The organism is Magnetospirillum sp. (assembly GCA_027532905.1).
Classification (GTDB): domain Bacteria; phylum Pseudomonadota; class Alphaproteobacteria; order CACIAM-22H2; family CACIAM-22H2; genus Tagaea.
The window spans coordinates 391,577-848,904 of the sequence record JAPZUA010000002.1; the positions used below are offsets into that span (position 1 = coordinate 391,577).

Here is a 457,328-nt window from a genome sequence, read left to right on the forward strand (position 1 = left end):
AGCGAAGTCGCCATCTCGATCCGCGATCTGAGCGTCGGGCTGCCGGCTTGGTCGGACCGGAAACTCGCGGTCGCGGGCGTGTCTCTCGATATCCGCAAGGGCGAGATACTGTGCATCGTCGGCGAGTCCGGTTCGGGCAAGTCGATGATGGGAAAAGCCATCCTCGGCCTTCTGCCGGGACCGCACGTACGTGCGGTCGGCGGCCAAATTCAGTTCGAGGGGCGGAACCTTTTCGAGCTTTCGGAAGACGAGATGCGCGCCGTGCGCGGCTGCCGGATCGCGATGATCTTCCAGGAGCCGATGACGGCGTTGAATCCGCTGATGCCGGTCGGACGGCAGATCGACGAGATTCTCGAAATCCATACTGATCTTTCGCCGGCGCGGCGGCGCGAACGCGTGCTCGACCTCATCCGCGACGTGCATCTGCCTGATCCCGAGCGGATGGTCGCGAGCTATCCGCACCAGCTGTCCGGCGGGCAGCGCCAGCGGATCGTCATCGCGATGGCGCTGGCGCTCGAGCCTGGCCTCATCATTGCCGACGAGCCGACCACAGCCCTCGACGTGACGACGCAAGCGCAGATCCTGCATTTGATCAAGGAACTGCAGCGCAAGCACGGCACGGCCGTGCTGTTCATCACACACGATTTCGGGGTCGTGGCCGAAATCGCGGATCGCGTGGCGGTGATGCGCCACGGCGAAGTCGTCGAGCAGGGGGCTGCCGCCGACGTGCTCGACGCCCCGCGAGCCGACTACACGAAAGCACTTATCGCGGCGGTTCCCGGCCTCAAGCCGCGCGGGCGCGAAGCGGGCGCCGATCCGAACGTCCTGCTGCGCGTGACGGACGTCGAGAAGACCTACCGTATCGCGTCGGGTTTCTTCGGCGGCGCGGCCCGCGAAGTGAAGGCGGCAAAAAAGATTTCGCTCGAGCTCAAGCGCGGCAGCTCGCTTGCCCTTGTCGGCGAATCGGGTTCCGGTAAGACGACGCTTGCGCGCTGCATTATTGGCCTCGAAAGCATCGACAGCGGCACGATCGAACTCGACGGCGAACGCATCAGTGGCCGCTCGCGCGCGGAACTGCGGCCCTATCGCAAGCACATCCAGATGGTCTTTCAAGATCCCTATGCGTCGTTGAATCCACGCCAGCGTGTGGGCGATATCGTCGCACTCGGGCCGATGCTCAACGGCGTTTCCCGCGACCAGGCCATCGCCGAGGCGCGCGAGCTGCTGCGTCTCGTTGGCCTCAAGCCTGAGGCCGTCGACCGCTATCCGCACGAATTCTCCGGCGGGCAGCGCCAGCGCATCGGCATCGCGCGCGCACTGGCGGTAAAGCCGAAACTGATCGTAGCGGACGAACCGGTGTCAGCACTCGACGTCTCGGTCCAGAAGCAGGTTCTGGAACTGCTGAACGACCTGCGCAAAGCCTTCGGCTTGTCGATGCTGTTCATCACGCACGATCTGCGCGTTGCGGCAACGGTGTGCGAGGAGATCGCCATTATGCAGCGCGGCGAAATCGTCGAGCAGGGTGCAACGGCGGCAATTTTCGCCTCGCCCGCGCACCCCTATACGCGCAGCCTGTTCGATGCGGTGCCCGGTCGCGAATGGATCAGCGGCCTCGGCTGACAGCCAATAGCGGCGATCTCCCATTCGATGAGAACTGGAGCGGTTCACATTGCAGGGTAGGGATGGGGTTAGCTTTTGAAGTGTCTGTGTTGCTGTTGGTTTCCGTTTATTCTGCCTTTTGCCGTAGTGCGCGGAAACCAGCGTCTAAAGGATGCTCTTTAAAGAAAGCTGGGGGACTGGGGTGCGGTCCATCGCCTGAGTCCCCTCGCTCCGACCACTAAGCGAGCCCGCCGCCGGGAAACCGGTCGGCGGCGGCCGCTCGGTCTGTCGTAGCCACGTAATTTTTGCAGTGACGCTGGGCCGAATAGTCTGCGGCGTGCGTCCCGCTCAATCCGCCCCCGTGGCGCCGACGGCGAGCGGCTGCAGAAATGGATAGTCCGTGTAGCCGTGCGTGCCGCCGCCGTAGAAGGTCTCTTTGCCCATCAGGGCGTTGAGCGGTGCGTCCAACTTGAAGCGCTCGACCAGATCCGGGTTGGCGATGAACGGGCGCCCGAAGGAAACCAGATCGGCGCGGCCGCTTGCGATGGCGTCGATCGCCATCCGACGGTCATAGCTGTTGTTGACCATCCAGACACCGTCGAACGCGGCGCGCAGTTTTGCGTAGTCGAAGGGGATGCTGTCTCGAGCGCCGCCGGTCTCGCCTTCCACGACGTGCAGATATGCCGGTCTCAGCAGACTCAACTTTGACACGACATGATCAAACAGCGCCTGCGGGTCGCTGTCGTGAGAATCTCCGGCGGTCGAGACCGGTGAAAGCCGTACGCCGAGACGTTCTGCACCTATCGCCTTCGCGCAAGCTGCGACGACTTCAAGTAGGAGCCGCGCGCGGTTCTCGATGGCACCACCGTACCGGTCGGTCCGGTGATTGGTTCCGTCGCGCAGAAAAGCATCGAGCAGATAGCCATGCGCGCCATGCAGCTCCACGCCGTCGAAGCCCGCTTCGATCGCGCGCTCGGACGCGTGGCGGAAATTCTCGACAATGCCGGGAATTTCGTGCGCGGCGAGTGCGCGTGGCGTCGAGCAATCGACCATGCCGCCTTTGGCGAATGTCTTTGTCTTCGCCTGGATAGCGGAGGGACCGACTGGCGCCGCGCTGTCCTTCTGGAAGCTGACATGCGAAACGCGACCGGTGTGCCACAGCTGCACGACAATGGTGCCACCCTTGGCATGGACGGCGTCTGTGACTTTGCGCCAGCCCAATACTTGTGCGTCGCTGTAGCAGCCGGGCGTGTCGGCGTAACCTTGTGCTTGTTCGGATACCTGGGTCGCCTCGGTAATAACCAACCCGGCAGATGCGCGTTGGGAATAGTACTCGGCTGCGAATTCGCCGGGGACAAGGCCTAGTCCCGCGCGGTTTCGAGTGAGCGGCGCCATCACCATCCGATTGGAGAGCTGCAAGGAACCTGCTCGGGTTGGTGCAAATAGGTCTCGCCTTGAACTGGCTAGGGTCGATTTGGCCATGGGGTGTCTCTGCTTTTCTGGCAATACGAATGTACCCAAGCGGGTCGCTTGGACGTTCTCAGTTGGGTGACCAAAGGGGGCAGGTCGGTCAGGCTTCGGCGACTTTGATAATCAGCTTGCCGAAATTCTTGCCTTCGAGCAGCCCGATGAAAGCCTGTGGTGCGTTGCCGAGCCCGTCGATGACGTCTTCCCGGTACTTGATCTTACCGTCTTTTACCCACGCGCTCATCTGGGCGAAGAAATCGTCGAAGTGCCGCCCATAATCCTCGAAGATGATGAAGCCCCGCAGCGTGACGCGCTTGCGCAAGATCGTGCCCATTAGCAGTCCGAGCCGGTCGGGACCGGGCGGCGGACTTGTCGAGTTGTAAGAGGCGATTAAGCCGCACACCGGCACGCGGGCGCTGACATTGAGCAGCGGCACGACCGCGTCGAATACGGCACCACCCACGCTTTCGAAGTAGACGTCGACTCCCTCCGGGCAAGCTGCGGCGAGTTGGGCTGGGAAATCGGCCGCGCGGTGATCGATGCACGCGTCGAAGCCCAATTGCTCGACCACGTAGCGGCACTTGTCGATGCCGCCCGCAACACCCACCGCGCGGGATCCTTTCAGCCGAGCGATCTGCCCGACGACAGAACCCACGGCGCCGCTTGCGGCGGCGACAACAACAGTCTCATCTGGCCTCGGTTGTCCGATGTCGAGCAAGCCCATATAGGCGGTGAAGCCTGGCATGCCGAGCACACCGAGCGCGAGCGACGTATGCGGGATCGACGCGTCGAGTTTCGTCAGATCCTTCCCGTCGGACAAATGGTATTGCTGCCAGCCTGCGAAGCCGAGTACGAGATCGTTCGCCTGAAAGTCGCGATGCTCGGAGGCGATCACGCGCGATACGGTTCCGCCGACCATCACGTCGCCCAATCCGACAGGCGGCGCATAGGACGGCGCATCGCTCATGCGCCCGCGCATGTAGGGATCGAGCGAGAGATAGAGCGTCTGGGTGAGAACTTGGCCGGCCGTCGGCGGGACGATGTCCCGTTCGTCGAGCCGAAAATCCTCCGCTGTCGGCGCGCCGCTCGGGCGCCGACCGAGAAGGATCCTGCGATTGACGCGGCGAGGTTGCGTCATTTACGCCATCCGGCGCTAGCCCCAGGGCAATAGCCGTCAGAATCGCATCTGAAGGCGCGGAAGTTCACTTGAAAGCCTTCACGACGGCGTCGAACTGAACCTTAAGCGACGTGTCGTGCGGCGTAACGGGCGGGATCAGCCGGTCGATCTGGAGCAGTTTATAGACGGCCATTTGCGCCGCCCGCACGGAGTACTCGACAGTGAAAACAACGTCGCTCTCGATTTCGACGAATTGGCTGACGAAGGCGAAGTTCTTCGAGCCCTGCGGGACGGGGCGCGGACGGTCGGAGCGGAGCCGCGGCATGAACATGCTGGTGATGTAGGGCATGCGGCATGGAATGCAGTTGGCGTCTTCGACCGTTTCGGGATCGAAGCGCAAATGGCCGCAAAGTTCACGCAGGATGTCCTCCCCCGTGCAGTCTGCCATCGACTTTGCGACGAAGTTCCCGATTCGATCCGGAAACAAAGCGTAACCCCAGAATACCCGAACGTTCGCGGGCTGATTGATAAAGTGCGGTTGGTGGGCGAGCACGATCGACATCAACCAGTTCGAGTCCTTGAACGTGATCAGTCCGCCGGTCCCGGCCTCGTTGCCGCTGAAGTCCCTAATCTGGTCGAAAAACTGCGGGCTCTTGAGCGTGACCGTAAAAGAATGCCAGTACGCTTGGGCAATGCTGCTGTTGAAGACCGCAGGATTGCCGAATGCGGGGCGTCCTTGCGCAATCGTCTCCCAAAGCGTCCAGCCACCGCTGTCCTTCTTCGTCAACGCATTGGGCGCGCTGGTCATGGAGCCGAGGCTGGAGGCGTCGGTCATCGAAGCGTTCTGGAAAAACACCAGATCGTCGGCGCCGACGGCGATCAGATCGCTTTTGCCCGCGCGCCGACAGCGGATGCCGGTCACGACGAATAGCGCTCCGTCAGGCTCATGGTCGAGATCGGTGACCAGGCAGTCCATGACGAACTGGACGTCGCGGGCCTTCAGCCACGCCTGCAAAGGAAGCACCAGCGAGTCGTACTGGTTGAACACCGTACGCTTGACGCCTGCGAGCGTTTCGATCCGAGTGAACTCAAGCATGAATCTGTGGAGGTAACGTTTGAGCTCGACGGCGCTGTGCCACGGCTGAAAGGCGAAGGTCGTCACCCACATGTACCAAAACTCTGTTTCGAAGAAGTTGGGCGACAGCCAATCCGTAATGCGACTGCTGCCGAGGATTTCCTCGTCAGTAGTGGCGAGCTTCAATAGCTCGGCTCGGTCGTGCATCGAGAAACCCATCGACGCTACCGGCACTTTAGCCCGCCGGCTATCGACGAGCCGCGCCATCGAGTTCGGCTTGTGCCGTGTGTTGAACGCGACGGTTTCCTCGAAGACGCTTTGCCCCGCCTGCGTGAGCGATGGGATCGTTTTGAACAGGTCCCACATGCATTCGTAGTTGTCGGTGGTGAGCATCCGGCCGCCGCGCAGCGAGTAGCCGTCCTCGGCATTGCCGGCGCCGTCGAGGCTGCCGCCGAGGATTGGATTAGCCTCCAGAATGGTGATGTTCTTGCCTGCCATTCCGCCGTCGCGGATCATAAACGCGGCGGCGGCCATCGATCCAATACCGCCCCCGACGAGCCAAGCCTTTTTGTTCGGGCGACCCGCATCGGTGGATTGCGTCGAATGATTCGTCGTTACGGTGGTCGTGGAGGGCATGAGCGATAATCCTTGCCGCAGTTTTGTGTCCGGATGTTCCGGCGCGCAGGAAATGGCAGACTATCGATCGGCATCGCTGCACAGGCAGGGGCGGAAACTACTCAAGTTGTCTCTAATATCCGCAGTATTTCAATTTCAAGTTATAAATTCTTGCTCTACTCCCAGGTACCAACATGCCCACATTTCGCGCGCACGCAGATGCATAGAATCGTCGTTCGATCACGATCGGGATTTTGGCGATCGCGGCTGGCTGATGACCAGCTTGTTTAACTCGGTGTATCCGATCGGCGGCACGGTCAACCATGGAAGCGCGAAAATTCGCTTTGCCAAGCCGGCTGCCATACGCGCCATCTGCTTACGCTCGCCTGCGAGACGTGCGGCCAGCAACGGGTCGCGCGTGCCTGCAGCCAGAATGCTCTTGTTCAGCACCCAGGCGTAAGGCTCGATTTTGGCGCGACGAAGGTCTTCTTGTAGCGCTTCCGCCTGCGACACGGGTGTCGCCTCCGGAAGTGTTACGAGAATGATCTTCGTGTAAGTGGCGTCCTGGAGTCGCATCAGAGGGGTGACGATCCGCGCAGCACCGTGTCCTTCGAATTCGTGCATCATCTGCCGGTGATAGGCGCCAGTTGCGTCCATCAGTAGCATGGAGTGGCCGGTGGGTGCCGTGTCCAGAACGACGAAGGCGCTGCGGCCCTCGCCGACGATTCGCGAGAATGCATGGAAAACCGCAACCTCCTCGGTGCATGGCGATTTTAGATCTTCGAGCAGCAGCGCCTGTTCGGCGGCGTCGAGCGAGGGCGACCTCGCCGCCATAATCTTGTCGATGTAGCGTTGCGTTTCGACCTTGGGATCGATGCGGCTCACTTTCAATCCCGGAACCTCGCCGTCTAGAGTTCCCGTTAGGTGGGCGGCAGGATCGGTTGTGCTCAGATGCACCGTTTTACCGCGCTGCACCAATCCCAATGCCACGGCGGCGGCGACGGTCGTCTTGCCGACCCCACCTTTGCCCATCACCATGACCAGGCCGTGCCCGGCAGTAGCTAGTTCGTCGACCAATACGCTTAGGCCCCGAAGATGCGCGCCGGTCTCGACAGCTAGATTGGCAGGCGCGACATTTTTCAGAGCTTCTGTACCCAGCAAGGCGCGCAACGCGGGCAGGCCGACTGTATCAAAAGCCCGCAGCGGAACCTGGTCCATTGGCAAATCACGCAGCGACAGCGGAAGCGCGTCCAGAGCTTGCCGCCCGAAATCTTCGATGGCGCAGGCTACCGCGTCGGCGCGATCGCCGGCATGAAACACGCCGTTGATCGCCAGTCTTTGGTTGTTCAAGCCCAGCAAGCGCAGTTCGTCCGCCGTGTGTGCCGCCTCTGCGATCGCGCTTCTGTCGGGGCGCGCAACCAGAATCACCGTCGTTTTGTTTGGATCGCTCAGTGCATCGAGTGCCGCCTTGAAGCGCTCCTCTTGCATCTTTAGGCCCGAATGCGGCCCAAGGCACGATGCGCCGCGGTCGTTGCCCTCAAGAAACCCGGTCCAGGCCTTGGGCAGGCTGAGCAGCCGCAATGTGTGCCCGGTCGGTGCTGTGTCGAAGACGATGTGATCGTAGTTTTCGGTTGCGTCGGCCAGAAGGGATGCGAATTCGTCGAAGGCGGCGATCTCCGTCGTGCAGGCGCCCGAAAGCTGTTCGCGGACAGTCGAACGCGCTGCGGCGCTGGTGTCGGGCGACATCTGCGCCAGAACGCGCTGGCGATACGACTCGGCCGCTTGGTCGGGGTCGATGTTGATGACCGACATGCCCGGTGCTCCCGGGACCGGCACAGGCGTATTGCGAAGCTCAATGCCGAGCATTTCGTCAAGATTCGACGCCGCATCTGTGCTGACGAGCAGCACTTTCTTGCCTGCATCGGCGAGCGCAAGAGCTGCGGCGGTCGACAGCGACGTCTTGCCGACGCCGCCCTTGCCAGTGAAAAAAAGATGACGGTTCGGATGATCCAGAAAGCCGACCGGGCTTGAATGGATCCCGGCGTCCGCCGCTTGACTAGGGGGAATTCGGTCGTGGGTCATTGCCGTGCTGCCGATCGCGCCGGCAGGGGCGCATTTATGCCGGCGTGCGCGACCTCGCCAAGCCTTTTGCCGATGTCACGGCATTGGTTGCCGCGCGCGATTTGAAGTTCGATCTCCATACTTCCCTTCGATCGCCGCGTTCGGCAATGTGACAAACATTCCAATGGCAGTAGCGGCATTTGATCCAGTCTCGAAATTGTTGCGCTCTAGTATGCTCTAAACTGTCTGTGTCCAGTAGTGCCCGGTTTTGCCCGTTACAGCACGCCAGCGCTTGTCAAAGCTGGCACGATTGGCCATATGCGCATTTGAAGCGAACTTGCGGGAAGCTTTATTGCGCGCTCACGGAACCCTGGTCAGCTTCCTCGCGCATTTTTTTCTCAGTTTGGCCAGCGCCTCGGCGTTCAGGGGCGATCGGCCAAAAAATGGTGCGGCACCACACTGGCTACTGCACATTATTGAGAACTCGTAGTGTCTGTGCGGTTGAACCATCACCGAAAGCTCGAATTCAAAGGCGAGGTTATGCGTTCCTTTCGACCGGCCTTAATTGCCCTTGGTTTCCATTCAATTCCCTCTGTTGCAGGAGAACACGAAACTACCGTTGAAGTTATTGAGTGTTTTGTTATCTGGGGGGGCTGGGGCGCGAGGCGTCGCCTTGCGGGGTTCGAATTCCGCTGCACCGACTATTAAAGAAGCCCGCTTCCGGGAAACCGGTCGGCGGGTTTTCGCCTTTTCAGACTTGAGATCACTTGCTCATGCTTTTGTTCGGAGGGGTACGCCTGACGAAATGCTGCGACAATTCAAGCCAGTCATTGCTGCCACGTTCGAGGTTGGACCTAGGTATGTGGGGTACGCGCAATGGACTGCGGATACGCGCTTGCCTTTCATTATCGATATCGATAATGTAGAGGTGTCAGTCTGGGCCAGGGAGGGGGGCTTATGGCGAAAGCCGCGCGACCGCGCGAAGTCGTCTATTCAGCGCTAAAACAACGCATCGTGCTCAATGAGATCAGTCCGGGCGAACCGCTGACCGAGCTTGGTCTTGCCCGCGATCTTGGATGCAGCCAAGGCACGGTGCGCGAAGCGTTGTTGCGTCTTCAGGAAGACGGTTTGGTCGTGCGATCGGGCCATCGCGGCACGAGCGTTACGCCGCTCGATCCGGCTGCGGCCGAAGAAGTGCTCGATCTGCGCAAGCGATTGGAGACGCGTGGGGCACTGCGTGCCGTTGCCGCTTACGGGTCCGATGCACGCGCGAGGCTTGTTGTGTTGCGCGACGGTATGGCGCGTGCGGCGCGCTGCAACGACGAATACGCCTTGATCGAACTCGACATGCAGTTCCACGCAGCAATTTTCGGGCTCGCGAGCCCGCCGGTCCTCGAACAGATTTTGATCCGCTGCATGCTCCATTCGCACCGTCAGAAACTTTGGGCGCCGGGACACAGGCGCAGCCTCGCACGCACGGCCGAGCGGCACGACGTGCTGATTGCGGCACTCGATGCGGGCGATGGTGCGCGCCTTGCCGAAGAGATCGCGCACCATCTCGACACGATCGTCGAAATCGAAGCGCCGCGCGCGCGCAAACGGCGCGCGGCATGAGCGACGTCTATCTGCATCCTGAAATGGCCGCGATTCTGGCGGGCGGCGGGGCGGCCCCCGACTATCCGAACATGCCGCTCGCTGAGGCACGCACGACATTCGAACGGCTTGCCGCGAACTGGAATTCGGCGATCCCTGCGCTCTGCGAGAGCCGGGATTTGGAGATACCGGCTGCGGGCGGTTTTGTCCGTGCGCGTTTGCTGCGGCCCACGCTCGAGCTTAACCGTCCGGTCATCGTGTTTGTCCATGGCGGAGGTTGGACCTTCGGTTCGATCGACACGCATCGCGGTTCGATGGCGCGCTTGGCGATCGAATCGGGCGCTTGCGTTCTGGGCATCGACTATCGCCGTGCACCCGAGCACCCGTACCCGGCGGCCATCGACGATACCCTCGATGCTCTCGATGCGGTGCGAGCGGGCCTTCTTGGCGATGCGGTCGATCCGTCCCGCATAGGTCTCGCTGGCGATTCGGCCGGGGCGGGGATATCGCTTGGCGTGCTGACGGCGGCGCGCGGGCGCAACCGCCTGCGGGCGGCGGCGCTGTTCTACGGCTGCTATGCGCCGGTATTCGACACGCCGAGCCATGCGGCGTTCGGCGGCGGCGCCTATCTGCTCACAACCGCGCGCATGCGCTGGTACTGGGCAAATTGGCGTGGGCCGACACCTTTGCCCGACTTGGCCGGCTTGCCGCCGCTGTATCTGAACGCCGCCGGTCTCGATCCATTGCGCGACGAAAGTTTCGAATTTGCGCGCGTCCTCGGCGAGGCGGGCAACGACGTTCGTTTCGACCTCTTTGCGGGTGTTTGCCATGGCTTCATGCAGATGTCCGCGAAACTCGAACCGGCCCGCACAGCGCATCGTGCGGCCGGTCGCTTCTTTGCCGAAAAACTTCAATAACCAAAAAACGGGAGAAACGTCGATGAAACGCAGAAACTTCCTGGCTGCCGGTGCGATCGCACTCGCAGCTCCTTCGATCGCGCGCGCGCAGACGGCTGCCACGGTGCGTTGGTGGTACCATTTCGACAATCCCCAGCATTCGCCGGCAGACTTGATTTCCGCGTTCGAACGCTCAAATCCCGGTATTAAGATCCAGGCCGAAAGCATTCCCTGGGGCGGGGGCAACGACTACTACACGCGGCTCTACGCTGCCCTCGTCGCCAACAATGCGCCCGATTGCGCGATGGTCAAGCTCGCCAACATGTCGCGCCTGCTCGAGATGCGTGCACTCGAGCCGCTCGACGCGATGGTCGATTCCTGGACAGGGGCCAAGGACATCGCCGACAGTCTGTGGACCCTGCACAAAGCGCCGGACGGCAAGCGCTATTATTTGCCGCTGCAGTATGTCGTGCTCTATCTCTACTATCGCGTCGATCTCTTCCAGCAGGCCGGCATCGCACCGCCCAAAACGTTCGACGAGTTTCTCGCTGCGGCTCGCGCCACAACCAAGGGCGACGTCCACGGCTTCGGCATGCGCGGCGGTGCGGGCGGGCACGACCATTGGGGCACGTTCGTGCTCGGCGGCGGCGCCAGTTTCGCGCGCGGTGGCATGGTGAGCCCGCGTGCTTTGGCCGCCAATCGCTGGTTCGTGGCGCTCGGTCGCCAGCACGGCGTGTTCCCGCCGTCGGCGCCGAACGACGGGTTCCGGCAGATCGTCGACAATTTCAAGGCCGGTCGAACCGCGATGACGATCCACCATATCGGGTCGGCAAACGAAATGGTCCAGGCGTTGGGCGACCGCGTCTCGGCCGTTCCGGTTCCGCGCGGAGCCGACGGCAAAGGCTGGACGTCGTTCGGCGACGAGTCGAATGCCGTCTTCGCGGCAAGTCGCAACAAAGCAGCCGCGTTCCGCTGGATTTCTTATCTGTCGAGCGGAGATGCGAACGTCGAGTTCAACAAATTCACCGGTCAGCTCACGGTGACGCAGTCGGGGGCGGCAAATTGGACGCTGCACCCGAAACGCTTCGTCGATGCGACGGCTCAGTCGGTGCCGATCGCCGATGCGCTGCCCAATGTGACGCAGACGGCGGATTTTGTGCGCACCGTGTGGCCCACAAACATGCAGCGAGCTTTGCTCGGCCAGATCGAGCCTGACGACATGATGCGGGCGATCGAACGCCAGTATCACGGCTGAGGCGGCAGGGGCGGCGTTTAAGCGCCGCCCCGTTCTCCTGCAATGATCGGAAATCGCTTCACGCCGTATCTGTTTTTGGCGCCCGCCCTTTTGGCGACGGCGGCGATCGTGCTCTATCCGGTCGCCACGACGCTGTGGATGAGCCTGCACGATTTCGTGCTTTTTCGGCCGCACAACGTGCCGTTCGTCGGTTTCGGCAACTATGCACGCCTGATCGCCGATGAGGCGTTCTGGATTTCGCTGTGGAACTCCTTCGTCTGGGTCGGGCTTGCCGTCGGTCTACAGTTCGTGCTCGGCTTCGGGGCAGCTCTCGTGCTCAACGAAAGCTTCTTCTGGCGCAGTGCCGCGCGCGCTTTGGTCATCATCCCCTGGGCCCTGCCGTCGGTTATCATTGGCCTGATGTTCACTTGGATCTACGACTACAATCTGGGTCTTCTCAACGATCTCTTGCTGCGCATCGGGGTGCTCGACGGGCCGGTGGCCTGGCTCGCGCGTGCGGACACAGCGCTGCTGGCGGTGGTTGCTGCCCTGGTCTGGCAGGGATTTCCTTTTTTTGCGGTCGTGATACTTGCAGGCTTGCAGGCGATACCGAACGAGCTGCACGAAGCGGCCGAGATCGACGGTGCATCGCGTTTACAGCGCTTGCGCCACGTCGTATGGCCGGGCTTGAAGGGGGTCATACTCACAGCCTTGCTGCTGCGCACGATCTGGGTCGCGAATTCGCTCGACGTCATTCTGGTGATGACCGGCGGCGGGCCTGGCTATGAGACGCACACATTGCCGCTCTACGCGTTCCTGCGCGCCTACAGCGGGATGGAATTTGGCTACGGCTCCGCGCTCGCCGTCGTTCTCACGCTCTTTCTGATGGCGCTTGCGGCGGTGTATGTCCGGCGCACCATGCGCGAGGCATTCCGATGATCGAACGCCGATCGCGTCTGCGCCGCTTTCTCGAGATCGAATTGCCGGCGTTGCTTCTGGTCGTCGTGGCCTTGGCCCCCTATGTTTGGATGGCCATTACCTCGGTCAAACCCGACAGCGACATTGCGCGCTTTCCCGTGGTCTATTGGCCCGAGGCGCCGACTTTGGGTCACTATGCTGATCTGCTCGCGCGCACAAGCTTCCCCAAGAATCTGCTCGACTCCTTGATCGTGGCGACGTGTGCAAGTTTGCTTGGCCTTGGCCTTAGCGTACCGGCAGCCTATGCGTTTTCGCGCTTCGGATTCGTCGGCCGCCGCTTTCTGATGACGCAGTTTCTGACCATCAACATGTTTCCGATCGTGTTGATGATCATCCCCTTGTTCGTGGCGATGCGGGCCTTGGGACTTCTTGATACGGTGTTGGGCGTTGTGCTCGGCCACGCGACCTTCGCGATCCCGTTTGCGATCTGGATGCTCACGAGCTATCTCAACGGGATACCCAAAGAGCTCGACGAAGCGGCGATGGTGGACGGGGCCACGCGCCTGCAGACGATCACGCGCATCCTGCTGCCGTTGGCCGCACCTGGCATCGCCTCGACCGGGATCTATGTCTTCGTCGCATCCTGGAACGAGTATCTCTTTGCGATGATGCTGTCCGGCCAGAATGTCCGCACCGTCACTGTCGCCTTGCAGCTTTTCATCGGCGAATACACGATTCAATGGGGCCTGTTGACGGCCGGCGGCACGCTTGTCGCATTGCCGGTGACCATCTTGTTTCTCTTTGTCCAACGCCATTTGGTCGGTGGACTGACTGCCGGAGCTGTAAAATCATGAGATCCAACCCTATCGGCGTTATTTCGATGTTCTATGCACGGCCCTTCGGCCGAGAGCATTTCGACTGCTTCGCACGTGCTGCCCGCGCAGGCATGCAGTTTGTCGAATTGCTGGTGCCGGAGCCGGGCGAACTCGATGCGCACGAGACGAAGGCTGCCGCTGCCGCAAACGGCCTCGAGATCCTGTTCGCAGCCCGCGTCAATTTGCAGCGCGACCTTGCAAGCCAGGACCCGGCCATGCGCGCCGCGGGTCTGGCCTATCTTGAAAGCTGCGTTGCGACGGCCGTTGCGTTCGGCGCCAAGATCGTCGGCGGTCCGCTTTACGGCGCCCCGCTCGTGTTCGCGGGGCGTGCACCCGCACCGGTCGAAGAAACGCTGCGCCGGACTCGCGTCGATCAGGTGACCGAAGCTCTTGCAAAAGCAGCAGCGCGCGCTGCCGACAATGGCGTCGTTCTCGCGCTCGAACCGCTCAACCGATTCGAAACGGACTTCGCCAATACGACCGAGCATGCGCTTGCGATCGTCGATGCAGTCGGGTCGCCTGCTTTGGGCGCCATGCTCGACACGTTTCACATGAATATGGAAGATCGCGACATCGCGGCTGCGATCCGTAAAGCCGGATCGCGCATGGTCCATTTCCAGGCAAACGAGCACCATCGGGGTTTTCTGGGCGACGGGCATATCGATTGGCCGTCGGTTGCGCGGGCGTTGGTTGCCGTCGGCTATCGCGGCCCGATTACGTTGGAACCGTTCCGACGAGACGACGTGCCGGTTGGAACTTGCGTCGCGCAGTGGCGTGCGCCTTCGCGTAACGAGGACGCAGAACTTGCCGCGAGTGCGGCGTATTTTCGCGCAGCTCTCGACGCCGCCGGGAGGGCAAAATGAGCACGCTTCGAATCGGTTGGATCGGCTGCGGCACACATGCTGGCGAGATGCTACTGCCGCATCTGGTGCGCCACGACGCGGTCATTGCGGCTCTGTGCGACAAGGATACCGACCGGCTCGGCAAGATAGGTCGCAGCTACGGCGTCCCTGAGGCCGATCGGATGCAGGACGCGGCTGCGCTTCTCGCGCGCAGCGACATCGATGCTGTCGGCATGGCGATCGGGCCCGCGGCGCATGTGGAACTCGGAATCGCCGCATTGGCGCGCGGCCTGCCGGTGTTCATGGAAAAGCCGCCCGGCGCCAACGCTTCCGATGCGCGCCGATTGGCCGATGCCGCCGCGCGCGCGGGCAAGCCGCTAGTGCTCGGATTCATGAAGCGCTATTCGACGGCGAACCGAATTGCGATCAATTTGGTGCATGCGCCCGAGTTCGGCGCGCCTGCGAGTTTCATGGGCCAGTACATGACGGCGCCGACCTATTTCACGCGCGATCCCGACTATACGGGCTTCTATCTTCACCATTGTGTCCACTATATGGACCTCGTGCCGCATCTGATGGGAAAGCCCGTTTCTCTTCACGCGCGCCGCCACGAAATTGCACCCGGCAAGCTGCTTCTTCATGTCGATTTCCGCTTCGAGGGCGGCGGCCTTGCGACGCTGGTTATGGGTACACACCAATCGCGCGCCACGCCGATGGAATGGTGGCAGGTGATGGGGGACCATAAGCGGGTCGAGGTGCGCAATGTGCACGAAGTTCGCTATTTCCGTGCGCCTGAATTCAAGGTCGGTAAGGCTGACGCGACCCTTAGCGACGCGGTCGATACGCTGGCATGGGAGCCGAACTTGACCGTCGCCGCAAACGAAGACCACAAAGGCTACCACGCGATTCTCGGAGATTTCTTTGCGCGCGTGCGAGGCCAGCCCTCTTCTGCCCCCGAAATCGGGGCGGGTGTGGCAGCGATGACATTGCTGGATGCGATGATCTCGTCGGCCGCCTCGGGAAATCCCATCGCATTTGCATGAATCTTGACCGCGCATGTATGGCGCATCTGCCCGCGACAATGCGCCGCCCGGGTTTTTCTCCCGCAAAACTTGTGCCCGGGATGGTGCATTTGGGGTGCGGCGCCTTTGCGCGTGCGCACGCTTTTTGGTTCACCCAGCGCGCGATCGAAACGGTCCCTGGCCCGTGGGGCGTTGTTGCCGTCAATCTGCGCGGTCGCACGGTGCCTGAAGCGCTGAACGCGCAGGAACGTCTCTATTCGATCTTGACGCGCGGGCCGGAGCAGTTGGACGTCGAAATTGTTGGCGTCATCGTCGAGGCTTTGTACGCGCCGGCGAACCCGGCGCTTGTCGTCGAGCGTCTTGCCGATCCCGCGACGCGCGTCGTTACGCTAACAGTGACCGAAAAAGGCTACTGTCACGTGCCGGCGACCGGCGATCTCGATGAATCGCACCCGGATATTCGCGCCGATCTGGCCGAACCTGATGCGCCGTGCTCCGCCATCGGGTTTCTGGTGGCTGGCCTTTCTGTCGTCCGTGCGCGTCGCCAGACCCCGCCGACGATTGTCTCCTGCGACAATCTACCATCCAACGGCCGTGTCCTCGCGAAGCTCGTCACGCAGTTTGCCGCGTTGCGAGATCCGGGCTTGGCCACGTGGATTGCCGAAGAGGTGCGATTTCCCAGCACGATGGTGGATCGCATCGTTCCTGCAACGACCGACGACGATCGTCTGGCGCTGCGCACGTTGCTTGGGTGTGCAGACCGTGCCGTGGTCGTTGCCGAACCCTTCGCCCAGTGGGTGATCGAAGATCGTTTCTCGGGCGCGCGCCCTTCCTGGGATCGCGTCGGCGTCGAAATCGTGCCGGATGTTGCCCCCTTCGAGCGCGCCAAGCTGCGTCTGCTCAACGGTGCCCATTCGGCGTTGGCATATCTCGGTCTTGCTAAGGGGCACATCACCGTCGCAGAGGCGATGGCCGATCCAGAACTCGCCGCCGCAATCCGCGCACTGATGGCCGAGGCCGCAAGCACGCTCGATCCAGTTCCAGGGCTCGACATCGCCGCTTACAGCGCGCAGCTCTGCGCGCGTTTTGCCAACGCTGGCATCCAGCATCGACTTTCTCAGATTGCGATGGACGGATCGCAGAAGCTTCCGCAGCGTCTGCTCGGCACGATTGCCGACGCGTATGTCGCAGGCCGCGCCGCTCCTGAGACCATTAAAGCTGTTGCCGCCTGGATCGACTATGTGCGCCGTTCGAAAAGCAGCCTGTCCGACCCACTGGCCGAAGCATTGGGAAAGTTGCGTACGACCGACGACTTTCTCAGCTTCGAACCCGTTTTCGGACGCGAACTTCTTTGCAATGCGCGTATTCGCGCTGCTCTAAGCGCGGCGGTTGGCGACTTCGACAATACCTAAAGCGTGCGCACTAAGTCCGCGCGAATCTCGTCGCCCTGTGTGAGGAGGGGGGCAGCGCGTCGGCGGGAGCATGGTTGCCAGGCCTTCTCGTTGGTTTGAACTTGCGGCATTTGCCATTTGGCCATGTCGGGCCAATCGAGGGGCAAGATTGTTTTGTTTGCATATTGGGCGAGATAAGGCATGTCCTCTGACATGTGTGCGCATGTATGAGGTTTGAAAATGCTTGTACCTAGACAGAAGATTCACGCCCGAGGTCCCGACATGTCTCGCCTTACTTGGGGCGTTTGGCGCGCGTTGAAGGGCGAGGAGACGAACACACCAGCGAGGCTTGCCGCGTTCGTCGATCGATGCGTCGAAATCGGCATCACGACTTTCGACCTTGCCGACATATACGGAAATTACGAGATCGAAGCGCTTTTTGGAGCAGCACTTCGCGCGCGTTCGTCTGGGCGCAATGGGATCGAGATCGTATCGAAGTTCGGGGTCTGCAATGTCGGCAACGCGCGCCCGCTGCATCGGGTGAAGCACTACGACAATAGGCGGGCGCACATCGAAGCCACGGTCGAAAACGCGCTGAAGGCGATCGGAACGGATTATCTCGACCTGCTCCTCGTGCATCGGCCTGACTTTCTCGCACCCGCAGAGGAGACCGCGCGCGCCCTCGAAGCGCTCGTCGCCGCCGGCAAGGTCCGCTCGGTCGGTGTCTCGAACCATGCGCCGCATCAGCTGTCGCTGCTGCAGTCGAAGCTTTCGCTGCCGATCGTCACGAACCAGATCGAATTGTCGGTTCTCGCGCGCGCACCTCTCTTCGATGGAACGCTTGCACAGGCGCAGGAAGTTGGTGCTGCACCGATGATCTGGTCGCCGCTCGGCGGCGGCCGGCTCTTCGACGCGGCGGATGCGTCCACAAGCCCAATCCGTACCGCGTTGCGTGAGGTGGGCTTGCGTCGCGGAACCGACGATATCGGCGCTGTCGCGCTTGCTTGGCTGCTCTGCCTGCCAAGTCGACCGGTCCCGGTGCTCGGTTCGACGCGTTTCGAGCGCCTGCGCGCACTTGCTGCGGCCGCGCATATTCAGCTTGATCGACAGGATTGGTACGAGATCCTCGCTGCCGCACAGGGCAAGCTCCCCTAGCTTGACTTGCGCCGGCGTCGTGTGCGTCGATCTATTGACCGAGCTAATCTGCTGTGTATTATGTAAGCGGTTTCATAAATCGCCTGGGGGGGCGTCTTTTTTGCGCAAGCGCCAGTTCTTGGACGCAGTCGGCCCGCTTCTGGCCCTTGCCGTGCTGTTCGCAGGTTGGGAGTCGGCGGTCGTCTTGTTCGGTGTTTCCGAGATCATGTTGCCGAAGCCGAGCCGCATCTTCGTCGAGATCGTTGATCGGGCGCCAATGCTCGCATTGCACGCGTCTTCGACCGTCACGATCATCCTTTCCGGCTTCTTGTTGTCGGTTGCGGTCGCCATCCCGCTTGCGCTGGCGATTTCGTTCATTCCCGTTGTCCGCCGGGTCGTCTATCCGATCGTCGTCTTCTCGCAGTTGATCCCGAAGATCGCGATCGCACCGCTCTTCATCATCTGGTTCGGCTTCGGCGTTTTGCCGAAGGTGTTGATCACATTTCTCATCTCGTTTTTTCCCATTCTGATCCAAGCGATCGTCGGCTTTACCTCGATCCGACCGGAGCCGATCCGCGTCGCGCGATCAATGGGGGCGGGGCCAATCGACATGTTTTTGCGCATCCGGCTTCCGCATGCGCTGCCCAATCTTTTTGCAGGCCTAAAGATGTCGATGGCGGCTGCGGCGATCGGCGCAATCGTCAGCGAGTTCATCGCGTCCAGTCGCGGGCTTGGCTATTTGGTACTCGTCGCCAACGGCGAGATGAACTCGCCGCTCGCCTTCGCGGGCATGATGCTGCTGAGCCTGATCGGCATCGTGCTGTATTTTGCGGTCGAATTGATACAACGCTTCGCCACACCCTGGGATATCGCGCAACGGCGATCAACGCCGAACTAAATAAACTTTCAGGAGGAACCAAGATGATTAAACGCCGCACATTCCTTGCTTCGGCTGCCGCAACTGCCGCCGCAACCTTGGCTGCTCCCGCCCTCGCGCAGGCCCCGGATCGCGTCTCGTTCCGCTTCAATTGGTCGTGGATCGGCAACTACTCGCCGCCGATCCTCGGTCTTCAGCGCGGTTACTATCGCGATGTAGGCATCGATCTGCGCCCCGACCAAGGGAAGGGCTCCGGCGTGACCGTGCGCCAAGTCGGGTCGAAGGGCGACATGTTCGCCTGGGCCGATACCAGCGCGCTCCTGTTGGCGGCCGCACAGGGCGTGCAGGCTAAGCAGATCATGACGATGGCGATCAGCACGCTTGCGGTCGTGTGGATCGACGGGCGCACGAAGTTTGAAACCGCGCGCGACGTGATCGGCAAGAAGGTTTGCGGCACGGCCGGCGACGGTGCCACGCAACTCTGGCCGGCGGTCCTGGCGGCGAACGGTATCAAGCCGACGGACTATGAAATGTTCAATGTGGACAGCACGGCCGGTGTCGCCGCCCTTCGCGAGGGGCGCTGCGACATCCTTCTGGGCAGTGCGGCTGACCAGCCGGTGTCGTTGCAGAACGCCGGGTTTGCGGCGAAGTACAAGACCTACAAGGATCTTGGCGTGCCCACGCTCGGCTCGGGCATCTCGACGCATCCTGACCTCATTCGCGGCAATCCCGGCCTCGTTCGCCGTTTCGTGCAGGCAACGCAGCGTTCGTGGCAGGCGGCCATCGACGACCCGGAAGCGTCGGTGCAAGCACTCGTCAAGCACGCCGAGACGCCGCTCGACCCGAAAGTCGTGCGTGGCAATCTCGCGGTTTTCACGACACTGCTCACGGGCGTCAAGCCGCTCGGCATGACCGATCCGGCGGCTATGGAGAAGAACATCGCGTTGCTGAAGGAGTATACGGGCTTCAAGACCGATCTGCCAGCGACCCACTTCTACACCAACGACTTCGTCGGGCAGTCGGCCTGACATGGACGCGACGTCGGCGGTGCCCAGCGACGCGATTGTCTTCGACGGCCTGCGCAAGACCTACGAGGCGCTCGAAGGCTCGATCGAAGCGCTGGGTCCGCTGTCGTTCGGGATCCGGAAGGGCGAGTTCGTCTCCGTCCTTGGGCCCAGCGGTTGCGGCAAGAGCACGCTCATGCTCGTCGCCGCCGGGCTCGACGACGCGACGTCGGGCGCGGTGATCATCGATGGTCGCCCGATCAAGCGCGCCTTCACCGATCTCGGCATCGTCTTTCAGGACCACGCCCTGCTGGAATGGCGCACGATCCTCCAGAACGTTATGCTGCATTCCGATCTGCGCAAGATCCCGGCAAAGGAACTACTGCCGCGCGCGATGGATCTGCTCAAGAAGGTCGGGCTCGAGGGCTTCGAGAACCGCTATCCTTTCGAACTGTCCGGCGGGATGCGCCAGCGCGCCGCCATCTGCCGCGCACTCGTCCATGCCCCGCCATTCCTCTTTTTCGACGAGCCGTTCGGCGCCCTCGATGCGCTGACGCGCGAGCAGATGCGCGTCGATCTCGAAAAGCTTTGGCTCGATCGCCGACAGACCGTCTTGTTCATCACGCACGGCATTGCCGAGGCGGTGGCACTTTCCGATCGCGTCGTGGTGATGACGTCGCGCCCGGGGAGAGTCGAGCGGATCATCGACATCGATTTGCCGCGCCCGCGCAGCAGTGCCGTGCTCGCATCGCCCGAATTCGTGGGCTATTGCGCTACCATCAAAGACATTTTCAGTGCGACCGGCATCCTCAAGGATTGACGGCACAACAGGTTTGGCAGGCAATCCATGAAGGGCATGAAAAAGGGCTTGGCGCAGTACGGCGACGCGGGGTTCTCGCTGTTCCTGCGCAAGGCATTCATCAAGGCGATGGGCTATTCGGACGACGCCCTCGACCGGCCGATCGTCGGCATTACCGATACCTACTCGGCCTACAATGCGTGCCACCGCAACGTCCCGGAGCTGATCGACGCGATCAAGCGCGGCGTGATGCTTGCGGGCGGGTTGCCGATCGAGTTTCCGATCATCTCGATCCATGAAGCCTTCTCGCACCCGACGAGCATGTTCCTGCGCAACCTGATGGCCATGGCGGCCGAGGAGATGATCCGCGCCCAGCCGATGGACGCCGTCGTGCTGATTGGCGGTTGCGACAAGACCGTGCCGGCTCTGCTGATGGGGGCGGCAAGTGCGGACGTGCCTGCGATCCTCACGGTGACCGGTCCGATGATCACCGGGAGCCACAAGGGCGAGCGGCTGGGTGCTTGCACGGATTGCCGCCGCCTGTGGGGCAAGCATCGCGCCGGGCAGATCGATCAGGCCGAGATCGACGAGATCAACGAACAACTCGCGCCCGGCCCCGGGACCTGTATGGTCATGGGAACCGCCAGCACGATGGCGCTCTGCGCCGAGGCGCTTGGCATGATGCTGCCTGGCGGTGCGTGCATTCCGGCCGTGCATGCCGACCGCCTGCGTCACGGCGAGGCAACTGGTGCCCGTGCCGTGGCGATGGCGAAGGAAGATCTGCGGCCGACGAAGATCATGACGAAGGAAGCGTTCGACAACGCGCTGCGCGTGCTGCAGGCGGTTGGCGGATCGACCAATGGCCTCATCCATCTTGCTGCCGTTGCGGGGCGGCTGGGTATCGACATCGACTATGCCGCCTTCGACCGGATGGGCGTGGAGACGCCGGTGCTGGTCGATCTCAAGCCCTCGGGCCAGCATTATATGGAAGATCTGCATAAGGCCGGTGGGCTCGGTCAGATCCTGCGCGAGATCGAGGCGGATCTGAACACGCAGTGCCTTACGGTCACCGGCGGCACGCTGGCATCGACCATTCCGCGCTCGCCGCCGGGCTGGAAGCAGGACGTCGTCCGCCCGGTCTCCGATCCGATTCACAAGGGCGGCGGATTGCGCGTGCTGCACGGCAACCTTGCGCCCAACGGTGCTTTGATAAAGCAGGCGGCCGCCACGAAACGGCTGCTGAAGCACGAGGGGCGCGCCGTCGTCTTCACGTCGCTGGTTGACATGGCCGAGCGGATAGATGCGGCGGATCTGGACGTGACGGCGGACGACGTACTCGTGCTGCAGAATGCCGGGCCGAAGGGTGCACCGGGCATGCCGGAGGCGGGCTATCTGCCGATCCCTAAGAAACTCGCGGCCGCCGGCGTGACCGACATGGTGCGGATATCGGACGCACGCATGAGCGGTACGGCATTCGGCACGATCGTGCTGCATATCAGCCCCGAATGCGCCGATGGCGGGCCGCTTTCACTCGTACGCGATGGCGACCGTATCGCGCTCGACGTGGGGGCTGGTCGGATCGAACTGCTGGTCGATGCGCAGACCCTTGCCGAGCGTCGCAAGGGTTGGGTCCCGCCGCTGCGGCCCGAGCGCGGCTATTGCGGTCTCTATTTCGACGAGGTCCTGCAGGCTGAGTACGGATGCGATTTCGATTTCCTGCGCAAGGTGCCCGTCCGCACGCGGCGGAAATGATTCTATCGATCAACCGAGAAGGGGTGGCACGTGCGGAAATTGAAGATTGCGATCGTCGGATGCGGATGGGTGGCCGGAAACCAGATCGAGAATGGATTTGCGCTGCTGCGCGATCAATTCGACATCGCCGTCTGCTGCGAGATCGAGCCGGCGCGCCTGGCCGCGTTTGCGGACAAGTACGGGATTGCCGGGCGCACGACGAGCTATGACGACGTTCTCGCAATGCCCGATATCGACGCCGTCAGCATCTGCACGCCGCCGTCCGAGCACCATTCGATGGTTCGGGCCGCACTTGCGGCGGGCAAGCATGCGCTTTGCGAGAAGCCTTTCACGAGCTCGCTCGAACTCATGGACGACGTGATCGCAGCGCAGAAGACATCCAAAGCGCGGGTCATGCCGATCTTTCAGTATCGCTATGGCCCCGGCTTCGAGCGCGTTCGCGCACTGGTGCGCTCGGGTCTCGGCGGGAAGCTCTATGTTTCCTCGATCGAGACGGCCTGGCTGCGCGGTGCCGCTTACTATCAGGTGCCATGGCGCGGCAAGTTCGCGACTGAACTGGGCGGCGTTCTCGTCACGCAGTCGATTCACATCCACGACCTGTTCATGTGCCTTGCGGGCCCGGTCGCGAAGGTCGCTTCGTTCAAGACCACGCGGGTCAATCCCATCGAGGTCGAGGATTGCGCGGTGGCAAGCCTCCAGATGGCGGATGGTTCGCTTGCGTCTCTCACCGCGACGCTCGGCTCCGCGCGTCCGTCGACCCGCATGCGCTTCTGCTTCGAGAATTTCACGATCGAGCGCAATTGTTTCGATCTCGATGCGCCCAAGCCGGCGCTCGAGCCCTGGACGATCGTGCCGATGCGCCCCGAACTGCAGCGCGACATCGATGCGGCGACCGCTGGCATCCCTACGGGCGATCTCTTTTTTGCGGGCCAGTTCCGCGCGTTCCACAAATCGGTGACCGAGGGCTTGCCGTTCGATATCACACTTGAGGAGGCACGTCGCGCGCTGGAGCTGATTACCGCGATCTATTCAGCCGCCGAGACCGGCCGGACCGAGAACCTGCCCATCGACAGCCGGCATGCCCGATACAAGGGGTGGCATTCTTTCTGATCGGTTGGCCGATAAGTTTGAATTGCATCGAATCGTCGAACTGCACTAGGGATTTGAGGGTGCAAAGCACTAGATTCGATGCGAACAACGAAAGGCGCGCGGGGTGGCAAAGAAGTCCAAGTCAACTTCTCGGAACGAGCGCGTCAAGCCGATCAAGCGACGCGTGCGCAAGCAAAGCCCGTCATCGGCGAAGCTCGAGGACGTCGCCCGGGCTGCGGGTGTCTCGACGGCGACGGCGTCGCGTGTTCTCAATTCGCCGAACAAGGTCCAGGCCGATACCCGCCAGCGCGTCGAGGCGGCGATCCGATCGCTCAACTGGATCCCGCACGGTGCCGCCAAGGCGCTGGCCTCGCTGCGTACGCGCACGGTCGGCGCGCTGATCCCGACTTTGGGGCATCAGGCGATCATGGCTATGGTCGAGGCGATCCAGCAGGATCTGAGCGACGCCGGATATACGCTTTTTCTCGGCAAGCCCGAACTGCAGCCGGACCGCACCTTGCGACAGGCGACGAAGATGCTGGAGCACGGCATCGAATGCCTGATCCTTATGGGCGAGGAGCAGCCGCAGGCCTTGTTGGAGTTCCTTGAGGGCCGCAAGGTCTTCTACGTGACGGCCTACACCAGCGGGCGCAACGGCGGAAAGAACTGCATCGGCTTCGACAATTTCTTGGAAATGTCGCGGCTGATCGAATACCTGCTGAGCCTCGGCCATCGCGATTTCGCCATCGTTTCCCGCCAGTACGAGGGCAATGACCGTATCCGCCAGCGTATCGAGGCGGTGAAGGTGGTGCTCGCCAATGTCGGCCTGGCGGTGCGGCCGCAGCATGAGATTATCGTCGAGAAATATCTGATCGGTGCTGGGCGGGAGGGCATGCAGCGTTTGCTGAAGTCTGAAGGCGTGCGCCCCACGGCCGTGATCTGCGCCAACGACTATTTGGCAGCCGGTGCTGTGATCGAAGCGAAGGCGGCGGGCCTGTCTGTTCCGAAGGATATCAGCGTCACCGGTTTTGACGATCTGGAAATGGCCGCTCAAATCGAGCCACCGCTGACAACAGTGCGAGTGCCTGCGATCGATATCGGGCATGCCATTGCGAAGTTCATCGTTGGAAGCCTCGAGAAGGCGCCGGATACCAGGCTGCCGGGGCGGTTCAATGCCGAACTGATGATCCGCGGCAGTACTGCTGCGGCACCTTTGAAGACATAAGTTAATCGCTTACATCGTCGTCAGAAGCCGCATTTTGATATGCGGGAGACGGCGAATTGGGTCACTCCCCAAATACCAGCAATTATAAGATTTGATATGCCAAGCCATCGTTCCGCTTGACAGTTTGTCGCTTGATAAGCACGATGTAAGCGGTTTCTTAATTCGGTGCCTTGATGCATTTCTGGGCGCTGAGCCAGGCAACCTCAAAAAATTCCACGCTTCTGCATCGGTGAAGCCGGGCTGCGTGGCCAACATAAAGGGAAGGGAACCGCTATGAACTCTCGCCGCAAATTTCTTGCCGGTAGTGCTGCTGCCGTCGGCTCGATGACAATCATTGGCCGCGCATCGGCGCAGGCCGTGAGAATCCGGGTCGGCAACGTCTATCCCGCTTCGCACACGATTCCGGTAGCCACAGGCCGCTTCAAGCAGCTCGCCGAGCAGAAGTCTGGCGGCAGATTGTCGGTTACTATCCACAACAACAGCGAGCTCGGTTCGGAACGCGAAATGGCCGAGATGGTTCGCGGCGGCTCGCTCGAGATGGTGCTGAGCGGCCTTCCGGGCACAGGTGCCTACGCGCCCGAGATCGAGGTGATGGAGGCATTCTACGTCTATCGCAATGTCGAGGATCTGAAGCTCATCACTGACGCCATCTTCGGCGACCTCCAGGGGTTCATCCAACCCAAGGGCTTTCAACTTGTCGGGCTCATGTATCAGGGGCCGCGCAATGTCCTCTCGACCCGACAGCTTCGGACGCTGGCGGATTTCAGGGGCCTTCGGCTTCGTATTCCCAATACGCCGCTTTTCGTCGGCCTCGCGCGCAGCTGGGGTGCTGTGCCCACCGCGATTGCGCTCGCCGAGGTTTACACGTCGTTCGAATCCGGCGTCATCAATGCCATGGAAGCCACCCATGAGACGATGGTGACGAGCAATTTCCACGAGAAGGCCAAATTCCTCCTCACCACGCGGCACAACCACTATCCCCAGCCGATCGTTGCCAACAAAGCATGGTTCGACCGGTTGCCCAAGGATATGCAGGATATCATCACGTCCTCGGCGCAAGAGGCCGGTGCCTACCAGCTGACACTGCACAAGGCTGCCGACGATCAGGCGCTCGCGACGATGCGTGCGGCGGGCGTCACGATCACTGAACTTTCGGATGCCGAGATCCAGACGTTCCGTGCGCCGCTGATCGAAATGAACCGGCAGCACTTCGCCAATCGCGGTCCGAAGGTTGTCGAGGTGTACGAAAAGATGCTGAAGCTCAGCAAGTACTGATCCAACAGGTCGTCGTCGAGAGAAACAATGCTTGATCGTCTCTACGTTAGAGTCATCGAAGTCCTGGTCTTCGTCGCGATTACGGCGATGGTTGGAATCGGCTTTCTTTCGACGGCGATACGTTCCGTCCCCGGTTGGGGCGGTCTCTACTGGGCCGAGGAGATCATCCGGTATGCTTGCATCTGGATGGTCTTTCTCTGCTCGGGTCTCACCATTCGCTACGGGATCCACTTCCGGGTCGATCTCGTGCTTGCCAAATTGCCGCGGCGGGCCGGGATCGCCCTCGCTCTTTTCGCCGTCGCTGTGATGATCTGGTTCGAGGTCGTTCTGATTTGGTTCGGATCGAAGGTGACGATCATGAACATGGAGCAGCAGTCGACCTCGCTCGAGTTCCCAATGGGATATGTCTATGTGGCCATCCCCATAGGCGGCGTACTGATGCTCTTCGAGACTTTGCGGCTCGGCTGGACAATCTGGAATCGCGGCGAACCGATTCCTGCCAGCGAACAGCCATTGGTCGATTGAAGGAGTTCGTTTTTGCTTCCTACTCTCATCTCTACCTTCTTCGTCCTGCTGATACTCGGCGTTCCCATCGCATTCTCGATCGGCGCAGCAACTTTCATTCCTCTCATGCTCGACGGTCGTTTGCCTTTCACTCTGGTGATCACGCGCCTTTTCGGGGGCATGGATTCGTTTCCGCTAATGGCGATTCCGTTCTTCGTCCTGACGGGAACGCTCGCGAGCGCCTGCAATCTGGTCGATCGGATCATGCAACTCGCGAGCTTCATGGTCGGTCGCATGCGGGCCGGGCTCGCGCAGGTCGATATCGTGACGTCGATGCTCTTCGGCGGCGTTTCCGGATCGGCAGTCGCCGACTGCGCTGCCACCGCGGGGATTCTCATCCCGAGCATGACCAATAAGGGTTATCCTGCATCCTACGCGGTCGGGGTCTGCGCCACGTCCTCGACGATCGGCGCGCTGATTCCGCCGAGCATCCCGATGATCATCTACGGTTTCCTCACCGGTGTCTCGACCGGACAGCTTTTCTTGGCCGGTGCGCTGCCGGGTGTTCTTGTTGGCATTCTGCTCATGATTGTGGCGTATTTTCTGTCTGTTAGAGGCGGTTTCGGCCGCAACGACGAAGCGCCGCGGCGGACGATGAAAGGTTTTGTCCTTGTCATGCGCGAGTCCGGGCCGGCCATGACCATCCCGTTCATCATCATCGGCGGTATCGTCGGCGGCGTATTCACGCCGACCGAAGCCGGCATTGTTGCTGCGGTCGCGGTCCTCGTCATTGGTCATTTTTTCTATGGCGGCTTCACTTGGCGGAAGCTGCGCGAGGCCGTCATGGGTGCTGCGCTCACAACCTCGATGGTCATGCTGATCTTGGCGGCTTCGACCGTCTTCGCAAATCTCCTGACTCGGGCACAGTTCCAGTCGGAAGCCATCGTCCTACTCAACGCGATCACGAGCGTGGCCGAGATCCAGCTGCTGTTGGTCGTAATTATGCTGCTGATCCTGGGCTGCTTCATCGACGGCACGGCCATTCTGATTATGTTCGCCGCACCGCTCTTCGGCGTGGGACAAGCGCTCGGCTACGATCCGCTGCAGTTCGGCACGATCATCGTCATGTGCTGCTTGATCGGTGGCGTGACGCCCCCGGTTGGTACATTGATGTTCATCAGCGCCGCTGTAGCTCGCATCGGTCTCGGCGAGGCATCGAGAGGCATCTTCCCATTCTTCCTCGCGCTTTGCGTGGCGCTCTTTCTGGTCGCGGCAATTCCGCCTCTGACAACCTTCTTGCCCCGCCTATTGCTGGGTTGAACTCTTCGCCTCAGGATCCCAGAGCATGACCGATCTGTCCCACCTGATCTCCCGAGAGACGCCAGTCGCGCATGTCGTACTGTTGCGGATCAACAGGCCTGAGAAGAAGAACGCGTTGCACAGCACGATGGTGATCGAACTTGCGCGCCGTCTCGACGAAGCGGCAGCTGACATCGACGTTCGTGCGGTCGTCCTGACGGGGACCGAGGAGACTTTTGCTGCCGGTGCTGATATCGCCGAGATGCTCGAGCGTGGCCCTGCCGGAACCTCGAACAATCCCGATCGCGTCAAGGCGTGGCGCCGGCTTGAGAAGTTCCCGAAGCCGATCATTGCCGCCGTGAACGGCATCGCGTTCGGGGCAGGAAACGAGTTGGCGTTGACCTGCGACTTTATCATTGCAGGCAAGAACGCGAAATTCGGCCAGCCGGAAGTGAAGATCGGCGGCATGGCCGGCGATGGCGGCACGCAGCGCCTGCCGCGCAAGATCGGCGCCAATATGGCGTCCTACATGCTCATGACGGGCGATCCGATCGATGCCGAGACGGCCTGGCGGCTGGGATATGTGATCGAGATCTGCGAGGTCGCGAAGACCGTCGCACGCGCCGTCGAAATCGCTTCGACGATTGCTTCGCGCGCACCCGTTGCCGTGCAGTTTACAAAGGCGTGCATCGGCGTTGCCGTCGGCGCAACGCATGAGAACGGAATTTCCTACGAGCGCGATTCGCTGTGGCGCAATTCGATGGCGGAGGATCGCCGCGAAGGCATGTCGGCGTTCGTTGAGAAACGCGCGCCGAAATTCACGGGCAGATAAGAGGGGCCCGTCAGGCGGCGGGCTTCGTCCCGTCGCCCACGACGCCACGCTTGATAAGGTCGTCGATCTTTTCCTTCGAATAGCCGAGCTCGGCCAGCGCTTCGCGTGTGTTCTCGCCGATGCCGTAGGCACGGATGCGCAGCGGCAGCGTCTCGTCGTCGTACTTGACGGGATGGTTCACGAGCACGGCTTTCGCACCGCGAATGTCGATTTCGGTGAAGGCATCGACTGCCTTTGCCTGCGGATCGTCGGCGACGTCGTCGAAGTCGTAGATCTTGCTGTACCACAGCCCCGCATCGTCGAACGCCTTCGAGACCTCGGCAAAAGTCTTCGTGGCAACGACCTTCGCAAAGACCTGCGCGTAGCGGTCGCGCTCTTTGAAGCGGTCGATATGCGCGATCGAACGCAGCTCGTCGCTGCCGAGCGCGTCGGCGACCTTCATCGGATCGTTGACCGACATCGCGATCTCGGCATCGGCGAGTTTGAACTGGCCGTAGGGCGCTTGGTGGTACCACGTCGCAAGATGCGGATCGCGCTTCAGGATCTTGCGGTCGGGACGGGTCGACAGATAGACGGTCAGTGGCTCCGTCTGGAGGTCGAGGCCGGCGGTGTAGAGCGAGCTTTCGACCTTTGTGCCTTTGCCCGTCGTGAGCTTTTTGACGAAGGCCGCGATGATGCCCATCGCCAGAACGGCGCCGCCATGCTGGTCGATGACGGCCGAGCCGACCGCGCGCGGCTCGTCGTTGCCGGTTGCCGCCATGAGGCCGGTGCGCGCCTGGACGATGATGTCTTGGCTGGCCTTCGAGATCATCGGGCCTTTGCTACCCCAGCCGGTTCCGCTCGCATAGATCAGATCCGGCTTGACCTTCTTCAACGCTTCATAGCCAAGGCCGAGCCGATCCATCACGCCGGAACGATAGTTCTCGACGACCACGTCGGACGTCGCGACCATCTCCTTGATGATCGCAAGTCCTTCGGGACTCTTGAGATTGACGGCGAATGTCTTTTTGTTGCGGAACGCGCAGAGGTAAAGGCCGCTCACGCCGCCGATATGCGGGCCGGGCCATCGGCGCGCGCGTTCGCCTTCGATCGGCTCGACCTTGATAACGTCGGCACCAAGGTCGGCAAGATACTGCGTGCAGGCGGGGCCCTGCAGCACGTGGCAGAAGCTGAGAACCTTCATTTTTTCGAGCATATCGGTCTCCGGTGTCGCGACGCGCGTCGGAACTTGTTCAATTGAGCTGAAGATGGATTGTCTTGAGCTCGGTGAATTCATCGACGGCAAACCTGCCGCGTTCATGGCCACTGCCGCTTTCCTTGTGGCCCGTCAGCGGAAGTTCCGGCGTGCCAGCCATATAGGTGTTGACTTCGATCGTGCCGGCCTTGAGCCCGCGCCCGAAGCGGAAGGCTTTGTCGAGATCGCGTGTCCACACGCCGGCCGACAAGCCATAAGGCGTTCCGTTTGCGATGGAGATCGCTTGATCGACCGTTTCGAACTCGATCGCCGATAGGACAGGCCCGAAGATTTCCTCCTGTGCGATCGACATCTTCGGATCGACCTGGGTGAAAAGCCCCGGTTGTACGTAGTTCTTTCGTGCGGGGCCGTCCGACGGTCGACTCCAGTAGGTCGCACCGTCGCGCTGGCCGGCTGCGATGTAGCCGCTGACGCGTTCGAATTGTGCAGCACTGATGAGCGGGCCCATTTCCGTGGCTGGATCGAGCGTATCTCCGACGCGGACGGCGAGCATGCCGGCCCTGACGCGCTCGAGAAATTCGCGCGCTATCGAGCGCTCGACCAGAAGACGCGAACCGCTCACGCAAGCCTGCCCGGCATTGCGCGTGGCGCCGATCACGACTTTCTGCGCTGCGGTCTCGAGATCGGCGTCGGCGCATACGATATGCGCCGATTTGCCGCCGAGTTCGAGCGAAAGCTTTTTGAGAGCAGCTCCCGCTTTGCCGGCGATTTCCTTGCCGACCCGGGTCGACCCGGTGAACGAGATCATGTCGACGCGGGGATCGGCGCACAAAGCTGCCCCGACATCGTGGCCGAAGCCGGGGAGCACGCTGACGACGCCGGGCGGAATGCCTGCCTCAAGCAGGATACGGCCGAGCAGGAGTGTGGTGCCCGATGTGAGTTCACTGGGTTTGACGACCGCGCAGCAGCCGACCGCCAAAGCGAAGGGCAGCTTCTGGCTGATAATGAGCAATGGGTAGTTCCACGGCGTGATCATGGCGACGACGCCGTAGGGCTCGCGCAGGATCAGGCCCATCTGGCCGCCGCCGAGATTGTCGTACGTGTCGCCGTAGGTATGGCGGGCGAGGGTCGCCGCGTATTCCCAGTGCGCAATGGCGCCGCGAACTTCGCGCTCCGCATTGGTGACGGGCTTACCGCATTCGAGACATTCGATACGGCGGAACTCGTCGAGGTTCTCTTCGATGCGGCGCGCCACGCCGAGCAGGATTTTGGCGCGCTGTGCGCCGGACATTCCGCTCCAGACGCGTTTCTCGGCTGCGGCCGAGGCTGCCGCGACGGCAGCGTCAACGTCGGCAACCGTCGCTCTTGGATATCGGCTGATGGCGATATCATGTGTTGGATGCCGCCGCTCGATAGGCTCCCGATCGCGCGTTTCGACGAGCTTGTCGCCGACGATCGCCGGAAGCTCGATCGGCGTTCCGGGCAGTTTCACCGGCCAGGCAGCTGATGCGGTAGACATGATGTTTCTCCAATTGGATAGCGATGATGTAACCGCTTTCTTTTTATGTCAATCGCAATGGCGATCCTGTGTGTCTGCGGCTAGTGGCCAGCGCGGATGAGATCTGCAACGCGCTCGGCAACCATGATCGTTGGCAGGTTGATGTTGGCGCGCGGGATGGCGGGGAAGATCGATGCGTCGACGACGCGCAGGCCGCCAATACCGTGAACGCGTCCAGCAGAGTCCGTGACCGCCATGGGATCGTCGGCGCGTCCCATACGGCACGAACACGACGCGTGCCACACGCCGACCGCGGCCTTGCGCACAAACGCCTCGAGCTTGTCGTCGTCGGCAAGCAACACGTCGAGCGGTTCGGATTCGACCACGAAGTTGTTGAACATGAACCGGCGCAGCGGGGCAGGGCCGTCCAGGATTGTGGCCAGGATGCGCGTAAGGATGCGGTTCTTCGTATTGACCTCGCTCACTTGGCGGATCTTCTCGCTGAAGCTCGCCGCGAACGGGTCGGCCACGGCCGCGCGCATCTCGGGTACCTCGAAAACTGCGCGCAACCGTCGCATCGCCGCCATCAGGCGCACGAGATCGCGACGGTCGTGCAGCAGTTTGAAATCGACTTTGGGCTGGTCGCGCCAATCGGCCGAGTTGAGGCGGACTTCGCCGGCCTCCGAAAACGTCTTGTTGACCCATGTCGTCACCGAGCAGATTTGCTCGCCGACATGATGCCAAGCGGCCTTCGTCGAAACCGATACGGCCATGTCGGACACCGGCATGCCCGGAATGTCGGACGTGAAGCGAAGCCCGACGAGAAGATGGCGCCGTGTTTTCTCCTGCAGGCGGGCGTGCGGGTGGATAAAGGCGGCCAGCGCGACCGACGGATGGTCCATCAGCCGCTGGCCGACGCCCGCAAGCGCATGCCGCAGCTCGATCCCGTGCGCGTGCAGTTCGCCGACAGGCCCGACGCCCGCACGCATCAGCATGGGCGGCGAGTAAATGGCCCCGCACGAAAGAATCACTTCGTGCGCGCGGAACTCGCGCAGTTCGCCATCGACAATTGCGCGCACGCCGACGCAACGACGTCCTTCGAATATGAGATCGCGAACATGGCAGTCTGTCCGGATCGTCAGATTCGGCCGCGCGCGTACTGTGTTTGTCAGATAGGCGATTGCCGTCGGCACGCGTCGGTCGTAAAGATTCGAGATCGTAAAGGGATGGTATCCGTCGACGAATTCGCCGTTCTGGTCGGCAAGGTATTTGAAGCCTAGCTGCTCGAATCCGGCTGCGATCGCCTTGGCTTGACCGGCCCACATGTCGGGAAAGATTCGGCGGATCGGCAGCGGGCCATCCTTGCCGTGCAGCGGTCCGTCGAAGTCGTTGTCGCGTTCGAGTTTCCGGAAATAGGGCAAGACCGAGTTCCAGTTCCAGCCGTTCGCGCCGAGCGTCTCCCACTCGTCGTAGTCGACGGGGCCGCCGCGGTTGGCAAGCTGCCCGTTGATCGACGAACCGCCGCCCAGGACGCGCGCCTGCTCGTACTTGCGCAGGCGCGGACTTGGGGCATCCGGCTGGTTGTGCGGGATCGTCTCCGTCGTTACGCGCAGGTCGTTCCAAAGGAAGCGGCGATCGAGGAATGCGTAGGCGGCGAAGCTGTCGAGAATGCGTTCTGGCGTCGCGCCGTCCTTGATGTTGGGACCGGCTTCGAAAAGGAGGACCGAGGTTGCACTGCTCTCGGTCAGCCGGGTTGCGAGAACCGAACCGGCGGATCCGCCGCCGACGATGATGAAGTCGTGTGACATCGGTGCGCTTTTTCGTATCCATCCCTTGGGTGTGCGGCGCAGAAGCACCGAACTTGTTATTCGACAATATATAAACGCTTTCATGCCGAATGCGCAATCGGGAAGACGCATCATGCATATCCACATATCATTGAAATTAAACGGAATATGCATGGCTGCAATACGCTCCATGCATCGCCGTTGTTAGCCCTTTATTGACATGCAAACGAGATTCATGTAAGCGCTTAACTAAGAATAAATCAGACAAGGAAACGTGCCATGGCGTTCGACCTCACGCAGGGCGTAATCGCGGCCCCCGTCACTCCGTTCAACCCCGACGAGTCGGTCGATTGGACCACGCTCGACCGCTATATGGCCGAAATCGCCGCCGGCGGCCCGCAGGGCATCGCCATGAACATGGCGGCAAGCGAAGGCGGATCGCTGACGATCGACGAGCAGCTCGAGGTCATCCGCCGAACCAAGAAGGCCGCCGCTGGCGCCTGCGCCGTCCTTTCCGGTGTCGTTGCGGCAAGCACCACGAAAGCGGCCGAACTCGGCAAGCGTCTGGTCGATGCGGGTGCCGATGCGCTGGTCATCTTTCCGCCGCTGCCGACTTTCATATCCAAGCCGCTGCCGGTCGAAGTCGTCGTCGATTTCCATAAGGCGATCGCCGATGCCTCGGGCGTGCCGATTATCGCGTTCCACACGCCGTTCGTCGATTATCCGCCCGGCACGATCAAGGGCCTTGCCAAGCTGAAATCCGTCGTGGCGCTGAAAGATGCCGCCTTCAATGTAGACCGCACGGTCGAGATCGTCGAAGAAGCCGAAGGCACGCACATCAAGATCCTGACCGGCAACGACACCTTCATTCTCGAAGCGATGCTGATGGGCTGCTCGGGTGCGCTGATCGGTTTTGCCGGAACCGCGACGGCGAAGATCGTCGAAATGCACAAACTTGCCGTGGCCGGCAAGATTACCGAGGCCTACCAAATCTGGAACGCGCTTGGCCCGCTGGCACGCATCTGCTGGCGTGCGCCTCTGCGCGACTATCGCGTGCGCATGAAGTATGCGCTGGTTCGCCAGGGCGTCATTCCGCACGCGACGGCGCGTTTGCCGCAGCCCGCGATCACGGACCAGGACAAGGCCGATCTGGACCGTTGCTTCGAGCGTTTCGGCCTCGACCAGCCCGCCTATCTCCCAGCGGGGCGCAAGTTCCAGCGTTCGCGAGCGGCCGAGTAGGTCCGCCCGCTATGCTGGCGCTTCGCAAGCTCGGAACTGCGCCGGGCGTCGCACTCGTAGATGTCGCCGAACCCGAGATTGCGGGCCCTGACGACGTGAAGATCGAAGTGACGGCCGCCGGCATCTGCGGCTCCGATTTGCACATCGATCACTGGTCGCCGGGCTACCACCATCTCGGGCCGTCGCTGCCGTTGACGCTCGGGCACGAGTTCGTCGGTCGCGTCGTCGATCGAGGATCGTCAGGGTCGGCACCAGCCGTGGGCAGCCGCGTGACGGTCGTGCCTGCGACGACATGCGGCTATTGTACCGCATGTCTTGCGGCCGACTTCGATGCGTGCCGCGAGCGTCGTGGAATCGGCGTGATGCGCGATGGCGGGTTCGCGCGGTATGTCGTCGTACCTGCGCGCAATTGCATCTCGATTCCGGATGCTTTGCCCGACGATGTCGCGGCGCTGACGGAGCCCGTCGCGATCGGCGTGAATGCCGTCATGACGGCGGCGCTGAAGGCAGGCGACAGGGTTGTTGTGTTCGGGCCTGGAACGATCGGACAGGCGATTGCCGTCGAAGCCCGCCGTGCCGGTGCGGATGTGACCGTCGTCGGATTCCGCGACGAAAGCCGCATCGCCGTTTTGCGTTCGCTCGGCTTCAGCCAACTCGTCGACCTCAGCGATTCAGCACAGTCTTCGGCACTTTCTGCGCTTGCAGACTCCGTCGATTGCGTCTTCGAAGCGTCGGGTGCTGCATCGGCGTTCAAGGCGGCACTGGGTTTGCTGCGCCCCAAGGGCCGGCTCGTCGTCGTCGGCATCCATTCCGTACCCGGCGAAATCGATCTCGTTCGCCTTGTGCGGAAACGCCTTCAGGTGGTGGGGGCGTTCAGTTCGCCCGGCGCGATCTGGCCGGACGTAGTCAAGCGGCTGGCAGATGATCCGACAATGTACGCGAAGTTCGTGACCCACCGCTATTCGCTGGAAAACGTCCTCGCCGGCTTCGATGTGGGGCATCGCCGCGAGGCGTCGAAGGTCATCGTCCGGCCAACCTGAAGGTCGCATCGCCAGACGTTGTCAGGGGCGCGGAACCATCAGGGCGACGAGGCGGCGTATGTCGGCGACCTCTTCGATGCGATCGACCATGTCGATGATCTCACGCGCCGCACCGGCCGTAAGCACGGTCGTCAAAAGATCGAGCGCCTTTTCCTGGACCTGCACTTTCGACATCGGGTTTTCCGCTCGCCCCAGCACGTTCCGGTCCTGATCCGCGACGAACGTGCCACGGCTTGTTTCGATTTCGACCTGCGCGTCGAAACGGCCGAGATGCGGCTTCGGTCCGAGGAAGTCGATGCGCTGGCCGACGGCAACAACGGTTGGATCCTGCATCCTTTCGGCGTCGTGCGCCGAGTCGAATGTCAGCCTGCCATCGACGAGTGTTACGGCCATGCAGTAGCGCAAATTGACGTCCGGCATCTGAGTCTTGTCGCCGATGACCTTGTACCAATCCTCGTTGTAGTAGATGCGAACGCGCTTGGTTTCCCCAGGACCGACACCGTGCTGGCGGATGATCTTCTCGAGTGCCGCAAGCGGTGCCGCGATCGGATAACCGATCGGATAGCACTTGATGTCGGTCTCAAGGATTTCGTGGCGCGCGCCGAGCGCGTCTGTAAGGGCTGCAGGCCGCGGGTGGGAAGTGATGGCGTCGAGCATATTGCGGTCGCTCATCTCCAGCACGTCCCCGCCGCCGGAGAAGCCGGCACGCACGAGTGCCGCGCACTTGGCACCGTTCATTGCCGGCATGCCGGCAAAGACGTAGCTTTTGAGCGTATGGCGCGCGTCGCGCCGCCAGGTCGTGAGGCCGGAGGCTTCCTGTGCGAGATAGTTGAGCAGGATTTTGAATCGCTCCGCATCGAATCCCATCAGGGATCCGGCTGCATAGCCGGCGCCGAACAGCGGGCCGTAGGCGTGGCTCGACATGGAAGATTGCTTGAAGGTCATTCCGGCGCCGAAGGCCTTGGCGAAGCGGATTGTCATCTCGTATCCGAGGATCGTCGCGCGCAGCAATCGCGCACCGTTCGTCCCCAGCTCCTCGCCGACCGAAATCGCGGACGGAACAACGCCGCAGCCAGGATGGGTCTGGCTTTCTTCGTGCGAATCGTCGGATTCGTCGGCGTGTGCTGCCATACCGTTGGCGAGCACGGCCTCCGCAAGCGGTGCTCGCAAGGCTGTCCCGAGAATTGTTGCGGCCGGGCGGCCGCCCAATGACGTGGCATAGCGCTGACCGGCGATGCCGGCCTCAAGTGCGGCACCCGAGACGATCGCGGCCAGTGTGTCGAGGAGTTGCAGCTTGCCCTTCTCGAGGACTTCGCGCGGATAGTCGGCAGTCGCGGCGGCGGCGGCGTGTGCTGCAACGATGCCGCCATAGTCGTAGCTCCGATCGTGATTGCCCGATTCCATGCGCGTCATCTCGCCGCGTAACGCGGCGCTCCCAAGCTGTTCTTTTTGCCTACCGTCCGATGCTGGTTGACAGTTTGCCGCTTTCATTCATAGTTTATGAGAGCGCTTACATCAATGCCAAACATGAGACCCGAAAAGAGGGCGAGACGGGATGGAAACGAAGTTTGGGGTTGTCGGCACTGCGCATTGGGCGACGAACGTGCATTCGGTTGGGCTGCAGCAGACGCCGGGTGCGCGCCTTGTCGGCATATGGGGTCGCGATCTCGAGAAAACCCGCGCATTGGCTGCTGCGCGCGGCGTCGCCGCGTTTGCGCGCTTTGACGACATGCTTTCGGAGGTCGATGCGATCAGTTTTGCGGTGCCGCCGCAGATCCAAGAGGAATTCGCCTTGCGCGCACTGCATGCAGGCAAGCACACGCTGCTCGAAAAACCGATCGCGACGTCCGCCAGTGCCGCGCGCTTGCTTGCCGAGGCGGCACTGCGTGCCAATGCCGCAACCATCGTATTCTTCATGCGGCGCTTCGTCCCCGAGATCGCCGATTTTGTCGCGCGATATGACGCCGGCGATTGGCGCGAGGCGGAAGTCGTAGTCCGCTCGGCGACGTTCGCTTCCGACAGCCCGTACCGCAACTCCGTCTGGCGCCAGGTTGCGGGATCCGAGATTTGGGATGTCGGCCCGCACATCCTGTCGATCCTGTTGCCGCTGCTCGGTTCGGTCACGGCGGCCCGCGCTCTCGCGCCCGAAGGGGGCTTTACGCGATTCGAAACGACGCATGTCGGCGGTGCGCGCGCGCTAAGCCGCATTAACCAACGCGCCGATCCCGGCGATACTTGCAACATCTATCGTTTCCGGGGGCCGGCTGGCGAGGTAAGCGCCCCGGAGCCGGTGCTCGACAGGACGGCTAATTATGTGCGCGCCGCGACGGCTCTGGTCGAAAGCATCCGCGACCGGGCCCGGGTTCACCCGTGCGACGTCGCACTCGGTGCCGAAACCGTTCGCATTCTCGAACAGATTGCGCCATGGCGCGACGCATGACGAAGCGGGCACTCCTCGATCGACCTGCGATCGCGTGGGCGATCGCCGCTTTGTGGCTCTCCTATCTCGTTGCAATTCCGATCGGCTACATGACGGTCGACAGCCTGACCGACGACGGGCTGACGTTCGCAGCCTATGTCGACTTTTTCGAGGATCCGAAACTGCGCACGGCCATGCGCAACAGCTTGACCGTTGCTGCGGGCGTAGCGGTCTTGAGCGTGTTGGTGGGGGCTCCGCTCGCATTCGGTGTCGTGCGCACGCAGATGCGTGGCCGATCGGTGGTGAGTGCCGCGATGATCGTTTGCCTCGTCAGCCCCGATTTTCTGCTCGCGATGGCATATATCGCACTGGCTGGGCCAAACGCCGGATATTTCAATCAGGCCCTTCGTACGGTCTTCGAACTGAAGACGGAATCAGGCCCGCTCAACATCTTCACGCTCTGGGGGCTCGTGCTGACGGCGCTGCCGCATGGCGTTTCGTACGTCTTCCTGGCGCTTGTGCCGGCATTGCGAAACGTCGATCCGGCACTCGAAGAAGCTTCGCGCGTGCAGGGGGCCGGGCCGATCGAAACGATACGCGATGTGACGCTGCCGCTGATGCGGCCGGCACTGCTTTCGGGCGCATTGCTCGCGTTCTCCGGCAGCCTCGCGATGTACGGACCGCCGCACATGCTACGGCTCAACGTGCTGACGATCTCGATCCGCGAATCGCTCGTCCGGCTCGATTTCAAGGCTGCCTCGGCCGCCTCGATGGTGCTGATTTTGATGTCACTGGCCGCCCTCGTGCTCTACCGGCGTTCCACGCGCCAGGCGGAGCGCTTCCGCACTGTTGGCGGCAAGTCCTTCTCCGAGCGCGCCGGTGCCGAAGGGCGCATCGCGGCCGCCTTTACGGTTCTCGGCGTCGTCTATGTGCTCGCCGTACTCGTAGTACCTTATGGCGGCATGACCGTCATCTCGCTGATGAAGAGCGTGGGGATGGGCTTCTCGGCCGGGAACTGGTCCTTCGACAATTATCGCGCAGTCTTCGCCGATCCGGCCGTGCGCAAGGCGGCGACCTTGAGCGTTTCGCTCGCCGCCGCCACCGCAACGCTCGTCACGGTGATGGGGTTCGTCGTCGCCTACGTCGTCATACGTCTGAAGCTGCGCGGGCGCTGGCTGCTTGACTACATGTCGATCATCCCGCTCGCCGTGCCGGGAACCGCATTGGCGATAGCGCTTGCCGTCGTCTATTTGAATCCGCCGCTGAATGCCCTCGGCCTCTATGGCGGCTTTGGAATCCTGTTCGTCGCCTACCTCACGCGCTTCATCACGTTCGGCGTGCGCACGAGCCAGAGTTCGTTGATCCAACTTTCGCCAGAGTTCGAAGAGGCTTCGCGTGTCGGCGGTGCCGGCGGTCTCAAGACAGTGGCACTCATCACCTTGCCGATGATGCGCCAGGCGCTCGTATACGCGTGGCTGCTGGTTTTCGTGCTGGCGCTGCCGGAGCTCAGCGCTTCGATAATTCTCAAAGGCATCCACACCCAGACGCTTTCCACCGTGCTCCTCGACATCTGGAATGGCAATGGCGGCCTTGCCCAGGCCTGCGCGTTTGGAATGACGATGTTCGCCTCGGTCGGCCTTCTTCTGCTCACGGCCGCCGCGATCGCCAAACGTGCGAGCGGCGGCCTGCGTATCGGAACATGAATCTAAAAAAAACAAGGGAGGAAACGATGGAAAAGAAAATCGGAATTCGTCTGCTGACAGGTGCGTTCATCGGTGCTTTGGTCGCCCATGCACCTGCGTCGGCGCAGCAGAGGCTGACAATCTATTCGGCCTACGAGAATTCGCAGATCGCACCGCTGACCAAGGCGTTCGAAGCGAAAAATCCGGGCGTTGCGGTCGATCATTTCCGCCAGCCTGGCGAGGAGCTGCTCGCCACGATCGAACTCGAGCTGCGCGCCCGCTCGCCAAAGGCGGACGTCGTGGGGCTCAACGATGCATCCATTGCCTATCTGCAGAAACGGCACGACGCCTTCGAGCCCTACGCTGCGAAGGACGCCGATAAGGCGCGCGTCGAGATGCGAAGCCCGCAGAACATTTTCACGCCTGCGTTCGTCAATCTCTACTTGATCCACTACAACACGCGGAGGATCTCGGAGGCCGACGTGCCGAAAAGCTGGGCCGATCTGGCAGATCCGAAATGGAAGAATCAGATCGCGATGGCCGACCCGAGCAGTTCGCAGTCGGTCCAGTCCTTTGTGTGGTTCATCGCCGACTATTTGGTCAAGTCCGACCCCGCCAAGTTCGGATGGGACTATTTCAAGCGCATGGGGGCCAACGGCGTGCATCTCGAATCGTCGCACGGCACGATCCGGGATCTGACCGTCAGCGGCGAGCGTCCGATCGGGATCAATCTCCTGGCAAATGCCCAGACCGCGAAAAATCGCGGCGAGCCGACCAGCAACATCTGGCCAAGCGAAGGCGTGCCCGGCGAACTCTCGGCCTTCGGTCTGCTGCGCGCATCGAAGAACAAGGAGCTCGGCAAGAGGTGGCTCGACTTCATCATCTCGCCCGAGGGTCAGGGGCTGATGCCGGCGTCCCTCGGCGGAGCGCCGGTGCGCAACGACGTAGCCTACAAATATCCGGACGGCTCGTCGCTCGAGCGGGTGAAGATCATTCCGGTCGATTCGACTTTCATCTCCGACAACAAGCGCACGCAGGCCCGGAAGTTCCATGATGCCGTTGGGAAATAGAACAGGCGAACTGGCTTCGTCGGGGGCGCTGTCGCGCGCCTCCGGCGTCGATCTGCGCGTCGCAGGCTTGCGCAAATTGTATGGGTCTGTCGTCGCCGTCCACGATGTCGGCTTCGATGTCCCGGCCGGCCAGATGATCTCGCTCATCGGGCCGAGCGGCTGCGGCAAGACCACGACCTTGCGCATGATTGCGGGCCTCGAGCAGCCCGATATCGGCAGCATCGTGGCGGGCGGGCGCGTGCTCGTCGATGGCGAGGCCCGGCTTCCGCCCGAGCAGCGTGATCTCGGCATGGTCTTCCAGAGCTACGCTCTGTGGCCGCACATGACGGTCTTCGACAATCTCGCCTACGGTCTGAAGCGGCGCGGTCACGCCCGCGCGGCGATCGCAGGCAAGGTGGCCGAGGTTCTTCGCATCGTCGGCATGTCGGATTACGCGGCCCGCTTTCCGGGCCAGCTTTCCGGCGGTCAGCAGCAGCGTGTGGCGCTGTCGCGCGCCATCGCGACGGAGCCGGGCATACTTCTCTTCGACGAACCGCTCTCCAATCTCGACGCCGTTCTGCGCGAGCAGATGCGATTCGAGATCCGGTCGCTGCAGCAGCGGCTCGGCATCACGGGCGTCTATGTCACGCACAGCCAGGACGAAGCGCTGGCGATGTCCGACCAGATCGCCGTCATGCGCGACGGGCGCATCGTCCAGATTGGCAAGCCCGCGGAAATATACGGGCTCCCGCGCTCGCGTTTTGTCGCGGCCTTCATCGGACTGACCAACCTCGTTGATCTGCGCGCGATTTCGGTCGACGGGAACGGCGTCGCCGGATCGTTGTCGAGCGGGGCGATCATTCGCGCGCGGGTCGGGGCCATCGAGGCAGCATCCTCGGGCGGCACGGTCGCCGTGTCGATCCGGCCGGTCGAAATTGCGATAAGCCGTGGTGCGGGTGCTGGCAACGCCGAGAACCGGCTCGCAGGGCGTGTGCGCACGACGGCTTTTACCGGTGGGCTCATCGACTACTTTGTCGATGTCGGCGGCGGATTGGAGCTGCGGGTCCAGACAACGCCGCCTGCCGCCGCGGAACCCGGCGATGATGTAATGCTTTCGTTCGCTGCCGACCGCACGGTCGTGCTTGCGGACTGATACGAGACAGGATCGGAGCGCGCGATGACGATAAAATGGGCCGAAAGCTGGATGCTCCGGTTCCCCTCGAACCGTGCTGCGGCAGAGCGCAGCGACGAGTTCTTCGAACTGATCGGCGTAACGCTCGAAGACGCGAAGGGCGGGCGCGGCACCGGCTGGACCTTCACTTCCGACTATGGCGGCGGCGAAGCGGTCAAGGCATTGCTCGATGTTGTGCTGTTGCCCCGAATTCTCGGACGCGACGCGATCGACGTCGAAGCGATCAACGACCAGCTCTTCCACTATACGCATCGCCTTGGACACGGCATCACATCGATGGCCATCGCGGCGATCGACGTCGCGATGTGGGATCTGCGGGCGCGGGACGCCGGCGTGTCGATCGCCCGGATGCTTGGCCAGGTGCGCGACCGCGTGCCGTGTTACGGCAGCGGGAAGGCAAGCCCGTCGCTACCCATCGACGAGCTTGTCGAACTCTCGGCCGGATATGTGCGCGATGGCTTCAATGCGGTGAAGATCCGCGTCGGGCGCGAGCCGGGCAAGGACATCGCGCGCATCCGCGCGGTGCGGCAGGCGATCGGGGAGGGGCCGCGCATCCTGTGCGATGCGAACGAGCGGCTCGATCTGCCGACCGCACTTTGGCTTGGCAAGCAGCTGTGCGATCTGGGCGTCCACTGGTTCGAGGAGCCGCTGCTTTCGCAGGATATCGAGGGCTATCGTCGGATGCGCAATGCGCTGCCGATTGCTATCGCGATGGGGGAGCATGTGCACTCGCGGCGCGACTTTATGCCTTACATCGCGAACGGAGCCGTCGATGTCGTGCAGCCCGACATGTGTTTCGTCGGCGGCATCACCGAGACGATGCGCATCGGGCGAATGGCCGATACGGCCGGGCTGGCCCTCGCCCCCCATTTCATGACGGTCCTCCACATCCACGTCGCCGCGGCACTGCCGCGCGCGACCTATGTCGAGTTTTACCCCTTCATGGATGACTTGCTGGTCGAAGGTCTGAAGGTTGAGGACGGGATGCTCCTTGTGCCGACGCGACCGGGTCACGGCGTCGAATTCACCGAGCAAGCTTGGCGCGACTATCGCGTCGCGTGAATTGCCCTGAAGAAGGAACGAAAATGCAGCACAAGATCCGCAAAATCGACGTTCATCTCGTCTCGTATCCGATCACGGGCGGCTTCGCCGATGCGACGCGCAAGGTCGAAACGATTGGCTTCCTGCTTGTTCGCGTAACGACCGACCAGGGTCTGGAGGGCGTTGGCGTCACCTACCACGAGGTTGGTGGCGAGGCGGCCCGCGACCTTATTCTGCGCAACATGGCGCCGAAACTGATCGGTCGTGATCCGCTTGAGACCGAGGCGATCTGGCAGGAATTCTTCCACTATCTGCGCGGCGTCGGTCGCAAGGGTCTGATGTACTGCGCGCTGAGTGCCATTGATATCGCGCTGTGGGATCTCAAAGGCAAGATCGCCGGATTGCCCGTCTACAAGCTGCTCGGCGGCAATCTCACGAAGGTTCCGGTCTACGCAAGCGGTGGCTGGACCTCGTACTCGGACGAAGAACTTGTCGCAGAGATGCAGGGGATGGTCGCGCGTGGCTTCAAGACGATCAAGTTCAAGGTCGGGTTCGATGGCGGACGTGCCATCAACCGCGACGTGGTGCGCGTGCGCAAGGTACGCGAGGCGGTGGGGCCCGACATCCGCATCCTCGTCGATGCCAACAACTGCTTCGATGCGGCGACCGCCGTACAGCTCGCAAACCGGATCCGCGAATTCGACATCGCGCTGTTCGAGGAGCCGGTCTTCGCCGACGACATTCCCGGTCTCGCGCGGTTCAAGCGCGGCACGGATATTCCGCTCGCCACCGGCGAGCACGAATACACGAAGTTCGGCGTGCGCGACTTGCTGCTAGCCGAGGCGGCCGATATCGTCCAGGTCGATGGCGCGCGCGCGGGCGGCTACACTGAGATGCTAAAATGTGCAGCCCTCACGCAGGCGTGGAATGTCAAGTTTGCACCGCATGCGATGGAAAATGTACATCTTCATCTCGTCGCGGCGGTACCGAACGCGCTTTTCCTCGAGCGGCTCTTGATGTTCGAGGAGATCACTGGAAAGGTCTTCAAGGACGCGCCAGCGCCGATCGACGGTTTCATGTACGTTCCCGATCGACCGGGCCTTGCGCTCGATCTCGATATGGATTTTGTGAAGAGTCACGAGGACAAATGAATTGGGTAGGTCGGAACCGATGAGTAAAAGCGACGTTGCGGCGCCGATAGATCCTTGGAAAGCCTTCAGCGGCGCGTCCGGGCGGGGGCGCCTCGCCGGGGTTCTCGCACTGGAGGATTTCGAAGCATTGGCGCGAAACACGCTGCCGCGGCCAGTTTTCGGCTATGTCGCGGGGGCGGCCGAGACGAATGCGTCGCTCGCGGACAATCGCAACGCGTTTGGGCAATGGAGCTTTGTCCCGCGCGTGCTGCGGGACGTTGCGGTGCGCAGCCAGACGATCGAACTGTTTGGAACGACCTATGCCGCGCCCTTCGGCATTGCGCCGATGGGGCTTGCAGCTCTTACCGCCTTCGACGGCGACCGGGTTCTTGCGCGGGCCGCGTCGAAGTGTGGCATTCCTTTCGTCCTCAGCGCCACTTCGCTGACGCCGCTCGAGGAGGTGATCGAGGCTGCACCGGGAAGCTGGTTCCAAGCCTATCTTCCGGGCGAGGACGCGCGGATCATTGCGTTGCTGGAACGGGTGCGGGCTGCCGGTTACAGAACGCTCGTCGTGACGGTCGATCTCCCGGTTGCCGGAAATCGGGAGAACAATATTCGCGCCGGATTTTCCACGCCGTTGCGCCCGAACCTGCGGCTCATGTGGGACGGGCTGGTTCGGCCGGGCTGGCTTGCTAAAACGTTGTTTCGCACGCTTCTTGTGCGCGGCATGCCGCATTTCGAAAATTCGTTTGCCGAAAGGGGAGCGCCGCTTCTGTCTTCCAAGGTAGCGCGCGATTTCTCGAACCGCGCCCAGTTCAGCTGGCGCCATATCGAACGGATACGGGATATCTGGAAGGGAAATCTGATCCTCAAGGGCATATTGAGCCCGGAGGATGCGGCTCTTGCAAAAAAAGCAGGCGCCGATGGGGTGATCGTCTCCAATCACGGGGGGCGCCAGCTTGACGGCGCCGTGTCGGCCCTTCGGGTTCTTGCGTCGGTTGTCCGCGAAGCGGGCGACATGACCGTCATGATGGATGGCGGAGTTCGGCGCGGCAGCGACGTGATCAAAGCGCTTGCCCTCGGTGCACGCTGCGTATTCGTCGGACGACCATTCAACTATGCGGCATCGGTGGGCGGCGAAGCCGGCGTGCTTCACGCCATCGAACTTTTGCGCAGCGAAGTCGACCGCAATCTTGCCATGCTGGGAATTGATCGTATTTCGGGGGTCGATCGACGCATTCTCAGGCACGCTGTTGCAGATCCAGCTTCCTAGGCGAGGGCAATCCGACGACGCAGCCGAGGCCTTGCCGCTCGGCAGAGGTTGATTGCTCCTCGTTTCCATTCGTTTCCCTTAAATGCCGAAACTTGTGGAAACCGATATTGAAGATAATGCGATTCTAAAAAACTGGGGAACTGAGGCGCGAGGCATCGCCTCGCGGGGGCGAATCCCGCCGCCGGGAAACCGATCGGCAGGCTTTTATCCTTTCAGGCGACCGACGAGTTATTGAGACTTTGGCAGGCGGTTCGAATCTTCTCCGGTAGGCGAGTGCCGAGCAAAAGTGGGCACTATCGTTCGATCGAACCGTTGGAGTGAACCAGTGGGTAGCTTAACCGCGCGTTCGCAGAGCGCGAAGCAGCCGATATTTAAGATGCGTGCGAATGCGGCAGTTGAGCGAAAAGCCTCACGAACCAATCTCCGCCATAACGGCGTAGACAGAGGACCGCGATGACCAATGCCAGGGCTCAACCCGCAATCGGGCGAGTTCATAGATTCAGTCCAATGAAGCGCCCCTAATTTTTCATCGTTCTTTTGTCTTACAGGGCAGCAGCACGTTCGTAGGCAGATAGAGCGTACCGCCCATTCCGTAAAACTCATTAACCAAGTTTTTACCAGAAAACCATATTTACTGTAGCGGCAACAATCCTCCCAATTGCTGGAACCCTCCGATGTCGATCGCCGCTCTTCCGCGTGCAGCCGGTGTGCGGAACGCGCTCATCGCAATCGTCGCCATGTTCTCGCTGCTGGTGTTTGGCGCGCTCGCCATACGCGCAGTGGAAGCGTGGGGTGACTATGCCGATGCGCGAAAGGCGCAGGACTTCAACGTCGGCGCCAATCTTTATGTGGCTGGCGCGTTCGAATTGCTGCTGGAGCGTCTCGCCACGAACAATGCGTTGCAGGCAGACGAGCCTGCGGCGGCAGGGGTACGACAGGAAATCGAGACGCGTCGCGCGAATGCGCGCCTCGGTCTCGATGGAGGTCTTGCAATCCTCGAAACAAAAGAGTTCCCGGGAAAAGCCGAAAGACTGCGCGAGATGCGCGCGGCACTTGCAACAGCCAATGCCATTCGCCAGCGCGCGGATGCAGCCATCCAGCTTCCAAAGGCGCAGCGCGACGCAGCCCTTCTGCGCGACTTTGTGCCCGTGCTCACGACATCGGTGAACGCCGTACTTGGCATCTGGTATTCGGCGCTCTACGAGAGCGCCAGTTTCGATGCGGCACTATTTCGCTATGCAGTAGTCAAGGAACTGGGATGGCGTCTGCGTGAAGTGGGCGGCGTTGAGCGCAACACAATATCGGGAGCCATTTCGGCAGGAATACCGCTCACTGAGGCGCAGTTGGCTGCGAACGCCTCGGTGCGGGCACGCATCGATCAATTGTGGAGCCAGCTTGAAAATCTTGCCGCAGACAACAACGTGCCACCAGTGGTGCGCGATGCGATTGCCGGCGCGCACCAAGGCTATTTCGGCGATTTCCAGCGTCTGGCCGAGGAGTTGCGCAAAGCCGGTGTGGAAACCGGCCGCTATCCGATGACGGCAGCGCAGTATGCCGATACGACGACGCCGCAGCTCGGCCGGCTGCTCGAGATCATGTACGCAGCAGGAAAGGCGAGCGAGGCCCACGCATCGGATATCGTCGAAATGGCTATGCGTACGTTGTTCATGCTGCTCGGCATTCTTGCCGTTGTCGCTGCGATTGCGGGCGCTGCCGTCTACTATGTTCTCATGCGAATCTTGCGTCCGCTGGACGCTCTCGCAAAGTCGGTCGAATCAATGGCGGCGGGGAATCTCGATCTCGACGTGCCGGGCGTTTTGCGCAATGACGAACTAGGGACAATGGCGTCGGCTGTCGAAATATTTCGAAAAAATGGCCTGGAGACGCGTCGCCTTCAGGCGGCGGCCGCCGCTTCCGAAAAGAGCGAAGCTCTCGCGCGCGAAGCGCTTGCGAAGAACGAGAAGTTGGCCGCGCTCGGCGGGCTCGTGGCTGGCGTTGCCCACGAGGTAAACACGCCGCTTGGAGTTGCAGTCACGGCCACCTCTCTGCACAGCGAAGCGCTCAAAGATATCCTCGGCGCTTTCGAGAAGAAGCAACTTACAGCTAAGAAATTCGAGGAATTCTTCGTCCAAAGTAACGAAGTGATGATCTTGGTGATGCGCAATCTGCAGCGTGCTGCCACCTTGATTTCGACCTTCAAGAAAGTATCCGTCGATCAGACATCCGATATGCGTCGAAGATTTTTGCTTCGACAGTATATCGGCGAGGTCGTCGATAGTCTGTCGCCTGCGATTCGCGGGCGGCAGATCCGGATCGAAATCAAGGGCGAGGAAGTGGAGATCGACGGCTATCCCGGCGCGATTGCGCAGATCGCGGCGAACCTTGTCATGAATGCGCTGATCCATGCTTTTCCCGGACAGGACGCAAACGGCTCTATCTGCATCTCCGTCGCAAGACAGGAGAACGCATTGGTGCGAATTACCTATCGCGACGACGGCGTTGGGATGGACGACGAAGTCCGCCGAAAAGTTTTTGATCCCTTCTTCACGACCAAACGCGGCCAAGGTGGCACTGGGCTTGGGATGACGATCGTTCACAATCTCGTGGTTGATCGTCTCGGCGGAACGATCGATATTCGTAGCCAAGTGAATGATGGCGTCAAAATCGAAATCGTCGTTCCGGTCGTGTCGCCAGGGCTGAATTGATCGCCGCTTCGTTTCCAAGGCAAGGGTCGGGCCGAGACCGATGTCGTTGAGCTTCGCCGTCTCGGGCAACGATGCAATACACGTCCAGTGCAGATCGCGACAAGTGCTGTCCGCGAACAGCGCATTAAAACAAGTCAGGGCTTGGGAGATCATGCTCTGCTCGACCGATGCGTATCGAGTTCGACGCGGCCGTCGTCGGTGAGCCGGATCAGCCCCAACCGGAGCGACAAGTGCATCGCGTTGAACTTCGGGGGTTTGCCGGACGCGGTGTTCATTTGCGCACGCAGCCACGGGTCGAACGCAGCGATAGTCGGCTTGGAGCCGACCCGCGGACGGGCGCGGGTGGCTATCGGAGGTCAATAGCCCATTCAGCAGGTGTTTCACATATATGTATTGAAAACTATTCAAGCAAACCGAGTTAGCTCTTCTATCGATAACCGAAGAATAGAAACCCTTTGGCTATTCAGAAAACAGATATCTTTGCAGATGGTTATCTCCTGTCACTCGAACGAAAGGGGCAATAAGTACTGCAAAAATAATAAAATTTTCTCAAAACGAACGGTCCCGCAACTAACGAACTTTGAATTCTAATTGCCGCTGGTGAAATTCACATTCTGCAACTGGAGTTTTTTTAATCATGTTTAGAATTGTGTAATTGCGAGGGGCCAGAGATAGGCGGAGCATTGATCTGCGGTGGTTCAGTGTGAACTTTGCTTAGACTTTCTTAACCTTCGCTCCGCTACTTATGTATACGAACTGCGACAAAGTATCTTCTAGTCGTCGCTTACGGGGGGCATGTGGTCAATGTCGGGTATGTTGGAGGACAGCTTCATCGAGAATACGGCGATAGAGGCGAAAGCGTCTCAAAAAATTTGGCATATTCTCGTTGTCGATGACGATAAAGAGGTACACGCGGTTACGCGCCTTGCGCTTCGGGACATGCGTTTTGAAAACGGGCGCGTCGAGATCGTCAGCGCGCATTCGGCGCAGGAAGCTCGTGCTTTGTTGACGAAAGAGCGGAGGAACCGGTTCGCGATTGCCATCGTCGATGTCGTGATGGAAACCACTACTGCGGGCCTTGATTTGGTGAAGTTCATCCGCGACGACATCAATAATGCCATCGTTCGGATTTATCTGCGCACCGGGCAGCCCGGCCACGCTCCGGAGCGCGCGGTTATTGACGGTTACGATATCAACGGCTACCACGCCAAGGCTGAGTTGACGGCACAGGCGCTCTATACGTCGGTCCTGGCGGCTTTGCGTTCGTACCGTGACCTAGTTGCGATCGAACGCGGGCGCCGCGGACTCGAGTGCATTCTGCGCTCGTCGCAAAGTCTGCTTGGTTTTGCGAATATGGGGCAGTTTGCGAGCAGCGCTCTCGAACAATTGACGGCGCTAATCCACGTCGAAAACGACGCCGTCTATGTCGGTCAGAGTGGGCTGACTGTTATCCAGGCTTCTGACGATTATCGTATTCTTGCGGGGATCGGCGAATATCGCGAGGCGTTGGGACGCACCGCCTGGGAGGTTCTGCCCGCTCATGTTGTCGATCGTCTACGTCGCGCCGAGAGATCTGGCGAAGCGATTGCTGGCGACAATTGGATCGCCGTGAAGGCGCCGAGCGGTGACGCGAACGCGCTGCTGCATCTCGACATCGACCGGCAACTCGACGACGTCGAGCTAAATCTTATCAACGTGTTCGCGCAACAGACGGGCTTGGCGTTTGCGAATGTCCGTCTGACCGAAGAGATTCTCGAGACGCAGCGCCAGATCGTCTACGTCCTTAGTGAATCGATCGAAGCGCGTTCGCGCGAAACTGGAAACCATATCCGCCGCGTCGCCAAAACTGCGGCGCTGCTTGCCGAACTTTGCGGTATGGACGCCGACACGCAGACGCTGCTCGAGGCGGCAGCGCCGTTGCACGACATCGGCAAGATTGTCGTTCCCGACGCGATCCTGAACAAGCCCGGAAAGCTCGACCCCGGCGAGTGGACGATCATGCAAAGCCATGCGGCCGCAGGGGCTGAAATCCTCGCCAAGTCGCGCGGTCCGGTTTTCGAAGCGGGAGCAATTATCGCGGCCCAGCACCACGAAAGATGGGACGGCAGTGGGTATCCTGCCGGTCTTGCAGGTGATTCGATCCACATCTACGGGCGCATCGCCGCAATCGTCGATGTTTTTGACGCCTTAGCATCGGACCGTTGCTACAAGAAGGCGTGGCCGCTTGAACGGGTCGTCGCGCTTATCCGCGAGCAAAGCGGCGTCCATTTCGATCCCCTGCTTGCCGAACTGCTCCTCGGGAATCTTGAGCGATTCGTCGCGATACGTGATGCTTATCCGGACGTCGTCGTCTGACATGCCGAAATATTCGCTGCGTCAAGAAATTCTGTCTGAGCAGTGTCGCCGTTTCGGCGCTGCGGGCGGCTGAAAATTCGTTCAATGGTAACGTTGGTCCCTAGAACACAACTTCGCACGGTTGGCGCCATTGAACTATCGCCGAGGTTTCCAATTTTGGGGCGGGCGTCGGTGTCCCTCTCGATGCGCACTCATTGCCTTTGGTTTCCACTCGATTCCCCTCGTTGCGAGAGATTTCGGAAACTGACATTGAAATCTTTCGAGTTTTAAAAGCTGGGGGACTTGAGGCGCGAGGCCTCGCCTCGGTTGCTTCGGATCCCGCCGCTCCGACCACTAAAGAAGCCCGCCGCCGGGAAACCGGTCGGCGGGCTTTTGCGTTTGGCGTCCGAAGCACTCAAATGTGCTTGCAGTGGGATGTCCTCAAAGTCCGGCGGCGGCGGCCGTTTGGCGCAGATAATCGTGCCCCTTGCGGGCGTAGGTCAGCGGATGGGCGCGGGCCGGGTCCTGTTCGGCCTCGACGACCAGCCAGCCACGATAGTCGGCCGCTTTAAGGGCGGCGAGGATCGGCGGATAGTCGATCGTACCGTCGCCCGGAACGGTGAATACGCCCGATAGCACTGCTTCGAGAAAACTTAGATCGGCGGCCTTTGCGGCGGCAAGTTCAGCTCTGCGCACGTCCTTGCAATGCACGTGCACGATGCGTGTGCCGTGGCGCTTTGCGACACGCAGCGGATCGCCGCCGGCATAGGTGAGATGGCCCGTGTCGAGCAGCAAGCCCACGTCGGGCGTGGTCGCCGCCATCAACGCGTCGATCTCGGCCTCGGTCTGGATCACGGTTCCCATATGGTGATGGTAGGCGAGGCGTACGCCGCGCGTTGCCATTCGCGAACCGAGCTGGGACATGCGCGTACCGAGATCGGCAATCTCGGCCGGTGCGAGCGTGCGCCGCATTGCAAGCTTGGCGCTGCGGTCGCCATGTACGCAGCCGGTTGTTTCCGCGAACACCATCGCGGTGGAATCGCACGATGCCAACAACGAGAGATGGCTCGCCATCGCCGCCCATTCGTCCTCGACGCTGCGGCCGAGCAGATTGGCACTATACCAGCCCGAGACAACCCGAAGCCCATGGCGCGCCATCGTCTTCTTCAAGGCCGCTGGCTCGCGCGGAAACTTGTTGCCGAGCTCCATGCCGTCATAGCCCGCGACCTTCGCTTCCGCGAGACAGGTTTCGAGGGGCGTGTCGCCGCCAAGTTCGGGCATATCGTCGTTGGTCCAAGTCAGCGGATTGATTCCGATCGGGCAAGGCATGTTTCAAGCACCCAATGTTTGGCGGTTACGGTTGCGAAGATAGGCTGCACGCCGTTTTCGTGCGGCAGCCCCGCGCGGCATGTCGTCGATCGCGACGTCCCACCAGGCACCGCCTTCCTGCGTGCTTATCCGCCGGTCGGTATCGATCACGATCACGCTGGTGGTTTTTGCGATCCGCGCGCGGGCAAGTGCGCCCGGCAGGGCCGCAAGGCCGTCGACTTTCTCGGCAATTGCGCCCAGTGCCGCCGCATGGGCGGCGAAATCGACATGCGGGTGCGCATCGTCGAGGCTGTTGTTGAAGGGGGCTCCGCCCGTGGCGCGCTGCAGCCGTTCGATGCAGCCGAAGGCGCGATTGTCGAGCACGATGACGATGAGTTTGGCGCCGAGGGCGACCGAGGTCGAGATCTCGGAATTCATCATCAAATAAGAGCCGTCGCCGACGAGCACCACGACTTCGCGCTTCGGCGCGGCAAGCTTGGCGCCGAGACCGCCCGCGATCTCGTAGCCCATGCACGAATAGCCGTATTCGACATGGTACGAGGTCGCGTCGGTCGCCTGCCAGAGCTTGTGAAGCTCACCTGGCAAGCCGCCGGCCGCGCACACAACGATATGCGGAAATCCGCAGACGAATTTGTTGACGGCCCCGAGCACTTGCGCGTCGCTGGGCAGCCCTGGGCTTGCGCGCAAAATCGTTTCAACACTGCGATGCCAGGCTTTGGCGCTGCGCGTTGCGGCGTTCGTCCACGCGGCGGGCGCCTGCCAGCGCCCGAGTGCTGCGTCGAGGGCGCTTAAGCACGCGCCGGCGTCGCCGACGAGCGGAACAGCGCCGTGTTTGTGCGCATCGAACGCGCCGACATTGATCTGGACGATCTGCGCGTCGCCGAAAATCGTGCGCGAGGCTGTCGGGAAATCGGCGAGGCGCGTGCCGATCGCGAGTATCAGATCGCAGCGCGCGGCCGCTTGGTTTGCAGCTGCCGTGCCGGTGACGCCGAGTGCGCCGAGATTTATAGGATTGTCGCTTGCAATCGCACCCTTGCCGGCCTGGGTTTCGGCACAAGGCAGGCCGCGCGCCGCCAGAAACGCTGCAAGCTGCTTTTCGGCGAGTGCGTATTTGACTCCGCCGCCGACGAGCACAAGCGGTCGCTTCGCGCTTTTGAGCAGGGCTGCCACCGCTTGCACGCTTTTCCGATCCGGGATCGGGCGTAGAATGCGGTGCAGGCGGGGCGAAAAAAAATCGACAGGGAACTCGGCGCTTTGCGTCTGCACGTCCTGCGGCAACGCGAGCGTTGCTGGCCCGCATTCGGCCGGATCGAGCAGCACCCTCAGGGCGGCGGGCAAGCTCGTCAGCAGCTGTTCAGGGCGCGTCAGCCGATCGAAGTAGCGCGATACCGGGCGGAACGTGTCGTTGGCCGTAATCGTCGGATCGCCGAAATTTTCGATCTGCTGGAGCACCGGATCGGGTCGGCGATCCGCAAATACGTCGCCCGGCAGCAGCAGAACCGGCAGACGGTTCACATGCGCAAGCGCTGCGGCCGTCACCATATTTGTAGCACCTGGTCCGATCGAGCTCGTGCAGGCCATCATGCGGCGGCGCGCGTGCGTTTTGGCGTAAGCGATTGCGGCGAGCGCCATCGCTTGTTCATTATGGGCTCGCAAAACCGGCAACTCGCGGCGATGGGCGTGAAGGGCGGGCCCAAGGCCTGCGACGTTGCCGTGCCCGAAAATCGCGAAGACGCCCCCGAACAATGGCAGAGGCCCGGCCGATGTTTCGACCGACTGTGCGGTCAAGAATCGAATCAAGGCTTTTGCCAAAGTGAGACGCAGGCGCATCCGATTTCCCCTTTCGAAGCCGCAAAACGCATCTTCGAGATATTTTCGCAAGCGATTCGCCGACAATACCGCTTTCTTGATTTATTTTTGTAACATTAGTGTCATAAACTTCCGGCAACAAGAATAAGTGTCGTCCTAAGGGGAGCCCAATGATTCATATCGCGCAATTCGGTGCCGGTCGCATCGGCCGCATTCATGCCGCCAATCTTGCGGCTGGCGATTCGGCTCGGTTGCGCTACGTGGTCGATGTCGATGCGACGGCGGCCGCCGACCTCGCACAGCGCTATGGCGCGACGGCAGTCGATGCCAGAACTGCCCTTGCCGATCCCAAGGTCGGGGCAGTGCTGATCGCGTCTTCGACCGACACGCACGCCGACTATTGCATCGCCGCTGCCAAGGCCGGCAAAGCGATCTTCTGCGAAAAGCCGATCGATCTGTCTTTGAAGCGCGTCGATGCGTGCCTGAAGGCCGTTGCAGTAGCCAAGGTGCCGATGTTCGTCGGCTTCAACCGTCGCTTCGACCCGTCCTTCGCGTCGCTGAAGGCGCGTATCGATGCGGGCGAAATCGGTCCGGTCGAGCAGGTCGTGATTTCGAGCCGCGATCCGGGGCTGCCGCCACTCGGCTATCTGAAGGTTTCGGGCGGACAGTTCCGCGACATGACGATCCACGATTTCGATATGGCGCGTTGGCTCCTGGGCGAGGAGCCGGTCGAGGTGATGGCCATGGGCTCGGCACTGGTCGATCCTGCCGTGGCCAAGGTCGGCGATACGGACAGCGTAATGGTATTGCTGCGCACCAAGTCCGGGCGTCTGGCGCACATCAACAACAGCCGCCGTGCCAGCTACGGCTACGACCAGCGCATCGAAGTGCATGGTGCCAAGGGCCGCATGATCGCCGGCAATCTGACGCCGACCAGCGTCGAAAAAGCCGACGCGACCGCTGTCAGTTCGGACAAACCGCTTTACTTCTTTCTTGAGCGCTATGCCGAGGCCTATCGCCACGAACTCGCGGCATTCGTGTCCGCACTCTCCAAAAAGAAAAAAATGCCGGTCGATGCGAACGACGGCAGGCGCGCGCTCGTGCTCGCTGAAGCCGCTCTCGAATCCTGCCGTCGCGGCCGTGCGGTCAAGGTGCAGGGATGAAGAACCGGCGCGTCGACGGCCAGATTCTGCTGATCACCGGCGCCACGCAAGGCCTCGGCGAGGCGATCGCGCGCGAGGCCGCAGCCTTGGGGGCAGCAGGTATTTGCATTACGGGGCGCAACCAAGCGCGCGGGAAGCGCGTGGCCGAATCGCTCGCGGCCGCCGGTTGCCCTGCTGAATTTGTTGCGGCCGACCTTGCCGACGAAGCGGCAACGCGCGCCGTCTTCGAAGCAGCCGTCAAGCGGTTTGGGCGCGTCGATGGGCTGGTGAATTCGGCGGCATTGACCGATCGCGGCACCATCGAAAACACGCCCGTCGAATTGTGGGACCGGCTCTTTGCCGTGAATGTGCGAGCACCCTTCGTGCTGACGCAGGCCTTCGTGCGCCATGCCAAGGCGCGTGGCGGCGGCGGGTGCATTGTCAATATCATCACGCGCTCGGCCCATGGCGGCCAGCCGTTCCTGACCGCGTATTCGGCTTCGAAGGGGGCTCTTGCAACGCTCACCAAAAATGTCGCCAACGCCGTGCGCGGCGATCGCATCCGTGTGAACGGCCTGAATATCGGCTGGATGGAAACGCCAGGCGAACACGCGATCCAGGCGCGCGACGGCAATCCAGTGGACTGGCTCGCCAAGGCCGAGCCGGGCCAACCGTTCGGGCGCATTCTGAAACCCGACGACGTGTCGGCGCTCGTTCTTCATCTTTTGTCGCCGGCCGGCGAGATGATGACGGGCTCCGTGGTCGATTTCGACCAAAACGTTATGGGCGCCTACGACTGAACCGCAAATCAAACTTCAATAGAAGGAGATACCGAAAAATGAAAACGCATCGTTTGGCAGCGCTGGCCGTGGCTTTCGGCACGCTTGCCGCAATTCAGCCAGCCGCCGCGCAAGGCCAGCTTTCGGTTTACTGCTCGGTCCAGGAGGAATGGTGCCGTCCGATGGCCGCCGCGTTCGAGCGCGAAACCGGCATCAAGGTCAACATGACCCGCAAATCTTCGGGCGAGACCTACGCTCAGCTTAAGGCCGAGCGCCAGAACCCGCGCGGCGACGTGTGGTGGGGCGGGACGGGCGATCCGCATCTGCAGGCCGCCGAGGAAAATCTCACGGCCGAGTACAAATCGCCGATGCTGAAGGATCTCTACGACTGGGCGACGCGCCAAGCCGAGCTTTCGAAGTACCGCACCGTCGGCATCTATTCCGGCGCGCTTGGTTACTCGTACAACACGCGCACGCTCGCCCAGCGCAATCTTCCCGAACCCAAATGCTGGCGCGACCTTGCCAAGCCCGAGTACCGCGGCGAGGTGCAGGTCGCCGACCCGAACTCGTCGGGTACGGCCTATACGATGCTGGCCTCGCTCGTGCAGATTTTTGGCGAGGAACAGGCCTTCACCTTCATGAAGGCGATGCATCCGAACGTGAACCAGTATACGCGTTCGGGCGCCGCACCTGCACGCGCTGCGGCGACCGGCGAAACGCTGATCGGTATCACCTTCCTGCACGACGCGGTCACGCAAGCGCTGACGGGTGCGCCCGTCAAGCTCGTGGCACCGTGCGAAGGAACCGGTTTCGAAATCGGCTCGATGTCGATCGTGCGCGGGGCGCGTAACATGGCCAATGCGCGCAAATTCTACGACTGGGCGCTCACGCCGGCGGCCCAGAACCTCGCCGAAGAAGCCAAATCGTTCCAGATCCCGTCCAACAAGGCGTCGAAGATTCCTGCCGCTGCACCGCGCATGCAGGATATCACGCTGATCCAGTACGATTTCCAACGCTTCGGGTCGGCCGCCGAGCGCGACCGGCTGCTGCAGCGTTGGACGCGCGAAGTTCGCGGCGGTTCTTGAGGCCAGGCACAGATGCGTCGTCTTGTTCTGACTTGGGCGTGCGCGGCAGCGGTCGCTTTCGCGCTCGTCCCCTGGCAGTTGCAAGAAGACGGATTCTTCGCTTTCGAATGGCTTGCGCAATACCCGGGCGACACGGCGTCGCCCGGGCTTTTTTACGCGCTTGGCGAACGGCCCTGGCTGTGGGGCGTGGTGCTGCCTATCCTGCTCGGCTTTTCCGCACTCGCCTTCGACCGCGCGGATAAGCGCTTTGGCCGAATGCTGATTGCGGCGGGCGCACTCGGCATCGGCTACACGCTGGCGCAGGGTTTCGCGATCGGCATCGTCGGTCTCAAATGGGAATGGCTTGCGACCCTGGTCGGACCGATCGATACGCAGCAGTTCGGTTTCGGCTGGGGAGCAGTCGGCGTTCTTGCGGCCTTCGTCGTTTGGATATCGCTTGGCATCGCGGCTCTCGGCATGTTCCGCGGCGACGCATTTGTGGCAGGCGGCGTCGTCATTTCGAGTGTCTTGATCCTCGCTTTCGTGTTCTTCCCCATCGCGACGATGCTCGCGGGCGCCATGACGGACGAGGCGGGCGATCTGGCGCTAACGCTGTTTTTCCGTCGCCTCTTCGCCGACGACGTGTGGGGACTCGCCTGTTTCTACAGCACGCGCCCCTGCGGCGTGATGTTCAATACGATTGTGCTGGGTCTCATCACCGGCACGGTTTCGACTTTGATGGGGCTTGGGTTCGCTCTCGTCGTGGTGCGCACGCAGTTTCCGTATCGACGCGCACTGCGCGCATTGACGATCCTGCCGATCATCACGCCGCCGTTCGTGATTTCGCTTGCCATCGTCGTCCTGTTCGGGCGTACGGGTATCGTCACTTCATTTCTCGACGAAGCCTTCGGCATTCCGCCCACGCGCTGGATCTACGGCCTGCCGGGTGTTGCGATCTCGCAGCTTCTGTCGCAGATCCCGGTTGCGTTCCTCGTCATGATCGGCGTGGTCGAGGCAATCAGCCCGTCGCTTGAAGAAGCCTCGCAGACGCTGGGTGCGTCGCGCTGGCAGACCTTCCGTACCGTTACATGGCCATTGCTGCGGCCGGGGCTTGCGGCGGCCTTCTTGCTCGGCTTCGTCGAAAGCCTGTCGGATTTCGGCAATCCGCTGGTGCTCGGCGGCAATTTCGACGTGCTCTCGACGAAGATATTCTTCGCTATCGTCGGCGCCCAGCACGATCCGGGGCGTGCCGCCGTGCTTGCCCTGCTGCTGCTGTCGCTCACGCTCGGGGCCTTCTGGCTGCAGACGCGCTGGCTCGGTCGCCAGAGCTACGTAACCGTGACCGGCAAAGGCGATGCGGGCCTTTCCGCCGAACTGCCCAAAACGCTGCGGCGCGTTCTCTATTGGACGACGATTCCGTGGGCGGTATTCACGGCCGTAACCTACGCAATCGTCGTCTTCGGCGGTTTCGTGCGCGACATCGGCCGTTTCGATCTCGAGTTCACCTGGCGCCACTATCTCGATGCGTTCCGCGTCGAGAACACGGAGCGCGGCTGGTTCTTCTCGGGCTCGGCCTGGGACTCGCTCGCAACGACCCTCGAAGTGTCGGCTATTTCGGCACCGCTTACTGCGGCCCTGGGCTTGCTGGTCGCGTATCTGCTCGCACGCCAGCGCTTTGCCGGCAGCCGCACGTTCGAGTTCATGACGATGCTGTCCTTCGCCATTCCCGGCACGGTCGTCGGCGTATCCTACATTCTTGCTTTCAACGTTCCGCCACTCGAGCTGACCGGCACGGGCCTTATCCTCGTGATCTGCTTCGTGTTTCGCAATATGCCGGTCGGCGTGCGCGCAGGCATGGCGGCACTCTCGCAAATCGACAAAAGCCTCGACGAGGCCTCGATGACGCTGGGTGCCCGCACCGGCCAGACCGTTCGTCGCGTCGTGATGCCGCTGTTGCGTCCGGCGATCGTGGCGACACTCGTCTTCAGTTTCGTGCACGCGATGACGGCGGTTTCGGCCGTCGTGTTCCTCACGAGTGCGCGCCACAATATGGCGACGGCCTATATCGTCGGACGCGTTGAGGCGGGCGAGATCGCGCTTGCCATCGCCTATTCGACCGTGCTCATCGCGATCATGGCTTTGGCGATTCTGCTGATCCAGTTCGCTGTGGGTCGCCGCGAACTTGGGCGGCGCGGGCAACAGGCAGCAGCTTTGGGCGGACACTGAGGGGCGACGTGGCAAAATCACTGAAAAAGGGACCGGCATCGGTTGAGTTTCGGAACGTCGTCAAGAAATACGGCACGATCGCGGCCGTCGATGGCGTGTCCTTCACAGTGGAGCCTGGAACGCTGGTGACGCTGCTGGGCCCGTCGGGCTGCGGCAAGACGACGACGCTGCGGCTGGTCGCCGGGCTTGAAATCGCGACATCGGGTCAGATTCTGATTGGTGGGGCGGACGTCACACGCCTGTCGGCGGCCGACCGCGACGTATCGATGGTGTTCCAGTCCTACGCGCTGTTCCCGCACATGAATGTGCTCGACAATGTCGCGTACGGGCCGAGCGTGCAGGGGGTCGCTAAGGCCCATGCGCACGAGATGGCGCGCGAGAAACTGCGCTTGGTGGGGCTTGCGGACTACGATCTGCGCCTGCCGTCGGAACTGTCAGGCGGCCAGCAACAGCGCGTTGCGGTCGCGCGCGCGCTCACGCTCGAGCCGCAGGTGCTGCTGTTCGACGAGCCTTTGTCCAATCTCGACGCCAAGCTGCGCCGCCGCGTGCGCGAAGACATCCGGGATCTGCAGCAGAGCTTAAATCTCACCGTCGTCTATGTGACGCACGACCAGCAAGAGGCGTTGGCGGTTTCGGATCGTGTGATCGTGATGTCGAATGCGCGCATCGCCCAGGCGGGCAGTCCGCGCGATCTCTACGAATCGCCGGCCAGTCTGTTCGTCGCCGACTTCATGGGCGATTCGAACATCGTCGAGGCCGAGATCGTGTCGGTTGCCGACGGTTCAGCGTGCACGCGGCTTGCCGACATCGTATTGGAACTCCCGGCGCGTGGGCTTGGGCCGGGTCCGGTCAAGATCGCGATCCGGCCAGAGGCCTTGGCCGTATGCTTGGTAAAACCCGTATTGCCGAGTATCGACGGAACCGTCGCGAAAGCGGCCTATCTCGGCACGCACATGGAATACACGGTGACGACGGCGGCAGGCGATCTCTTTGTCGTCGACAAGAACGTGGCCGAGCCCAAGGCGCCGGGTACGGGCCTGTGGCTGGGACTCACGCGTATCGGCGTTGCTTTGGTGCCGAGGTCGTGACGCGCCCGCTCAATATCTGCATGGTCGGATACGGCATGATGGGGGCCTGGCATTCGGCCGCATTGCGGCGGCCGGATGTCGTGCTGCATACGCTCGTCGGCCGTCGCGCCGAGGCAGCGCAGGAATTCGCGGCGCGCTTCGGCTATCGCCATGTTGCGAGCGATCTTGCCCAAGCGCTCGCCGATCCGGCGATCGACATTGTCGTGCTGGGCTCGCCCAGCGAGCTGCACGAGGCGCAGGCAATCGCGTGCCTGGAGGCGGGCAAGCACACGCTGATCGAAATCCCGATCGCGATGAGTTTTGCCGGTGCCGAGCGCGTGGTAGCGGCAGGCGAACGAAGCGGACAAGTCTACGGCGTTTGCCATCCGATGCGCTATCGCCGCGAGCGGATTGCCTTGCGCCAGCGCCTTGCGGCGGGCGAGGAGAAAATCCGCCACATTGCCGGACGGTTTTTCATTAAGCGGCTTGTCAATGTCGGGGCGACCGGCTATCGGCGCAGCTGGATCGACAATATCCTGTGGCACCATTTCTGCCACTTCGTCGATCTAGCGGCGTATCTGCTTGCCGAAGATCCGATCGTGCGTGTGCAGAGCCAGATGGGACCCTGCCATCCGACGACCGGCATTCCGATGGAATGCGTGTTCCTCGGCGAGACGGCAGGGGGTGCTTCGGTGATGGTGCATGGCTCGTACCATGCGACGTTCCGCCTCTACGACAAGCTTATCGTCACTGACCGCGAAACCTATCTCTACGATATTCTCGGCAACACATTGCGGACCGAGACCGGCTTGGCTGCAATCGAGGACGAGCAGACCAATTGCGCCCGCGTGATCGACGATTTTCTTGCGGCCGTGCAGGCGCGTCGTGCGCCGCTAACCTCAGGCCCCTCGGTGCTGCCGGCGATGCGTCTGCTGCAGCAAGTGCAGGACGCCTGGGATGCGCGTCACGGCGCTACGGTACTCGCCGGCCGTCCGATCTAAGGCGGGTAGAGGCTCAAGGCGCAGGCGTCAGCTGTTCGACTTGAATTCTTGCCGCAAGCGCTCGGGTTGCGTCGCGCGTTGGCGGTGTTGCGCCTGTTTCTAGGCAGGCGGCCGCCCCGGCCGCGACCGCGTAGGCGAGGTGCGATGCCGGATCTTCGCCCGGTCTCGCCATTCGGCTCGCGAGCATGCCCGCGATACAAGCGTCGCCCGCACCGACCGTATCGACAACCTCGATGGTCGGCGGGCTCGCGCGCCAATGGCCTGTGGGCGTGAAAAGATGCGCACCGGCCGCCCCTTGCGTATAGAGCCACCAGGCCTGCGGATTCCATGTGCGCACGCGCGCGAGCGTGGCCATCGGTTCGGTTGTTCCGGTGAGGCCGACCAGATCCTCGTCGGACAGCTTGATTACTCGTGCAAGGCGGCACATGCGCTCGAAGGTCGGGGTGTAGCCGGCGTCCATCAAATTCCGAAAGTTTGGATCGTAGCTAATGGCGACACCGCTCGCCTTCAGCGCGCTTGCCATTGCAACGAGCCGATCGGCGAGCGGCGGGCGGGCAAGGCTAATGCCGCCGAAATGAACCCATTGGGCGGTTTGTGCCCAACCGTCGGGCAGCAACAGCGGATCGAAATGCAGGTCGGCGCTGTTGTCGCCGATGAAGGAATAGCGCGGCGGAGCCGTCTCGACGACGATCGCAAGCAGCGGCGAACGTCCGACGCGCTGCAGAAAACGCGGATCGAGCCCGGCGGCTGTGTTTGCGCGCTGCAAGGCATCGCCGAACCAGCAGCGGCTGATCGCACCGGCAAAAGCACTGTTAATGCCTTGGGCGGCGGCCGCGCGCGCCACGTTCCAAGTCGAGCCGCCGACCTTGCTGACCCACGTCTCGTCGCCCGTGCGAATGAGATCGGTGAGCGCTTCGCCGACAGCGACGAAATGCGGAAGTGCTTGCGCCATCGCCCTAGGCCCGCAGTGTCTTCAGGATTTCGTAGCAGGCACCTGTCGTATGGTAGTCGACCTTGCCGGCCGGGCTTTTTTCGTCGGTCGTGTTGACGTTGGCGCGCGTCAGAAGCCGGAACCACGCCCCGTGCTCGTGGTCGATCCAATGGCGCCAGCAATAGGCCCACAGCCGGTCGTACCAATCCCAGTAAAACTGTTTACCGGTACGGTGCGCAAGAACAGCGGCCGTCGCCATGCTTTCGCACTGGACCCAATGGTATTTGCGGTCGTCGCAGATCGAAAAGTCCGGGGCGAAGCCGTAAAAGAGACCGCCATGCGTGTCGTCCCAGGCGTGCCGGAAGGCGCTTTCGAACAGTGCTTCAGCTTTGGGCAGCAGCCAGGGCAGGGCACGCTGCTGCTCGATCAAGATCAGCAGCTTCGCCCACTCGGTGAAATGGCCTGGCTGGTAGCCCCAGGGCCGGAAGATGTTGGTCATGTCGTTTCTGTTGTAGTCCCAATCGACCGACCAGTCGCTTTTGTAGTGCTCCCAGATCATCAACCCGTCGGTCAGTGCCGCCTGCCGCTGGACGATGTTCGAGGCCACGCATTCCGCGCGGTCGAGATACTTGATGTCGCCTGTCGCCTCGAAAGCGGCAAGGCAGGCCTCGGTCGCATGCATGTTGGCGTTTTGGCCGCGATAGGGCAGGAGCTGCCAGTCTGCGGTTGCTTCGTCGGCATAGAGGCCTGCGGCAGGCTCCCAGAAACGCCGTTCCATGAGTTCGAACGTTTCCTCGAGCCATTCGCGCGCTTCGGCGATGCCCGCCATCGCGGCATGCGCATAGGCGAGCAACACGAAGGCAAGGCCGTAGCAATGGTTCGTCGCGTCGAGAATTTGCGCAGAGCCATTCTGCCAGCGCAGCTGCCAGGCATAGCCGCCGGTGGACGGGTTGCGATGCGCGCGGCGCAGGAATTCGACCGCATGGCGCGTATTGTCGCGATAGGTTTGGCTCTCGGGAAAATGCCGTGCTGCCATCGCCCACAAAAAAACGTAGCGTGTGCTGCTGACGAGGTGGCGCGTGCGCGCGTCGTAGATCGTGCCGTCGTCTTTGAGGAAATGGAAAAAGCCGCCGCTCGGGTCGTAGGCGCGCGGATGGTAGAAATCGAGCGTGTGGCTCACATGCGCAAGGATGGCTTTGCGGCTGCGAAAATCGGGCGGGTTCGGTTGCACATCGACCTCTGGAAAAATTACCGCCCGAGAATGAGATTAGGCAGCCACGTTGTCAAAGGCGGCCAGAGCGTGATCGCCAGCAGCACGCCCAGCAGCGGCAGCAGCCACGGCACAATTGCCCGCGACATTGCCGCAAACGAGATGCCTGCGATCTTCGAAGTCACAAACAGCACCACACCCACGGGCGGCGTAATCGTTCCGATCATTAGATTCAGCACGAAAACGAGCCCGAACTGTATCGGATCGATGCCGAACTGCGCCGCCGCCGGCGTGAGGATCGGGATGAGGATCAGCATGGCGGCGAGCGCTTCCATGAAGCAGCCGACGACCAAGAGAAGAAGATTGACGGCTAGCAGAAAAACCAGCGGATCGCCGACGAGTGCCACGATCTGTGGACCCACGGTCTGGGGGATCCGGGACAGCGACAGGCACCAGCCCAAAGCCGAAGCCGTCATGACCAGTGCGAGGACAACGCCGGTCGTCTCGACCGTCTCGGCGGCGATGCGGGGCAAGTCGCGAAGATCGAATTCGCGATAGACGAACAGGCCAAGGACAAGGGCATAGACCGTGGCCACGCCCGCAGCCTCAGTTGGGGTAAAAATGCCGGCGATCATGCCGCCGAAAAGAATCACGGGTGTCATCAATGCCCAATGCGCGCGGCCATAGGCACGAAGGAGTCCGCGAAAGCCGGGAAAGGGGTGGCGCGGCAGGCCGCGCTTGCGCGCAATGTAGCTCACCATTGCCATCAACGCGCCCGCCATCAGCAATCCCGGTATGACGCCTGCAAGGAAAAGGCCGCCGATCGAAACGTCCGCCGAAACGCCGTAGATGACCATCGGCAGCGACGGCGGGATAATCGGGCCGATCGTCGCCGACGCGGCGGTAATGGCCGCTGCCGTTTCGGCGTCGTAGCCTTCGTCTTTCATGGCTTTGATTTCGAGCGTTCCTACGCCGCCCGCGTCCGCGACGGCCGAGCCCGACATGCCGGCGAAGATCACGCTTGCCAGAATGTTGGCGTGGCACAATCCCCCGCGAAGCCACCCGACGCACGCTGTCGCGAAAGCAAAAATGCGATCCGTGATGCCCCCCGAATTCATGATGTTGCCCATCAAGATGAACAGGGGCGCCGCCAGCAAAGGGAAGGAGTTTGCCGCCTGCGCGATTTTCTGCGGCACGATCGAGGGCGTGATGCCGGTTGCGAACACGAAGACTAGCGCAGCAACGCCCATCGACACGTAGAGCGGCATGCCCAACATCAAGGCCGCAAACCAGCCGGCCAGGATCCAGCTCATTGTTTCGATCATAGTATCTTCACGGCTTGCGGGGCGATGGGCCCCTTGAGGGCTTCCCAAATCTGCACGCAGGCCTGCATCAGCACAGCGATGGCGGCAATCGGCACGGGAATGTAGAGCAGGGCCGCCGACAGCGGCACGCTGATCCATTCGACGTCGAGGTTGCGCTCGATCAGCACGGGTCCGTAGATCAGCATGGCGCTGGCGAGCGCAATGACGCCAAGTTGGATTGCGATCTCCGCCACGCGGCGCGCAAGCGGCGGCAGAAGATCGATGAGCACGTCGATCCGGATGTGGCTGCGCTTGCGCGCGGCGAGCATCCAGCCGACGAACCCCGTCCATACCAGAAGATATTGGGCTGCTTCGTCCGTCCAGGGGAGAGGCGCGCCGAGTTGACGCGAGACGACCCCGGCGACGACGCTGCCGAGCAGCGCCATCAGTAGAACAAAAGCAGCGGCGCGCATGCCGAAATCGGCCGCGCGCCGCATCGTGTCGATCATAAGGCGCGCAACGCTTCGAACGTGTCGCGGCCCCAACGTTCCGCAAACTGCGCAGGTACGCGCGCGAGCACCGGGTCGCGGAACAGCTTGAGATCGGGCTCAATCACCGTCATCCCAGCGGTGCGCAACGTTGCGACAAGTCCGGCCTCTTGCCCCAGCAGTTCCTGATCCTGCCATTTCGCACCGTTGGCGATCGCCGTCTGCAGAATGTCGCGGTCGGCATTGCGCATGCCCCGCCAGAACGCTTCGTTTACGATCACCAGCCGCGGCGTGATGATGTGTTCGGTCAGAACCAGGAAGCGCTGCACCTCGAAAAACTTGCCGCTCTGGATCGTCGGAAGCGGATTTTCCTGGCCGTCGACGGCCCCTTGATTGAGGGCAAGGTAAAGTTCATTGAAATTGACCGGCGTTGCCTGAGCGCCCCACGCTTCGGCCATCGCGCGGAAGACGTCGACTGGCGGAACGCGCAGTTTGAAGCCGGCCATGTCGGCCGGTGTGCGCACAGCTTTGCTGCCTGTCGTCAGATGCCGTTTTCCGTAGTAAGTGACGGCCGCAAGTCGCATGCCGCGGCGTGCGACGAGATCGTCGTTCATGCGCAGGAACTGCGGTGCCGCCGCCGCTTTCGCCATATGTGCCGCGTCGCGCCACAGATAGGGCGCTTCAATGACCGACAAGGCAGGCAGCAAGGCCGCAAGCGCCCCGGCGCCGTCGGTTGTGATCTGCAAGGCCCCCGCCGAAACCGCTTCCATCATGTCGCGGCCCGAACCGAGCTGGCCGTTGGGGAAAGTCTGAATATCGATGCGCCCCGACGTCTTCTCACGCACTTCGGCGGCGATGCGATCAATCATCTGCACCTGCGGATGCGTCGGTGCAAGCATCTCGCCCCACCGGATCGCCGTTGCTTGCGCGCGTGCGATGGTCGGCGTCGCTAGCAGCCCGGCCGTCGCCGCCGTGCCAGCCAACAATCCGCGTCGTGAAATTCGAGACATGGGCTCTTCTCCCTAGTTGCGGCGCTTTGGTGCGCCTTTTGTTGAACTGTTGGGATCCATTGCACGCGGCATGCGATCATCGAGGCTCCTCTTACATCTCCATGGCCCGCAGTCGCGCGTCCTGGATATGGGCGCCCAGGGCGGCTTGCGCGCCGAGAGCGTCGCGCGCTTCCATTTTCTCGACGATGCCGAGATGTTCGCGCATTACGGTTTCCACGCGACTCGGGTCTAGACGCGTTTCGGCCTGGCGAATGAGGCGAATCTTGATCGAGTTCACGCGGTATGCACTCGAAACGATGTCGTTGCCCAAATAGTCGATGATGGTGTCGTGCATGTTCCAGTCGACGATCTGCGCACGGCGAATTACGTCGGCCGTTACACGTCTGCGCGCATCCTTGATGACCCGCTCGTGGGCTTCGCGCAGTCTCTGGAACTCGGCCAAAGGTGCGTCGCGAACGAAAACCGCAACGGCCTCGCGCTCGAGCATCAAGCGGAACTGGAATGCGCAACGGATCAAGCTCAGATCGACATGGGCAACCTGCATGCCGCGCTGCGGCACCGTGACGATCAGGCCTTCGGCTTCGAGCCTCGGCACCAGTTCGCGGATTGCGCCAAGCGGCAGGCCGGTGATCTCGACCAATTCGCGTTGGGTCACGAACTGACCCGGGACGATCGCTCGCGCCAACAGCCGATCGGTGAACGCAGCATAGGCGCGTTCACGCAACTTCGGCGTTTCAGCGCTCGCCTCGCTCATTCGGCCGCGACCGAGGCCGTTGCCGCGTCGAAGCGCAATTCGAGCGCGCGCGCGCGCGCCGCATCGAGCTCAATCACGGGCGCGCGCATGCGCAGCCATTCGGGGTCCTTCTGCCGCCACGCGATCAGTGCTTTGACCGCAGGCATGAAGGGATCTGCGATAATCGCAGTTACGCACGCGGCGATTCGCGGATCGTCTTTTCCCTCCCACGCGGCCGGCCGCAGAATATCCGGACGCAGGTTGGCAAGCCCGCAGATCGACCCCGATCCGCCTTCGCGGACCGCGCGCGCAAGCAGGCGCTCGTCGCCGACGAGAATCTGCAGATCCTTGTGCGCATCGAGGAAGGATTTTGCCGACTCCCAGCTGCCCGTGCTGTCCTTGATGCCGATCACGGCTTCGGGAAACGCTTTGCGCAAACGCCCCAGCAATGCGGGAGAAAAGGCGACGCGTGTCATGCTCGGGATATGGTAAATCAGCACGTCGCGCAGCCGTCCGCCGAGCCGCTCGAACACGGCGGCATACCAGCGAAACATGCCCTCTTCCGACGGATCGGGAAAGTAGAAGGGCGGCGCCAAAAGCAGGGCGCGGCACCCATAGTCGTAGCCCGCGCGGCATTGTTCGACCGTTTCGCCGATCGTTGCAGCCGTAACGCCGGCGATTATCTGTTTGGGGAGATCAAAGCCCGCACCGGCTAGGGCGCCCAACGCGGCATGACGCTCCGCAAGATCGATCGAAGCACCTTCGCCGGTGGTGCCGAACATCGTCACGCTGTCGCAGCCATCGTCGAGCACCCAGCGCGCTTGCGCCAAAGTGCGCGGCAGGTCGATAGCACCGTTCGGCAGAAACGCTGTCGAGAGGGCGCAGGAGAGACCGATGCGCGGGTTGGACTTCGATACGGACATGATGGCGAACTCTCCCCAAAAGAACTTCGATTGCTAACGGTGTAGAGCGCTTGCGCAGCCTCTGTCAATGCTAACATGTTAGAGTCCTTCTTGCGCGTCTCGACATCCGCGCGTCGCTTCGAGGTCTCGGTCGCTGTGGGCGCGAGATTTGGGCGTACGTTAATCGCATCGTGCCGCTTGACGTCCAAATCGTTTTGGATATAGCATTTCCTCAATAACTCGAAAGATGAGGGGGAGATGACGCTGCGCCGCTTGGCCGACGAACTCGGCCTTTCTCCCACCACTGTTTCGCGCGCATTGGCCGGCTACGACGATGTGGCGGCGGCGACACGTGCCAAAGTCGTGCGGGCTGCCAAGCGACTCGGCTATGTGCCCAATGCCGCCGCCGTCGGTTTCCGCACTGGGCGCAGCCGGGCGGTCGGCGTGGTTTTGCCCGCCCAGCCCGGCCATTTCGACGATCCATTCTTTCTGCAAGTATTGACGGCGATCGGTCGTCGCCTTGCCGAAGCCGATTTCGATCTGCTGGTCGCCGCCGCCCAGCCCGGCGAGGCCGAGCTCAAAGTTTATCGCAGGCTCGTCGATGCGCGACGCGTGGACGGCATGATCGTTGCGCGTGCCAGACTCGACGACGAACGCATCGCGTTTCTGCAGGACCGCGATTTTCCGTTCATCGTGCACGGGCGGACGCGCACGAAGCGGCCCTATGCGTGGCTCGATATCGACGGTCACGCGGCTTTTCGCGACGCAACGCTGCGCCTTGCGGCGATGGGCCATCGGCGCATTGCGCTCATCAATGCGCCGGACCACTACACCTTCGCGCACTACCGCGAAGCGGGCTGGCGTACAGCACATGCGGCACTCGCAATGCCGACGGGGGAGTTCCGTGCGGCCGAAGCCACCGAAGAGAACGGCCATCGCCTTGCGGCCGAGCTCTTGGCGCTGCGCGTGCCGCCGACCGCGCTACTGTGCGGCACCGATCGTTTGGCCGTCGGCGCGTTGCGCGCGATCGCCCAGGCAGGGCTTGGGGCAGGTCGCGATGTTTCGGTGATCGGCTACGACGATCTGCCGGTCGCAAGCTACACGCAGCCCGCCTTAACCACCGTTGCGCAACCCTGGACGCAAGCGGGCGAAAAGCTCGTCGAAATGCTGCTTGCACTTTTTGCGGGCGCCAAACCCGAAATGCTCTGTGAATTGTGGCAAGGCAAGCTCGTCGTGCGCGGGTCCGATGGACCGGCACCAGGCCACGATACGGAAAAAGACGTCAAAACGACGCACGTAAAAAAGGGAGAGAAACCAAATGCGCAAACAACTCATCGCTAGTGCGGCGATTCTGCTGGGGCTCGGCTTCCTGCCGCAAGCCCAGGCTCAGGAAACCGTCTTTATGTCGACGCAGCTGCGGCCAATCGAGGAAGCGCAGAAAGTGCGCGACGTGATCCTCAAGGGTTTTGCCGGGCAGGCGGTCTATGTGACCGAGCAGCCGCAGCAGCTTAATGTGCGCATGCGCGCCGAAGCGGCCGCCGGTCGTCGTACGGTCAGCGTGATTGGCGCCCTTCACGGCGAATTGCAGCCGTTGCAGCCGATGGGTGCTCTCGACGACATCTCGGACGTCGCCGCAAAGCTCGCCGATCGAGGTATTCCCGCCAATCTGATGTCGCTCGGCAAGCTTGGCGGCAGCACGCAGGCCTATATTCCGTGGATGCAGGCGACTTACATCATGGTCGCCAACCGCCAAGCGTTGCCGTTCCTGCCGGCAGGTGCCGACATCAACGCGCTCAGCTACGACCAGCTCAAGGAATGGGCGAAGAACGTGCGCGAGCGCACCGGCCAACGCCGCCTCGGCTTCCCGGCTGGGCCGACGGGGCTGATGCCGCGCTTCTTCCAGGGCTATCTCTATCCGTCCTACACCGGCAGCGCCGTCTCTGCTTTCCGCTCGGCCGAAGCCGAAGCGATGTGGACGAATTTCAAGGACCTCTGGCAGTACGTGCAGCCCAACTCGACCAGCTACAATTTCATGCAAGAGCCGTTGCTGGCCGACGAAGTATGGATTGCGTTCGACCATGTGGCGCGCGTGCTTGATGCATTGCGCCAGCGGCCCAACGATTTCGTCACGTTCCCGGCACCCGCCGGCCCGAAAGGCCGCGGCTACATGCCCGTCGTTGCGGGCCTGTCGATCGCCAAGGACGCGCCGAACCGGGCAGGGGCTGTGGCGCTGATCGACCATCTGAGCACGGCGCGCACGCAGCTTGTGACCGCGGCCGAAGTCGGCTTTTTCCCGGTCGTCAAAGCCGATCTGCCGGCCGATCTTGCCCCCGGCGTGCGACTTGCCGCCAACGCGATCGCGCTCACGCAGAATGCGCGCGACGCCCTCGTGAGCCTCCTGCCGATCGGGCTCGGCGACAAGGGTGGGGAGTTCAACAAGGTCTATATCGACACGTTCACGCGTATCGTGCTGCGCAACGAGCCGGCGCGCGCCGTGCTCGACCGCGAGGCCGAGAATCTGCGCGCGATCATGAATGCGACGGCTGCACCGTGCTGGGCCCCGGATCCGGTCAGCACGGGCGCTTGCCCGGTCAACTGAGCGAAAGAGGTGCAGGCGGAGCCGCTTCCCGGTTCTGCCTGTACCCCGACCGCCTGAACGCAAATGCAAGCGCGCCCCGCTTATCTGCCCTACCTGCTGTTGGCACCGTCGGTGTTGTTCCTGGCGGCGTTCTTTCTCTATCCGCTTGCCGAAACGATCCTGCTGTCGCTGCGCACGGCCGAAGGATTCTCGCTCGACAATTATCGCCGCATGGCGGGCGACCTCAATTTCGCCTCGGCCCTGGGCAATACGTTCCTGCTCGTGGGCGTGGTAGTGCCGCTGCAGATAGCGCTGGCGCTCGGCCTTGCCCAGATGCTCACGAAGATTTCGCGCGGACGCGAAATGGTGCTGTGGGTCTGGACGATCCCGATGGGCGTGTCGGATCTTGCCGCAGGGCTCGTCTGGCTCGCCCTGTTGACCGACCGCGGCTACGTGAACAGCGCCCTCTTCGCCCTCGGCCTAATCGACGGGCCAACCGGCTGGCTCTCCTACGAAACGCCGATTACGCTGTTCGTCGCGATCGTGCTGGCCGAGGTGTGGCGCGCGACCGCGATTGTTCTCGTGATCCTCGTTGCAGGCTTCGGCCTCATTCCGAAAGAATACGGCGAGGCTGCCGAGATATTCGGCGCCACGCCTTGGCAGCGCTTCACGCGCGTGACCTTACCTCTGCTCAAGCCGAGCCTGCAGACGGCGCTTATTCTACGCACCGTGCTAGCGTTCGAGGTCTTCGCGGTCGTTTTTGCGTTGGGCGGTCGGAATTTTCCGGTGCTCGTCAGCGAAGCCTATGTCTGGCAGTTCGAAAACCAAAGCTACGCCGTCGCCGCTGCCTATGCGGTCGTCGTAATGGCGATCTCGCTTGCGGCGACGGCGCTCTACCTGCGCGTGCTGCGGACCAAGCCGGAGGCGCGGCTGTGATGCGCCCGCGCAGTCTCCTGTTTTGGGCTGGTGTCGCGACGATGTGCGCCTGGGTGCTCGTGCCGATCTGGCTCATCGCAGCCGGTGCGATTGGTGGACGCCAAGGCGTGTTTCTGTGGCCCAAATCTATGCTGCCCCCTGAGTTTACCTTTTCGGCGCTCGCGCTGTTCTTGCGCATCGAAGGGGTAGGCAAGGCGCTGTGGAACAGCATGACGGCCGCCGCGATGACGATGGTGTTTGCGACATTGCTGGGCACGCCCGCCGGCTATGCGCTCGCACGCTTCTCGTTCCGCGGCCAGAACGCTTATCGGTTGCTGATTCTGCTTACACGCGCTTTTCCGATCGCGATCCTCGCATTGCCTTTGACGGTCGCGTTCATCCGCTGGGGACTCTACGACACGACGCTCGGCGTGGCGCTCGTCCATACGGCGCTCGCTCTGCCGTTCGCGGCCCTCGTCACGTCGAGCCTGTTCGTCGGCATTCCGCGCGAACTCGAAGAGGCGGCTTGGATTTTCGGCTGCACAAGGCTGCAGGCCTTCGTCAAAGTCGTTCTGCCGCTGGCCTTGCCCGGCATTGCGGCAACCGGCCTGTTCGCCTTCGTGATCTCGTGGAACGAGGTGTTTGCCGCCTCCGTGCTCACGGTACGCGAGCGCACACTGACCGCGTATCTGCTGACCGTGCTCTCGGAATCGCCGCTGCATTTCCGTTTCGCCGGCGGGCTCGTGCTTATCCTCCCGTCGGTCGTCTTCATCTTTGCCGTGCGTCGCTATCTGTTTGCGATGTGGGGCATTGCCAACCGCTGAGGAAGCCAATGGCCGGAATCTCGATCGAGAGCGTGCGCAAGAGTTTCGGGAGCATGACGGCGCTCAAGGAGCTTTCGCTCAATATCGAGGACGGCGAGTTCGTCGCGTTGCTGGGCCCGTCGGGCTGCGGCAAGACGACGCTGCTGCGCATCGTGGCCGGGCTCGAGACGCGCAGCGCTGGCCGTATCCTCGTCGGCGGACGCGACGTGAGCGACCTGCCGCCGCGGGAGCGCAAGCTTGCGATGGTGTTCCAGAACTATGCTGTGTTCCCGCACATGACGGTGTACGAAAACATCGCTTTCGGCTTGCGCATGGCCAAGGCCGATCGCACCAAGGTCGACCGACAGGTCCAGCGCGCGGCGGGCCTCATGCATATCGAGCATCTGCTGGCCCGCCATCCGGGGCAGCTTTCTGGCGGCCAGCGCCAGCGCGTGGCTGTCGCGCGTGCGCTTGCGGTCGAGCCGAGCGTGCTGCTGATGGACGAACCTTTGTCCAATCTCGATGCGTTGCTGCGCATGGAGATGCGCGCCGAGCTCAAAGCCGTGCTGCGCGAGGCGGGCACGACGACGCTGTACGTCACGCACGATCAGACCGAAGCGATGGGGCTTGCCGACCGCATTGCGGTTATGCGTGACGGCCGGATCGAGCAGCTCGCTCCGCCGATGGCGGTCTATCGCACGCCTGCGACGGTTTTCGTCGGTTCGTTCGTCGGTGCACCGCCGATGAATTTTCTGCGCTGCCAGGCCATCGACGGCACAGTCGCGATCGGTGCGTTGAAGCTCGCCTGTCCGCGCACCAGCGGCGAGATTGTCATGGGCGTGCGCGCCGAGGATTTGTTGCCGGCGACGGCCGACACGGGGCTGCCTTTCGAGGTGCGCGTGGTCGAACCGCTGGGCGCCCATGCGCTGCTGACCGGGAATGCGCACGGCCAGCAGGTCCGCGTCGTTTATGCGGGCGAACGCGATGTTGCGGCCGGCGAAACGCTTCATCTTGCCCCCATCGCGGGGCGCATTTGCTGGATGGATGCGGCCGACGGCCGCGCAATAGAAGGACGTACATGAACGCGTATATCGAAAAGGCGCAGGGTATTCTGCGCGCAAACGACAAGGGCGGCTACACCGTGCCGACGGCTCGGCTCTATCCGTTCCAGTGGAATTGGGACTCGGCCTTCGTTGCAATGGGCTGGCAGACATTCGACGAGGCTGCCGCATGGCGCGAAGTCGAGAGCCTGCTCAAGGGCCAATGGGACGACGGCATGGTGCCGCATATCGTGTTCCACACCGCGAGCGACCAGTATTTTCCGGGGCCCGACGTGTGGGGCACGCACCATGCGCCGTCCACATCCGGCATCACACAGCCGCCGGTGCTCGCCTCTGCCGTTGCACGGCTCGTCGCCAACGCGCGCGACAAAGGCCTTGCCGAGGCGAAAGGAGCGGCGATCTATCGGCAGCTTTTGGCCAACCATCGCTGGTGGTCGCGGGCGCGCGATCCGCTGCAGACGGGCCTCGTGGCTGTGCTGCATCCGTGGGAAACAGGGATGGACAACAGCCCAGCTTGGGATACAGCGTTTGCGCGCGTACCTACAAACACCACGACGGTCGTCAAGCGACGCGACACGAGCCACGTCGATGCCGGACATCGCCCGCACAACATCGACTACCAGCGGTTCATCCATCTGGTCGATTGCTATCGCGATGCGGGCTGGGATCCGGCGCGGATGTGGCAGGTCGCGCCTTTCAAAGTTGCCGATGTTTCGATCAACGCCATTCTGGTGCGCGCGGAAGTTGATCTGCTGGGGCTCGCCGCGCGCTTCGGCACGGCCGCCGAGCAGGCCGAGATCGCGAAGCGAGCTACGCGCATGAAGCAGGCACTCGCGACGCTATGGCAGCCAAAGCTCGGCCTATTCGGCTCGCGCGATCTGATCGCCGATGCGCCGATCGAGGTTGCGACCTCGGCAGGCTTCTTGCCGCTATATGCCGATGCAGCGAATGCCGCACAGGCTGCACAGATGGGGGCTACGCTCGACCGTTGGCGTTCTCAAGTGGACGTCCTCGTTCCCTCGACGCCACCCGAATCCCCGGCTTTCGAAGCGCTACGCTATTGGCGCGGACCGGTCTGGGCCGTTGTCAATTGGATGATCGCCGACGGTTTTGCGCGCGCGGGCGACGCGGTGCACGCACAGCAGATTTCGGCGTCGACGCGGAGCGCCATTGAACGGGCGGGCTTCGGCGAGAATTTCAATCCGCTCAGCGGTGCGGCCGGCGGCGGCGGCACCTTTTCGTGGACGGCAGCGATCTATCTGCTGCTCGCGGAGAAGGGCTGATGGTATCGGCAACCATCTGTCGCTGCGGACGGGCGCTCCTCAGGCCACGTTGTCTCAAGATAAAACAAACATAGCAGGATGTCGCATTCGACGTGCCCTTAGTGCCCTTGGTTTCCGCTCAGTTTCCTTTGACGCGTCAAACACCGGAAACTGGTATTCAAAACGTTCGAATTTCGGCCAAATGGGGAACTGGAATGCGAGGCATCGCCAAGCGGGGTTCGATCCCACCGCTTCGTTCCGGCGATGTCGAGCCGAAATCTCGGCAAGGATGCACGCGCTGCGGCGGCTCGCTTTCCGAACGCCCTCGGCTGTTGCGGCGATCAATTGCGAAATCAGATCGCGGTAGCGGAATAGGATCTCAGGCATTTGGTGTCACAATCGTATGGCGGTCGCAAATTTTTTGGGCCATGCTTTTGCAATGCGCGACAATTTCGACGTCACGGCCCGCTCGCAGCTGTTTGATCCCGCATCGCAGTATGTGGGGCCTTCGCGGCTCGACGAATTCACGTTAGCCGATTGGAATCTTCTGGCAGCGCAACGCCCGCCCTACCAGGCAGCGCTGCAGGCGAGCCAAGCGCTTCGATTGCTGGCGGCGTCCAAAGACGATCCAAGCTTCGGCTACCACGTCAACAATTATCGGCATTGCGTGCAGGCGGCGACCTTGGCGCTGGCCGACGGGCGCGATGACGACTATGTCGCGGCAGCGTTGCTGCACGATATAGGCTTCATTGCGTGTCCAACGTCGCACGGTCGATTTGCGGCGCAATTGCTCGCCCCCTATGTCGACGAACGAATGGTCTGGATTGTCGAGCGCCATGCCGATTTCCAGGCCCATCACTACAACGAGCACCCCAGCGCCGACCGTCGTGCCCGTGAGCGCTGGCGTGGACATCCGCATTTCGAGGCGGCAGCCGAATTCGTGCATCGCTACGACCAATGCACGGTCGATGCCGAGGCCAAAGAGGAGGCGCTTTCGACTTTCGAGCCGATACTGCAGCGCGTGTTTGCGCGCCCACCGCGCGCCCTGCCGCCTTTGCCCTAGACGCTCGGGCGGTGCCGCCCCGATCCAACGGAATCTTGACGCCATCGACCCACCGTCTAGTGTGACGGTTCGGATATCCCCTCTACCAGCCAAGGAGCCTTCAGATGAATCGCCGCGATCTTGCCCGCGTGATCGGTACGGGTTTTGTCGGGGGGGCGACGCTCGCCGCCGCCCAAACCGCCCAAGCCCAAGCGCCTGCCGCCGCCGGGCGTTCGCGCCTCCAGCAGATCCTCGAGCGCGGCACCATGCGCGTCGGCACCACGGGCGATTTCAACCCGATGAGCTTCCGCGACACGACGACCAACTCGTATCAGGGCTTCGACGTCGAAGCGATGACCCAGCTCGCCGCCGATTCCGGGGTGCGCGTGGAATGGGTGCAGACCGAGTGGGCGCAAATCGTGGCGGGGATCGGCGCCAACCGGTTTGACATTTTTTCGGGCGCCTCGGTGACGATGGCGCGCGCCCGCGGTGCAGCGTTCACGGCACCTTATTTCGAGTTCAGCTCGGTGCCCGTGGCCGCGAAGCCGGCAGCGGCGCGCTTTGCGACGTGGGAAGCGATCAATGCCGACGGCGTGCGCGTGGCCGTGTCGATGGGCACCGTGTTCGAAGATCAGGCGAAAGCCCATTTCCCGCGCGCGCGCATTGTCTCGGTGCAGGCGCCTGCGACTGGCTTCCAGGAAGTGTTGGCTGGGCGCGCGGATCTGACATTGACCAGCAATGTCGAGGCGTCTTCGCTGATCCGCCGTTTCGACGCCTTGACCCTGCTGGCTGCCAGTGTCCAGCCGCGCAACCGCCGTCCGGCGGCCTTCATGATGGCTCAGGACGATCCCGTGTGGCTGAACTACGTCAATACCTGGGTCGCCCTAAAGGCGCGCGAAGGTTTCTTCGAAGCGCTCGAGAACAAGTGGCTGCCCAAATCCTGACGCGCCGAATCCTGACGCGGCTGCCCGCGCGCCGGACCGCGACGATCCTGGCTATGGCCGGGGTCTTCGCGCTGTCCGGCTGCGGGGGGCATTCCTACAATTGGGGGTGGTACGTTGTTTCGCCGCTCGATTCGCGCGGCCTCAAGAACCTTGCCTTCCTCGCCGACGGCATGATCGCGACCGTGATGCTGTCGCTCGTCGCGATCGCGATATCGGTCGTACTGGGCGCCGGCCTTGCGATCGTGGGTCTGTCGCGCGTGCCCGCGCTGCGCGCGCTCAATCGCGTCTATGTCGAGGTCTTCCGCGCCATCCCGGTGCTGGTGCTGCTGCTCTGGGTCTATTACGGGCTGCCGGTCGTCGCGGGCATCCAGTTCAGCGTGATGGCGGCGGGTATCGCCACGCTTGCTTTGTCTGATGCAGCGTTCGAGTCCGAGATTTTTCGCGCGGGCATCCAATCGGTCGCCCTCGGCCAGAGCGAGGCAGCGATGAGTCTTGGGCTCACGCGCTGGCAAACGATGCGTTTTATCGTGCTGCCGCAGGCCATCCGCCGAATCCTCCCGGCGTTGGGCAACCAATTCGTCTACGTGCTGAAGATGAGTTCGCTGATCTCGGTTGTGGGCTACCAGGAGCTTACGCGCCGCGCCCAGGAACTGGTGCTGATCGAATATCGACCGCTGGAGATCTACACGATGCTGGTCATCGAGTATCTGCTGCTGATCCTCGTCGTGTCGTGGCTGGTGCGCAGGCTCGAAGCGCGCATGGCGGCCGGGCGCTAGCTCGAGCCCAGGAACGCCTCGTAATCCTGCGCCAAATCCTCGACGGCCAAGGCGATCAGCTTTTCGCCTGCGGCCCGCGTCGCCAGGGCCGAATCCGAAATCACACGACCGTCGGGAAAACGCCGCCGATAATCGGCCGCTTCGTAGTAGTTGTCACCCGAATGCTCCAGCAGATCGTTGCGCCCATGCGAGGGCGGGGGTGCTAGGTTGAATTCGCTGATCGCTTCGGGCCAAGCCGCGAGCGTGATCGCGATCTCCGATGGCGTGCCGTGGAAGCCCTCGCTTGAGCCGTAGAGTTCGCGCCGCAGCGCATCGACGCGCGGCAGTTCCCACCAGCTTTTCAGCTTGCAGCGTATTTTCACGTCAGCGTCGCGCCCGGCCATCGACAGGTCGGCGTAGAATTCCTGGAAGGCGGTGCGCGTTGGTGCCACGTTGCCGCCATGACCGTTCAGGAAATAGATGCGCTCGAATCCGGTGCGCGCAAACGACGCCACATAGTCGCGCACGACCGCCATCAGCGTCGACGGGCGCAACGACAGCGATCCAGGAAAGTCGAGGTGGAACTGCGACATGCCGACCTGAATCGTCGGTGCGACGAGCACGCCGTGCGCGGCCCCCATACGGCGCGCGATTGCCTCGGGGCAGAGATAGTCGGTGCCGGTCAGACCTTCGGGGCCGTGCTGCTCGGTCGAGCCTAGCGGCACAATTATGCCTTTGCTGCGCTTGAGATAGTCCTGAACCTTGGGCCATGTCTGCAATTCGAGCCGCATGTCTCTTTCCTTCCGCACGCACTTGGCGCCACACTAGCCGCTTCAGTTTCCCACGCGAAGGCATTTGCGATGTTCCTCTATGCGACCGCTTTGTCGAGCTACAGCCTCAAAGTCCGCATCGCCGCCGCGTTGAAAGGCTTGGCACTCGACATCCGTGAACCGCCCGGCGGCTATCGCAGTGCTGAATATCGCGCGATTGTGCCTGCCGGAACGGTTCCAGCGTTGGTCGACGGCGATTTCATTCTGGCTGAGTCGGACACGATCCTCGAATATCTCGAGGATCGCTTTCCGCAGCCGCGTTTGCTGCCTGCCGATCCGCGCGGCCGGGCGCGCGCGCGCTTTTTGGGGCGGCTGCACGATCTGCGTTTTGAGCCCAAGCTGCGCGCGTGTTTCGGGGCCGTCGCGAGCGGCCAACCGCCGCAAGACGCCGCTGCCGGGATTGCCGCTGCCCTGACGTTGCTCGAAGCCGAGCTCGATCCCGAAGGTCCGTATGCGGTCGGAATTTCGCCGACCTTGGCAGACTGTGCATTTCCCGCGAGTTTTGCGATTCTCGATGCCCTCGAACCGGTGTTCGGCTGGTCTGTGTCGTATACGCAGCGCGTCACGCGCTGGCGCCAGGCGATGGCGGCACATCCGGTCTTCGAAAGCCTGCTGGGGCCCTATCGCACCACCGTTGCCGCTTGGATTGCATCCAAACGCTGAAACGGCGCCCGACGGCATCGGTCTCGCAAGTGCGAGGGATTTGCGTCAGTTATTATATCGAATGTCGGACAAACGCCGAGAGCCTTTGCGATGATCAAGTGTTTCGTGTTCGCGATACTGTTGTGGCTGGTTCTGGCGTCGACATCGGGCCATGCCGCCGACATTAAGATCGGCATGGCAACCCCGCCGACCGTCATCGATCCGCACGCCGCCGAAATCGGTCCCAATGTCGATGTGCGCATGCATATGTTCGGCTCGCTGGTGCGCATGGGCGCCAACGAAGAACTGCGCCCGTCGCAGGCCGAATCGTGGTGCCTGGTCGAAGCGCCGCTGGTGTGGGAGTTCAAGCTGCGTGCGGGCGTCAAGTTCCACGACGGCGCGCCGATAACGATGCACGATGCGCCACCAGCACGTCGATCTGCCGTAGCTACGTGATGATCTGCTCGGCGCTATGTCGCTTCTTGGGTATCTTTTCGGGCTCCTTTCCAAACTGACTACCTCAATCAGCCTGGTCCAAGAAAATCCGGTCAGGTCACACCATCGATCGGGATCGAGGCGCGCATCGCAATGATGTCGGGCATGGCCAACATTCGAACCTCGACCTTATAGGATTTCGAGGCGGGACGGTCGTTGGAGATCGCGGCCTTGCTCGAGACGTCATGCGAGATCGGCCGACTCACCGGGGGTGCGCCCCGGGGCTCGAAAAGTTGGGCCGTTTGCTGCGCAATGCCGAGGCGCGCCGCTACGTCGCACGGGGACCATGAATTCCGCGACGGCGCATGTCAGGCAAACTCATTCGACAGGGAGCAAGACGCGTTCTAGGCTTTGGTCCGCACGGTTGGGAGGAATTTCTTGGGCATGACGGCAGATAAATCGGGCGGCGCGGAGCGGTCTGCGTTGCAGTGGGCGTCGCAGACTGTTCGCGAACTACCGCCTTACAAGGGGCCGACGACGTTTTCGGACTATCCGGATCCAGCACGTCGGCCGCGCCTCATCCATCTCAACGAATCGCCTTATCCGCCATCGCCGCGCGTCGCCGAGGCGATCGCCGCCGCAATGCACGATCTCAATCGGTATCCCAACATTTATGGTCGCGACCTTGTCGATGCGATCGCGCGCGATGCGGAGATGCCAGCCGGACGCATCGTGCTGGGATGCGGCAGCGACGAGTTGATCCAATTGATCTGCCAGGTCGCATTGGCGCCCGGCGACGAGGCCGTTGTCCCGGCGCCAAGTTTTCCGCGCTACGGCTTGTCGACGCGGCTTGCGGGCGCCCAGATCAGGCGCGTCGCACTTGATGCCGGTGGGGCGTGCGACGCAGCCGCAATTCTGGCCGCGATCGGCCCGCGCACGCGGCTTGTCTTTTGCTGCACGCCCAACCCACCGTCGGGTGGCATGATGGGCGAGGCGGCATTGCGCGCCGTCGTCGAAGGCGTTCCCGACAATGTATTGCTCTATCTCGACGAGGCGTATTTCGAGTTTGGCCGCCACGCGGGTGGACCGGACACGCTGGCACTGCTGCGCGCGCGCAAAGGACCTTGGCTGTCGACGCGAACTTTCTCGAAAGCGTATGCGCTGGCGGCTTTGCGGGTCGGCTACGCAATCTGCGGCGACGATTCGGTCGCCCAGGCGTTGCGCCGCGTCAAGCTTCAATTCAACGTGCCGACCTTGAGCCAGGCCGCCGCATTGGCGGCCTATCGCGACCAACCTTACCTTAGTGAGCTGTTGGACAGGAATGCTGCCGAGCGCCAACGTTTGGCCGATGGTTTGGCCGCACTCGGTGTGGCCGTATTGCCGTCGGCGGCCAATTTCGTGTCGTGTGTGATGCCGGGGTCGGCTTCTGCGGCGATGGTGGCCCTCGAGACACGCGGAATTTTGGTGCGCGACTGGCGCGACCCGGCACATCTGTGCGAGTTGCGCATCGGCGTCGGTCTTGCCGCCGACACCGACGCGACACTCGGAGCCTTGGCCGACCATCTTGCGGGCCGTACATGAAAAAACTGCCGATGCGCGGTGCGACGATTATTGCCGAGCTCAAAAAAGCGCGCGTCGAGTTCGTCGTTGCGGTGCCCGACATCGTCACCAGCGACGGACTTTTGTGGCCGCTCTCGCGCGATGCCGACATCAAACTCGTTCGCATTTGCAAGGAAGACGAAGGCATTGCGATCTGCGCAGGGCTTGCCTTTGCCGGGCGCCGCGCCGTGCTGCTGATCCAGCAGACGGGACTGCTCGATTCCATCAACGCGCTGCGCGCGGTCGGCGTGGAATACGAACAGCCCGTCGTGATACTGGTGGGCATGCAGGGCAAGGAGCCGGACGTCGCCCCGCGTCAATCGGCAAAATACGGCGTTCGCATAGTGGAGCCTATCCTCGAGGCGATGGGTGTTGCGCATCGTTGGATCGAACATGCGCCGGACGAACGCGAAATCGCGCTGGCCATCGCACGCGCCTACGAAACCTCGCAGCCGGTTTGCCTGCTCATCGGCCAGCCGCCGTCGGCGGAAGGCGGGGCCGCATGATGAAGCGCGATGAATGTCTGCGCCTGTTGGCAGCCATGGTCCGCGACGAAGCGATTGTGGCGACCTATCAAGCGGCGTTCGATTGGATGGCGATGGCGCCGCGCGATCTCAATTACGTTTCGATCGGTGCCATGGGCCTTGCCTCCTCGCACGGTCTGGGGCTCGCCTTGGGGCGCCCCGACAAGCGCGTTATCGTGCTCGACGGCGACGGCAGCTTGCTGATGAATCTCGGCAGCCTCGCAAGCGTGGCGGCGGCGTCACCGCGCAATTTTGTGCATCTTGTGTGCGAAAACGGTGTGTACGAAGCCAACGGCAGTCATCCGCTCCCGGGGCAGGCGAATCTCGATTTTGCCGCCATTGCCAAAGGTGCAGGCCTTGCCAATGCCCGCATGATCGCGTCGCTCGATGCCTTTGCTGCCGATCTGCCCGAAATCCTCGCAGGCGAAGGCCCCATTTTCCGCGCATTGCGCGTCGAGGCGGGTGCACCCAGTCCGCAAGACTACGCCTTCATCCATGGTGCTCCGGCGCGCCAGCGCTTCAAAGCGGCGTTCACGCGCTAGCCGTCTCGATGAAGGCGGCCGTCTCGGCGAGAAGCCACGTGCGGAATGCCGCTATTTTTGGTGCCGAAAGCTGGCGCTGCGGACACACAAAATAGTAGTCATAGCCGCTGGGTATCGCGAGATCGAAAGGGCGCACCAGCCGCCCGGCGGCCAAATCGTCTGCAACGAGCGGCAGCCGGCCAAGTGCGACGCCAAGTCCCTCGATCGCCGCCTGAATCGACATGTTGGACTGGCCGAACCGGCGGCCTTTTGCGAGATCGACATTTGCAATTCCGGCCGCTTCGATCCAACTCTGCCAGCCCGGCATCCGGTCGCTCAAGCGCATGATGTCGTCGTGCAGCAACGGCACATTTTTGATGTCGGCCGGTTTCCGTAGGCCCTTCGGCCCGTCCATCAAGCGCGGCGCGCAGACCGGAAACATCGTTTCGTCGAGAATCTTTTCGACATGCAGACCCGGATAGCGGCCGGTACCGTAGCGGATCGCCACATCTGCCTCGCCTTGGCTGAAATCCGCCAGCTGCCCTGTCGTCGCGATCGCCAGTTCGATCTCGGGATGCTGCGCATCGAAGCGGATCAACCGCGGGAACAGCCACTTCACGGCAAAGCCGGGCAGGGTGGAGACGGTGAGGCGCGGGCCCGTGTCGGCCGTAGTCAATTCGCGGATTGAGTCGGCGACGACACGCAAGCCCTCGCGCACCGCGACTGCCAGCGCGTCGCCTTTGGGCGTCAGCGTGATGCGCCGCGGCTCGCGATGGAACAGTTCGAACCCAAGTTGGTCCTCGAGGCTGTGGATTTGGTGGCTGATGGCGCTTTGGGTGAGGCCCAACTCTTCGGCTGCCATCGTAAAACTGCCCAGCCGTGCCGCCGCCTCGAAGGCGCGCAAAGCGGAGATCGGCGGCAAGATGCGAAGCGGCGATACAGGCATGAACGATGCTCACTTGAGTTTGTCTATATAGCTGGGTATTTTCAGAGTAACAGACAGTCGCTCATGAATAAAGTCGATGAAAGCAGCACCATGGCTTATGCGCGCGCAACCGAAATTTCCATCGATGAAATCCCGGTTGTCGATGTCGGCGGCTTGGTATCGGGCGATCCTGCCCAGATATTGGCGGTTGGTATGGCGATGCGCCAAGCGGCCGAAGAGATCGGGTTTTTCTACGTCGCCAACCACGGCGTCGATGCGGCAATAACTGCGCGCGCCTACGCGGCCAGCCGCGCGTTCTTCGCGCAATCCGAAGAGCAGAAGCGCCGCGTGACGATCGATGCGCGCCATCGCGGCTTTCTTTCGGTAGGCGAAGCCAAAATGTATCGCGGCGCCAAGATCGATCTCAAAGAAAGTTTCCTTTGGGGTCTCGAGCTGCCGGCCGAGGATCCCGACGTGGCGGCCGACAAGCCGTTGATGGGACCCAACCAGTGGCCTGCCGAGATGCCCGAAATGCAGGCCGCACTCTACGCCTACTATCTCGCGATCTGTGCGTGCGGCCAGCGCCTGCTGACGGGGCTCGCCGCAGCACTGGGGCGCGATCCTTCGTTTTTCGCGGCCTCGTTCGCGAAGCCGTTGGCGCGCGGCTCGGCGATCTACTATCCGCCGCAGCCTGCCGATCTGGGCGAAATGCAGTTCGGCGTGGCGCCGCACACCGATTACGGCGGCCTCACATTGCTGTCGCAGGACGATGTGGGCGGCTTGCAGGTGCTCGCCAAAAGCGGCCAGTGGGTCACGGCGCATCCGATTGCGGATACCCTGGTCGTCAATATCGGCGATCTGATGCAGCGTTGGACGAACGGTCGACTCAACTCGAATGCGCACCGTGTGGTCAATGCGTCAGGGCGTACGCGCTATTCGATGGCTGTGTTCTTCGATCCGCATCCCGACACGAAAATTGATCCGCGCGATCTGCTCGACGATCCTGCCGACGCGAAATATCCGCCGACCACCTGCGGCGACTATATCATCGAGCGCTTCGGCAAGGCCTTCAAGTATCGCCAGACAAAATCCTGATCCGCAACGCTTCGGCGAGCCACCCGGCTAGCCATTCACCGTAGGATCGCTCGCAACGCAGCACATAGCCATTTGCGCGTCGTTGGAGCACGATCGCGATCTCGCCAAGCCGTGTGCGGCCTGCAAAATCGGCGGGCAACCTGTCGAAATCGAGCGCAATCCCTTGCGCGAGCAACGCGGCAGCACTCGGCCCTTCGACGGCAAAGGCGACGTATCCGTGCGACATGTCGATCGCGTAGCCGCCGGGCGGCGGCGCACATGTGCTCAAAACAAGCGAAAGGTTGGGCTCGATCGCCAAATGCGGCACATCGGGCCGCAGCGGCGAAAGGATTGCCGTCAGCGTTTCGGGCGGCAAAGCGGCGACGGTCGTTTTAGCCACGCTGGCGTTCTCCTTTGGGATCGAAGAAAACCGGTGCGACGACCGTGGCGTGCGCAATTCCGCCCGGCAGCGAGATCGCAACTTCGCTGCCAATGCGCTTGCGCCCGTCTTCGAGCAGGCCCATTGCAAGCGAGCGGCCGAGCGTATCGCTCCAGCAGCTTGCCGTCACATAGCCGCGGCTTGCGGCTGCATCGGGCTTCAGGATCGCAGCACCCTCGGGCAGCACAAAGTTTGGGTCGCGTGCCAAAAGGCCTACGCGTTGTGGCCGTCCGCCCTGATCCGCGCGATTGCGCTGCACGGCCTGCTTGCCGATGAAATCAGCCTTTTCGATGTGCACGGCAAAGCGCAAACCCAGATCGTCCGGGTCGGCAATTCCGTCGCAATCGTGCCCGACGGAGACATAGCCTTTTTCGATGCGCAGCACGTGATTTGCTTCCGAGCCGACGGGTGTTAGGCCATAAGCTTTTCCTGCCTCCAGCAATCGAAGCCAGAGGTCAGGTGCTGCCCGCGCGGGCGCAAATATCTCGAACGAGACTTCGCCGGTGAAACCGGCGCGCGCGACACGCACGTCGCAGCCCGCGATACGGGCGTCGGCGATCGCCATGAATGGAAACTCCGCCGGCAGTTCCACACCTGCCGCATTGAGGACCTCGTGTGCGCGCGGCCCGCAGAGCACAAGATCGGCCCATTGTTCGGTCACCGGCAACACATGCACCGCAAGATCGGGCCGCAGGATCTGACGCGCATAACAAAAGCGCTGGAGGCAGGCATCGGCATTACCGGTCGTAGTCGTTACAAAAAATCGATCGGGGCCGAGTCGAAACACGATGCCGTCGTCAAACAGCCGTCCGTCTTCGTGCAGCTGCAAGCCATAGCGCCCAAATCCGGGTTTGAGATCGGAGAGGCGCGTGCAATAGACGAAATCGAGAAATGCGCCGGCATCGGGGCCGACAATTTCGAACTTACCGAGCGGCGAAGAATCGTAGATGCCCGCGGTGTTGCGCACGGCGCGGCACTCGCGCCTTGTCGCGGCGTCCAGATCCTCGCCTGCGCGTGGATAGTAGCCGGGCCGTCGCCAATTGGCGCCGGCCTCGTACATGACGGCGTTTTCGGCTTCGTGCCACGCGGTAAGCGTGGTGGTGCGCGACGGTTTCAGCAGCGCGCCACCAAAATCCGAAATTGCCCCGAAAGGCAGCGGCACAAAAGGCGGCCGATAGGTCGTTGTACCGGCAGCGGCCGGTGCGATGTCGCGCGCGCGCGCCAGCACGTCGATCGCGTTCATGTTGCCGAAGCGCCCCTGGTCGGGTGCCATGCCCGCCGTCGTGTAGCGCTTCATCAACTCGACCGAATCGTAGCCCTCGCGGACAGCAAGGCGAATGTCGTCGGCTGTGACGTCGGCGGCGACATCGACGAATGCCTTGCCCGTTCCGTCGCCGGTTTCCCAGCGCGCCAATAGCGCACCCGGCGACGGAACTGGCGCTTTCGGTGGCGTACCGGGCGATGCGGCAAAACCTGTTGCAGCGCACGCAACGAGGCCCGTATGTCGGCCGTCGGCGACAACATCATCGTGGGCGAAACGGCCGTTGCACGCACCGGCACTCCAGCAGTTCTCGTGCGGGCCATCGGGAACGAACGCCGCGATCGCTCGGTCGAAGCGCAGTTTGCCGCCGGCGTGCGAATGCAGATGCACGGCCGGCGTCCAGCCTCCAGCCATCGCCAGCGTATCGCAGGCAAGCTCCAGCCCGCGCGCTGGTTGGCCGAGTGGTGCGATGCGAACCTTGTGCAAAGGGGCACCCGATGCGGCGACAACGCCGTGTCCGGGATAGAGAGCGATGCCGTTGTGCGCGGCGAAATCCCTGTGCTCGGGCTCGATCTCGTCGCGCAGATCGGCGATTGCGACGACTGTAACGCCGGCGGCCGCGAGTGCGGAAATATCGGCATATGCCGCACCATTGTTGACCGTCGCGACAATACGTCGACCGCAGGCGACCTTGTCGTGCTGCGCATAGGCGGCAACGGCTGTGAGGAGCATAACGCCGGGCCTATCGTTGCCGTCGAAGACGAACGGGCGCTCGAATGCGCCCGTTGCGACCACAATGGAACGCGCGCGGATTTTCCACAGCCGCATTTCCAGACCGCCGGAGCGCGGGCGTTCCAAAGCCACGATCAAGCCGCCATCGTAGCGCCCCGTCGCCACTGTATCGTGTAGAATGTGGACATTGTGTCGATTGCGCAACGCGGCTGTCGCTGGCGTAGCGCTTAAGGCTTCGATCAGCCACACGCGCGCGGCCGGATTTTCCGAAGCTGCTTCAGCTGCCGCAAGACCTGCCGGGCCGGCGCCGATCACCAGCACATCGCAATACGCGAAGCGTTTGAGAGAAGCGAGCGGTTTCGCGGTTTTGGGCAGTGTGCCGAGGCCAGCCAGAGCGCGGATCGCGGGCTCGAACAGCGGCCACATCCGACCGCGCGGTCCGCGAAAGGTTTTGTAGTAGAAGCCGGCTGGCATCAATGCGCCGAATGCGCCGAGCACGCTTGCGACGTCGAAGCGGGCCGACGGCCAGCAATTGATGCTGCGCGCCTTCAGGCCATCGGCGACTTGCAGCTGAGCTGCAGGGAAGGTTCCTTCGGACGTTTGGACCAGGATATTGGGCTCGCACCAGCCGTAGCCGGCGATGCCGCGCGGGCGATGGTATTTGAAGCTCCGGCCGGTGACGGAAATGCCGTTTGCGAGCAGGGCCGCCGCCAAGCTTTCGCCGCGTCGCGCTTTGAGCGGCATCCCGTCGAACGTCGCCACGACGCGTTCGCTCTGCGCGATGCTTTCGAGACGATAGCCGCTCACGGCGCAAACCGATTTGAAGCGCTGTCGCGGGTTAGACGCAGCCATTGCCGACAGCCATGGCGATGCCACCACAGCTCCGCCGCAATGCCTTTGGCGTTGATGCGGCCGTAAAGCTCGCGTGCGAGATTTTCGCGCGCGACTGGATGGGCGGGCGCTTCGCCCAGGCAAACGAATTCGCCTTGTTCGCGCGGGCCGCAATGCGGGCAGGGGACAAGCTGCATCGCGTTCAATCCCGGTTCGACGCGCCGGCGGTCTCGTAGAGCGGGCGGCCGCGTTCGAACCGTGCCAGCGCAAAAGCCTCGATCGCCGAACTTGGCGCATCGTTCGCGACGAGATCGGCGAACGCGGCTCCGCCGGCGGGTATCGCCTTGAAGCCGCCCGAGCCCCAGCCGATATTGAGATAGAGCCCTTCGACCGGTGATTTCGAAACGATGGGCGAGGTGTCGTGGCACAGATCGATCGCACCCGCCCATTGGCGCAGCAACGCGACGCGACCCAAGACCGGAAACAACTCGACCAAGCTCGAGACGACGCGCTCGAGGACGGCAAACTCGCCGCGCTGCACGTAAGAAGATACGGGATCTGATCCGCCGCCGATGACCAATTCGCCTTTGTCCGACTGGCTCAGATAGACCGAACCGGGGCAATTGACGATGCAAGACAGCATCGGCTTCAACGGTGCCGACACAAAAGCCTGCAGCGGCACGGTCTCGATCGGAAGGCGCACATCGGCGGTTTGCGCCAGCACGCTTGCATGCGCTGAAACGGCTAGCGCCACTTTGGGCGCAGCAACGAAGCCTAGCGTGGTCTCGATGCCTGCGACGCGCCCGCCCTCGCGTCGGATGGCGGTCACTTCGCAATTTTGCACGATATCCACGCCCAACGCGTCGGCAGCGCGCGCATAGCCCCAGGCAACCGCGTCGTGGCGCGCGACACCCGCCGTCGGATGCCAGGTCGCGGCGAGGATCGGCAGGCGCTTGGGTCCGTCGAGATCGAGGATCGGCACATGCGCTTGCGCCTCGCGTGGCGTCAGGATGTCGAACGGCACGCCTGCCAAATGCAGGATCGATTGGCGGCGTTTGACGTCGCGCAGCTTGGCCCAGGTCTGGATGAGGTCGATTTGGCCGCGTTGGGAGAACATCGCGTTGAAACCGAGCTCGCCCGACATCTCGCGCCACATGCGCAAGCCCTCTGCATGCAGGCGGATCGACGGCTCGCGCAGATAGTTGGCTCGGATCGTCACGGTGTTGCGCCCGGTATTGCCGCCACCGATCCATCCCTTATCGACGACGAGGATGTCGCGCAGGCCATGGCGGCGCGCCAAGTAGTAGGCCGTTGCCAGCCCGTGCCCACCGGCACCGACGATGGCGATGTCGTAGCGGCTGCGAAGGGCAGGGCTGCGCCAGGCGCGCGGCCAGTTGCGATGGCCGGAGAGCGCGTTACGCGCCAGAGCGAAGATTGAATAGGCAGACATGTTGCTCAGACATGCTCCCAATCGTCGAGCTTGTCGCTGTTGGGCGGCGAGAAGCCGAGCAGGTCGCCCGCCGTCGTAACGCCAAGACCGTTGAGCAGCCGATTGGAATAGTTGAAATAGGCGCAGACTTGGTTCGCTTCGAAGATTTCGGCATCGCTTGCGCCTGCGTTGCGTGCCGCGAGCACGTCGCTTTCGGCCATGCGCTGCGGTTCGAGCGTCAGCTTGTGAACGTAGCGCAGGAGCCCAAGCTCCTTGCCGTCGAAGATTTTCTCCGGCTCGCGCCCGGCCAAGGCCGCGTAAATCTTTTTGGCGCGATCTTCGTCCTTGAGCAGACGCGTCAAGCCGGCAAAATGGTGGGCGACCGAATAATCGCAGCGGTTGGCCAGGCTCGTATAGATGCCGAGGCATTCGAGGAACCACACCGGCAGGGAATTGCCCGAATGGTGCAGCACGCTTTTGTAGAGCGCGCTGTGCCCCTCCATCGTATGCGGGCGCAGCGAGTGGATCTTCATCACGTTGTCGATCGCACCACCCGGACCTTTGACGCGGTCGTAGAGCTCGCGCAGATAGCCGGACGATTCGTCGTATTGCAGCATCTGGATCCAGGCAGTCATCTTGGCGTCTCCTTGATGGTTTTTGTCGATGAGGCGATCAGGCGTAGCGCAACGGTGAAAACGGCGAAAGATCGATCGGCGGCGTTTTGCCCGCGACGAGGTCGGCGACAATGCTGGCGGTTTTTGCGGCGAGCGTCACACCCAGATGCGCGTGTCCGAAGGCAAAGACGGCGCGTGACGTTGCCGGTGCAGGGCCGAGCACGGGTAGCCCGTCGGGCAGCGACGGCCGGAACCCCATCCACAGGCTGGGATCGCTCGCGTCGAGTGCGGGCATCAGGCGCTTGGCGCTCGCTATTAGCTGTTCCGCGCGCCGATAGTCGGGTGGCAGATCGAGCCCGGCCAGTTCGACCGTGCCTGCAAGGCGAAGCCCGCCGGCCATCGATGTGACCGCGTATTTGCCTTCACCGTCGATGAGCTGGGCGGGAAGTTCGAGGCCGGGACGCGGCAGCATCGCGTGGTAGCCCCGTTCCACGTCGAGCGGCACTTTGGCGCCCAGTGCCGCCGCAAAAGGCTTCGAATGGGCGCCGGCCGCCAGCACGAACTTGTCGCACCGCCAATCGCCGCCTTGCGTGCTGAAGGCAACGCCATTCGCCTCCGGCGCAATGCGATCGATGCGCGCGCGCACGATGCGCCCGCCTTTGGCTTCGAAGGAAGCCGCAAGTCCGTCGCAGAGCGCGCCCGGATCGACGACATGCCCGGCATCGGGCGCAAAAACGCCGAAGCGATACTCGGGTGCGAGCATCGGCGCAAAATTCTGCAGCCAAGCCCTGTCGACTTCTTCGAGACGCACGCCGCGCTTGCGGCGCAGCGCATGCGCCGGTTCCGCACCGTCGCGGCTCGTTTGCTTGGCATAGACGTAAAGCAGACCCTGGCGGCGCAGCAGATGCGCTAATCCCGCACGCCCGGCAAACGCGGCCCATATGTCGCATGCGTCGAGTGTGAGGGCGGCAAGCGCTTTTGAGATCGCTTCGACGCGATGCGGGCGGGCCGCCCACACAAAATGCCATAGCCACGGCAGCAGTTGCGGCAAATAGGCCGGCCGGATCGTCAAAGGCGATGCGCTGTCGAGAAGCATGCGCGGCAAGGCGCGCAACGTGGCCGGCATCGCGACGGGGGCGACCCAGCCCGGCGTGATGCCGCCTGCATTGCCGAACGAAGCGCCTCGACCGGGCGACGGATCGAACAGCGCCACCTCGCGCCCGGCATCGGCTAGCGCAAACGCGCATGCGAGGCCCACGACGCCGCCGCCCAGGATCGCGATCTCGACGCGCGAAGCGCTCACTTGAAGCGACCCAAACGCCGTTCGAGCCGCGCAAACAACAGCGACAGCGACCAGCACATCAGAAAATAAAGAAATGCCACCACGATCCATACTTCGAAGATGCGCGTCGTGGTCGCCGCCACCTCGTTGCCGAGGAACGTAAGGTCCTGGATCGAGATCAGCGACACGATCGAGGAGTCTTTGACGAGCGAGATAAACTGGCCTGCCAGCGGCGGCACGGTACGTTGGATCGCCTGCGGCAGAATGACGAGCCGCAGGATGCGCCCGCGCCCAAAGCCCATCGACTTGGCGGCTTCCCATTGGCCCTTGTCGATCGACTGGATGCCGCCGCGCACGATTTCGGCGACGTACGCCCCCTCGAACAACGCCAGGCACACGACCGCCGAGACGAGGGCAGGCAGGAATTGCGGCGGCCCGAGCAGCAGTTCGATCGCGGCGCGAGTCTGGGGCGAAGCGCCGCGCGCCCACGTGTCGAGCCCGAGTGCCGGGACTATTTGGCTCGTCAAAAAGAAATAGACCACGAAGATGAAGACGAGCGGCGGCACGTTGCGGATCGCTTCGACGTAGCTGCGCGCCACGAGGCGCAAGAACAGCGATTGCGACACGCGCGCCATGCCCATCGCACCGCCGATCACGGCAGCGAGAAATGCGGCCCATATGCTGATGCGGACCGTAGTCCATAGGCCTTTGAGGATGAGATTGGGAACCCAAGAGTCCTGCGCGGCGTCGTAGCGCACGATGAAATTCCAGACCGGTGCCCAATTCCAATTGTAGTGGAGCACGGTCTGCGCGCGCCAGCCGACATAGACGCAAGCCGCCGCAACGCACAGCACGATCGCCAGATCGAGAGGGCCAAACCGCCGCCGGTTGTCAACCGGCGGCGGCAGGCTGTCTTGCAGGGTGTGGCTCACTGCGCCTGCTGGTCGCGCCATTCGCGACCCTTGAACCAATAGGCTTGGCGTTCGGCAAGCCAACCGTCGAGTTGGCGGTTCTGGATCCAGTTGTTGAGGAAGTTCAGCGAATCCGGATCGCCCTTGCGCACCGCCATTGCGTCCGCTTGGCGCACGAGCGGCTCGGCAAACGGTTGGAACAGCGTGTCGGGATTGTCGAGGGCCGCGAAGACCGGGCGCGGCACTGTGCCGATCATCCCGTGTGCGCGTCCGTTGGTCACTTCCAGCAGCGCTTGCGCGTCGTCGTCGAACTGGCGCAGCGTCGCCTTCGGGAACAGGCGCTGTGCCGCGGCTGCCGCAGACGAGCCGCGACGCGTCACGAGCGTGACGTTGGGTTTGTCGAAATCCGCGACTGTCGAAAAGCCGTTTGCCAGGCGCTTGTTCGCCACCACGTCAACGCCCGTCGCCGAGTAGGGGGCCGTGAAATTGACCGTGAGATTGCGCGCGGGCGTGATCGTCATGCCGCCGATGATGAAATCGAACTGGCCCGCGATCAGGGCCGGAATGATGCCGTCCCATGCTGTCGGCACGAACTCGGCGCGCACGCCCATGTCTTCGGCGAGCTTTTTGGCGACGTCGATCTCGTAGCCGATCAGTTCGCCCGCCTTGTTGCGGAACGCCCACGGCACGAATGTGGCCATGCCGACGCGCAAGGTGCCGCGTTTTTTGATGTCCTCGATGGCGCTCGTTTGCGACAGCGCCTGGCGCGCGTCTTGGGCCTGGGCCGCGAGCGGTACCATCAAAGCGACGGCTGCCGCCGCCGCGATTGCCAGTTTTCTGAAGTTGAACATAGTGTCTCCTGTTTGGGTCGTTCGTTTGCTTTAGCCTGGGAATTGGGAAGTCAGGTTTTCATGCGTCGCTCGATCTGCGACACGCCAAGCGACATGGTACCGGTGACGACAAGATAGATCGCCGCCACTGTGAGCCATATTTCGAAGGTAAGAAATGTGTCGGCGATTACGTTGCGACCTTCGTTGGTGAGATCGAAAACAGCGATCACGCTGACGATGGAAGAGTGCTTGACCAGCGATACCGACAGGCCGGTGAGCGGCGGCAGCACGAGGCGCAGCGCTTGCGGCAGCACGACGTGGCGATAGAGGGCGGCCTTCGAAAGGCCCAGGCTGCGGCCGGCCTCCCACTGGCCCTTGGGTACGGCTTCGATGCCTGCTCGGAAGATCTCTGCCGCGAATGCGCCTTCGAAAACCGCAAGGCACAGAATGCCGGTCCAATGGCGCTCGATGCCCAGGATCGGCGCCAGCACGAAATAGAAAAGATAGAGCTGCACCAGCAGCGGCGTGTTGCGGATCGCTTCGACATAGATGCGCACCAGCCATTCGCCCGCCAGCGAATTCGAGCGTCGCAAGATCGCCGCGAACAACCCGATCGTGATCGTGAGCACGAGTGCCCAGGCGCTGATCTCAAGCGTGACGAGCAGGCCTTTGGCGAGCGGGCCCAGATAGATTTCGCCGTCGATCTCGCGATAGAGGAAGCGGGGGACCCGATACCATTGCCAGTTATATCCCATGCTGCTGGCACCCTTAACCGTGGCCCAGATCAAGAAGGCAGCAAACAGCACGAACTGAACGGAATCCGAAAGCCGCCGCCACGCAAACGGTGCTGCGGGTGCGCGCATGTCTGGAGCGGAGGATGCGCTCGTACCGCTCATGCCTAGTGGGTCCCGTTTTTTGCGCGTCTCACGCGGCTATGTCCCAGTATCCAGCTAATTTCCGAGCAAGAACCCTGCCATATCCGGCTTCAGGACGGGGTCAAAAGAATCTCATGCAGCCACCAAGTTCTGTCATGTGTCGGTACCCAGCCACAGATCGATTCTACAGAGCGTCAAAGTGCCCTCCGGAGCAAGCGAGATCACTCCGTCGGCGCTGGTAAGCACGCTGCAGTCGCCGTCGTAGAGCTGCGAAACTGGCACGTTCCCGCCGATCATCGCGCCGGCGCCGCGGATGAGCAGCAGCAGGATGTCGCCCGCCGCCGCGTAGTCGCCGGATGCGGCAGTTATGCTTTTCGACACGGTGCAGCGCGCGCGTCCGCGCCGCGCCATGACGTTGAGATCGAGTATCGGTCCGCCGATAAGCCGCGCGTTGAGGGGAAGGTCTCCCGGGAAGGCGTACGGGGGCGAGCCCGGCGTCAACCGGATCGCCGCGTTGCCCTGCGGCTCGAGAACGATGCCGGCGCCCTCGAGAACGGTCAGGTTCCGGTCGATGCCGGGAAAAACCGAAAATGGACCGTTGCTTGCGACGCGCGCCATGCTGACACGCCAATCGAATACATCGAGAGACGCATCTGCCGGGGAGACCACGATCTCGGTCGTTTCGCCGCCGCCGTTTTTCCATGGCATCGTCCGGCAGTCCGAGCTTCGGATGATGCGCATGGCTGCCGGTCAGGCGATGCTTGGGAGGTCGAGCCGGTGGGTGCGCGCGCAGTCTTTGGCGATTTCGTAGCCCGCGTCGGCATGGCGCATCACGCCCGTCGCCGGATCGTTCCACAACACGCGCTCGATGCGCCTTGCCGCCTCCGGCGTTCCGTCGGCGACGATCACCATGCCGGCATGCTGCGAAAAGCCCATGCCCACACCGCCGCCGTGATGCAGCGATACCCAGGTCGCACCCGATGCGCAGTTGAGCAGCGCGTTCAGCAGCGGCCAGTCCGACACGGCGTCCGAGCCGTCCTGCATCGCTTCGGTCTCGCGGTTTGGTGAGGCGACGGATCCTGAGTCCAGATGGTCGCGACCGATGACGACGGGCGCTTTCAGTTCGCCGCTGGCAACCATCGCATTGAAAGCGAGGCCCAAGCGGTGGCGGTCGCCAAGCCCGACCCAGCAAATGCGCGCGGGTAGACCCTGGAACTTGATGCGCGCACGCGCCATGTCGAGCCAATTGTGGAGATGCGCATTGTCGGGGAGCAGTTCTTTCACCTTTGCGTCGGTGCGATAGATGTCTTCCGGATCGCCCGACAACGCGGCCCAGCGGAATGGCCCGATGCCGCGGCAGAACAGGGGCCGAATGTAGGCCGGAACGAAACCCGGAAAATCGAAAGCGTCCGCAACACCTTCTTCGAGCGCCATCTGGCGGATGTTGTTGCCGTAGTCGACGGTGGCGATGCCCATTTTGTGGAAATCGAGCATGGCGCGCACATGCCCCGCCATCGACTGCTTGGCGGCCTTCACCACGCTCGCGGGATCGCGCTCCTTGCGGGTTTGCCATTCGGCGAGCGTCCAGCCTTTCGGTAGATAGCCGTTGAGCGGATCGTGGGCCGACGTCTGGTCGGTCACGCAATCGGGCCGCACGCCGCGCCGGACGAGTTCAGGAAACACGTCGGCGGCATTGCCGAGAAGGGCGACCGAGATTGGTTTGCGCTCTTTGCACGAGCGCTCGACGATCGCGAGCGCTTCGTCGAGGTCCTTGGCTTGCACGTCGACATAGCCGGTGCGCAGGCGCATTTCGATGCGGCTCGGCTGGCACTCGACCGCAAGGCAGGATGCGCCGGCCATGGTTGCGGCCAGCGGCTGAGCGCCGCCCATGCCGCCGAGGCCGGCAGTGAGGATCCATTTGCCCACGAGGCTGCCGCCGAAATGGCGCCTGCCCATTTCGACGAAGGTCTCGTAGGTGCCCTGGACGATGCCTTGCGAGCCGATATAGATCCACGATCCCGCCGTCATCTGGCCGTACATCATCAGGCCCTTGCGGTCGAGTTCGTTGAAATGCGCCCACGTTGCCCAATGCGGCACGAGGTTCGAGTTCGCGAGGAGCACGCGCGGCGCATCGGCGTGGGTACGGAAAACGCCGACCGGCTTTCCCGATTGTACGAGCAGGGTCTGGTCGTCTTCGAGATTGCGCAGGCTTGCCACGATCCGGTCGAAGCTCGGCCAGTCGCGTGCCGCGCGCCCGATGCCGCCATAGACCACGAGTTCGCCCGGATGCTCGGCCACGTCCGGATCGAGATTGTTCATGAGCATGCGCAAGGGCGCTTCCGTCAGCCAGCTCTTGGCGGACAGCGCCGTGCCGCGCGCGGCGCGTATCGTGCGGCTATTGTCGATGCGGGTCATGGCGTTCCTTTCGAAAAGCGGCTGCAAGCGACGAGAATTTTCCGCAAGCTTTCGCGGACCGGTACTGCATAGGCAGGATCGTAGGAAGGCGGCCAGTTGCCCGGATCGGGCGCACCTGACGGCTCCGGCAGATAGCTCCGGCAGGCAAGCTCCATCTGAACCGCGTGCACGCCTTTGTCGGGATTGCCGTAGGCACGCGTGATGTAGCCGCCTTTGAAACGGCCGTTTACGACATGGCCCATGCCGCTTGCCGCGCAAAGCGCCGCAACGATCTCTGCAAGCGCCGGGTCGCAAGAGGCACCCGAATTGGTGCCGATATTGAACGCAGGCAGCGTTCCTTCGAACAGGCGCGGTATGGTGGAGCGGATCGAGTGGCAGTCGTAGAGGACGACCTGCCGGTGTTGAGCGCGCAGGCGCGCGAGCTCGCTTTCGATGGCGCCGTGGTAGGGATCGAAATAGGCAGCACGGCGTTCGGCGATTTCGGGCGTACCGGGTGCGTTGCCGTCGCGATAGAGCGGCTCGCCGTCGAACGTTTCGCTCGGGCACAGCCCGGTCGTCGCCTGTCCTGGATAGAGCGAGGCGCCGGACGGATCGCGGTTCACGTCGATGACCGAGCGCGAAATTGCGGTGCGCACGATGGTGGCGTCGAGATCGGCGGCAAAATCGTACAGCTGTTCGATCCACCAATCGGCGTCTTTGCGGGCAAGCCAGGGAGACACGAAGCGCTGTTCGAGGGCCGCCGGAATTTCTGTGCCCGTGTGCGGCATGCTGAGCAGGAGCGGCGCTTCGCCGCGCCGTACCGTCAGCCATGTCGGGTGCGCGCGCATTCAGCGACCGTGGGGATGAAGCGAGGGAAGATCGCGGCCAGCCGCACGTACAAGTGCACCGGAGACGACAAGGTCGCGCGCATGCGCGATGTCGGGAGCAAGAAAGCGGTCGTCGCCGAGGGTCGCGACATTCGTGCGCAGCAGTGTGCGCGCGGCTTCGAGGCTTGGGCTGGACGCAAGTGGGCGATGGAAGTCCGCCCCTTGGGCTGCGACCAGCAGTTCGATGCCGACAATCCAAGAAGCGTTCGCGGCCATGTCGTGCAGACGGCGCGCACCATGCATCGCCATCGACACGTGGTCTTCCTGGTTGGCCGATGTCGGGATCGAATCCACACTTGCGGGGTAGGCGCGCTGTTTGTTCTCGGAGACCAGCGCTGCGGCAGTGACTTGCGGGATCATGAAGCCTGAATTCAGTCCGGGCTTGGGCGTGAGAAACGCAGGCAGGCCCGACAAAGCCGGATCGACCAGCATCGCGATGCGCCGCTCGGCAAGCGAGCCGATCTCGCACAGTGCCATCGCGATCATGTCGGCGGCAAAGGCGACAGGTTCAGCGTGGAAATTTCCGCCCGAGATCACGTCGCCTTCGTCGGCAAAAACCAGCGGATTGTCGGAAACACCGTTTGATTCGACCGCAAGGGTCGTCGCCGCTTGGCGCAGCAGATCGAGGCAAGCTCCCATCACTTGGGGCTGGCAGCGCAGGCAATACGGGTCTTGCACGCGCTCGTCGCCGACGAGGTGGGAGGCGCGAATGGCGCTGCCTTCCATCAAGCCGCGAAGGGTTGCGGCGACTTCGATCTGGCCCGCATGACGACGAACCGCGTGGATGCGCGGATCGAACGGCCCGTCTGAGCCGCGCGCCGCGTCGGTTGCGAGAGCACCCGTAACAAGAGCTGCCTGAAAGACGCGCTCGGTTTCGAACAGACCGGCGAGTGCAAGGGCTGTCGAAGCTTGCGTGCCGTTGAGGAGTGCGAGCCCTTCTTTAGGGCCGAGCACAAGCGGTGCGAGTCCGGCCGAGCGGAGTGCATCGCTTGCCGGTACGTGCGTGCCGGCGACGGAAAACGCGCCGACGCCAAGCAAGGCTGCGGTCATATGGGCAAGCGGCGCCAAATCACCCGAAGCTCCGACCGACCCTTGGCCTGGCACGACGGGGATGAGACCTCGATCAAGACAGGCGGCGAGATGGTCGAGTGTGGCAAGCCGGATCCCGGACACGCCCTGGGCGAGGTTCGCCAGTTTGAGCACCATCATCAGCCGCACGACTTTGTCGGGCAGCGGGGCGCCGACGCCAGCGGCATGGGAAAGCACGATATTGCGCTGGAGGGCGGCCAGGTCGTGCGGTTCGATGCGCACATTGGCGAGTTTGCCGAAGCCTGTATTGATGCCGTAGACCGCATAGCCCGTCGCCAAGATCGTTTCGACCGTTTTCGCGCTGCGTTCTACGTTATTCCGGCAGGCAGGATCGAGCGCGGCGCCGTCGCCAAAATAGATGCGGCGCCACGACGCAAGAGATACAGCACCGGGTTCGATATCGACTTGCATGCTCATCGTCCTTTCCAGACGCGCGAGTGCAGCGGATTGAAGCCCATGCGATAGACGAGTTCGGCCGGACTCTCGACATCCCAGATCGCAAGGTCGCAGAATTTTCCGCCTTCCAGCGTGCCCACTGAAGCGGTGCGCCCGAGGGCTGCGGCCGCATGGCGGGTCACGCCCAAAAGGCATTCGTCGACCGTCATGCGGAATAGCGTGGCGCCCATATTGAGTACAAGAAGCATCGACGTCAGCGGCGAGGTGCCCGGATTGCAGTCGGTCGCAAGCGCCATCGGCACGCCGAATTTGCGGCACAGTTCTGTCGGCGGCAATTGCGTGTCGCGCAGGAAGTAGAATGCGCCGGGAAGAAGGACCGCGACCGTTCCGGCCTTTGCCATTGCCTGCAAGCCGACTTCGTCGGTGTGTTCGAGGTGGTCGGCCGACAGAGCGCCGTAGCGTGCGGCAAGGGCTGCACCGCCGAGATTGGAAAGCTGGTCGGCGTGGAGCTTGACCGGAATACCGTGCGCTTTCGCCGCGTCGAAGACGCGTGCCGTTTGTGCGGGCGAAAATGCGATTCCTTCGCAGAACGCATCGACGGCATCGGCCAGATTTTCGCGCGCGAGGGCAGGCAGCATGTCCGTGCAGACGATCTCGATATAGCGGTCCTTGTCGCCGTTGAACTCGGGCGGCAGTGCATGGGCCCCCAGAAAGGTCGTGCTCACGCGAATATCGCGTTTCGTTTCGAGCGCGCGCGCGACGCGGAGCATCCGCATCTCCTCGGCGCGTTCAAGTCCGTAGCCGGACTTGATCTCGATTGTCGTCACACCCTCGGCGATGAGGCGGTCGAGCCGGGCGAGGGCACTCGCGACGAGGCTCTCGTTGCCAGCCGCGCGTGTCGCCCTCACCGTCGACGCGATGCCGCCGCCGGCGGCGGCGATCTCGGCGTAGGAAGCACCCGCTAAGCGCATTTCGAACTCCCGCGCGCGGTCCCCGCCGTGAACGAGATGCGTATGGCAGTCGATGAAGCCCGGGGTTATCAGGCGTCCCGCGCAGTCGATCGTGTGTTTGGCGTCTGTCGGCTTCGGAAGATCGGCTTCAGCCCCAACGAAGGCGATGCGGCCGTCGCGCGCGGCGACTGCACCGCGTTCGACCAGCCCCAACGGACCGGACCCGGTTGCCATCGTCGCCAGCCTCGCGTTCCGCCACACAGTGTCGAAGGTCATGGGCGACGCTCCTTCCCGAATTGTCTAGACATAATCCAGCGCACCTGATGTTGTCTAGCCGCGTTCTTGCTGTGTAGGCTGGATGCCATGGCCCGATTTGAATTCTTTTTCGACGCCGCACTTTTGCCGGACGGCTGGGCGCGCGACGTCGAAGTCGCCGTCGTCGATGGAATGATCCATGCCGTCGTGCCCGGTGCCGCCGCTGGCGGGCGACCGCGCATCGCAGGTGCAGTATTGCCGGGTCTGCCCAATCTCCACAGTCATGCTTTTCAGCGCGCCATTGCCGGATCGACGGAAAGGCGTGGGCCGGCAAACGACAGTTTCTGGACGTGGCGGGAAGCGATGTACCGCTTCGTCGATCATCTCGGCCCCGACGACATCGAGGCGATATCGGCGATGGCCATGATGGAGATGCTGGAGGGCGGCTTCACCAGTGTGGCCGAATTCCACTATCTCCATCATGACCGGCACGGACAGCCTTACGCGGACAAAGCCGAGCTTTCGACGCGCATCGTCGCGGCAGCGGCGCAAACGGGCATCGGCCTTACGTTGCTTCCCGTTCTTTACGCACAGGGCGGCTTCGGCGGCCTACCGACGGAAACCCGGCAGCGCCGCTTTATCAACCGGATCGACGACTATCTCGTCCTGCACGAAAAGGCGCGCGATGCGGTGGCGTGTTTGCCGCACGGTGCCATCGGAGCGGCACCGCACAGCTTGCGGGCCGTGACGCCGGAAACGCTCCGCGCCCTTCTCGACGCAGATGTCGGCGGCCCAGTCCATATCCATATCGCCGAGCAGATCCAGGAAGTCGAGGCGTGCATCGCCTGGAGCGGACGGCGCCCGGTTGAATGGCTGCTGTCGAACGCCCCGGTCGATACGAACTGGTGTCTTGTCCACGCGACCCATTTGACGCCTTCGGAAATCGCCGCGTTGGCCGCGTCGGGTGCTGTTGCGGGCTTGTGTCCGACGACGGAGGCCAATCTCGGCGATGGGCTGTTCGAGGGCGCCGCCTTTCTGGCGACGGGCGGACGCTACGGCGTGGGCTCGGACTCGAATGTTGAGATATCCGCCGCGCAAGAGCTGCGCTGGTTCGAATACGGCCAGCGCCTCAAGGATCGAAGCCGCAACGTGGCGACGGCGCGGGAAGGCCAATCGACCGGCGAAGCGCTCTACAGAGCCGCAGCTGCCGGCGGGGCGCAGGCGTTGGCCCAGCCGGTCGGCGCAATAGCGTGCGGCAAACGCGCGGACTTCGTTGTTCTCGACACTTCGCACCCGTCGCTTGCCGCAATGGAGCCGGCGCAATGGCTCGACGGCTACGTTTTCGTTGCAGGGCAATCTGCCGTCACGCAAGTGTATGTCGCCGGTGTGCGCGTGGTCGAGGGTGGCCGGCATGTGCGCCGCGACGCGATCGCGTCGCGCTTCGTTGCGACCATGAAGCGAATTTTGAAGTGAACGCGCCAGCCCATCTGCATCAGCGCATCCGCGCCGACATCGAAGGACGGATCCGTTCGGGCACTTGGCCGCCTGGACACCGTATTCCCTCCGAGCAGGCAATGACGGTCGAATATGGCTGCTCGCGCATGACGGTCAGCAAAGTTCTGTCGGCCCTTGCGGCGCAAGGTCTCCTCACGCGTCGCAGGCGCGCGGGCTCCGTGGTTGCGGCCCCGACCTCCGATCTCGCCGTTATGCAGATTCAGGATTTCGTGCTCGAGGCCGCGCGTTCGGGCAAGCGCTACGAACACAGGATTCTGCGGCGCGTCGTTGCACCGATCGACCGCGAAACGGGCGCGCGGCTCGATCTCAGAGCCGGAGCGCCGGTGCTCATGGTGGATACGCTCCATCTGCTCGAAGGCATGCCGCAGGCCTTCGAGCAGCGGATTGTCAATCTCGCGGCCGTTCCCAGTGCGCGCAACGCAGAGTTCAAAACCTTGCCGCCGGGGACGTGGCTCCTGCAGCGCGTGCCTTGGAGCGACGCAGAACACGTCATTCACGCTATCAATGCCGATGCGGTTTTGCGCCGACGGCTGAAGATTGCGACTGGGTCTGCCTGTCTTGTCCTAGAGCGCCGCACATGGCAGGGCGGGCGGCTGTTGACTGAGGCACGGATTTTTTATCCGGGCAGCCGCCACCGACTGGTCGGCCGATTTTCGCCGACTGGGAACGCGGCTTTTGGCGTCGAAGCTGGGCATGTCGGCGCGCAGCGGTAGCCTTCGGCGGTCCAGAGTTCGGTCTCAGAGCAGCCGGCAGAAGGCGCTATTTGGAGATGGCGGAAACAAAGGCGGTCAATTCGGCTGCGGTTGGTGCCGATGCCGCCGCACCTTGCCGCGAAACGCAAAGCGCACCTGCACTGCACGCGTACTGCACCGCCGCCCCAATATCCGCACCGCTGCAAGTCTGAACTGCTAGGGCAGCATTGAAGCAGTCGCCTGCAGCAACGCTGTCCACGCACACGACTTCGGGTGCCGCGAAACTTTGGCGAAGCAGTGGGGTGCTTGCAAAAGCTCCGCGTGCGCCAAGTTTGAGCACGACCGCGCGAAATCCCATGCGATGCAGCGCATCCGCCGCTTTCGCGACCGCCGCCGGTTCCGACGGCGCGATGCCCGTGAGCATTTCCGTTTCGGTTTCGTTGGGGGTAACGAAATCGACGAGGCTTGCAAGGGCCGACAAGGATCCGTCGGTCGGAACCGGGGCTGGGTCGAGCACGATGCACGCGCCAATACCCTTGGCTATTTGGGCTGCGCGCAGATTGTCGGACGGCGCGCGCTCGCATTGCAGAAGCAGAGCGCTTGACGGCGTTAGAGCTTCTGCAAGGGTCCGGAACTCGGCGTCGCGTGCAGCCAAGTTGGCGCCAGAGATGACCGTGATCGCGTTGCGACCCGCCGCATCGACGAGGATCGAGGCCATGCCGGTCGCGTGCGTTCGGGCAGCGCCGATGAGGTCTGTCGCAAGTCCGAAACGGGCAAGTTCTTGGAGAACGAATGCGCCAAAGACGTCGTCGCCGACGTTTCCGAGCAGTCGCACGCGTGCGCCGAGCCGGTGGGCCGCGATCGCTTGGTTGGCGCCCTTGCCGCCGAGGTTGAGCGCGTAGTGATCGCCGAATCTCGTCTCGCCTAGAGCGGCCGCTTTGTCGGCATAGACGCAAATATCCGCGTTGACGCTTCCGAAGACGCAGATGTCGATCGCATGCTTCATTTGCGGTTTTCCGTCACAGGATGAATTCAAGAGCTCGCATACGCGCTAGCCCTTGTCGAGGTCCGACAGGATCGCCGTCATTTCGGCGCGTGTCGGAAACGATGCGGTGGTGCCGCGACGGGTGACCGACAGCGAAGCCGCGTTTACGGCAGCTTGGGCTGCGAAAAGGATCGGTCGGCCGGCGCACAGCAGGGCGGCGGCGACGCCTGCAAGAACGTCGCCTGCACCGGCGGTGTCGATTGCTTCGACGTGCGGCGCAGAAACGTGCGTGAGGCCAGCCGTGCTGGCGATGGCCGCACCTGTCTCGCCGAGGGTCACAATTGCCGTTCCTGCACACGCGGCGCGGAGTGCCGACGCGTCGGCACTGCCGACGATCATCGAACATTCGACCGCGTTCGCCATAACGACGTCGCACAGCGCGAGGCAGGGCCGCATGTCCCACGCGAGCGGTGCGGTGTTCAGCAGCGTTGCCGCACCGCGCGTGCGGGCGAGGCCAAGTGCTTCGAACGTCGTTTCGGCCGTCAGATTTCCCTGGACCAACAGCATGTCGCCTTGCGCGAGGTCGGCCAGTGCCGCACGCGCATGCGAAGGCGTGAGCGTGTGCGCACAGTGTGCGCTCGACAAGATCATATTCTCGCCGGAACCTGCGACCCAGATTGACGAATGATCGGTCGGGTGCGGCATTGCGATCCAGCGCGCTGCAATAGCGGGAAAACCGGCGACCGTTTCCCGCAGATACATTCCGTCGCTGTCGTTGCCGATTGGCGCTGCGAAAACGCAGGTCGCCCCGGCATTGGCTGCTGCGAGCGCTTGATTTAGTCCTTTGCCGCCGGCACACCGCACCATGTGCTCCGCCAGCAGCGTCTCGCCGGGATTCGGCAGGCGTGCTGCATTGAGGACGACGTCGATGGTCGCGTTTCCAAGAACAAAAACGCGGTTCATTTCCTGCCGTCCTCTTCTCGGTTGCGTCGATGTTGACAGGCTAGTGAAGCTGCGTCGGCTACGCTAAAGGCGATGTGTCGGCGCATCTGAAGGATCGGACGCTTGCATCACGGCGGTCGAGTCACTAGGTTTGCGCATGATTGTTTTCGATCTTTGCGTCTTTGTGGACGCCTGCGCAAGAGATCGCTCGGCGCTGACATGAGCGGCTCCGGCACGCCTGCGCCGCGCAAAGCGCATGTTCTTGTCGCCAAAGGTGATCTGCCGCGCTACGTGTTGCTGCCCGGCGATCCGGCACGCGTGCCTTTGATTGGGCGCGGTTGGTCGAGTTACGAGGAAGTTTCCAACAACCGCGAATTTCGCGTCGGCCGCGGCAAGCTAGACGGCGTTGCGCTCGGCGCTTGCTCGACCGGCATCGGCGGCCCCTCGACCGACATCGCGGCCGTCGAACTCCATGACGCCGGCGTCGATACGTTCATCCGCGTCGGGACTTGCGCCGCCCTTCAGGCGGACATCGCCTGCGGTTCGCTTGTCATCAGTTCGGGCGCGCTGCGGCGCTCGGGTGCTGCCGACGCCTATGTCGATGCGGGTTACCCCGCCGTCGCGGACCATGCGGTCACGTTGGCGCTGATCGAGGCGGCCGAATCGCTCGGTGCCGCCTATACGGTCGGCATTTCAGCGAGCGTCGACTCGTTCTTTGCAGGCCAGGACAATCCGCCGCCGACCGGCTATCGCCCATCGCATTTCGCGACGCTGATCGACGATTTGCGCCAGCAGCGTGTCGCGAACGTCGAAATGGAGGCCGCCACTCTCTTCGTCCTTGCGGGCCTCATGGGGTTCCGGGCGGGTTGCGTGTGCGCCGTCGCTTCGAACCGCGCTACGCGCGAGCGTCGGCCGTCCGAAGCGTCGGTGGAGATGTGCGCGGCCGTTGCTTCGAAGGCGGTCGTTCTGCTGGCCATGCGCGACGCGGCAGCCGCACAGGCCGGGAAACGTTTCTGGTATCCGGGGCTTTGATGGGTTCCCCCTTGCTGCAGGTCGAGGATCTCGCGGTCGAGTTCGAGACCGGCGGACGGTCGCTCCGCGTTGTCGACGGCGTAGGCTTCGCGCTCGAGCCTGGCAGATCCCTCGGCATCGTCGGCGAAAGCGGCTGCGGCAAGTCGGTTACGGCCTTGTCGCTGGTGGGTCTGCTGCCGCAATCGAACGCGCAGGTCGTTTCCGGCCGCGCGATGTTCGCGGGCCGCGACCTGCTCGGGCTCGACGAGGCTGAGCTGCGGAAGGTTCGCGGTGGCCAAATCGGTTTCGTGTTTCAGGAGCCGATGACGTCCCTCAATCCCGTTTTTACGGTCGGCGATCAGGTCGCCGAAGCGATACGCGCGCACCGCAATCTTCGGCGTGCGGCTGCGCGCGCCCAAGCGGTCGAGCTGCTTGCGCGTGTTCGCATCTCGGCGCCCGAGCAGCGCATGGACGACTATCCGCACCAGATGTCGGGCGGGATGCGGCAGCGTGTGATGATCGCAATGGCTCTGGCGGGGCAGCCGAAGCTGCTTATCGCCGACGAACCCACCACGGCCCTCGACGTGACGATCCAGCTTCAGATCATCGATTTGCTGGACGATCTGCGCCGCGACCTGGGCATGGCTTTGATTATCATCACGCACGATCTCGGCGTGATCGCCGAAACGGCCGACGAAGTCGCGGTCATGTATATGGGTTCGATCGTCGAGCGCACGCGTGTAGCACGCCTGTTCGAAGATCCGCAGCATCCCTACACGATCGGCTTGCTGGCATCGATGCCGGTCATGTCGAGCGGGAAGGGGCCGCTGACGGCGATCGAGGGTAATGTTCCGCCGCCTGGGCTGGAATTGAGCGGCTGCCGCTTTGCCGCGCGCTGTCCGCTCGCTGATCGACGCTGCCGCGAGGCGCGCCCGCCGCTTGCCGCGATCGCGGATGGCCACGCGGTTGCGTGCTGGAAGGCGCCGCTGGAGAGGGAAGCCGCATGACGGCGCCGATCGTCGAACTGCGGGGGGCTGTGCGGCATTTCGCGGGGCGAAAAGGCCTGTTCGGGCTGGGTAGCGGGCGCACCGTCCATGCGGTCGATGGCATCGATCTTGCGGTCGAGCGCGGCGAAACCTTTGCCATCGTCGGCGAAAGCGGCTGCGGCAAGTCTACCTTGGCGCGGCTCGTAACAAGGCTGGTTGCGGTCCAGTCGGGACAGGTTCTGTTCGACGGTCAGGATATAACCGCGTTGCCCGAGGCGGCTGTTCGGCGGCTGCGGCGGCGCATGCAGATGATTTTCCAGGATCCGTTCGCGTCGCTCGATCCGCGGCGCCGTCTTCGCGAGATACTTGGTGCACCGCTCGAACTGCACGGGATAGCGTCGGGTGCTGCGCGCGAGCGGCGCGTCGACGAGCTGCTCGATCTCGTCGGACTTGCACCCCACCAGCGGGAGCGCTACCCGCACGAGTTTTCGGGTGGACAGCGCCAGCGGATCGGCATTGCGCGCGCACTTTCCGTTGGCCCAGACCTGATCGTCGGCGACGAGCCGGTCGCGGCCCTTGATGTCTCGATCCAGGCGCAAATCATCAATCTTCTGATCGATCTCAAGGCGCGCTTCGGCCTCAGTTTGATCGTGGTGTCGCACGATCTTGCGGTCGTCGCGCATATTTCGGATCGCGTCGCGGTCATGTATCTCGGGCGGTTCGTCGAAGTCGGACCGGTTGCGCACATCTTCGCTCGGCCGCGCCACCCCTATACGCAGGCGCTGCTGGCGGCGGTCGTGCGTCCCGCTGTCGGTCAAGGTAGCGCGCGCGCAGTTCTGCCCGGCGACATTGCCAGCGCTATCGCTCCGCCTTCGGGCTGCCGCTTCCGCACGCGATGCCCGCATGCAACGCTGCTCTGTGCCGCCGAAATTCCGCCGCTTGAGACCACACCGGAGGGCACAAGCGTTGCGTGCCACCGTTGGCGCGAATTGGACGTAAGCCCAGGCTTCGCACCGGAGACCGGGTCGCCGAATTTCCGTGCACGGCTTGCGATCTTGCGCGAGCGACGCGGTACCGCGACGGTCTAGACTTGGCGCTGGGCGCTAAGCGGCTTGCGTGAGCCAAGCTGCAGCTTGTCCGAACAGGCGCGCATAGCCCGGCCAGTCGACAAAGCGTCGCGGCAGCCAATGCGGGCCAATGTCCGAGGTCCAGGCGAGCGTCCGGCCCTTTTTATACGTGCCAGCGACCAGAAGCGGGTGCCCACCGCAATCGACGGGCAAACGCGCGAGGACCGTTCCGGTTGCTTTGGGCGCCACTTCGTTTGCCCCGAGCAGAACCGGCCACTTGCCTTTGAAGCCAGCGAGGATCGGATGGCGCCGCCCGCTCGCCGTCACGTCGGCCACGAAGCCTTCGGGGATTTCGAGCCGGTCGTCGGTTTCGCGCATCTTCACGGGCAGAATCTCTTCGATCGGTGTGCGTGCATAACGCGCCGATCCGTTGATGCCCTGGAAGCTCAGATAGCCGCCGACCATCATGAACCCGCCACCGCCCGCGACGTAGTCGCGCAGCAGCTTCAGGCGATTGGGCGAGGGCTTGCCGTGCAGCCAAACGTCGGGCGGCAACAGCAGCGTGTTCGATCCGATGTCGCTCAGTACGACCGCGCTGTACGCGCCGAGAGCCGCAGCGGTCGACGGAAACTCGGCTGCCGCGAGATGGTTCGGCAGATAGTCGACGTCGAAGCCGTGCTTATCGAGCGCGCGCACGAAGTCTTCGCCCCCGAGATGGTAGGTAGCGCTCGAGAACTGATCCCAGCCTTTCACGTGGTAGGCGCTGGTCGCCCAAGATTCGCCGGCCAGCAGGATCTTCGGACGCGCTTTGCGTTTTGCTGCCATGGCTGGATCAGGACTCCAGCCAAGCGTCGCCGAGCGCAAAACCACCGTCGGGATACTGGGTCCAGCGCAGGCGGCTCGAAGAGGCCTGGATGATCGAGTCGAACTGGAAGAACAGCAGCGGCGCATCTGCTGCGAGCTGCTGCTGCACCTCGCGATAGAGCTGGGCACGCCGTGCCTGGTCGGAGGAAATCCGTGCCTCGCCCAGCAGCGCGGTCGTCTTTTCGCTGGCATAGCCGGTGAAGTTGGTCGGTCCGCCGGCCGTGAACATGTTGAAGGTGTTGCCGTCGGGATCCGAGCGCCCCGACCAGGGCGACCAGGCAATGTCGAAATCCTTGCCGCGCAGCACGGTGATGAGGCTCGTTGCGTCTATCTGGCGGATCTCGGCGCGGAAGCCGGCCTGGTTGGCTTGCGCCTGGATGAGCTGGGCGAGGCGGATCTGCAGCGGCGAGTTGGTGACCGTGATGGAGAAAGGTACTGGCGTCGCAACGCCGGCTTCCCGCAGCAGCGCTTGTGCACGCGCCGGATCGTACGTGAAGGGTTTGAATGCCGCATCGTGCGCCCAGCCGAAGGCGGGCGGGATGGGGCCGAAGGCGGGCGTTCCGGTCTGGAAATAGACGACGCGATTGATGGCGTCGCGGTCGACCGCGTACATGAGCGCCTGCCGAACCTTGACGTCGGCGAAGGGCGCGCGAGTCACATTCAGCGACATCGCGTTCCAGCCGATGCTGGGCCGCTCGCGCAGTGTGATGTTGGCGGCCCCACGCAAACCGGCGACAGCCTGGGGCGGTACGAGATCGATGAGCTGGAGCGCACCGCTGCGCAAGTTCGTCAAGCGCACCGTCTCGTCCGGGATGGGACGATAGACAATCGAATCGAGCAGCGGCTGGTTCGGGCGCCAATAACCGGGGAATCGTTCCAGGACGAGTTCTGAATTTTTGGTCCAGCGCACGAGGCGGAAGGGGCCACAGCCGACCGTCTGCGTGCCGAAATCTGCACCCAGGCGCTGGGCGGCCGTCGGCGAGACCATCGCACCCGCGCGGGCACCCATGACGTGCGGGAACGGCGCGAACGGCGTGCTAAGCGTCATCGTCACTTGCAGCGGGCCGGTCACCTCGACCGAGGTAAGCGGCCCCAGATCGGCACGGCGCAGCGAGGCGGTCGCCGGATTCATAATCCGGTCGAAGTTCCATTTGACGGCAGCCGCATCGAGCGGTGTGTCGTCGTGGAACTTCAGATTGGGGCGCAGATCGAAGCGCATGACGGTGGGGCTTACCGCCGTCATCGTCGCAAGGCCAGGCTCGATCTGCAGGTCGGGCGTGATCCGCAGAAGCGTGTCGTGCAGCGTCCCGAAAACATAGACCTCGAAAAACGACGCCATGAAAGCGGGGTCGAGTGTCACCGGATCCGAGACGACGCCGACATTGAGCGTGCCGCCGCGCCGCGGCGTTTGGGCTTGCGCGTTTGCGGTGGAAAGCAGGCTCGGCATGATGCCTGCGGCGGGTACGGCTGCGGCCGTCGAAAGGAGCGTGCGGCGTGTGATCATGGCGTTGGAACCTCCATTGTCGGCGCGCGCCCGGACGAAACGCGCGCATGAATTTGATGCAATGATGGGACAACTATGCCCGTCTTGGATCGAACCTGTCCAGCAAACCGTCGCCCAGCAGGTTGAAACCCAGCACAGCCATGAAAATTGCGATGCCAGGATACCAAGCCATCCAAGGGGCGATCTCCATGAAGCCGATCGCGTCGCGCAACATGCTGCCCCAGCTTGGCTGCGGCGGCTGCACGCCCAAACCGAGGAACGACAGATAGGTCTCGGTGATTATCGCCGAGGCGAAGAGGAGAGATCCTTGCACGATAAGCGGGCCAGCGACATTTGGCAGGATCGTACCGAACAGAATCTGGCCGCGGCGGAACCCCATCGCGCGCGCGGCTTCGACATAGGCAAGTTCGCGCACGACCAGCACCTGGGCACGCGCAAGGCGCGCGAATACCGGCGTGTAGACGACGGCGATCGCGATGATGACATTGCCGAGCGACGGCCCCAGTACGGCGGTGATGGCAAGTGCCAGAAGGATGCTCGGAAAGGCGAACAGTACGTCCATCGCGCGCATGAGAAGCGTGTCGCCGAGCGGCCCGCCATACCCCGCCAGCAGGCCGATCGTTGTGCCGAGGAAAAGGGCAAGACCGACACTAAGAGAGCCCACGAGCAGCGAAACGCGCGCACCCGTCGCCACGCGCGCCAGCAGATCACGGCCAAGATCGTCCGTACCCAGCCAGAAACGTCCGTCAGGTGGCGCAAGCGTCGCCAGAAAATCGGTCTTCAGCGCATCGTGGGGCAGCAGGGCAGGGCCAAGCAGCGCACCCAACACGACGGTGCCGACCAGTGCCGCACCTGCCAGCGTTCGCCAATTTCGCGCAACAAGGCTGCGCCGTCCGAAATTCTTTCGCGCCTTCGCTATCATTGACCGAGCCTCACACGTGGATCGAGCACGGAATAAAGGAGATCGGTCACGAGATTGATCGTCACGAACAGCACCGCCATGCAAAGCACGGCGCCTTGGACCAGCGGATAGTCCCGCGCGAAGATCGCATCGACTGTAAGCTTGCCGACGCCGGGCCACGAGAAAATGGTTTCTGTCACCACGACGCCACTGAGCATTTGGCCCATTTGGATTCCGATTAGCGTCACGATCGGCATGGACGCGTTCGCGAGTGCATGTTTCCAGACCACGATTGCGCGCGACAAACCTTTGGCGCGCGCAGTTCGGATATAGTCCTGACGCAGCACTTCGATCATCGTGGCCCGCGTCATGCGCATAGTTGCCGCAGCCAGGGCAGTGCCGAGCGTGACCGCAGGCAGCACAAGATGCAGCAGTGCCTGCGCGACGTCGACACTGGGCGCGACGAAGCCCGATGACGGGAGGATTGGCAAGCGGATCGAAAATGTCAGGATCAGCAAGATGCCGATCCAGAAACTCGGCAGGGACAGGCCGGCCAGTGCGCCCAACGACACGCCGAAGTCGATGCTCGTGTTCGGCCGCGTGGCCGATGCGATGCCTGCGGGAATCGCGATCAGCAGCGAGACGATCAGTGCTGCACCCGCCAGGAGCAACGTGGGGCCAAACGCCGTCGCCAGCATCGCCGCGACCGGCCGACCGGTCTGTATCGACCGGCCGAAGTCGCCCTGGATGACCTGGGTGAACCAGATCGCAAACTGCGCAGGCAATGGCAGGTCGAGACCGTATTTTGCGCGCAGTGCGGCAATCGTTGCGGCATCGGCCTCGACGCCGGCGATTGCGATGACGGGATCGCCCGGAACGAGCCTGACTAGAAAAAACGCGACAAACGATATCCCCAGCAGAATGGGGACAAGCGCTGCTATTCTCCCGACAACCAATTTCAGCATAGTGTCGTTGCCAAGCTGCAAACGTCAGAGCCGGAATTGCGAAGATGCTTGAACTCAACATCCCCGAGATCGTCGCCGAAGTCGAGGAAGCGATCGCACGATACGAGCGCGCTCTTGTCGAGAACGATCTGGCGGCACTCGACGGAAGCTTCTGGCCGTCGCCGCTCGTCGTGCGTTTCGGCTACGCGAGCGCGCAGTACGGCGCCGAAGCATTGGCCGACTATCGACGGACGCGCACCCTCGGCGATTTCCGGCGGCACATCTGGAACCAGACAGTAACGACCTTCGGCCGCGATTTCGCTATTGCGACTGTCGAATACCAGCGGTCCGATCAGGACCGGCAAGGCCGGCAAAGCCAGACCTGGGTGCGTACGCCGGGCGGTTGGCGCATCGTTTTGGCGCATGTCAGTCGGCGCGATCCGGCCGAATAGTCGGTCGCGTGGGAACATCCTAAAGCGCCATGATCCGTCGCGCATTGACATTCAGGATTGCTTGCTGCTGTTCGGCCGGCAAGCCGTCGATGGCCGCGTAGTTTTCCTGCGGCGACGGCCACAAACATGCGGCGAGATCCAGCGTTGCGTCGCGCGGCGGAAAGAACGGATGGTCGGTGCCGAACATGATGCGTTCGTGGCCGACGAGGGCAATCAGCGCCAGCAGGGCCGGCGTGTGATAGCCGATCGAGTCGAAATACATGCGCTTCAGATATTCGCTTGGCGCTGCCTTCAGCGCGAAATCGATCTGCCGCTCGGTGCCGATACAACTGTCCAAACGTCCGGCGAGGTAGGGCAGTGTCCCCCCGGCATGGGCGACCAGCAGCTTGAGTGCGGGATGGCGGTCGAGGACGCCTGCCAGGATCAATCGGGCGATGGCAACGGACGTTTCGAACGGAAAACCGAGCGCAAGAAAAAGAGCGTGCCCGGTTCCCTCGTAAGCCGCATTGCCCAGGCCGTAGTGCGGATGCACGAACATCATATGGCCGCCGCGCGACGCCTCGGCCCATACGGGTTCGAGCGCTTGATCGTGCAGGCCGTTGCCTGCACCGCTGGTGCCGATGATAACGCCGCGCAAATGGCGAAGCGTCGAAATGCGCGCGAGTTCCTCGGCCGCTGCGGCTGGGGCTTTCAGCGGCAGAACGCCGAAACCGCGCAGGCGTCCGCCGGACGCTGCGCATACGGCTTCCATATCGTTGTTGAAGATGCGCGAAAGCGCGACGGCCTCGGACGGCGGCAGAAAATCGACCCACGGGTTGGCAAGGCTCAGCACCGACAGGGCGATGCCGTGATTGTCCATGAAGCGGATTTTGCCGCCGATGTCGAAGTACTCGCTGCCAAAGGAGCGGCCGGCGTCGGGGCTGTCTTCCTCGTCTTTGCCCGGCAGAATCAGCAGCCGCGACTGGCCGTTGCGGTCGACGACGCGCGGAACTGCCTTCCGCGTGCGCAGCATCTCGACATATGTCGGAAGGTAGATGTGCGTGTGCACATCGACGGACGCTTTCGATTCAAACTGAGCGGGTGGCATGTTGGTCCTTTTTCAGCGTTGCGGCAAGACCATGAGCCAAATGTTGCACGTTTCATACATCGATAAGCAAGGGCTTGCTGATTTTCTCCCCAAGTATGCGCAAGGATCGTTCTTGAGCCGCGAATTCGGGCCGTGGTGCGTTTGTCCTTGCTGCAGTTGGTGAGCTGATCGACACTCCTGCTGTGAGCCAAAGCATACGCGTATCGAACCCGATCATCGATGACCTGACAGGCGAGGCGCCGTTCGCGCGTATCGGGACTGCTTGGCAACTCCTCACCGATCAGGTCATGGGTGGCGTTTCCAGCGGGGCCATGACCCGCGAGATAGTAGGCGGCCGTCTCGCCATTCGCATGCGGGGCGACGTCCGCCTCGAGAACAATGGCGGTTTTGTGCAGATAGCGCTCGATCTTTCGCCTGTTTCCGGAACAGTAGATGCGAGTGCCTGGGGCGGGATCGAACTGGATTTCCATGGTGGCGCGGGGGAATATGGGGTTCATCTTCGGACGTCCGACCTCGCACGTCCTTGGCAGTCCTACCGAACGAACTTCGTGGCTTTGCCGAAATGGCAGACAGCTCGGTTGCCGTTTGGTGGCTTTGGCCCTCACCGGACCGACACTCCGCTTGATCTGCGGCGATTGCGCCGTTTGGGACTGGTGGCTATCGGGCGCGCTTTTTCGGCAGATCTTGCTATTGGCGGTCTACGATTTTTTGCGTAAGGCTGGTCCGAATTGGGCTTGTTGCAATTCTTGCGCGCAAGGTTGCCAAAGCGCGCGAGACGGGCGGCAAGTCGCCCTGGCAGGCAACGGTCGATTTGCACAATTCGCAGACGAGTTCGAGGGGCGGGGACGTACTCGCGCCGACGGCGGCGCCATGAGCGAGTCAATTCCGTTTGTGCGCGATTGGCCCTATTGTTCACGAGATGGATAGCGAGACCGATGCAACCGGCCAGATCCCGCTCTATCAGCGTCTGCTTGTGTCGCTGCGCGAAAAGATTCGCCGCGCCGAATGGCCGGTGGGTGCAAATCTGCCGACCGAAGCTGAACTCTCCGAACAATACGGAGTAAGCCGCATCACCGTGCGCCATGCGCTGCAGCTCCTCGAGCAGGACGGGCTGATCCGCAAAGCACGTGCACGGCGCACTGAGGTGGTTTCCGCCGGCCCGGCCTTGCGCCTGGGCTTTGCGGTTGAATCGCTGGGCGACATCGTGGCGATGGTGGCCAATGCCGTGTTGGCGATCGAAAGCTACGCACGCGAACGCCAGCCCGATGCAGCCGCGATCCTCGGCGAAACGCCACAGACGCGGCTCTATTGCCTGCGCGGCGTTCTCAAGCGCCAGGGGCGCGCCTATGCGCGCTCGACGATCTATTTTCCGCCCGCGATCGGCAAGCGTCTGCGGAAATCGGACTTCGACGATCCGGTCGTCTTTCGCGTGCTGCAGCGCCGCTTGGCGATCGAGATCGGCGACGTCACGCACTCGATTTGGGCCGACGGCGCCAACGAGTCAGATGCGTTGCGCTTGGGCTGCAGTCTTGGCACGCCGCTGCTGGCGACGCTGCTTCGCTACTGCGACACGGGCGGCAGACCGCTCGAAGCTGCCTACACGCGCGCGCTTGCAGGCGATGCGCGCGTTGCCTACCGCTTCGGCCAGAACCGGCATCCGCAAGCCGGGTCTTGACAAAGACCGACCGGTCGAGTTGTCATAACAACGGGAGACCTGATCGGTTCGCCGACGGGACACGCGAGCGCTTCGGAGAAAGCGCATGAAATGCGATCTAAGCGGACGCACGGCCCTTGTGACCGGCGCGGCGCAAGGTATCGGTCGGGCCATTGCGCATGCGTTTGCGGCCAATGGGGCGCGGGTCGTGTTCAGCGACCGCGACGCCGACGGTGCGCGCCAAGCGGCGCTCGAAGCGCCCGCCCATGCGGCAGATCATCTCGTCTATGCACTCGATGTGGCCGATCGCGCGATGATTGCAAGCGTCGCGGCCGAAGCACTCGATGCGTCGGGCGGCATCGACATTCTCGTAAACAACGCAGGCATCGGCGTGAAGGCTGCCGACCGTAAGACTGTCGAGAATTTCCCGATTGCAGCCTGGGACGAGATGTTGGCGATCGACCTTACCGGCGTCTTCCTGATGTCGCAGGCGATTGTGCCTTCGATGCGCGCCGCGAAATTCGGGCGCATCGTCAACATCGCATCGGTCCTGGGCCTTGTGCCGATGCGCCTGCAGAGTTCCTACGTGGCGGCCAAAGCCGGCGTGGTCAATCTCACGCGCTCGATGGCGCTCGAGCTTGCAGGCGACGGTATTCTCGTCAATGCGATAGCACCCGGGTCGACCGCGACGACGGGCTGGCGCGACTGGATCCACAATGCCAACAGTGCGGAGCGCGATCTGCATGCGCGCCTGCTTTCGCACATTCCACTCGGTCGCCCGGCCGAGCCCGAGGAAATTGCACGCGGCGCACTTTTTCTTGGTGCGCCGGACAATACCTACGTGACCGGCCATGTTCTGGCGATCGACGGCGGCTGGACCGCCGGCTTTGCAAGGGATTTTTGAGCCATGCCGCAAGCCCTGCCAGCGTCTCCGCGTCCCGAACTTGCCGCTAAAGCCTCAAATCGCCTGCCGCTTCCCGAGGGGCTCGACGCCAATGCGATGATCGAGCTCTATCGGCAGATGGTGCTGCTGCGGAAATTCGAACTGGCCGCCCAGATCGCGTGCCGTGCCGGCGAAACACCGGGGTTCCTGCATCTCTATATCGGCGAGGAAGCGACCGCCGTCGGCATCTGCGCGCATCTGGAGCCGACAGACTGGATCACTTCTACGCATCGCGGCCATGGCCACGCGCTTGCCAAAGGCATGGACCCGAAAATCCTGATGGCCGAACTCTACGGCAAGCGCGACGGTTGCTGCGGCGGTCGCGGCGGTACCATGCATCTTTACGACCCGTCGGTTGGGCTGTTCGGTACCAATGGACTAGTCGGCGGCGGCCTTCCCTCGGCTGTCGGGGCCGCCTTCAGCGCACGCCATCGGCGCACGCGCGGCGTTGCTGTCGCCTTCTTCGGCGACGGGGCGACCAACCATGCGGCGTTCCACGAGGCAATCAATCTTGCCGGCGCATTCGACGCACCGGTCGTGTTCGTGTGCGAGAACAATCTCTACGCAACCGCGACGGCTCTCAGCAATGTCACCAAAAACCCCGAGATCGCGACGCGGGCGGCTGCGTACGGCATTCCGGGCATTGCGGTCGACGGCAACGATGTGGTTGCCGTGTGGCAGGCCGCCAACCGCGCGATCGAACGCGCGCGCGGGGGCGGGGGGCCGACGCTGATCGAGGCCAAGACCTATCGCACCGTCGGCCACCACGAGGGCGACCACTTGACCGGCACCTACCGCACGCAGCGCGAGGTCGACGAATGGACCGAGCGGTGCCCGGTTAAGACCTTCCGCCGCCGCATCGTGGAAGACTACGCGATCGTCACGGGCCGCACGCTCGACCAGATCGACGAAAAGATCGACCGCGAGGTCGAGGTCGCGATCGAATTCGCGCGCCGTTCGGCCGAACCGGATCCCGCGACCGTCTTTCTTCACACCTTCGCGGATCCGATCAATCCGGCTGTGGCAAGCGTTTCGCGTGCACCCGGCGAGACGGTCGAAACTGGTTGGCTCGACGCCGTGCGCGACGGCATTGCCGAAGAGATGCGTTGCAACCGCAACATCGTCTATTTCGGCGAAGGCACGGGCGAGCGCGGCGGAACTTTCGCGCACACCAAGAATCTGTGGCAGGAGTTCGGTGCCGGCCGCATGGTCGACACGCCGATCTCCGAACTCGGTTTCACCGGGGCGGCGTTGGGGGCTTCGGCCACCGGCGTGCGCACTATCGCCGATTTGATGTTCGCGGATTTTCTGTTCGAAGCGGCAGGCCAGATCGCACTTCAAGCGGCCAAACTGCGCTACATGTCGAACGGCATGGTCCACGCGCCGATGGTGGTGCGCGTTGGCTCCGGCGCCGTGCGCTCTGCAGGCCCGCACCATAGCGGTACTTACCATCCATCCTGGGCGCATATCCCGGGCTTGATCGTGTGCCTGCCTTCCACACCCGCCGATGCCAAAGGGTTGATGAAAACCGCACTCAATGCCGGCGATCCCGTGCTGATGCTCGAAACCAAGGCGCTGTTCGCGAGCAAGGGCCCGGTGCCGAAAGGCGAACACTACGTGCCGTTCGGCTTGGCGCGCATTGCGCGCGAAGGCAGCGACATCACGCTTGCGAGTGCAGGCCAGCTCGTGCATCGCGCGCTCGAAGCCGCCGAGATTCTGGCGGCAGAAGGCATTTCGGTCGAAATCGTCGATCTGCGCACGATCCAGCCGCTCGACGTCGACACTGTCGCCGCGAGCGTGCGCAAGACGCATCGGCTGCTGGTCGTGGACGAAGCCTACGCAATGTTCGGCGTCGGCGCCGAGCTTGCGCAGTCGATCAACGAACTCGCTTTCGATTCGCTCGACGGCCCGGTCGCACGGTTGCATACCGAGCCGGTGCCACACCCGTTTGCGCCCGCTCTCGAACGCGCGATGCTGGTCGGTACCGAGGCGATCGTCGCCGCGATCCGCCGCACGATCGCCGGGCACGCCGATCCCATTCGTCGCCATGGCCGCATTGCCGTCGGCATTGCGGCACCCGTCGAACGTCCGATCGCAACCACAAAGCCGCCAGCAGTCGCCGCAGCACCCGAAGCCAAGATCGACGGCACGCCGGTCAAAATGCCGTTCGGCGATCTTACGGTCAGCGAGGGGCGCTTGGTGCGTTGGCTGGTCCAGCCGGGCGAACCCGTTGCAGCCAATGCCGTGATCGCGGAAGTCGAGACCGACAAGGCCGTGGTCGAAATCGAAGCGCCTGCCGCCGGCACGATGGGGCCGCATCTCGCGCGCGCAGGCGACGTCGTCAAAATGGGCCAAACCATCTCGGCAATCGGATAGAGGCAGCCATGCTCGTCGTCCTCAGCCAATTCACGCATCCCGACGACCGGCTCGAACAGCGGCTGGCGCGCGGGCGCTGCGAACTCTACGTGCAGCCGGTTGGTGCGGCCGCAAAAGCGCCGATTCCGGCGGCAATTCGCAGCCGTGCGGATGCCGTGATCCACTACCCGGCCGGAACCGGGATCGGAGGGCGCCCGGCCGATTGGCCAAAAGTGCGCGCCGTGCTGCGCTCGGGTGTGGGATTCGATTGCATCGACATTGCTGCTTGGGGCAAGCGCGGCGTGGCGGTCTACAACGTGCCCGACTACGGCACCTCCGAAGTGGCCGACCACGCGATCGCGTTGATGCTGGCATTGACGCGCGGTACGGCGAGTTATCACGACTTGCTGCGCATCGACCCCGTCGCCAACTGGCACCACGCCAAAGCACCCGTCGTGCGGCGGTTGCGCGGCGCTACGTTCGGCGTCGTCGGGCTCGGTCGCATCGGGCTCGCGGCTGCCTTGCGCGCGCGCAGCTTCGGGATGGACATCGCGTTCTACGATCCGTTTGCGTCTGCCGGTATCGAGATCTCGGTGGGTGCACGCCGCACCAAGACGCTCGGCGATTTGATGGCCACAAGCGACGTCGTCAGCGTGCATGCACCTGCCTCACCCGAGACGGTCGGATTGATCGGCAAAGCCGCGCTCGCGCGCGCCAAGAAAGGCCTCGTCCTCGTCAATACAGCGCGCGGCGCTATCGTCGATCTCGATGCGCTTTACGATGCATTGCGCAGCGGCCGCATTGCCGCTGCCGGGCTCGACGTTTTGCCGGTCGAACCTGCCGACCCGGCGAGCCGATTGATCCGTGCATGGACCGCGCGCGAAGCCTGGCTCGACGGCCGTCTCACCCTCAGTCCGCATGCTGCCTTCTACAGTCCTGCCTCGCTCGTCGATATGCGCTCGTTTTCGCTCGAGACGGTTCTTTCCCATCTCGAGACTGGTTCGAGTGCAAACTGCGTCAACGCCCCTTACCTCAAGACGCCGAAGATCCAAAAAACGGCTGCCAAAGCCGGAACCCGCAGAGGAGAAACGCCATGAAAACGACAACGCTTGCGCTCGCAGCACTCTTTGCCGTCGGCCTCGCCCACGGTGCCGACGCCCAGCAGAAAACGACGCTACGCTTTGCCATTGGCGCCCCCGACAGCCAGGGCGGCGAAATCCTCGGCATGAAAGCGCTGAAAGAATACGTCGAGTTCAAGAGCAAGGGGCAACTTGAAATTCGCCTGTTTTTCAACACGCTCGGCGGCAGCCTGCAGGTGACCGAGCAGGTCAAGAACGGCACTCTTGAAATGGCGCTGACCGACGATTCGGTCCTCGGCTCGTTCCACAAGCCGATGCAGGTCTTCCAGATTCCCTATCTCTTCCCGTCGTCGCCTGTCGCTTGGGAGTTCATGCAAGGTCCGTTCATGCGCGAAATGACGGAAGACATGCGCAAGTCGACCGGCATTCGTACCCTGACGCTTTCCGAAAACGGCTTTCGCAACCTCACCAACAACGTGCGCGAAATCAAGAACCCCGACGACCTCAGGGGCCTCAAGATGCGCACGATGCAAAGCCAGGTCTACGTCAACTTCATGCGCGCTTTCGGCGCTTCGGCAACGCCGATTTCGTTCCCGGAACTTATCCCTGCACTGAAGCAGAATGTCGTCGACGGCCAGGAAAACGCCGCCTCGACCGTGTGGGACGGCAAGCTCTACGAAGTCCAGAAATTCATGAGCGTCAACGAACATATCTTCGGCATGCATCTGGTCGTCATCAACGACCGAGTCTTCAACAGCCTTTCCGAAGACAACAAGCAGATCCTGATCGACGGCGCGCGCATGCATACGGAAGTGGCCAACTCGCGCAAGGCAATGGACAACCTCCAGGGTATCGAAAAGATCCGCCAGGCGGGCGTGCGCGTCTATGTCAACTCGCCGTCGGAGAAGGAAGCCTTCCGCAAGACGAGCCAACCTGCAGTCATCGAGTTTATCGCGTCCCAGACCAACAAGGAGCTGATCGACCGCCTTCTCGTCGCGGTCGAGGAGACCAAGAAGCGCGTCTATAATTTCTGAAGCGAACGCTGCGGCGGCCGGGCTCCCAAGGGGCTCGGCCGCCATGGGAAAGGCGAACCGCATGGACATGCTGCGCAACGCAGTGGGAAAGCTGGCGGCACTCTGCGACCACGTCACGGGTTGGCTGTTGCTGGCGCTCGTTGTCGTCAACGGCGCAAGCGTGTTCATGCGCTACGTCATGAACGATTCGATTTCCTGGAGCGAAGAATCGATCCGGTATCTTGCGATTTGGATCACGTTTCTCGGTTCCACCGCAGCAAGCTGGCACGACGAGCATCTCGACATGAATCTGTTCGCCGAATTCGGCGGCGCTATTTTCCAATCGGCGCATCGCTTTTTTCTGCATGTGCTTAACACGGTCTTTGCCGTGGTTCTGGCTTGGCAGGGCTGGATCTATTGCACGCTCAACGGCACGCAGACCGCACCCACCAGCGGCGTGCCGATGATCTACGTGTACGGCGCCATTGCACTCGGCGGCATTCTTCTGACGATCGTTCACGTAACTAAAGCTGCCGACTGCCTGCTGTCGAGGCGCCGCGCATGACGCCTATTCTGGTGACGTTGACCGTTCTTCTGTTCGCTGGCATGCCGGTCGCGTTCGCGTTCGGTCTTGCGTCGGTCGTGGCTCTTCTCCTCGACAGTTCCTCGCTTCTCAACATCGCGTCGAGAATGTTCGCGGGCCTCGACAGTTTCGTGCTGCTGGCGGCACCCTTCTACATCCTCGCCGGCGAGATCATGAATCGCGGTGGCATTTCGGCGCGTCTCATCGATCTCTCGCGCGCTCTGGTCGGACGCGTGCGCGGCGGTACTGCCTACGCCGCGATCTTCGCGGCCGTGTTGTTTTCGGGCATTTCCGGTACCGCCGTCGCCGACATCGCGGCCCTTGGTCAAATATTCATCAACTCGATGCCGCGCGAGGGTTACAGCAAAGCTTTCGCCGCCGCTGTCGTGACAGCCGCCTCGGTGATCGGGCCGATCATTCCGCCGTCGGTGATTATGGTGTTGTACGCGGCCGTCGCCGACATCTCGGTGCTCAATCTATTCTTGGCCGGCATCGTGCCGGGGCTGCTGTTGGGCGTTGCGTGCGGTCTCGTGGTTTTCGTGCGCGGCCTAAAGGGTGGCCTGCCGATATCGAATGTCGAGATCAAGCGTTCGGACTTGCCGCGCCTCGCGCGTGACGGCTCGCTTGTGATGAGCCTGCCCGCCTTCATCGTGGTCGGCACGCTGTCCGGCGCGTTCACGCCGACCGAGGCGGGCGGCATCGCCGTCATCTACGCGATGTTCCTCGGGGTGTTCGTGTTCCGCAGCCTCGATTTCGCCTCGACGATGGAGGCAATGCGCAATGCGGCCCGGCTGACGGCCACGCTGTTTTTGCTGATCGCAACCGTCGAGATCGTCAACTATGTGTTGATCATGGCCGGGATCGGCGAATGGACGGCGGGACTTGCCAAAGCCTTTGCAGGTCAGCCGCAGCTTTTCCTGATCGCCTGCGTCGTATCGTTTCTATTGATCGGTCTCGCCCTCGACGCAGGCCCGGCGCTGCTGCTGCTCGCACCTTTTCTGCTGCCCGTGTCGCGCGAGATGGGCATCGACGACATTCATTTCTCGATTGTCATGATCGTCAGCTGCACCCTCGGCCTCATTTCGCCGCCGGTCGGCATCTGCCTGTTCGTGGCCTGCAAGATCGGCAACATCACGCTGCGTCAGCTGTGGCATGAGCTGCGCTGGTTCTTCTACGCCCAAATCGGCCTCATCCTGGTGCTCGTATTTTTTCCGATCCTATCGACGGGGCTGCCGCGATGGCTGCGGGGTTGAATCTCGAGACGCCCGCCACGCGGCGCGCCTGCCGCATTGTGCGTATCACCAGCTATGTCGTGGGCATGCGGTGGCGCAATTGCGTCTTCGCCCATGTCGAGACCGACGACGGGATCTGCGGGGTCGGGGAGGGGTCGCTCGAATACCAGCCGCAGGCCGTTGCGGCAGCCATCGATCAGCTTGCGCACCGCTACGCGATTGGCGCTTCGGCGTTTTCCATTGAGCGGTTGTCCACCGACATTCAGCGTAATGAATTCATGCATGGTCCCATCCTCAACAGTGCCATTGCCGCTATCGAGACGGCGATGTGGGACATTGTCGGAAAAGCACTCGACCGGCCAATCTACGATTTGCTCGGCGGGCGCATGTACGAACGTCTCCCGGCATACGCCAACGCTTGGTACGGCCAGGCAAGCTCTCCGGCCGAGATGGAGAAAGCCGCCGCTGCCGTCGCGGCGAAGGGATATCGCGGCCTTAAATTCGATCCGTTCGGCGACAGCGGGCGCGATCCTTCCGCCGCTGAGATCCGCAAGGCGCTCGATCTCGTGGCTGCCGTGCGCCAGGGCGTCGGACCCGACGTCGATATGCTGATCGATGCCCACGGGCGTTTCAGCGTGGGCGCCGCGATCGACGTATGCCGCAAGCTCGAACCGTTCGGGCTCTATTGGATGGAAGAGCCGGTCGACCCGGAAAATCACGGCGCGCTGGCCGCCGTCGGGCGTGCCATCCCGCAGCGTCTGGCAACCGGCGAGCGCTGCACCAGCCGCTATCTGCTGCAGTCGCTGCTCGCCAGCAACGAGATCGACGTGCTGCAGCCCGACCTCATTCATGTCGGCGGCATTCTCGAAGGCAAAAAGATCGCCGCGATTGCGGATGCGGCCTATATCCCGGTTTCGTTTCACAATCCGTTCGGACCCGTCGCGACTGCGGCCGCAATCCAACTCGATGCGTGTACGTCGAACATTGTGATGCAGGAGAGTTTCTGCGAATACGACGTGCTGATGCGTTTCGATCTGCTCGACCACGCACCCCGACCGGTGGACGGGCATTACGACATCCCTGAGCGGCCGGGCCTCGGCGTCGGCGAGTTCCGGCCGGAGGTGGCGCTCGCTCATCCGTTCGACCGCGACGCGTTCCTGCCGCTGTTCCGCAGCGGCTGGGCGACCCGGTTCTGAGTCGGCAATGCGCCGCGCGTTGCGCATTGTTGCGAGCGGCGACTATCTGCACACGATCGGCCGCGATGCGCCGCTCGATCTCGGCTTCGGCGTGTTCGACACAGGCCGGTTCGATCTGTCGCTGTTGCCCGCGGCCCCTCAGACAGAGGCCGTTCCGGCCTTAGCCCTTGCGAACGCAGACGTGTTGTTGATGCTCGGCCAGTACCTGCCCGAAGCATCGGTTGCACCTGCGGCTGCGACATTGACGGTGGTCGCGCGCGCAGGTGTGGGTATCGACAAGATCGACGTCGAAGCGCTCACCCGCCATGGCATTCTCCTGTTCAACGTTCCCGATGCGTTGACGCAAGGGACAGCCGCTGGGGCGCTGGCGTTGATGCTTGCCGCCTCGCGTCACGTCGTTGCCATGGACCGGCTGACGCGCGAGGGCCGTTGGGACGACCGCCAGTACCATCGCGGCCGCGAAATCTACGGCAAGACGCTCGGCGTGATCGGACCGGGCCGCATTGGCGCTGAACTCGTGCGCCTCGTGGCTCCTTTCGGCATGCGCTGTCTTGCCTATTCGCCGCGTCTGACACACGACCGCGCGAAGCGCATGGGCGCCGAGGCAATCGAGCTCGATCGCCTGCTGCAGGAGAGCCATTTCGTTGCGATCTGCGCACCGCTGACGGACGAGACGCGCGGCATGCTCGGCGCGCGCGAGCTCGGGTTAATGCGGCGCGACAGTGTTCTCGTCAATGTCGGTCGTGGGCCGATCGTCGATCAGCAAGCACTTGCGCAAGTGCTGGGCGAACGTCGTATTGCCGCGGCCGGTCTCGACGTGTTCGATCCGCAGCCTTTTGCGGCCGATAACGCTCTTGCGCGTCTCGACAATGTCGTGCCGTCGCCGCACGCGATTTGCGACACTTACGAGCTGCGCGCCGATGTTCTTGCTGCGGTCGCGCGCGAACTTGCCGCATTCGTCGGCGGCGTGCTGCCTTCCGCATGCCAAAACCCTTTGGTTTTCCACTCGGCGCAGTTCCAAGCCAAACGCGCGCGGTTGATGCAAGTCTTGCCGGTGGCAAGCGTCCGCGCGTAGGCCGCTACAAAGTCTCGGTGACGTCGCTTTGGGCGCGCAACGTCGCATGTTTCAGATCCCAATGTCGGTTTCCGAAGCGCGACGGCGCGCGCCAAAAGTCTTCACCGACATCCACTGCGGCAATGTGTGCGCCTGCGTCAGGTGCGGTGATGGCAGGCGATGTGGCCTATCGGGTTTGCGATATCGATTGGCGTTTAGGTACTGAGGCCCGACGATCCGAGAAAGTGCCGGAGATAGCTCGACTTGATGTCCGCTGCGGCAAGCGACGATCGGCGTTTTGCGGTTGCGGTATGGTCGATCCCGTCGGGTACGACGACCACGCCGTAAACGTCGGCCGCGTAGGACGCGGTGATCAAGCCGTTCAGAACGTCGGCATGTACTGCAGCTGGATCGCGTTCGGCCGGGTCGCCGAAGCCGCCGGCACCGGCTTGGATATGGACGAACACGTCGCCCTTATTCATCGCCACACCTTCCATCGGGCAAGCCGGAAGGATGCGTTGGCCGGGACCGGGATTGATGATGTTCCAGGAGGGCGTGCCTGGAAGCCCGCCGTCGAGACCGTAAGGCGGAACGGCGCGGCGGTCGGAGCGCATGATCAGCACGGCGCCCTCCGCGAGCAGCCTATAGCCGCGCGACAAGGCTGCCCCGCCGCGATGGCGACCGGGCCCGCCCGAGTTTTCGACGAACGAATAGTGCGTGATCTCGACAGGATGGCGCGCCTCCAGCATCTCGATAGGTGTGTTGCCGAGATTGGCGCCGGGATTCGAAATGCCTTCCTGTCCGTCGCGCTGGGCGCTCCCGCCCCAGCATCCCATCAAACCGCCGGACACGATGAACGGCTTGTTGTTGTGCCGTCCTGCGATATGCGGGGCCGACGAGCCGCCTTCGTTGGCGGCCGGAATACGGCCCGGCAAAATCTGGGCGAAGGCGCCCAGCAGCGTGTCGAACATGCGAAAGCAGATGATCCCGCGCGCGCCGCAGGCGGCGGGTTCGCGTGGATTTACGATCGAGCCGAGTGGTGCCGTCACCTTGATCGCGCGCATGTAGCCTTCGCAATTGGGTATTGCTGCGCCTAACGCGCATCGCACTGCGAGATAGCACATTGCATTCGTCGTCGGCATCGGCCCGTTGATCGCCGCTGCAACCTGCGCCGACGTGCCGGTCCAGTCGATGTGGACCGTGTCGCCGGCGATGGTCAGTGCGGCGTGAAATTTGATCCGCTCCGGGTGCTCGCCGAGACCGTCGAGATAGTCCTCGAAATGGTAGCAGCCGTCGGGCAGGGCGGCGATCTCGGCGCGGATCAGGCGTTCGGCGTAGTTGTGCAGTTCCTCGGTATAGCGGCGATAGTCGGCAAGGCCGTAGCGGCCGATGAGTTCCAAGAGTGCTTTTTCGCCGTTGTTGCAGGCGGCGATCTGCGCGCGTACGTCGCCCATCACGAATCTCGGCAGGCGTGTATTTTTTTCGATCAGGCGGAAGATCGCGTTGTTGGGTTTGCCCGCTTCGAAAAGCTTCAGGATCGGGATGCGAAGCCCCTCCTGGTAGATCTCTTTGGCGAACACGGCCATACCGCCGGGTGCAATGCCGCCGATGTCGCATTGGTGCGCGAGCGTTGCGACATAGCCTGCCAGTTCGCCGCCGACGAAGACCGGTTTGATTATGTAAAAATCGGGCAGATGCATGCCCCCGGCGCCGTAGGGGTCGTTGAAAATGAAGATATCGCCGGGCGCAATCTGGCCCGCATACTGTTCCGCCAGATTCCGCATCGCGTCGGGAAACGATCCGAGGTGGACGGGCGTTGTGAGGCCTTGGGCCACCGTGCGCCCTTCGTGGTCGCAGACGGCCGTCGAATAGTCCATCGAATCGCGCACGATGTTCGAGTAGGCGGCGCGCATGATCACGAGCGCCAGTTCGTCGGCAATGGAGCTAAGCGCACTCTGGATCACTTCGAGGGTGATCGGGTCGATCGTTTGTGCCGTCTTCATGCGCCGATCTCCAGAACGAGATTGCCGCCGCCGTCGACATGCGCCTTGCAGTCGGGCGGCACCACGCAGGTCGCATCGTATTCTTCGACGATCATCGGCCCGCTGCGCGCGGTTTGCCCCAACTCGTCGCGGCGCAATACAGGTGTGGTGCAAATGCCGAACGTGGGTCCGAAATAGACGTCACGCGTGCGTGGAGGCGGCGCTGCAAGATCGGCTGCGTGGGTGAAGTGCGCCAAAGCCGGGCGCGGCACGCGGGCGACGATGCGCAAACTCACCATTTCGACGGCTTCGCCGGGCGCATGATGCGCGAAGGTGCGCAGATGCTCGTCGTGGAAAGCCGCGCCAAGCTTCGCAAGGTCGGGGCTTGCGCCGTGATCGACCGGAACCGTCAACTCGAATGCCTGGCCCGTATAGCGTAGATCGGCGAAGAAGCGCACGCCGACGGTTGCGGGATCGAAACCGTCGCCGGCAAGGGCCGCGCGCGCTTCCCTCTCGAGTTCGAGCATTTTTGCATTCAGCGCGGTCGCGTCGAGCGCATCGAGTTCGCCTGGGCAGGAGCGGACGAATTCGTATTCGTTCTCGGCGACCAGCAACCCGAAGGCGCTCAGAACGCCGGGGCTCGGCGGAACGAGGATGCGGCGAATGCCGATGTCGCGCGCGATCGCCGCGGCGACGATCGGCCCGTTTCCGCCGAACGCGACCAGCGTGTAGCCGCGCGGATCTCGGCCGCGATAGGTGGATACCGATTTGACCGACCGCACCATGTTGGCGACCGAGACCGCAAGGATGCCGTGCGCGGCTTCGGCGGCGGGTCGGCCGAGCCGATCGGCAACGTCGCGTGCGAAAACGCCCGATGCCTGCGCCGCATCGAGCGCCAGATTGCCGCCGACAAGCGCTTGCGGATTGATGTAGCCGAGCACGAGGAGGGCATCGGTCAGCGTCGCCTGTTTGCCGCCGCGCCCATAACAAACCGGGCCCGGTTCCGATCCCGCACTTTCGGGGCCGACTTTCAGTAGTCCGCCTTTGTCGAAATGGATAAGGCTGCCGCCGCCCGCACCGATTTCCGACACGTCGATAAAGGGCAGCTTGATCGCATAGCCGGCTCCTTTGACGAGTTTGCTCGAGAGATTTATTCCGGCACCGACTTCGTATTCCGCCGTCTTGATCGGCTCGCCGTTCTCGACGATCGCGGTCTTTGCGGTGGTCCCGCCCATGTCAAGTGTGATGACGTTGGGCAGATTCGCTTGTTTGGCGATGCGCGCAACGGCAATGACGCCGGCCGCAGGGCCGGATTCGACGAGATAGGCGGGTTTGCGCATGGCGGCTGCCACGCTCATCTGGCCGCCGCCGGATGTCAGCACATGAAGCGGGCATCGTATGTCGAGGGCGAAGAGCCTGTCTCGAAGGCCGCGCAGATACGAGTCCATGACTGGACCCAGAAACGCGTTCACGACCGTCGTGCTGGTTCGTTCGTATTCGCGGATTTCAGGCAGAATCTCGTGCGAGCAGGTGAGGAAGATTTCGGGGCCGAGAATTTCCTTGGCAATGTCGCGCACGCGCCGTTCGTGGGCGCCGTTTGCGTAGGCGTGCAGAAGGCAGATCGCAACGGATCTGGCACCTGCAGCCGCGATGCGCTGTGCGGCTTCCACCGCCGTTTCGTCGGCCAGCGGAATGCGCACTTCGCCGAGCGGTCCCAAGCGTTCGCGCACTTCGAAGCGAAGCCGCCGCGGCACAAGCGGTTTGGGTTTGACGTAGTCGAGATTGTAGAGCTCCGGCACGCGTACGCGACGGAATTCGAGCACGTCGCGGAAGCCTTCGGTCGTGATGAGGGCTGTGGCGGCCCCTTTGCCTTCGAGCACGGCGTTGGTCGCAACCGTCGTCGCATGCACGACCTCGATGATCTGTTCGGGGCGAATGCCGTGGTCGCGCATCAGCTCGCCGACGCCCACGGATATGCCCAGGCCGTAGTCGCGCGGCGTGGACGAAACCTTCTTCGTAAGCACGCGGCCTGCGGCATCCGTCGCGACGATGTCGGTGAAGGTGCCGCCGATGTCGATACCCAGCCGGAATACCGCCGTCGATTCAATCTGCATCGTTTGTTGCCCCGCGCGTCGAGGCTGCGATATCAGCGCGATGCGCGGCGGCGGTCTAATTTTTCTTTTGAATTCGACCGATAGAAACTTTTGATGGGCGTGCTCGCGCATCGCGGCGGCGGGTGTCGAGGTGGCGTTCGGCGATCGCCGTCGCGACCTCCGCGACGGACGCCGCCAATCGATTGCCGCCTTTGGCAGCGTAGCTCACGAAAAACTCGATCGGCGGAACAGAATAGGGCACGTCGAGTTGGCGGAGCTTGCCCGCAGCCACTTCGTGGCGAACGACCGCGTAAGGCAGCACGCAGGGGCCGATCCCGTCGATCGCCATACGCATCGTTCCGGCAATCGACGAACTCCCAAAGATGCGTGCGTCTGCCATTCCGACGCCGGACAACATTTTGCGGATTGCAACATGGGGGGCTGATTCGCGCCGAAACGTGACAATCGGCCAGCGGCAGATGTCTTTGAAGGTCAGCGCGCGTTTTGGAAACGTCACTTTGCGTCCAGCAAACCAGCCAAGCGGATAGGCGCACAACGGTGCCGTAGTGAGCCTTGAATCGTCGGTTTTGCCGTGCAGAAACGCAAGATCGAGCTTCTCGGCAAGCAAGCCCTCACGCAAGGCAGGCGTCGAATCGACCTCGATGTCGAGGGTAACGGACGGGTAGGTGCTGCTGATCTGTTCGACGAGTTCGGCAAGCCAAGTATGCACGATGGTTTCCGGCACGCCGAGCCGGAGGCTGCCGCGCAACGAAGCGGGGTCGCCGATCGCGCCCAGCATGTCCGCGCGAAGCTGCAGCATCTTTTCGACGTAATCGACGAGTTCGCTGCCTTTGGCCGTGAGCACCACTCGCCGGGCGCGGCGGTCGAACAAGCGCGCGCCTAGATCCCGTTCGAGTATCGCGATGCGGGCGGATATCGCGGGCTGCGTCGTGTTAAGCCTTTCTGCCGCCGCGCGAAAACCGCCCAGCCGCGACACCCAAAGGAACGTTTCGAGATTGCGAAGATCCAGCATGCGACCCAAAACCTCAACCGGGGCGAATCCGTTTCGGCGTCAGTGTGCCGCAGGTGCTATAAAAATTCATTATCGATATGATCCAAACACGGGATTGGACGGTTATCCGCGCGTGCGTCCTAATTCTCGCGTCATAGGCGCATTCGAGCGCCGCCTCGCGCTGCGATGCGCGGACGAAAACGGTTCGCATGGGAGAGCAAACATGATGTTTCGACCCGCTGTTTCCGCAGTCTGCGCCGTCCTTGCAAGCCTTGTGGCCTTGGCGGCCTTCGGCACGGATGCGGCGGCCCAAAGCAAATACGACAAGGTACTGCGCGAGAAACGCCTCGTCGTCGGCGCCCAGGAAGGCACGCCGCCCTACGGTTACGTTGACGAAAAGGGCGAAGTCGCCGGCTGGTCTGTCGAACTCAGCCGCGCACTCCATCAGCTCATCCAGCGCAAGATGGGGACGCCGATCGCCCTCGAGTTCCGCCGCGTGACGCCGGAAACGCGCATCCCGCTGATCGTGAATGGCACGCTCGACTGGGTACTCGGCTCGACCGGCAAAACGATCGAGCGCGAAGACGTGGTCGATTTCTCGCTGATTAACAACCTTACTTGCGTGCAGATGCTCCACCGCAAGAGCACGCCGATCCGCGACTATTCCGAACTCGGTGGCAAGCGCATCGGCGTCACGAACGGCAGTGTGGAGCAGAAAGTGCTCACGCAGATGGGCGAGACCGGCAAGATCGTGCCGCCGCCGCGAATTGTGACCTTTCCGACCCATGCCGTCGGGTTTCTGGCGCTCGATCAGGGGCGTACGGACGTTCACATCACGCTCGATTCCGCGTTGCGTGCACTCCAGGTCAAGGCCAAGGATCCCGAGGAGTGGACCGTGCACGGGCCGGAACTCTTCTGCATCCCAAGCGGCATCATTCTTCCGCAGAACGATTCCAAATGGGCGCGCACGGTCAACCATGCGCTCTGTTACATGATCAGCACCGGCGATTTCGACAAGCTCTACGACGAATGGTTTGGCGAGAAGAACCCAAAGGCGGGATTCCCGCTGCCGATGACGAATGCGCTGCGCGTCGTGCTCGACAACCAGTGCCCCTTCGGGATCGAAGCCTGGCTGCCGCCGCGGACCTGAGCCGCACGCGAGGAGTTGCTGATGGTGCGCCAGAAATTTGCAGAGCGGATCGCGAAGATCGCTTTTTCGTCGTCGCTCGCCTCGATCCGGCGCATTCGTGAGCTGCGCGCCGAGGGTGTTCGCATCCACGATTTCGGGACGAAAGCCGATACGCCTGCGCACATCAAAAAAGCGGCGGTTGCCTATTTGAAGTCGGCGCAGGCTTCGTTCTACGCCGACTCGCGCGGCATTCCGGAGCTGCGCGCAGCCATCGTGCACAAGCTCGCGCGCGAAAACGCAATGTCGGTCGATCCTGAAACGGACGTCACCGTGACGGTCGGGGGCAAGCAGGCGATTCTGTCGGCCCTGTTTGCGCTCGTCGATCGCGGCGACGAGGTGTTGCTCGAAGATCCGGGCTGGCTCAGCTTTGAGCCGATGGTGCGGCTGTCGGGGGCCACGCCTGTTCCGGTTCCGATCCACGAGAAGGACGGCTTCAAGCTCACCGAAGCCGCGTTGACGAAGCGGATCACGCCGAAGTCGCGAATTCTGATCCTTTGCAATCCGCACAATCCGACCGGACGCGTGCTCGACCGCGCCGACCTCGAGATGGTGGCGCGCGTCGCGCGCAAGCACGATCTGATTGTTTTGATGGACGAAGCCTACGAGCGCTTCATGTACGACGGGCGCAGGCATGTGAGCCTTGCGTCGTTGCCCGGTATGTATGCGCGCACCATCACGGTGCAGACGGCCAGCAAGATCTACAACATGTTCGGCTGGCGCGTGGGCTGGATCGTTGCACCCGCAGCGCTCAGCGAAAAGATCCAAATGATCTCTTCGCACACGATCACGTGCGTGACTTCGTTTGCGCAGGCGGGTACGGCTGCGGCGCTGATGCGCGACCGCGTGCAGGGCGATATTCCGCTCGCGAAGATGCTCGACAACTACCAGCGCCAGCGCGACGCACTCGTCGACGGACTCAACGATCTGCCGGGCGTTTCCTGCCATCGGGCGGAGGGGGCCTATTTTGCCTTTCCGTCGTTCAAGGGATATCGCATGAAGTCGGCGGCACTGCGTGCGGCGATGTTCGAGCAGGCGCGCGTTTCGGGCATTGCGGGCAGCGTGTTCGGGCGGAACGGCGAAGGGCATATGCGGTTCGTCTTCAATGCCTCGGTGCCCGAGATCGAAGCCGGCCTTGCGCAGATGCGCCGCTTTCTGCGAAAGCTGCGCTAGGCGATGCGCTACGAATTCAGATGGGGGATGCTGCTCGAACAGCCTTACTTCACTTGGATCGTCGATGCCATCTTCACCACCCTCCATCTTGCCTTGCTCTCCTGGTTCCTGGCGCTTGGGATCGGCATCGCCGTCGGCGTGATGCGCAACACGCCGTCGCGTGCCTTGCGGTTTGCGGGCACCTTCTATGTCGAAGTTTTCCGCAACGTGCCTCTCTTGCTGCAGCTCTTTTTGTGGCTTTATGTTTTTCCGGAATTTCTGCCCAAGCATTTGCAGCTCTATTGGAACCGGCTCGACGAAGCGCCCTATTGGACGGCCGTGATCGGCCTGTCGTTGTTCACGGCCGCGCGCGTCGCCGAGCAGATTCGCTCGGCCATCCTCGCCATTCCGCCGGGGCAGTTCAAAGCTGCACTGTCGACGGGGCTGACGCCGTTCCAGATGTACCGGTACGTGATCGTTCCGTATGCCGTTCGGATCATTATTCCGGCGATCACGTCGGAGTTTCTAACCATCTTCAAGAACACGGCACTTGCGTTGACGATCGGCGTCGCCGAGATTTCGAGCGTGGCGCGCAAAATCGAAGCGTGGTCGTTCAAGGGCATCGAGGCGTATACGGTGGCGTCGGCGACCTATGTCTGCACCACGATCGCGGTCATCGTTCTCATGGGGTGGGTCGAGCGGCGCGCCTACATCCCAGGCCTCATCAAACGCGAAAAGAGCGACGCCTGAATGGATTGGAACGTCGTCAGCGCCAATTTTCCGCTTCTGATGCGCGGCTTAGGCACCAGCCTGCAGCTTGCCGCCGTGGTGATCGTACTCAGCTTTCCGATCGGCTGCTTGATCGCGATCGGGCGACTCAGTCGGCGGCGTTGGCTCAGCACCGTCTGCGCTGGTTTCGTGCATACGCTGCGCAGCAATCCGCTCGTGCTGATCCTGTTCTGGTTCTATTTTTCGGTTCCGCTGATCGTCGGCCGTTCGATCGACGACGGCGCTTCCGTCATCGTCGCGTTCGTCGTATTTTTCGCGGCCTATTTCGGCGAAATCGTGCGTGCCGGCGTCCAGTCGGTTGGCACGCGCCAAGTCCAGGCGGGCCTGTCTTCGGGGCTCAGCTACGCGCAGACGATGCGCTACATCGTGTTGCCCCAAGCCATCCGCGCGATGCGGCCCGCACTGACCACCCAATGCATCGTGGTGTTCCAAGGAACGACGGTTGCCTATGTGATCGGCTACCACGAACTTATGCATACGACGTCGATGATTGCGGAACGCACCGTTCGCCCCGTCGAACTCTACAGCTTTGCGGCACTCGCATACTTCGCGGTGTGCTACGCGGGCTCGCTCCTCTCCAGGCATTTCGAAAAGCAGGCATAGAATGACCCTACCGATCGTCGCGATACGGGATGTCTGTCTGGACTACGGTGCTTTTCGGGCACTCGAAAACGTGTCGCTCGACGTGAATATCGGCAGCCGGATCGTGATCTGCGGGCCGAGCGGCTCGGGCAAGAGCACGCTGCTGCGCTGCGTGAACGGCCTCGAGCCGTTCCAAGGCGGCGAGGTATTCGTAGACGGCGTCGGCGTGCGGACCTGCAAGAATCTGCCGAAGCTGCGGCTCAATGTCGGCATGGTCTTTCAGCATTTCGAGCTCTATCCGCATCTGTCCGTGCTCGACAACGTGGTTCTGGCGCCAATGAAGGCCAAGGGTCTGCCGCGCCGCGAGGCGGAGGCGAAAGCGCGCCACTATCTCGACCGGGTCGGGATTCTCGACCAGGCGGACAAGTACCCTGCGCGCCTGTCGGGCGGTCAGCAGCAGCGTGCGGCGATCGCGCGGGCACTCGCGCTCGAGCCCAAGGTCATGATGTTCGACGAACCGACGTCGGCGTTGGACCCGGAAATGATCGGCGAAGTGCTGAAGGTCATGCGGGATCTTGCGCGCGACGGCATGACGATGCTGGTCGTGACCCACGAGATGGGATTTGCGCGCGAAGTCGCCGACGAGATCGTCTTCATGGACAAGGGCCGCATCGTCGAGCAGAGCGGTGTCGAGGATTTTTTTGGGTCGCCTAAGACAGAGCGCGCGCGCGAGTTCCTCAATCGGATTCTGCTCAAGATATAGACTCTCTGTCTCCGTCGGCGTCGCCGAACAAGCGCCGGGCCTCACTCAAGCGAACGCGGCGGCACGCAGCTGCTTGGCGCGGAGCGCGCTTTTTTCGTGCGCGAGTGCCGCGATCGTTTGCCCGATCTTCTCGGGCGTCAGGATGAAATCTATGAAGCCCGTGCCGATTGCCGATATCGGCATGTCCGGCTGTTTGGCCGATATCGGGTCTTGCGCGATTGTGATGCCGCCGACAGCTTTGATTCCGCGCAAGGCGGCCGCCCCGTCGCCGTCGAGGCCCGAAACGATGACGGCGACGAGCGGTCCTTTCCAGTTCCGCGCGAGCGAGCGCAAAAACACGGTGATCACATCCGGCCAACCGCGCGGTTTGGATATAGCCGCGAGACGGAACCGGCCGTTGTGGACATGGAGATCGGTACGTTCCGGAATGATGAACACGCAGTCGACGCGGATCGGCATGCCGTCTGCAATGAGCATGACCGGCATTGCGGTGTGTTTCGGCAGGATCTGGTGCAGCAATGTCGCCACCTGCCGCATATGGTTCACGATGACGACCGCCACCCCCATATCCGCCGGCAGCTGCGACAGCAGCCGGACATACGCATCGAGGCCGCCGGCAGATCCGCCGACACAGACGATAGGAAAGGCCTTGGCAACGGTCGTACTGCGCATGTTGGCCCCCGGGCGTTGTGGCAGTTTGCGGGCTTGCCGGATGTATCGGCGCGATTGAAGGCGCCAATCGCGGCTTAAATATGGGGAGAGCGTGGCATCCGCGCTAAGTGGCCCTGCGTAGTTCCCGAAACTACCGCTGCAAAGCAAGCCGCACCTACATTGCGTCGATCTGCAGCGGCAGGGGCTGCCGGTACGGCTCGACATATTGCGATGCAGATCGTTTCGATCCACCCCCAATCGACATCAAGGAGTTTGCCGATGATGAACAGCAATACGGGTACAGTCGCTTCGCTTATCGCCGCCGACAAGGTCAAGGACGCCAAGGTTTTCAACCGCAAAGGCGAAAAGCTCGGCACGGTCGACGACATTCTGATCGACCGCACGAGCGGCCGCGCCATTTACGCCGTTCTTTCATTCGGCGGCTTTCTCGGCATGAACGAGAAGCACCATCCCATGCCGTGGGCGACGCTTGCCTACGACACCAAACTGGGTGGTTACGTGGTGGATATCGACAAGAAGATTCTGGAAGCGGCCCCGAACTACGACAGCGACGGCAATTTCGAGTGGACCGCCGAGTACGGCCGCAAGGTCGATAAGTACTACAGCGCGCCCGGCTACTGGATGTAATCGCCAAGCACGGCGACAATGCGGCAAGCGTTTCCTGCTTGCCGCATTGCTGCGTGCATCTGCAACCAGCGACGACCGACAGGACGCAACATGCCGCCGACAGCCCAACTCGTCTCGCTCGCGACGGCCGTGCCGCCGCACAAAATCGAGCAATGCGACGTCGCAGAGGCCGCGCATCGCGGATTTGCCGGACGTGTCGGCGACTACGAGCGCCTGGCGCGCGTGTTCGAGAGTTCCGGCATCCGCAGTCGCTATGCTGTGAGGCCGATCGACTGGTATTTCCAGCCCTTGGGATGGCCGGAACGTACCGAAGCTTTTCTCGACGGCGCGTTGGCGCTCTTCGTAGATGCTGCGACGCGGGCTTTGGACGAAGCCGGTCTCGCGCCGTCGGCGGTCGACACGATCGTCACTGTGTCCTCGACGGGCATTGCGACGCCGAGCCTCGAGGCGCACGCTGCCGGACGCATGGGCTTTCGCGCCGACGTGGAACGCGTGCCCGTGTTCGGGCTTGGCTGTGCCGGCGGCGTCAGTGGGCTTGCGCTCGCAGCAAGGCTTGCCGTCGCGCGCCCCGGCAGTGTCGTACTGCTGGTCGTGATCGAGCTTTGCACGCTTGCCTTTCGCCTCGACAAATTGACCAAAGCCAACATTGTCGCGACCGCCTTGTTCGGCGACGGCGCGGCTGCCTGTGTGCTGCGCACGGACGGTGCAGGCATTGCCGCCCTCGAGATGAGCGGCCAGCATCTTTGGCCCGCAACGATCGACGTCATGGGCTGGTCGATCGATCCGCAAGGCTTCGGCGTGATCTTCGACCGCGCCATTCCGCCCTTTGCCGAGGCGCATATGCGCCCGGCCGTTGCGGGCATTCTCGCGCGCGCGGATTTGGAATTTGCCGATTTCGACCGGCTCGTCTTCCATCCGGGCGGCACCAAAGTGGTGGCGGCTCTCGAGCGCGCCTTTGCGCTGGAGCAGGGTTCGCTCGACCACGAACGCGCCGTGCTGGCCGATTTCGGCAACATGTCGGCGCCGACAGCACTCTTCGTGCTCGAGCGTGTTGTGCGCAGCGGGCTGGCGCCGCGCACGTTGCTGACGGCGATGGGACCTGGCTTTTCGGCAAGCTGCGTTTCGCTTAAAGACGCGGCATGATCCCGGCGGCACTGCTTTTGGCCTTCGTAACCGCCGAACGTCTGGCCGAGCTGTGGTATGCCCGGCGCAACACTGCGGCGCTGATGGCGCAAGGCGCCGTCGAGTTCGGTGCAGGCCACTATCCGCTGATCGTGGCCCTGCATGCGGCATGGCTTGGCGGGCTCTGGATCGGCGGATGGGACAGCCCGGTCGAGAACGGCTGGCTGGCGGTTTTTCTCGCAATCCAGGTTTTGCGCGTTTGGACGATCGCGACCCTCGGGCGCCGCTGGACGACGCGCATCGTGGTGCTGCCGAATGCGCCGCTCGTGCGGCGCGGGCCGTATCGCTTCATGTCGCACCCCAACTATGCGGTTGTCGTGGGCGAGATTGCCGTGCTGCCGCTTTGTCTCGGCATGCCGGTCTATGCAGCCGCCTTTACGGCGCTGAACGCCGCCGCCCTCTTCGTGCGCATCCGTGCGGAAGATGCGGCTTTGGCCGGTGCACGCGATCTCGCAGCCCGCTGATCGCGCGCTCTTTTCGGCATGACGCGCTTGCCCGCGCGCATTTGAATTCATTGGCAGTTCGGCCGCCCCGAGGATCCCGCTTTCAGCGGGGTCGCACGCACCGATTCGGCCCGCAAAAAGCCTTTTCTTTAACCATCTTAGAGGTGCTATAAGTTTTTCTTGTTGTCAGAAGACGACTTAGCCAATTAGGTGGACAATGCCGATATCGCTTGGAAATTCCGGTGGCACCTATAGCTATTCCGTTGCCGACACGATAATCGGCGGTACCGGTGCCGATACGGTTACGCTGGTTGGCAGCCAATCGGGCGTCACCGTCGATCTGGCAGCAGGTGCTGACCGGCTGATCCTCGATGACGCGGCGAACACGGTCACGGTCCTGAACGTCGAAACGTTGGTCGCCGGTAGCGACAACGACACCATCACGGTCGGTACTGCCGTGACGGCCGGAACCCTCGATCTTCTCGACGGCAACGACCAACTCGTTCTGGGCAATTTCAACAATACGCTGACGGTCCGCAACGTCGAAACGCTGCTCGGAGGGACCCGCGCAGACACGATCACGCTGGGCACAGCGATCGCGTCGGGCAGCATCGACATGCTTGCCGGCAACGACCGCCTCGTGTTGGGCAATTTTGCCAACGAACTCACCGTGGCCAATGCCGAAACCCTCATGGGCGGTACGGGTGCGGATACCGTGACTATCACGACGGCGATGGCTTCCGGCGTCGTGGATCTCGGGGCGGCCAATGACGCGCTCGTTCTCGGCGGTTTCGCGAATTCGCTGACGGTCGGGAACGTCGAGACGCTGACGGGCGGCTCGCTTGCCGACACGGTGACACTGAGCACCGCAACGACGAGCGGCTCCATCGATCTTTCGGACGGGAACGATCGACTGATTCTCGGCGGCAGTGCCGGCAACACAATTACCGTCTCGAACGTCGAAACGCTGATCGGGAGCGCCGCCGCCGATACGGTCGTGCTGGTCGGCAGCCAGACCGGCGGCACGGTCGATTTGGGCGCAGGCCTCGACCGCCTCGTCCTCGATGCGGCTCCCAACACGCTGACGGTGGTGAACGTCGAAACGCTCGTCGCCAACGCCGACGACGATACGATCACGATCGGTAACGCCGTCACGTCCGGCACGATCGATCTGCTCGACGGCAACGACCGTCTGGTGCTGGGCCAATTCAACAATACGGCGACGCTCTTCAACGTGGAAACCCTCGTCGCCGGCACGCGTGCGGATACGATCACGTTCGGCACGGCTGTCGTATCCGGTACCGTCGATCTGCTGGCGGGCAACGACCGTCTGGCGCTCGGCAACTTTGCCAACACAGCGGCGGTGGCCAATGTCGAGACATTGGTCGGCGGCACGGATAGCGACACGATCACGATCGCGGCGGCGCTGAATGCGGCTTCGATCGATCTCGGTGCCGGCAACGACGCGCTCGTCCTGGGCGATTTTGCCAACACGCTGTCGCTTGCAAATGTCGAGACGCTGACGGGCGGAACGCTTGCCGACGCGGTTACGCTGGGCAGCGCTCTGACGGACGGCTCGGTCGATCTTTTGGCCGGCAACGATCGCCTTGTGCTGGGCGGCACCTCCGGCAACACGGTTTCGGTCGCGAATGTCGAAACGCTGATCGGTACCGCCGGGGCGGATACGATCGCGCTCGTCGGCAGCCAAGCGGGCATCACCTTGGATTTGGGAGCCGGTACTGACCGCGTGGTTCTCGACGCTGCGGCGAACACGGTCACGGTGCTGAACGTCGAGACTTTGGTTGCTAACAGCGACGACGACACTGTCACGTTCGGTACGGCTGTCACCTCGGGTACGATCGACCTGCTGGCAGGCAACGATCGCCTCGTGCTGTCGGGCGGCACATTTGCCAATACCGTCGCGGTCGTAAATGTTGAAACACTGATCGGCAGCAGCGGCGCCGACACGGTCACGCTGGCCGATAGCCAATCGGGCACCAGTGTGGATTTGGGGGCGGGTAACGACCGTCTCGTGCTCGGCGATTTCGCGAATGCGCTGACGGCAAGCAATATCGAAACGTTGGTCGGCGGCACATCCGACGATACGGTAACGCTCGGGGCCGGAATAAATTTGGGCCGGATCGATTTGGGGGCGGGCAACGACGCGCTTGCGCTCGGCAACTTTGCCAATACGGCTACGGCCACGAACGTCGAAACGATCACCGGCGGGACGCTTGCCGATACGGTCACATTGGGTTCGGCGGCGTCCAACGGCACGATCGACCTTTCGACCGGCAACGATCGTCTCGTTCTTGGCAACTTCGCCAACACGCTGACCGTTTCCAATATTGAAACCATCGTCGGCGGTACGGGTGCGGATACGGTCGCACTGGTTGGCGGCCAGACAGGCGCCACGGTCGATCTGGGGGCCGGTGCGGACCGGCTGATCTTCGACACCACGGCCAACACACTCACCGTGCTGAACGTCGAAACATTGGTCGCCAACAGCGACAACGATACGGTCACGATCGGCTCGGCCGTGCTGTCGGGCAGCATCGACCTGCTGGACGGCAACGACCGACTGGTTCTCGCGAACGGCACGGCTTCCAACACGCTCACGGTCGCGAATGTCGAAACTCTGATCGGCAGCACCGGTGCCGATACGGTCACGCTGGTCGGCGCCCAGTTGGGCACGGCGGTGGATCTGGGGACGGGGGCCGACCGCTTGGTGCTCGACAATCTTGCCAATACGCTGACGGTAGGCAATGTCGAAACGCTGCTCGGCGGCACGAGCGACGACACCGTGACGCTCTCGGCGGCAGCAGGTTCGAGCACGATTGATCTCGGTGCGGGCAACGATGCGCTCGCCCTCGGCAGTTTTGCCAACACGCTGACGGTCGCGAACGTCGAAACGATCACGGGTGCTTCGCTTGCCGACACGGTCACGCTTGGCGCTGCGCTCGCGAGCGGTTCCGTCGATCTTTTGGCCGGCAATGACCGTCTGGTTCTCGGCGGCACGTCCGGAAATACGGTTGACGTGGCGAATGTCGAAACAGTGATCGGCAGTGCCGGTGCGGATACAGTGACGCTTGTCGGCAGCCAATCGAATTCCACGGTGGACCTGGGGGCAGGTGCCGATCGTCTGATCCTGCAGAGTCTCGGTCTTGGCAATACGCTCGCGGTGTTGAACGTCGAGAGCTTGGTCGCCGATACTGGCAACGACACGGTCACGTTCGGCGCATCCGTCACTTCGGGCAGCGTCGATCTGTTGGGCGGCAACGATCGCTTGGTGCTGGGCGGCGGCGCGGGCAATACGGTTTCGGTCGCTAACGCCGAGACGATCGTCGGTAGTTCCGGTGCGGATACCGTCATTTTGGTTGGCAGCCAGACAGGCTCCACGGTGGATCTGGGTGCCGGCAGCGATCGCCTCGTCCTTGATACGACGGCCAATACGCTGACCGTGTTGAACGTCGAAACCTTGATCGCCAATGTCGACAACGACACGATCGTGTTCGGCACGGCCCTAACGAGCGGCAGCATCGACCTTCAGTCCGGCAACGACCGCGTCACATTGGCGGGCGGTACGGTCGGCAACACGATCACGATCGCGGGCGTCGAAACCTTGGTTGGCGGCTCTGCTGCGGATACCGTCACGCTGGCCGGCACGCAGCTCGGCGTCCTTGTGGATCTTGGGGCCGGCAACGACCGCCTCGTGATGGGCAATTTCTACAACGAAGTGACTGTCAGCAACGTTGAAACCTTGCTTGGCGGCACCGACGACGACAGCGTGACGCTCGGCACGGCAATGACTGCGGGCTCCATCGATCTTGGCGGCGGCAACGATGCGCTTGTGCTGGGCGGTTTCGCCAATACGCTCACTGTCAGCAACGTCGCAACCCTGACCGGCGGTGCGCTTGCCGACACGGTCACGCTGGGTGCTGCGATGACGCGCGGGTCGATTGATCTTGCGGCCGGCAACGATCGCTTGACGCTCGGCGGCACGTCCGGCAATACGATTACCGTCGCTAACGCCGAAACGCTGATCGGCAGTGCGGGAGCGGATACCGTAACGCTGGTCGGCGGCCAGTCGGGCTCCACGGTGGATCTGGGCGCCGACTTGGACCGCCTGGTTTTGAACAGTGCCGGGGCCGCGAATACGCTGACGGTCACGAACGTCGAATCCGTGCTCGGCGATACCGGCAACGACAGTGTGACGTTCGGTACCGCCGTGATGGCCGGCAGCGTCGATCTTTCGAGCGGCAACGACCGCCTCGTGCTGGCGAGCGGCACGGCGGGCAACACGCTCGCGGTTGCGAATGTCGAAACGCTGGTCGGCGGCACTGCCAACGATACGGTAACGCTCGTCGGCAGCCAGCTCGGCATCTCGGTCGATCTGGGGGCGGGAAACGACCGCTTGGCGCTCGGCAATTTCTACAATGAACTTTCGGCTGCGAACGTCGAAACGCTGGTCGGCGGGACCGACGAAGATACGGTCGCCATCACGACAGCCATGACGACAGGTTTGGTCGATCTCTTGGGCGGCAACGACGCGCTTGTCCTCGGCAGCTTTGCCAATACGGTGACGGTTGCGAACGTCGAAACGCTCACCGGCGGCGCGCTCGGCGATACGGTCACGCTGGGTGCTGCGGTGGCGAGCGGGTCCGTCGATCTTGCGGCCGGCAGCGATCGCTTGGTTCTCGGCGGCACTTCCGCCAACACGATCACGGTCCTCAATGTCGAAACCTTGATCGGCAGTGCGGGTGCGGACACGGTCACGCTGGTTGGCGGCCAGTCCGGCACGACCGTCGATCTGGGGGCGGGAAACGATCGCTTGGTTCTCGACTCGGCGGCTAACACGTTGATTGTGTCGAACGTCGAAACTTTGATCGCCGGCGTCGGCAACGACAGCATCACGTTCGGCACAGCCATCACAGCCGGCACCATCGACTTTCTTGCCGGCAACGATCGCCTTGTGCTGGCAAGCGGCACAAGCGCCAACACCGTCGCGGTTGCGAATGTCGAAACGCTCGTTGGCGGGTCCGGTGCGGATACCGTCACGTTGCTCGGAAGCCAGTCGGGCACATCCGTGGATTTGGGTGCGGGTGCAGACCGTCTCGTGCTCGGCAACTCCGCGAACGCGCTGACGGTCGCCAACGTCGAAACCGTCGCCGGCGGCACGGCGGCCGACACCGTGGCGGTCAGTTCGGCGGCAGCGTCGGCGCTGGTCGATCTGGGGGCCGGCAACGATACGCTATCGCTCGGCAGCTTTGCCAACACGGTGACCGTCGCGAACGTCGAAACGCTCACGGGCGGCGCGCTCGGCGACACAGTCACGCTGAGTGCGGCGCAGGCGAATGGTTCGATCGACCTATTGGCCGACAATGATCGGTTGGTTCTGGGCGGCACGTCTGGCAATACGCTGACGGTCGCGAACATCGAAACGATCGTCGGCAGTTCGGGTGCCGATACAGTTACGTTTGTCGGCAGCCAATCGGGCGCGACGGTGGATCTGGGGGCGGGCAACGACCGCCTGATCCTCGACACCACGGCCAATACGCTGACGGTGCTGAATGTCGAGACGCTGGTCGCCAATACCGACAACGACACGATCACGTTCGGCACGGCCGTCACGGCCGGCACCGTCGATCTGCTGGCGGGCAACGACCGGCTCGTGCTGGCGAGCGGCATGGCCGCCAACACGGTCACGGTCGCGAATGCCGAAACGATCGTCGGTGCCACGGGTGCGGACACGGTCTCCCTGGTTGGTGCTCAGTCGGGCACGACGGTGGATTTGGGGGCGGGCGAAGACCGCCTGATTCTCGATGCGACGGCCAACACGCTGACTTTGCTGAATGTTGAAGCCTTGGTCGCCAATACCGACAACGACACGATCACCTTTGGCACCGCCATCACCACGGGCGCCGTAGATTTGTTGGCGGGTAACGACCGTTTGGTGCTCGGCAATTTCGCCAATATGCTGACGGCGACTAACGTCGAAACGCTGACCGGTGGTTCGCTTGCCGATACGATCACCTTGGGCAGCCGCATGCTCGACGGATCGGTCGATCTTGGTGCCGGAAACGACCGACTTGTGCTGGGCAATTTCCCGAACTCGGTGACCGTCGCCAATGTCGAAACCTTGGTCGGTGGCACCGAAGACGACACGGTAACAATCGGCACGTCGATGACGGCTGGATCGATCGATCTCGGCGCCGACACCGACAGGCTGACCTTGGGCGATTTCGCCAATACGCTGACGGCCACAAACGTCGAAACGCTGACCGGCGGATCGCTTGCCGATACGGTCACGCTCGCGGCCTCGCTTGCCAGCGGGTCGATCGATCTTGCGGCCGGCAGCGACCGCTTGGTGTTGGGCGGAACCGCAGGCAACACCATTGCCGTCGCGAATGTCGAAACGCTGGTCGGCAGTTCGGGTGCGGATACGGTTACGCTGGTTGGCAGCCAGTCCGACACGACGGTGGATCTGGGGGCCGGCAACGATCGCCTGATCCTCAACAGCGCCGGTGCGGACAATACGCTTGCGCTGCTGAACGTCGAATCCTTGATCGCCGACACGGGCAACGACAGCGTCACGCTCGGCTCGGCAATGACGGCAGGCAGTATCGATCTTTCGGACGGCAACGACCGCCTCGTGCTGGCGAGCGGGACGGCGGCCAATACCCTCGCTGTCGCGAACGTCGAAACGCTGGTCGGCGGTTCTGGCGCCGACACGGTCACGCTCGTCGGCGCCCAGTTGGGGACCACGGTCGATCTTGGTGCTGGTGCCGACAGGTTGGTGCTGGGCAATGTTGCCAACGAGGTGACGGCGAGCAACGTCGAAACCATCGTCGGCGGAACCGACGCCGACACGGTGGCGCTCGCTTCCGCGATGAGTGCCGGTTCGGTCGATCTCGGTGCGGGCAGCGACGCGCTCGTGCTTGGCGATTTCGCCAATACGCTGACGCTCACGAACGTCGAAACAGTCGTCGCCGGATCGCTTGCGGATACGGTCACGCTGGGCTCGGCCATCGGTGCGGGGGCGACGATCGATCTGGGAGCGGGCAACGATCGGCTGATCTTGGGCGGCAGTGCCGCCAACATGGGTGCCGTTGCGAATGTCGAAACGCTGATCGGCAGTGCGGCCGCCGACACGATCGCGCTGATCGGCAGCCAATCGGGCACGACCGTGGATCTGGGGGCTGGCAACGACCGCCTGAGCCTCGACACCGTGGCCAACACGGTGACGGTGCTGAACGTCGAAACCCTCGTCGCCAATACCGACAACGATACGATTACATTCGGCTCGGCTGTGGCGAGCGGCACCATCGATCTGCTCGACGGCAGCGACCGTCTTGTGCTGGGCAACTTCGCCAATACGCTGACGGCGACGAACGTCGAAACGCTGATCGGCGGATCGCTTGCCGATACGGTGGCGCTGGGCACGCAGGCGATCGACGGTTCGGTCGATCTGGGGGCGGGGGCTGACCGCCTTGCGCTCGGCAACTTTGCCAATGAACTGACGGCATCGAACGTCGAAACTTTGGTCGGCGGCACGACCGACGACACGGTTACGATCGGCGCGGCGTTGAGTGCAGGCTCGATCGATCTGGGCGCGGGCACCGACCAGCTGTTCTTGGGCGACTTTGCAAATACGCTGACCGTCGCGAATGTCGAAACGCTGACCGGCGGTTCGCTTGCCGATACTGTTACGTTGGGTGCCGCTGTAACCAGCGGGACCGTCGATCTTTCGGGCGGCAGCGATCGGCTCGTGCTGGGCGGCACTTCGGGCAACACGATTTCCGTTTTCAACATCGAAACGCTGGTCGGCAGTGCCGGTGCCGATACGATCTCGCTCGGAACGGCGGTCGTATCGGGCACCGTCGATCTGCTGGGCGGCAACGACCGTTTGGCGCTCGGCGATCAGGCCAATACGTTGACGGTCGCCAACGTCGAAACTTTGGTCGGCGGCACCGAAGACGATACGGTGTCGATCGCGACCGCGATAACGGCCGGGACGGTCGATCTGGGCGACGGCAACGACCGTCTCGTGCTGGGCAATTTCGCCAATACGCTGACTGTCCTCAATGTCGAAACGGTCGTCGGCGGCTCGCTTGCAGCCACGATCACGCTGGCAACCCAGATGCTCGACGGTGCTGTCGATCTCGGGGCCGGCAACGACCGCTTGGTGCTGGGTAATTTCGAGAACACGCTGACGGCAACCAATGTCGAAACCTTCGTCGGCGGTACCACGAGCGATACGGTGACGATCGGCACGGCGATGACGACGGGCTTGGTCGATCTGGGCGACGGCGACGATTCGCTCGCCCTCGGCAATTTCGCGAACACGCTCACGGCGAGCAACGTCGAAACGGTCGTCGGCGGTTCGCTGGCTGACACGGTCACGCTGGGCGTGGCGACGACGAGCGCTTCGATCGACCTTGTCGCAGGCAACGATCGCTTGGTGCTGGCCAGCAGCACGGTAGGCAACACAGTCACGGTATCGAACGTCGAAACGATCGTCGGCGGCACCGGTGCCGATACGGTCACGCTGTTCGGCACTCAATCGGGCGCGTCGGTGGATCTGGGGGCGGGTAACGACCAGCTGATCCTCGACACTGCCGCAAATACGATCACGGTGCTGAACGTCGAAACCCTGGTCGGCAATACCGACAACGACACGGTCACGCTCGGTGCGGCGGCGACGGCAGGCACGGTCGATCTGCTCGAGGGCAACGACCGGCTTGTGCTCGGCAATTTCGCCAACACGCTGACGGTCGTGAATGTCGAAACCATAATCGGCGGTACGGGTGCCGACACGGTGGCGCTGGTCGGCGGGCAATCCGGCGGCACTGTGGATCTGGGGGCGGGCAACGACCGCCTGATCCTCGACAGCACGACCAACACGCTGACGGTGCTGAATGTCGAGACATTGGTCGCCAGCACCGACGACGATACGATTGCGCTGGGTACGGCCATTGTGTCCGGCAGCATCGACCTTTCGGGCGGCAACGACCGTCTCGTACTGTCCAGTGCCGCGAACACGCTTACGGTCGCGAACGTCGAGACGCTGATTGGTGCGGCCGGCGCCGACACGGTCACGCTGGCGGGCAGCCAATCGGGCACCGAGGTGGATCTGGGGGCGGGGGCCGATCGCCTCGTGCTCGGCAACCTCGGAAATACGCTGACGGCCAGCAACGTCGAAACGCTGGTTGGCGGTACCGGTGCCGACACGGTGACGATCGCTGCGGCGATGGCTTCGGGCTCGATCGATCTTGGGGTCGGCAACGATGCGCTGGTGCTCGGCGACTTCGCCAATACGATAACGGTCACGAACGTCGAGACCGTTACCGGCGGATCGCTTGCGGATACAGTCGCACTCGGTGCTGGCATCCAGTCGGGCGTCACGATCGACTTGATGGACGGCAACGATCGCCTCGTCCTGGGCGGCACAGCCGGCAATACGGGCGCCGTTGCGAATGTCGAAACGCTGATCGGCAGCACGGGTGCGGACACGATCACGCTGCTCGGCAGCCAGACGGGCACCACGGTGGATCTGGGGGCCGGCAACGACCGCCTGATCCTCGACGCGACGGCCAACACAGTGACGCTGCTGAATGTCGAAACGCTGGTCGCTAATTCCGACGACGATACGGTCACGTTCGGCACGGCAATTACATCCGGCACAGTCGATCTGCTCGACGGCAACGACCGTCTGGTGCTGGGCCAGTTCGCCAATACCGTCACGATTTTCAACGTCGAAACGCTGGTTGCCGGGACGCGGGCCGATACGATCACCCTCGGCACGGAGATCACGGCTGGCACCATCGATCTGTTGGCCGGCAACGACCGCCTTACGCTCGGCAACTTCGCCAATACCCTGGCGGTCGCGAATGTCGAAACCTTGGTCGGCGGCACGGCGGACGACACGGCCACACTCGCGACCTCGATGGGCTCGGGCACGGTCGATCTGCGCGGCGGCAACGATGCGCTCGTTCTCGGCGATTTCGCCAACGCCCTGACCGTGGCCAATGTCGAGACTGTCACCGGCGGATCGCTCGCAGATACGGTTACGCTCGCCGCCGCGATCGTCGGCGGGTCCGTCGATCTTATGTCCGGCAATGATCGACTGATTCTGGGCGGTTCCGGCAACACGGTCACGATCTCGAACATCGAGACGATCGTCGGCAGTTCCGGCGCCGACACGGTTTCGCTGGTCGGCAGCCAGGCAGGCACCACGATCGATCTCGGGGCCGGCAACGACCGCCTGATCCTCGATGCGGTCGCCAACACGTTTACGGTTCTCAACGTCGAAACTTTGACCGCCAATGCCGACGACGACACGATCACGTTCGGTACGGCTATCGTCTCGGGCAGCATCGATCTTCTGGACGGCAGCGACCGCTTGGTGCTCGGCAATTTCAACAACACGCTGACGGTTTTCAACGTCGAAACGCTGGTTGCCGGCACGCGCGCGGATACGGTCACGCTCGGCACGGTGATGACGGCCGGCACGATCGATCTGCTGGCAGGCGCCGATCGTTTGACGCTCGGCAATTTCGTCAACACGCTTGCGGTCGCAAATATCGAGACCTTGGTCGGCGGTACTGCCGCAGACACTGTGACGATCGGCACGGCGATGGGCTCGGGCACCGTCGATCTGCGGGGCGGCAACGACGCGCTCGTGCTCGGCAACTTCGCGAACACGCTGACGGTCGCGAATGTCGAAACCGTCACCGGCGGAACGCTGGCGGACACGGTCACCTTCGGTTCCGCATTGGCGAGCGGATCGGTCGATCTTTCGGACGGCAACGATCGTTTGGTTTTGGGCGGCACGTCTGGCAACACCGTATCGGTCGCCAACGTCGAAACGCTTGTCGGCAGTGCAGGTGCGGATACGGTGACGCTGGTTGGCGCTCAATCGGGGGCCATCGTGGATCTCGGTGCCGGCACCGACCGCCTGATCCTGGACAGCTCGGCCAACACGCTCACGGTGCTGAACGTCGAAGCCGTTGTCGCCAACACCGACAACGACACGATCACGTTCGGCACGGCCGTGACGTCGGGTACCATTGATCTGCTGGCGGGCAACGACCGCCTCGTGCTCGGTAATTTCGCCAACACGGTGACGGTGCTGAATGTCGAAACCCTTGTCGCGGGCACGCGCGCCGACACCGTCACGCTCGGGACGGCTGCCGTTTCGGGAACGATCGATCTGGGAGCCGGCAACGACCGCTTGCTGCTCGGCAACTTCGCCAATACGCTGACGGTCGCGAACGTCGAAACCCTGATCGGCGGATCCGGCGACGACACGGCGACGCTCGGCGCTGCGATGACGACGGGCTCGATCGATCTGCGCGACGGCAGCGATGCGCTCGCGCTCGGCAACTTCGCCAACACGATTGCGGTTGCGAACGTCGAAACGCTTACAGGCGGCACGCTTGCCGACACGATCGTACTATCGACCGCGACGACAAGCGGGTCCATCGACCTTGCGGGCGGCAATGACCGTCTGGCACTGGGTGGAACCACGGGCAACACCGTCGCGGTTTCGAACGTCGAAACGCTGATCGGCAGCGGTGCAGCCGATACGGTCACGCTCGGCGCGCAGATGACCGCAGGCTCGATCGATCTCGGGGCCGGCACCGACCGTTTGACATTGTCCGACAGCGCCAACACGCTGACGATTACAAACGTCGAAACCATCGTCGGCGGTACCGATGCCGATACCGTCACGCTCGGCAATGCGTCGACGGCCGGTCAGATCGATTTGGGGGCAGGGTCGGACGCGCTTCGCCTCGGCAATTTCGCCAACAGGATCACGGCAACCGATGTCGAGACGATCACCGGCGGCAATTCTGCTGACAACATCACGGTCGCTGGCAGCACGGGTGCGCGCATCGACGGCGGATCCGGCAACGATACGCTGATCGGCGGCGACGGCAACGACACGCTGGTCGGCAGCGGCGGCAACGATTCGTTGACCGGCGGGGCGGGCACCGACACGTTCGTGATGGGCAGCGGTGCGGACACGGTATCCGGCTTCGTTTCGGGTACCGACCAGATCGACATTGCCGCCTTCGCGTCTTTTGCCAGCATAACGGACGTCCAGTCCGCAACGACCTATTCGGGCGGCAATGCGACGATCAGTCTCGGCTCCGGAACGACAGTTACGTTGCTGGGAGTCACGACGATCACCGGAGGCATGGCCGCCGACTTCGTATTCCACAGCTGATGGCCGGCGGTCAGTGCAGGCCGGGCGCTTCCTGGCCGGTGCGTGCGACGTACTCGGTGTAGCCGCCGTCGTAGCGGTGGATGCCTTCGGGGGTGAGTTCGAGCACCCGATTGGAGAGTGCCGCGAGGAACCGCCGGTCGTGCGAGACGAACAGCATCGTGCCCTCGTAGTTCGCGAGAGCGGCGATCAGCATCTCCTTAGTTGCCATGTCGAGATGGTTCGTCGGCTCGTCGAGCACGAGGAAGTTCGGCGGATCGTAGAGCATCTGCGCCATGACCAGGCGCGCCTTTTCGCCGCCCGAGAGAACGCGGCATTTCTTTTCCACCTCGTCCCCGGAAAAGCCGAAGCAGCCTGCCAGCGTGCGCAGCGATCCTTGGCCTGCGCGCGGAAACGAGCCTTCCAGCGATTCGAAGACCGTGCGGTCGCCGTCGAGAAGATCCATCGCATGTTGGGCGAAATAGCCCATCTTGACACTGCCGCCGAGCGCCACGCTTCCGGTGTCGGGTTTTGTCGTGCCCGCGACCAGCTTTAGCAGCGTCGATTTGCCCGCCCCGTTGACGCCGAGCACGCAACAGCGCTCGCGGCGGCGGATCGTGTAATCGAGCGCTTCGTAGATGGTCCGGTTGCCGTAGCGCTTGTGAACGTTCCGCAGCACGACCACGTCGTCACCCGATCGCGGTGCCGCCATGAATTCGAACGCGACCGTCTGGCGCCGCTTGGGCGGTTCGACGCGATCGATCTTCTCGAGCTTTTTGACGCGACTCTGCACCTGGGCGGCGTGCGACGCGCGCGCTTTGAAGCGTTCGATGAACTTGATTTCCTTGGCGAGCATGGCCTGCTGGCGCTCGAACTGCGCTTGTTGCTGCTTCTCGTTCTGCGCTCGCTGCATCTCGTAGAATTCGTAGTTGCCCGAATAGGTCGTCAGCGTGCCGCCGTCGATCTCGACCACTTTGTCGACGATGCGGTTCATGAATTCTCGGTCGTGCGAAGTCAGCATCAACGCGCCCTCGTAGCCCTTGAGGAAGGCTTCGAGCCAGATGAGGCTTTCAAGATCGAGGTGGTTGCTGGGCTCGTCGAGCAGCATCACGTCGGGGCGCATCAGCAGGATGCGGGCCAGCGCCACGCGCATTTTCCAGCCGCCCGACAATGCGCCGACGTCGCCGTCCATCATCTCCTGGCTGAAGCTGAGGCCGGCCAGCGTTTCGCGCGCCCGGCTCTCGAGCGCGTAGCCGCCAAGCTCTTCGAAGCGCGCCTGCACTTCCCCGAAGCGTTCGAGGACCTGCTCGAAATCTTCGGCGTCGGGATCCGCCATGCGGGCCTCGAGCGCTTTCAATTCCGCCGCGACCGCGCTCACCGCACCGGCACCGTCCATCACCTCGGCCACGGCACTGCGGCCGGACATTTCGCCCACGTCCTGGCTGAAATAGCCGATTGAGATGCCGCGATCGGTCGATACTTGGCCTTCGTCGGGTTGCTCGCGCCCCGCGATCATGCGGAAGATTGTCGTCTTGCCGGCCCCGTTGGGACCGACGAGACCGATTTTCTCGCCCCTGAGGAGGGCTGCCGACGCTTCGATGAAGAGAAGCTGCTGGCCGTTCTGCTTGCTGATGTTGTCGAGACGAATCATGTGTTCCTGCACTCCAAGGCCGGGACCTTAGACATTCGAGTCCGCACCCGTCCATGCCTTTGAAGGTCATTCTGCAATGCCCCGCTTGCGGCTGCGCATTTTCTCGAGGATATCTTAGCGCCTGGCGACCGCATTTGGATCGCAAGGCGGGCCGAGACTGCGCACCATTTGATTCCCCATTTTTCGGCAAGCGGCAGACCGTAAGCACCGAGCCGATGCGTTGGCTTAGCCCGCGATACGGGCGCCAAGTGAATTTCCCGACAGCCAAGCGGCTTCTACGCCGGGGCCCAAAAGCCAGTCGCCGCATACGCCGAGCTTTTGGGTCGCATCGAACATGATGCCAGGGCCGGCTGCAACCGGGTTGGCGTAGCGCCAGCGATGCGCCGCGCGCGCTATTGGTGACGGCAATACAGCGGCGATGCGCATGGCGAAGGCAGCTGTCAGCGCGTCGGCGATCCAGTCCGGGTCCGCTTCGACATGCGCGCGCGACCATTCGGCCGTAGCCTGCAGGACCCAAGCGTCGGGACCTGTGCGTCCGGGCTTGGCATTGTTGCGTACCGCCAATCCAATCGCGTCGCCTGGGCCGCCTTGGAGCCAATCGATGTCCGCCGCTAGTTTTTCGTCAAAGGCGAGCATCACGGTCCAGCAAGCTATGCTCCGCACCGCAGCGGCCTGGGCCGCAAACACCGGTGCGATCGGTTTCAACAGCGCGCTTGCCTGTTCGGCTGGGGTCGCGATGACAGCAAGATCGACGTCGATCGCTTCGCCCTGGTCGAGAACGAAGCGCCAGCCTAGATCTGTCGCGTCGATCCGCAGCACGCGTTGGGCAAACCGTACCGGTTGGGCGGCTGCCATCTGCCGGATCGGCGCGCCCATCGTCGGCACGCCGACATAGGAAGCCGGACCCGCCGCCGGCCAGGCCGCAGCCAGACCCGCCGCGATCCACGCATCGACCCGTTGCCGAAAGGCGGGGTCGCTGGCCGTAAAAGCGGGGGCGCCATGGTCGAAGGAAGCTTCGCCGGCGGAGGTCGAAATGCGCCGCGTCGACATGCGGCCACCTGGACCGCGCCCTTTATCGAACAACTGCACCGCGTAGTTCTGCCGCGACAGCCTTTCGGCACAGGCAAGGCCTGCCATGCCGGCCCCGACGATTCCAATTCGCATGACTCTGTTTTCCTCGGAAGGTTAGGTACGTCTGCCCCCGGCAAGGCGCGAAACATAGGGACGGATCGGAAGAAATAAGCGATAGCCCAGTTCCAGAAGAGGCAAGACGCCCGGCAACGCGGCGACGCGCGCGGCCCAGCGCCAGCCCGGCAACTGCGTCCAGATCGCAACGAACGCTGCAGCGCCCGAGCGAACTTGGCCGTCGTCGGCGCGGACATGGAACCGCTGCAGCGCTTGCGCTTGCGTAACGCCCTCGGGCGTGGCGGCATCGGCTGCGGTGACATCGACGAAGCAGACCGCACCGGTCTTGTCCTGGCGCCGATAATAGGCGATCTCGGCGCGGCAAAGCGGGCAGGCGCCGTCGTAGTAAGCCGTTGTTCTGGGTCGTTCGGATGTCATGTGCTGTTTCTCGATCGCGGAACAATTTCTATTTTTCGGCGTCGGCTGGGATTTTCGCGCGTCTGAGGCGCGGCAGCGCGTAAGGGACTTGTTCGCAATAGCGCGCAAAGCGCTCGCGATAGCGTGCCGCGAACCTTTTCTCTTTGAGGCGCGGCGCGAGCAGGCAATAGAGCGTGAAGCAGAATGCGACGGCAAGTTGGTCCGGCGTCCACACGGGCACCGTCCAAAGCGTCAGCGCGAATGCAACGTAGATCGGCTGCCGGATCAAACGGAAGAGACCGCGCGTCGGCATGTCCGGAAAGACCGGCCGGATGCGCGCGAGCAGCGACACCCAGCCCAAAGCACCCGTCTGCACTTCCGCACCGGCATCGAAGCTTGCTTTGAGCAACAGCAGCCAGCTAGCGGCATAGGCGGCCGAGACGGCCCAAAACGCGATCCCCTCGGCGCGCCACCACACGATGCCGGACGGCGTCCACAGCGCGAACAGCGCCAGCAGCTGCGCCGACGCGACGATGGCGTAGGTCGTGGTTGCGAGCGTAGCACCGTACGGGCCAGGGACTGCGCGCGTCAGCGTACGTTCGCCGCGCCGCGTGAGCAGCAGCGAATGGGCGAGCGGAAATTGCAGGATCAAGAAGGCATTGGCGACCGCCGCCCACGGCCATGCAAGTGTGCCGAAGCTCTCGCTCATGCCGAAAAACATCGCTGCGACCATCGCAAGCACGGCGGCTGCGAACAAGCTGTGGCACACAATCCCGAGCAGAATGGCAAATGCGATGCGCGCCCGCCCGGGCGGTGGCTTCAGCGCAGCCGCAACGAGGGCAACAAGGCCTGCCACACGAGGATCTGCGAGGAACGGATGTTTGTGCGGGGGCTGCATGAGGCGATCAAACATCAAAGGCAAATTGGGGGTTGGGCGCGTCGGCTTTGGCGGCCTTCGGGTTGCGTCTCGGCTTGGCGAGACCTGCTTTGCGGCTTCCGTGTTTATCGACGATACGGCGTGCCGTCTCTTTGTGGTCGGCACGCCGCCGCAGCGCGTAGAGGGCGTCGCGGGCGGCACGCGCCGCTGACGCATTGTCGACGATCGGCGGCGGATAGCGCAACATCTCCGCCTGTTCCCAGCGCCAAGGCTCGTGTATGAACATGTCGGGCACTTGGGCAAGCTCGGGCACATGGGCCCGCACGAAAGTACCGGTCGGGTCCTGGTCGAAACCCTGCTTGACGGGGTTGTAGATGCGCATCGCGTTGATGCCCGTGGTGCCGGATTGCATCTGCACCTGGGGCCAATGGATGCCGGGTTCGTAGTCGACGAATTTGCGCGCGAGGTGCAGCCCGGTATCGCGCCACGGCAGCCACAGATGATAGCTCGCAAACGACATGAGCATTGCGCGCATTCTGAAATTGATCCAGCCATGCCGATCGAGCGCGCGCATGCAGGCATCGACGAATGGAAAACCTGTGTTGCCGCTGCGCCAGGCGTCCAGCCGCTCGGGATCGGCGATGTCGGGGCGGATGCAGTCATAAGCACGATGCAGATTTTCAAATTCGAGGCGCGGTTCGTCTTCGAGCTTTTGCATGAAATGGCAGTGCCAATGCTGGCGTGCGGCAAACGACCGCATGGACGCACGCCAACGCTGCGTGTCGGGTCGGTCGGCAGTATCGATAGCTGCCACGCGCTTCCACGTCGCTTGCGCCACTTCGCGCATCGAGATGGTGCCCCAGGCCAAGTGCGGCGACAGGCGTGAGCTTGCAGCGAACGCGGTCACGGGACTCGACATCTCGAAGCGATAGTCGCGGCCTCGCTGCTCGAGAAAGCTTGCGAGTGTTTCGAGCGCTGCGGCGCGTCCACCCGCTTGGCGATGCGGGCATGGGTCGGTCGCCAGGCCGAGTTCCGCGCTGGTCGGCACAGATGTGGGACCCGTCGTCGCGATCGGCTGTAGGGCAAGGGGAGGGGGTGCGGTGGGCAACGCCATGTCGCGGTCCCAAGCTTGTGCCCAGCCGTTGCGCGATTTGATACGGCGGATCACCCCGAATTGCCGTGATTCGTGCCAGGGCAAGCCCGCTCGCTTGCACCAGGCCCCAACGGCACGGTCGCGCGCATAGGTCCAGCCATTGCCGGTTTCCTCGTGGCTGAACAAGGCTGCAATGCCGAAGCGCCTGTACAGTTTCTCGAAGATTGTGACGGCGTCGCCAACCATTACCCACAGCGGTTGACCGAGGGCGGCAAGATCATTCTGAAGCTCGGTTAGGCACTCGGCTGCGAAGTCCCATTGGCGCGCGGCTGCATCGGGCTGCTGCCACAGCGCGGGCTCGACGATGTAAAGCGGCAGCACCGGTCCGGCCTCGGCGGCCAGCGTCAGCGGGCGGTGGTCGGCGAGGCGCAGATCGCGTTTGAACCAGACGATGTTGAGCGGCGCCGTCATGTGCAACCGAGTTCCCGCAAATTAGTGGGGATCTGTTTTCTGAAGGCGAAGAAGCCGCGTGTGGCATGCGGCCAGAACGCGTCGTCCCAGCGGCGGCGTACATAGCTGAGCCAAATGCCCGTTTTGGAGAGATCGGATTTGATTTTCGTCAAGGCATCGGCGATCGGTCCCACCGGTGCCGCCGCGGTCACGACGTGTCGCACGCCGGCTTCGCGCGCGGCCGCAACGATGTTCGCCATATCGAGCTTCGCCGAAATTTGCACAGCGCAGCCGAACTTCTTCTGCACGCGCATCGCCGCATCGGCAGTTGCAGCATGCACAAATGTGCGCGCGTGGTTGCCCCACAGCAGATCGGCGTCGGCTGCGACGATTGCTGCAGCAAAGCACTTTTGCCCATCGAACAGCGATTCCGGATGGAGATCTTCCGCTGTGACTAGCAGTAAGGCGGGAGATGAGGGCGCGTCGGCCGGCAACGGTGCCAGCGGTCGGATCGGCGGAAGCGGGGCTTCGGTCAGCGCTTGCGCCTCCGTTGCCAGACCTTGCGGCGTGAAGCGGCCCTCGGTACAGCGCGCAATGTTGTCGCGCGTCGCAAGATAAGTCTTCCCCGCCGTCTGCAAGCCCGCCACCCAGCGCCAGGAAAGCGTGTTGCTGGCCGGATCGGCATCGATCAGATGGCGTAGGAAGAAGTCGGCGCCGAGCGCCCACGGCAGGCGCAGCGTAAAAATCCAAATCGAGGCGAACCACATGCGCGCATGATTGTGCAGATAGCCGGTCTCGACAAGTTCGCGCGCCCAATCGTCGAAACCTTTGATGCCTGTCTCGCCCTTTTCCGCAGACGCGACTTCGCCAGTGCGCTTAGATGCGTCGCGCGCGTCCAGAAAGCGCGACCAAACTGTCGGGTGCAACTCGAGCCATCCCTTCCAGTAGGTGCGCCACAGCACCTCCTGGACGAACTTCTCGGCGTCGTCGAATCTATGCCGAGCCAGAACCGCACCCACAATCTCGGCTTCGGTAACCAAGCGGTGCCGGAGATAAGGGGAAAGCCGCGATACCGCACTTCCGCGCCCAGGTCCTGGATCGATATTTCGCTCGGCTGCGTAATGCGGCCCGGCACCCGGCACGAAAACTTCGAGACGGTCCAGGGCTGCGGCACGTGAAGGCGGAAAGGCAGGCGATGTCATGGCACAAATAAGCTGTTGCAAAAGCAGTGAATTTCAATCGCGACCGCCTGACGCTCCGGCAACCCCCTTGTTCTAGCTCAACTATTTCTTAAGCGCCTGACCGCTCGTTTACGAGCGTCCGCCGTCCACCGACAGAATCTGGCCGCTTATCCATCCAGCCTGTTCGCTTGCCAGGAACAGCACCGCGTTGGCGATGTCTTTCGCCGTGCCCAAACGCCGCGTGTGGATACTTTCGACGAGCTGCGTTTGTTTGGCAGGCGAATAGGCTTGCCATTGCCGCTCGGTCGTCGGGTTCGAGCGAACGAAGCCGGGTGCGACCGAATTGCTGGTGATGCCGAACGGCCCTAGGTCCTGGCTCAGCTGTTTGGTGAGACCCACGAGCGCATGTTTGGCGGCCGTATAGGCCTGAATGCCGGTGAGGCTCGGGCGCAAGCCGGCGCCCGACGAGATCGTGACGATGCGGCCGTAGCCCGCTTTGCGCATCGGTGTGCTTGCCGCTTGCGCAAGCCAGAAGGCGCTGTCGACATTGGCCGCGAAGATCGCGCGCCATGCCGCTTCGTCGACATTCTCGATGGGCCCGCCAACTTGGCCGCGCACGCCGCCTGCCGCATTGACCAAAACATCCAATGAGCCGACATCGGCAACGAGCCGATGCACGGCCGAACGGTCGCCGAGATCGACTTGGTGTGCTACGTAAACGCCGTCTACATTCCATGCGATCGGGGCGATGTCAGCGAGATGTACTTTCGCACCGGCCGCCTGCAACGATTCCGCGATCGCGCGGCCGATACCCTGGGCGGCACCCGTAACAAGAGCCGTGCGGCCTGCGAAATCTAGGCGCATTTGTCGAGCAACGCTTGGAAGGTTTCGAACGCCATCGGGCGCTTGCCGTCTTCGATGTCGTGGATCAGCGCGACGAGCGTAGCGAGGGCGGGCGTTGGCACGCCGGTCTCGCGCGCGAGTTCGACGATGATGCCGATCTGCGGATCGATCTCGGTCTTGCGCTTGCGCACTGCAAGATCGCGATAGATGCCGGTATGGGTCTTAGCCGTGTATCGGTTGAACTCGGCGAGCGCGGCGACGGATGCCTGCGCTTTAGCGAGCGGGGCTTCGGGCATGAAACATTCGGGATCGAAGCCGTTGAAGCCGATCGGCACGATCTTGCGTGCGCGTGCGGCCGCCATCACTTCGCGGCCTAGCGCAACAAACGCAGCAGTGCGGCGCGGATCTTCGAAATTGGCCGTCATGCTGTCGGTCGTCAGCGCGGTTGCAAACAGCATGGCGCCGTAGGCGAGCTTGCCCCACAGATAACCCCAGATGTTGTCGGTTAGCACGGCTTTGGGTTCGAATATCTGTAGCAATTCGAACATCGCACGTGTGCGCGGCTGAATCGTGCCGTCAATCTCACCGACCACGACGGCCGCACGGTTGCCGAACAGGATCTCGCCGGGCCCGTGCCAATCGGCGCCGAAATTCACGAAACACCCCATCGTGCGCGCCGCGCCTGCGTGCTTTGCGATCGCGATTTCGTTAAGCCCGTTCTGCGCCGACAGAATGAATCCGTCCGACGCAAGATGCGGCAGCAGTTGGGCCAGCGCTGCTTCGGTTGCCTGGGCCTTTACTGCCAGCACAATGCGCGAATAAGTCCCCGTCACTTCGCCCGGCGTTGCAGCCGGCACGATCTGTGTGAAATCCTCGACGGGGCCGAACACATGGAGCCCACGCGTGCGGCAGGCCTCTACGTGTGACGCTTCGATATCGACGAGTTTGACCGGCACGCCTGCGCGCGCCCAATAGGCGCCGAGTGTGCCGCCGATCGCACCCGCACCCCAGATCAGGATCGGTTCGTTGCTCATGCGACGGCTCCCAGAGGATGCTCTTCGGTATGGGTTGCAACGGTCATCTGGCCGTCGGCGCCGATCCAACCGCGATACATGCCGAGCGTATTGAAGGGCGCGCGCACCTTGCCGGCTGCGTCGATCGAAGCGAACCCGGCGCCGATGCCGTAGCCTTTCAGCGTCTGGAACACGAGCGCATCGGTCGCTTCCTCAAGCGATTTGCCCGCATACATCATGCGCGCGGCAATGTCGTAGGCGGCCGAACTGCGGATGAAAAATTCGCCCTGGCCTGTGCCCGAAACGGCACAAACGCCGTTGCGTGCGTAAGTGCCGGCTCCGACGATAGGTGTATCGCCGATACGACCGACCGGCTTGTTGTTAAAGCCGCCGGTCGACGTTCCGGCCGCAAGATTGCCGTGCGCGTCGAGTGCGACCGCACCGACCGTGCCGTGCTTCTCGGCTTCGCTGGCGGCAGCAAGCGTGCCACGCTGCGCGCGCTGCTTGAGCGACGCAAGCGCTTCGACGCGCTGCTGTGTGGTGAAATAGCTGTTCGCGACCATGGCGAGGCCCTGGCGTTCGGCGAACGCGTCGGCGGCTTCAGCTGCCAGCAGCACGCAGCCCGACTTCTCCATGACCGCGCGCGCCGCCGTGATCGGATTGCGGATGCGGCGGGCGGCACACACGGCACCTGCCGAAAGATCGGCTCCATTCATGATCGAGGCGTCGAGTTCGTGGAAGCTCGCCTCGTTGAGGGCGGCCCCGTAGCCCGCGTTGAAATGCGGGCTGTCCTCCATCACGCGCACGGCCGCTTCGACGGCGTCTAGGGCAGCTCCGCCCGCTTTCAGCACGCGCCATCCGGCTTTGAGCGACTGCGCCAGATGTTCGCGCGATTCGGCCCATTGGGCCTCGCTCTGCAGGCTACGGTCGAGCGTGCCGCAGCCGCCGTGGATGCAAATGCCGATGGGGCTGGTCATCGAAATTCCTTTTCGTGTCGGGCGTCGTGCCAGCGCCGGAAGACCGGGCCCGCAGACGATGCGGGCCCGGCCGTTTCAGCGTTTGGTTCGTCTAGCGCGTCGGTTTGATGTTCATTGCGAGCGTGTCTTCGTCAACGCGCGGCTTGATGCGCACCTTGTCCTTCTGCATGGCCCAGGCCGAGCCCACCGCGACGATCGGCAGGCGCGGACGATCCTTTGCCACGAGCGCATTAGCTTGCTCCAGCAACGAACGACGCTTGCCTTCGTCGAGTTCGACGGCGGCGTCCTGCAGCAGCTTGTCCATGACCGGGTTCTTGTAGCCGAGCACGTTGAATGCCCCCATTTTGACCACGGGGTCGTTCGAGTGCGCGATCGAGGACAGCGTGTAGTGCGCCTCGCCCGTCAGTGTGCCCCAGCCCGACATCGACATCGAGTATTCGCCGCGTGTGCGCGCTGGGAAGAACACCGCGGCAGGCGTTGCCGCTGCCGTCACGTCGATGCCGACTGAAGCCAACATCTGCGCGATCGAGGTGCCTACAAGCGAGTCGCCGGGCAAGCGGTCCGACGTGAAGGCAAAGCGAACGCGGAATCCGTTCGGGTAACCCGCTTCGGCCAGCAGACGGCGCGACGCCGCCAGGTCGTAGCGGCGCGGCGGCAGGCTCTTGTTGTAGCCGAAGATCGACTCCGTCACGAGCTGGTTAACTGGCTTGCCAAGGCCTTCCATCGACACTTCGGCGAGCACCTTGCGATCGATCGCAAGATCGATCGCCTCGCGCACGCGCGGATCGGCAAGCGGGTTCTTCGGCAGCGGCGAACCGTCCTTGGCCAGAATTTGGCCCGCGGGTGGGTTGTCGCGCATGTCGAGTTCGAGGTTGAACACGTAGACTGTGTCGACCGTCGTGACTTCGATCTTGGCGTCGCGCTTGAGGGCGGCGACGTCGGTTGCGGGCACGCGCGTGATCAGATCGAGTTGGCCCGCCTTGAGCTGGGCGACGCGCGCAGCATCGTTCGGCACTTCGCGGCGCACATGGCGCGCCCACGGCTCTTTGGGACCCCAGAAGCCGTCGAAGCGGTCGAGCACGAGATCGCCCTTGGGCTGCCACGACACGAACTTGTAGGGACCCGTACCGATCGCGGCCTTGCCGGAGTTGAAGGCTTCGTTGGCCGTTTCCTTGGTGAGGCCGGCCGCCGCCTTGTGCGACACGATGAAAAGACGGATGAAATCATTCGGCAGGATCGGGGCCGGACCGTCGGTGATGAAATGCACCGTATACGGATCGACGATCTTGGTTTCCTTGACGCGGCGCACATAGATCGTGGTCGGGTTCGGGCCCGAAACGACCGGGATGCGCTCGACCGAGAACTTGACGTCTTCGGCCGTGAAGTCCGAGCCGTCGTGGAACTTGACGCCGCGACGCAGCTTGAACTCCCACGTTGTCGGATCGATCACGCGCCAGCTTTCGGCAAGACGCGGCTCGATTTCGAGACCGTCGCCCGACCAGGTAAGCGTGTCGAACACGTGTTTCAGCGATTCGGCGTGCGTGCCGCTTGCGGTGAAATGCGGGTCGATCGAGTCCGGCCCGCCGCGCACGCCGATCGTCAGCGTCTGCGCGGAGACAGCACTTGCCAATGCGGCGGCCATCAGACCGCCGAGGATAGATGCCCTTGTCCATTTCGCGATGTGCTTCATGTCACGCTCTCCCTTGGATTTGAGTGGGCCAGTTGCCCTTGTCGACGATGATCTTGTCGAAAAGAGCCGTAAGAAGTTTGCGTTCGGCCGGCGTCAGAGCGCGTGCCATCGCGCTTTCGTGCGCCACCAGCATCGGCACCGTCGCTTCGACGATGCGCCGCCCGCGCGCGGTGAGATTGAGGAACAGGCGGCGGCGGTCTTTCGCGTCGGGTTTTCGCACGATGAGTTTCTTGCGCAGAAGCGCGTTCACGCCGCGGCTCAGCGTGTTTTTGGGCCGCGCTGTCGAGGCGACGATGTCGTCGGCCGTAATCCCGTCTTTGAGGCCCAGCGCGTAGAGCACGATGTGCTCGGGCGGGGTGAGGTGAAACTTGCGCCAGATCCAGTCATAGACGGGTTGGTTGAAATGGTGGGCGACGAAGTTGGCGCGGAAGGAAAGCCAGCACGGATTGGCCCACAGCTTGGCAGCCAGCATCGGATGCAGGCCGTCGCCTGCCTGTGCGGCGGCTTTGGACGTCGATTTCGCGTCGGTCGGTTTGGCTTTGCGCACGAACGCTCCGTCTTGATGACGAAGGACCTTGACGCATCTCGCGCGCGGCCGTCAAGATGCAGTTCTATATGGAACTAACTTTCGTGGGAAGAGGGCACCATGCGCGTCGTGGACATGAACTGGATGCAGCTGCGCGATCGCGCCGCCGCCGACGACCGGGCCGTGCTCCCGATCGGCTCGATCGAACAGCACGCGTACTTAAGCCTCGGCGTCGATGCGATCCTCGCTGAGCGCGTGGCAACGGAGGCGGCCGCACCGCTCGGCATTCCGGTCTATCCGACGTTAAGCTATGGACTTACGCCGAATTTCGTCGATTATCCGGGTACTGTGACGCTGCGCCTGACGACGCTGATTGCCGTGCTGACGGACGTGCTCGATGGTATTGCGCGGGCGGGGTTCAAGCGCATCGCTGTCGTCAATGGCCATGGCGGCAATAATCCCGCACACGGCGCCGTGCTCGAATGGCTCGACCGCCATCGCGGCTGCCAAGTGAAATGGCACAATTGGTGGAATGCGCCCAAGACTTGGGCAAAGGTCCAGGAAATCGACAAGGTCGCTTCGCACGCCTCGTGGATGGAGAATTTCCCGTGGACGCGCATCGGCAATGTCGCGATGCCCGACACGCAAAAGCCGATGGTCGATTTGCAGCTTCTGCCGCAGCTCGATCCTGGCCGCAAAAAGGAAGTTCTGGGCGACGGTAATTTTGGCGGCTACTACCGGCGCAGCGACGAGGAGATGACGGCGCTTTGGGAGATCGGCGTCGCGGAGACGCGTACAGCCTTGCTCGAGGGCTGGGCATGAACGCGGGCCGAGGCTGACCGGCCGATGCTCGGCTTCGTCCTCCAACGTTTGCTGCAGGCGCTGGCCGTGATGCTGGCGATTTCGGCACTCGTGTTTGCGGGCGTCTACGGAATCGGCAATCCGATCGACGTTCTGATATCGCCGGATGCCACGCAAGCGATCCGACTTGCCACGATCAAGGCCTACGGCCTCGACCAGCCGCTCCATATCCAGTATCGCGATTTTCTCGTGCGGCTGCTGGGCGGCGATTTCGGCCGCTCGTTTGTGTTCAACATGCCGGTGCTCGATTTGATCCTGTCGCGTCTGCCGGCGACGTTGGAGCTTACGCTGGTGGCGGTACTAGGTGCGACCGCGATCGGCGTGCCGCTCGGCATGTATGCAGGCTATCGGCCGGACAGCATTGCCGCGCGCTTTGTCATGGCGCTGTCGGTGATCGGCTTCTCGGTACCGACGTTTTGGATCGGGCTTGTGCTGATCTTGACTTTCGCCGTGTCGCTCGGCTGGCTGCCGGCGGGCGGGCGCGGCGAAACGGCGATGCTGTTCGGCACCGCCTGGAGTTTCCTCACGGTCGACGGCTGGAGCCATCTTTTGTTGCCCGCCGTCAATCTTTCGCTGTTCAAATTCGCGATGATGGTGCGCCTCGCGCGCGCGGGCACGCGCGAAGCGATGTTGAGCGACACCGTAAAATTCGCGCGCGCGGCGGGCGAAAGCGACGCGACGATTCTGCGTCGGCACGTGCTGCGGCTGATCGCGATCCCGATCGTGACCGTGTTCGGTCTGGAATTCGGCTCCACGCTCGCATTCGCCGTTGTGACGGAAACGATCTTTTCGTGGCCCGGCGTGGGCAAGCTCATCATCGACAGCATTTCCTCGCTCGACCGACCGGTGATGGTCGCCTATCTTATGCTGGTCGCGTTCCTGTTCATCTGTATCAATTTCACGGTCGACATCGCTTATGCGGCCCTCGATCCGCGCCTGCGCGTGAAGGGGGCGGCATGAACGCGACAAGCCCTGTCGCCCGTTTCTGGCGCGAGTTCTGCGAGAACCGCGTGGCGCTTGCGGCCCTCATCGTCGTTGCTGCGACGATCTTGCTGGCGATCTTCGCACCGCTCGTGGTGCCGCAGAACCCGTACGATCTTGCGAGCCTTGCATTGATCGATGCGCGCCGCCCGCCCGGCTATGTCGGTCGCGGCGGCTTCGTGCATTGGCTCGGCACGGATGCGCAAGGCCGCGATCTCCTGTCGGCGATCCTCTACGGTTTGCGGATTTCGCTGCAGGTCGGGCTTGCGGCGGGCGCTCTTGCCTTCGCGATTGGCGCCACGCTTGGTTCGGTCGCAGCATTCTTGGGCGGGCGCGTCGAAACGGCGCTGATGCGTTTCGTCGATCTGCAATTGTCGTTTCCAGCGATCTTGCTGGCGCTCGTACTCGTGGCTGTCCTGGGGCCGGGCAGGGGACAGTTGATCGCAGCGCTCGTCGCCGCCCAATATGCTTATTTCGCGCGCACGGCGCACGGCGCCGCTGCCGCTGAGCGCGCCAAAGACTATGTGGCCGCCGCCCTCTCGACGCCGATCCCGGCCTGGCAGGTTGTGTTCCGCCATATTCTGCCGAATTGCCTGCCGCCGCTGATCGTCGTAGCCACATTGCAGGTCGCAAACTCGATCGCACTCGAGGCGACTTTGTCGTTTCTCGGCCTCGGCTTGCCGGTCACGGAGCCTTCGCTCGGCATGCTGATCGCCAACGGCTTCCAGTACATGCTGTCGGGTCGCTACTGGATTTCGATCTATCCAGGGATCGCCCTTATTCTGCTGATCGTTGCGATCAATCTGGTCGGCGACCAGGTTCGCGATCAACTGAATCCGAGGCTAAAGCGATGAACTCCCTGCTGACAGTCGAGAACCTCGCGACGCATTTTGCAGCCCGCAGCGGTCTTGTGAAGGCTGTCGACGGCGTGTCGTTCCATCTCGACGCGGGCGAGATCGTCGGGCTTGTCGGCGAGTCCGGATCCGGCAAGACGGTGACCGGTTTCTCGCTGCTCGGGCTTGTCGATGCGCCGGGGCGTATCGTCGACGGCTCGATCAAACTCGAAGGTCGCGAGTTGGTCGGGCTGCCGCAGCGCGAGTTGCGCAAGCTGCGCGGCCGTCGCATCGCGATGGTGTTCCAGGATCCGTCGGCCACGCTCAATCCGGTTCTGACGATCGAAACGCAGATGCGTCTTGCACTCGAAGCGCACGAGCGTGTGGGTGCCCAGGCCGCGCGCGACCGTTCGGCCGATCTGCTGGCGCGCGTCGGCATCCCCGATGCGCGGCGGCGGCTCGAAACCTATCCGCATCAATTGTCGGGCGGAATGCGCCAGCGTGTCGCGATCGCGATCGCCTTGCTCAATCGGCCGTCGCTGATCGTGTGCGACGAGCCGACGACAGCATTGGACGTGTCGATCCAGGCGCAGATCTTGGCGCAGATGAAAGCGCTCGCCGCCGATTTTGGCACTTCCCTCATCTGGATCAGCCACGATCTTGCAACCGTGTCGGCCCTCGCAAGCCGCATTCTCGTGATGTATGCCGGGCGCATCGTCGAAGAGGGGGCGACGGGTGAAGTGCTGCGCAAGCCGGCCCATCCTTACACGCAAGGTCTTCTCGACTCTTTGCCCTCGATTGCAGCACCGGGTGAGGATCTGCGCCAGATCCCCGGCAGCACGCCGTCTTTGGCAAACCTGCCTGAAGGCTGCGCCTTCGCGCCGCGCTGCAAATTCGCCGACGCTGCGTGCAAGACAGCGCCCGCGACGCGTCGAGCGGCGTCGCGCGCCGTTCGCTGCCATCATCCGTTGGGCGAGGTCGCATGGCCGCTCTGATCGCATGCGAAAATCTCGCGAAGCGCTTTTCGAGCGCGCCGCGGCTCGGCGACCGTCTTGCACGTTTTCTCGGCCGACCTGTGCGGCCGCGCACCGTCCATGCCGTCGACGACGTGTCGCTTGAAATTGCCAAGGGCGAAGTGCTGGGCTTGGTCGGCGAGTCCGGCTGCGGCAAATCCACGCTCGGCCGCATGATCGCAGGCATCCAGCCACCGAGTGCTGGCCGCGCCTTGCTCGATGGTGCGCCGGTCATGGGCGGCGGGCGCAGGCCGGTCAAGACCACGACGCGCGTGCAGATGATCTTCCAGGATCCGTTTGCCTCGCTCGATCCGCGCATGCGCATCGGCGACATCGTGGCCGAGGGGCCGATCGCCAATGGGCTTGTATCGCGTGCCGAAGCCGCTGCCGACACCGCCAAATGGCTTGCGGCCGTGGGGCTCGATCCGACGGCATCCCAGCGCTATCCGCACCAATTCTCGGGCGGCCAACGCCAGCGCGTCGCGATCGCGCGCGCACTTGCGATGCAGCCCGACATTCTGGTGTGCGACGAGCCCGTGGCCTCGCTCGACGTGTCGATTCAAGCCCAGATCATCAATCTCTTCTTGAAGCTCAAGCGCGATCTTGGCCTCACGATGCTGTTCATCAGCCACGATCTCGGGCTCGTGCGCCACATTTCGGACCGTGTCGCGATCATGTATTTGGGCAAGCTCGTCGAAACGGGCGCTACGCAGGCTGTGTTCGACAATCCGCGCCATCCCTACACGCGCGCCTTGCTCGACAGCATGCCCAAGCTGCGGCTCGACGATGCCGAAATTGCTTTCAGGCCTATCGAAGGCGAATTGCCCTCGCCGCTCGCACCGCCGCCGGGCTGCCATTTCCATCTGCGTTGTCCCGGCGTGCGCGCCGCGTGCCGAACGGCGGTGCCAGAGTTGATCCGTGCTGCCGACGGACGCGAACTCGCCTGCCACTATCCGCTGCAAGGAGGCTGAACATGTCGAATCCTGCTCTCGAACCTTGGCAGTGGCCGGAGGCCGAATGGCGCAAGCGCGTAGGGCACGTACGCGCCGGCCGCAATCTGAAGCCGAAGGCCTGGCCGGGCGGGTCGCGCTGTGCGGTCGCTCTGTCGTTCGACAGCGACCACGAAACCAACGAATTGCGTGACGGCGGGAAATCGATCGGCCGCATGTCGTGGGGCGAATTCGGCGTGCGCCAGGGTGTGCCGCGCATCCTCGCCGCACTCGCCAAGCACAGTGTGCCGGCGACGTTTTTCGTGCCGGCCGTCGCAGCCTTGCTGCATCCCGAAGAGCAGCACCGCGTGATCGCCGAAGGCCACGAGATCGGCTTGCATGGTTGGATTCACGAGCTCAATTCGGTGCTGCCCGAAGCAGTGGAGCGCGATCTTTACTTGCGCGCACGCGACGCGCTCGAAAAGATCACCGGCATTCGGCCGGTCGGCATGCGCACACCGTCCTGGGACTTCTCGCCCGCCACGCTGAAGATCCAACGCGAGATGGGGCTGCTCTACGACAGTTCGCTGATGGCCGACGACGATCCTTACGAACTACTCGAAGACGGTGAACGCACCGGCATCGTCGAATTGCCGGTTGAGTGGATCCGCGACGACGCGCCCTATTTCAACATGAACCGGCATGCGGCGTTGCGCCCCTATACGCCGCCGCCGGCGGTATTCGACATCTTCCGGCGCGAGTTTGATCGCGCGTGGGAGGAGGGTGGGCTGTTCCTCCTTACCATGCATCCGCATGTGATCGGCTACCGCTCGCGCATGTTCATCCTCGAGGATCTCATCGCGCACGCCAAAGCCAAAGGCAGCTGCTGGTTCGCCACGCACGCGCAAGTCGCCGAAGCATGCCGCGGCGAACTCGCCGGCTAGATTCTAGACGGCCAGCGTGTCGCCGCCCTTGAGGGAGAGCATTTCGCGCGCTTCATCGGGTGTTGCAACCGCAAGTCCCAAACCTTCGATGATCTGGCGCGCAAGGCGCACCTGCTCGGCGTTCGATTTGGCCAAGCGGCCGGGACCCGCCCACAGCGAGTCTTCAAGACCGACGCGCACATTGCCACCCATCGCCGCCGACATCGCCGCGATCGGCAGCTGGTTGCGGCCCGCTCCGAGAACCGACCATACATAAGCGTCGCCGAACAGCCGGTCGGCGGTGCGCTTCATATGCATAACGTCTTCGGCGTGCGCCCCGATGCCGCCCAACAGCCCGAATACCGTCTGCACGAACAGCGGCGCCTTCACGAGACCGCGCTCGAGAAAATGCGCAAGATTGTAGAGATGCGCCGTGTCATAGCACTCGAACTCGAAGCGCGTGCCGACCGCCGACAACGTGGCGATCACGTACTCGATGTCGGCGAACGTGTTGCGGAACAGGATGTCCTTGTTGGCGAGATAGGCCTGCTCCCACGGATGCTTGAAGTCCTTGAAGCGGTTCAGCATGCCGAACAGGCCGAAGTTCATCGAGCCCATGTTCAGCGACGCCACTTCGGGCTTGAAGGTCGCGGCAGGGCGCACGCGCTCGGCCACCTGCATCGTCGGCGCACCGCCGGTGGTTAGGTTTAGGACGCAGTTCGAGCGCTGCTTGATCACTTTCAGGAACGGCAGGAAGGCTTCCGGCGTCTGGTCCGGTTGGCCGGTGACGGGGTTCCGCGCATGGAGATGGACGACGGCAGCGCCGGCTTCTGCCGCGCCGATCGCCGCTTCGGCGATTTCCTCGGCTGTGACAGGCAGGGCTGCCGACATCGATGGCGTGTGGATTGCACCGGTAACGGCGCATGTGATGATGACTTTGCGGCTCAATGGCATCTCCCGTTGTCGTTTTGCAGATCGTGCATCAAAACCGCCTCAGGCGATAGGGTGAGGACATTGTTGCAGCCGCAGCCAGGAGGGATGGATGCCGACCGGTAATGCCGAATTGCCGCCCGGATCCGTCGATTTGCTTGTAAGCGGCGGGCACGTGCTGGCAATGGACTCGACTTTCCCGAGATTACCGACGGCGCTGTCGCGGTCGATGCCGGTCGCATTGTTGCTGTGGGCGAGCGCAGCGACATCGAGGGCGGCTTTCATCTCGGGGCGAAAATGCAGCGTGAAGGCGATCATGTAGACGATGAGATCGGCGCGCGCGCAGACCGCTTCCAGTGCGCGTGCGGGCACGGGTGTGCTCGCGGCAAAGGTCGTCAGGCTCGTTTCGGCCCCAAGTTCTCGACAAGCCCCCATCGCCGCAGCCGCGTAAACGGGGTTCCAGGCCGTTCCGCGACAAGGGCGCAGAACTCGCCGCGTTTCAGGCGGCAGGCCTCGAATTGACGTGTAAAGAGATCGACGAGTTCGGTTGCGGCGAACGCGGCCGAAAAGCTGCGGGCGAGGGGCATCGGACCCTGCGTCGGTTCGGCCGCCCAGCGACGTTGCGCCGATGGCGCGCGGCAAACAATGCGTAACATTCCCGCGTTCGGGGTGCAAACGGCTGAGGCTTGCGTAGTTTCCGGCTCTCCCGGCAAGGATTTGCAGCGCCGAAAGTCGCCTTTTGCAAGCTAGAAGGTTCCTGGATGTCGAGACGTGCCTTGCGATGGGTTCTGATGTCCGGTTTCGCGGCCAGCGGGTTCGCGGTCGCTCTGCTGGTCTTGACGGCATTTGTGTTTCCGCGCGCGGTCGTCGAGACGGTACTCGCGCATGCGCTCGGGCGAAAGGTGGCGATCGGCGCGCTGGAGATCGCGTGGGGATCGACGATTTCGTTTCGCCTGCGGGCGTTGGCGGTTGCTGGCGACGCGGACGCTTCCGCAGAAGCGTTTTTGTCGGTCGCTTCGATCGATGCGCGGATCGACGGCGCGCAGCTGTTGCGCGGTACGCTTGCCTTCCATACGCTGGCCATCGACAAGGCCGCACTTGTGCTCGCGCGCGACAGCCTGGGACGCGGCAATTGGCGATTCACGACGCGACCTGCCGGCCACGACGGAAAGGGCCGCACGCAGCTTCCCGATCTTGGTGATTTCACGCTGACAGACAGCTCGGTGCGATATCGCACCAGCAGCGGCCATTGGCTCGTCGTGGCGCTGGACGATTTGCATCTGCGGGCAGAGGGATCTGCTGGACCCATCGCGGTCAAGCTTGCGGGCCGCTATCAAGGTCACGCGGCCACACTCTCGGCCTCGGGTGCTTCGTTCGACGCCTTGCGCGAAGCGACACTTCCCTATGCCGTGTCACTGCAGCTTTCCGCACCGCAGCTTCATCTCGCGTTCGACGGCACGTTTGCCGACCCGCTGGATGTGGACGGCGCGGTCGGGAAGCTCGAATTCTCCGCCGCGCGCCTGGGCGCCTTGCAGGCGTTCTTAGATGCTGATGCGACGATCGCAGCCGCCTTGCAGCTCGCGGGACAAGCCAGTCGTCACGGCGACCTCTGGAGCCTTGAAGCGGCACAAGGCCAGTTTGCGGGCCGTCGTGTCCAGGCGAAATACCTGACGCTCCTCGAAGGCCCGCGCGACGGTAGCGATACGGTGACGGCGGATGTCGCGTTCGACGAGCTCGATTTGAACACGGTGCTAGCACGGACGGACCGCGACGGTGGGAACTTTCGGCCCGATCCGTCGGACGACGCGCTTCGAACCGATCTTCGCGTTGCCGTCGCCTTGCTGCGTTACGACGGTGCCGCGATCCTGCGGGACATGCGCCTTGGGGCAACGAGCGGCCCCGGTGTTTTCGCTCTTCGCGAAGGAATTGCGCATCTCGCCGGCGGCGTCTTGGTGTTCAATGCGCGGCTGCAGACCGAAGGCGCGAACGACGGCGGCTTTCGGATGCAAGTGGGGCTGAAAGGGGCGCAAGTCGAATTGCTGACGCCTCTTGCCACCGGCGACCGGGATGGCCAACCGCCGGTCAGCGGCTTGCTCGATGCGGCGTTCGATCTGCGGATGCCGGGTACCGACATCGCGGCATCTTTGCAGCGTGGCCAAATGTCGCTGGCGGTCGCGATACGGAGCGGAACTGTCGATCGGGCTCTTGTCGAAGCGGCATCGACCGATCTGCGCGCTTTATTTCGCCGCCCGGGCGCTAAGATGGCGCTCGAATGCCTGTTCGGCGTTGCTACGTTGAAGGACGGCATCGGCAATGTCGGTCCCGTTCGGGTGTGGGCGGCAGATGGACGCTTTTTGGCGAGCGGCTCGTTCGATCCTTTACGTCGTTCGATCGACATTCTTGTTTTGTCGGACGCCGCCGCGAGCGGCACTTTGGCGCTCGATGTGCCGCTGCGACTCCAGGGCGCATTCGGTCAGATGACGATCACGCCCGCACCCGGCGGAGGAATCGCGACGACTGCCGTACCACAATTCGTGCCGGAGTTCGCAGCCGGGAACCCGTGTCGGTAGTTGTGTTTGCAGCTGTTGGGCGATGGACAAGCCGTCATGCGAACGATTCGCGTTGCTCGGTCTATGGACAAGGTCGCTGTATTCAAATATACGGATTCCACTCTGCGCCTGCGAATTTCAGGGGCGCTCCGAATGGTTCCAAGCTGCGGCTTCCTTGGACTTCGCCGCCCGCTTTGAGGACGACGACGAGAGAATTCCCGTATGACGACGGCGCGCGTGCAGGTCCAAGACGCTTTCGACGATTTCCCGCTACCGCAACGCGCGTCGCTTGCGACCGCGATCGCCGACTCGGTGGCCGAGGCAATCGCGACCGGCCATCTCGAGCCCGGCGAACGCGTGATCGAAACTGCACTCGCCGAACGTTTCGGCGTGAGCCGCGTGCCGATCCGCGAAGCGCTCAAAGTGCTGCATGCGCAAGGCATCCTTTCGGGCGGCGGGCATCGCGGCTATCGCGTGGCGGCCTTCGATCTCAAGACCATCGACAAGGTCTTTGAAGTGCGGTTGGCGTTGGAAGCGTTTCTGCTGCGCGACGCAGTTGAGCGTTGGCGCAGCGGCGAAGCCAACATTGCCGAGCTCGACGCTGCGATCAAGCACATGGATGCGGCCGCGCGCGCCGACGACCGGCGCGCCTCGTTGCGCGCCGACGTCGAGTTTCACCGGACGATCTGCCGGGCTTCGGGCAATCTGATTTCCTCGACGCTGTGGGAGGCCATCGCGCGCCACGTGCTGATCATTTTCAGTCTTGAGGCCTATCGCGACAGCAATCTTTTCGCGATCGCTGACCAGCATCGTGCGTTCCGCGATTTCATCGCCTCGACCTTGACCATGCGCAAGGCGTTGACGGTCGAGGATTGCCGCCTGGCGCTCGAAGATCACATTCTGCTCGTGGCGCGCGCCAAGCGGCTCAAGAAGAGCGGATCGAAGGCCTGAGCGAAAACGATGCCAGCGGCGTGGGCTCGGGCACGCGTCCAAAGGCCTACTTCCTGGCGTTCGGTGCGATAACGCTGTTTTCACTCGAGGCAGCTTTCGCGCGCGCGATCGGGCCGGGTATCGATCTGGCACAGGTCGGCGTCGTGCGCGCGATTGTCCAACTCGCGTTTCTTTGGCTGTGGCTGGGCCCGCGCCTCGGCACTGCCTTTGCGACGCAACGTGCCGCCATGCATGTCGGGCGCGGGCTGCTCAGCGTTGCGGGCCTAGCGGCTTATTTTTACGTCTTTGCCAACATGCCGATGGCGAACGCGACCGTGCTGTCCTTCGCGGGCGTGTTGGTCACGACGGTCGCGGCACAGCTCGTGCTGCGCGAGGCGGTCGGGTGGCGGCGCTGGACGGCAACGATCGTCGGATTCGCGGGCGTCTTGGTCGTATTGCGCGCGGGTGCGACGCCGTTCGACGGTGTTTTGCTCGCCGGCATCTATATGGCCGCGAACGGTGCGGCTATCAACCTTGCGACGAAGGGCCTCACGCGCACCGAGCCAACGCAGACGATCATGGCGTGGATATCCCTGACGACACTTGCCGTCGCGTTGCCGGTCGCGGTTGCAACGTCCGCACTTCCTACGATGCAAGATATGGCGCTTATGCTCGGGATCGGCCTTGCCGGGACGCTCGGTCAATACGGCGTGATTTCCGCCTATCGCCTCGCTGATGTTTCGGCCATCGCCCCTGTCCTCTACATGCGCATCGTCGTGGCGAGCGCCATCGGCTACGTGGCGTTCACGGAAATCGTCGACATGCCGACCGTTTTCGGTGCGGCGGTGGTGACGGCGAGTGCGCTCTATATCACCCGATACGAAGCCAAGCTCGCGCGCGGCCGCATTTAGCGCAGCATCGAGGCTTCGGCGCGCACGGCATCCGCGACCTCGGCGATCTGGCCGTCGTCGAGATGCGGCCCGATTGGCAGCCCGAGCAGGCGTCGGCAGGAGCGTTCCGTCGCCGGGAACGCCCCTTCGCGGAAGCCCTTGCCGGCAAAGATCGGCTGCAGATGCATCGGCGGCGCGTAAGACAAAGCCGTTCCGATGCCGCGGCGCTTCAGGCCCTCGCGCAAGGCGTCGCGCGAATCGTGGTGGATCACGTAGTTGCGGAAGGCGTGGCGCACATTCGGGCGCGTTGTCGGCACCTCCGCCGCGTCGCCGATCGCCACCGCATACAGGGCCGCTTGCCGATTGCGGGCGTCGAGGCTTGCGGGCACGTCGGCAAGCTTCACGCGCAGCACGGCGGCTTGGATTTCATCCATGCGCTCGTTGAGCCCTTCGGTTTCGTGGTGGAGCGGGGGCGGCGTGGCGCCGATGGCGCGGTGCCGTGCGCGATCCTGCCCGTAGGACGAGATTTTGCGGATGCGCTCGGCCAGGGTTGCATCGGCGACGACGCAAGCCCCGCCCGATCCGATCGAGCCCAGATGTTTGGTCGGTGCGAAGCTGAAACAGGTCACGTCGGCGAAGGTGCCGACCTTGCGGCCGTCGATCTCCGCCCCCAAAGCGAGACACGCGTCTTCGACGACCGCGAGACCTTTGGCGCGCGCAAGTGCTGCCAACTCGACCAATGCCGCTGGGTGTCCGAACATGTCGACCGGCAAGAGTGCTCGCGTGTGCTGTGTGATCGCAGCCTCGGCTTGGCCTACGTCCATGCACAGCGTATGCGGATCGACATCGACCCAAACGCATTTAGCACCGACGAAATGGATTGCCGAAATCGTGCCGATGTCGGTGTTCGAGACTGTGATTACCTCGTCGCCGGGGCCGATGCCGAGCGCCAGCAGCGCGATCTTGATCGCCGCCGTGCCCGAATTGACGGTGACGGCATGCGCGCCGCCGACAAAGGCTGCGAACTCAGCTTCGAACGCCGGCACATGGTCGCCCCAATCGAGCCGACCGCTTTCCAGCACGCCGAGAATTGCCGCATCGATCTCAGCCTTACGCCGCTTGTATATGCGCGCGTGGTCGTAGAACGCGACGGCCATCAGACGGATCTCTTCGGGCGATAGGCGATGACCTCGACTTCGACCCGGACCTCGGGCGAGCCGAGGCCCGCGATGATGATGCCGGTATGCGGCGGCCGGTGGTCGCCGAAAAAGGCGAGGCGCGCTTCCTGGACGGCGTCGCGATCGGCGCGATCGACGAGGATCGTGTTGATTTTGACGACGTCGCGTGCGGTCGCCCCTACGCTGGCGAGGCATTTGCCGATATTGAGGTAGACTTGCCTTGCTTGGGCACCCGCGTCGCCAAGTCCGACCCAGACGCCCGCCGCGTCCTTGGCGATCTGGCCCGCGACGAAAACGAAGTCGCCCGCACGACTGACATGGCTGTAGCTCGTCGACGGCGCCACGCCGGCGGGGTCCACCAATTCGAGGGCGCTGCTTTTGTCGGCCATTGCTAGAGTCTCCTTCTGCCTGCGCTTTTCGCGACCACTTGCGCGACGAGTGTGGGATCGAATTGCGGCGATGTCTCGCGGGGCCCTGCATCGGCCAATGCCGCGATGGAGGCGAGCACGCGCGGTGCCGTGTAGTAGGAGCGGTGCGCTGTCCGCAGCAACTGTGCGAAGGCCTGCGGCTCCGCTGTTTCCCAAGCCGCGATCGCAGGCGCGCGCTCCGCCGGCGCAAGACCCTTCATCTGCTGCTCAAGTGTCGCCAACGAATGTCTTATGTCGGGTGCGCAATTCTCGGCAAAACAGGCGACGTCCATGGCGGCTGAGAAGGCGGGCCAACGCCCGTCGTCGCCCGGGATCAAGGCGTCGAGCACGGCAGCAAATTGCAAGGCAGCGTCACTCGACATGGCGTTTGCGTCCGATATAGGTTTCGGAATGGCTCAACGCGATCTTGAGACCGATGTGGCGATTGTGGGTGCGGGCCCCACGGGAAGTGCGGCCGCGTGGCGCCTTTCGGCGGCAGGTGTCCGTGTCGTCGTAATCGACAAGGGCAAGGCGTTCGACGCTGCCGCTCTCGAGCGCGGCGGTGCGGATTGGGAACTGCGTCGCGCAAGCGTGCTGTCCTCCAATCCCAACATCCGCAACGCACCCGACGACGATCCGGTCGACGATGCCGAGAGCGAGATCAAGCCGATGTTCGCGTTCGGCACGGGCGGCACGTCCACGCATTGGTCGGCGCACGTGCCGCGTTTCCGACCCGAAGATTTTCGCGTGAAGACGCTGGACGGTGTCGCCAGCGACTGGCCGATCGGCTACGACGATCTCGAGCCCTATTATTCGCTTGCCGAAGCGCGCTGGGGAACGGCTTTCGTTCCGGGCGATCCGTCGGCCGCCGCGCGCCAAGGGCGACCGCAGAAGCTGCCGACGATCGGCGCGCACGGGCGGCGCTTTGCGCGCGCTTTCGACGCACTCGGCTGGCATTGGTGGCCGGTCGATCTTGTGGTCGGGCGCGATGCAGCCAAACCGGAGACGCAGCATTGCACGCATATCGGGCCTTGCGATTTGGGGTGCCCGAGCCGTGTGCGCTCGAGTGCCGAGCCGGCGTTCCTTGATGCCGCACGCGCGCACGGGGCACGGGTTCTGACCGGCACGCGCGCGCTCTCGGTGGAGACGGGGGCCGACGGTTTTGCGCAGGCCCTTGTGTGTCGCGACGAAAGCGGCACCTTCCGCATTCGTGCGAAGCATGTGGCGCTCGCCGGCAATGCGTCGGCGACGGCACGGCTGCTGTTGCTGTCGCAGACGGGTCGGGCACCCAACGGTCTTGCGAACAGGTCGGGCCTGGTCGGGCGCGGCCTCATGCTGCACCCGTACGCCAAGATGGATGCGCTGTTCGATGAGCCGCTCGGCGCTTGGGTCTCGGGCGAGAAGGCGGGGCTTGTTTCCTTCGAGTTCCTGCAGACCAAACAAGAGCGCGGCTTCGTACGAGGCGTGAAACTGCAACTCGTCGCCGGACCGCCGCCCGTCGCCCTCGCCGAAGGGGCCGTCGTCGGCTCCCGCTTGCCCTGGGGGGCTGGCCACCACGCCGCCTTCGAAGCGCGCTTCGACCGCATTTGCGGCTTCACGGTGTGCGCCGAAGATCTGCCGGAGGACGCAAACCGCATCGTATTGTCGAACAGCGTCGTGGATCGCGACGGCTTGCCAGCGGCGAAATGGATCTACCGCGTCGCGCCGAATGCGCGGCGTGCGCTCGATTTCGGCCTTGCGCGCGCGCAAGAAGTGCTGCGCGAAGCCGGCGGACGCACGTTCTTCCGCACCGAGCTGCGCGACCAGGCGGGTTTCCACATCATGGGCACGACGCGCATGGGCAGCGATCCGGCGCACTCGGTCGTCGATTCGTTCGGGCGCTGCCACGACGTGCCGAATTTGTGGATACTCGACGCCAGTGTGTTCGTGACGGCGTCCGTCGCCAATCCGACCCTGACCGCACAGGCCCTGGCGCTGCGGGCCGCAGACCATATGCTCGCCCGCCGCCAGTAGCATTGGGTGAGCCTCGGCGCAGGTCGACGTAGGGCAAGGCTGCAAACCGGATGCGGACAAATCGGTATCTTCGGGCATGGCCCATCGTGCTCCCGTCGCGGCGAACCTTGCCGACATCCTGACGACAGCAATATTGTAATACAAGTAGACAATGGCTAGCATTTGCGTGGCGGTAGGAATTTCGGGATCGCGGAGGGGCTGTGCCTCGGTTGTTCGGCAAAGTTGCTATCATCACGGGCGGCGCCAATGGCATGGGTCGCACGACGGCACTTCTCTTTGCCCGCGAAGGCGCCAAAGTTGTCGTCGGCGATATCGATGCGCAAGCTGGCGCTTCGCTTGTTGCGGAAGCCAAGGCGGCGGGCGGGGAACTCCTGTACCTTCGTTGTGACGTGTCCAAGGAAGCCGATGTGGCGCACCTCGTTGCGCATGCCGAGACAAGTTTTGGCAAGCTCGATACGATCTTCAACAATGCCGGCATCGAACAGTCCGCGACGCCGTCCGCGGAATTGAGCGAGGAGATTTTCGACCGCGTGATAGGCATCAATCTCAAGGGCACGTTTTTCGGCTGTAAGCACGCCATTCCCGCCCTGATGCGCAACGGTGGTGGGACGATCGTGAACAACTCCTCGGTCGCCGCTTTCGCCAATGTCGGCGGCAATCTTTCGTACGCCGCATCGAAGGGCGCCGTCATGTCGCTGACGCGCGTACTGGCGATCGAATATGCGGCGCACGGCATTCGCGCGAATGCGATCAATCCGGGCGTCATCGACACTGCCATGAACATGCGGAACAGGGCGCGCGCGGCCGATGCCGACGGCTGGACGACGCGCGCGCTCGCCGCAATTCCGATGGGGCGAATGGGGACCGGGCTTGAGATCGCCGAGACGGTGCTTTATCTCGCCTCCGACCAGTCTTCGTTCGTCACGGGCATTGGCCTCGTCATCGATGGCGGCAGGGTCGCCACGTGAGCGGGCGGTCGGCCTCGGGCGCCCGTCGCGAAAGCGACGAGGTCCGTAAAAGCAGCCGCGCTATTCATTTTAGGAGACCGAGATGAACATCCATGCCCCGAATTCGGCGCCGTCCGACAACCCGAACATTCTCGGCCTCAAGCACATGGCTTTTGCAGTAAGGGATGCGGATGCAGCGCTCCGCGCCTACGCGCGGTTCCTGTGTGTGCCGGGCGACACGAAGATCGTTGAGTACCAAAAGTCGCGCAATCGCGTGGCGCTGTTCAATCTCGGCGGCGTGGAATACCAGCTTTGCCAATCGATGGATCCGGGCGGCCGTTTCGACGCGTGGATCGACGCGCGCGGCGGTGAGGGGCTCCACCATATCTGCTACGCGGTCGACGACATCGGAAAGGCGCTCGCGCACGCGCAGGCGAACGGCGCCCAGCTGCGCGGCTGCAAAGGCTGCGGCGGCGTGACGGGTTCGCATCCGCATCCCGAAGGCTACGTGGCGTTCCTCGACAACGACGCAGGCGGGATCGAAATCGAGTTCATGCAAGTCTACACAGCCGACGAACTCAAGCAGTACGAGTCGGTGAAGGGAATCTGAACATGCGCATCGGCGATCGGTGCGGCTTCATCAACAAGGTGCAGGGGCCGCGTACGTAACGCCGACGCGAGGAGACAGGCGCATGGGCAATTCGAGCGACCGCGATCTGATCGGCTATGGCGAGAACCCGCCGCATGCCGACTGGCCGGGCGGTGCGCGTATCGCGCTCAATTTCGTGCTCAATGTCGAGGAGGGGGCCGAATACGCCGTCGGCGACGGCGACGGCCGTTCGGAAACGGCCTTGACCGAAATCGCGTCGCCGCGCGTACCGGTGGGCGAACGCGATCTGGCAGCCGAAAGCATGTACGAATACGGTGCGCGCGCCGGCTTCTGGCGGCTCGCGCGTCTTTTCCGCGATCGGTCGTTGCCGCTCACGGCGTTCGCCTGCGCGCTCGCACTCGAGCGCAATCCCGAGATTGCCGCCGTGATACGGCGGCAGGATTGGGACGTGTGCTGCCACGGCTATCGCTGGATCGAGCATTATCGCCTCTCGCGCGACGAAGAGCAGGCGCAGATCGTCAAGGCCGTGGCGTCGCTCGAACAGTCGCTGGGGCAGCGGCCCTTCGGCTGGTATTCGCGCTATGCGCCCAGCGTGAACACGCGCGCCCTGCTCGCGGAGGAGGGCGGCTTCGTCTACGATTCAGACTCGTACGCCGACGATCTGCCCTATTGGGTGAAGACGGGCGAGCGCGACCATCTGGTGATCCCATATTCGCTCGTCACCAACGACGCGAAGCTGGTCAACGCCTTCACCGCCGCCGACACGTTCTTCCACATATTGCGCGACGCGTTTGATACGCTCCATGCAGAAGGGCAGGAGCGCCCGAAAATGATGAGTGTGGGCATGCATCCGCGCATTCTCGGCCATCCCGCGCGCACGGCCGGGCTCGTGCGCTTTCTCGACCATGTGCAGGCGAAAGAAGGCGTGTGGATCTGCCGGCGCATCGACATCGCGAAGCACTGGACCGAGCGCTTCGGTCGCGTCGCCTCGAAGGCGGCGTGAAGATTCAGGCGACCGGCACCAAGCGTGTGATGCGGCTCGGCGTGCCTTCGGCCAGATAAAGCGTACCGTCGGCGGCCCCGGTGAGGCCGTGCGCCCCGTTCAGCACCGGCCGACAGCGGCCGATGCGCGTGCCGTCGGGTGCGATGCAGGTCAGCGTCGGAATGCCGTCGCTCACATACAAGCGCCCCGCGGCATCGCCCCAGATGCCGGACGGCCGGCTGAATCCGGTCCAAATCGCGACGAGGCTGCCGTCCGCGTCGAAAACCTGGAGCCGGTTGTTCTCGCGGTCGACGACGACGATGCGGCCGTCGTTGCACAGCCAGATTCCGTGCACGGTGAGGAACTGTCCGGGCCCGGCTCCGACTTCGCCGAACGTGCGGCGATGCGCGTAGTTGGGGCCGAACAGATGCACATGGCCGTTGGCATAGCCGTCGGCCACCGCGATTGTTCCGTCGGCGCCGAAGGCGATGTCGGTCGGATGGCTGAAGGGGCGGCCGGGGCCGTTGCGCGTGCCGAGCCGCGCGAAGGGCCGGCCGTCGAGGTCGAAGCCGACGATCTCGTGGGCGTCGCGATCGACAACCCACAGCCGACCCATCGGATCAGTGGCGATTTTATGGGCATCGGCGATGTCTTCGGCGCCGAAACTGCCCACGCTTTCGCCCGTGACCGACATCAGGCGCACGGGATCGACAAGCGCCTCGCAGTAGGGATCGGTGCGCGCCAGGATCGCCACGCGGCCGCGCCCGTCGATCGCCACGTCCGTGACTTTTCCGGGCGTCGTTGCGATGCCCCAGGGCCGATCGATGCGGTAGACTTGGCCGCCGAGGGAGACCTTGAAAGGGTTGTGAACCATTTGCTCAGAGCCCCGGCCCGTGCGTTTGCATGACGATCGATCCCCGAACGGCTTTGTCTGTTTGTAATACAAACTTCGGCGGAAATGAACCATTCTGGCACATGCGCCCAATGCGGCCGGGCGGCGCAAGGAGGGGGAGGCATGTATCGCATTGTCGGCTACTGCGACCGCTGGAGTGCACGGCCCGGTGAGGCGGTGCGCTTTATGGTGTCCAGCGTCGGCGATGCGCCGTTCGATCTGCGCTTCGTGCGTCTGCTGTGCCCAGATCCCAATCCGGACGGGCCGGGCTACAGCGAAGTTGCGATGCCGACTGGTCTCGACGGGAAGCAGCCGGGCTTCGAACGTCCGGCCTATCTCGGAAGCTACGGCCATGCGGCAGGCCTGAAACTCGGCAGCGATACGATCCGCCTGTCGGCGACGGTTTGGCCGACGACGCCCGGCAAAGGGCTGCAGGGAATCCTGGCCCTTGAGGGCAAGGGCGGATCGTTCGCGTTGGCGATCGGGCCAGGCGGCGGTGCAGCAGCGATCGTCGCGCGTGCGAATGCAGCGCCGACGATCGTCGAAGTAAAGCTGCCGCTGCAGCAGCAGGGCTGGGCCGACATCGTCGCGACGTATGCGCCGGACGGCACGGTGGCGGTCGAACAGCGCGCCCATCGGCCGCAACGCGATGTGGGCGAAGCGCGTGGTACTGCACCTGCTGTTGCGTTCGGCGGTGCGGCCAATGTCTTCGTCGCGGCATTGCCGCCCGACGGGGCCGGGGCACCGGCGTGCGCGCACTACAACGGCAAGATCGAGCGGCCGACCGTTGAATGCCGTGTCGCCGCTTCGGATGCATGGCAAACGGCTGCGCAATGGGATTTCGCGGCCGACATTCCCATGCAGACGGCGCCCGATGCGCGCGGCGCGGTACCGCCGCTCGAACTCGTCAACTTCCCGGCGCGCGCCATGACGGGTTCGAACTGGACCGGGACGATCCATGATTGGCGCCGCAATCCTGCACAATACGGTGCGATCCATTTCCACGACGACGACCATGGCGATACCGGCTGGCCGACGAGTTTCGAACTGCGCGTGCCCGACGATTGGCCGACCGGTTTCTACGCCGCACATGTACGCAGCGAAGTTGCCGAAGACATGATCCCGTTTTTCGTGCGGCCGCGTGCGCCGCAGGCCGATGTGGCGTTCCTCGTTCCCACCTTCACCTACCAGGTCTACGGCAACCATTTTCGTCCCGGGCGCGGGGCCGAGATCGCCGCGCGCGCCGCTGCGTGGGGAGCACTGCCTCAAACGCCCGACATGAATCCGCAATTCGGCATGTCGACCTACCAGCGCCATGCCGACGGTTCGGGCATTTCGGTCGCCTCGCTGCTGCGCCCGATGTTCGACACGCGCCCCAAACAGATCAGCGTGATGGATCCGGCACCCGGCGCTTCGGGGGCGGGCCGCATCTGCGCCGATGCCTACGTGTCGCAATGGATGCGCGAAGAGGGCGTCGCGCACGACGTCGTGACCGACCATGATCTGCATGCCGAAGGGCTCACCGCCATCGCACCCTATCGCGTGCTGATAGCGGGCCAGCATCCGGAGTATCTGTCCGAACGCATGATGCAGGCGATCGAAGCGTTTCTCGAAGCGGGCGGCCGGCTCATGTATCTCGGCGGCAACGGCTTCTACTGGCGCGCCGAGCCGAGTGCGACGCATCCGCATGCGCTCGAAGTGCGCCGCGCCGAAGGCGGCATTCGCACCTGGGAGACGCAGCCCGGCGAGAGCTACCATGCGTTCGCGGACGGTTACGGCGGCCTGTGGCGCCGCATCGGGCGGCCGAGCCACAGGCTCGTCGGGATCGGATTCTCGACGCAAGGCCGCTATTCGGGCTTTCCCTATCGCTTCACCGCCGCAGTCGCAGATCCGCGCGTAGCGTTCATGTTCGACCGCGTCGATGCCGAGCCGGGGGCCGAGTTCGGCGCGTTCGGCTATATGGGCGGCGGGGCGGCAGGTTTCGAACTCGACAGCGTCAATGCGCGCTACGGTTCGCCCGCCCATGCCCTCGTCGTCGCCAAGGGTGTGGTGCTGCGCCCCGACTATTCGTGGGTCAACGAAGACATGCTGACCGAAATTCACCCGCGCCCGCGCGAGGCTTGGTCGTGCGCCGACATGACGTTCTTCGAAACGCCGGCGGGCGGTGCGGTCTTCTCGGTGGGGTCGATGACGTTTGTGGGCGCGTTGCCGATTGCCGGTCAATTGCGGCAGCTTACCACAAACGTCTTGGCGCGGTTCCGCGATCCCGCACCGTTTGACATGCCGCGTTAGGCGCGGTTTGGTTTGCTCAGCGCGTTGCGCGGGCAAGTCCGGCTTGGATCGCCTCTTGAACTGCCGCCGGCTGTTCGGCCAGAACCTGACCGAACCCGTCGACCAAACAGCGCAGCTCGTAAATCTGGTCGAGCAGCGACAGCACGATCGGCATCGTCTCCTCGGGCGTCGCCATCTCGCGACGCAGATCGTAGATCAACCGGGTTCGCGCAATGTCGATGTCGCGAAACGACCAGCCGCCGGAAGCGTCGGGCTCGGGCTGGATCCAGCGTTGTGCCACCCATCCGGCGAGCTCGCCCGTCGCCAGATCCTCGAAAAGCAGGGCCACCGTCTCGAGCGAGTTCATGGCGTCACCTTTGTTGCGCGTTCGCGCGAACCATAGATCCGGCCCGAGCCGTTCGAGCGCGAAGGTTATGTGCCGAACGTCGTCTATACGTGCGGCCTCATCAAACACGGTGCGGATCTCGTGATTCCGTATGCGGTATCGGACACGTTTACGAACTTCGCGACGATTCCCATTCTGCAGCTGTTGAAAACGCTCGAGCCAGTTTGATTGCTTGGGGCAACCCACATTGTCGATGTACAATTCGAAATTGCCGCCTATTTCGGCGCGAATCGCCCAATCCCAGGGCAGGTTGCCTATACCATAAACTACATAATTCTTGTGTTGCGGCGTCCGCCGAATTTTCGAGCGCTTCCTCTTGTTTGTCTGGGCGCTAAGGGCCATTTGCGATGACGAAATTGTGATTTCGTCCTACCCGCCAATCCCAGGAGTTCCCCCCATGCTCAACAATGTGTCGCGTCGCGGCTTCCTCGCGGGCTCGGCTTCGCTGACCGCTCTCGGCGCCACCGGCCTTGCTGCCCCCGCGATCGCACAAGGTGCGATGACGCCGGTCAAGTTCACGCTGCCCTTCGTGGCGCAAGGCGCGACGGCTTTTGCCTTCGTTGCGCGCGAGCGCGGCTTCTTCCGCGCGCGCGGTCTCGATGTCGATATCGCCCTCGGCACCGGCTCGCCGCCGGCAGCCCAAGCGATCGCCGCCGGGCAGTTCGATATCGGTCTCGTCTCGGCCGCCGCGACGATCCAGCAGGCCGCGCGCGGCCTCAGCCTCACGGCCGTCGGCACGATGATGTACGACGCGACGATGGCGATCGCCGTACCCGCCGACAGCCCGATCCGCACGCCCAAGGATCTCGAAGGCAAGCGGCTGGGCGCTAATCCGCGCGGCCTCGACTTCGCGTTTTGGCCGGCCTATGCGCGCCTTGCCAACATCAATACGACCGGCATCACGGTCCAGCAGCTCGATCCCAACGTGCTCGAGCGCACGCTTTCGCAGCGCCAGGTCGATGCGGTCACGTGCGTTGCAGCTTCGTCGCTGCCGACGTTCCAGTCGCTCAATCTGCCTGTGCGTTTCATGATGTGGAAGGATGCGGGCCTCAATTTCTATCACAACACCGTCGTCACGCGGCCCGACGTGGTGGCACAGCGCCCGCAGCTCGTGCAGGGCGTGGTCGATGCGCTCGGCGAGGCGATGGCGCTCACCTTGCGCGATCCGGATGCAGCCCTCGAAGCCTTCGTGCGCCAGCGCCCGGAAATCGGCATGTCCGACCAGTCGCGCGGCTCGGCGCGTTTGGGTCAGGGGCTGATGGGCGTTACGGTCGCTCAGGAAGAGGCGATCCGCAACGGCATCGGTTTCGCCGACATGGCCAAGGTTGACAAGATGATCGATACGGTCATGGAGTTCTCGGTGCAGGACGGCCGCCGCCCGGTCACCGACCAGCTCTACACGAACCGCTTTGCCGGCAACATCAAGCTCACGGCCGCCGAGTGGGAAGCCGTGCGCGTGCGCAAGGCGCCGTTCGCGCAGTTCCTGGCCTAGTCCGGAAAAGGCGGCGGCCTCTCCGCTAGGGAGAGGCCGCCGCCGTTTTTGCCATGTCCGATCCGCGTTTCATTCGCGTGCGCGACGTCGCGAAGACCTACGTTGCAGGTGCAACGGAGGTCGAAGCGGTCGCACGCGTCGCGTTCGATGTCGCCGAAGGCCAGTTCGTCTCGATCCTCGGGCCCTCGGGCTGCGGCAAATCCACGTTGCTGATGATGTGCGCAGGTCTTGAGGCCGCGTCGGACGGTACGATCGAAATCGCCGGGCGGCCTGTCGTTGGCCCGCGGCGCGAGTTCGGCCTCATCTTCCAGGATGCGACGTTGTTGCCCTGGAAGACGTCGCTCGAAAACGTGCTGTTCCCGATCCGCATGATGAAACGCGATCCCGCCCAGTATCGCGACCGCGCGGAGGCTTTGCTGCGCCAGGTCGGGCTTGGCGATTTTCTGCACAAGCGCCCGTCCGAATTGTCGGGCGGCATGCGCCAGCGCGTGGCGATCTGCCGCGCCCTGATCCACGATCCCGAATTGCTGATGATGGACGAGCCGTTCAGCGCGCTCGATGCGATCACGCGCGACGAGATGAACGAAGCGCTCGCGCGCATCTGGGAAACGCAGCGCAAGACCGGCCTGTTCGTGACCCATTCGATCCGCGAGGCGGTGTTTTTGGCCGACCGCGTGCTCGTGATGAGCGGCCGACCCTCGACGATAGCACTCGATTTCCAAGTGCCGTTCGCGCGGCCGCGCGATCCGGCCCTTGTCGAAACGCCGGAATTTGCCAAAATCTGCGCGATGCTCAAACGCACGATCGAAGCGGGCTATGCGCGCAGTGGCCGGAGTGCGGCATGACCGATATCGGTTTGACCGCCCTTGCCGAGGACCCGGCCGAGGAGCGCCGCCGGGCGCGCCTTGCGCGCGCGCGCAAAGCCAAGCTCGTGCAGGCCTTCAAGCACATTGTGCTGCCGGTGTTGACGGCGCTTGCCGTGCTGCTTGCCTGGGAAGCGGCCGTCGATCTCAACGGCATCCCGAAAGTGATATTGCCGGCGCCGTCGGACATTGCCGAGCGCATCTGGTCGATTCGCAAGCTGCTCTACGCCAATGCAATCTCGACCACGACCGAAGCGGTCGCGGGCTTTGCGATCGCCACCTCGCTCGGCATCGCGCTTGCCGCCAGCCTCGTCTATTCGAGCTGGCTGCGCGCGGCCCTCTATCCGAATATCGTGTTCTTCCAGCTCATTCCGAAGATCGCACTCGCCCCCTTGTTCATCGTGTGGCTCGGCATCGGGGCCGAGAGCCGTTTGACCTTCGCCGTGTTCATCTCGTTCTTCCCGGTCGTGATCGCGACGATCACGGGCCTCACCAACGTGCCCGGCGATATGCTGCGCCTGTGCCGCGGCCTCACTGCATCGAACTGGCAGATTTTTTGGGCGGTGCGCTTTCCTTATGCGCTGCCGCATCTCTTCTCGGGCATGAAGATCGCGATCACCTTCGCGATCATCGGCGTCGTGGTCGGCGAGTTCATCACCGCAAATAAGGGCCTCGGCTATCTCATCATGTTCGCCTCGTCGATGGCCGAGACGACCACGATCCTTGCCGCAATTGCGGTTCTGTGCGCGATCGGGCTCACATTGTTCGGCTTCGTGACGCTGGCCGAAAAGATCGTGCTCAAAGCCTACGGCCACAAGGCTGCCTGAAGCAGGGCATTCGCACCGAACCCGCCTGTCGATTTCCCGAACATTCGATGCTAAAAGCCGAATGCATTCGGGTTCGAGGGGCAGGGGGCGGAACTGGGCGAGATCGGCAATCGGGATATCGGCAGCCTCAAGATCGGCTGCACGGGCGGCGGGGCCACGCATAGCGACGCCGCGATCCCCGACATCACAACGAAAGTGCGCATGGTCAAGGATGCGGGCGTGTTCGACTATATCGACCGCACGCCGCCCGACGACGAGTTTCGCGCGCTTTTGAAAGCAAGCGAATCCTGCGATCTGCCGGTGCTTGCGGGCGGCTGGTTCTATGTGCGCGGCCGCGACGAAGCTCTGTTCGAGCAGAACATCGTCAAAGCCCGGCTGCTCGGCAGCGTCGTGCACAATGTGCAGCTTCTGACCTGCCACGAAGGCGGGCATGTGCTGAGCGACCGCGAGGTCGCCGATTTTTATCTTTGGGCCCACGATTTCGCTATGCGCCACGGCGTAGTGCCGTGCTTCGAGGTGCATGTGAATATGTGGTCCGAGCATTTCGGCCGCGTGGCGGAGGTGGCGTCGCTCGTCGAAGCGCAGGGTGTTGCGTTCCGCATGACGCTCGACCACAGCCATGTCGTGTTCAAGATCGACAATTCGGCCGAACAGGACGTGCAGAACATGCGCGCCGACGTGGAGAGCGGTGCGCTCGTGCTCGAGCCCGGCCGCGAGGGCAACGTGGCGCAGAGCTGGATCGAAGCGGGTTGGGTGCACCACGCGCATGCGCGCGCGGCTATCCCGGCGAACCCGAAGAATATTCGTGCGCGCCATCCCGACGGTAGTTTCGGGCGCGGCATCCAGTATCCGTTCGTCGAGCCCGCTCCGGGCGCGTACCACGCGGAATGGGACGGCGAAAAACTCGAGCCATGGAAGCGCACGATGCGCGATCTGCTGCGCCATCGCGCGCGCGATCCCAATTCCGTGCTCGGCCAGATTTCGTGCGAGCACATCCCGAACATCGACTACGGTGCGGGCCAGGGCTATTCGATTTTCGACGACAATGTCGCGTGCGCCCGTTGGCTGCGCGCGGAATGGATCGCTGCGTGCGCTGACGCCGCGCGGGACGAAACGACAGGGGAGAAAAGCACATGAAAGTTCGCGCCGCTGTGGCCTACAAAGCAAAATCGCCGCTCGTCCTCGAGACGATCGATCTCGAAGGCCCGAAGGAAGGCGAAGTACTGGTCGAAATCAAAGCGACCGGCATTTGCCATACCGACGAATACACGCTTTCAGGTGCCGACCCCGAAGGGCTGTTTCCTGTCGTGCTCGGCCACGAGGGGGCGGGGATCGTCGTCGATGTCGGCAAGGGGGTTACGACCTTGCAGAAGGGCGACCATGTGATCCCGCTCTACACGCCTGAATGCCGCCAGTGCAAAACCTGCCTCAGCCAGAAATCCAATCTGTGCACCGCGATCCGCGCCACGCAAGGCAAGGGCGTGATGCCGGACGGCACCAGCCGCTTTTCGTGCAGCGGTTCCTCGGTGCTGCATTACATGGGCTGCTCGACCTTCGCGAATTTCACGGTGCTGCCCGAGATCGCATTGGCGAAGATCCGCAAGGACGCGCCGTTCGACAAGGTCTGCTACATCGGCTGCGGGGTCACGACCGGCATCGGGGCCGTGCTGCACACAGCTAAGGTCGAGCCGGGCGCCAACGTCGTTGTGTTCGGGCTCGGCGGCATCGGGCTCAACGTGCTGCAGGGCGCGCGCATGGCGGGGGCCGACATGATCGTCGGCGTCGACATCAACCCCGCGCGCGAGGCGATCGCGCGCAAATTCGGCATGACGCATTTCGTCAACCCGAAGGATCTCAAAGGCGATCTCGTCGCCCATCTGGTCGAACTCACCAAAGGCGGGGCCGATTACAGCTTCGAATGCGTGGGCAACACCACGCTGATGCGCCAAGCGCTCGAATGCTGCCATCGCGGCTGGGGCGTTTCGGTCGTCGTCGGCGTTGCAGGGGCGGGACAAGAGATTTCGACGCGGCCCTTCCAGCTTGTGACCGGGCGCGTGTGGAAGGGGACCGCCTTCGGCGGCGTGCGCGGCCGCACCCAAGTGCCGCATATCGTCGATTGGTACATGGACGGCAAGATCAATATCGACGATCTGATCACCCATGTGCTGCCGCACGAGAAGATCAACGAAGGTTTCGATCTGATGCGCAGCGGCAATTCCATCCGCACCGTTCTGACGTATTGAGGCAAGATGGAAACGCTCGCAACGCACGCCTGCTTCGGCGGCACGCAAGGTTTCTACCGCCATGTCTCAACCGCATGTGCGGGCCCGATGCGCTTTGCCGTATACTTGCCGCCGCATGCGGTGGGGGCCAAGCTCCCGGCCGTGCTGGCGCTGGCTGGCCTCACATGTACCGAAGAAACTTTCGCGATCAAGGCGGGTGCGCAGCGCGTCGCGTCGGAACTCGGGCTCATTCTTGTGATGCCCGACACGAGCCCGCGCGAACCCGTCTTGCCCGGCGATCGCGAAGCCTGGGATTTCGGCCAAGGGGCGGGTTTCTATGTCGACGCGACGCAAGCGCCGTGGAAGGCGCACTACGGCATGTTCAGCTACGTGGTGGACGAATTGCCTGACCTTGTTGCGGCCGAGTTCCCGGTCGATCCCGCGCGCATCGGCGTGATGGGCCATTCGATGGGCGGGCATGGGGCGCTTGTAGCAGCGCTGCGCCGTCCCGATCGCTTTCGCAGCTGCTCCGCCTTCGCGCCCATTGCAGCACCCACGCAATGTCCGTGGGGCCACAAAGCGTTCGCTGGATATCTCGGCCCCGACCGCACGGCATGGGCTGCCTACGATGCATGCGAATTGATGCGCGCCAAGCCGTTTGCGCGCGAGATCCTTGTCGATCAAGGCCTCGCCGACAAATTCTTGGCCGAGCAATTGCGCCCGGACCTGCTCGAAGAAGCAGCGAAAGTTAGTGGCCAACAGATGACGCTGCGCCGCCATGCGGGCTACGACCACGGCTACTTCTTCATCCAGAGTTTTGTGGCCGACCATCTGGCGCATCACAAGGGCCAGCTCTAATTCAGGCAGTTTCTGCTGCGGCATCTTGACAGGAGCGCACCCCAATCCCCACAATGAGATATCAATAGGTCAAATGAGCGGCGCAGCTGCCGCGACCGAAGAGGGGGAAATGTGGCGCGACTGAAGCTGGAGCTTGCCGAGCGTGCCGGGACGCGAACCGCCGATGTCGAGGTTCAGCGCCTCTACAATCTCGGCTCTGCCACGCGCAATCCGGAAAGTGCGCGCGCCCACCAGGAAGAAGTGGCGCATATCGGCGTCAAGATCGCTTTCGACATTCCGGCACCCCGCATCTATCCGCTTTCTCCCGAAGTGATCACCACATCCGACGCTATTGCCGTGCAGGGCGACCGCACCTCGGGCGAAGTCGAAATCGTGCTGCTGATGGCCGACACGCTCTATGTCGGCGTCGGCTCGGACCATACCGACCGCACGCTCGAAAAGATTTCGATCTTATGGTCGAAGCAGGCCTGCGCCAACGTGCTGGCGCCGACGCTTTGGCGGTTCGACGAAATCGCCGCGCATTGGGATTCCTGCCGTCTGCGCAGCTGGGTCGACGGGCGCCTCTACCAGGATTGTGGCGTTGACATGTTCAAGCGCCCCGAAGAGCTGCTCGACATCGTGCGCACGCGTACGGGCTCGCTGCCCGCGCGCGATTTCGCGATCTTCTGCGGCACTTACGTTAGCGTCGACAAATCGGTCGGTTTCGGCAGCGACTGGCGCATCGAACTTGCCGATCCCAAGCTCGGCCGCACGCTCGGCCACAGCTATCGCGTCCAGAATTTGCTCGACGAAATACGCCCGGAATTCCGGGTTCCGCTCGCTGCCAAACCGCTTTGATCCGTTCTCTCGAACCCTTGGAGACCGCCCCATGACCAAGATCGCACGTCGCCAATTCGCTTTGGGCTCGCTTGGTGCGTTGGGGGCGGCGACAATCTGGCGCCGCGCCGAAGCGCAGGCCGTGCCGACGTTGGTGCTTGCCGCCACGCGCACGCCGGGCGGCTTCGACGGCGACGCGCTGCGGCCCAACACGCAGAATGTGGTGGTGCAGACCTACGAAGGCCTCACGCGCTACGCGGTCGCAAGCGGTGCGGACGGCCGCATCCGCATCGACGGAAGCAAGGTCGAGCCGCATCTAGCCGAATCCTGGCGCGTTTCGGAAGACGGCAAGACCTGGATCTTTAAGCTGCGCGAGGGCGTGAAGAGCTATTTCGGCAACGAGCTGACGTCGGAAGACGTCGTCTGGGGCTGGCGCAAATCGATCGCCCAAAACCGCACGGGCGCTTTCATCGCGCGCGTATCGTCCGTCACGAGCGTCGAAGCTGTGTCGCGCTATGAGGTGCGCTTCAATCTCTCGGGGCCGAACACGATCTTCCTGCGCGCGCTCACGCTCTACACGCCGTCGATCTACGATTCGACCGTGATGAAGCAGAATGCGACCGCCGAAGATCCGTGGGCGCTGCGCTTCCTCGAGAGCAATACGGCGGGCTTCGGCCCCTACCATCTGCAGGCACTGCGGCCGAACCAGGAGGCCGTCTACGTCGCCAATCCCAACTATTTCCGCGGCAAGCCGCATTTCGAGCGCGTTATCTACCGCGAAGTGCCGTCGGCCGCCAACCGCGTGGCGCTGATGCGCGCAGGCCAAGCGCAGTGGACCGAGGAACTGACGCAGCGCCAGATCGTCGAACTGCAGCGCGACCGGCGCGTGCGCGTCGAAGGCGAAGAGGGGACGGGCCACGCCTCGGTGCGCATGACGCCGCGCTTCGAACCGTTCGGCGACCGACGCATTCGCCAGGCGATGCTCTATGCCGCCGACTACGACGCGATCAACAAGGCCGTGTTCGAGGGGCTGGGCACGCAAGCTAAGTCGATCGTGCCGCCAGCCATCGAAGGCCACGACGCGTCGGCTTGGGTGTTCTCCACCAATGTCGATCGCGCCAAGGCACTTCTCGCCGAAGCGGGCAAGGCCGGCGGCGTCACCTCCACGCTCGAATTCTCCGAAATCTTCTGGTGGGAGGAGGCGGTCGCCGTTCAGCTGCGCAGCCAGCTTGCGCGCGCCGGCATCACGCTCGAGCTCAAGAAGATCTCGGATTCCGACATGCGTGCGCGCACGGCCCCCAACCGGCGCGACCTGCCGTTCTTCACTTTCATGGACAATCCGATCGTGATGGACCCGGTCTACACGCTCTATCTCAATGCGCACAGCGACGGCGCTTCGAACCGCAACGACTACCGCAATCCCGCGTTCGATTCGATCGTCGAGCAGGCGCTCGTCGAACAGAACAACGCCAAGCGGCTCGAACTCGTGCGCGAGGCGCAGCGCATCCACACGACCGACGCGACATGGCTCATGACCATGTATCCCGGCACGTTTGAGGCGATGGCGCCGAATATCCGCGGCTGGATCTGGCAGCCCGACCTGCACGAGCGGTGGGTCGATCTGCAAGCCGTGCGCACCTGATGCGATGACGGACCAGCTTCGTCGCTTTCTCTATCGCCGCGTTCTGCTGATCGGGCCGATTTTGTTCGGCGTGCTGCTGGTCACTTTTCTGCTGGTCCGCATCGGCGACCAGGATCCGGTGGCGATGCTGGCGGGCCCGACGGCGTCGGCCGCGCAGATCGCCGAAGTGCGCGCCGAACTTGGCCTCGACCGGCCGGTTCTCGAGCAGTTTGCGATCTACATTGCCAAGGTCGCGACCGGCGATCTCGGCCGCTCGTGGCTCAACAGTCGTCCGGTGCTCGACGATCTGTGGCGCCGGGTGCCGGTCACGCTCGAATTGCTGCTGCTGGGCGTCGGGCTTGCGGCCGCGATCGGCATCCCGGCCGGCATTGCGGCCGCTTTCCGGCCCGACGGGCGCTTCGACCAGATCAGCCGGCTCGTCTCGTTGCTCGGCTTTTCGATTCCGACCTACTGGCTCGGGCTGCTCGCGATCTTTGTATTCTTCTATTTGCTGGGTTGGGCGCCGCCGCCGATGGGCAGACTCAGCCTGATGATCGATGCGCCGCCGCACGTCACGGGCAGCTACGTGATCGATGCGTTGCTTGCAGCCGATCCCGACGCGCTGGGCTCCGCCGTGGCGCAGCTCGTACTGCCGGTCGCGTGCATCACGATCATTGCGGCAGCGCCCATGCTCAAACAGGCGCGCGCCATCGCGATCGACGTGTTGGCGTCGGATTATGTGCGCTATGCACGCGCCTCGGGCTTGCCCGCGCGCGACATTCGCGCCATCGTGCGGCGCAACAGTGCCGTACCGCTGCTCACGTTCGCGGGCACCGAGCTCACGGGCCTCGTCGGCACTTCGTCTTTGATCGAGCTCGTGTTCGCGTGGGGCGGCATGGGCCAGTATGGCTTGAGTGCCATCCTCGAGGGCGATTTCACGGCCGTGCAAGGCTATGTGCTGTTCGTGGCTTGCTTCTCGCTGCTGGTCTTCGTCGTCGTCGATCTACTTGTGATGCTGCTTGAACCGCGGGCGCAAACCGCATGACCGACATGGCGGGCTATCGCGACGGATCGGCCTTCGCGCGCCTTTCGGCGGTCGCACGGCGCGCACCTACGGCCTTTGCCGGCGGCACGATCGTGCTGTTCTTCGTTGTGGTCGCCGTATTTGCACCGCTTCTGTCGCCGCACGACCCGCTGCACGCCTATTCCTACGATGTGCTGCGTCCGCCTTCGGCCGTGCATTGGCTCGGCACCGACGGCAACGGCATGGATATCTTCAGCCGCATCGTCTACGGCGCGCGGCTCGCGTTCGGCATTGCATTGCCAGCCGTTGCGGTTGCTGCTCTCATCGGCGTGCCGCTCGGGCTGTTCGCAGGCTATCGCGGCGGGTTCGTCGACGAGCTACTGCTGCGGCTCATGGATGTGCTGCGCGTGTTTCCGTCGATTATCCTTGCACTTGCCGTCGTCGCGGCGACGGGCCAGTCGCTTCTGAACATCGTGCTTGTGATCGGCCTTATCGACGCGCCGATTTTCGCGCGCGTGGTGCGCGCTGAAGTGCTGGCGCTGCGCGGCAGCAATTTCGTCGAAGCGGCGGTCGCGGCCGGCAATCCGTTGCGCCGCGTGCTGTTCGTGCATCTGCTGCCCAATGCCATCAAGGGGGCGATGGCGCAAGGGGCCGTGCGCTTTGCCTGGGCGATCCGTGTCAGCGCCACGCTTGCTTTTGTCGGTGTGGGCGTGCAGCCGCCCACGCCCGAATGGGGCGCTATGATCCGCCAGGGGGCGGAATTCATGGTCACCGGCGAATGGTGGGTGGCGCTGTTCCCGGGGGTCGCACTCGTGCTGTTGGTTTTCGGCTTCAACATGCTCGGCGACGGGGTGCAGGATTGGCTCGACCCGCGCCGCAGGACGGCCGCGCGGTGAGCCTGCTGACGGTCGAAAATCTGCACGTCCATTTCGTCGCGCGCGACGCGTTCGACCGCGTGAAGATCGCAAAGGCGCTAAACGGCGTGTCGCTGTCGCTGGAACGCGGCGAGATGCTGGGACTCGTCGGCGAAACGGGGGCGGGCAAGTCGCTGACGGCGCTAGCCCTGATGGGCCTCTTGAGAGCCCCTGCGCGCATCGTTGAAGGGGGCGCGCACTTCGAAGGCGAAAGCTTGTTCGAAATGTCGCCCGAGCGGCTCAACGCGCTGCGCGGCGGGCGCTTGGCGCTTGTGGTGCAAAGCCCGAAGACGTCGCTCGATCCGTTGGCGCGCGTGGGCGACCAGATCGCGCGCGTGATGCGCGCGCACGGCTTGAAGAGTGCCGCGAAGGCGCGCGCCCGCGCGATCGAACTCATGGCAGCCGTCGGCATCCCCGATCCGGCGTCGCGCGCGCGGGCTTGGCCGCACGAATTGTCCGGCGGTATGGCGCAGCGCGTGCTGATCGCGATGGCGCTTGCCAACGATCCCGCCTTGCTGATCGCCGACGAGCCCACGACCGGACTCGACGTGACGGTGCAGGCGCAGATCCTCGATCTGCTGCAGGCGGCCGCGGCCGCGCGCGGCCTCGGCGTGATCGTCATCACGCACGATCTCGGCGTCGTCGCGCAATACTGCACCCGCGTCTGCGTGATGTTTGCGGGCACCATCGTCGAGCAGGGGCGCGTCGATCGCGTGCTCGTCGATCCGGCACACCCCTATACGCGCGCGTTGCTCGCGGCCTCACCCGAGCGTTTGCGCCCCGGGGCCGCGATCCCGGCTGGGCCGCCGCCGGATCTCTACGATCTGCCCACGGGCTGCGTCTACTCGCGTCGCTGCGCGCGCGCGGATGCGGCCTGCACGCAGAGCCCGCCCGAACGGCGTTTAGCCGACGGGCACGATGTGCGTTGCCACCATGCGGCGGAGGCAGCACATGGCTGAGAACGTCCTTGAAGTCGAAGGTTTGACGCGCCAGTTCGGCGACGGGCGCCGTAGCGTGCATGCGGTGAACGGCGTCGATCTTGCCGTTGCCGCAGGCGAGACGTTGGGGCTCGTCGGCGAGTCCGGCTCCGGCAAATCGACGATCGGGCGCTGCCTTTTGCGGCTCATCGAGCCGACGGCAGGACGCATCGTGTTTGCCGGGCGCGATCTGCGCGCACTCGGGCCCGAAGATCTCCGCCGTGCGCGCGCCGACATGCAGATGGTGTTCCAGGATCCGTGGGGCTCGCTCAATCCGCGCCTCACCGTGGGCGATCTCGTCGAGGAGCCGCTGCGCCTGCACACGACATTGAATGGCGTTGCGCGAAGAGCGCGCGTGGCCGAGCTTGCGCGGCGCGTGAGCCTCACCGAGGCGTTGTTGTCGCGTTATCCCGCCGACCTCTCGGGCGGGCAGCTGCAGCGCATATGCATTGCGCGCGCGATCGCGACCAACCCGAAGCTCGTGGTGCTCGATGAGCCGACGAGCTCGCTCGACGTGTCGGTGCGCGCGGGCATTCTGCAATTGCTGGCCGAGCTCAAGCGCGATCTCGGCATTGCGATGATTTTCATCAGCCACGATCTTGCGACGGTGCGGCTGGTCAGCGACCGGGTGGCGGTGCTCTATCTCGGCAGCGTCGTCGAAACCGGGCCGACGCAGTCCGTGTTCGAAACGCCGCAGCATCCCTATACGGCCGCGTTGATCTCGGCCGATCTGTCGAGCGATCCGCGCGAGCGGCGGCGGCGCGTGGTGCTGGCGGGCGAGGTGCCGAGCCCGATCGACCTGCCGCCCGGCTGCTATTTCGCCTCGCGCTGTCCGATCGTGCGCGACGAATGCCGCGCGCAGCGTCCGCGCCTTGAAGCGCTCGGCGATGTCCGCGCCGCATGTCTGCGCGTGGCGGACGGCACCAATCGACTTGTTTCGATCTCTCCGGCGGAGCCCGCACAATGAATTTTACGCGCCTTTTCGAACCGATGCGCCTCGGCAAGCAGGAAGCCAAGAACCGCATCTGGATGACCGCGCACGCGACGCTGCTGGTCAAAGACCATCTCTTCACCGATGCGCACATCGCTTACTATGTGGAGCGCGCCAAAGGCGGCGTCGGCGTCATCACGATGGAAGCGATGGCGGCTCACCCCACGACGCAGCCCTACAAGGGCAAGGCGTTTGCATTCGACCGGCGCATGGTCGAGCAGTATCGCAAGATCGCCGAGGCCGTGCATGCGCACGGCGCCAAGATCCTCGCGCAGCCGTGGCATCGCGGCCGCCAGACCAATTCGGTGTCGAACGGACTGCCCGTGTGGGCGCCGTCGGCGGTACCTTGTGCCGTCTATCGCGAGATGCCGCACGTGATGGACGAGGGCGAGATCGCCGAACTCGTGCATGGCTATCGGCTGTCGGCGCGCTACGCGCGCGAAGGCGGGCTCGACGGCATCGAGATGCACGGCATGGCGCATGGCTACATGCTGGGCCAGTTCCTGTCGCCCGCCACCAACCACCGTACCGACCGCTACGGCGGCTCGATCGAAAATCGCCTGCGCATCGTCATGGAGATTCTCGAGGCAACGCGCGAGGAGGCGGGGCCCGATCTCATCGTCGGCGTGCGCCTCAATTCCGACGACGGCATGGAAGGCGGGCTGGGGCCCGACGAATGGGCCGACATCGCAAGGCGCATCGAGGCGACGGGGCTCATCGACTACGTGTCGTGCAGCCAGGGCACATATCTCAACCGCATGCTGATCTATCCCACGTCCCCCGAAACGCACGGCTACCAGCTGCCGGCCACGCGCATCGTCAAGCAGGCGATCGGCCTGCCGGTGGTCGGCGTGGGGCGCATCGTCACGCCGGAAGAAGGCGAACGTTTTCTCGCAGAGGGCGATTGCGACTTCATTGGCGTGTCGCGCGCGTTGATCGCCGATCCGATGTGGGGCGAGAAGGCGCGCACGGGCCGCAGCCATCAGGTGCGGCGTTGCGTGGGCGCCAACTGGTGTATGGAATCAATCTTTGCGCAAGCGCCCATCGCTTGCATCCACAATCCGGCCGCCGGTAACGAACGCGAGCTCGGCGAAGGCACGCTCGTACCAGCACCTGGTCGCCGTCGCGTTGCGGTGGTGGGCGGCGGGCCTGCAGGCTTGCAAGCGGCCGTCACGGCCGCCCGCCGCGGCTTCGACGTGACCTTGTTCGAGAAACGCGCCGCACTCGGCGGCCAGATCGCGTGGTGGGGCCGCACTTCCATCCGCAAGGAACTCAATTTCGTCGTAGAATTCCTGATCGCACGTCTGGGCGAAACCGATGCGCGCGTCGAACTTGGTCGCGCACCCACGCCGGACGAGCTTGACGCGTTCGACGCCGTCGTCGTCGCGACCGGATCGACGCCGCTGCGCCATGGCTGGACGCCATTGCGCCCGCAGCGCTGGAACGGCCCGTCGGTTCCGGGGGCCGATCGTGCGAATGTATTCGCGCTCGACGACGTGCTCGCGACCGAAACGCTGCCAGCCCTCGGCGAAACCGTAACGCTGTACGACAGCCTTGGCGGACGCCAAGGCGCAGTCGTCGCCGACCATCTCGCCGACAAAGGCTGCAAGGTCACGTTCGTAACGCCGCTCGGCCAGGCGATGCCCAACCTGGCCGCGAGCCGCGATTGGGGCAAGGTCTATGGCCGCCTGCGCCGCATGGGGGTCGGCTTCGTCACGGACCACGAACTCGTGTCGATCGGGCCGGACGGCGCCACGCTGCGCGATCTCTACACCAAATCCGAGCAGGTTTTGGCCAGCGACAGCGTGGTGCTCGTGCTCGGCTCGAAGGCCGAGGATGGCCTGTTCCAGACGCTTAAGGCGCGCGCCAAGCCGGGCCGTCCCGTGACGATGATCGGTGATTGCGTGGCGCCGAGGCGCGCGTCCGATGCCATTCGCGAGGGCGAACTTGCCGCCCGCGCCCTGTTCGCCTAATCCGCTTTACTCAAGGAGACGAAAAATGACACCCGCAGGCCGTAAAGAACTCGACAAGATCCGCGCCGTGCGCGGCTATACGCTGCCGCTGCACGAAACGCTTGCCGATCTCAATCCGGAGTTTCTTCGCCGCTACGGCGACCTCGCGTCGTTCGTGATCTTCGGGCCGAAAGAAGGCCGCGCACTCGATCTCAAGACGCGTTTCCTCGTGCTTGTCGGCATCACCACGGCCGCCAAGGGCGACCGCGAAGGCATTGAATGGAGTGCGATGCGTGCCATGCAGTACGGCGCCACCTGGGACGAGGTGCGCGAGGCGGCGTTTCTAGCCGCACTGCCGTGCGGCATGCCGGCCTTCGAGGGGGCGTGCCGCATCTTCAAGGAACTCGAGAAGAACAAAGGTTGGGTTCCGCAAAAGCGCAAGATTGTGCGCAAGGCTGGTCGCAAGACTGGGCGCAAAGCCTCGAAATGACCGGGTGGTGGAATCCCGCGATGGCGGCGCAAGGCATTTGCGTCGTCGGAGCCGCGGGTGGCATTGGCATGGCGACGGCGCGTCTGCTGGCCTCGCAAGGCGTGAAGTTGATGCTGATGGATAGGGGCTCGCCCGAACTTGCTTCCCTGGCGGGGGAGCTTGGTGCCGCCTTTGAAACGCTCGACTATCGCGCGCCAGCGAGCATTGCGGCCGCCATGGTGCGCGCGCGCGCCAAATTCCCCGCGATCGGCGGGCTCGCTTTGCTAGGCGGCATCGTCGACACCGCCAAGCTTGCCGATCTCACGCTCGAGCGGTGGGACGACGTGCTGCGCGTCAATCTCACCGGCACGTTCCTGGCGATCCAGGCCGCGCGCGAATGGCTGTGCGACGGCGCTGCGATCGTCACGACCAGTTCGCTTGCCGCTTCGACCGGCGGCGTGATCACGGGCACGGCCTATGCCGCATCGAAGGCCGGCATCGAGGCGATGACCAAGTCGGTCGCGCAAGAGCTCGCACCGCGCCGCATCCGTGCCAACTGCGTGTCGCCGGGTGCCATCGACACGCCGATGACGGCGGGCCATCCGCCCGAGCGCAAGCGCGCTTTCGATGCGGCCGTGCCGCTCAAGCGCCACGGCCATGCCGACGAAGTCGCGGCGACGATCTGCTTTTTGCTGTCGGCGGGGGCGGGCTACATCACCGGGGCCGTCGTGCCGGTGAATGGCGGCTTCCGGATGGAGTAGGGGCGATGCGCGTGCAACGGATACTCTTCGAGGCACCGTGGGGCCAGATCCAGGCGCGTACTGTCGCGGCATCGGCCGAGCTGCCCGTTCTGGTGTTGCTGCACCAATCGCCTTTGTCGGCGCGCAACTACGATGCGCTGCTGCCGCATCTTGCGTCTTTCTGCCGACCCTACGCAATCGACACGCCGGGTTATGGCGGCTCCGATGCGCCGCCGGCGGCGTGGGAAGTGCGCGACTATGCGGCCGTCGTGTGGCGCGTGGCCGATGCGTTGGCGGCCTCAAGGATCGCACTTTTTGGGCGCGCGACCGGGGCGGTCTTTGCGCTCGACGCGGCCTTGCAAACGCCGCAGCGCGTCTCGTCGCTCGTGCTGCACGGTTTGCCCGTCTACACGCCCGAAGAACGCGCGCAGCGTCTCGCGAATTTCGCACCTTCCTATGTGCTGGATGGTGCCGGCGCGCATCTCGCCTGGATATGGGCGCGCATTCGCGGCGAGTATCCGCATCTCGAACCCGAACTCGCCACGCGTTTTGTGGCCGACTATCTGGCGGCCGGGCCCGATTTTGCGCAATCCTATCGCGCGATCTTTCGGCACGATTTGCCGGCGCGCGTTCTCGGACGAAAATTGCCGCCGACCGTGCTGATCGGCGGTACGGCCGACCGCATCGGCTTCATGCATCCGCGCGCGTGTGCGCTGTTTGCGGATGCGCGCGCCGAACTGATCGCTGGCGCCGACGATTTTGTCGCCGAGCGCGCTCCGGCCGATTTTGCGGCACTGCTGGCGCGCGTATTGGCATCGGCGTCCGCGTAGCGTCAGCGCCGGTGCTTGAGCAATGCGAGATTGACGCAGTCGCGCAGCTCGTTTTTGGCCAAATAAAGATAGGCCGTCTCGCACGCGATACGCCGCAGATCGTCGAGCCCGGGCGGCGAGAAAAACGCCGCATGCGGCGTCACGATCATGCGCCCTTCGAGCCACGGCGCCTTGTCCGTCCATTCGCGCAGCAGCGGATGGGTGCGTTGCATCGGCTCGTCGGGCAAGACGTCGAGCCCAACGGCATGCAGCTGACCGCTCTTGAGGCCGTCGTAGAGCGCGTCGAGATCCTGCGTTCGCCCGCGCGAGGTGTTGACGTAGATCGCCCCGGGCTTCAGTGCTGCCACAAAGCGCCGATCGACGAGCCTTTCGGTTTCGCGCGTGAGGGGCGTGTGGACGCTAACGATGTCGGCATCGCCGAGCAGCGCTTCGAGCGAGGGCGCACGGGCGTAGCCGGTGGCGAGATCCGTCCCGCTCGGCAGATAGGGATCGTAGAACGCGACCTTCATGTCGAAGGCTGCCGCACGCCTTGCGGCGGCAAGGCCGATGCGCCCGAGGCCGACGACGGCGAAGGTTTTGCCGCGTAAGCGCCGCACGCTGCCAAGGCCGATTGCGTGCCACGCATCGTCGTGGCTGCGCAGACGGTCGTTGTAGGCGACCACGCCGCGCGCAAGGGCGAGCGTCAGTGCCAGCGCATGATCGGCAACCTCGGACGTGCCGTAATTGGGTACGTTGCAGACGGGGATGCCCAGTTCGGCGGCAGCTTCGATGTCGACCGTGTTGAAACCCACGCCGCCTTGCACGACGATCCGGCAGCGGCTCGATCGTTGCAGCACCTCGCGCGAGACGGCATGACGGCCGCGATAGTTGATGAGCGCGTCGGCACTTGCCAGAACCCCAGGATCGACGGGCCGGGAAGGGTCGTAATGCTGCACAAAAAGCTCGACCTCGCTGCCCACGGCTTGGCGCTCGGCGGCAGGTTCGCCGTCGAACTGGGGATCGACGATCACAAAACGCATGGACAACTCCGACATACGATGGTGGGATCGAGTGTCGAGTTTAGGCGCGCTTCCTGCAAGGAAATTGTCTATACGGAGTTTGTATGATGAAGACGACATTGATCTTCGGCGGGGCCGGCTTCGTCGGGCTCAACATTGCAGAGGCGCTGCTAACGGCCGGCCGCAAGGTCGTGTCGTTCGACCGACGCCCCCCCTTGGCCTCGGCGCAGAAGCATTTCGCGTCGCTGCCGGGCGCGTTTTCGCATCTGGTCGGCGACATTCGCGATGCAGCTGCGGTCGAAGCGGCGTTTGCGTGCAAGCCCGATACGGTCGTCTACGGGGCAGCCCTAACGCCGGGGTCCGTGCGCGAGGCGGCCGATCCGCTGGCGGTGATGGAGGTCAATCTCACCGGTTTCGTGCGCGTGCTCGAATTCGCGCATAAACACAATGTCGCGCGCACGGTCAATCTGAGTTCGGCCGGCGCCTACGGGGCTGCGGCTTTCCGGCCCGGCACGCTCGACGAGACCGACGCTGTCGATCCGCGCTCGCTCTATTCGGTCACCAAATTCGCGTCGGAGCGCGCGGCGACGCGCCTTGCCGAATTGTGGAAGATGGATTTTCGCTCGGTGCGTCTGTCGGCCGTGTTCGGGCCCTGGGAGCACGACAGCGGCGTACGCGACACGCTGAGCCCGCCTTACCAAGTGGCGCGCATGGCGCTCGGCGGCGAAGCGATCGTGCTCGCACGCCCGACCGCGCGCGACTGGGTCTACGGGCCGGACGTGGCTGCGGCCATCATTGCGTTGCTCGATGCGCCCAAGCTCAATCACGAGGTCTACAATGTCGGGCCCGGCATCAGCTGGACCTTGCTCGAATGGGCGCAGCTCTTTGCGGCCAAACGCCCGGGCCTCGTCGTGCGGTTGGCCGCACCGGGCGAAACGCCGACGGTCGATCCGCATTCGGCCAGCGACCGCGCGCGCCTCGTGAATGCGCGCATTCTCGCCGACACGGGCATGAAATTCCAATTCGGCCTGCACGAATCGTTCGCCCATCTGGAAGCCTGGATCGCGCGGCATCCAGATGGATGGGCAGGCGCATGAAACTCGCCGGCAAGACCGCGATCGTCACGGGGGCAGGCTCGGGCATCGGGCGCGCGAGCGCGATGCTTTTCGCAGCCGAAGGCGCCAAGCTCGCGGTCGTCGATCGCGATGCGGGGGGTGCCGACGCAACGGTCGCTTCGATCGTGGCGGCAGGCGGTGTCGCCAAAGCGTTTGTCGCCGACGTTGCGGTGGCGGGTGCGGCGACGCCGGTCGTCGCGTTTGCGCGCGCCACTTGGGGCCGCGTCGACATCTTGATGTGCGCGGCCGGTTTCTCGTGCGGCGGGACGGTCGAAACGACGTCGATCGAGGATTGGAACGCCGTATTCGCCGCCAATGTCGGCGGCACGTGGCTGTGGGCCAAAGAAGCGATCCCGGCGATGCGCGAAAGCGGCGGCGGGGCCATTCTGACCGTGAGTTCGCAACTCGCACTGGCAGGCGGGCGCGGCAACAGCGCCTACATCGCCGCCAAGGGCGCGTTGCTGTCGCTCACGCGCACAATGGCGCTCGATTTTGCGGCCGACCGCATCCGTGTGAATGCGCTCGTCCCCGGTGCGATCGACACGCCGCTCTTGGCGCGCGGGATGGCGCGCAACGCGGACCCGGCGGCGATGCTTGAACGCGTGCGCCAGCGCCATGCGCTGGCACGCATCGGCACGGTCGACGAGGTCGCGCGCGCAGCGCTCTTTCTCGCGAGCGACGATTCGAGTTTCACCACCGGTACCGCTTTGGCCGTCGACGGCGGCTGGCTTGCGGGCTGATGGACCATTTATTCAACACGAAGGACGGAACGTGACGATGCAAGCGCGCTGCAGGATCGGGATCGATGTCGGGGGCACCTTCACGGATTTCGTGATGGCCGATCTCGCGAACGGCAAGTTCTACTACCACAAAGAACCGAGCGTGCCGAAGGACCCGTCGCGCGCGGTCGAACTCGGCATTGCGGCGTTGGTCGCGTCGGCCGGTTTGCCTTATTCGGCGGTCGAACTCGTCGTGCACGGCACCACGATCGGCCTCAACGCGATCATCCAGCGGCGTGGTGCCCGCGTTGCGCTCGTCGTGTCGCCGGGCAACCGCGACGTGATGGACCTTGCGCGCAGCCGCATGCCCAATTCCTACGATTTCACGGCCCCGCGCGAAGCCCCGCTGATCGCGCGCGATCTCGTGTTCGAAGTGCCCGCGCGCATGCGCGCAAGCGGCGAGATCGTGCGCCGGCCGTCGGCGGCCGAATACGAGAGCCTCGTCGCCTCGCTGCGCGCTGCCAAGGTCGATGCGGTCGCAGTGATGCTGCTCAACTCCTATCGCGACCGCACGCTCGAGGCGGGGCTTGCGGCGGATCTGCGCAAGTCGCTGCCCGGCACGCTCGTCACGGAATCGGCCGAGTTGTGGCCTGAAGTGCGCGAATACGAGCGTGCCCTCGTGGCGGCGCTCAACGCCTACATCCATCCGCTGATGGAATCCTATTTCGAGCGGCTCAAGACGCGGCTTGCAGCCCTGGGCTTGGCGGCCCCCATCTACATCACCGCCAACAACGGCGGCTCGTTGGGCCTCGAGACGGCGCGCGAACGGCCCATCGACACGATTCTGTCGGGGCCGGCCTCGGGCGTGGTGGCGGCGGCCCGCGTGGCGGCCCCTGGGAACCGGTCGAAACTTATCACGATCGACATGGGCGGCACCTCGACCGATATCGCCGTATGTGTGGCGGGCGAGCCCGAATTCACGACCGCCACCAATGTCGGCGATTTTCCGCTGATGCTGCCGGTCGTCAATGTCGGCGCCATCGGTGCCGGTGGCGGTTCTATCCTGTGGGTCGATGCGCAGGGCGTGCTGAAGGTCGGCCCCGAGAGTGCCGGTGCCGATCCGGGCCCGGCCTGCTACGGGCGCGGCGCCACGCGCCCTGCGATCACCGACTGCTATCTTGTGACCGGCATTCTCGATCCCACGCGCTTTTTGGGCGGGCGCATGACGCTCGACAAGGCGGCGGCCGAAAAAGCGCTCGATGCGATCGGCGAAAAGATCGGCCTTACGGGCCCCGATCGTGCGCTGCGTGCGGCGGCCTCTGCCTTGCGCGTCGCGACGTCGAAAATGGCAACCGAAACCTCGAAGCTGATGGCGCGTCGCGGCCTCGATCCGCGCGAGTTTGCGTTGCTCGCCTATGGCGGTGCTGGGCCGACGCAGGCCAATCTTTTGGCCGAAGAAGCCTTGCTGTCCGAAGTCGTGGTGCCGTTGGCCCCCGGCACGTTCTGCGCTTTGGGTGCGATCCTTGCCGATGTGCGGCGCGACTATCTGCGCGCCACGCGCACGACGATCGGGCGCGATGCGGCGGAGATGGCGGCGTTGATGAAATCGGTCGCCGAGGTTGAGCAGGAAGCGCTTGTCTGGGTTGCGGCCGAGGGCGAACTCATCGGCGAGCATCAGCTCGAGATCGCCTTCGATATGCGCTATCCGGGCCAGGCCTACGATCTGCGCGTCTCCGTACCGCCGGCCGAGCGGGCCGCTATCGACCAGGACAAGCTGGTCGCACTTTTCCATGCCGAACATGAACGGCATTACGGTTTTGCCGATGCGGCAAGCCCGGTGCAGGTCAAAAATCTGCGTGTGCGCGTCACGGGCCGCGTCGCACCGCTGAAGCTCGCTGCAGCCGAAGCCAAAGAAGCACCCGTGCCCATCGCACGTCGGCGCGTCTACGACCGCACGGGCTGGGTCGAGGCTTCGGTCTATACGCGTGGGCAATTGGGGGCTGGGGCGAAGATCGCGGGGCCGGCGATCGTCGAACAGGCCGACACGACCGTCTGGATCCTCGCCGGCTGGGTTGCGGCCGTCGATCCGGTGGGCAATCTCATTCTGACGAGGGCCGCATGAAACTCGATCCGATCCTGCTCGAGATCCTCTACCACAAGGTCAAAGCCGCGACCGAGGAGATGTCGATCACGCTCGCGCGCACTGCGCGCACGACCTACGTGAAGGAGGCGTCCGATTTCGGCACCGCCCTTGCGACACTCGGCGGCAAGTTCTTCGCCTATCCCGAAACGCTCGGCGTGTCGGGCTTCCTCGATCTCGATTGCAGCGTGTCGATCGCCGCCGTCCCCGATCTCGAGCCCGGCGACGTCATCATCACGAACCACCCGTACGACAGCGGCGGCCTCTCGACGCACATGCCCGATTTGCAGCTGATCCGCCCCTATTTCCACGGCGGCAAGATCGTCTGCTACGGCTGGGACTTTGTGCATTCGTCGGACATAGGCGGCGGCGTGCCGTCGTCGATCTCGCCGAGTTTTTCGGAGCTCTTCCAGGAAGGCTTGCAGATCCCGCCGATGAAGCTCGCCCGCAAGGGCGAGCTCAACCGCGATTTCCTGGCCTTCTACCGCGCCAATTGCCGCATCCCCGAAACCAACATGGGCGACATTCGCGCGATGCTGGCGGCCCTCGAAATCGGCGAGCGGCGCGTGGCCGAAATCGTCGCCGCCCACGGCATCGACACCTTCATGCAGGCGCAGATCGATTTGGCTGAATATGCCAAAGCCAAAGCGCGCGAAGTGCAGCGCATGCTGCCCGACGGCGTGTACGAATTCTGGGATCTGATGGACGACGATTTTGCGACCAAGATCCCGATCCGCATCCGCCTGCGCATGACCGTGAAGGACGGCCTCATCCATCTCGATTTCGACGGCACCGATCCCCAGGTGCTGGCCGCCTACAACATCCCGACCGGCGGCATCCGCCACCCGTGGCTCACTTTGAAGCTCATGCATTTCATCGCGAGCTACGATCGCACGGTGCCGCTCAATTACGGCCTGTTCGAAAACATCACCGTGAACGTGCCCAAGGGCACGGTCATCAATCCCGAATATCCGGCTGCCGTCGGCGTGCGGCATGCGACCGCCATCCGCGTCAACGATGCGCTGGTGGGTGCGATCGCCAAGGCGATGCCGGGCCTCGTTCCGGCCCCGTCGGGCGGCACGGTCGTGCCGACGGTGCTGGCCGAGCAGAACCCGACGACGGGCACGCGCAACGTGATGGTGCTGCAGTCGCTCGTTGGCGGTACGGGTGCGCGCAAAGGCGGCGACGGTGTGGACGGGCGCGACAGCGGCCTTGCCAATCTGCACAACACGCCTATCGAGCGCAGCGAAGAAGATGCGGCCGTGCAGATCGAGGTTTACGGGCTGCGCCCCGATTCAGGCGGCCCCGGTCAATGGCGCGGCGGCACGGGGCTCTTGTTCGGCTTCAAGATTCTGCAGGAGGGCAGTGCCGTTTTGGGCCGCGGGCTGGAGCGCATGGTGTTCCGCCCGTGGGGGCTCGGCGGCGGCAAGCCGGGGGCCACCGCGCGTGTCGTGTTGAATTGGGGCTCGCCCGAGGAACGCGATCTCGGCAAGCTCGATATGTATCTCGCCAAGAAGGGCGACGTGGTCACGTTCCTCACCGCAGGCGGCGGCGGCTTCGGCGATCCATTCGCGCGCGACATCGATCTCGTCGTGCGCGACGTGGCGCTTGGCTATGTCAGCGAAGAAGGTGCCAAGCGCGATTACGGCGTAGTCGTGCGCGGCGGCGTGTTCGACAAGGCGGCGACGGCGGCTTTGCGGGGCGCCCCGCGCGCGGTCGCCAAAGAAAGCGATTTCGATTTCGGTCCCGAAAGGCCGATTTGGGAACAGGTGTTCGACGATCCGGCGATGACGCGCCTCAACAAGGCGCTGCTCGCGTTGCCGGTGGCGGCCCGCCACCAGCAGCGCCGGGCACTGTTCGCCGACGTGTGCCCGCGCCTGCCGGAGATTTTCACGATCGGCATGCAGGCCGTGATCGACGATCCCAAGGCCCAGCGCCAGCGTCTGCTGGCCGCGATCGAAAGGCTCGAAATGCGCGTGGCGGCGGTCGCCGCCGAGTAGCGCTCAGCCCGGCAGATCGGCGTTGTCGAGATCGACGAACGCCATGGGATGCGGACGCACGCCGCTCACACCGGGCCGCCAGCCGACCATCATGTCGGTCGCGTAGAGCGGCACGAACGGCATGTCGGCGCGGATCTGGCGCTGCGCTTGCGCATAGATCTGCTCGGCTGCCGCCGGATCGACTGTGCGGCGCGCTTGCGCCCACAAAGCATCGAGTTCGGGGCTCGTATAACCCGTCGGGTTGAAGGCCCCGCCGCCGACGAAATCGCGCCCGAGCAGCAGGTCGGGATGCGGGCGCGGCCCCATATTGTGGAACGCGATCTGCCAGAAAGAGCGCAGATACATGAACGGCCACCAGGGTGGATCGTCGTAGGCGGCAAGATCGACGACGATGCCGACGGCGCGCAGCATCTCGACGATGCGTGCCGCTACCCGCGACGTGGGGTAGACCGCCGACGTCACGCCGCGCAAAGGCGAACCGTCGTAGCCGCTCGCCTTCACAAGGCGGCCGGCGGCCTCCGGATCGAAAGCGATCGGATCGACTTCGACGCCCCATGGATCGGTTGCGGCGAGCACGCCGTCGAGCGGGCGCGCGTTGTCGCCATAGAACTCGGCGCGCAACGCTGTCCTGTCGATCGCCAAGGCGGCGGCGTGCCGCAGTGCCGGCACCGAGAAGGGGGCCGCCGCACAATTGAACACCACGACCGATTTACGGCCCGAGGCGACCGTGCCGGTTTCGAGCAGCCCGCGCGCGCTGAGATCGGCTGCCATGGTGGCGGGTACGTTTTCGACGATATCGACCGCCCCACGTTCGATGAGCGCAAGCCGGGCAGGGGCGTCGGGTGCGAAAACGACTTTGACGCGGTCGCAATGCGGTTTGCCGGCGTCCCAATAGCCGTCGTGCCGTTCGAGCAGCAGATGGCTGCCGCGCGCCCATTCGACGAGCCGGAACGCACCCGCACCGACCGGCTGGTCGAGCGTGTCGTCGGCCACATGCGTGCGCCAGGCGAGATGATGCAGCAGCCACGGAAACGGCTGGTCGAACGCGAATTCGACTTCGCCGGCCGAAACGGCCGCCACGCTTTCGAGGCCTGCATAATCCTTGGCCAGGACCGAGCCCACACGCCCATCGAACAGGCGGCGATAGTTCCAGGCCACGATTTCGGCCGTCACAGACCTGCCGGTGTGGAAGCGGGCATTTTGCTGCAGCGCGAAACGCCAGCGCCGACGGTCGTCGCTGGCGGACCAGCTTGCCGCCAAAGCGGGCTGGATCGCCATTTTATGGTCGAAGCGCACAAGGCCGGGGCAGATCGTCTTCAGCAGCAGGGTCGCACTGCTCGAATCCGACAGGGCGCCGTTTGGCTCCAGCGAGGCCATTTCGTGGTTTGCGAGCAAGACGATTTGTTTCGGTGCCATTTTGCAAGTATTGTATGGCCATCAGGACCAAGCAAGCGGGGGATTGGCGTTTGTATGGTCCGTTTCTTGCTTTGTATACATTCGTTGATTTCGGTTTCCGCGACCTGTCCCTTGCCCGTTCCCTGAAGGAGCACGACGATGCGTACCAAAACCGTTGATCTGGCCGCAATTGTGCGCCGGACGGCCGCCGCCACCCTGGTGGCAGCCGGCTTGATGCTGGCGGCCCAGGCGGCCCGCGCCCAGGACCTCACGATCGGCGTGCGCGCCGTCGCGGAAGGGCTCGATCCGCATTTCTCAGGCCTCGGCTCGCATCTGTCGGCCGTGCGCAACATCTACGACTCTCTGGCCGATGTCGGGCCCAACATGGAGCTGATCCCGGGGCTTGCCGAAAGCTGGCGCACGGTCGATCCGCTGACCTGGGAACTCAAGCTACGCCGCGGCGTCAAATTCCACGACGGTGGGGACTTCACGGCCAAGGACGTCAAATTCTCGTTCGAGCGCATCCCGACGGTCGGCGGCGGCACGGGCGGCGTCGTCGCGTTTGCGCGCCGCGTGGCGAGCGTGGAGATCGTGGACGACCACACGGTCCGCCTCAAGACCGCGTCGCCGGCCCCGGGCTTGATGCTCGACCTCGCGCGCGTGTTCATGGCGTCCGAGCGTGCGTCCAAAGACGCGAGCCAGCAGGATTTCAACTCGGCCAAGGCCGCGATCGGCACGGGCCCGTACCGCGCCGTCTCGTTCGCCTCGCGCAACGAAATGATCCTCGAGCGTTTCGACGGCTATTGGGGCACCGAAAAAGCCGCTTGGCGGCGCGTGTCGCTGATTGAAATCTCGAACGACAGTGCGCGCGTTGCCGCGCTCCTGTCGCGCCGCGTGGACATGATCAACTACGCGCCGCCGTCGGATGTCGGTCGCCTCAAGAGCGAGCGCGGCATTGCGGTCACGCAAGCGCCGTCCTTGTTCAATTTCATCCTGTGGCCCGATGTGCGCCCCCGCACGCCGACCGTGACCAACAATGCCGGCCAGCCGATCGACAACCCGTTGCGCGACGTGCGCGTGCGCCAGGCTTTGTCGCTCGCCATCGACCGCAACTTGATCGCGCGCCAGACGATGGAAGGGACGGCAACGCCGGTCAACCAGCTCGTGCCCAGCAGCGTGTTCGGCTACAACAAGCAGCTGCCCGCAATCCCCTACAATGTCGAACGCGCGCGCGCGCTGATGACGGAAGCGGGCTTCCCCGACGGGTTCCGCGTGCAGCTGCATTGCACGAACGACCGCCTCCCGAACGACGGGCGCGTATGCACGGCGCTCGGCCAGATGCTGGCACGCATCAACATCAAGGCCGACGTGCAGGCCGTGTCGCGCACGGTGTTCTTCCCGGCCCAGGGGCGCGGCGAGTACAGCCTGCAAATGCAGGGTTGGGGTACTGTCACCGGCGAAGCTGGCTACACGCTGGCAGCACAGATCCATACGCGCGATGCCGACAAGCGCACGGGCACGTTCAACTGGACTTTCTGGTCCGATCCCGAGCTCGATGCGCAGATTGCCACGGCAACGTCCGAACTCGACGACGCCAAGCGCGAGCAGCTTTTCGCGGGCGCCATCGCGTCCGTGGCGCAGAAGCTGCCCGTGATCCCGATCGTCAATCTGCAGGCGATTTGGGCGGGCCGTGCGGACCGCGTGCTGTACGAAGCGCGCGCCGACGAAGACACGCTGGCGATCAAGGCCAAACCAGGCCCTGCCGTTCGCTGATCCGGTACGTTATCGACGACGAAACAACGCTCCCGATTGCGATCGGGGGCGTTGTCTTTGCCAAGAGCCGAAAAGGCGGGGTAGAGTCCGCCGACTTTGAAAATTCTGGGAGAACGCGATGTCGACCGATTTCACGCACAATATTCTGCTCACGCCCGGCCCGATCACGACGACGCGCGCGACCAAAGAAGCGATGCTTGTCGATCTTTCGCCGAACGCCGAAGAGATCGTCGGCATGACGGCGACGGCCCGGCGCTATCTGCTCGAAATCGCGAACGGGACGGCGACGCACGAATGCGTGCCGCTGCAAGGCAGCGCCACATACGCCTGCGAAGCGCTTTTCCATGCCTGCACGGCCCCGGGGGCCAAGGTGCTGGTGATCGTCAACGGTTTCTACGGCTTGCGTCTCGGCGAAATTCTCGAGGCGATCGGCCGGCGCGTGGTGAAGCTCGAAAAGCCGATCCTGCCGCTGCCGACAGGGGCGGAAGTGGGGGCGGCCCTCGATGCCGATCCCGAAATCACGCATGTGGCGATCTGCCATGTCGAGACGGGTACGGGCGTTCTCAACCGCATCGAAGAGATCGCCAAAGCCACGCGTGCGCGCGGGCGCAACATCTTCATCGACACGGTCGCCTCGTTCGGCGCGTTCCCGCTCGACGTGGCGGCTCTCGATGTCGAAGCCGTCGCGATCTCGCCCAACAAATGCATGGAAGGTTTGCCCGGCATCGGCTTTGCGGTCATCCGGCGGGATTCGCTGATTGCGGCCGAGGGCAAGTCGCCGTCGATCAGCCTCGATTTGTTCAAGCAATGGTCCTTCATGGAGAGCACGAAGGGCCAGTGGCGCTTCACCCCGCCGACGCATGTGGTCGCGGCCTTTGCCAACGCAGTCGCGCGCCACAAGGCCGAGGGCGGGCGCGAAGCGCGGCTCGAGAAGTACAAGCGCAACTGGAAGCGTCTCGTCGATGCGATGCGCCAGAACGGGTTCCGCACGATGCTGCCCGACGAAGTCTCGGCCCCCATCGTCACCACGTGGCTCGATCCGGCCGATCCCGCCTACAATTTCAAGGATTTCTACGAAGCGATGCGCCGCCGCGGCTTCACGATCTTTCCGGGCCGTTTGACGGCGGCGGGCACGTTCCGCATCGGCTGCATGGGCGACATCGATCCCGAGACGATGGCGGCCGTGGCACGCGCGGTCGCGGAATCCATGGACGAGATCGGCGTCAAGCATCGCGGACCGGCGGCCGACCGCATCCTCGCGACCGCGTAGGTCTGGGCCCGGCTATTTCTGCAGGCGCACGTTCAGGAGATCGCGCAGCCGGTCGCCGATGAGGTTGATCGCAACGATCATTAGCAGCAGCGCGATGCCCGGGAAAAGGCTCATCCAGTAGCGGCCGCTCAGCATGTATTGGAAGCCGTTGGCGAGCAGCAGGCCCAGCGACGGTTCGCTGATCGGCAGGCCCAAGCCCAGGAACGACAAGGTCGCTTCGAGGGCGATCGCGGCGGCGATCTGGATCGTGACGACGACCAGCAGCGGCGGCAGGCAATTGGGCAGCAGATGCGAGAATAGGATGCGCATCGGCCCCAGGCACAGGCCGCGCGCGGCCGCGACGTAGTCGGCCTGCATCTCGACGATCGCGATGCCGCGCACCGTGCGCGCGTAGTAGGCCCATTGCGCCACGACGAGGGCGAAGAAGATTTTGTCGATGCCCGAGCCGACGAGAGCGACCATCATCAGGGCCAGCAGCACAGCCGGGATCGACAGCTGGAAATCGACGATGCGCATGATCGTATCGCCGAGCCAACCGCCGATATAGGCCGAGGCGAGCCCGACTGTCGTGCCGATCGCCATCGCCGCAAGGCTCGATGCCGCCCCGATGCCGAGGCTCACGCGGAACCCGTACATGATCGCCGCAATCAGATCGCGGCCCTGGTCGTCGGTACCGAGCCAGTAGAATACGCCTTCGCTGCCCGTACTCCCCGGCGGCAAGCGGCCGTCGGAAAGATTGAGGTTCGCTAGATCGTAGGGATCCTGCGGCGCCAGCCACGGGGCGAAGAGAGCCAGGATCGCGATCGCGACGAACAGCACGAAGCCGAAGGCCGCGAGCCGGTCAGCGAAAAACCCCGCCGCCAGATCGCGCCACGGGGCGCGGCCCTCTTGGATGGCGGCGGCACTCATGCGGCCCGCCTGTGGCGCAAGCGCGGGTCGAGGATCAGGTATCCCAAATCGACCAGCAGATTGATGGCCACGAAAAGGCACGCCATGATCATTAGGTACGCGACGATCACGGGCCGGTCGAGCGCGAAGATCGAATCAATCACGAGCTTGCCCATGCCGGGCCACGAGAAGATGGTTTCGGTCACGACCGCATAGGCGATCGTCGAGGACAATTCCATGCCGGTGACCGTGACCACCGGGATCAGGATATTGGGCAGCACGTGCACAATGAGAATGCGACGCATCGTGAGCCCTTTGGCGCGCGCGAAGCGCACATAGTCTTGCGCAAGCGCCTCGCGCACGCCCGCCCGCGTGAGGCGGATCACGAGCGATATCTTGAACAATGCGAGATTGGCCGCGGGCAGCAGCAGATGCGACCAGCCGTCGAGCGTGAAGATCGACAGCTTCATGCCGAGCCAGTCGCGCGTTTCGCCGCGCCCGCCTGAGTCGAGCCAGCCAAGTTCGATCGCGAAGATCATGATCAGCATGAGCCCGACCCAGAAGGTCGGCAGCGAAAACCCCAGGATCGAGCCGGTCATGATCGTCTTGGACGTCCAATGCTCGGGCCGGTAGCCGGCCCACAGCCCGAGCGGAATGCCGACGACGAGGCCGACGAGTACCGCCGTCACGGCCAATTCGAGTGTGGCCGGCATGCGCTCCAGGATGAGGCCGATGGCCGGCGTGTTCGACACGAAGGAATTGCCGAGATCGCCGCGCATGAGGTTGGCGAGAAAATGCAGATATTGGCGCCAAAGCGGCATGTCGAGCCCGAGCCGTTCGGCGACCACGGCGATTTCGGCCTGGTTCAGCGTCGGGTTCACAAGCAGGGAAAGGGGATCGCCGATCGCGAAAACGCCGAGAAAAACGGCGAGCGACATCGCGAAGACCACCCCGATCCCCTGCAGCACGCGCTGGAGTACCAACAGCGTCACATCGCCCTCGCTTGAAGCTTCATAGCACGCTCCTGCCCAGCAACGCGCGTGCCATGGCCGTTTTCAGAGAGGCGGGGGCGGGCCGTCGTAGGGCGTGCCGCTGGTGCCGAGCCACAGGCGCATCAGATGGCGCCGTTGCTTCGTCGCAGCCCAATCGACATGCTGCGAGCGGCCATGGGTGATGAGATCGTTGTCGAGGATCTCGAACTCGCCCGGCTCCATCGGAAAATCGAGCGCAAAGCGTTCGAGGATCGCTTCGAAGCGCTCGATGGCTTCGGCGCCTGCCGCGTCGAGCGGGCGATCCCAGCGTTTGGCCCCGCCCATGATGTAGTCGCGCGCAAACTGGCAGCGCACATGGTCGCCGTCGCGCCGGAACACCGGATGCCAATGCACCGCATTGGGATCGACCGGGCGGAAAGGGTGGAACAGGAAGGGCTCGTACAGGCGGGCGAGCAGATCGGGCCGCTCGTCGTGCAGCAGATCGTGCGCAAAAGCGCAGGACGATACGCGGCTGTTGCCGCCCGCGCGCGCTTTGGCGGCCCACAGGAGGCCGGTATAGCGCGGGCCGACGTCTTTGAGGCTCTCGTCGGTGTGGGCTTTGATTTCGGCGTCGCGCAGGCGCCGTGCCTGTTCGTCGTCGGCGTCCCAGTCGCCGAGCCAGCGCACGTCGTAGAGCCAGAAGCCTTCGATGTACTGCGGCTGCGGCCGATCGACAAGGCTGCCCAGCAGCCACCATGCATAGCGAATGCCGTCCACACCCCAATCTTCGACCGGCAGGCGCGAGACGACGACGAAGCCGGGGCCGGTTTCGAGGCGTTGTTTCATCGTGGCTGCAAAATCGGCGCAAAGCCCGAGATCGAAATCCGTCGGCTTCGGTACCGGCAGTTTGGCGTCGGCGGCCTTGAGGGCGGCGACCGCCCGGCCCAATTCGCTCGCCGCAGCCGCCGGAATGCGCAAGCGCCAATCGTCGGGCCGCAAATCGCCGGGCGCCCATGCTTTTGGGTAACCAATTTTTGGGTAAGCTTGCGCCATTGCCGATCCTGTCCTTGGCCTCGTAAGGCGGAAAGGATATCGGCAGTTCGCGTCGTTGGAAACCCTGGAAAGCGTCCTACCAGTTGGCCCAAGCGTCGCGCAGCGCCGCGAACGCGGCTTTGCGCGTCGTCTTGTCTTCGGCGATGAGGCCCTTGCGGTTCCAGCCGCGCTGGAAGCGCGTCTGGCGGCGCTCGGAGCGGAAATCGTAGAGCAGCCACACCGCCATGCCTTGCACGTACGGGAACAGGCGCAGAATATCGAGTTGGTTGCGGTAGAACGCCGCCTGGCGCTCTTCGCCGAACAGCAGTGTTTCGGCCCCGTGCAGGCCCGCGACCGCATCGGCCCCTGTTTCGCTGATCAGCAGCGGCTTGCCCGGATCGGAATTGGCGAGCAGGCGGGCGAGGTCTTTGGGATCGGGCTCGTACCAGCCGAAATATTCGTTGAGGCCGATCACGTCGAGCTTGGCGGCGAGTCGGTCTTCGATGCGGAACTTCTCGCGGTTCACAAGGCATGCCGCCGACACAAGCCGCGTGGGATCGGCGCGGCGTGCGGCGTCCGCGAGGGCGGCCATGAAGCGGTAGCGCGCGTCCGTGTCGGCGTTTTCGTTGCCGACCCCCCACAGAATCACGCTGGCGCGGTTGCGGTCGCGCGCCACAAGTTCCAAGAGCTGGTTCTCGGCATCGGCGTATGTATCGGGGTTGGCGAAATCAATCGCCCAATAGACCGGGATTTCGGCCCACAGCAGCACGCCCGCTTCGTCGGCCATTCGCGCCACCAGCGGGTCGTGCGGATAATGCGATAGGCGCAGGAAATTGCCGCCGAGCGCTTTGATGTCGGCAAGACGGCGCGCAATGTCGGCGGCGTCCGTGCAGCGGCCACGCACGACATCGTCTTCGTGCACGCACGCCCCTTTGAGACGAAGGGGCGATCCGTTCAGCAGTATGTCGGTGCCGCGCGTCGCAATGCGCCGGAAGCCGACGCGCTCGCGCATGCGGTCGCTGCCGCAGACGATCTCGACATCGTAGAGGCGCGGGCGTTCGGGCGACCAAAGTTCGGGCATTGCGGCAATACGCGCAGTACCCACACCGCCCGCGATCTCGAGCGGTGCTTCGAGCCCGAGCTCGGACACAACCACGTGTGCCGCCGCATCGACCTGCGCCGAGAGTTCGACCCGTACCTCGATCGCCTTGTCGCTGTCGGCGGCAAGGTGCATGGCGAAGCTTTTGACGTGCAGGGCAGGGACCTGCATCAAGCCGACGCCGCGATGCAAGCCGCCATAGTTGAACCAGTCGAAATGCGACATCGGCACGCGGTCGTCGCGGCGCCGGTTCTCGACATGGACCATGAGGCGATTTTTGCCTGCGACGAGTGCCTGCGTGGCATCAAGCGTGAACGGCGTCGAGCCGCCGCGATGCGCACCCAGAAAGCGGCCGTTCAGGAACACGCGCGCGGCGTAGTTCGCCGCCCCGAACTGCAGCAGTTGGCGCATGCCGGGGGCAGGGGCCGCATCGAAGCTGCGCACATACCAGACCGCCCCCTCGTAGTGTTTGAGTTCGGGGCGCAGCAGGTTCCAGCACGACGGCACGGGGACGATGTCGGCCCCGCCGGGATCGTAGTCGCGCGGCACGCGCCAACTTTCGGGCGGGGCGTCGTCGAGCGCGTACCAGCGCTGGCGCAAGCCTTCGTCGAATGGATCGAGCGTCATCTCCCAATCGCCGTCGAGCGATTGGACGGCACGCCCGCCCGGATCGACGAGGCTGCTTGCCCCCGCCCAATCGCGCGAGAAGGCGGCGGCGTAGTCCTCGTCGTGCAAATGCGCAAACGGATCTTCGACGGTCATGGTTTGAGGCCGCGATACCCGATGCCGATCGAGCGCCGGAAGCGCCAGTCGAAGCGGCCGGGGAACAGCACGTCCGAGGCCATCGCGATCGCGATCCAGCGGAACCACGTCGCAAACGTGTTCGACAGGCCCTGCGGCTCCTCATAGCCGCGCACCCAGCCGTCCTGGCGGCGGGTGCCGGTGCGCACGTCCGCAAAGCCGCCGTCGTTGTTCTGCTCGTCGAGAATGGCTTCGAGGATCGCGGCAAGCCAGCCGAGCGCTTTGGGCGTGGGCGCTTTGCTGGCTGCAAGCCCGTGCACGAGCACGTCGACAATGTCGACGTCGATGCACGCACTGTCGACGCGCGGCGGCAGCGTGAGGCAATACTCGACCGCGCGCTCGAAGAAGGGCGGCGTGCGGCCCATCGCGTACCAGATGTGATAATTGTGCATCGAGCCTGCCATCGCGTGCAGCAGGCGCGTGGGGTCGCTGGCTTGGCCTACACCCCAGAAGCCCGTGCTCGGCTCCTGCAGCCGATCGTGCCACGCGAACAGAATGTCGAGGCATACGGCGACCGCCGCATTGTCGGCCGCGTTGCCGTGGCGGGCGAGCGCAAACAGGAAGCCCGCGAGATTGACGATGTTGTTGCCCTCTTGCCAGGGATCGCGAAGGTCGCGCTCGGCAAGCCACGCTTTGAGGTGCGTTGGCTCGAGATAGGGCCGCACGAAATCGAGCACGGGCGCGCGCGCCGGGTCGAGAGCTTCGATGGCGCCCAAGGTGTAGTTGGTCACGTGGAAATCGATGTAGCGCCACGTCTCGTCGCGGTCGGGTTTCTTGAATACCGCGTCGTCGCGCATTTCGGGGATGCGGAACACGCCGTCGCCTCGCCGGAAGCCTTCGAGCCAAGCCACGAGTTGGCTGCGCGCGGCCGCATCGCCGAGTCCGAGGGCCGAAAAACCGCCGATCAGATCGGCGCACATGATGCCGTTGTAGGTGCCCGGCAGTGCCACGCCCGGCCATTTTGTGGCGTCGTGCGCGGGCGATATGCGCAGCACGCCCGCTGGCGCTTGCGTCACCTGCATCGATGCAAGCCAAGCGATCGAGCGCCCGCGCGCCGCTTCTATGCGGCTTGCAAGTCCGACCCGTTCGTCGTGTCCGCCCAAATCGTTCATCCCTTGACCGCTCCCGCCGCCATGCCTTCCATCACCCGCCGCTGCGCCAGCACGAACAGAACCGCGACCGGCAAGGTCGTGACGAAGGCCAATGCCATGATGCCGCGGAAATTGGAGCCGAGTTCGCCGTTCATCGCAAGCAACGCGACTGGCAGCGTGAAGGTGTCGGGCGAGCGCGAAATCACGAGGATCGGAAACCATTGCGACCAGTTGATCAGGAACGTGATCAGCGCCACGGTCGCCAGGATCGGTTTTGCCATCGGCAGGATGATCTTGAACAGGATCTGCGCTTCGCTGGCGCCGTCGCAAATGCCGGCCTCGATCACTTCGCGCGGCAGCGTGCGGAAGAACTGGTCGAACAGGAAAAACTGGATCGGCCCCAGCGCCAAGAACAGCACGATGCCAGCGTAGGAGCCGAGCAGGCCGAGCTTGAAGACCACGATATAGACCGGGATCACGAGCAGCATGTAGGGATACATGATCGTGAGGAGAAAGCCGTAGCGCAGCCAGCGGAAGCCCGGCAGCTCGGGCTTGCGCGTGAGCGCGTAGGCCCCCGCCGCCGTCACGACTACGCCGAGCACGGTCGAGGCACCCGTAATCGCGAACGAGTTCGCCACATACTGCCAGAACGACACGCCGCCGATGCGCTGGATTTCGGCGAAGATCGAAAAATCGAACTGCTCGGGCCACAGCCGTAGCGGATCGCCCGTCACCTGGCGCGCATTGCGGAACATGCCGAGGCACATCCACCAATAAGGATAGAGGAAGAGAAGGCTCAGCGACGTGGCGAACGCGTAGAGCGCTGCCGTCGTTGCATTGCTTTGCCAGCCGCGCCGTTGCGCCATCATTTGGGACCGCGCCCTTCCGAGAGTTTGAAAGCGCCGAGCGACAAGGCGATCACGATCGCGAAGAGCAGGCTCGCCATTGCGGTTGCCTCGCCGTAACGGCCTTGGTCGAACAGCTGGTAGGCGTAGTAGCTCACGAAATTTGTGCGCTCGGCAGGCCCGCCCTTCGTCATCACCACGACGACGGTGAAGGTCTTGAGGAACTGCACCGTCGCGTAGACGAGATTGATGATGATGGCCGGGCGCAGCTGCGGCAGAATGATGAAGCGCCATTTCTGCCAGACGGTCGCACCGTCGATGGATGCTGCCTCCTCGAGTGCGCGGTCGCGCATCGCAAGATTGGCCAAGAAGATCGTCATGTAGAAGCCGGCATGGTGCCAGAGTTCGGCGATCAGCACGGCGATCGTGACCGTATCGACGCTCGAGAGACCGCCGAAAGCAGGCAGGCCGAGCTGCTCGGCCGCCGCATTGATCGCACCGAAACTGCGGTCGTAGAGCCAGCGCCACACCACATAGCCCGCCACGTCGGGTGTCACGACGGGCAGGAAGATCGCAAGGCGGAAGAACATCGAGCCTGCGCGAAGACGCGGACTGTCGATCAGGATCGCGACGCCGAGCGCGAAGGCGAGATTGGCCGCGACCGCGAGCGCCGCGTACCAAAGCGTGCGCCACAGCGACGTGAGGAAAATCGGGTCGGCCAGCACGGTCGCGTAGTTGGCGAAGCCCACATAGGTTGGGTTCGGCGATAGGGCCGAGGCCGAGGCGGTCAGCGAAACTTGGATCGAAAGGGCGATCGGCCACAGGCCGAACACGATGGTCAGCGCCGCAAAGGGTGCGACGAACAGATAGAACACCCGATTGCGCCAGGCGAGATCGAGCGCTTCGGCGGCCGATTGCAGGCGGGAGGGTGCGGCGGCAAGGGGCATCGTGAATCGAAACGGCCGACGGGGTGTGCCCGTCGGCCGCTCTTGGTCCTCAGTTGCTGGCTTTGAGTTTGGCCGCGAGTTCGCGCATTTCCTTCGCGGTTTCGGCAATGAAGGGCTTCCAGTCGGCCGGCGGAGCCGCGATGCCGGCGAGCAGTTTGCGATGGAAGGCCGCTTCCAGCTCCGGATAGAACGTATGGATCGATTCCGGGAAATCGTACGCGACCAGGCGATGCTGGGCGCGCGCGAAATACTGCTGGCGTGGCGAGAGCGCGTCGACATTGAGGTCCTTGCGCACGCCCGCACCGACGAGCTCGAGCGATGCCTGCTGGGCCTCCTTGCCGAGCAGGAATTTGGCGAACTCGACGGCGAGCGCGCGGTTCGGCGAGTTCTCGGGCACGGCCACGCCGCGCATGCCGCCGATCACGACCGCGTTGTCGCGGTTGGCCGCGAATTTCGGCCACGGACCCGACACGAAATCGCCGCCCAACGCGTTGGCGTTGTCCCAGCCGCGCACGTTCCAGTCGCCGACGCGGAACATGCCCGCCCGGCTGCCGAGGATCACCTGGTACATTTCGGTGAAGGAATGGTTGATCGTGTCGGGGGCGACGAAGCGGTAGCTCGAATAGGTCTTGAGGAATTCTTCGAGCACCTGGGCATGCGCCGGTTGGTCGATCATGATCTTGCCGTCGGGATCGATCAGCGTGTGGCGCAGGCCCGAGCCGAAGGTGAACAGGTCGAGCATGTGGATGAGGTCGCGGGGTTTGGCGGCCTGCAGCGCCATGCCGAACGTGTCGGCGCGGCCGTTGCCGTCGGGATCGGATTCGCGGAACTTGGCCGAGATGCGCTTCACGTCGTCCCAGGTCTGCGGGAACTGTTCGCCCGTCTTGTCGAGCCAGGATTTGCGCACGCCGAAGGCCATCTGCACGCGCTGCACGGGCAGGATGATCATCTTGTTCTTGAACGTGGCCACGCGCAGATCGTCTTCGCCGAGGAATCCCTTGTCGGCGATGCTTGCGAGCGTCGCGCGCAGATCCATGATCTTGCCGGTCTGCTGCTCGATGCGGATCACGCGCTCGTAGTTGTTGAAGATGAGGTCCGGGGCGGTGTTCGTGTTGATCGAGCTGATGACGCGGCCGAACCATTGGTCGGTCGGGTAGCTGATCGAGCGCACGGAAACGCCGGGGCGCGTCTTGGCGAACTCCGCACCCGCACGTTCGAACATCGCAACGCCATTGTCGCCGAGATCGTGCCAGATCACCAGTTGCTGGGCCTTTAGGCCGGTCGGGCTCGCCATGGCGGCTGCAGCCGCAACGAAGACGCCGCCCAGAAGTCGCGCGATGCGCATCGGTTCCTCCCTTTTTTGCTTCCCTGGTTTTTAGGGAAATCGTTTACCTAACGCAGTATAGTCGTCCCGTTTCGGATTCGCAAGGAGCCTGATGGCCGAGAGATCCAAACCCCCAGTGCAAGCGCGTGGGGCCAAGCCCGCCTCGATCGCGGACGTGGCGCGGGCCGCCGGCGTTTCGATCGCGACGGTTTCGCGCATCGTCAACGGCACCACCGGCAAGGCGTCGGCGGCAACGGTCGCGCGCGTGCAGGCAACGATCGCGCAAGTCGGCTATCGGCCGACCGGGGCGGGGCAGGCCTTGCGCAAGGGGCAGAGCCGCCTTGTGGCCGTACTCGCCGCCAATCTCGCGAACCCCGCAATGGCGGCGATCGCGGCCTCGATCGAAACGGCGCTTCGCGACGTGGGCCTTGCGATGGTGCTGTGCGACACGCACGACAATCCCGATCTGCAAGACGAGTATTTGAGCGAGATGCGCGCCCAAGCCGTGCGTGCAACCGTGCTGCTGGGGGCCGTGCGCAGCAAGCAGCTTTCCAACGCGATGGCGGGGGCGGCACCGCTGCTGTTCGTCAATCGCCGCTGCCCCATCGACAAGGCGGCAGCGTTTGTCGGTATCGACAACCAAGCTGCCGGGGCTGCCGTTGCGAAGGCTTTGCACGCTCGCGTGCCGAAGGGGGCGCTGGCGGTGATCCACGGCTCGCTCGAATCCTCGGCGACTTCCGACCGCATCGCCGGGTTTCGCCGCCAGCTGCAGGCACTCGGCCGCACCTTGCTCGATATCGATGTGCCGGCGGCACTCGGCGCGGACCATTTGGCGCTGGGCCACGCGGCAACGGCACTGCTGCTGGCGCAGCCTGTGCGGCCCGCCGCGATCTTCTGCGCGTCCGACCTCATTGCGTACGGCACGCATCGTCGTTTGCGCGAAGCTGGCCTGCGCGTGCCGCAGGACATGCTGCTGATCGGCTTCGACGATAATCCGCTCAACGACTGGATCGCGCCCTGGCTCGCCTCGGTGCGCGTGCCCTATGCTGCCTTCGGCCCCGCCATCGTCGCGATGCTGGGCGAAATGTGGCGCGGCGAAAGACCGGCGGCACGCTTGCTCGACTATACGCTCGTGGATCGGCCGCAGGCTTGATTATGGCCGTGTTCGTCGGCACGCTGTAGCGTTCTTGCGAAGGAGAAGCTGGTGCGCGACGAAATACTCGAGATCTGTGCCGAAACGCTGCGCAAGGAAGGCCATGCGGCGGCGACGGGCGCCAAGCTGTTCGAAGACCGCATGCTGGCGGCGGCGGCGGTAGCACTGCTGCGCGATTGCCGTCCCATGCCCGTGATCGTCGAACTCATCGCCGAGCTCGATGCGGTCGCCAAAAAGTAAAGAGCGGCGTTGCGCGCGGGCGTCCGCCCCGATACGGTTTCGCATCGTTCATAAGCTGTACGCCGGAGCCGTCGCCCCATGAAAGAACCTGCCGCCGATTTCGTGTTTTTTCACTCCACGCGCCGGGTCGTGCATGCCAGCGGTGCGCTCGAGCGGCTCGACGGACTCGCCAAGGAATTCGGCTGCGCGCGGCCGGCACTCGTGATCGACGGGTTCTTCGTCGGCGGCCCGATCGAGGCGCGCGCTGTGGCAGCCCTCAAGGCCGGCACTGGCACGGCACCCGTAGTGGCGCCGGTGCCCACGCACGAGCCCACGACCGACACGATCGCGGCGGCGGCGGCCTCCCTTGCGGTGGCTGATCCGGATTTGATCGTCGCGGTCGGCGGCGGCTCGGCCATGGATACGGCCAAAGTCGCCCGCATGCTTCTATCCAATCCGGGGCCGGTCGAAGCGATCTCGGGCTTCGGCAAAAGCTTGCGTCCGCATCGCTCGCTGTTTGTATGCGCACCAACCACGGCCGGGACGGGGTCGGAAGTGTCGGAATCGGCGATCGCGGCCAAGGTCGGTTCGGAGGTAAAGCTCATCTTCCGTTCGCCCGAAATGACGGCCGCCATCGCCTTGCTCGATCCGACGCTGACCGCGAGCTGCCCGGCGGTCGTGACCGCACAATCGGGCTATGATGCGGTCACGCATGCGGTCGAAGCCTACGTCTCGAACGCTTCTTCGCTCATGACCGATCCGTTTGCGCTCGAGGCGATGCGCCTGCTGGCGAAGTGGCTGCCCGTCGCCTATGCCGAGCCCGGCAATATGGTCGCGCGCAGTGCGTGCCTCATCGGCTCGTGCCAAGCCGCGATTGCGTTCAACAGCGCCAATCTGGGCCTCGCCCACGCGTTTGCGGCACCCTTGGGTGCCTTGCACGGGGTGGCGCACGGTCTTGGCAATGCACTCGCATTGCCGGTCGTCACGGCCTTCAACGCGCCGATGCTGGGAGCCAAGGGCGAGGCGATCGCGGCTGCGTTTGGCGCGTCTTCGGCGGCGGCGGCCATGTCGAAGCTGCGCCATACGCTGGGTCTCGATCTGTCGCTCGACCGCTACGTGCCGGACGACGCGGCGCGCGAGAAAGTGGCGCAGGCCGCGATGCGCTCGGGCCAGGTCAAAATGAATCCGCGCCTGGCCACCATCGACCATGCACGCGCAATGCTGGCCGCCATGCGCACGCCCACGGGCGGGGCGGCGCCGGTGTTCGCCGAATGAGCAGCGCACCGTCCTACGGCAGCGGGCGTCTCGCGCAAGGATTGGGCGGGGCGGCCGTTGCGGGCCATCCGATTTCTGCACTTGCCGGCATTGCGGCACTCGAAGCCGGCGGCAACGCGGTCGATGCGTGCCTTGCAATGGCGGCAAGCGATTGGGCCGCGATGCCCGACATGTGCGGACCCGGCGGCGATCTGTTTGCGCTATGGACCGACGCAAACGGCACCGTGCACGCGGTTAACGGGGCGGGGCCTGCACCGGCGGCCTATGTGCATCCCACGTCCGACGCCGAGCGCGCGGGCCTTTGCCTGATCCCAGGTGCACCCGCTGCGTTCGAATATCTTGCGGGCCACGCTGGGCGCTTGGGGCGTGCGGCGGCCTTGGCGCCGGCGGTCGCGTTGGCAACGCGCGGCGTTGCCGTGTCCGCGCGCTTCGATCGCCAACTGCAGGCCCTGCGCGATGGACCCTTGCGCCAAAAGCTTGCGGCGGCCCATGGCGGTGCTTTGCCGAAGCCCGGCGAGCGCTTTGTGCTTCCGGGCCTTGCCGCAAGCCTTGCCGATTGGTCGCAGCGCGGTCCGTCGGCTTCGCTCGCTGCCGCGTGCGCCGATTGGGCCACACAAGGAACACGCGTGACAGCCGACGAGGCATGCGCCTTCAAGGTCGCGGCCGAAACGCCTTTGGCACTGCCTTTTGGCGCCTGGACGATCTACGGCCAGCCGCCGATGAGCCAGAGCGTTGCGACGCTCGCCTCGCTCGGCATTGCGGGTGCCGATACGGTACGCGAAAACGATGCGGCCCATCGCACGCATATGCTGATCGAGGCCTACAAGCGCGCTTTTGCCGAACTCGACGGTCTTGGCGATGGGCATGGCCCAGCCGCGCGCGCAAACGAAATGCTCGCCGCCGCAAACATGCGCGCCAAACGCGAGAGTATCGGCCATCGCGCATCGCAAGGACCCGCCATGGTGCGAAATTACGGCGAGACGACGCAGGTCGCCGCCGTCGATGCGTCGGGTGGGGTTTGTACGCTGATCCATTCGCTTTATCGCCCGTTCGGCGGACGGTGCTTGGCCGCAAACGGGTGGCTCTCGAACGACCGTGGTGCGTCGTTCTCCACGGGTGCGAACGCGCCGGCACCCGGCAAACGGCCGCGCCATACGCTGGTCGGCATTCTGATGCGCCATCCGGAAGACGGCATTTGGGCCTGCGGCACGCCGGGTGCGCAAGCCCAGACCCAGACCAATCTGCAGATCGCCGTCGGCCTCATGCGCGATGCAAGCAACCCCGCTGCGGCGGTTGCGGCCCCGCGCTGGAGCTTTCTGGGCGACGACCAGATCGCGGTCGAAGCCGCGATGCCGCGCGAAACGCTCGACGCGCTCGTGGATAAGGGCCATCGCCTGGCGTTGCGTCCGCCGGCCGATTGGCTAATGGGCTCGATCGGGCTCGCCGGCGTGCGAAACGGCCTCAAGATCGCCGTCGCCGACCATCGGCGCGAGGCGCTTGCGCTCGCCTTCTAGTTAGCCGTCGGCCTGGATCTTCGCGTCGCGCACGACGCCCGACCAGCGCGCAAGTTCGGCACGCACGAACGTCGAGAATGCCGCTGGCCCCATGCGCATCGGCTCGGCCCCTTGTTGCGCGAGGCGTTCGGCGATGGCCGCATCGCCAAGGGCCGCGTCGATCTCGGCTGCGAGCCGGGCCACGATCGGTTCGGGCGTGCGCGCAGGTGCGAAAATGCCGAACCACGCACTTGCCTCGAAGCCGGGCACGGCTTCGGCGACCGTCGCCACGTTCGGCGTTAAAGGCGAGCGCGCGACACTCGCAACCGCGATCGCGCGTACCGCACCCGCTTGGATCTGCGGCATCGCCGTGATCGACAGGTCGAACATCAATTGGCATTCGCCCGCAACGACGGCCGCCAAAGCAGGGGCCGAGCCGCGATAGGGAATGTGCGCAATGTCCGTGCCCGTCGAGAGTTTGAAAAGCTCGCCCGCTAGATGGTTCGACGTGCCATTGCCGGCCGAGGCGTAGTTGAGTTTGCCCGGCTCGCGCTTTGCGAGTGCGACAAGTTCGGCGGGGCTGCGCGCAGCCACGCTCGGATGTGCCACCAAGAAAAACGGCAGCGTGGCGAAGGCCGCAACCGGCGAGAAATCCGCGATCGGATCGTAGCCGACCTTCGGATTGAGCGCCGGATTGATCGCGTGCGAACTTACCGTACCGATCATGATCGTGTAGCCGTCGGCAGCACTTTGCGCGGTTGCCGCCGTGCCGATGGCGGTTCCCGCACCGGGGCGGTTGTCGATGACAAAGCTTTGGCCAAGCTTGTCGCCGAGCCGTTGGCCGAGGCTGCGCGCAAGCAGATCGGCTGCCCCGCCGGGCGGGAAGGGCACCACGAAGCGCACCGGCTTGTTGGGCCACGCCGCTTGCGCCTTGCCCAACGAGGGTGCCGCGAGGGCCGCACCGGCAACGGTCAACAAACGGCGACGGTCGAGCATGGTCACGCTGCCTTTGCCGACGGGCCCGTTGCCGGGCCTTCGACTTCCGGGATCGGCGGGATCGGCACGTTGTACGGGGCGACGTCGGCGCGGATCTTCTTGAGCGCGTCGGCGATGATTGCGACCTCGTGGTCGGGATGCGTGGCGCCGAGGCCGTGTTCGGCCGCCAACTGGCGCGCGCGCGCCGAGCGCTTGCGCTCGTCGGCCGGCAGATTGACGACCGCATAGACGCCATTCAGCAGGGAGCCGCGCAGTTTCTTCGCGAACTTCTTGCCGAGTTGCTCCTTGTCGAAGTCGGACAGCGTGCCGAAGAAGCGACGCATCACGATGCGGCCGAACTGGATGTGCCGCGCTTCGTCGCGCAGGATCAGGCGGCAGGCTTCGCGGATGGATTCGTAGCGCGCGTTTTCGTAGCGTGCTTGCAGCAATTCGCCCGACAGCTGCTCGAACAGCGTGTTCACGGCAAGACCGGCGAAGAAGCTCATCTGCTTCTCCTCCTTCTCGTCGTGGAATTTCGGGATGATCTTCATGAAATAGTCGGACTGCGGCGACGGCTGGTATTTGGCCAGCGCGTTGGCGATGCGGAAGCTTGCCTCGTGGTGGCGCAGCTCTTCGGCGATGAAATTGACGACGTGCTGCTTCACCTCGAAAGGCTGGTGGCCGAAGATCGCGTCGCGCAGGCGTTCGGCCCCGTAGGGCGTTGCCCCATGCTCCATCCATGCGCGCAAGGACCACCATTCGGCCCCGGCCTTGCGCACTTCCTCGGGCAGGTCGGCCTTCTGCATATCTGAGAAATCAAGTTTGGCCGGGTCCCACGCAAGATCGCGTGCCTGCTCGCACAGTTTCCAGATGTCGTCGTAGGCCATCTCGGCCACGATCGGATAGGGGTTGGGGTTCTGGACGACCTCTTCCAGCATCGAAGCTTCCATCGTACGTCTCCCTTTTTCCCGAATGCCTTAGCGCGTCTCGACGATCGCGGTGATCGCACCCATGCCGCCGAATTTGGGCGCTTCCTGCTCCCAAATCGGGCGCAGCGCGTCGCGCCACGGCGCCTGGTCGACCTTGTGCACGCGCGCCCCGCGCTGGGTGATGCGGCCCATCGCCGCATCTTCCTGCTCGAGATGCAGCTTGTTGATATAGGCGGCCATCTCGAGGGCCGTGCGCGTCATGATCGCCTGGTTGGCCGGCGACAGGCGCTGCCAATATTGCTGCGAGAACACGATGGCGCCGACGGCCCAGATATGGCCGGTCTCGGTGATGTTGGGCGCCACTTCGAACAGGCGCAGCGTCTCGATCGGGCCCTTGGTGATGTCCATCAAGTCGGCAACGCCGGTCGAAAGCGCGTTGTACGTTTCGGTGATCGGGATCGGCGTCGGGTTCGCCCCCAGCGTGCGCCAGATCGAGATGTGCAGCGGGCTCTGCAGCACGCGCATCGTCTTGCCGCGAATGTCCGACACTTGCAGGATCGGCGTGCGGCTCACGAGATGGCGCGCGCCGTAGGTGAAGAAGGCCGGCACTTCGAACCCTTGCGCGCGGTAGAGGCCCTTGTAGCGCTCGCCGATCGGGCCGTTCACTACTTTGTCGACATGGTCCCAGTCGCGGAAGATGAAGGGCATGTCAAAGATCTGGCCCTCGGGCACCCATTGCGACAGGGCCGCCAGCGTGGAATCGGCACCCTGGATCGAGCCCAGACGCATGCCTTCGGCATTTTCGCGCTCGCCGCCGAGCTGGCCAGCCGGGAAGATCTGCAGATCGACCGCCCCGCCGGTGCGTTCGCGCGCAAGCTCCGAGAAGCGCCGCCACATGACCGTGTTGGGGGCTGTTTCGGGCTGCACCACGCCGATGCGCGCGGGCTGGGCGCGCGTCTGGGCGAACGTGTCCGGAGCGTTGGCGGCGAGGGCGCAAAGGCCCAGGGCGGCGACGGCAGCTAGGCGAAGCGTAAGGGACATGGGCATCGTCTCCTCGAGATTGGTTTTAGGATTGTTACAAACCGAGCCACAACAGTCCCATCGAGATTGCCGGGACATAGGTGATGAGCGCAAGGGCGATCAGCAGCGCGACCAGGAACGGCGTGAGGGCGCTGAACACCTCGACGACCGGCAACCGCGCGACCGTCGAGACGATGTAGGCGAGGATGCCGACCGGCGGGGTCAAGCCGCCGATCATCAGATTGCAGATCACGATGAGCCCGAAATGCACGGGCTCGATGCCGAAGCGCTCGATGAGCGGCAGGAACAAGGGGGCGAGGATCAGGATCGACGCGCCAATGTCGAGGAACATGCCGGCGATCAGCAGCACGAAATTCAAGAACAGCAGCACGATCCAGCCGTCGGTGAGCCAGGCGGCCCCGAACTCGACGATCGCCTGGGGTACACGCTCGGTCGTGAGCACGAAGCCAAAGGGCACGGCAGCGCCGATCAGCAATCCGATCATCGCGGAATCGACGGCCGTCTGCGACAGGATCTGCCACAGGCCCTTCAGCGTGTAGCTGCGCATCCACAGCGCACCGACGAGAAACGAATAGGCGACCGCGATCGCACCCGTTTCGGTCGGTGTGGCGATGCCGAAGCGCAGCGAGCCCAGGATGAACATGGCGAGCAGCATCACCGGGATTGCGGATTTGGCGGCCACTCCGCGTTCGCGCCACGTCGCACGCGCCATGGCGGGCTTGTAGCCGTCGCGCTTGGCAACGAACGCGACCGCCAGCATCAAAGCCGCGGCGTAGAGCAGGCCCGGCACGATGCCCGCGATGAACATCTGCCCGACCGATATGCCGGTTGCGGCCGCGATGATCAGCATGCCGACGGACGGCGGGATGATGTTCGGCAGCACGGCCGAGGCGGCACATGCAGCGGCCGAGAAGCCCGGCTTGTAGCCGTCGCGCAGCATGGCCGGGTGCAGCATTTTGGCGTTGAGGGCGGCATCGGCATTGGACGAGCCCGAAATGCCGCCATAGAGCGTTGCCGATACGACCGTGACTTGGGCAAGGCCTGCGCGCAAATGGCGCACGAGCGTGTGGGCGAAGTCGATGAGGCGCTGGGTGAGGCCGCCCACATTCATGAGGGCCCCCGCCAGCAGGAACAGCGGGATCGCGAGCAGCAGGAACTGCCCGGACCCACGCACGACATTCTGCACGATCGCGGCGACGGGCAGAATATCGACCGACAAATTGGCGAGGAACACGCCGAGCAGCATCGAAAACGCAACCGGAATGCCGAGGGCGAGCCCTACCGCGAACGTGCCGGACATCAGCCACACCGGATCCATCTCCGGGAATGTCAGCACGCGCGCAACGTCGAACAGCCAGTAGAAGGCCGCACCCAACGCAACGCCCAACGCGCCGAGATAGCGGTCGCTCGGCCGCTCGAAATCGCGCAGCGCGATATAGACGAGGCCTGCCGCACAGCTCGCCGGAATGCCCGCATATTGCAGCCACGCGGGCAATGCCAAGGCCGTCGACAGGCCGCCGATCAGGCCGATCAGCTTGTTGGCGCCGAACATCAGCAGGATCGTCGTATAGGCCACGGCCGCATCGACCAGCACTTGGTGCGCGCGTTTGAACCCCGGCGACAGCAGCGCATCCACGCCAACGATGGCGATATGCAGCCGCTCGCGATGGGCAAGCGGGATGCCAAGGAAGATGAGATAAATGAAAAGCCACTGGCCCGCTTCGGCGGTCCAAGTCAGCGAGGCCGCAAAAACGTAGCGCGACACGACGCCCGCAAGCGTGACGGCGGCGATCGAAACCAGGCAAAAGACCGCCAAGGCCCCGACCGTCGCGTCGAGCGCATCGAGCGTACGGGCCGACAAGGGCCGCTTACCGGGGCGGGTTTCGAGGACGGCGGCGGCTTCGCGCATCTTGCTTCCGGGTGGACGTTTGTATGTTCAGTTGACACGCGGATTTGCGCGCCGTCAATCGCCGTGCCGCTAAAGCCCCCTGTTACAAAAGCTCGGCTGTTACAAAAGCTCGGCGCTGGGCTATGATAGTCTGCATCTACTGAAGCTTGGGAGCATGCGGTGGTGCCACACGACGAAGACAGGCGGAATTTTCTGAAAGCGGGCGGCGGCTGGTCGCTGGTCGCCGTTCTTGCGGCTGCAGGAATGCTGCCAAGCCAGGCCGCCTTGGCCGACTGGAACAAGAGCGCGTTCGACGGCAAAACCGTCGCCGAGACGCTGAAGGCCCTGGGCATCGAGCCTGCGACCGCTTCGGCTTCGCTGGTGCTGACGGTACCGGACATTGCCGATAACGGGGCGGTGGTGCCGGTGCAGATCGCCAGCCGCCTTGCCGGCACCACGCGCCTTGCTTTGATGGTCGAGAAGAACCCCAACACGCTGACGGCCGTGTTCGAGATTCTGCCCGATGCGGTCCCCGAAGTTTCGACCCGGATCAAGATGGCGCAGACGTCGAACGTGGTCGCGATCGCGATTGCCGAGGGCAAGGTCTATTCGGCGACCAAAGAAGTTAAAGTCACGCTCGGCGGGTGCGGCACATGAGCGGCCCCATGCGCATTCGTGCGGCCGTTGGCCGCGACGGCATTGTCGAAGTCCGCGTGCTGATGAGCCACGAAATGGAGAGCGGCCAGCGCGTCGAAGCGGGCGCCGTGGTGCCCGCCTGGTTCATCAGCCAAGTGACGGCCACGCACAATGGCCGCACGGTGATGACAGCGCAGTGGGGGCCGTCGGTTTCGAAGAACCCCTATTTCGCATTCAAGTTCCGCGGCGGCAAAGCGGGCGACAAGATCGCCCTCAGCTGGATCGACAACCGCAACGAAACGCGCAGCGACGAAACGACGATCGCGTAGGGGCGCAAGGACATAAAATGGCTTTCGAGAACGACTGGACCAGACACACGCGCGACACGCTGGCGGCAGCGCGTGATGCAGGCGCGCTGCCGGTATTGACCGTGGGCGCCGTCGAACAGCATGCCGAGCATTTGCCGGTCGATATGGACAGTGCTTCGGCCTATGCGATCGCGATGGCGGCGGCCCGCCGCTGCGGCGAAGTGCCCGTCGTGGTGATGCCCGCCCCGATGTACGGTTTTTCGCCGCACCATGCGAGTTGGGCCGGCACGCTCACGGTCAAGCTCGCGACCTTCATGGCGCTGGTCGAAGACCTCGTACGCTGTGTGGCGCATCAGGGTTTCAAGCGCATGCTGATCGTGAACGGCCATGGCGGCAACAAGGCGCCTTTGGCCGCTAAGATCGGCGAGCTTGCGACCGACGGATTCGAGATCGCGGCAGTCGACTACTGGACGCCGGGCGAGGCGGCGTGGCGCAAGATGCTGGTCGGGCGCTTCGAGGGCGTCGGCCATGCCTGCGAATACGAAACAGCGCTGCTGATGGCGCTGCGGCCCGAACTGGCGCCTGAGATCGCGCGAAAGGTGCGCAATCTGCCGCCGCGTTTGGACCAACCCTATCTGCGCGGCTCGAACGCCGATGCCCTGCTCGAAGCGCGCGGCACCTATGCGGCGATTTTCGGCAATGAAGATTGCGGCTATCGCGGGGACCCGGCCGCGGCCACGCCCGAGAACGGCGCCAAGATGCTCGACGCGACGGTCGAAGCGCTCGCCGCCTTCTACGGCGCGTATGCCCGCATGGGCCTCAAATCCGGCACCGACCGACCGCGCTAGGCGCGTTTGCAAGATCCGCACGCTGCACACGTCGCGGCGCATGGTCGGCGTTACGTTACGCGATCGCGCCGATCTGGCCGAGAAACGTCCGCGCCCGTTCGCTCTTCGGGGCGGCAAAAAACGCGGTCGGCGAGGCTTCTTCGACGATGCGGCCGCGATCGAGAAAGACGATCCGGCTCGCGGCTTCGCGCGCAAAGCCCATCTCGTGGGTTACGACGACCATCGTGGTTCCCTCCGCAGCGAGGGCGCGCATGACGTCGAGCACCTCGCGGATCGTTTCGGGATCGAGGGCCGAAGTCGGTTCGTCGAACAGCAGCAGGTCCGGTTCCATCGCGAGTGCGCGTGCGATCGCCACACGCTGCTGCTGTCCGCCCGACAGCATTGCGGGATACGCATCGGCGCGGTCGGCGAGGCCCACTTTGGCGAGAAGCTTTCGCGCGGTCGCTTGCGCCTGTACGCGCGGCTGGTCCAAAACGAGGCGCGGGCCCGAAGCCACGTTTTCGAGTGCCGTCAGATGGCCGAACAGATTGAAGCGCTGGAACACGAAGCCGATGCGCCGGCGCTGGCGGTCAAGCAGGCGCGCATCGAAGCGCTTGCTCGCCGGATCCCGGCCGAGCGGCGTGCCGTCGAATTCGACTGTGCCGCTTTGCGGACGCACAAGGCCGTTCAACACGCGCAGCAAGGTCGTTTTGCCCGAGCCGCTGGGGCCAACGAGGGCCACGACCTCGCCGCGCCGTACGGCGAAGTCGATACCGTCCAACGCGCGATGCGTGCCAAGCTCGACGCGAATGTCGGAAAGGCGCACGAGGGCAGGGCCGGTCGCGACAGCAGGCCGTTCGACGTGGCTTTCGGAAGGTCGCGTGTTCTGGGGCAACTGGACGGGGCGTTGGCTGCGCGCAAGCCGGCGCTCGATGTGGCGCTGCACGATGTCCCAACTCGTGGTGACCACGAGATAGGCGCAGGCAGCCACCGCGTAGATCTCGAGCGGGCGCGTCGTCGCCTGCGCCATCTGCTGGCTCATGCGCAGCAGCTCGACGATACCGATGACCGACAGCAGCGAGGTGGCTTTGAGCATGTAGTTGAAGTTGTTGCCGAGCGGCGGCACGATCACGCGGATCGCCTGCGGCACTACGACGAGCACGAAAATCTGCAGGCGCTTGAGGCCGAGGCTGCGCGCAGCTTCGATCTGGCCTGCGGGCACCGAGATCAGCCCTGCGCGCACGATCTCGGCCATGCGCGCACCCTCGTTCAGCGAAAGGGCGATAAGGCCCGTCGTGAGGATGCCGAGTTTGAGCCCGAGTTGCGGGATCACGGCGAAGAAGAACAGGATCTGCACGAGCAGCGGCGTGCCGCGGAAGATCCAGCCATAGAGCCACGCAAACGCGCGCAGCGGCCGCGCATTTGCAAGCGAAGCCGGACCCAGCGCAAATCCGATCGCGGTGCCGAAAGTTTGGGCGAGGATGGCCGTCCAGACCGTCGTCAGCAGGGCCGCCGGCAGCATCGGCGATGCCAGCATCTGCCAGACGACGGCCCAGTTCCACGTCACGTCGCGATTTTCCCGAGCGGCGTTTTGGCGAGCCACACTTTGCCGGGTTTCGGCGGGTTGGCGGGATCGCAGACATAGCTGAACAAACCGCGCGGCCGCCCGCCCATCGCGAAGTCGAGCACGTTGGCAAGGCCGGGCGGGGCGGTTGCGACGTCGTGGGTCGTGTTCACGATGTGGAGTGCCGCACCCTGCAGCGAGATGGCCGCCGGTGTGAGCGCGCAATGGATGCGCTGCGCACCCTCGATGACGATGTCGTCGCTTTCTTCGAGGCCGAATTTGGCGGGCTGGTAGTACATCGCCAGGCGCATATGGATGCGCTCCACGTCGCCCTCGTAGGCCCGCCCGTGCTGCGTGATGCCGATCACGCGGCCCGGCGGCAGGATGCCGAGCGCATCGGTGCCGGAATCGACGGGAAAGTTGGCGGTTTCGATGTCCCAGCTTTCCTCGACGCGTTCGATGCCCATCCCCAAGCGCTCGGCCACCAATGCGATCGATTCCGGCATGCCCATGTGGCCGACGATGCGCCCCGAGGCGATTTTGGCGCGGAAATCTTCGGGCGTGAGGCCGTAGCCGACATGGTCGATGTCGTGCGCACCGGTGCCCGTCACGTCGATGCAGCGTTTGATGTCCACCTTCGTGGCCGCCGTCGTGATGCGCGCCAAGGTCAGCACAAGCGCATCGAACACGAAGCCCGGATTGATGCCGCAGCCCACGAGCGCAACACCGTTGCGTTTGGCGGCGGCATCGAGGCGGGCGGCGATCGCGGGATAGCGCAAGGCCGGATAGAACATCGCCTCGGAGGCCGAAATTACGTCGAGCCCGGCATCGAGGGCGGCCACAAGCTGGCCTTCGATCGCCTCGAGCACGGACTCGGTCATGTGGTAGACGACGTCGGCGGGCTCTTTGAGCGTCGCGAGGCACGCCTCGAGGGTCGGGCTCACGACGATGTCGAGGCCGAGCTGTTTGGCTTCCGCGCTGAGGTCGCTTGCACGCTTGCCGACGAGATGCGGCGCATGGTCGACAATGCCGACGATGCGGATGTCGGTCACGCCGGCCGCAAACGCTTTGACCATGAGCATGCCGAGCGAGCCGAAGCCCCAGATGATGGCGCGCAGTTTGCCGTCTTTGGCGGCCGGTCGGTGTTTTCTCAAAATACGTCTCCTTGGGATTTCGTCACGCGCCCGTGGCACTTGGGCGCAAGGTTCGGATGCCGACGGCATAGCGACGTTCGAGCCGGACCTGGACGAAGGTCCAGACCGTCGTCATCGCCAAATAATAGAGTGCTGCGACCGCATAGAGTTCGACCGAACGGAAGGTTTCGTTGATCGCCATGCTCGTCACGCGCAGCAGTTCCTCGACCGAGATGACTGATAGCAGCGAGGTCGTGCGCAGCATGCTGTTGAATTCGTTGCCGACGGGCGGCAGCATTAGGCGGATCGCTTGCGGCAGCAGAATGGCGCGCAGCGACGTGCCCGTCGGCATGCCGAGCGCGCGGGCCGCTTCATCCTGGCCCGGATCGATTGCGGCGAAGGCAGCCCGTGCGATCTCGGCCATGTAGGCGCCGGCGTAGAGCGAAAGGCCGATCAGGCCCGCCTCCCATACGCCGAGGCGCAGCCCGAATTGCGGCAGGCCGAAATAGATCAGCAGCAGTTGTGCCAACAAAGGCGTGCCGCGCCACACAAGCACGTAAAGGCGGGCAAGTGCCGCGAGCGGGGCGGGCCCGCGGTCGCGGGCGAGGGCCGCCCCAAGGCCGATCGCCGTTCCTGCCAGCTGGGCAAGAACGGCGATCCACACCGTGGTGAGAGCCGCGTTCGCGAAGCGCGGATCGACGAGATACGTCGAGAAAACCGTCGAGGAGAACTGCACGCGGACGTCGCTTGGGCCTAGGGCTGGATCGCGAATTCGGGCACGGCGGCGACCCCCCACTTGGCCACAATGCGCCCATAGCTGCCGTCGGCGCGCATCGACTCAAGCGCACCCTTGATCGAATCCGCAAGCGCGCGATTGGGCTTCAACGTGGCGATCGCAAGGCGGTTCGGGTTGAAGCCGACAAACGCCATGCGATATGCCGCCTGGTTCGCCGGCTCGCGATTGATGAAAAACGCACCTTGCGGATCGTTCACGTACACGGCCGCCGCCTGGCCCGCCACGAGCGCTTGGATCGCGTCGCCGTTCGTGTCGAAGGCGCGGATCGTCATCTCGGGCTTGCCGGCGGCTTTGAGCCGGTCGTTCTGGGCGCGCAGATTCTGGTGCGTGGTGCCGGCCGACGCGACGGCCACCGCACGGCCCGCGAGCTGGTCGAAGCAGGCCGAGTAGCTCGCCGCATCGCCGCTGGTCGGCGTGCAGCGCGCGATCTGCGGGTCGTTCGCGCGCATCATCATGCCTTCGCCCCACTGCACGTAGGACACCATGTTCATGATCTCGAGGCGCTGCGGGTTCACGAAGATCGCCGTGCACAGCGCATCGAAGCGGTTTGCCTGCAAGCCCGGCACGAGGCCCGGAAAAGCGAGATTGGTCCAGCGGATCCGCAGATTGAGGCGCTTGGCGATCTCGCCGCAAAGATCGACATTGAGCCCGTCCATGCGGCCTTGCGCGTCGATGAACTGGTTCGGCGGGGCCGCGAAGTCGGCGGCAAAATGTATCTCGCCCGCAGTTTGAAGGGCCGAGGCCGGAACCGACTGCGCTTTGGCGCCGCCGGCTAACGCGATAAACAAGGCAGCCGCAAAACCGGCTGCAAAACGGGCAAATTTCATGTCGTCCCCCTTTGGAAGTGCGCCGCACGGCGGATGCGGTGGCGGCGTCGTTCAAACATTGCGTTCGTCGGGCCGAGCAGTGCAAATTATATGCCCTATCATAAAGACATTTCGTCGGGGATGGGAAGGGGCATAGCGGTGCGCGAGGCAGACGAGGGGCACGGCTACGCGCGCACGCTGTGGTATGCCGCACACCAAGCGCCCGCCGCAGCGCCGAGCCTTGCGATGGACGTTTCATGCGATGTCACGATCGTCGGTGCCGGCATCGTCGGTCTTTCGGCGGCACTGCATTTGGCCGAACGCGGCATCGATTGCGCGGTTGTCGAGACGGGAGCCGTCGGCAGCGGCGCTTCGGGGCGCAACACAGGCTTTGTGGTGCCCGCCCTCAACGCAAGTCTCGGCCCCGAAGAGATCGCGGCACGGCTTGGGCCCGAACGCGGCGCACGCTTGGTCGATCTCGTCGCCAAATCCGCCGATACGCTTTTCGACATTGTGCGCCGGCACGCGATTGCCTGCGATGCCGATCAGCGCGGCTTTATCCAGGCTGCACCGTGGGCGCGCCAAGTGCCGGGCGTCGCCGCACGCGTCGCTTCCTGGCGCCGCGCTGGTGCAGCCGTCGAACTGCTTGATGGGACGGCCGCCGCTTCGCGCATGGGAACCGCATTCTATCGCGGTGCGATCGACTATACGCGCGGCGGCACCATCGATCCTTTGGCTTATGCGCGCGGACTTGCAGCACGCTTCGAAGCGCTGGGCGGCAAGTTGTTCGCGCATTCGCCGGTCGTGGCACTCACGCGCATGCCGGACGGGTGGACGCTTGACGCGCCTTCGGGAAGCGTTTCGGCGCGCCGCGTACTGTTCGCCACCAACGCGCTTGCAGGCAGCTTGTCGCCCGAGCTTGCGCGCAGCCAGATCCCGGTCGAGGTCCACCAGATCGCCACGGCACCGCTGCCGCCTGCAATCCGCGCGCGAATTCTGCCGCACGGCGGCTGCGTGACCGACATGCGGCGCGATCCGGTCGCGTTCCGGCTGTCGGCCGATGGGCGCCTCCTCGGCGGTGGCATGGCGGCTTTCGCACCCGGTGCCGATACGCGCCTGCCGCCGTTTTTCATGCGTCGTTTTGCGCGCCTGTTTCCCGATCTCGGCAGCCTTCCTGTCGATTATGTGTGGCGCGGCACGGTGGCGGTCACGCGCGGGCTGATGCCGAAGCTGTTTGCTCTGGGGCCAGGCTGCCACGCGCTGATTGCGTGCAACGGCCGCGGTAATGCGCTTGGCACGGCTCTTGGTGCGGCCCTTGCTCAAGCGCTTGCGGCCGACGATTTCGCCGATTTTCCGCTGCCCCCCGAACCGCCCGCCCCGATGGCGCTGCACGGCCTCGCGGCGTTGAGCCCGCGCCTGTGGCTGCCCTGGGCGCGGCTGCGCGACCAGATCGACAACGCCATCAACCCGCACGCTTGAGAAAGGAAAACCGCCATGGGCGAGAAGATCATGTGGAGCCGCCAGGAAGACGTCGAACGCGTCTGGATTCACGAGGGCAAGGAGTTCAGCCATCGGCTGATCGCGAAGTATCTGCAAGGGTCGAGCTTCTCGTTCCACATCACGACCTACATGCCGCATTTCGACACGGTCGTTAAAGGCGACGGCATCCACGAGGTGGTGCTCTATTGCATGCATGGCTGGTCGGAGCAGACCGACCTGTCGGACGGGCGCAAGCGCATCTTCAAGCCGGGCGATGCGATGTATCTGCCGCTGAACTACGAATACCGCCATGTCATCGGCGACGCCGGGCTCGTCGTCGCGGTTTCCTGCACGCCGTCGCGTACGCCGGGCGAGGTCTAGGGCTTCGCCATCTTGTATCCCTATTGTTCTATAAAGGATTTTCTGCCTAGATATAACTTTCAGTCGGATTCGAAGCAGAAATATGCTAAACAAAAGCCATCGTTGTCGTGGCTGTACGGCGGCGTACGCTGTTTGAAATGTGAAGAAAGACGAAGCTGGAATAGCGTTTCCAGCGGGCCTTGCAACATGTAACCAGAAACCTTCGTCGTGGTTACATTTGTGGAATATCAATGCGATAAATAGGTTACCGTAACCTACTGTCGCAGGATGTTGCGTATTGCGGGCGACCGGGCGGTACTTCAGTTCGCAAGCGAGCCCTGCGTCATGCCTTTGACGAGGAATGGTTCGAGCAGGAAAAAAAGAATAAGCATCGGCAGCAGCGAGATTGTCGCCGCCGCCATCAGTGCCGACCATTCGACGAGATACTCGCCCATGAAAGACTGCAGCCCGACCGTCATCAGCCAGTTCTCGGGCTTGCTCATCAGCGTGCGTGCGAAGACGAGATCGGCCCAAGTGACGATCGCGACATACGTGGCCGAGGCTGCGAGCCCCGGCCGCGCCAAGGGCAGCACAATGTGGCGGAAGGCTTGCCATTCGTTGCAGCCGTCGATCATCGCGGCCTGTTCGAGCTCGCGCGGGATTGCATCGAAAAACCCTTTGAGCAGCCACGTGGCGAAGGGCACGGCGATGGCGGCGTTGGCCAGGATCACGCCGGTCTTGGTTTCAATGAGGCCGACCTTCGAGAACAGGATGAAAAACGGGATGATGATCAGCGAGCCTGGCAGCATCTTGCTGGCGAGCAGGCCGAAGCCCATCGCCTGCTGCGCCTTGGTGCGGTAGCGCGACAGGCTGTAGCCCGCCATCGCGGCTGCGACGATCGCGACCGCCAGCGTGCCGACGGCGACGATCACGCTGTTGGCGAGCCACGTGAGGATGGGCTTGCGCGCGAATATCTCGGGATAGGCTGCAAGGCTCACGCGGTCGAGCGGGGGCAGGAGCGGCGGATTGCGCGAGAGCATGATCTCGGTCGGCAGGATCGCCGTCATCGCGATCCAGTAGATCGGGAACAGCACCACGATTGCGATGGCGCAGCACGCGGCAAGCGTGGCAAGGCCATGGAGGCGGTTGCGGGTCATTGGCCGTCCTGCTGCCGGCCCCAGCGCATGGCTACGAAGGCGAGGCCTGCGCATACGAACAGCATCAAGACGCCGACCGCCGAGGCGTAGCCCATGCGGAAGAACTGGAACGCTTCTTCGTAGACGAACATCGACAGCGTCTGCGTGGCGCGCGAAGGGCCGCCGCCGGTCGTGGCGAACACGAGGTCGAAATCTTTGACGACCCATAGTGTTTGCAGGATCACGGCGAGCACGGCCGCGGTGCGAATGCCGGGCCAGGTCACGTAGCGGAATTCGGCGGTCGTTCCGGCACCGTCGATGCGGGCGGCTTCGTACAAAGCCTGCGGCACCGATTGGAGGGCGGCGAGCAGCGTGAGCGTAAAAAACGGGAAGCATTTCCAAATCGTCGGCAGCAGCACGGCGTAGAGGGCGGTGTCGCTGTCGACGAACCAGGCGATGTCGCTCGTGATGAGGCCCAAACGGCGCAAGACCGAATTCACGACGCCGTAGGACGCATCGAACATCCACAGAAACGCGATCGCCGCAACCACACCGGGTACGGCCCAGGGCAGCAGCATTAAGCTGCGTACATAGCGCCGTCCGGGGAAGTCGCGGTTCAGCAGCAAGGCGATGCCGAGGCCGATCGCGAAGGACGGCACGATCGTACCGGCGGCGTAGAACAGGGTCACGGCGGCGGAATGCCAGACCTGTTCGTCGCCGAGTGCCCGAAGGAAATTGCCGAAGCCGAGCGGCAAGCGGTCGAGCCGAGCGATGTTGGGTGCTCGGCCCTCGCGCAAGCTGGTCGCGAACACCGTGTAGAGCGGATACACGATGAGGCCCGCGACCATCAGAAAGGCGGGGCTGAGCAGACCGTAGGCGATGAAGGTCTGCCGCCGCCGTCGCAAGTACGCTCGCATCAACGCAGCGGAACGGCGCGTTCGAGTTCGCGCTGCAGGCCGGCCATCACGGTCGGCGTGGGTTCTTCTGTCGAGATCAGCCGCATCATCGCACGGCCGAAGATCGAGGCGTATTCGTTGTAGCCCTCCATCAAGGCGGGATTGGTCGGGAAGACCGATACCGCACTCGCGGCCGCATCCATCACGAGCTTCAGATGCGGCAGGCGCGCCGCAGCGTCGGCTCCGAGCGAACCGCGGCGCGGGGCTGGCGAGGCCGACTGGAGCACGTACTCGGCCTGCCATTTCGGGCTCGCGGCGAGCTCGAAGAATTTCCACACGAGCTCGCGCTTGTTGGCCGCAAGGTTCGCCGGCATATGCAGGCTGTTGGAGGTGCCGCCGGTTTCCTTCGGGAAGGGCACGCGGGCGACTTTGAGATGCGGGCGCACGGCTTCGGGGGCGCGGGCCACGAACGCCCATACCCACGGCCCGTCGCGCAGGAACGTCGCCTTGCCGTCGATGAAGAGCTGGCGGCCGGTCGTCGAGTTCATGCCGGGCGGGGCAAAGCGCATCGAGCGGCGATACTGGTCGACCGCCGCCACGACCTGGGCGTTGGCGAAATCGTAGCGCCCCTGGCGCAGCCAATCGAGGCCTTGGCCCATGACCCAGGTGCCCGCTTCGACCACGAGATTGGGATGCTCGATCGAGGTCGCCACGAGGCCAAACTGGCCCTGGTCGCGCTTCGTGGTTTTTTCGATCGCCTCGAGCCATTGGGCGGGCGTGGTGGGCACCGAAAGCCCGGCATCGGCCAGCAGCTTTTCATTGTAGTAGAGCAGGCTGCCGTAACCCATCAGCAACAGGCCTTGGGTTTTGCCCTCCCACTTCATCTCCGACTGCAAGGGCGTCCAGCTCTGCAGGATATCGGTGCGCGCGAGCCGGTCGTCGAGCGGGGCAAGCCAGCCTTGCGAAGCGAAGGCCGCGAAATTCCGGGTCGGCAGATGCACGATGTCCGGCGCGTTGTTGCCGGCAAAGCGCACGGTCAGCTGCTGCACATATTGTGTGAACGGGATCGAGTAGAGATTCACTTTGGCGCCGGGATTGGCCGCTTCGAACTCGGCGATCACGGCCTTCCACCAGCCTGATACGCCGGGCTCTTCGGCCTGCCAGCTCGGGAAATCGAGCACGAGGGCGGGCGTTTGTGCGGCAGCCGAATGTGCTGCGGCAGCGGCGGCGAGTGCGCCCGTCAGAAAGGTCCGGCGTTCCATGGTTTCCTCCGTTGGTTTTTCTTAGAGCGTTTTTTCGGTAGCGTAGGCGGCGTCGAGCAGTCGTTCCATTTCGGCCATGCCGAAATCCGTCGGCGTCAAAGCGGGCGCGCGGTCCACGATTTTGGAAAGCCCAAGCCGCCGCGCCATCAGTCGCTTGCCGTAGCATAGGATGCCCGGTACGCCGCGCGTCATGAAAACGATCAGCGGAAGTACCGCTTCATGCAGGCGTTGGGCGCGGGCCAGCGAAGCTTGCGTGCCTTCGCGAAAGGCGCGGAAGATTTCGACCTGGATCGCCACGCAGTCCGGGGCTGGGATCAAGCCCGCCCCGCCGCTGCGCAGCAGGGAAAGAAACTCGAGCCCGCCATGCCCACCGAACGCATCGACCTTGCCGTCGAGGGCCGCAAGCGTTGTGGCGATATCGACCGACCAGCCTTCGGCCTTCAGCAAGCCGATATTGGCGTGCTTCGACACGAGATCGGCAAGCTCGAGCGGCTTCATCGAACTGTCGAGATTCACCGGGTTGTTCTGGATCGCCACGGGAAAATCGAGCGCATCGGCAATGCTGCCGAAATGGCGCTGCAAGGCGGACACATCGAGGCCTTTGCCGGGCGGGGGCTGCAGGATCGCCCAAGCCGCTCCGTTGGCGCGGGCCATGCGCGCGAATTCGATCTGGCCCTCGACCGTCGGTTCGCCGACCGTCACCGCGTAGGGCACGCGCCCGCCGATCGCCGCACCCACGGTCTCGACAAGTAGGCGCCGTTCGGCCGTGTCGAGTTTATGGACCTCGGTCACAAGGCCGAGCACGGCAATGCCGTGGGCACCGGCGGCGATGCAATGATCGACTTGGGCGCGCATGGCACCAGCGTCGAGGGCGCCGTCGCTGCCGTAGAAGCAGTAGAGGATCGGGTAGATGCCCTCGAAGCGGTGCATCGGGTTCAGCCTTTGACGATATGGTCGAACACGGCAGGGGCGGGCTCCACGCCGTGCCCGGGGCCGCTCGGCAACGTGTAGGCGCCCGCCTTGCACGCCATGTCGCCGGTCACGTAGGCGAGGTTTTTGTCGAAGATCGAGTGCTGGTATTCGTGGTACGGCACGCGCTTCAAGGCGGCCGTCGCGTGCAGGCTCGCCGCCATGAACACGCCGATGCCGATCGAAGCGTGCGGGATCGTCTGCACGTGGAACGCATGCGCCATGCGGCCAATGTGCAAAAATTCGGTCACGCCGGTATGGCCCATCTCGGGCTGGATGATGCCCATGGCGCGCGCCACGAAGCGCGGCCGGTATTCGAACACGGTGCGCCATTCTTCGCCCAGCGCCAACGCCGTGCCGATGCCGCGCGCCACGGCCACCTGGCCTTCCATGTCTTCGGGCTCGCAGGGCGCTTCGGCGAAATAGAGGTCGTAGGCTTCGAGCTTGCGGATGAGGCGGATCGCCTCGGCAGCCTCGAACTTCCAATGCAGATCGACCATCAGGCGCACGTTCGGGCCGACCGCCTCGCGCAAGGCCGCCATCTCTTTGACAATACCGTCGTCGGACATGGCGGCCGCGAACTTGATCGCGTCGTACCCCTTGCCCACCCATTCGACCGCAAGATCGCAGCGCTCGTGCAATGTCGCTTTCGGTAAGCCCGACACGTAGGCCGGAAGGGTGCGCGTGCGCGCGCCGCCAAGCAGATTGGCGAGCGGCAGGCCCGCAAGCTTGCCGTAGAGATCCCATACGGCGATGTCGACGCCGGCAAGGCTGTCGACATAGTAGCCGCCGAAAAAGCCGCGCACGCGCATGAGGTCGTAGAGATCCTCGTGCAGCACTACGGGATCCGAAGGGTCGCGGCCGCGCATCACAGGGCCGAGCACATCGTCGATGATGGCTTTGACCGCATGCGGAGCCACGATGCCGTAGGTCTCGCCCCAGCCGACCTTGCCGCTCTCGCCGGTGATTTTCACGAGCACCGACATGTCGGACGACGGATAGATCGACCGATTGCCCTTGCGGACGAGATAGCCCTTCTCGTTGACGCTCTCGCCTTCGCGCAGCGGCCCGAGATAGGGCACATCGCGCGGGATGGAAACGATGAAGCTTTCGACTTTGGCAATGGCGTCGAGCGGCGGCATGTCAGGCGCTTTCTTTGAGCTTGTGGACCGAGAACAGGTCGGCGGCTTCGGCGGCGAGGATGGCGAATTCCGCGCTGTCGTGCGCATCGAAGACGGGACCGGCGGCGCGGGCTGCTGTGCAGTCCAGAAGCCCGCGCATCTGCAGCAAGGTTTTCGTCGCGCGCACGCGGAAGATCGCCTGGAACAGCAAAAGCGGCAGCGTGCGCGAATAGATGGTCCTTGCGCGTCCACGGTCGCCGCCCTTCCAGGCGCGCATCATGGCCACGTGCACGTCGGCAAGTTCGCTCGCGGGCATGGTGCCGCTGGCCCCGCGCGCAAGCTCGTCGAGCACATAGCGCGCGCCCGCACCGCCGAACACGCCGGCAAGACTGCCCTTGGTCGCAGCCAGAATCTTGGTCACGTGCTGGCCGCAAGGCAGGGTCTCTTCTTTGACGTAGCGAATCGCGGGCACTTGCGTCGCGATCTCGGCCACCAATTCGGGTGCGAGGCCCGCACCCATCGGCGAGGGCGCGTTCTGCAGCATCAAGGCCAGCGGCGTGCGTTCGGAAACGGCGCGGTAGAAAGCCACGTGTGCGGCCACATCCTGGCCGCAGGCGGAGGGTGCCATGATCATCGCGGCAACCGCACCCGCCTTGCGGCCTGCCTCCGCAAAGCCGGCAGCCGCTTCGGGGGTCGCGGCACTCGCACCGACAATGAACGGGATGCGGCCCGCGAGGCGTTCGCCCAGAAACGCCACGAGATCGGCGCGTTCGTCGGCGGTTAGTTTTTCGACCTCGCTCGCCATGCCGGGAAACACGATGCCGTCTGCACCGCTTGCGAGCACGAAATCGAAGATGCGCGCAAACGCCGCACGGTCGACCGCACCCTGGGGCGTGAATGGGGTGGGGAGGACCGGAAACACGCCCGAAAGTTCGCTCATTTGACTGATCCTGCTGTGACGCCTTGTATGAACCACCGTTGCAGAAAACCGAACGCGATGACGATCGGCAGCGACGCCACCAGCGAGGCCGCCATCGCACCGCCCCAATCGGCATTAACTTCGTTGAGATAGCTCAGCAGCAGGCCGGGGCCGACCGTGCGCTTGTCTTCCGACACGATCAGCGTCATCGCGTAGAGCAGATCGTTCCACGACCACATGAAGCCGTAGAGAAAAACGGTGACGACGGCCGGGATCGAAACCGGCAGCACGATCGTGTGGAAGATGCGCAGCTCGCTCGCCCCGTCGGCGCGGGCTGCCTCGATGAGCTCGCTCGGCACCTGGCTGAAATAGCTGTAGAGCATGTAGGTCGATACCGGCAGCGCGAAGACGATGTAGGAGAGAACGAGCCCCGGCCGGGTATCGATGAGGCCCAAATCGGTCATCATCGGATAGAGGCTGATCAGCAGCAGCCCGAACGGGAAGACCTGCGCCGACAGCAGCAGCAGCATGATCGCACGCCGCCCCGGATACTGGAATTTGGCGAAGGAATAGCCCGCATACATCGCAAGCAGCGAGTTGATCGCCGCCGCACTGCCCGAAACGATCAGGCTGTTTTTGAGATGCAGCAAAAGCTTGCCGCGCGTGATCGCGGTCTCGAAATTGTCGAGCGTGGGCGCATGCGGCCACAATGTGGGCACGATGCGGTAGAGCTCGGCATTGCCTTTGAAGGCGGAAATCGCAAGCCAGTAGATCGGGAAGAACAGGAAGAAGCCGATCGCGACGGCGCAGAGTGCAAAGATCGTGCGGGCGGTGAGCGAGGAGAGATCGAACATTGCCTAGACCCCCCGCAGCAGATGGCGAAGATAGAAATAGGCTGCCGGCATGATCGTTGCGACCCATAGGAGGCCAACCGCTGAGGCGAGGCCCAAATCCCACTGGTCGAAGGCGCGGCGGAAGACTTCGATCGACAGCACGGTCGTGGCGCGCACCGGGCCGCCGCTCGTGAGCGCATAGATCGTGTCGAAATGCTGCAGATTGCCGATGAGACCGAGCACGATCACGACAAGCACGACGGGGCGCAGATGCGGCAGAATATGGTCGCGAAGGATCGCGAAATTGCCCGCTCCATCGACGCGCGCCGCATCGACCTGCTCGCGGTCGAGGCTCTGCAGCCCTGCGAGGAAAAATGACATAAAAAGCGGGATCGACAGCCAAACCTTTGTGACGACGACGGCGACCATGGCACCGGTCGCGTCCGACAGCCAGGCCTGCTGGCGGTCGATGAGGCCAAGTTCGATGAGGCCAGCATTCAATACGCCGTAGCGGCTGTTGAAGATCCAGCCCCACACGAAGGCCGTAACTGTGCTCGGCAGCACCCACGGGATCAGCGAAGCCGCGCGCAAGGCCGTGCGGCCGCGAAAAGGTTGGTTCAAGATCAGCGCCCAGGCGAGGCCCAGCACGAGCGTGAAGGCTGTCGCCGCCGTCACATAGATCGCGGTCGTGACGAACGAGCCCATGATTTCGGGCGATGCAAGTATCGTCTTGAAATTGTCGAAGCCGATGAAACGCGGGATCGGCGTGCGCAGATCGTTGCGCGTGAATGCGATGCCGAGCGCGCGCACGAAGGGCAGTGCGATCACGCCCGCAAAGGCGAGCAGGGCAGGGATCAGAAAAAGCCAGCCGATGCGCCGCTCGTTGGCCTTCAATCCCCCCCGCCGTGCGGCGGGGGAGACGCGAAGGGTCGGACTTGCAAGGGTGGCGGCCGATGCCATCGTCAGCCGCGCTTGGCCATCGAGGCCTTCATGCGCGACTGCATCGAATCGGCAGCCGCACTTGCGGACTTCTGGCCGAGCAAGGCGGCTTGGGTTTCCTCGCTGAGGATCGTCGAGAGTTCGGGCGAGTTGTCCCAGATGCCGATCTCATGTTTGCCCGTGGCGACGGTGGCTTCGCCCCAGGCTTTGAGGAACGGGTCGTTCTGTACGACAGGTGCGGCGCGACCGGATTTGGTAACGGGCAGTCCGCCCACTTGCAGCGGAAATGTCGTCTGCACGCCATCGGACAGAATGTGCGAAATCCACTTCGCGCCCGGGCCGTTGCGGTCGCGATTGGCCGGGCTGTTGAACAGAGTCACAATGTGGCCCCATTCGACCGAGCGCGGGACGTCGCCTGCCTTGAGCACCGGCGTTTTCATCGGTACGACAAACGCGTCGGCCGCAGGCCCGCGGCCCGAGAAGCTGCGCGCGAACGTGCGTGCGACAGGCGGGTCGAAATAGAAAGCCGCGTTGCCTTGCGCAAACAGGCGCCGCGAGTCTGGCCGGTCGATCTCGGGTGCGACGAGCCGGTCTTTCATGAGGCCGGCGATGAAATCCATCGCGGCTTTGCCTTCAGCGGAGGCGACATGCACTTCGCCCGCCTCGTCGATCATCCGCGCGCCGAACGCCCAATAGATCAGCAGCACGTCAAGCGGGATCGATGAGGGGTTCTTCGTCGCCATCGCGAACGGCACCGAGTTCGGGACCTTGTCGCGCACGGCAATCAATGCCGTGCGGAATTCGGCCAGCGTTTCGGGAATTTTGGCAACGCCCGCTTTGGCGAGCACTTCGGAATTGGCGACCATACCGACCGAGCCCGAAATCAGCGGAATGCCGATCTGTTTGCCGCCGACGCGACCCAGGCCCAAGGCCGTCGGCGCCAAAGCCGCTTCGATGGCAGGCCGGCCGAGCAGCGCATCGAGATCGACGATCTCGGGCAATGCCGCCATCGAGGGTAGCCAGCGATCCTGCAACTGCACGCTGTCGGGCAGCGTCTTTGAGCGCTGGCGCAGCATGACATTGCGCTGCGTGTCGCCCCACGCGGTCGCAATCGGTTCGACGGTTACGCCGCTTGCGGTCTTGAAACTGTCGAGCAGGCTCACGACAAAGGGTTTGTTGGGTTCTTCGGCGTAGCTGAAGCTCATGAAGTTCAGCTGGCCGGACTGTGCAGCAGCCGGACGAACGGCGAGGCTGGCCGCACCGGCGGCAGCCAAAGCGCCGAATTGGCGACGGTTGAATTGGGCCATTGTCGTTTCTCCCCTCGAGATTTCGGACCTCGCGGAAGGTCCGTTGTTCTTTTTGCTGCGCGCCGCGACCGCGCAGTTGTTGCGAAGGCGTCTAGACCACGCCGGCGTCGAGCACGAAAGTCTGGCCGGTGCAGCGTTGCGATTCCGCCGACGACAGCCACAAAGCGAGCTTGGCGACGTCCGCGGGTTCGAGATGTTCCTTGAGGCATTGGCGGTCGAGATAGGCTTTGAACTTCGCCGGATCCTCGGCATTGGCGCGCGCGATCTGTTTTTCGGTCAACACCCAACCGGGGGCGATCGAATTCACGCGGATGCGCAAACTGCCGAGCTCGCGCGCGAGCGATTTTGTGAGACCCATAATCGCGGATTTGGCGGTCGTATAGGCGATGAGGCCGGCGGCCCCGAACATCCACGAGATCGAACCAAGATTGACGATCGCTCCGCCGCCCGCTTCGCCCATCGCGGGCGCAACCGCTTGGGCGGTAAAAAATTGGTGGCGCGCATTCACGGCAAAGCGCTCGTCCCACAATTCGGGCGTCATGTCGCGCCACGGATGGCGCGCGTCGTCGCCGGCATTGTTGACGAGGGCGCGGAAGGTTCCTGTCTTCGCGGCAAGCTCTGTCGCGGCCGCGCGCAAGGCCGGCACGTCGCGCAGATCCACACAGGCGGTTTCGATTTTCGTACCCGTTTGCGCTGCAATCGCATCGGCGGTTTGGCGCAGGCGCTCGGCATTGATGTCGATCGCCGCAACGCGCGCCTTCTGAGCGGCAAAGGCCGCAACGAGGGCTTCACCGATGCCCGAGGCACCGCCCGTTATCAGAACCGGCATTCCGGCGAGATCGGGATAGATCGCACTCATGCGGCCACCTTCGCTTCGGTCGATGTTTGGCAACGCATACCGTCGGCGGCAAAAACATGCGCTTGAGTCCAATCGACGGCGAGGCGAACGGGTGCGCCGACCCCAAGCGCGCTGTCGCCGACCTGGCGCACGATCAGCGTTGCGTTTGCGCGCGCAAGGCGCACATGCGCAAAGAGATCGGCCCCGTGATGCTCGACCGCGACTGCGGTTCCTTCGAAATCGGTGGCTTCGCCGTCCGCGCTGAGCCGCAGATGTTCGGCGCGCAGGCCGATTTCGGCGGCGTTTGCCGCGCGAAGCGGTGTAGGCGTGCCGTCGGCCAAGCGAACGATGCCGTCGGCGTCGCTCGTGGCGGGAACCAGATTCATGCGCGGCGAACCGATGAAGGTCGCAACGAAGCGGTTGGCGGGCCGCCGGTAGAGATCGAGCGGTGCCCCCACTTGTTCCACGCGGCCCGCATGCATCACGACGATCTTGTCGGCGAGCGTCATCGCCTCGATCTGGTCGTGCGTGACATAGACCATCGTCGTGCCGAGGCGCTGCTTGAGGCTCGCGATCTCGGTGCGCATGTCGATGCGCAAGGCGGCGTCGAGATTGGAGAGCGGTTCGTCGAACAGGAACACGCGCGGCTCGCGTACGATCGCGCGCCCGATCGCTACACGCTGGCGCTGGCCGCCGGAGAGTTGGCGCGGCTTGCGCGTCAGCAGGGCGTCGAGGCGCAGCACGGCGGCGGCGGCACCGACACGGCGCGCGATTTCGTCTTTCGGCGTGCCCGCAAGACGCAGCGCATAGCCCATGTTTTCGGCCACGCTCATGTGCGGATAGAGCGCGTAGGACTGGAACACCATCGCAATGCCGCGCTTGGCGGGCGGCACGTCGTTGACGATCTCGCCGTCGATCGCGATGTTCCCCGACGTGACTTCGTCGAGGCCGCAGATGAGGCGCAGCAAGGTCGATTTGCCGCAGCCCGAGGGACCCACGAACACGACGAACTCGCCATCGTCGATCTGCAGATCGATGCCGTGCAGCACATGCGTGCCGGCGAAATTCTTGCGGACGTTTTCGAGGCGGACGCTGGCCATTTTCTTTGCGAGCTCCTTAGCCTGCGAACGGGGATTCCGCCAAACCGCGGAAGCCGGATTTGAGGGCGAACACGCTGCCCGAGAGCGGTGCTTCGGCGAGCTGCTGGGCCGACAGACGAATGCGCGCACTTGTGATGTAGAGCGTGGAAAGGTCCGGCCCGCCGAACGCGCAGCTCGTCGGGCGCGGGACGGGCAGGTTGATCACCCGGTCGACTTTGCCGTCGGGGTCGTAGCGCGTGACGCACCAGCCGTCCCAATGCGCCGACCACACGAAGCCTTCTGCATCGACAGCAAGCCCGTCGGGCGTGCCCACGCCGTCGGGCAATTGCACGAATACGCGCCGATTGGCGATCGCGCCGGTTTCGATGTCGTAATCGTAGGCGTAGATGCGCTTGGGGCCTGAGTCCGTGAAATAGAAGGTACGGTCGTCGGCACTCCAACCGAGTCCGTTCGACACGTGGAAGCCGCTGTCCATTTTTGTGCAGCGCCCGTCCGGGTCGAGGCGATAGAGCGCACCGTGGCCCGGCGTGGTGTCGATCGCGAGCGTGCCGGCCCACAGGCGGCCGCGCCGATCGCATTTGCCGTCGTTGAAACGGTTGCCCGGGCGGTCGGCCTCGGGGGCGGCGATGGTGGAGATGCCGCCGCCGTCGAGATCGATGGTCTTGAAGCCGCTCTGCATGGCCGCGACAAAACCGCCGCGGCGGCGCGGCACGATGGCGCTGATGAGTTCCGGCATCGGGTGCGAGATGAAGGCCCCGCTTTCGGGATCGGCGACGATCGCGGCCGGGGCGAGGATATCGACCATGAGCAGGCGATTGGCCTCGGGAAGCCACACCGGCCCCTCGCCAAGGAACGCTGTGGTCGGCACGGCAGAGACTAGATCGTCGCGATCCGACCCAAGCGGGCGCGGGCTTATTTGGATCGACATTGCGACTTGTCCTGCATTGCCGGAAATACGTCGGGCGGCTTCCATCACGTCGCGCCCAAGTGCGTGCAGCTTGTCGACGGGCAGCCGGTAGGAGGGGCCGACGATCGCGATGGCGCCGATCGAGCGTGCGCGCGGATCGAGGATCGGGGCGCCGACCGAGTTGATGCCCAGATGCTGCTCTTCGAGCGATACGGCATAGCCGCGCGCTTTGGTGAGATCGAGTTCGCGGTCGAGCGGATCGCGCTCGGCGATGGTGTTGGGCGTGAAGCGTCGCAGACCCAAGGCATTCAACAGCCGGTCGCGCGTGAGCGGATCAAGATGGGCGAGGATCGCCTTGCCCGCACCGCTCGCATGGCACGCCGTGCGCGAACCGACACCGTTGCCCAAGCGCACCGCCTGGGCCGCTTCGCGCTGGTCGATATAGAGGATGCTGTCGCCGTCGAGGATGCCGAGGCGGATCGTCTCGCCCGTCAAATCGCGCAGCCGCTCGAGTTCGGGCTCTGCGGCACTGCGCAGATCGAACTGGTCCCACACGCGATGGGCCATCTCGAACAGGCGGAAGCCGAGGCTGTAGGTCTGGTCGCGCTCGTCGATGCGCAGCAGGCCGGCTTCGACGAGGGTTGCGAGCATGCGGTGGGCAGTGGCGCGGGTGAGGCCAGCTTTGTCGGCAATTTCGCTGAAGCGTAGGCGGCTCGGGTTTTCGGCAACGATATCGAGCAGCGACAGACCGCGCCGCAAGGCTTGGGCGCCGGGGATTTCGCGCCCCTGGTCGTTCGGCACTTCGCTGTCGGCAACAACCGCCAGTTTTTTCACGTTTCCCCCTGATGCCCAGCGCTTCGTCTGGTGCGCGTTTCATATTATGAACGCCTGTTTCATGTCAACGTAGAATATTCTTTCACGATCATGGAAACACAGGACATTTAATGTCACAAAACGGTTGTGGTTCATTGTGTTCATGAATTGCCTACGGGGAATGCGACAATGGGGGCTGAAATCCAGATCGGCAATTCGGCGATCGCGGCGCGGTTTGCGTTGCGCGGTGCCGAACTTGTGAGCCTCGAATGGCAGGGTGTGCAGACGCTGTGGCAGCGCGACCCGGCCTGGTGGGACGCATGCGCGCCGCTGCTGTTTCCGGTGATCGGTCGCTCGAAGGACGGGGCCGTTTCGATCGCCGGCAAAACCTATCCGATGCCGCCGCACGGCTTCTTCCGCGATCGCGACTGCACAATTGTTGCGCACGACGCGCAGTCCGCGATCTTCGAGCAGAAGGACGACGCGCAAACGCGGCTGCATTATCCGTTTGCCTTCAATCTGCGCGTCGAAGTGCAGGTCACGGCGACGGGATTGTCGTTTGCGGCAAAGGTGCGCAACGATAGCGACGAAACGATGCCCTATTGCTTCGGTTACCATCCCGGTTTCGTGTGGCCGCAGGAAGCGGCCTTGCGCAGCCGCTATGTCTGTCTGTTCGATCAGCCCGAGACCGCACCCATTCGCCGTGCCGATGTAGCGACGGGCCTGTTGAAACCGCAATCTTTTCCGACGCCGGTGGTCGGACGACGTTTGGCGCCCGTTGATTCGATGTTCGCGGCAGGTGCCCTCCATTTCGAATCCGTGGCCTCACGCCGCGTTTGGTTCGGGCCGGAGGGCGCAGCGGGGATCGCCGTACGCTTCCCCGATTCGCCGCAACTCGGCATCTGGACGAAGCCCGGTGCTCCGTTTTTATGTATCGAGCCGTGGCAAGGACTTGCCGAGATCGAAACGAGCGACGGCGGCTTGGAGCGGCGACCCGGTGTACGGTTTTTGGCACCGGGTGCGCATGCGCGCTATCGCCTGTTCTTCGACTTCGAAACTGCTGCTTGAGCACTGATTTTAAAAGAAAAATGCGTTTGTATACATTCATCTTGCATACAAACGTCATTTGATATTGCATGTGCGCACCTGGACTGGAGCAAGACACGATGTTTCGAATTGGCGTTGACGTTGGCGGGACCTTTACGGACTTCACGATTCTGGACGAGCGAAACGACGCCATTCGCTTTTTCAAAGTGCCCTCGACGCCCAAGGATCCTTCGCAGGCGATCGAAGACGGGCTGCGGCAGATCATCGCGACGTTTTCGATCGATCCGGCCGCGATCGGCTATTTGGGGCACGGCACGACGGTCGCTACGAACATCGTGATCGAGCGGCGCGGCGCGCGCACGGGCCTTTTGACCACGCACGGCTTTCGCGACGTGCTCGAGCTCGGCCGCCAGGCGCGGCCGTCGATCTACGATTATCGCATACAGAAGCCGCCGGTCCTCGTGCCGCGCGAACGGCGCGTGGAAGTGACCGAGCGCGTTGGCCCCGACGGCACGGTGCTCACACCGCTCGACGAAAAGTCGCTGACCGAGTCCGTCGAAGCGTTGCGCGCGGCCAAGGTCGAGAGTGTCGCGATCTGCTTTTTGCACAGCTATCGGCGCGCCGACCACGAGCAGGCTGCCAAGCGCGCGGTCGAGAAGCTGATGCCGGAGGCTTATGTCAGCGTCTCGAGCGAGATTCTGCCGGAGTTCCGCGAGTTCGAGCGCGTTTCGACGACGGTCGTAAACGCGTTTGTGGGCCCACGTATGGGCAATTATCTCGAACGCTTCCAAGCGCGCGTGCGCAGCGTGGGCATCGACGTGCAGCCTTATACGATCCATTCGAACGGCGGCCTCATGTCGATCGAAACCGTGCGCGCCTGCCCGGTGCGCTCGTGCGTTTCGGGGCCTGCGGCGGGTGTGGTAGGGGCCGCCGAAATCGGCCGTGTTTCTGGCTTCCCCGATCTGATTACGTTCGACGTCGGTGGTACGTCGACCGACGTGTCGCTGATCCGCGATTCCAATCCGAGCTACACGGCCAATCGGCTCGTCGCGGGCTATCCCGTGAAAACGCCGATGATCGACATCCATGTGATCGGGGCGGGCGGCGGTTCGATCGCGCGCATCGACGATGCGGGTGCGATGAAAGTGGGGCCTGAATCCGCCGGTGCCGATCCGGGGCCGGTCGCCTATGGGCGCGGCGGGACGGCGCCGACGATTACGGACGCCAATCTGTGCTTGGGCCGTCTTGACGCAACGAGCTTGCTCGGCGGACGCATGACGATCAATCTCGACGCCGCCAAGCGCGCGATCCACGACACGATCGCCAAGCCGCTTGGTCTGTCGATCGAAGCTGCGGCCCATGGCATCGTGCAGATCGCCAACGCCAATATGAGCCGTGCCATCCGCTCTGTCTCGATCGAGAAGGGCTACGATCTGTCGGAGTTTGCTTTATGCGCGTTCGGCGGGGCCGGGCCTCTGCATGCGGCCGAAGTGGCGGTCGAATGCGGCATTCCGCGCGCCCTCATTCCGCGCGAGCCGGGCACGCTGTGCGCGCGCGGCATGCTGCTGACCGATCTGTCGTCTGACTATGTGCGCAGCCATTTCTGCGACGCGAGCCCCGAAAACTGGCGCGCGGTGCTGGCCCTTTTCGACGCGATGATCGCGGAAGGCAATGCGTGGCTTGCACGCGAGGCCATCGCTGAGCCGCGGCGGCGCTTCAAACGCGTGCTCGACGCGCGCTATCGCGGCCAGAATTTCGAAGTGAAAGTCGGCTGCGACGGCTTGGGCGCCCACGCGCTCCACACGCTTGTCGAACGGTTCCACGCAGCACATCTGCTTGCCTACGGCTATTCGATCCCAGGTCGCGAAATCGAGTTCGTGTCGGCTCGCATCCAGGCGATCGGCGAAGTGCCCAAAGCGCCGCAGGCCAAGGTTGCGGGCGGCACCACGCTTGCCGCCGCCACGATCGGGGCCCGAAAGGTCTATATCGATGCGCGCCACGGCTGGCAGGAAGCGCCGGTCTACAGCCGCGAGAAGCTGCCGATCGGCATGGACATCATGGGGCCTGCGATCGTGAACGAGATGAGTGCGACTACGCTCATCCTGTCCGGCCAGACCGCGCGCGTCGATCTTTGGGGAAACATCGTTCTGCAGGTTGCACCATGACCAAGCGCATCGCCGACCCGATCCAGATGGAAGTGTTTTCCAATCGCGTGCTCGCGATCGCCGAAGACATGGGCTCGATCCTGATCCGCTCGTCCTTCTCGACGAACATCAAAGAGCGGCGCGACTGCTCGACTGCGATCATCGACGCCAACGGGCGCTTGATCGCCCAGGCCGAGCACATTCCGATCCATCTCGGCGCCATGATGGGCGCCGTCGAGACGATCCTCAAACGCTACAAGCTTGAAGATCTCGCGCCCGGCGACGCGTTCATCTGTAACGATCCGTATCTGGCGGGCGGCAGCCATTTGCCCGATATTTCGATCATCACGCCCGTCCATATCGGCGGGCGCGTGCGCTTTTTCGCGGGCAACATCGCGCACCATGCCGATGTCGGCGGCCGCAATCCGGGTTCGACTTCGGGCACGTCGCGCACGATTTTCGAGGAGGGCATTCGGCTGCCGGTCATCCGCATTGCGCGCGGCGGCACCATCGACGAAGACCTCATCGAACTCATCGCCTCCAACACGCGCGACCCCGAAGAACGTCGCCTCGATTTGCGAACGCAGATCGGCACGAACGTGCGCGCAGGCGCCATGCTGTTGCAGCTGTGCGACCGCATGGGCTGGGACGCGGTCGCCCAAGCCATTGAAGACGTGCTGCTCTACACGAGCCAGCGCCTTAAAAACCGCATCGCGGCCTTGCCCGACGGCGACTATCGCTTCGAGCGCGCGATGGACGACGACGGTTTCCCGGGGCCGCAAGTGCCGATCGTGTGCACGGCGCGCATTCGCGGCGAAACGCTGACCTTCGATTTTGCGGGCTCGGGACCGGAGGCGCGCGGGGCCATCAATCTGCCGGACAGTGCCTTGAAGGCATCGGTCTACTACTGCGTCAAAGCCGTGCTCGATCCCGGCCTCATGCCCAATCAAGGGGCGATCGATCCGATCCGCATCGAGGCGCCCGCAGGCAGCATCGTCAATCCGCGCCCGCCTGCGGCCGTGGCGGCGCGCGCCGTCACGTCGAACCGCCTGTGCGGGGCCGTTTTCGGCGCCTTGTTCCAAGCCTTGCCGATCGAGCGCGCTATGGCGTCGAGCAACGATTCGACGTCCGCCTCTTCGGTCTCAGGTTGGCATCCGCGGCGTAAAACGACCTACGTCTATCCCGAGAGCATGGGCGGGGGCATTGGCGCCTTCCAGGACCGCGACGGAATGGACGCTGTGCATGTGCACACGGTCAACTCGACCAATCTGCCGGTCGAAGCGCTCGAACTCGAATACCCGCTGCTGCTCGACGAATACTGTTTCGTGCCGGATTCCGGCGGGGCGGGGCGGCATCGGGGCGGGCTCGGCATGGCGCGACAGATCCGCATCCTCAACGACGGCTCGACGCTGTCGGTGCGCTCGGACGCGCATATCGTTTCGGCACCCGGCATGTTCGGCGGCCTGCCCTCGAGTGTCACGCGCATCGTGCGAAATCCGGGCACGGATCGCGAAGAAGTGCTGCATTCGAAGGCATCCGGCCTTTCGGTCGGGGCAGGGGAAACCGTGCGCGTCGAAACGCTCGGCGGCGGCGGGTTCGGCCCGCCGTCCGAACGGCCACTCGATCTGCTTGCGGCCGATCTGCGTCAGCAGAAAGTGTCGCTTGCAGCCGCCAACCGCGACTACGGTCCTGCGATGGTTGCAGCAGCGCTGGCTTTGCCCACGCCTTAGTGTGTCGGCGGCAATTGCAAACAGGAAAGACGACCAACGATGCGTAACGATGGCATGAAACTCGCAACGCAAGGACCGACGCAAATCGTCCGTGCAACGGCGCGGCGAATGCCACAGATGTATGACAAACGACTTGACCGTCCGTCGCGAGATTGCCTTATTGTAGGCAACAGCTTCGAAGATAAAACAGGAGGCGTCCCATGACCTTTCGGTATATCGCAGCGAAGCTTCAGGCGCTTGCCTTCGCTTCGTTGTTTGCAGCTTCGGCAGCATTTGCGCAAACGCCGGTCTCCGGCGGCAACCTCACCATCGCATTTCCGGCGAACCAGGAACCGGCCTCGTTGGACGGGCATATCGATCCGTTCCAGTCGACATGGCTGTTCAACTCCTTCATCGCCGATCCGCTCGTGATCCTCGACGCCGACGCGGTCTACAAGCCCGCCTTGGCGCTGTCGTGGGAGCTTTCGCCCGACAGCAAGATCTGGACGTTCAAGCTGCGGCCGGGCGTGCGCTTCCAGGACGGTACGCCGTTCAACGCCGCCGCCGTCAAGTTCAACGTCGAACGCATCGTCGATCCGCGCACGGCCTCCAAGCAACTCGCCAGCGAAATCGGCCCCGTCAAATCGGTCGAAGTCGTCGACGATATGACCGTGCGCTTCGTCTATGACCAAGCGTGGGTGACGCTGCTCGACGGTCTGCGCCGCACGCCGATCTGGTCGCCGACGGCAGCCCAGCGCTTCAGCCTCGCCGACTTCCAGCGCAACCTCGTTGGCACGGGTCCGTTCTCCTTGGCGGAATGGATCACCAACGACCGCATGGTGTTCCGCCGTTGGGCTGATTACGGCGGCTGGAACAGCGCTTCGGCCCAGCAGGGCCCGGCCTATCTCGATAGCGTCACGATCCGCTTCATCGGCGAAAACGCCGTGCTGAACGAAGCCGTGCGCGCCGGCACCACGCTCGTCGGCTTCACGCTGACGCCCGACGCGCGCGACATCTACAAGGACAAGCCGAACTTCGTGTTCCTGTCGCGCGGACAGTCGGGCACCGGGCTGCATCAGGTTATGAATATCCGCAATCCGCCACTCAGCGACATTCGCGTTCGCCAAGCGCTGCTGTTTGCGCGCGATTCCGCTGCCCTTAACCGACTGCTCTACGACGGCACTTACATCCCGTCGGACGGGCCGCTCGACAACGTGCATCCTTGCTTCTGGCCGGGCGCTTCGGCCATGTACCAGCCCAATCTCGATCGCGCGCGCCAGCTTCTCGACGAGGCCGGTTGGCGTACGGTGCCGGGCCAGCCGATCCGCCAGGCGCGTGGCGTTCCCGGCGTTGCCGACGGCACGCCGCTGCGCGTGCGCTGGAGCACGATCCATCACCGCGAAATCGGCGAGGCGATGCAGCAGCAGCTGCGTCGCGTCGGCGTGGATCTTGCGGTCGAATTGCTGCCGGGCCCGATCCAGCTCGACCGCGTCAATCGCCGCGACTTCGATCTGATGTTCCTGCGCCAGCGCTCGCCCGATCCGGTCATTCTCGACCAGGTGTGGAACTCGCGCTGGGACCAGCCGGGCGGCTGGGCGTGGACCGGCTACAAGGGCGAAGAACTCGACCGCACGGTCGCTCAGCTTCGCGTGGTCTCCGACCAGGGCGCACGATGCGAAGCGGCGCGCAACGCCCAGAAGATCATCATGGACAATGCGCTGGTCTTCCCGACGCTAAGCCAGCCCGTGTTCATCGCCATGTCGCCGCGCGTGCAAAATTTCCGCATGGGCTCGGAGGGCAACTGGTTCTTCCTGCATTCGACCTGGATCCAGAGATAGGCATGGTCGGCGGCGGCGCCTTCGCACAATGTCGGCGCTGCCGCCCACCTCTATCTTGACGTATCGGTCTCGATGAGCCGCTATATCGTCAGTCGGCTGCTGCAGCTCGTGCCCGTGCTGTTTCTGATTTCGTTGATCGTCTTCCTGGTGATGCACACCTTGCCGGGCGATCCAGCGGAGCTGATGCTGCAGGGTGCGGAGGGCGGTGCCGTGACGCCGGAACGCCTCGCGGAGCTGCGCACCGAAATGGGGCTCGACGATCCGCTTGTTGTTCAGTACATGCGCTTTGTGGCCGGCGCTTTGATCGGCGACCTCGGCGAGTCAATCCGCTTCCGCACGCCGGTCAGCGCGCTGATCGCCGAACGCTTCTACTACACGATGGAACTCGCGGTCGCCGGCCTTGTCTGCGCGCTCGCGATCGGCGTGCCACTCGGAATGATTGCGGCCGTGCGCGTAAACGGCATCTTCGACACGATCGCAATGGGCATCGCCTATGTCGGCGCTTCGGTGCCGATCTACTGGCTGGGGCTCGTACTCATTCTCGTGTTCGCGTTCAATCTCGGCTGGTTTCCAGCGGCAGGTGCGCAAGACTGGAACTCGCTGGTGCTGCCGGCCTTCACGCTCGGCTTTGCGTCGGCGGGTCTCATCTCGCGCCTCGTGCGCTCGAGCATGATCGAGGTGCTGCAGGAAGACTATATCCGCACCGGCCGCGCCAAGGGCCTCTCGGAACCGATCGTGCTGTGGCGCCACGGCCTCAAAAACGCGCTCATCCCGGTCGTTACGATGGTCGGGCTGCAGTTCGGCGGGCTACTCGCCGGTGCTGTCGTGACCGAGACGGTGTTCAGCCGTCCCGGCATCGGGCGCCTCATCGTCAGCGGCATCCTGTCGAAGGATTATCCGCTGGTGGAGGGCTGTGCTTTGTTCCTGGCGGTCGTCTATCTGTTGGTCAATCTGTTCGTCGACATTCTCTATGCGTGGCTCGATCCGCGTATTCGCTACGGGCGGGCCGCATGAGCAACAGTGCCGCAACAGCCGCCGAAGCCGAAGACGCGGCCCGCCTGCGCGCCGGGCGCAAGCGGGCCTGGCAGCGCTTCATGCGCAATCGTGGCGCCGTAGGCGGGGCGCTCGTGCTGATTGCCTGGAGCATTGTGGCCTTGCTCGGCGTGCATATCGTGGCGCACGATCCGACTGAAATGCTGGGTCTGCCGCGCCAGCCGCCCTCGGCCGAATTCTGGTTTGGCACCGATCTTCTGGGGCGCGACATTTTCAGCCGCGTGCTGGTGGGCTCGCAAGTGTCGCTGCAGTTGGGACTGATCAGCGTCGGCCTCGGTGCAATCCCCGGCGTGGCGTTGGGGCTCGTGGCCGGTTATTTCGGCGGCTGGACCGATACGCTCGTGTCGCGCCTCACCGATGCGATGCTGGCGTTTCCGTCGATCCTGCTTGCCCTTGTGATTATCGCCGCACTTGGCCCCAGCCTCAAAAACGTGATGATCGCCGTTGGGATCGGCACGGTGCCGCTTTATGCGCGCCTCGTGCGCGGCAGCGTGCTGTCGGTCAAGACGCTCCCCTATGTCGAGGCGGCGCGCGTCGTCGGCAATCCCACGTACCGCATCCTGCTGCGCTACGTGCTCGTCAATTGCTACGCGCCGATCGTGGTGCTGTCCACGTTGCAGGTCGGCAACGCCATCTTGATCGGTTCGGGCCTATCGTTCCTGGGCTTGGGCGCGCAGCCGCCGACGCCCGAATGGGGCCTCATGTCGGCCGAAGGGCGCGACGTGCTGCGGCGCGCCTGGTGGATCTCGACCTTTCCTGGCCTTGCGATCCTGACCGTCGTCGTCGCCTGCAATCTGGTCGGCGACGGTCTGCGCGCGGCTCTCGACCCGAGGATGCGCGTCGATGGCTGAACCGCTCGTCGGCATCCAGATAAGCCCGATCAGCTTCGTCGACGAGGGTGTGGAAGGGTGCCTCGACACGCTGCAGAGTCGTGCCCGCGTCAACGCACTGATGATCGGTACGGTGTCGTGGCTCGGCCTCAAGGTCGGGCGGCGGATCAGCGCCGAGCTTGATGGCTGGCCCGACCACGGCGTGCCGGCACCTTACACGATGCGCGGTGGTTCCTACATTCGCGTGCGTCCCGAATTCTATTGCCGTACCGCAATCGGCGATTTTCGCGCGCACGATCCCGAGTTCGGCGACCGCGACGTGCTCGATATGGTGATACCGGAAGCGCGCAAGCGCGGCATGAAAGTGATCCCCGAGTTCATGGAGCCGCTGTTCAAATATGCCGGCCACGGCTCGGCGGCGAGCGTCGAGATCCCCGGCATGGCGCAATGCATGGAGATCGACGTGCTGGGCCGCATCGGCGGCGAGCCGTGCACGTCGAACCCCGACTATCGCGCCTGGTGGCACGGCATCGTGGAAGAGCACTGCCGCAGCTACGACATCGACGGCATCATGTGGTGCAACGAGCGCAATTCGCCGCTCGACCGCATGATGCAGGGTCAGGCACCTGGCTGCTTCTGCCCGCATTGCCGCAGCGAAGCAGGTGCACGCGGCATCGACGTCGAGCGCGTGCGGCTCGCGTTCCGCGAGGTCTGGCGCTTCTTCCAGGAGGCGCGCGCGGGAGCATCGTTCGTAGACGGCAGCTTCGTCGAGTTTCTGCGCGTGTTGCTGCGCAATCCCGAAGTGCTGCTGTGGGAGCGCTTCTGGCTCGAACGCTCGAAGGATCTCGACCGCGAGCTCTACGGCATCGTCAAATGGTGCAATCCGAAGCTTTCCTTCGGCCTCAATGTCTGGAACCGGAACCATTTCAATCCGATCCGCAAAGCCCAATGGGCGTGGGCGGAGCAGACGGACTATGCTGATTGGGTGAAGCCCATCGTCTATCAGCATCAGGCCGGCGAAGTGTTCGCCAAGGAAATGGGTTTCTTCGCGTCGTCGCTGTTGCGCGACTTCGAAGCCGACGAGTTCGTGCCCGCGATGTACAAGCTCTTGGGCTTGCGCGAGGCGCCGTGGAAAGAGATCGTCGCGGCCGGCATGGATCCCGACACCTACGTGTTCGGCCAATGCGAAGATGCGGTGCGCGGCTGTGCCGGCAAGGCCAAGGTCTATATGGGGATCGGTGTGGATGCGCCGCGCACGCTGGCGCATCAGGCCGTATGCACGCCCGACATCGTTTATCGCAGCGTGCACGCGACGTTCCGCGCAGGCGGCGAGGGGATCGTCTATTCGCCCAATTACGCGGGCATGAATCTTTCCAATCTCGACGGCGGTGCGCGCGCCCTCGACGAGCTTGGATTCGGCGGAGGGACGGCATGACGCGGTTGCTGGCATCGCTTTCGGGGCGCATGCATGAAGAAGACGTTTCGGTGCGCACGCGGCTCCTCGAGATCGCCGCGAAACTGCCCGACGTGATCGCGCTCGGGCGCGGCGATCCGGACTTCCACACGCCCGCCCATATTGTCGAAGCCGCCAAGCGTGCGATCGACGCAAACGAGCACCATTACACGCACCCGACCGGCTTGCCGCAACTGCGCGAGGTTATCGGCGCGCATCTGAATGGCCAGTACGGTCTCGATTACGGCGTCGACGAGATCGTGGTGACCGCGGGCACGCAAGAGGCCGTCATGCTGTGCATGCTGGCCCTCGTCGATGCGGGCGACGAGGTGCTGATCCCGTCGCCGCGCTTCACGTCCTACGATTCGGCCGTCGAAATGTGCGGAGGTGTGGTGGTCGATATTCCGACCGAGCAGGCCAGCGACTACGCGCTGCGCCCGGAAGAGATCGAGCGACGCATCACGCCGCGCACGAAGGCAATCATTCTGATCTCGCCGAACAATCCGACCGGTGCCGTAACGCCGCCCGAGAACGTGCGCGCGATCGCCGAAATCGCCGAGCGGCGCAACGTGGTCGTGATCGCCGACGAAATCTACGCGCGCATCATCTTCGCCGGCTCCACGCATCTGTCGATCGCGACACTGCCGGGCATGAAGGCGCGCACGATCACGCTTAATGGTTTTTCGAAGTCGCATGCGATGACGGGCTGGCGCGTGGGCTATCTCGCGGCCCCGCGCGAATTCGTGCGCCGAATCACCGAGGCGCGCCACACGCTGTCGATCAACGCGGCAACGCCCTCGCAATGGGCCGCCCTTGCGGCGTTGCAGGGCCCGCAAGAGCCTGTCGAGGCGATGGTGCGGGCCTATGGCGAGCGGCGCACGCAAACGATGGCGGCCCTCGATGCGCTCGGCTTCACCTACGGTCACCCGGGCGGGGCGTTCTACGTCTACACGAACGTGTCGCATACGGGCCTGAAAGCTGGCGCCTTCTGCGAGGCGTTGCTGCGCGAGGCGCGCGTTCTCGTATTCCCCGGCACTTTGTTCGGCGATCCGGGCGATAGCCATATTCGCATCAGCTTGCTGCAGCCGGCCCTCCGCATCGGCGAAGCGTTCGAGCGTATTGCCATGGCCAAGCAGCGTCTGTTCGCGTCGTGAGTGTGCGATGAGCCTCGGCTTTCTTCTCGTCGGGCTCGGCAATCGCGGGGGCCAATGGGCTGCCATTCTCGCGCAGCACGCGGCCGCGCATCTCGTGGCGGCCGTCGATACGGATCCCGCACGCCGCGATGCGTTCGCAGCGCGCTTCCCGGGCGTGCCGACCTACGCGTCGTTGGCCGAAGGGCTTGCTCGGTCGAAGGCACAGGCGGTGCTGCTGGTCACGCCGCCCGTCGATCGTCTCGCCCAAGCCGAAGCAATTTTTGCGGCCGGTCTGCCGCTTCTGGCCGAGAAGCCGCTCGCTGACACGATGGAGGAAGCCGCCGCCATCGTACGGGCAGCCGAGCGGTCGGGCAGCACGCTCAGCGTCGGGCTCAATTTCCGCTATCTCGCGGTCACGCAAGCGATCCGCGATCTGGTGGCACGCGAAGCGTTCGGCAAGCCCGGGTTTGCGCAGTTCATCTACCAGCGCAATCGCGACGGCATGCGGCCGGGGCTCAACCGCTATCCGCTGACGATGCGCCATCCGATGATGCTCGAACAGTCGATCCACCATCTCGATCTGATCCGCTTTGCCTATGGGCGTGAGGTTGCGAGCATCCAATGCCGCACCTGGAACCCGGCCTGGAGCATGTATGCGCACGACGCCAATGTGAGCTGCCTGCTGACGCTCGAAGACGGCATGGCCGTCGACTATTTGGGGACATGGACCGGCGGCTGGGACGCGCTCAAATTTCAGTGGCGCACGGATTGCGCCAATGGAGTAATCGTCCAGCGCGAATTGTTTGACGATCTTGCGACCGCGCGCACGCGCGACGAAGCGCTTTCGCCGGTAGCACTTGCGCAATGTGTGCCGTTCGTGGACGACAGCAAGGCGTTGCTGGCCGCGTTCGCGGCAGCCGTCGCCGCCGGAACGCCGCCGCCCTGCGGCGGGCGCGATCATCTGCGCACGCTCGCCCTGTGCTGGGCCGGGCTTGAGTCGGCAGCGTCCGGTGCACGCGTCGTGCTTACGGAATTCTACGCGCGCCATCGCCTGGAGGACGCGCTGTGAGCGCCATACTCGAAGTTTCGGGCCTCACGGTTCGCTTCGCTTCGCAAGGGCAGACCGTGCATGCGGTCGAAGACGTGTCCTTCTCGCTCGAAGCTGGGCAGACGCTCGGCATCGTGGGCGAGTCCGGCTCCGGCAAGTCGGTTACCGCCCTTGCCTTGATGCGTCTTGTGCCGTCGCCGCCGGGACGAATTGTCTCGGGCAGCGTGCGTTTCGCCGGGCGCGATCTGCTCGCGCTGAACCCGGCGGAGCTGCGAAAGATCCGCGGGCGCGAGATCGCGATGATCTTCCAGGATCCAATGAGTTCGCTCAATCCAGTGCTGACCGTCGGCCGCCAATTGACGGAAGTGATGGAAACCCATCTGGGGCTCGATGCGCGGCAGGCGCGCATCCAAGCGATCGACCTCATGAAGCTCGTCGGCATCCCGTCGCCCGAGCGGCGGCTGGACGAATATCCACATCGTTTCTCGGGCGGCATGCGCCAGCGCGTGATGATCGCGATGGCGGTCGCGTGCCGGCCCAAGCTTTTGATCGCCGACGAGCCCACGACCGCACTCGACGTGACGATCCAAGCCCAGATTCTCGAGATCATCCGCAATTTGCAGCGCGAGCTCGGCATGGCGGTCATCATGATCACGCACGATCTGGGCGTCGTCGCCGGCATGGCGGACCGCATCTGCGTGATGTATGGCGGGCGCGTGGTTGAGGCGGGGTCCGCGCGCGACGTGTTCGCCGATCCGCGCATGCCCTATACGGCAGGCTTGCTCGGCTCGGTGCCGCGCCTCGACCGGCCGTCGGAGCGACGCCTCGTGCCGATCACTGGTACGCCGCCGGATTCAGTCGGCGCTGCCACGAGTTGCCGTTTTGCGCCGCGCTGCGGCTTGACGGCGGATATCTGCCGCAGTTCCGTTCCGGCCTTGCGGACCGTCGCACCCGACCATCTCTCCGCGTGCCATTTCGATCCGGTGCTTGCATCGGGAGGTGCGCGATGAAGCCGCTCGTTTCGGTCGAGAAGTTGCAGGTCCATTTCCCGGTCTATCGCGGGATCGTGTTCGAGCGTCAAGTCGGCACCGTCCAGGCTGTGGACGGCGTCGATCTGCAGATACGGCGCGGCGAGACGCTAGGCCTTGTCGGCGAATCCGGCTGCGGCAAATCGACGGTTGGGCGCGCCATTTTGCGGCTGCAGCAGCCCACCGGCGGGCGCATCCTGTTCGACGGCGCTGATCTTGCCACGCTTGAAGGCGAGGCAATGCGCACGTTCCGCCGTCGCGTGCAGCTGATCTTCCAGGATCCTTACGCGAGCCTCAATCCGCGCATGAGCGTGGGCGAGGTGCTGGCCGAACCGATTCTGCTCTATGGGTTGCGGCAGGGTGCGGCTGTGGGTGAGCGCGTGCGCGAATTGCTGTCGCTTGTCGGCTTGAGCCCCAGCCATGCCGGCCGCTATCCGCACGAATTCTCGGGCGGTCAGCGCCAGCGCATCGGCATCGCGCGCGCATTGGCGTGCGAACCCGATCTCATCGTGTGCGACGAGCCGGTGTCGGCTCTCGACGTGTCGATCCAAGCGCAGATCGTCAATTTGCTGCAGGATCTGCAGGAGCGGCTGTCGCTCGCCTATCTGTTCATCGCGCACAGCCTCAACGTGATCAAACACATCTCGAGCCGCGTCGCGGTGATGTATCTGGGGCAGGTGGTTGAGATCGGCGAGACGGCCGATGTCTACGGGGCCGCACGCCATCCCTATACGCGCGCGCTGTTGTCGGCGGTCCCTGTTCCCGATCCTGAAATCGAGCGGCGGCGCACGCGCATCATCCTGCAGGGCGACGTGCCGAGCCCGATGGACCCGCCGCCCGGTTGCCGGTTTGCAAGCCGTTGCCCGATCGTCGAAGATCGCTGCCGTACGAGTGCACCTTCACTCGCACAGGCCGGGGCGAATACGAGCCTTGCTGCCTGCTGGCGCACGGCTGAGTCGCAGACCCTGATGCCCGATTTGTTTTCGCCCCAAACTGGAGAAACGATCCGATGAAATTCAATCCTTTGGGCCGCTCGGGCCTGATCGTGAGCAAGGTGTGCCTCGGCGGCAATTCGTGGGGTGCCAAAGGCCGCCGTGCATGGGCCGGGTTCGACGCCGACGACAGCGTGCCGTTTTTCCGCCGCGCCCTCGATCTCGGGATCAATTTCTTCGATACGGCCGACGCCTACAATATGGGCCTCTCGGAGACGATCATGGGCGAAACGCTTATGGGCTTCGTGCCGCGCGAGGAGATCGTGATCTCGACCAAGGTCGGGCTCAAGATGGGCGACAAGCCGAACCGCCACGGCCTCGGCCGCAAGCACATCCTCGCCTCGATCGACGCGCAGTTGAAGCGTCTCAAAACCGACTACGTGGACGTCTACCAGATACATCGTCTCGACGACATCACGCCGATCGAAGAATTCATGGAGACGCTCGACATTCTCGTGCGCTCGGGCCGCGTGCGCTATATCGGCGCTTCGACGATGCCGGCATTTCGGCTCGCACAGATGCTGGCGGTTGCCGACCGCTACGGCTATGCCCGGCCGATCGTGATGCAGAATCTCTACAATCTCATCCAGCGCGAGGAAGAGCGCGACATGAATGTGCTGTGCCTCGAAGCGGGGCTCGGGCTCATTCCCTATTCGCCGCTGGCGCGGGGATTCCTCGCCGCCAACCGGGTCAAAGGTGGGGGCGGGGAGACCGAGCGCGCCAAGAGCGACGCGGGTGCGAAACAGGAGCTCTATCGCGACTGCGATTGGGCGATCATTGATGCGCTCAAGAAAGTCGCGGCCGCGCGCGGCTGCAAGCCTGCCCAAGTCGCGTTGTTGTGGCTGTGGTCGAAACCGGTGATGGCCGCACCCATCATCGGGGCCACCAAACTCGAGCAGCTCGACGATGCGGCAGCGGCCAGCGACATGGTGCCGCTCAATGCTGCCGAAGTCGCCGCACTCGAAGCGCCTTATCAGTGGCGCCCGCATCCCGGCTGGGGGCTCTAGGCGGAGACGCTGCGCGCGGCGGCTTCACCCGCAATGCGCCCAAGCCCGACGGCCGACAAGAGGCCGTTGCCGGAGAGATAGCCCCATACGGCGGGACCCGAGACGCCGCACGCCGCACCGCCGGCGGCAAAAAGGTTGGGCAGTGTCGTACCGTCCGCACGGCAGACGCGTGCGTCGGCATCGACCACGAGCCCGCCTTGCGTGTGGAACAGCGCACCGGTTACGCGAACGCCCCAGAATGGCGGGGAGAGCGGCTGTTTGCCGGAAAAATCGCGTCCGAACGGATCGGGCGATGCGTTATGCGTCTGTGCGATCGCGTGTGCGAGATTGTCGTGCGGCAGGCCGAAGGCGACTGCAAGCGCTTGCGCATCGGGGAATTCGCGCACCGCACCGAGCGCGATTGCCTGTCGATATTCTTCGAACTGGAGCGCCGCCGCATGGCAGCGACCGTCGTAGATACAAAATGCAACGCGCTCGGGCTGCTGGAGCACTGCGACCGATTGCTCGGAATAGCCGTGATGCTCGTTCGAGAAACGGTTGCCGTTGCGATTGACCTGGATGCCGCCTTCCATCATCACGGCCCAGCTGATCAATATGCCGTGCGGATCGGCGACCGACCCGTGGCCTTGGTAGGCGCCCAGATGCCGCGTGGCGGCCCCCAGCGCCTGGCCCCACGCCACCGCATCGCCGCGATTGCCGGTATGGCCAAAATAGAGCGCATCGCGCATCTCCGGCAGAAACTGCGCGACCATCTCGGAATTGCCGCCGAAGCCATTGCAGGCAAGCACGAGTGCTTCGCACCTGAGTCGCTCTTGCGTGCCGTCGGGCCGCAAGAGGCCCACGCCGCGCACGCGTCCGTCGTTGTCTGCATAAAGTTCGACGACGTGCGCGTTCGTCAGCGTTTCCGCTCCGGCCGCTGCGGCGGCAGCGACCAGGCTGTCCATGAGTTCGGCGCCAGTACGCCGGGGCGTTCCGTGCATGCGCAGGGCGCTGTGGCCCGGATATAGAAAGCCTTCGAGGAGTTCGAACGGGATCGCATGGCGGCGTGCAAGCCAGTCGACTGTGGCGCCGACCGTTTCGGTCAAGCGGGCCACCAACAACGGATCTGCCTCGCCCTTAGCCTTGCGCTGGATGTCGGCGGCAAAGAGTGCGGGCGTATCGGCGATGCCTTTGGCACGCTGCATCGCCGTGTTGGCCGCCGGTACGAGGCCCGACGACAGGGCCGTCGAGCCCTGCGGCTGCGGGTCGCGTTCGAGCATCGCGCAGTCGATGCCCGCGTCGCGGCAGGCAAGTGCCGCAACATGGCCGGCTGCCCCAGCACCGACGATCAGCACCGGGATGAGTGCTTCGAACGAAACACCGTCGGCGCTGCGGATGCTCATGGCAACGATGCGAAGTCGGCGCAGCGCATCACGGGCGAGATGGCGCCCAACGACGCAACGGCCGTGGCGTGGACGCGGGCGTCGAAGGCGGCACAGCCGTCTTCGAGCAGCACGGTCTTGAAATCGCGCACATGCGCGTCGCGCAAAGTGCTCGCCACGCCGCCATTGGTCACGATGCCGCAGATTGCCAGCGTATCGATGCCGGCTTTGCGCAACACCCATTCAAGCCGCGTCATGTAGAATGCCGAATAGGCGACTTTCTCGACCGAGATGTCGGCTGGCTTCAGCGCGTCGACAAGGTCGTGCCCCCAACTGCCGGGCGCGAAGTCGCCCTTTGCCAGAAACGGCCGCAGCTTTTTAAGATGCGCCGAGATAAAGGGATCGCCGCCCTTGCCGGGGACCAGCGTAAAGTGCGTCGAGACGATCCAGCCGCCTTGCTGGCGCACGCGCGCGGCGACTGCCGCGACGCGCGCAGGTACAGCCGCGATCTCCGCACTCGTCTGCCCCGCACGCCCGTAGGCGCCTTTGGTATCGAGAAAATCGTTCTGCAGATCGCAGATAAGGAGGGCCGTCGTCGAAAGATCGCTCATCGCCGCCTCACGATCAGATTGCCGAAACGATCGACTGTCGCCGCCAGATCGGGCTCGATCACGGTCGTTGCGTCCGGCTGTTCGAGAATGGCCGGACCTTCGATGCGCGCATCGACCGGCAGTGCGAGCCGGTCGTAGATCGCGGTTTCGGCCCATGCACCGTCGAACCAAACCGACCGCGTGCCTGTCTTGGCGGCGGCAACGCTGCCACCTTGCGGGGCGAGACGCGAAAGATCGATCTTCGGGCGCCTTCCCACGACCGCGACGCGCAACGTCAGCACGCGCATTTCGATGCCTTCGAGCAGTCGCCCGAAGGCGGCCTTGTAGGCTTTTTCGAAAGCCGCGCGAATGGCGGCCGCATCCGGCTTGGCATCGTCGAGCGGGACGGCCAGCGTGTGCGTTTGGCCGACATAGCTCATGTCGAGTTCCATTTCGCACGCGATCGCTTCAAGCTCGACGCCGGCGGCACGCACAAGGCGCTCGCCTTCTGTCGCGTAGTCGGCGATTGCTTTGCCGAGAGCTTGCGTATCGAGCGCGCCAAGCGGGCGGTTCACGGTGCGCACGAAATCGTGGCGCATGTCGGCAATTACGCAGCCCAAGGCCGACGTAACGCCGGGAAAGCGCGGCACGAGCGTGGCGCCAAGCCCTGTTTCTTTCATCAGCGCGCCGGCATGCAACGCACCCGCACCGCCGAACGGCATGAGCGCAAAACGCTGCGGATCGTGGCCGCGTTCGATCGATACAAGGCGCAAAGCACCCGCCATGCGGCTATTGGCCACGCGCGCGATCGCTTCTGCCGCCGCCAACGTCGCAAGCCCGAGTGGGACGGCAACATGCTGGTCGATGGCGCGTTTGGCGGCATCGATATCGAGGGAGGTGAGTTTGCCGCCGATGGGGCGTGCGGCATTGATGCGGCCCATCACGACATTGGCGTCGGTTACGGTCGGGCGCGTGGCACCCAGGCCGTAGGCGGCCGGGCCCGGATCGGAGCCCGCACTTTCGGGGCCGATCTGCAGCAGGCCACCGCGATCGACCCAGGCGATCGATCCGCCGCCCGCACCGATCGTCGTGATCTCGATCATCGGCGTGCGTACGACCATGCCGAATTCGATCGTCGACTGTGCCGCAAGAGCCGCCTTGCCGTCGGCGATGAGGGCGACGTCGAAAGAGGTCCCGCCCATGTCGCCCGTCAGCACGTCGGCGAAGCCGGCACTCTTGGCGATGTGCGCAGCCGCAATCACGCCCGCAGCAGGCCCCGACAGAGCCGTGCGCACGGGCAGGCGTGCGGCCGTCTCGACCGACATGACGCCGCCGTTCGACTGCACGATCAGCAATTGGCCTTTTGCACCGCCGTCGACAAGCCGCTTGTCGAGCCGCGACAGATAGGAAGCGACAACGGGCTGCAGATAGGCGTTCAGCGACGCCGTTGAGGCGCGTTCGAACTCGCGGATTTCGGGCAGGATTTCGTGCGACGCGGTCACGTACGGGTTCGGCCAAACTTTACGCAACGTCGCGAGGGCGGCGCGTTCGTTGGCGTCGTTGGCATAGGCGTTGATGAAAACGATCGCGACAGCCTCGGCACCGGCCGCGATCAGCTGGCGTGCCGCTGTCTCGACGGCGCCCAGATCTACCGCTTCGCGCACTGTGCCGTCAGCCAATGTGCGTTCGGGAACTTCAAGGCGCAGGTCGCGCGGGATGGCCGGCACGAACTCGCCCCACAGACCCCAGGTCTGGCGCCGGTCGCGGCGGCGCATTTCCAGCACATCGCGAAAGCCCCGCGTCATGATCACGCCGGTGCGCGCGCCTTTGCGCTCCAGCAACGCGTTGGTACCGACGGTCGTGCCGTGCACAACGGCGGCAATTCGCGCGAAATCCGCTTCGCCGGATTTAATGCCGGCGACGAAGCCGATCGACTGGTCGCCGCGCGTCGAGGGTACCTTGCGCGTTTGTGCCACGCCCGTGGCTTCGTCGAAGAAGAACAGATCGGTAAAGGTTCCGCCGACATCGACGCCGACGACAAGACTCGGTTTCATTGGGCGGCGTCCTTGGCCTGTGCGGGATAGTCGCGGTTGGCGGCGGCTTGTGTCACATAGCCAAGGGCCACGTCACGGGCGATCGCGTTGGCCGGGCGTTCGTTCGGGAGGCCGTAGCCGCCCCCACCCGGCGTTTCGAGGCGCAGGCGGTCACCCTTGGCGATGTGCAGGCCGGTCATCTTCGATGCCATCGGCGGCTGCGCCGTGCCGCCGGTCGCGGTTGGATAGGAGAAGCGATTCATCGCGGCTTCCTTGCCACCCGCGACTCCCGGCGGAGCCGTGCGGCCGCGCTCGCCGAACAAGAACACGTCGGCTTGCTCTTCGAGCAATTCGAGTTCGTAGACGGCACCAAGCCCGCCGCGATGGCGTCCGGCACCGCCGCTGTCGGGCCGCAGCGCCCACTGCGTGAACAGTACCGGATAGGCCGCTTCGAGAATTTCGACGGGCGGGATCGTCGCCGTCGAGATGGGTGCGTTGCCGTGGTTGAGCCCGTCGCTCTCGGGACTGCCGCCGAGGCCGCCGCCGAAGAACGAGAACATCACCCAGCGCCGCCCGTCGCGTCGGTGGCCTGCAAGCGACAGCGCGTTGATGGTGCCGTAGGCGCAGCCATTGACGGCAAGCGGCGCCGCTTTGGCCAATGCCTGGAACACTACGTCGATCACGCGCAAGATCGTTTCGGTGTAGCCGCCAACGGGTTTGGGCGCTTGCGCGGACAGCAGCGAGACTTCGGGGATCGTGAACGAGATCGGTTCGAGGCAACCCGCATTCGCTGGCACGTCGCGGAACACGTGCTTGAGCGCCACGTAGCACGACGCGATTGCAGTCGAACGCGCGATGTTGACGGGGCCCGCACAAGGCGGCGACGAGCGCGAGAAATCGAGCGACATCGTCTCGCCCTTCTTGACGATGTCGAGTGCTATTCTGAGCGGCACGTCGGAAATGCCGTCATTGTCGAGCCAGTCTTCGGCCGAATAGGTGCCATCGGGCAACTCGGCGATGCAGGCACGCATAAGCTTGGCGGCGCGCGCGCGCAATTCGCCGAATGTTTCGGCGATCACGGCACCGCCATACTGGTCGAGTAACGTGTCCATGCGCTTGACGCCGAGATCGAGCGCGTTGATCTGGCCCGACATGTCGCCGTACAGCGACAAGGGCAGGCGGCTGTTGCATTTGAGGATGTCGACAATGTCGGCATTGAGGCGCCCAGCCGAAACGAGTTTCACAGGCGGGATATGCATGCCCTCCTGGAAGCTTTCGGTCGCCGCCGGATTGTAGTTGCCCGGCACGTTGCCGCCCACATCGTGCCAATGGCCGACCGAGGCGAGCCAGCAGAAAAGCCGGCCGTCGCGGAAATAGGGGCGCACGAGCTTAAAGTCCGAAAGATGCGTGCCGCCGTCGTAGGGGTCGTTGAACAAGAATACGTCGCCATCCGCCAAGCTGCCGTCGCGCTTGACCTTGGCGATGACCGCGCGCACGGCAAACGCCATGACGCCGACGAAGATCGGCAATCCCGATTTCCCCTGGACCAGCGTGTCGCCGTTCTCGGCGTCGTAGAGCCCGTGCGAGGCATCGTGCGCCTCGGCGATGATCGGATTGAAGGCGGTGCGGAACAAGGTTGCATCCATCTCGTCGGCGATTTGCTCGAGACGGCCTTTGAGGACGGCGAGGGTGACGGCGTCGATTGTCATTTGGGGTCCTTGGCTTCGTAGCGTTTGCCGTTGGTGAGCATCGCATCGGTGCCCAGTGCTGCATTGATGCGCACGAAATCGTACATGCGGTCGGCCATGCCGGCGGTAGTGCCGTTTTGCTTGAGGCCTGCAAAATAGCTTTCGAGCGCATGTGCGACCGCACGCGCAGTACCGCCGGGGAAGATCGCGATGCGAAAGCCGAGCGCTTGCAACTCGACTGCCGACAGCAGCGGCGTGCGTCCGCCTTCGACCATGTTGGCAAGAACCGGTAGGCGCTTGCCGAAGCGGCTTGCGACCTCCGCCAAGCCCGCGCGGTCGGGCGGGGCCTCGACGAACAGCACGTCAGCCCCGGCTTCGACATAGGCCTCGGCGCGGTCGAGGGCTGCGGCAAAACCTTCGACTGCGATCGCGTCTGTACGCGCCACGATCAGCGTTTCGGCCGAGCGGCGTGCATCGAGCGCCGCCTTGATCTTGCCGACCATTTCGCCGGTCCCAACCACGCCCTTGTCGCGCAGATGGCCGCAGCGCTTGGGGAAGATCTGGTCTTCGAGCTGCAGCGCGTTCGCACCATTGCGTTCGAAGAGCCGCACAGTGCGCTGGACATTCAGCGCATTGCCGAAGCCCGTATCGATATCGACGATAAGCGGGATCGTTGCGCGCTCGCGGATGGCGCCAAGCGTGTCGGCCGCTTCCGTTGCCGTCACGAGGCCGATATCGGGCAGACCGAAACGGCTATAGCAGATTGAAGCGCCCGAGAGATAGGCGGCCTCGAAGCCAGCCTGTTCCGCAAAACGGGTCGTGAGCCCGTCGTAAACGCCGGGGGCCAGCAGGATCTCCTGCTTTTGCAGGCGCGCACGCAGGCTCATTTTCTTGCTGCCTTCAGTTTCTTTTCGAGATGGGGAATGAGGCCGCCGTCATTCAGCATCGCCAGCAAATGGGCGGGCAGCGCTTCGCATCGCAAAGCCAAGCCCGTGGTGCGGTTCTGGATCGTGCCGCGCGCGGCATCGACGGCGAGTTCGTCGCCTGCTGCGATCTTGTCGATATCGGCGCACACGAGCGGCGCCAAGCCGAGATTGACGGCGTTGCGGAAGAACAAGCCCGCAAACGACCGCGCAATAACCGCCGCGACGCCCAGATGTCGCAAAGCTTGCGGGGCTTGTTCACGCGACGAGCCCATGCCGAAATTGTCGCCGCCGACCACGAAGTCGCCCGCGCGTACGGTTGCGGCGAAAGTCGGATCGACCGCCTCGAGGCAATGGCGCGCAATGTCCTCGATGCCGAACTTCATGTAGAGGCCGGGGGCAAGCATGTCGGTATCGACATTATCGCCGTAGACGAAGGCTTTGCCGCTCATTCCAGCATCTCCCGCGGATCGACGATGTGGCCCGCGACGGCCGCTGCTGCGACAGCATAGGGCGATCCGAGATAGACTTTGGACTCGCGATGCCCCATGCGGCCTTTGAAATTGCGCGCCGTGGAAGAGAGGCAGACTTCGCCTTGCGCCAGTACGCCCGCACCGTAGCCCGCGCACGCACCGCAGCCGGTCGGCAACAGGATGGCGCCGGCTTCGAGCAGAATTGCGAGTGTGCCGTCGGCGGCTGCCGCTGCCGTCATGCGCTGCGAGGCGGGGGCGACGAGCAGGCGTGTGCCAGTCGCGACTTTGCGGCCTTTGAGAATGTTGGCGGCCATATGCAGGTCGGAGAGTTTGGCGCCCGTGCACGCCCCGATATAGCACTGGTCGATCTTGGTGCCGCGATGCAGGTCAGCCGCATCGGAATTCTCGGGCGAATGCGGTGCGGCGATCTGCGGCGCCAACGCGCCGCAATCCACGTGCCAGGTCGCTTCATACGACGCATCCGCATCGGACCGCCAGCGCGCAATTTCTGGATCGGCTGCGGAAGGGTTTGCGTTGCGCAGGAACGCGGCCGTCGTTGCGTCGGGCGCGATCAAACCGGTCTGGGCACCCAGCTCGGCCGACATGTTGGACAGCACCATGCGCTCCTCCATGCCGAGAGCGGCGATCGCCGTACCGGCATATTCGATGGCGTCGTAGCGGATCGTCGACATACCGATCTTGCGGCACAGATGCAGCATCACGTCTTTGGCGCATAGCCCCGCACCTAAGCGGCCGCCGAGCTCGATCCGGTGCGTGCGCGGCGTGCGCAGCCAGATTTCGCCGGTCGCGAGCACGCCCGCCATTTCAGTCGCACCGATCCCGAACATGTAGGCGCCAAATGCGCCGCCCGTGGGCGAATGCGAATCGCCGCCCACGCAGAACATGCCGGGCTTGAGATGGCCGCGCTCGGGCAGCACCACGTGGCAGATGCCCTGCATGTCGTGGAAATTCGCGATCGCGTTGTCGGCCGCCCATTTGCGCGTGAGATCGAGAATCGCGGCGCTTTCGCCGTCGACTGCCGGCACGTAATGGTCAGAGACGAGCACGATCTTGGCCGGATCCCACACGCCCACACCGAGCCGTTCGAGCATCGGCTTCACGCGGCGCGGACCGCCCGAATCGTGCATCATCGCAAGATCGACGCGGCAGGTAACGATGTCGCCGGGGGCGACACGCGATTGCCCGGCGGCATTGGCGACGATTTTCTCGGCGAGTGTCGATCCAAGCATCGGCTACATCCCCAAATAGGCTTTGCGCAATTCGGGGTCGTTGGCAAGTGCGCGCGCCTCGCCCGACAAAACGATGCGGCCGTTTTCCATGACGTAGGCGCGGTGTGCGATCGCGAGCGACTGCACGACGTTCTGCTCGACGAGCAGCACGGCAAGGCCCTCTTTATTAAGCCGTTCGATCAGCGCGAACATCTCTTCGACAAGCAGCGGCGACAGGCCGAGCGAAGGTTCGTCGAGGATCAGCAGGCGCGGTTCGGCCATCAGGCCGCGGCCGATCGCGAGCATCTGCTGTTCGCCGCCCGACAAGGTTCCGGCTGCCTGCGCAAGGCGCTCGCGCAAACGCGGGAAGGTGTCGAGCACGCGTTCGAAGTTCCTTGCGCGATTGGCGTGGCCGCGGCGATAGGCGCCGAGCAGCAGGTTCTCGCGCACCGAGAGATTGGGGAAGACGCGTCTTCCCTCGGGCACTTGGATTAGGCCCTTGGCGACGATCTGGGCGGGATCGCTTGCCGTGATGTCGTCGTCGCCGAAGTTTATGCGCCCTGCCCAGGCCCGATAGAGGCCGCTGACATTGTTGTTGAAGGTCGATTTGCCGGCCCCGTTGGAGCCGAGCAGGGCGACGATTTCGCCTGGCGCCACGTTGAGCGTGGCGCCGTGCAACACGGGGGCGGGGCCGTAGCCCGCGACGAGGTCTTGCACGGCGAGGAGGGCGGTCATGCGGATGCGCCTGCGATGCGTTGGGCGGCACCGTGCCCGAGATAGGCTTCGACGACTTCGGGCCGTGCGGCCACTTCCTGCGGAGTGCCCTCGGCAATCATGCGGCCCTGGTTCAGAACATAGACGCGCTCGGATAGGCGCATCACGGCGCGCATCACGTGTTCGATCAGCAGGACGGTCGTGCCGGCGTCGCGCACGGCGCGGATGATCGGCACGATCTCGTCGATTTCGGTCGGATTGAGGCCGGCCATGACCTCGTCGAGAAGGATGAGCTTCGGCGAGGTTGCCAGAGCCCGCGCCACCTCAAGCCGCTTGCGTCCGGCAACGGTCAAGGTGGCAGCCGGTTGGTCGAGCATACTGCCCATGCCGAGACGCGTTGCGATTTCGCCAGCCCGCGCAAGGGCCGTCTGCCGGTCGGGCTCGCGCAGATGGGCGCCGACCGCGATATTCTCGCGCACGCTAAGCGCGCCGAAGGGCTGCACGATCTGGAATGTGCGCACGAGGCCGCGCCGCGCGATCGCATGCGGCATGAGGCCGGTGATGTCGGCACCGTCGAACGTGACGCTGCCGCTGTCGGGTCTGTGGAAGCCCGTCATCGCAGCAAAAAGCGTGGTTTTGCCCGCACCGTTGGGGCCGATCAGCGCCACGATGCTGCCGGCCGCCACTTTCAGCGAGGCTTGCGAGACGGCGACCAGGCCGCCGAAGCGCTTGGTGATATTCTGCGCTTCAAGCACGGTTGGTTACCTCGGCCTTGCGCTTGCGTCGCAAGAGGCCTGCAAGTCCGTCGGGCAGGAAGCGGACCATCACGACAAGCAGCACGCCGTAGAAGACGAGATGGATGCCGGGCGCATCGCCCATAATACGGCGCGCAAGTTCCGACGCCGCATGGAGCACGACCGAGCCGATCAGAGGCCCGAAGATCGTGCCGAGCCCGCCGATGATCGGCACCAGCAGAATCTCGACCGAAATACCTGGCCCGTACGCAAGCGACGGATCGATATAGAGATAGAACTGCACATAAAGCACGCCGCCGACACCGGTCATCGCACCCGAAAGAGCGATGGCGCGGACCTTCAGCGCGTAGGCATCGACGCCAAGGGCGGCAGCCGCCGCTTCGTTTTCGCGCACGGCCATGAGCTGGGCGCCGAAGCGGGAATTCTCGATGCGCCAGGCGAACCACAGCGACGCAAGAACCAGAACGAGCACGATGTAGTAGAAGCCGATCGGTCCCGGCTGCAATTGCGCCCAGCCCGGCTGCAGCGGCACGAACAACCCGACGCCGGCACCGGTGAACGCCACGGCATTGGCGAGAATGCGGAACACTTCGGCAAAGGCAAGTGTTACGAGCGCGAAATACGAGCCGCGCAAGCCGTAGCGAAACGAGAGATAGCCGGCTGCCCAACCGACGGCACCGGCGGCCAAAGCGCCCAGCGGCAAGCCAAGCCACGGATTGAGCCCGAAGGCGGTCTGCGCAATCGCGGCCGCGTAGGCGCCCGTGCCGAAGAAAAGCGCGTGGCCGAACGAAAACTGGCCGCCATAGCCGCCCAGAATGTTCCAGGCCTGACCTAGATATGCGAACAACAACGTCGTGAATGCAAATTTGATCCAGAATCCGCCCTCCGCAACCAGCGGGAAGGCGAGGGCCGCAATCAGGCTCGCACCGAGCAGCATTCTTTGCAGCCATAAGCTCATGCGAGGCGGCTCCCGAACAGACCGGTCGGACGAAACAGCAGCAATGCGATGAAAATGACGAAAATGCCAAGTTGGCCGAGTTGCTGGCCGAGAAACAGACCGCCGACTGATTCGGTGACGCCTATCGCAAGGCCACCGACTAGCGCGCCCGTGAACGAACCCATACCGCCTAGCACCACAACCGTGAAGGCCACGAGCACGAACACGTTTCCGACACCGGGGCTCACATAAAACGAGGGAAGAAGCAGACAGGCCGCCGCACCGAGAACGGCGGTGCCGATGCCGAAACTAAGCGCAAAGACATGGTCGACGTCGATGCCGACGAGTTTTGCACCCTGGCGCTCTTTGGCGACGGCGCGGATTGCGCGGCCGAGATCGGTGCGCTCGATCGTCCACCACAGCAATGCGGCGATGCCGAGGGCTGCCACGAAACCGATGGCGCGCGGATAGGGCACGAGGGCGATTCCGAGATCGAGCATCTCGTAGGAAATCGGTGTTTCGATCGTGCGCGTATCGGCACGGAAAAAATAGAGCGCGAGATTCTCGATCGCGATCGAAATGCCGAGTGTGACGAGCAGCACGTTCTGGTCCTTGCCGTGGCTCGCCTTGCCGATGACCCAGCGCTGCAGCGCGTAGCCCACGACGAAGAAAGCAGTCGCCAGCAGCGGCATGGCGAGATACGGATCAAGCCCGAGACCGGCATGCGCGAAAAAGGCCGCGTAGAGGGCAGCCATCAGCAGACTGCCATGCGCGAAATTGATGATGTGCAGCACGCCGTAGATCAACGTGAGGCCGAGGGCGACGAGCGCGTAGACGGCACCCAATGTAAGCCCGTTCACGATCGACGGCAGCAGGATTTGAAATTCGATCATTGCAAGGAAAGCCGAAGGCGGTGCTGCACAAACGGCAGCACCGCCGCCGAACCTCAGCCGCGCCCGACGGGGCGCGGGAAGACGGGGTTGCCCGACGCAAACTCGACCGGGAAGATGAGCTTGATGTCGCGCTGCTGGACTTGCGTCACCACCGGACGCGCGCCCTGGTTCTGGCCGTTCACGAACCGTGTCGGGCCGTAGGGCATGATGTGGTCGGAGAAGGTCGACGAGGCGAGGGCCGCCGTCACGGCCGCCTTGTCGGTGCTGCGCGCACGCTCGATCGCGTCGGCGAGCAGCAGCATGCAGCTATAGGCCAGGAACACTTCGTAGGTGAAGAACAGGCCCTGAGCTTCGATGCGGTTCTTGAGCGCCAGGGAAGCAGCCTTGCGCGGATCGAACCAGTGATTGCAGTCCATCACCAGGTCGGCGGCCTGCGGGAACTCCTTGACGAAGCGGTAGGACGAAGCACCTCCGCCGAGGATCGAATAGATACCCTTGGTCTGCACGCGGTTCTGCTGGAGGGCGCGCGCGAACAGCACGTATTCGTCGTAGTAGTTGGACGGAATGATGAGGTCGGGCTTGCGCGCCTGGATGCGCAGCACGATGTTTGAAAAGTCGCGCGTCGGATTGGCGTGGCGGATCGTTTCCATCACTTCGAAGCCGAGCTGCGGCAGGCGCTGGTTCAGCGTCGTCGCCATGCCGGTTCCGAAGGCCGATTCCTCGTGCACGATCATAACGGTTTTGGTCGGCTTGCCGGCTTGGTCGTTGATGCGAACGAGGTTCTCGAGTGCTGTGTCCACGATCGTCCCGATGCCGGGGCCGAAGCGGAACGTGTTGGTGAGGCCGCGCGTGACGATCTGGTCGACAACGCCGACATCGACGATGTGCGGCAGGTTGTGGCGAGCGGCGGCCTGCGTGGTCGCAAGCGCAATGCCCGACGCGAACGGCCCGACGATGGCGACGGCACCTGCTTCGTTGAGCTTGTCGACTTCAGCCGCACCCACGTCGGGGCGCGACTGGGCATCGGCGAGCAGCGCTTCGAGGCGTGCACCGCCCATCGAGCGAATACCGCCGCGCGCGTTGATGTCTTCGATCGCGAGGACCGCGCCCTGGCGGGCCTGGCCGCCGGAGAAGGCCAAAGCGCCCGTCACCGGATGCAGTACGCCGACCTTGATGGTCGCCGCCTGTGCGCGGCCGATACCGGGGGCTGCGAGTGCGCCGATGGCGGCGGCACCTGCCAGAACCGCGCGGCGGTCGAATTTCTTTGCGCTAAGTTTGTCGTTTGCATTTGTCATTTTTTGACTCCCTGTTTTTTGTCGAAGATCCAGCGTAGGTACAGGCGGGGGCGTTCAGGCGTGCGACCACATGCGCGTCACGGGGCCGCGTACGCGGGCGAGTTTGGTGCGGTATTGGTAGCGGTCGGGACGATAGAGAATGGCGATATGTTCGACGGGTCGGCCGCGCTGGTCGAACACGGTTCGCACGACCGACAGCAGCGGCGAGCCCACGCGCACGTCTAGCGCTTTGGCCACACTGGGGCCGGCCAAGACGGCCGACAGAGTTTCGTCGGCCGAGCCGACGAGGCACCCCGCCTGTTCGAGCAGAGCAAGCAATGGCTTGTGCGCTAGGTCGCGGGCCGTGAAGGCGCGGCCGATCTCGGCGGGAACCCAGCTTGTGGAATAGGAAAGCGGCACGCCGCCGTGGCGCCGCACGCGTACCGCGCGCTGTACCTCGCTGCCCACGGCCAGTCGCAGCGATTTTGCGACCGTCTCCGGGGCGGCGCCGTAGCCGAATTCCAGAATATCGACTTTCGTCTCGAGCCCGACTGCGAGCAGGTTCTCGATGAGGCCCGAGATGTTCGCCTCGACCGGCGCACCCGCAACTTGGCCAACAAGCTGCGTGCCGCGGCCGCGGCGGCGCACGACGAGGCCCTCGGCGGCCAGTTCGTCGAGGGCGCGTTTGGCGGTGATGCGGCTTACCGAAAAGTCGGCGCTGATCTGCGCTTCTGTCGGCATGCGCGCGGCCCCTTCGAAAGCGCCCGCGGCGATCTGCTCGCGCAGAATGAGATATATCTGATGGTAGAGCGGGGTCGGCAGATCGGCATCGACCGATGTGTGACCGGACTTGCTCTTCGGCGATTGGCGGGATACTCGCATGACTGCAAGTTAGCACGGCGAGTTCGCCAATGCTATAATGTTATGTCATTCCGTTTCCGCACTCGATTCAGGGCTTCTCGTAGGCGACGAACGCGCATTCGATGCCGTCGAAGGCGCGCGTATATTCGCGTACGCAGCGCCAGCCGTGGCGTTCGTAGAAGCGCCGTGCGGGTGCGTTGTCGCGGAAAGATTCGAGCGTCGCCGCGCCGTGCGCTTCGGCGTCGGCAAGCAGGGCGGCGGCAATCCCCTGCTTGCGCCGCTCAGGCGCGATGAACAGCATTTTGATGTAGCGGGCTTCGGTCAGATGGAAGCCGACGACCGCACCGTCCGTCTCGGCGAGCGTGGGTGCAACGGTCTCGAGCGCGAAGCGCAGGGCGAAATGCGAGAAGTCGAAGCGTGCCAATACGGGGGGCGGCAGCAGATCGGCAAAGCCGAGGCAATAGGCGGCTTCGGCGATGGTCGCGAGGGCCGGGAAATCGGCGGGCCGTGCCGGGCGCAGAATCAATGCGAACCTCGCAGGCGTGGATCGAGCGTATCGCGCAGAACGTCGCCGAGCAGGTTGAGTCCGAAGGACAGCAGCAGGATCGCAGCCCCAGCGAAGACCGACGTCCACGGCGACAGCAGTAGGAAATTGCGCCCCTCGGCCAGCATCATGCCGAGTGAGGGAACCGGCGGCTGCGTGCCGAGCCCCAGGAACGACAACGAGGCTTCGACCAGAATGGCAGCCGACAGCAGAAGGCTCGTTTGCACCAGAACGACGCTTGCAAGATTGGGTAGCACATGCAGGGCGATGATGCGCAGATCCGACGCCCCAACCGAGCGGGCTGCCAGCACATAGTCGCTCTCGACGATCGACAGGGCCGGTCCGCGCAGCAGGCGCGCGAAGATCGGCGTGTATACGATGCCGATGGCAATGGCGGTCGTGACTGCGCCCGGCCCCAGAACCGCGATGATGCCGATCGCGAGCAGAATGACCGGGAACGCGAACAGTACGTCCATCGTGCGCATCAGCACGCGCTCGATGAGGCCCCGGTAGTAGGCCGCTGCTAGACCGATCGCACCGCCCAAGAGCAATGCGCCGCCGACGGCCGTGGCCGATACTGCAAGCGAGGCGCGAATGCCGTAGACGATGCGCGAGAGTGTGTCGCGTCCGAACTGGTCGGTGCCGAGCCAATGCAACGCGTTGGGGCCTTTGAGGCGCTGGATTACGTCCTGCGACAAGGGATCGTAGGGCGCAACGAACGGGGCGAACAGGGCCGCCACGAGTTGGAGAAACACCAAGAAACTTGCGAACCAAAAGAGTTTGGAGGCGGACCGTGTCACAACCGGCCTTCCAGCCGCACGCGCGGATCGATGACGGCGTAAAGAAGGTCCACTGCGAAATTCGCGACGACGAAGCCCGACGTCACAAGCAGGATCGCCGCCTGCAGCAGCGGATAGTTGCGCTCCGAGATCGCCCCCAGGATCAGCCGTCCGAGCCCAGGAATAGCAAAAACCTGTTCAACGACGATGGCGCCGCCGAGCAGATAGCCCGTCATGATCCCGACACTCGTCACGAAAGGGATCAGCGCGTTGCGCAGCGCATGTTTGAACAGCACCGAGCGCTCCGAAACGCCCTTGGCGCGCGCAGTGCGCACATAGTCTTGCTGCAAAGCATCGAGCATCGCCGAGCGCACGAGGCGCGCGAGATTGGCGAGGATCGGCAAGGCCAAGGCGATGGCCGGCAGCAGCAGGCGCGTGAAATTGCCGAGCGGGTCGCTTGCGAACGGCACATAGCCCAGCATCTGGAGGTCCGGGGCGAGCGTTGCGAGCCCGAGGATCATCATGATGCCGAGCCAGAAGGAAGGTACGGTGAGGCCGACGACCGAGGCGATCTGCAGGGCCGTTTCCTGCCAGCCGCCGCGCAAACGTGCCATCGCCACGCCAAGAGGTACAGCAAGGCCTGCACCCAGCAGCAGGCTCAAGCCGGTCAGCTGCAAGGTCGGCCACACATGTTTGGCGATTTCGCCGATCACCGGCTGGCCGGTCCATAGCGACGTGCCGAAATCGCCAGTAAGAACGGCGCCGAGCCACTGCGCGTACTGCACGGGGATCGGCAGATCGAGCCCCATGCGCGCGCGCATCTCGGCCATGCGTTCAGCCGTCACCTCGGCATTGGCGCCCAGCATGATCGCGACCGCATCGCCGGGCACGAGGCGGATCATCAGGAAGGTGAGCATCGACACGCCGACCAGCACAATTGCAAGGTCGGCGAAACGGGTGCGTAGAAAGCTTCGCGACATTATCTGCGGGAGCAGTTGCGGCAGCGCCGGACGATCGCGCGTCCAGCGCTGCCGCTTTGCTTCAGCGCGCCAGCGTGACGTTCATGAGGCTCATCAGCGACCGGTTGGCGATGATGTCGAAGCCCTGCACGTTGGTGCGCGTGGCCGTGAAGAGCTGGCCGTAAGTGAGCGTGGCCGCCGGCCCCTCGCAGGCCAGGATCGCCTGCGCGCGATCGTAGGCGGCCTTGCGCGCCGGCATGGCCGTTTCGCGACGTCCGGCATCTAGCAGCGCATCGAGCGTCGGGTTCGAGTATTTGAACACGTTCGTCGATCCGCCGGTGCGGAAGGTGCGGTAGTAGTAGTCGTCGGGATCCGTGCTGCCGGCGTTCGTCGAGGCGAACGCGTCGAAGTTCGAATTGCGCCAATCCTGCACGAACTGGCCGATCTCCGGGATGCGCAGCTCGACGCGGAAGCCAGCCCGGTTGAGCTGCTGCTGCACGACCTGGGCGATGTCGCGAATGTCCTGGCGCGGCAGTACCAGCAGCGTGATCGCGACCGGCGTCGTGACGCCTGCTTCGCGCAGCAGGGCTTGCGCTTTGGCGGGATCGTGCTTGAAGCACGGGAAGGTCGCCGGATCGACAGCCCAATCTTTGAGGGCCGGCGACAGCGAGCCGCCCGGTACGCCAGCGCCGAACAAAGCGGCCTGGACGATTTCGGCGCGGTTGATCGCGTAGTTCAGCGCTTCGCGAACCTTGGCGTTGTCGAAAGGCGGCTTCGACACGTTCATGCCGATCAGCGTATAGGCAAGCTCGAGCGTGTCGACGATGCGCACATTCGGGCGGCCGCGCAGCTGCAAAGCCGTTGCCGCGTCGATATTGGGCAGGATCGAGTACTGGCCGCTGGTGAGGCCCACCTGGCGTGTTGCGGATTCCGGCACGATGTTGAATTTGACGCCGGAGACAGCGGGCTTGCCGGCGTTCCAGTAGCCTGCATGCTTCTCGAGTGCGATGAAGCTGTTGGGCTGCCATTCTTTGAACTTGAACGGGCCGGTGCCAACGGGTGCGCGCTGCAGGCTGTCTTTGTCCGCTTCGAAGGCGCGCGGCACGATGGCGATCGAGGCAAGTGCCGTCAGCAGCGGTGCCGAGGGCTCTTTCAACGTCAGCACCACGGTGCGGGCATCCGGGGCCGCAGCTTTATCGAGAGCCGCAAGGCGGCTTGCGAGCGGCGAGGCGATGGTAGCCGACATAACGCGATTGAAGCTTGCGACAACGTCGGCAGCTTCGGCGGGCTTGCCGTCGTGGAATGTCAAATTGGCGCGCAGGCGGAACGTGTAGGTGAGGCCGTCCGGCGAGACCGTCCAGGATTCGGCGAGGCCCGGCACCGTGCGCAGATCCTTGTCGATGACCGTGAGGCCCTCGTAGATCGTGCCGCCGACGATCGTCGTCGAGTTGAAGGCGGTAACGATATGCGGGTCGAGACCGGCGGGCGAACCATCGACGGCCATTTCGATCGTCTGCGCGGTTGCGGCCGGGATCGCAAGCGCCATGGTGCACGAAGCCATCAATGCGCCAAGCACCAATGCGCCTTGCCAATTCTTCCTCATCTGTGCCTCCCTTTGGCACCCGTTTTCGGGTGCCGATTGCGACGATCCGTCTGTTTCGATATATAGTCCTCTAGAATACCAATTGCAATCCACTTGGAGTCCAATCCCATGACCGGCTTTCCCCGACGTTCGGCGATCGGCGCCATCAGCGGCACTTCGATGGACGGCATCGACGTGGCGTTTCTGAAGACCGACGGCACGCGCGTGGTGCGCACGGGCCTCGGCAAATCCTATCCCTATCCTGACGCATTGCGCAGCGAACTGCTCGAATTTCTGCGCGACCCAAGCCTTGCCGAGCGCGACCCGCTGGTGCAGCTCGAGGCGAAGGTCACAGAAGCGCATGTGCAGGCGATCGCGCGCTTCATGCGCGATCACGCGATCGAGCGCAATCAGGTCGATGTCGTCGGCATGCACGGGCAGACGGTTTGGCACCGACCCGAGCGGCGCTTCACGCGCCAGCTTGCCGACGGCGTGCACGCCGCACGGAGGCTCGGGCTCGATGTCGTTACGCGGTTTCGCGATGCGGATGTGGCGGCCGGGGGCGAGGGCGCACCGTTTGCACCGCTCTACCATCGCGCTCTTGCGGCCGATTTTGCAAAACCGCTGATGGTTCTCAATCTGGGCGGCGTGGGCAACGTCACCTACATCGACGCCGACACGACGATCGCGTTCGATACCGGCCCCGCATCTGCCTTGCTCGACGATTTCGTGCGCCGCCGCCGTAATATGCCGTTCGATGCGGGCGGCGCACTTGCCGCGTCGGGCAAGATCGACGAAGCCGTGCTGGAGGAGCTTTTAGGCAATCCGTTTTTTGCCGCCAAGCCACCGAAATCGCTCGACCGCAACGATTTCCACGCGCGTGCAAAAATCGTCGACACGCTCGGTGACGCGGACGGTGCGGCGACGCTTGCGGCTTTCACCGTCGCGGCGACGGTCGCCGCCAATTCGCATGTGCCGCAGATGCCCAAGCGCTGGCTTGTGACCGGCGGAGGCAGGCTCAATGCGACCTTCATGGAAGGCTTGCGCAAAGCGCTCGGCGTACCGGTCGATCCGGTCGAAGCGGTCGGCTGGAACGGCGATCTGCTCGAGGCCGAGCTTTTCGCCTTTCTGGCCGTGCGCTCGCTGTGCGGCCTGCCGCTGAGCCTGCCCACCACGACCGGCGTGCCGCAGCCGATGACGGGCGGTCGATTGGCGCGCGCGGCATGAGTGCTGCGGTTCTCCAAGTCGCCAATCTCACGATCGCACTCAAGGACCTCGCCCTGGTCGAGGACGTATCGTTTGAGATTGCGGCGGGCGAAACGCTGGGGTTGGTTGGCGAGTCCGGATGCGGCAAGAGCGTTACCGCACTTGCGATCCAGCGCTTGCTGCCGTCGCCGCCGCTTGAGATCGCGGCTGGGCGCATCCAGTTTTCCGGCCGCGATCTTGCTAGCCTCGATGCGGCGGCGCTGCGCCGCGTGCGCGGCGGCGAGATCGGTATGATCTTCCAGGAGCCTATGACGTCGCTGAACCCCGTCTTCACGATCGGCGACCAGATCGGCGAGGTTTTGGCAATCCATCGCGGCTACGACCGGCGGCAATGCGACGCACGCGCGGCGGAACTTCTCGACCTTGTCGGCATTCCGGCTGCGGCGAGCCAACTCGAGCGCTATCCGCATCAATTGTCGGGGGGGCAGCGCCAGCGCGTGATGATCGCGATGGCGCTTGCCTGCGAGCCCAAACTTTTGATCGCCGACGAGCCGACGACGGCCCTCGACGTGACCGTGCAAGCGCAGATCCTCGAACTCATCGACCGGCTGCGGCGCGATTTGGGGCTCGCTTGTCTTTTGATCACGCACGATCTTGGCGTGGTCGGCGAGGTCTGCGCGCGCGTGGCGGTCATGTATGCAGGCCGCATCGTCGAGCAGGGGCCGGTCGAGCTGCTGTTCGGGCAGCCGCGCCATCGCTATACGCGTGCCCTCCTCGATACGATCCCGGCTGCAAACGTGCCGGGCCGCCCGTTGCCAGCGATTCCGGGCAACGTGCCGCCGCCGGGGGCGCGGGCCGCCGGTTGCGCTTTTGCCGAGCGCTGCACTGCCGCCGAAGTACGCTGCCGCACGCAATTGCCGCCGACAACGCGCATCGACGGGCGCAACGTTGCCTGCTGGAATCCCGTGCCATGACAGCACTCCTTGAAGTTCGCGAACTCGTCAAAACATATACCGACAAGCGCGGTCGGCGCGTGTCGGCCGTCGACGGCGTCAATCTCGATCTGGCGCAAGGCGAGGTGCTGGGTATTGTCGGCGAGTCCGGCTGCGGCAAGACGACGCTCGGGCGTACGATCCTGCGCTTGATGGCGCCCGATGCCGGTACGATCCGCTTCGAGGGTACGGACATCGCGCAACTGCCCGAGCGTCGCTTGAAGCCGTTTCGGCGCGAGATGCAGATGATTTTCCAGGATCCGTTCGGCTCGCTCAATCCGCGCCACAGGGTGGGTACTATCGTCGGCGAGCCGTTGGCGATACACGGGCACGGTGACGGCGCAAAGCGCGTCGCTGAGCTGCTCGAAACGGTCGGCTTGGGTGCAGCGGCAGCCTCGCGTTTTCCGCACGAGTTTTCGGGCGGCCAGCGCCAACGCATCGCAATCGCGCGCGCCCTTGCGTTGGGGCCGAAGCTGATTGTCGCCGACGAGCCTGTATCGGCCCTCGACGTTTCGATCCAATCGCAGATCATCAATCTGATTGCCGATCTGCGGCGGCGTCTGCATCTGTCGATGCTGTTCATCACGCACGATCTCTCGGTCGTGCGCCATGTCAGCGACCGCATCGCGGTCATGTATCTGGGCCGTATCGTCGAGAGCGGGGCGACCGAGGCGATCTTTGCGAAGCCCCGCCATCCCTATACGCAAGCGCTGATCTCGGCCATTCCGCGGCCACCGACGGCGGCCAAGACCGCGTCGTCGCGCATCGTGCTGAAGGGAGAAATTCCCGATCCCGCCGATCCGCCGCCGGGATGCCGCTTCCATCGCCGCTGCCCGATCGCGACCGAGATCTGTGCGCGCGCCGTGCCCGAGTTGAAGATGCAGGCGGACCGGCTGGTCGCCTGCCATCACGCGCTGAGCGACGCACCGCCCGCCCAGACGCGCTGAACACGCAGGTCTGCGTCGAGTTCGACGATGTCGGCTTTGCGCCCGCGCGCAAGGTGCCCGAGCCGGTCTTGAAGGCCCAGAAACTTCGCAGGCGTGACGCACGCCATCGTCAACGCATCGACGCGTGCTATGCCGACATGCAAGACGGCGTTGCGCACGGCACCCGCCATGTCGAGATGCGCCCCTGCAAGCGTGCCGTCGGCGGAGGCGAGCTTGCCGTCGGCAAGCGACACCTTGCGGCTTAGGAGATCGAAAGACGTTTGATCCGAGCCGACGGACGGCATCGCATCGCTGACGAAGAACAGGCGCTCGTGCCCCATCAGGCGATAGGCCATCCGCACAACGAGTGGGTCGACATGCAGCAAGTCGCAGATCACGCTTGCGAACACGCGTGCATCGTCGAACGCAACGCCCGGAATTCCGGGCGCGCGCGCCGATATCGGCGCCATGGCGTTGAACAGGTGTGTGACACCGGTCAAGCCTTCGTCGAGCGCGCGTCGGAAAGCGGGCGCATCGGCCGCCGTGTGCCCGGCCGCGACGCGCAAACCTCCGGCGACAAGCTCGGCAATGAAACCGGCGGGGACTTCCTCGGGCGCTAGTGTGACAAGCGATTGACCGATTTTTGCGAAGCGCAGCAGCGCTGCTTTGCCGACCGCATCGAGGCGCGCAACCGCTTGTGGCGGATGAATGCCGATGCGGGCCGGGCTGATGAATGGGCCTTCGAGATGGAAGCCTGCCACGCCTGCCATCGTTAGCGTCGATGCAGCGTCGGCGAGCCGTTCCAGGACATCGGGCGTGTCGGTGATCAATGTGGGTAGCAGCGAAATGGTGCCCAGGCGGCGGTGGCTTGCGACGATGTTCGCGATCCCGGCGTGCGTCGGCGCATCGTTGAGCAGCACGCCGCCGCCGCCATTGACTTGCGCATCGACAAAGCCCGGTGCGAGCAAGAATCCCGGTGTTGGCGCATTTCCGGCAAGCGAAGGTGCGAGCTGCTGGCGCGGCAGTACGTCGGCGATATCGCCGCCCTGCAGCACGATTGCGTGGTCGTGCCGCAAGGTCGCACCGTCGAACAGCAAGTCGGCAGCAAGAATGGCGATTTCGCCGCGGGTCGTCGTATCGTCTTTCATCGGCACAGCAATTGTTTTCGGGCTCGGAACTTGACAATACCAATGCAAAACCACTTAGTCTCGACTTGGTTTTCAGGGAAGGTGGGGCAATGGACAAGCTGCAGATCGACGGCGGCAGGCGGCTTGAAGGCACCATCGCCATTGCGGGTGCCAAAAACGCCGCATTGCCGCAGATCGCCGCCTCGCTTTTGAGCCCGTATACGCTGACGCTGACCAATCTTCCGCAGGTCGGCGACGTCGCGAATATGTTGGGTGTGGTCGGCCGCCATGGCGTAGGCGTCAACGTTGCAGGCCCGCATACGGCGACACTCGATGCGGGCCCTGCCAATCATGTCGAAGCGCCCTACGATGTGGTGCGCAAAATGCGTGCGACCGTGCTGGTGTTGGGGCCGCTTGTCGCGCGCTTCGGGCGGGCGCGCGTGTCGTTGCCGGGCGGCTGCGCCATCGGTGCGCGGCCCATTGATCTGCACATGAAAGTGCTGGCGCAGCTCGGCACGTCGGTCGCTATCGAGAGCGGCTATATCGTGGCCGAAGCGCCCTCGGGCCTCGCCGGCGCGCGCATTGTGCTGGCCTCGCCCTCGGTCGGGGCCACGCAAACCGCAATGATGGCGGCCACATATGCGACGGGCGAAACTGAAATCGTCAATGCAGCGGGCGAGCCAGAAGTCGCCGATCTGGCCGCGTGCCTTGTCGCGATGGGAGCGAACATCGAAGGGGCGGGTACGCATCGTATCGCTGTGCAAGGCCCAACAAACTGGCGTGCGGCTCGCCATCATACGATCCCGGACCGCATCGAGGCCGGCACCTATGCGATGGCGGCCGCTATCACGCGCGGGCATTTGGAGCTTACGGGCGCGCGTCTCGAGCATCTGGGGGCGCTGGCACAGATGCTCGAGACGGTTGGTGCGCGCATGTGGCCGACCGATCGCGGCCTCATGGTCGCGTGCGACGGCCGCGTTGCGGCGGCCGATATCTCGACCGAGCCTTATCCCGGTTTTCCGACCGATCTGCAGGCCCAGTACATGGCGCTTATGGCCGTGGCCGACGGCGCTTGCGCGATCCGCGAAACGATCTTCGAAAACCGCTTCATGCATGTGCCGGAACTCGTGCGCATGGGGGCGGACATTTCGCTGCGCGGGTCGACCGCTCTGGTGCGCGGACGATCCACGCTCGTCGGCGCACCGGTGATGGCCACCGATCTGCGCGCCTCGGTGTGCCTTGTGCTCGCAGGGCTCGTGGCCGAGGGGCAGACGACGGTGTCGCGCGTCTACCATCTCGATCGCGGCTACGAGGATCTCGCGCGCAAGCTTGTGCGTTGCGGGGCCGCCATCCGCCGCGTGCCGGAATAGGACGGGCGATGGCGCGCACGCTTTTCATCGGCATCGACGGCGGCGGGACGGGCTGCCGTGCGCGCATCGAAGACGATGCGGGCAATGTGCTCGGGCTCGGGCTTGCCGGGCCTGCGACCTCGCGGCTCGGGCTCGAAAAACTTTGGCAGTCGCTCGCGACCGCGTTTGGCGGTGCCATCGCCGAAGCCGATTTGTCGCCGGACGAGGTTGCGGCGATGCGCGCCGGTATCGGCATTGCCGGCTACGGCCGCAAGGGTTTTGCCGAACAGCTGCAGGCCGTGCGCCATCCGTTTGCGCAGGCGGTCTACACGAGCGACGCGATGGCAGCATGCGTGGGCGCGCATGGCGGTGCCGACGGCGGGATTGTGATCATCGGTACGGGTTCGATCGGCATTGCACGCGTCGGCGGTTCGGAACTGCGTGTCGGCGGCTACGGTTTCCCGATTTCCGACGAGGGCAGCGGTGCGGATCTGGGCCTGCAGGCCGTGCGCCTCGCATTGCGTGCACATGACGGCCGCCACGAAGCGGGCCCGCTGCTGCGTGCGGTGATGGCGCGCTTTGCCGACGCGCCTGCCGACGCAGTCGCGTGGATGGACAATGCGACGGCGACCGACTACGCCACACTCGCACCGCTCGTGATGCGCCATGCCGATTTGGGCGATCCGGTCGGCCGGCGGATCGTTCAGAACGCCGCCGAGCAGATCGACGGGCTCGTGCGCGCCTTGCTCGAACGCGGTGCTCCGCGCGTTGCGTTGCTCGGCGGGCTTGCGAGTGCCATGGAAGCATGGCTCGCGCCGGACGTGCGCCGTCGCCTGTCGCCGCCGCTCGGCGATGCTATGTCGGGTGCGATTGCTCTCGCGCGTGCGCTTTAGGCCGGTTTCGGTTTCTTCGCGCGCAGCATCAGCAGCGAGCCGCCGAGAATGAGGACGGCGCCCGCCCACAAGCTCGGCTTCGGGACTTCGGCGAACAGCAGATAGCCAAGCAATGCCGCCCAAATCAGGCCCGAATAGTCGGCAACTGCGACGCGTGCGGCAGGCAGTTTGGCGATCGCACTGGCGAATGCAAGATAGCCGCCGGCACCGAACAGCCCGAGTGCGGCAAACAGGAGGCCGTCTTGCAGTGTCGGCAGGGCAACTTCGATTGCTACGATCGCAGGCAGCAGCAGTGCCGAGGCAAGCAACGACTGCGTCAGCACGATCGTCACGACGGGTTCGTGTGCGGTCTGCGCGCGCAGCAGAACATTGCCGAGCGCGTAGGTGACGGGCGAGGCGATGGCGCAAGCGAGGGCGAACCAAGGACGCGGCACACTTTCGTCGGCCTGCGCGTCGCCGAGGGCCACCCAAACCACACCGGCAAAACCGCACGCGATCGCCACCGCCGTGATGCGATCGACCTTTTCGCTTAGCAAGAGGGCGCCGAACAGGGCCACGAAAATCGGTGCGGTGTAGGACAGCACAAACACTTCGGCCAATGGCAGATGCCCGAGCGCATAGAAAAACGCGGACGTGGTCGCGACCATCAGAACAGCACGTAGGCCGTGCGCTGCCAATCGATCGCGGCGCGGCCAACCGGGACGCAGTACGAATGCGGCAGCGCCGATCCACAGGGCCGAAAACGCGAAACGCGCGAAGACGATTTGAAACGTGCCGTAGTCGGCGGCGAGCGCTTTGGCGATCGCATCCATAACCGTCAGCAAGGCAATGCCGCCGATCGCGAGGGCAAACATGCGCGCTTCAGTCGACATTGTCGGTCCTTGCCAGGCATGATTTTGAACGTTTGGCCGCGGCAAAGTGGTATTGCCACTCGACCAGAAAGGTCATATAGTGGTATTATGTTTTGCCGAACAATGCAATGACGACCGAAAACGCCGACAAGCGATTTGTCGATCTGGACGCGCGGCCATTGGCCGACGCACTTGCGGCAATGTGGCAAGGGCAGGTGCGTGCGGTTGCCGCCATCCGCCCGGCCTTGCCCGCGATCGCAGCAGCGGTCGAGGCGGCCGCCAAAGCGCTCGGCACGCGCGGGCGGCTCGTCTATGTCGGGGCAGGTACATCGGGCCGCGTTGCGGTGCAGGACGGATCGGAATTGCCGCCCACCTTCGATTGGCCCGAGCGGCGCGTCGTGTTTGCGATGGCCGGGGGGCCGCGCGCCTTTTTGCGCAGTGTCGAGGGCGCCGAAGACGATGCCGAGGCTGGCGCCAAAGCCATGCGCCGTCTGCGCGTCAAAGCGGGCGACGTCGTGATCGGCGTGGCCGCAAGCGGCACCACGCCGTTCACCGTGTCGGCATTGCGCGCGGCACGGCGGCAAAAAGCCGTCACGATCGCGTTGGCAAGCAACCCCAAAACGCCGCTCTTGTCGGCGGCGGCGTTTCCGATTCTGGTCGAAACCGGCAGCGAAGCGATCGCCGGTTCCACGCGCATGAAGGCGGGCACGGCACAGAAGATCGTGCTCAATCTTCTGTCGACCGGCATCATGCTGCGCTTGGGCCGCGTCTATCGCGGGCTCATGGTCAATATGCGCCCGACCAACGCCAAGTTGCGGCGGCGCGCCGAAGCGATGGTCGCCAAGCTCGGGCATTGCACGGTGCAAGAAGCTGCAAGCGCTTTGGATGCGGCCAAAGGCGAGATCAAACTTGCCGTACTTCTGCGCGCAGGTCTTGGCCTTGCAAAAGCGCGGGCACTGCTCAAGCGCCATGACGGACGTTTGCGCGCCGCCCTCGCCGAAATCGAGACCGACCGATGAGTGCGGCTCTTGGCGAAATCCGGCTCGATCCGAAGAGTCCGACGCCGCTTTATCTGCAATTGGCCGAAAGCATCCGCAATCTGATTGCCGAGGGGCGCATTCGCACGGGCGATGCCTTGCCCTCCGAGCGCGAACTCAGCCAGACGAGCGGCATTTCGCGCGTGACGGTGCGCAAGGCGATCGATGCGCTGTTCCGCGAGGGACTCTTGTCGCGCCGTCACGGCTCAGGGACCTACATCGCCCCGCGCATCGAACAACCCGCAGCTTTGCTTGCTGGCTTTTCGGCGGACATGGCGAGCCGCGGCATGAAGCCGGGTTCGCAGCTGATCGAGCATTTGGTGGGGGCGCCCACGCCCGAAGAAGCGCTTGCGTTGGGCTTGGGCATCGGTGCGACGGTGCGGCGCCTGGCGCGCGTGCGCACGGCCGACGGCGAGCCGCTCGCGATCGAGCGCGCGGCGATTCCGACGTCGTTTTTGCCGCACTACGCGCCGCAGGATTCGTCGCTCTATGTCGCCCTCGAACAGCGCGGCTACCGGCCCGTGCGCGGTTTGCAGCGCCTTCAGGCGTCGCTGGCCTCGCCAAGCGAAGCGGCCCTGCTCGGCATCCCGACAGGGGCTGCGATCCTGCGCATCGAGCGGCGCTCGTTTCTTGCGAACGGCACCCCGGTCGAGTTCACGCGCTCGGCCTATCGCGGCGACCGCTACGATTTCATCGCCGACGTGAGCGAGCTCAAGCGCGAAAGCAAAGTCTGATGTCGGCGATGGCCGACGAGATCGCCGAATGCGCGCGCGTGGTGCGCGGCATTCGCTTGCGTGGCGCCGAGATCGCGGCCGTCGCAGTCCGCCTCGATCTCGGCTCTGCCAAGCTCGCACTTGTGTGCGGACGCGGCAGTTCCGGCCATGCGGGCGTGCATTTGCGCTATCTGATCGAAACGCGCCTGGGATTGCCGGTTTCGAGTGTGGCGCCGTCGGTCTTCTCGGCCTTCAAAGGCGACATGCGGCTCGATCGCGTGCCGTTTTTTGTGATCTCGCAATCAGGCCGCAGCCCGGATCTTGTCGTCGCAACGCAAAAGGCGCGCGCTTGCGGTGCGCGCACGGTCGCGATCGTCAACGACGTGCATTCGCCCGTTGCTGAAGCCGCCGAATTCGTGCTGCCGCTCGAGGCGGGCTCCGAAATCTCGGTCGCGGCCACAAAGTCCGTCGTGGGCTCGATGGCGCTTGGGGCTGGTCTCGTTGCAGCACTCGCGCAGGATGCCGTGCTCGACCAAGCGCTCGATCGTTTGCCCGATCGGCTCGAGTCCGCATTGTCGCTCGATTGGCAGAAGCTGCTCGCACCGCTTGGCGAGGCGCAATGCGCCTTCGCGATCGCGCGCGGCTTTGGCCTCGGCGCCGCGCGTGAGATTGCGCTGAAGCTTGCCGAAACCTTGCGCCTGCCGGCCTTCGCCTACAGTGCAGCCGAGTTTCTGCACGGGCCGCGCGCGTCGTTGGGTGCGCGCATGCCAGTGATCGTTTTGCGTTTGGGCGACGAAACGGCGGAGTCTGTCGATGCGACGGTGCGTACGTTACGCGCAGCAGGGCAGGCGGTCTTTGTGTGTGGCGGCGACGGCGATCTTGCTTGGATCGCCGACGATCATCCAGCCATCGATTCGATTGCGATGCTCGTCCCGGCCTATCGGTTGATCGAGCAAGCAACCCGACGCGCCGGTTTCGATCCCGACAATCCGCCGCATCTCAAGAAGATCACTGAAACTTTATAGGGCGTCGATGCCGTGCGGGTCGATTCGGTGCCAATGAAGTGGAACGCGGTATTTAGTTACGTCAGGCCGACCATTTATGCACAGGCCGATCCATCGAGATATTATTAGGTTTTCTTATATCTTGGCCTGGGGCTGTCATTTGATTTTATTTAAATTTTCTACAATGCTGTTCTTAAAGCGTTAATTTGCATCTTGTTGATTAGGGAAGTTTATTAAATCGATGTGCCCTTAGTTTAGGCAGAACGCAATAAGGTGCGACATAAATGCTGCGTTTTCGACCGATTGAACTTGTCAATTTGAGACGCAAAGTGCTAATTTTAGATAATTATTGTTAATGGCGAACTGATCAGCCGTTCTACTTTGCTACCGTAAGGCCTTGTGAGGGAGTTGGTGTTATCACCATTTCGCTGAACGCATCGGGCGGATTGAATTCGTTCTCGTCCTCCAACGTTACGATCAACGGTGGGGCAGGAGACGACACAGTCGTATTCACCGGTCCGGTGACTGCGGGTGCGATCAATTTGGGTGGCGGCAACGATCAACTGATCCTGACGACCGGCGACAACCGGGTCAATGTTTCGGGCATTGAGTCGATCTCAGCGAATACCGGCAGCGATACGTTGTCGATCACGGCAGCACAGACCGCGGGCTTCGTCGATCTCGGCGCGGGCGCCGACCGCCTCAATCTTGCGAATTTCGACAATGCGCTGACCGTCGCGAATGCCGAGACGATCGTTGCCGGCACCGGCAACGACACGATCGTGCTCGCGGGCGCGCAGACGGCAGGCTCGATCAATCTCGGTGCCGGCAACGACCGCCTCGTTCTGGCGGCCGGCACCGACAACAGCTTCACGATGAGCAACGTGGAAACGCTCGTCGCGGGCTCGGGCAGCGATACGATCGCGCTGGGCTCCGCATATACGGCAGGTTCGATCGATCTTGCGGGCGGCAACGACGCGCTGGTGCTCGGCAATTTCGCGAATACGCTGACGGTCGCCAATGCAGAGACGGTGTTGGGCGGCACCGGTGCAGACAGCGTGACGCTGGGTTCTAGCTACCAATCCGGCCAGTTCGTCGATCTGGGAGCGGGCAACGACCGTCTGGGCCTCGGCGATGGCGGCAACACGATTACGGCCGCCAATGTCGAACGCGTGTTCGGTGGTACTGCTGCCGATACGGTTACGCTTGCGGCCGGACAGACGCTCGGCACGATCGATTTGGCTGCGGGCAACGACCGGCTCGTGCTGGCCGACGGCGCCAATTCGTTGACGGTCGCCAACGTCGAAACGATCGTCGGCGGTTCCGGTGCGGATACGATCACGCTGAATGCCGCGCAAACGGCCGGCCTGGTGGCACTGGGTGCGGGTGCTGACCGTCTCGTGCTTTCAAACAGCGACAATTCGGTCACCGCAACCGGCGTTGAGACGATCCTCGGCGGCACGGGTGCGGACCAAGTGGCGCTCGGCGAAGCGCAGGTCGGCGGTGCGATCAATCTTGGCGCCGGCAACGACCGCCTCGTTCTGGCAGCGGGTACCGACAACAGCTTCACGATGAGCAATGTCGAAACGCTCGTCGCAAATGCCGGCAACGACACGATTACTTTGGGTGCGGCTTATTCTTCCGGTTCCATCGACCTCGCGGGCGGCAACGACACGCTGGTGCTCGGCAATTTTGCGAACGCGCTGACGGTCGCCAATGCCGAGACGGTGTTGGGCGGCAGCGGTGCGGACAGCGTGACGCTGGCCGCTGGCTACCAGAACGGCCAATTCGTCGATCTTGGCATCGGCAACGACCGTCTCGCGCTTGGCGACGGCGGCAATACGGTTACGGTCGCCAATACCGAGCGCGTGTCCGGCGGCATCGCGGCCGATACTGTCACGCTCGCCGCTGCGCAGACGCTCGGCGCGATCGATCTTGGGGCGGGCAACGACCGGCTCGTGCTGGCGGCCGGCAACAACACGCTGACGGTCGCGAATGTCGAAACGCTCGTCGGCAACACGGGTGCGGACACGATCGTGCTTGGTGCGGCACAGACGGTCGGCGCCGTCGATCTTGGTGCTGGCAGCGACCGGCTGGTTTTGGCGAACGCCGACAACGCGGTGACCGCGACCGGCGTTGAGACGATCCTTGGCGGCACGGGTGCCGACCGGGTGACGCTGGGTGCAGCGCAAGTCGGCGGCGTGATCAATCTGGGTGCGGGCAACGACACGCTGATCGTCGCGTCCGGTACCGACAACAGCTTCACGCTGGTCAATGTCGAGACTCTGGTCGCCGGTTCGGGTCGCGATGCGATCACGCTTGGTGCCGCGGTCACCAGCGGCGCCATCGATCTTGCCCAAGGCGGCGACACGCTCAATCTCGGTAATTTCGCCAATACGCTGACGGTCGCCAACGTCGAGACGTTGGTCGGCGGCTCCGGCAACGACAACGTCACGCTCGCGACGAACTACAATGTCGGCGCTGTTCCGTATGCGAGCGACCCTGCGTCGGTCGCACCGATGGCCGCGTCGTCTGCGTTGTCGGTGGCGCTCGGCGCGCCCACAGTCGCGAGCATGGGGACGAGCAGCGTCTCGATGACGTTCCTCGGGGGCTCGGCCGGCTACAACAGCAGCTACGGCGTCTACACGATCGGCGCCGACGGTCTGCCGACGACCGGCAAGGTCGTGTGGGCCAATGTCAAGAACGCGAACGCGACTTCGACGCTTTCGGGCCTCGATCCCGCGACGACGGGCTTCTTCCTGATCCCCGACGGTGCGAGCCAAAACGGCAACCGCATCACAAACGGCGAGACGGTGCGCTTCGAGCGCAGTTCGCAGGGCGTGTGGACAGCGATCGACGCAGACGGCAATCGTTTCGCCGGGTCCGGCGGTGCGAACGTTATCTTCGACAAGCCCAACCTCAATCCCGGCAACCGCCGTCTTGAGTTCGACTGGAACCGTGAAACCGGCGACCAGAATTGGGAAGACATTGCGGTCGGCGGCGACGCCGACTTCAACGATGTCAACGTGACGACGAGCTGGACGTCGAACAACAACGGCACCGTCAGCATTCCGCTCACCATTGCCGCCCCGGCACCCAATGCCGACGGTTCGCCCGCCGCAATCCAGGTTGCAGGTCTGCCGACCGGTTCGGTGCTGCGCGACGCGTCGGGCAATGCGATCGCGGCCGGCGTGAACGGCGTCTATTCGCTGAATTCGGCCCAGCTCACGGGCCTCACGATCGTGACGCCGCCAGGCTACAGCGGCCAAGTCTCGGTGAACGTGACCGCCACGGTCACCAACGCTTCAGGTGCGACTTCGACGACCGTTACGGGCGTGACACTCGCCGACGTGCGCAACGATGCGCCGGCCACACCCGGCGGCAGCGTCGCGTCGACGGTCAACGCGACGATCAACGGCCAACTTTCCGCTGCGGATGCCGACGGCGACCGGCTCATCTTCTCGATCGCGCAGAATGGTGCGCCTGCGCGCGGCACGCTTACGATCAATCCGGACGGCAGCTACAGCTACGTCCCGAACAACAACTACCAGGGGACCGACAGCTTCACCTATCGTGTGTCGGATGGGCGCGGCGGCGTTTCCACCGGTACCATCGCACTCGGCATCGGCGTGGCCCCGGCCAATGGCGGGTCGGGTACCAATCCCACGAGTGCGGCCTTGGCCACGACGGTCGTCGGCAGCACCGGCAACGACACGTATTTCATGGGTACATCGCAGGTTGGCGCCACGATTGATTTGGGTGCCGGCAGCGATCGCCTGGTGCTCGGCAATTTCGCCAATACGGTGACGGCCGGCAATGTCGAGAATCTCGTCGGCGGCACGGCGGCCGACACAGTCACAGTATCGACCGCGATCGCAGGCGGCACGGTCGATCTGGGGGCAGGCAACGACCGCCTTGTCCTGTCGGCGACTGGCAACAGCGTGACGATCGCCAATGTCGAGACGCTGATCGGCGGTACCGGTGCGGATACGGTCACGTTCGCTGCGGTTCAAACGTCGGGTTCGATCGATCTGGGTGCGGGCAACGATGCCGTGCAGCTGGTCTCGGGCGCCAACAACGTCACGCTGGCGAACGTCGAAACGGTCGTCGGCAGTGCCGCGGCCGATGCGATTACGGTTACGGGTATCCAGAATTCTCAGCTCGATGGCGGGGCCGGCAACGACACGCTGGTGGCCGGCAGCGGCAACGACACGCTGGTCGGCGGTAGCGGTAGTGATCTCATGACCGGCGGTTCGGGCAACGACATGTTCGTCGTGCGTGCCGGTGCCGATACGATTTCCGACTTCGTCTCTGGCAGCGACCGCATCGATCTGCGCGCTTTCTGGACCGTGAACTCGCTGGCCGATCTGGCAGCGCGCGCGACGGTCGTCGGCAACGACACGGTCATCGATTTCGGCGGCGGCAATACGCTGACTTTGGCAGGTATTACGGCGCCGTTGTCGGCCACCGACGTGCTGCTCAGCGACGGGATATCGATCGAAGGCGGTCTCGGCAACGATCGCCTCGTGCTCGCCAACGGCGGCAATACGCTGACGGTGCTCAATTTCGAAACAATTGTCGGCGGCACGGGCAGCGACGACATCACGCTTGGCGCTGCCGGTGCGCGCCTGGTCGATCTCGGAGACGGCAGCGACCGTCTTGTGTTGGGCAACACCATTGCGACGACCGTCACGATCGCGAATGTCGAGACCGTAACGGGCTCGGTCGCGAGCGATCGCATCGTTCTGGCCGGAACTGCCGGCAACAATATCTCGGTCCTCGGCGATGCGGGTACGCTCGTCGGCTCGACCGGTGCCGATACGGTGGCTTTGGGCAATGCCCGCACCGGCGGTGTCGTCGATCTCGGTTTGGGCGGCGACAGGCTGGTTCTGGCCGAGGGCGGCAATACGCTGACCGTTGCCAATGCCGAGACCATTTCGGGTGCGAGCGGTGCGGATACGGTGCAGGTATCGACGGCGCTGAGCGCTGGCTTCGTCGATCTCGGCGGCGGCAACGACGCGCTCACGCTCGGCAATTTCGCCAATACGCTGACAGTCGCGAACGTCGAAACGCTGGTTGGCGGCGGTGCGGCCGACATCGTGACGCTTGGCAACGCTACGGCCGCCGGCCTTACGGTCGATCTCGGCGGCGGGCGCGATGCGCTGACGCTGGCCGCAGGTGCAAACAATCTTACTGCCCTCAACGTCGAAACGGTAACCGGCGGTAGCGGTAACGACACGCTGGCGCTCGGCAGTGCCACGATCGCGGTGCGCGTCGATCTCGGCGACGGCAACGACGCGCTCGCACTTTCCTCAAGCATCAATACGGTCACGATCCTCAATGTCGAAACCGTCCTCGGCGGCAGCGATATGGATACGGTCACGTTGGCCCTGGCCGCCACGGCGGGCTCGATCGATCTGGCGCAAGGTGCCGACCGGCTGGTCCTCGCCAACGTGAACAACACGCTCAATGTGAGCAATGTCGAAACAATCGTCGGCGGCAGCGCTGCCGACACGATCGTGCTCGGTGCGGCACTCACGGCGGGCCTCGTCAATCTGGGTACAGGCGCCGACCGCCTTACGCTTTCGGATGCGGGCGACAATAATCTAACCGTCAGCAACGTCGAAACGCTCGTCGGCGGCAGCGCCAACGATACGGCAACGCTCGGGGCCGCGCAGACTGCGGGCCTCGTCGATCTGGGCGCGGGCAACGACCGTCTGACGCTTGCCAATTTCGCGAACAGCGTAACGGTCTCGAACGTCGAAACGCTGATCGGCGGCACGGCGATCGACAATGTCGTGCTGACGACCACACTCGCCGCGGGCAGCCTCATCGATCTCGGCGGCGGGCGCGACGTGGTCACGCTCGCGACCGGCGGAAATGTCGCCACGCTCGCGAATGTCGAGGTCGTAACCGGTGCGGGCGGGGCGGATCTGATCACGCTGGCCCCCGGCGTGAACGGCGGCAGCGTCGATCTCGGCGGCGGCAACGACGCGCTGACGCTGGGCGGCATTTCGAACAGCGTGACAGTCGCCAATGTCGAAGCGATCGCAGGCGGGACCGGCAACGATACGGTCACGCTGACGACGGCTTCCGTGGGCGCGCAGATCGATCTTGCTGCAGGCAACGACCGCCTCAATCTCGGCAATTTCGCCAATACGGCGACCATCGCCAACGCCGAAACGATCATGGGCAATGCAGCGGCCGATACGGTCGTGCTGGCTGCGGCTGCGACGTCGGGCCTGGTCGATCTTGCTGCCGGCAGCGATGGGCTTTCGCTCGGCAATTTCGCCAACACGCTGACAGTAGCCAATGTCGAAACGCTTCTCGGCGGCGCTGCAGCCGATACGGTCACGCTGTCGGCAGCCTTAGTCGGCGGCTCGGTCGATCTTGGTGCGGGCAGCGACAGCCTCACGCTCGGCAACTTTGCAAACAACGTCACGCTCGCGAATATCGAGACCGTCATCGGCCGCGCTGCGGTCGATACCGTTGTGCTGACCACTGCCATGACCGGCGGTCTCGTCGATTTGGGTGCGGGCAGCGACACGCTGATCCTGGCTAACGGAGCCAACGTGCTTTCGGTTGGCAACGTCGAAAACATCGTGGCCGGCACCGACGGCGACACGATCGCGCTGACGACCGGCTTTGCCGGCGGCACCATCAATCTGGGGGCGGGCAACGACAGCCTCGCACTTGCCAACGCTGCCAACGTCGTGACCCTAGTCAACGTTGAGTCGCTGACCGGCGGCTCGGCGAGCGACACCGTCACGCTCGCCACGAGCTTCACGCTCGGCGCAATCGATCTCGGGGCCGGCATCGATCGCCTCAATCTCGGCAATGCCGGCAATGCGCTAACGGCCTTGAATATCGAGACCGTCATGGGCGGTACCGGTAACGATACGCTGACGCTGGGGGCCGCGCAGACCGTCGGTCTTGTCGATCTCGGCGGCGGCAGCGATGTGCTCACACTCGGCAATTTCGACAACACGCTGACAGTCGGCAACGTGGAGACGCTCGTCGGCGGTGCTGCGGCCGACATGGTGACGCTGTCCACGCTTGCCGTCGGCACCACCGTCGATCTGGGTGCCGGCAACGACCGTCTCAATCTCGGAAATTTCGCGAACACGCTCGCAATCGCCAACGCCGAAACCATCGTCGGCGGCGGGCTTGCCGATACGGTCGTGCTCACGACGACGCTCAATGCAGGCTCGGTCAATCTGGGTGTCGGCAACGACCGCCTCACGCTGGCCGACGGCGGCAACAGCCTTACCGTTTCGCTGGTCGAGACGCTCATCGGCGGCAGCGGCAACGACAGCGTTACGCTTGGCGCCGCGGCTGCGGGCGTGATCGTCGATCTGGGGGCCGGCACGGCCGATGCGCTGACGCTCGCGACGGCTGCAAACAACGTGACGGCCGTCAATGTCGAGATCCTCGTCGGCGGCGGCATGGCCGACACCGTCACGCTCGGCACGGCCTATGTCGGCGACGCAATCGATCTCGGGGCAGGGGCCGACCGTCTCAATCTCGGCAATTTCGCGAACACGGCAACCATCGCCAACGTCGAAACGGTGAGCGGCAACAGCGGTGCCGACACGGTGACGCTGGCGACAGCGCTGACCGCTGGGCTCGTCGATCTTGGTGCGGGCAGCGACGCGCTGATTCTCGGCAATTTCGACAACGCTCTTACGGTTGCCAATGTCGAAACGCTGGTCGGCGGCAGTGGCGCGGACAATGTGACGCTCGCCTCCGCGCAGAGCGGCAACACGGTCGATCTTGGGGCCGGCAACGACCGCCTTGTGCTGGGCGTATTCGCCAACAATCTCACGCTCACCAACGTCGAAAATGTTGTCGGCGGCGGTTTGGCCGATACGGTGACCCTGGCGATTTCCGTAAGCGACGTCGTGGTCTCTCTTGCCGCCGGCAACGACACGCTTGTGCTCGCCAATGGCGGCAACAGCGTTACGGTCAACAGCGTGGAATCCGTCGTCGGTGGCAGCGACAACGATACGGTCGTGTTCACGACTGGCGGTGCGGCGATTTCCGTCGATTTGGGCGGCGGTACGGCCGATACGCTGGTTCTGTCCAATACGAGCAATACAGCGACCGCGTCCAACGTCGAATCGATCATCGGCGGTACGGCGAACGACATCGTGGCGCTCGGCACAGCCTATGTCGGCAGCGGCATCGATCTGGGTGCGGGCACCGACCGCCTCAATCTCGGAAATTTCGACAACACCGCAACCGTGACGAATGCCGAAACGGTCATCGGCAATGCCGGGGCCGATACGCTCACGCTTGGCGGCGCGTTTACGGCGGGTATCGTCGATCTGGCCGCCGGCAACGACGCGCTAATCCTCGCGGGCGCCGGCAATACGCTGACGGTTTCGAACGTTGAAACGCTGACCGGCGGCAGCATGGCCGACACGGTAACGTTCGCCTCGGCGCTTTCGAATGCGGCGATCGATCTCGGCGACGGCAACGATCGCCTGGTTCTTGCCAATACCGCGAACATCGTGACGGTGATCAACGTCGAAAACATCGTCGGCGGGATCTCGGCCGATACGGTGGCGCTGGGTGCCGCGACGAGTTCGGCGACGTTCAATCTGGGGCTCGGCAACGACGTGCTGGTGCTCGCCAACGGCGCCAATCTCGTGACAGCCCTGAGCGTGGAAACCGTGCTGGGCGGTATTGGCGACGACACGGTTGTGCTCGGCGCTGGCCTTACGGCTGGCTTCATAGATCTCGGTGCTGGCACGGCAGACGCGGTGCAGCTTGCGAGCTTCGCCAACAGCGTGACGCTTGCGAATGTCGAAAACATCTTCGGCGGCACGCTCGCCGATACGGTCGTGCTCACGACGGCCTATATCGGTGCCGGCATCGATCTGGGCGCCGGGCAGGATCGTCTGACGCTCGCCAATTTTGACAACACGGTCACGCTCGGGAATGTCGAAACGTTGGTCGGCGGTTCTGGCATCGACAACATCGCGCTGTCGGCGGCCCAGACCGGCGGTCTCGTCGATCTTGCCGGCGGCAACGACGTGCTTACGCTCGGCGGCTTTGCCAATACGCTGGCGGTCGCCAATGTCGAAAGTGTGGTCGGCGGCAGTCTCGCCGATACGGTCGTGCTCGCATCGGCCCAGTCGGGTTCGGTCGTCGATCTGGGTGCTGGCGAAGACCGCCTCACGCTGGGCAATTTCGCCAACACGCTGCAGGTCGGCAATGTCGAGACGATCGTCGGCGGCAATCTGGCCGATACGGTCACGCTGACGACGACCATGACGGCCGGCTCAGTCAATCTCGGCGTCGGGGCCGACATGCTGATTCTGGCCGACGGCGGCAACTCGGTGACGGTCGCCAACGTCGAAACGATCGTCGGCGGTACGGGCGACGACACGGTGACGCTGGGCTCGGCGCAGACTTCTGGGCTTGTCGATCTCGGGGACGGCAGCGACCGCCTGTTCCTGTCGGCGGCCGCGAATTCGATCACGGTCGCGAACATCGAAACGATCACGGGCGGTTCGGGCGTCGATACGATTACGATTTCGGGTACGCAAGGTGCCTCGGTCGATGGCGGCCTCGGCAACGACACGCTGATCGGCGGAGCCGGCAACGATACGCTTTCGGGCGGCGTGGGCAACGACGTGCTGCGCGGCAATCTCGGCAACGATGTGTTCGTCGTGTCGGGTGCCGACACGGTCGCCGATTTCACGTCGGGCAACGACCGCATCGATCTGCAGTCCTACGCCACGATCAGCAATTTCGCCGACGTTTCGGCGCTGTCCACCGTGTCGGGCGGCAATCTCGTGATCAATCTCGGCGGCGGCACCACGGTCACGCTGCTCGGCACGACGGCCATCGCGGCAAGCGACTTTATTTTCCACAGCTGATCTCGGCGTCGGTTGCGCGCATCGCGTCGCTCGCGTAGCGTTTGCGCGTTCGAACGACGCGCAAGAGGGATTCGCCACGATGGCTCCCGGAGACGGGCACGGCACGGCTGCAGCGGATATTTCGGTGTTGCTGGCGCTCTATGCGCAAGGGCGATTCGCCGACGTTGCGGCAGGTGCCGCAAGCTTGGTCGAAAAGCGGTCGAGCGATGCGTTTGCCTGGAAGATCCTCGGCACCGCCCAGCAGCAGCTCGGGCAAACGCAAGCGGCGCGCGCGGCCCTTTCGCGCGCCTGCGCGCTCGATCCGGCGGACCGCGAGGCGCACAACAATCTGGCCGCCTTGCTGCGCGATATGGGGGCGCTAGCCGAGGCCGAAACGCATGCCCGCCAAGCCTTGGCGCTTGATCCGAACGCGGTGCCCACCGTGCTCAATCTCGGCCTTATCTTGGCCGGTCAAGGCCGCTACGGCGAAGCGCTTGGCTATCTGAACGATGCGCATGCAAGCCTGCCGGGCGACATCTTGACGGCTTTCAATCTCGGTCTCTGCCATCGCGGCTTGGGCGCGTATGCGGCGGCGATCCAATGTTTCCGGCAAGCTTTGGCCGCGAACCCGAAGTTCGCGGCGGCCCATCTCAATTTGGGCGCGAGCCTGCTTGATGTGGGCGATGCGGCTGCGGCCGAGGCGAGCCTCCGTGCGGGCCTTGCCCTTGCGCCGAATTCTACCGAAGGCATGGCGACATTAGGGTCGGCGCTAATGGTTTTGGGCCAGCTGCGCGAAGGCATGACGATGCTGGCCGACGGCTACGGCCTTGTCCGTTTCGACAGATATGCGGGCGTTTCGCTCTATGAAGGCGTTCCCCCGTGAAGCGGCTTGAATTGAACGAAGCCGGAGTGGCTCCCAATTTCATCGGCGCTTGGTCGCTTGAGCCCGATCCGATCTGCGGCGAACTTGTCGCGTTTTTCGAGGCCAATGCGAGCCGCCATCGCAGCGGGGCGATCGGGGGCGGCATTCTGCCCGACAGCAAAAAATCGATGGATCTCACGATCCGGCCGCGCGATCTGGCGCGGCCAGACCATGCGCCAATGCGGCGCTATTTCGATCTGCTGTTCGGCTGCTACGCCGACTATCTCGCGCAATGGCCGTTTCTGGGCGAGTTGTTCCCCAGCGTCGCGATCGGCAGCTTCAACATCCAGCGCTATCTGCCGGGCGAGCATTTCGCGCGCGTGCATTGCGAGCGCACGACACTGGCCTCGCTGCATCGTTCGCTTGCGTGGATGACGTATCTCAACGATGTTGCCGACGGCGGCGCGACGCGTTTCACGCATTACGGGCTTGCCGTGCAACCGCGCCGGGGTCAGACGCTGATCTGGCCCGCCGACTGGACGCATGCCCACGCCGGCGAGGTTCTGGGGAGCGGCGTCAAATATGTCGTGACAGGCTGGATGCATTTGGACATACCGACGGGCACAACGCCTCCATAAGGATTCCAGGAATGACCAAGATATTGCAGACGACCGTCGCCGGGAGCTTGCCCAAGCCCGCCTGGCTTGCCGCCCCGCAGATGCTGTGGGCGCCATGGCGCCAGACCGGTGCCGTGCTGGCCGAAGCGCAGTGCGACGCGACGATGCTCGCGGTGCGCCTGCAACTCGGCGCCGGCATCGACATTCCGAGCGACGGCGAGCAGGCGCGCCAGCATTTCGTGCACGGGTTCCTGGCCGGGCTCGACGGCATCGATTTCGAAAACAAAGTCACGATGGGGATTCGCAACAACCGTTACGATGCCCAAGTGCCGCAGGTGATCGGTGCTCTGAAGCGCAAGCATTCGGTGCACGCGGCTGAAGCCAAAGCCGCGCGCGCAGCGACGACGGGCAAGATCAAATTCACGCTGCCGGGGCCGATGACGATCGTCGACACGATTGCCGACCGTTTCTACGGCGACCGCGTGAAGATGGCGATGGCTTTTGCCGAACTCTTGAATGAGGAAGCAAAGGAACTTGCGGCTCTGGGCATCGACACGATTCAGTTCGACGAACCGGCCTTCAACGTGTTTACCGACGAAGTGCTCGATTGGGGCATTCCGGCCTTGCTGCGCGCAGCCGAAGGTCTTACCTGCACGACCGCCGTGCATGTATGCTACGGCTACGGCATCAAGGCCAACAACGATTGGAAAAAGACCTTGGGCGAGGAATGGCGCCAGTACGAGCGTATCTTCCCCGAGCTTGCCCGCAGCCCGATCAATCAGGTGAGCCTCGAGGTCGCGAACTCGCGCGTACCTATCGAGTTCATCGGCCTGCTTAAAGGCAAAGACGTGCTGGTCGGTTGCATCGACGTGGCGAGCGATACGGCCGAAACGCCGGAAGCGGTCGCCGCTACGATCCGACGTGCCATGGCCTATGTGGCGCCCGAACGGCTGTTTCCGTGCACGAATTGCGGCATGGCGCCGATGGCGCGCGATCTGGCGTATGCCAAGCTCGCTGCCTTGAGTGCTGGGGCCGCTTTGATGCGCAGCGAGATCGGCGCATGATTGCCACCGGAAAGGCGCTGTTCGATCTCGCGGGCAAGACGGCGCTCGTGACCGGATCCTCGCGCGGGCTCGGCTTTGCCATGGCCCAGGGTTTGGCAGAGGCGGGCGCGCGCGTCGTGCTCAACGGTGTGTCGGCCGGGCATTTGGCCGCTGCACAGGCGCGCTTAAGTGCCGCCGGCTACGACGCGATCGCGGCGCGTTTCGACGTGACCGACGAGGCTGGCGTGGTCGCGGCGTTCGAGGGTTTCGATCGTGACGGCATTGCGGTCGATATCCTCATCAATAATGCCGGTATCAACATCCGGCGGCCGATCGTCGAGATGTCGACGGCCGATTGGCGGCGGATCATCGAGACCAACCTCACGGCCGCCTTCGTCGTCGGACGCGAGGCAGCCAAGCGCATGCTGCCGCGCAAATCCGGAAAGATCGTCAATATCGGTTCGTTGTTGAGTTCGGCCGGGCGCGCGACGGTTGCCCCCTATGCGGCGGCCAAAGGCGGCATCAAACTTCTCACGCAGACTATGGCCGCCGAATGGGCGCAGCATGGGCTGCAGGCCAACGCGATCGGCCCGGGCTATATGCGCACCGACCTCAACCAGCCGCTGATGGACGATCCTGCGTTCGACGCTTGGGTCAAAGCACGCACGCCCGCACGCCGATGGGGCGAACCGCGCGAGCTGGTCGGGGCTGCTGTTTTTCTCTCCTCAGCCGCATCGGATTTCGTGAATGGCCAGATCCTTTATGTGGATGGTGGGTTGCTCGCGGTCATGTGATCTTCAGAAACGGGCCCTTTTATCCTCATATTTCAAATTAATTTTGAATTTTAAAGTATTGAATATTATCAATAATATTGATTGATGTAGGGCTCAGTCGGTACTTCCTGGGGGCACTTTAACGCTCTCTTCACGCAACGCTGGTCATCTGCGCCGCCCCAACTCCACCGTCATCAGAACGGCGACCGCGCAATGCCAGAGTCTCTTCGTGTCGAGTTGTTCCAAAGTGCGACGCATGCGCTCGCACCCGAACGCATCGCGCGCCGACACAAATGGCGCGACGAGGTGGCGCGCCTCGAATTGGCGGATATATCGGCCGCATTCAAGAACGGCGGCGCCGCAACGCCCGAGCTCGTTTGGGGACCCGTCGCGAGCGACTGCGCCACATCGATCAACGGCTTTCTGATCGCGCACTGGTTCGATCTGGCGCCGGCAGAAGGCATTCCGCCGGTCACGGCGATCGACCCGTCGTTTTTCAAAGTCGCCCTTGGCTACGTGCATCTGCTCGAACCGATCGATGCAGGTGCTGATTTTCGCTATCGCGTCTTCGGCAGCCTGATTTCGTCCGTGTCCGGTTTCGACCTGACCGGCCACGAGATGACCGAATTCGACGCCAGCGACTATGTCGTCGATTTCGCCATCGCGGCATCGGGGGCGGTCATGGATCGCCGCCAGCCGCTGCTGACGCGGCGCGCGCCGCGCGGTGCGGCTCAAACCAACATGTGGGAACGGCTCGCATTGCCCTTTGCGGACAAAGAAGGGCGCATCCAGCGGCTTTTGATCGGCAATCTGCCGCTCAAGGCGGACGGCCAAGTGATCCGCCCGAATTTTTGAGCGGTCGCAACGGGATTTGCGTCGCAGAAGCGTCATCTTTCCACAATCGGCCTGTCATTTCGCATTCCTATCAAGGGAGGTCAGCCCCGCAACGAGTCGCAAAACAAGACAGGCGCTTCCCCATGTTGGCAGAACAACTCGAACATCGTCCGGCGACGCAGCGCAATATCGACCGGGCCGTGAAGCGCAGCCGCCTGCTCTCCAAAGAAGGGCTGCAGGAGCGCATGTTTGCGCGACTTTTTTCGGGTCTTGTCTACGCGCAGATTTGGGAAGATCCCGGCATCGATCTCGAGGCGCTGAACCTCGCACCGGGCGAAGATCTGATCGCCATCGCCTCGGGTGGCTGCAACGTTTTGAGCTACCTGACCGCCGACCCGGCCTCGGTCACGGCCGTCGATCTCAACGGCCATCACGTGGCCCTCAATCGGCTGAAAATCGCGGGTGCGCGGCACTTGCCGGACCATGCGGCATTCTTCCGCTTCTTCGGCGCCGCCGACAGTCGCGAGAACATGGCCGCCTACGATACGTATTTGCGCCCGCATCTCGACGAAGCCACGCGCCGCTATTGGGACCAGACCGATTGGCGCGGCCGTCGGCGCATCGCGCATTTCGCGGGCAACATCTACAAAAAGGGCCTGCTCGGGCGCTTCATCGGCGCGGGCCATCTGATCGCGCGCCTTTTCCGCAAGAATCCGCGCAAGATCCTGGCGGCGACGACGCTTGCCGAGCAGCGCGCAATCTTCGACGCCGAGATGCGGCCGATCTTCCGCTCGCGCCTCGTCTCGTTCCTTGCCGACAATCCTTCGTCGCTCTACGGCCTCGGCATTCCGCCCGCACAATACAAGTCGCTGCTGTCTTCGGCCCCTGCGGGCAAGGGCATGGCGGCCGTGCTCGAACAGCGGCTCGAACGGCTCGCCTGCGACTTTCCGATCCGCGAAAACTATTTCGCCTGGCAGGCTTTCGGGCGGCGCTATGCGGGCGACGCCGACAGCGCGGCCCCGCCTTATCTGGCGGCCGAGAATTTCGTGAAGGTTGCCGAACGCGCGCCGCGCGTCGATGTGCGGCACGCCAATCTGATCGACGTGCTCGAACAGGCCAAACCAGGCAGCTACGACGCCTACGTGCTGCTCGATGCGCAAGATTGGATGACGGACGCCGTGCTCGACCGCCTGTGGCGGGCGATCCTGCACAGCGCCAAGCCCGGTGCGCGCGTGATCTTCCGCACGGCTGCCGAAGAGTCGCTGCTGCCGGGGCGGCTCGACGGCGAAATTCTGAGCCGCTTCGAGTACGACGCGGCGCGCTGCAAGGAATGGACGCAGCGCGACCGCTCGGCGATCTATGGCGGTTTCCATCTCTATCGTCTGCGCGGCGTCGCCTGATGTCGCAAGCACTTTCCAGCCATGCGGCGGCGATGGATCGCATCTATCGCTGGCAGCGCGCGTTCTACGACGTCACGCGCAAGCACTATCTTTTGGGCCGCGACCGTCTGATCGCCGATCTCGATCCGCCGCCGGGCGCAAACGTGCTCGAGATCGGCTGCGGCACCGGGCGCAATCTCATTCTCGCCGCCCGGCGCTATCCGCAAGCGCGCTTCTACGGGATCGATATCAGCCGGGCGATGCTGGCAACGGCCAACGCGTCGGTGCGCCGAGCGGGTCTGCAGTCGCGCATCGTGTTGGCGCAAGGCGATGCCTCGGCGTTCGACGCGGCTTCCCTGTTTGGCGTGGCGAAGTTCGAGCGCGTCTTTTGCTCCTACACGCTGTCGATGATCCCGCCCTGGCAGGCGGCGTTGGGGCAGGCGGCGCGCATCGTGTCGCCGGGCGGCACGTTGTCGGTCGTCGATTTCGGACGCATGGAGAACCTGCCGCGCTGGTTCAAAATGTCGATGCGCGCGTGGCTTGCCAAATTCTCGGTGACGCCGCGCGCCTCGCTCGGCGATGCGATGGTCCATCTCGATGGTTTCGCGACCGCATCCCATGATCTTTATCGCGGCTATGCGCATTACGTCGTCGCGCGTGCGCGCTAATCGCCGGAATATGTAATTTTACTAGATTTTCTGTTTTGAAGAGAGATACACTCTCCAAAACATAGTAAAATTACTTTTCGAGCGGGGGCTTGGCGCGTCGATGGCACAGATCATTCCGGTTGCTCCGTTCGATTACGTTGTGTTCGGCGGTACGGGCGATCTTGCGACCCGCAAATTGCTGCCGGCCTTGTTCCATCGCGATTACGACGGCCAGATCCCGGCGGAGGCGCGCATCTTTGCGATCTCGCGCAAGGATTTCGACGCACCGGCCTATGTCGCGTTCGTGAAGTCGGCGCTCGGTTCCAGTTTGGACGGCGCCGACGCCGCGGCCGTGTGGCAGCGATTTGCAGCACGCCTGCACCATGTGACGCTCGATGCCCAGAGCGATACTGGCTGGGAGCGGTTGCAAGCGGCATTGGGGCCGCCGAACGGCCATGTGCGCGTGTTCTATCTGGCGACGTCGCCGCAATTTTACGGCCCGATCGCGCGCCGTTTGGGGCAAGCGGGGCTTGCGGGCGGCGATGCGCGCCTCGTCGTCGAAAAGCCGATTGGCAGCGATCTTGCGAGTGCGCGCCGCATCAACGACGACATCGGTGCCGTGTTCGCCGAGAGCCAGATTTACCGCATCGACCATTATCTCGGTAAAGAGGCGGTGCAGAATCTGATCGCGATGCGCTTTGCCAACTCGCTGTTCGAGCCCTTGTGGAACTCGCTGTGGATCGACCATGTGCAGATCACGGTCGCCGAAACGGTCGGGCTCGAGGGACGTGCGGGCTATTACGACACGGCCGGTGCGGTGCGCGACATGGTGCAGAACCATTTGCTGCAGCTCACTTGCCTTGTCGCGATGGAACCGCCGCAGACGCTGAGTGCGGACGCGGTGCGCGACGAGAAGCTCAAGATATTGCGTGCCCTCGATGCGCTCGGCGACGGTGCGGTTGTGCGCGGCCAGTACGGGGCAGGGGCCATCGCCGGCGCGGCCGTGCCGGGCTATGCACAAGAGCTCGCCACGGGTGCGCCGAGCCGCACCGAGACCTTCGTGGCGATGCGCCTTGGAATTGCCAATTGGCGCTGGGCGGGCGTGCCGTTCTATTTGCGCACCGGCAAGCGCATGGCGCGCAAGACGTCCGAGATCGTCGTGCAGTTCAAGCCTGTGCCGCATTCGATCTTCGGAGCAGGGGCGGGCTTGCTTGCCAACCGCCTGGTCGTGCGCCTGCAACCCGACGAGGGCATCACGCTGCGCCTGATGACCAAAGAGCCCGGCCCCGGCGGCTTGCGCTTGCGCTCGGTGCCGCTCGATCTGAGCTTCGCCGATACGTTCTCGACCCGCTTTCCCGAGGCCTATGAGCGGCTGCTGATGGATGTTGTGCGCGGCAATCCCACTCTGTTTATGCGTCGCGACGAGGTCGAGGCGGCGTGGTCGTGGATTGGCCCTGCGATCCTCGCCTGGGAGCGCGGCAGCGAGGCGCCGAAGAGCTATGTCGCGGGCGGCTGGGGTCCGGCGGCGGCGACCGCTTTGATCGAGCGCGACGGCCGAACCTGGCACGAGGAGCTCGCCTGATGGTCTATTCCGTCATCGCCGACATCACCGCCAAGATCGTCGCGCGCAGTGCCAAGAGCCGGGCGGCCTATTTGGCGCAGCTCGACAAACACGCGCAGCAGGGCCCGCGTCGTTTCGGTCTCGGCTGCGCCAATCTCGCACACGGCTTTGCCGCGTGCCCGAGCGACGACAAGGCGGCTCTCAAGGGCCAACCTGTGCCGAACATCGCGATCGTGTCGGCCTACAACGACATGCTCTCGGCCCACCAACCGCTCGAAACCTATCCGGCCGCGATCAAGGAGGCGGTACGCGCGGCCGGTGCCGTGGCGCAATTTGCGGGTGGTGTACCCGCGATGTGCGACGGGGTCACGCAAGGTGCGCCCGGCATGGAATTGTCGCTGTTCAGCCGCGACACGATCGCGCTTTCGACCGCGATCGCACTGTCGCACGACATGTTCGATGCCGTGCTGTGTCTCGGCGTGTGCGACAAGATCGTGCCGGGGCTTGTGATGGGGGCACTCAGCTACGGCCATCTGCCGTGCATCTTCATTCCCGCCGGTCCGATGACCTCGGGCCTCGGCAATTCCGAAAAGTCGCGCATTCGCCAGCTCTATGCCGAAGGCAAAGTCGATCGCGCGGCCCTGCTCGAAGCGGAATCGTCCGCCTATCATGGGCCGGGAACCTGCACCTTCTACGGCACTGCGAATTCGAACCAATTGCTGATGGAGGCCATGGGCCTGCATCTGCCCGGTGCGACCTTCCACAATCCGGGCACGCCGATGCGCGAGGCCTTCACGCGGGCCGCCGCCATGCGCGCGGTCGAACTTGCGAAGACCAAGACGCTGCCGATGGGCCGCATGATCGACGCGCGCTCGTTCGTGAACGCGATCGTGGCGTTGCTTGCGACCGGCGGATCGACGAACCACACGATCCATCTGATCGCGATGGCGCGCGTGGCCGGCATCCAGCTCAATTGGGACGATTTCGACGCAGCCTCGCAGATCGTGCCGCTTTTGACGCGCATCTACCCAAATGGCTCGGCCGACGTGAACCATTTCCAGGCGGCCGGCGGCATCGGATTCCTGATCCGCGAACTGCTTGCGGCCGGTCTTCTGCATGAAGACGTTGCGACCGTCGCAGGCCAAGGCTTGGGCGCCTACGCGACCGAAGCGCGGCTTGAGGCAGGCAATCTCGCTTGGGGGCCGTGTCCTGCCGCCAGTGCCGACGAAAAAGTGCTGCGCCCGGTCGCCCGGCCGTTCGACGCGCATGGCGGCCTCAAAACCCTGTCGGGCAATCTTGGGCGTGCGGTGGTCAAGGTCTCGGCCGTGGCACCCGCCCACCAGCGGATCGATGCGCCTGCGCGCGTGTTCGCAAGCCAGAAGGCGCTGCAGACGGCCTTCGACGCAGGCGAACTGGTTGGCGATTTCGTCGCGGTCGTGCGCTTCCAGGGCCCGCGCGCCAACGGCATGCCGGAATTGCACAAGCTCACGCCGGTCTTGGGCATTCTGCAGGATCGCGGCCAACGCGTAGCACTGCTCACCGACGGGCGCATGTCAGGCGCTTCGGGCAAGGTTCTGGCGGCGATTCATCTGTCGCCCGAAGCAATGGCGGGCGGCTTGATCGCGCGCATTTGCGACGGCGACAGGATCCGGATCGACACGCAAGCCGGCACGATCGATTTGGACGTGTCGCAGGAAATATTGGCGGCACGCGTGCCCGCCACGGCTGAGCCTGGCAGTGATGTGGGCTACGGGCGCGAATTGTTCGGCGGGTTTCGCCAACTCGTCGGATCGGCCGACCAAGGTGCGAGCATCGTCGCTCCATGCATGTGAGCGTGGTCGACGCACTGCGCGCGCATATGCGCACCTTGCCGCGCCAGGAGGCGGCCGTCGCGCGTGCGATCTTGGCCGACCCTGGTGCGAGCCTGCACATCGCGATCGCTTCTTTGGCGCGCAACGCCAATGTGAGCCAGCCGACCGTGCTGCGGCTGTGCCGTACGCTCGGCTATGCCGGGTTCCCCGAGTTCAAAGTAGCGCTGGCGCAAAGCCTCGTGCCGAGCGGCTATGCCTATGTAAGTGCGCATGTGGCTGCCGGCGACGATGCGGCCGCCTATGCGCCCAAAGTGCTCGACGCGACGATCGCGGCCTTGCGGCGGTCGCGCGACAATGTCGATACGAGTGCTGTCGCTGCCGTCGTCGCGTGTTTTGCGGCGAGCCGTCAGATTCTGGTGGCGGGGTTCGGCGGCTCGAGCGCGACGGCGGCCGACGCCGTGCATAAGCTCGGCCGTTTTCCGATCCCGTGCCGAGCGCTTGGCGACCCCATCCTGGCGTCGATGGCGATCGAAGCGGCGGGTGCTGGCGACGTGCTGTTCCTCTTGTCCAACAGCGGCAAGACGGTGGCGATGCTCGAACTGGCCGAGCAGGCGCGCGCGCGCAAGCTTGCGTGCGTCGCGTTGACGGCCCCGGGCTCGCCGCTCGCCGCGCGCGCCGACATTGCCATTCTGGCCGAACCGACCGAGGATACGGCGATGTTCACACCGATGGCCTCGCGCATCGTGCATTTGGGCTTGATCGACGTGCTCGCAACCGGGCTCGCACTGCATTTGGGCGCGGCGGGCCAGGATGCGCTTGCGCGCGTCAAAGGTGCGGTTGCACGCACGCGCGCATGAGCAAGGCCTTCACCCGCGAAGACAGCCCGGCCGTCGAGCCCGACGACGAAGCGGCCCTGCCGCCTTTGCCGCCGGGTACCCGCAACTACATCACGCCGGCCGGCTGGCAGCGCTTGCAGGACGAGCTGCGCCAACTGGGGCGCGTGGAACGGCCCAAAGTCGTCGAGACGGTTTCGTGGGCGGCCGGCAACGGCGACCGTTCGGAGAACGGCGACTACATCTACGGCAAGCGGCGCCTACGCGAGATTGATCGGCGCATGCGTTATTTGATGAAGCGGCTCGAGATCGCCGAGATCGTCGATCCGCAGGCGCAGAAAAACCGCACCCAGATCTTTTTCGGCGCGCGCGTGACATACGTGAACGCGCGCGACGAGACGCTGTGCGTGCGCATCGTCGGCATCGACGAGGCGCGCAGCGAGCACGCCGAGATCGCCTGGATATCGCCGGTCGCCCGCGCGCTTCTGCGCGCGCGCGTGGGCGACACGGTCGAACTGCGCACCCCGCAAGGCCAAGATACGCTCGAAGTCTTGAAGATCGAGTACCCCGACGCTTAGTGCGAGAGCGTCCATTCCTGGTTGGCGGGGAAGTTGCGCGCAACGAACCGGTACGTGAGGAGCAGCAGCGTCTCGAGGCGCTTCGAGCGTTTCTGCGCGTCTTCGTCGCGCCATTGCTCGACGAGACGGTCCCAGATCATCAGGCGCTGGTGCAGCTCGTCGCGGTTCTTGCGCACGAACGACACCATCTCGTCGGTCTTGCGCAAGACGTTCGCAATCTCGGCGCACTGGCCGTCGACATTTTCGAAACTCATATTGAACGCATCGACCGGTGCTTTCATAAGCAGGCGCACGCGGTAGATCTCTTCGGACAGCGTGCCGGAGTTTTTGTAGACCCGGGCCGACGAGGTGATGCGCTCGGCGATCTTGCCGACGAGCGTGTAGCGGTCGCGCAAGCCTTCGATGTACGACAATTCGCGCGCAAGGCGGTCCATGACGCCTTGCAGATGCTTGCGCTCGCCGAGGGCCCCGAAACGCTCGGCCATGATGTCGAAGGCCGCGTCGCGGCGGGCGACGAATTTGGGGTCGCGCTCGAGTAGGGTGGCACCGGCTTTGCCGGCATCCTGCGGCGGCGGCATTTTGTCGATCGTCACGAGCGACGCCAACATCATGCCGCGTGCCCGGTCGAGATGTTCGGGCCCCACCGACCACGAGGCCGAACCGTCCAGAATTTCGGCCGGGATCGAATCCCCGGGCCGGATTTCGCGAACATGGCTAAGGCCGTTGATCGCCAGATTGAGCAGCTTGATGTCGTCGGCTGACAGATCCTTGAACATCTTCATCAGCGGTCCGAGCGGCAGGAACGCACGCACCTCGCCGAGCGGCAAGGACAGGCCCGGATCGTCGGTGTTCGGGTCTTTGCCGAGGAAGCAGTCGGGGATCGCAAAGAGCTTGTGGTCGAAGATGAAATGCGTGCTTTTGGACGCTTCGAGCGGCGGCGGAATGTCCTTGGGCAGCTCGGGCGGATCGCCGAGCTTCAAAGGATCCGGGGCATCTGGCGTCGTATCGGTCATCGGGTGGGGTGAGCGTGCTTTCGCCGCAACAAGGGAAAATCAAGACAGACGGAAATACTTTAACGATTGCTGGGCTTTAGACAAGTCACACAAAAAGGCAGCAAAAGATCGCTGTTTATCCACAGATTCTTTAACGTATCGATAACCGGCGGCGCCCAAACTAGTCTCGAGATGGCACATGAACGGGGGGCCGCAATGCCGCAGCGTTTAGACATTCTGCATCTGCTGCCGAGCGAGCAGCCCTTTGCGATGCTGGCGCGTGCGGTTCGCGACGTGCTGGTCGAGGACACCCCTGATGTCTACGACCAGCTGCGCCAGGCGCGCCGGGCAGACATGGAAAAGCTTGTTGGTGTCGCTGCAGCGCATTTCCGCCTTATCGCTGCGGACCAGCGCACGGCGATCGCGGATCGCCTGGAGTTGTTGGCCCGCGCGCAGTCGGTGGCGAACCTTGCCGACAACCCCGCCCGCGCGGTCAACGACGACGCGCCGTTCCCGCCGCCGGAGCTGCAAGCTTTGCTGATGGATCGAACGGCTGCGGAGTAGGGCTTAGCGGGCCTTGGTAGCGGCTGCAATATTCTGCTGCGAGCGCAGCTGGTCTTCGGCGAGCCAGCGCGCCATATCGGCAATTTCCTGACGCTGCGGGCGGGTAAGTGCTTCGAAGGCGGCCTTCGCGATCAGCCAATCGAGGCCATCGTCTGTGCGCATGGCCTTCTCGACGTCGCGGACAACGGCATTGTCCGGGCCAAGTACCGATGCCATTGCGCGTAAGACGATCTCGTTTTGCATACCTACCCGCGTTCCAGAAGACTACATTCTATGCCCTGGGCAGTCCGATTCGGTCAACAGACGACATGGATTTTTTCGTTTCACTGTTGCAAAATGCGAACCGATCGGAGTGCTTACAACTTGCGACTCGCCCGGTGATCCGCGCGCTAAAGAGAGCCATCGACGATGAAATGGATGCTTCGTTCGCTTCTGGGCCTGCTGGCTTTGGCAACGTTTCTTGCCGTTTGGCCGCAAGCGCAGGCCCAAACCGCATGCCGTTTGCAGCGCGACGCCAAATGCGCTGGTGCCGACCTTGAAGGGCGTGATTTGCGCGGGATCAATCTGCGCGGCGCCGATCTCAAGGGGGCGAAGCTGCGCGGCGCCAATCTTGCCGGTGCCGATCTTGGCGGTGCCGATCTGTCGGACGCCGATCTGCGCTTTGCCAATCTCGGCGGTGCGGCGTTGTTCTCGACAAAGATGGTTAATGCGGACCTTACCGGTGCGGGCTTGCGCTACGCAGACCTGCGCAGCGACACCGACATTTCGGGTGCCGTGATGCCGGACGGCAAACGCTGCCAAACGCCTTCGATCGGCGACTGCAAGAATCCCGCTCCGGTTCCGCCCGGCCGCCAGCCGCTGCGCTAGTCGGCATCTCCACGAAAGCCGCGATGGACGATCCCACGCCGAAGGAAAAGCCGGAAACCACGATCGCGCGCCTGACCCGCGAATTGGCGCGCGAACGCGCTTTGCTGCGCGCTGTGCTCGACAACATGGACGAGGGCGTGGTCGTTTCGGACGCAGGCTTCCGCGTCATCGCCTACAACCAGCGCTTCGTCGAATATTACGCGGTGCCAAAAACGGTCACGCAAGCCGCTGATCCGCAGGGCGAGATGACGCGCTTTCTGGTGGCGCGCGGGGCCCTCGACGTTCAGGCGGCGTTCCGTACGTGGCGCTCGGGCCTTCAGAGCCCGAGCTTCGAGGTGACGCGACCCGACGGCCGCGTGCTCGAAGTGCACTCGAACCCGCTGCCTGAAGGCGGCTTCGTTTCGACCTACATGGACGTGACCGACCGCAAGCGCGTGCAGGCCGAGCTCGTGTCGATGCGCCACGTGGCCGAGGCCGCCAATGAAGCCAAGTCGCGCTTTCTGGCCGCGATGAGCCACGAGATCCGCACGCCGATGAACGGCGTCATCGCAATGCTCGAGCTCATGTCCGATACCGGGCTCGACCCCGAGCAGAACTCGATGCTCGACGTCGTGCGCGACAGCGCTTCCTCGCTGCTCACGATCATCGACGACATTCTCGACTTCTCCAAGATTGAGGCAGGCCGCCTCGATCTCGAGCGCATCGACCTGTCGCTGCGAGCGATCGTCGAGAGCGTGGTCGAAACGCTGGCACCGCAAGCGCGGCGCAAGGCGCTGAGCCTTGCCTGTTTCGTCGATCCGAATCTGCCAACCGTCATCAAAGGCGATCCGGTACGGCTGCGGCAGATCCTGTTCAATCTGATCGGCAACGCGATCAAATTCACCGAAAACGGCCATGTGGTGGTGGAGGCGGGGCCGGTCGCGGCGGGCGCCGGATCCGAACCAGGGGCACGGCCGCGTCTGCGCGTGGCCGTGCGCGATACCGGCATCGGCATGGACGAGACCGCGCTCAAGCGCCTGTTTAAACCCTTCAGCCAGGCTGACAGCTCGACCAATCGGCGCTACGGCGGCACGGGGCTCGGCCTGTCGATCTGCAAGCATCTTGTCGATCTGATGGGCGGGCGCATCGCCGTTGCGAGTGCGCCGGCCCAAGGTTCGGAATTCGCGTTCGAAATCGATCTCGAGTCCGGCGAGGCGAGCCCGATGGCGGCGGCGGCACCGATGCTCGCAGGTTTGCGCGTGGCGTTGGTGGCAACCCCCTCGGTCGCGCGCGACTTTGCCGAACGCTATCTGCGCGCTGCCGATGCCGAGATCGTGATTGCCGAAGAGGCGCATGCCGCCCTCGATCTGCTCGAGCAGGCGGCCGATGCCGGGCGGCCGTTCGATGCGGCACTCGTGGCGTACGCGCTGCCCGGAATCGATGGGCTCGTGCTCGGCGAGACCATTCGCGGCACGCCCGTGCTCTACGGCACGCGGTTGGTTCTCGCCAGCGACGCCGATATTGCGGATTTGCGCAAGAAAGCCCTCGACCGCGGTTTCGATGCTTATCTGCTCAGTCCCGTGCGGCGCGACACGCTCGTGCGCGCAGTGTCGGGTGAAATTCTGGCGCCGAAAAAACGCGTTGCGGCCGCGGCCGTACGCCCGGCCAACCGCTATTGCATCCTGGTCGCCGAAGACAACGCCACCAATCGCGCCGTCCTGTCGCGCCAGCTCGCCAAGCTCGGCTATTCGAGCGACAGCGCCGTCGACGGCAGCCTCGCTTTTGCGCGCTGGCAGCAGGGCGGCATCGACGCGATCGTGACTGACTGCCACATGCCGGTTTGCGACGGGTTCGAGTTTGCGCGAATGGTTCGTAGCCACGAGCAGCGCAACGGCATGGCGCGCACGCCGATCCTGGCGCTGACCGCCAATGCGCTCGCGGGCGAGGCGGCGCGCTCGCTTGCGGCCGGCATGGACGATTTCATTTCCAAGCCCGTGACGCTGTCCGCCCTTGACGGTGCGTTGGCGCGCGCACTCGGCCGCACTGAGGTCCAAACCGTCGACGACGAGACGCCGCCGCCGGCCGTCGGCGGTGCGGTCGATGCGACGGCGCTGGCATTGCTCTACGAAGACGCGGCCGCCGACCGCGACCAGGTCGTCGCCTTGTTCGCCGAAGGCGGGCGCCAGATGATCGCGGCCTTGCGCGCGGCCGTCGACCAAGGCGATGCGAGCGAGGCGGCGCAAGCCGCTCACGCATTGACCGGTGCCGCACGCTCGATCGGCACGATCGGCGTGGGCGCTATCGCGCGGCGGATCGAGGCGGCGGCCTTGCGCGCCGACATGGCGAGTGTGGCGGCCGAGCTTGCCGGTCTCGAGCCCGGCTTCGAGAATGCCTGCGAGCAGCTGCGCGCGGCATTGGCGGCAGCAACCCCTGTCGGTGCGGAGCCGCAGCGCGCATGAGCAACGAACGCTACGCCAAACTTGGCGCCATGGTGATCGACGACCAGGCCGTCGTGCGCGCGATGATGGGCCGAATGCTGACGCAGCTCGGCTTCGGCTTCGTCGCCGAAGCGCGCGACGGCGCGCAAGCGATGGCCGATATCGAAGCGGCCGAGCGGTTGCCCAGCGTCATTCTGTGCGACATCGGCATGAAGCCGATGGACGGCATGTCGTTCCTGGCGGCATTGCGCGAGCGGCCTGAGATCCATATCGCGCGGATCCCCGTGATCCTGCTGACGGCAACGGCAACCGGCGAACTCGCCGAACGCGCGCGCGCCTTGCGCGCCAACGGTTACATCGTGAAGCCGGTGACGCCGGACGTGCTGGCACTCCGCGTCGAACGCGCGATGGCACGCTGATCGGGATTTTGACCCGCGGCTCTACGCTTCGACGTCGAGGATGTGGGCACCAGGACGGAAATGGGCCTTGGCGTCGAGCGTGTTGGTCTCTTCGTCGAGACTGTCGTCAGTTTCGGTCGATCGACGTGAAACGCGGGAATTTGTGGTCGCCGCACTGGGCTTGATCGCCTTGGCGGTTTGCGCACCTTGAATCGCCGCAGCAAATGCGCCGGGTGCGGGCGGCGGTTGCGTGTGATGGCCGGTCACAGACGCCGGCACAATCGGCAGGACGGGGACAATCGGCATTCATACAGTCTATTGCAATTTGCGAGGATTGTCCGGAAACGCCCACAACAGATTGAATTCGTTATCTTCCGACGGCGATCTCGAATTCCAGAACCGCCGGTGGACCGGCAGTGAACTGCGCTTCGATGCGCACGCGTCGTCCCTCGCGTTCGACGGGGACCACGGCCGTAAAGCTGCCGTCGCGGTTGGAAACGGTTTGCGCATCGGCAATGCGCACCTCGCGCAACGTGCCGTCGCCGCGCACGCGCCCGACGAGGCTGATGAAGCCCGGCTCGGCAACAGTCATGCGTCGCCCGATGCGTCCCGTGTCCCAACTCGGGAAACTTACGGAAATTTCGCGTGCCGCACGCGCGGCAGCGGCCGTAGCGGACGTCTGCGCGATCGGGCCGATCTCGCCGTTTGCAACATAGCCGACCGTTCCTTGCGCGGTCGCAACCAAGCTCCAGCCGCCGCGTGCGGCGTCGCCGAGTTTGGCGAGCGGTTGGCCTGTTTGCAGAGCTGCGATTTGCGGAGCGGCTGCATCCGGCGCACTGCGAAGGCGGGCGACCCCGCGCGTCTGCAGGTCGAGGCCAAGGCCGCGCATGGCGATCTGGCCGCCCAAAGCAGCGCTCGGCGCCGGGCTTGCGGCGGGGGCGGCACGGTTCGGGGCGCGTGCCGCAAGTTCGCCTTCGACGCGGCGGATGCGCTCGATCAGCACGATGTTTTCGAGCCGCAGTTTTTCGATCTCGGGGATCGCGTAGGGCCCGTCGATTTCGTCGAGGCGCGCGCGTGCCGCGACCAATGCCTCGCGCAGGGCTGCGACCGACGGCGGCGGGCGTCCCTCAAGCGACAGCGTAAAGCCTTCGAAGGCGAGCGTACCGGCAAGCTGGCCGTTGGCGATGCGCACTTCGAGGCGCACGCGTGTGTTCGGATTGTCGGGTGCAAGCGTCTCGGCCGTCAACGCTTCGCCGGCAACCGCGACGTTGCGGAACAAGAGATCGCGCGGGCGGATTTGGATCGAAAGCGAGTTGTCCGCCTCGCGCCTTATGTCCCAGACGGCGCGCGGATTGCCGATTTGCGCGCGCGCGGCCGCACCGAAAATCGGGATGGCGGCAAGCCCGGTGCTGACCGGCGGCCCGGTTTCCGCCACCAGCCAAAAGCCGGTCGGATCCTCCAGGATCGCACGCACATCCTGGGCACGCGTTGTTTGTGCGTTGCCGACGAGCGCGAGCGTCGCAAGTACGAGCCCTGCGAGTGCATAGCCGACCCGCTTTGCCCGGGCGCGAAGCCGCAGCGCCAGGCTCATTCGCCCGTTATTTCGCGGCAGGCCAGGATTACAAAGCCCTGGTCTTGGGGATAGCGCGCGCGGATGCGCATCATCGCTTCCTTTTCGTTCGCGGCGGCAATCTCGATAAAATGCTGGTTCTGCCACTCATCTTTGTAGTGCTTGTGCTGTTCGCCGCGCGATACGGCGGCGCGCACATGCTCGTTATAGACTGCGATCTCGAATTTCGGACGTTTGAACATGGTTTTCGCTGTCTCCGGCCGGGGCGCTCGCAGGCGCCAGTACGGACTTGGTTCTGGCTAGCATAAACCAGAGCAGCGATGCAATTTGCAAGGCGATGGCGACCGCAAGCGCCGTGCCATGGCCCAGGACCGGGTCTTGGGCGAAGGCGGCGAGCACGCCGCCGATGCCGGCTTGGGCTGCGAACGCCATGCCGAAGACAAAAAGATTCAGCGTCGCGTTGACCCGGCCCGAGAGCGCGGCGGCGAAGCTCTGCGTCAAAACCGCGTAGCCGAGAATCGTACCGCAACCCAGGAACCCGAACCCGGCCCACAAGGCGTGCGCGTATCCGGGCGGATTGGCGAGCAGCAGCAGTTGCACGGCGACAAACAGCGCGCAATAGAAGCCGAATGTGCGCACTGGCGGAATGCCGCGCTGGCGCAACCAATCGGCAAGGGCGCCCAGCATCGGATAGCCGAACGCCATCGCCCCCGTGACGAGCGCCATGCCGATGCCGACGTCGCCGCGGTTCATGCCGGACATTTCGCGCATGTGCGGCCCGGCCCACAATGTCTGGTAAGCCAAGAAAACCGCGTGCGTTGCGACCGTCAGTGGCGCAAAGCGCCAAAAGGCCGCACTGCCGAGAATGCGCCCGACATCGGCCAATTCGCTTGCCGCCGTCTCGCTGCCGCCGCGGCGCGGGGAGTCGGGGCTGAAAAACCAAATCGCAGCGGCCGTGACGACCGTCAATACGCCCATGCCGTAGATGACAAAGCGCCAATCGACGATTCCGAGCAGCCAATCGACCGGCAGTGTGGCACTTGCGGCCCCGAGGCCGCCGAAGCCGAGTAGCAGACCGTTGGCAAGCGGCAGTCGCTCGATCGGCCAGTAGAGCGTGTTGGCCTTGAATGCAGCCATGAGGCTGGCCGACACACCGAGCCCGATCAACGCGCGCCCGACCGCAAGTCCCATGATCGTGTCGGCCGACGCGAAGATGCAGGCCCCCGCAACTGCAAAAAGAAGCAGAAACGCGTGCGTGCGCCGCGGTCCCCAGCGGTCGAGGGCGATGCCGAGCGGCACTTGGGCCAGCGCAAAGGTCGCGAAATAGGCGGACGTGATCGTGCCGAAAGCGGCCGGCTGCAGTCCCAATTCGGCCGAAAGATCGGGGCCGATCGCTGCATTGACCGTGCGGAACGAATAGGACAGGAAATAGCCGGCGGCAAAAGGCAGAAAGCAGCGCGCGACGCGCGCGCCGAAGCCGCTTGGAACTGCCATTGTCTCAACCCGCCTCGAACAAGCGCCGACCGTCCGGCGTGAGTTTGCAGACGAGCCAGTCGGGCTTCAACGGGTTGGCGTACCATGGTTCGCACCAACCTTTGTCGAGGCAGGCTTTGACTGTGCGCGGATCGATCTTGCGGCCATCGCCGACGAAAAGCGGAAGTTTGCCGCCCGGTTCGCCGAGGCCGCGTGCCAGCCACGCGCGCTGCAAGGCTGTCGGTTGCCCGGGGCCCGGCGGCAAGCCTTTGGGACGACCGTCGCCGTCGCGTTTGGGTGCAGGGGGTTCGTCGAAGCCGGAGACGCGGCGCGCCGGAAAAGGTATGGGAACGGAAGACATTCTTGCTTTTGTGTTTCTTGTGTTCTCGTGCGTCGCGCGCACAACGCGACGAGTGTAGCCTCAATACGTCACTTTGAGCAATTTGAAGTCGCGTCGCGCGCGCCGCATTAGTTTACTTCATCGCCGATGCAATTTTTGTAATCGCACAACTTAATGGTCTTGGCGCGAGGTTACTGCGGATGTAAAACTGAAAGTGCGGTGTGTTGCGGCGCAACGCCCGCAGCGGGTACTACAATCGTGGTCCAAATATGTTGTGTTCACCATACAAATGGCGTTAAAAAAAAGACATCCCCCTTGCGAGTCGATTAACAGGAGAAGAGACGATGGCTACATCCGAAAATGCATCGCGCGGCAAGGTCAAGCGCCGCAAGTCGCGCGCCGAGGCCCGCCGCACGACGCCGGTCGATGTCCAGGTCGGGCGCAACGTGCGCCGTCGCCGCATTGAACTCGGTATGTCGCAGACGTCGCTTGCGCAGGCCTGCGGGATCACCTTTCAGCAGATCCAGAAATACGAAAACGGCGCCAACCGCGTTTCGGCGTCGCGTCTGTGGCAGTTTGCCGCCGTGCTCGGCGTGCCGGTCGTTTATTTCTTTGACGGTCTCGGAACCCCGAAGGCCGAAGTGAAGGGCACCAACCCGAGCAAGCTCGAACGCAAGATCGACGACGACACGGCCAAAATTGCGCGCAAGATTGCTTCGATTCAGGACGAGAAACTGAAGCGTCGCCTGAAGACGATGCTGGCGGCACTCGCGGCCAAGTAGGCGCGCGGAAACGGTATGACGGACGGCGGAGCGGTTAGGCGGCGTAAGTCGCAAGGCTCTCTGCCGTTCGCCGTTCGCCGTGCGTTGCTGCGTGCTTGCCGTCAGGCAGGGCGTTTGATTGCTTCTTCGGGGCGCCCTGCAGGTGCCGGAGCCAGTTCGATCTCCGCGTAGCCCGGCGACATAGCGCACGCCTCAAGATAGCGGCGCGGCGACGTCATCAGCATAAAGCGGCGGTCGCCTCGGCGGATGTCGGCTTCCGCACTCGCGAAACCGTAGATGTCGTGCGCGCGCGAGAACGGCTTTTCGCGGTTCTCGACATAGGCGATCTCAGGTTCGGCGATGCCCACGCAGGTCGTCCAGCGCCAGTTTGCAAGCGCGTAGAGATTGACGAGGCGGATCATCGGCAGGATGGCGCCTTTTTCGCCGCTTAAATTGCTGCCCGCCCCAACCCACGCGATATGTACATGCTCGAGCATGCGCGCACTCGGTGCGGTCACAAGGCAGGTTTCGGCGCCGCGCGGCGCGCCGTCGTCGCCGAACCAGAAGCGTTGGTTTTCCATCGCGTCGGCGAGGTTGGTGCCGAGCCAGATCAGCCGCGCGCCGCAGCTCGCGACGGCTTGGTCGCCGCGCAGGCCGTACAGCATCATTGTGTCGGCCGTGCCGCCGGAGTGGTAGGCGCCGTCGAAAACCGGCGAAAGCGACATTCTTTGCGAATTCTCTTTCGCGTAGATTGAATATTCGGCCAGCGAATGTCCGACCTCCGGTTCCAAACCCACCTTCCGCAAAGCCCCCACAAGTCGGACCGCCTTCATCGATGCTGCTCGCCGCAGATGTGCGGGCAATGCCTCAGCCGAGAATGCATCGAGGAAGGGGACAGTTTTCATGTCTGGCTCTCCGGCGGTTCCCAGGGGGCGGAAACGACGATGCCCGAATTGCGGTCTGGCAGGGCAAGCCGCCAATAGTTGCGGCGATTTCCGCCGATACGCAACGAAAGCTTGTAGAGGGTCGCTGAATTTTCACGCAGCGATTCGGTCAGATGGCGGTCGACGAGTGCGGCGAAGTCGCGGTCGGTCGGCCGGTCGAGGACCCGGCGGCCGACATAGCGCGCGGTCGGCAGTTCGTGCGCCGAACTCATCTGAAGCGACACAGCCTCTCCGTCGATGACCGAATAGATGTGCGCCGCGCGGAGCTTGTTCGCGGCGGCAAGCCCGGTCATCGGCGAACTGCCGGCATGCGCCAACCGCAGCGTGTCGCGCAGCGGATCCGGCGTTTCGTCAATGCTCCGGCGCTCGACCACCCATTCGCCGGGGGGCAGCGGCGTCGCCGCGAGAATGCGCCGACCCAAAGCAGCGATCGCATCGGACGGCGTCTCGCTTTCCGGCAAGTCGAACGCGTCGCCGTTCGCAAAGCGGTTGCGCAGCACGCGCTTGATCCCCGCGCTATGCTCGCCGAGCCAGTCGCGTGCCGCCGTCAGCGCCTGGCGCGTGGCGACGTTGGGGGCGTAGTGAAGACGCAGCGTGCCGATGGCGTCGAGGCTCATGCCGACGAAACCGAGATTGCGGCAGGCAAACGCGACGATGTCTTCCCGCCCTGGTTTCAGTCCGAGGATCTCGTAAGCGAGAGCCGCAAGATCGGTGCGCGGATGGCGCGTGGCGATGCCGCTTTCGTCGAACCAAAGGCACGTCGGTTGCGGCAGCGACAGCCGCTCGAGACGCACGATTCGGCGGTCGAGATCCGCGTCCTGTGCGGAAGGCTTGCTGTCGATTTCGAAGACCTCGAAGAGGAAACGGTCGCGCTCTGCGGCGTCGCTGCGCTCTTCGGCAACGGCGGTCGCGATCGCGACGATGTCTTGCGCGTCGAGCTTTGCGGTTCGGCCCTGGAAGATGCGCTGGATCGTATCGGCACTGCGCCCGCACATGCGCGCTGCCGCTTTGAAAGTGATGCGACGCCGCTCCAACGCAGCACGAAGATTCGAGACCAAATCCATTCCAGGCATTTCTGCACCCTCGAAGCGGTGGAAGTGCGGAGGCAGACCGCGTTTGTATGCAGGATACCTGAAATTCTTTAGCAAGGAATGGCCCATATGCCCCTTTTGCAGTCGCTGCGTGCGTCTCGGATCAAAAACGGCCATGGGAATGCCGACTCCACGATGGACTACGCGCGGTCGACGTCGAGAAACAGTTCCGGCGCGCGCCCCCTTGATGGGCTGGCCGGGCGCGGTCGGCAAGGCAAAGTCCTGACGCGCGGACGGGGGCGCAAATCTGCCTACGAATGTATTGAAATCACACCGCGTTCAGTTTGGATCGGTGGGCGGCGCACGTCGATTCGCCTCGAGCCGGAGTTTTGGGAGGCGCTTTCCTACATTGCAAAGCGCGAAGCAACCGATCCGCCGGGCGTGTTGCTGGAAATCGAGCGAATCCACGGACGTAGCCGATTCGCATCGAAAGTCCGCGTTGCGATTCTGAACTATTTCCGACCCTGAACAGGACGGCCCGTGCGGCCGTTCCGCTCGGCGGGGACGGCACGGGAGAAAACAGTTGCAGTGAGTTCTCGATAACGGCTGAATGGTTGTATACATCTGACTACGTCCGTAATCACGAACGCCGTGTTTTTTGCGGTTTCGACGTTCGGATTCGGCCTTGACAATGCCTTGTATGTTGCAATTCTTGCCGAGTCGGGCCGCATCGTTGATGTCGGAAGTCATATGCGGTTCGAAATGTTCGGCGACAATTCCATGCTTGTTCCGGCTGCGTCCGGGGATCATTCTGCGGATATGGCACAGGCACAACCGTCGCACGGGCTCGCCCAAGCATTTTCGAATGTCGGGCACAGCTATTCGCATCTGCTGACGATGCTGTTCCCAACCGTCGTACTCGCCCTCGAGAGCGCGTGGTCGATGAGTTACGGCGAACTGATCGCGCTGATGCTGGCAGGCCAGATTCTGTTCGGTGCGGCGGCCTTGCCGGCGGGGTGGATTGGCGATCGCTGGTCGGCCGTCGGCATGATGGTAGTTTACTTCATCTGTAGCGGTCTTGCCGCGATCGCGACGGGTTTTGCGAGCTCGCCGCTGCAGATCGCGGTCGGGCTTGGCGCCATCGGCATGTTCGCCGCGATCTACCATCCGGTCGGCATGGCGTGGCTGGTGCGCACGGCCGTGGATCGCGGCAAGGCGCTCGGCGTCAACGGCGTCTACGGGGCCGTTGGCATTGCACTCGCACCGCTTGCGGCGGGTTTGCTGACGGACTGGATATCGTGGCGCGCGGCCTTCATCGTGCCCGGCGTCACCGCCTTTGCGATTGGCCTTGCCTTATGGGTGTGTGCGGCACAAGGGCGCGTTGTCGACACGCCGCGCGACGTGAATCCGACGCCTGAGCCCACGCGTGGGGATGCGGTGCGCGCCTTCGTTTTGCTGTCTTTCACGATGACGTTTGTCGGCCTCATCGGTTCGACTTTCATGGTCATGCTGCCCAAACTCTTCGACGACCGTCTGCGCGACATCACGGCGGGCGGCGTGTTCGGCACCGGCGCGCTCGTCACGACGGTCTATCTGATTGCGGCGTCGGCGCAGTATTTTGGCGGGCGATTGGCCGACCGCTATGCGATGAAGCGGGTCTATGTGGCGGCCTTTGCGATCCAAGCACCCGTGCTATTCGTCGCGGCGTTTCTCGACTCGTGGCCGCTTCTGGCGATCGCGATCGCGATGGTGTTCGTGAATGTCGGCGCATTGCCGGCCGAAAACGGCATGCTTGCGCATTTCACGCCGGGCAAATGGCGTGGCACGGCATACGGCGCCAAATTCGTGCTCGCCCTTGGCGTCGCGGCCGCGTGCGTGCCGCTGATCGGGCAGGTCTACGACCGCACCGGCGGCTTCTTCTGGCTCTTCATGGTGCTGTCGGCAGCGGCTGCCTTTGTTGCGGCGATCGGCGCGTTCTTGCCGAACGACCGTGCGGGGGCGGCACCGCGTGCGACCATACCTGCCCAGCCCGGCGCTGTCGCGGCCGAATAGCGCTTAGCCGCCCGCGCGCGCCAAGGCGCGGTCGAGATCGCGTATCAGATCGTCGCTGCCCTCAAGCCCGACCGACAGGCGGATCGTGTCGGGACCGGCGCCTGCCGCAATCTGCTGGGCTTGCGTGAGTTGGCGATGCGTGGTCGAGGCGGGGTGGATGATAAGCGAGCGCGTGTCGCCGACATTGGCAAGATGGCTGAACAACTCGACGCCTTCGACGATGCGCACGCCTGCATCAAAGCCGCCTTTGACGCCGAAGGTGAACACGGCCCCGGGCCCCTTCGGCAGATATTTTTTGGCAAGCGCGTGGTAGGGGCTTGTTTTGAGGCCCGCATACGAGACCCACGCGACGGCAGGATGGGCCGCCAGATATTCGGCGACTGCTTGTGCGTTTTCCACGTGCCGCGCCATGCGCAGATGCAGCGTTTCGATGCCGGTGATGGTCAAAAATGCATTGAGCGGTGCCATGGTAGGGCCGAGATCGCGCAAGCCCACCGCGCGCGTTTTCATTGAATAGCCGAAGTCGCCGAACGTCTCGGCGAATTTGAGGCCGTGATAGGCCGGGTCCGGTTCGGTCATCGACGGGAATTTGCCGTTCGCACCGAGCCAGTCGAAGCGGCCGCTTTCGATCACCGCACCGCCCATCGCGTTGCCGTGCCCAGCAAGGAACTTGGTGGTCGAATGGAGCACAATGTCGGCGCCCCATTCGAAGGGCCGGCACAAAAACGGCGTGGCGAGCGTGTTGTCGACCATCAGCGGTATGCGGGCGGCATTGGCGATCGCGGCGATCGGTTCGAGATCGACGATCGAACCGCCGGGATTGGCGAGCGCCTCGCAGAAAATCGCTTTGGTCTTGGGCGTGAGGGCGGCCGCGAAATTCTGCGGATCGGCCGGATCGACGAAATGGCAGATCCAGCCGAACTTCTTGAAGGCATGCGCAAACTGCGTGATCGAACCGCCATAGAGATTGCGGCTGGCGAGGAACTCGTCGCCCGGCTCCATCAGCGAGAAAAACGCGAGCAGCTGGGCGGCATGGCCCGATGCCGCGCATACGGCAGCTCGCCCGCCTTCGAGGCTCGCCAGCCGTTCTTCCAGGACTGCGACCGTCGGATTGGTCAGGCGCGAATAGATGTAGCCGAAGGTCTGCAGGTTGAACAAAGACGCGGCATGGTCCACGTCGTCGAAGACGTAGGCCGTGGTCTGGTAGATCGGCGTGCTGCGCGCACCCGTCGTGGGATCGGGTGCGGCACCGGCATGGATCGCGCGCGTCGCAAAATCGTACGGGTCATTGGCCATTGCAGTCCCTCGTCTGTTTAGGGCCGCATGGTGCCGCATCGACGCGCGTTTTGAAAGCGCTAGCGGGTTGGTGCTGGCCGCATCGCGCCGCCGCTACGCAGTGCGGCGCGCAACCATCGGCGAATATCCGCCAGAATGGCGGCAAGCGCTTCGGCGCGAAGTTTGTGGGCCTTCTGGACATAGGCCGGATAGTCGATCGGGTTGCGGGCGGGGGGCGTCATGGCGATCTCCGGGACCGGTGTTTGCGACGTCCCCACTGTCGGCGCGATCTTCGCTGGCGATAATCGGGTGATTCGGACTATCGTTTGTGAAATTCCATCACGAATAGACGTTAGCGTCGGGGGGAGGGGCGGTGGATTCGGCGGGCGAGATGGCGGCTTTTGTCGAGACGGCCGAACGCGCCAGTTTTTCGGCGGCCGCGCGCGCGCTCAAACTCACCCCGTCGGCACTGTCCAAACTCGTGGCGCGGCTCGAGGCGCGGTTGGGCGTGCGCCTCCTGCAGCGCACCACGCGGCGCGTAACGCTCACGCCGGAGGGCGACGTGTTTTTCCGCCGTGCGCAGCGCATCGTCGCGGATATTCGCGAGGCGGAAAACGAAGCGGCATCGTTTCGCCAGCGCCCGCGCGGGCTGCTGCGCATCAATGTCGGCAATTCCTTTGGCATCCAGCAACTTGCACCGGCCTTGCCGGAGTTTCTGGCGCGACATCCCGAGTTGAAGGTCGAGATGGCGTTGATCGATGCGCATGTCGATCTGGTGGCCGTCGGTGCGGATCTTGCCGTGCGCGTCGGGCCGATCGGCGACGAGCGCATGATCGCGCGCAAGATCTGCGATGCGCATCGCATCGTCTGTGCGGCCCCTTCTTACCTTGCCGAGCGCGGCCGACCGCTTCTGCCGGGCGACCTGCTCGCGCACGACTGCATTGTGATGGCGGGCATGCCCGCTTTGGCGCGCTGGCCGTTTCGCGATGGCAGCATTACGGTTTCGGGCCCTGCGACCTCCGACAGCGCTTCGGGGGTGCTCGAACTCGGCGTGCGCGGGCTGGGGCTTGTGCGGCTTGCGGATTTCGCCTTGGCGAATTTTGTGCGCGACGGGCGCCTGGTGCCGGTGCTCGAAGAACACAACATCGTCGAGAGCCTGCCGATTTCGGTGCTGTATCCGCCCGCGCGGCATCGCACACCGAAGATTGCCGCCTTCGTCGATTTTATGATGCGCCGCTTTGCCCATCGCCCTTGGCGGCTCGACTCGGCACCCAAGCCGCCGAGGAAAGCGCGATGATCCGGTCGGCCCGCGCGCGCGCTTTCTCGCTGCTCGAGAACGACGGCATTCCCTCACGTCTGCGCCGGAGTTGCGACGCGCTGTTCACGCTCGCGATATTCGCGTGGTTGGCAGAAGGCGTGTTCCGCACGGTGCCGACCTTCGGGCGCGACGTTCTCGGTACCTTTGGATGGCTCGAACTGTCGATCGGGCTGCTGTTTGCATGCGAGTGGGGATTGCGCCTCTGGATAGCACCCGAGCAGTACCACGAAGGTGCGATGACGGCGTCGAACGCGCGCCGCCTATATCTTCATTCGCCGCTCGGCCTGCTCGATGCGGCGATCCCGCTGGTGTATTTCTTCGGCGACCGCGTGTTGGGGCTCGGCGGCGCTGTGATCGAGATCGTCGAGCTGCTTGCGGTCTTCAAACTCACGCGCTATTTCCCGGGGCTCGATCTCGTTTTCTCCGTGCTGCGCACCGAGATTCGCCCGCTCGGCGCCGCCCTTGCGGCGATGCTTACGTTGCTGCTGCTTGCCTCGAGCGTGATGTACTATCTCGAACGCGACGCCCAACCCGACATGTTTGCCTCGATCCCGGCGTCGATGTGGTGGGGCATCGTCACGATTGCGACGGTCGGCTACGGCGACATGGCGCCGGTGACACCCTTCGGGCGGCTTGCGACCGGCGTGGTCATGCTTATCGGCATTGCGCTGTTCGCACTCCCCGCCGGCATTCTCGCCAACGGCTTTGCGGTCGAACTCAAGCGCCGCGATTTTCTCGTTACCTGGCGCTTGGTCGCGAAGCTACCGATTTTCGCCGATCTCGATGCGGCCGTGATCGCGTCGATCGCGCGCCTGCTGCAGCCGCGCGCGATGCCCAAGGACAGCGTGGTGATCCGCAAGGGCGAGCCCGCGCACGGCATGTATTTCGTGCTGAGTGGCGAGCTCGAAGTGCATGTGCCGGGCCGCACCGTGCGGCTTGGGCAGGGCAGCTACTTCGGCGAAATGGCGCTGCTCTCGGATCGGCCGCGCTCCGCGACGGTCGTTGCCAATGTCGATTGCGAGCTGCTCGAGCTTGGATCGGCAGAATTCAAACGCGTCTGCGCCGAGTATCCGCTGCTCAAAGAGCGGGTCGAAGCAGAAGCGGCGCGCCGGTTGGCGGCATCGGCCCAATCGTGAGCGTTTGGCGTTCCGACAATATCCGTGCCGCAGGTGCGATGACGCTTGCATCGGCCGTGTTCGTGTTCAACGACGCCGCGATGAAGCACGTAGCCGAGAGCGTGCCGATGATGCAGGCGATGTCGGTGCGCGGGCTCGCGGTTTCCTTCGTGCTCGCCGTTCTCGCCTACGCGACCGGGGCTTTCAAGCGGGTCGGCATGCTCGCAAGCCCACTCGTCTGGGCGCGCGCGCTGAGCGAGACGATCGGCTCGCTCGGCTTCATGTCGGCGCTACCGCACGTTCCGCTCGCGATCGCGACGGCACTCGGCATGGCCACACCTTTGCTGCTGCTGCCGCTGGCATGGATCTTCCTCGGCCAGAAGATCGGCATACGGCGCGTGGGCGCCATCTTTGCGGGCTTTGTGGGCGTGCTGCTGATCGTGCGGCCGACCGCCGACGGCGTGGATCTATGGCTGCTGCTCGCGGCGTCCTCGGTGCTTTTTTTCGCCCTTCGCGACGTGGCCACGCGCCGCCTGCCGCCCGAATTGCCAGCCTTGCTGATCGCCCTCGTGATGTCCTTGACTGTGACGGCGGCCACCAGCGTGCTTGCTTTGTCGGCGGGCTGGCAGCCAATGGGGCCGAGCGCGTGGATCGGCGTGTCTGCGGCGGCCCTGCTCGTCGGCACCGGGTATCTGCTGATGGTGCAGGCGATGCGCATCGGGGACATCGCGATGACCGGCAGCTTCCGCTACACGGCGATGGTATTCGCCGTGGCTCTCGGCTGGTGGGTGTGGGGCGAACTGCCCGATTTTGCGGCGTGGTGCGGCATTGGGCTCATTCTCGCGTCGGGGTTGTATGCGCTGCATCGCGAGCGCGTGCGCGCCCTCAGCGCCACAGCCCGCGCGCCGCAAGCCAGCGATTGATGATCTCGGCGACGGCCGCGTTGTTCTTGTCCATCATCGGCAGATGGCTGTTGCCGAGGATGCCGAGCTGCGGCAGGTCGATCGCCTCGGCAGCGCCGCCGGCGGCCCGCAGCGCTTCGAGATAGCGCAGGCCGTTGCCCTTGATGGCGGGCCAGCGGGCATCCTGGTCGATGAAATCGCCGTAGACGGAAGCGACCGGCACGCCAGCGAGGCTCGCGGCCTTGGCCGGATCGCCGAAGCCTGCGGGCTCGATCGCCACGATCGCGCGCACCTTTGTGGGCAGCGTTTCGGCGACGCGAAAGGCGAATTGCGCGCCTTGCGCATGGGCCAGCAGCACGCACGGGCAGATGCGCTCGGCCAACGCCACATAGGCCGCGAGTACGGCGGCGTCGGTCGTTGTCCAGCGGGGCACAAATTGTTTGGCGAACGCGTCGTAATATTCGACCGGGAACTGCGTGCCTTCGAGCGCTTCGCGCTTCGCGTAGGTGCCGGGGCCGCCGCCGATGCGGAAGCGCTCGAACGGCTCGGGCTTGGCGAGAAACACGGGCTCGCCCGCGAACACCAGCGGCGACTGCGCGAAGCCCGCCCGACCGCGCTCGACCGCGTCGGCGTTGTAGACGGGCCAGCCCCGGCGCAGAAAGAAATTGAGCCAGCCTTCGCGCCCGTCGGGCGTGGTTTCGAAGGCAACGCCGGTCATGCCGCCGCCATGCATCAGCAGCAAGGGCACGTCGCTGCGCACGGCGGCGGGCACGAAATACTGCACATAGGCATGTTCGACCGCGAACACGCCGTTGGGATCGATGCGCGCGACGGGGCCTCCAGGTGCCACCGGCGTTTCGCGCACCGGCTGGCCTGAAATCGCGACATCGCGCCCGCCGACATGGAACGAGCCCATCTCTGCCAACCGGATCGGTCCGTCGATGCTGGGGGCAGGGGCGCCGCCGCAGGCCGCAAGGAGAGCGGTCAGTGCGATCACGGCGAGTGTCGAAAAACTGCGCATGGCCTCAGCCCTTTGTTTCGGGCGGATCGAACGCATCGCCCCACGCGGCGCGCAATTCGTCTTGGCGCGTCTGCAGCTGCGTGAAATTGTCGACCTGGCCGCGCGCGCGCAGCAGCTGCACGATCAGCGGGCTGATGAACGCGATCGACATGCCGAAGCCTCCCGCCAGGATCGGCACGAGCCACGCCGATGGCTCGGCGACCGGATTGCGCGTGGGATCGAGGAGGCCTGCAAGGATAACCGGCCCTGCGGCGGCGAAGGTCATGGTTGCACAGCCCAGCGACACGAAGCGATTGCCGCTCGATTCGAGGGCGAGCACCGCACCTGCCGGCGCGAATACGCCGACCACGTAGATCAGCATCGTCGGCCGGAAGATGAACACGCCCACCAGCAGAATCGAAACTGCGAGAATGGCGAACGCATTGTAGGCTGTGCTGAGCTGCATGGGATCACCCGCTGCGAACGAGTTGGAAGAAAAGTTGCACGAGCACGGTGATCACCGCCGCTGCCGACAGAATCAGCAGCGCGATTTCCTGGCCCTTGTCCCGCGCCATGCGCCGGTTGGCGTCTTCGATCGATTCGCGCATGTCGAGGATGCGTTGGTTGGCGTCCCATTCGTGTTTGGCGCGCATGAACTCCGCACCGTCGCCGCCGAACACGACCGGGTCGGTCGCGAGGTCGGCGAGGGTCTGGATGTCGTTGGCGCTTGCCGCTGCATCGGCCTTCTGCATCTGCTCTTCGCGCACATGCGGCTGGCGCAGCCGCCCGATCAGCGCCTGTGCGGCCTTGAGGCAGAGCCGGCACAGATTGGGGAGCTGGCGGCCGGCCGCTTCGATCTGCAGCTTCACGCCGAGCTTCAGCACCGTTGCCGCCGCGCGCGGATCCTTGCCGTCGAAGGTTTTGAGCGCCATGAGGTCGGCGGGCTTGATGCCGCCGCGCGCACTCAAGAAGGCCACGATATGCGGATCGGGATCGAAGCTGCCGTTCTGCAACTGGTGCTCGATGACCGGCAAGAGATCACCCACCGCATCGACCCAGGTGCCCGAGACTGCCGGCGAAAGGCAGGGCGCATCGGGATTGAGGATGTAGAGGGCGCTCTCGATCTTCTCGAGCCCGTGCGAGATGCGGTCTTCGACGTCGAGCAGCATCTTGGCTTGCTCGTCGACGAGGCCAAGCGGGGTGGCGGCCTTCGCCCACAGATGCACGAGGCGCGCGCCGAACAGCTCCTGCATCTGGTCCCGCTTGCCCGGATCGAGCAGGGCCGCGTACATGACGGCCCCGGCCCCGTTCGGGAAAAACGACAGATCGCGATAGCGCACGGGCCCCATCGGATCGCAGCGCACCGCCTCGCGGCCGAGCTGCACGGCATCGCTCGCGAGCAGTTCCTGCGCTTCCTTCTTGCCGGTTTCATCGACGGCAAGGGCGAGCACACGCTGGACGTCGTTGGCCTTGAGCCACACGGCGATGTCGCCGCGATGCAAGGCCGCCGCGGCCGGACCCGGATAGCGGGTGATCGCGTAGGAGAGTTCGCGCGGCTCCAGGCACGCGACCGGGCCGATCTGGATCGTGGTGCCGCGCCGTGCAGCCGGCCGCCGGTTCGACAGTTCGGGACGGCGACCGTTGCACCAATCGGTGAGGGCGGCGAGCGACCAGCGTTCTTTGATGTCGTCGTCGAGCAGCGAGACGACGGCGTCCAGGAGTTCGCTTGGCACCTGCGAGGTATCGACCATGGCGCTGATCGAGCCGTAAGCGAGGCGCCGTGCCATCAGCGCGTCGGGGTCCTGGCCTTCGCCTGGATATTTACCGGTGGCAAAACAATAGAGCGTCATGCCGAGGCCGAACATGTCGTCGATGCTGCCGCCGGCACCTTTGCCGTCGGGTGTGGCGAGGGCTCGCTCGATCGTTTCGAAAGCTGCGGGCTGGTCGAAGCCGGGCGGGCCCAGCACGCAAGGACCCAGCGCAAACATCTGGCCCTTGGTGTCCTGGTGGAAGACGTTGTTGGGCCGGATCGAGCCGTGAATCGCATCGCGCTCGGCAAGTTCGGCCAAAGCAGCGCATGCCGGCTTCAGAAAATTGTTGATGAGCACCTTGGGCGTCCAGCCACCCCAGGCACGGCGGGCGGGCGTGAGGCCGACCGGCTTTTCGAACACGAAGCCGTAGGCATCGCGCCCGCTCGGCCGCCGCAGAACCCCGGAATCGAGCAGATTGAGCAGGCCAGACCGGTTGAAGCCGCGCAGGCGCTGGGCCGTGCGAATGCGCACCGAGCGGTCCGGCTCGCACACATAGGCAACGTGCTCGGCGTCGGCGAAGCGCTTGTCGATCGCGGAAAACGCTTCCGCACCGGGCCGATTGAACGCCGTGAGCGGCTTGGCGAGGTCGATCAGAATATGGTCGCCGAGGGCCACATTGCTGCCCGAGGCGCCGCCGGCGCCATCGTCGGCAGCGCGCACGGCGCGCCGGTATCGGGACATGGATTCCGACATCGGCGCGCCGTCTTAGGCTTGCTGCGCAGCGCTGCGCATCGCGGTCAGTTCATCGCCTTGACGAGGTTCTCGTCGATCTTGGCGAGGAACGCGTTGGTCGAGAGGTACGGCGCGTCCGGTGCGATCAGCACGGCGAGGTCCTTGGTCATGAAACCCTGCTCGACCGTTTCGACGCACACGCGCTCGAGCGTCTTGGCGAAGAGGCAGACCTCGGGCGTCTGATCGAACTGCCCGCGATACCAGATGCCGCGCGACCAAGCGAAGATCGACGCGATCGGGTTGGTCGAGGTTTCCTTGCCCTTCTGGTGCTCGCGATAGTGGCGCGTGACGGTGCCGTGGGCGGCTTCCGATTCCACGCACTGGCCATCGGGCGTGGTCAGCACCGAGGTCATGAGGCCGAGCGAGCCGTAGCCTTGCGCGACCGTATCGGACTGCACGTCGCCGTCGTAGTTCTTGGTCGCCCACAGGAAGCCGCCGGGCCATTTGAGGGCCGAGGCCACCATGTCGTCGATCAGGCGATGTTCGTAGGTGAGGCCCTTTTCCTTGAACTTGGCCGCGAACTCGGCGTCGAACACTTCCTGGAACAGATCCTTGAAGCGCCCGTCGTACGCCTTGAGGATCGTGTTCTTGGTCGACAGATACACAGGGTACCCGCGGTTCAAACCGTAATTGAACGAAGCGCGGGCGAAGCCGCGGATCGATTCGTCGACGTTGAACATCGCCATGGCCACACCCGGACCTGGGAAGTCGAACACCTGATGGCGGATGTTGGTCTCGCCGTCCTTCGAGGTGAAGGTGATCGAGAGCTTGCCCGCCGACGGGATCGTGAAGTCGGTGGCGCGATACTGGTCGCCGAAGGAATGGCGGCCGATCACGATGGGCTTGGTCCAGCCCGGGATCAGGCGCGGCACGTTCTTGCAGATGATCGGTTCGCGGAAGATTGTGCCGTCGAGAATGTTGCGGATCGTGCCGTTGGGCGAGCGCCACATCTGCTTGAGGCCGAACTCCTTCACGCGCGCTTCGTCGGGCGTGATCGTCGCGCACTTGACGCCGACGCGGTACTTCTTGATCGCGTTGGCCGCATCGACCGTGACCTGGTCGTCGGTGGCGTCGCGATGCTCGATGCCGAGATCGAAGTATTTGAGATCGATATCGAGATAGGGAAGGATCAGACGCTCGCGGATCATCTTCCAGATGATGCGGGTCATTTCGTCGCCGTCGAGCTCGACAACCGGATTTGCGACCTTGATCTTCTGCATTGGAACGGAGCTCCCCCTGGGGCACGTCTGTGGTCTGGAACGGCACGGGGATACACCGTTGCCGCGCGGAGTTCCAGGGGCTTAACGGCGCATCTGCGCAGCACTTGCCGCGATCCCAGAAAACGCGCGGCCAGTCGATCCGCCCACGACCACAAAGAATAGGTTACCAAACGCGACAACTCGCGACGGTCGCCTATTTAAGCTATTGAAAAACAAAAGATGTAACCGCCCCGACGATTTTCGGTTACCGATTTTGGCGAGCGCATTGCGGCGCTTCGCCTCGCTAAAAATTATTCACATGTCAAACAGCGCCCGCCGCCGAGCAGAACCCGACGCCGATAGCCGATTCGATCACACTGAAAGGAATTTTTCAAGAACGGAAAATTTTGCGGAAGTAGGTAAATAGAAGCCACTCAAAGCCGTCGCCGCATTGGCAGGGCGGAGGGATAGATGTGGTTGGCCGCATCGCCGGCCCAACTCGCAAGCCGGGCTTTGTATTTGTCCCATGCGATCTGGGCGCGGTGCATCAATTCGGCCTCGTCGAGGCCGGGGATCTTGCCGCCTTTCAGCACTTCGCGGCCCGCGACGATCACCGTGTCGCAATCGCGCCCGCTGCCGAAATGCACGAGGCTGCGCATCGGATCGTCGCTCGGGCCGTGGCGAAAGTCGGAAATGTTCCAGATACAGATGTCGGCGGCGGCTCCGGCCGCGAGCCGCCCCAAATCGGGCCGGGCGAGGGCGGTCGCACCGCCGACCGTTGCGGCATGGAAAAACGCGGCCACACTGCCCGCACCGCGCTTTTTGTCCGCGACCTTGCACAACAGCGAGCCGATGCGCATTTCTTCGATCAAGTCCGGCGGAAACGTATCGGTGCCGATGCCGAGATTGAGGCCGGCCGCACGGTAGCGGTCGAACGAGGCAAGCAGATCGCCCTCGCGCGCATTCACGAGCGGGCAATGGCAAACGCTCGTCCCCGTCTGCGCCAGCGCTTCGACCTCCGCAAAATCGCGCGTGTAGATCGCGTGGGTAAGGCACACATTGGGGCCCACCATGCCGGTGTCGATAAGCCATTCGAGCGGCGCCTTGCCGGTGCGCGCGAGCGACGCGGCCAGATCGTCGGCATATTCGGCGATATGCGTGCGGATATGCACGTCGCCCAACGCGCGCGCCTGGCGCATCGTTTCGCGCAGCAAATCGGCCGAGCAATTGCCGGCCTGGTACGGAAACAAGAAGCCCGTCAGACGCGGATTGCCGCGTGCACGCAGGCGCTCGATCAGGGCGACGTTGCGCTCGAGCCCGGCATAAGCGCGTTTTTCGTCCCACAATTTCGTGCGCGTGCCGTCGGGTTCGATCGCATCGACCGCTTCGCGATAGAAATGCGCCAACCATGCGCGCACGCCAAAACGGTCGGCGGCGTCGGCGATCGCGTCGGGTTCGCCTACGTGTTCGTCCCACAGCTTGGCGGCCCCGCCCGTGACCATGGCAAAACTTGTGGTGCCGTTCTTGAGCAAAGTCGCCATCGCGTATTCGGCACTCGCGCGCAGATCGTCGGCATCCCAATAATGGCGGGCATCCCCATCGCGCACGAATGCGAGCGGCTTCGGCACGCCTGGAACGTTTGCATCGCTGCGGAAGACCTGCGCATCGAGATTGGCGATGCAATGCAGATTGACAAGACCCGGCGTTACGAGCCGGTCGCCTGCATCGATCGTGCGGTCGGCGGCTGGGCAGGCAGCGTCGCGCGGATCGCCCGCAAACAGGATCGTCCCGTCGCAATAGACGAGCCTGCCGCCTTCGATCGCGACATGCTGCGTGCCGTCCCACGCGACGAGCCAGCCCGCATCGATCGCAACTCGCTCGGTGGACGCTGCCGCCATGCTTATGCTCCTGGTGGAAAGCCGTGTTCAGACTACTTTATCGACACACGGTTTCCCAACGCCAAGGACATGGGGGGCAATCGCTTTGGCGTATCACCCGCGATGGTTCAGGCGGAACACGTTGCCCTCGGGATCTTCCGCGACGATCTGCCAAGCACCGTAATAGGTGCGGTAGGGGCCCTTGATTACGCGACCGCCGGCTGCGGCCACGCGTGCCGCGACGGTTTCGATTTCTTCGGCGCGCGCGAAGACGAACGTGGCATAGGCGCGTATACCCTTGTCGCTGGGCACGCGATCGGCAAGATCGAGCAGCGCGTAAGCGTCGGTCTTGTTGAAGCCGAGTTCGGCTTCGCCCAAACGCAAGGCGCGGTAGATGGGCGAGCGCGCGGCTTCGTTCTCGGGCAGGCCCAGCACCGCGCGGTAGAACGCCAACAACGCCACCGGATCGGCGCAGAAAAGGTTGACGTCAAGGCAGACGGGCGCGTCGCTCATGCGGCTTTGGCGTAGGTCTTGCGGTACATCTCGGCCATATGTTCGCCCGCCGTGCAGGAATCGTAGGCGGGCGCTTGGCCGGGTGCAACGCTGCCGGGCACGGGCTCGATGCGCGCATCGTAGTTCGGCGAATAGAAAAACGGGATCGAATAGCGGTCGCGGCCCGATGCGTTGGCGTTGACCACGCGATGCGGGTTCGAGCGGTAGCGCCCGTTGGTCCAGCGCGGGATCATGTCGCCGAAATTGACGACGAAGCTGCCTTTGATCGGCGTTGCGTCGATCCAGCCGCCGTCGGCAGCCTGCACCTGCAGCCCGCCGAGATCGTCTTGAGCAAGGATCGTGATCGAGCCCCAATCCGTATGCGCGCCGGCACCGAACAGATCGGCGGGGGCTTGCGCCGGATGCGGCGGATAGCGCAAGAGACGCAGTGTCACCATCGGATCGGCCATCGTGCGGTCGAACCAATCGGGTGCCAATCCGAGCGAACGTGCGAGATCGCGCATCAGGCGTTCGGCGAGTTTCTGCATCGCGTCGATGTAGCGGGCCGTGTGCGCCGCCATGTCAGGCAGCGCCGCGGGCCATTGGTTTTCGCCGTAGAAGGCGATACCGGCTTTCACGTAAGGATGCTCGGGCGCGTAGGGCACGCCGCAATAGAAACTTTCTTTCTGGTCGGGCTTGGCCGCGAGATCGAGCGTCTGGTCGCCGATCGACTCGTAGCCGCGCCGCGTGGGCGAGTTGAACATCGAGATGGCGAGTTTTTCTTCGTGCGGCAGGGCGAAGAGTTTGGCGGCCCAATCGTATTGCCCGGCCACGAGAGCCTCGGGCACGCCGTGGTCGACCGCGTAGAAAAACCCGTGCGCTTCGCCGGCCGCGCGGATGGCGGCGGCGACATCGTCCGGGCTCTGGGCAAGACTGATGACCGGGATCGCCATGGTGCAAGCACCCCTAGCTGCGCACGCCGCGCAGCGTGCGGTCGGCCACCGGGGCAAGGAAGCGGTCGGAATAGACGTCGGCCGGGGAAAGCGTGCCCTGCAGGCCGAAAGTCTGCACGGTTTCGGCAATTGACGCAGCCAGGCGCGCTTCGGTGGCCGCCCCCCAGCCGCGCGCGCGCGTGTCGGCTGTGGTCATGCAGCCCTCGGTCACCATCTTGAGACGGTCGGTTTCGATCGCGAGATCGACCAGCGGATCGCGCGCCTTGACGGCGCGGCCGCCGGCCTCCGGATCGGCGATGCAGTCGATCCAGCCACGCGTGATGCCGCGGATGAAGCCCTGCACGAGGCGCGGATTTTCGGACGCAAGACGCGCGGAGACGACGAGCGCGTTGCCGTAGCTCTGCAGGCCGTAGTCGGAATAGCGGAAGGTGCGCGTCTGCTCGAGCGGCATGCCGGCCGCCTTGAGGCTCATTAGGCCGCTCATGAAGAAGAACGCCAGAGCGTCCATCTCGCCGCGCACGAAAAGCTGGATGCCGATGCCCGGATCGACCGACTGCCATTGCACGGAATCGACCGGGATGTTGTTGGCCTTGGCGAAGATCGGGAACAATGCACGCGAGGCGTTGGCGGGCTGGCCCGCAATGCGCTTGCCGATGAAGTCGCGTGGCTCGCGGATGGTCGAGTTGGCGCGCACAATCAGCGAATTGGCGTTGGTGTCGTACATGATGGCGGCGGCGATCAGGCGCCGGTCGGGGGTCGCGACATTGTGCTGGATCATCGACGCGAAATCGGCCGACGCCGCTTCGTAGGCGCCACTGGCCACAGCCGTGATCGCGCCGGTCGAGCCGTTGCCGGCATCGACCACGATGTCGATGCCTTCTTCGCGGAAATAGCCGCGTTCCGCCGCCAGGAGGACGCCGGCCGCACCGGCATCGACGCGCCAGCCGAGATTGAAGCGAAAGCGTGCACCTTGCGCATTTGCGCGCCCGCTGCCGAGCGTCAGGGCGACGGCCGGGGCGGCGAGCAACAGCGAGCGGCGCGAGACGGGAAGGGCGCTGCGTGTCGGCGGCAGGGGCGAAGAACGCGACATGGGATTTTCCTTTCGGCGGCCGAGACGGGAAATCGGATGTGCCGAAAATGTGCAAACGCCATGCCGCGTGCGGAATCTATTGTACAAATGTAATGCGTATATCTCTCTTTAGAACTTTGCAGGCTGGGCTTCGATGCGCGCAGCAGGGGCGGCGCGTAGGGCGGGAAGCAGGGCGTCGATCGTGTCGACCACACGGTAGAAGTCGCGAAAGCTCGGCTTTGCGTAGCGGCTCTCGATGATGCCGTCGATCGCCCCCAAGAGCTTGCCCCAGTAATTGTCGAGATTGCACACGACCAAGGGCTTGTCGTGCAGGCTCAATTGCCGCCAGGTCAGGATTTCGAACATTTCGTCGAGCGTGCCGGGGCCGCCGGGCAAGACGGCGAACCCGTCGGATCGCGCGAACATCATTTCCTTGCGCACATGCATCGAAGGAACCACGTGCAGCTCCGAGACTTGGCCGTGGCCGACTTCGGCGCGCATCAGATGCTCAGGGATAATGCCGACGACGCGGCCGCCTGCCGAAATGGCACCGTCCGCGACCGCGCCCATGAGGCCCACGCGCCCGCCGCCATAGACGAGGTCGATGCCTTCGGATGCGAGCTGGGTGCCGAATGTGAAGGCCGCTTCGCGGTGGCTGGGCGGGCCGTCGTTCGAAGAGCCGCAATAAACGCAGACTGCGCGAAGAGGGGGAGCTGCAGGAGGCGGAGTAGTCATTGATTGTTGCCGATCCTTGAACGGTCTATTCACAAACGGTGGATTGTTCGTTGCCTTGTTCTTAATCGCAGGACAATGTTTAAATCGCTCCGCGTTTTGCAGACTCGCCGTTTGCGAAAAGCCAACAATCTCGAAACCTTCCCCCATAAAGCAGAGGCTGCCCCGATGAAAATGTCCATGCGTTCGACAAGCTTTGCATTCGCCCTTGGTGTTGCCCTGCTTGGCGCCGTCGCCGGCGCTTCCGCTCAGGCGCCCGAAATCGCCGCGCGCCAGGATTTGATGAAGGCCAACGGTGCGGCCTTGCGCGTGCTGGTGCCGATGGTTCGCGGCGAAGCGCCGTGGAACGCCGCGGCCGCAGGCCAAGCGGCGGCAACCGTACAAAGCGATGCCGCAAAGGGCAAGGGCCTGTTCCCGGCCGGCTCGACGGCGGCGAACTCGGCGGCACTGCCCGCGATCTGGGAGCGCAAGGCCGAATTCGACGCAATCTTCGACCGCCAGCGCGATGCTGCCGCCAATCTCGTGCGTCTGGCTGCGGCCGGCGACGAGGCGGGCTTCAAGGCCGCATTCCCGGCATTGGGCCAGACCTGCGGTGCCTGCCACACGCCGTTCCGCCGTCCGGCCAACTGAGGATAACGCCGCTATGCATGCAAGCGCCCGCCTGGGCTTCATCGTCGCCCTGGCGGGCGTTTTGTTTTTGGCAGCACGCCCGGCGGCAGCGGCGGGCGACGCCAAACGCGGCGAATACATATTTGCTGCCGGTGGTTGTGCGGGCTGCCACACCGACGTCAAGAATAGCGGTCAGCTTTTGGCCGGCGGGCGCGAGCTCAAAACGCCGTTCGGCAGTTTCTACGGCCCCAACATCACGGCCCACCCGACGGCCGGCATCGGCCGCTGGTCGGACGATGATTTCGTGCGTGCGCTGCGCCTTGGTCGTCGCCCCGACGGGGCGCATTACTTCCCGGTGTTCCCGTATACGTCGTTTACGAAAATGACGGATCAGGACATGGTCGATCTCAAAGCCTACATCTTCACGCTGCCGGTGTCGGACAAGCCGAGCCGGCCGCACGATGTGGGCTTTCCTTTCAATCTGCGGCCGCTGCAATTCGGCTGGAAGCTGCTGAATTTCACGCCCGGCGCCTTCGTCGCCGATCCGGCCAAATCGGCCGAAATCAATCGCGGCGCCTATCTTGCCCAAGCCCTCGGCCATTGCGCCGAATGCCATTCGCCGCGCAATGCGATGGGCGGGCTCAAGCGCGACATGCTCTACGCGGGCGACCGCGCGCATCCAGGCGGCGGGCGCGTGCCCAACATCACGCCCGACCGCGACACCGGCATCGGCAAATGGTCGCCGGCCGATTACCAAGATCTTCTGTCGATGGGCATGACGCCGGTGGGCGATTTTGTGGGCGGCGACATGGGCGAAGTCGTCAAGAACAGCACGGGGCCGCTGACGCCGGCCGACCGATCGGCAATGGTTGCGTATCTGCGCCAATTGCCCGCCATCGCCAATCGCGTTTCGGGTCCCGCCCCCTAAAATGGGGCGGCGATTGCGGGGGCAGGCGAAAGGGGCCTAAGCTGAGGTCTCGTTTCCCAAATTCGTTTCGAGTCGCCCGGGTAATACACGCGCATGAATCGCACCACGTTCTTGGCATTGTTCGGCGTCGCAGCCCTTATTGCGGCTGTAATATTCGGCCTGCGCAGCTGGCAGCCCGATCCGCCACCGCGCGCGATCGCACCGACGTCGGCGCCCACGGTTGCGGCCACGGCACCTGCGCAAGCGCCGGCACCGGCGGCGACGCGCACGCGGCCGAGTTTCGACGTCGTGCGCGTGAGCCCGTCGGGCGATGCGGTGATCGCCGGGCGTGCGGCCCCGAACTCAAGCGTTTCAATTCTCGACGGCGGCAAGGAAATCGGCCGCGTGACCGCCGACGGGCGCGGCGAATGGGTGTTCGTCACCGTCGAACCGTTGGCGGAGGGGGCGCACGATCTCACGCTGTCCGCGCGCGACAGCGACGGCACCGAGGCGACCAGCGAGCGCAGCGTTGCGATCGTCGTGCCGCCGCGCGGCGCGATTGCGGGCAGCGGCGGCGGGCCGCTGGCTGCCTTGTTGCCGACCGAGCCGGGGCGGGCAGGGCCGAACTTGCTGCAAACGCCCGGCGGCGGTGTGGCGTCGCTTGGCGCGGGCGGGCCGCGCGTGACGATCGACGCGATCGACTATGGCGAGAAGGGCGAGGTTACGATTGCCGGGCGCGGCACGCCGGGGGCTGCCTTGCGCCTCTATCTCGACAATCGCCCGGTGGGCGAAGCACGCATCGATGCCGACGGCAAATGGGTCGTGCGCATCCCGGAACTCGCACCTGGCTTCTACATGATGCGCGCCGACGAGCTCGGCGGCGACGGCAAGGTTGCCGCACGCGCCGAAACGCGTTTCCAGCGCGATTCCATGGTTGCGTTTGCACCCGGTCAGAACATCGTCGTGGTGCAGCCCGGCAATTCGCTGTGGCGCATTGCGCGCCGCGTCTATGGCGACGGCGTGCGCTTCACCACGATTTACGACGCCAATCGCGACCAGATCGGCGACCCGGATTTGATCTTCCCCGGCCAAGTCTTCGCGGTGCCGAAGACCAACTGAACTGGCGTCTTTGACGGCTTGGCGCTAAACTCTTCGGCCGAAGTCAAAGTTTTGCCTTAAGAGTGGTGCACAAGTCTATGAGCGATATGTGGAAATCGGTTTCAGCGCCGATTCATCGGGCTGGCGTGCCGTTTGTTGCCGGCGGTGTTGTTGCGACGTTTTTGGCCGCTTTTGCCTGGGCGCCCTTGGCGGCAGTGCTGGCGCTTGTCACGGCCTGGATGATCTATTTCTTCCGCGATCCCGATCGCGTGGTGCCGACAAGGCCGGGCCTCATCGTGAGCCCAGCCGACGGCATGGTGCAATTGATCGTCCCGGCCGTCCCGCCGCCCGAGCTCGAGATGGGCGACCAGCCGCTGACGCGCATCTCGGTATTCCTCAATGTGTTCAACGTGCATGTGAACCGCGTTCCCGTCGCAGGGCGCGTGGTGAAGGCGCGTTACATGGCGGGCAAGTTCCTGAATGCGGCCCTCGACAAAGCGTCCGACGAGAACGAGCGTATGTCGGTGCGGCTTGCGATGGCCGACGGCCGCGAGATTGCGTTTGTTCAGATCGCGGGCCTCGTCGCACGGCGCATCCTTTACGACATCAAAGACGACCAGCAGGTCAAAACCGGCGAGCGCTACGGGCTGATCCGCTTCGGCAGCCGCTGCGACGTGTATCTTCCTGCGGGCGTGGTTCCGCTCGTATGCGTGGGCCAAAGCACGATCGGCGGCGAAACGGTGTTGGCCGATCTTGCCGCAAGCGAACCGCAACGCACGGGGGAGACGATCTGATGTTCGGGCGCAATCGCGAAAAACGCGCGCGGTTGCGTGCGCAACGGGTCGGCGGCGGCAACATGAACCGCCTGATCCCGAACGCGATCACGGTCGGCGCTTTGTGCGCCGGCCTCTCGGGCATTCGCTTTGCGATCGACGGCCGCTTCGAGATGGCGGTCGCGGCGATCATGGTCGCAGCCGTGCTCGACGGGCTCGACGGGCGCATGGCGCGCCTGCTCAACGGCACATCTAAATTCGGCGCCGAGCTTGACTCGCTGTCCGATTTTTTGAGCTTCGGCGTGGCCCCGGCGGTGATCGTGTATCTTTGGGTGCTCAGCGCTTGGGGCGGCTTGGGCTGGATCGTCGCACTCGCCTACGCGGTGTGTTGTGCGCTGCGCTTGGCGCGCTTCAATACGATGCTGTCCGAGCCCAACCAGCCGAGCTGGGCAGGCCACTTCTTTACGGGCGTGCCGGCCCCCGCCGGTGCGGGGCTTGCGTTGATGCCGATGATGGCGCATTTCGAATTCGGCGCCGGCGTTGCCGATCGCGCGTGGCTGGGGGCCGTCGTGCTCGCCCTCGTCGCGTTCTTGATGGTAAGCCGCCTGCCGACTTTCTCGGGCAAGAAGCTGCATGTGCCGCGCGGCTGGCTTGTACCGGCACTTGTCGGTGTCGGGCTGTTCTTCGCAGCACTTGCGAACGCGCCGTGGGCGACGCTGCTGGCGTTTGGCCTGTTCTATCTGGCGCTGATCCCGCTTGCCTATCTGCGCCAGCAGAAGCTGCGCCTGGCCGAACCGGCCCCGGTCGCATCGTCGAAAAATCCGGCGCAGACGCCCAAGCCCACTTTAAGCATTGTGCCCGAGCGCAGCGACAGCGCCTAAGTACGCACGTCGCAACGCGTTGGAATGGCAGTCGAATTCGCCAACGTTACCAAATGTTAACTGTCGTGCCATAGTATGAGGCATTGAGATTCGTATCCCGTGGGTCCCAGGGAGGGCCGAATGTTTGCGATCATTGGCTTGCTGCTGGTGCTGTTTTGCGTGTTCGGCGGCTACATCATCGCCGGCGGCAAAATCGGCATCATCCTGAAAGCGCTGCCGTTCGAGTTCCTGATCATCGGCGGTTCGGCGGCGGGCTCGTTCCTCGTCGGCAATTCCGGCAGCGTCATCAGCCACGCGATCAAGGATTTCGGCCGCGTCTTCAGCGGCCCCAAATACAAGCGCGAAGACTATATCGATCTTTTGTGCCTGATCTTCACGATCCTGAAGCTCGCGCGCTCGAAGGGCACGCTCGCGGTCGAACCGCACATCGAGAAGCCGGACGAGTCCAATATCTTCATGGCCTATCCGAAGGTGCTGGCCAACAAATACGCGATCCTGCTGATCTGCGACCATATGCGCATGCTCTCCATGGGCGTGGAAGACGCGCACCAGCTCGAAGAAATCTTCAACAAAGAGCTCGAGAAGCACCATCACGAAGTGATGCGCGGCTCGAGCGCACTTTCGACCACGGCCGATGCGTGCCCGGCACTCGGCATCGTCGCCGCCGTCATGGGCGTCATCAAGACCATGTCGTCGATCGACCAGCCGCCGATCGTGCTGGGCGGCCTGATCGGTTCGGCCCTCGTCGGCACGTTCTTGGGCGTGTTGCTGTCCTACGGGATTTTGGGGCCGATGGCCGGCCGCTTGAAGCAGGTCTACGAGGACGAGTTCAAATTCTACGAGATCATCCGCGACACGTTCGTGGCCCATCTCCAGGGCAACGCGCCGCAGATCTCGACCGAGATCGGCCGCAAGAGCGTGCCCTCTGAACTGCAGCCGACCTTCTACGAACTCGAAGAGGCGATCGCCTCCAAGCCTGCCGCGTGAGTGCAAAGCTGGCGGCCCTGGCGCAAGCCGGGGCCTGGGACGAGGCGCTGCGTCTGGCGCGCTCGCTCGACGCGGATCCCGCGAATGAAGCCGACGGCCAGGTCCAATTCGGCTGCGCACAAGTTTTTCTCGCCATGGACGACAAGGTGCGTGCGGCCGTTTGTGCTGCGCGCGCCGTCGCCTTGCTGCCGGGGCAGGCGGGCCCTTTGATGGTGCGCGCGAGGCTGCATGCGGCCTCGGGCAATGCCGATGCCTCCTTGGCCGATCTGGCCGCCGCCGCCCGCATCGCCCCCGCCAATGCCGACATACGCGCCCTGCAGGTCGAAATCCTGCACCGCCGCGACCGCTACGCCGAAGCCGCCCGCATCCTCGACGACGCGGCGGCCGCAGGGGCATCGTCGCCGGCTTTGTTCCATTTCCGCTCGGTGACCGACCTTGCCTTCGGCGACATCACGAAGGCCGAGATTGCCGCGCGCCAAGCGCTCGTGAGCGCCGCCGATCCGGCGGCCGCACAGCGCTGGCTCGGCACGGTGCTGCTGCAAGACGGCCGCGTGGTCGAGGCGCGCGCGGCTTTTGCCGCCGCCATCGCCGCCAATCCCAACGACGAGCAGGCCTGGACCGACGATCTGTTTGCGGCCAATTACGATCCCACGCTCGATGAAGCGGCCCTCAAAGCCTGCTACGTCGCGTGGGGGCAGCGCTTCGTGCCGGTGCGCGCGGCAAAGCTCGCAGCACCGGCGCTCGGCGGTCGGCGCCTGCGCGTGGGCTACGTGTCGCAGGATCTGCGGCTGCACTCGATCCGCCATTTCCTGAGCCCCGTCGTTCCGCACCACGACCGCGCGAAGGTCGAGACCTTTGCTTATGCCTCGGTCGCGCGCCCCGATGCAGGCACGGCCGCACTGCGCCCGCTGTTCGAAAACTGGCGCGATGCTTCAGCACTCGACGATGCGGCGCTGCTCGATGCAATCCGCCGCGACGGCATCGACGTGCTCGTCGATCTTGCGGGCCACACGGCGGCCACGCGTTTGAAACTGTTTGCGCGGCGTGCCGCACCCGTGCAGGTCACATGGCTCGGCTATGGCGGTACGACGGGCGTGCCGGAGATGGACTATTATCTCGGCGATGCGCAGATGCTGCCGCCCGGTGCCGAAGCTGCACTCACCGAGAAACCCTGGCGCTTGCCGCGCGCGTGCTTCGCCTACGACCCGCCGACGGACATGCCCGATCCCGGGCCGCTGCCCGCACTGGCCGCAGGCTACGTCAAGTTTGCGAGCTTTTCGCGCCTCGTGCGTCTCAACGACGATGTGATCGCCGCATGGGCGCGCATCCTTGGCGCCGTGCCGAAATCGCGCCTGTTCCTGAACGCTTTGGCTTTCGTCGATGCGGGTGCGGTTGCGCGCATGCAAGCACGCTTTGCCAAGTATGGGATCGCACCCGAACGCCTTGAACTGCGCTACACGCGCCCACAACCCAAAACGTGGGATGCGTATCGAACCGTCGATATAGCCCTCGACCCGTTCGCGCATAATGGCGGCGTCACCAGCTTCGAAGCCTTGTGGATGGGCGCACCTTTGGTGAGTTTGCGTGCTCGTCCGCCTTTGGGCCGCTATGGCGATTGCCTTCTGTCGGCCCTCAACCTCGCCGACTGGTGCACCGACACCCTGGACGCATATGTCGCCCGCGCAATTGCCGCTGCACACGATCTCGACAGGCTGGCGGCCTTGCGCGAAGGCATGCGCATCCGCATGCGTGCGAGCGCACTTTGCGACGGCCCCGGCCTCGCCGCCGCTATGGACGCGGCGTTCAGGGAAATGCGCGAAGCGGCTTAACCGGCCGCTTTGAGCTTGCGGCGGTAGGCGTGTAGCAGCGGTTCGGTGTAGCCGCTGGGCTGGACCGTGCCCTCGAACACGAGCGCGCAGGCGGCTTGGAAGGCGATGCTCGTGTCGAAATTCGGCGCCATCGGGCGGTAGAGCTTGTCGCCGGCGTTCTGGCCGTCGACCACGGCCGCCATGCGCTTCATCGTGTCCATGACCTGGTCCTTCGTGCACACGCCGTGCACGAGCCAGTTTGCGATGTGTTGGCTCGAGATGCGCAAGGTCGCGCGGTCTTCCATGAGGCCGACATTGTGGATGTCCGGCACCTTCGAGCAGCCGATACCCTGGTCGATCCAGCGCACCACGTAGCCCAGAATGCCTTGCGCGTTGTTTTCGAGTTCGGCCGTGATGTCGGCAGCCGACCAGTTGATGCCGCGGGCGAGCGGGATTGTCAGCAGGTCCGAGAGTTTGGCGGGTGCACGCTTGGCGATTTCGGCTTGCCGCGCGGCAACGTCGATCTGGTGGTAGTGCAACGCATGCAGCGTCGCGGCGGTGGGCGAGGGCACCCACGCCGTGTTGGCCCCCGCCATCGGGTGGGCCGCCTTGGCCTTCAGCATGTCGGCCATGCGGTCGGGCATCGCCCACATGCCCTTGCCGATCTGCGCCTTGCCGGCCAGTCCGCAGGCAAGGCCGATATCGACGTTGCGGTCTTCGTAGGCGGATATCCAGGCGGCGTTTTTCATGTCGGCTTTGCGCACCATGGCACCCGCCTGCATCGAGGTGTGCATCTCGTCGCCGGTACGGTCGAGGAAGCCAGTATTGATGAACGCAACCCGGTCCTTCACGGCGCGGATGCATTCTTTGAGGTTCGCACTCGTGCGGCGCTCCTCGTCCATGATGCCGATCTTTATCGTGTTGGCTGGCAGGCCAAGCAGCGTTTCGATGCGCGCGAACAATTCGCCCGCAAAGGCGGCTTCGGCGGGCCCGTGCATTTTGGGCTTCACGATATAGACCGAGCCCGTGCGGCTGTTGCGAAGCTTGCCGCTTCCCTTGAGATCGTGAAGCGCCACGAGGGAAGTAACGATACCGTCGAGAATGCCTTCAGGCGTCTCGGAGCCGTCTTCCATCAGCACGGCGTCCATCGTCATCAGATGGCCGACATTGCGGATGAACATGAGGCTGCGCCCGTGCAGTGCCAGCGAGCCGCCATTGGCGCTCGTGTAGACGCGGTCGGGATTGAGTGCCCGCGCGACGGTTTTGCCGCCTTTTTCGAAGTTCGCTTCGAGCGTGCCCTGCATAAGGCCGAGCCAATTGCGATAGACGACCACCTTGTCGGCGGCATCGACGGCGGCGATGCTGTCTTCGCAGTCCATGATCGTCGTGAGGGCGGATTCGAGCACAATGTCGGCCACGTGTGCGGCATCGGTCTTGCCGATCGGATGGCCAGCGTCGACGACGATCTCGAAATGCAGGCCGTTGTTCTTGAGCAGCACGCACGACGGGGCGCCCGCATTGCCGCGATAGCCAACGAACTTGGCGGGATCCGAAAGGCATGCCTTAGTGCCGTTCTTGAGCGTGACCGACAACGCACCGCCCTCGACCGCATACAGCGCGGCATCCTTGTGCGAAGCCCCTTTGAGCGGGGCCGCCTCGTCGAGGAAAGCACGCGCGCGCGCGATGACTTGGGCCCCGCGCTTGGCATCGAAACCTTTGACCGTCGGGTCGGGCAGGGTGCCCATTGCGTCGGTACCGTAGAACGCATCGTAGAGCGAACCCCAGCGCGCATTGGCGGCGTTGAGCGCAAAACGCGTGTTCATGACCGGTACAACAAGCTGCGGGCCTGCCATGCGCGCGACTTCGTCGTCCGTACCGGTCGTCCCCACCGTGAAGGCCGGGCCCTCGGGTGCGAGATAGCCGATCTCGCGCAGATAGGCTTCGTAGGCCGCCGGATCGACCGGCTTGCCAGCGTGCTTCCTGTGCCACGCGTCGATCTGGCTCTGCAGCCGGTCGCGTTCGGCGAGCAAGGCGCGGTTCTTCGGCGTGAGGTCGCGGAAGATCGCGGCGAACCCGGCCCAGAAAGCGGCCGCATCGAGGCCCGTCCCCGGCAGCGCTTCGGCTTCGACGAAGCGGTAGAGCTCGGCATCGATCTTGAGACCGGCAAGGTCGCGCATCTGGGGCATGGGATTTCCTCGGGGGCAAAACGGAGACGAGACTGGCGGATAGACGCTTTATCGGCCGAACGCAACGCCCGACAGAACTCTTTCCGCATTGTGGAAGGGATGGGATAAGGGGCGGTTTCCGGGAGATATCGAAATGGCGATGCGAAAGTCCGAACGTTCAGGTCAGGTCCAGGTTCTGAGCCGTGCGCTCGCGATCCTCAATCGCCTGGCGGCGGCCGACGGCGGCTTGTCGCTGACCGAGATCGCCAAGGCGGCGTCGCTTGCCCCTTCGACCGCGCACCGCATCCTCACCTCGCTGCAGGCCGAGCGTTTCGTGCGCTACGACGCCGAAACGCGCGGCTGGACGGTCGGCGTGCAGGCCTTCATGGCCGGGGCGGCGTTTCTCAAAACCCGCAACGTGGCGCAGATGGCGCGCGCGCCCATGCGCAGCCTCATGGAGCGCAGCGGCGAGACCGTCAATCTCGCCCTCGAAGACCAGGGGGCGGCCGTCTATGTGGCGCAGATCGAATGCCGCGAGATGATGCGCAGCTTCGCGCGGCTGGGGGCACGCGTGCCGCTGCATTGCTCGGGCGTGGGCAAGGCGCTGCTCGCGGCGATGGACGAGGCCGCCTTCGCCGCCTTCGCGCGCAAACGCACGCTTGTGCCGGCAACCAAGCATTCGCTGAAGACCGCATCGGCCTTGCGCGCCGACATCGAGCGCACGCGCCAACGCGGCTATGCGCTCGACGACGAGGAACATGCGGTGGGCTTGCGCTGCGTGGCGGCTGCCGTTACCGACGAGCAGGGACGGGCGGCCTGTGCGGTATCGCTGTCGGGGCCCAAGGCGCGCATTGCCGACGCGCGGCTTGCCGAGCTTGGCGCCATGGTCGCCGAAACTGCTCGGCTGATTACGGCCGAAATCGGTGGCAGGGCGCCTTAACGCTTGGGCGGCAGCGACTTCGGCAGCGGCGTTTTGGTCGGGGTCGTGTAGCGCTTGGCCGGCACGGTCTGGCCCGGCAACCATTTTTTGAGATTCTGCGGCTTGGTTGGGCGTTTGCCGACAGTCGCCTCTTCGAGCTTGTCGGCCAGGCTCTTGTAGGCGTCCATAGTCATGGCGAGCATGTCCTTGCCAGCAATGCCCATGGCGATCGCCGAATCGCCCTTCATCTGCGCCTGGCGCAGCAGATAGACCATCAATTTGGCCTCGTCGGCCGAGATTTTGAGTGTAAAAACTGGCCCTGACATTGCCGCTGCTCCGGTCGATTCGCCGATATCGGCCAGTTTAACACGTTCAATGGCGCGGATGCGGCGGCTGGGTTATTCTTGCGGGATCATCATGGCTATCGGTCTCACAACCCAACGCGCGCGCCCCAGTCTGCTCGCCCGGCTCAAAGACGTGCCGTGGCTGCTGGTTCTGCTCGTGGTCGGGCTCACGGGTGTGAGCTGCGGAATGCTCTATTCGGCCGCCGGCGGCGATTGGGAGCCGTGGGCGCAGCGCCAGGCGATCTTTGTGGCCGTCGGCGTGGTGCTGATGCTGGCTGCGGCCTTGCTCGACATCCGCACCTGGTTTCGCTTTGCTTATCTGTTCTACGTGGCGGGCGTGCTGCTGCTGCTCGGCGTCGAGATTGCGGGCGTGGCCGGCATGGGCGCCAAGCGCTGGCTCGATTTGGGCTTCGTTCGCATCCAGCCGTCGGAATTCGTGAAGATCGGCGTGGTGCTTGTGCTCGCGCGCTATTTCCACGGCATGCCGCAGGAGCGCATCGGCAATCCGCTGTTTTTGCTGTGGCCGGCGTTCTTGGTGCTGCTGCCCGCAGTCCTCGTGCTGGTGCAGCCGAAGCTCGGCTCGGCCGTGCTGATCGGCTTCACCGCCCTTGTCGTGTTTTTTGTGGCCGGCGTGCGGCTGTGGAAATTCGTCGTGCTGGGCGGGCTCGTGGCGGCGGCGGTCCCCATCGCGTGGAGTTTCCTGCACGACTACCAGAAGCGCCGCGTGTTGACGTTCCTCAACCCCGAGAGCGATCCGCTGGGTTCGGGCTACCACATCATCCAGTCGCGCATTGCGCTGGGTTCGGGCGGCATCTGGGGCAAGGGCTTTGCGCAAGGCTCGCAGAGCCAGCTGCAGTTCCTGCCCGAAAAACAGACCGACTTCATCTTCGCGGTGCTGGCCGAGGAGTTCGGCCTTGCGGGCTCGTTGGGGCTGCTTGTCGTTTATCTGTGCATTCTCGCGTTTCTGCTCGGCATTGCGGCGCGCACGCGCAGCCAGTTCGCGCGCCTGCTCGCGATTGGCGTGGCGGCGATGTTCTTCGCCAACGTGTTCGTGAACATCGCGATGGTCACGGGCCTGCTGCCCGTGGTCGGCGAACCGCTGCCGCTGATGTCGCTCGGCGGCTCGGCCATGATCGCGACCTTGACGGCCCTCGGCCTTGCGATGAGCGCGTTCGTCGGCCGCGACCGCACGATCTCGCGCTCGGGCGACGACACGGTCTAATCGGGCCTTACGTACCGCGTTTCCCAAGGCCCCGAGGCCACGCCGAAGATCAGCGTGTCGACATCCGCACCGTCGAAATGGATTTCGTCGCGCGGCACGATCAGCAGCGACTGCGCCGGATAGACGCGCGTTGCGGCGCGATCGAAAGCGGGCCCGAGCCCGAACTTTAGAGCGCCCTCGAGAACGAGGATGCGCGCGTCGCCCGTGTGCCAATGCGGGCGGTCCCACAACCCGGCGGGCAGAAAAAACAGATAGCTGAAACTGCCGCCCGGGACGGTCTTGTCGCCTTCAAGCAACGCGTATTTGGAACCGTCGGCGGCGATTTCCTGCCACGCGATGCGGGCGAGATCGAAACTTTGCATGCGCGATGGAAACGCGCCTGCGGTGTCGCGTCATTCCGATTCTTGCGGCGATTTCGGCTTTTCGCCCGCACTTGCTTCAAGCCCGTAGGGGCGCACGAGGTTCCAGACATGGGCCGGCACCATGTTGCGCAAGCGTCGCGGCTTTTCGCGGCGCAGATGCACGACCGTTTCGCATGCCTTCATCTCCACGCGTGCGCGCGCGAATTCGATCCCGCGCGGGCCGATGCGCGGCATGAGGAAGCTCACGATCGGGCGCAGCCAATTGGGCATGCGCCGCAAAGGCAGGCCGCCCGCCGCCCGCAGCGTATTGGCAAGGAAGCCTTTGACCGCCCCTTGGCGCTTGCCGGCAGTACCCGGTGCTTGCGCCACAAGCTCGTCGCCAAGCAGATCCACAAGCTCCTGGCCGCGCACGTTGCGCACCAGCAGCCATTGCGCACCCTGGCCGCCCATATAGCCCACCGTGATGTCGGCGAGCACGTTTGTGTAGTCCACACAGGTGCGGCAGGTCAGCGGGAAAAAATCGGCGGGCAATTTCGAGATCGGCAGATCGAGGAACGGCACGGTGCGATGCGTGCCGTCGTCGAAGCGCAGCTCGACGCGGTAGTCGGCGCGGAATTCGAGATACGAAATCGAGCCGGGATTGGGATCGAGAAGGTCGAGAAATTTGTGGAAGTTTTCGGTCGTGGTGTTGTCCGAACACGGCGTGCCGATAACGTAGAGCCGCTCGAAACCGAACTCGGCCTCAAGTGCTCGCAGTGCATAGACTTGGCACGGGATGCCGACGATCGCGAGACGCTTGAAGCCGCGCGCGCGCGCGGGCTCGAGCAACGCCAGCAGCGGCGCATAGCCCATGCGCATGCCGCGACACGCCGCCATGCCGGCCGCCGTCGTCACGAGCACGGGCACGGGGCGCCAGCGGTCGTTTTTGTCGGGGGCAACGGCGAGAACCGCGTCCACCGCTTTTGTCTCAAGCAGCTTCTCGGCGATGCGCGTGGCGATGCCGGTCCATTGCGCGCCTTCGATGGGCGTTTTTAGACGCGCGCGCAGCATGCGCTGGAAGGGTCCGAAATGCATTTCGTCGACGCGCGCCGGATCGCGCGTGCGACCATGCACCTGTTCTTCGAGCCGCGCATAGTCGGGCTTGATGAACTGGCACGCACTCCCGCATTGCTTGGGATTCGCCATGCGCGAAACGCCGCAATCTGTGCACAGATCGCGCGGGGCTGCGGCGGCAAGGGGCGGGGCCCAGACGGGGGCGGCGGAATCGTCGGAATAGCGCATCGCTTGGAGACTAACAGCCCCCGGCGCGGCTACAATGGTTTCCGTTGCCAGCTCGGGGGGAAACAGACGCCATGGCCGTAACGGGGATGAACCATTTCACGATCATCGCGCGCGATCTCGAAGAGACGAGGCGCTTCTATAGCGACGTGATCGGGCTTGCCGAGGGCTTTCGCCCCGATCTGGGGTTTCCCGGCGCCTGGTTCTATGTCGGCGAGCATTGGGTGCTGCATGTCGTGGCCGGGCGCGCCGTGCCCGAGCCGCCAGCAGGCGTAATCGACCATATGGCTTTTTCGGCGACCGGGCTTGCCGCCACACAAACCAAGCTCAAGGCGCTGGGCCTGCCGCACCGCCTGATCCGCCAGCCTGAAACGCTTGTCTGGCAGATATTCTTGACCGATCCCAACGGTGCCAAGGTCGAGCTCGATTTTGCGCCCGACGAAGTTAGCGCCGCATAGAGGCCCCAATGCTGAGTATTCTGGGCTCGCCCGCCGTCGCGCCGTTCTTGCTGCTGATCGCGTCCAACGCCTTCATGACGTTCGCGTGGTACGGCCATCTCAAATTCCCGGACCGGGCCTTGTGGCTCGTGGTGCTGGCAAGCTGGGGGATCGCATTTTTCGAATATTGTTTGGCGGTCCCTGCTAACCGCATCGGCCACCAGGTCTATTCGGCGGCCCAACTCAAGACGATCCAGGAGGTCGTCACACTCGGCGTCTTCGCGTTGTTCTCGGTCTTTTGGCTTGGCGAGAAACTGACGATCAACCACGCGATCGGTTTTGCGCTGATCTGTGCGGGCGCGTTCTTCGTGTTCAAGGCGCCGATCGAGATCGGTTGATCAGTTTTTGCCGCGCGCGGCGTTGCCGCGGAAGCTCGACACGGCGGCGACGAGGTTCGTCGCTTGCGCTGCAAGCGAGCTGGCCGAGGCCGAGCTCTGCTCGACCAATGCGGCATTCTGCTGCGTGGCGGCGTCGAGATCGCCGATCACGCGGTTGATCTCGGCAATGCTGACGGATTGCTCGCGGCTGCCGGTCGCGATCTCGGGTGCTATCGCGGCAAGCTGGCGCACGATGTCGATGATGCTGGCAAGTGCGGATCCGGCCGCTCCCGCCAGATGCACGCCCTGGCCCACGTCGCGCGAGCTTTGCGCGATCTGGGTGCGGATCTGCTGGGCGGCGTCGCGCGAGCGGTCGGCAAGCTGGCGCACTTCCTGGGCCACGATCGCGAAACCGCGCCCGGCTTCGCCGGCGCGCGCTGCCTCGACCGCAGCGTTGAGGGCCAACATCTTCGTCTGGAAGGCAATCTCTTCCATCACCTGCACGATCTTGCCGATGCGCGCGGACGAGCCCTCGATTTCCGACATGGCGCCCACCACGCTCGAGACCGCGCGGTCGCCGCTTTCGGCACGCGCCAGCGCGTCGGTCGCAAGCTTGCGCGCATCGTCGGACTTGCGCGCGTTGGCGGCGACGGTCGCCGAAATGTCGGCCATCGTCGACACGGCCTCCTGCAACGCTGTCGCTTGGCGCTCGGTGCGGGCTGCAAGATCGTCGCTGCCTTGCGAGATCTCGGTCGCGGCAGCGCGGATCGCCTCGACCGATTCGGCGATGCGCATCGCGGTTTCGGCCAATTGCCGTGCCAGCGCCTTCTCTTTTTCCTGGTCGGCGCGCTGCACGATCGAATTGCGCCGCAGCACTTCGACCGAGCGCGACAGGCCGCCGACCGCATCGCGCCGTTCGGTGCCGACGATTTCGATGTCGAGCTCGCCCGCGGCGATGCGGCGCGTGAGCCGGTCCATCGTGCCGATGTCGCGTGCGGCTCGCCGTCCGCGGATCGAAGACAAGGCGATCACCGTCAGCACCAACAGCAGCGACCCCAGGATCGCCAGATTGAGCCTTAGATCGCCGAGTTGCTTTTCCGTGAGCGCTTCGATCGGAATCGCCACCTCGAGCGCCATCGGCAGGCCGAGCGACGCGCGCAAGGGGACGGCCCCCACATAGTGGAGGCGGCCGTCGATCGCGACCGTATCGGCCTCAGCCTTGCCGTTTTTCGACAGGATGCCGGGCTCGGGCACGGTCGCACCGCCCGGCGGTTGCACCATCGCCGTGCCGGTCTCATCGACAATGCGCAGATACGATCCCGGCGGCAATCGGCCGTCGCGCAAACGCGCCAATGTCGTGCCCAAGGGAGCGATCAGGAAATCGATCGCGACCACGCCCCAGACCCGCCCGTCGAGCCCCTTTAAGTCATGTACCAGCGTGAGCGCATAGTCGCTCGACGAGGCGGTGCGATAGGGGGCTGTCCAGGTCGGCAGATCCGCCCCTTCGGCGGTGCGGAACCAGGGGCGGGTGCGCGGATCGTAGTCGAAATCGGGCTCGGCAACGGAAGTCCAGTTCTGGCGCGGACCCGAAAAATAGAACCAGGTCGAGCGGCGGCCGCCGGATGTTTCGAAGATCGTACGCCGGTAGCCGCGCGCTTCGACGTGGCCGGCATCCATGCGGTTCTTGAGAAAATCCGGGAGGACCTTGCGATGCTGCCAAAACTCGCCGTTCTCGAACCCGATATAGGCCGAACTGATCTGGTCGATGCGCTGCACCGGGCCTTGCGAGAGCGCTTGGAAAGTGCGCAGCGCTTCCTCGCGCACCATGCGCATCAAAAACGCGTCCGAAATCGTGCCGACGAGATCGATAGCGGGCTGGAACAGCTCGCTCGTGTCGTCGCCGAGCTGGGCCAGCGTGTGCTCGGCGTCTGCGACCGCTTCGGCGCGGATCGTCTCGGTTCGCACCGTATAGATCCCGGCCACGGCGCCGCTGCCCAGCAGCACGACGAAGAGGCCGATTAGAAAATCGCGTGTGCGGATCGTTCCCAAGCCCAAAGCCATTTTATTGGAATTGCCCCCGTCGACTCTTGCCCGCCGAACACCAGTCATTCAATTAGCACGCGACCGCGCGGGATTGAACCCTATTGCGATTCCAGCCGCTTGCGGCCCACCGACGCGTGCCGTGCAACGATGCGACCGGCGGCAATCTCCTGGTTTAAGTAGATGCCGATCCTTTTTGCGTTGTTGGATCGTCGTATTATTGGTTCGGTTACAAGATTACCGTAACCGCTCTGCTTTTTTCAAAGGATGTGCCATGAAATATTTAACCTCGGCGATCATTGTTCTTGCCGCCGTCGGTGCTGCGGCCTGCACGGGCCCGGCAGGCCCGGCTGGCCCGCGCGGCGACCAAGGCTTTACCGGCAATACCGGCTATTCGGGTGCGCCCGGCGTGCAGGGCAATACGGGCTACACGGGCGCACAAGGTGCGACCGGCAGCCAGGGCACGCCAGGCAGCACCGGCATGCCGGGCTTGCAGGGCGAAACGGGCGACAAGGGTGCCACGGGCAATCGCGGCAATACGGGTGCCACAGGCTCGCAAGGCGGCACCGCCGTCGGAACGCCGGGTACCGTCGTGGTCATCCCGGCGCGTTGATGCAATTGATCCGGCCGTCCGCCAAAGGCGGCGGATGGCCGGTTCCGTGCGGGCCCCAGCCTCGCTGTATTCGCAAAAGTATCGGGCCTAGGACCTATTGCCGCGTGATTTTGCAATTGAGCCGCCTGCGCATCGCCGTTAGAAATTGGGTCGGTGCAGGTTCGTCCTCGCCGTATTCCGTTTCCGTCCGGAAATGCCCGAGGCCGAGTCCATGCCGAATGCCGAAACGCAGACCCTCGAAGAGCGCCTGAAATTCATCGATTTTGGTGCTGAGGACGCGGCAACCTTGCGCGCGGCGCGACCGGTTCTTGCGCAGAATATCGAACGCATTCTCGTCAAATTCTACGGCCATATCGAAGGCTTTCCGAACCTGATGGCGATGTTCGGCGGCCCGGCGGGTATCGCACATGCGCGTGCGGCCCAGGCCGAGCATTGGCTGCGACTATTCGAAAGCAGTTTTGATTCGACCTATGTCGAGCGCGTGCAGCGCATCGGCATCATCCACAGCAAGATCGGACTCGAACCGCGTTGGTACATGGCCGGATATGCGCTGGCGTTCGGCGAATTGCAGGCGGCCGTCTCGGAGGCCTATCGCTGGAAGCACCGGCAGCGCGCGGTGGCGCTGCGCGCGTTAACCAAAGCGATCATGCTCGACATGGACTATGCGGTTACTGTCTATATCGAGCAGAGCAAGGTGCAGACCGCCGACAGCATTGCCGGGGCGGTCGAATCGATCCGTGCTGCCGCGAGCGAGATCTCGCAAGGCAGTAACGATCTCGCACAGCGCACGGAGCGGCAGGCATCGGCGCTGCAGGAAACCGTCGCTACGATGGCCGAGATATCGGCGAGCGTGACGAACAACGCTGGCAATTCGGAGAAGGCGCGCAAGCTTGCGGCCGAAGCGCAAACGCGCGCCGAAACTGGCGGCGAAGCCGTGACGCGCGTGGTCGATGCGATGACGCTGATTTCGACATCGTCCGCGCGCATTGTCCAAATAAGTCAGGCAATGGAAGAAATATCTTTCCAGACAAAACTGCTGGCTCTCAACGCCGCCGTCGAGGCAGCGCGTGCCGGCGATTCTGGCAAGGGCTTTGCGGTGGTCGCGCACGAAGTTCGTGCACTTGCCGACCGCTCGCGCGACGCTTCTCAGCAAATCCGCAACATGATCGACGAAAGTTCGCGCGAAGTCGGCCGCGGCGTCGAGGTGGCCGGTGCGGCGGGCGAAGCGCTCGAAGCCATCATCGCGATCGTGAAGGGTGTCGCCGAAATCGCCCCCGAGATCGCGGCAGGTAGTCGCGAACAGTCGCGCAGCATCGTCGAGGTCAAAAAAGCGCTTGCCGATCTCGACACGGCGACGCAGCAGAACGCGGCATTGGTCGAACAGAACGCCGCATCAGTCGCCTCGCTCGCTGACCAGGCGCGCCAGATCGTCAACGTGATCGAGCGCTATCGCGACGGCGCCGCCGTTGCTGAGCCCAAACCGAAGTCTGCGGCAAAGTCGCCGGTAGCTCCTGCAAAAGCAGCAGGGCCGCGAACCGAGCATTGGGACGAAGAGTTTTGAGCGAAGCAGGCTGGTTGGGGGACTAGGATTCGAACCTAGACTAGCTGAGTCAGAGTCAGCGGTCCTACCGTTAGACGATCCCCCATCCGGGTTCGCGAAACCGGCGCGTTCTATAGCGCCGTTCCCGGTTGCGGTCAAATGCCGTGATGGCTGCTGTTCGGTCGCGTTTGCACTAAATCGGTGCAGCCTGTAGCCTTGTCTTCAATTCGGAACTAAGTCCCGCATGTGGGCGGGTTTTCGAGGCGGGCAGGCGTGCAGGATTTGGCAGAAACGAGGGGCGGGCGGTTTGCGGCGGGGGCGGCTGCAGCCGGCACCGACGCGCCTGACGCGCTGTTCGGCGCCATCGATCTTGGCACCAACAATTGCCGCTTGTTGATCGCCAAGCGTGCGGGCGACGGGTTTCGCGTTGTCGATGCGTTTTCGCGCATCGTGCGCTTGGGCGAAGGCCTGTCGCAGGACAATCGACTGGGCGAAGCGGCCATGGCGCGTGCACTCGAGGCATTGCAGGTCTGTGCCGCCAAGCTCGCGCGCAGTCGTTGCGTGGGCTTTCGCGGCGTCGCGACCGAGGCGTGCCGACGAGCGGCAAACGGGCCCGCGTTCCTCGCACGCATTGAGGCCGAAACGGGCTTGCACCTCGAGGCCATTAGCCCGGCCGAGGAGGCAGCGTTGGCCGTTGCGGGCTGCGCACAGCTGCTCGATCCGGCCATGCCGCATGCGGTGATGTTCGACATCGGCGGCGGCAGCACCGAGGTGATGTGGCTTGCTAACCGCGGCGGCAACTGGTCGATGGTCGATTTCGTGTCGCTGCCGTTCGGCGTGGTGTCGGTCGGCGAAATGCTAGGCGCTGGCTGCGTGGCGCCGGACGTGTATGCCGCCATGGTGGCACGCATCGCCGAGGCGCTTGCCCCGCTCGAACAGCGCCACAGCATTGCGGCCGAGGTTGCAGCCGGTCGCGTCGATATGCTGGGGCCGTCGGGCACGGTCACGACGCTGTCGGCGCTGGCGATGGGGCTGCCGCGCTATCAGCGCGACCGCGTGGACGGTTCGCTGCTCGCATTGACGACGATCCACGAACTCTCAGCCAAGCTTGCAGCGGCCGATTTCGCCGCGCGCGCGGGCAATCCGTGCATTGGCACCGAGCGCGCCGATCTGCTGGTCGCGGGCTGCGCCATCCTCGAGGGGATCTGCAGCCTGTGGCCAGTCCCGCACGTGCGGGTCGCCGATCGCGGTTTGCGCGAAGGCATCCTGTTGGGGCTGATGGCGGGCGCGCGCGCATGACCGAGCGCCGCCTCTATGTGAAGCTCAAGACCGCCAAGGGCCGCACGACGGCCCAGCAGCAATGGATTTCGCGCCAGCTCAACGATCCTTATGTCGGCATGGCGAAGGACCAGGGCTATCGCAGCCGAGCCGCGTTCAAGCTCATCGAGATCGACGCCAAATACAAATTCCTGAAGCCGGGTGCCAAGGTCGTCGATCTGGGGGCAGCCCCCGGCGGCTGGACGCAAGTGGCCGTCGAGCGCGGCTGTACTACGGTGATCGCCCTCGACATTCTCGAGATGGCGCCGCTTGCCGGCGCGCATGTCTTGAAGGCGGATTTCCTCGATCCGGCAGCGCCCGGCATGATCGAGAAGCTGCTCGACGGCAAAGTCGATCTCGTACTTTCGGACATGGCGCCGTCCACGACTGGGCATCGCGAGACAGACCATCTGCGCATCGCCGCCCTCGTGGAAGCCGCAATCGATTTTGCAGTCGCAGTCTTGCGCCCCGGCGGCAATTTCGTGACCAAGTTCCGCCAGGGCCAGGAGGAGCAGGCGCTGATCAAACATGCGCAGCGCCATTTTGCCAAAGTCGTGCGCATGAAGCCGCCCTCGAGCCGTGCGGAGTCGTCGGAACTGTTTCTCGTCTCGACCGGCTTCAAGGGCTGAATCGTCGAACGATTCCAGCGGCCTTGCACGGGCTTTGCGCGCGGCGGCAGTTGGTGTATTGATGCGCGCCACTTCCCCGAACCGGAGGCGGCCCAAATGATCCGCGAAGCGCTGACGTTCGACGACGTATTGCTGGAACCGGCCGCCTCGGCCGTGCTGCCCGGCGAGGTCGATACCCGCACGCGGCTGACCCGCCGCATCGAACTCGGCATCCCGTTGATTTCCTCCGCCATGGACACGGTCACCGAGAGCGCTCTTGCGATCGCGATGGCGCAGGCCGGCGGGCTTGGCGTGATCCACAAGAACATGGCGATCGCAGCGCAGGCGCAAGAGGTTCGGCGCGTCAAAAAATTCGAGTCCGGCATGGTCGTCGATCCGCTGACGATCGGCCCCGACCAGACGCTCGCCGACGCGCTCGAACTCATGACCGCCAACCACATCACCGGTCTGCCGGTCGTCGAACCGGGCAGCCGCAAGCTCGTCGGCGTGCTGACCAACCGCGACGTGCGCTTTGCTTCCAACCTGCAGCAGCCGGTGCGCGAACTCATGACGCGCGAGCGGCTCGTCACGGTCAGCGAAGGCGTTTCGAAGGAAGAGGCCAAGCGGCTTTTGCACCAGCATCGCATCGAGAAGCTGCTGGTCGTGGACGAGTCCTATCGCTGCATCGGCCTCATTACGGTCAAGGACATCGAAAAAGCCCAGCGCTTCCCCAACGCGTCGAAAGACGAGAAGGGCCGCTTGCGCGTAGCCGCGGCAACCGGCGTGGGCCCCGACGGCGATGCGCGCGCCGAAGCTTTGTTCGACGCTGAAGTCGACATTGTCGTCGTTGATACCGCGCACGGCCACAGCCAGGGTGTGATCGACAGCGTGCGGCGTATTCGTAAGCTCGGCAATTACACGCAGATCATCGCGGGCAACGTCGCGACGGCCGAGGGCGCCAAGGCGCTGATCGATGCCGGAGCGGACGCGATCAAGGTCGGTATCGGGCCCGGTTCGATCTGCACGACGCGCATCGTGGCGGGCGTGGGTGTTCCGCAATTGACGGCCGTGATGGATTGCGTGGCCGCCGCCAAGGCCGCCGGCGTGCCGGTGATCGCCGATGGCGGCATCAAATTCTCGGGCGATTTGGCCAAAGCGCTCGCGGCGGGTGCGTCGTGCGCGATGATCGGTTCTCTGTTTGCAGGGACCGACGAAGCGCCGGGCGAAGTGTTCCTCTATCAGGGTCGCTCCTACAAATCCTATCGCGGCATGGGCTCTGTTGGGGCCATGGCGCGCGGCTCGGCCGACCGCTATTTCCAGCAGGAAATCAAAGACAGCCTCAAGCTCGTGCCCGAGGGCGTGGAAGGTCGCGTGCCCTACAAGGGCCCGGTCGGTGCGGTCGTGCACCAGCTCGTCGGCGGCTTGCGCGCGGCGATGGGCTATACGGGCAGCCGTTCGCTTCAAGACCTCGCCGCCAATGCGCGTTTCGTGCGCATCACCAATGCGGGCCTGCGCGAAAGCCATGTGCACGACGTCGCCCTCGTGCGCGAGGCGCCGAACTACGGCAGCGGTTCGGGCGCATGACGCCGGGCGGGCGGGCAGCCGCAGCGATCGACATTCTCGACCAGATCGGTGCGACGCGCGGACCTGCCGACCGCTTGGCCAACGACTATTTCCGCTCGCGCCGCTATATCGGCTCGAAGGACCGTGCGGCTGTTGCGACGATCGTGTACGGGTGCCTGCGCCATCGCAGCCAGCTCGAATGGTGGCTCGCCCGCGCGCGCGAGGGCAATGTGCGCGATCTGTTTTCGCCCAACGGGCGGTCTTGGACGATCGCCTATCTTGCGATCATCGGCCAGCTGTCGCGTGCTGCCCTCATCAACATGTTCTCGGGCCAAAGCTACGATCCCCCGCCTTTGTCGCGCGGCGAGTTGGCGGCCGTCGAAGCGCTTGCGGGCCGTTCGATCGAGCATCCCGACCAGCCCGAATTTGTGCGCGCCAATGTGCCGGCCTGGATCATGCCGCGCTTGGCCGCACGTTTCGGCGACGGTTTGCGCCGCGAGCTTGCGGCAATGGCCGAAGAAGCTCCGCTGGACATGCGCGTCAATCTCTTGAAAGGCGAACGCAAGGCCGCCCGCGAAGCTTTGGCGAAAGTGGGCATCGAGACGGTGCCCGGCAAGCTGTCGCCCTGGGCCTTGCGCGCCAAGACGCGGGCTGCGTTGATGGCAACCGACCCTTACAAGTCGGGCCTCGTTGAAGTGCAGGACGAAGGCTCGCAGCTGGTGGCCGCGTTGCTGGGTGCCAAGCCCGGCATGCGCGTGTGCGATTTTTGCGCAGGTGCCGGCGGCAAGACCCTCGCCATTGCCGCAACGATGGCCAACAAAGGCCATATCGCCGCATGCGACGTGTCGAACAAGCGCCTGGCGGGTGCAACGACGCGGCTCAAGCGGGCAGGGGCCTTCAATGTCGAGCGCATCGCGCTCGAAGACGAGCGCGATCCGTGGGTCAAACGCCACAAGGCTTCGTACGACCGCGTGCTCGTGGATGCGCCCTGCACCGGGACGGGGACGTGGCGGCGCAATCCCGATGCGCGCTGGACGTTGCGCGAGCCCGAGATTGCCGAGCTGTGCGCGAAGCAAGCGCGCATCCTCGAAAGTGCCGCACGCCTCGTGAAGCCGGGCGGGCGCCTCGTCTATGCGACGTGCTCGGTCTTGGCCGAAGAAAACGAAGCGCAGGCCGATGCGTTCCTTGCCGCCAATCCGGATTTTTCGGCAGTGCCGATCCCGGCTTTGTGGGCCGAGATCCTCGGCACGCCGTGTCCGACCGAGGACACCGTGCTGAAACTCGACCCGGCGCGCGACGGCACCGACGGCTTTTTCGTCGCGGTCTTTGCGAAGGCGGGCGCATGAGCATATCGCTGCATCGCGCCACCCTCGGCCACGCGCGCGGGCTGGCGCGCGTCTATGTCGATGCGTGGCGCACGACCTATGCGGGCCTGCTGCCGGAGCGCGCCCTCACCGGCATGTCCTACGACAGGCAGACGACCGAATGGGCCTACCAGATTCGCCATAAGGGTCTGCATTGCCCGATCCTCGTCGCCCTCGATGCGCGTGGTGCTGTCGTGGGCCTAACAAGTTTTGGGCGCGCGCGCATTGAAGACCGGCCTGCGGCAGCCCCGTTCCTTAAATCGACGGGCGGGCTGGGACCGGGCGAGGTCTTCACGCTCTATGTGCATCCCGACAACCAGGACAAGGGCATCGGGCGCCAGCTGCTCGACGGCGCGTTCGCCGCCTTGCGCGAGCGCGGCATGGGCCAGGCCTTCGTGTGGGTCTTGCACGACAATCCGGCGCGCTATTTCTACGAACGGCTTGGCGGCAGCTACGTCGCCGACCGCGACGAGGAATTGTGGGGCGTGCGCGTGCGCCAGGCGGCCTATGGCTGGCCCGATCTCGCCGCCGAGGCTCTTGTCCGCACGCAACGCTTCGGCTAGGGCAAATTTCGTCACGCATTTCGGAAAGGACATGCTTTGAGCGACCGGCTTCTCATTCTCGATTTCGGCAGCCAAGTGACCCAGCTCATTGCGCGCCGCGTGCGCGAAAGCGGCGTCTATTGCGAAGTGATGCCGTTCAACGCGCCCGAGGAACGCATGCGCAGCTTTGGCGCACAGGCCATCATTCTGTCCGGCGGGCCTGCCTCGGTTACCGAAAGCCACACGCCGCGCGCACCCCAATGGGTGTTCGAAGCGGGGCTGCCCGTCCTCGGCATTTGCTACGGCCAGCAGACCATGTGCGCCCAATTGGGCGGCAAGGTCGAGGGCAGCGACCATCGCGAATTCGGCCGCGCGGAAGTTTCGATCGACGACACCTGCGCGCTGTTCGACGGCGTGTGGCCCAAGGGGGGCCGCGAGCAAGTCTGGATGAGCCATGGCGACCGCGTGACCGCGTTGCCGCCGGGCTTCCGCGTGGTCGCGACCAGCGAGGGGGCACCTTTTGCCGCGATCGCCGACGACGTCCGCCATTTTTACGGCGTTCAGTTCCACCCCGAGGTCGTGCACACGCCGCACGGGGCCGCCTTGCTGCGCAATTTTGCGCACCGCGTGGCGGGCTTGCGCGGCGACTGGACGATGGCGGCCTTCCGCCAGCAAGCCATCGCCAAAATCCGCGCGCAGGTGGGAACAGGCCGCGTGATTTGCGGCCTGTCGGGCGGCGTGGATTCCTCGGTCGCAGCCGTGCTGCTGCACGAGGCGATCGGCGACCAGCTCACCTGCATCCTCGTCGATCACGGGCTCATGCGCATGGGCGAGGCCGACCAGGTCGTCGAGCTGTTCCGCGGGCACTACAACATCCCGCTCGTGCACCGCAACGCGCAGGGCGATTTCCTCGGCAAGCTCGCGGGCGTGTCGGACCCCGAGACCAAGCGCAAGATCATCGGTGCGACCTTCATCGACGTGTTCGAGGAAGAGGCCAAAAAGGTCGGCGGGGCAGATTTCCTCGCGCAAGGCACGCTCTATCCCGACGTGATCGAAAGCGTGTCCTTCACCGGCGGGCCGTCGGTCACGATCAAGTCGCACCACAATGTCGGCGGCTTGCCCGCGCGCATGCGCATGAAACTCGTCGAGCCGCTGCGCGAATTGTTCAAAGACGAGGTGCGCGCTTTGGGCCGCGAATTGGGCCTGCCGGACAGTCTCGTCGGCCGCCATCCGTTTCCGGGCCCGGGCCTCGCGATCCGCATCCCGGGCGAAATCACCGGCGAAAAACTCGAGATCTTGCGCAAAGCCGACGCGGTCTATCTGGATGCGATCCGCAAAGCAGGCCTCTACGACGAAATCTGGCAGGCTTTTGCCGTGCTCTTGCCGGTCAAAACCGTCGGCGTGATGGGCGACGGCCGCTCCTACGACTATGTGTGCGCGCTGCGCGCCGTGACCTCGACCGACGGCATGACGGCCGAATCGTACCCGTTCGAACACGCGTTTTTGGCGCGTGTGGCGACGCGCATCATCAACGAAGTTCGCGGCATCAACCGCGTCGTCTACGACGTGACGTCGAAGCCGCCGGGCACGATCGAGTGGGAGTGAGCGCGCGTATTTGCGTAGTTCTGCGTGCCGCGCGTGAAGATTTTCTCGCCTTCGATTAGATCGCCGATCGCGATGTCGGGCAGGGCTTCGAGTTCGTCGTAGAGCGACGCGAAATCGACGTCGCGCGTGCGCTGCAGGAGATCGGCGAGGCTCTCGATCACGAAGTAATTCTGCTGGAAATCGTCGATGCGATAGGGCGTGCGCATCGTGCGCAGCGTGTCGAACGCGATACGGTTGGGCGAAGGATCGTCGAGGGCAAACGCCGTCTCGGCATGCGACGACACGATGCCGGCCCCGTAGATCTTGAGCCTGTCGCCGTCGCGGATCAGGCCGAATTCGACCGTGTACCAATAGAGCCGCGCGAATTTGTCGACCATGCCGCGCTGCATCGCGCGCAGGCCGCCTTTGCCGTAGGCCTCCATATAGTCGGCGAAAATCGGGTCGGCCAGCAGCGGTACATGCCCGAACACGTCGTGGAATATGTCCGGTTCTTCGAGATAGTCGAACTGCTCGGGTCGCCTTATGAAACGGCCTGCGACGAAGCGGTGGTTGGCGAGATGGTCGAAAAACACCGTGTCGGGTACGAGGCCGGGGACGGCGACGACGCGCCAACCGGTCGCTTCCGTCAGGCGCGCATTGAGCTCCTCGAAATCGGGGATGCCGGGTTTCGACAGTTTGAGCATGTCGACGCCTGCCAGAAACGCCGGTGCGGCACGCGCCTGCAATTGCGCATTTTGGCGCGCGAACAGCCGGTCCCACGTCGCGTGTTCGACATCCGTGTAGGACGCCCAATCCTGCGGCACGGTCCAGTCGGCTGCTGCACCCTCTGGCTTAAGTTCGACTGCGCTGCCCATCGATTCAATCTAGCATACGGCGCGTCGCGCGGGCGATATCGCAGTGCGGGGGCCGCCTCAGCGATTCCTGAGCGCCGCCAGGACCGCCTTTTCGAGTTCGTCGACATTGTAGGGTTTGCGGACAAATTTCGCGTTCTTGAGCCCGTCGGGCAGAAGCTGCGCGATTTCGTAGCCCGTGCTGAGCACGAACGGGATGCCGCGCGCCTGGAGGGCGCTTGCGACCTCCCACGACATTTCGCCGTCGAGATTGACGTCGAGCAGGGCTGCATCGACGGTTTCGGATTCGATCAGCGCCAGCGCTTGCGAGACGCGTGCCGCCGGGCCCACCATCGTCCAGCCGAAACTGTCGAACACAAGCTCGAGCATGCTGACGACCATAAACGAGTCTTCGACCGCCAAAACGCGGATGCCTTTGTTGGCCTTTTTCGGTTCCGTCTGGGTGATCGCGAAGCCTGCGGCCGGCGGCGGTCCGGCCGGACCGGCAGCTGCGAGCGACGCCTGCGGCAATGCCACTTCGCAGACCACGCCTTCGCGCAGATAGCGCAGCCTCGCGTGACCGTCCGTTTCCATTGCAAGGGCGCGCTCGATCAGCGTCGAGCCGAAGCCGCGACGCGTCGGCGGTGCGACTGGAGGGCCCCCGGCTTCGCGCCAGCTAAGGTCGAGGCCGCCGGTGTCGGCAAGTCCCCAGCGTATCGCCACGCGGCCATCGGGGGCCGAAAGCGCGCCGTATTTCGCGGCGTTGGTGGCAAGCTCGTGGATCGCGAGCGACAGCGCCAGCGCCGATTTCGACGTGAGAACCACGTCTGGCCCGACGATTTCGAGCGTGGCACTGCCGCTTGCGTAGGGGGCGAGCTCCTCCATCAGCAGATTTTTGATCGATACGCCCTCCCATCGGCTCTGGGAGAGCAGGCTGTGGGCTTTGGCCATCGATTGGATGCGCGCAGCGAGGCCTTCGACGAAGGTCGAAAGCGAGTTCGCACTCGCACTCGTCTGGATGACGAGGGCGGCGATATTCGCGAGCGTGTTCTTCACGCGGTGGTCGAGCTCCGCCATCATCAGCTGGTCGCGGTCGGCGGCCAGTTTGCGTTCGCGGGTCGCGTCGGTGATGCGGCGCAGCACGACGTCGAGCAGCGAGGTGCGCAAGTCGCGTGCGGCGTCGAGATCGCTTTGCGACCACGGCAAGGCGCGGCCGCGCACGGTTTCCTTCCAGATCTCGAAGGATTTGCGCGGCGTCAGCACGTCGCTTTCGGTCCCCGGTACCGCCACCTTGTTTGGCTGCCCCGCCCAGGCGGCCACGCCCACGAGTTCGGGGCGGAACCAAAGTATGAAATCCGAGGGATCGGGCGATACCGATATGACAAGCAGGCCCGAGGCGACGTCGGCGAACGCCGTGGCCGGTTTCCAGCACTCGCCGAGACGGTCGGTCGCGAAGACCCCTTCGGTCTCGCGCATCTTGACGTTCAGCCACGCGACGATGCTTTCGATCTGGTCTTTGTCCGGCGTCGTTCCCAGATACGTCAAAGCGCCTTTGACGCTGACGGCCACGCCGCCCTGGCGACGCCCGCTCAGCGACGCGTCGCCGCCGTGGATATAGTCGAGCAGATTCGGCGACTGCTCGGTCAGGCCGCGCGCATACTCGTCGGCACCGGCGAGATTCAACATCAGCTTCTGCAGCACGAGGCGGCTCGCCAGGCGTTCGCTGAACTGCACGCGCTTTTCGGACGCTTCGACCTGGTAGGAGAACATCGAGCCGAACAGTTCGCAGATCGCGCGCAGATGCCGCGGCAGCCGGCGCGGCGTGTAGTGGTGGCATGCCACGAGGCCCCACAAGGCGCCGCCGCTGATGATCGAGATCGACATCGACGCGTCGATGCCCATATTGCGCAAATACTGGCGGTGGACCGGCGACACGTCGCGCAGCATCGCCTGGCTCATGTCGAGCGGTTTGCCGGTGCGCGGATTGTCCGTCGGCACGAGGCGCGCGGGCTCGTAGTTGACCTGCGTGATGAGGCGCAAGCCGTTTTTCACGTAAAGGGCGCGCGCCTGCTGCGGAATGTCGGCGGCCGGGTAGTGCAGATCGAGGAACGCCTCGAGCCCGTCGCGTTTGCTTTCCGCAATCACCCAGCCCGAGCCGTCCTGCATGAAGCGATAGACCAGCACGCGGTCGTAGGCAGCAAGGTTCTGCACGCGTTCGGCCGCCGTCTTGCAAAGCCCCACGATCGATGTCGCATCGTCGAGCCCGTCGATCATTTCCTGCACGGCCGCGAGCGGATCGGCTGCAAAGCGGTCGGCGATGTCTGCTTCCTCGAACTCGAGAACCAGCATTTCGTCGCTGCGGTGCACGCTCGCGTCGAGCGGCAGGTTCGCGGCGACGCGCATTTGCGGGTCCAGCATGTGCCGGGGCCGCAGCAGCGGCAGATTGGTGCTCAGCGCACGCAGATTTTCGACCTGCTGCGGCCCAAAAACTGTCGCGATCGATCTGCCGAGCAGATCTTCGTGCGTAACGCCGAGCAGGCCCGTCGTGTCGCCGGCGATCTGCACCACTTCGAACGTGGCATTGTCGAGCACCAGCATGGCACCGTGCGGCAGAATGGCACCTGGAATGTGGATCTGCTCGCGGTCGCAGTTCGTCAGATCCGGCGGGGGGTGTCCCGGAAGGGCCGTCGTCATACTGCGTTGCTCCAATCGGAAAGCCAGTTTTCGAAGACGGCAAATGTCGCGGCGGCGGCCGCGACTAGGCGCGGGCGGTCGGGCGAAGCGGCATCGAAAGCGGCGAGATCCGCCACGAACTTGCTCCAAGTGCTGCTCGTATCGGCGCCGCGTCCGGCGAAGAAGCGGCGCCCATCGGTGCCTTCGGGCCCAAGCAGCCGGTCGAGCCCACGGGAAAGGGCGCGGCCGCCCAGGGCCGAACCCTCGACCACGTAAAGCGCGCCGAGCCGACTTGCCGGGCAGGGAAGGGGTGGAATGTCGGCGCAAGCGCGGATGCGTCCGCGGGCTGCTGCATCGATGCCGGACCAGGCAAGGTCGGCTGCGAGCCATTGCGTGCGCATCGGCGCGGCGGCGAGGGCGCGCTCGAACGGCAGATAGAAGCCGTAGAGCCGGGCGAGGAGTGCCCGATAGGTGGGCAGATCGATCGTGCCGTCGGCGACGGCGGCGAACCCAGCATGGCGGTGCAACCGCGCATGCGGCGCTTGCGTCGCGATGCGCAGGGCCTCGCGGCAGGCGATCGGTGCTGGCAATTGGCTGAGACTTTCTCCAATGGTAGTTAACAATTAAAATATCCTTTTTATGGTTGCAGATGTGGGCATGCCGCTCTGCCGATCTCGCGTCGTCGCTAATTCGCGCGGCGCTGCTGCGTCGCGCGCATGCCGAAAATCTTCGACAGTGCCGTCGGTCGCGCAGGGCAGGTCGTAAAGCGCCAATAAATTCTGCCCAGGCCAAAACCGACCCTGTTTACCGATTATATCGGTTTTCTGGTTTTGCCGCCGATATATTTCCGCAAGTTTCGCAAGGCTACCGGTTGACAGATGGTTGTGGTCGACCGAAATCCCTCGGCGTCATGCCGAAGATGCGCTCGAAATCCGATCTGCCGTCCAAGATCTGCGTCCAGTGCGGCAAGCCTTTCGCGTGGCGCAAGAAATGGGCGCGCGATTGGGCCAACGTCAAATACTGCTCGGAGCGTTGCCGCCGGGCGGGTCCGGCTGCAAAGCCGTGAAGACGCTTCGCATCGTGCTTGGCGACCAGCTGTCGATCGGCCTGTCGGCCCTGCGCGATCTCGATCCGGCGCACGACGTGGTGCTGATGATGGAGGTGGCGGCCGAGGGGACCTACGTTCGCCACCACAAACAGAAGATCGTGCTCGTGCTGTCGGCGATGCGGCATTTTGCGGCCGAATTGCGGGCGCGTGGGATCGCGGTCGACTATGTGGCGCTCGACGATCCGGCCAATACGGGCACGCTCACATCCGAGATCGTGCGTGCGGCCAAACGCCATCGCCCGACGCGCATCGTCGCGACCGAGCCAGGCGAATGGCGCATGCTGAAGATGGCCGAGGGCTGGCAAAACGCGACGGGCTGCGCGCTCGAGCTTTTTGCCGACGATCGGTTCTTTGCGAGCCGCACGCGCTTCGCGCACTGGGCAAAAGGGCGGCGCGGCTGGCGCATGGAGCATTTCTACCGCGAGATGCGGCGCGAACATGCGATCCTGATGGATGGCGACGACCCCGTCGGCGGCGATTGGAATTTCGACGCCGAGAACCGCAAAAAGCTGCCGGCCTCAGTTGCAACACCGACACGCCGGCGCTTCGCTCCCGACGCCACGACGCGCGATGTGATGGCATTGGTCGAGCGCCATTTCGGCGACCATTTCGGCACGCTCGACGAATTTGGCTGGCCGGTCACGCGTGCAGACGCGCTGCAAGCGCTCGACGATTTCGTAGCAAACGCCTTGCCGCAATTCGGCGACTACCAGGACGCAATGCGCGCCGATGCGCCCTTCCTGTTCCATTCGCTGATCGCACCGCCGCTCAACCTGGGTCTGCTTTCCCCGCAGGAAATCTGTGCGGCGGCGGCGGCGGCGTATCGGGCAGGGGCGGCGCCGCTCAACGCGGTCGAAGGTTTTGTGCGTCAGATCCTGGGTTGGCGCGAATATGTGCGCGGCGTCTATTGGACGCTGATGCCGGACTATGCGGATTCTAACGCCCTCGCCGCGACACGCCGATTGCCGGATTTCTACTGGACCGGCGACACGCCGATGCGTTGCCTTGCCCAGGCGGTCGACCAGACCAAGCGCCATGCCTATTCGCACCATATCCAGCGCTTGATGGTAACCGGCAATTTCGCACTTCTGGCCGGCATTGCGCCGCACGAGATCGAGCGCTGGTATCTGGCCGTCTATGCCGACGCGTACGAATGGGTCGAGATGCCGAACACGCTCGGCATGGCCGTGTTTGCCGACGGCGGCAAGATGGCCTCGAAACCCTATGCCGCGTCGGGAGCCTACATCGACCGCATGTCGGATTTCTGCGGGCGCTGCGCGTTCGACGTGAAGCAGAAGACCGGCCCACAAGCCTGCCCGTTCAACTATCTTTATTGGGCGTTTTTGATCCGCCAGAAGGAACGCCTTGCGGGCAATCCGCGCATGGCGATGCCCTATCGCACGCTGGCGGCGTGGCCTGCCGACCGCCAGGCCGCAATCGTCGCCGAGGCCGAGGCGTTTCTCGAACGGCTGTAGCCGCCAATTCCCCCATGGCGCGCAGGCGCGATTTTCAGTAGTTTGTGCGTCCGATCGGGCGGCCGGTGCCGCCTTGTCGTGTTTTCAATTTCAGGAGTACCCCTTCAAAGATGCCTCCGTTCAATCCCGGCCCGACCAAGACCATCGAAGCGGTCGTCAAATGGTTCAACACCACAAAAGGCTTCGGCTTCATCGCCCCCACCGACGGTTCGCCGGACGTGTTTCTGCACGCCGCAGCGCTTGAGCAGGCAGGACTGCCGCCGCCGGCCGAGGGCGCCAAAATCAAATGCGAAGTCGGTCCCGGCAAAAAGGGACCGCAAGTCATGCGCGTCCACGAGGTCGATGGGCGCGCAGGGACTGGCGGCGGTGCCGGCGGTCCGAGTGCGGGCCCTGGCGGCCCGCGCGGCCCGCGTGCGCCGCGCGGTCCCGGTGGCGGCGGCAGCTTCCGCGAACGCGACGATGTGGACCTCGCCGGTGCGATCGACGTCGAGGGCAAGATCAAATGGTATTCGCCCGAGAAGGGCTACGGCTTTGTCGTCGCCAACGACGGCGGCAAAGACGTGTTCGTTAATGCAGCCGTCCTGCGCCGCTCGGGCGTGCCGTCGGTCGATCTGGACCAGTTGGTGCGCACGTCTTACGTGGTCACACCGCGCGGGCGCGAAGCGCGCTACATCCGCTTGCTTTGACAGGCCGCGTTCGAACCGTCATCTTGGTCGGCCTACGGGGACCCGGATGACGGTTTACACGCGACGTCTCAGCGACAAGATTCTGTTGGCCTTCGAGCAAGCATGCGATGCCGGTGCGCTCGAATGCGCGGAAATTCTTCTCAAAGCCTTGGAGATGTCGCTGACCACCATGGGCGGGGCTGCTGCGGTCGAGCGGCGGGTGAATATGGAGCCCTACATCCATGCCTTTGAGCGGCTTGAAGCGCTCAAAGCGCAACGCTAAACGCGATTTGCGCCGAACGGCAGAACCCGCTAGTTTGGCGCGCTTTTTGGAACTTTCGAGATCGAGGCACCGTGGCCGACGTTTTTGACGAAGTCAGCGAAGATCTGCGGCGCGAGCGCGCGCTGAAGCTGTGGAAGAAGTTCGCACCGCTGATCGGTGGCGTGGCGGTTGCCATCGTGCTGGCGACGGCCGGCTACGTGCTTTGGCAGGACTATTCGCGCAAGCGCACCGAGGCCGATGCGCTGCGCTTTGCCGAGGCCGCACGCCTCGGGTCGGAAGATGCTTCCCGCGCATTGGTCGAGCTGCGCGCCATCGCGCGCGACGGGCAGGCCGGCTATGCCGCCTTGGCGCGCCTCAAGGCGGCGTCGCTTGCGGCATCGGGCGGCGATGCGGCCGATGCCATCGCCCAATATCGCGCGATCGCCGGCGACACCACGTTCGACGCGCAACTGCGCGATGCTGCCACGCTGGTTGCGACGCTGCTTGCGGTCGATACGGCGAGCCCCGGCGATGCGGTGCGGGCGGTTCAAGCGCTCCAGACGCCGACCGGCCCCTGGCGCCATGCCGCGCGCGAGATCGAAGCGCTGGCACATCTGCGCGCAGGCGACCGCGTGCGTGCGGCCGAACTTTATCGCCAATTGGCCGATGATCTTGCAGCCCCGGCAGGCCTTCGCCAGCGCGCCAGCGAAATGCTGGCAGCCCTCGACGGTTGAGCTGCGGCGATCCCCCCATGACGAAGCGCAAAACCTTGGTTCTGCTGGCCGCCGTCGCCGTTATGGCAAGCGGCTGCGATTGGCTCGGCAGCAACTACAAGCGGCCGCTTCCGGGCGATCGCGTGCCTGTGCTGGCGATCGACCGCAAGCTCGAGCCCGACGAACGTTTGGTGGGCCATACGGTCCAATTGCCGCCTGCCGTCGACCTGCGCGAATGGCCGCAGCCGCAAGGGCTGCCGGGCCAGTTGGCGGGCAATGTTCAGGTCGAGGGGCTCCGCTCGGCATGGCGCGTGTCGATCGGTGCAGGCAACAGCCGTGCGGGCCGCGTGACGGGCGTGCCGGTCGTCGCCGGCGGTCGTGTTTTTGCGGTCGATGCGGAATCGCAGTTGACCGCCGTGGATGCGGCGACAGGTTCGCGGCTGTGGACGTTCGACGCTGAGCCTGCGCGCGACCGCAGTGGCGGCGGCTCGGGCGGCGGAGCCTCGGTCGCCGGGAACCGCATTTATTTTGCGACCGGCTACGGCCAACTTATTGCGCTCGACGTCGAGCGCGGCCGCGAAATCTGGCGCTTCCAGATGAGCGCCCCCGGTCGCTCGGGTCCGGCGATCGCGGGCGGGCGCGTGTTCGTCTCGACCATCGACAACCAGACTTTCGCGCTCGATGCCGAGACGGGGCGCCGTCTTTGGAGCCATACCGGCATCGCGGAATCGGCAGGCTTTGTGGGCGCCAGCAGCCCGGTCGTCGAAGGCGGTACGGTCTTGGTCGGCTATTCGTCGGGCGAGTTGTTTGCGCTACGCGCCGAAACCGGCCGCGTGCTGTGGTCCGACACGCTTTCGGGCGTTATCCGGACGGGCCAGATTTCCGGCATGGCCGACATCCGCGGCACGCCCGCCATTGACCGCGGCATGGCGATCGTCTCGACCCAATCGGGCCGCACCGTGGCGATCGACATGCGCTCGGGCGCGCGGCTGTGGGAGCAGGAAATCGGCTCGCTGAACCAGCCCTGGGTCGCGGGCGATTACGTGTTCGTGATGGGCGTCGACGGCGACATTGCATGCCTGCAGCGCCGCGACGGGCGCGTGGTTTGGGTCACCGCCCTCGGGGGCTACACCGACGAGCAGCGCAAGCGCGGGCGCATCGTGTGGACGGCCCCGGTCGTGGCAGGCGGGCGCGTGTTCGTGGCCAACTCGATCAGCAAAGCCGTCGCCATCGACGCGACGACGGGCCGCGTCGTGCAGCAGCTTTCGATGCCCGACGGCGTCGAAGTGGCGCCGATCGCCGCAAACCGCACAGTTTATGTAATGACGGACAACGGCGACTTGGTCGCCTATCGATGAAAAGGCCGCACTGAATGACGTGGCGTGTGGCGATCGTGGGACGGCCGAATGTCGGCAAGTCCACGCTGTTCAATCGTTTGATCGGGCGCAAGCGCGCCCTCGTGGACGACACACCGGGCGTCACGCGCGACCGGCGCGAAGGGGCAGGGCGCGTGGGCGATCTGCGCTTCACGATCTACGACACGGCCGGGCTCGAAGAAGCCGCCCCCAAGACAATGGCCGCGCGCATGACAGAACAGAGCCAGCGCGCAGTGGCAGATGCCGACCTCGCCCTGTTCGTGGTCGACGCGCGCGACGGGCTCACCCCGCACGACAAACATTTCGCCAACTGGCTGCGCAAGAGCGGCAAACCCACTTTGGTCATCGCCAATAAGGCCGAGAGTGCCGCGCGCACAGGATTCGGCGTTGCCGAAGCGGCGGGCTTGGGGCTGGGCGAGCCCATCGCGCTGTCTGCCGAGCACGGCGAAGGCTTTGCCGATCTGCACGAGGCGATGCGCGCTTTGGCGCCGCCCGAGGCGATCGAAGACTACGACGCGCCCGAGCCCGAACCGGTCGAAGGGGCGAAGCCCGACATTCGCGTGGCGCTGGTGGGCAGGCCCAATGTCGGCAAATCCACGCTGGTCAACCGGCTGCTGGGGCAAGAGCGCATGCTCACCAGCCCCGAGCCGGGCACGACGCGCGATTCCATCGCCACGCCCTTCGAATGGAACGGACGGCGTTTCAGCCTGATCGACACGGCGGGCTTGCGTCGGCGCGCGCGCATCGACGAAAAGCTCGAAAAAATGTCGGCGGGCGAAACGATTCGCAACATCCGCGAGGCGCATGTGTGCGTTCTCGTGCTCGACGCGACGATGATGCTCGAGAACCAGGATCTGCAGATCGCGCGCCTGGCGGCCGAAGAGGGCCGTGCGGTCGTCGTGTGCGCCAACAAATGGGATATCGTCGACGATCCGCAGGCCGCCTTGCGCAAGTTGCGCGACCGGCTCGAGATTTCGTTGCCGCAGATCAAGGGCGTGATTTTCGCGACCGTCTCGGCATTGCAGGGCCGCAAACTCGACGATCTGATGGCGGCCGTGATCGAAATGCACGACCGCTGGAACGCCGATCTCCCGACGCCGAAGCTCAATCGTTGGCTCGAGGGCGTGATCCAGAAACACCCGCCGCCGATCGTCGAGGGCCGGCGTCCGCGGCCGCGCTTCATGCGCCAAGTGGCCCAGCGCCCGCCGACCTTCGCGCTGTTCGGCAACAAGCTCGTCTCGCTGCCCGACGACTATCAGCGCTATCTCGTCAACTCGCTGCGCGAGACGTTCGGGCTGCAAGGGGTTGTGGTGCGCCTGCAGATGCGCGCCTCCAACAACCCCTACGACAGCAAACGAAGCCGCGAATAGGGCTTACGTGCGGCCCATATAGTCGCGCTTGCCGATCTCGATGCCGTTGTGGCGCAGGATCGCGTACGCGGCCGTAAGGTGGAAATAGAAGTTCGGCAGCGCGAAATTGACGAGATAATCCTGGCCCGTGAGCGTCAGCGGCTGGCCGCCGACCGTTAGATTGATCGCACGCGTCTCGCTGCCGTCGATCTGCTCGGGCTTGAAGCTCTTCACGTAGTCGAGCGTCTTGGCGATGCGGGCCTTGAGGGCGTCGATCGTAGTTTCGTTGTCGTCGTATTTCGGCACTTCGAGGCCCGCAAGGCGCGCCATCGGGCCCTTGGCGAAATCCGCACCGATCTGGATCTGGCGCGTGAGCGGGAACATGTCGGGGGCGAGGCGCGAATTCAGCAGCACCGTCGGATCGACCTTCTTGGCAGCAGCGAAAGCGGCGGCCTTGTCGAGGATGTTCGAGAGTGCCGTCAGCATCTGAACGAAAGCGGGGACGCTTGCCTGGTACATCGAAAGAGCCATGGTTCGAATACTCCGGTTGGAAAGTTCAGGGATACTGGATCAGGGACAGGCGGTTGCCATCGGGATCGGCGATGGCGGCAACGCGACCGCCCCAAGCTTCGGTCGCGGGCGGCGCGAGGATTTTGATGTCGGCCGCGATTGCGGCGGCGACGGCCGTCTCGACGCTCGCGACCGTAAAGCCAAGTTCGATCGCAGCGGACGGCGCAGCGGTTCCTTGTTCGATCACAAGCTTGGCTTGGCCCGTATCGAAAATCGCCATCTGCGTGTCGGCGGCGACGAGGGTGAGTTTAAGAAGATTGCCGTAGAAGTTCTTCGCGGCCTCGAGATCGCGCACGCGCAGGCGGACGAGCTCGATCGGGCCGACGGCGGTCACGGCGCGATCTCGACCAGCTCGCCGTGGCGCGTGCAGTCTGGCGCCGCGAGATCGACGAAATAGTCTGCGATGTCGTCAGGTTGGCGCAACGTGTCTGGGTTCTCGCCCGGAAAGGCGGCGGCGCGCATGCGCGTCGCGATCGGGCCCGGCGACAGAAGATTGACGCGGATATTGGTGGTCTCGAGCTCGGCCGCCCAGGTCGTGGCCATCGCTTCGAGGGCGGCCTTGGTCACAGCATACGAGCCCCAATAGGCACGCTTGGCCTTGGCCGCACCCGATGTCACGAAAATGGCGCGACCCGCATCCGACAGGCGCAAGGCGGGTTCGAGCGTGCGCATGAGCCGCCAATTGGCGTGCACGTTGAGGCGCATCACGTCTTCCCACTCGCCGGGCGCTTGGTGCGTGATCGGCCCGAGCGTGCCAAGTGCGCCCGCGTTGGCGACGAACACGTCAACCTTGCCGAAGCGCTCGTAAAGCGAGGGCCCGAGTGAATCGAGCCGATCGAGTTCGGCCAAGTCGATCGGCACGAGTGTCGCCGAACTGCCGGCCGCAACGATCGCGTCGTCGAGTTCCTCAAGCGCTCCCACGGTACGTGCCAGCGCCACGACATGTGCGCCCTCTTGGGCAAAGCGCAACGCGACCGCGCGCCCGATGCCGCGCGAAGCGCCGGTGACGACGGCAATACGGCCCTTGAGACGCGGCTGGTTCGTCACGCGATTTCCAAAAGGCTTGCTTGGGCGGGACGGTCGCCGCGCTCTTCGACGTCCGTGAGGCGGATCGGATATTCACCCGAGAAACACGCGTCGCAGAATTGCGGGCTCGCCTTGTCGCGGCCGCGCTCGCCCATCGCGCGATAGAGCCCGTCCATCGAGATGAAGGCGAGGCTGTCGACGCCGATGAGCTTCGCCATCGCCGGCACGTCGTATTTCGCCGCCAAAAGCTGGCTGCGTTCGGGCGTATCGACGCCGAAGAAACACGAGTGCGTCGTCGGCGGCGAGGAGATGCGCATATGCACTTCGGTCGCACCGGCCTGGCGCACCATCTCGACGATTTTCTTGGACGTCGTGCCGCGCACGATCGAATCGTCGACCAGGATCACGCGCTTGCCGGTGAGGCCTGCGCGGTTGGCGTTGTGCTTGAGCTTCACGCCCAGATGCCGGATGTGGTCGGTGGGTTCGATGAAGGTGCGGCCGACATAGTGGTTGCGGATGATGCCGAGATCGAAGGGGATGCCGGATTCTTGCGCGTAGCCGAGGCCGGCCGGCACGCCGCTGTCGGGCACGGGGACGACGAGATCGGCCGCCACGCCGCTTTCACGCGCGAGTTCGGCACCGATGCGCTTGCGCGCTTCGTAGACCGACACGCCCTCCATGACGCTGTCGGGACGCGCAAAATAGATGTACTCGAACACGCAGAAGCGCTTCTTCTCAGGCCGGAACGGCATCAGCGAGCGGATGCCAGAGCGATCCAGGATCACCATTTCGCCGGCTGCGAGATCGCGCACGTAGGTTGCACCGATAATGTCGAGCGCGCAGGTCTCGGATGTGAATATCCACGCATCGTCGAGCTTGCCCAGCACCAGCGGGCGCACGCCGCGCGGATCGCGCACGGCGATGATCGTGTCCTTGGCGATGCAGGTCAGCGAGTAGGCACCCTCGACTTGGTTGAGGGCCGCGATCAGTCGCGTGACGAAATCGCCCTGCGCCTGCGCCATCAGATGGATGATGACTTCGGTGTCGGTCGTCGATTGGAAGATCGAGCCGCGCTTGACGAGGCCGCGGCGAAGTGCGTCCGCGTTCGTGAGGTTGCCGTTGTGGCCGAGCGCGAAACCGCCGAACTCGAACTCGGCGAACAGCGGCTGGATGTTGCGCAGGATGGTGCCGCCGCTTGTGGCGTAGCGCGTGTGGCCGATGGCGCTGTCGCCGCGCAGGCTCGCGATGATCTTTTCGTCGCCGAAATTGTCGCCGACCAAACCGACCGCGCGGTGCGTGTGGAACTGCGCCCCGTCGAAGGCGACGATGCCGGCCGCTTCCTGGCCGCGATGCTGCAGCGCATGGAGGCCGAGGGCCGCAAGGGCGGCCGCGTCCTTATGGCCGAGAATGCCGAAAATTCCGCATTCTTCCTTGAGTTTGTCGTCGTCAAACGGATTGGTCGAGACGTTCATACGGCCCCCAAGACGGTTGCATTATCGCAACCGCACAAAGACTGCGGATTTAGCGGCTCGGTGCGGCGGGACGGACGCGGTCAAGCAGCTGTTCCAGCCCCTGCACTTCTTCGCGTTTATAGCCGGTTTCGCCGGGCTGTGAAGGGGAATTCGGCTGCAATTGCTGCAGTGCCCGCAAAGCGTCGCTGCCGCGTTGGGCCTGTTCGCCTGCCGTGCGCACCTGGCCGCGGAATTCGGGCGGGGCGAGGCCGACCAGAAACTCGGCGACCTGCTCGACTGCGGGCCGGGTTTTGGCTTCGAAAATCCAGTCGGGCCGCTTTTCGCTGGGGATCGCCCAGGCCAGCGCCAGCCAGCCGAGCCCCAGCAGGATCGCCCCCCGGAAGATGCCGAAAACGAAGCCCAGCGACCGGTCCACGGCCGTGAGGCTTTGCGAGCGGCGGACCAGCGCCGAGGTACCATGTGCGATCATGGCAAAAACGATGAGGCTTACGATGAAAAGGGCCACCAAGGTTGCCGCATCCGCCAGCAATTGATTGTCGATGAAAGTGCGAAAATAGGGGCGGGCGAGCGCAAAACCCCACAAAGTGACGAGAACGGCACCCGCCCAAGCCGCCAAACTCAGCACTTCCTTGACGAAGCCGCGCAGCAGCGCGACCAGTGCCGACAACAGCACCACGCCGAGGACGATCGCGTCGAACAGGTTGATGGGCAGCGAATCGAGCATTTCCCGGCGAGAATACCAGTTTATCCGGGCCGGGCCATGCGCCGCGGCGTGGGATTGCCCAACGCCTCGACCAGGTCGCTCAACAGGCGCAACTCGCTGGTTGCGATCCCCTGAACAGGCGCCCCGCGTTTGCCGCGCGGCGGGCACAAGGCGCGGGCAAAGCCGAGTTTGGCGGCTTCTTTGAGGCGTGCCTCGGTCTGGCCCACGGCGCGCACCTCGCCCGACAAGCCGATTTCGCCGAAAACCACGCTTTCGCCGGGCACGGGCGTGTCGGTGAGGGCCGAGATCAGGGCCGCTGCCACGGCAAGGTCGGCCGCCGGTTCGCCGATGCGCAAGCCGCCCGCGACGTTGAGATACACGTCCGCCCCACCGAAGGCGAGGCCGCAGCGCGTCTCGAGCACGGCGATGACCATCGCCAGCCGGCCCGAATCCCAGCCGATCACGGCCCGGCGCGGCGTGCCGTAAGCACTGGGGGCGACGAGGGCTTGGATTTCGACGAGCACGGGCCGCGTGCCCTCCATGCCCGCAAAGACGGCAGCCCCCGACACTTCGCCGCGGCGCTCGGCCAAAAAGAGCGCCGACGGATTCGGCACTTCCGAGAGGCCGGCATCGGTCATCTCGAACACGCCGATCTCGTCGGTCGGGCCGAAGCGGTTTTTGACCGCGCGCAAGATGCGGAACTGGTGGCCGCGCTCGCCTTCGAAATAGAGCACCGTATCGACCATATGCTCGAGCACGCGCGGGCCCGCGATGGTACCTTCTTTGGTCACGTGGCCCACGAGGATCACGGCGATGCCGCGCCGCTTGGCGAGCCTTATGAGCTCGGCCGCCGAGGCGCGCACTTGGGCAACCGTACCGGGCGCGCTGTCGAGCTGGTCGATATACATGGTCTGGATCGAATCGATGATCGCAAGATCGGGCGCTTCGCCGCTGTCGAGTGTGGCCAAGATATCGCGCACGTTGGTGGCAGAGGCGAGGGCCACTTTGGCTTTGGCAAGCCCGAGGCGCGTGGCGCGCATGCGGATCTGATCGACAGCTTCTTCGCCCGAGATGTAGGCAACGCGCGCACCCTTGGGCAAAGCGGCGGCGGCCTGCAGCAGCAGCGTCGATTTGCCGATCCCCGGATCGCCGCCGACTAGCACGGCCGAGCCTTTGACGAGCCCGCCGCCGAGCACGCGGTCAAGCTCGGCAATGCCCGTGGTGCGGCGCGGGGCCTGTTCGCTCTCGCCTTCGAGATCGACGAAGGTCACGCGTTTGCCGCCCTTGGGCGAAACGCCTTTGGGGGCGACGTCCGGGGCGGCTTCTTCGACGATCGTGTTCCAGCCGCCGCAAGCGTCGCACTTGCCCGACCAACGGGGGTGCACCGCTCCGCATTCCTGGCAGACGTAGCGCGCGGTTGCGCGGGCCATTGTCCTGCCTAGACCGGAATCTGCATGCGGATCGGGCCGTCGGCGCGGCCGTGGATGAATTGGTCCACATGCGCGTTGCCCGATCTGTCGATATCGCCGACCGGGCCTTGCCAGATGATCTTGCCCTGGTAGAGCATCGCGATGCGGTGCGCGATTTTGCGCGCACTCGCCATGTCGTGTGTGATCGACAAAGCGCTCGCCCCCAGGCGATGCACGCAATCGACGATCAGATCGTTGATCACGTCGGACATGATCGGGTCGAGGCCGGTCGTCGGCTCGTCGAAAAAGATGATCTCGGGCTGCGTTGCGATGGCGCGCGCAAGGCCCACGCGCTTGCGCATGCCGCCCGAAAGCTCGGACGGTTGCAACTCGCCGACTTGAGGCGGCAAGCCGACTTGCGCCAGCTTCTCGATGGCGATGGGCTTGGCGTCTTTTTTGGACTTGCCTTGTGCTGAGATCAGACCGAACGCGACATTCTCCCAGACCGACAAGGAGTCGAACAGCGCTGCCGACTGGAACAGCATGCCGAATTTGCGGTTCACCTGTTCGCGCTCGCGCGTCGAGAGGCCGATCACTTCCTGCCCGTCGACTTTGATCGAGCCCGCTTCGGGGTCGAGCAATCCCAAGATGCATTTCAGCAGCACGGATTTGCCGGTACCTGAACCGCCGATGATTACGACGGACTCGCCATTGCCGACATCGAGATCGAGCCCGTCGAGCACCACTTTGCTGCCAAAGCGCTTTTTCAATCCGCGAATTTCGATTTTGGGCGTGTCGGCCATCAAGATCCCCTTCAGCGCGTGGCAAAGAAGATTTCGGTGATCGCGTAGTTGAACACCAGGATCAGGATCGAGGCCGAGACGACGGCGTTGGTCGTGGCACGGCCAACGCCCTGCGCCCCGCCGTCCGAGCGGTAGCCGTGGTAGCAGCCCATCAGCGTGATGATGAAGCCGAACACGGCGGCTTTGACGAGGCCGGAGAACACGTCCATGAATTCGAGGAAATCGAAGGTCTGCTTGAGATAGACGGCGGCGTTGAATTCTAGCTTATAGACGCCGACCACATAGCCGCCGAACACGCCGATAATGTCGGCCACGATCACGAGCAGCGGCAGCGTGAGCACGCCCGCAATGATGCGCGGGGCCACCAGGTATTTCATCGGGTTGGTCGAGAGCGTGTAGAGCGCGTCGATCTGCTCGGTCACGCGCATCGTGCCGATTTCGGCGGCGATCGAGGCGCCGATGCGGCCTGCGACCATGAGGCCCGCAATGACCGGCCCCAATTCGCGCGTGACCGACAGCACCACCACGGTTGCAACTGCACCCTCGGCCGAGAAACGCGCGAAGCCCGTATAGCTTTGCAACGCCAGCACCATGCCTGTGAACAAAGCGGTGAGACCGACGACGGGCAGCGAGTAGTAGCCGATGTCGAGCATCTGGCGGCCGATATGGCGGAAATAGAAGGGCGGGCGCACGCAATGCGAAATCGCGCGGCCCGCGAAAATCGTGAGCTCGCCGATCTGCTGCAGGAACGCGATGAAGAATCGCCCGACCGTCGCCAGCGGATTCATGCGCCCAATTCCCGATAGTTGCGCGCGATGCGGGCGCCCAAGCGTGTCAGCACCTCGTAGCCGTTTGTGCCGGCGCGGTCGGCGACGCTGTCGACGGAGATTTGCGGACCCATGAGTTCGACCATCTCGCCCGGTTGTGCTGCGGGCACGCCCGAAACATCGAGCGTGACCAGATCCATCGAAACGCGGCCGATGAAGGGAACCGTCTGCCCGCGCAGCGACGCCTGGCCGCGACCCGAAAGCGAACGCAACCAACCGTCGGCATAACCGCAGGCGATCGTGGCAACGCGCGTCGGGCGACTCGCTTGCCACGTCGCACCATAGCCAACGGTCTGGGAGCGGTCAATTTCGCGCACTTGCAGGATGCGCGCCTGCAGCGTCGCTACGCACGCCATCGGGTTTTGCTGCGCTGGCGTGGGGTTTATCCCGTAGATCGCGCAGCCCGGTCGGATCTGGTCGAACCAGTAGCCGGCCCCGAGAAACACGCCTGAGGAATTGGCAAAACTCGCTTTGGCGGCGGGAAAAGCCACACGAATTTTGCGGAATTGTTCGAGTTGAACCGCATTGAGCGGATTGTCCGGCTCCTCGGAGCTGACCAGATGGCTCATCACGGCGACCAGCTTGAGGCCTTCAAGGGCCGTTTGGTCCGCGATCAGCGCCTGGGTTTCGGCGGGCGTCAGACCTAGGCGCGACATGCCGGTGTCGAAATGCACGAATGCATCGAGACTGTCGCCCCGGCGGCGTGCGGCGGCGTGCCAGCGCGTGATCTGGCCTGGATCGTTGAGTACGGGCGTAAGATTGCGCCGCGAGTAAATCTCTTCTTCGCCCGGCATTAGACCGTCGAGCACGCAGATGCGCGCATCGTCGGTCACGAATTCGCGCAACGCCACGGCCTCGCTGAGCCTCGCCACAAAGAACGTGCGGCAGCCCGCACGATAGAGCGCACGCCCAACCGGACCAGCACCCAGGCCGTAGCCGTCGGCTTTGACGATGCCGGCACATTTGGCCGGGGCTGCGCGTGCGGCAAGGGCGCGCCAGTTCGCCGCCACTGCCGCCAAATCGACCGTCAGCAGCGACGCGGGGCCAGCCTCACTCATAAACTTCCGGCAGATGGTCGGAGGGGGCGAGGTCGGAGAACTTCGTGAACTGGCCGTCGAAGCGCAGGCGCACGGTGCCGATCGGGCCGTGGCGCTGCTTGCCGAGGATCACTTCGGCGATATTCATGATCTGCTCGCCGCGCTCTTGCCATTTTTGATGGCGTTCGTTGAACTTGCTTTCGTCCTCTTCGGGACGCCGTCCGGGTTCGGCGCGCGAATGGTAGTATTCCTCGCGATAGACGAACATCACGACGTCGGCGTCCTGCTCGATGGTGCCCGATTCACGCAAGTCCGACAGCAGCGGGCGTTTGTCTTCGCGCTGTTCGACCGCACGGCTGAGCTGCGAGAGCGCCATAACCGGCACGTCGAGTTCCTTGGCAAGCGCCTTGAGGCCGCGCGTGATGGCCGAGATTTCCTGCACGCGGCCCTCGGCCCGCATGCCGGGCGGGGGCGACAGAAGCTGCAAATAGTCGATCACGATGAGGCCGAGCCCGTGCGTGCGCTTCAGGCGGCGCGCGCGCGTGCGCACGGCTGAGACAGACAAAGCCGGCGTGTCGTCGATATGCAAGGGCAGGGAAGCGAGCTCTTGCGCCGCCTGCACGAATTTCGGGAAATCCTCGCCTGCCACTTCGCCGCGCCGAATCTTGTCGGACGGGATCTCGACGCGCTCGGACAAGAGACGGTTGGCGAGCTGCTCGGCCGACATTTCGAGCGAGAAGAACGCCACCACCGCACCGTCGGCCTCGGGGTCGTCGAGGTCGCGGCCGTCGCGCATGGCTTGCTCGATCCATTGCTGGCGCGCGAGGGCCGCGTTGAAGGCAAGCTTCGTCGCAAGGGCTGTTTTGCCCATCGAAGGGCGGCCTGCGACGATCAGCAGATCCGATTTGTGAAGGCCGCCGAGCTTGTCGTCCATGTCGGCAAAGCCGGTCGTCACACCCGTGACCGCTCCGTCGCGCTTGAAGGCGAGGGTGGCCATGTCGATGGCGGCGGTCAGTGCCGAGTTGAACGTTTTGAAGCCGCCTTCGGCCTGGCCCTTTTCGGCGAGATCGAACAGCTTCTGTTCGGCACTTTCGATCTTGGCATTCGCGTCGCTGTCGACGTCGAACGCGTAGGCCTCGTTGACGACGTCCGTGCCGATGTCGATGAGTTCGCGACGCAAATAGAGATCGAAAATGCGTTGCGCGTAGTCTTGCGCGTTGATGATCGTGACGGCCGATGCCTGCAAGCGTGCGAGATATTCGGCACCACCGATGTCGGCCAATTCGCCGTCATGCTCGAAATAGTTCTTGAGCGTTGCGGCGTTGGCCTGCTGGCCCTTCTGGGCGAGCTTGCCGATTGCATCGTAGATGCGGCCGTGGCGCGCATCGGCGAAATGCTCGGGGCGCAGCAGCTCGGAGACTTTTTCGTAGGCGCGGTTGTTGGCGAGGAGGGCTGCGAGCAGCCCCATCTCGACTTCGAAGTTGTGCGGCGGAATGCGCTGCAGCGGTGCGTCTTCTTGCGTGCGCTGCGGCAGAAAGGCGACGTTGGCGGTTGCTTGTGTTTCCATGAGGCGCAGACCTTAGGCGCGTCGGCGGACGCGCTAAAACAAGAATCGACGTGCGAAAATAAAAATCGAATCGAAGGGCTGTGGATTAGGGGAATTGTATGCGCAAACAATCGAGTCGGCGAAAACGAAAACGGCGTCGCCTCGAGCGAGGCGACGCCGTTCTTGCGGCAAAAGACTTGGAAAAAAGCGGCTTACGCTTCGTCCTTGGCTTTCTTCTTAGCTTTCTTGGCGGGCTTCTCTGCCGTTTCGGCTTCGGCAGCCGGCGCTTCTTCGGCCGACGCTTCTTGAGCCTCTGCCGTGAGTTCGGCCGGCGGGGCGGCTTCGGCCTGGGGCTTGGGCGCCTTGCCTTCGGCCATGAGCTTGGCTTCTTCAACCGACTGCGCGACGTTCACGGTGATCGTGACCGTCACTTCCGGATGGAGTGCGACGCGCGTCTTGAACAAGCCGAGCGCTTTGATGGGCTGGGCGAGCAGAACCTGCGTGCGGTCGACTGTCACGCCCGCGTCCTTCATCGCAACCGCGATGTCGCGGCTCGAGACCGAACCGTACAGCATGCCGCTTTCGCCGGCCGTGCGGATGATGACGACGGCGAAATTCTCGCCCATCTTCTCCGCCACGGCCTGCGCATCGGCGCGCTGCTTCAGGTTCTGCGCTTCGAGCTGCACGCGCTGCTTCTCGAAATAGGCGAGATTTTCCTTGGTCGCGCGCAGCGCCTTTTTGGTGGGCAGCAGGAAGTTGCGGGCATAGCCCGGCTTCACCTTGACCACGTCGCCCATCTGGCCGAGCGCTTCGATCCGTTGCAGCAGTATCACATCCATCTGGGACATCGCCTTGTCTCCTTCGTATTCCGTAAGAATTGGGTTCAGACTTGCGGCGGCGCGCCTGCGGCGCGCGCCTTTAGGTTTGCGTAAGGCTCGATGAGCCCGAGGATTGCGACTACGGCAATGGGCCAGCCGAAGACGAGAATGGCGCCGTAGAGTGCGCCCAACGCCGCCCCTCGCCATTGCAGTTTGCTGATCAGCGCATGCACGACGCTGAGGCCGGCAAAGCTGTAGGCGGCCGCAAAAAGCACCAGCATGTTGCTCGACACGAAACCGCCAAGGCCTTCGAGGAAAGCGCCGACCGCGAAGATAGCGGTGAGCCCCGACAGCCAGATTGGCAGGTCGATGTCGGACATGCGCGGCGAGGGGCGCCAGTTGCGTTTGAAACGCGACAGGAGCCCTTGTGCCAGGATGCCGTTCACCGCCGACATGGTCAGCCACGACACCGCAATGATGCCGGGGAAGAAGCGCGCCATTTGGTCGGCGAATCTTTCGACCATGGCTGCATCCATGCCGAGCGGCCCGCTGAGACGCTTAAGGCCTTCGTTCAAGAAGGTCTCGATCGAGCCTTCAAGCCCGCCCGGTTGCCCGGAAAACGCGAGAACGAGGATCGCGAACAGCGCCGACGCCAACCCGACCAGCGACATCAAGAGGCCGCCGGGCGGATACCATTCGACGCTGCCGTTCGCGGTCGTGCGCCATTGCAACGCCTGGCGCACGATGAGCAGCACCGGCGCCGTGTTGGCGAGCGTGTAGATCACGCCGAAGGCGAACCCGCCCGCCAAGAATGCCACCACGATCCCGGCACCCGACGCAATAAGGCCAGCCCCCGACCCCAGCCACAGACCGACCGCATAGAGCGGCAGCTGCGCCAGATAGGCGAGAATGAAAGCGGCAGGCGTGCCGAGGAGCAGCGAGGCGTAAACGAACGCGCTCGCAGCCCCGGCGGCTGCCGCAATCATGGCGTAGTTGCTCGGCATCGGTCGCGTTCTCGGGTCTCTCGCTCGCGCGCTTTAGCTCAGCACGTAGGGCAGCAGGCCGAGGAAACGCGCGCGCTTGATCGCACGTGCCAATTCGCGCTGCTTCGGCGCCGAAACCGCGGTGATGCGGGCCGGTACGATCTTGCCGCGCTCCGAGATGAAGCGCTGCAGCAGACGAATGTCCTTGTAGTCGATCTTCGGTGCGTTCGGGCCCGAGAAGGGGCAGGATTTGCGCCGACGGAAAAACGGACGCCGGCCGCCGAAGCCGCCTTCGCCGCCGCCCGCACCGCGCTCGCCGCCACGTTCGCCGCCGCGCTCGCCGCGGTCGCCCGACATACGTTCGTTCGAGGGATTGCCCATGGCTCAGATCGCTCCTTCGATTGCGACGGCATCGCCGCCTTCATTGTCGCGCCGACGGGGACGGAAACCGCCGTCGCGCTCGCCAAAGCGACCGCCTTCGCGCCCGCCGTCGCGGTCGCCGCGGCCTTCGCGCTCGTCGCGCTTCTGCATCATCGCCGAGGGGCCTTCCTCGATCGTTTCGACGCGCACCGTCATCAGGCGCAGCACGTCTTCGTTGAGGCCCATCTGGCGCTCCATCTCGGCGACCGCCTTGGGCGGGGCGTCGAGGCACAGCAGCACGTAATGCGCTTTGCGGTTCTTCTTGATGCGGAAGGTCAGCGAACGCAGACCCCAATATTCGCGTTTCTTGACTTCGCCGCCGAGCTCCTTGAGCGTGGCGGTGAATTGGTCGGCGAGCGCGTCGACTTGGGCTTGCGCCAAATCCTGACGCGCGATGAACACGTTCTCATAGAACGCCATCGGCAGCTCCTCTCGGGTTTCGGACCCAAGCGCCCGTTGCAGCCGAATGCCGCAGCGAACCCGGGTCCCGACCGGCTTCTGTACCCATTGGGGGCCCGGGAAGTCGGCAAGGAGAACGGGCGGGATATGGCCCCGCCCGTCGTGAAGGTCGCGGAATATACACGAAACCGCCCCGCCCGCAAGCGAAGGGTTTGGCGGGGGGGCTAGTGGGTGTGACCGTGTGCGGCTGGGGCGCGGACAGCGCGCACGGCCACCTGCACAGTGACGGTGCCGGCCTTTTCGAAAGTCAGCGTCACCGGAAAGCTGGTGCCGGCCTGCAGCGGTGCCTTGAGGTCGATTAGCATGATGTGCAGGCCGCCGGGCTGCAGCAGCGTGGGCGAGCCGGGCGCAACCTCGATCGCGTCCACCTGGCGCATCTGCGCCACGTTGCCGACCATGATGTGGTTGTGCAACTCGGTCTTCGCGGCGACGGGCGAGCTTGCCGCAACCAGGCGGTCGGCAGCGAGGCCGGTTGCCGACAGCGTCAGATATGCGGCACCCGTGCGCGATTGGCCCAACGTCGCACGTGCCCACGGATCCTGCACTTCGATTGGGCTGGTCTGGGCGTTTGCGGCGGCAAACGTGGCGGCGAACAGGGCGGAAGCCAAAAAGATTCGGCGGCGCATGTCGTTGTCTCCTGTTTCAAGGATGTGCGGTAGGTAGACCGTGCGGCTTGACTTGTCCAGCCATGCGAGGGTAGGGACGCGGCACCTTCGCGATGGCTCCCACAAAGGTTTTTTCGATATGCGCGCATTCACGTTTCCCGGCCAAGGCAGCCAAGCACCCGGCATGGGCCGCGATCTTGCGACTAGCTTCGCCGCGGCCCGCCTCGTGTTCGAGGAGGTCGACGATGCGCTGGGCCAGAAACTGTCGAAGCTCATGTTCGAGGGGCCTGCCGAAGAATTGACGCTGACCGCCAATGCGCAGCCAGCTTTGATGGCCGTGTCGATCGCCGTACTTCGTGTGCTCGAGAGCGAAGCCAAGCTCGATCTCGGCAAGCATGTTGCGTTCGTGGCCGGCCATTCGCTCGGCGAGTATTCGGCCCTTGCGGCCGCCGGCACGTTTTCGCTTGGCGATGCGGCACGCCTGCTGCGCTTGCGCGGCAATGCGATGCAAAAGGCTGTTCCCGTCGGCGAAGGGGCTATGGCGGCTTTGCTCGGTCTCGATCTTGCGGTCGCCCAGGACGTTGCCAAGACCGCGCGCCCCAATCCCGAGACCGGTGCGGACGAAGTCTGCGACTGTGCCAACGACAACGCGCCGGGCCAGGTCGTGGTGTCGGGGGCCAAGACCGCTGTCGAGCGTGCGGTCGAAATCGCCAAGACCAAGGGCGCCAAGCGCGCGATGCTGCTACCGGTAAGTGCGCCTTTCCATTGCGCGCTGATGCAGCCCGCCGCTGAAGCGATGGCGGAAGCCTTGGCCAAGGTGCGCATGGCGCCGCCGCGCATCCCGCTGGTGGCGAACGTCACCGCGTCTGCTGCCCACGATGCCGCCACCATTTCCAAACTGCTTGTGCAGCAGGTGACGGGCATGGTGCGCTGGCGCGAATGCGTGAGCTACATGAAGGCGCAGGGCGTCACGCAGCTTTACGAACTCGGTGCCGGCAAGGTCCTGACCGGCCTTGCCAAGCGCATCGAGCCCGATCTTGCCGCGACCGCGATCGGAGCACCCGCCGACATCGAAGCCTTCGCCAAAACGCTCTAACGAATCCGAGGCCCCCATGTTCAGACTCGACGGCAAAGCCGCACTCGTAACCGGCGCCTCCGGCGGCATTGGCCGCGCCATCGCCGTTGCCATGGCGGCAGCCGGTGCCAAAGTGGCGCTTGCGGGCACGCGCGTTGACGCCCTTGAAGCCGTGCGCGCCGAGATCGGTGCCAATGCCGTTGTGTGCGCGGGCGATCTCGGCGACGCAGCCGCGACCGAAAAACTCTTCAAAGACGCCGAGGCCGCTTTAGGCCAGGTCGACATTCTGGTCAATAATGCCGGCCTCACGCGCGACGGTCTTGCCATGCGCATGAAGGACGAGGATTGGCAGAAGGTCATCGACGTCAATCTGTCGGCCGGTTTTCGCCTCAGCCGTGCCGCCTTGCGCGGCATGATGAAGCGCAAATGGGGCCGCATCGTCGGCATCACGTCGATCGTGGGCGTTACCGGCAATCCGGGCCAGGCGAACTATGCCGCTGCCAAGGCCGGCATGATCGGCATGTCCAAAGCGCTTGCCCAAGAGGTCGCCTCGCGCGGCATCACGGTCAATTGCGTGGCACCCGGCTTCATCGTTTCGCCGATGACGGAAGCGTTGGGCGAGGAGCAGAAAAAGCGCCTGCTCGACGCCATTCCGCTGGGCCGTATGGGGGCTGCCGACGAGATTGCGGCGGCGGTTGTCTATCTCGCCAGTGCCGAAGCGGGCTACGTCACAGGCCAGACTCTGCACGTGAATGGTGGGATGGCCATGATCTGATTTTGCGGGGACGTACCAAGTCTCTGACTTCGCGAACGATTCGCAGGCTGGTCAACCGGTTCGATTTTGTGTTACCAACCCCCCGAATTGGAAATCGACTCCGTCTTGACCGGACAACCCGGAAAGCGGATCGTCAATGGTATCGGCCAGCGTCCTTCCGGACGGAGCCGATACGGAGCCGAACGAGAGGAATACAATGAGCGAGATTGCTGAACGCGTGAAGAAAATCGTCGTCGACCACCTGGGCGTGGAAGAAGCGAAAGTCACGGAAAACGCCAGCTTCGTCGATGATCTGGGCGCGGACAGTCTCGACACGGTCGAGCTCGTCATGGCGTTCGAAGAAGAGTTCAGCATCGAGATTCCGGACGATGCCGCCGAGAAGATTTCGACCGTGAAGGACGCGATCGATTTCATCGGCAAGGCTAAGGCCTGAGCCGCTAACGGCCGGAGCGAATCCCCCGATGCGTCGCGTCGTTGTCACCGGGCTTGGCCTCGTCACGCCTTTGGCGTGCGGGGTCGAAGCGACCTGGAAGCGTTTGATCGCCGGCGAGTCCGGTCTCGGCGCCATTCAGTCGTTCGATGTGTCGGACCTGCCGGCGAAGATCGCCGGCCAGGTGCCGCTCGGCGAGACGTCCGAAGGACGTTTCAATGCCGACGATTGGGTCCCGCACAAAGACCAGAAGAAGATGGATCCGTTCATCATCTTCGGTCTTGCGGCGGCGACCCAGGCGGTCGAGGATTCCGGCTGGAAGCCAACCGACGAGGAAGGCCAGGACCGTACCGGCGTCATGATCGGCTCCGGCATTGGCGGCCTGCAGGCAATCTATGAAGGCTCGATCACGCTCAAGGAGCGGGGCCCGCGCCGTATTTCGCCGTTCTTCATTCCCTCGGCCCTGATCAATCTGGTGTCGGGCCATCTTTCGATCAAATACGGTTTCCGCGGGCCGAACCATTCGGCCGTGACCGCCTGCGCCACCGGCGCGCATGCGATCGGCGATGCGGGCCGTCTCATCATGCTGGGCGATGCCGACGTGATGGTGGCGGGCGGTACTGAAGCCGCGATCTGCCGTCTCGGCATTGCGGGCTTTGCCGCTGCACGCGCGCTTTCGACCGGTTTCAACGACGAACCTCAGCGTGCCTCGCGCCCCTGGGACAAGGGCCGCGACGGTTTCGTCATGGGCGAGGGTGCGGGCGTCGTCGTGCTCGAGGAATACGAGCACGCCAAAAAGCGCGGCGCGAAAATCTATGCCGAGCTCACGGGCTACGGCCTCTCGGGCGACGCGCACCATATTACGGCGCCGCCGGAAGACGGCAATGGCGGCTTCCGGGCGATGGGTGCCGCATTGCGCAACGCCAAGCTCAATGTGGACGACATCGACTACATCAATGCGCACGGAACCTCGACGCCGCTCGGCGACGAAATCGAGCTCGGTGCCGTCAAGCGCCTGTTCGGATCGGCGGCCTACAAGCTTTCGATGTCGTCGACCAAGTCGGCGATCGGGCACCTGCTGGGTGCGGCCGGCGGCGTGGAAGCGGTGTTCTCGATCCTCGCCTTGCGCGACCAGGTAGCACCGCCGACGCGCAACCTCGAGGATCCGTCGGAAGGCTGCGACATCGACCTCGTGCCGATCCACGCCAAGAAGCGCCCGATCCGCCATGCACTTTCCAACAGCTTCGGCTTCGGCGGCACCAACGCCGCAGTGATCTTCTCGCGTCCGACGTGAGGCAAGGCGTCCGTGTCGCGTAGGCTTGGCGCAAGCCTCGCGATCGCGGCCTTGTTGGTCGTCGTTTGCGCGGCGCTGACTGCTTGGGCTTTGTCCGAGCGCTATGTGCGCCCCGGCCCATCGATTGCCGACATCCAGCTTGTGATCCCGCGCGGGGCGGGCGCCGAGGAGATTGCGCGCCTCCTCGTCGAACGCGGCGTGTTGGCATCGTCGTTTTCGTTTCTCGCAGGATCGCGATGGGACGGTACCTTGCCGCGTTTCAAAGCCGGCGAATATCTGTTTGCGGCGGGCATCAGCGCACGTGCGGCGGGCGAATTGCTTGCGAGCGGGCGCACGGTGCAGCGCCGCATCACCTTTGCCGAAGGGCTCATGTCGGCACAGATCGTCGAATTGCTGCGCGCCGCCGAAGGTTTCGAGGGCGCACTCGACGCAGTACCGCCCGAGGGCAGCCTGCTGCCCGAAACCTATTTCTACAGCTGGGGCGAGTCGCGCGCCCGCGCGATCGAGCGCGCGCAGCGTGCCATGCGCGAGAGCTTGGCCGAATTGTGGGCGAAGCGTGCACCCGATCTGCCGCTTGCGACGCCAGAAGAAGCGCTCGTACTCGCCTCGATCGTCGAGCGCGAGACGGCACATGCCGACGAGCGCGGGCGCGTGGCGGCCGTGTTCGTCAACCGTCTGCGCCGCAAGATGCGGCTTCAGGCGGACCCGACAGTTGCCTACGGCCTGTCGCCGGGGGTGCCGCTCGGTCGGCCGCTGAGCCGTGCGGACCTCGAAACGCGGCATGCGTGGAACACCTACGCGATCGACGGTTTGCCGCCCACGCCGATCGCCAATCCGGGGCGTGCGGCGATTGCCGCCGTGCTCAATCCGCCGGCCGACGAGGCGCTTTATTTCGTGGCCGACGGCGAGGGGCGGCACGTGTTCGCGCGCACTTTGCCCGAACACAATCGCAACGTGGCTCGGCTGCGCGAAATCGAACGCGCGCGCGCGGCCGGCCAACGCTAAAGCAATACTTGGCGCGCCGTCAGCAACATATCGACGCGCGCATCGCTGTCGCCCAAGGGCAGGCGCAAGGTCCAGAAATGCAGGTGCCGATCGTCGAAGATGCCTTTGAGCTTCTGGAGATTCGGCCGCCGCGCGACGACGCAGTCTGTCCAGCCAGACAAAGACGTGCCGTCGAGCTGCGGCGCGTTGCCGTCTTCCGCATCCTGGCCGGTGAGGTCCTTGCCCCGCCATTCGACGTGGCCGATTCCGCACAGGCGATAGACGAAGCGCAAGCGCGGCCCATACACCACGTCGAGCATCAGCACGTCGCGCCAAACGTACCAGAAATCGATGGGATCGATGTCGCGGCGCGCCGGGAATAGCCGGCCGCCGCAGCGCGACTCCCAATAGGCGTAAAAACGCGCGAGGCGATCGGTCTGTGGCGGCCAGTCGAACGGCGGAACAAGCAATGTCATGGGTACGGCATTCAAGCTTTTCGCGGCAGGCGGCGCAACAGCGGATCGATGACAAAGCCGGGTAGGGCCGCCAGCAGCCACGAGGCGGCATACATGCGGCGCGGAAACGCGATGCGGCCGACATCGCGTGCAAGACTGTCGCAGACGATCGCTGCCGCGCGTTCCGCCGACATCAGCAGCGGCATGCGAAAATTGTTGCGCGCGGTCATACGCGTGGTCACGAAGCCGGGGCATACGACGTTGACGCGCACGCCGCGAGGGCCCCAGTCGGCGCGCAGCGCCTCGCCCCAGACGCGAACCGCGGCCTTGCTGGCGCAATAGGCAGGCGCACCGGGCAGGCCACGAAACCCGGCCAGCGACGAAACGATCGCGATCTGGCCACGGCCGCGCGCACCCATGGCATCCAGGATCGGAGCGACCGTATTCACCACGCCGTCGACATTGACCGCGAAAATGCGGCGGGCCTGCTCGGCACTCTCCGCGCCGTTGCCGGTTCCGGCCGAAATGCCCGCATTCGCGACGACCAGATCGAGCGGCGCGGCCGTATCCATGGCGGCAACGAAGTTCGCCATCGCGTGCTTGTCTGCAACATCGCGCACGGAAACTTCGACGGCGGCTCCCTTGGCCGTGCACAGCGCCGCCACTTCGGCGAGCCGCTCTTGGTTCTGGCCGGTCAAGGCGAGCCGCACGCCGGGCCCGGCCAATTCTTGCGCGAGGGCGGCTCCGAGACCCGAGGAGCCGCCAGTGATCAGAATGCTGCTCCAGCTTCGCATGACGTTGTGCCCTTTCCTGGGCACTGTATAACCGTTTATGCGCCGTTCGACGATTCGGACGCGCGACCGGACCACCCGAGGAGAAACGCCAGTGCCGCTTGCCAGCATGACCGGATTTGCCCGTGCCAGCGCCGAGGCTTTGGGGCGCGTGGCAACCTGGGAGGCACGGTCGGTCAACGGGCGCGGCCTCGAAGTGCGCCTGCGCCTGCCGCCGGGCTACGACCGTCTCGAAAGTGAAATCCGTACGCGCGCGGCCAAGCGCTTCGATCGCGGCAATGTGGCGCTCAATCTGACGATCGAAACGCCGACGCTGGGTCCGCGCCTCCAAATCAATCGGGCTGCCCTCGACCAAGCAATCGCCTTGATGGGCGAGTTGTCGGGCCGCATCGATGCGGCGGCCCCGCGCCTCGACGGCATTCTCGCCATTCGTGGCGTGCTCGAAACGGTCGGCGAAACGCCGCTCGACGAAGCCGAGCAGGCCAAGCTCGATGCGGCGATCCTGGCAGCGCTCGACCTCGTGCTTGCGGGCCTCGTCGAAGCGCGTGCCAAAGAGGGTGCGGCTCTTGCGCGCGTGCTCGACGCAGCCCTCGACGAAATCGAAAGTCTCACGCGCGAGGCGGCCGCCAGTGCCGCCGCCCAACCGGCCGCTCTCAAAGCCAAACTCGAAGCGCAGATGGCCGAACTGCTCGGGACCCAGACCGGCTTGTCGCCCGAGCGCTTGGCGCACGAGGCGGCCTTGATTGCGGTCAAAGCCGACGTGCGCGAAGAACTCGACCGGCTGCGCGCGCATATCGGCCAGGCGCGCGAGTTGTTTGCCGGCAAAGGGACGGTCGGGCGCAAGCTCGACTTCCTGAGCCAGGAGTTCAACCGGGAGGCCAACACGCTGTGCTCTAAAGCGTCGGACATCGCGCTGACCCGCATCGGGCTCGCCCTCAAGACCGCGATCGACCGCATGCGCGAGCAAGCCGCAAACGTGGAGTGACGAGAAGCGATGGACGATGCTATCTACCGCCGCGGCCTGATGCTGGTGCTGTCGTCGCCGTCGGGGGCGGGCAAGACGTCGATCAGCCGCGAATTGTTGCGCCGCGAACCTGGGCTTGCGATGTCGGTCTCGGCGACGACGCGGCAAAAGCGGCCCGGCGAAACCGACGGTCTCGACTATTTCTTCGTCGACCAGACCGAGTTCGGGTTGCGCATCAATCGCGGCGAATTTCTTGAACACGCCAAAGTCTTCGGCAACTACTACGGCACGCCGCGCGGGCCCGTCGAAGAGAGCCTGCGTGCGGGGCGCGACGTACTGTTCGACATCGACTGGCAGGGCACGCAGCAGATCCGCGAAAAGCTCGCGGCAGATCTTGTGACCGTGTTCATCCTGCCGCCCTCGACCGCCGAGCTCGAGCGGCGGCTCAATGCGCGGGCGCAGGATCCGGCACATGTGGTCGCCCAGCGCATGGCGCAGGCCTCCAACGAGATGAGCCATTGGCCCGAATACGACTACATCGTCGTCAATCGCGATCTCGACCGCTCGGTTGCCGAAGTGCAGTCGGTTCTGGCAGCCGAGCGAATCAAGCGCGAGCGTCAGATCGGGCTCGGCGACTTCGTCAAGCGTTTGCGCGACGGGCGCTGACGACGCGCGCGAGCGCGCAGAATTCCTCGACCGATAGGGTTTCCGCACGCCGTGTTGCGTCTATCCCGGCCACTTCGCACAGCGCGAGCGGATCGCCACCGAGCGCTTTGAGCGATTGGCGCAGCATCTTGCGCCGCTGGCCGAACGCGGCCGCCACGACACGTTCGAGCGTTTTTGCGTCGGCCTCGGCAAGCGGTTGGGCGCGCGGCCGCAATTCGGCGATGGCCGACACCACGGCAGGCGGGGGCGAAAAAGCGCTGGGGGCGACGTCGAACAGCCGGCGTACTTGCCAGCGCCATTGGGCGGCAACCGACAGCCGCCCATAGGCCGCACTGCCTGGCGCTGCTGCGAGGCGTTCGACGACTTCTTTCTGCAGCATCACAACCAGCGTTTCGAACGCGTCGGGCCGTGCCAGCCAAGCCAGCAGCATCGGCGTGCCGACATTGTAGGGCAGGTTCGCGACGATGCGCCGAGGCGCCGTTCCGATCGCGGCAAGGTCGAGTTCAAGCGCGTCGCCCTCGACGATCGTCAGGCGATCGCGTCCCCAGAACGCCGCGATTTCTTCGAGGGCCGGCAAGGCGCGCGCATCGCGCTCGACCACCACGAGATGGCCTGCCCCCTCGGCCAAGAGCCCACGCGTGAGGCCGCCGGGGCCGGGGCCGACCTCGATCGTGGTGCCGGTCCCAATATCGCCTGCCGCTCGCGCGATGCGGCGGGTGAGATTGAGATCGAACAGGAAATGCTGGCCCAGCGATTTTCGCGCCGCGAGGCCGTGCTTGCGCACGATCTCGGCAAGCGGCGGCAAGCCGTCGGCGGCGGGAGCGCGCGGCTGCGTCGGCCGGTCGATCGCCGTCAGGCCCGGATGTCGATCACGGCTACGCGCCGCAGATCGCGCAGATAGCGGCGGGCAGCATTGTCAATGCGCTGGCGGATCAGGTTCTCTTCGATGTCGCTGGCCGAGGGCAGGTTAGATTTCGGTTCCTGGCGCACGCACAGCATCGTCATGCCGACGCCGCCCGAGGCCGGCGTCGGGTCGGTCATCTCGCCGACTTTCAGCGCGCGGATGCGCGCACGCGCGTCCGCCGCAAGGTCGCCGATGCGCACCTCAGCGAGCCGCGTGGGGGCGGGCACACGCAGTTCCTGCGCCACGCGTTCGAGGTCGGCGCAGCCTTCGACTGTCTCGCGGACCGTTTCGGCCAGTGCGAGCGTCGCCTCGCGGTCGCTTTGACCGGCCCCCGACGGCAACGGGAACACCATCTGCGCGATTTCGACGAGCGCATCGTCGGGCGAAGCGGGTGCAAGCACGCGCTTTTCGCGCATGGCGTAGATGTAGATGCCGCTCGGGGTTTTGATCGGCATCGAAACGTCGTTTGTATCGAGCTTTGCTAGCTCCTGCTCGACCGCGTCGTCGAACTGGCCCTTTTGCACCCAGCCGATGTCGCCGCCTTCATTGGCCGAAGCAGCCTGGCTGAATTGCTGGGCCGCGACGGGGAAGGGCAGGCCGCCCTTCATGCGCTCGATCAGCTCGTCGGCATTGCGCTCGACTTCGCCTTCCTGGTCGGGATTGTCGATCGATAGGAAGATTTCGGCGAGCAGATATTCGGTGACCGGTTCGCCTTGGGAATAGCGCGCCAGCGTTTCGTCGATTTCTTCCGAACTGACTTCGATCTGCGGCCGCAGGCGGCCCGCAACGATGCGGCCCCATGCGATCGACGCTTCGATCTGGCGCTCGAGGGTCGAGCGCGAGGAGCCCGCGCGCCGCAGGATCTGGTCGACGGCACCGGCCGGCAGATTGTTGGCGCGCTCGAGGCGCGCGATCTGCGCGTCGATGTCGCGCTTGGGGACCGTCACGCCGAGCCGTTTTGCCTCTTGCACCTGGATGCGCTCGTCGATGAGCTGGCGCAGCACCTGCGGGCGCACGCGCTCGCGCGCTTCGGGCGAGGCGCCCCCTTGGATTGTCGCGAAATTGAGCCCGATCCGGGAGTCGACGTCGAAGTTGGACACGATGTCGGTATTGACGACCGCAATGATGCGCTGTTCTTGCGCGCCGAGCGGGGCGACAGGGACAGCCATCAGGGCAGCGGCAAGGGCAAAGCTGAGGACGGCGGGACTCTGGTTCTTCATGGCCGAAATCTATAGTTAAAAAGCGCTGCGCGCGCAATTCGCGTGTCGCTGGGTCGGGTGTCGTAAGGGCGATTGGTCAGCCGTCTTCGAGATGCAATAGCATGGCGATCCCAAGCATGCTCGACACGGCGGCAGGCGTCCAGGCGGCGAGGGCGACTGGGATCGTCGCACTCTGGCCGAGGGCGCCCACAAGGCTTGAGACGAAAAACAGCACAAAACCGGTGCCAATGCCGGTTGCGATCATGAGGCCGGTGCCGCCGCGCCGATGCGGACGCAGGGAAAAAGTCGCCGCAATCAGCACCATAGCGGCCAGCAGCAGCGGCAGGGCCGTCAACTGGTGCCAGTGCAGGCGATGGCGCGTGGCCGAAAAACCCGCCGTTTCGATCAGCCGGATGAAACCCGGCAGCTCCCAGAACGAGATCGTCAACGGCGAGGAAAAAGAATCCTGGATCTGCTCGGCCGTCATGTTGGTTGGCACGCGGCGGCGCTGCTCGAACACGGCGGGGCGCTCAGGCGCGGTGATCCAGGCGTCCTCAACTTCCCAATAGCCGGGATAGAGCTGGGCGCGGGCGGCGTCGATGCGGTTTTTGAAGCGATCCTGCCCCTCGAAATTGATAATGATCACATCGAAAAGGCGCATGTCGGCCGACGCCACGCGGCGCGCATGCACGACCGAATCGCCGGACGCATCGTTCTGCCGCAACCAGAAACCCGCATTAGAGAGCGCAAACAGATTGCCGCGGCCTTGCATGAACTCGACGTCCAGCCGCTCGAAGCGTCCGTAGAGGGCGGCTGCGATTGGATTGAGGATCGCGACCGAAACGATGCCGTAGGCGAGGGCCATGCCCACGACTGGGAACAGGAACTGCCACACCGACACACCCGCCGCGCGCGCCACCGTCAATTCGTGCGAGCGGGTCAGACGCCAGAACGTGATCATGGCCGCGAACAGGGCGATGAAGGGGCACAATTCTTCGGCCATCTGCGGCAATTTGTAGAACGCCATCTGAAGCACGAGCTGCGTCGTGACGCTGGGGCGGCTTGCCGAGCGACGCAGCAATTCGATGACCTCGAACATGTAGACAAGCGCCATCATCAGCAGAAAGAAACCCGCCAAAGCGGCCACGAACTGGCGCCCGATATACGTAAGTAGGGTCGTTGAGAGGCGCATCGAACGGTTCACGCCACCGAGGTTTGGACCGCGCGCATGCGCTTGGGTCCAAGCGACATCACGTAGGCTGCAACCGCTGCAATCGCGACAGGGGCGATATAGAGCAGCGCCAGCGTCGCCGGCATGCGCGATGCGAGGTTGGGCAGTGAGATCGCCAGCGCTTGCGTGGCAACGCCGCAGAAGGTCGCCATAAGCAGACGCTGGGCGAGGCCACGGCGGTTGAAGTTGCCGGGCAGCAGGCAGGCAAGGGCCACCATTACGAGCGCGAACGGATAGAGCGGCGTTGCCAGACGCGAATGGCCCTCGGCGATCAGGCGATTGTAGTACTGGCGGTCGTGCGCATCGTCGGTGTTCGGCCACAGCAATTCGTCGAGATAGCGCTCGCCCGCGTCGCGCCAGCGATATTCGCTGCCGCGCTCGGTGCTGATCTCGACCGAATAGCGCTCGAAATAGAGCAGCGACAATTTGCCGGCCGCTCGGTCGACCTGCTGGCGGTTGCCGTTGAGCAGGATCACGCGCGGCCCGTCTTCCGTGCTGGCGATGGTGCCGCGCTCGGCCAGCAGCGTGACGGGGTTGGAGGGATCGCGCGAATCCTGCACCAGAATCCCGCGCAAATCGCCGTTCGCCTCGCGCGCGCGCACATAGACGGTGAGTGAACCGCCGATCGTGGAGAATGCACCTTCCTGCAGCAGCAGGCTCGAATAGTCCGAGCGGATGTTCGAGTGAAGCTCCTTGAACTGGCTGAAGGTCATCGGCATCAGCCACAGCGACAGCACGTAGCAAAGGGCGGTTGCACCGCCCGCCAGGATCAGGGCCGGGCGCGCCAGTTGGTTCGGGCCGAAGCCGACCGCGCGCATCACGACCAGTTCGCTGTCGAGCGTGAGCCGGTTGTAAACGAAGAGGGTCGCAACAAAGAGGGCAATGGGAACCACGAGCGACAGGAAGTTCGGCAGCAGCAGCGACGTGAGATAGAAGAACGCGCCGACCCCCAGCCCGCGATTGACGATAAGCTCGATGAAGCGCAGCGACTGCGTGAGCCAAATCGCCATGGTCAGTGTGGCCACGACGAAAACCGTCGCGGTCAGGATTTGGCTCAGAATGTAGGCAGTGATTCGGCGCATGATCGTGCGCAGTATAGACCGGTCTTCGGTCGGGATTGTATGCGCTTGGCGGCGCAAATTATGCGAATGAAAACAGAACATTTGCGTGCGGGGCGCTTTTATTTGGCCCAAGAGCCGCTATGGTGTCGGTCGTTCGATTTACGTCGACTCTTGTTCGCGAGGAACGTCCCCAATGAAGATTGCATTCTCGAAGCCCGAAGCGCCAGCCAGCGGTGCCTATGTTGTCGGCATTCTGGAAGATCGCAAGCTGACGCCGGCCGCCGCTGCCCTCGACAAAAAGACCGGCGGGGTGGTTACGCGCGCGATGGCGACGACGCGCTTCAAGGGCAAGAAGGACGAGTTTCTCGACGTTGTAGCCCCCAAGGGCGTACCGTTCGGGCGCATCGTGCTCGCAGGGCTCGGCAAGATCGACAAACTCGATGCCAAGGGTGCTGAAGCGCTCGGCGGAAGTCTCGTGGCGCATCTCAACAAAACTGGCGAAACGCAAGCGACCGTCTCGGTCGAGCAGATTGCCGACGGCGCCATCGGCCCGTCGGTGATGGCCGCCCACATGGCGCTCGGCGCCAAGCTGCGCGCCTATCGCTTCGACAAATACAAGACACGCGAGAAGGACGACGCCAAGCCGAGCCTCAAATCGCTCAATCTTCTGGTCACCGACGTTGCGGCGGCACGCAAGATCCATGGTCCCCTCGACCGCGTTGCCGATGCTGTCTCCTTCGCGCGCGATCTCGTGTCCGAGCCGCCGAACGTGCTCTATCCCGAGAGCCTTGCCGAGCGCTGCAAGCGCCTCACGGCATTCGGCGTGAAGGTTGAGATTTTCGACGAAAAGCAGCTCGAGAAGATGGGCGCAGGCGCCTTGCTCGGCGTGGGCCAAGGTTCGGCCCGGCCGTCGCGCATGGTCATTCTGCAGTACCATGGCGCACCCAAGGCCAAGGACAAGCGCCCGGTCGCGTTTGTCGGCAAAGGTGTGACCTTCGACACGGGCGGCATTTCGATCAAACCGTCGGCCGGCATGGAAGATATGAAGTGGGACATGGCGGGCTCCGCAGCCGTGATCGGGGCGATCGAAGCGCTTGCCGCCCGCCACGCGAAGGTCAACGCGATCGGTGCGGTCGGCCTCGTCGAGAATATGCCCGGCCACAATGCGCAGCGCCCGTCGGACATCGTACGCTCGCTGTCGGGCAAGACGATCGAAGTTCTGAACACCGACGCCGAAGGCCGCCTCGTGCTGGCCGATGTGCTTTGGTATGTGCAGGACCGCTTCAAGCCCAAGGCGATGTTCGATCTCGCGACCTTGACCGGAGCCGTGATCGTGGCGCTGGGCCACGAATATGCCGGCATCATGGGCAACGATGCCGCACTGGCCGAAAAGCTCACGGCCGCAGGCGAAGCGACCGGCGAAAAGGTTTGGCGCTTGCCCTTGGGCGAAGCCTACGACCGCGACATCGACAGTCCGGCGGCCGACGTCAAGAACATCGCGGCCGGCCGCGGGGCGGGCTCGATCATCGGCGGCCAGTTCCTCGCACGCTTCGTCAACGACGTGCCGTGGGTGCATATCGACATCGCCGGCGTTGCCTGGAGCGGCAAAGACACGGCGACGTGCCCGAAGGGGGCAACGGCCTTCGGTGTGCGCCTGCTGGACCGGCTCGTCGCCGACAATTACGAGGAAGCTTGACGGATATCCGCTTCTACCAGCTCTTGGCAACGCCGCTCGAAGCGGCGTTGCCGAAGCTGCTCGAGAAGGCGACGTCCCAGGGCATGCGGGCCTGCATCGCCACCGGCACTGCCGAACGCGCGCAAGCGCTGGACGCGGCATTGTGGATCTACGCCGCCGACAGTTTTCTGCCGCACGGGCGCGCACCTGCATCGGGGGCGGACCAGCCGATCTGGCTTGCGCCCAACATCGAAAATCCGAACGGGGCAGCCCTGCTCGTGACGCTCGACGGGCAGCAGCCGGAGCGCTTCGAAGACTGGAAGCTGGTCTGCGACATGTTCGACGGCACCGACGAGGCGGCGCTTGAAGCCGCGCGCGCGCGCTGGAAAACGCTCAAAGCGGCGGGCCATGTGCTGTCCTATTGGCGCCAAACCCCGGCCGGCGCATGGGAAAAAGCGGCTTGAGTGCACGCTCTTGCCCGCATCGCGGCCACTCGCTATAAGCGCGCTTCCCGATCCTTTATCCGAAGAGCGAATTTCATGGCTATCGAACGCACATTTTCCATCCTAAAGCCCGATGCGACGCGCCGCAATCTCACGGGCGCCATCAATGCGCTGATCGAAAAGGCGGGTCTGCGCATCGTCGCGCAAAAGCGCATCCACATGACGCAAACCCAGGCCGAAAGCTTCTACGGCGTGCACAAGGCGCGGCCGTTCTTCGGCTCGCTCGTGGCGTTCATGACCTCGGGCCCGGTCGTCGTACAGGTGCTGGAAGGCGAAAACGCGGTCGCCAAGTATCGGGACGTGATGGGTGCGACCAACCCCGCGAACGCTGCTCCCGGCACGATCCGCAAGGAATTCGCCGAATCGATCGAAGCCAACTCGGCGCACGGCTCGGACAGTGCCGAAAACGCCGCGATCGAAATCGCGTATTTCTTCGCCGGGGCCGAAATCGTCGGCTAAGCACGAACCTCACGCCAAAAGAGAAGGGCCGCCTCCCGGAAACGGGGAGCGGCCCTTTTTGTTGCCGTATGTGCTTGGACTTAAGGCTTAGCCGTGCGGCACCAGGAATACGTACATGGCGATCAGGATCAGCACCGTCGCGCCGCCGATCCATTTGATCAGACCGTTGAAAACATCCCAGGTCTGCAAATGCGGCGTCATGTCGTGCGTGAAATTGGGGTCGTTCTGCTGCGGGGCGTTGGCCATCGATATTCTCCGGAAATTGAGCGCCGAGATTAGCGCAAACTGCGTTTTCGTCAAAGCGGCGGGTTGAACAGAATGGCGGGTGCAGCAAAGGAGCGTGCAAATCGAACCTGCTCGCCCTCGACCGTCGCCGCCCCGTTTGCCACCAAGCGCAGAACATGCGGATAGAGCGCATGTTCGGCCTTCAGCACGCGCGCGGCGAGGGCGTCTTCGTCGTCGCCCTGCAGAACGGGTACGGCCGCCTGGGCCACGATCGGGCCCACATCCATTTTGGCGCGCACGAAATGCACGGTGCAGCCCGCCACGCGCACCCCATCGGCCAACGCGCGTTTGTGCGTGTCGAGGCCCGGATAGGCCGGCAGCAGGGAGGGATGGATGTTGAGCATGCGGTTGCGCCATTTGTCGACGAAACCGGCCGTCAGCAATCGCATGAAACCGGCAAGACACACGAACTCGATTTCGTGATGGCGCAAGCGCGCATCGAGGGCTGCATCGAAGGCAGTACGGTCGGCAAAGCCGCGATGGTCGAGCGTTTCGTTGGCAATGCCATGTTCGGCCGCGACGGCCAAACCGCCGGCACCCGGCACATTGGCAAGCACCAGGGCGATTTCGGCCGGATAGTCGGGGGCGGAGGCGGCGGCAACCAGGGCTGCCATGTTGCTGCCGCGACCCGAGATCAGCGATGCGACGCGCAAACGCGCCATGACGTTAGATTTGCCAATTGTCGAGATGGTCGACGACGCAGCCTGGCGCTTCGCCATCGGGCTTTGGCACCACGCGGCCGATCTCGATCGGCGTTTCGCCCGCAGCTTCAAGTGTCGCCTTGGCCGCCGCCAGTTTGGCGGCCGGCACCACGACGACCATGCCGATGCCGCAATTGAACACGCGCGTGAGTTCTTCGCGCGCGATCTGGCCGCTGCGCGCCAGCCATTTGAAGACCGGCGGCAAGGCCCAGCTGCGCGCATCGAGCCGCACCTGGAGATTTTCCGGGATCACGCGCGGCACGTTCTCGACGAGCCCGCCGCCGGTGATATGCGCCATTGCGGCAACCTCGCCCGCTTTGGCAAGTGCGAGGCAGCTTTTGACGTAGATGCGCGTCGGCGTGAGCAACGCATTGGCGACGGATCGGTCTTGCGCAAATGGGGCGGGGGCATCCCACGCAAGTTCGGCTGCGTGCACCACGCGGCGCACGAGCGAGAAGCCGTTCGAGTGCACGCCCGACGAGGGCAGCCCCAGCACCACGTCGCCCGCGGCGACATGACTGCCGTCGATCGACGTGCCGCGCTCGAGGGCGCCGACCGCAAACCCCGCCAGATCGTAGTCGCCGCGCGAATACATCCCCGGCATCTCGGCCGTTTCGCCGCCCACGAGTGCGCAGCCGGCAATCCGGCAGCCTTCGGCGATGCTGGCCATGATCGTTTTGGCGGCCGCCACGTCGAGCTTGCCGGTCGCAAAATAGTCGAGGAAGAACAGCGGCTCGGCCCCCTGCACGACGAGGTCGTTCACGCACATGGCCACGAGATCGATGCCGACCGTATCGTGTCGGTTGGCTTCGATCGCGATTTTGAGCTTGGTGCCGACGCCGTCGGTCGTGGCGACCAGGATCGGGTCTTTAAAGCCGGCAGCTTTGATGTCGAAAAGGGCGCCGAACCCGCCGAGGCCTGCGTCCGAACCGGGCCGGCGCGTCGATTTGGCCATCGGCTTGATGGCTTCGACCAAAGCTTCGCCGGCATCGATATCGACCCCGGCTTCGGCGTAACGGTTCGTGCTCATTGGCGCCCCTTTGCCGGATTGGCTATAACAACAGTCCCGTCGTCCGGCGACGGGCGGAAATTAAAGGATTCGGAACGGTTTGCAATGGCGCTGCGCGGATTTTATCTGGCTCTTTGGATGCTCGCTTTTGCGGCGCTGTTTCCCGCAGGCCCGGCCTTTGCGCAGAGCGCGGCGGCCAGTGTGGCCGAGGTCTATTGGCTGCGCGGCGTGGAAGTCGACCGCTCGGCCGCCACTGCGAGCCTCGCGCGCGAGCAGGCGATCCTCGACGGGCAGCGCCTAGCGTGGCGTCGGTTGTTGGCGCGGATCGCACCTGCCGACGGGCGCATGGCCCTCGGCAACCTTCCAGCCGCCGAGCTTGCGGGGCTGATCGACAGCTTCGAGGTCGAAAACGAGCGTGGCTCGGGCACACGCTGGATCGGCGCGTTCGGCTTCCGCTTCCGCCCGGCGTCCGTGCGCGATCTTCTGCGTGCGCGCAGCATCGCCTACGCCGAAACGCCGGGCAGGCGCGTACTCGTGGTTCCCGTGCTCGTCCAGGACGGCCAAGCGCTGCTGTGGGAAGAAGACAATCTGTGGCGCACCGGCTGGGCCAGCGTGCCGCCGTCCGACGGTTTGCAGCCTTGGTCGGTGCCGGCGGGCGATCTCGACGATGTGGCGCTTATCGCTGCCGACCAAGCAGCCGCCATCGACCGGCCGCGCTTGCGCGCCCTTGCCGAGCGCAGCCGCGCGCAAGGCGCCATCGTGGTGGCAGCCGAACTCGATCCCAACGCGCCGGGCGGGCCTGCCGTGAACATGCAGTTTGTGCGCACGGGTGCAGCCGCCCCGAACACGGATTGGAGTGCCACGTTCCGCTTGGGCCCGCGTGAAACGCCGGAGGCGGCGTGGCCGCGTCTGGCGGCGGCGGCGGCGTCGCTGATCGAGGAGCGCTGGAAGGCTGAAGTTTCGACGCAAGGCGGGGAAACGGCGCTGTTGCGCGCGGCAATTCCGGTCGCCAATCTCGACGAATGGGTGCTGGTGCGCCGCCGCTTGGCCGAAATCGCCGCCGTGCGCCAAGTCGATTTGCTCGTACTCGGGCGCGGTGGGGCCATCGTCGATATCCGGCACGAAGGGGCGATCGAAACGCTGCGCACGGCGCTTGCGTTGCGCGACATGAGCCTGGGCGAACAGGACGGCGCCTGGACCTTGTCGTTGGCTGGGACTGGCACGCGCGCGCCGTGAGAAACCTGCCAAATATTCTGTCGTTTGCACGGCTTGTCGCGGTCCCGGTCGCAGTTTGGCTCATGCTGTCAGGCGAGTTCGATTGGGCCTTCTGGCTGTTCGTGACCGCAGGTGCAACTGACGCGCTCGACGGGTTCCTTGCCAAACGATTCGGCTGGGAATCCGAGCTGGGCTCCTATCTCGATCCGTTGGCCGACAAGGCATTGCTCGTGTCGGTATTTCTCGTATTGGGGCTCACGGGCCATCTGCCGCTGTGGCTAACCATCATGGTCATTTTTCGCGATCTTGTGATCGTCGCAGGCGCCATTGTCGTGATCGCGATGACGGGCGAGTTCAAGGCCGATCCGATGTGGATCAGCAAACTCAACACCACACTGCAGATCCTGCTTGCGGCCGGCGTGCTCGCCGAATTGGGCGTCGGTCTCGTCTGGGATATGCTGCGGCCGTATGCGATCGCGGCGACGGCAGCCACGACCTGCGGCTCTGGGCTCGCCTATACGGTGCGGTGGACGCGGCGTTTGGCGCATAGGGAAGAAAACGCGCGATGAACGAGCCAAAGCAGACGCCGGGCTGGGGCCGGGCTTTGATCTGGACGGGACTGGGTTTAAGCCTTTTCTTGATCCTCTACACGCTAAGCGGCGTGCTGTTGCCGTTCGTGGTCGCGTTCATCGTGGCTTATCTGATCGATCCGGTCGTCGACCGGCTCGAGCGCTGGCGCATTCCGCGCGCGGGCGGTGCGGCGATCGTCACGATCTCGTTCTTCGCACTGCTCACGCTTGCGGTCGTACTGCTCGCACCTGTGCTTAACGCGCAGCTCGCAGGGCTTGCCGAGCGGCTCGCGGTCATTGCGCGCCAGGGCTTCGAGCTCGCCAAACCCTATCTCGAGGATTTTTTCGACAAGGCGAGTGCGGTCGAAATGCAGCAATTGAGCGGGGCGGGCGACGCGGTGCGCACCGCGACTGCCTGGCTGCTGCGCGCGGCAGGCAGCGTTATCAGCGGCGGGCTTGCCGTCGTCAACGTGCTGTCGCTTGTGTTCATCACGCCGGTCGTTGTGTTCTATCTCGTGCGCGACTGGCGCAAAGTGCAGGAAAAGATCGACAGCTGGCTGCCTCGTCAATACGCGCAGACGATCCGCGGACTTCTGCAGGAGATCGATGCGCGGATGGCGGGTTTCCTGCGCGGCCAGGCGCTGGTCTGCCTTTTTCTGGCGGTGTTTTACGCGGTCGGCCTCACGCTGACGGGTCTTAACTACGGCCTGCTCGTCGGGCTCATGACCGGCATGCTGAGTTTCATTCCCTATGTCGGCATGTTCGTCGGCATGGCGACTGGGCTTGCGATCGCGTTTTTCCAGTTTCCGTCCTGGATCGATTTCGGCCTCGTCGTCGCGGTGTTTCTGCTCGGCCAGTTCCTCGAGGGCAATTTTGTGTCGCCTAAACTCGTCGGCGACCGCGTGGGCTTGCATCCGTTGTGGATGCTGTTCGCGATCTTCGCGGGCGGCGGCCTGTTCGGCTTCACGGGTGTGCTGTTGGCGATCCCGATCGCCGCCGCCGTCGGCGTTCTGGCGCGCTTTGCGCTGCAGCGCTATCTGGCAAGTTCGCTCTATCGCGGTCCCGGCGCGTGAACATGCCCGCCCAACTGCCGTTGGTGCTGCCGCATCGCCCGGCTTTGGGCGGCAGCGATTTTCTCGTAGCGGACGCCAACCGTGCGGCCGTCGCGTGGCTCGATGCGTGGCCGGACTGGCCGTCGCCGGGCCTCGTCGTGTGGGGCGAAACGGGTTGCGGCAAAACCCATCTGGCGGCGACGTGGCAGCTGCGCGCGTCGGCCGTGCAGATCGCAGCGCGCGACCTTGCCGTCGCATCCGTGCCCACATTGCTGGGGAATGCCAAGGCGATCGTGCTCGAAGACGTCGACCGCATCCCGCCCGAGCCCGTCGCGTGGCTGCATCTTTACAATTCGCTCGCCGAACGCGGCGGCCACATGCTGCTGACCGCGCGTGCGGCACCTGCGCGCTGGCAGATCACGTTGCCCGATTTGGCCTCGCGCCTTCGCGCCCTTGCGGCGGTCGAAATCGCAGCGCCCGACGAAAGCCTCGTGGAGGCGGTGCTCGTCAAACAATTCGCCGACCGCCAAATGCGCGTACCGGCCGAAACTGTGCGCTACATCGTAACGCGGCTCGACCGCTCGCTTGGCGCTGTCGCGCGCATCGCGGCAGACCTCGATGCCGCGAGCCTTGCGGGCAAGCGGCCCGCCAGCATTCCGCTCGCGCGCGAAGTTTTGCGCGACGCGGGCTTCGCGGCATAGACTGACGACCAACACAGCAAAGACGAAGGAGACGGAAGATGGATCTGGGCATCAAAGGGCGCAAGGCGATCGTGTGTGCGGCATCGAAGGGCCTCGGCAAGGGTTGTGCACGTGCGCTTGCGGCCGAAGGCGTGTCGCTGGTCGTCAATGCGCGCGGTGCCGAAGCGCTCGAGGCGACGGCTGCCGAGATCCGCGCCGATTTCGGCGTCCACGTAGTCGCCGTTGCGGCCGACGTGACCACGCACGAGGGCCGCGCCGCCTTGTTGGCGGCCTGCCCGGATCCGGACATTCTCGTGAACAATGCCGGCGGCCCGCCGCCCGGCGACTTTCGTGCCTGGGACGAAAAGGCGTGGCATGCGGCCGTCGAGGCCAACATGGTGACGCCGATCATGCTGATCCGTGCGACGATCGACAGCATGATCGCGCGAAAATTCGGGCGCATCGTCAACATCACATCGGCGGCCGTCAAAAATCCGATCGCCAATCTGGGCCTGTCGAACGGTGCACGCGCTGGCCTCACCGGCTTCGTTGCCGGCCTGTCGCGCCAAGTCGCCAAGCACAACGTGACGATAAACGGCCTCTTGCCGGGCCCGTTTGAAACCGACCGTCTGCGCTCGGTCTTCGCGGCCGGCTCCAAGACGAGCGGTCGGCCGGTCGATGCGCTGCGTGAAGAGCGACGCCTTGCAAATCCGGCCGAGCGCTTCGGCACGATCGAAGAGTTCGGGGCGGCTTGTGCGTTTTTGTGCAGTGCGCATGCAGGCTTTGTCGTCGGCCAAAACATCGTGCTCGACGGCGGTGCCTTTCCGGGCACGCTTTAGGCATTTGTCTGGGGCCTTTGTGCCATTTTTCTGTAATCAGATAATTGGCAGTAATGCGCTGTGATCAATGAGGATTCCGACGCGAAGGGGTGGCGCGTCATAAAACCGTAATGGTTTGCGGCTTGCAGCATTGGGAGGCTGCTGCGTAACGTTTGCGCCTTCGGCAAACCTCTTCTGCAAGCGGGCGTTTCGGCAATGGCGACGGCGGCAAAAACGGCGGAGATCGAGCTCAAGCTCGCTGTTCCCGCCGCATCCTTCGCGCGGTTGCTCAAAGCACCCGAGATGCAGGCGATTGCTGCTGGACCTGTGCGGCGCAAGCGCTTCTCGACGACCTATTTCGACACGCCCGATTTGCGCCTGCTCGAGGCCGGGATAGCGCTGCGCGTGCGCCGCGACGGCAAACGGCGCATTCAGACGCTGAAGACTGCGCACCACCCAACACTGGGCGCGCTCGCGCGCGGCGAGTGGGAGCGCATGATCGTCGGCGAAACGCCGGTCATCGACGATGCGTGGCTCGCCGAGATCGACGACAAAGACGCACGCAAGCTGCTTTCCAAGGAAAAGCTGCGCCGCCAACTTGCAGCGCTTTTCACGACCGTGTTCTCGCGCCGTCTTGTGCATGTGCGCCAGGGTGCAAGCCTCATCGAACTCGCCCTCGACAGCGGCACCATCGAAGCACCGCAGGGCACACATGCGATTGCGGAGATCGAGCTCGAACTGGTCTCGGGCACGGCGCTCGATCTCTATGCGCTCGCACGCACGATCATGACGCTCGTCCCGGCCCAGTTCGAAGCGCGAAGCAAGGCCGAGCGCGGCTACAAACTTGCGCGCACGTTGCCGGGCGCGACGCCGACGTTGGAGGCTGCGCGCGCCGAGAGCCTGGAACTCGACGCGCAAGCAAGCGTGGGCGAAGCGTTCCGTGCGATCGGTCGCCAGTGTTTCCGCCATGTGCGCGCCAACGAAAGCCTCGTGCGGGCTGCCCCGGTAGCGGCCGGCGTGCATCAGCTGCGTGTGGCCTTGCGCCGCCTGCGTTCGGCGCTGTCGTCGTTCGCCGACGTTCTGCCCGAAGAGGAGCGGCGTGCTGCTTCCGACAATCTGCGCTGGATTGCCGCTGCCTGCGGGGCAGCGCGCGATTGGGATGTGTTCGGCGGCGATTTGCTGCGACCGCTCGCAAACCACCTCGCCGACGAGCCCGGCCTCACGCGCGTGACGCAAGCGGCCGAAACGGCGCGCGGGCGCGCCTATGATGCGATGGCGCAGACTCTGACCTCCGAAAAGTTGGCGGTCGCGCTTGTCGATGTCGAGGCGTGGTGGGAGGGCGGCAGTTGGGAAGCGAGCATGGGGGCGTGGCGCAATCTGCCAGCCCGCGATTTTGCCGCCGCGACCTTGAAAAAACTGCATCGCAAGGCGGTGCGCATCGGCGAGGCGATCGGCGATCTTGAAGAAGTCGAGCTGCACGAGCTGCGCATCCGGTGCAAGAAGCTGCGCTACACGGCCGAGTTTTTCCGCACGCTGTTCCCGCGCAAGCTCACCAAGCCTTATCTTTCGGCCCTCGCCGAGGTGCAGGCGCATCTGGGCTCGCTGAACGATGCGGCCGTCGCCAAAGCGCTGCTGGCGGAACTCGCGCGTACCGAGGGCAATCTGCCGCCCGCTTTGCTGGCGCGCGCCGACGGCATCGTCACAGGCTGGATCGCCGCCCGCGTACGCGGCGATCTCGAACACTTGCCTGAGATTTGGCAATCTTTTGCAGACGCCCGCCCTTTCTGGAAGTAGCGTAACCTTCGCAAGCCCCGCGCGAATCGTAGATTGCCGATTTGTTCGGCGTGCGGTTTTGCTATACTCGACCGTCTAGAAGGGGAGCAAAACGATGCGTGGATTCCTGGTCGTTGCGACAGGTGCTTTTGCGAGCTTTGCGCTCGCGCAAACGCTTCTTGCGCAGAGCCCCGCCAACGAAGCAACGGTGGTGCAACGCGAGATCGATTTCGACGCCAAAGAAGTCCGCATCCGCGCCGGCGGACAGGTCGTGTTCGTCAACGGCGATCCGTTCGGCCACAATGTCTATTCGGAGACCTCGGGCGGCGAGTTCGACGTCGGCCGCCAGGGTCCCAACACACGAATTTCGGTTCCGTTTCGGCGCGCCGGTACGTTTGCCGTCAAATGCCGGATTCATCCACGCATGGCGATGCAGATCGTCGTCGAATAGCGGCAGAAACGGCGAACGCCCTTGTCGATCCGCTTCAAGCTCGTCGCTGCCCTGCTGATCGCACTGCTGGCAGCGGCAGTTGCAGGCACGGTTGCGACATGGGCGACCGACACGCTCGGCCGACTCACCGTCCAGATGTACGACGGCCCGCTGCAGACCATCAATTTCGCGCGTTTGGCGCAGACCCAATTCGCGATCATCGAGCGTCGTAAATACGAAATTGGGACCAACGCGCAGACCGCAACTGACGATACGGCGGCCGCGCGCGAAGAGCTCGAGAGGGATTTGCAGGGCGTGCTCGAGCGCACGACGAAGGCCGAGATCGAGGATATGGTGGGGCGCGTCCGGCACGATATGGCGCTGCTGGAGGATCTCGACAAGAATCTGCAGGTGGTTCTCGAGCGCGCCACGGCCGCGGAAATCGAGGAGATGGTGGCCCGCGTCCGGCGCGACATCGAGGCTTGGCTTGCCGGCGGCGGCATGGCCTCGACGCAAGTGGAACTCGGCGACCGCGTGCGCCAGGATCTCGAGATCCTGACGCAGATCGCAGCCGATGCGGGCTACGTGTTCCGCGAAGATGCGGCCGACACGATTGACGCGACGCGCAAACGCGTGCTGATCGCCTTGGCGGCGGCAGCCTTGGCGCTCGCTGGCGTGGGCGTGCTGCTGGTGCGCAATATCGTGCTGCCGCTCGACGTGCTGAACCGCAAGATGCGCAAGATCGCGCGCGGCGACGCGGACGTGAACATCCTCTACGCCGAGCGGCGCGACGAACTCGGCGACACGGCCCGCGCCATGGCGGTGTTCAAACAGGCCATGCTCGACATCCGCGACGCGCGCGACCGTGCGGAACTCGCGACGAAGGTGAAGTCGGAGTTTCTGGCAATGATGAGCCACGAGATACGCACGCCGATGAACGGCATCATCGGCTTGAGCCGTTTGATGCTCGGAACCGACCTCTCGCACGAGCAACGCGACAATGCGCGCCTCATCCTCGACAGCGGCCTGTCGCTGCTGCAGATCCTCAACGACATTCTCGACTATTCGAAGCTCGAAGCCGGGCGGCTCGAGGTCGAGAGCATCGATTTCGACATGCGCCAAGCGGTCGCCGACGCGGTCGCATTGATGAAGGCCAAAAGCGACGAGAAGGGCATTGCGCTGACGGGCGATGTCGATGCCGACGTGCCGCAGTATTTGCGCGGCGATCCGGGTCGCGTGCGCCAGGTGCTGCTCAATCTGATCGGCAATGCCGTCAAATTCACCGAACGCGGCGGCGTGCGCGTCGAGGTGCAGCGGCTTGAGCTCGACAATCCCGACGAGCCTTATGCGCGCGTACGCGTCGGCGTACGCGATACAGGCATCGGCATTTCCGCAGCGGCCAAGGCCAAATTGTTCGGCAGTTTCGTGCAGGCGGACTCGTCGATATCGCGGCGCTTCGGCGGCACCGGTCTGGGCCTCGCGATCAGCCGTCGGCTCGTCGAGGCCATGGGCGGCGACATCGGCGTCGACAGCGAACCGGGCAAGGGTTCGGAGTTCCATTTCGAACTGACGCTGCCGATCGGCATCGAGCCGCGCGCGGCCGCACACGCACCCGCCGCCACGGCGCGGCCGCTGCGCATTCTTGTGGCCGAAGACAATCTCGTGAACCAGAAGGTCGCGCTGGGCCTGCTCAAACAGGGCGGGCACGTCGTCGAGATCGTCGACAACGGCGCCGAAGCCGTGGAGGCGTTGCGCGCCGGCACGTTCGATCTCGTGCTGATGGACATGAACATGCCGGTCATGGACGGCATCGAGGCGACGCGTGCGATCCGCGCGCTCGAACCGCCGCAAAATGCCGTGTGGATCGTCGCCGCGACGGCGGGTGCCATGCAGTCCGACATCGACAACTGCCTTGCCGCAGGCATGAACGACTATATCGCCAAACCCATATCGCCCGACGCGCTGTCGGCCGCTTTGTTGCGCGCGACGGGCGTGCTGGAAGCCCAGGCGCAGGCGGCCGAAAGCGGCGGCGCACCCGCGGGTCCCAGCGTGCAGGAGCGGCTCGACACGAGCCGAGCGGTGCTCGACGAAAGTGTGATCGGCGATCTCGAAACGCAGATGGGCGCTGAAATCGTCGCTTCGCTGGTCGTCGACTACGCGCTCAATGCCCGCGAACTGCTTGCACAGCTTCTGGCGGCACGCGCCGCTGGCGCGGATCAGGACTGGATCCGCGCCGCGCACTCGCTCAAAAGTGCGGCCGCGAGCATGGGGTTGGCGCAGACCTTCCGTGCGGCACGCGATCTTGAATTCGCGGGCGAGTTCGGCGACTTTGTGACGGCGGGCCACATCTGCGATAGACTTGGCGCACATATCGAAGTCGGCATTTCGGCACTCGAGCAGCGCTACGCAAACCATCTCGCTGCCGCATCGTGATCGGCCGACGAACGGATAGGACGAAAACATGCAGCCCGGCGCTTCCATGGACCAACTCTTTTCGAACCTCTCGGTGCTTCTGGTCGAGGACGACGCCTTTGCCGTGAAGATCGCGCAGACCGTGCTGCGCCAGCTCAAGATTCCGTACGTGTCGACCGCGCGCGACGGGGCCGAAGCACTCGACATTCTGAACGCCGGCATGCAGAAATTCGAACTCGTGATTTCGGATTGGAACATGCCGGAAATGACAGGGCTGCAGCTCCTCAAAGCCGTGCGCCACAAATGGCCGACCATGCCGTTCATCATGCTGACCGGCAAAGCGAGCCCCGAATTCGTGGTGCAGGCGCGCGAGAACGGCGTGGACGCCTACGTGGTGAAGCCGTTTTCGCCGGCCCAGCTCGGCCAGAAGATCCTCGCCGTCTTGCAGCACAAGCAGGCAAAATGACCGACATTCTTTTTATGCGCCGCGCGATACAGCTCGCCGACGAACGCATGCGTGCGGGCGAGGGCGGACCGTTCGGGGCCGTCGTCGTCAAGGACGGTGCCATCGTCGGCGAGGGCTGGAACCGCGTCGTCGCCACGAAAGACCCGACCGCGCATGCCGAGATCGTCGCGATACGCGACGCGTGCGCGCGGCTCGGCACATTCGATCTCGAAGGGGCAACGATTTTCACGAGCTGCGAGCCGTGCCCGATGTGCATGGGGGCGATCCTGTGGTCGCGCGCGAGCCGCATGTGCTACGCCGCGAACCGCCAGGATGCCGCCGCGATCGGTTTCGACGACGAAGCGTTCTATCGCGAAGTCGCCTTGCCCATCGACGGGCGAGGCCTGCCGACCAACCGGCTGCTGGCCGACGAGGCGCAGGCCGTGTTCGCCGCATGGTTCGCCAAGCCCGATCGCGTCGAGTATTGAGCGCACCGAGCCTCTTGCGCGGCTACGCCGCCTTTGCGTTGGCGAGTGCCTATTTCTGCCATGAGTTCGTGCAGCGTGTGGCGACCTCGGTCGTCGTCGGAGATCTGATGGCGGCGTTCGCGTTGGGCGGCACGGTGCTCGGCACTTTGTCGTCGATCTATTTCTACGCCTACGCCGGCATGCAGATACCGGTCGGCGTGCTGATCGACCGCTACGGGCCGCGCCGATTGATGAGCGGGGCGGCGGCCTTGTCGGCCCTCGGCGCGCTCGTCTTTGCGACCGCCCCGATGGTCGAGTTCGCCTATGTCGGGCGCGCGATGATCGGGCTCGGTGCGTCGTTTGCGTGGATCGGCATCCTTACGGTCGCGACATTGTGGCTGCCCGCGTCGCGTTTTTCGGTGCTGACGGGCATTGCCCAGGCCGGCGGCATGGCAGGGGCCATGCTGGGCCAAGCCCCCTTGGCCGTGATAGTCGGCGAATGGGGCTGGCGCGGCGCTTTGGGCGGTTTGGCGGTCGTGGGGGCTGCAATCGCGGTTGGGCTCTACGCAACGATCCCGGAGCGGCCGCCGCAAACGGCCGAAAGTACGCGCCCGCGCTTGGCGGCAGGCTTGCGGGTGGCGGCGGCGAACGGCCAGACTTGGCTGCATGCGATCTACGGCATGGCCATGACGGGTACGATGCTGGCCTTTGCGGGGCTGTGGGCGGTCCCGTGGTTCGAAACCGTGCACGGCTATTCGCGCACGGCCGCAGCCGGGCTTGCGAGCACAATGTTTCTCGGCTGGGCCGTTGGCGCCCCCTTGATCGGCCTGCTCGCCGACCGCATTCGGCAGCGCAAGCCGATCATGGTCGCGGGCGGTGCCGCAATGACCGCAAGCCTGCTGCTGTTGCTCTATTTGCCTGCCTTGCCGTGGGCGCTCGCCGCGATTCTGCTGTTTTTGAACGGCGTGGGTGCATCGAGCATGATCTTGAGCTACGGGGCTGCGCGGGAAAGCAATCCGCCGGAAACGAGCGGGGCCGTCTACGGCATCGTAAATACCGGCGTCGTGGGGTCGGGCGCGCTGTTCCAGCCACTGATCGGCGCCTTGCTCGACGCCAATTGGTATGGCGCGCTCGTGGAAGGTGCCCGCGTCTACGATGCGCAAGCCTATGCGATCGCCTTCGGCGTGCTGCCAACCATCGCCTTCGTCGGCACGCTCGCCGCGTGGCGCGCGCGGCCCGCGTAGGCGTTTAAAAAACTACACAAAATGCACCGGCTCGGGCTAGATTCGCCGCCATAATCGTCAAGGGGAGCCGGACGCGCCATGACCAACAACACGCCCATCGACAAGTCGAAACTGCCGAGTCGCCATACCACCGTCGGCCCCACGAGTGCGGCCCACCGGGCAATGCTCTATGCGATGGGCTTGTCCAAAGAACAGATTGCGCAGCCCCTGGTCGGCGTCGTGACGACGTGGAACGAGGCTGCGCCTTGCAACATCACGCTTTCGCGCCAGGCGCAGGCCGCCAAGAAGGGCGTTGCCGCCGCCGGCGGCACGCCGCGCGAATTCACGACCATCACCGTCACCGACGGCATCGCGATGGGCCATGCCGGCATGCACAGCTCGCTAGCCAGTCGCGAAGTGATCGCAGATTCGGTCGAGCTTTCGGTGCGCGCCCATTGCTACGACGCGCTCGTCGGGCTCGCGGGCTGCGACAAGACGCTGCCGGGCCTTATGATGGCGATGCTGCGCCTCAACGTGCCGTCAGTCTTCGTCTATGGCGGTACGATTTTGCCGGGCCGCTTCAAGGGTCGCGACGTGACGATCGTCGACGTGTTCGAGGGTGTCGGCGCCAATGCGGCCGGCAAAATGTCGGACGCCGATCTCGAACATCTCGAGCAGGTCGCTTTGCCGACCGGCGGGTCGTGCGGCGGCCAGTTCACGGCCAATACTATGGCGTGCGTGTCTGAGGCGATCGGCTTGGCACTGCCGGGTTCGGCCGGCACACCGGCGCCCTACGAGAGCCGCGACCGCTGGTGCGTGGCCTCGGGCGAGCAGGTCGTCGAACTCATTCGCCGCAACATCCGTCCGCGCGACATCGTCACCCGCAAGGCGCTCGAAAACGCTGCACGCGTGGTGGCGGCGACCGGCGGGTCCACCAACGCCGCTTTGCATCTGCCCGCGATGGCACACGAATGCGGCATCAAGTTCGATCTCACCGACGTCGCCGAGATCTTCCGCTCCACGCCCTACATTGCCGATCTGATGCCGGGCGGCAAATACACGGCAGTCGATCTCTATTCGGTCGGCGGCATTCCGGTTGTTATGAAGGAACTGCTCGATGCGGGCTTCCTGCACGGCGACTGCATGACCGTGACCGGCAAGACGATCGCCGAAAATCTGAAAGACGTCGTGTTCCCGGAAAACCAAAAGGTCGTCTATCGCGTGAAGAACCCGCTGACGGCGACCGGCGGCGTGGTGGGCTTGAAGGGTAATCTTGCGCCCGAGGGTGCGATCGTGAAGGTGGCGGGCCTCAAGAAGCAGCAATTCCGCGGGCCTGCGCGCGTGTTCGAGCGCGAGGAAGAGGCACTCGCCGCCGTGCTGAAGCGCGACATCAAGGATGGCCAAGTCATGGTCATTCGCAACGAAGGGCCCAAGGGCGGGCCGGGCATGCGCGAAATGCTGTCGACGACGGCTGCCCTCTACGGTTGGGGCAAGGGCGAGGAGATCGCGCTCATCACCGACGGGCGCTTTTCGGGCGGCACACGCGGCTTCTGCGTCGGGCATGTGTGCCCCGAGGCCGCGGCGGGCGGCCCCATCGGGCTCGTCAAAGACGGCGACATCATCACGATCGACGCCGAAACCGGGCGCCTCACGCTCGAAGTGTCGGATACCGAGCTTGCCGCCCGCAAGGCCGATTGGAAGCCGCGCCCGCACGACTATCAGAGCGGGTCGCTTTGGAAATACTGCCAGACCGTAGGGAGTGCAGCATTTGGGGCGGTCACGCATCCGGGTGCTTCCAAAGAAACGCACAGCTATGCCGACATCTGACGGCGGCGGCAAAAGTTGGCGTCGTATCTAAACGTTAAACCTTCTTTAACTTGGCGTATGCGACCGGTAGGAAAATAGTAGATTGTTCTAAAAACGAGCCAAAAAACCAGGAGAGGCGCAAATGCCCTTGTCGTCCGCGAGCGATCAAGCGAAAGAGCTGATGCAGACCGTTGCGACCGAGGCAGGTACGCTTGGCGTCGAAATTGCCGATGTCGCAGGGTTCGTGGGCGAACTCACCGCCAACCTGAAAGTACAGATCGAACGTTTCGATTCGGTGCGCGTGGCAACGGCCGAACTCAGTGCGGCCAACCATCAGGTCGCAACGGCGGCCGGCGAAGCGGGGACATTGGCCCAGCGCGTCTCCGGCGAAATGACGGCGTCGAAGACGCAGGTCGACGGCGCCATTCGCGAAATCGCGGCCCTGGTCGAGATCACACGCGGCATTGCGAGCGACCTCACCGGTCTGCGCGCCGCTCTCGACGGGATCGGGCGCGTGGCCAAAGGCATTGACGCGATCGCGCGACAGACGAATCTCTTGGCGCTCAACGCAACGATCGAGGCGGCGCGTGCAGGCGATGCGGGCAAGGGCTTTGCGGTCGTCGCAAGCGAAGTGAAGGCGCTCGCGCGGCAGACGGCCGAGGCGACCGGCGAAATCGACGCGACGCTCAAAACGCTGGGCCAGCAGGCTTCGCGCTTGATCGGCCAATCGGAAAATTCGCTGCAGCGCGCGAAATCGGCCGAACAAGGCGGGGCCGCGATCGCCGAGGTGATGGGCGGGATCAGCGTGCATGTGCGCGACGTGTCCGAACGCCTGGGCCAGATCACCGATGCCGTCGGCAACATCGACACGCGCTCGCAAAGCGTGAGCGAGGCGATGGGCGATCTGACCGCCACCAACGACGCGTCGCGCAAAGCGCTCGACAATACGCAAGCGCGGGTCGACCGCTTGGTCGGCATGGGCGAGCGGCTGATCGCAGCCACTGCGTCGTCGGGCATCGAAACGGTGGATAGCCCCTTCATCAATGCGGCCAAAGAAGCAGCTGCCAAGATCGAAGCGGCTCTCGAGGCCGAATTGGAAAGCGGGCGCCTGTCGACCGCCGACCTGTTCGACGAGCAGTACGCGCCCATCGCAGGCACCAATCCGCAGCAAGTGCGCACGCGCTTCCTCGACGCGACCGACCGGCTGTTTCCGGCGATCCAGGAGCCGATGCTGAGTGTCGATCCGCGAATCGTTTTCTGTGCGGCTGTCGATCGCAACGGCTATCTGCCGACGCACAACCGCAAATTCTCGCAGCCGCAAGGCAACGACGTCGCCTGGAATACCGCCAATTCGCGCAATCGCCGTATCTTCAACGACCGCGTGGGCTTGGCGGCCGGACGAAGCACGCAGCCCTTCCTCGTGCAGACCTATCGGCGCGACATGGGTAACGGCCAGTTCGCGCTGATGAAAGACGTATCGGCGCCGATCTCGATCCGCGGCCGCCATTGGGGCGGCGTGCGAGTCGCCTATAAGATCTAGGCCGCGCGCGCCAGCAGTACGGCTTCATGGCGCAGCAGGCAGTCACTTAGCAAATCGGGATAGGCGGGCGATACGGCGTCGCGCACGCTCGGGCGTGCGGCGAGCGCTTTGCGCCATACGGCGGTTTTCGGCAGGTCGACGAACGAGACGGTCGGCCCGATAGCGTCGAACACGTCGAAATAGCGAAAAGCGGGTGCAAACGCCGCATCGACGAGGCCGAAATTGGTACCCGCGAAATACGGCCCGTCGCCCAGTGCTTCTTCGAGACGGGCTAGTTTTTGCGCAATGCTGGCGCACGCGGCCGCAAACAGACCTGCGGCGCACAAAGCCGCGTTCGAAGCGTCAGCCGCGTAGTTCGATCCAGGCCGGCGTGTGGTCCGACGGTTTTTCGAGGCCGCGCGGGCTGCGGTCGACATTGGCGTCCATGAGCCGGTCGGCCGCTTGCGGCGACAGCAGCAGATGGTCGATGCGCAAGCCGTGATCGTGCGTGAAACGGTCGCGGAAATAGTCCCAGTAGCTGTAGAGCCGCAGTTGCGGATGGATCTGGCGCAACGCATCCGTCCAACCTTGGTTGACGATGCGCCGCCACGCGGCACGCGACAAAGGATCGACGAGCGCGTCACCCGCCATCGCCTTTTCGTCCCACACGTCGGTCGCGGTCGGGCAGATATTGTAGTCGCCGCCGAGCACCACGGGCCGCTCGAGCGCGAGCAGGCCGCGCGCATGTGCCTCGAGCCGGGCGAGAAAGCCGAGTTTGTAGTCGAATTTGGGACCGGGGTTCGGATTGCCGTTGGGCAAATAAATGGATGCGACGCGCACGCCCGAAACGGTCGCCTCGATATAGCGCGCTTGCGCGTCTTCCAGATCGCCGGGCAGGCCCATCACGACGTCTTCGATCGCTTCGCGCGCGAGGATGGCGACCCCGTTGTAGCTCTTCTGGCCTTGGAACGCGGCCCGGTAGCCGGTCGCTTCGATCTCCAGGATCGGGAAATCGGCGTCCATGCATTTGAGTTCCTGCAGCAGCACCACGTCGGGCGCGAAACGCCCGAGCCATGCCACGAGATGCGGCACGCGCGCGCGCACCGAGTTCACGTTCCAAGTGGCGATTTTCAAGGGCGGAAGCCCCGGCCCGCTGTTAAACCGAGAAGGAGTTGCCGCAGCCGCACGACGATTTGGCGACCGGATTTTTGATCTGGAACGAAGCGCCGATCATGTCTTCGACATAGTCGATCTGGGCACCGGCCAGCAATTCGAGCGAAGTTTCGTCGATCACAACCTTCGCGCCCTCGCGCTCGACCAAAAGGTCGCCCGCAGCTGCACGATCGTCGAACGTGAAGCCGTACTGGAAGCCCGAGCAACCGCCGCCCGAGACGGCGATGCGCAGCATCATGCCCTTGTGTTCCTCCTGGCTCAGGATGAACGCAATCCGGCGCGCGGCGGCGTCGGTGACGGCAAATTCGGCCGATTTTTCGGCAAGCGCTGTGTCGGACATTTAAAGGGCTCCTGTCTGCCGCTTAGAGTTAAGAATCGCTCGCGAAATGTCAATGGCACGCAAAATAGGGGTATTCGACATTGCGGTATGGCCAGCGCGACGTTAGCTTGCCCGCACGATGATCGGGACTGCCGCAATCGAGTCGAATTCCGCCCTGTTTCCGGCGGGTTCCGGGGGCAAAGCGGCCTTCGCTTGCCAGCCAGGGGCCAGCCGCGGACGCCGTTGGCCGGAAGCGCCCAGCGCGTTGCGTACGCCATTCCAGCGCGACCGCGACCGCGTGATCCATTCGACGGCTTTCCGCCGCCTCAAGCACAAGACCCAAGTGTTCGTGGCACCTGAGAGCGACCATTACCGCACGCGCCTCACGCACTCGCTGGAAGTCGCCCAGATCGCGCGCACGCTGGCACGCGCGCTCGGCCTCGACGAGGATCTGACCGAGTGCTTGGCACTCGCCCACGATCTCGGTCACACGCCGTTCGGCCATGCGGGGGAAGAAGCGCTTGATCTGGCGATGGCGGCCCATGGCGGCTTCAGCCACAACGCGCAGACTTTGCGCGTGCTGACCAAGCTCGAGCGGCGCCATATCGGGTTCGACGGGCTCAACCTCACCTTCGAAACGCTCGAGGGTATGGTCAAACACAACGGCCCGGTGCTGGCACCGTTTCCGGCGGCCATTGCCGAATACGCAGCCGACCACGATTTGGAGCTGCACAGCTACCCAAGTGCCGAAGCGCAGATCGCAGCCCTTGCCGACGATATCGCCTACAACGCGCACGATCTCGACGACGGTCTGCGCGCAGGCTTGTTTGCGCTTGGCGACCTCGCCGACATCGCGCTTGCTGGCCCCGTTTTGGCCGCAATCGAGAGGCAGCATCCAGGCATCGAACTGGGCCGCAAGGTCGGCGAATTGGTGCGCCGTCTGGTCGGCGCGATGGTCGAGGATCTGCTGGCCCAAACGAGTGCGAACATTGTCGCGATCCGCCCGGACTCGGTCGAAGCGGTGCGCAAGCTGCGCCGACCGCTCGCGGCGTTTTCGCCTGCCATGGTGGCGCAGATGGCTTCGTTGAAGAAATTTCTGTTCGAGCGCATGTATCGTCATCCGAGCGTTAAAGTCCGCACCGAACATGCGCGCCGCGTGGTGGCGTCTCTGTTTGCGCATTTCCATGCCGAGCCGCTTCTGCTGCCCGAACAATGGCGGGCGGTTGCGGCCGGCGCCGACCCGCAGCGTGCGGCGCGCGCCGTTGCCGACTACATTGCCGGCATGACCGACAATTTTGCCTTGGGCGAACATCGCCGACTGACTGGGGAAACTTGATGAACGTTTTTGCCGAATTCCATATCGCTTTGTCCGAAGCGCTCGGTGCTCTGGTGGCAGAAGGCAAGTTGCCGGCCGGCCTCGACCTGTCGCGCGCGGTTGTCGAGCCGCCGCGCGATCCCTCGCACGGCGATCTTTCGACCAATGCCGCCTTGGTGCTGGCCAAAGGGGCAGGGACCAAGCCGCGCGATGTGGCCGAACTGCTTGTCTCGAAGCTCGCCGCCGATCCGCGCGTTGCATCGACCTCGATCGCAGGCCCCGGCTTCGTCAATCTGCGTTTGAAGCCCGGCGTGTGGCGCGATCTCGTGCGCGCGATCCTCGCACTCGGCACGCGCTACGGCGAAAGCCGAATGGGCGCCGACAAAGCGGTCAATGTCGAATACGTCTCGGCCAATCCGACGGGGCCGATGCATGTCGGCCACTGCCGCGGTGCCGTGGTCGGCGATGCGCTCGCCTCGCTGTTGGCCAAAACCGGCCATGCGGTCACGCGCGAATACTACATCAACGACGCAGGCGCCCAGGTCGATACGCTCGCGCGCTCGGCGCACCTGCGCTATCGCGAAGCGCTTGGGCAGGAGATCGGCGCCATTCCGGAGGGCTTCTATCCGGGCGACTATTTGAAGCCGGTCGGCGCCAAACTTGCAGCCGAATTCGGCGACCGTTTCAAGACCGCCCCCGAAAGCGAATGGCTCGCCCCGTTCAAGGCCGCAACGATCGCGGCGATGATGGCGCTGATCCGCGAGGATTTGGCGGCTCTCGGCGTGCGCCATGCCGTGTTCACGAGCGAGCGCGACGACATTGTCGGGCGCGGGCGCGTAGAAGAGGCGATCGAACGGCTGAAGCTGCGCGATCTCGTTTACACGGGCGTGCTCGAGCCGCCTAAAGGCATGAAACCCGACGATTGGGAGCCGCGCCCGCAACTTTTGTTCAAGGCGACCGAGTTCGGCGACGACGTCGACCGGCCGCTCGCCAAATCGGACGGCAGCTGGACCTATTTCGCCGCCGATATGGCCTACCATCTCGACAAATACCGCCGCGGTTTCACGCGCCTTATCGACGTGTGGGGTGCGGACCATGGCGGCTACGTGAAGCGCGTCGATGCGGCCGTCAAAGCGCTGTCCGAGGGGCGTGCCACGTTCGAGGTCAAGCTCTGCCAGATGGTCAATCTGATGGACAAGGGCGAGCCCGTCAAAATGTCGAAGCGCGCGGGTACGTTCGTGACCTTGCGCGACGTCGTGGACGAGGTCGGAGCCGACGTCGTGCGCTTCGTGATGCTGACGCGCAAGCAGGATCAGCATCTCGATTTCGACTACGCCAAGGTGCGCGAGCAATCCAAAGAGAACCCGGTCTTCTATGTGCAGTACGCGCATGCGCGCCACCGCTCGGCCCTGCGCCAGGCGGAAGTTGCGTTCGAAGGCATCGACGCAAAAGACGCTACGCTCGCCAAAGCCGATCTCGACCTGCTCGGCTCGGACGAGGAGTTGGCATTGATCCGGCTGCTGTCGGGTTATCCGCGCATGCTCGAAGCGGCGGCCGAGGCGGGCGAACCGCATCGCGTAGCGTTCTGGCTCTACGATCTCGCCTCCGCGTTCCACACCTTGTGGACACGCGGCAACCACGAAACGGCGTTGCGCTTCGTCGTCCCCGACGACCGCAACATGACGCTTGCGCGCCTCGCCCTGCTGCGCGCGGTTGCGATAACAATCGCGTCGGGTCTCGAATTGCTTGGCGTCACGCCAGCCGAGGAGCTGCGCTAGGCGATGCTGCCCGAAGGTGCCAAACCCATTTTGAAGGCCGATGCCCCGCTGGGGGCCGCATCCGAGCGCACGGGTGCGGGGCAGGGGCGCAGCTGGGGCAAGCTGCTGGCCGGCGTGTTCGTGTTTGCGGTGGTGGTCGGTTTCGGCAGCCTGCTCGCCTATTTCTTCGTGCAGAATCGCGACGGTGCGCTTGAGCCCGCCGCGATTCCGGTCGTGCGCGCCGATCCGCGGCCGATGAAAATGCGCCCCGAAACGCCGGGCGGCATCGAAGTGCCGTTTCAAGATACGCAGATCTACGACCGAGTGGGCCAGCAATCGGCGGGTGCCGCTGCCCCGACCGGGCGGTCGGGCGCGCCGACCAGCGCCAATCGCCCGGTCGAGCGCCTGCTGCCAGGGCCCGAAGCGCCGTTGCCGCGCCCCACACCGCCGCCAGCCCCGGTGGCCTCGATCCCGACAACGCCCGACGTAGCCCCGCCGCCCAATGCCGTGGTCGTCGCACCGCCGCCGCCGCCGCCACCGGTCGCAACCGCGCGCCCAGCACCGGCACCGACCCCGCTTGCGAGCCCCGCACCGCCGCCGCCGGTTGCCGTTGCTCCGGCACCGGCGCCCACACCGGCCCCTGCGCCGCCGCTGCAAGCTGCGCAAACACGCCCGCCTGCACCCGCCCCAGCACCGGTCGCGGCTGCACCGGCTGGCGTTGCGCGCATCCAGCTTGCCTCGGTGCGAGCCGAGGCCGAAGCCCAGCGCGAATGGGCGCGGTTGTTGCGCCAGCATGGCGACGTGTTGGGCGGTCTTGCGCCCAGCTATACGAGTGCGGATTTGGGCGATCGCGGCGTCTATATCCGTTTGCAGGCCGGACCGTTCCCGATCCCCGAAGCGGCCCGCGCGGCATGCGAAACCTTGCGCGCGCGCGGGGTTGGATGCAACGTAGTGCGATGACGAACGAACGACGCCCCCTGGCGGCCATTTTCGGCTGCGCCGGCACCAAACTGAGTGCGGACGAAAAGCGCTTTTTCCGCGACGCCGATCCGCTGGGTTTCATCCTTTTCGCGCGCAACATCGAAACGCCGGCCGCCACGCGCGCGCTCGTGGCCGACATGCGCGACGCTGTGGGGCGCAGCGATGCGCCCGTGCTGATCGACCAGGAAGGTGGGCGCGTGTCGCGCCTCAAGCCGCCGCATTGGCGCAAAGCGCCGCCGGCGCAAACCTTCGTCGATCGTGCGGCCAAGCGCGGCCAGGCTGCCGCCCTTGCGGCCGTGCGCACCAATTTCCGCATGATCGCAGCCGAGCTCGCCGATCTTGGTATCGACGTCGATTGCGCGCCGGTTGCCGATGTGCCCGTTCCCGGCTCGCACGACGTGATCGGCGATCGCGCCTACGGCGCCGATCCCACGACGATCGGGCTCTATGCGCGCGCGGTTGCCGACGGGCTGCTCGCAGGCGGCGTGCTGCCGGTGGTCAAGCATTTGCCCGGCCACGGGCGCGCCTACGCCGACAGCCATATGGAATTGCCGGTCGTCGACACACCGCTCGCCGAGCTCGAGCGCACCGATTTCGTGCCGTTCAAGGCGCTGGCCGATCTGCCTTGGGGCATGACCGCGCATATTCGCTACTCCGCGATCGATGCCGCCAATCCCGCGACGATTTCGCGCACGATCATTCACGACACGATCCGCCGCACGATCGGCTTCAAGGGCCTCTTGCTGTCGGACGATCTTTCGATGCAGGCCCTGGCCGGAACCATGACAACGCGCACGACGGGCTGCCTTGTGGCGGGCTGCGATGCGGTGCTGCATTGCAACGGCAATTTCGCCGAGATGACCGAGATCGCTGCTGCCGCCCGTCCGCTCGACGAGGCGGCGATGGCGCGCATTGCTGCCGGCAATCGGCTACGGCACGAGCGCCGACAGGCGGATTTCGATCTGGCAGCTGCGGCCGCCGAGTTGCAAGCTTTTCTGGCCGCTTGAACGAATAGCAGGGGAAAACACATGCTCAAGATCTACGGCGTCTATCGCAGCCGTGCGACGCGCAACATTTGGCTTTGCGACGAGATGGGCGTGCCGTTCGAATCGGTACCTGTGATCCAAGCCAATCGTCTGGCCGATCCGCTTGCCCCCGGTGCGCCGCTCAACACGAAGTCACCGGCCTTTCTTGCGGTAAACCCGGCGGGGGCGATCCCGGCGATCGACGACGACGGGCTGGTTTTGGCCGAATCGCTCGCGATCAATCTCTATCTCGCGCGCAAACATGGCGGCCCGCTTGCCCCAGCGTCGATTGCCGAAGAAGGGCTGATGGCGCAGTGGACCTTGTGGGCCGGCACGATGGTCGAGCCGCACAGCATCAATATTCTCTACTACCGCGTCGCCAAGCCCGTGGCCGAGCGCGATCCCAAGATCGTCGATGCCGCGATCGCGGCTCTGCGCGGCCCGGTGGCGATGCTCGATGCAGCCCTAGCCAAGAGCGGTTTCGTCGTTGGCGGCCGCTTTACCGTGGCCGACATCAACGTAGCTGAGGTGCTGCGTTATGCGATGGCAGCCCCCGAATTGTTCGAGGGGGTGCCCAAGGTCAAAGCCTGGCTTGCCGCCTGCCATGCGCGTCCGGCCTTCAAAGCGATGATGGCGAAACGTGAATTGGAGCCGGTGTAACAAATTTCATACATCGATCGAGGTACCGAGGTCCGTATTTGCAATTTGCCGATTATGTCGATTTGCAGTATTATTTCATTGAAAAACATGGAGGATTTACATATGGCCCAAGCAGAACTCACAGCTCGCGACGTCATGAGCGCCAAACTCGTGTCAATTGCTCCTGATGTCAATGTACAGATTGCCGCTAAGCTCATGCTCAAGCGCAAGGTCAGCGCGCTGCTTGTTCTGGACCGCAAGCGCCGCCTGCTCGGCATTTGCAGCGAAGGCGACCTTGTTCACCGCACCGAACTGGGGTCGCGAAAGAAGGGCTCGTGGTGGCTCAACCTCGTTACGCGCGACCGCGACATGGCTCGCGACTATGCGCGGGCTTTCGGGCGGCGCGTCTCCGACGCTATGACGCGGCACGTCGTCAGCATCGATCCAAAGACACCACTTTCGAGCATCGTTGCGTTGATGGACGAGCACAAGATCAAGCGCCTTCCGGTTATCGATGACGGGCGTGTTGTCGGCGTCGTGTCGCGCGCCGACTTGCTGACAGCTCTCGTGCGCGTCGCCGGCAAAGCTGCGGTCGAGAAGGGACTGAGCGACGTCGAAGCCTTGGGCGAGATCCGCAGGCGTATGGGCAAAGAAAGCTGGGCCGGGGCTACGCTTGTCAGCGTGTCGGTACGACAGGGCGTGGCGACCTTCGTTGGCGTTGTTGCAGCATCGGCCCAGCGCGATGCGCTGCGCGCCCTTGCCGAGGCCGTCCCCGGCATTCGCCGCATCGACGATACGAAACTGATCGTCGATAAAGCCGCAACAGCCTTGATGCATTCTTTGCCGTTGCCGATCAGGCGATAGACGTTGGCTTTATAAGTATTGCGAAAACAGATACATAAGTCGACAAGCTGAGCATTTGCTTCGGCTTTTCGGTGTCTGTGGATAAGGTCACGCTTCCGTCGTACCGAGCCATGCTGTATCCAAAAAACAGCTTGTTTTCTCGAGTCGCATCGGCAAAACCATGCGCACTCGTACCAACCCTTGCTTTGCGGCCTCGCCGAAAGCAAACGTAACACCGTAGGATCGCCTGGCAAAACTTTGAAACAACAAGCAAAGCCAGGAAGAATTGATGACTGAACCGGCCGCAACAGACTTCGAACAGGACCCTGAACGCCGCACCGTCGTGCGCGAGGACGGCACGTTTGTGCTGAATCTCGGCGCCTATGACGGGCCGATCGACCTGTTGTTGGGATTGGCGCGCGATCAAAAGCTCGATTTGACGCGCATTTCGATTTTGGCTTTGGCCGAGCAGTATCTAGCCTATATCGCCGCCGCTCGGCGCTTGCGGCTCGAGATTGCGGCCGACTATCTCGTGATGGCGGCGTGGCTTGCCTTCCTCAAATCGAAATTGCTGCTGCCGCCGATCCCCGAAGAGCCGGAGCCCGAGCCCACCGCCGCCCAAATGGAAGCGGCGCTGCGCTATCAGCTCCAGCGGTTGCAGGCCATGCAGGAGGCGGGGGCGCGGCTCTATGCGCGCGGCGTGCTGGGGCGCGACGTGTTCGGGCGTGGCATGCCGGAAGGCACACCAGTCGATACGACCGAAGTGTGGGACGTGAAGCTCGTCGAGGTCTTGCGCGCCTATGCCGAGTACCGCACGCGCGTGGACAAGCCCGTCTTGCGCATCGTTGCGACCGAGCTCGACACGATGGAAGCGGCCATCGAGCGCCTGTCGTCCATGCTCGGCACCATGAATATCCCGGACTGGACCACGCTGCAGTCGTTCCTGCCGAGCGACTTGCGCGACGACACGGTCGGCCGCTCGCACGTGGCCGCCACCTTGTCCGCTACGCTCGAGCTTGTGCGCACAGGCCGTCTGCAAATCCGGCAGGACAGCACGTTCGGGCCCATCTATCTGCGCCGGCCGCCGGAAAACCCGATCGCCGAATTCCCCGTCGACAGGACGCCGCAATGACCGCCTCGCCGAACCACGCTCAAGTCGAAGAACCTGAAATCACCGAAACGCCGGAAGCCGCCGAGGCGCCCGAAACCGCCGAAGCGGTCGAAGCGCCGGCTGCGGCTGAGGGTTCGGGCGAGGCCGCACCGGATGCCGCGTTTGCGGCCGACGAATTGCCGCCAGAGGAGTTGCACGCCCAAGCCTTGCGCGTCGTCGAAGCGCTGATCTTTGCATCAGCCGAGGCCTTGACGGTGCGCGAGATTTCCAAGCGCTTGCCCAAGAGCGTGGATGTCAAAGCCATCTTGGCCGAACTTGAGGCGCATTACGCACCGCGCGGTGTCAATCTCGTGCGCATTGCGGGCAAGGTTGCGTTCCGCACCGCTGCGGATATTGCCGACCGTCTCAAGATCGAGCGCGTACAGACGCGCAAATTGAGCCGTGCGGCCCTCGAAACGCTGGCAATTATTGCTTATCAAACAGCTGAGGATCGCCCGGTAACGCGCTCTGAAATAGAAGAAATTCGCGGCGTTGCCTTGTCCAAAGGTACGCTCGAAGTTCTGATGGAGGCCGAATTTGTCGGCCCTAAAGGCAACCGCGAAACGCCGGGTCGCCCGGTGACCTATGCCGTCACCGATCGCTTCCTTGAGCATTTTGGCCTCGATAGCATCAAATCGCTGCCGGGCCTCAAAGAGCTGCGCGATTTGGGCTTGCTCGATACGCGGCCGGCCGTCAGCGCCTACAGCGAGGACAGCGGCCTGTCCGTCCTGCCCGAAATGGGCGAGGCGGCCGAAGCCGAGACGGGCCCGATCGATGACCGCGAGATGGCAGCCGAAGACGCCGAACCGGCCGAGCCGGACATCGCGCAAGCCGAAGAAGCAGCGGTCGAGACGCCGCCGCAGCCCGAACGGCCTTAATCCTCGGCCAAATGTCGCGCGCAACAGCCCCAGAGATCGGCAACCCGTCGCCGGGCCTCGAGATGCGCGGCGTGTCGCATCGGTTCGGCGCGCAGCGTGTTCTGAACGACGTATCGCTTTCCGTCGCACCCGGCGAATTGCTGTGCCTGCTGGGACCCTCGGGATGCGGCAAAAGCACGCTGCTGCGCATCGCCGCCGGGCTCGAAACCTTGCAGGAAGGTAGCGTGCTGCTCGACGGCATGTCGATCGCCGAGCCAGGGGCGGCGGTCCCGCCCGAACAGCGCGGCATTGGGCTCGTCTTCCAGGATTACGCGCTGTTTCCGCATCTGAATGTCGTGGACAATGTCGCCTTTGGCCTTGCCGGGTGGCCGGCCGCCGCCCGCAAAGCGCGTGTGGCGGAGATCCTGGCTTCGGTCGGCATGGCCGAGCAGGCGCAGGCGTGGCCGCACACCTTGTCGGGCGGGCAGCAGCAGCGTGTGGCATTGGCGCGCGCACTTGCACCCAAGCCACGCGTGGTGCTCATGGACGAGCCGTTCTCCGGCCTCGATGCGCGGCTGCGTGAGGCAATCCGTGACGATACGCTGCATGTCTTGAAGCGCAGCGGGGCCGCGACCTTGATGGTCACGCACGACCCCGAAGAGGCGATGTTTATGGCCGACCGCGTTGCGGTCATGCAGGCCGGGCACATCGAGCAGGATGCGGCCCCCGAGCGCGTCTATGCAGCACCTGCCAGCGCGTTCGTCGCGCGGTTTTTCGGCCAAACCAACGAATATCGCGCAATCGTGGCGGGCGGGGTCGCGCAGACGCCCCTGGGGCCGGTCGCCGCCGACGGTTTTGCGGACGGCACCGCCGTCTGCGTGCTCGTGCGGCCCGAGGGTATCCGCCTGTCGCCGACGGCCGAGACGGGGGCACCCGCCAAGGTGATCGCGGCCCGCCTGCTCGGGCGCTCGTCTTGGATACATCTGTGCCTTGGGACGGCGGGCGCTGAAGAAGCCAAGGACCATCAGCATCTGCATGCGCGGGCGCCTGGCCGCTTCCTGCCGCCCGAGGGCGACGTGGTCGGCATTGAAATCGATCCTTCACAAGTCTTTGTTTTCGAAATGCACGACACCATGTAAGCAATTGCGACCGCACGCCGGATCGGTTGCGGCAGACGCAAGGGTCTGCCACACTCCGGCCCGAATTTGGCCCGATCATGTGGCAAGGCGCAGTCGGGCGCTGAAATCATGGGAGCGTTTTCGATGGGTATGACAAGCATTTGGCATTGGTTGATCCTGCTCGTGGTCGTGCTGCTGCTGTTCGGTGCAGGCAAGATCCCGAAGCTGATGGGCGACATGGCGTCGGGCATCAAGGCCTTCAAGAAGGGCATGAAGGACGACGAAGCCCCGGCTGAGACGGCGGCCGCAACACCGAGCCAGACAGCCCAAGTTACGGCAGCGCCGTCGGTTTCGGCACAGACCGCCGAAAAGCCGAAGGTTTGAGCCCGGCAGAAGATCTGCCGAGCTGTCGGCGCGCGGGGGCGACATGCTGGATCTGAGCTGGGGCGAAATCGTGGTGATCGGAACGGTCGCCGTGATTTTTATTGGCCCCAAGGAGCTGCCGGGAGCCTTGCGCACGCTTGGCCATTGGGTTGGCAAGGCGCGCACGATGGCGCGCGAGTTCCAGAACAATGTCGACGACATGATCCGCGAAGCCGATCTCGACGAGGTTAAAAAGCAGGTCCAGTCGGCGCAGAGCCTCGCCAGCGGCGGCATCAGCACTGCGATCCAGAACACGATCGACCCCAAGGGCGAGCTCAAATCGCAGGTCGAAACTGCTTTGGCGCCGCCGCCGGCTTTGGCCGCACCCACGCCCGAATCGACCTTGCCGCCGGCACCTGTACTTGCCGAGGCGCCGAGATCGCCGGACGCTGCCGTGCCGGCGCAGATTCCGCCGCTGCCGCCCGAAGCCTCCAAACAAAGCGCATAGTCCGCCGTGGCCGAAGATATCGACGACAAAAAAATGCCGCTGATGGAGCATCTGGTCGAGTTGCGCCAGCGGCTGCTCTATTCGATCGTCGCATTCTTCGTGGCCTTCATCGTCGCCTACCAGTTCCACCAGCCGATCTTCAATTTTCTCGTCCAGCCGCTGAACCATGTGTTCGAGGGCCAGGCCGGGCGGCGAATGATCTTCACGGCCCCGACCGAGGCGTTTTTCACCTACATCAAGGTCGCGTTTTTTGCAGGCATTTGCCTCTCGTTCCCGATCATCGCGAACCAGCTGTGGAAGTTCGTTGCCCCCGGACTTTACAAGCACGAACGCAACGCGTTCCTGCCGTTCCTGGTCGCAACGCCAGTCATGTTCACGCTCGGCGCGACGCTGCTCTATTACGGCGTGCTGCCGGTCGCGATGAAGTTCTTCGCCTCGTTCGAAATGCCGGCGGGCGAGGGGGCGTTGCCGATCCAGCTTGAAGCCAAGATGAGCGAGTATCTTTCGCTCGTGATGACGCTGATCCTTGCTTTCGGCATCAGCTTCCAGCTGCCGGTTCTGCTGCTGCTTCTCGTGCGCGTGGGCATTCTCTCGGCCAAAACCTTGGCGCAGAAACGCCGCTACGCGGTCGTCGGCGTCGTGGCGTTTGCGGGCATCGTCACGCCGCCCGACGTGTTCAGCCAATTGTCGCTCGCAGTGCCGATGTATCTGCTCTACGAGGCATCGATCTGGATCGGCTATCTGATCGAGAAGAAGCGCGCCGCGTCCGACACTGAGGAAGCGCCCACTGAGACGACGCCATCCGCTCCGGCAGCGGCGGCCCCCGCCTCAACTGCGACAACAGCAACCACCGCTGTGGCGGTCGCGGCGGGCGTGCCCGAGACCGATTTCAACGCGTCTCGTTAAGCCGTTCAATCCACTCGATATTTGCCGATCTGTGGACACCCGACTCGGGGCACCCGTATAACGGTCGCACTCGATTCGTCGCTCGATTCGCGATTTTGCGCCGTGCGGCCAGCGGGTTGTCAAGGATCTGGATGTTCGGCAAGCCCATCGACCTTGCAAAAGCGCGGATCCTCGTCTGCAACGACGACGGGATCGACGCGGCGGGCATTGCCTTGCTCGAGAAGACCGCACGAAAGCTGTGCGCCGACGTATGGGTCGTCGCCCCTGAGACCGAGCAAAGTGCGGTCAGCCACTCGCTGACAATCCGCCGCCCGTTGCGCGTGCGCCAACTCGGGCCCAAGCGCTTTGCTGTCGATGGCACGCCGACCGACAGCGTGATGCTGGCCCTTCAAGAGATCATGCGCGACAACCCGCCGACCCTGTGTCTGTCGGGCATCAATCGCGGCGGCAATCTTGCCGACGACGTGACCTATTCGGGCACGATCGCGGCGGCCATGGAAGCCACCATCTTGGGCGTGCCGGCGATCGCTTTGTCGCAGGTCGTTGCAGGCCCGCATCCGATCAAGTGGCAAACGGCCGCACACTTTGCGGGCGGCATCATTGCGAAGCTTGCGTCCGTGGGCTGGCCGCAAAACGTGCTGATGAACGTCAATTTCCCGGACGTGGCGCACGCCAAGGTGCGCGGCACAGTGCGCGCCACGCAAGGGCGCTACAAAACGTCCGACGACATCGTGCGCAACACCGATCCGCGCGGTCAGGCCTACTACTGGATCGGGGCGGCCGTGCGCGGCCACGACGAGCGCAAAGGCACCGACATCTGGGCGACCGACCGCGGCTACAACACGGTCACGCCGTTGCATCTCGACCTCACGCACCGCGCCATGCACAAAACGCTTGGCCGCCATTTCGGGGACGCCGCATGAGCACGCCCAACCATCGCATCCGCCTGCTGATGGACCTGCGTGCGGCCGGCATCGGCGACACGGCCGTGCTGTCGGCGATCGAACGCGTGCCGCGCGAGGCGTTCGTGCCGCCAACCTTCCGCGACCGCGCTTACGAAGACGCCGCCCTGCCGATCGGCCACGCGCAGACGCTGTCGCGCCCCTCGGTCGTGGGGCTGATGAGCCAAGCGCTCGAAGCAGGCCCGCGCATGAAGGTGCTCGAGATCGGCACGGGCTCGGGCTACCAGACATGCGTGCTGGCACGCATGGTGCGTCGCGTCTACACGATCGAGCGCCATCGCGAGCTGATGCAGGAAGCCGAGGCGCGTTTCAAAGCGCTGCGTATCCACAACGTCACGACAAAGTTCGGCGACGGCTGGCAGGGCTGGGGCGCCCAAGCGCCGTTCGAGCGTATCATCGTAACGGCAGCACCCAGCGAAATTCCCGGTACATTGATCGACCAGCTCGCCGAGGGCGGCGTGATGGTGCTGCCCGTTGGGCGCGAGAAACGTACGCAAAGCCTGATCCGCGTGCGCAAAATCGATGGCCGTGCCACCATCGAGGAACTCGACGCCGTGCGATTCGTGCCGATGGTGGCAGGATTGCCGTCGTAAGGGCAGGAGGCCCATGCCGGCGCGTTCGTTTCGTATTTTGCTTTGCGGTGCAGCACTCGCCGCATTGGCTGCTTGCGCGCGCAGCGGCCCGCCGGCCCCGGTTACGATCGGCAGTGCACAGCCGCCGGCAGCAAACGCTGCCCGCACGGCCGCACCTGCCACACCGATCGCCCCAGGCTCGGCCTATATCGTGCGCGACGGCGACACGCTGTTCACGGTCGCGCGACGTGCAGGCGTGCCGACGCGTGCCTTGATCGATGCCAACCGCCTCAATCCGCCTTACGCGCTTGAGCCCGGCACGCGCCTTTCAATCCCGAATGTGAATGTGCACGAGGTGCGCAGCGGCGACACGGTCTCGCAGTTGGCGCAGCGCTACGGCGTGCCGATGCGCGAGCTTGTGCGCGTAAACGCAATCGAGCCGCCCTATACGATCCGTGTGGGCCAGCGTCTCGTGATCCCGGAAACCGCGCGGCCAGAAAGCGTGCGCAATGTCGTGCCGACTCCGGCACCTGCACCCGCCGTTGCCGCCGTGGCGCCGCCACCGCCTCAGCCGCCATCTCAGCCGCAGACGGTCGTTTCAAATCCCGCTCCAGCGCCGCAAGCTGCGACGGCACCTGCAGCACCTGCGCCTGCACCGCAGATTGCGTCCGTGCCGCCCGCCGCCGCATCTGTCCCACCGCCGGCTCCTGCAAATCCGCCGGCGGCACCGGCCGGCAGCGACACGGCTGTCTCAGCCGGGCGCATGCTGTGGCCCGTGCGCGGCGTGGTGACATCCGATTTCGGCCCCAAGCCGGGCGGCTTGCAGAACGACGGCGTGAATATCGCCGCCCCGCGCGGCACGCCGTTTCGTGCGGCCGAAAGCGGCGTTGTGATCTATGCCGGCAACGAGTTGCGCGGCTTCGGCAATCTGCTGCTGCTGCGCCACGAAGGCGGCATTGTGACCGCCTATGCGCATGCCGACGAATTATTGGTCCAGCGCGGCGATCAGGTGCGGCGCGGGCAGACGATCGGGCGGGTCGGGGCGACCGGCAACGTGACGACGCCGCAGCTGCATTTCGAGGTGCGCCGCGGCACGCGCGCGGTCAATCCGATCGAGTTTCTGGGATCGGTCTCGGCAGCCAACTGAGCTTTGCGCGGCGCGTTGACTCGACAGCTCTAAAGTGCAATTCTATCCATCGCATGCAGAATGCATGCGCGATCGGATGGAGAATGCCCATGAGCGATCTTCTTGTTCTTCGCGATCTTGTGTCTGCTTCACGCGCATCTGCGCCCAAGGTTTCTGCGCTAAAGCCCGAGCCCGCCGCCAAACCGCCTGAAAAGCCCGTCGCAAAACCGGCCGATGATACGGTCGAATTGCCGTCGGCCGAGGCCAGAATTGCGTCGTGGGCCGAAGCCAGCCGCAACGATCCGCTGGTGCTGCGCTTGGCCGAAACGGCGCGCCAAATGCGTGCCGAGTACTTGGCCACGATCCGCGATCTGCGCGATCCGCTTGCGGACTGGCAGATCCGTGCTGTACGCGACAAATCAAATCCGGGTGCTGTCAGCTACGAGCTGTCACGCCGATCGGGGGCACCGGGCAAGGCCCTTATCACGCCGGGCCCGAACGGAGCGCGCGATGCGACGATCGTGATTTCCGAATACAGCCCGTCGCTGTTTCGCGCCGCGGGTTTTGTGCTGGGCGCATTGCAGAACGGGCGCTTGGCAGGGCTTTGAACGTCAGTCGAGCCGCTTGCCCAAGCGGCCGGCGAGATCCTGCACGAATTGCCACGCGACGCGGCCCGAGCGCGCGCCGCGCGTGACGGACCATTCGTTGGCTTGTGCATGCAGATCCTCGACGGCAAGCCCGAAATCGTAGCGCTTGGCGTAGCCCTCGATCATCGCGAAATACGTGTCTTGGTCGGCATTGTGGAAGCCGAGCCACAGACCGAACCGGTCGGAGAGCGAGACTTTTTCCTCGACGGCTTCGTACGGGTTGATCGCGGTCGAGCGTTCGTTTTCGATCATGTCGCGCGCCATCAGATGGCGGCGGTTCGAGGTGGCGTAGAACACCACGTTGTCCGGCCGGCCTTCGATGCCGCCGTCGAGCACGGCCTTCAGCGACTTGTAGGCCGCATCCTGGCCGTCGAACGACAGATCGTCGCAGAACACGATAACCGGTCGCTTCTTTCCGCGAATATGTGACAGCAGCAGCGGCAGCGAAGGGATGTCCTCGCGATGTATTTCGACGAGTGCGACGCTGCGCGGCATCTCGGCATTGATGGCCGCGTGCACGGCCTTCACGAGCGAGGATTTGCCCGTACCGCGCGCGCCCCACAGCAGCACGTTGTTGGCGGGCAGGCCTTTGGCAAAGCGCAGCGTGTTGGCGTAGAGCGTTTCGCGCTGCCGATCGACGCCGCGCAGCAGGTCGAGATCGACGCGGTTGACCTTGGCAATCGCCTCGAGGCGCTGCCCGTCGGCATGCCACACAAACGCATCGCCCGCATCGAGATCGGCAGAAATCGAGGCAGGCGGAGCGAGCCGCTCGAGCGCGTCGGCAATTCGGGCGAGCAGGGTTTCGATCTTGGCAGCGTCCATCGGTTCGGAGTCCCGCACACGGAAATGGCTTTGGAAAAGGCCGCGCAAGCTATCTCCCAGTCGCCAAGTGGTCAATCCAAAAGGAAAATCCGACCTAAAGGGGGACGTTGCTTTTCGGGGCGGGGTGGCTATAGTTCGCGCCCGATCCAAAAACCCCTCGTGCGATGGAGTTTTCTTCGATGTTTATTTCTCCCGCCTATGCCCAGGCTGCGGGCGGCGGCGGCGGCAGCGACTTCCTGGTCCAGCTGCTCCCGTTGGTTCTCATTTTCGTCGTCTTCTACTTCCTGATCATTCGTCCGCAGCAGAAGAAGGCGAAGGAACACAAGGCGATGATCGACGCGCTGAAGCGCGGCGACCGCATCGTCACGGGCGGCGGTCTGATCGGCACCGTGCAGCGTATCGTCGATGATCGCGAAGCGGTCATCGAAATCGCCGACGGCGTGCGCGTGCGCATTCTGCGCGCGATGGTCGTCGAGATTACCGCCAAGCCCGGTGCGAGCGGCGGCGAAGAGAAGGCCGAGAAGCAAGAGAAGGCCGAAAAGAAGGCGCCGTCGGGCCCGACTTACTGGCAGATTTTGGGCGTGCCCGAAAATGCCGGCCAGGCGGAAGTCGATGCGGCCGCTGCGACAAAGGCTGGCGATCCGGCGGCTGCCGAAGCGATCGACACGCTGAAAGACCCCGTGAAGCGCAAGCTCTATGCGCGTCTGGGCCACGACGAGTTCGTCGCCACCCTGAAGGATTGAGAACGGTGCCGCCCCGATAAGGGGCGGCATTGTCGAGACCCAAAACGATGCTGTTTTTCGCGCGCTGGAAGATTTGGTCGATCGTCGGTCTGTGCTTGACCGGTGTGATTTTGTCTTTGCCCAACGTCATTCCGCGCCCGTCTTGGTGGCCGGAATCGGTACCTTACGCGGCGATGAATCTGGGCCTCGATCTGCGCGGCGGATCGTATCTGCTGCTTGAGGTGGATATGCCCGCCGTCGTGCGCGAGCGCTTGGTCAATATCCAAGATCAGGTTCGCACGCGCATGCGCGCGGGCAATATCGCGATTGTCGGCATTGCGGCGCGCGAAAACGCCGTCGTCTTCCAGGTGCGCGATCCGGGGCAGGCGGCCGACGCGGTGCGTGCCTTGCGCGAGATCGTGACCAATGTGGGGACGGGCGGGATCGGCGGCGGCACGCCCGATCTCGACATCCAATCCACGCCCGACGGCACGATCACGATCGTGCTCACGGAAGTGGCGTTGCGCGACAAGGCTACGCAAGCGGTCGAACAATCGATCGAGATCGTGCGCCGCCGCATCGACGAGACCGGCGTGAACGAGCCCACGATCGCGCGCCAAGGGGCCAACCGCATCATCGTGCAGCTGCCCGGCGTGGACGATCCCGACCGCATCAAGCGTCTGCTCGGTACGACCGCCAAGATGACCTTCCGGCTGCTCGACCCGAATTTCGATCCCAATGCCGGCCAGCGTCCGCCGCCGGGTGTGGAAATCATGCGCGCCGAAAACGAGCGGCGCAGTGACGGCCAACCCACGCTTTACGCCGTGCGCCAGCGCGTCGAAGTGGAGGGTGCGAACCTCACGCGTGCGTCGGCGGGCACCAATCCGCAGACTGGCGAGTGGGTCGTCAATTTCGAGTTCGACTCGCTGGGTGCCCGCCGCTTCGGCGACGTGACGCGCCAGAATGTCGGCCGGCCCTTCGCGATCGTGCTCGACGACAAGGTCATCAGCGCACCCGTCATCCGCGAACCGATCACCGGCGGCCGCGGCCAGATCTCGGGCCGCTTCACCGCGCGCGACGCCCAAGACCTCGCCGTGCTTCTGCGCGCCGGTGCATTGCCGGCACCGCTCACGATCGTCGAAGAGCGCACGGTCGGCCCCGATCTCGGGGCCGATGCGATCCGGGCCGGCATTGCTTCGATCCTCGTCGGGCTCGTGCTCGTGTTCGGCTTCATCATATGGAGCTACGGTCTGTTCGGCGTGTTCGCGTGCCTAGGCCTTGTTGCGAACCTGTTCTTGACCGTTGCGGCCCTGTCGATGCTGCACGCCACGCTAACCTTGCCCGGCATCGCGGGGCTGCTGCTGACCTTGGGCCTCTCGGTCGATGCGAACATTCTGATCAACGAACGCATCCGCGAAGAAACGGCCGCCGGCAAAACGCCCTATGCCGCGATGGAGGCGGGCTTCTCGCGCGCCTTCTCGACCATCGTCGACTCAAACCTCACGACCCTCATCAAGATGATGCTGCTGTTCGCCTTCGGCTCGGGGCCCGTACGCGGCTTTGCGGTCACGATCACGCTCGGCATCTTGACCTCGATGTTCACCGCCACGGTCCTCGTGCGTCTAATGATGGTCGTCTGGCTGCGCGCCAAAAAGCGCCAATCGCTGCCGGTCTGAAGGACATTTTGCCATGATCCGCCTGTTCCCGCGTCTGCGGCTGTTTCCCGACAAGACCGACATCAAGTTCATGAAGGGCCGCTTTGCGGGCGTGGGCCTGTCGGCGCTGCTGTCGATCATTTCGATCGTTCTCTATTTCTATCCCGGCCTGAACTACGGCATCGACTTCAAAGGCGGCATCGTGATCGAGGCGCGCACACAAGCGCCCGCCGACTTCCCCGCGATCCGCGGCATGCTGCAGACCCTCAATGTCGGGCAAGCCGGCCTGCAGCAATTCGGCTCGCCCAACGACGTGCTGATCCGCCTCGAGCGCCAGCCCGGCGACGACGCCGCCCAGCAGCGCGCGGTCGAACGCGTGCGCGGTGCGCTCCAGCAGAGTTTCCCCGGCGTGCAGATTAGGCGCGTCGAAGCGGTGGGCGCTTCGGTATCCGAAGAGCTGTTCCGCAACGGCATGCTGGCGCTGGGGCTCAGCATGGTCGCGATGCTCTTCTATATTTGGTTCCGCTTCGAATGGCAGTTCGGCGTGGGAGCGGTCGTTACATTGCTGCTCGATATCACCAAAATGATCGGCTTCTACGTGGTGACCGACTTCCAGTTCAATCTGGTGGCGATAGCGGCCTTGCTGACCGTGATGGGCTATTCGATCAACGACAAGGTCGTCGTATACGACCGCGTGCGCGAGAATTTGCGCAAATATAAATCGATGCCGCTGCGCGATCTCATCGACCTTTCGATCAACGAAACCATGTCCCGCACGATCGGCACGTCGGTGGCGACGTTCCTTGCGACCTTGCCGCTCGCTCTGTTCGGCGGCGAAGCGCTCGAAGAATTCGCCTGGGTCATGCTGTTCGGGATCGTGCTCGCGACCTCGTCCTCGATCTTCATCGCGGCGCCGATCCTGCTGTTCTTGGGCGAGGACAAGCTGCGCCGCGGTCCGCCGCCCGGCAAAACCGACGCCGCGGCACCGGCCGCACCCTAACGGCCGCAGCCGCGCGTGGCCGCCCCGCCGCCAGCCCCGCATCCCGACCGCAAGGTCGTGGACGGCTATGGGCCCGGCGTTTTTACCATTCGCGGCGAGCGGCACGACGGCTCGCTAATCCTGCTGCCCGACGCGATCCTGCCATGGCGCCCGGCCGATATTGCAGTGCTCACGGTGTCGGATTTCGAGGCGCTCGCGGCGATTGCACGCGATCGGCGCCCGAGCATTCTTCTGATCGGCATGGGTGCGCGCGGACAGTTTTTGAAGCCCGCCGTGCGCGCGGCCTTGCGCGATCTGGGCATGGTGGCCGACACGATGGATACCGGGGCCGCGTGCCGAACCTACAACGTGCTGCTGGCCGAAGAACGCCGCGTGGCGGCCTGCCTATACGCGCTTTAGAAATAAAAACGGGGCCCGCTAAGGCCCCGTTTTGCCGTTCATGTTTGCGTCGCCTTAGCCTGCGGCGATGTTCTGGGCACCCACCATGAAATAGAGCATGGGGATCGAGAACATCGTGTTGAAGCGGCTCGTGATCATGGCCGTGCGCGCCGCCTTCTTCTTGGTGTCGGCGTCGGCTTCGACCATGCCGAGCGCGATCTTCTGGTTCGGCCAGATGATCATCCACACGTTATAGGCCATGATGATGCCGAGCCACATGCCGATGCCGATGAGCTTGGCAGGGCCCGTGCCCGTCAGCGTCAGCGCCTGCACGATATAGCCGTTGAGAACGGCCAGCAGCAGGCCGGTCACGAGCGTGGCGAGGGCGGCCCAGCGGAACCAGAACAAGGCCGTGGGGGCGATGACCTTCGAGACGGCGGGCTTCTGCTCGTCCGGGATCTTCGGCATCGACGGGATCTGCACGAAGTTGAAGTACCAGAGCAGCCCCACCCACATCACGCCAGATACGACGTGCAAAAAGCGCACGAAGAACGAGATCCAGCTTGCTTCGAGATAGATCGCATTCGAGAGAACGGCGAGAATCAATGCCAGTGCCACGCCGTACATCAGCGCGCGATCGAGCTTGTCGAGCCCGAGTTTTGCAAGAAAATCGACCATTTTTCATCTACTCCAAAGGTAAGGGTGCGCGCGGCCTGTCGCCGTGCCCCTGGAGCACAGCATTCGCCGCGATTGATCCGGACCGAATCGCGCTTTCTATTGTCGGCGGAAGCCCGGTCTGCGTCCAGTCCCCCGCAAGATAGAGATTCTGCGTGGCTGTGGCGGCCCCTGGGCGCTGCATTTCTTGTGCCGGTGTCAGCCGCAAGGTAGCGCGTTTCTCTTTAATGACGCGGCTCGGCGGCACGGGCAGGGCCGGGTGCCCGAGGGCGGCCGCACAATCGCGCCACAGAAGGGCCGCGAGCGCTTCGCTTGGCCGCTCGACGAGCGCGTCGGCCGCACTGACCGTGACGCTGAGCACATCGCCCGTGGCGATCAGCCATTGCGCCGTGCCGCCGATAAGGCCCAGCAGCCGCGTGCCGCCAGGAAGGTCGACGGGTGCTTCGAGCCGATAATGCGCATTTACGATCGGCGACATCTCGGTTGGAACGACGATACCGGGCAGCAGGCGTGCGACCGCATAAGGCGGCAGGGCCAGCACCACGCATCCCCCGCGCAGCATCAGGCGCTCGTCGGCGAAATCGAGGGCTACCGCCTGGCCGCGCTCGATTTCGATGCTTGAAAGCGCGCGGCCGGTTTCGATTTCGACGCCGCGCTTTACCAAAGTTTCGAGTGCTGGATCGACAAAGGCGTCCGAAAGTCCGTTGGCCGCGAGATAGGGCCGGCACGCGGACTCGCCCTTGCCGAAACTGTTGGCGAGCATGGTGGCGAGCGGACGCGCGGCCCCCTCGCGCGGATCGGTATTGAGCACGGCGATCGCAAGCGGCGCCCACAACGCCTCATAGAGCGGGCCGTTGGGATCGAGCCGGTCGGCCACGCGCGCCTCGGCTGGCGCAAAATAGAGCTGCAGCGCTTCGGCATAATCGGCCGGCCGCGTTCCGGGCACGCGACGCCCGGCGGCCATGATCCACCACGGGATCGGCCCTGCATTGGGCCGGATCGTCCAGCTTTCGCCCGTGGCGAGATCCAGAAACGGGAAGCGGGCAGGCACAATACCGTCGAGCCGGTCGGTTGCCCCGATGGCCGCGAGATACGCGAAGGTGGCCGTGTTCGACGACATCACGACATGGCCGCCATTGTCGATGCGCCGCTCGAGGATCGGATCTTCGAACGAGCGGCAGCGCCCGCCCGCGAACGGGGAAGCTTCGTGGATCCGCACGCGCACGCCCGCCTCGGAAAGCGCCAGGGCGGCCGAAAGCCCCGCGAGCCCGGCGCCGACAATATGCACATCCGCCCGGCTCATCGGCTGCGCCACAGGCCGCGCAGAACGGCTGCGAATTTGGCCCACGCCCCGAGCTTCTCGCCGCGCAGGACCGCTTGCAGCAAGGCTTCGTAGAGCTCGCCCATCACGATCGCGGGCCGCAGTGCGCGGCGGTCGAGGTCGGACAGCATCGCTTTGGCTTGCGCGAGCTTGGCGGCTGCGCGTGCCGAAAAGACATCGACCGGTTCGGGCAAATAGCGGCGCCCGCGTGCGGCATCTTCGGCGATATCGCGCAGCACATTGACGCGCTGCAGCCCTTCGCCCAATGCGATCGCATAGCGCTCGGCGGCAGGGCCGCTTGCGCCGAAGATCGGCAAAGCGAGCATGCCGATGGTCCCGGCGACACGGCGGCAATAGAGCACAAAGGCCGCTTCGTCGAAGACCATGGGCTCGAGATCCATGAGCTGGCCGTCGATCAGCGCATCGAGCTCGGCGCGCGGCAGGCCGAAGCTTTTGGCGTGCGTTTGGAACGCGAGCGCGATGGGCTCGATCGGCGTGCCCTCATAGATCGCGGCGACTTGGCCGCGCCAATGGTCCAGACCTTCGCGCCGTTCGGCCACACTGCCCGGGCCGTCGGCGACATCGTCGATCGCGCGCGCGATATCGTAGAGCGCGAACAAGGCCGCACGCCTGTCCGCGGGCAGCAGGCGCATTGCCCAATAAAATGTGGAGCGGCGGCGTGCCTCGCTCATCGCACAAGCCCAGCCGCCAAAGCGCGCAGAAGGGCTACGGCTTTGCCCAGTTGCGTCGGCGCCACGCGGGCTGCAAGCGGATCCAAGCGGCGAAGGCGTTTGGCCAAATGCAGGGCGATCGCATGAATGCCGGCAGCCTCCATGCGCAAGCGCCGATCCGCGATCGCACGTACGAGCGGACGGGCCTGCAGATTGAGCTCGTCGACGCGATCGAGCACGCGGTCGAACACGCCGCGCAAGGGCGGCGTGAGGTACTGCCCCAGCAGATCGCGCTCGGCAAGGCCCGCCTGCACGAGCCAATCGCGCGGCACGTAGAGCCTGCGCAGATCGGCCCAATCTTGCTTGGCATCCTGCAGGTGATTGAGAATCTGCAGCGACGTGCACAAAGCGTCCGAGGCCGGCCATGCCGCGCGATCCTCCCCATGCAGATCGAGCAGGAAGCGCCCGACAGGGGCCGCCGAGAAGCGGCAATAGGCGATGAGGTCCGACCACGACCGGCAGGGCCGCCCGCGCGCATCGGCCAAAAACGCCTGCAGCAGATGGCGCGGATGGTCGAGGCTGAGGCCTTGCGCGAGCAAAACGGTGCGCAAGGTCTGCGCACTTTCCGGGCCGTCCGCACTGCCCAGCAAGGCGCGGTCGAACGCTTCGAGCCGTGCGGTTTTGGCTTCGCCGTCCATGGCCGGATCGTCGGCGACGTCGTCGGCCTCGCGCGCGAAACGATAGAAGGCCAGCACCGTCGGCCGATGCTTGGGCGCGATCAGAAACGAGGCGACCGGGAAATTCTCGGTGGAGGCGGTGCGGCTGTTCACGAAGGTCGATTCCGTTGGAGGGCCCGTCTATATAGCATTGCATGGACCCGCTCGCCGTTGCCGAAGCCGATGCGCAGTTTCGCCGCTACGACCCCGACCGCTGGCGCACGACCTTGTTCGCCCCAGCGCCCTTGCGCGCGCGGCTCACGGCCCTTTACGCGTTCAACGTCGAAATCGCGCGCGTGCGCGAAACCGTGTCCGAACCGCTGCTGGGCCAGATCCGCCTGCAATGGTGGCGCGAAGCCTTGGCCGAAATCGCGGCGGGCGGGGCTTTGCGCAAGCATCCAATCGTGGCCTGCGTGGCGGCGGCGGATCTCGATCTGGCCGCCCTTGGCCGCGCCATTGACGGCCGCGAACGCGACCTCGACGATGCGCCCTTTGCCGACATCGCCGACATGACGGCCTATGCGCGCGAGACCTCGGGCAGCATCTTCAAAGCGGCATTCGCGGCCGCCGCAAGCGACACGGTCGCCGCCGAAGATCTGGGCACGGGCTATGCGCTTGCCGGCATCGTACGCGCCTTGCCGTTTTATGCGCGCCAGCGCCGCTTGCCTCTGCCCGCCGATTTGATTGCGCAGGCCGGCCTCACGCCCGAGACGATCCACGAGGGCAAGGCGGGCGCCAAAATCGCGGCGGCGATCGAACCCATCGTGCATCGCGCGCGCGATCTGATGGAGGCCCCAATCCCGCGTGCGGCCTTGCCCGCCGCTTTGCCGGCAGCCCTCGCGCGGATATGGCTCAAGCGCTTGGCCGCATGCCGCTTCGATCCATTTGCGCCGTCTTTGCAAGCCCCGAATCCGGGCGATATCTGGCGGCTTCTGTGGGTGCGCCTACGCGGCCGCCTCTGAGCCTTGGGCCGCGAGCCACGCGGCCAAATCGGTGCGTGCGCGATGCGCATAGAGCTTTTTGCGATCCTGGCCTTTGATGCGCTTGGTCGTTTCAGCCAAAGGCGGAAACAGCCCAAAATTGCAATTCATAGGCTGGAACGTATCGGCATTGGCCCCGCCAGTCAGATGCGCCAGCAAGGCCCCGAATGCCGTGGTCGGCGGCGGCGGTGCTTCGGCGCGTCCGAGCTTTTCGGCCGCCGCGAAGCGGCCCGCGAGCAGCCCGATCGCCGCACTTTCCACATAACCTTCCACGCCGGTGATCTGGCCTGCGAAGCGCAAGCGCGGCTCGGCCTTCAAACGCAGCTGGCCGTCGAGCAGCTTGGGCGAATTCAAAAACGTGTTGCGGTGAATGCCGCCGAGCCTTGCAAATTCGGCGTTCTCGAGACCCGGAATGGTGCGGAACAGCCGCACCTGCTCGGCGTATTTGAGCTTGGTCTGGAAGCCGACCATGTTGTAGAGCGTGCCGAGCGCGTTGTCTTGCCGAAGTTGTACCACGGCGTAAGCACGCCCTCCGGTTGCCGGGTTCGTGAGGCCGATCGGCTTCATCGGCCCGAAGCGCAGCGTTTCGGCGCCGCGCTCGGCCATCACCTCGATCGGCAGGCAGCCTTCGAAATAGGGGGTCGATTTCTCCCACTCCTTGAAGTCGGTCTTTTCGCCCGCCACGAGCCCGACCACGAACGCCTCGTACTGGTCCTTGTCGAGCGGGCAGTTGATGTAGTCGGCCCCTTCGCCCTTGTCCCAGCGCGACTGCAGCCATGCCTTCGACATGTCGATGCTGTCCTTGTGCACGATGGGGGCGATCGCGTCGAAAAACGCGAGCGACTCTTCGCCCGTGCGCGCCCGGATCGCGTCGGCCAGGGCAGGGGCGGTGAGCGGCCCCGTGGCGACGATCACGCTGTCCCAGTCGGACGGCGGCAGCGTTTCGATTTCGCCGCGCTCGATGCGGATCAACGGCTCGGCGGCGATCGCGTCGGTCACGGCCTGCGAAAAACCTTCGCGATCGACCGCCAAGGCGGCCCCGGCGGGCACTTTGTGGCGGTCCGCACAGCGCATCACGAGCGAGCCCAATTGGCGCAGCTCGGCGTGCAGCAAGCCCACCGCATTGATCTCCCATTCGTCCGAACGGAACGAATTCGAACAGACCAGCTCGGCGAATTTGTCGGTATGGTGCGCTTCGGTCTTTTTGACCCCGCGCATCTCGTGCAGCACCACGGGCACGCCCGCTTGCGCCAGCGCCCACGCCGCTTCCGAGCCCGCCAAACCGCCCCCAATCACATGCACCGGCTTCGTTCGATCCATTGCGTCCAACCTGCTATTGTTCCAACCTAGATTCGCCGCTTATCCCGTACCACGGAGCCATCAAAGCGCCATGTTCAAGATCCACAACCCCGCGACAATCGCACCCCCGACCGGCCGATACCAGCACGGGATTGCGGTCCCGCCCAATGCGCGCTGGCTCTATATTTCGGGCCAGGTCGGCAATCTGCCCGACGGTAGCATCGCGGTGGGCATCGCCGCCCAGGCCGATGCGGTGTGGGCAAATCTGAAGGCCATCCTCGCCGATGCCGGCATGGGCTTCGAAGACCTCGTCAAAATCACGGTGCTGCTGACCGATGCGCGCTTCACCCAGGCGAGCCGCGAGGCGCGCGACCGTGCCCTTGGTTCAGCCTCGCCGCCGACCTCGACCTTGATGGTTGTGACGGCCCTTGCCAGCCCCGATTTCCTGATCGAAATCGAGGCGATCGCGGCCAAGGTCTAGGCGATGCTGCGGGTGGGGTCCAAACGCAGCCGCACGATCGGCGCCGTCTTGGTGCTGGCGGCCTATGTGCTGACGGCGGCCCAGGCCCCGGTACCCGAGACACCGACGCCCGAGCCGCCGCCGGCTGCCGCTCCCGAGACCGAGCGCCCCGCACTGGTGGGCCCGCCGACCGCGCGCATTCCGCCGACCTTCCGCCCGGCCCAGCGCGGCCCCGACGATCTTGCGCGCGGCAAGGCCGAATTCGAGAAGGGCAATTTCGGCCCGGCCTATCTGCTGCTGCTGCCGCATGGCCAGCGCGGCGATGCCGAAGCACAGTTTCTGCTGGGCCGCATCTCCGACGAGGGCGGTGGCGGCATCGCTATCGATCCACGCGAGGCGTTGCGCTGGTATCGCCTCGCGGCCGTCAAGAACTTTCCCAAGGCGCTCTACGCGATCGCGCGCGCCTACGCCACCGGCCGCGGCATTGCGCCCGATCCGCAGCAGGCGCTGAACTATCTCACGCGCGCGGCCGACGCCGATTTCACGCCGGCCTTACTCGACATGGCCTCGCTGTTCGACGAAGGGCGCGGCGTGGACCGCGACCGCGCGCAGGCCTTTGCGCTCTACAAGCGCGCTGCAGAGCTCGGCAATACCGAAGCGCGCTTTATGATCGCCGAGCGCCTTTATGCCGGCGACGGCACGGAGCTGGATCGCGACGAAGGCCAGCGCTGGTACATGGCGGCTGGTGCACGCGGCCATCCGGGTGCCTTGTTCCGGATGGCGCAGCTCGGGTTCGGCACCAACCGCGCCAGCGTGGAATATCGCGTGAATGCCTATACATGGCTCACGCTTGCCCAGCAGCGCGGCGGCCCCGAAGTGCGCGCCGAGGCCACGACCGTGCGCAATGAACTCGCCAAAACCATGATCCAGGTCGATATCGACACCGCCATGGCCCGCGTGCGCGCCTGGCGCCCGCGCCCGGCTGCGGTCGGCGATGTGACCGATCCGGAAGATCCCTACAACGACCCCGACAGGATGCGCGCCGGTGCCGGGCGCTAATCCGCGACAATAGGTTACCAAGCGCGACGGCAACCTGTTTATCCGCTTGATATTCCATCAATGTCGCCTCGGCGCGCATTTTCGGATACAGGCGACAAAGTGACTTGGGGTAGGGGGCGGCGTTGAATCTGCCATATTACATATTTACATTGTCAAACAGCGCTGCCTTTTTCTCAAAGACATACTTCCCTTATAGCATAATTTACTCAAAAGAGGAACCGCGCAAAAGCGCGACGGCTCGCTTGAAAGAGCAGTAACGCAGCGCCACCTCGTGCCAGAATAAGAAATCAAAATCGCGCGACGCAGCCGAGGCGGCAATGGGCTTTTCGCAACACGGGACCTTCGAGGTGTATGTCGAAGGACGCATCCTGTACGAGCAGGTCGCTTATCCGATCAACATGGAAACTTTCCGCCGCATGGTTGCCGACACCTGGGCGATCATGCGCGACCTGATCGACACGGGTCCCTGGGGCATGATCGTCACGATCAGCGGCGAGCCGCTGCCGCCGGCCGACGTGGCGCAGGCCTATGCCGAACTCGGGCGCGACGCGGCGCGCAACAAGAACCGCGCGGGCCTCGCCTACGTGCTGACCGACGATCTGCCGGCGGCCGATTTCGCGCGCAATTTCTACCGGCGCATCTGCGCAAAAACGCTGGTTCCACAATGCGTTTTCGCGACACAAGCGGAGGCCGAAGCCTGGATCGCTGAACGCCTCGCCGCGGCCAACGCGGAACTTTAGCGCTGCGCGCGTTTGCGCGCGCGGGCGCCGATCTTCAATGCGTGTGGCGGTGGTGGCTGTCGGGCAGATGCGCATGCGCGTGGCGCAAGGGCGCATGCACATGAAAATGGTTGTGCACGGCCCCGGCGGCCACGGGGCCATCATGCGGATGGGTGTGGTGTTCGTCGTGGGCGTGGCGATGCTCGTGCGCGATTTCACCGTGCGCATGCGTGTGTTCGTGCCGCTCGCTCAAATGCAACCACACGCCGACGGCCATAAGCGCACCGGCGGCAAACAGCTGCACCTGCATCGGCTCGCCGAACAGGGGGACTGCCACCAGCGCCCCCACAAAAGGGGCGAGGCCAAAATAGGCACTCGTGCGCGCCGTGCCGAGATCGCGCAAGGCACGCACGAACAGCGCTAGGCTCACGCCGTAACCCAGGAATCCGGCCAGAAGCCCGAGCCCTGCAACGCCGAAGCCGGGCACCGCACTGCCCGTGCCGAACGCGACGGCGAGGCTCACGGGGCCGGCCACGAGCCCCTTCACCATGGCGATCTGCATCGGATCGGCCAGCGCGATCTTGCGCGTGAGATTGTTGTCGATCGCCCAGGCAAGGCACGCCGCCGCGATCGCAAGCGGCCCGGCCAAATCGCGCACGGCAATGCCTTGCTGCCAGTTCAACACCACTGCACCCGCCACAATACAAAGCATGCCGACGGCGACGCGCCGGTCGAAATTCTCGCGGAACACGAACCAAGCGAGCAGGGCGGTCAACACGCCCTCGAGCGTGAGCAGCAGCGATGCCGCCGCCGCATCGACATGCACGAGCCCGATCATCAACAACACCGGCCCCGCAACCCCGCCGCACAGAATGCTGGCCGCCAGCCAGGGCAAATCGCGCCGCACAAGCCGTGCTTCGACGTTCGCCCGCCCAGCGGCGCCAAACAGGCGCACCAACGCCAACCCAAGCCCGGCCCCGAGATAGAGCAGCCCCGCGAGCAACCACGGATCGAGGGCCCCCAGCAGCCATTTCGCCGCCGGTGCGGAAATGCCGAACAGCACCGCCGATCCCAAAGCCATGGCGACGGCGGCGGCGTTCATTTCTGGCCTGCGACGACGCGCTCGATTTGCCGATATTTGAGGGCAGTGTTCACTAGTAGCGCGTGATGATTCAACGGCGATTTCGCATGCATATCACGCCCTCAGCCTTTTATTGCGGTCGCGCTATTCGTAACGCATCGCTAAGGCGAAATCAAAAACGCTATTGTGCGGCTCATGCCCTTCTCTTCGCCGTCGTCCCGCCCTTGGCCAGATAAGGCGCCAGATATTTCGCCGTGTAGCTTTCCTTCGATTTCGCCACGTCTTCGGGCGTACCGCTCGCGACCAATCGGCCGCCTTTGCCCCCGCCCTCGGGGCCGAGGTCGAGGATCCAGTCGGCGGTTTTGACGACCTCCAGATTGTGCTCGATGACCACGACTGTATTGCCCTGGTCAACGAGCGCGTGCAGCACTTCGAGGAGCTTTCTGACGTCCTCAAAGTGAAGACCGGTCGTGGGCTCGTCGAGAATGTAGAGCGTCTTGCCCGTCGAGCGGCGCGAGAGTTCTTTGGCGAGTTTCACACGCTGGGCTTCGCCGCCCGAGAGCGTCGTGGCTTGCTGGCCCACATGCACGTAGCCGAGGCCCACGCGCACCAGCGTTTCCATCTTCTCGCGGATCGCGGGCACGGCTTTGAAAAACTCGGCCGATTCCTCGACCGTCATTTCGAGCACGTCGGCGATCGATTTGTCGCGGTAGGTCACTTCCAGGGTTTCGCGGTTGTAGCGCTTGCCGTGGCAGGAATCGCAGGTCACGTACACGTCGGGCAGGAAGTGCATCTCGATCTTGATCACACCGTCGCCCTGGCAGGCTTCGCAGCGCCCACCTTTGACGTTGAACGAGAAGCGGCCGGGGCCGTAGGCGCGCGCTTTGGCCTCGGGCAAGCCTGCGAACCAATCGCGGATCGGCGTGAAGGCGCCCGTGTATGTCGCCGGGTTCGAGCGCGGCGTGCGGCCGATCGGCGACTGGTCGATGTCGATGACCTTGTCGAGAAAATCCACACCGTCGAGCGCGTCGTGCTCGGCCGGGATTTCGCGTGCGCCCATAAGGCGCCGGGCAAGCGCCTTGTAGAGCGTTTCGATTACGAGCGTGGATTTGCCCCCGCCCGAAACGCCGGTCACGCACACGAAGGTGCCGAGCGGCAATTCGACGGTGAGGTTTTTGAGATTGTTGGCCTTCGCCCCGCGCACGCGCAGTTTCTGGCCTTTGTGGCCCTGGCGCCGTGTCTTGGGGATCGGCACCTGGCGAAAGCCGGACAGATACTGGCCCGTGAGGCTCGCGGGGTTTTTGACGATGTCGTCGGGGGTGCCCTGCGCCACGATCTTGCCGCCGTGGATGCCGGCACCCGGGCCCATATCGACGACCCAGTCGGCCACGCGGATCGCGTCTTCGTCGTGCTCGACGACGATGACCGTATTGCCGAGATCGCGCAGGCGCTTCAGCGTTTCGAGCAGACGGTCATTGTCGCGCTGATGCAGGCCGATCGACGGTTCGTCGAGCACATAGAGCACGCCCGTGAGACCCGAACCGATCTGCGAAGCGAGGCGTATGCGCTGGCTTTCGCCGCCCGACAAGGTGCCGGATGCGCGCGACAGCGTGAGATATTCAAGACCGACATTCACGAGGAAGCCAAGCCGCGCGTTGATCTCTTTCAGGATGCGCGCGGCGATTTCGTTCTGCTTGGCCGTGAGCTTGCCGGGCAGCGCCTTGAACCAGGCAGCCGCCTCGTCGATCGAAAACTGGGTGACTTCCGAGACGTTGAGCTTGCCGATTTTGACGGCGAGCGCTTCCGGCTTCAAACGATGGCCGTTGCAGGCTTCGCACGGGCGCGCGGACTGATAGCGCGACAGTTCTTCGCGCGTCCAAGCCGAATCCGTTTCGCGCATGCGGCGTTCGAGATTGGGGATCACGCCTTCGAAAGGTTTGTTGGTCTTGTAGTCGCGCAGGCCGTCCGAATAGACCATCGTGACCGGCTCGTCGCCGGAACCGAACAGGATGCCGTCTTGCGCTTTTTTCGGCAGCGTTTCGAACGGGGCGGCGAGCGAGACCTTGTAGTGTTTGGCAAGGCTCGAAAGCGTCTGCGCATAGTATTTCTGCGTCTCCGACACCCACGGGGCAACGGCCCCCTTGTCGAGCGACAGGCGGCCGTCGGGCACCACGAGGGCAGGGTCGAAATACTGTTTTTCGCCCAGACCGTCGCACGAGGGGCAGGCGCCGAACGGATTGTTGAAGCTGAACAGGCGCGGCTCGATTTCGGTGATTGTAAAACCTGAGACCGGGCACGCGAATTTCGACGAATAGACGGTCTGCTCGTTCGTGTCGGCGTTTTCGACGTACAAGAGGCCGTCGGCGATCTTGAGCGCCGTTTCGACCGAGTCAGCCAGACGCGGTCCCAAATCCGATTTCACGACAAGCCGGTCGACGACGATGTCGATATCGTGTTTGCGCTTTTTGTCGAGCACGGGAACGGCGTCGATGTCGTAGAGCTTGCCGTCGACTTTGACGCGCTGGAATCCCTTCTGTTGGAATTCCTTGAGCTCTTTGCGGTACTCGCCCTTGCGGCCGCGCACGACGGGGGCCAGCAGATAGATGCGCGTGCCGTCTTTCATCGCCAGAATGCGGTCGACCATTTGGCTGACCGTCTGGCTTTCGATCGGCAAGCCCGTGGCGGGCGAGTAGGGCACGCCGACGCGCGCATAGAGCAGGCGCAGATAGTCGTAGATTTCCGTGACGGTGCCGACGGTCGAGCGCGGATTGCGGCTCGTGGTTTTCTGTTCGATCGAGATGGCGGGCGACAGGCCGTCGATGGAATCGACGTCGGGCTTGCTCATCAATTCGAGGAACTGGCGCGCATAGGCCGACAGGCTTTCGACGTAGCGGCGCTGGCCTTCGGCATAGATCGTGTCGAACGCGAGCGACGATTTGCCCGAGCCCGACAGGCCGGTGACGACCACCAACGCGTCGCGCGGCAGATCGACGTCGACGCTTTTGAGATTGTGTTCGCGGGCTCCGCGAACGGAAATGCGATGCAAATGCGGTTGCGGCGCCATCGGTCGTCCTATGTTGTGGAAGCAGCGAATATAGGGTGCGCTCGGCGCCTTGGCGATGCCCCCTGTACCTGCCTGTGTACAACTCGGAACGCGGCGCGTTTTGGGCTTTGCGTTGGCGGTGCTGGCGTATAAGTTTGCGCTTCGTTCCTAGGATTCGCACGCGGAGAATTGAAGACCATGGCCGGCAGCGTCAACAAGGTGATCCTTATCGGCAATCTGGGCAAAGACCCGGAAGTGCGCTCGATGCAGAACGGCGGCAAGGTCGTCAATCTGTCGATCGCGACATCGGAAACGTGGCGCGACAAGAACTCCGGCGAGCGCCAGGAAAAGACCGAATGGCACCGCGTGGTCATCTTCAACGAGAAGCTCGGCGAAGTGGCCGAAAAATATCTGAAGAAGGGTGCGAAGGTCTATGTCGAGGGCGCGTTGCAGACGCGCAAATGGACCGACAATAGCGGCGTGGAAAAATATTCGACCGAAGTGGTGCTGCAGCGCTTCCGCGGCGAGCTCACGATGCTCGACGGCGGCAAGGGCGGGGGCGGCATGGGCGGCGGCGGCGGTATGGGCGGGGGCGACGATTTCGGCGGCGACGATTACGGCGCACCCTCGGGCGGCGGTGGCGGCGGTGGTGGTGGACGTTCGAGCGGCGGCGGCGGCGGTCGCAAACCGGCCGGCCCGATCGACGACGACATTCCGTTCTGAGGCGCGCGTGCCCTTCGTCAATGTGAAGATCACGGCTGGCGCAAGTGCCGAGCAGAAGGCGCAAATTGTGCGCGAGATGACCGACACGCTCGTGCGCGTGCTCGGCAAAAAGCCCGAGAACACGCACATCGTGATCGACGACGTGCCGCGCGAAAACTGGGGCCATGCGGGCGTCTTGGGAAGCACGGCGCGCAAGCCCGCGACGCCCTAAAAATCCGGCGTTTTTCTCTAGCTTTTTCAAGCGCTTGCAATAACCGCGCGAGAGCCTTTTCCGCATTGTTTGGGCACGGCTGCACTGGTAGATTTCGCACCTCTGATTCGCGACGCTTTCACATGATCGGCACCCCCACTTGAGCGACATTCTGCCCACGCCCCCAGGCCCAACCGACATCTCGCCGGTTTCGATCGAAGACGAGATGAAGCGCAGCTATCTCGATTACGCGATGAGCGTGATCGTGAGCCGCGCGCTGCCCGATGCGCGCGACGGGTTGAAGCCCGTGCATCGCCGCATTCTGTTTGCGATGCACGAGGCGGGCTACGATTGGAACCGCGCTTATAGGAAATCGGCGCGCGTGGTCGGCGACGTGATGGGCAAATACCATCCGCACGGCGACAGTGCGATCTACGAATCCATGGTCCGCATGGCGCAGGATTTTTCGATGCGCCTGCTGATGATCGACGGGCAGGGCAATTTCGGCTCGATGGACGGCGATCCGCCGGCGGCCATGCGCTACACCGAAGCGCGTCTCGCCAAAGCCGCATCCTTGATGCTGACCGACATCGACAAAGACACGGTCGATTTCGTGCCGAACTACGACGACAGCACGCAAGAACCCAGCGTGCTGCCGGCCGTGTTCCCCAATCTTCTGGTCAATGGCGGCTCTGGCATCGCCGTCGGCATGGCGACAAACATTCCGCCGCACAATCTGGGCGAAGTGATCGACGCGTGCTGTGCGTATCTCGACGATCCCGAGATCACGCTCGACCAGTTGATGCAGCACGTGCCCGGCCCCGATTTCCCGACGGGCGGCATCGTGATGGGGCGCGGCGGCTTGCGCGAAGCCTATCGCACAGGGCGCGGCTCGATCCTCGTGCGCGGGCGCGCGCATACCGAAGAAGTGCGCAAAGACCGCGAAGCGATCATCGTCACGGAAGTGCCGTACCAGCAGAACAAAGCGCGCCTGATGGAACGCATCGCCGAGTGCGTGAACGAGAAGATCATCGAAGGCATTTCCGACCTTCGCGACGAAAGCGACCGCGACGGCGTGCGCGTGGTGATCGAATTGAAGCGCGACGCCAATCCCGAGATCGTGCTGAACCAGCTCTACAAATACACCGGCCTGCAGGTTTCGTTCGGCTACAACATGCTGGCCTTGGACGAAGGCAAGCCCGTACTGATGGGCTTGAAGGAGCTGATCCGCGCCTTCGTCGAATTCCGCGAAGAAGTCATCACGCGGCGCACGCGCTTCGAACTGCGCGAGGCGCGCAAGCGCGCGCACATCTTGATCGGCCTTGCGGTGTCGGTCGTCAATCTCGATCCGGTGATCGAACTCATCCGCAAATCGCCGGACCCGGTCGCCGCCCGCGAAGGGCTGATGGCGCGCGCGTGGGACGTGCACGATATCGGCAGCTACATCGAGATGGTCGGCGAGCCCGGACGCGGCGTGGTCGACGGCACGTATCGCCTTTCCGAAGAGCAGGCCAAGGCGATCCTCGAATTGCGCCTGCAGCGCCTCACAGGTCTCGAGCGCGACAAGATCCTGGGCGAGCTCAAGGAGATCGTGGCGCAGATTGCCGACTTCATCGACATTCTCGGCTCGCGCGAGCGGCTGTTCGGCATTCTGCGCGACGAGCTCGTCGCCTACAAAACCGAATTCGCCGACAAGCGCCGCACCACGCTCGAAGAGGGTGCGGGCGACCAGGACATCGAAGACCTGATCCAGCCCGAAGACATGGTCGTGACCGTCACGCATGCGGGCTACATCAAGCGCACGCCTTTGTCGGCCTATCGCGCCCAGCGCCGCGGCGGCAAGGGCCGCTCGGGCATGGCGACGCGCGAGGAAGATTTCGTGAGCCAGGTGTTCGTCGCGAACACGCACGCGCCGATCCTGTTTTTCACCAATCGCGGCCTCGTGTTCCTGCTCAAATGCTACCGTCTGCCGCTCGGCACGCCGCAAAGCCGCGGCAAGCCGATGGTGCAGCTTTTGCCGCTGGGCGACGGCGAAAAAATCGCGACGGTGCTGGCTTTGCCGCCCGACACGAGCCTGTGGGACTCCTTGCATATCGTGTTCGCGACCTCGAAGGGCAATGTGCGCCGCAACGCCCTCTCGGACTTCACCAACGTCATGTCGAAAGGCAAGATCGCGATGAAGCTCGAGGAGGACGGCGAACGGCTCGTGGCCGTGCAGCCCTGTTCGGACCGCCAGGACATCGTGCTCGCCACGCGCGGCGGCAAATGCATCCGCTTTGCGGTCGACGACGTGCGCGTGTTCGCGGGCCGCAATTCGACCGGCGTTCGCGGCGTGAAGCTCGCCGGCGACGACGAGGTGATTTCGATGGCGCTGTTGCGCCATACCGAGCTCGACACGCCCGAGCGCGAAGCCTACTTGCGCATGTCGCGCCAGCGCCGCGGCATGGAAGCCGAAGCACCCGAGGTCGATGCGGGCGTCGAGGCTGCAGCGGGCGAGAGCGCGTCCGCAGACGGTGCCGCACTTGTCCTTTCCGAAGAGCGCTACGCCGAACTGGCTGCGGCCGAAGAATTCCTGCTGGCGATCACCAGCAAGGGCTTCGGCAAACGCAGCTCGGCCTACGAATACCGCCTCACGGGGCGCGGCGGCTCGGGCATTGCCAATATCGAGACGACCGAGAAAAACGGCGCCGTCGTCGCCTCGTTCCCGGTGCGCGACGGCGACCAGTTGATGCTGGTGTCCGATGCCGGTACGCTGATCCGCACGCCGATCGACGATATCCGCATCGCGCGCCGCCAAACGCAGGGGGTGACCGTATTCCGGATGGGCGAGGGCGAGCGCGTCGTGTCGGTCGCGAGGCTCGGCGACATCGGGCCCAGCGAAGGTTCGGCGGGCGACGGTTCGGCAGGCGACGAGGCGCCCAGCGGCGAAGACGCGGGCGGAGGCTGAAACGGGGGCGACATGAGCACGCGCGTTGCGATCTACCCGGGCACGTTCGATCCAACGACGAACGGCCATCTCGACATCATCCATCGCGGCGCTCTCGTCGTGGACCGGCTGGTGGTGGGGGTTGCCGTCAATGCCGGCAAAGGGCCGCTCTTCTCGCTCGACGAGCGCGTGGCGCTGATGCGCAGCGAAGTGGCCGCCATGGCGGACGTCGCGCACAAGATCGAGGTGCGTCCGTTCGAGACGCTTTTGATGCATTTTGCGCAAAGCGTGGGCGCGAAGATCATCGTGCGCGGCCTGCGCGCCGTGTCGGATTTCGAATACGAGTTCCAGATGGCTGGCATGAACAAGCGTCTCGATCCCTCGGTCGAGACGCTGTTTCTGATGGCGTCGGAAAACCAGCAATTCATTTCCTCGCGCTTCGTCAAAGAGGTGGGGCGACTGGGCGGCGACATCTCGCATTTCGTGTCGCCGCGCATCCATGCCGCGATGCGCGCCAAATTCGCGACCGGGACGGCTTTTGCGGGCGGCGATCCGGCCCCGACTTTGCCGCCTGTAACCGTACCGCGCGCACCCCTCTGAGAGGGGTTGACCCCCGGGCCCAAGGACACTAGGTTCCCGGCCTGTTTCGACGTCGTTTCGGCGACGAGCCCGTAGCTCAATTGGTAGAGCACGACACTTTTAATGTTGGGGTTCCGGGTTCGAGTCCCGGCGGGCTCACCAACCTTCGTTCGGAGATTCGCTAAGTGCTGCGGCGGGTTAATTGCGCCCGTCAACGCGCAGTATGTTCTTTAATGCGGCCAAGACGTCGTCGAGCAGAATATCGTCGATCGGCGTCGCTTTGCGAAGGTCGTGCGAACTCTCCGCAGTCCGGGCCCGATCGGCGCTTCGGTTCCTTGACGCCGTCTGAAGTGCGACCGCGCGCGATACCGTATCGACGACATTGATTGGATCGAGCGGTTTAAGCAGCACAGCCGATACGCCGAGTTTCAGCGCGTCGACGGCCGTATGCCTTTCAGGATGTCCGGTTACGAGAATGAAGCCCGCACCGCCCCCGCGTTCGCGGCACAAGCGGATCATCTCAAGAAATTCGAGGCCGTCGCAATCGGGCATTCGGATGTCGGACACGACGACGCGGATGTTCGCATCGTCGAGAAATTTGATGATGCCGTCTGCCGCGCAATGGGCGCTACTGGTCTGGATGCCGACTGCGGCAAGCAAAAGACAAAGCTCCTCCGCGCAGTTCGCATCGTCGTCGACAACCAGCACTTTGCAGGGATCGGCACTCACGGCAAGTCAGTCCCACTGCTTCGGCGCGACATATGGCAAGTTGATTTCGACCGTCGTTCCGACGTCCAGCTTGCTCGTCAACCAGATGTTTCCCCTATGGTATTCGATGTACTTCTTCGCCATTGCGAGCCCGTGCCCAGATCCGAGATGGCATCCCGCTGCGGCGGAAGCGCGACGATGAAATGGCCGAAAGACTTCTTCAAGATCTTCGTGCGGAATGCCGATGCCTCGATCGGCAACGGTAACTACAATTCCGCGTTCAGCTGTCCGGGTCGTCCAAACATCGACGACGCCATTGGGCTTTGAGAATTCAATTGCGTTGCGGATTACGCTTCGTAGCGCGCATCGAATACGCAACGCATCGATCATACAGCTGGGCAGATCGGTATCCAGCGACAGCTGAATGGAAATTCCGAACTGCTCGGACATCGGCGTCAGTCGTGCGACGACATCCAAGATCAAGTCGTTTACGCACAGTGACCTGATTGCGGGCGGCAACCGACCGTCTTCGATGTCGGCTATGTCGGATGCGTTGTCGAGAAGGTCGAGAAGCTGATTGCCTGCGGTGTTTATGTGGGCGACCAGATCGTCCGTCTGGCAAAGATCGCCGACGGCGGACGGGGTATCGGATTTTTCCAGAAGGAACGCCGAGAGCCGAATTATCGCGTTGAGAGGTGCTCGAGATTCTTCGACCAATCTGGAAAAAAGCCGAGCTTTGGACATCTGGACGTCTTCATTCGCGTCCCCGCCATTGTCGAGTTGGGGCGGCAGATCGCGATGCGGCGCTCGTCTCGGGACGGAGGGGGACAAGATCACGAGACCTTCTTGGACTGGCTGAAATTGACCAACTCCATCTGGATGTCGATCGCCTTGGAAACAGCGCTGACGATCTCGACCGGATCGAGCGGCTTCATCAGCATTGCCGACGCGCCAAGATTGAGCGCGTCGATCGTGGTGTGCAGATCGGGCTGCCCCGTCACAAGAATTACGGTTGCGTCGATGCCGCGACCGCCCGAACTGCGGATCTGGTCGAGAAGCCGGACACCGTCGCAATCCGGCATGCGTATGTCCGAAACGACGATCCTCACATTCGGGTCGCGCAGAAAATGGCGTATACCGTCGGCCGCAGAGAGTTCGTGCTCGGTGGGAAAGCCTGCAGCCGCCAGCAGCAGACACAACTCTTCAGCACAGCTTGCATCGTCGTCGATGATAAGCACTTTGCACAGCGCAGCGGACATTTCTCTCACCTTTCCGACGTCGTGGTGGCGAAAGGCAGCTCGATGGTCACAGTGGTGCCGACGTTCCGCTCGCTTGACAGCGTGATGTGGCCGCTGTGCTGCTCGACGAACCGCTTTGCATAGGTCAAGCCAAGCCCGGCGCCGTCATATCTTCGCGTGAACAACGAGTCGCCATGGTGAAACGCCTTGAATACATGAGCGATATCCGCAGCGCTGATCCCGACACCCGTGTCCGACACGGTGATGGCGGCATTGCCGGAACTCGCGCGAGAGAGCCGAACAGTGACAATCCCATTTTTGTTCGAAAACTTGATCGCGTTGTCGACAACGCTTCGGAGCGCCTGGCGGATACGGGCCGCATCGATCGAGCAGTTCGGAAGTTCGGCATCGAGATCGGTTCGAATCTGCACGCCGAACTGCGACGCGAGCGGTTGCAGCCGCGCCACGACATCGGCGACGAGACCGCCGAGGCAAGTCGGGGAAGGGCGAACGTCGCGTGCATTCTCTTCGATGGTCGCAAGGTCGAAGATGCTTTCGACGATGTCGAGAAGCTGGTGGCCCGCGCTGTTGAGGTGTCCGGCGAACTCGGTTTGCCGCGCGACCTGAAGCGGACCTTGGACGCCGACGGCGTTGTCGGCGAGAATCTCGGAAAAGCCGAGGATCGCGTTGAGGGGCGCGCGAAGCTCGTGGTTCATATTGGCAAATAACGCCGCTTTGGTGCGGTTGGCCGCTTCGGCCGCCTCTTTAGCGGCATTCAGCGCAGCACTCGCCTCGCCGGAAACCGAGGCGGGCATCTCCCGGAAGTTGGTTTGTGCGCTCGCGCGGGCAGACGAAAGA

At 64.1% G+C, this 457,328-nt stretch carries 421 protein-coding genes, 2 tRNA genes and 1 pseudogene (3 of these 424 only partly in view); 244 read left to right on the forward strand and 180 right to left on the reverse strand.

The genetic code is table 11. The annotated features are described in order from the left end of the window. Position 1, forward strand: a 1-nt sliver of a protein-coding gene (locus tag O9320_09960; GenBank protein MCZ8311167.1) for an ABC transporter permease. Its footprint begins 827 nt before the window's first position; only 1 of the gene's 828 nt is visible here; its start codon lies beyond the left edge, outside the window; only part of the stop codon is in view: it crosses the left edge, with 1 base visible at position 1. Further along, positions 1–1,620, forward strand: the 3' portion of a protein-coding gene (locus O9320_09965) for an ABC transporter ATP-binding protein (GenBank protein ID MCZ8311168.1). 3 nt of this gene lie to the left of the window's left edge; 1,620 of the gene's 1,623 nt are visible here — the last part of the coding sequence; its start codon lies off the left edge, out of view; it ends in the stop codon at positions 1,618–1,620. Before O9320_09960 ends, O9320_09965 begins: the two co-directional genes overlap by 4 nt. Before the next feature lie 327 nt (positions 1,621–1,947). On the opposite strand, the gene O9320_09970 is transcribed toward O9320_09965, so the two are convergent. The 4 genes from O9320_09970 to arsA form a co-directional block, all read right to left on the reverse strand. Then, entirely contained in the window at positions 1,948–3,081 is a 1,134-nt protein-coding gene (locus O9320_09970) for an alkene reductase (GenBank protein ID MCZ8311169.1), read from the reverse strand. Positions 3,082–3,169: 88 nt separating this feature from the next. Continuing rightward, positions 3,170–4,204, reverse strand: coding sequence for an NADP-dependent oxidoreductase (locus O9320_09975; protein ID MCZ8311170.1), 1,035 nt, complete (start codon positions 4,202–4,204; stop codon positions 3,170–3,172). 64 nt (positions 4,205–4,268) lie between these two features. Further along, the gene (locus O9320_09980; protein MCZ8311171.1) at positions 4,269–5,894 is read right to left on the reverse strand and encodes an oleate hydratase; all 1,626 of its coding nucleotides are present in this window, start codon (positions 5,892–5,894) and stop codon (positions 4,269–4,271) included. Between the two features lie 219 nt (positions 5,895–6,113). Further along, complete coding sequence (gene arsA / locus O9320_09985; protein MCZ8311172.1) at positions 6,114–7,955, reverse strand: arsenical pump-driving ATPase; 1,842 nt, start codon at positions 7,953–7,955, stop codon at positions 6,114–6,116. Between the two features lie 936 nt (positions 7,956–8,891). Between arsA and O9320_09990 the strand changes: the two genes are divergently transcribed. From O9320_09990 to O9320_10080, 19 genes are all read left to right on the forward strand, one after another. After that, positions 8,892–9,548 carry a GntR family transcriptional regulator gene (locus tag O9320_09990; protein MCZ8311173.1) on the forward strand — a complete coding sequence of 219 codons (657 nt, stop codon included), beginning with the start codon at positions 8,892–8,894 and terminating at the stop codon, positions 9,546–9,548. Further along, positions 9,545–10,444, forward strand: a complete 900-nt coding sequence (locus O9320_09995) for an alpha/beta hydrolase (protein ID MCZ8311174.1) — start codon at positions 9,545–9,547, stop codon at positions 10,442–10,444. Before O9320_09990 ends, O9320_09995 begins: the two co-directional genes overlap by 4 nt. Positions 10,445–10,466: 22 nt before the next feature. Further along, positions 10,467–11,678: a sugar ABC transporter substrate-binding protein gene (locus O9320_10000; protein MCZ8311175.1), complete on the forward strand. Its 1,212-nt coding sequence runs from the start codon at positions 10,467–10,469 to the stop codon at positions 11,676–11,678. A gap of 42 nt (positions 11,679–11,720) precedes the next feature. Next, positions 11,721–12,596 (forward strand): sugar ABC transporter permease, encoded by an 876-nt coding sequence (locus O9320_10005; GenBank protein ID MCZ8311176.1) that lies wholly within the window; start codon positions 11,721–11,723, stop codon positions 12,594–12,596. Next, positions 12,593–13,429 (forward strand): carbohydrate ABC transporter permease, encoded by an 837-nt coding sequence (locus O9320_10010; protein MCZ8311177.1) that lies wholly within the window; start codon positions 12,593–12,595, stop codon positions 13,427–13,429. Before O9320_10005 ends, O9320_10010 begins: the two co-directional genes overlap by 4 nt. Continuing rightward, a complete protein-coding gene (locus O9320_10015) occupies positions 13,426–14,313 on the forward strand; it encodes a sugar phosphate isomerase/epimerase (protein ID MCZ8311178.1) in 888 nt (295 codons plus the stop codon). The genes O9320_10010 and O9320_10015 overlap by 4 nt, the downstream gene beginning before the upstream one ends. Further along, a complete protein-coding gene (locus tag O9320_10020; GenBank protein MCZ8311179.1) occupies positions 14,310–15,335 on the forward strand; it encodes a Gfo/Idh/MocA family oxidoreductase in 1,026 nt (341 codons plus the stop codon). Before O9320_10015 ends, O9320_10020 begins: the two co-directional genes overlap by 4 nt. Positions 15,336–15,415: 80 nt before the next feature. Then, positions 15,416–16,726 carry a mannitol dehydrogenase family protein gene (locus O9320_10025; protein ID MCZ8311180.1) on the forward strand — a complete coding sequence of 437 codons (1,311 nt, stop codon included), beginning with the start codon at positions 15,416–15,418 and terminating at the stop codon, positions 16,724–16,726. A gap of 261 nt (positions 16,727–16,987) precedes the next feature. Continuing rightward, complete coding sequence (locus O9320_10030; protein MCZ8311181.1) at positions 16,988–17,860, forward strand: aldo/keto reductase; 873 nt, start codon at positions 16,988–16,990, stop codon at positions 17,858–17,860. 118 nt (positions 17,861–17,978) lie between these two features. Beyond that, complete coding sequence (locus tag O9320_10035; GenBank protein ID MCZ8311182.1) at positions 17,979–18,737, forward strand: ABC transporter permease; 759 nt, start codon at positions 17,979–17,981, stop codon at positions 18,735–18,737. A 23-nt stretch (positions 18,738–18,760) separates the two neighbouring features. Beyond that, on the forward strand, positions 18,761–19,744 hold the full coding sequence (locus O9320_10040) for an ABC transporter substrate-binding protein (protein ID MCZ8311183.1): 984 nt from the start codon (positions 18,761–18,763) through the stop codon (positions 19,742–19,744). Between the two features lies 1 nt (position 19,745). Continuing rightward, a complete protein-coding gene (locus O9320_10045) occupies positions 19,746–20,540 on the forward strand; it encodes an ABC transporter ATP-binding protein (protein MCZ8311184.1) in 795 nt (264 codons plus the stop codon). 27 nt (positions 20,541–20,567) lie between these two features. After that, a complete protein-coding gene (locus O9320_10050) occupies positions 20,568–22,271 on the forward strand; it encodes a dihydroxy-acid dehydratase (protein MCZ8311185.1) in 1,704 nt (567 codons plus the stop codon). 30 nt (positions 22,272–22,301) lie between these two features. Beyond that, on the forward strand, positions 22,302–23,381 hold the full coding sequence (locus tag O9320_10055; protein MCZ8311186.1) for a Gfo/Idh/MocA family oxidoreductase: 1,080 nt from the start codon (positions 22,302–22,304) through the stop codon (positions 23,379–23,381). A gap of 103 nt (positions 23,382–23,484) precedes the next feature. Then, complete coding sequence (locus O9320_10060; GenBank protein MCZ8311187.1) at positions 23,485–24,585, forward strand: LacI family DNA-binding transcriptional regulator; 1,101 nt, start codon at positions 23,485–23,487, stop codon at positions 24,583–24,585. Between the two features lie 273 nt (positions 24,586–24,858). Beyond that, entirely contained in the window at positions 24,859–25,860 is a 1,002-nt protein-coding gene (locus O9320_10065) for a TRAP transporter substrate-binding protein (protein MCZ8311188.1), read from the forward strand. A 27-nt stretch (positions 25,861–25,887) separates the two neighbouring features. Next, positions 25,888–26,385 (forward strand): TRAP transporter small permease, encoded by a 498-nt coding sequence (locus O9320_10070; protein MCZ8311189.1) that lies wholly within the window; start codon positions 25,888–25,890, stop codon positions 26,383–26,385. 12 nt (positions 26,386–26,397) lie between these two features. After that, positions 26,398–27,684, forward strand: coding sequence for a TRAP transporter large permease (locus tag O9320_10075; GenBank protein ID MCZ8311190.1), 1,287 nt, complete (start codon positions 26,398–26,400; stop codon positions 27,682–27,684). Between the two features lie 25 nt (positions 27,685–27,709). Then, complete coding sequence (locus O9320_10080; protein MCZ8311191.1) at positions 27,710–28,495, forward strand: enoyl-CoA hydratase-related protein; 786 nt, start codon at positions 27,710–27,712, stop codon at positions 28,493–28,495. A gap of 10 nt (positions 28,496–28,505) precedes the next feature. On the opposite strand, the gene O9320_10085 is transcribed toward O9320_10080, so the two are convergent. The 3 genes from O9320_10085 to O9320_10095 all read right to left on the reverse strand — a co-directional run bounded on the left by O9320_10085 (position 28,506) and on the right by O9320_10095 (position 32,996). Next, on the reverse strand, positions 28,506–29,690 hold the full coding sequence (locus tag O9320_10085) for a CaiB/BaiF CoA-transferase family protein (protein MCZ8311192.1): 1,185 nt from the start codon (positions 29,688–29,690) through the stop codon (positions 28,506–28,508). Positions 29,691–29,727: 37 nt separating this feature from the next. Next, positions 29,728–31,209, reverse strand: coding sequence for an aldehyde dehydrogenase family protein (locus tag O9320_10090; GenBank protein MCZ8311193.1), 1,482 nt, complete (start codon positions 31,207–31,209; stop codon positions 29,728–29,730). 80 nt (positions 31,210–31,289) lie between these two features. Continuing rightward, on the reverse strand, positions 31,290–32,996 hold the full coding sequence (locus O9320_10095; GenBank protein MCZ8311194.1) for a GMC family oxidoreductase N-terminal domain-containing protein: 1,707 nt from the start codon (positions 32,994–32,996) through the stop codon (positions 31,290–31,292). A gap of 258 nt (positions 32,997–33,254) precedes the next feature. On the opposite strand from O9320_10095, the gene O9320_10100 reads away from it, so the two are divergent. Beyond that, complete coding sequence (locus O9320_10100) at positions 33,255–34,214, forward strand: dihydrodipicolinate synthase family protein (GenBank protein ID MCZ8311195.1); 960 nt, start codon at positions 33,255–33,257, stop codon at positions 34,212–34,214. 11 nt (positions 34,215–34,225) lie between these two features. Then, positions 34,226–35,254, forward strand: coding sequence for an alcohol dehydrogenase catalytic domain-containing protein (locus O9320_10105; GenBank protein ID MCZ8311196.1), 1,029 nt, complete (start codon positions 34,226–34,228; stop codon positions 35,252–35,254). Between the two features lie 21 nt (positions 35,255–35,275). On the opposite strand, the gene O9320_10110 is transcribed toward O9320_10105, so the two are convergent. Then, positions 35,276–36,658: an MmgE/PrpD family protein gene (locus tag O9320_10110; protein MCZ8311197.1), complete on the reverse strand. Its 1,383-nt coding sequence runs from the start codon at positions 36,656–36,658 to the stop codon at positions 35,276–35,278. A gap of 151 nt (positions 36,659–36,809) precedes the next feature. Between O9320_10110 and O9320_10115 the strand changes: the two genes are divergently transcribed. The 9 genes from O9320_10115 (at position 36,810) to O9320_10155 (ending at position 50,100) form a co-directional block, all read left to right on the forward strand. Continuing rightward, positions 36,810–37,694, forward strand: a complete 885-nt coding sequence (locus O9320_10115; GenBank protein MCZ8311198.1) for a Gfo/Idh/MocA family oxidoreductase — start codon at positions 36,810–36,812, stop codon at positions 37,692–37,694. After that, complete coding sequence (locus O9320_10120) at positions 37,679–39,376, forward strand: iron ABC transporter permease (protein MCZ8311199.1); 1,698 nt, start codon at positions 37,679–37,681, stop codon at positions 39,374–39,376. The genes O9320_10115 and O9320_10120 overlap by 16 nt, the downstream gene beginning before the upstream one ends. A gap of 26 nt (positions 39,377–39,402) precedes the next feature. Next, on the forward strand, positions 39,403–40,425 hold the full coding sequence (locus tag O9320_10125) for an extracellular solute-binding protein (protein MCZ8311200.1): 1,023 nt from the start codon (positions 39,403–39,405) through the stop codon (positions 40,423–40,425). Further along, positions 40,406–41,557: an ABC transporter ATP-binding protein gene (locus O9320_10130; GenBank protein MCZ8311201.1), complete on the forward strand. Its 1,152-nt coding sequence runs from the start codon at positions 40,406–40,408 to the stop codon at positions 41,555–41,557. Before O9320_10125 ends, O9320_10130 begins: the two co-directional genes overlap by 20 nt. A gap of 24 nt (positions 41,558–41,581) precedes the next feature. Continuing rightward, positions 41,582–42,658, forward strand: a complete 1,077-nt coding sequence (locus O9320_10135) for a mandelate racemase/muconate lactonizing enzyme family protein (GenBank protein MCZ8311202.1) — start codon at positions 41,582–41,584, stop codon at positions 42,656–42,658. 23 nt (positions 42,659–42,681) lie between these two features. Then, positions 42,682–43,788: a mandelate racemase/muconate lactonizing enzyme family protein gene (locus O9320_10140; protein ID MCZ8311203.1), complete on the forward strand. Its 1,107-nt coding sequence runs from the start codon at positions 42,682–42,684 to the stop codon at positions 43,786–43,788. 127 nt (positions 43,789–43,915) lie between these two features. After that, positions 43,916–45,040 (forward strand): alpha-hydroxy acid oxidase, encoded by a 1,125-nt coding sequence (locus O9320_10145; GenBank protein ID MCZ8311204.1) that lies wholly within the window; start codon positions 43,916–43,918, stop codon positions 45,038–45,040. A gap of 674 nt (positions 45,041–45,714) precedes the next feature. Further along, a complete protein-coding gene (locus O9320_10150) occupies positions 45,715–47,745 on the forward strand; it encodes a HAMP domain-containing sensor histidine kinase (protein MCZ8311205.1) in 2,031 nt (676 codons plus the stop codon). Between the two features lie 804 nt (positions 47,746–48,549). Next, positions 48,550–50,100, forward strand: coding sequence for a DUF3369 domain-containing protein (locus O9320_10155; protein ID MCZ8311206.1), 1,551 nt, complete (start codon positions 48,550–48,552; stop codon positions 50,098–50,100). A 420-nt stretch (positions 50,101–50,520) separates the two neighbouring features. On the opposite strand, the gene iolE is transcribed toward O9320_10155, so the two are convergent. Continuing rightward, on the reverse strand, positions 50,521–51,408 hold the full coding sequence (gene iolE / locus O9320_10160; protein MCZ8311207.1) for a myo-inosose-2 dehydratase: 888 nt from the start codon (positions 51,406–51,408) through the stop codon (positions 50,521–50,523). 3 nt (positions 51,409–51,411) lie between these two features. Continuing rightward, complete coding sequence (gene iolD / locus O9320_10165; protein ID MCZ8311208.1) at positions 51,412–53,238, reverse strand: 3D-(3,5/4)-trihydroxycyclohexane-1,2-dione acylhydrolase (decyclizing); 1,827 nt, start codon at positions 53,236–53,238, stop codon at positions 51,412–51,414. Between the two features lie 149 nt (positions 53,239–53,387). Between iolD and iolG the strand changes: the two genes are divergently transcribed. From iolG to O9320_10195, 6 genes are read left to right on the forward strand one after another with little or no spacing between them, the layout of a single operon-like run. Beyond that, positions 53,388–54,380: an inositol 2-dehydrogenase gene (gene iolG, locus O9320_10170; protein MCZ8311209.1), complete on the forward strand. Its 993-nt coding sequence runs from the start codon at positions 53,388–53,390 to the stop codon at positions 54,378–54,380. Beyond that, positions 54,377–55,159 carry an SDR family oxidoreductase gene (locus O9320_10175; GenBank protein MCZ8311210.1) on the forward strand — a complete coding sequence of 261 codons (783 nt, stop codon included), beginning with the start codon at positions 54,377–54,379 and terminating at the stop codon, positions 55,157–55,159. The genes iolG and O9320_10175 overlap by 4 nt, the downstream gene beginning before the upstream one ends. Positions 55,160–55,197: 38 nt before the next feature. Further along, a complete protein-coding gene (locus tag O9320_10180) occupies positions 55,198–56,223 on the forward strand; it encodes an ABC transporter substrate-binding protein (protein MCZ8311211.1) in 1,026 nt (341 codons plus the stop codon). A gap of 12 nt (positions 56,224–56,235) precedes the next feature. Beyond that, positions 56,236–58,428, forward strand: coding sequence for an iron ABC transporter permease (locus O9320_10185; GenBank protein MCZ8311212.1), 2,193 nt, complete (start codon positions 56,236–56,238; stop codon positions 58,426–58,428). A gap of 8 nt (positions 58,429–58,436) precedes the next feature. After that, positions 58,437–59,516 (forward strand): ABC transporter ATP-binding protein, encoded by a 1,080-nt coding sequence (locus O9320_10190; GenBank protein MCZ8311213.1) that lies wholly within the window; start codon positions 58,437–58,439, stop codon positions 59,514–59,516. Beyond that, positions 59,513–60,496, forward strand: a complete 984-nt coding sequence (locus O9320_10195; protein MCZ8311214.1) for a Gfo/Idh/MocA family oxidoreductase — start codon at positions 59,513–59,515, stop codon at positions 60,494–60,496. The genes O9320_10190 and O9320_10195 overlap by 4 nt, the downstream gene beginning before the upstream one ends. Before the next feature lie 13 nt (positions 60,497–60,509). Here the strand turns inward: O9320_10195 and O9320_10200 are convergent, their stop codons facing one another. The 7 genes from O9320_10200 to O9320_10230 all read right to left on the reverse strand — a co-directional run bounded on the left by O9320_10200 (position 60,510) and on the right by O9320_10230 (position 67,095). Further along, on the reverse strand, positions 60,510–61,448 hold the full coding sequence (locus tag O9320_10200) for a carbohydrate kinase (protein ID MCZ8311215.1): 939 nt from the start codon (positions 61,446–61,448) through the stop codon (positions 60,510–60,512). A gap of 4 nt (positions 61,449–61,452) precedes the next feature. Next, positions 61,453–62,658 (reverse strand): AGE family epimerase/isomerase, encoded by a 1,206-nt coding sequence (locus tag O9320_10205; protein ID MCZ8311216.1) that lies wholly within the window; start codon positions 62,656–62,658, stop codon positions 61,453–61,455. 17 nt (positions 62,659–62,675) lie between these two features. Next, entirely contained in the window at positions 62,676–63,950 is a 1,275-nt protein-coding gene (locus O9320_10210; protein MCZ8311217.1) for a TRAP transporter large permease, read from the reverse strand. Between the two features lie 8 nt (positions 63,951–63,958). Next, the gene (locus tag O9320_10215) at positions 63,959–64,450 is read right to left on the reverse strand and encodes a TRAP transporter small permease (protein ID MCZ8311218.1); all 492 of its coding nucleotides are present in this window, start codon (positions 64,448–64,450) and stop codon (positions 63,959–63,961) included. Beyond that, on the reverse strand, positions 64,447–65,439 hold the full coding sequence (locus O9320_10220) for a DctP family TRAP transporter solute-binding subunit (protein ID MCZ8311219.1): 993 nt from the start codon (positions 65,437–65,439) through the stop codon (positions 64,447–64,449). Before O9320_10220 ends, O9320_10215 begins: the two co-directional genes overlap by 4 nt. A 91-nt stretch (positions 65,440–65,530) precedes the next feature. Then, positions 65,531–66,193: a GntR family transcriptional regulator gene (locus O9320_10225; protein ID MCZ8311220.1), complete on the reverse strand. Its 663-nt coding sequence runs from the start codon at positions 66,191–66,193 to the stop codon at positions 65,531–65,533. Next, positions 66,190–67,095, reverse strand: coding sequence for a dihydrodipicolinate synthase family protein (locus O9320_10230; protein ID MCZ8311221.1), 906 nt, complete (start codon positions 67,093–67,095; stop codon positions 66,190–66,192). Before O9320_10230 ends, O9320_10225 begins: the two co-directional genes overlap by 4 nt. A 237-nt stretch (positions 67,096–67,332) precedes the next feature. Between O9320_10230 and O9320_10235 the strand changes: the two genes are divergently transcribed. From O9320_10235 to O9320_10275, 9 genes are all read left to right on the forward strand, one after another. Next, on the forward strand, positions 67,333–68,415 hold the full coding sequence (locus O9320_10235) for a substrate-binding domain-containing protein (GenBank protein MCZ8311222.1): 1,083 nt from the start codon (positions 67,333–67,335) through the stop codon (positions 68,413–68,415). Beyond that, positions 68,393–69,673 carry an ABC transporter substrate-binding protein gene (locus O9320_10240; protein MCZ8311223.1) on the forward strand — a complete coding sequence of 427 codons (1,281 nt, stop codon included), beginning with the start codon at positions 68,393–68,395 and terminating at the stop codon, positions 69,671–69,673. The genes O9320_10235 and O9320_10240 overlap by 23 nt, the downstream gene beginning before the upstream one ends. Before the next feature lie 63 nt (positions 69,674–69,736). Next, the gene (locus tag O9320_10245) at positions 69,737–70,588 is read left to right on the forward strand and encodes a sugar ABC transporter permease (protein MCZ8311224.1); all 852 of its coding nucleotides are present in this window, start codon (positions 69,737–69,739) and stop codon (positions 70,586–70,588) included. Next, the gene (locus O9320_10250) at positions 70,588–71,391 is read left to right on the forward strand and encodes a carbohydrate ABC transporter permease (protein ID MCZ8311225.1); all 804 of its coding nucleotides are present in this window, start codon (positions 70,588–70,590) and stop codon (positions 71,389–71,391) included. The genes O9320_10245 and O9320_10250 overlap by 1 nt, the downstream gene beginning before the upstream one ends. A gap of 8 nt (positions 71,392–71,399) precedes the next feature. Next, complete coding sequence (locus tag O9320_10255) at positions 71,400–72,452, forward strand: ABC transporter ATP-binding protein (protein ID MCZ8311226.1); 1,053 nt, start codon at positions 71,400–71,402, stop codon at positions 72,450–72,452. Next, the gene (locus O9320_10260; protein ID MCZ8311227.1) at positions 72,449–73,714 is read left to right on the forward strand and encodes a trehalase family glycosidase; all 1,266 of its coding nucleotides are present in this window, start codon (positions 72,449–72,451) and stop codon (positions 73,712–73,714) included. Before O9320_10255 ends, O9320_10260 begins: the two co-directional genes overlap by 4 nt. A gap of 382 nt (positions 73,715–74,096) precedes the next feature. Continuing rightward, positions 74,097–74,756 (forward strand): hypothetical protein, encoded by a 660-nt coding sequence (locus tag O9320_10265; GenBank protein ID MCZ8311228.1) that lies wholly within the window; start codon positions 74,097–74,099, stop codon positions 74,754–74,756. A gap of 104 nt (positions 74,757–74,860) precedes the next feature. Further along, complete coding sequence (locus O9320_10270; protein MCZ8311229.1) at positions 74,861–75,679, forward strand: transporter substrate-binding domain-containing protein; 819 nt, start codon at positions 74,861–74,863, stop codon at positions 75,677–75,679. Beyond that, positions 75,661–76,455 (forward strand): amino acid ABC transporter permease, encoded by a 795-nt coding sequence (locus O9320_10275; GenBank protein ID MCZ8311230.1) that lies wholly within the window; start codon positions 75,661–75,663, stop codon positions 76,453–76,455. The genes O9320_10270 and O9320_10275 overlap by 19 nt, the downstream gene beginning before the upstream one ends. On the opposite strand, the gene O9320_10280 is transcribed toward O9320_10275, so the two are convergent. Continuing rightward, positions 76,452–77,225, reverse strand: a complete 774-nt coding sequence (locus O9320_10280) for a creatininase family protein (GenBank protein MCZ8311231.1) — start codon at positions 77,223–77,225, stop codon at positions 76,452–76,454. The genes O9320_10275 and O9320_10280 overlap by 4 nt on opposite strands. Before the next feature lie 69 nt (positions 77,226–77,294). Here O9320_10280 and O9320_10285 point away from each other — a divergent pair, with 69 nt between their 5' ends. Together O9320_10285 and O9320_10290 are read left to right on the forward strand one after the other, a co-directional pair. Continuing rightward, positions 77,295–77,927, forward strand: a complete 633-nt coding sequence (locus O9320_10285) for a glutathione S-transferase family protein (protein ID MCZ8311232.1) — start codon at positions 77,295–77,297, stop codon at positions 77,925–77,927. Between the two features lie 90 nt (positions 77,928–78,017). Then, entirely contained in the window at positions 78,018–78,362 is a 345-nt protein-coding gene (locus O9320_10290) for an ABC transporter substrate-binding protein (protein MCZ8311233.1), read from the forward strand. Positions 78,363–78,454: 92 nt separating this feature from the next. Here the strand turns inward: O9320_10290 and O9320_10295 are convergent, their stop codons facing one another. Next, positions 78,455–78,607 carry a hypothetical protein gene (locus O9320_10295; protein MCZ8311234.1) on the reverse strand — a complete coding sequence of 51 codons (153 nt, stop codon included), beginning with the start codon at positions 78,605–78,607 and terminating at the stop codon, positions 78,455–78,457. 178 nt (positions 78,608–78,785) lie between these two features. Here O9320_10295 and O9320_10300 point away from each other — a divergent pair, with 178 nt between their 5' ends. The 3 genes from O9320_10300 to O9320_10310 are packed head-to-tail and all read left to right on the forward strand — an operon-like array spanning position 78,786 to position 81,006. After that, positions 78,786–79,922 (forward strand): histidinol-phosphate transaminase, encoded by a 1,137-nt coding sequence (locus tag O9320_10300; protein ID MCZ8311235.1) that lies wholly within the window; start codon positions 78,786–78,788, stop codon positions 79,920–79,922. Next, entirely contained in the window at positions 79,919–80,446 is a 528-nt protein-coding gene (locus tag O9320_10305) for a thiamine pyrophosphate-binding protein (GenBank protein ID MCZ8311236.1), read from the forward strand. The genes O9320_10300 and O9320_10305 overlap by 4 nt, the downstream gene beginning before the upstream one ends. Further along, positions 80,443–81,006, forward strand: coding sequence for a thiamine pyrophosphate-dependent enzyme (locus O9320_10310; protein ID MCZ8311237.1), 564 nt, complete (start codon positions 80,443–80,445; stop codon positions 81,004–81,006). The genes O9320_10305 and O9320_10310 overlap by 4 nt, the downstream gene beginning before the upstream one ends. Here O9320_10310 and O9320_10315 read toward each other — a convergent pair. After that, the gene (locus O9320_10315; GenBank protein ID MCZ8311238.1) at positions 80,996–81,931 is read right to left on the reverse strand and encodes a transcriptional regulator GcvA; all 936 of its coding nucleotides are present in this window, start codon (positions 81,929–81,931) and stop codon (positions 80,996–80,998) included. The genes O9320_10310 and O9320_10315 overlap by 11 nt on opposite strands. Before the next feature lie 63 nt (positions 81,932–81,994). Here O9320_10315 and O9320_10320 point away from each other — a divergent pair, with 63 nt between their 5' ends. Next, positions 81,995–83,005, forward strand: a complete 1,011-nt coding sequence (locus tag O9320_10320) for an isopenicillin N synthase family oxygenase (protein MCZ8311239.1) — start codon at positions 81,995–81,997, stop codon at positions 83,003–83,005. On the opposite strand, the gene O9320_10325 is transcribed toward O9320_10320, so the two are convergent. From O9320_10325 to hutI, 14 genes are all read right to left on the reverse strand, one after another. Further along, positions 82,980–83,384 (reverse strand): hypothetical protein, encoded by a 405-nt coding sequence (locus O9320_10325; protein ID MCZ8311240.1) that lies wholly within the window; start codon positions 83,382–83,384, stop codon positions 82,980–82,982. The two genes, O9320_10320 and O9320_10325, sit on opposite strands and share 26 nt — an antisense overlap. After that, positions 83,377–86,223, reverse strand: a complete 2,847-nt coding sequence (locus O9320_10330) for a 2Fe-2S iron-sulfur cluster-binding protein (GenBank protein ID MCZ8311241.1) — start codon at positions 86,221–86,223, stop codon at positions 83,377–83,379. Before O9320_10330 ends, O9320_10325 begins: the two co-directional genes overlap by 8 nt. Beyond that, a complete protein-coding gene (locus O9320_10335; protein MCZ8311242.1) occupies positions 86,220–86,444 on the reverse strand; it encodes a sarcosine oxidase subunit delta in 225 nt (74 codons plus the stop codon). Before O9320_10335 ends, O9320_10330 begins: the two co-directional genes overlap by 4 nt. Positions 86,445–86,449: 5 nt before the next feature. Further along, positions 86,450–87,697, reverse strand: coding sequence for an FAD-dependent oxidoreductase (locus O9320_10340; protein MCZ8311243.1), 1,248 nt, complete (start codon positions 87,695–87,697; stop codon positions 86,450–86,452). Between the two features lie 5 nt (positions 87,698–87,702). Beyond that, complete coding sequence (locus tag O9320_10345; GenBank protein ID MCZ8311244.1) at positions 87,703–88,311, reverse strand: alkylhydroperoxidase; 609 nt, start codon at positions 88,309–88,311, stop codon at positions 87,703–87,705. A 37-nt stretch (positions 88,312–88,348) separates the two neighbouring features. Beyond that, a complete protein-coding gene (locus tag O9320_10350; GenBank protein MCZ8311245.1) occupies positions 88,349–89,593 on the reverse strand; it encodes an FAD-dependent oxidoreductase in 1,245 nt (414 codons plus the stop codon). After that, complete coding sequence (locus O9320_10355) at positions 89,590–90,525, reverse strand: amino acid ABC transporter permease (protein ID MCZ8311246.1); 936 nt, start codon at positions 90,523–90,525, stop codon at positions 89,590–89,592. Before O9320_10355 ends, O9320_10350 begins: the two co-directional genes overlap by 4 nt. Then, positions 90,501–91,334, reverse strand: a complete 834-nt coding sequence (locus O9320_10360; GenBank protein MCZ8311247.1) for a transporter substrate-binding domain-containing protein — start codon at positions 91,332–91,334, stop codon at positions 90,501–90,503. Before O9320_10360 ends, O9320_10355 begins: the two co-directional genes overlap by 25 nt. Before the next feature lie 50 nt (positions 91,335–91,384). Then, the gene (locus O9320_10365) at positions 91,385–92,209 is read right to left on the reverse strand and encodes an amino acid ABC transporter permease (protein MCZ8311248.1); all 825 of its coding nucleotides are present in this window, start codon (positions 92,207–92,209) and stop codon (positions 91,385–91,387) included. Positions 92,210–92,341: 132 nt separating this feature from the next. Continuing rightward, positions 92,342–92,929, reverse strand: coding sequence for a HutD family protein (locus tag O9320_10370; protein MCZ8311249.1), 588 nt, complete (start codon positions 92,927–92,929; stop codon positions 92,342–92,344). 9 nt (positions 92,930–92,938) lie between these two features. After that, positions 92,939–94,603 (reverse strand): urocanate hydratase, encoded by a 1,665-nt coding sequence (locus tag O9320_10375; GenBank protein ID MCZ8311250.1) that lies wholly within the window; start codon positions 94,601–94,603, stop codon positions 92,939–92,941. Next, entirely contained in the window at positions 94,600–95,430 is an 831-nt protein-coding gene (gene hutG, locus O9320_10380; protein MCZ8311251.1) for an N-formylglutamate deformylase, read from the reverse strand. The genes O9320_10375 and hutG overlap by 4 nt, the downstream gene beginning before the upstream one ends. Continuing rightward, positions 95,431–96,975 carry a histidine ammonia-lyase gene (gene hutH / locus O9320_10385; GenBank protein ID MCZ8311252.1) on the reverse strand — a complete coding sequence of 515 codons (1,545 nt, stop codon included), beginning with the start codon at positions 96,973–96,975 and terminating at the stop codon, positions 95,431–95,433. Next, complete coding sequence (gene hutI, locus O9320_10390; protein MCZ8311253.1) at positions 96,972–98,180, reverse strand: imidazolonepropionase; 1,209 nt, start codon at positions 98,178–98,180, stop codon at positions 96,972–96,974. The genes hutH and hutI overlap by 4 nt, the downstream gene beginning before the upstream one ends. An 87-nt stretch (positions 98,181–98,267) precedes the next feature. Between hutI and O9320_10395 the strand changes: the two genes are divergently transcribed. After that, positions 98,268–99,632 (forward strand): formimidoylglutamate deiminase, encoded by a 1,365-nt coding sequence (locus O9320_10395; GenBank protein MCZ8311254.1) that lies wholly within the window; start codon positions 98,268–98,270, stop codon positions 99,630–99,632. Beyond that, positions 99,629–100,387: a histidine utilization repressor gene (hutC, locus tag O9320_10400; protein ID MCZ8311255.1), complete on the forward strand. Its 759-nt coding sequence runs from the start codon at positions 99,629–99,631 to the stop codon at positions 100,385–100,387. Before O9320_10395 ends, hutC begins: the two co-directional genes overlap by 4 nt. Before the next feature lie 46 nt (positions 100,388–100,433). On the opposite strand, the gene O9320_10405 is transcribed toward hutC, so the two are convergent. Continuing rightward, positions 100,434–101,372 (reverse strand): ribokinase, encoded by a 939-nt coding sequence (locus O9320_10405; protein MCZ8311256.1) that lies wholly within the window; start codon positions 101,370–101,372, stop codon positions 100,434–100,436. 45 nt (positions 101,373–101,417) lie between these two features. Continuing rightward, positions 101,418–102,314, reverse strand: a complete 897-nt coding sequence (locus O9320_10410; GenBank protein MCZ8311257.1) for a PfkB family carbohydrate kinase — start codon at positions 102,312–102,314, stop codon at positions 101,418–101,420. 198 nt (positions 102,315–102,512) lie between these two features. Between O9320_10410 and O9320_10415 the strand changes: the two genes are divergently transcribed. Genes O9320_10415 through O9320_10425 form a run of 3 tightly spaced genes read left to right on the forward strand, consistent with a single transcriptional unit; the run spans position 102,513 to position 105,378 of the window. After that, positions 102,513–103,325, forward strand: a complete 813-nt coding sequence (locus O9320_10415; protein MCZ8311258.1) for a nucleoside phosphorylase — start codon at positions 102,513–102,515, stop codon at positions 103,323–103,325. Beyond that, complete coding sequence (locus O9320_10420) at positions 103,325–104,311, forward strand: ABC transporter ATP-binding protein (protein MCZ8311259.1); 987 nt, start codon at positions 103,325–103,327, stop codon at positions 104,309–104,311. Before O9320_10415 ends, O9320_10420 begins: the two co-directional genes overlap by 1 nt. Beyond that, positions 104,308–105,378: an ATP-binding cassette domain-containing protein gene (locus tag O9320_10425; protein ID MCZ8311260.1), complete on the forward strand. Its 1,071-nt coding sequence runs from the start codon at positions 104,308–104,310 to the stop codon at positions 105,376–105,378. Before O9320_10420 ends, O9320_10425 begins: the two co-directional genes overlap by 4 nt. Positions 105,379–105,393: 15 nt before the next feature. Here the strand turns inward: O9320_10425 and O9320_10430 are convergent, their stop codons facing one another. The 4 genes from O9320_10430 to O9320_10445 form a co-directional block, all read right to left on the reverse strand. Further along, positions 105,394–106,182, reverse strand: a complete 789-nt coding sequence (locus O9320_10430; protein MCZ8311261.1) for a glutamine amidotransferase — start codon at positions 106,180–106,182, stop codon at positions 105,394–105,396. 7 nt (positions 106,183–106,189) lie between these two features. Beyond that, complete coding sequence (locus O9320_10435; protein ID MCZ8311262.1) at positions 106,190–107,725, reverse strand: ABC transporter substrate-binding protein; 1,536 nt, start codon at positions 107,723–107,725, stop codon at positions 106,190–106,192. Positions 107,726–107,798: 73 nt separating this feature from the next. Beyond that, entirely contained in the window at positions 107,799–108,647 is an 849-nt protein-coding gene (locus tag O9320_10440; GenBank protein ID MCZ8311263.1) for an ABC transporter permease, read from the reverse strand. Next, positions 108,644–109,591 carry an ABC transporter permease gene (locus tag O9320_10445; protein MCZ8311264.1) on the reverse strand — a complete coding sequence of 316 codons (948 nt, stop codon included), beginning with the start codon at positions 109,589–109,591 and terminating at the stop codon, positions 108,644–108,646. Before O9320_10445 ends, O9320_10440 begins: the two co-directional genes overlap by 4 nt. Before the next feature lie 44 nt (positions 109,592–109,635). Here O9320_10445 and hpxZ point away from each other — a divergent pair, with 44 nt between their 5' ends. Continuing rightward, positions 109,636–110,022 carry an oxalurate catabolism protein HpxZ gene (gene hpxZ, locus O9320_10450; GenBank protein ID MCZ8311265.1) on the forward strand — a complete coding sequence of 129 codons (387 nt, stop codon included), beginning with the start codon at positions 109,636–109,638 and terminating at the stop codon, positions 110,020–110,022. Between the two features lie 19 nt (positions 110,023–110,041). On the opposite strand, the gene O9320_10455 is transcribed toward hpxZ, so the two are convergent. After that, positions 110,042–111,109 (reverse strand): amidohydrolase family protein, encoded by a 1,068-nt coding sequence (locus O9320_10455; GenBank protein ID MCZ8311266.1) that lies wholly within the window; start codon positions 111,107–111,109, stop codon positions 110,042–110,044. A gap of 182 nt (positions 111,110–111,291) precedes the next feature. Between O9320_10455 and O9320_10460 the strand changes: the two genes are divergently transcribed. From O9320_10460 to O9320_10505, 10 genes are all read left to right on the forward strand, one after another. Further along, positions 111,292–111,825, forward strand: a complete 534-nt coding sequence (locus O9320_10460) for a CIA30 family protein (GenBank protein MCZ8311267.1) — start codon at positions 111,292–111,294, stop codon at positions 111,823–111,825. A gap of 203 nt (positions 111,826–112,028) precedes the next feature. Beyond that, positions 112,029–112,784, forward strand: a complete 756-nt coding sequence (locus tag O9320_10465; GenBank protein MCZ8311268.1) for a GntR family transcriptional regulator — start codon at positions 112,029–112,031, stop codon at positions 112,782–112,784. Positions 112,785–112,869: 85 nt separating this feature from the next. Next, positions 112,870–113,667, forward strand: a complete 798-nt coding sequence (locus O9320_10470; GenBank protein MCZ8311269.1) for an SDR family oxidoreductase — start codon at positions 112,870–112,872, stop codon at positions 113,665–113,667. Between the two features lie 3 nt (positions 113,668–113,670). Next, a complete protein-coding gene (locus tag O9320_10475; protein MCZ8311270.1) occupies positions 113,671–116,082 on the forward strand; it encodes a thiamine pyrophosphate-dependent enzyme in 2,412 nt (803 codons plus the stop codon). A gap of 8 nt (positions 116,083–116,090) precedes the next feature. Continuing rightward, on the forward strand, positions 116,091–117,158 hold the full coding sequence (locus O9320_10480) for a C-terminal binding protein (protein ID MCZ8311271.1): 1,068 nt from the start codon (positions 116,091–116,093) through the stop codon (positions 117,156–117,158). Then, positions 117,155–118,174 (forward strand): TRAP transporter substrate-binding protein, encoded by a 1,020-nt coding sequence (locus O9320_10485; protein MCZ8311272.1) that lies wholly within the window; start codon positions 117,155–117,157, stop codon positions 118,172–118,174. The genes O9320_10480 and O9320_10485 overlap by 4 nt, the downstream gene beginning before the upstream one ends. A 43-nt stretch (positions 118,175–118,217) precedes the next feature. Further along, positions 118,218–118,718, forward strand: a complete 501-nt coding sequence (locus tag O9320_10490; GenBank protein ID MCZ8311273.1) for a TRAP transporter small permease — start codon at positions 118,218–118,220, stop codon at positions 118,716–118,718. Then, positions 118,715–119,989: a TRAP transporter large permease gene (locus tag O9320_10495; GenBank protein MCZ8311274.1), complete on the forward strand. Its 1,275-nt coding sequence runs from the start codon at positions 118,715–118,717 to the stop codon at positions 119,987–119,989. The genes O9320_10490 and O9320_10495 overlap by 4 nt, the downstream gene beginning before the upstream one ends. Next, entirely contained in the window at positions 119,974–121,164 is a 1,191-nt protein-coding gene (locus O9320_10500) for a mandelate racemase/muconate lactonizing enzyme family protein (GenBank protein ID MCZ8311275.1), read from the forward strand. Before O9320_10495 ends, O9320_10500 begins: the two co-directional genes overlap by 16 nt. Before the next feature lie 7 nt (positions 121,165–121,171). Further along, positions 121,172–122,239, forward strand: a complete 1,068-nt coding sequence (locus O9320_10505) for an NAD(P)-dependent oxidoreductase (GenBank protein MCZ8311276.1) — start codon at positions 121,172–121,174, stop codon at positions 122,237–122,239. Between the two features lie 194 nt (positions 122,240–122,433). On the opposite strand, the gene O9320_10510 is transcribed toward O9320_10505, so the two are convergent. The 3 genes from O9320_10510 to O9320_10520 are packed head-to-tail and all read right to left on the reverse strand — an operon-like array spanning position 122,434 to position 127,326. Beyond that, positions 122,434–124,221 carry a hydantoinase B/oxoprolinase family protein gene (locus tag O9320_10510; GenBank protein ID MCZ8311277.1) on the reverse strand — a complete coding sequence of 596 codons (1,788 nt, stop codon included), beginning with the start codon at positions 124,219–124,221 and terminating at the stop codon, positions 122,434–122,436. Further along, positions 124,218–126,314 carry a hydantoinase/oxoprolinase family protein gene (locus O9320_10515; protein MCZ8311278.1) on the reverse strand — a complete coding sequence of 699 codons (2,097 nt, stop codon included), beginning with the start codon at positions 126,312–126,314 and terminating at the stop codon, positions 124,218–124,220. The genes O9320_10510 and O9320_10515 overlap by 4 nt, the downstream gene beginning before the upstream one ends. 55 nt (positions 126,315–126,369) lie before the next feature. After that, positions 126,370–127,326, reverse strand: a complete 957-nt coding sequence (locus O9320_10520; protein ID MCZ8311279.1) for a LysR family transcriptional regulator — start codon at positions 127,324–127,326, stop codon at positions 126,370–126,372. Positions 127,327–127,528: 202 nt separating this feature from the next. Between O9320_10520 and O9320_10525 the strand changes: the two genes are divergently transcribed. Genes O9320_10525 through O9320_10545 form a run of 5 tightly spaced genes read left to right on the forward strand, consistent with a single transcriptional unit; the run spans position 127,529 to position 131,777 of the window. Beyond that, positions 127,529–128,455, forward strand: coding sequence for a transporter substrate-binding domain-containing protein (locus O9320_10525; GenBank protein ID MCZ8311280.1), 927 nt, complete (start codon positions 127,529–127,531; stop codon positions 128,453–128,455). 21 nt (positions 128,456–128,476) lie between these two features. Beyond that, positions 128,477–129,664 (forward strand): aminotransferase class I/II-fold pyridoxal phosphate-dependent enzyme, encoded by a 1,188-nt coding sequence (locus O9320_10530; protein MCZ8311281.1) that lies wholly within the window; start codon positions 128,477–128,479, stop codon positions 129,662–129,664. A gap of 3 nt (positions 129,665–129,667) precedes the next feature. After that, on the forward strand, positions 129,668–130,393 hold the full coding sequence (locus O9320_10535) for an amino acid ABC transporter permease (GenBank protein MCZ8311282.1): 726 nt from the start codon (positions 129,668–129,670) through the stop codon (positions 130,391–130,393). Continuing rightward, positions 130,394–131,035: an amino acid ABC transporter permease gene (locus O9320_10540; GenBank protein ID MCZ8311283.1), complete on the forward strand. Its 642-nt coding sequence runs from the start codon at positions 130,394–130,396 to the stop codon at positions 131,033–131,035. A 1-nt stretch (position 131,036) separates the two neighbouring features. Beyond that, positions 131,037–131,777: an amino acid ABC transporter ATP-binding protein gene (locus tag O9320_10545; protein ID MCZ8311284.1), complete on the forward strand. Its 741-nt coding sequence runs from the start codon at positions 131,037–131,039 to the stop codon at positions 131,775–131,777. 45 nt (positions 131,778–131,822) lie between these two features. Here O9320_10545 and O9320_10550 read toward each other — a convergent pair whose 3' ends face one another. Next, positions 131,823–132,449, reverse strand: coding sequence for a chemotaxis protein CheB (locus O9320_10550; protein MCZ8311285.1), 627 nt, complete (start codon positions 132,447–132,449; stop codon positions 131,823–131,825). 258 nt (positions 132,450–132,707) lie between these two features. Here O9320_10550 and O9320_10555 point away from each other — a divergent pair, with 258 nt between their 5' ends. From O9320_10555 to O9320_10570, 4 genes are all read left to right on the forward strand, one after another. After that, positions 132,708–133,076 carry a PRC-barrel domain-containing protein gene (locus O9320_10555; protein MCZ8311286.1) on the forward strand — a complete coding sequence of 123 codons (369 nt, stop codon included), beginning with the start codon at positions 132,708–132,710 and terminating at the stop codon, positions 133,074–133,076. A 90-nt stretch (positions 133,077–133,166) separates the two neighbouring features. Beyond that, positions 133,167–134,219, forward strand: a complete 1,053-nt coding sequence (locus tag O9320_10560) for a type III polyketide synthase (GenBank protein ID MCZ8311287.1) — start codon at positions 133,167–133,169, stop codon at positions 134,217–134,219. Continuing rightward, positions 134,216–134,722: an isoprenylcysteine carboxylmethyltransferase family protein gene (locus tag O9320_10565; protein ID MCZ8311288.1), complete on the forward strand. Its 507-nt coding sequence runs from the start codon at positions 134,216–134,218 to the stop codon at positions 134,720–134,722. Before O9320_10560 ends, O9320_10565 begins: the two co-directional genes overlap by 4 nt. 196 nt (positions 134,723–134,918) lie before the next feature. Beyond that, complete coding sequence (locus tag O9320_10570; GenBank protein MCZ8311289.1) at positions 134,919–146,933, forward strand: calcium-binding protein; 12,015 nt, start codon at positions 134,919–134,921, stop codon at positions 146,931–146,933. 10 nt (positions 146,934–146,943) lie between these two features. Here O9320_10570 and O9320_10575 read toward each other — a convergent pair whose 3' ends face one another. The 11 genes from O9320_10575 to O9320_10625 all read right to left on the reverse strand — a co-directional run bounded on the left by O9320_10575 (position 146,944) and on the right by O9320_10625 (position 158,773). Then, positions 146,944–148,560, reverse strand: coding sequence for an ABC-F family ATP-binding cassette domain-containing protein (locus O9320_10575; GenBank protein MCZ8311290.1), 1,617 nt, complete (start codon positions 148,558–148,560; stop codon positions 146,944–146,946). 225 nt (positions 148,561–148,785) lie between these two features. Beyond that, complete coding sequence (locus O9320_10580) at positions 148,786–149,724, reverse strand: NAD(P)-binding protein (GenBank protein MCZ8311291.1); 939 nt, start codon at positions 149,722–149,724, stop codon at positions 148,786–148,788. Between the two features lie 21 nt (positions 149,725–149,745). Further along, a complete protein-coding gene (locus O9320_10585) occupies positions 149,746–150,123 on the reverse strand; it encodes a DUF393 domain-containing protein (protein MCZ8311292.1) in 378 nt (125 codons plus the stop codon). Between the two features lie 28 nt (positions 150,124–150,151). Beyond that, entirely contained in the window at positions 150,152–151,015 is an 864-nt protein-coding gene (locus O9320_10590; GenBank protein MCZ8311293.1) for an isoprenylcysteine carboxylmethyltransferase family protein, read from the reverse strand. Next, positions 151,008–152,543: a deoxyribodipyrimidine photo-lyase gene (locus tag O9320_10595; protein ID MCZ8311294.1), complete on the reverse strand. Its 1,536-nt coding sequence runs from the start codon at positions 152,541–152,543 to the stop codon at positions 151,008–151,010. The genes O9320_10590 and O9320_10595 overlap by 8 nt, the downstream gene beginning before the upstream one ends. Beyond that, positions 152,540–153,724: a deoxyribodipyrimidine photolyase gene (locus tag O9320_10600; protein MCZ8311295.1), complete on the reverse strand. Its 1,185-nt coding sequence runs from the start codon at positions 153,722–153,724 to the stop codon at positions 152,540–152,542. Before O9320_10600 ends, O9320_10595 begins: the two co-directional genes overlap by 4 nt. A 108-nt stretch (positions 153,725–153,832) precedes the next feature. Beyond that, the gene (locus tag O9320_10605; protein ID MCZ8311296.1) at positions 153,833–154,567 is read right to left on the reverse strand and encodes an SDR family oxidoreductase; all 735 of its coding nucleotides are present in this window, start codon (positions 154,565–154,567) and stop codon (positions 153,833–153,835) included. Further along, positions 154,558–155,580, reverse strand: coding sequence for a ketopantoate reductase family protein (locus O9320_10610; protein ID MCZ8311297.1), 1,023 nt, complete (start codon positions 155,578–155,580; stop codon positions 154,558–154,560). Before O9320_10610 ends, O9320_10605 begins: the two co-directional genes overlap by 10 nt. Continuing rightward, the gene (locus O9320_10615; GenBank protein MCZ8311298.1) at positions 155,577–156,536 is read right to left on the reverse strand and encodes an isoaspartyl peptidase/L-asparaginase; all 960 of its coding nucleotides are present in this window, start codon (positions 156,534–156,536) and stop codon (positions 155,577–155,579) included. Before O9320_10615 ends, O9320_10610 begins: the two co-directional genes overlap by 4 nt. Positions 156,537–156,627: 91 nt before the next feature. Then, positions 156,628–158,226: an ABC transporter substrate-binding protein gene (locus O9320_10620; GenBank protein MCZ8311299.1), complete on the reverse strand. Its 1,599-nt coding sequence runs from the start codon at positions 158,224–158,226 to the stop codon at positions 156,628–156,630. Position 158,227: 1 nt separating this feature from the next. After that, on the reverse strand, positions 158,228–158,773 hold the full coding sequence (locus tag O9320_10625) for a MarR family winged helix-turn-helix transcriptional regulator (protein MCZ8311300.1): 546 nt from the start codon (positions 158,771–158,773) through the stop codon (positions 158,228–158,230). Between the two features lie 99 nt (positions 158,774–158,872). Between O9320_10625 and O9320_10630 the strand changes: the two genes are divergently transcribed. From O9320_10630 to O9320_10655, 6 genes are read left to right on the forward strand one after another with little or no spacing between them, the layout of a single operon-like run. Further along, entirely contained in the window at positions 158,873–159,574 is a 702-nt protein-coding gene (locus O9320_10630; protein ID MCZ8311301.1) for a creatininase family protein, read from the forward strand. 24 nt (positions 159,575–159,598) lie between these two features. Continuing rightward, positions 159,599–160,573, forward strand: coding sequence for an ABC transporter permease (locus O9320_10635; GenBank protein MCZ8311302.1), 975 nt, complete (start codon positions 159,599–159,601; stop codon positions 160,571–160,573). Then, the gene (locus O9320_10640; protein MCZ8311303.1) at positions 160,570–161,448 is read left to right on the forward strand and encodes an ABC transporter permease; all 879 of its coding nucleotides are present in this window, start codon (positions 160,570–160,572) and stop codon (positions 161,446–161,448) included. Before O9320_10635 ends, O9320_10640 begins: the two co-directional genes overlap by 4 nt. Further along, positions 161,445–162,422 (forward strand): ABC transporter ATP-binding protein, encoded by a 978-nt coding sequence (locus tag O9320_10645; GenBank protein ID MCZ8311304.1) that lies wholly within the window; start codon positions 161,445–161,447, stop codon positions 162,420–162,422. The genes O9320_10640 and O9320_10645 overlap by 4 nt, the downstream gene beginning before the upstream one ends. Further along, positions 162,410–163,411 carry an ATP-binding cassette domain-containing protein gene (locus tag O9320_10650; GenBank protein MCZ8311305.1) on the forward strand — a complete coding sequence of 334 codons (1,002 nt, stop codon included), beginning with the start codon at positions 162,410–162,412 and terminating at the stop codon, positions 163,409–163,411. Before O9320_10645 ends, O9320_10650 begins: the two co-directional genes overlap by 13 nt. A gap of 2 nt (positions 163,412–163,413) precedes the next feature. Further along, positions 163,414–164,313, forward strand: a complete 900-nt coding sequence (locus O9320_10655; GenBank protein MCZ8311306.1) for a polysaccharide deacetylase — start codon at positions 163,414–163,416, stop codon at positions 164,311–164,313. A 3-nt stretch (positions 164,314–164,316) separates the two neighbouring features. Here the strand turns inward: O9320_10655 and O9320_10660 are convergent, their stop codons facing one another. Both O9320_10660 and O9320_10665 read right to left on the reverse strand, forming a co-directional pair. After that, positions 164,317–165,246 (reverse strand): 3-keto-5-aminohexanoate cleavage protein, encoded by a 930-nt coding sequence (locus tag O9320_10660; protein MCZ8311307.1) that lies wholly within the window; start codon positions 165,244–165,246, stop codon positions 164,317–164,319. Positions 165,247–165,285: 39 nt separating this feature from the next. Beyond that, positions 165,286–165,594 (reverse strand): hypothetical protein, encoded by a 309-nt coding sequence (locus O9320_10665; protein MCZ8311308.1) that lies wholly within the window; start codon positions 165,592–165,594, stop codon positions 165,286–165,288. Positions 165,595–166,013: 419 nt separating this feature from the next. On the opposite strand from O9320_10665, the gene O9320_10670 reads away from it, so the two are divergent. From O9320_10670 to O9320_10680, 3 genes are all read left to right on the forward strand, one after another. Further along, positions 166,014–167,792, forward strand: a complete 1,779-nt coding sequence (locus O9320_10670; GenBank protein MCZ8311309.1) for a hypothetical protein — start codon at positions 166,014–166,016, stop codon at positions 167,790–167,792. 201 nt (positions 167,793–167,993) lie between these two features. Continuing rightward, complete coding sequence (locus tag O9320_10675) at positions 167,994–168,722, forward strand: GntR family transcriptional regulator (protein ID MCZ8311310.1); 729 nt, start codon at positions 167,994–167,996, stop codon at positions 168,720–168,722. Between the two features lie 20 nt (positions 168,723–168,742). Continuing rightward, a complete protein-coding gene (locus tag O9320_10680) occupies positions 168,743–169,612 on the forward strand; it encodes a DMT family transporter (GenBank protein ID MCZ8311311.1) in 870 nt (289 codons plus the stop codon). On the opposite strand, the gene O9320_10685 is transcribed toward O9320_10680, so the two are convergent. Genes O9320_10685 through O9320_10695 form a run of 3 tightly spaced genes read right to left on the reverse strand, consistent with a single transcriptional unit; the run spans position 169,609 to position 171,559 of the window. Beyond that, positions 169,609–170,748 carry a DegT/DnrJ/EryC1/StrS family aminotransferase gene (locus O9320_10685; protein MCZ8311312.1) on the reverse strand — a complete coding sequence of 380 codons (1,140 nt, stop codon included), beginning with the start codon at positions 170,746–170,748 and terminating at the stop codon, positions 169,609–169,611. The two genes, O9320_10680 and O9320_10685, sit on opposite strands and share 4 nt — an antisense overlap. Continuing rightward, positions 170,748–171,158: a RidA family protein gene (locus tag O9320_10690; protein ID MCZ8311313.1), complete on the reverse strand. Its 411-nt coding sequence runs from the start codon at positions 171,156–171,158 to the stop codon at positions 170,748–170,750. The genes O9320_10685 and O9320_10690 overlap by 1 nt, the downstream gene beginning before the upstream one ends. A gap of 2 nt (positions 171,159–171,160) precedes the next feature. Further along, positions 171,161–171,559: a hypothetical protein gene (locus tag O9320_10695; GenBank protein ID MCZ8311314.1), complete on the reverse strand. Its 399-nt coding sequence runs from the start codon at positions 171,557–171,559 to the stop codon at positions 171,161–171,163. A gap of 28 nt (positions 171,560–171,587) precedes the next feature. On the opposite strand from O9320_10695, the gene O9320_10700 reads away from it, so the two are divergent. The 4 genes from O9320_10700 to O9320_10715 all read left to right on the forward strand — a co-directional run bounded on the left by O9320_10700 (position 171,588) and on the right by O9320_10715 (position 175,749). After that, positions 171,588–173,189, forward strand: a complete 1,602-nt coding sequence (locus tag O9320_10700; GenBank protein ID MCZ8311315.1) for a GMC family oxidoreductase — start codon at positions 171,588–171,590, stop codon at positions 173,187–173,189. A 200-nt stretch (positions 173,190–173,389) separates the two neighbouring features. Further along, positions 173,390–174,157 carry a glucose 1-dehydrogenase gene (locus O9320_10705; GenBank protein ID MCZ8311316.1) on the forward strand — a complete coding sequence of 256 codons (768 nt, stop codon included), beginning with the start codon at positions 173,390–173,392 and terminating at the stop codon, positions 174,155–174,157. An 82-nt stretch (positions 174,158–174,239) separates the two neighbouring features. Next, the gene (locus O9320_10710; protein ID MCZ8311317.1) at positions 174,240–174,746 is read left to right on the forward strand and encodes a VOC family protein; all 507 of its coding nucleotides are present in this window, start codon (positions 174,240–174,242) and stop codon (positions 174,744–174,746) included. Positions 174,747–174,828: 82 nt separating this feature from the next. Then, entirely contained in the window at positions 174,829–175,749 is a 921-nt protein-coding gene (locus tag O9320_10715) for a polysaccharide deacetylase family protein (GenBank protein ID MCZ8311318.1), read from the forward strand. A 4-nt stretch (positions 175,750–175,753) separates the two neighbouring features. Here O9320_10715 and O9320_10720 read toward each other — a convergent pair whose 3' ends face one another. Next, positions 175,754–176,602 (reverse strand): peptidase, encoded by an 849-nt coding sequence (locus tag O9320_10720; GenBank protein ID MCZ8311319.1) that lies wholly within the window; start codon positions 176,600–176,602, stop codon positions 175,754–175,756. Between the two features lie 141 nt (positions 176,603–176,743). On the opposite strand from O9320_10720, the gene O9320_10725 reads away from it, so the two are divergent. Then, positions 176,744–178,912 carry a N,N-dimethylformamidase gene (locus tag O9320_10725; protein ID MCZ8311320.1) on the forward strand — a complete coding sequence of 723 codons (2,169 nt, stop codon included), beginning with the start codon at positions 176,744–176,746 and terminating at the stop codon, positions 178,910–178,912. Positions 178,913–178,928: 16 nt separating this feature from the next. Here O9320_10725 and O9320_10730 read toward each other — a convergent pair whose 3' ends face one another. Further along, entirely contained in the window at positions 178,929–179,258 is a 330-nt protein-coding gene (locus O9320_10730) for a hypothetical protein (protein ID MCZ8311321.1), read from the reverse strand. 69 nt (positions 179,259–179,327) lie between these two features. On the opposite strand from O9320_10730, the gene O9320_10735 reads away from it, so the two are divergent. The 17 genes from O9320_10735 (at position 179,328) to O9320_10815 (ending at position 195,893) form a co-directional block, all read left to right on the forward strand. Continuing rightward, entirely contained in the window at positions 179,328–179,465 is a 138-nt protein-coding gene (locus O9320_10735) for a hypothetical protein (protein MCZ8311322.1), read from the forward strand. A gap of 229 nt (positions 179,466–179,694) precedes the next feature. Next, on the forward strand, positions 179,695–180,789 hold the full coding sequence (locus O9320_10740) for an ABC transporter substrate-binding protein (GenBank protein ID MCZ8311323.1): 1,095 nt from the start codon (positions 179,695–179,697) through the stop codon (positions 180,787–180,789). A 53-nt stretch (positions 180,790–180,842) separates the two neighbouring features. Next, positions 180,843–181,634, forward strand: a complete 792-nt coding sequence (locus tag O9320_10745) for an ABC transporter ATP-binding protein (GenBank protein ID MCZ8311324.1) — start codon at positions 180,843–180,845, stop codon at positions 181,632–181,634. Next, on the forward strand, positions 181,631–182,479 hold the full coding sequence (locus O9320_10750) for an ABC transporter permease (GenBank protein MCZ8311325.1): 849 nt from the start codon (positions 181,631–181,633) through the stop codon (positions 182,477–182,479). Before O9320_10745 ends, O9320_10750 begins: the two co-directional genes overlap by 4 nt. A 201-nt stretch (positions 182,480–182,680) precedes the next feature. Continuing rightward, complete coding sequence (locus tag O9320_10755) at positions 182,681–183,616, forward strand: hypothetical protein (GenBank protein MCZ8311326.1); 936 nt, start codon at positions 182,681–182,683, stop codon at positions 183,614–183,616. Next, positions 183,613–184,722, forward strand: coding sequence for an S-(hydroxymethyl)glutathione dehydrogenase/class III alcohol dehydrogenase (locus tag O9320_10760; protein ID MCZ8311327.1), 1,110 nt, complete (start codon positions 183,613–183,615; stop codon positions 184,720–184,722). Before O9320_10755 ends, O9320_10760 begins: the two co-directional genes overlap by 4 nt. 6 nt (positions 184,723–184,728) lie before the next feature. Further along, complete coding sequence (gene fghA / locus O9320_10765; GenBank protein ID MCZ8311328.1) at positions 184,729–185,559, forward strand: S-formylglutathione hydrolase; 831 nt, start codon at positions 184,729–184,731, stop codon at positions 185,557–185,559. A 111-nt stretch (positions 185,560–185,670) separates the two neighbouring features. Continuing rightward, complete coding sequence (locus O9320_10770) at positions 185,671–186,396, forward strand: DUF2848 family protein (protein ID MCZ8311329.1); 726 nt, start codon at positions 185,671–185,673, stop codon at positions 186,394–186,396. Positions 186,397–186,427: 31 nt separating this feature from the next. Then, a complete protein-coding gene (locus O9320_10775) occupies positions 186,428–188,017 on the forward strand; it encodes an ABC transporter substrate-binding protein (protein MCZ8311330.1) in 1,590 nt (529 codons plus the stop codon). Positions 188,018–188,021: 4 nt separating this feature from the next. Further along, positions 188,022–189,041, forward strand: coding sequence for an ABC transporter permease (locus O9320_10780; protein MCZ8311331.1), 1,020 nt, complete (start codon positions 188,022–188,024; stop codon positions 189,039–189,041). Next, entirely contained in the window at positions 189,038–189,916 is an 879-nt protein-coding gene (locus O9320_10785) for an ABC transporter permease (GenBank protein ID MCZ8311332.1), read from the forward strand. Before O9320_10780 ends, O9320_10785 begins: the two co-directional genes overlap by 4 nt. Continuing rightward, entirely contained in the window at positions 189,880–190,893 is a 1,014-nt protein-coding gene (locus O9320_10790; protein ID MCZ8311333.1) for an ABC transporter ATP-binding protein, read from the forward strand. The genes O9320_10785 and O9320_10790 overlap by 37 nt, the downstream gene beginning before the upstream one ends. Then, entirely contained in the window at positions 190,886–191,878 is a 993-nt protein-coding gene (locus O9320_10795) for an ATP-binding cassette domain-containing protein (protein MCZ8311334.1), read from the forward strand. Before O9320_10790 ends, O9320_10795 begins: the two co-directional genes overlap by 8 nt. After that, positions 191,875–193,875, forward strand: coding sequence for an FAD-dependent oxidoreductase (locus O9320_10800; protein ID MCZ8311335.1), 2,001 nt, complete (start codon positions 191,875–191,877; stop codon positions 193,873–193,875). Before O9320_10795 ends, O9320_10800 begins: the two co-directional genes overlap by 4 nt. 25 nt (positions 193,876–193,900) lie before the next feature. Continuing rightward, positions 193,901–194,344 (forward strand): carboxymuconolactone decarboxylase family protein, encoded by a 444-nt coding sequence (locus O9320_10805; GenBank protein ID MCZ8311336.1) that lies wholly within the window; start codon positions 193,901–193,903, stop codon positions 194,342–194,344. Then, positions 194,341–195,084, forward strand: a complete 744-nt coding sequence (locus O9320_10810; GenBank protein ID MCZ8311337.1) for an SDR family NAD(P)-dependent oxidoreductase — start codon at positions 194,341–194,343, stop codon at positions 195,082–195,084. Before O9320_10805 ends, O9320_10810 begins: the two co-directional genes overlap by 4 nt. A gap of 11 nt (positions 195,085–195,095) precedes the next feature. Further along, positions 195,096–195,893, forward strand: coding sequence for an alpha/beta fold hydrolase (locus tag O9320_10815; GenBank protein ID MCZ8311338.1), 798 nt, complete (start codon positions 195,096–195,098; stop codon positions 195,891–195,893). Positions 195,894–195,895: 2 nt separating this feature from the next. On the opposite strand, the gene O9320_10820 is transcribed toward O9320_10815, so the two are convergent. Then, positions 195,896–196,912: an NAD(P)-dependent oxidoreductase gene (locus O9320_10820; GenBank protein ID MCZ8311339.1), complete on the reverse strand. Its 1,017-nt coding sequence runs from the start codon at positions 196,910–196,912 to the stop codon at positions 195,896–195,898. A gap of 83 nt (positions 196,913–196,995) precedes the next feature. On the opposite strand from O9320_10820, the gene O9320_10825 reads away from it, so the two are divergent. Genes O9320_10825 through O9320_10840 form a run of 4 tightly spaced genes read left to right on the forward strand, consistent with a single transcriptional unit; the run spans position 196,996 to position 202,865 of the window. After that, entirely contained in the window at positions 196,996–197,988 is a 993-nt protein-coding gene (locus O9320_10825; GenBank protein ID MCZ8311340.1) for an NAD(P)-dependent oxidoreductase, read from the forward strand. Continuing rightward, complete coding sequence (locus O9320_10830) at positions 197,985–198,746, forward strand: SDR family oxidoreductase (protein ID MCZ8311341.1); 762 nt, start codon at positions 197,985–197,987, stop codon at positions 198,744–198,746. The genes O9320_10825 and O9320_10830 overlap by 4 nt, the downstream gene beginning before the upstream one ends. Positions 198,747–198,783: 37 nt before the next feature. Further along, positions 198,784–200,847: a hydantoinase/oxoprolinase family protein gene (locus O9320_10835; GenBank protein ID MCZ8311342.1), complete on the forward strand. Its 2,064-nt coding sequence runs from the start codon at positions 198,784–198,786 to the stop codon at positions 200,845–200,847. Further along, positions 200,844–202,865, forward strand: coding sequence for a hydantoinase B/oxoprolinase family protein (locus tag O9320_10840; protein MCZ8311343.1), 2,022 nt, complete (start codon positions 200,844–200,846; stop codon positions 202,863–202,865). The genes O9320_10835 and O9320_10840 overlap by 4 nt, the downstream gene beginning before the upstream one ends. A 3-nt stretch (positions 202,866–202,868) precedes the next feature. Here the strand turns inward: O9320_10840 and O9320_10845 are convergent, their stop codons facing one another. Next, positions 202,869–204,281, reverse strand: coding sequence for an ABC transporter substrate-binding protein (locus tag O9320_10845; protein ID MCZ8311344.1), 1,413 nt, complete (start codon positions 204,279–204,281; stop codon positions 202,869–202,871). A gap of 138 nt (positions 204,282–204,419) precedes the next feature. Between O9320_10845 and O9320_10850 the strand changes: the two genes are divergently transcribed. Both O9320_10850 and O9320_10855 read left to right on the forward strand, forming a co-directional pair. After that, positions 204,420–206,033, forward strand: coding sequence for an ABC transporter substrate-binding protein (locus tag O9320_10850; GenBank protein ID MCZ8311345.1), 1,614 nt, complete (start codon positions 204,420–204,422; stop codon positions 206,031–206,033). 118 nt (positions 206,034–206,151) lie between these two features. Then, entirely contained in the window at positions 206,152–207,303 is a 1,152-nt protein-coding gene (locus O9320_10855) for a 2-aminoethylphosphonate--pyruvate transaminase (protein ID MCZ8311346.1), read from the forward strand. A 12-nt stretch (positions 207,304–207,315) separates the two neighbouring features. On the opposite strand, the gene O9320_10860 is transcribed toward O9320_10855, so the two are convergent. The 8 genes from O9320_10860 to O9320_10895 form a co-directional block, all read right to left on the reverse strand. Continuing rightward, the gene (locus O9320_10860) at positions 207,316–208,212 is read right to left on the reverse strand and encodes an ABC transporter permease (GenBank protein MCZ8311347.1); all 897 of its coding nucleotides are present in this window, start codon (positions 208,210–208,212) and stop codon (positions 207,316–207,318) included. Continuing rightward, a complete protein-coding gene (locus tag O9320_10865) occupies positions 208,209–209,183 on the reverse strand; it encodes an ABC transporter permease (protein ID MCZ8311348.1) in 975 nt (324 codons plus the stop codon). Before O9320_10865 ends, O9320_10860 begins: the two co-directional genes overlap by 4 nt. Positions 209,184–209,246: 63 nt before the next feature. Continuing rightward, on the reverse strand, positions 209,247–210,161 hold the full coding sequence (locus O9320_10870) for a TauD/TfdA family dioxygenase (protein MCZ8311349.1): 915 nt from the start codon (positions 210,159–210,161) through the stop codon (positions 209,247–209,249). 130 nt (positions 210,162–210,291) lie between these two features. Further along, complete coding sequence (locus tag O9320_10875; protein ID MCZ8311350.1) at positions 210,292–212,055, reverse strand: hypothetical protein; 1,764 nt, start codon at positions 212,053–212,055, stop codon at positions 210,292–210,294. Beyond that, positions 212,052–213,206 (reverse strand): hypothetical protein, encoded by a 1,155-nt coding sequence (locus O9320_10880; GenBank protein MCZ8311351.1) that lies wholly within the window; start codon positions 213,204–213,206, stop codon positions 212,052–212,054. Before O9320_10880 ends, O9320_10875 begins: the two co-directional genes overlap by 4 nt. Further along, positions 213,203–214,054: a carbohydrate ABC transporter permease gene (locus O9320_10885; protein ID MCZ8311352.1), complete on the reverse strand. Its 852-nt coding sequence runs from the start codon at positions 214,052–214,054 to the stop codon at positions 213,203–213,205. Before O9320_10885 ends, O9320_10880 begins: the two co-directional genes overlap by 4 nt. After that, a complete protein-coding gene (locus O9320_10890; GenBank protein ID MCZ8311353.1) occupies positions 214,051–214,977 on the reverse strand; it encodes a sugar ABC transporter permease in 927 nt (308 codons plus the stop codon). Before O9320_10890 ends, O9320_10885 begins: the two co-directional genes overlap by 4 nt. 49 nt (positions 214,978–215,026) lie before the next feature. Next, entirely contained in the window at positions 215,027–216,322 is a 1,296-nt protein-coding gene (locus tag O9320_10895; GenBank protein MCZ8311354.1) for an extracellular solute-binding protein, read from the reverse strand. A gap of 91 nt (positions 216,323–216,413) precedes the next feature. On the opposite strand from O9320_10895, the gene O9320_10900 reads away from it, so the two are divergent. From O9320_10900 to O9320_10915, 4 genes are all read left to right on the forward strand, one after another. Continuing rightward, positions 216,414–217,454, forward strand: a complete 1,041-nt coding sequence (locus tag O9320_10900; protein MCZ8311355.1) for a LacI family DNA-binding transcriptional regulator — start codon at positions 216,414–216,416, stop codon at positions 217,452–217,454. Between the two features lie 51 nt (positions 217,455–217,505). Next, positions 217,506–217,694 carry a hypothetical protein gene (locus O9320_10905; GenBank protein ID MCZ8311356.1) on the forward strand — a complete coding sequence of 63 codons (189 nt, stop codon included), beginning with the start codon at positions 217,506–217,508 and terminating at the stop codon, positions 217,692–217,694. A 78-nt stretch (positions 217,695–217,772) separates the two neighbouring features. Further along, positions 217,773–218,948 (forward strand): iron-containing alcohol dehydrogenase, encoded by a 1,176-nt coding sequence (locus O9320_10910; protein MCZ8311357.1) that lies wholly within the window; start codon positions 217,773–217,775, stop codon positions 218,946–218,948. Continuing rightward, a complete protein-coding gene (locus O9320_10915; protein ID MCZ8311358.1) occupies positions 218,945–220,462 on the forward strand; it encodes a gamma-glutamyltransferase in 1,518 nt (505 codons plus the stop codon). The genes O9320_10910 and O9320_10915 overlap by 4 nt, the downstream gene beginning before the upstream one ends. On the opposite strand, the gene O9320_10920 is transcribed toward O9320_10915, so the two are convergent. From O9320_10920 to O9320_10935, 4 genes are read right to left on the reverse strand one after another with little or no spacing between them, the layout of a single operon-like run. Next, positions 220,463–221,437, reverse strand: a complete 975-nt coding sequence (locus tag O9320_10920; GenBank protein ID MCZ8311359.1) for a tripartite tricarboxylate transporter substrate binding protein — start codon at positions 221,435–221,437, stop codon at positions 220,463–220,465. A 2-nt stretch (positions 221,438–221,439) separates the two neighbouring features. After that, positions 221,440–222,366 (reverse strand): hypothetical protein, encoded by a 927-nt coding sequence (locus O9320_10925; GenBank protein MCZ8311360.1) that lies wholly within the window; start codon positions 222,364–222,366, stop codon positions 221,440–221,442. A 27-nt stretch (positions 222,367–222,393) separates the two neighbouring features. After that, entirely contained in the window at positions 222,394–223,386 is a 993-nt protein-coding gene (locus tag O9320_10930; GenBank protein ID MCZ8311361.1) for a TRAP transporter substrate-binding protein, read from the reverse strand. 34 nt (positions 223,387–223,420) lie between these two features. Then, positions 223,421–225,295: a TRAP transporter large permease subunit gene (locus tag O9320_10935; protein ID MCZ8311362.1), complete on the reverse strand. Its 1,875-nt coding sequence runs from the start codon at positions 225,293–225,295 to the stop codon at positions 223,421–223,423. 162 nt (positions 225,296–225,457) lie between these two features. On the opposite strand from O9320_10935, the gene soxY reads away from it, so the two are divergent. The 3 genes from soxY to O9320_10950 are packed head-to-tail and all read left to right on the forward strand — an operon-like array spanning position 225,458 to position 227,066. After that, the gene (gene soxY, locus O9320_10940; GenBank protein ID MCZ8311363.1) at positions 225,458–225,931 is read left to right on the forward strand and encodes a thiosulfate oxidation carrier protein SoxY; all 474 of its coding nucleotides are present in this window, start codon (positions 225,458–225,460) and stop codon (positions 225,929–225,931) included. Further along, positions 225,928–226,239 (forward strand): thiosulfate oxidation carrier complex protein SoxZ, encoded by a 312-nt coding sequence (gene soxZ / locus O9320_10945; GenBank protein ID MCZ8311364.1) that lies wholly within the window; start codon positions 225,928–225,930, stop codon positions 226,237–226,239. The genes soxY and soxZ overlap by 4 nt, the downstream gene beginning before the upstream one ends. 17 nt (positions 226,240–226,256) lie before the next feature. Next, positions 226,257–227,066, forward strand: a complete 810-nt coding sequence (locus tag O9320_10950; GenBank protein ID MCZ8311365.1) for a creatininase family protein — start codon at positions 226,257–226,259, stop codon at positions 227,064–227,066. A gap of 55 nt (positions 227,067–227,121) precedes the next feature. Here the strand turns inward: O9320_10950 and O9320_10955 are convergent, their stop codons facing one another. The 4 genes from O9320_10955 to O9320_10970 are packed head-to-tail and all read right to left on the reverse strand — an operon-like array spanning position 227,122 to position 231,365. Continuing rightward, positions 227,122–228,612, reverse strand: coding sequence for an amino acid ABC transporter permease/ATP-binding protein (locus O9320_10955; GenBank protein MCZ8311366.1), 1,491 nt, complete (start codon positions 228,610–228,612; stop codon positions 227,122–227,124). Then, positions 228,609–229,763: a hypothetical protein gene (locus O9320_10960; GenBank protein MCZ8311367.1), complete on the reverse strand. Its 1,155-nt coding sequence runs from the start codon at positions 229,761–229,763 to the stop codon at positions 228,609–228,611. Before O9320_10960 ends, O9320_10955 begins: the two co-directional genes overlap by 4 nt. 22 nt (positions 229,764–229,785) lie before the next feature. Continuing rightward, on the reverse strand, positions 229,786–230,478 hold the full coding sequence (locus O9320_10965; GenBank protein ID MCZ8311368.1) for an amino acid ABC transporter permease: 693 nt from the start codon (positions 230,476–230,478) through the stop codon (positions 229,786–229,788). A gap of 17 nt (positions 230,479–230,495) precedes the next feature. Then, positions 230,496–231,365: a transporter substrate-binding domain-containing protein gene (locus O9320_10970; GenBank protein MCZ8311369.1), complete on the reverse strand. Its 870-nt coding sequence runs from the start codon at positions 231,363–231,365 to the stop codon at positions 230,496–230,498. A 138-nt stretch (positions 231,366–231,503) separates the two neighbouring features. Between O9320_10970 and O9320_10975 the strand changes: the two genes are divergently transcribed. Both O9320_10975 and O9320_10980 read left to right on the forward strand, forming a co-directional pair. Then, complete coding sequence (locus O9320_10975) at positions 231,504–232,823, forward strand: FAD-dependent oxidoreductase (protein MCZ8311370.1); 1,320 nt, start codon at positions 231,504–231,506, stop codon at positions 232,821–232,823. Positions 232,824–232,838: 15 nt separating this feature from the next. Continuing rightward, positions 232,839–233,204 carry an ectoine synthase gene (locus O9320_10980; protein MCZ8311371.1) on the forward strand — a complete coding sequence of 122 codons (366 nt, stop codon included), beginning with the start codon at positions 232,839–232,841 and terminating at the stop codon, positions 233,202–233,204. 299 nt (positions 233,205–233,503) lie between these two features. On the opposite strand, the gene O9320_10985 is transcribed toward O9320_10980, so the two are convergent. The 12 genes from O9320_10985 to O9320_11040 all read right to left on the reverse strand — a co-directional run bounded on the left by O9320_10985 (position 233,504) and on the right by O9320_11040 (position 246,244). After that, positions 233,504–234,340 carry a carbohydrate ABC transporter permease gene (locus O9320_10985; GenBank protein MCZ8311372.1) on the reverse strand — a complete coding sequence of 279 codons (837 nt, stop codon included), beginning with the start codon at positions 234,338–234,340 and terminating at the stop codon, positions 233,504–233,506. Next, a complete protein-coding gene (locus O9320_10990; GenBank protein ID MCZ8311373.1) occupies positions 234,337–235,236 on the reverse strand; it encodes a sugar ABC transporter permease in 900 nt (299 codons plus the stop codon). The genes O9320_10985 and O9320_10990 overlap by 4 nt, the downstream gene beginning before the upstream one ends. Beyond that, positions 235,236–236,477 (reverse strand): extracellular solute-binding protein, encoded by a 1,242-nt coding sequence (locus tag O9320_10995; protein MCZ8311374.1) that lies wholly within the window; start codon positions 236,475–236,477, stop codon positions 235,236–235,238. The genes O9320_10990 and O9320_10995 overlap by 1 nt, the downstream gene beginning before the upstream one ends. A gap of 21 nt (positions 236,478–236,498) precedes the next feature. After that, on the reverse strand, positions 236,499–237,407 hold the full coding sequence (locus O9320_11000; GenBank protein MCZ8311375.1) for a dihydrodipicolinate synthase family protein: 909 nt from the start codon (positions 237,405–237,407) through the stop codon (positions 236,499–236,501). A 5-nt stretch (positions 237,408–237,412) separates the two neighbouring features. Next, positions 237,413–238,588: a mandelate racemase/muconate lactonizing enzyme family protein gene (locus O9320_11005; GenBank protein MCZ8311376.1), complete on the reverse strand. Its 1,176-nt coding sequence runs from the start codon at positions 238,586–238,588 to the stop codon at positions 237,413–237,415. A gap of 1 nt (position 238,589) precedes the next feature. Beyond that, a complete protein-coding gene (locus tag O9320_11010; protein MCZ8311377.1) occupies positions 238,590–239,507 on the reverse strand; it encodes a dihydrodipicolinate synthase family protein in 918 nt (305 codons plus the stop codon). After that, on the reverse strand, positions 239,504–240,340 hold the full coding sequence (locus tag O9320_11015; protein ID MCZ8311378.1) for a carbohydrate ABC transporter permease: 837 nt from the start codon (positions 240,338–240,340) through the stop codon (positions 239,504–239,506). Before O9320_11015 ends, O9320_11010 begins: the two co-directional genes overlap by 4 nt. 3 nt (positions 240,341–240,343) lie before the next feature. Next, positions 240,344–241,213 carry a sugar ABC transporter permease gene (locus O9320_11020; GenBank protein ID MCZ8311379.1) on the reverse strand — a complete coding sequence of 290 codons (870 nt, stop codon included), beginning with the start codon at positions 241,211–241,213 and terminating at the stop codon, positions 240,344–240,346. A 68-nt stretch (positions 241,214–241,281) separates the two neighbouring features. Then, the gene (locus O9320_11025; protein ID MCZ8311380.1) at positions 241,282–242,565 is read right to left on the reverse strand and encodes an extracellular solute-binding protein; all 1,284 of its coding nucleotides are present in this window, start codon (positions 242,563–242,565) and stop codon (positions 241,282–241,284) included. Between the two features lie 91 nt (positions 242,566–242,656). After that, the gene (locus O9320_11030) at positions 242,657–243,424 is read right to left on the reverse strand and encodes an SDR family NAD(P)-dependent oxidoreductase (protein ID MCZ8311381.1); all 768 of its coding nucleotides are present in this window, start codon (positions 243,422–243,424) and stop codon (positions 242,657–242,659) included. Continuing rightward, positions 243,421–244,503: a sn-glycerol-3-phosphate ABC transporter ATP-binding protein UgpC gene (ugpC, locus tag O9320_11035; GenBank protein MCZ8311382.1), complete on the reverse strand. Its 1,083-nt coding sequence runs from the start codon at positions 244,501–244,503 to the stop codon at positions 243,421–243,423. Before ugpC ends, O9320_11030 begins: the two co-directional genes overlap by 4 nt. 16 nt (positions 244,504–244,519) lie before the next feature. Beyond that, positions 244,520–246,244, reverse strand: coding sequence for an SMP-30/gluconolactonase/LRE family protein (locus tag O9320_11040; protein MCZ8311383.1), 1,725 nt, complete (start codon positions 246,242–246,244; stop codon positions 244,520–244,522). Between the two features lie 168 nt (positions 246,245–246,412). Here O9320_11040 and O9320_11045 point away from each other — a divergent pair, with 168 nt between their 5' ends. The 12 genes from O9320_11045 to O9320_11100 all read left to right on the forward strand — a co-directional run bounded on the left by O9320_11045 (position 246,413) and on the right by O9320_11100 (position 261,505). After that, entirely contained in the window at positions 246,413–247,291 is an 879-nt protein-coding gene (locus tag O9320_11045) for an aldose 1-epimerase family protein (GenBank protein ID MCZ8311384.1), read from the forward strand. Between the two features lie 98 nt (positions 247,292–247,389). After that, complete coding sequence (locus tag O9320_11050) at positions 247,390–249,435, forward strand: hydantoinase/oxoprolinase family protein (GenBank protein ID MCZ8311385.1); 2,046 nt, start codon at positions 247,390–247,392, stop codon at positions 249,433–249,435. Then, a complete protein-coding gene (locus O9320_11055) occupies positions 249,432–251,144 on the forward strand; it encodes a hydantoinase B/oxoprolinase family protein (GenBank protein ID MCZ8311386.1) in 1,713 nt (570 codons plus the stop codon). Before O9320_11050 ends, O9320_11055 begins: the two co-directional genes overlap by 4 nt. A 200-nt stretch (positions 251,145–251,344) precedes the next feature. Next, complete coding sequence (locus O9320_11060) at positions 251,345–252,961, forward strand: ABC transporter substrate-binding protein (GenBank protein ID MCZ8311387.1); 1,617 nt, start codon at positions 251,345–251,347, stop codon at positions 252,959–252,961. 72 nt (positions 252,962–253,033) lie between these two features. Further along, the gene (locus O9320_11065) at positions 253,034–253,975 is read left to right on the forward strand and encodes an ABC transporter permease (protein ID MCZ8311388.1); all 942 of its coding nucleotides are present in this window, start codon (positions 253,034–253,036) and stop codon (positions 253,973–253,975) included. Continuing rightward, positions 253,972–254,865, forward strand: a complete 894-nt coding sequence (locus O9320_11070; protein MCZ8311389.1) for an ABC transporter permease — start codon at positions 253,972–253,974, stop codon at positions 254,863–254,865. The genes O9320_11065 and O9320_11070 overlap by 4 nt, the downstream gene beginning before the upstream one ends. Continuing rightward, positions 254,858–256,279, forward strand: a complete 1,422-nt coding sequence (locus O9320_11075) for a hypothetical protein (protein ID MCZ8311390.1) — start codon at positions 254,858–254,860, stop codon at positions 256,277–256,279. The genes O9320_11070 and O9320_11075 overlap by 8 nt, the downstream gene beginning before the upstream one ends. Beyond that, a complete protein-coding gene (locus O9320_11080; protein MCZ8311391.1) occupies positions 256,276–257,451 on the forward strand; it encodes a pyridoxal phosphate-dependent aminotransferase in 1,176 nt (391 codons plus the stop codon). The genes O9320_11075 and O9320_11080 overlap by 4 nt, the downstream gene beginning before the upstream one ends. A gap of 7 nt (positions 257,452–257,458) precedes the next feature. Next, entirely contained in the window at positions 257,459–258,499 is a 1,041-nt protein-coding gene (locus O9320_11085) for a Gfo/Idh/MocA family oxidoreductase (protein ID MCZ8311392.1), read from the forward strand. Then, positions 258,496–259,488, forward strand: a complete 993-nt coding sequence (locus O9320_11090) for an ABC transporter ATP-binding protein (GenBank protein MCZ8311393.1) — start codon at positions 258,496–258,498, stop codon at positions 259,486–259,488. The genes O9320_11085 and O9320_11090 overlap by 4 nt, the downstream gene beginning before the upstream one ends. Next, on the forward strand, positions 259,485–260,519 hold the full coding sequence (locus tag O9320_11095; GenBank protein MCZ8311394.1) for an ATP-binding cassette domain-containing protein: 1,035 nt from the start codon (positions 259,485–259,487) through the stop codon (positions 260,517–260,519). The genes O9320_11090 and O9320_11095 overlap by 4 nt, the downstream gene beginning before the upstream one ends. Further along, positions 260,516–261,505, forward strand: coding sequence for an aldo/keto reductase (locus O9320_11100; protein MCZ8311395.1), 990 nt, complete (start codon positions 260,516–260,518; stop codon positions 261,503–261,505). The genes O9320_11095 and O9320_11100 overlap by 4 nt, the downstream gene beginning before the upstream one ends. Here the strand turns inward: O9320_11100 and O9320_11105 are convergent. From O9320_11105 to O9320_11185, 17 genes are all read right to left on the reverse strand, one after another. After that, positions 261,502–262,887, reverse strand: coding sequence for an FAD-dependent oxidoreductase (locus O9320_11105; GenBank protein MCZ8311396.1), 1,386 nt, complete (start codon positions 262,885–262,887; stop codon positions 261,502–261,504). The genes O9320_11100 and O9320_11105 overlap by 4 nt on opposite strands. Next, entirely contained in the window at positions 262,884–263,477 is a 594-nt protein-coding gene (locus O9320_11110; protein MCZ8311397.1) for a cysteine hydrolase, read from the reverse strand. The genes O9320_11105 and O9320_11110 overlap by 4 nt, the downstream gene beginning before the upstream one ends. Next, complete coding sequence (locus O9320_11115; protein MCZ8311398.1) at positions 263,474–265,510, reverse strand: hydantoinase/oxoprolinase family protein; 2,037 nt, start codon at positions 265,508–265,510, stop codon at positions 263,474–263,476. Before O9320_11115 ends, O9320_11110 begins: the two co-directional genes overlap by 4 nt. Continuing rightward, positions 265,507–267,198, reverse strand: coding sequence for a hydantoinase B/oxoprolinase family protein (locus O9320_11120; GenBank protein MCZ8311399.1), 1,692 nt, complete (start codon positions 267,196–267,198; stop codon positions 265,507–265,509). Before O9320_11120 ends, O9320_11115 begins: the two co-directional genes overlap by 4 nt. Next, positions 267,195–268,064, reverse strand: coding sequence for an isocitrate lyase/phosphoenolpyruvate mutase family protein (locus tag O9320_11125; GenBank protein ID MCZ8311400.1), 870 nt, complete (start codon positions 268,062–268,064; stop codon positions 267,195–267,197). The genes O9320_11120 and O9320_11125 overlap by 4 nt, the downstream gene beginning before the upstream one ends. Then, the gene (locus tag O9320_11130; GenBank protein MCZ8311401.1) at positions 268,061–268,552 is read right to left on the reverse strand and encodes a 3-isopropylmalate dehydratase; all 492 of its coding nucleotides are present in this window, start codon (positions 268,550–268,552) and stop codon (positions 268,061–268,063) included. Before O9320_11130 ends, O9320_11125 begins: the two co-directional genes overlap by 4 nt. Continuing rightward, positions 268,549–269,823, reverse strand: a complete 1,275-nt coding sequence (locus O9320_11135) for a 3-isopropylmalate dehydratase large subunit (GenBank protein ID MCZ8311402.1) — start codon at positions 269,821–269,823, stop codon at positions 268,549–268,551. The genes O9320_11130 and O9320_11135 overlap by 4 nt, the downstream gene beginning before the upstream one ends. A 3-nt stretch (positions 269,824–269,826) precedes the next feature. Then, the gene (locus O9320_11140; protein ID MCZ8311403.1) at positions 269,827–270,537 is read right to left on the reverse strand and encodes an ABC transporter ATP-binding protein; all 711 of its coding nucleotides are present in this window, start codon (positions 270,535–270,537) and stop codon (positions 269,827–269,829) included. Then, a complete protein-coding gene (locus O9320_11145; protein ID MCZ8311404.1) occupies positions 270,534–271,271 on the reverse strand; it encodes an ABC transporter ATP-binding protein in 738 nt (245 codons plus the stop codon). The genes O9320_11140 and O9320_11145 overlap by 4 nt, the downstream gene beginning before the upstream one ends. After that, positions 271,264–272,229: a branched-chain amino acid ABC transporter permease gene (locus O9320_11150; protein MCZ8311405.1), complete on the reverse strand. Its 966-nt coding sequence runs from the start codon at positions 272,227–272,229 to the stop codon at positions 271,264–271,266. Before O9320_11150 ends, O9320_11145 begins: the two co-directional genes overlap by 8 nt. Continuing rightward, positions 272,226–273,101, reverse strand: a complete 876-nt coding sequence (locus O9320_11155) for a branched-chain amino acid ABC transporter permease (GenBank protein ID MCZ8311406.1) — start codon at positions 273,099–273,101, stop codon at positions 272,226–272,228. The genes O9320_11150 and O9320_11155 overlap by 4 nt, the downstream gene beginning before the upstream one ends. Before the next feature lie 53 nt (positions 273,102–273,154). Then, positions 273,155–274,396: an ABC transporter substrate-binding protein gene (locus tag O9320_11160; protein MCZ8311407.1), complete on the reverse strand. Its 1,242-nt coding sequence runs from the start codon at positions 274,394–274,396 to the stop codon at positions 273,155–273,157. A gap of 54 nt (positions 274,397–274,450) precedes the next feature. Continuing rightward, a complete protein-coding gene (locus O9320_11165) occupies positions 274,451–275,257 on the reverse strand; it encodes a GntR family transcriptional regulator (GenBank protein ID MCZ8311408.1) in 807 nt (268 codons plus the stop codon). A 67-nt stretch (positions 275,258–275,324) separates the two neighbouring features. Then, positions 275,325–275,762, reverse strand: coding sequence for a GNAT family N-acetyltransferase (locus O9320_11170; GenBank protein ID MCZ8311409.1), 438 nt, complete (start codon positions 275,760–275,762; stop codon positions 275,325–275,327). Continuing rightward, on the reverse strand, positions 275,759–276,535 hold the full coding sequence (locus O9320_11175; protein ID MCZ8311410.1) for an ABC transporter permease: 777 nt from the start codon (positions 276,533–276,535) through the stop codon (positions 275,759–275,761). Before O9320_11175 ends, O9320_11170 begins: the two co-directional genes overlap by 4 nt. Before the next feature lie 41 nt (positions 276,536–276,576). Then, positions 276,577–277,539: an ABC transporter permease gene (locus tag O9320_11180; GenBank protein ID MCZ8311411.1), complete on the reverse strand. Its 963-nt coding sequence runs from the start codon at positions 277,537–277,539 to the stop codon at positions 276,577–276,579. A 61-nt stretch (positions 277,540–277,600) separates the two neighbouring features. Then, positions 277,601–279,121 carry an ABC transporter substrate-binding protein gene (locus O9320_11185; GenBank protein MCZ8311412.1) on the reverse strand — a complete coding sequence of 507 codons (1,521 nt, stop codon included), beginning with the start codon at positions 279,119–279,121 and terminating at the stop codon, positions 277,601–277,603. 108 nt (positions 279,122–279,229) lie between these two features. Between O9320_11185 and O9320_11190 the strand changes: the two genes are divergently transcribed. From O9320_11190 to O9320_11200, 3 genes are read left to right on the forward strand one after another with little or no spacing between them, the layout of a single operon-like run. Beyond that, entirely contained in the window at positions 279,230–280,327 is a 1,098-nt protein-coding gene (locus O9320_11190) for an anhydro-N-acetylmuramic acid kinase (protein ID MCZ8311413.1), read from the forward strand. Then, positions 280,324–281,280 (forward strand): ABC transporter ATP-binding protein, encoded by a 957-nt coding sequence (locus O9320_11195; protein ID MCZ8311414.1) that lies wholly within the window; start codon positions 280,324–280,326, stop codon positions 281,278–281,280. The genes O9320_11190 and O9320_11195 overlap by 4 nt, the downstream gene beginning before the upstream one ends. Then, the gene (locus O9320_11200; protein ID MCZ8311415.1) at positions 281,277–282,245 is read left to right on the forward strand and encodes an ATP-binding cassette domain-containing protein; all 969 of its coding nucleotides are present in this window, start codon (positions 281,277–281,279) and stop codon (positions 282,243–282,245) included. Before O9320_11195 ends, O9320_11200 begins: the two co-directional genes overlap by 4 nt. On the opposite strand, the gene nagA is transcribed toward O9320_11200, so the two are convergent. Then, positions 282,206–283,372: an N-acetylglucosamine-6-phosphate deacetylase gene (nagA, locus tag O9320_11205; protein MCZ8311416.1), complete on the reverse strand. Its 1,167-nt coding sequence runs from the start codon at positions 283,370–283,372 to the stop codon at positions 282,206–282,208. The genes O9320_11200 and nagA overlap by 40 nt on opposite strands. Positions 283,373–283,461: 89 nt before the next feature. On the opposite strand from nagA, the gene murA reads away from it, so the two are divergent. Continuing rightward, positions 283,462–284,721, forward strand: a complete 1,260-nt coding sequence (gene murA, locus O9320_11210) for a UDP-N-acetylglucosamine 1-carboxyvinyltransferase (GenBank protein ID MCZ8311417.1) — start codon at positions 283,462–283,464, stop codon at positions 284,719–284,721. An 8-nt stretch (positions 284,722–284,729) separates the two neighbouring features. Continuing rightward, positions 284,730–285,593: an N-acetylglucosamine kinase gene (locus O9320_11215; GenBank protein ID MCZ8311418.1), complete on the forward strand. Its 864-nt coding sequence runs from the start codon at positions 284,730–284,732 to the stop codon at positions 285,591–285,593. Here the strand turns inward: O9320_11215 and O9320_11220 are convergent. Beyond that, a complete protein-coding gene (locus tag O9320_11220; protein MCZ8311419.1) occupies positions 285,590–286,465 on the reverse strand; it encodes a DMT family transporter in 876 nt (291 codons plus the stop codon). The genes O9320_11215 and O9320_11220 overlap by 4 nt on opposite strands. Before the next feature lie 107 nt (positions 286,466–286,572). Between O9320_11220 and O9320_11225 the strand changes: the two genes are divergently transcribed. The 15 genes from O9320_11225 to greB all read left to right on the forward strand — a co-directional run bounded on the left by O9320_11225 (position 286,573) and on the right by greB (position 310,002). Beyond that, positions 286,573–287,463, forward strand: coding sequence for an N-acetylmuramic acid 6-phosphate etherase (locus tag O9320_11225; GenBank protein MCZ8311420.1), 891 nt, complete (start codon positions 286,573–286,575; stop codon positions 287,461–287,463). After that, the gene (locus tag O9320_11230; GenBank protein ID MCZ8311421.1) at positions 287,460–288,215 is read left to right on the forward strand and encodes a GntR family transcriptional regulator; all 756 of its coding nucleotides are present in this window, start codon (positions 287,460–287,462) and stop codon (positions 288,213–288,215) included. The genes O9320_11225 and O9320_11230 overlap by 4 nt, the downstream gene beginning before the upstream one ends. Continuing rightward, positions 288,215–289,219: an SIS domain-containing protein gene (locus O9320_11235; GenBank protein ID MCZ8311422.1), complete on the forward strand. Its 1,005-nt coding sequence runs from the start codon at positions 288,215–288,217 to the stop codon at positions 289,217–289,219. Before O9320_11230 ends, O9320_11235 begins: the two co-directional genes overlap by 1 nt. 425 nt (positions 289,220–289,644) lie before the next feature. Beyond that, positions 289,645–299,085 carry an Ig-like domain-containing protein gene (locus O9320_11240; protein MCZ8311423.1) on the forward strand — a complete coding sequence of 3,147 codons (9,441 nt, stop codon included), beginning with the start codon at positions 289,645–289,647 and terminating at the stop codon, positions 299,083–299,085. Positions 299,086–299,164: 79 nt separating this feature from the next. After that, positions 299,165–299,947, forward strand: coding sequence for a tetratricopeptide repeat protein (locus tag O9320_11245; protein MCZ8311424.1), 783 nt, complete (start codon positions 299,165–299,167; stop codon positions 299,945–299,947). Positions 299,948–299,958: 11 nt separating this feature from the next. Further along, complete coding sequence (locus O9320_11250) at positions 299,959–300,564, forward strand: 2OG-Fe(II) oxygenase (GenBank protein MCZ8311425.1); 606 nt, start codon at positions 299,959–299,961, stop codon at positions 300,562–300,564. Positions 300,565–300,575: 11 nt separating this feature from the next. Then, on the forward strand, positions 300,576–301,607 hold the full coding sequence (locus tag O9320_11255) for a methionine synthase (GenBank protein ID MCZ8311426.1): 1,032 nt from the start codon (positions 300,576–300,578) through the stop codon (positions 301,605–301,607). Next, positions 301,604–302,380, forward strand: coding sequence for an SDR family oxidoreductase (locus O9320_11260; protein MCZ8311427.1), 777 nt, complete (start codon positions 301,604–301,606; stop codon positions 302,378–302,380). The genes O9320_11255 and O9320_11260 overlap by 4 nt, the downstream gene beginning before the upstream one ends. Positions 302,381–302,572: 192 nt before the next feature. Beyond that, complete coding sequence (locus O9320_11265; GenBank protein ID MCZ8311428.1) at positions 302,573–303,214, forward strand: PAS domain-containing protein; 642 nt, start codon at positions 302,573–302,575, stop codon at positions 303,212–303,214. A 122-nt stretch (positions 303,215–303,336) separates the two neighbouring features. Further along, positions 303,337–304,593, forward strand: a complete 1,257-nt coding sequence (locus tag O9320_11270; protein MCZ8311429.1) for a DUF3419 family protein — start codon at positions 303,337–303,339, stop codon at positions 304,591–304,593. Beyond that, positions 304,593–305,240, forward strand: coding sequence for a class I SAM-dependent methyltransferase (locus tag O9320_11275; GenBank protein ID MCZ8311430.1), 648 nt, complete (start codon positions 304,593–304,595; stop codon positions 305,238–305,240). Before O9320_11270 ends, O9320_11275 begins: the two co-directional genes overlap by 1 nt. Positions 305,241–305,340: 100 nt before the next feature. Continuing rightward, a complete protein-coding gene (gene zwf / locus O9320_11280) occupies positions 305,341–306,801 on the forward strand; it encodes a glucose-6-phosphate dehydrogenase (protein MCZ8311431.1) in 1,461 nt (486 codons plus the stop codon). After that, positions 306,801–308,612: a phosphogluconate dehydratase gene (gene edd / locus O9320_11285; GenBank protein MCZ8311432.1), complete on the forward strand. Its 1,812-nt coding sequence runs from the start codon at positions 306,801–306,803 to the stop codon at positions 308,610–308,612. Before zwf ends, edd begins: the two co-directional genes overlap by 1 nt. Before the next feature lie 2 nt (positions 308,613–308,614). Continuing rightward, positions 308,615–309,448, forward strand: a complete 834-nt coding sequence (locus O9320_11290) for an SIS domain-containing protein (GenBank protein ID MCZ8311433.1) — start codon at positions 308,615–308,617, stop codon at positions 309,446–309,448. Further along, the gene (gene greB / locus O9320_11295) at positions 309,445–310,002 is read left to right on the forward strand and encodes a transcription elongation factor GreB (protein ID MCZ8311434.1); all 558 of its coding nucleotides are present in this window, start codon (positions 309,445–309,447) and stop codon (positions 310,000–310,002) included. Before O9320_11290 ends, greB begins: the two co-directional genes overlap by 4 nt. Here the strand turns inward: greB and O9320_11300 are convergent. Then, a complete protein-coding gene (locus O9320_11300) occupies positions 309,999–311,015 on the reverse strand; it encodes a hypothetical protein (GenBank protein MCZ8311435.1) in 1,017 nt (338 codons plus the stop codon). The two genes, greB and O9320_11300, sit on opposite strands and share 4 nt — an antisense overlap. A 195-nt stretch (positions 311,016–311,210) precedes the next feature. Between O9320_11300 and O9320_11305 the strand changes: the two genes are divergently transcribed. Beyond that, the gene (locus O9320_11305) at positions 311,211–311,558 is read left to right on the forward strand and encodes a hypothetical protein (GenBank protein ID MCZ8311436.1); all 348 of its coding nucleotides are present in this window, start codon (positions 311,211–311,213) and stop codon (positions 311,556–311,558) included. Positions 311,559–311,561: 3 nt separating this feature from the next. On the opposite strand, the gene O9320_11310 is transcribed toward O9320_11305, so the two are convergent. Next, the gene (locus O9320_11310; GenBank protein ID MCZ8311437.1) at positions 311,562–311,801 is read right to left on the reverse strand and encodes a hypothetical protein; all 240 of its coding nucleotides are present in this window, start codon (positions 311,799–311,801) and stop codon (positions 311,562–311,564) included. A gap of 165 nt (positions 311,802–311,966) precedes the next feature. On the opposite strand from O9320_11310, the gene O9320_11315 reads away from it, so the two are divergent. Genes O9320_11315 through O9320_11325 form a run of 3 tightly spaced genes read left to right on the forward strand, consistent with a single transcriptional unit; the run spans position 311,967 to position 315,261 of the window. After that, positions 311,967–312,425, forward strand: coding sequence for a pentapeptide repeat-containing protein (locus O9320_11315; GenBank protein ID MCZ8311438.1), 459 nt, complete (start codon positions 311,967–311,969; stop codon positions 312,423–312,425). A 23-nt stretch (positions 312,426–312,448) separates the two neighbouring features. Further along, on the forward strand, positions 312,449–314,863 hold the full coding sequence (locus O9320_11320; GenBank protein ID MCZ8311439.1) for an ATP-binding protein: 2,415 nt from the start codon (positions 312,449–312,451) through the stop codon (positions 314,861–314,863). After that, positions 314,860–315,261, forward strand: a complete 402-nt coding sequence (locus O9320_11325) for a response regulator (protein ID MCZ8311440.1) — start codon at positions 314,860–314,862, stop codon at positions 315,259–315,261. Before O9320_11320 ends, O9320_11325 begins: the two co-directional genes overlap by 4 nt. 21 nt (positions 315,262–315,282) lie before the next feature. On the opposite strand, the gene O9320_11330 is transcribed toward O9320_11325, so the two are convergent. The 5 genes from O9320_11330 to O9320_11350 all read right to left on the reverse strand — a co-directional run bounded on the left by O9320_11330 (position 315,283) and on the right by O9320_11350 (position 318,548). Further along, positions 315,283–315,546, reverse strand: coding sequence for a hypothetical protein (locus tag O9320_11330; protein MCZ8311441.1), 264 nt, complete (start codon positions 315,544–315,546; stop codon positions 315,283–315,285). Positions 315,547–315,607: 61 nt separating this feature from the next. Then, positions 315,608–316,831, reverse strand: coding sequence for an SH3 domain-containing protein (locus O9320_11335; protein ID MCZ8311442.1), 1,224 nt, complete (start codon positions 316,829–316,831; stop codon positions 315,608–315,610). Continuing rightward, positions 316,828–317,052 (reverse strand): hypothetical protein, encoded by a 225-nt coding sequence (locus tag O9320_11340; protein ID MCZ8311443.1) that lies wholly within the window; start codon positions 317,050–317,052, stop codon positions 316,828–316,830. The genes O9320_11335 and O9320_11340 overlap by 4 nt, the downstream gene beginning before the upstream one ends. After that, positions 317,015–318,304, reverse strand: coding sequence for an MFS transporter (locus O9320_11345; GenBank protein MCZ8311444.1), 1,290 nt, complete (start codon positions 318,302–318,304; stop codon positions 317,015–317,017). The genes O9320_11340 and O9320_11345 overlap by 38 nt, the downstream gene beginning before the upstream one ends. 4 nt (positions 318,305–318,308) lie before the next feature. Next, positions 318,309–318,548, reverse strand: a complete 240-nt coding sequence (locus O9320_11350; GenBank protein MCZ8311445.1) for a hypothetical protein — start codon at positions 318,546–318,548, stop codon at positions 318,309–318,311. Between the two features lie 419 nt (positions 318,549–318,967). On the opposite strand from O9320_11350, the gene O9320_11355 reads away from it, so the two are divergent. Then, complete coding sequence (locus tag O9320_11355; GenBank protein ID MCZ8311446.1) at positions 318,968–319,405, forward strand: helix-turn-helix transcriptional regulator; 438 nt, start codon at positions 318,968–318,970, stop codon at positions 319,403–319,405. A 101-nt stretch (positions 319,406–319,506) separates the two neighbouring features. Here O9320_11355 and O9320_11360 read toward each other — a convergent pair whose 3' ends face one another. Together O9320_11360 and O9320_11365 are read right to left on the reverse strand one after the other, a co-directional pair. Then, on the reverse strand, positions 319,507–320,109 hold the full coding sequence (locus O9320_11360; protein MCZ8311447.1) for a hypothetical protein: 603 nt from the start codon (positions 320,107–320,109) through the stop codon (positions 319,507–319,509). Between the two features lie 176 nt (positions 320,110–320,285). Beyond that, a complete protein-coding gene (locus O9320_11365; GenBank protein MCZ8311448.1) occupies positions 320,286–321,392 on the reverse strand; it encodes a helix-turn-helix transcriptional regulator in 1,107 nt (368 codons plus the stop codon). Positions 321,393–321,488: 96 nt separating this feature from the next. On the opposite strand from O9320_11365, the gene O9320_11370 reads away from it, so the two are divergent. Next, positions 321,489–321,887 (forward strand): ribbon-helix-helix domain-containing protein, encoded by a 399-nt coding sequence (locus O9320_11370; GenBank protein MCZ8311449.1) that lies wholly within the window; start codon positions 321,489–321,491, stop codon positions 321,885–321,887. A gap of 291 nt (positions 321,888–322,178) precedes the next feature. After that, positions 322,179–323,411 (forward strand): MFS transporter, encoded by a 1,233-nt coding sequence (locus tag O9320_11375; protein MCZ8311450.1) that lies wholly within the window; start codon positions 322,179–322,181, stop codon positions 323,409–323,411. 3 nt (positions 323,412–323,414) lie between these two features. On the opposite strand, the gene O9320_11380 is transcribed toward O9320_11375, so the two are convergent. Further along, positions 323,415–324,707 (reverse strand): O-acetylhomoserine aminocarboxypropyltransferase, encoded by a 1,293-nt coding sequence (locus O9320_11380; GenBank protein MCZ8311451.1) that lies wholly within the window; start codon positions 324,705–324,707, stop codon positions 323,415–323,417. A 59-nt stretch (positions 324,708–324,766) separates the two neighbouring features. Next, on the reverse strand, positions 324,767–324,928 hold the full coding sequence (locus O9320_11385) for a hypothetical protein (protein ID MCZ8311452.1): 162 nt from the start codon (positions 324,926–324,928) through the stop codon (positions 324,767–324,769). Between the two features lie 131 nt (positions 324,929–325,059). Between O9320_11385 and O9320_11390 the strand changes: the two genes are divergently transcribed. Genes O9320_11390 through O9320_11400 form a run of 3 tightly spaced genes read left to right on the forward strand, consistent with a single transcriptional unit; the run spans position 325,060 to position 328,042 of the window. Next, a complete protein-coding gene (locus O9320_11390) occupies positions 325,060–325,983 on the forward strand; it encodes a LysR substrate-binding domain-containing protein (protein MCZ8311453.1) in 924 nt (307 codons plus the stop codon). After that, positions 325,980–327,140: a cyclic nucleotide-binding domain-containing protein gene (locus tag O9320_11395; protein ID MCZ8311454.1), complete on the forward strand. Its 1,161-nt coding sequence runs from the start codon at positions 325,980–325,982 to the stop codon at positions 327,138–327,140. The genes O9320_11390 and O9320_11395 overlap by 4 nt, the downstream gene beginning before the upstream one ends. Further along, complete coding sequence (locus O9320_11400) at positions 327,137–328,042, forward strand: DMT family transporter (protein ID MCZ8311455.1); 906 nt, start codon at positions 327,137–327,139, stop codon at positions 328,040–328,042. The genes O9320_11395 and O9320_11400 overlap by 4 nt, the downstream gene beginning before the upstream one ends. On the opposite strand, the gene O9320_11405 is transcribed toward O9320_11400, so the two are convergent. The 9 genes from O9320_11405 to O9320_11445 form a co-directional block, all read right to left on the reverse strand. After that, positions 328,005–329,042 (reverse strand): alpha/beta fold hydrolase, encoded by a 1,038-nt coding sequence (locus O9320_11405; protein ID MCZ8311456.1) that lies wholly within the window; start codon positions 329,040–329,042, stop codon positions 328,005–328,007. The genes O9320_11400 and O9320_11405 overlap by 38 nt on opposite strands. Before the next feature lie 4 nt (positions 329,043–329,046). After that, complete coding sequence (locus tag O9320_11410) at positions 329,047–329,487, reverse strand: hypothetical protein (protein ID MCZ8311457.1); 441 nt, start codon at positions 329,485–329,487, stop codon at positions 329,047–329,049. A 4-nt stretch (positions 329,488–329,491) separates the two neighbouring features. Further along, positions 329,492–331,525: a hypothetical protein gene (locus O9320_11415; GenBank protein MCZ8311458.1), complete on the reverse strand. Its 2,034-nt coding sequence runs from the start codon at positions 331,523–331,525 to the stop codon at positions 329,492–329,494. A 44-nt stretch (positions 331,526–331,569) separates the two neighbouring features. Beyond that, positions 331,570–332,784: an NADP-dependent isocitrate dehydrogenase gene (locus O9320_11420; GenBank protein ID MCZ8311459.1), complete on the reverse strand. Its 1,215-nt coding sequence runs from the start codon at positions 332,782–332,784 to the stop codon at positions 331,570–331,572. Positions 332,785–333,197: 413 nt separating this feature from the next. After that, the gene (locus O9320_11425) at positions 333,198–334,661 is read right to left on the reverse strand and encodes an amidohydrolase family protein (GenBank protein ID MCZ8311460.1); all 1,464 of its coding nucleotides are present in this window, start codon (positions 334,659–334,661) and stop codon (positions 333,198–333,200) included. A 93-nt stretch (positions 334,662–334,754) separates the two neighbouring features. Continuing rightward, the gene (locus tag O9320_11430) at positions 334,755–335,153 is read right to left on the reverse strand and encodes a VOC family protein (GenBank protein MCZ8311461.1); all 399 of its coding nucleotides are present in this window, start codon (positions 335,151–335,153) and stop codon (positions 334,755–334,757) included. Continuing rightward, entirely contained in the window at positions 335,150–336,085 is a 936-nt protein-coding gene (locus tag O9320_11435) for an isopenicillin N synthase family oxygenase (GenBank protein MCZ8311462.1), read from the reverse strand. The genes O9320_11430 and O9320_11435 overlap by 4 nt, the downstream gene beginning before the upstream one ends. Positions 336,086–336,098: 13 nt before the next feature. Then, entirely contained in the window at positions 336,099–337,175 is a 1,077-nt protein-coding gene (locus tag O9320_11440) for an ABC transporter substrate-binding protein (GenBank protein ID MCZ8311463.1), read from the reverse strand. Between the two features lie 108 nt (positions 337,176–337,283). After that, positions 337,284–337,889, reverse strand: a complete 606-nt coding sequence (locus O9320_11445; protein ID MCZ8311464.1) for a TIGR00730 family Rossman fold protein — start codon at positions 337,887–337,889, stop codon at positions 337,284–337,286. A gap of 177 nt (positions 337,890–338,066) precedes the next feature. On the opposite strand from O9320_11445, the gene O9320_11450 reads away from it, so the two are divergent. The 7 genes from O9320_11450 (at position 338,067) to O9320_11480 (ending at position 344,970) form a co-directional block, all read left to right on the forward strand. After that, positions 338,067–338,516, forward strand: a complete 450-nt coding sequence (locus O9320_11450) for a cytochrome c (GenBank protein MCZ8311465.1) — start codon at positions 338,067–338,069, stop codon at positions 338,514–338,516. 13 nt (positions 338,517–338,529) lie between these two features. Then, entirely contained in the window at positions 338,530–339,423 is an 894-nt protein-coding gene (locus O9320_11455; GenBank protein MCZ8311466.1) for a cytochrome c, read from the forward strand. Positions 339,424–339,516: 93 nt separating this feature from the next. Continuing rightward, complete coding sequence (locus O9320_11460) at positions 339,517–340,521, forward strand: LysM peptidoglycan-binding domain-containing protein (GenBank protein ID MCZ8311467.1); 1,005 nt, start codon at positions 339,517–339,519, stop codon at positions 340,519–340,521. 77 nt (positions 340,522–340,598) lie between these two features. Beyond that, positions 340,599–341,294 carry a phosphatidylserine decarboxylase gene (locus tag O9320_11465; protein ID MCZ8311468.1) on the forward strand — a complete coding sequence of 232 codons (696 nt, stop codon included), beginning with the start codon at positions 340,599–340,601 and terminating at the stop codon, positions 341,292–341,294. Continuing rightward, on the forward strand, positions 341,294–342,154 hold the full coding sequence (gene pssA / locus O9320_11470; protein MCZ8311469.1) for a CDP-diacylglycerol--serine O-phosphatidyltransferase: 861 nt from the start codon (positions 341,294–341,296) through the stop codon (positions 342,152–342,154). The genes O9320_11465 and pssA overlap by 1 nt, the downstream gene beginning before the upstream one ends. A gap of 120 nt (positions 342,155–342,274) precedes the next feature. Then, entirely contained in the window at positions 342,275–343,141 is an 867-nt protein-coding gene (motA, locus tag O9320_11475) for a flagellar motor stator protein MotA (protein MCZ8311470.1), read from the forward strand. Further along, a complete protein-coding gene (locus O9320_11480; GenBank protein MCZ8311471.1) occupies positions 343,138–344,970 on the forward strand; it encodes a hypothetical protein in 1,833 nt (610 codons plus the stop codon). Before motA ends, O9320_11480 begins: the two co-directional genes overlap by 4 nt. On the opposite strand, the gene O9320_11485 is transcribed toward O9320_11480, so the two are convergent. Beyond that, positions 344,967–347,135 carry a malate synthase G gene (locus O9320_11485; GenBank protein ID MCZ8311472.1) on the reverse strand — a complete coding sequence of 723 codons (2,169 nt, stop codon included), beginning with the start codon at positions 347,133–347,135 and terminating at the stop codon, positions 344,967–344,969. The genes O9320_11480 and O9320_11485 overlap by 4 nt on opposite strands. A 133-nt stretch (positions 347,136–347,268) precedes the next feature. Here O9320_11485 and O9320_11490 point away from each other — a divergent pair, with 133 nt between their 5' ends. Then, positions 347,269–348,054: a helix-turn-helix domain-containing protein gene (locus tag O9320_11490; protein MCZ8311473.1), complete on the forward strand. Its 786-nt coding sequence runs from the start codon at positions 347,269–347,271 to the stop codon at positions 348,052–348,054. Here the strand turns inward: O9320_11490 and O9320_11495 are convergent. Further along, a complete protein-coding gene (locus O9320_11495; GenBank protein MCZ8311474.1) occupies positions 348,051–348,359 on the reverse strand; it encodes a hypothetical protein in 309 nt (102 codons plus the stop codon). The two genes, O9320_11490 and O9320_11495, sit on opposite strands and share 4 nt — an antisense overlap. Positions 348,360–348,450: 91 nt before the next feature. Between O9320_11495 and rodA the strand changes: the two genes are divergently transcribed. Next, a complete protein-coding gene (rodA, locus tag O9320_11500) occupies positions 348,451–349,599 on the forward strand; it encodes a rod shape-determining protein RodA (GenBank protein ID MCZ8311475.1) in 1,149 nt (382 codons plus the stop codon). On the opposite strand, the gene O9320_11505 is transcribed toward rodA, so the two are convergent. Both O9320_11505 and O9320_11510 read right to left on the reverse strand, forming a co-directional pair. Beyond that, complete coding sequence (locus O9320_11505; protein ID MCZ8311476.1) at positions 349,596–349,961, reverse strand: cupin domain-containing protein; 366 nt, start codon at positions 349,959–349,961, stop codon at positions 349,596–349,598. The two genes, rodA and O9320_11505, sit on opposite strands and share 4 nt — an antisense overlap. A 30-nt stretch (positions 349,962–349,991) precedes the next feature. Next, on the reverse strand, positions 349,992–351,242 hold the full coding sequence (locus O9320_11510; protein ID MCZ8311477.1) for a Coenzyme F420 hydrogenase/dehydrogenase, beta subunit C-terminal domain: 1,251 nt from the start codon (positions 351,240–351,242) through the stop codon (positions 349,992–349,994). Between the two features lie 71 nt (positions 351,243–351,313). Here O9320_11510 and O9320_11515 point away from each other — a divergent pair, with 71 nt between their 5' ends. Further along, positions 351,314–351,697: a VOC family protein gene (locus O9320_11515; protein MCZ8311478.1), complete on the forward strand. Its 384-nt coding sequence runs from the start codon at positions 351,314–351,316 to the stop codon at positions 351,695–351,697. 8 nt (positions 351,698–351,705) lie between these two features. Further along, positions 351,706–352,074: a DMT family protein gene (locus tag O9320_11520; protein ID MCZ8311479.1), complete on the forward strand. Its 369-nt coding sequence runs from the start codon at positions 351,706–351,708 to the stop codon at positions 352,072–352,074. Here O9320_11520 and O9320_11525 read toward each other — a convergent pair whose 3' ends face one another. Continuing rightward, positions 352,075–354,114, reverse strand: a complete 2,040-nt coding sequence (locus O9320_11525; GenBank protein ID MCZ8311480.1) for a methyl-accepting chemotaxis protein — start codon at positions 354,112–354,114, stop codon at positions 352,075–352,077. 253 nt (positions 354,115–354,367) lie between these two features. On the opposite strand from O9320_11525, the gene O9320_11530 reads away from it, so the two are divergent. Further along, positions 354,368–354,706: a collagen-like protein gene (locus O9320_11530; protein ID MCZ8311481.1), complete on the forward strand. Its 339-nt coding sequence runs from the start codon at positions 354,368–354,370 to the stop codon at positions 354,704–354,706. Between the two features lie 211 nt (positions 354,707–354,917). After that, positions 354,918–356,267, forward strand: a complete 1,350-nt coding sequence (locus O9320_11535; protein ID MCZ8311482.1) for a protoglobin domain-containing protein — start codon at positions 354,918–354,920, stop codon at positions 356,265–356,267. Positions 356,268–356,278: 11 nt separating this feature from the next. Here the strand turns inward: O9320_11535 and O9320_11540 are convergent. Beyond that, a tRNA-Gln gene (locus O9320_11540) sits at positions 356,279–356,352 on the reverse strand. A gap of 176 nt (positions 356,353–356,528) precedes the next feature. On the opposite strand from O9320_11540, the gene O9320_11545 reads away from it, so the two are divergent. The 6 genes from O9320_11545 to guaA all read left to right on the forward strand — a co-directional run bounded on the left by O9320_11545 (position 356,529) and on the right by guaA (position 363,245). Next, the gene (locus tag O9320_11545) at positions 356,529–357,545 is read left to right on the forward strand and encodes a Ppx/GppA phosphatase family protein (protein ID MCZ8311483.1); all 1,017 of its coding nucleotides are present in this window, start codon (positions 356,529–356,531) and stop codon (positions 357,543–357,545) included. Next, positions 357,542–358,192, forward strand: coding sequence for an RlmE family RNA methyltransferase (locus O9320_11550; protein ID MCZ8311484.1), 651 nt, complete (start codon positions 357,542–357,544; stop codon positions 358,190–358,192). The genes O9320_11545 and O9320_11550 overlap by 4 nt, the downstream gene beginning before the upstream one ends. A 96-nt stretch (positions 358,193–358,288) precedes the next feature. Then, positions 358,289–359,755 (forward strand): IMP dehydrogenase, encoded by a 1,467-nt coding sequence (guaB, locus tag O9320_11555; GenBank protein MCZ8311485.1) that lies wholly within the window; start codon positions 358,289–358,291, stop codon positions 359,753–359,755. Then, complete coding sequence (locus tag O9320_11560) at positions 359,752–361,080, forward strand: RsmB/NOP family class I SAM-dependent RNA methyltransferase (GenBank protein ID MCZ8311486.1); 1,329 nt, start codon at positions 359,752–359,754, stop codon at positions 361,078–361,080. The genes guaB and O9320_11560 overlap by 4 nt, the downstream gene beginning before the upstream one ends. After that, positions 361,077–361,661, forward strand: a complete 585-nt coding sequence (locus O9320_11565) for a GNAT family N-acetyltransferase (protein ID MCZ8311487.1) — start codon at positions 361,077–361,079, stop codon at positions 361,659–361,661. Before O9320_11560 ends, O9320_11565 begins: the two co-directional genes overlap by 4 nt. Positions 361,662–361,697: 36 nt before the next feature. Continuing rightward, positions 361,698–363,245: a glutamine-hydrolyzing GMP synthase gene (gene guaA, locus O9320_11570; protein ID MCZ8311488.1), complete on the forward strand. Its 1,548-nt coding sequence runs from the start codon at positions 361,698–361,700 to the stop codon at positions 363,243–363,245. Here the strand turns inward: guaA and phhA are convergent. From phhA to O9320_11585, 3 genes are read right to left on the reverse strand one after another with little or no spacing between them, the layout of a single operon-like run. Next, a complete protein-coding gene (phhA, locus tag O9320_11575) occupies positions 363,200–364,099 on the reverse strand; it encodes a phenylalanine 4-monooxygenase (protein ID MCZ8311489.1) in 900 nt (299 codons plus the stop codon). The two genes, guaA and phhA, sit on opposite strands and share 46 nt — an antisense overlap. Positions 364,100–364,156: 57 nt before the next feature. Next, positions 364,157–366,769, reverse strand: coding sequence for a GAF domain-containing protein (locus tag O9320_11580; protein ID MCZ8311490.1), 2,613 nt, complete (start codon positions 366,767–366,769; stop codon positions 364,157–364,159). Next, a complete protein-coding gene (locus O9320_11585) occupies positions 366,766–367,338 on the reverse strand; it encodes a biliverdin-producing heme oxygenase (protein ID MCZ8311491.1) in 573 nt (190 codons plus the stop codon). The genes O9320_11580 and O9320_11585 overlap by 4 nt, the downstream gene beginning before the upstream one ends. Before the next feature lie 320 nt (positions 367,339–367,658). Between O9320_11585 and O9320_11590 the strand changes: the two genes are divergently transcribed. The 7 genes from O9320_11590 to der all read left to right on the forward strand — a co-directional run bounded on the left by O9320_11590 (position 367,659) and on the right by der (position 373,717). Beyond that, positions 367,659–367,814 (forward strand): DUF2256 domain-containing protein, encoded by a 156-nt coding sequence (locus O9320_11590; protein ID MCZ8311492.1) that lies wholly within the window; start codon positions 367,659–367,661, stop codon positions 367,812–367,814. Further along, on the forward strand, positions 367,811–369,331 hold the full coding sequence (locus O9320_11595; GenBank protein MCZ8311493.1) for a cryptochrome/photolyase family protein: 1,521 nt from the start codon (positions 367,811–367,813) through the stop codon (positions 369,329–369,331). Before O9320_11590 ends, O9320_11595 begins: the two co-directional genes overlap by 4 nt. Positions 369,332–369,441: 110 nt before the next feature. Further along, positions 369,442–370,017 (forward strand): cold shock domain-containing protein, encoded by a 576-nt coding sequence (locus O9320_11600; GenBank protein ID MCZ8311494.1) that lies wholly within the window; start codon positions 369,442–369,444, stop codon positions 370,015–370,017. A gap of 46 nt (positions 370,018–370,063) precedes the next feature. After that, a complete protein-coding gene (locus tag O9320_11605) occupies positions 370,064–370,279 on the forward strand; it encodes a hypothetical protein (protein MCZ8311495.1) in 216 nt (71 codons plus the stop codon). A gap of 71 nt (positions 370,280–370,350) precedes the next feature. Next, a complete protein-coding gene (locus tag O9320_11610) occupies positions 370,351–370,992 on the forward strand; it encodes a tetratricopeptide repeat protein (GenBank protein ID MCZ8311496.1) in 642 nt (213 codons plus the stop codon). A 17-nt stretch (positions 370,993–371,009) separates the two neighbouring features. After that, on the forward strand, positions 371,010–372,329 hold the full coding sequence (locus O9320_11615) for a PQQ-binding-like beta-propeller repeat protein (protein MCZ8311497.1): 1,320 nt from the start codon (positions 371,010–371,012) through the stop codon (positions 372,327–372,329). Positions 372,330–372,343: 14 nt separating this feature from the next. After that, a complete protein-coding gene (gene der, locus O9320_11620; protein ID MCZ8311498.1) occupies positions 372,344–373,717 on the forward strand; it encodes a ribosome biogenesis GTPase Der in 1,374 nt (457 codons plus the stop codon). Positions 373,718–373,720: 3 nt separating this feature from the next. Here the strand turns inward: der and O9320_11625 are convergent, their stop codons facing one another. From O9320_11625 to O9320_11695, 15 genes are all read right to left on the reverse strand, one after another. Further along, the gene (locus O9320_11625) at positions 373,721–374,227 is read right to left on the reverse strand and encodes a DUF1993 family protein (GenBank protein ID MCZ8311499.1); all 507 of its coding nucleotides are present in this window, start codon (positions 374,225–374,227) and stop codon (positions 373,721–373,723) included. A 25-nt stretch (positions 374,228–374,252) separates the two neighbouring features. After that, on the reverse strand, positions 374,253–374,600 hold the full coding sequence (locus O9320_11630) for a VOC family protein (GenBank protein ID MCZ8311500.1): 348 nt from the start codon (positions 374,598–374,600) through the stop codon (positions 374,253–374,255). Continuing rightward, the gene (locus tag O9320_11635; GenBank protein ID MCZ8311501.1) at positions 374,597–375,313 is read right to left on the reverse strand and encodes an SDR family NAD(P)-dependent oxidoreductase; all 717 of its coding nucleotides are present in this window, start codon (positions 375,311–375,313) and stop codon (positions 374,597–374,599) included. Before O9320_11635 ends, O9320_11630 begins: the two co-directional genes overlap by 4 nt. Continuing rightward, a complete protein-coding gene (gene purF / locus O9320_11640; GenBank protein MCZ8311502.1) occupies positions 375,310–376,764 on the reverse strand; it encodes an amidophosphoribosyltransferase in 1,455 nt (484 codons plus the stop codon). The genes O9320_11635 and purF overlap by 4 nt, the downstream gene beginning before the upstream one ends. A gap of 49 nt (positions 376,765–376,813) precedes the next feature. After that, positions 376,814–377,488 (reverse strand): CvpA family protein, encoded by a 675-nt coding sequence (locus O9320_11645; protein ID MCZ8311503.1) that lies wholly within the window; start codon positions 377,486–377,488, stop codon positions 376,814–376,816. A 20-nt stretch (positions 377,489–377,508) separates the two neighbouring features. Further along, entirely contained in the window at positions 377,509–378,897 is a 1,389-nt protein-coding gene (radA, locus tag O9320_11650) for a DNA repair protein RadA (GenBank protein ID MCZ8311504.1), read from the reverse strand. Positions 378,898–378,905: 8 nt separating this feature from the next. After that, the gene (locus O9320_11655; GenBank protein ID MCZ8311505.1) at positions 378,906–379,679 is read right to left on the reverse strand and encodes an ATP-binding cassette domain-containing protein; all 774 of its coding nucleotides are present in this window, start codon (positions 379,677–379,679) and stop codon (positions 378,906–378,908) included. Between the two features lie 11 nt (positions 379,680–379,690). After that, positions 379,691–380,467, reverse strand: a complete 777-nt coding sequence (locus O9320_11660; GenBank protein ID MCZ8311506.1) for an ABC transporter permease — start codon at positions 380,465–380,467, stop codon at positions 379,691–379,693. Continuing rightward, the gene (gene alr, locus O9320_11665) at positions 380,464–381,564 is read right to left on the reverse strand and encodes an alanine racemase (GenBank protein ID MCZ8311507.1); all 1,101 of its coding nucleotides are present in this window, start codon (positions 381,562–381,564) and stop codon (positions 380,464–380,466) included. Before alr ends, O9320_11660 begins: the two co-directional genes overlap by 4 nt. Further along, the gene (locus O9320_11670) at positions 381,557–383,110 is read right to left on the reverse strand and encodes a replicative DNA helicase (protein ID MCZ8311508.1); all 1,554 of its coding nucleotides are present in this window, start codon (positions 383,108–383,110) and stop codon (positions 381,557–381,559) included. The genes alr and O9320_11670 overlap by 8 nt, the downstream gene beginning before the upstream one ends. 191 nt (positions 383,111–383,301) lie before the next feature. Further along, complete coding sequence (rplI, locus tag O9320_11675; protein MCZ8311509.1) at positions 383,302–383,928, reverse strand: 50S ribosomal protein L9; 627 nt, start codon at positions 383,926–383,928, stop codon at positions 383,302–383,304. Between the two features lie 44 nt (positions 383,929–383,972). Then, on the reverse strand, positions 383,973–384,911 hold the full coding sequence (locus tag O9320_11680) for a DUF2232 domain-containing protein (protein MCZ8311510.1): 939 nt from the start codon (positions 384,909–384,911) through the stop codon (positions 383,973–383,975). A 33-nt stretch (positions 384,912–384,944) separates the two neighbouring features. Then, positions 384,945–385,271 carry a 30S ribosomal protein S18 gene (gene rpsR, locus O9320_11685; protein MCZ8311511.1) on the reverse strand — a complete coding sequence of 109 codons (327 nt, stop codon included), beginning with the start codon at positions 385,269–385,271 and terminating at the stop codon, positions 384,945–384,947. A gap of 3 nt (positions 385,272–385,274) precedes the next feature. Beyond that, positions 385,275–385,730 carry a 30S ribosomal protein S6 gene (gene rpsF / locus O9320_11690; protein MCZ8311512.1) on the reverse strand — a complete coding sequence of 152 codons (456 nt, stop codon included), beginning with the start codon at positions 385,728–385,730 and terminating at the stop codon, positions 385,275–385,277. 203 nt (positions 385,731–385,933) lie between these two features. Then, the gene (locus O9320_11695) at positions 385,934–386,395 is read right to left on the reverse strand and encodes a copper chaperone PCu(A)C (GenBank protein MCZ8311513.1); all 462 of its coding nucleotides are present in this window, start codon (positions 386,393–386,395) and stop codon (positions 385,934–385,936) included. Between the two features lie 118 nt (positions 386,396–386,513). Here O9320_11695 and fabD point away from each other — a divergent pair, with 118 nt between their 5' ends. The 5 genes from fabD to mltG all read left to right on the forward strand — a co-directional run bounded on the left by fabD (position 386,514) and on the right by mltG (position 390,953). Beyond that, complete coding sequence (gene fabD, locus O9320_11700; protein ID MCZ8311514.1) at positions 386,514–387,470, forward strand: ACP S-malonyltransferase; 957 nt, start codon at positions 386,514–386,516, stop codon at positions 387,468–387,470. 16 nt (positions 387,471–387,486) lie between these two features. Continuing rightward, on the forward strand, positions 387,487–388,224 hold the full coding sequence (gene fabG, locus O9320_11705) for a 3-oxoacyl-[acyl-carrier-protein] reductase (GenBank protein MCZ8311515.1): 738 nt from the start codon (positions 387,487–387,489) through the stop codon (positions 388,222–388,224). Between the two features lie 196 nt (positions 388,225–388,420). Then, a complete protein-coding gene (locus O9320_11710) occupies positions 388,421–388,657 on the forward strand; it encodes an acyl carrier protein (protein MCZ8311516.1) in 237 nt (78 codons plus the stop codon). A 28-nt stretch (positions 388,658–388,685) separates the two neighbouring features. Beyond that, positions 388,686–389,948 (forward strand): beta-ketoacyl-ACP synthase II, encoded by a 1,263-nt coding sequence (gene fabF / locus O9320_11715; protein MCZ8311517.1) that lies wholly within the window; start codon positions 388,686–388,688, stop codon positions 389,946–389,948. Positions 389,949–389,960: 12 nt separating this feature from the next. Beyond that, positions 389,961–390,953: an endolytic transglycosylase MltG gene (mltG, locus tag O9320_11720; GenBank protein MCZ8311518.1), complete on the forward strand. Its 993-nt coding sequence runs from the start codon at positions 389,961–389,963 to the stop codon at positions 390,951–390,953. Here the strand turns inward: mltG and O9320_11725 are convergent. Then, complete coding sequence (locus tag O9320_11725) at positions 390,950–391,408, reverse strand: PAS domain-containing protein (GenBank protein ID MCZ8311519.1); 459 nt, start codon at positions 391,406–391,408, stop codon at positions 390,950–390,952. The two genes, mltG and O9320_11725, sit on opposite strands and share 4 nt — an antisense overlap. A gap of 11 nt (positions 391,409–391,419) precedes the next feature. Then, positions 391,420–392,181, reverse strand: coding sequence for an SDR family NAD(P)-dependent oxidoreductase (locus O9320_11730; GenBank protein ID MCZ8311520.1), 762 nt, complete (start codon positions 392,179–392,181; stop codon positions 391,420–391,422). 91 nt (positions 392,182–392,272) lie between these two features. Between O9320_11730 and O9320_11735 the strand changes: the two genes are divergently transcribed. Together O9320_11735 and gmk are read left to right on the forward strand one after the other, a co-directional pair. Further along, positions 392,273–393,163, forward strand: coding sequence for a YicC family protein (locus tag O9320_11735; GenBank protein MCZ8311521.1), 891 nt, complete (start codon positions 392,273–392,275; stop codon positions 393,161–393,163). 9 nt (positions 393,164–393,172) lie between these two features. After that, positions 393,173–393,808 (forward strand): guanylate kinase, encoded by a 636-nt coding sequence (gmk, locus tag O9320_11740; protein MCZ8311522.1) that lies wholly within the window; start codon positions 393,173–393,175, stop codon positions 393,806–393,808. On the opposite strand, the gene rsmA is transcribed toward gmk, so the two are convergent. From rsmA to lptF, 4 genes are all read right to left on the reverse strand, one after another. Next, positions 393,783–394,655: a 16S rRNA (adenine(1518)-N(6)/adenine(1519)-N(6))-dimethyltransferase RsmA gene (gene rsmA / locus O9320_11745; protein MCZ8311523.1), complete on the reverse strand. Its 873-nt coding sequence runs from the start codon at positions 394,653–394,655 to the stop codon at positions 393,783–393,785. The genes gmk and rsmA overlap by 26 nt on opposite strands. Before the next feature lie 5 nt (positions 394,656–394,660). Continuing rightward, complete coding sequence (locus O9320_11750) at positions 394,661–395,932, reverse strand: peptidylprolyl isomerase (GenBank protein ID MCZ8311524.1); 1,272 nt, start codon at positions 395,930–395,932, stop codon at positions 394,661–394,663. Between the two features lie 76 nt (positions 395,933–396,008). Continuing rightward, a complete protein-coding gene (lptG, locus tag O9320_11755) occupies positions 396,009–397,103 on the reverse strand; it encodes an LPS export ABC transporter permease LptG (protein MCZ8311525.1) in 1,095 nt (364 codons plus the stop codon). Positions 397,104–397,111: 8 nt separating this feature from the next. After that, positions 397,112–398,224 carry an LPS export ABC transporter permease LptF gene (gene lptF / locus O9320_11760; protein MCZ8311526.1) on the reverse strand — a complete coding sequence of 371 codons (1,113 nt, stop codon included), beginning with the start codon at positions 398,222–398,224 and terminating at the stop codon, positions 397,112–397,114. Between the two features lie 172 nt (positions 398,225–398,396). Here lptF and O9320_11765 point away from each other — a divergent pair, with 172 nt between their 5' ends. From O9320_11765 to ndk, 3 genes are all read left to right on the forward strand, one after another. Further along, entirely contained in the window at positions 398,397–399,899 is a 1,503-nt protein-coding gene (locus O9320_11765; protein ID MCZ8311527.1) for a leucyl aminopeptidase, read from the forward strand. Then, on the forward strand, positions 399,896–400,342 hold the full coding sequence (locus O9320_11770; protein ID MCZ8311528.1) for a DNA polymerase III subunit chi: 447 nt from the start codon (positions 399,896–399,898) through the stop codon (positions 400,340–400,342). The genes O9320_11765 and O9320_11770 overlap by 4 nt, the downstream gene beginning before the upstream one ends. 75 nt (positions 400,343–400,417) lie before the next feature. Then, positions 400,418–400,840, forward strand: coding sequence for a nucleoside-diphosphate kinase (ndk, locus tag O9320_11775; GenBank protein ID MCZ8311529.1), 423 nt, complete (start codon positions 400,418–400,420; stop codon positions 400,838–400,840). Positions 400,841–400,927: 87 nt separating this feature from the next. On the opposite strand, the gene O9320_11780 is transcribed toward ndk, so the two are convergent. Genes O9320_11780 through purM form a run of 3 tightly spaced genes read right to left on the reverse strand, consistent with a single transcriptional unit; the run spans position 400,928 to position 402,856 of the window. After that, positions 400,928–401,086 carry an aa3-type cytochrome c oxidase subunit IV gene (locus O9320_11780; protein MCZ8311530.1) on the reverse strand — a complete coding sequence of 53 codons (159 nt, stop codon included), beginning with the start codon at positions 401,084–401,086 and terminating at the stop codon, positions 400,928–400,930. Positions 401,087–401,136: 50 nt separating this feature from the next. After that, a complete protein-coding gene (gene purN / locus O9320_11785) occupies positions 401,137–401,787 on the reverse strand; it encodes a phosphoribosylglycinamide formyltransferase (GenBank protein ID MCZ8311531.1) in 651 nt (216 codons plus the stop codon). Positions 401,788–401,791: 4 nt separating this feature from the next. Next, a complete protein-coding gene (gene purM, locus O9320_11790; protein ID MCZ8311532.1) occupies positions 401,792–402,856 on the reverse strand; it encodes a phosphoribosylformylglycinamidine cyclo-ligase in 1,065 nt (354 codons plus the stop codon). A gap of 84 nt (positions 402,857–402,940) precedes the next feature. Here purM and O9320_11795 point away from each other — a divergent pair, with 84 nt between their 5' ends. From O9320_11795 to O9320_11855, 13 genes are all read left to right on the forward strand, one after another. Next, positions 402,941–404,071: a DUF2066 domain-containing protein gene (locus O9320_11795; protein ID MCZ8311533.1), complete on the forward strand. Its 1,131-nt coding sequence runs from the start codon at positions 402,941–402,943 to the stop codon at positions 404,069–404,071. Continuing rightward, positions 404,068–404,619 carry a CDP-alcohol phosphatidyltransferase family protein gene (locus O9320_11800; GenBank protein ID MCZ8311534.1) on the forward strand — a complete coding sequence of 184 codons (552 nt, stop codon included), beginning with the start codon at positions 404,068–404,070 and terminating at the stop codon, positions 404,617–404,619. The genes O9320_11795 and O9320_11800 overlap by 4 nt, the downstream gene beginning before the upstream one ends. Continuing rightward, on the forward strand, positions 404,616–405,692 hold the full coding sequence (locus tag O9320_11805; protein MCZ8311535.1) for an AI-2E family transporter: 1,077 nt from the start codon (positions 404,616–404,618) through the stop codon (positions 405,690–405,692). The genes O9320_11800 and O9320_11805 overlap by 4 nt, the downstream gene beginning before the upstream one ends. A gap of 2 nt (positions 405,693–405,694) precedes the next feature. Then, entirely contained in the window at positions 405,695–406,372 is a 678-nt protein-coding gene (locus tag O9320_11810) for a DnaA/Hda family protein (GenBank protein ID MCZ8311536.1), read from the forward strand. A 38-nt stretch (positions 406,373–406,410) separates the two neighbouring features. Next, positions 406,411–407,190, forward strand: coding sequence for an SDR family oxidoreductase (locus O9320_11815; GenBank protein MCZ8311537.1), 780 nt, complete (start codon positions 406,411–406,413; stop codon positions 407,188–407,190). Between the two features lie 195 nt (positions 407,191–407,385). Next, entirely contained in the window at positions 407,386–408,963 is a 1,578-nt protein-coding gene (locus tag O9320_11820; protein MCZ8311538.1) for a CHAD domain-containing protein, read from the forward strand. Between the two features lie 94 nt (positions 408,964–409,057). Then, complete coding sequence (locus O9320_11825) at positions 409,058–409,393, forward strand: plastocyanin/azurin family copper-binding protein (protein MCZ8311539.1); 336 nt, start codon at positions 409,058–409,060, stop codon at positions 409,391–409,393. 21 nt (positions 409,394–409,414) lie between these two features. Then, positions 409,415–411,805, forward strand: coding sequence for an ATP-binding protein (locus tag O9320_11830; protein ID MCZ8311540.1), 2,391 nt, complete (start codon positions 409,415–409,417; stop codon positions 411,803–411,805). Positions 411,806–411,851: 46 nt separating this feature from the next. Further along, the gene (locus tag O9320_11835) at positions 411,852–412,250 is read left to right on the forward strand and encodes a response regulator (GenBank protein MCZ8311541.1); all 399 of its coding nucleotides are present in this window, start codon (positions 411,852–411,854) and stop codon (positions 412,248–412,250) included. Beyond that, positions 412,247–412,717 (forward strand): nucleoside deaminase, encoded by a 471-nt coding sequence (locus O9320_11840; GenBank protein ID MCZ8311542.1) that lies wholly within the window; start codon positions 412,247–412,249, stop codon positions 412,715–412,717. Before O9320_11835 ends, O9320_11840 begins: the two co-directional genes overlap by 4 nt. Continuing rightward, positions 412,714–413,940, forward strand: coding sequence for an MFS transporter (locus O9320_11845; GenBank protein MCZ8311543.1), 1,227 nt, complete (start codon positions 412,714–412,716; stop codon positions 413,938–413,940). Before O9320_11840 ends, O9320_11845 begins: the two co-directional genes overlap by 4 nt. Positions 413,941–414,018: 78 nt before the next feature. Next, positions 414,019–415,746, forward strand: a complete 1,728-nt coding sequence (ilvD, locus tag O9320_11850; protein ID MCZ8311544.1) for a dihydroxy-acid dehydratase — start codon at positions 414,019–414,021, stop codon at positions 415,744–415,746. Positions 415,747–415,906: 160 nt separating this feature from the next. After that, positions 415,907–417,265: a methyl-accepting chemotaxis protein gene (locus O9320_11855; GenBank protein ID MCZ8311545.1), complete on the forward strand. Its 1,359-nt coding sequence runs from the start codon at positions 415,907–415,909 to the stop codon at positions 417,263–417,265. Here O9320_11855 and O9320_11860 read toward each other — a convergent pair. Genes O9320_11860 through erpA form a run of 3 tightly spaced genes read right to left on the reverse strand, consistent with a single transcriptional unit; the run spans position 417,262 to position 418,757 of the window. Then, a complete protein-coding gene (locus O9320_11860) occupies positions 417,262–417,681 on the reverse strand; it encodes a glutathione S-transferase C-terminal domain-containing protein (protein ID MCZ8311546.1) in 420 nt (139 codons plus the stop codon). The two genes, O9320_11855 and O9320_11860, sit on opposite strands and share 4 nt — an antisense overlap. Beyond that, positions 417,608–418,378, reverse strand: a complete 771-nt coding sequence (locus O9320_11865; protein ID MCZ8311547.1) for an exodeoxyribonuclease III — start codon at positions 418,376–418,378, stop codon at positions 417,608–417,610. Before O9320_11865 ends, O9320_11860 begins: the two co-directional genes overlap by 74 nt. Before the next feature lie 22 nt (positions 418,379–418,400). Then, on the reverse strand, positions 418,401–418,757 hold the full coding sequence (gene erpA, locus O9320_11870) for an iron-sulfur cluster insertion protein ErpA (protein ID MCZ8311548.1): 357 nt from the start codon (positions 418,755–418,757) through the stop codon (positions 418,401–418,403). A gap of 118 nt (positions 418,758–418,875) precedes the next feature. Here erpA and O9320_11875 point away from each other — a divergent pair, with 118 nt between their 5' ends. From O9320_11875 to O9320_11950, 16 genes are all read left to right on the forward strand, one after another. Then, the gene (locus tag O9320_11875; GenBank protein ID MCZ8311549.1) at positions 418,876–420,072 is read left to right on the forward strand and encodes a deoxyguanosinetriphosphate triphosphohydrolase; all 1,197 of its coding nucleotides are present in this window, start codon (positions 418,876–418,878) and stop codon (positions 420,070–420,072) included. Continuing rightward, positions 420,072–421,829 carry an arginine--tRNA ligase gene (gene argS / locus O9320_11880; protein ID MCZ8311550.1) on the forward strand — a complete coding sequence of 586 codons (1,758 nt, stop codon included), beginning with the start codon at positions 420,072–420,074 and terminating at the stop codon, positions 421,827–421,829. Before O9320_11875 ends, argS begins: the two co-directional genes overlap by 1 nt. 3 nt (positions 421,830–421,832) lie before the next feature. Next, positions 421,833–422,768 (forward strand): SPOR domain-containing protein, encoded by a 936-nt coding sequence (locus O9320_11885; protein ID MCZ8311551.1) that lies wholly within the window; start codon positions 421,833–421,835, stop codon positions 422,766–422,768. Then, a complete protein-coding gene (gene nagZ, locus O9320_11890) occupies positions 422,765–423,796 on the forward strand; it encodes a beta-N-acetylhexosaminidase (protein MCZ8311552.1) in 1,032 nt (343 codons plus the stop codon). The genes O9320_11885 and nagZ overlap by 4 nt, the downstream gene beginning before the upstream one ends. A gap of 21 nt (positions 423,797–423,817) precedes the next feature. Continuing rightward, positions 423,818–424,474, forward strand: coding sequence for a glutathione S-transferase family protein (locus O9320_11895; protein ID MCZ8311553.1), 657 nt, complete (start codon positions 423,818–423,820; stop codon positions 424,472–424,474). Positions 424,475–424,576: 102 nt separating this feature from the next. Continuing rightward, the gene (locus O9320_11900; GenBank protein MCZ8311554.1) at positions 424,577–425,317 is read left to right on the forward strand and encodes a CBS domain-containing protein; all 741 of its coding nucleotides are present in this window, start codon (positions 424,577–424,579) and stop codon (positions 425,315–425,317) included. A 268-nt stretch (positions 425,318–425,585) separates the two neighbouring features. Continuing rightward, positions 425,586–426,428 carry a ScpA family protein gene (locus O9320_11905; protein ID MCZ8311555.1) on the forward strand — a complete coding sequence of 281 codons (843 nt, stop codon included), beginning with the start codon at positions 425,586–425,588 and terminating at the stop codon, positions 426,426–426,428. After that, positions 426,425–427,324 (forward strand): SMC-Scp complex subunit ScpB, encoded by a 900-nt coding sequence (gene scpB / locus O9320_11910; protein ID MCZ8311556.1) that lies wholly within the window; start codon positions 426,425–426,427, stop codon positions 427,322–427,324. Before O9320_11905 ends, scpB begins: the two co-directional genes overlap by 4 nt. A gap of 11 nt (positions 427,325–427,335) precedes the next feature. Continuing rightward, positions 427,336–428,442, forward strand: coding sequence for an ABC transporter ATP-binding protein (locus O9320_11915; GenBank protein MCZ8311557.1), 1,107 nt, complete (start codon positions 427,336–427,338; stop codon positions 428,440–428,442). Between the two features lie 123 nt (positions 428,443–428,565). Beyond that, positions 428,566–428,805, forward strand: a complete 240-nt coding sequence (locus O9320_11920) for a twin-arginine translocase TatA/TatE family subunit (GenBank protein MCZ8311558.1) — start codon at positions 428,566–428,568, stop codon at positions 428,803–428,805. Positions 428,806–428,848: 43 nt separating this feature from the next. Beyond that, positions 428,849–429,292 carry a Sec-independent protein translocase protein TatB gene (gene tatB, locus O9320_11925; GenBank protein MCZ8311559.1) on the forward strand — a complete coding sequence of 148 codons (444 nt, stop codon included), beginning with the start codon at positions 428,849–428,851 and terminating at the stop codon, positions 429,290–429,292. A gap of 6 nt (positions 429,293–429,298) precedes the next feature. Next, positions 429,299–430,198 carry a twin-arginine translocase subunit TatC gene (gene tatC / locus O9320_11930; protein MCZ8311560.1) on the forward strand — a complete coding sequence of 300 codons (900 nt, stop codon included), beginning with the start codon at positions 429,299–429,301 and terminating at the stop codon, positions 430,196–430,198. A gap of 131 nt (positions 430,199–430,329) precedes the next feature. Beyond that, complete coding sequence (gene surE, locus O9320_11935) at positions 430,330–431,121, forward strand: 5'/3'-nucleotidase SurE (GenBank protein MCZ8311561.1); 792 nt, start codon at positions 430,330–430,332, stop codon at positions 431,119–431,121. Beyond that, complete coding sequence (locus tag O9320_11940; GenBank protein ID MCZ8311562.1) at positions 431,118–431,753, forward strand: protein-L-isoaspartate(D-aspartate) O-methyltransferase; 636 nt, start codon at positions 431,118–431,120, stop codon at positions 431,751–431,753. The genes surE and O9320_11940 overlap by 4 nt, the downstream gene beginning before the upstream one ends. A gap of 13 nt (positions 431,754–431,766) precedes the next feature. Beyond that, positions 431,767–432,879: a LysM peptidoglycan-binding domain-containing M23 family metallopeptidase gene (locus O9320_11945; GenBank protein MCZ8311563.1), complete on the forward strand. Its 1,113-nt coding sequence runs from the start codon at positions 431,767–431,769 to the stop codon at positions 432,877–432,879. Positions 432,880–432,968: 89 nt separating this feature from the next. Next, on the forward strand, positions 432,969–433,466 hold the full coding sequence (locus O9320_11950) for a hypothetical protein (GenBank protein ID MCZ8311564.1): 498 nt from the start codon (positions 432,969–432,971) through the stop codon (positions 433,464–433,466). Between the two features lie 3 nt (positions 433,467–433,469). On the opposite strand, the gene O9320_11955 is transcribed toward O9320_11950, so the two are convergent. Then, positions 433,470–434,327, reverse strand: a complete 858-nt coding sequence (locus tag O9320_11955) for an ATP-binding protein (protein ID MCZ8311565.1) — start codon at positions 434,325–434,327, stop codon at positions 433,470–433,472. A 179-nt stretch (positions 434,328–434,506) separates the two neighbouring features. On the opposite strand from O9320_11955, the pseudogene yajC reads away from it, so the two are divergent. The 4 genes and pseudogenes from yajC (at position 434,507) to O9320_11975 (ending at position 438,103) form a co-directional block, all read left to right on the forward strand. Beyond that, positions 434,507–434,836 (forward strand): annotated as a pseudogene (yajC, locus tag O9320_11960) (preprotein translocase subunit YajC). Positions 434,837–435,117: 281 nt separating this feature from the next. Next, positions 435,118–436,725, forward strand: a complete 1,608-nt coding sequence (secD, locus tag O9320_11965) for a protein translocase subunit SecD (GenBank protein MCZ8311566.1) — start codon at positions 435,118–435,120, stop codon at positions 436,723–436,725. 13 nt (positions 436,726–436,738) lie between these two features. Beyond that, complete coding sequence (gene secF / locus O9320_11970) at positions 436,739–437,704, forward strand: protein translocase subunit SecF (protein ID MCZ8311567.1); 966 nt, start codon at positions 436,739–436,741, stop codon at positions 437,702–437,704. Between the two features lie 15 nt (positions 437,705–437,719). Further along, complete coding sequence (locus O9320_11975) at positions 437,720–438,103, forward strand: Mth938-like domain-containing protein (GenBank protein ID MCZ8311568.1); 384 nt, start codon at positions 437,720–437,722, stop codon at positions 438,101–438,103. 54 nt (positions 438,104–438,157) lie between these two features. On the opposite strand, the gene O9320_11980 is transcribed toward O9320_11975, so the two are convergent. The 4 genes from O9320_11980 to O9320_11995 are packed head-to-tail and all read right to left on the reverse strand — an operon-like array spanning position 438,158 to position 441,579. Beyond that, entirely contained in the window at positions 438,158–438,760 is a 603-nt protein-coding gene (locus O9320_11980; GenBank protein MCZ8311569.1) for a urate hydroxylase PuuD, read from the reverse strand. Between the two features lie 7 nt (positions 438,761–438,767). Further along, positions 438,768–440,105 carry a hydroxysqualene dehydroxylase HpnE gene (gene hpnE, locus O9320_11985; protein ID MCZ8311570.1) on the reverse strand — a complete coding sequence of 446 codons (1,338 nt, stop codon included), beginning with the start codon at positions 440,103–440,105 and terminating at the stop codon, positions 438,768–438,770. After that, complete coding sequence (locus O9320_11990; GenBank protein MCZ8311571.1) at positions 440,057–440,770, reverse strand: squalene/phytoene synthase family protein; 714 nt, start codon at positions 440,768–440,770, stop codon at positions 440,057–440,059. The genes hpnE and O9320_11990 overlap by 49 nt, the downstream gene beginning before the upstream one ends. Next, the gene (locus O9320_11995) at positions 440,767–441,579 is read right to left on the reverse strand and encodes a squalene/phytoene synthase family protein (GenBank protein MCZ8311572.1); all 813 of its coding nucleotides are present in this window, start codon (positions 441,577–441,579) and stop codon (positions 440,767–440,769) included. Before O9320_11995 ends, O9320_11990 begins: the two co-directional genes overlap by 4 nt. A gap of 41 nt (positions 441,580–441,620) precedes the next feature. Between O9320_11995 and O9320_12000 the strand changes: the two genes are divergently transcribed. Then, on the forward strand, positions 441,621–442,427 hold the full coding sequence (locus tag O9320_12000) for a squalene/phytoene synthase family protein (protein ID MCZ8311573.1): 807 nt from the start codon (positions 441,621–441,623) through the stop codon (positions 442,425–442,427). Here the strand turns inward: O9320_12000 and trmFO are convergent. After that, the gene (gene trmFO / locus O9320_12005; protein ID MCZ8311574.1) at positions 442,410–443,765 is read right to left on the reverse strand and encodes a methylenetetrahydrofolate--tRNA-(uracil(54)-C(5))-methyltransferase (FADH(2)-oxidizing) TrmFO; all 1,356 of its coding nucleotides are present in this window, start codon (positions 443,763–443,765) and stop codon (positions 442,410–442,412) included. The genes O9320_12000 and trmFO overlap by 18 nt on opposite strands. 70 nt (positions 443,766–443,835) lie before the next feature. Here trmFO and O9320_12010 point away from each other — a divergent pair, with 70 nt between their 5' ends. The 3 genes from O9320_12010 (at position 443,836) to O9320_12020 (ending at position 446,003) form a co-directional block, all read left to right on the forward strand. Then, the gene (locus O9320_12010) at positions 443,836–444,225 is read left to right on the forward strand and encodes a RidA family protein (GenBank protein ID MCZ8311575.1); all 390 of its coding nucleotides are present in this window, start codon (positions 443,836–443,838) and stop codon (positions 444,223–444,225) included. 3 nt (positions 444,226–444,228) lie between these two features. Beyond that, the gene (locus tag O9320_12015) at positions 444,229–445,263 is read left to right on the forward strand and encodes a tetratricopeptide repeat protein (GenBank protein ID MCZ8311576.1); all 1,035 of its coding nucleotides are present in this window, start codon (positions 444,229–444,231) and stop codon (positions 445,261–445,263) included. Between the two features lie 317 nt (positions 445,264–445,580). Further along, positions 445,581–446,003 (forward strand): hypothetical protein, encoded by a 423-nt coding sequence (locus O9320_12020; GenBank protein ID MCZ8311577.1) that lies wholly within the window; start codon positions 445,581–445,583, stop codon positions 446,001–446,003. A 34-nt stretch (positions 446,004–446,037) separates the two neighbouring features. Here O9320_12020 and O9320_12025 read toward each other — a convergent pair whose 3' ends face one another. After that, positions 446,038–447,084 carry an EamA family transporter gene (locus tag O9320_12025; protein MCZ8311578.1) on the reverse strand — a complete coding sequence of 349 codons (1,047 nt, stop codon included), beginning with the start codon at positions 447,082–447,084 and terminating at the stop codon, positions 446,038–446,040. A gap of 172 nt (positions 447,085–447,256) precedes the next feature. Continuing rightward, positions 447,257–450,127, reverse strand: a complete 2,871-nt coding sequence (gene uvrA, locus O9320_12030; protein MCZ8311579.1) for an excinuclease ABC subunit UvrA — start codon at positions 450,125–450,127, stop codon at positions 447,257–447,259. A 177-nt stretch (positions 450,128–450,304) separates the two neighbouring features. Here uvrA and ssb point away from each other — a divergent pair, with 177 nt between their 5' ends. From ssb to O9320_12055, 5 genes are all read left to right on the forward strand, one after another. Then, positions 450,305–450,829, forward strand: a complete 525-nt coding sequence (gene ssb / locus O9320_12035; protein MCZ8311580.1) for a single-stranded DNA-binding protein — start codon at positions 450,305–450,307, stop codon at positions 450,827–450,829. A 7-nt stretch (positions 450,830–450,836) separates the two neighbouring features. Continuing rightward, complete coding sequence (locus O9320_12040; GenBank protein ID MCZ8311581.1) at positions 450,837–451,040, forward strand: 4-oxalocrotonate tautomerase family protein; 204 nt, start codon at positions 450,837–450,839, stop codon at positions 451,038–451,040. 139 nt (positions 451,041–451,179) lie between these two features. Continuing rightward, positions 451,180–453,966, forward strand: a complete 2,787-nt coding sequence (gyrA, locus tag O9320_12045) for a DNA gyrase subunit A (GenBank protein ID MCZ8311582.1) — start codon at positions 451,180–451,182, stop codon at positions 453,964–453,966. A 12-nt stretch (positions 453,967–453,978) separates the two neighbouring features. Further along, positions 453,979–454,545, forward strand: a complete 567-nt coding sequence (gene coaD, locus O9320_12050) for a pantetheine-phosphate adenylyltransferase (protein MCZ8311583.1) — start codon at positions 453,979–453,981, stop codon at positions 454,543–454,545. A 65-nt stretch (positions 454,546–454,610) separates the two neighbouring features. Continuing rightward, a tRNA-Lys gene (locus O9320_12055) sits at positions 454,611–454,686 on the forward strand. Positions 454,687–454,722: 36 nt separating this feature from the next. On the opposite strand, the gene O9320_12060 is transcribed toward O9320_12055, so the two are convergent. The 4 genes in view from O9320_12060 to O9320_12075 are tightly spaced (at most 6 nt apart) and all read right to left on the reverse strand, a layout consistent with a single transcriptional unit that may run on beyond the window. Beyond that, complete coding sequence (locus O9320_12060; GenBank protein ID MCZ8311584.1) at positions 454,723–455,253, reverse strand: response regulator; 531 nt, start codon at positions 455,251–455,253, stop codon at positions 454,723–454,725. A 6-nt stretch (positions 455,254–455,259) separates the two neighbouring features. Next, the gene (locus O9320_12065; protein ID MCZ8311585.1) at positions 455,260–456,063 is read right to left on the reverse strand and encodes a HAMP domain-containing sensor histidine kinase; all 804 of its coding nucleotides are present in this window, start codon (positions 456,061–456,063) and stop codon (positions 455,260–455,262) included. Positions 456,064–456,065: 2 nt separating this feature from the next. After that, a complete protein-coding gene (locus tag O9320_12070; GenBank protein ID MCZ8311586.1) occupies positions 456,066–456,491 on the reverse strand; it encodes a response regulator in 426 nt (141 codons plus the stop codon). Between the two features lie 5 nt (positions 456,492–456,496). Further along, on the reverse strand, positions 456,497–457,328 hold the 3' portion of the coding sequence (locus tag O9320_12075) for a HAMP domain-containing sensor histidine kinase (protein ID MCZ8311587.1). It continues 113 nt past the right edge of the window; only the last 832 of its 945 coding nucleotides appear in the window; its start codon lies off the right edge, out of view; it ends in the stop codon at positions 456,497–456,499.

Excerpts from the sequence above, each read along its gene's own strand:
- O9320_09970 (MCZ8311169.1), bottom strand. The coding sequence starts at position 3,081 with ATGGCCAAATCGACCCTAGCCAGTTCAAGGCGAGACCTATTTGCACCA.
- O9320_09975 (MCZ8311170.1), bottom strand. The coding sequence starts at position 4,204 with ATGACGCAACCTCGCCGCGTCAATCGCAGGATCCTTCTCGGTCGGCGC.
- O9320_09980 (MCZ8311171.1), bottom strand. The coding sequence starts at position 5,894 with ATGCCCTCCACGACCACCGTAACGACGAATCATTCGACGCAATCCACC.
- arsA (MCZ8311172.1), bottom strand. The coding sequence starts at position 7,955 with ATGACCCACGACCGAATTCCCCCTAGTCAAGCGGCGGACGCCGGGATC.
- O9320_09990 (MCZ8311173.1), top strand. The coding sequence starts at position 8,892 with ATGGCGAAAGCCGCGCGACCGCGCGAAGTCGTCTATTCAGCGCTAAAA.
- O9320_09995 (MCZ8311174.1), top strand. The coding sequence starts at position 9,545 with ATGAGCGACGTCTATCTGCATCCTGAAATGGCCGCGATTCTGGCGGGC.
- O9320_10000 (MCZ8311175.1), top strand. The coding sequence starts at position 10,467 with ATGAAACGCAGAAACTTCCTGGCTGCCGGTGCGATCGCACTCGCAGCT.
- O9320_10005 (MCZ8311176.1), top strand. The coding sequence starts at position 11,721 with ATGATCGGAAATCGCTTCACGCCGTATCTGTTTTTGGCGCCCGCCCTT.
- O9320_10010 (MCZ8311177.1), top strand. The coding sequence starts at position 12,593 with ATGATCGAACGCCGATCGCGTCTGCGCCGCTTTCTCGAGATCGAATTG.
- O9320_10015 (MCZ8311178.1), top strand. The coding sequence starts at position 13,426 with ATGAGATCCAACCCTATCGGCGTTATTTCGATGTTCTATGCACGGCCC.
- O9320_10020 (MCZ8311179.1), top strand. The coding sequence starts at position 14,310 with ATGAGCACGCTTCGAATCGGTTGGATCGGCTGCGGCACACATGCTGGC.
- O9320_10025 (MCZ8311180.1), top strand. The coding sequence starts at position 15,416 with ATGGTGCATTTGGGGTGCGGCGCCTTTGCGCGTGCGCACGCTTTTTGG.
- O9320_10030 (MCZ8311181.1), top strand. The coding sequence starts at position 16,988 with ATGTCTCGCCTTACTTGGGGCGTTTGGCGCGCGTTGAAGGGCGAGGAG.
- O9320_10040 (MCZ8311183.1), top strand. The coding sequence starts at position 18,761 with ATGATTAAACGCCGCACATTCCTTGCTTCGGCTGCCGCAACTGCCGCC.
- O9320_10045 (MCZ8311184.1), top strand. The coding sequence starts at position 19,746 with ATGGACGCGACGTCGGCGGTGCCCAGCGACGCGATTGTCTTCGACGGC.
- O9320_10050 (MCZ8311185.1), top strand. The coding sequence starts at position 20,568 with ATGAAGGGCATGAAAAAGGGCTTGGCGCAGTACGGCGACGCGGGGTTC.
- O9320_10065 (MCZ8311188.1), top strand. The coding sequence starts at position 24,859 with ATGAACTCTCGCCGCAAATTTCTTGCCGGTAGTGCTGCTGCCGTCGGC.
- O9320_10070 (MCZ8311189.1), top strand. The coding sequence starts at position 25,888 with ATGCTTGATCGTCTCTACGTTAGAGTCATCGAAGTCCTGGTCTTCGTC.
- O9320_10080 (MCZ8311191.1), top strand. The coding sequence starts at position 27,710 with ATGACCGATCTGTCCCACCTGATCTCCCGAGAGACGCCAGTCGCGCAT.
- O9320_10085 (MCZ8311192.1), bottom strand. The coding sequence starts at position 29,690 with ATGCTCGAAAAAATGAAGGTTCTCAGCTTCTGCCACGTGCTGCAGGGC.
- O9320_10090 (MCZ8311193.1), bottom strand. The coding sequence starts at position 31,209 with ATGTCTACCGCATCAGCTGCCTGGCCGGTGAAACTGCCCGGAACGCCG.
- O9320_10095 (MCZ8311194.1), bottom strand. The coding sequence starts at position 32,996 with ATGTCACACGACTTCATCATCGTCGGCGGCGGATCCGCCGGTTCGGTT.
- O9320_10100 (MCZ8311195.1), top strand. The coding sequence starts at position 33,255 with ATGGCGTTCGACCTCACGCAGGGCGTAATCGCGGCCCCCGTCACTCCG.
- O9320_10105 (MCZ8311196.1), top strand. The coding sequence starts at position 34,226 with ATGCTGGCGCTTCGCAAGCTCGGAACTGCGCCGGGCGTCGCACTCGTA.
- O9320_10110 (MCZ8311197.1), bottom strand. The coding sequence starts at position 36,658 with ATGGAATCGGGCAATCACGATCGGAGCTACGACTATGGCGGCATCGTT.
- O9320_10115 (MCZ8311198.1), top strand. The coding sequence starts at position 36,810 with ATGGAAACGAAGTTTGGGGTTGTCGGCACTGCGCATTGGGCGACGAAC.
- O9320_10120 (MCZ8311199.1), top strand. The coding sequence starts at position 37,679 with ATGGCGCGACGCATGACGAAGCGGGCACTCCTCGATCGACCTGCGATC.
- O9320_10125 (MCZ8311200.1), top strand. The coding sequence starts at position 39,403 with ATGGAAAAGAAAATCGGAATTCGTCTGCTGACAGGTGCGTTCATCGGT.
- O9320_10130 (MCZ8311201.1), top strand. The coding sequence starts at position 40,406 with ATGATGCCGTTGGGAAATAGAACAGGCGAACTGGCTTCGTCGGGGGCG.
- O9320_10135 (MCZ8311202.1), top strand. The coding sequence starts at position 41,582 with ATGACGATAAAATGGGCCGAAAGCTGGATGCTCCGGTTCCCCTCGAAC.
- O9320_10140 (MCZ8311203.1), top strand. The coding sequence starts at position 42,682 with ATGCAGCACAAGATCCGCAAAATCGACGTTCATCTCGTCTCGTATCCG.
- O9320_10150 (MCZ8311205.1), top strand. The coding sequence starts at position 45,715 with ATGTCGATCGCCGCTCTTCCGCGTGCAGCCGGTGTGCGGAACGCGCTC.
- O9320_10155 (MCZ8311206.1), top strand. The coding sequence starts at position 48,550 with ATGTCGGGTATGTTGGAGGACAGCTTCATCGAGAATACGGCGATAGAG.
- iolE (MCZ8311207.1), bottom strand. The coding sequence starts at position 51,408 with ATGCCTTGCCCGATCGGAATCAATCCGCTGACTTGGACCAACGACGAT.
- iolD (MCZ8311208.1), bottom strand. The coding sequence starts at position 53,238 with ATGCGCCTGCGTCTCACTTTGGCAAAAGCCTTGATTCGATTCTTGACC.
- iolG (MCZ8311209.1), top strand. The coding sequence starts at position 53,388 with ATGATTCATATCGCGCAATTCGGTGCCGGTCGCATCGGCCGCATTCAT.
- O9320_10175 (MCZ8311210.1), top strand. The coding sequence starts at position 54,377 with ATGAAGAACCGGCGCGTCGACGGCCAGATTCTGCTGATCACCGGCGCC.
- O9320_10180 (MCZ8311211.1), top strand. The coding sequence starts at position 55,198 with ATGAAAACGCATCGTTTGGCAGCGCTGGCCGTGGCTTTCGGCACGCTT.
- O9320_10185 (MCZ8311212.1), top strand. The coding sequence starts at position 56,236 with ATGCGTCGTCTTGTTCTGACTTGGGCGTGCGCGGCAGCGGTCGCTTTC.
- O9320_10200 (MCZ8311215.1), bottom strand. The coding sequence starts at position 61,448 with ATGGCGCAAGCACTTCCGCATTTCGTCGCTGTCGGCGAAGCGCTCACC.
- O9320_10210 (MCZ8311217.1), bottom strand. The coding sequence starts at position 63,950 with ATGAGCTGGATCCTGGCCGGCTGGTTTGCGGCCTTGATGTTGGGCATG.
- O9320_10215 (MCZ8311218.1), bottom strand. The coding sequence starts at position 64,450 with ATGATCGACACGATGCGGCGCGCGGCCGATTTCGGCATGCGCGCCGCT.
- O9320_10220 (MCZ8311219.1), bottom strand. The coding sequence starts at position 65,439 with ATGTCTCGAATTTCACGACGCGGATTGTTGGCTGGCACGGCGGCGACG.
- O9320_10225 (MCZ8311220.1), bottom strand. The coding sequence starts at position 66,193 with ATGAGCGAGGCGAGCGCTGAAACGCCGAAGTTGCGTGAACGCGCCTAT.
- O9320_10230 (MCZ8311221.1), bottom strand. The coding sequence starts at position 67,095 with ATGTCCGTATCGAAGTCCAACCCGCGCATCGGTCTCTCCTGCGCCCTC.
- O9320_10235 (MCZ8311222.1), top strand. The coding sequence starts at position 67,333 with ATGACGCTGCGCCGCTTGGCCGACGAACTCGGCCTTTCTCCCACCACT.
- O9320_10240 (MCZ8311223.1), top strand. The coding sequence starts at position 68,393 with ATGCGCAAACAACTCATCGCTAGTGCGGCGATTCTGCTGGGGCTCGGC.
- O9320_10245 (MCZ8311224.1), top strand. The coding sequence starts at position 69,737 with ATGCAAGCGCGCCCCGCTTATCTGCCCTACCTGCTGTTGGCACCGTCG.
- O9320_10250 (MCZ8311225.1), top strand. The coding sequence starts at position 70,588 with ATGCGCCCGCGCAGTCTCCTGTTTTGGGCTGGTGTCGCGACGATGTGC.
- O9320_10255 (MCZ8311226.1), top strand. The coding sequence starts at position 71,400 with ATGGCCGGAATCTCGATCGAGAGCGTGCGCAAGAGTTTCGGGAGCATG.
- O9320_10260 (MCZ8311227.1), top strand. The coding sequence starts at position 72,449 with ATGAACGCGTATATCGAAAAGGCGCAGGGTATTCTGCGCGCAAACGAC.
- O9320_10265 (MCZ8311228.1), top strand. The coding sequence starts at position 74,097 with ATGGCGGTCGCAAATTTTTTGGGCCATGCTTTTGCAATGCGCGACAAT.
- O9320_10270 (MCZ8311229.1), top strand. The coding sequence starts at position 74,861 with ATGAATCGCCGCGATCTTGCCCGCGTGATCGGTACGGGTTTTGTCGGG.
- O9320_10280 (MCZ8311231.1), bottom strand. The coding sequence starts at position 77,225 with ATGCGGCTCGAATTGCAGACATGGCCCAAGGTTCAGGACTATCTCAAG.
- O9320_10285 (MCZ8311232.1), top strand. The coding sequence starts at position 77,295 with ATGTTCCTCTATGCGACCGCTTTGTCGAGCTACAGCCTCAAAGTCCGC.
- O9320_10290 (MCZ8311233.1), top strand. The coding sequence starts at position 78,018 with ATGATCAAGTGTTTCGTGTTCGCGATACTGTTGTGGCTGGTTCTGGCG.
- O9320_10300 (MCZ8311235.1), top strand. The coding sequence starts at position 78,786 with ATGACGGCAGATAAATCGGGCGGCGCGGAGCGGTCTGCGTTGCAGTGG.
- O9320_10305 (MCZ8311236.1), top strand. The coding sequence starts at position 79,919 with ATGAAAAAACTGCCGATGCGCGGTGCGACGATTATTGCCGAGCTCAAA.
- O9320_10310 (MCZ8311237.1), top strand. The coding sequence starts at position 80,443 with ATGATGAAGCGCGATGAATGTCTGCGCCTGTTGGCAGCCATGGTCCGC.
- O9320_10315 (MCZ8311238.1), bottom strand. The coding sequence starts at position 81,931 with ATGCCTGTATCGCCGCTTCGCATCTTGCCGCCGATCTCCGCTTTGCGC.
- O9320_10320 (MCZ8311239.1), top strand. The coding sequence starts at position 81,995 with ATGAATAAAGTCGATGAAAGCAGCACCATGGCTTATGCGCGCGCAACC.
- O9320_10335 (MCZ8311242.1), bottom strand. The coding sequence starts at position 86,444 with ATGCAGCTTGTCCCCTGCCCGCATTGCGGCCCGCGCGAACAAGGCGAA.
- O9320_10340 (MCZ8311243.1), bottom strand. The coding sequence starts at position 87,697 with ATGTCTGCCTATTCAATCTTCGCTCTGGCGCGTAACGCGCTCTCCGGC.
- O9320_10345 (MCZ8311244.1), bottom strand. The coding sequence starts at position 88,311 with ATGACTGCCTGGATCCAGATGCTGCAATACGACGAATCGTCCGGCTAT.
- O9320_10355 (MCZ8311246.1), bottom strand. The coding sequence starts at position 90,525 with ATGGCGCGACCAGCAGGCGCAGTGAGCCACACCCTGCAAGACAGCCTG.
- O9320_10360 (MCZ8311247.1), bottom strand. The coding sequence starts at position 91,334 with ATGTTCAACTTCAGAAAACTGGCAATCGCGGCGGCGGCAGCCGTCGCT.
- O9320_10365 (MCZ8311248.1), bottom strand. The coding sequence starts at position 92,209 with ATGAGCGGTACGAGCGCATCCTCCGCTCCAGACATGCGCGCACCCGCA.
- O9320_10370 (MCZ8311249.1), bottom strand. The coding sequence starts at position 92,929 with ATGCGCATCATCCGAAGCTCGGACTGCCGGACGATGCCATGGAAAAAC.
- O9320_10375 (MCZ8311250.1), bottom strand. The coding sequence starts at position 94,603 with ATGACCCGCATCGACAATAGCCGCACGATACGCGCCGCGCGCGGCACG.
- hutG (MCZ8311251.1), bottom strand. The coding sequence starts at position 95,430 with ATGCGCGCGCACCCGACATGGCTGACGGTACGGCGCGGCGAAGCGCCG.
- hutH (MCZ8311252.1), bottom strand. The coding sequence starts at position 96,975 with ATGAGCATGCAAGTCGATATCGAACCCGGTGCTGTATCTCTTGCGTCG.
- hutI (MCZ8311253.1), bottom strand. The coding sequence starts at position 98,180 with ATGACCTTCGACACTGTGTGGCGGAACGCGAGGCTGGCGACGATGGCA.
- O9320_10395 (MCZ8311254.1), top strand. The coding sequence starts at position 98,268 with ATGGCCCGATTTGAATTCTTTTTCGACGCCGCACTTTTGCCGGACGGC.
- O9320_10405 (MCZ8311256.1), bottom strand. The coding sequence starts at position 101,372 with ATGAAGCATGCGATCGACATCTGCGTCTTCGGAAGCGTCAACGCGGAT.
- O9320_10410 (MCZ8311257.1), bottom strand. The coding sequence starts at position 102,314 with ATGAACCGCGTTTTTGTTCTTGGAAACGCGACCATCGACGTCGTCCTC.
- O9320_10415 (MCZ8311258.1), top strand. The coding sequence starts at position 102,513 with ATGAGCGGCTCCGGCACGCCTGCGCCGCGCAAAGCGCATGTTCTTGTC.
- O9320_10420 (MCZ8311259.1), top strand. The coding sequence starts at position 103,325 with ATGGGTTCCCCCTTGCTGCAGGTCGAGGATCTCGCGGTCGAGTTCGAG.
- O9320_10425 (MCZ8311260.1), top strand. The coding sequence starts at position 104,308 with ATGACGGCGCCGATCGTCGAACTGCGGGGGGCTGTGCGGCATTTCGCG.
- O9320_10430 (MCZ8311261.1), bottom strand. The coding sequence starts at position 106,182 with ATGGCAGCAAAACGCAAAGCGCGTCCGAAGATCCTGCTGGCCGGCGAA.
- O9320_10435 (MCZ8311262.1), bottom strand. The coding sequence starts at position 107,725 with ATGATCACACGCCGCACGCTCCTTTCGACGGCCGCAGCCGTACCCGCC.
- O9320_10440 (MCZ8311263.1), bottom strand. The coding sequence starts at position 108,647 with ATGATAGCGAAGGCGCGAAAGAATTTCGGACGGCGCAGCCTTGTTGCG.
- O9320_10445 (MCZ8311264.1), bottom strand. The coding sequence starts at position 109,591 with ATGCTGAAATTGGTTGTCGGGAGAATAGCAGCGCTTGTCCCCATTCTG.
- hpxZ (MCZ8311265.1), top strand. The coding sequence starts at position 109,636 with ATGCTTGAACTCAACATCCCCGAGATCGTCGCCGAAGTCGAGGAAGCG.
- O9320_10455 (MCZ8311266.1), bottom strand. The coding sequence starts at position 111,109 with ATGCCACCCGCTCAGTTTGAATCGAAAGCGTCCGTCGATGTGCACACG.
- O9320_10465 (MCZ8311268.1), top strand. The coding sequence starts at position 112,029 with ATGGATAGCGAGACCGATGCAACCGGCCAGATCCCGCTCTATCAGCGT.
- O9320_10470 (MCZ8311269.1), top strand. The coding sequence starts at position 112,870 with ATGAAATGCGATCTAAGCGGACGCACGGCCCTTGTGACCGGCGCGGCG.
- O9320_10475 (MCZ8311270.1), top strand. The coding sequence starts at position 113,671 with ATGCCGCAAGCCCTGCCAGCGTCTCCGCGTCCCGAACTTGCCGCTAAA.
- O9320_10480 (MCZ8311271.1), top strand. The coding sequence starts at position 116,091 with ATGCTCGTCGTCCTCAGCCAATTCACGCATCCCGACGACCGGCTCGAA.
- O9320_10485 (MCZ8311272.1), top strand. The coding sequence starts at position 117,155 with ATGAAAACGACAACGCTTGCGCTCGCAGCACTCTTTGCCGTCGGCCTC.
- O9320_10490 (MCZ8311273.1), top strand. The coding sequence starts at position 118,218 with ATGGGAAAGGCGAACCGCATGGACATGCTGCGCAACGCAGTGGGAAAG.
- O9320_10495 (MCZ8311274.1), top strand. The coding sequence starts at position 118,715 with ATGACGCCTATTCTGGTGACGTTGACCGTTCTTCTGTTCGCTGGCATG.
- O9320_10500 (MCZ8311275.1), top strand. The coding sequence starts at position 119,974 with ATGGCTGCGGGGTTGAATCTCGAGACGCCCGCCACGCGGCGCGCCTGC.
- O9320_10505 (MCZ8311276.1), top strand. The coding sequence starts at position 121,172 with ATGCGCCGCGCGTTGCGCATTGTTGCGAGCGGCGACTATCTGCACACG.
- O9320_10510 (MCZ8311277.1), bottom strand. The coding sequence starts at position 124,221 with ATGAAGACGGCACAAACGATCGACCCGATCACCCTCGAAGTGATCCAG.
- O9320_10515 (MCZ8311278.1), bottom strand. The coding sequence starts at position 126,314 with ATGCAGATTGAATCGACGGCGGTATTCCGGCTGGGTATCGACATCGGC.
- O9320_10520 (MCZ8311279.1), bottom strand. The coding sequence starts at position 127,326 with ATGCTGGATCTTCGCAATCTCGAAACGTTCCTTTGGGTGTCGCGGCTG.
- O9320_10525 (MCZ8311280.1), top strand. The coding sequence starts at position 127,529 with ATGATGTTTCGACCCGCTGTTTCCGCAGTCTGCGCCGTCCTTGCAAGC.
- O9320_10530 (MCZ8311281.1), top strand. The coding sequence starts at position 128,477 with ATGGTGCGCCAGAAATTTGCAGAGCGGATCGCGAAGATCGCTTTTTCG.
- O9320_10535 (MCZ8311282.1), top strand. The coding sequence starts at position 129,668 with ATGCGCTACGAATTCAGATGGGGGATGCTGCTCGAACAGCCTTACTTC.
- O9320_10540 (MCZ8311283.1), top strand. The coding sequence starts at position 130,394 with ATGGATTGGAACGTCGTCAGCGCCAATTTTCCGCTTCTGATGCGCGGC.
- O9320_10545 (MCZ8311284.1), top strand. The coding sequence starts at position 131,037 with ATGACCCTACCGATCGTCGCGATACGGGATGTCTGTCTGGACTACGGT.
- O9320_10550 (MCZ8311285.1), bottom strand. The coding sequence starts at position 132,449 with ATGCGCAGTACGACCGTTGCCAAGGCCTTTCCTATCGTCTGTGTCGGC.
- O9320_10555 (MCZ8311286.1), top strand. The coding sequence starts at position 132,708 with ATGATGAACAGCAATACGGGTACAGTCGCTTCGCTTATCGCCGCCGAC.
- O9320_10560 (MCZ8311287.1), top strand. The coding sequence starts at position 133,167 with ATGCCGCCGACAGCCCAACTCGTCTCGCTCGCGACGGCCGTGCCGCCG.
- O9320_10565 (MCZ8311288.1), top strand. The coding sequence starts at position 134,216 with ATGATCCCGGCGGCACTGCTTTTGGCCTTCGTAACCGCCGAACGTCTG.
- O9320_10570 (MCZ8311289.1), top strand. The coding sequence starts at position 134,919 with ATGCCGATATCGCTTGGAAATTCCGGTGGCACCTATAGCTATTCCGTT.
- O9320_10575 (MCZ8311290.1), bottom strand. The coding sequence starts at position 148,560 with ATGATTCGTCTCGACAACATCAGCAAGCAGAACGGCCAGCAGCTTCTC.
- O9320_10580 (MCZ8311291.1), bottom strand. The coding sequence starts at position 149,724 with ATGCGAATTGGAATCGTCGGGGCCGGCATGGCAGGCCTTGCCTGTGCC.
- O9320_10585 (MCZ8311292.1), bottom strand. The coding sequence starts at position 150,123 with ATGACATCCGAACGACCCAGAACAACGGCTTACTACGACGGCGCCTGC.
- O9320_10590 (MCZ8311293.1), bottom strand. The coding sequence starts at position 151,015 with ATGTTTGATCGCCTCATGCAGCCCCCGCACAAACATCCGTTCCTCGCA.
- O9320_10595 (MCZ8311294.1), bottom strand. The coding sequence starts at position 152,543 with ATGACGGCGCCGCTCAACATCGTCTGGTTCAAACGCGATCTGCGCCTC.
- O9320_10600 (MCZ8311295.1), bottom strand. The coding sequence starts at position 153,724 with ATGACATCGCCTGCCTTTCCGCCTTCACGTGCCGCAGCCCTGGACCGT.
- O9320_10605 (MCZ8311296.1), bottom strand. The coding sequence starts at position 154,567 with ATGCGCCTAGATTTCGCAGGCCGCACGGCTCTTGTTACGGGTGCCGCC.
- O9320_10610 (MCZ8311297.1), bottom strand. The coding sequence starts at position 155,580 with ATGAGCAACGAACCGATCCTGATCTGGGGTGCGGGTGCGATCGGCGGC.
- O9320_10615 (MCZ8311298.1), bottom strand. The coding sequence starts at position 156,536 with ATGACCAGCCCCATCGGCATTTGCATCCACGGCGGCTGCGGCACGCTC.
- O9320_10620 (MCZ8311299.1), bottom strand. The coding sequence starts at position 158,226 with ATGAAGCACATCGCGAAATGGACAAGGGCATCTATCCTCGGCGGTCTG.
- O9320_10630 (MCZ8311301.1), top strand. The coding sequence starts at position 158,873 with ATGCGCGTCGTGGACATGAACTGGATGCAGCTGCGCGATCGCGCCGCC.
- O9320_10635 (MCZ8311302.1), top strand. The coding sequence starts at position 159,599 with ATGCTCGGCTTCGTCCTCCAACGTTTGCTGCAGGCGCTGGCCGTGATG.
- O9320_10640 (MCZ8311303.1), top strand. The coding sequence starts at position 160,570 with ATGAACGCGACAAGCCCTGTCGCCCGTTTCTGGCGCGAGTTCTGCGAG.
- O9320_10645 (MCZ8311304.1), top strand. The coding sequence starts at position 161,445 with ATGAACTCCCTGCTGACAGTCGAGAACCTCGCGACGCATTTTGCAGCC.
- O9320_10650 (MCZ8311305.1), top strand. The coding sequence starts at position 162,410 with ATGGCCGCTCTGATCGCATGCGAAAATCTCGCGAAGCGCTTTTCGAGC.
- O9320_10655 (MCZ8311306.1), top strand. The coding sequence starts at position 163,414 with ATGTCGAATCCTGCTCTCGAACCTTGGCAGTGGCCGGAGGCCGAATGG.
- O9320_10660 (MCZ8311307.1), bottom strand. The coding sequence starts at position 165,246 with ATGCCATTGAGCCGCAAAGTCATCATCACATGCGCCGTTACCGGTGCA.
- O9320_10670 (MCZ8311309.1), top strand. The coding sequence starts at position 166,014 with ATGTCCGGTTTCGCGGCCAGCGGGTTCGCGGTCGCTCTGCTGGTCTTG.
- O9320_10675 (MCZ8311310.1), top strand. The coding sequence starts at position 167,994 with ATGACGACGGCGCGCGTGCAGGTCCAAGACGCTTTCGACGATTTCCCG.
- O9320_10685 (MCZ8311312.1), bottom strand. The coding sequence starts at position 170,748 with ATGGCCGTCGCGTTCTACGACCACGCGCGCATATACAAGCGGCGTAAG.
- O9320_10690 (MCZ8311313.1), bottom strand. The coding sequence starts at position 171,158 with ATGGCCGACAAAAGCAGCGCCCTCGAATTGGTGGACCCCGCCGGCGTG.
- O9320_10695 (MCZ8311314.1), bottom strand. The coding sequence starts at position 171,559 with ATGTCGAGTGACGCTGCCTTGCAATTTGCTGCCGTGCTCGACGCCTTG.
- O9320_10700 (MCZ8311315.1), top strand. The coding sequence starts at position 171,588 with ATGGCTCAACGCGATCTTGAGACCGATGTGGCGATTGTGGGTGCGGGC.
- O9320_10710 (MCZ8311317.1), top strand. The coding sequence starts at position 174,240 with ATGAACATCCATGCCCCGAATTCGGCGCCGTCCGACAACCCGAACATT.
- O9320_10715 (MCZ8311318.1), top strand. The coding sequence starts at position 174,829 with ATGGGCAATTCGAGCGACCGCGATCTGATCGGCTATGGCGAGAACCCG.
- O9320_10720 (MCZ8311319.1), bottom strand. The coding sequence starts at position 176,602 with ATGGTTCACAACCCTTTCAAGGTCTCCCTCGGCGGCCAAGTCTACCGC.
- O9320_10725 (MCZ8311320.1), top strand. The coding sequence starts at position 176,744 with ATGTATCGCATTGTCGGCTACTGCGACCGCTGGAGTGCACGGCCCGGT.
- O9320_10730 (MCZ8311321.1), bottom strand. The coding sequence starts at position 179,258 with ATGAACTCGCTCGAGACGGTGGCCCTGCTTTTCGAGGATCTGGCGACG.
- O9320_10740 (MCZ8311323.1), top strand. The coding sequence starts at position 179,695 with ATGCTCAACAATGTGTCGCGTCGCGGCTTCCTCGCGGGCTCGGCTTCG.
- O9320_10745 (MCZ8311324.1), top strand. The coding sequence starts at position 180,843 with ATGTCCGATCCGCGTTTCATTCGCGTGCGCGACGTCGCGAAGACCTAC.
- O9320_10750 (MCZ8311325.1), top strand. The coding sequence starts at position 181,631 with ATGACCGATATCGGTTTGACCGCCCTTGCCGAGGACCCGGCCGAGGAG.
- O9320_10755 (MCZ8311326.1), top strand. The coding sequence starts at position 182,681 with ATGGTCAAGGATGCGGGCGTGTTCGACTATATCGACCGCACGCCGCCC.
- O9320_10760 (MCZ8311327.1), top strand. The coding sequence starts at position 183,613 with ATGAAAGTTCGCGCCGCTGTGGCCTACAAAGCAAAATCGCCGCTCGTC.
- fghA (MCZ8311328.1), top strand. The coding sequence starts at position 184,729 with ATGGAAACGCTCGCAACGCACGCCTGCTTCGGCGGCACGCAAGGTTTC.
- O9320_10775 (MCZ8311330.1), top strand. The coding sequence starts at position 186,428 with ATGACCAAGATCGCACGTCGCCAATTCGCTTTGGGCTCGCTTGGTGCG.
- O9320_10780 (MCZ8311331.1), top strand. The coding sequence starts at position 188,022 with ATGACGGACCAGCTTCGTCGCTTTCTCTATCGCCGCGTTCTGCTGATC.
- O9320_10785 (MCZ8311332.1), top strand. The coding sequence starts at position 189,038 with ATGACCGACATGGCGGGCTATCGCGACGGATCGGCCTTCGCGCGCCTT.
- O9320_10795 (MCZ8311334.1), top strand. The coding sequence starts at position 190,886 with ATGGCTGAGAACGTCCTTGAAGTCGAAGGTTTGACGCGCCAGTTCGGC.
- O9320_10800 (MCZ8311335.1), top strand. The coding sequence starts at position 191,875 with ATGAATTTTACGCGCCTTTTCGAACCGATGCGCCTCGGCAAGCAGGAA.
- O9320_10805 (MCZ8311336.1), top strand. The coding sequence starts at position 193,901 with ATGACACCCGCAGGCCGTAAAGAACTCGACAAGATCCGCGCCGTGCGC.
- O9320_10810 (MCZ8311337.1), top strand. The coding sequence starts at position 194,341 with ATGACCGGGTGGTGGAATCCCGCGATGGCGGCGCAAGGCATTTGCGTC.
- O9320_10820 (MCZ8311339.1), bottom strand. The coding sequence starts at position 196,912 with ATGCGTTTTGTGATCGTCGATCCCCAGTTCGACGGCGAACCTGCCGCC.
- O9320_10825 (MCZ8311340.1), top strand. The coding sequence starts at position 196,996 with ATGATGAAGACGACATTGATCTTCGGCGGGGCCGGCTTCGTCGGGCTC.
- O9320_10830 (MCZ8311341.1), top strand. The coding sequence starts at position 197,985 with ATGAAACTCGCCGGCAAGACCGCGATCGTCACGGGGGCAGGCTCGGGC.
- O9320_10835 (MCZ8311342.1), top strand. The coding sequence starts at position 198,784 with ATGCAAGCGCGCTGCAGGATCGGGATCGATGTCGGGGGCACCTTCACG.
- O9320_10840 (MCZ8311343.1), top strand. The coding sequence starts at position 200,844 with ATGAAACTCGATCCGATCCTGCTCGAGATCCTCTACCACAAGGTCAAA.
- O9320_10845 (MCZ8311344.1), bottom strand. The coding sequence starts at position 204,281 with ATGGCACCGAAACAAATCGTCTTGCTCGCAAACCACGAAATGGCCTCG.
- O9320_10850 (MCZ8311345.1), top strand. The coding sequence starts at position 204,420 with ATGCGTACCAAAACCGTTGATCTGGCCGCAATTGTGCGCCGGACGGCC.
- O9320_10855 (MCZ8311346.1), top strand. The coding sequence starts at position 206,152 with ATGTCGACCGATTTCACGCACAATATTCTGCTCACGCCCGGCCCGATC.
- O9320_10860 (MCZ8311347.1), bottom strand. The coding sequence starts at position 208,212 with ATGAGTGCCGCCGCCATCCAAGAGGGCCGCGCCCCGTGGCGCGATCTG.
- O9320_10875 (MCZ8311350.1), bottom strand. The coding sequence starts at position 212,055 with ATGACCGTCGAAGATCCGTTTGCGCATTTGCACGACGAGGACTACGCC.
- O9320_10880 (MCZ8311351.1), bottom strand. The coding sequence starts at position 213,206 with ATGAACGATTTGGGCGGACACGACGAACGGGTCGGACTTGCAAGCCGC.
- O9320_10885 (MCZ8311352.1), bottom strand. The coding sequence starts at position 214,054 with ATGATGGCGCAACGGCGCGGCTGGCAAAGCAATGCAACGACGGCAGCG.
- O9320_10890 (MCZ8311353.1), bottom strand. The coding sequence starts at position 214,977 with ATGCCCCTTGCCGCCGCACCCTCCCGCCTGCAATCGGCCGCCGAAGCG.
- O9320_10895 (MCZ8311354.1), bottom strand. The coding sequence starts at position 216,322 with ATGCGCATCGCGCGACTTCTGGGCGGCGTCTTCGTTGCGGCTGCAGCC.
- O9320_10900 (MCZ8311355.1), top strand. The coding sequence starts at position 216,414 with ATGGCCGAGAGATCCAAACCCCCAGTGCAAGCGCGTGGGGCCAAGCCC.
- O9320_10910 (MCZ8311357.1), top strand. The coding sequence starts at position 217,773 with ATGAAAGAACCTGCCGCCGATTTCGTGTTTTTTCACTCCACGCGCCGG.
- O9320_10915 (MCZ8311358.1), top strand. The coding sequence starts at position 218,945 with ATGAGCAGCGCACCGTCCTACGGCAGCGGGCGTCTCGCGCAAGGATTG.
- O9320_10920 (MCZ8311359.1), bottom strand. The coding sequence starts at position 221,437 with ATGCTCGACCGTCGCCGTTTGTTGACCGTTGCCGGTGCGGCCCTCGCG.
- O9320_10925 (MCZ8311360.1), bottom strand. The coding sequence starts at position 222,366 with ATGGAAGCTTCGATGCTGGAAGAGGTCGTCCAGAACCCCAACCCCTAT.
- O9320_10930 (MCZ8311361.1), bottom strand. The coding sequence starts at position 223,386 with ATGTCCCTTACGCTTCGCCTAGCTGCCGTCGCCGCCCTGGGCCTTTGC.
- O9320_10935 (MCZ8311362.1), bottom strand. The coding sequence starts at position 225,295 with ATGCGCGAAGCCGCCGCCGTCCTCGAAACCCGCCCCGGTAAGCGGCCC.
- soxZ (MCZ8311364.1), top strand. The coding sequence starts at position 225,928 with ATGAGCGGCCCCATGCGCATTCGTGCGGCCGTTGGCCGCGACGGCATT.
- O9320_10950 (MCZ8311365.1), top strand. The coding sequence starts at position 226,257 with ATGGCTTTCGAGAACGACTGGACCAGACACACGCGCGACACGCTGGCG.
- O9320_10970 (MCZ8311369.1), bottom strand. The coding sequence starts at position 231,365 with ATGAAATTTGCCCGTTTTGCAGCCGGTTTTGCGGCTGCCTTGTTTATC.
- O9320_10980 (MCZ8311371.1), top strand. The coding sequence starts at position 232,839 with ATGGGCGAGAAGATCATGTGGAGCCGCCAGGAAGACGTCGAACGCGTC.
- O9320_10985 (MCZ8311372.1), bottom strand. The coding sequence starts at position 234,340 with ATGACCCGCAACCGCCTCCATGGCCTTGCCACGCTTGCCGCGTGCTGC.
- O9320_10990 (MCZ8311373.1), bottom strand. The coding sequence starts at position 235,236 with ATGCGAGCGTACTTGCGACGGCGGCGGCAGACCTTCATCGCCTACGGT.
- O9320_10995 (MCZ8311374.1), bottom strand. The coding sequence starts at position 236,477 with ATGGAACGCCGGACCTTTCTGACGGGCGCACTCGCCGCCGCTGCCGCA.
- O9320_11000 (MCZ8311375.1), bottom strand. The coding sequence starts at position 237,407 with ATGCACCGCTTCGAGGGCATCTACCCGATCCTCTACTGCTTCTACGGC.
- O9320_11005 (MCZ8311376.1), bottom strand. The coding sequence starts at position 238,588 with ATGCCGCCGCTCGACGCCATTGCCAAAGTCGAAAGCTTCATCGTTTCC.
- O9320_11010 (MCZ8311377.1), bottom strand. The coding sequence starts at position 239,507 with ATGAGCGAACTTTCGGGCGTGTTTCCGGTCCTCCCCACCCCATTCACG.
- O9320_11015 (MCZ8311378.1), bottom strand. The coding sequence starts at position 240,340 with ATGTTCGATCTCTCCTCGCTCACCGCCCGCACGATCTTTGCACTCTGC.
- O9320_11025 (MCZ8311380.1), bottom strand. The coding sequence starts at position 242,565 with ATGGCCCAATTCAACCGTCGCCAATTCGGCGCTTTGGCTGCCGCCGGT.
- O9320_11030 (MCZ8311381.1), bottom strand. The coding sequence starts at position 243,424 with ATGAGTGCGATCTATCCCGATCTCGCCGGAATGCCGGTTCTGATAACG.
- ugpC (MCZ8311382.1), bottom strand. The coding sequence starts at position 244,503 with ATGGCCAGCGTCCGCCTCGAAAACGTCCGCAAGAATTTCGCCGGCACG.
- O9320_11045 (MCZ8311384.1), top strand. The coding sequence starts at position 246,413 with ATGGGGGCTGAAATCCAGATCGGCAATTCGGCGATCGCGGCGCGGTTT.
- O9320_11050 (MCZ8311385.1), top strand. The coding sequence starts at position 247,390 with ATGTTTCGAATTGGCGTTGACGTTGGCGGGACCTTTACGGACTTCACG.
- O9320_11055 (MCZ8311386.1), top strand. The coding sequence starts at position 249,432 with ATGACCAAGCGCATCGCCGACCCGATCCAGATGGAAGTGTTTTCCAAT.
- O9320_11060 (MCZ8311387.1), top strand. The coding sequence starts at position 251,345 with ATGACCTTTCGGTATATCGCAGCGAAGCTTCAGGCGCTTGCCTTCGCT.
- O9320_11065 (MCZ8311388.1), top strand. The coding sequence starts at position 253,034 with ATGAGCCGCTATATCGTCAGTCGGCTGCTGCAGCTCGTGCCCGTGCTG.
- O9320_11070 (MCZ8311389.1), top strand. The coding sequence starts at position 253,972 with ATGAGCAACAGTGCCGCAACAGCCGCCGAAGCCGAAGACGCGGCCCGC.
- O9320_11075 (MCZ8311390.1), top strand. The coding sequence starts at position 254,858 with ATGGCTGAACCGCTCGTCGGCATCCAGATAAGCCCGATCAGCTTCGTC.
- O9320_11080 (MCZ8311391.1), top strand. The coding sequence starts at position 256,276 with ATGACGCGGTTGCTGGCATCGCTTTCGGGGCGCATGCATGAAGAAGAC.
- O9320_11085 (MCZ8311392.1), top strand. The coding sequence starts at position 257,459 with ATGAGCCTCGGCTTTCTTCTCGTCGGGCTCGGCAATCGCGGGGGCCAA.
- O9320_11095 (MCZ8311394.1), top strand. The coding sequence starts at position 259,485 with ATGAAGCCGCTCGTTTCGGTCGAGAAGTTGCAGGTCCATTTCCCGGTC.
- O9320_11100 (MCZ8311395.1), top strand. The coding sequence starts at position 260,516 with ATGAAATTCAATCCTTTGGGCCGCTCGGGCCTGATCGTGAGCAAGGTG.
- O9320_11105 (MCZ8311396.1), bottom strand. The coding sequence starts at position 262,887 with ATGAGCATCCGCAGCGCCGACGGTGTTTCGTTCGAAGCACTCATCCCG.
- O9320_11110 (MCZ8311397.1), bottom strand. The coding sequence starts at position 263,477 with ATGAGCGATCTTTCGACGACGGCCCTCCTTATCTGCGATCTGCAGAAC.
- O9320_11115 (MCZ8311398.1), bottom strand. The coding sequence starts at position 265,510 with ATGAAACCGAGTCTTGTCGTCGGCGTCGATGTCGGCGGAACCTTTACC.
- O9320_11120 (MCZ8311399.1), bottom strand. The coding sequence starts at position 267,198 with ATGACAATCGACGCCGTCACCCTCGCCGTCCTCAAAGGCCGTCTCGAG.
- O9320_11125 (MCZ8311400.1), bottom strand. The coding sequence starts at position 268,064 with ATGAGCCTGCGTGCGCGCCTGCAAAAGCAGGAGATCCTGCTGGCCCCC.
- O9320_11130 (MCZ8311401.1), bottom strand. The coding sequence starts at position 268,552 with ATGAGCGGCAAAGCCTTCGTCTACGGCGATAATGTCGATACCGACATG.
- O9320_11135 (MCZ8311402.1), bottom strand. The coding sequence starts at position 269,823 with ATGCTTGGATCGACACTCGCCGAGAAAATCGTCGCCAATGCCGCCGGG.
- O9320_11140 (MCZ8311403.1), bottom strand. The coding sequence starts at position 270,537 with ATGACCGCCCTCCTCGCCGTGCAAGACCTCGTCGCGGGCTACGGCCCC.
- O9320_11150 (MCZ8311405.1), bottom strand. The coding sequence starts at position 272,229 with ATGAGCTTATGGCTGCAAAGAATGCTGCTCGGTGCGAGCCTGATTGCG.
- O9320_11155 (MCZ8311406.1), bottom strand. The coding sequence starts at position 273,101 with ATGATCGAATTTCAAATCCTGCTGCCGTCGATCGTGAACGGGCTTACA.
- O9320_11160 (MCZ8311407.1), bottom strand. The coding sequence starts at position 274,396 with ATGACAAATGCAAACGACAAACTTAGCGCAAAGAAATTCGACCGCCGC.
- O9320_11165 (MCZ8311408.1), bottom strand. The coding sequence starts at position 275,257 with ATGCGAGTATCCCGCCAATCGCCGAAGAGCAAGTCCGGTCACACATCG.
- O9320_11180 (MCZ8311411.1), bottom strand. The coding sequence starts at position 277,539 with ATGTCGCGAAGCTTTCTACGCACCCGTTTCGCCGACCTTGCAATTGTG.
- O9320_11185 (MCZ8311412.1), bottom strand. The coding sequence starts at position 279,121 with ATGAGGAAGAATTGGCAAGGCGCATTGGTGCTTGGCGCATTGATGGCT.
- O9320_11190 (MCZ8311413.1), top strand. The coding sequence starts at position 279,230 with ATGACCGGCTTTCCCCGACGTTCGGCGATCGGCGCCATCAGCGGCACT.
- O9320_11195 (MCZ8311414.1), top strand. The coding sequence starts at position 280,324 with ATGAGTGCTGCGGTTCTCCAAGTCGCCAATCTCACGATCGCACTCAAG.
- O9320_11200 (MCZ8311415.1), top strand. The coding sequence starts at position 281,277 with ATGACAGCACTCCTTGAAGTTCGCGAACTCGTCAAAACATATACCGAC.
- nagA (MCZ8311416.1), bottom strand. The coding sequence starts at position 283,372 with ATGAAAGACGATACGACGACCCGCGGCGAAATCGCCATTCTTGCTGCC.
- murA (MCZ8311417.1), top strand. The coding sequence starts at position 283,462 with ATGGACAAGCTGCAGATCGACGGCGGCAGGCGGCTTGAAGGCACCATC.
- O9320_11215 (MCZ8311418.1), top strand. The coding sequence starts at position 284,730 with ATGGCGCGCACGCTTTTCATCGGCATCGACGGCGGCGGGACGGGCTGC.
- O9320_11220 (MCZ8311419.1), bottom strand. The coding sequence starts at position 286,465 with ATGTCGACTGAAGCGCGCATGTTTGCCCTCGCGATCGGCGGCATTGCC.
- O9320_11225 (MCZ8311420.1), top strand. The coding sequence starts at position 286,573 with ATGACGACCGAAAACGCCGACAAGCGATTTGTCGATCTGGACGCGCGG.
- O9320_11230 (MCZ8311421.1), top strand. The coding sequence starts at position 287,460 with ATGAGTGCGGCTCTTGGCGAAATCCGGCTCGATCCGAAGAGTCCGACG.
- O9320_11235 (MCZ8311422.1), top strand. The coding sequence starts at position 288,215 with ATGTCGGCGATGGCCGACGAGATCGCCGAATGCGCGCGCGTGGTGCGC.
- O9320_11245 (MCZ8311424.1), top strand. The coding sequence starts at position 299,165 with ATGGCTCCCGGAGACGGGCACGGCACGGCTGCAGCGGATATTTCGGTG.
- O9320_11255 (MCZ8311426.1), top strand. The coding sequence starts at position 300,576 with ATGACCAAGATATTGCAGACGACCGTCGCCGGGAGCTTGCCCAAGCCC.
- O9320_11260 (MCZ8311427.1), top strand. The coding sequence starts at position 301,604 with ATGATTGCCACCGGAAAGGCGCTGTTCGATCTCGCGGGCAAGACGGCG.
- O9320_11265 (MCZ8311428.1), top strand. The coding sequence starts at position 302,573 with ATGCCAGAGTCTCTTCGTGTCGAGTTGTTCCAAAGTGCGACGCATGCG.
- O9320_11270 (MCZ8311429.1), top strand. The coding sequence starts at position 303,337 with ATGTTGGCAGAACAACTCGAACATCGTCCGGCGACGCAGCGCAATATC.
- O9320_11275 (MCZ8311430.1), top strand. The coding sequence starts at position 304,593 with ATGTCGCAAGCACTTTCCAGCCATGCGGCGGCGATGGATCGCATCTAT.
- zwf (MCZ8311431.1), top strand. The coding sequence starts at position 305,341 with ATGGCACAGATCATTCCGGTTGCTCCGTTCGATTACGTTGTGTTCGGC.
- edd (MCZ8311432.1), top strand. The coding sequence starts at position 306,801 with ATGGTCTATTCCGTCATCGCCGACATCACCGCCAAGATCGTCGCGCGC.
- greB (MCZ8311434.1), top strand. The coding sequence starts at position 309,445 with ATGAGCAAGGCCTTCACCCGCGAAGACAGCCCGGCCGTCGAGCCCGAC.
- O9320_11300 (MCZ8311435.1), bottom strand. The coding sequence starts at position 311,015 with ATGACCGATACGACGCCAGATGCCCCGGATCCTTTGAAGCTCGGCGAT.
- O9320_11305 (MCZ8311436.1), top strand. The coding sequence starts at position 311,211 with ATGCCGCAGCGTTTAGACATTCTGCATCTGCTGCCGAGCGAGCAGCCC.
- O9320_11310 (MCZ8311437.1), bottom strand. The coding sequence starts at position 311,801 with ATGCAAAACGAGATCGTCTTACGCGCAATGGCATCGGTACTTGGCCCG.
- O9320_11315 (MCZ8311438.1), top strand. The coding sequence starts at position 311,967 with ATGAAATGGATGCTTCGTTCGCTTCTGGGCCTGCTGGCTTTGGCAACG.
- O9320_11320 (MCZ8311439.1), top strand. The coding sequence starts at position 312,449 with ATGGACGATCCCACGCCGAAGGAAAAGCCGGAAACCACGATCGCGCGC.
- O9320_11325 (MCZ8311440.1), top strand. The coding sequence starts at position 314,860 with ATGAGCAACGAACGCTACGCCAAACTTGGCGCCATGGTGATCGACGAC.
- O9320_11330 (MCZ8311441.1), bottom strand. The coding sequence starts at position 315,546 with ATGCCGATTGTCCCCGTCCTGCCGATTGTGCCGGCGTCTGTGACCGGC.
- O9320_11335 (MCZ8311442.1), bottom strand. The coding sequence starts at position 316,831 with ATGAGCCTGGCGCTGCGGCTTCGCGCCCGGGCAAAGCGGGTCGGCTAT.
- O9320_11340 (MCZ8311443.1), bottom strand. The coding sequence starts at position 317,052 with ATGTTCAAACGTCCGAAATTCGAGATCGCAGTCTATAACGAGCATGTG.
- O9320_11345 (MCZ8311444.1), bottom strand. The coding sequence starts at position 318,304 with ATGGCAGTTCCAAGCGGCTTCGGCGCGCGCGTCGCGCGCTGCTTTCTG.
- O9320_11355 (MCZ8311446.1), top strand. The coding sequence starts at position 318,968 with ATGGCTACATCCGAAAATGCATCGCGCGGCAAGGTCAAGCGCCGCAAG.
- O9320_11360 (MCZ8311447.1), bottom strand. The coding sequence starts at position 320,109 with ATGTCGCTTTCGCCGGTTTTCGACGGCGCCTACCACTCCGGCGGCACG.
- O9320_11365 (MCZ8311448.1), bottom strand. The coding sequence starts at position 321,392 with ATGGATTTGGTCTCGAATCTTCGTGCTGCGTTGGAGCGGCGTCGCATC.
- O9320_11370 (MCZ8311449.1), top strand. The coding sequence starts at position 321,489 with ATGCCCCTTTTGCAGTCGCTGCGTGCGTCTCGGATCAAAAACGGCCAT.
- O9320_11375 (MCZ8311450.1), top strand. The coding sequence starts at position 322,179 with ATGGCACAGGCACAACCGTCGCACGGGCTCGCCCAAGCATTTTCGAAT.
- O9320_11380 (MCZ8311451.1), bottom strand. The coding sequence starts at position 324,707 with ATGGCCAATGACCCGTACGATTTTGCGACGCGCGCGATCCATGCCGGT.
- O9320_11385 (MCZ8311452.1), bottom strand. The coding sequence starts at position 324,928 with ATGACGCCCCCCGCCCGCAACCCGATCGACTATCCGGCCTATGTCCAG.
- O9320_11395 (MCZ8311454.1), top strand. The coding sequence starts at position 325,980 with ATGATCCGGTCGGCCCGCGCGCGCGCTTTCTCGCTGCTCGAGAACGAC.
- O9320_11405 (MCZ8311456.1), bottom strand. The coding sequence starts at position 329,042 with ATGCGCAGTTTTTCGACACTCGCCGTGATCGCACTGACCGCTCTCCTT.
- O9320_11410 (MCZ8311457.1), bottom strand. The coding sequence starts at position 329,487 with ATGCAGCTCAGCACAGCCTACAATGCGTTCGCCATTCTCGCAGTTTCG.
- O9320_11415 (MCZ8311458.1), bottom strand. The coding sequence starts at position 331,525 with ATGTCGGAATCCATGTCCCGATACCGGCGCGCCGTGCGCGCTGCCGAC.
- O9320_11420 (MCZ8311459.1), bottom strand. The coding sequence starts at position 332,784 with ATGCAGAAGATCAAGGTCGCAAATCCGGTTGTCGAGCTCGACGGCGAC.
- O9320_11425 (MCZ8311460.1), bottom strand. The coding sequence starts at position 334,661 with ATGGCGGCAGCGTCCACCGAGCGAGTTGCGATCGATGCGGGCTGGCTC.
- O9320_11430 (MCZ8311461.1), bottom strand. The coding sequence starts at position 335,153 with ATGAGCGACGCGCCCGTCTGCCTTGACGTCAACCTTTTCTGCGCCGAT.
- O9320_11435 (MCZ8311462.1), bottom strand. The coding sequence starts at position 336,085 with ATGGCGATCCCGGTCATCAGTCTTGCCCAGAGCCCGGACGATGTCGCC.
- O9320_11440 (MCZ8311463.1), bottom strand. The coding sequence starts at position 337,175 with ATGTCGCGTTCTTCGCCCCTGCCGCCGACACGCAGCGCCCTTCCCGTC.
- O9320_11445 (MCZ8311464.1), bottom strand. The coding sequence starts at position 337,889 with ATGACTACTCCGCCTCCTGCAGCTCCCCCTCTTCGCGCAGTCTGCGTT.
- O9320_11450 (MCZ8311465.1), top strand. The coding sequence starts at position 338,067 with ATGCGTTCGACAAGCTTTGCATTCGCCCTTGGTGTTGCCCTGCTTGGC.
- O9320_11455 (MCZ8311466.1), top strand. The coding sequence starts at position 338,530 with ATGCATGCAAGCGCCCGCCTGGGCTTCATCGTCGCCCTGGCGGGCGTT.
- O9320_11460 (MCZ8311467.1), top strand. The coding sequence starts at position 339,517 with ATGAATCGCACCACGTTCTTGGCATTGTTCGGCGTCGCAGCCCTTATT.
- O9320_11465 (MCZ8311468.1), top strand. The coding sequence starts at position 340,599 with ATGAGCGATATGTGGAAATCGGTTTCAGCGCCGATTCATCGGGCTGGC.
- pssA (MCZ8311469.1), top strand. The coding sequence starts at position 341,294 with ATGTTCGGGCGCAATCGCGAAAAACGCGCGCGGTTGCGTGCGCAACGG.
- motA (MCZ8311470.1), top strand. The coding sequence starts at position 342,275 with ATGTTTGCGATCATTGGCTTGCTGCTGGTGCTGTTTTGCGTGTTCGGC.
- O9320_11485 (MCZ8311472.1), bottom strand. The coding sequence starts at position 347,135 with ATGCCCCAGATGCGCGACCTTGCCGGTCTCAAGATCGATGCCGAGCTC.
- O9320_11490 (MCZ8311473.1), top strand. The coding sequence starts at position 347,269 with ATGGCGATGCGAAAGTCCGAACGTTCAGGTCAGGTCCAGGTTCTGAGC.
- O9320_11495 (MCZ8311474.1), bottom strand. The coding sequence starts at position 348,359 with ATGTCAGGGCCAGTTTTTACACTCAAAATCTCGGCCGACGAGGCCAAA.
- rodA (MCZ8311475.1), top strand. The coding sequence starts at position 348,451 with ATGGCTATCGGTCTCACAACCCAACGCGCGCGCCCCAGTCTGCTCGCC.
- O9320_11505 (MCZ8311476.1), bottom strand. The coding sequence starts at position 349,961 with ATGCAAAGTTTCGATCTCGCCCGCATCGCGTGGCAGGAAATCGCCGCC.
- O9320_11510 (MCZ8311477.1), bottom strand. The coding sequence starts at position 351,242 with ATGCGCTATTCCGACGATTCCGCCGCCCCCGTCTGGGCCCCGCCCCTT.
- O9320_11515 (MCZ8311478.1), top strand. The coding sequence starts at position 351,314 with ATGGCCGTAACGGGGATGAACCATTTCACGATCATCGCGCGCGATCTC.
- O9320_11520 (MCZ8311479.1), top strand. The coding sequence starts at position 351,706 with ATGCTGAGTATTCTGGGCTCGCCCGCCGTCGCGCCGTTCTTGCTGCTG.
- O9320_11525 (MCZ8311480.1), bottom strand. The coding sequence starts at position 354,114 with ATGGCTTTGGGCTTGGGAACGATCCGCACACGCGATTTTCTAATCGGC.
- O9320_11530 (MCZ8311481.1), top strand. The coding sequence starts at position 354,368 with ATGAAATATTTAACCTCGGCGATCATTGTTCTTGCCGCCGTCGGTGCT.
- O9320_11535 (MCZ8311482.1), top strand. The coding sequence starts at position 354,918 with ATGCCGAATGCCGAAACGCAGACCCTCGAAGAGCGCCTGAAATTCATC.
- O9320_11550 (MCZ8311484.1), top strand. The coding sequence starts at position 357,542 with ATGACCGAGCGCCGCCTCTATGTGAAGCTCAAGACCGCCAAGGGCCGC.
- guaB (MCZ8311485.1), top strand. The coding sequence starts at position 358,289 with ATGATCCGCGAAGCGCTGACGTTCGACGACGTATTGCTGGAACCGGCC.
- O9320_11560 (MCZ8311486.1), top strand. The coding sequence starts at position 359,752 with ATGACGCCGGGCGGGCGGGCAGCCGCAGCGATCGACATTCTCGACCAG.
- O9320_11565 (MCZ8311487.1), top strand. The coding sequence starts at position 361,077 with ATGAGCATATCGCTGCATCGCGCCACCCTCGGCCACGCGCGCGGGCTG.
- phhA (MCZ8311489.1), bottom strand. The coding sequence starts at position 364,099 with ATGGGCAGCGCAGTCGAACTTAAGCCAGAGGGTGCAGCAGCCGACTGG.
- O9320_11580 (MCZ8311490.1), bottom strand. The coding sequence starts at position 366,769 with ATGACGACGGCCCTTCCGGGACACCCCCCGCCGGATCTGACGAACTGC.
- O9320_11590 (MCZ8311492.1), top strand. The coding sequence starts at position 367,659 with ATGCCGAAGATGCGCTCGAAATCCGATCTGCCGTCCAAGATCTGCGTC.
- O9320_11600 (MCZ8311494.1), top strand. The coding sequence starts at position 369,442 with ATGCCTCCGTTCAATCCCGGCCCGACCAAGACCATCGAAGCGGTCGTC.
- O9320_11605 (MCZ8311495.1), top strand. The coding sequence starts at position 370,064 with ATGACGGTTTACACGCGACGTCTCAGCGACAAGATTCTGTTGGCCTTC.
- O9320_11615 (MCZ8311497.1), top strand. The coding sequence starts at position 371,010 with ATGACGAAGCGCAAAACCTTGGTTCTGCTGGCCGCCGTCGCCGTTATG.
- der (MCZ8311498.1), top strand. The coding sequence starts at position 372,344 with ATGACGTGGCGTGTGGCGATCGTGGGACGGCCGAATGTCGGCAAGTCC.
- O9320_11625 (MCZ8311499.1), bottom strand. The coding sequence starts at position 374,227 with ATGGCTCTTTCGATGTACCAGGCAAGCGTCCCCGCTTTCGTTCAGATG.
- purF (MCZ8311502.1), bottom strand. The coding sequence starts at position 376,764 with ATGAACGTCTCGACCAATCCGTTTGACGACGACAAACTCAAGGAAGAA.
- O9320_11645 (MCZ8311503.1), bottom strand. The coding sequence starts at position 377,488 with ATGCTCGATTCGCTGCCCATCAACCTGTTCGACGCGATCGTCCTCGGC.
- radA (MCZ8311504.1), bottom strand. The coding sequence starts at position 378,897 with ATGGCCCGCGCAACCGCGCGCTACGTCTGCCAGGAATGCGGAGCGGTG.
- O9320_11655 (MCZ8311505.1), bottom strand. The coding sequence starts at position 379,679 with ATGGCCGACACGCCCAAAATCGAAATTCGCGGATTGAAAAAGCGCTTT.
- O9320_11660 (MCZ8311506.1), bottom strand. The coding sequence starts at position 380,467 with ATGAATCCGCTGGCGACGGTCGGGCGATTCTTCATCGCGTTCCTGCAG.
- alr (MCZ8311507.1), bottom strand. The coding sequence starts at position 381,564 with ATGAGTGAGGCTGGCCCCGCGTCGCTGCTGACGGTCGATTTGGCGGCA.
- O9320_11670 (MCZ8311508.1), bottom strand. The coding sequence starts at position 383,110 with ATGGAAACACAAGCAACCGCCAACGTCGCCTTTCTGCCGCAGCGCACG.
- rplI (MCZ8311509.1), bottom strand. The coding sequence starts at position 383,928 with ATGGATGTGATACTGCTGCAACGGATCGAAGCGCTCGGCCAGATGGGC.
- O9320_11680 (MCZ8311510.1), bottom strand. The coding sequence starts at position 384,911 with ATGCCGAGCAACTACGCCATGATTGCGGCAGCCGCCGGGGCTGCGAGC.
- rpsR (MCZ8311511.1), bottom strand. The coding sequence starts at position 385,271 with ATGGGCAATCCCTCGAACGAACGTATGTCGGGCGACCGCGGCGAGCGC.
- rpsF (MCZ8311512.1), bottom strand. The coding sequence starts at position 385,730 with ATGGCGTTCTATGAGAACGTGTTCATCGCGCGTCAGGATTTGGCGCAA.
- O9320_11695 (MCZ8311513.1), bottom strand. The coding sequence starts at position 386,395 with ATGCGCCGCCGAATCTTTTTGGCTTCCGCCCTGTTCGCCGCCACGTTT.
- fabD (MCZ8311514.1), top strand. The coding sequence starts at position 386,514 with ATGCGCGCATTCACGTTTCCCGGCCAAGGCAGCCAAGCACCCGGCATG.
- fabG (MCZ8311515.1), top strand. The coding sequence starts at position 387,487 with ATGTTCAGACTCGACGGCAAAGCCGCACTCGTAACCGGCGCCTCCGGC.
- O9320_11710 (MCZ8311516.1), top strand. The coding sequence starts at position 388,421 with ATGAGCGAGATTGCTGAACGCGTGAAGAAAATCGTCGTCGACCACCTG.
- fabF (MCZ8311517.1), top strand. The coding sequence starts at position 388,686 with ATGCGTCGCGTCGTTGTCACCGGGCTTGGCCTCGTCACGCCTTTGGCG.
- O9320_11725 (MCZ8311519.1), bottom strand. The coding sequence starts at position 391,408 with ATGACATTGCTTGTTCCGCCGTTCGACTGGCCGCCACAGACCGATCGC.
- O9320_11730 (MCZ8311520.1), bottom strand. The coding sequence starts at position 392,181 with ATGCGAAGCTGGAGCAGCATTCTGATCACTGGCGGCTCCTCGGGTCTC.
- gmk (MCZ8311522.1), top strand. The coding sequence starts at position 393,173 with ATGGACGATGCTATCTACCGCCGCGGCCTGATGCTGGTGCTGTCGTCG.
- O9320_11750 (MCZ8311524.1), bottom strand. The coding sequence starts at position 395,932 with ATGAAGAACCAGAGTCCCGCCGTCCTCAGCTTTGCCCTTGCCGCTGCC.
- lptG (MCZ8311525.1), bottom strand. The coding sequence starts at position 397,103 with ATGCGCCTCTCAACGACCCTACTTACGTATATCGGGCGCCAGTTCGTG.
- lptF (MCZ8311526.1), bottom strand. The coding sequence starts at position 398,224 with ATGCGCCGAATCACTGCCTACATTCTGAGCCAAATCCTGACCGCGACG.
- O9320_11765 (MCZ8311527.1), top strand. The coding sequence starts at position 398,397 with ATGAAGATTGCATTCTCGAAGCCCGAAGCGCCAGCCAGCGGTGCCTAT.
- ndk (MCZ8311529.1), top strand. The coding sequence starts at position 400,418 with ATGGCTATCGAACGCACATTTTCCATCCTAAAGCCCGATGCGACGCGC.
- O9320_11780 (MCZ8311530.1), bottom strand. The coding sequence starts at position 401,086 with ATGGCCAACGCCCCGCAGCAGAACGACCCCAATTTCACGCACGACATG.
- purN (MCZ8311531.1), bottom strand. The coding sequence starts at position 401,787 with ATGGCGCGTTTGCGCGTCGCATCGCTGATCTCGGGTCGCGGCAGCAAC.
- purM (MCZ8311532.1), bottom strand. The coding sequence starts at position 402,856 with ATGAGCACGAACCGTTACGCCGAAGCCGGGGTCGATATCGATGCCGGC.
- O9320_11795 (MCZ8311533.1), top strand. The coding sequence starts at position 402,941 with ATGGCGCTGCGCGGATTTTATCTGGCTCTTTGGATGCTCGCTTTTGCG.
- O9320_11805 (MCZ8311535.1), top strand. The coding sequence starts at position 404,616 with ATGAACGAGCCAAAGCAGACGCCGGGCTGGGGCCGGGCTTTGATCTGG.
- O9320_11810 (MCZ8311536.1), top strand. The coding sequence starts at position 405,695 with ATGCCCGCCCAACTGCCGTTGGTGCTGCCGCATCGCCCGGCTTTGGGC.
- O9320_11815 (MCZ8311537.1), top strand. The coding sequence starts at position 406,411 with ATGGATCTGGGCATCAAAGGGCGCAAGGCGATCGTGTGTGCGGCATCG.
- O9320_11820 (MCZ8311538.1), top strand. The coding sequence starts at position 407,386 with ATGGCGACGGCGGCAAAAACGGCGGAGATCGAGCTCAAGCTCGCTGTT.
- O9320_11825 (MCZ8311539.1), top strand. The coding sequence starts at position 409,058 with ATGCGTGGATTCCTGGTCGTTGCGACAGGTGCTTTTGCGAGCTTTGCG.
- O9320_11835 (MCZ8311541.1), top strand. The coding sequence starts at position 411,852 with ATGGACCAACTCTTTTCGAACCTCTCGGTGCTTCTGGTCGAGGACGAC.
- O9320_11840 (MCZ8311542.1), top strand. The coding sequence starts at position 412,247 with ATGACCGACATTCTTTTTATGCGCCGCGCGATACAGCTCGCCGACGAA.
- ilvD (MCZ8311544.1), top strand. The coding sequence starts at position 414,019 with ATGACCAACAACACGCCCATCGACAAGTCGAAACTGCCGAGTCGCCAT.
- O9320_11855 (MCZ8311545.1), top strand. The coding sequence starts at position 415,907 with ATGCAGACCGTTGCGACCGAGGCAGGTACGCTTGGCGTCGAAATTGCC.
- O9320_11860 (MCZ8311546.1), bottom strand. The coding sequence starts at position 417,681 with ATGTCGACCGCAGCCCGCGCGGCCTCGAAAAACCGTCGGACCACACGC.
- erpA (MCZ8311548.1), bottom strand. The coding sequence starts at position 418,757 with ATGTCCGACACAGCGCTTGCCGAAAAATCGGCCGAATTTGCCGTCACC.
- O9320_11875 (MCZ8311549.1), top strand. The coding sequence starts at position 418,876 with ATGATCGGGACTGCCGCAATCGAGTCGAATTCCGCCCTGTTTCCGGCG.
- argS (MCZ8311550.1), top strand. The coding sequence starts at position 420,072 with ATGAACGTTTTTGCCGAATTCCATATCGCTTTGTCCGAAGCGCTCGGT.
- O9320_11885 (MCZ8311551.1), top strand. The coding sequence starts at position 421,833 with ATGCTGCCCGAAGGTGCCAAACCCATTTTGAAGGCCGATGCCCCGCTG.
- nagZ (MCZ8311552.1), top strand. The coding sequence starts at position 422,765 with ATGACGAACGAACGACGCCCCCTGGCGGCCATTTTCGGCTGCGCCGGC.
- O9320_11895 (MCZ8311553.1), top strand. The coding sequence starts at position 423,818 with ATGCTCAAGATCTACGGCGTCTATCGCAGCCGTGCGACGCGCAACATT.
- O9320_11900 (MCZ8311554.1), top strand. The coding sequence starts at position 424,577 with ATGGCCCAAGCAGAACTCACAGCTCGCGACGTCATGAGCGCCAAACTC.
- O9320_11905 (MCZ8311555.1), top strand. The coding sequence starts at position 425,586 with ATGACTGAACCGGCCGCAACAGACTTCGAACAGGACCCTGAACGCCGC.
- scpB (MCZ8311556.1), top strand. The coding sequence starts at position 426,425 with ATGACCGCCTCGCCGAACCACGCTCAAGTCGAAGAACCTGAAATCACC.
- O9320_11915 (MCZ8311557.1), top strand. The coding sequence starts at position 427,336 with ATGTCGCGCGCAACAGCCCCAGAGATCGGCAACCCGTCGCCGGGCCTC.
- O9320_11920 (MCZ8311558.1), top strand. The coding sequence starts at position 428,566 with ATGGGTATGACAAGCATTTGGCATTGGTTGATCCTGCTCGTGGTCGTG.
- tatB (MCZ8311559.1), top strand. The coding sequence starts at position 428,849 with ATGCTGGATCTGAGCTGGGGCGAAATCGTGGTGATCGGAACGGTCGCC.
- surE (MCZ8311561.1), top strand. The coding sequence starts at position 430,330 with ATGTTCGGCAAGCCCATCGACCTTGCAAAAGCGCGGATCCTCGTCTGC.
- O9320_11940 (MCZ8311562.1), top strand. The coding sequence starts at position 431,118 with ATGAGCACGCCCAACCATCGCATCCGCCTGCTGATGGACCTGCGTGCG.
- O9320_11945 (MCZ8311563.1), top strand. The coding sequence starts at position 431,767 with ATGCCGGCGCGTTCGTTTCGTATTTTGCTTTGCGGTGCAGCACTCGCC.
- O9320_11950 (MCZ8311564.1), top strand. The coding sequence starts at position 432,969 with ATGAGCGATCTTCTTGTTCTTCGCGATCTTGTGTCTGCTTCACGCGCA.
- O9320_11955 (MCZ8311565.1), bottom strand. The coding sequence starts at position 434,327 with ATGGACGCTGCCAAGATCGAAACCCTGCTCGCCCGAATTGCCGACGCG.
- secD (MCZ8311566.1), top strand. The coding sequence starts at position 435,118 with ATGCTGTTTTTCGCGCGCTGGAAGATTTGGTCGATCGTCGGTCTGTGC.
- secF (MCZ8311567.1), top strand. The coding sequence starts at position 436,739 with ATGATCCGCCTGTTCCCGCGTCTGCGGCTGTTTCCCGACAAGACCGAC.
- O9320_11980 (MCZ8311569.1), bottom strand. The coding sequence starts at position 438,760 with ATGGTCGATTTTCTTGCAAAACTCGGGCTCGACAAGCTCGATCGCGCG.
- O9320_11990 (MCZ8311571.1), bottom strand. The coding sequence starts at position 440,770 with ATGAGCGAGGCACGCCGCCGCTCCACATTTTATTGGGCAATGCGCCTG.
- O9320_12000 (MCZ8311573.1), top strand. The coding sequence starts at position 441,621 with ATGGACCCGCTCGCCGTTGCCGAAGCCGATGCGCAGTTTCGCCGCTAC.
- trmFO (MCZ8311574.1), bottom strand. The coding sequence starts at position 443,765 with ATGGATCGAACGAAGCCGGTGCATGTGATTGGGGGCGGTTTGGCGGGC.
- O9320_12010 (MCZ8311575.1), top strand. The coding sequence starts at position 443,836 with ATGTTCAAGATCCACAACCCCGCGACAATCGCACCCCCGACCGGCCGA.
- O9320_12015 (MCZ8311576.1), top strand. The coding sequence starts at position 444,229 with ATGCTGCGGGTGGGGTCCAAACGCAGCCGCACGATCGGCGCCGTCTTG.
- O9320_12020 (MCZ8311577.1), top strand. The coding sequence starts at position 445,581 with ATGGGCTTTTCGCAACACGGGACCTTCGAGGTGTATGTCGAAGGACGC.
- O9320_12025 (MCZ8311578.1), bottom strand. The coding sequence starts at position 447,084 with ATGAACGCCGCCGCCGTCGCCATGGCTTTGGGATCGGCGGTGCTGTTC.
- uvrA (MCZ8311579.1), bottom strand. The coding sequence starts at position 450,127 with ATGGCGCCGCAACCGCATTTGCATCGCATTTCCGTTCGCGGAGCCCGC.
- ssb (MCZ8311580.1), top strand. The coding sequence starts at position 450,305 with ATGGCCGGCAGCGTCAACAAGGTGATCCTTATCGGCAATCTGGGCAAA.
- coaD (MCZ8311583.1), top strand. The coding sequence starts at position 453,979 with ATGAGCACGCGCGTTGCGATCTACCCGGGCACGTTCGATCCAACGACG.
- O9320_12070 (MCZ8311586.1), bottom strand. The coding sequence starts at position 456,491 with ATGTCCGCTGCGCTGTGCAAAGTGCTTATCATCGACGACGATGCAAGC.